The following is a 461,373-nucleotide window of genomic DNA, read 5'->3' as shown; positions in this document are numbered from 1 at the left end:
TGTTCCGCCGGGCTGTACCAGATCAGGCGGGCGCGCGCGATCTCGTCGCGGTAGTAACGCCGATGGGCGGCGGCCAGTCTGGCGGGCTCGGTGGCCGCACGGTCGGCCAGCTTTCGCGCAGCGAACAACCGGATGGTCTCCAGCATCGAATACCCGGTCGCCGTGGGTGTTCGGTGGGCGGTGACCAGCGAGCGGTCCACCAGCTGTGCCAGTAGCGGCGCCACGCGCTCCGGGTCCATTCGCGACCCGGGGTGCCGCTCCGGATCCGCGCACACCGCCACGATCGCCTCCAGTTCGGCGCCGACGGCCCGGACCGAACCGGTCTCCCCGCTGTCGTATCCCGCGGCGAACACCGAAAGACGTTCGAACAGTAGGCGTTCGTCCGGGTCGCACAGCTCATATGACCAGCCGATGACATCGATGACACCGCGATGGCGGTGATCGGACCCCACCCGCGGCCCGTGCGACCAGCGCATACGCCGATCATCGGCCGCGCCGCTCAGCTCGCGCAGCACGACGCGCAGCGGCTGATACCGGAGCCGGGCCGCCGCGAGCCCGATATAGAGCGGGTTGTCGTGAACTCGCCGGCAGATCGTACTCACGATGGCGGCCGTGGCGTCGTCACCGTCGATCTCGTGCCCGGCCAGCGACGCACGACCGCGGAACAGGGTCACCGCGTGCGCCCCGGTCAGCGGGGGAACTCCGATCACCTGCTCCCCGGCCGTATGCAGCGGTTGCCGGGTGGTCGTCACGACGGTCAGCCCCGCTGTCGTGCTCAGCAGTTCACCGGCCAGCGATCGGACGGTTTCCAGCACATGCTCACAGTTGTCCAGGACGAGCACGACCGGCAACCGCCGTCCGACCGCGTCCACCCGCGTCAGTGCCGCGATGATCGCAGCACGCTCGGAGCGTCCGGAGAAATCGGCCGTGAGCACAGCCCGCGCGATCTCCTGCTCGACCGATACGGTGCTCGCCCGCGCGGCCACGCGCGCGAGACGGACCCAGTGCACGGGCGTTCCCGTCGCACGGTGGTAGCGGCGGACGGCTTCCGCGGCGAGCCGGGTCTTTCCGATACCACCCGTTCCGGTCAAGGTCACCAACCGCGTACGGGCGAGCAGCAGTTCGGTGATCCGGTCCAACTCCCGTTCGCGGCCCACGAAACGGCTCGCGGGGACGGCGACCTCACCGATATCCGCCCCGCCCCTGTACCCCATGCCGACCGAGCCTACTCGTTTCGCGACCGGGGTCGATCGGCCGCCGCGTGGCCGGAGATCCCGCGTCCCTACCGATGTCGTCGGTATACCTACTGGGCGATCCTTGGACCGCCCGCGGCCGTCCGGCAGCCCCGCGGGGCCACGGACGCACCCTGCACCGATGATCACCGTCCTGCCGCTGGAGCCATCCATCTTGCCCACACCCTCGGCCGTCACCGGCCAGCACGCCTCGCCCGCCGACCTCACCCAGCGCCGCGTACCGCTGTACTCCGCCGAGTTCGCGGACGATCCGCATGCCGCCTACCGCCGGATGCGGGACGGATACGGTTCGCTCGTTCCGGTGGAACTGGCACCCGGAGTACCCGCCACGCTGGTGGTCGGATACCGTGCCGCGTTGCGCATTCTCAACGATCCCGAGCGTTTTCCCGCCGACCCGCGCGCCTGGCAGCGGGATATCCCCGCCGATTGCCCGGTGCTACCGGTGCTGGAGTGGCGGCCGAGCGCGATCCGCAGCGCGGGCACGGAGCACGCCCGCTACCGCGGGGTCAACACCGCCGGGATCGATGGTGTCGATCTGCACGCGCTGCACGCCGTCGTCGGGCGGATCGCTGTCCCGTTGATCAACGCGTTCTGTGACACCGGGGTTGCCGATCTGGTCATCCAGTACGCGTTCCCGCTGGCTTTCGAGGCGATCAACGCGATGCTGGGCTGCCCACCCGAAATCGGCCGGAAGGTCGCCGAAGCGACGCTGACGATTTTCGACGGTGTGGACGCCGAGCGCGGTAACCGGATGCTCAGCGCGGCGGTGCTCGAACTGGTCGAGCTGAAACGGGCCGAACCGGGCGACGACATCACCTCTCGCGTACTCGCCCATCCCGCGGAACTCGACGAATCGGAGCTCATCCATCAGATCGTCGTCCTCTACGGTGCCGGGATCGAACCGCTGCAGAACCTCATCATCAACACCTTGCTGCTGATCCTCACCGACGAGCGGTTCGCGGGCAATCTTCTCGGCGGTGCGCTGGCCACCCGGGACGCGCTGGACGAGGTGCTGTTCGAGGATCCGCCGATGGCGAATTTCAGCGTCACCTACCCGCGGCAGCCGATCCTGATCGACGACGTCTGGCTGCCCGCGCACCAACCCGTGGTGATCAGCCTGGCCGGCTGCAACAACGATCCCGCGATCAGTACCGGCGACCATACCGGCAACCGGTCCCACCTGGCCTGGGGCGCGGGCCCGCATGCCTGTCCGGCCCGGTCCGCCGCGTACCTGATCGCCCAGGGCGCCATCGACCAACTACTGGACGCACTGCCCGATCTGCGGCTGGCCGTGCCCGCGGACGAACTCACCCGGCGCCCCGGGCCCTTTCATCGCGCCCTGGCCGGTCTACCCGTGGAATTTCCTCCGTGCCCGCCGCAGGCCCTGCCCTGAGACCGGGTCGCCGTCAGGCGGGCCGGGCGTTGTCGGCGAGGGCGTGATCACCCCAGCGGTGCGGCGTCCACATTCCGGGCGGTGATGAAGCGAACCATATCGGCCGGCCGGGCGAAGGTCTCGGCGAAGGCGTCCGCCAGCGCGGGGTCGTATTGCGCGGCCAGCATCAACTGCTGCATTTCGGCCGGGGGGTCGAGGACGGCCGCGGTCCACCGCGCAGCGTGATGCGCAGTCCCGGTGAGCCAGGGCGTCGCCGCGGACTCCATCCAGGATCGGTGAAAAGGCCCGTCCGGAGATGCCAGGATCGCGGCGGCGTACACCGCTGCGCAGTGGGCGGCGTTGTTCGCGCCCTGGGCGCCGCCGGGATCCATCCGGCACACCGCGTCACCGCCCCCGAGCACCGGTCGTCCGGAGGGGAGCGTCCCCACCGGCCGGCGCACGGCCGGCTGCACCGCGCCCACCGCCGTCGCTCCGGCGTCGGTCAGTTCGGCCGCGCGATAGCGCTCCGCGAGATCGCCGGGCAGGTAGGACTCGAGCAGCCGAACGGCCCGCCGTAACCGCTCGGACGGCGAATCGTGTGCATCGAAAACGTCGAGCGGGCCGCCGGGCAGCGCTTCGATCAGCAGCATCTCGCACCGCCGCTCATGGCCCGGGGCGCCGGTGAGACCGGGATAGGAGATGACTTCTCCCATCCCGGGAAGCGATACATAGGTCCCGAGATCGTCCGGGTCCGGTGTTACGCCCTCCAGGTAGAGCACCGCCAGCCGCCGGGCCGGTCGGCCGGGCGCGGGCCAGCCGGGATCGGCGGCGAAGCACGCGGCCAGCTCACCGGACGCGCGGGTGATCACGGTCAGGTCGTATCCGGTCGCCCGGCGGTCGACTTCGGCCGTCTGCGGATCGGCGATCTCCAGATCCCCGCCGTCGTCCACGTAGTCGGTGAGCCAGCGCGCGAACACGGTGCGCTGATCGACGCTCTGCGCCGGCCGGCTGAACCGGCCGGTCCAGCCCAGTACCCGCTGACCGTCGAACACCGTGGCCAGCCGAATACCGCGTATCTCGGGTGCGAGGCCTCCCCAATGGTCCAGTCCGGCAGCCGCTTCCAGGTCCAGCGTCCGCGGGAACTTCACCTGGGTGCTGGTCACCGAGCCGTTCGACACGGCGTCGGCGTCGCGGGCGGCGACCAGAGTGACCTGACGACCCGCGCGTAACAGACGATGCGCCAACGGGAGCCCGCATTCGCCTGCTCCCAGAATCTGGATGTTTCTCACCACGCGTCCTCTCCCTTGCCGAACCCGGCCGGTTCGATGAGGTGATCCTCGGCGAATAGGTGGGATCGGCACATCGGTACCAGCTGCGCGACAGCGTGCGCGGCGACTACTGTTGATCGTCATGTCGGTGCGATCCGCGCCGGGCGCGACCGCCGCCCCGGGGGCTGTGAACGAATTCGTCGGACGGACCGACGAGATGCGGCGGATCGCGTCGTTGCTCGCGGATTCGGTCCGGCTTCTCACCGTGATCGGCCCGGGCGGGATCGGAAAGACACGACTGGTCGCGGAGGCCCTTTCGCGGCTCGAAGGGCAGCCGCGGCAGGTGTATTGGGTCCGGCTCGACCGGCTGGCCAGGGACGCCGATGCCGCGGCGATCGAGGACGAACTCGCCCGGGCGGTGATCGGTGCCGATTTCTCCGGGCGTTCGGCCCGCGAAGCGATGGTCGATACGCTGCGTGCGATGGCGGGGCCCGGGCGAGCGCTACCCGTCGTGCTGGTGCTGGACAGTTGTGAACACGTGCTCGACAGTGCGGCCGCGGTGACTGCCGAACTGCTCGAAGCCTTCGGCGAACTGACCGTCGTCGTGACCAGCCGTACGCAATTGGGGTGGGTCGACGAGTATCTGGTGCCCGTTCCGCCGCTGTCGCGGCAGCAGGCGGTGACATTGTTCCGCGGCCGGGCCGCAGTCGCCGGTCATCCGGCCGACGACCCGGCACAGCTGCCGATCGTCGAGGAGATCTGCCGGCACCTGCACGACCACCCGCTGTGTATCCGGCTGGCCGCCGCACGCCTGTCCCGCCGGACGCTGCCCATGATCCTGGACGAACTCAGCGGTGGACCCGGCGACAGCCGACTCGACTGGACCTCCGCCACCGGTCCGGCAGCGGATCCGCGGCACAGCGGAATCGGTGCGGTGATCGCCTGGTCGGTGGACCTGTGCGAAGCGCGCGAACGTCTGCTGTTCGAACGGATGTCGGTGTTCGCCGCCGGCCACGAGCAGACCCGGTCGAACGACGACGAGGCGCCGGGCGGCGGCGCCGGAGCCGAACTGGCGGCGATCGTGGCGGTCTGCGCCGACGATACGAACGCCGGTCTGGCCCCGGGCGATATCGAAGAACTGCTCGAGCGGCTCGTCGACCGGTCACTGGTCACGTTGCATCTCGGCGCGGAATCGGCGCGGTACTCACTGCCGGAGAGCTTCCGACTGTTCGGCGCGCGGCGATTGCGGGCGCGCGCCGATGAGCGGATATCGCTGATCGCTCGGCACCGGCGGTACTACCGCGACCGTGTACTGCGCGCGGGTTCGCAGTGGTTCGGTGCCGGTGAACCCGAAATCCTCGAATGGGCCCGGATATCGTGGGACAACCTCGAACTCGCCGTGCACGGAGCACTCGAGGACGACGATGCCGCGACGGCCGGGCTGGAGATCGCGGTCGGACTGATCGCGGTGCGGGTGCCGTTCTTCCGCGGGTCGTTACGCGAATCCCGTCGTTGGACCGAACATGCCCTGGCCGCGGACCGGGCACCGGCGTCGCTGCGGGTCACCGCGCTGGCGATGCTCGCCTGGATCTGCCTGTGCCAGGGCGATCACGATGAGGCGGGGAATCTACTCGACCGATGTGTCGCCCTCTGTGGCGCCGATCCGGAGGAACGTGCCGAACGGAGCGGCGACCGCGAACTGCCCGCCCCGGTCGACTTCGCCCGCGGTTGTGAACTAATGCTCGTGCACCGTGACCCGCGTGCGGTCGCGGTGTTCGCCCGCGCCCGCGCCCGGGCCACCGCGGCCGGTGATCTCTGCGGTGCGGCGCAGTGCGAACTGTTCGAAGCGCTCGCCGCCGCCTTTCTCGCCGAACCCGAACCGGCTCTGCGTATCACCGGGCGGCACCTGGAAAACGCCGTCGCGGCGAACGCCCGGTGGGCGCGATCATGGGCGGAACTGGCTCGCGCCATCGCCCTGATACGGTGCGGCGATCCGGAACGGGCACTCCCACTCGGCCGCAACGCCCTCGCCGCTCAACTGGCGATGCGGGATGCGTGGGGCACGGTCTGGGCGGTGCACATTCGTGCCTGGGCGCTGGGCGCGACGCTGAGCACCATCGACGGATCGGCCCGCGGGGCGGACGAACTCCGGGTGGAGCGCGCCACCGAGATCGCCCGGTTGATCGGCGGCGCCGCCACCCTGCGTGCTCGGCTCGGGGTACGGCTGGACAGCCTGGGACCGTTCGCGGCGGAAACCGAGACGGCGGCCGAGACGGCTCGCGCGGTTCTCCGGCCCGCCGCCTTCGCCACGGCGGAGCGGGAAGGCGCGGCGCTGCGGCCCGAGTTCCGTGAGGTCGAGCGGATGGCCCTCGGCATACTGTCCATGACCAGGTTGCCCGCCGGCCACCCCGTATGGCGGCAGCGCCCGTCCCGGTGGCACGAGCTCTCGGCCGCCGAACAAGATGTGGCCGTCCTGGCCGCCGCGGGCTGGACCAACACCGCCATCGCCACCCGCCGAGGAAGCTCGATCAGGACGGTGGACGTGCAGATGGCGGCCGTTCTGCACAAACTGATGATCGGCACGCGCGCGGATATCGCCGCCCTCGTTCCGGCCGGTTACCGAGACGCGGTCGCGGCGGCCGCTGCCCGCAGACCGCGGCGGTCGCGGCGGCGGGCCCCTCGCCCGGGCGCCTGACGGGGCGAGGGGCCGAGTGCGTGTAGAACGCATCGAAACGCTCTACTCCGCCTGAGTGACCTCCTCACCTTCACGCCGAGGTGGGTCAGTTCTGGACGAGCTTCATCGAGATGTAGTGATTGATGCCGGTTCGTTTGGTGTGGCGTACGTTCCGTCGTTTGTACTCGACGAAGCCGAGCCGTTCGTAGAGTGCGAGCGCCGTGGAGTTGGTGTCGGCGATGTCCTCCAGGAGGTACTCGCTGTATCGGGGGAGCGCGAGTAGGTGAGTCAGCAATGCGGTGGCGACCCCGCGGCCTTGGTGACGCGATGAGGTCCCCACGAATTCGAGAGACGCTGTCGCGTCGCCGGCTTCGCGGATGGTCCGCAGGAATTCGCGCCGGAACACGAAGTGGGCGATCGTTCCGTTCACCGGCCCCAGGTGTTTGCGCAATTGCCCACCATTGGGTGCGACGCATTGCTGCCGGCCGTCGGTGCAGGCTGTGATCCCCGCCGGCCGGCCGTCGACGAGGGCCACATAGAACAGGTCGAGCACCAACATGTGTTCGAAGGTGTCGGTGAGTTGGGCGGTGCTTTTGGCGAAGTAGGAGAAGTCGGGACCGAAGGCATCGGCGAAGACCTCGGTGATCGGTCTGCGGTAATCCTCTCCCAGTTCGCGGCCTGTAACGATCTCAATTGTCATGGTTGTCCTCGATCAGGAATGCGGTCAGAACGTCCGGGCCGGGAACAACGAGTTGGCCGCGCAGCGCCAACTTCATCGTCGCCAGGCCGCTCACAGCGGCGAAGAAGCAGGTCGCCAGCTCCGCCGGGTCGCCACGACGGAATTCGCCGAGCTGTTGGCCCCGGCTGATCAATCCTTGCGCAGCGTTCATCGCGGCCGACTGCGCATCGACCAGTGACCGGATTTCGGGCGGACCGTCTTGCCGGCCGAAGGACTGGTTCATGATCAGGAAGAACTCGGGGAACTCCCCGTCTCCCGCGATATCGGCGAGAACTTCCGTGGTGAACCGGCGCAGGATCACCCTTGGGGGCTCGTTGTCCCGGAACAGGCGGGCGAGGTGGAGTAGGCCCTCCGTGGCCTGGCCGACCAAGGTTGCGAAGAGCTCTTCTTTGGTCTCGTAGTGACGGTAGATCGAGCCGGGACTGATACCCGCCTCGCGGGCGACATCACGCATGGTCGTGCCCCCGAATCCGCGACGAGCGAAGAGCCGGACCGCCGCCGCGCGGACCTTCTCATCGGTCGCGGCTCGCATCGCCGCGTAGTGAGCTTCGCTTCTGGCCATCCCAGCTCGTCCTGTCCTGCTTCCTTAGAATGAACATTCGTTCATTCTAAGTGGAGTTGCGGTCGCGGCAAAACGCTCGTTGCCGGATGCCCCTGACCACCCGGGCTGCGGACATTTGCCATGACGTCCGGAACCACATCTCATTACCAAGGATTCGAGACTCCAGTACCTACGGCGACAGGCGCCCTGCCGGAGCAGGTCTGCCGCGGATGTCTGTATCGAAATTGTGAGGCGTAGCGATTTGCTGATGAGTACCAGAGCAGGGCCCACTCCTCAGTGGGAAGACCGGGTGGACTCTCCCGCGAGAGTTCTTCCACAGTGGATGGAGCGGATGAGGCACCCACACAGTCCCGAGCCGGGAAGCTTGCTCTTCGAGGACGAGAAGATGTGCCCCGAGGTCCTGCCGTAAGCACGGGCCGTCGAGGCCATCTCGTCAGCATTTGCCCGGCCCAAGGCTCGGCCGGCGGCGCAGCGATGTCCGGATCGCCGGGGTCGGCGCGCACATCGAGGAAAGGAAGGTCATGGTCGACAAGTTCAGGCGGCAGCGATCCTCACGCGACGATCAGCAGGATGTTGTCAGCTGGCCCGACCCGAGTCGGCTCGACCCTTGGTGGCGCCGCGTCATGTCCGGGTCCTTCGCCCGTCTCAGGTCGGCTCGCGGGAAGGGGCGGCGATAACCCGAGGGCGGAGCACGCCGGCCCCACCTTCGTCGCTTCCGGGGCGCGTCTGCGCGATCTCGATCGCCAACGCCGTGCACCATGCGACGGGGGTGCGTGTACGTACCCTCCCGATCACCGCCGACGCCGTGCTGAACTGAGCGGTCATCGCGCCGCCGGCCGCGTTCCGGGCAGCCGGGAGATCTCGGCACGCGCCGCGACCGTGGTGGCAGGGTAGCGAGGACCGACCGCCAGTGGTGATGCGCGGATCTTCCGCGACAGGGCTAGTCCAAAATACGTCGGGCGACATTGGTGGTGACCAGGTCGAGCAGTTCGTCGGCCCGGCCCGCGAGGATGGTGCGAATGGCGTAGAGGGTGAAGCCTTTGGCCTGCTCTGCCGAGACGGCCGGCGGAATCGTCAGTTCCTGCCGTGCCACGACGACGTCGACGAGTGCGGGCCCCTCGTGTGCGAAGGCCTCCTCGATGGCCGGTTCCAGGTCCCCGGGCTGTTCTACACGGCGCCCCCAGATCCCCATCGCCCGGGCGACGGCACCGAAGTCGGGGTTCTTCAGGTCGGTACCGAAGTTCACCACCCCGGCCGCTTTCATCTCCAGCTCCACGAAGTTCAGCGACGAATTGTCGAACACGATCACCTTGACCGGTAGATCGTTCTGCAGCAGCGTGATCAGTTCGCCGAACAGCATCGTCAGTCCGCCGTCCCCGGCGAAGGCGATCACCTGGCGTCCCCGGTAGGCCGTCTGCGCACCGATCGCATGCGGCAAGGCGCAGGCCATGGTGCCGTGCGTGAACGAGCCGGTCAGGCGTCGCCGGCCGTTCATGGTCAGGTAACGCGCCGCCCAGATCGTCGGCGACCCCACGTCGAAGGTGAACACCGCGTCGTCGGTGGCCAGTCGGTTCACCACGCCCGCGACGTATTCGGGCCGGATAGGTGTGCGGTCCCGGTCGTTGACCGCCAGCGAGTCCAGCGATTCACGGGTGCGCCGGTAATGCTTCAGCGATTTGTCCAGATGCGTCCGGTCGGCTTTCCGCGACAGCAGCGGCAGCAGCGCGTCGATCGTGTCCTTCACGCTGCCGACCATGCCGACGTCGACCGGGGTGCGCCGACCGAGGTGGCTGCCGCGGATATCGACCTGGACGACCGCGGCGTCCTCGGGATAGAACTGCGTATACGGGAAGTCGGTGCCCAGCATCAGCAGTACATCGGCTTCTTTTATCGCCTTGTATCCCGAGGCGTACCCGAGCAATCCCGTCATCCCCACGTCGTACGGGTTGTCGTACTCCAGGTGTTCCTTGCCGCGAAACGCGTGCACGACCGGAGATTGCAGAGTATCGGCCAGAGCCATGACCTCGGCGTGGGCGCCGCCGGTGCCGGCCCCGCCGAGAATCGTCACCCGCGACCCGGCATTCAGGATATCCGCCGCACGGCGCAGCGTGGAATCGTCCGGCCGCAGCACCGACCGGGAGGGCAGCACCGGCCGGCCGCTCCATCGCTCGCCGGACAGACGGCTCTGGAATACCTCACCGGGGATCACCACGACGGCGACACCGTTTTCCTCGATCGCCGCCCGCATCGCCATCTCCACCACCCGCGGGGCCGATTGCGGACTACTGATGAGTTCGCAGTACACACTGCACTCGCGGAACAACTCCTCGGGGTGAGTCTCCTGAAAGTATCCGGATCCGATCTCGCCGATCGGGATGTGTGCGGCGACGGCCAGTACGGGGACCCTGGTCCGCTGTGCGTCGTAGAGTCCGTTGACGAGATGAAGGTTGCCCGGCCCGCAGCTGCCGGCACATACGGCGAGCCGGCCCGTCAGCGCGGCATCCGCGGCCGCCGCGAACGCGGCGGCCTCTTCGTGCCGCACATGCTCCCACGTGATGGCGCCCGATCGCCGTATCGCGTCGGTGAAACCGTTCAGACTGTCACCGGGCAGCCCGTAGACACGACTGACACCGCTGACCTGCAACGCAGAGATCATGTGCTGAGCAACAGTCGCCATGGCGCGACCCTACGCGCGTCGCGTGTGATCTCCGGTGAGGCGAGGTGCCGGCCGCCGAACCGTCGCGGGCCGTTCCGGGTGCCGGGGCCCGCCGTGCGACAGGTGACGGGCTTATCGAGACAAGCGACGCCCTGACGACACTCGCCGGGCGTCCAGCAGTGCGGCGCGGAGATTCCCGTGGTGGTAAGGCCGCTCCTCGGTCTCGTCCGGCATGGATCGGCACTTACCGCAGGCCGTCGGAAACGCTCGAGGCGGAAGTGGTCGTCGATCCATGGCGCCCTGTTTCCGCACGTCGGATCCCGTAGCGGGTGATGATTGCGCGGCGGTGCCGGATCGGCGCCTTGTTCGATGATGATGCGGCGCCACGCTTCCAGGTTGCGCGGTCGTTCTCGCTCATCGGCGGCAGCAGTGGTGCGATGATCGAGTTGATCGAATGGCATACGGGAACGAGAACGCAGTGGGTGGAACGGATCGGTTGTTCGGCATTCTCCGGCCGAACCTGCCGGTGGTCGACTTCGACGAATGGAGCAGCGGGACCCGGGCGGAGAGGATCCGTCCGATGGCGCGGCACTGGGCCGAGGTCGGGTTCGGCACGCCGGTGATCCTGTATCTCTGCTACGTCGGCAAGATCGGGCTCTACATCCTCGGCGGATGGTTGTTCGCGCTGACCACCGCGGGTATCGACGGATTCACCTCGGTCGGTACGTGGTGGTCGGAGCCGATCGTGTTCCAGAAGGTCGTGTTGTTCACGATGCTTTTCGAGGTCGTCGGTCTCGGCTGCGGGTTCGGTCCGCTGAACAACCGGTTCTTCCCGCCGATGGGGTCGCTCCTGTACTGGTTGCGACCGGGCACGATTCGCCTGCCACCGTGGCCGGACCGGGTGCCGGGCACCCGGGGCACCCGCCGCACGCTGTTCGAAGTGGTGCTGTACGCCGCGCTGCTGATCATGTTGCCGGTGGCACTGGTTTCGAATGGAACGGGGCCGGACGCCTCGCTCGATACGTCCGTCGGTGTCCTGCCCACCTGGCAGATCGCGGTGGTGCTCGGCCTGCTGGCGCTGCTCGGACTTCGCGACAAGACGATTTTCCTGGCTGCGCGTGGTGAGGTGTACGCGGCCCTCGCTGTCACGTTCCTCTTCGGCGGGGCGGACCTGATCGTCGGAGCCAAGGTTGTTTTCGTCGTCATCTGGGTCGGCGCGGCGGTATCGAAGCTGAACAAGCACTTCCCGTTCGTGGTCGCCACGATGATGTCGAACAGTCCGGTGGTGCGGCCGCGGGTCCTCAAACGGCTGTTCTTCGAGCGGTTCCCCGACGATCTGCGGCCGGGAAAGCTGTCACGGTGGTTCGCGCACGGCGGTACCGCGGTGGAGATGTGCGCGCCGCTGGTGCTGTTCTTCTCGCACGGTGGGTGGCCGACCGTGCTCGCCGCCACCGCGCTGATCTGTTTCCACCTGGTGATCCTCACGGCGATCCCGATGGGGGTGCCGCTCGAGTGGAACGTTTTCATGATCTTCGGCGTCTTGACACTGTTCGTCGCGCATGCCGATATCGGCGTCTCCGCGGTGGGCAACCCGGTGCCCGTGGTGCTGCTGCTGATCGCTCTCGCGGGTGTGGTCGCGCTCGGGAACTTCTTCCCGCGGAAGGTCTCGTTCCTGCCGGGGATGCGGTACTACGCCGGCAACTGGGACACCACGCTGTGGTGTATCCGGCCGTCGGCCGACGCGAAGATCCGCGCGGGGATCGTCGCGGTCGCCACCATGCCGGCCGCGCAGTTGCAGCGCTTCTACGGGAGTCCGGAGGCCGCGCAGATCCCGTTGTATCTCGGCTATGCCTTCCGCGCCTTCAATACCCACGGCAAAGCGCTGTTCACGCTGGCCCACCGGGCCATGGCCGATCACGACGAGGCCGACTATGTCCTCACCGACGGTGAGCGGATCTGTTCCACGGCCCTGGGCTGGAACTTCGGGGACGGTCATCTGCACAGCGAGCAGCTGATCGCCGCACTGCAGCAGCGCTGTGGGTTCGAGCCGGGCGAGGTGCGGGTGGTGCTGCTGGACGCACAGCCGATCCATCGGCAGACCCAGCGCTATCGGCTGGTGGATGCGGCGACCGGTGAGATCGAAAGTGGTTCGGTGCGGGTCGCCGATATGGTCGTGCGGCAGCCGTGGGACGACGATGTGCCGGTGTTCCCGGACAAGCGACCCTGAATCGCCGATATCCACAGGCGGCTTGTGGAGCCCGCGGCCGGTCCCGGTTCGTGGCTCGGCGTCACACGCAGAGACTGTAGCGATGGCAGGGTATCTCGTGAATCCGCAGGTGGGTGGCGGACGTGCCGCGGAAAGTGCGTGCCGGGCCGGGTTCTCCCCGCTACCGTCGAGAGATGGGTCTGCTGGTATGGGTTGTCGTGATCCTGTGCTTCTCCGCCATTTCCGTCCTCTGGGCTGTCGTCGTCTCGGTGCTCGACCGTCGGTACGACCGGCGGCGCGAGGAACGCCGTACGGCCTTCGGTGACCGATCCGCGGGGCGGCGTCGTAACCGGGGCGACCGGGATTACGGGGATTGGGACGGTGACTGGAGTTTCGGTGACTGACCGACGGGTTCCTATCGGTATCCACTGCGAAGCCGACCGAACGAGGTCCGCTGTCCGCGCGGGCCGGCGGTGGAGTCTCGACGAGGTCGCCGCCGCGGATCGGGCACTCTTCGACTCACATTGGATCTCGGCGGCGACCGAGTGATCCGAATCGGAAGGAGTTCTTGTGCCGGCTGTATCGGGGCGAGCTCGTGACCACGCCGAGGAACTGGCCGCTATCGCGGGCCGTACCGGAATCCGGGTGGCGGTCGCGGAATCGCTGACCTCCGGTCAGCTCGCGGCGGCGCTGGGCGCCGCGAACAACTCGGGGGAGTGGTTCCGCGGTGCGGTGGTGGCATACAGCCGCGCGGTGAAACATCATGTGCTCGGTGTTCCCGAAGGTCCGGTGGTCTGCGAGGCGGCGGCGCGCGCGATGGCCGAGGGAGTCCGGACACTGTTCGAGGCGACTGTGGCCGTGGGGGTGACCGGGGCGGGTGGTCCGGATCCGCAGGACGGGCAGGAACCGGGTTCGGTGTGGTTCGCCGTCGCCGCCGACGGCGAGGTCACCGCGGAATTCCGGGTGTTCGAGGGTGAGCCCGCCGAAATCCTGGACCAAGTGGTCGACCATGCGGTGCGATTATTGCTCGACGCGGCACGAAAACCGCGAGCCCGCCCGGGCGCTCCCGGGTGAACGCTGCCCTGCTCGGCCGGGAAGTCGTTGGGTAGGGTCACGATTGTGACGACGATCGAGATCGCAATGTCCGATGGGTCCGCGGAAGCGTATGTGGCGGGAGACGCCGGCCCGGGGGTCCTGCTCTATCAGGACGCGATCGGTCTGCGACCCCAGATCGAGCGCATCGCGGACCGGATCGCGTCCTGGGGTCATGTGGTAATGGCGCCCAATGTGTTCTGGCGGGACGGGCGAGCCGTGGATCTGGCTCCGACCGGCGATCTGAACGATCCGGAGAGCCGGCAGGCTTTCTTCGCTTCCGGTGTCATGGACCGGGTACACCGGTTGACCCCGGAGATCGTGCGTGCGGACGGCGAGAGGTGGCTGGCGGCGCTACACGGTCTCCCCGGCATCGCCGGGCGGACCGTGGGGGCGACCGGCTACTGCTTCGGTGGGCTTGCCGCTCTGCGACTCGCCGCGCATCGGCCCGACGAGGTCGCCGCGATCGGCCTGTTCCATACCGGCGGCATCGTCACCGGCGATCCCGGCAGCCCCCACCTCGAGCTGCCCGGGATCCGGGCGGCGGTACTGGCGGGACACGCCGACAACGATTCGTCCAACACCTCGGAACAGATCGCCGCGTTCGACACCGCGTTACAGGCCGCCGGGATCGATTACCGCACCGCGGTGTATCCGGGCGCGGTACACGGCTACACGATGGCCGATACGGCCGCGTACCAGGAGGAAGGCGCGGAACGGCACTATCGCGAACTGCGTGAACTCTTCGCGCGCACCTTGACCGCGTAGCCGCCGGTCCCGACAGGCGTCAGCGGTTCGTCACGAACACCAGACCCCGCCCGGAATCGGCCGGCGCGCCGGCCCCGCGTGTCTCGGTGCGCGCCAAACGGTAGCCCCGCCGACGGGGGACCATCTCGGCACCGGTCTGCCGGGCACCACCGATTTGTCCGGGGCCGGACCTGATGTGACCGGCTGTGCGATGGTGGCGCAACACGAGAACCTCGGCCATCCGCCCCTGCCGCGGTCGCGGTCGATACAGTCGAACCGGTGCGCACCGATCGGAAACTCGTCGTCCTCCTGACCGCCCTCGGTCTGGCGCTGGCCGGTTGCTCCTCGGAGCCGCCCGAGCCGGACACCGTCGCCGACCGCTTCACCGAAGCCCTCGACAGCGACGATATCGGTGCCGCTGCCGCGCTCACCGATGATCCGGCGCGGGCCCGCGACACCCTCGGTTCGCTCTACGACGGACTGGGCAGAGAAGCGACCTTCGAGGTCGCCGATGTGCGCGACGATACCTTCACCCTCGATGTGACCTGGAAATTCGGCCCCGACGGGCGCAGAGAATGGAAGTACACCACCACCGGCACCGCCGGTGAGACCGCGGACGGCTGGAAGGTGCACTGGAATCCGGCCACCGTCGCGCCGGGTCTCGATACCGGCCCACTGAGTTACGCACCGGTCTATCCGCAACCTGCCCGAGTGCTCGATGCCGCGGGCGGTGAACTCATGACCGAACAGGTGGTGACGCTGGTGCAGTTGGCGCCCGGCGCGGACACCGCCGAGGCGGCGGGTCTGCTCGCAACGTTCGCCCCCGGGATCACCACGGCCTCATTGGACGCCGATCTGACCGCCGCCCAGGGCAAACCGGTGACCGCGATCAGCCTGCGCGAAGCCGATATCGCGCCGATCCGTGACGCGCTGAGCGCGACCCGCGGGGTGACCCTCGCCCCGCAAACACGATTGCTGACCACCGATAAGGCGATGTCCGCGCCGACCCTGTCCGGCCTGAGCGAACTCTGGCAGCAACAGGCCGACGACGCCGCGGGCTGGGCCGTGCGTGCGCAGACAGCCGACGGCACGACACGGATCGCCGGTGCGGATCCGCGCCCCACCGCCGATATCCGGTCGACCATCGATGTCGGATTGCAACGCGCCGCAAAAACCGCCCTGGATCCCATCACCACTCCCGCGGCGATAGTCGCCATCCGGCCCTCGACCGGCGCGATCCTCGCGGTCGGGCAGAACGCCGCGGCCGATACCGAGGGCCCGATCGCGCTCACCGGTCTGTATCCGCCGGGGTCGACATTCAAAACGGTCACCGCCGCCGCCGTGCTGGACGCGGGGCGCGCCACACCCGACACCGTGCTGCCCTGCCCCGGTGTCGCCGATATCGAAGGTCGCCGCATCCCCAACGACGACAGTTTCGATCTGGGGCAGGTGCCGCTGCACACCGCATTCGCCCGGTCCTGCAACACCACCATGGCCGGGCTCGCGGTGGGGTTACCGCCGGAGGCACTGAAGAACACCGCGGAGCGTCTCGGACTCGGTGTGGACTACGTGACGCCCGGACTGACCACCGTGACGGGAAGCGTTCCGGTCGCGCGGACCCCGGCCGAGCGGGTGGAGGCCAGTATCGGTCAGGGACAGGTGACGGCCTCGCCGTTCGGGATGGCACTGGTGGCGGCGTCCGTGGCGCACGGATCCACCCCGGCACCGGTGGTGGCGGGGGGCTCTCCGGGCAGGCCCGATCGGACACCGCCACCGCTGCCCGCCTCGGTTACCGGGGATCTGAAAACCATGATGCGGGAGACCATCTCCGCGGGAACCGCCACCCAGCTCGCCGATATTCCGGGCCTGCTGGGTAAGACCGGCACCGCCGAATACGGCGACAACAGCAAGGCGCACGGCTGGTTCATCGGAATCCAGGACGATCTCGCGTTCGCGGTGTTCATCGCCGACGCGGGTAGTTCCGGTCCGGCTGTGGACGCGGCCGGACGGATGTTGCGGGCGCCGCGCTGACCCGGCCGCGCGGGCAGGTGGCCATCGATATCCCGCGACCCGCTAGGTGGTGCTCGCCGACCGCAGGCGCCGCACGCCCTCGTCCAACGTCTGCCGCCGCTTACAGAAGGTGAACCGGACGAGATGCCGCCACGAGTCCGGATCGTCGCTGAAAACGCTTACCGGCACGGCGGCGACGCCGAGGCGTCCGGGCAGTTCCCGGCAGAACCGCACCCCGTCGTCCGCGCCCAGTGGACGGATATCGGCGCAGACAAAATAGCTACCAGCGCTCGGATGTACCCGGAAACCCGTATCGGTGAGCGCGGCGGACAGACGCAATCGCTGCTCGGAGAGAGTGGTGCGGAGCCGGGCCACCCAGTCGAGTTCATGGGTCAGCGCGTGCGCGACCGCGGGCTGGAACGGGCCACCACCGACGAAGGTGAGAAACTGTTTGGCGGCGAGCACCGCGTCGATCAGGGGCGCCGCGCCACAGATCCAGCCGATTTTCCAGCCGGTGACACTGAACGTCTTCGCGGCACTCGACACCACCAGCGTCCGCTCGGCCATCCCGGGGAATGTGGCGATGCTCAGATGTTCGGCGTCGTCGTAGACGAGATGCTCGTACACCTCGTCGGTGAGAACCAGCAGATCGTGTTCGCACGCCAGCTCGGCGATCGCCGCCAGATCGGCGCGATCCAGAACCGTCCCGGTGGGGTTGTGCGGTGAGTTCAGGATCAGCATGCGGGTGGCCGGAGTGATCGCGGCGCGCAGACTGTCGCGGTCGAGTACGAAACGGTCGCCGTCGGCGACCAGTCGTGCGGTGCGCCGCCGTGCGCCGGCCAGGGCCACCGCCGCGGGGTAGGAGTCGTAGTAGGGCTCGATCAGCACCACTTCCGAGCCGGGTTCCACCAATCCGAGCACCGCGGCGCTGACCGCCTCGGTGGCGCCCACCGTCACCAGCACCTCGGTATCCGGGTCGTAGCCGGTGCCGTAGCGGCGGGCGCGGTCCGCGGCGATCGCGTGGCGCAGCACCGGCATCCCGCGGCCCGGCGGGTACTGATTGAGACCGTCGGCGATCGCTTCGCGGGCCACCTCGAGCATATCCGCGGGCCCATCGCTGTCCGGGAAACCCTGCCCCAGGTTAATCGCCTCGTGGCGGACCGCGAGTTCGGTCATCTCGGCGAAGATAGTGGCGGCGAAGGGGCGCAGCCGGTCGACAGTGGGGGCTCGGGAAGGCATGAGTCGAGCCTAGCCAGCGCCCCCGTTCACCCGGCTCGCGGCGCGGTCGAGCAGTTCCCGCGCACCGGTGACCGGTCGCCGCGCCGGCGGAATCGCGTTCCGGGACGGCGGGCTATCCCTTCGCGCCGCGGGGGACACCGGTGGACCACAGCGCCCACAGGACGAGCACCGGCTGGAACAGTAGTCGTACGAAGCGTTTCCGGTCGGTATCGAGCCGGAAGGCGGTGCGGTGGCCCTGCCACTGGGCGATATTGCCGGGGAACACCGCGACGAAGAACAGCGCGGCGATCCGGCCCATCCGTACGCGGTCCCGGGTGAACACGGCCAGGCCCGCGCCGAGCATGATCTCCACACCGCCGGAGGCCATCACCACGCCGTCCTTGTCCATCGGTACCCAATCGGGCACTTGGGCCTGGAACTCCTCCCGGGCCCAGAACAGATGACTCACACCCGCGAAGACCAGCGCCGCCGACAACAGATAGCGGGCGGTCCGACGAGCCGGTGTGGTGGGCGCACTCTCCGATTCGCGACTGGCCATACCCGGAGCCTACCTGCGGGTTCGGTGCGGGTGGCGTTGCGAACGAGTGTGTCCCGCGCGTGGTGACCGGTGCGGATCCCCGGCGGGTGCGACCTGCGCCGTGGCGGCGGCCACCGACGACTCTCGGCTCGGCGCGACGATTACGAAAGATGCTGCGAACCGGCACTTTCGGGCGTTCCGGGCGCTCGCCGGACCCCGCCGGGAGGCCGGCGGGACCCGTGTAAGAATCATCGCGATGCTCACCTACGTTCAGGCCACGGTCATCGGTGCGGTACAGGGTGTCACCGAACTGTTCCCGGTTTCGAGTCTCGGTCATTCCGTGCTGTTCGCCGCCTGGCTCGGTGGTGACTGGCAGACACTGGTCGGTCCGGACGAATCCGAATCCGGGACACCTTATCTGGCGTTCGTGGTCGCGCTGCACGTGGCGACAGCGGTCGCGTTGCTCTGTCACTACCGCCGGGACTGGTACGAGATCATCTCCGGTTTCGTCACCGTCTTGCGGACACGACGACCGGTCACCGTGGCACAGCGGTTGGCGTGGTTGATCGTGATCGCCTCCGTTCCGGTGGCGATCCTGGGCCCGCTGCTCGTGCATCCATTGCACGCCTTGTTCGCCGCACCGATCTGCACCGGGTTCTTCCTGACGCTCAACGGAGTCGTCTTGCTGGTGGGTGAGGGGTTGCGCCGGCGCAACGAGCCCACGCTGGCCGAATACGGGCGGCGTTTCGCATTGCGGGGATCGGGCCGGCGGGGCGCGACCAGTCAGGAGAATGCTCGCCGCCAGGCCGACCGGCGGCTGGCCGCTCTCGACGCCCGCGATGCGCTCGGTATCGGTTTCGCCCAGCTCGGGGCGTTGCTGACCGGGTTCAGCCGGGCGGGTTTGACCATGGTCGGCGGGTTGTGGCGCGGTCTCGAACACGTGCACGCGGCGAAATTCGCTTTCCTGCTCGCCACACCGGCGATCCTGGGGGCCGGCCTGGTCGAGATTCCGGTACTGGTCGGACCGGAGACCGAGGGGATCCACGGACCGATCCTGGCCGGCGCGCTGGTTTCGGGAATCTCGTCGTGGCTGGCGGTCCGCTTCCTGGAGCGATATTTCCAGACCCGTACGCTGTTGCCCTTCGCGGCCTATTCGCTCATCGTCGGAATCGCCTCGATCATCAGATTCTGCTGATCGCGGCGCCGGCGCACCCGGTCGCGATCCCTGCCCGCGAGACGGTGCGCGCATCCGGCCGGGCGCGTGCCGCACGCTGCGCCGGGGCCGGCGACGTGGGTCGGGGTCGGTACTTCCGGACACGGACATCCGCGCCACTGCGGGCGTAGTCTCAGGTCACCGGGTTGCTCTCGGCCATGGGTTTCCGGGGCCGTTGTACGGGCCTGCGCTCGGTACGGGCGGTGCGCCCGCTGTGGTCGATCACGTGCGGAGTCGGCGTGTCGCAGTGAGATCGTGACACGTCCGGGAACCTTCCCTGCCCGGCGGATATTCATGCTACTTTTCGTCACACATAATTCAGTCAGGGTGTGGAGGTCCTGTGCCGGACGGTGCGTACGAGGTGCTCGGAGGGTCGGCGGCGCCGGCCGGTGAAGGCGGTGGCGCGGCGCTGGATCAGGTCGCGGTCATGTCCGGGTCCGCCGGTGTGATCGCGCTGGTCCTGCTGTGGGTCGGCTACTTGCACCGGACCCGCCGGATCACCTGGCTGCAGCGGATCGCCGACCGGCTCGGCCGGGTGTTCAACCGGCCCGGCTGGGTGGCACTGCCGCTGGCGATGTTCCTCGCCACCATCCTGACCGCCCTGCTCGGTTTCATCTGGGATGTGAGCCTGCACATCGGTAACGGCCGCGACGAGGGTCCGCTGGCCAACCCGGCGCACTACTTCATCCTCGCGGGCCTGTTCTTCCTGTTCACCGCCGGTATGGCCGCGATAGTGCTGCCCCTGGACGAGAAACCCGGTCCCGCGGCGGTGCGGATCACCCGTACCTGGTACGCGCCGGTCGGCGGGATCCTCGTGGCCGGTGCCGGACTGTATGCCCTGATCGGGTTCCCGCTCGACGATGTATGGCACCGGATCTTCGGCCAGGACGTCACGCTCTGGGGTCCGACCCATCTGATGCTGATCGGCGGAGCCGGGTTCTCGCTGGTGGGCGTGCTGCTGCTCGAATTCGAGGGTTCGCGCAACCGGCCGGACCCGGACCGCCGGGAGAGCCGGTGGATGTGGCTGCTGCGCGCCTGCGCGTTCGGCGGCCTGCTCATCGGACTATCGGTCTTCCAGGTCGAATACGACTTCGGTGTCGAGCAGTTCCGCCTCGTGCTGCAACCGATGCTGATCGTCGCGGCGGCCACGATCGCCCTCGTCGCCGCCCGGTTGACTCTCGGCGCGGGTAGCACCCTGGTCGTGGTCGGTTTCGCCGCAGTGGTGCGCGCCGTCGTCGCCGTGCTGGTGGGCGGGCCGATCATCGACGCGCCGCGCAATGTGTTCCCCCTCTATCTCGGCGTGGCCGTCGTGGTGGAACTACTGGCCCTGTTGCCGTTGGCCCGGCGCCGGATCCTGTGGGGCGCGATATGCGGTCTGGCGGCGGCCACCATCGGACTCTGGCTCGAATCGCTGTGGATCGCCGCGATCTTCGTGGATCCCTGGCCGTCGGCGATGTGGCCGGAACTGCTGGCGATGGCGATCCCCACCGGTATCGCGGGCGGTGTCGTCGGGGCGATGCTGGCCGTCGTACTGCGTGGCGAACCGCTCCCGCGCCCCGCGGTACGCCGGGCACTGGTGGTGGCCGTCGTGGCGATCGTGGCCGCCGCCACCACCAACGGTCTGATGATCGAAGTCCCGGAAGGCGCCCGGGCCGCGGTACAGCTGCGCGACGCACCCGAACAGGGCGGCCGGATGGTGTACGCCGATATCCGGCTCACCCCGGCGGATCTGGTCGGCACCGATCCCGAATGGATCCAGATCCTCGCCTGGCAGGGAGGGGTCGGCGGCGACAGTCCGGGCCGGGGGCTGGTGATCGATCATCTCCGGCGCGCAGGCGAAGGCCATTACGTTTCGACGAAACCTGTTCCGGTGCACGGAAGCTGGAAAACTCTGTTGCGGATCCAGGACGGCCGGACACTGACCGCGCTACCGATCTTCATGGCCGCAGATCCCGGTATCGGCGCAGCGGAGGTCCCCGCCCTCGACTCGTTCACCCGCCCCTTCGTCGCCGAGATCACTGTGTTGCAGCGCGAGCGGTCCTTCGATCATCCGGCGTGGTTGTTCGCGGCGGCCTCGCTGGTCGTGCTGGCGTGCAGTCTCGCCCTGATCGCGGCCCTGTCCTGGGGCGCCGCCCGGATCGACGATCGGTATCCGCACGGATCCCGCACCGAGGAGAAGGAACAGGCGCCCGTGCCATGACCGATCGATACGACGGCGTGGTCCTGCTCGCCGACCATTCGATCCTGCTGGCGGTCCCCGCTTTTCTCCCGGCGTTCCTCATCGCGGGTGTGGTCGTCGTGATCGCGGTGCGCGACCGTAGCAGCGGGGAGGACGAGGTCGGGCCGCACGATCGGGACGCCGATTTCGATACCGAACCCGATAAGGAGGACTGATGCCGTCCGTCTCCCGCCTGTGCATCCCGGTATTGGCCGTCGGCCTGCTGATGGCCGGTTGCGCGAGCAGCGAACCGGAACGCTCCGGCGCGAGCGATGCGAGTGCGTCGCAGGGCATCGAATCCGTGATCGTCGCAGTACGAATCGCCGACGGTACGGTCACACCCGTCGATGCCCGGCTCGAAGCACGCGTGGGTCGGCCGATCGAAATCGTTGTCGACAGTGACACCGACGACGAACTGCATGTGCACGCCGAGCCCGACCACACCTTCGCGATCACCCCCGGTACAGGTCAGCGCTTCCGGTTCACCGTCGATGTGCCGGGGCGCGTCGAGATCGAACTACACCACGCCGGGCATACGGTGGCCACCCTGCTCGTTCGCGAATGACACTGCTCGCACACGGCCTCGGTGGTGCGGCGGACCTGCCGATTCCGCTGACCTACGCCCTGATCGGCGCGGCGTGGGCGTTGACCTTCTCGTTCGCGGTGATCGCCTTCGCCTGGCGGGAACCGCGACTGGATCCGGAATCACCGGGTATCGCGCTGCCCTCGGGGCTGCGGTCGGTGGTGGACGCGCCGACGCTGCGCGCGGTGGTCGCGGCAGTGAGTGTCGTGGCGTTCGGCACGGTACTGGCGATCGGAGTGGTCGGCCCCGCCGATCCGGCCCGCAGCCCGGTTCCAGGTGTCGTCTACGTATTCCTGTGGGTCGGGGTGCCGGTCGCGTCGCTGGCTGTCGGACCGGTGTGGAAGGTGCTGTCCCCGGCGCGGGCCGTGCACCGCGCGCTCTGCGCGGCCTGCGGGCGCCGACCCGAGACCGGTCTGCTGCGGTATCCCGAATCGTGGGGGAGGTGGCCGGCGGCACTCGGGCTGTTGACCTTCGTCTGGCTGGAACTGGCCGCACCCGACCCCGGCTCGGTGACGGCGGTGACCCTGTGGCTCACCGGATATCTGGTCGTCGCCGGGGCCGGGCTGATCGTCTTCGGCACCACCTGGGCCGAACGGGCGGATCCGCTCGAGGTCTACAGCAGTCTGCTGGGCCGGTTGAGCCCGGTCGGCCGGGGCGCGGGGGGCGCGCTGGTGCTGCGGTCTCCGCTGGCGAATCTCGCCGGAACACCCGTCGGGGCAGGTTCGGTGGCGGTGGCGGCGACGCTGCTCGGTTCCACGGCGTTCGACAGTTTCTCGCTGTTCCCGGGGTGGCGCGGCCTGGTATCGGGTGCGGGCGATGCGGGACTTCCGGCGACGCTGGTGTCCACTCTCGGATTGCTGGTGTTCATCGGTGTCGTCGGGGTGGGTTTCCGGTTCGCCGCGGCGGCCGCGGGAGGGCTCTCGAGTGCCGATCGCAGGCTGCTCCCCAGGCGGCTCTCCTACACTTTGACCCCCATCGTCGCGGGATACGTGACCGCCCACTATCTGACCTTCCTGGTCGAGAAGGGGCAGGCGACGGTGATCCTGTTCGCGGATCCCTTCGGTGCCGGATGGAATCTGCTGGGCCTGGCCGATCGCGATATCGCCTATGTGCTCTCCGCACACCCGGCGCTGCTCGGGACGATCAAAGTGCTCGCGGTGGTCACGGGCCATATTCTGGGTGTCGCCGCCGCGCACGATCGGTGCCTGCGGCTGCTTCCGCCGGCGCATCGGCTCACCGGACAGCTCGCGCTCATGCTGCTCATGGTCGGTTTCACCTTCACCGGGCTCTATCTACTCTTCGACGCCTGATAGTACGTGGCGAGGTCGGAGTATCGGCTCGATTTCTGCGGTGGCCCCCGGGTCGATGCCGTCCTGGGCGCCGTGACTGTGGCTGTGGGCGAGCATTCGGATTCGCTCGTCAGGTCCGCGAAGAAGTACAAGCCCGATGAGTTCGTCCGGTCCGCCTCGTCTACTCCACGAGCGCACCGACCGGGCACCGGCGCGCTGTATCGCGCGGCCACCGGCGAGAGGAGAACCTCGGATGACCACACCTGCACATGCGATGCGCCGGTTCGAAGCCATTATCGGCCGGTGGAAGACATCCGGCGTCGTCCTCGACGAGCACGGCCGGCAGACGATGAATATCGACGGCACCGACGAATACGAGTGGATGGCCGGAGGCCGGTGGATCCTGCACCGCGTCGACGTCATGATGGGTGACGCGCATACCCGGGCTCTCGAGCTCATCGGCGACTACGACTCGGATGCCGGCACCTACGCGATGCGAGCCTTCGATGCCTCCGGGGCATACAGCACCATGACCGCACACCCGAACGACGACGGGTCCTGGCGCTTCGATGGCGAGGGTATGCGCAGCATTCTCCGGCCGTCCGAGGACAGATCGTTCATGTCCGCACTCTGGGAGCGTGAAACCGGCACCGGTACATGGGTCTCGTGGATGCGCATGGACTTCTCCGCCATCGATTGATGCCGGACGGGCGCCGCAGGTCGATGTAGCCGATGGCGCAGTGGGCGGTCGCCGGGCCGGATCATGCCTACGGCTCGGACAGTGTGTCGATTTCGGCCAGAACCTTTTCGTGCCAGTCGATCTCGGTGCGGATCCGCATCCGGGCGTGCTCGGCAATGAGGTCGTCCGCGATGCGCTGGTCGGGCCAGCGGCGGTCGAGCTGGTGCTCGATCCGGGAGCCGAGTGCGCGGAGCGCGGCGATTCGGTCCTCGAGATAGCCGCGCAGCAGCTCGGTATCCAGATCGTCGCCGACGGCCAGCGCGAGGTCGACCGGATCGGGCCGGACGTCGACCTCGGTGAAGGCTTCGTCGCGCAGGGCCCGCAGTTCCCGTAGGCCCTCGTCGGTGATCTGGTAGATCGTGCGCGCCGGCAGTGCGCCTTGCTGTTCGGTGCGGAGCGGCCGGACCAGCCCTTCGCTCTCCATACGATGCAGTGCGCCGTACAACGATCCGGGTTTCACCCGTGACCACAGGTCGGCGCGGTCCAGGCGGGCATCGCGGCGCAGCTGGTGGCCGTGCATCGGGCCGCGCCGGGCCAGGGCGGCCAGTACGAACAACCGGGTCTCGTTCACCGATGCAGTCTTACACGACTACTCGCATTTGAGTAGTCTGCCCGCATGACAGTGCGACCGATACTCATCGCCGGCGACCCGCGGCTCACCACCACCGCGGTTCCGGTCAGTGTTTTCGACGACGACCTCGCCACTCTCGTCGGTGATCTCTTCGATACGAATACAGCTGCGCCCGGCGCCGGTCTCGCGGCGAACCAGATCGGGGACCCGCGTGCGGTATTCGTCTACGATCTCGTCGACGCCGGAACCCGATATCGCGGCCATATCGTGAATCCGGTGTTGCGTACCTCCGAACTCCCGGAGACGATGCCCGACCCCGACGATGATCTCGAAGGGTGCCTCTCCGTTCCGGGCGAATGGTTTCCGACCGCGCGTGGGTACCGGGCCGAGGTGACGGGCGTGGACATGACCGGACGGCCGGTCACGGTCGAAGCAGCCGGGTACCTGGCCCGCTGCCTGCAACACGAGACCGATCATCTCGCGGGAATGCTCTATCTGGACCGGCTGATCGGCCGGAACCGGCGCGCGGCCCGGAAGATGATCAAGGAGCGGTGCTGGACCGTACCGGGAAACAGCTGGCTCCCGGTAGCGGAGCAGGGTCCCGCCGCCGCTCAGTAGGGAGTGGCCGCCCACCCGGGCGGCTGTGACTGCGACTTTGTCGGGTATGGGCGCGGTTGTCGCACACACCCGCTCGCCCGCACGGAATCGGTCCGTGCGGGCTCGGCCGGGCCGCCGGGTCAGCGTGGTGGGCGGCTCATATCCCGGTTCATCGTCGGGAGCTCGATACTGATGGGCATCCGGAGTTCGGCCAGATACCACAGGGCGAACTGGCGCAGGAACTCGTCGAAGAGCCAGTACGCTTCCTGGGTCGGCGGGGCGATGGTGAGTACGCCTTCGCGGACCGCGATGAACGGACCCCAGCTGAACCGCAGCAGCGGATCCCAGACCGGCTCACGAGCGATGGCCAGCCCGTCGGCGATATTGTCGCCCAGCAGGAATCGCGTGAAGGCGCCGAGGATCCCTTTGCTCAGAATCGCCAGGTCGAGGTTCGTCCCCAGGCGCAGCAGGCGGTCGGCCAGTTTCGCGCCCTCGGGAGTGGGCGCGATGATCGGATCCAGCACCTGAGCGGCCTGAGAATCGGCCTGGTCCCAAGAATTCGGGATGTATTCGTCGCGGACGCCGAGCATATGCGCGGCGACCTGCCAGGAATGCAGGAACGCATCCGATTCGGGTGCGGGAATCGGCACCTTCCATGCCGTGAGGTGACGCATCACGGTGGTGGGCAGGCTGTGCCAGGTGACCATGATGTCGTTATGGCTGATCGGGATATCCTCGTCGGCCGAGTGCACCCAATGCGGTGACTGGGGCAGCAGATGCCGTACCGCGGCATGCACAAGCCTCGTCTTGACGCAGGTGACGACCATCTGCCCGTCCGGGCCGTAGGCGTTGCCGCTGCCGATGTCGTAGCCGAGTTTCGCGGTCTTGGAGATGCGGTCCTTGAGATCGTGTCCGCCCTTGGAGTAGTAGACCGCTCGCGCCTCCTTGGGGATGACCGTGCTCATCATGCCGCTGGCCAGGCCGTACAGCACACCGAGGTAGAGGCCGCGTTTCTTGTTGAAATCGACGGCCGTGGCCAGTTTGCCCGGATCGGTCCACTGGGGCAGCTGCCGAGCGTATTCCATGAAGTCCCGCAGGTCGGGAGGTAGCCCGGCCGGTAACGGCTGACTGTTGCGGGTCCAGGTCCGCAGCAGGCCGTTGATCGCGGGAACCTCGCCGCGGTCGAGCAGTGAGGCGACCAGTTCGTCGGCCTCGGGATCCCATACGCCCAGCGGATCGATGCCGGCCCCGCTGCCCGCGACGGACCCCTGCGGCGACCATGTCCACGGTTGCGCTCTGGCCGGGGTCGCTATGGCGAGTGCGCCGAACGCACCCAGTACGCCACCCGCCTTCAACGCATCGCGCCTGTTGAATCGGTCCATGTCGCCACTCCTCGTCGAGTTGGAACATCGCGGCGGACCATTAGGTGCCACCCGCGTCGATATGGAAAGAATGCTCAGTAACTTAGCAGTTGTGGAGGTGTCTCGTCCGCGGATTGCGCGAATTTGCCGGAGCGAGTTCGTCTACCGTCATTGCAGGCCGCATTCGCATGAAAGTGATGTTCTGCCTGCGAATATTCTCGGAGAGGCGACCTGCTGGCGTGTGCCTGCCCGCGCTGCGCCGGCAGTCGTGACGAGAGGCGATGCCATGGAAATCAGGCAGAATTGTCGATAACTGCAGGTACCTGACTCAGACGGATCGAGGCGAAGGTCTTATCCGGGGCCCTCGGTGATGATCGCGATAGTGTCGGCTGAAGCCCGCGGGGTGGATGGAAACGCCGAATACCACGCGCTAGTGTCCGCACCGGTGCCGCGCGAGGTTTCGGAACACCGGCCCAGTCAGTGGCTTCGGGCGAGGGGCGGGCTCGGGGGCAGTCGGCCGCATTGCTGGGCCGTGGGCGCCTGAGCAGCCCGGAGTGGCGTACCGCGTCACCGCTGAGCGGTCGGCCGGCCCGGCTCGAATGAAACCGGACCTGCTGCCCGGTTACATGTACATGCGCCGGGCCGCCTGCTACTCGTGGAGTATGACCACACCGGGTGATTTCGAATTCGAATCCGTCTATCGCGGCGACGGCCCGTTCGGGCCGGATGTGGCGCCGCCGTGGAGTATCGGGGAACCGCAGCCGGAACTCGCGGCGCTGATCGAGCAGGGCAGGTTCAAGGGGGAGGTGCTCGACGCGGGATGTGGCGAGGGCGCCATCTCGCTGTATCTCGCCGAGCGCGGTTTCACCACTGTGGGACTAGACCTCGCGCCGACCGCGATCGAGTCCGCCCGGGCCGAGGCTCGTCGGCGCGGTCTGGACAACGCGACTTTCGAGGTCACCGATATCACCGCGTTCACCGGCTACGACGGTCGTTTCGGCACCGTGGTCGACAGCACGCTGTTCCATTCGATTCCGGTGGCGTCGCGGGAGAGTTATCTGACCTCGATCGCGCGGGCGGCCGCACCGGGTGCGGCGTATTTCGCGCTGGTCTTCGACCGGGCCGGTTTTCCCGAGTTGCCCGAACATGGACCTGCCCCGGTGACCGCCGACGAACTGCGCGAAGCGGTGTCGAAGTACTGGGTGATCGACGAGATCGCCCCGGCGCGGATCCATGCGAATCTGCCGGACGGCCTCGACTCCCCGGCCGGTGATCCGCTGATGCGGTTCGAGGGCCTGCGCGATGAGCCGAACGGCCGCAAATCGGTTCCCGCCTGGCTGCTGTCGGCGCATCTGGGCTGATCGTCCGGCGGCCGGACGGTCCGGTAGTGCCGTGTCCGGCACCACCGGACCCGGGTGCTGTACCCGGGGCCCGCGAAGGCTTGGGGCAGCCGGGCGTCGTCAGAGTCCTCGGGGGCCCTCGGAACGCAGGTCTTCGACCTTGCTCATGGCCGCCCGTAATTCCTCGAGCCAGGCTTCCGCGTGCTGACCCGCCAGTCTCACCGTCCAGGCCAGTGCGTCGGCCCGGGAGCGCGCCACACCCGCGTCGACGAGAGTGTCGAGTACCTTGCGCTCCGGCTGGCGTAACCGGGTCATCACCGGCACCGCCAGGTGAGTGAACAGGACCTGCTCACCGTCGACCGACACCCCCCAGGCGACACTGCGGCCGTAGCGCTGCTGGGCCTCATCGGCGATCTGCATACGGGCAGCGCGGGTGGTCTCCCGGAAACGCGCCACCGCGCCCTGTTTCGTCGCGTTCGGGATCCCGCGGGGGCTCTGGTCCTCGTTCTCCGCGGACTCGGTGGCCGCGGACTTCTCGTCCTCGGCGGAGTCCGTTCGGGGAAGGGGTAGTTCTCCGATCACCACGATCTCGTCCCGGTCGATCTCGATGGCGGGACTGCCGGTGAACCAGTCGCCGGGCAGGCGCCCGGTGAACCAGTCCGCCGCGTCCGCCGCGTCCGGAAGATCGGCCTGCTGCCAGCCGCCGGGCCGGCCGAATCCGCGTCCTCGATGTCCATGTCTCATGGTGCACCTTCCCAGCTCCAACGATTACTTGATTACAAGATTACGCCGTTTCAGCTGCCGGTGGTTCCGCTCACAGCGAACCGCACGTCGGTGAGCTTCTCGGAGGCCGTCCAGAGGCTTTCCTGCCGGTGGCGGTCGTATGAGCGGGTGCTCGACTTCACCCGGCCCGGGTAGCCGCGGATCTCGAAGAGTCCGGCGGGTCCGTAGTAGTCGCCACCGGTGGCCCGCGGGTCGGTGGCGGCACGCAGGGTGGGTAACGCGCCCATGGCGGGTGTGCGGCCGAAGAGACGGACTATGGCGAGGCGGAATGCCGCCGGGGAGTAGCGGAAGACCTCCGTGCTCGCGCCGCCGGGGTGGGCGGCCAGGGCTGTCGCCGGGGTATCGGCGAGGCGCCGGTCGAGTTCGTAGGTGAACAGCAAGTTCGCCAGTTCCTGGCCCGTCGAGCGCTTACGCCGGAGCCCGCGCCGCGGGCAGGCTGACCTGAACGCGTGCACAGTCGATAGGTTTTCGCTCTGGACCTCGGTGAGAACGTGTGTCCGGGCGACGGGTGTCGGGGTACCCTCGCGCTGATGCCGATTGCCGACAAGCTGCCCCAGCAAGGCACTCTTCTGTGCGACGTTCCCGGCGATTCGGCGAGCGCGCTCGGTCTCGGATCGAGCGATCTGTGCATCCCGTATCGCCGGGTGCGCGAAGGCGGCTGGGGCTATCTCTGGGGTGACTCGTGGTGCGGGCCGGATCAGAGCGGCGATTACCTCGGCTCACCGCTGATCCTGACCCAGGACGAGTTCGACGAGTCCGGTTCTCGCGCGGTCGAGTTCACCGGTACGGTCTCCGGCGACCGGGCGCGCCAGGTGTTCGACTACCGGCACAACGCGGACAACGGCGCAGGTGTCACCGAGGTCTCGCGTATCCCGAACGACGCCATCGAGATCGGTGGCCGCACCTTCGTGCAGTACACCGCGGTGCACACCTGGGCCGGCCCGGACTCCGACACCGACGGTTCGGCCTTCTCCGGTATCGCCTGGTCCGACGACCACGGCGCCACCTGGCGCGATTTCGACCATCGCTGGGCCGGGCAGGCCCTCGGTATCGACGGAAACCCGTACGGTATGTGGACATTCGCCGGTATCGACCCGGACGGTTATCTCTACGTGTTCGCCAAGCGTTGGAACGGTAGCCACCGCTACCGCCGGGATCACGGCTTCGTCCAGCTCTTCCGCTATGACCCCGCCGATTTCTTCCACGGGAATTTCGCCGCGCAGCAGAACTGGGCCCATATCGACGGCCGATGGGGTTGGCATGCCACATATCGGTATCCACCGACGCCGATCTTCGGTCGCGGTAACGCGCTCGGCGAGTTCTCGGTCGCGCGTATCGGGTCGACCTATGTGATGTCGTATTTCGACTGCGTCGATCTGAGTATCAAAACCCGCACGGCCGACCGGCCCGATGCGGTGTGGTCGGATGAGCGAATCCACGTGGTACACGACGATACGAGGCCGTCGGCGCATCTGGGCAAGCCGCGAATGCCCACGCTCTACGGGGGCTATATTCATCCGGGTTCGGCCTCGCCGTCGAACCTGACAGTGATGATCAGTCGCTGGAACGGTACCGAAGGGTCTCACCCGTACACCGCCACGCAGTGGACGGGACTCTCCGCGTGAATTCGGCGACCCGGGGCGGCGGGTCGGCAGTGCTGGTGGTCCTGTCGCCGAGTCGGGTGCCCCGTTCGTTCGCGCGTGACTCGGGCGTCGCAGTCGCCGGCCTCAGCCGCGGAGGGCGGAGGCGAAGATGGCGGGCAGGCGCGACCAACGCGGACCGGCGGCGAAATCGGTGAGCAGCTGTCCTGTTCGCGCGGCGGTCCGGTTGGATACGAACCACGGTGGTTTGGGGGTGAGGGCCCATTCGCCGTGCAGTATCGACCGCGGTGCGGGGCGGAACGGGCCCCGGACGACGGTGCGCTCGATCCGGTCGATCAACCAGGCGTTGTGTACGACGCCGATACCGCTCTGCACATCGTCGAGCGTATGCCCGGGGAAAGCGCCCCAGCTCGCGGTGGGGGTCAGGTAGCCGACCGCCGTCCACGCGTTGACCGCGACGGTGCCGTAGCGCAGCCGCTCGATCATCGTGTCGAACTCTTCGCCGAGTGCGGCCAGGGTGTCCGGGTGCGCGACGATGTTCACGCCGAGGGTGCCGGTGAACTTCTCGTTGGCCGTGTCCACCGCGGTGCGGGCGAAAGCGGATCCGCTCCCCGGGAGTTCCACGACGCCGAGTACGGGTGCGAAGTATTCCGAGGAGAGCAGCGCTTCGTCCGCGTCCGGGTCCAGCCCGGTCACCAGCAGTCGTTCGCCCCGCCGACCGAGCTGCCGAGCGTCGGGGTAGCTCTCGCGCGCTCCGGCCACACGGTTGTCGCTGCCCGGATAGTAGGCGTGACGGGCCGGCGCCCGGTCGACGGCCGCGGTGAGCGCGGCCAGGAAGGCATCCTTCTGCGGCCAGTCCGCGGCGACGATCACCGCCTGTGCGGCCACACAGTTGTAGCCGCCGTTGTGCAGCCGCTGGGTCGCGATGTGCTCGGCCTGGAATTCCAGGTCGGCGGTGCTCCATTCGCCGGGGAGGATGATGGTCGGGGACACCCCGCCCAGTTCGCTGGTGATGGGTTTGTCCAGTAGCGGGGTCGCGGCCTGCTTCCGCTCGGCCGCCTGCGGGCCCGTGCCCCAGACGATGGCGTCGTGCGTTACGGCGCTGCCGGTCATATGGACGTGCGCGACCCGTTCGTGCGTCACCAGGCGTCCGCCGACCTCGGCGCCGCCGGTGAGCACCCGGACCACCCCGAGATCGATGAGCGGCGCGAAGATCTTCTCCAGTACCGGAAGCAGCGGATCGGTGACCGGGTTCAGCTTCAGCGCTACCACCCGGTTGTGCGCGATGAGTTCGTAGATGGTGTCCAGCGGGGCGATCGAGGTGATATTGCCGGCGCCCAGCACCGCGCCGATCCCCTGGGTGCGGGCGGGATCGAGCTGAGCGAGTCCCGCACCGGCCGTCGCGGCGTCCGCGTCGACGCCGGGCTGCAACCACACCTCGGCACGGAAACCACTGAGCAGAAGCTCGTCGTAGAGCCCGGCGGGCAGTGCGCGCACGGTCACCCGGCCCCCGGCGGTGCCGAATTTCGCGTTCGCGAGCGGGCTGACCCCTCGCTCCAGCGATTCGAGGGTCCGTGACACCGCGGTGAGGCTCGTGGCGAAGACGTAGGGCCCGGAGAGCCACTCCTCGCCCACCAGCGGGGACACGGGGTCGAGACCCTTGATCCGCACGGCGGCCTCGACCCACTCCCGGGCGTGCTGCCCGGTGAGCGTGCGCATCCGGTCGAGCAGGGCACGCCGCCCGGCCAGCGGCAGCCGTGACCATTTCTGCTCGCCCTCGGCGAGTTCGGCAAGGGCGTTGTCGATAACCGTTTCGGCCGCGACGGCCTGTTCTGGCTGCACGTGGGCACACTCCGTAGCTGAGATCCGGTGATCCGGGTACTGATGAGTGTGACTGTGCTCATGCTCGAAGAAAATGTGTCGATGTTGCGTCATTCGGGTCTCGCGTTTGTGCACGGGCACAAAACCGCCGTGGCGTAGGTCACGGTGACCCGACTAGACTGCCCGATATGAGCACGTCCGCGCCGTCCGTGGCGCCTCTGGCCGCCGCGCTCGCCGACTCCGTCGAAGCGATGACCGACATCCTGGTCGACCGGATCGTCGCAGCCGATCCTTCCTACGGGGAGCCGGGCCTGTTGACCGCGGATCAGCTGTACCGGACCTGCCTGGAGAACCTCACGGCGGTGATCGGGGCCCTCGGCGGGGCCCAGCCGCTGCGTTTACAGCCTGCCCGCGACGCCGGACGTCTCAAGGCCGAACAGGGGATACCGGTAGCGAGTCTGCTGCACGCCTACCGGCTGGGCGGTCGGCTCATCTGGGAGGAACTGACGAGATGGTCGGCCGGCCCGGGCGATGCCCGGCTGCACGATCTGGCGACCAGGTTGTGGGAACTGGTCGATCTGTACTCGGATGCGGCTGTCGAGGCCTACCGGGAAACCGAAGTGCTGCTCGCGCATTCCGACGCCCAGTTCCAGAGCCGGTTGATCCGGACCCTGTTCGACGACCATTCCGGTAATCCGGCACGTGTCCTCGATGTCCTGCGTGCCCTCGGACTGCCGGAACGCGGCGCGTTCGCGGTGGTCGCCATCGATACCGAACCCACCGCGCCGCTCCCGGGGAAACTCACCGCGGCGCTACAGGACATCGGAATCCGGTCGGTCTGGGATGCCCAGATCGACGCCTATATCGGGCTGCTGTCGGCCGCCTCCCCGGTAGCGATCGAGCGTGCCCCGGCGACCATCTCCGCGTTCGTCACCGACCGGGTCGGTCTCAGCGCCGGGTTCTCGACCCCGCACCTGATCACCGCGGCGCTGACCGAGGCGCGTCTCGCGTCCCGGTCGGCCCGGCCCGGGTCGGCTGTCACGGTCCGTTTCGGCGAGGAACCCGTCGCTCATCTCCTCGTCGCTGTCCCCGAGACGGGTCGGCGGGTCGCCGCACAGATCCTCGGTCCGCTTCTCGACCTCCCGGCCGGCGAGCGCGACGACCTGATCGGTGCGCTCGAATCCTGGTATCGGTGCGGCGGATCGGCAGCGGCGGTCGCCGAGGCCACTCACTGCCATCGCAATACGGTGCGCTATCGGCTGCGTAAAATCCGGGACCTCACCGGCCGCGACACCACCGATCCCCGTCAGTCGGCCGAACTGTACCTCGCCTTGGAAGCGTTCGGCCTGCTCGGCTCCGATTCACCGGAACACTAGTCCCTGGCTCGAACCGGAGCGGTAACGGGCCGTGGTTGTGCCGTAACGGGATTGCGGCGCCCTTCCTGGTCCCGACCGGCCGAGTATCGGCGCCGGTGCGGCCGAGCCGGTTGCGAATACACGCCCGCTGCAACCGGCACGGCGATATCGAAAGGGTGTGGACGGTAACCGATGTCGATCCCGGCGGTAGCCAGGACGGCGGCGGCGATGCGCCCGACGGCATGCGCGATACCCAGTCGGGGCAAGACCTCGAGTGGAACTGATACCTTGCCGCCCGCCGGATCGGTGTGGTTCGGCCCGGGAACATGCCGGAGGCCATAGGCTCGGCCGGTGACCGCGAACGAAGGGGCAGCCATGACCAGCGCACCGGTACGAATCGAACGGGAGGGACCGGTGTTCACCGTCGTCCTGTCCCGGCCGCAGGCCCGGAACGCGGTCGACGGCCCCACCGGCACCGCCCTGTTCGACGCCTTCACCGCCTTCGAGAACGACGAATCGGCGGCGGTGGCCGTGTTGTGGGGTGAGGGCGGGAACTTCTGTGCCGGTGCCGATCTCAAAGCGGTCGGGACCGACCGCGCCAATCCGCTGTCGGCGAAGGGGCGCGGGCCCATGGGGCCTACCCGTATGCAGTTGAGCAAACCGGTTGTCGCCGCGGTCGCCGGGCACGCTGTCGCCGGTGGGCTGGAGCTGGCGATCTGGTGCGATCTCCGGGTGGCCGGGGACGATGCGGTGTTCGGCGTCTTCTGCCGTCGCTGGGGTGTGCCGCTCATCGACGGCGGAACGGTGCGGCTGCCGCGGCTGATCGGTACCGGCCGGGCAATGGACATGGTGCTCACCGGGCGGCCTGTGGAGGCGGCCGAAGCCCTCGCCATGGGACTCGTCGATCGTGTCGTACCGGTGGGTGAGGAGCGGCGGGCCGCCGAACGGCTCGCCGCCGAGATCGCAGGCTTCCCACAGACCTGTCAGCGGCATGATCGGCTCTCGCTGCTACAGCAGGAAGGTGTGAGTGAACAAGAAGCGCTCGCCAACGAATGGGAACACGGCGTGATCTCCCTGGCCGAGGCGGCCGCGGGCATCGATCGATTCACTGCCGGAGCCGGACGCGGCGGCTCGTTCACCGATCTCGGTGGTTCCCCCACGTAGCCATCGGTACCGGGCGTCGCCGGTGGTATCACCCAGGTGGCAGATCCGGTGTGTGATCGGAAACGTCGGTAGTCCTGGACCGGTCGCGGCGCACCATGTGCAGGCACAGATCCAGGCCCGCGGTGATACCCGCCGAGGTCAGGATCGTTCCGTCATCGATGAACAGAACCGACGGGTCCACTGTGACCAAGGCGGCGATCTACTACCAGTTCAAGACCAAGGATCAGATCGTGATCGCCGTGACCACCGGCGAATTGGCGATACTCGAGGACGCGTTGTTCGCCGCGGAGGCGGAACCGGATCGCACGCGGGCCCGGCGGGTACTGCTGACATAGGTCATCGATATGGCGGTCCAGCGCCGCAAATGGGTCAGCACGCTGACCAGCGATCCGGTGATCGTGCGTCTGCTGGGGGCGCACGAGCCGTTCCGGGTGTTCATGAGCCGGCTCTACGCGGTCCTGCTCGACGAACGCGACGACGACAACCTGGCGCGGGTGTCGGCCGCGGTGCTGTCGGCGGCCATCGCCGGAGCGGTGGTCAACCCGCTGGTCACCGACCTCGACGACGATACGCTGCGGAGCACTCTGATCCAGCTCACCGAGCGGATGCTCGACCTGCCGGTTTGATTCCGCGCGGCGAGCCTCATCAGAGAGAGATTCCGAGCACCGCGCCCCAGACCGCCAGTAGCCAGGCATCGGTCGACAAGCGCAATCAGCGCGGACCGGTGCCCACTTGCATGAAGTACCGCAGGACCAGACGGGTCTTCAGCGCGCCGAGCGCGATCGCCGCGCCGGTCACCAGGGTGCTGGGGGAGACCGGTGCCGCCGAATGGCCGGGGGCCGGCCACCACGACAGGAGGGCCGTCGCGGCGAGTGCGAGCCACACAACCGTGGTGATGTGGGCGGAGTCGAGACGGAGAACGGTCACGGTGTCACCTCAGTACGTACAGCAGGGCGAAGAGGACGATCCAGAGCAGATCGACCATATGCCAGGAGATGGCGCCCGATTCGATCATCGCGATACGGCGGCGGCCGGAAGGGCGCAGTTCACGGATCACCAAGCCCAGGATGAGCAGACCGAGCCCGGCGTGGAACAGGTGGACTCCGGTGAGCATGTGACAGAAGCCGAAGAACTGGTTGTGTGCGAGAGTGTGGCCCCCGGTCGGCGAGAGATGTGGAAGCGGGTCGCCGTCGTGGCGCTGGCTCTCGGGCTGGTCGCGACCACCGTGGCCGCGAGTATCCGGTCGGCGTTCCGGGACGAGGTGGTGGTCATGCTCTTCGTCGACGCCGAGATCAGCAACATCACCACGCCGGCGCCCCGGATCGACCGCAATCGCATCCTCATGACGATGAACGATGTCGGCGGACGCTGGCTCGCGAGTCGTGTCGAGCTGCTGTGAGGTAGCCCGGAGGTCGCCGCGGAGCCTCCGGGCCGGTCTACGGTAGGCCGATAAGCGTGCCCATGTATCGATTTCAGTTCATGGTGCAGCCCGATACCGGCTTGCCGGCCAGGCGATCCAGCAGATAGGTGATCGCATTGTCGGGACCGAAACCGTCGATCATCTCCGGCCCGAAATGTCCCGGGATGGTGGTTCCGGGCAGCAGCGGCGGCAGTTCGTTGGTCCGGAAGGTGACCGTGGCCCCCTTGGCGCACCACTCGTCGGCGAGCTGCCGGGCCTGGTTGTAAGGGACCGTGTCGTCGTTGCGGCCGCTGGTGATCAGTACCGGCGAGGCGGGCGTGAGGGTGCCCACCCGGAGGTCGGCGAGGGCGGGGCCGGCCTCCGGGATCGCCTGCAGATGGGTGCTGAGCGGGCGCCCGTCGTTGGTCAGCGAACTGGTCTTCAGGAACGGATAGTGGGTGATGACATCGCCGATGCAGGCGTCGCTCAGGCCCGCCAGGGTGTCGCGACCGTGCTGGTTGGTCACCCGGTCGACCGCTTTCTCCAGTTCGGGGTAGCGCGCGAGCAGCCCGTTGATCGCGAAACCGATCGCGCCGCCGATCAGCGCCCCGTCGATCCGCTCGAGAATGGCGGCCAGATCCGCCACCGGCCCACCGGCCCAGGCGCCCTTCAGATTCAGTTCCGGCGCGTAGTCGGGCTGCATCTCCGCCGCCGCCGCGACCGCCCCGCCGCCCTGGGAATAGCCCCAGAACACGAGCGGGGTATCCGGACCGGTGCCCGCCAGGTTGTTGGCCGCCCGCGCTCCGTCGAGTACGGCATACGCCTCCTCGATCCGGTTCGCGTAGGTATGGATGCCGGGGGTGCCCAGTCCGACGTAGTCGGTCACCAGGACGCGTGCGCCGAGACGGCTCCACACCGCCGACGACGGCAGTTCCTGGTTCGCCGACAGCGACGGCGAGGGATCGGTGGTGATGGTGATCCCCGTCGAGAAGGCCTTCGACATGGCGCATCGGTCGCCCTGGCCCGAGGTTCCGGGACCGATCACCACCGTGGGGCGCGGACCGGCGCCCAACCACGGGCCCGCGGCGTCGATATAGGTACCGGTGACCGCGACCGGAGACCCGTCCTGCAGCCGGGTCGTGTACATGATGTGATCGGCCTTACCGGGCCACCCCTGGTCCGAAGGGAGAGTGGCCAGCAGGGACATCGGCTGGGTCCGGATCACCGTGCCCGGTCCGGCCGGAATCCGCTCGGGCGGAATGTAGAAGTTGTCCGGGGCGGCCGCGGCCTCCGGTCGATCGGTCGTTACCGCCGCCACCGCGGTGAAACAGGCCACCGCCATCGCTGCCGCGGTGATCCGGCCCGCCCATCCGCGTGCCCCCGGCCGGAAACGCCGTCGTTGTCCGAACATCGATAACTCTCCATGCTGTCCGCCCCGGAACCCTTCTCCGAGTGCTGGGTCACATCCACGGCTCGCTGTGGTCTGCGCCATCGCTGTGACTTACTGGACAGTAACATGTCGGTGACGGTGCGGATACGGCTCGGTGGCCCGGCGTCCCCGCCGCGTCACCGTCGTATTCATCGCTCCGGAAACAAGCTGCCGCGCAAGATATTCGGTTGTTCGTGGGCAGTGATCGGTTCGGTCGATACAGCCGTGCGCGAACCGGTGGTGTCCGCCCGGCTGCGCGTCGCAGGATGCGATCCATCGGCCGTCCGGCCTTCGGCGGCGTGCCTTTTCGCGACACCGGAAGCCCGCGTAACTTCATCGGCGGCGGCGGCGCAATTCCCGGTCGATCCTCGAATTCGCACCCATCCGAATCGATGCGTGGATTCGAATGTGAAATGACAACATCTCTTTCAGGTGAAAGGTGATAGATGGGCACCGGCAAGCACAGAGCAGTCAGCCCGCGTCGAACCAAGATGGGGTCCATGGTGGTGGCGGGCGCCGTTCCCGTCGTTCTCACCCTCGTGGGAACCGGCAACGCGAACGCCGAACCGGACCGCTACACCCCGGTGGACCGCACCGAGCGCACCGCACCGGTCACGGACGAGACGGTTCCGGTCGCGCCCGCCGCCGGCGAATCCGCGCAGGGCGACGGTCCCCCGCAGTGGCCTGCCGCCGAAGCGCCGAATATCCGCCCGTACCGGGGCATTCGAATCCCCGACGACGTTCTCTCCTCGCTGCAGTGGGCGCGGACGGCCCCGAAGAAGGAATACCTGGCTCCGGTGGAGGCGTTGCACGCGCCGGCTCCGGTCGAGCCGGTTCCCCCGATCGCCCCACCGCCCGGGGCCCTGCGCTTCGGTGACGTGCAGGTGGAGTCACCGGAATGGCTTCCCCGCGAACAAGCCATCCAGATCAACGACGGCTCCGCGACGGCCGAGGCGAATTTCGCGACCTTCCTCGATTCGGTCGGTATGGAGCGCACCCGTTCCGATCGCGTCGCCGGGCAGACGCTGGGCGCCGCGGCGCTCGGTGCTGCGGCGGGTGCCGCCGTCGCGAGCCCGTTCGCTGTTATCGGGGCCGGTGTGGGCGGTGCGATGGGGCTGGCGATCGGTATGCCGTTCGCGCCGATCGGGCTCGCCGCGGCACCTCTGGGCGCCGCCTACGGCTTCGCGCTGATGGCCGCGCCGCTCGCCGGAATCGGTGCGGGGATCGGCGCGGGGATCGGCGCGGCGGCCGCACTGAGCGCACCTCCCCGGGCTGTGGGATCCACCCCGGAGGCGTTCGCTCCCGCCCCGGAAACGGCCGGCGCGGGGGAGCCGGCCGGCCGCTGATCGGGTGCGTTCCCGATTTCGGCTGCTGTGTCCGGCCGGGTCCGGGAGCGCGAACTCACCCGGGGCCGGTTCCCGGTAGCGGCGCCCCCGATCGAATGTGCTTCACGATTGTCCTCCGGTCGCAGGGACCGGCGTATTCTGCCGGGCCGCCACCCACCAGCGTCCGTTCTCCAGCACCAGGACGTACAAGGCGACCATCGCCGGGTCCCGGTCGAGGAGTTCGCCGTCGGCGGTCGTGGCCCGTGCCGTTTTGTGGGCGATCGCGATATCGGGACGAAGGAAGACGATATCGGTCACTTCGTAGGTGACGTACTCGTTCTTCAGGAACCCGGCCAGTCCCCGGCGCGCGGACTCCAGCAGTGTGTCGCGTCCGGTGACGACAGCGCCGACAGCGTTACCGGCAGCTGCGTTCGCGACGAACCCGCTGACCATCAGTTCGGCGTCGTTGGTGTTGTATCCGGTTTCGACATCCGCGATCAGCTGCTCGATCGCGGCGATATCGGCCGTGTGGTCGGTGCCGGAATCGCTGACGGTGGGTGCCTCGTTGGTTGGTGTGCTCACGCCGCCATCCTTGAACCTGAAGGTAACTCGAGGTCAAGTGGTCCGTTTCCCGGGGAGTTGTCCGGTGCCGGTCGAGACGCGGGAGAAGCGACCGCTGTCTGCGTGAAAGGAACCGGTCAGCGGAGCTGGACCACCGCGGTAGCGCGGCCGAATATGCGGCGACCTCCGTGCCGCGCGGTGAGCGCGACGGTCGCCGTCCGTGTGACCGGGTCCACGGCCTTGACCCTGCCGGAGAACTCGATATCGGCGCCCTCCCCGGTGACGTGAACCGGGCTGGTGAGCCGCACCGCGTATTCGCGGACCGCGCCCGGGTCGCCGAGCCACGAGGTGACGAATCCGGCGCCGATACCTATTGTGAGCATGCCGTGCGCGACCGGGGATTTCAGTTCGGCCAGGCCCGCGACCTCACCGCTCCAATGGATCGGGTTGGGGTCGCCGGATACTCCGGCGTAGTTCACGAGATCACCCGCGGTCAGCCGCACGTTCCGAGGCGGGAGTTCGTCGCCGACGGATACGGAGTCGAAGGTGCGGGTGTGGCGGCTCACAGGTGTGGGCGAGGTCGTATCGACGACGAGCTCCTCCCACAGATCGCGGTCCGCCGGTGGCTGCGGTGGCGGGACGTCCCGCTCGCTGCCCGGGCGGAATCCGTGCATGAGAACGCCGGCACCGATCTCGGTGAGATTCGATTCGACGCCGGTCCGGCCCACGATGCTGGTGTGTGAGACGAGTACCGGTTCGTCGTCGCGGTCGGTGACGAGTATCCGGAAACCCATCAGGTCGCCGCCGAACGCCCGGCGGAACGATTCCAGGCGCACCTCGAAGAACAGCGCATCGCCGTGCCGGACCGGACGGTAGTAGCGGATCACCTGATCGGTCTGCATGATCTGGCTCAGGTCGTAACCGGTCATGACGGAGGCGAACATCTCCGATTGGGCGAGGAAGCCGGGCACCGAGAAGAAGGTCAGCGGTGCGATGAGACCCCCGTATCCGTAGTCCGCGCCGGAATCTTCGGACCAGTGGACCGGATGGTGATCCTGGACGGCGCGGGCGAATTCACGGATCTTCTCCCGCCCGACGACATAGTGGTCGCGGGTACGGTACCGAAACCCCACCGGGAGTCCCGGGCCCTCCGTGGAGATGGATTCTCGGATTTCAGAAACGGCCGTATCTTCAGAACTCACGACGCCTCACTTTACCGATCTACGCGGTTTCTGCCCGGCGAGGAGTCGCGAAGACCCGGCGCATCGGCGGACGAATTCCCTGGCCGGTGCGGCGAATTCGGTGATCGGGCTGCACGTGGCCACTCTCATCCGATGTTCGCGGAGAGATCGGGGAGCATTCGCACTGCTTGATCGGCCCAGTTGTTCCACGCGTGGATACCGTAGGCGGGGAAGTCGTAGTGCACGTTCTGCGCGCCCAGGGTCGCCATCCTGATCTGAAAGGCGCGAGTGTTCACCAGCGCCAGGGCCTCGAGGCCCATTCCGTTGACGGTGCCGATGCTCGCACCGTCGGTGGCGGCGGGCAGGCCGCTCGCCGCGGACACCCAGAGCCTGGTGTTGTTCGCTATCAGCCGGGGCGCGGCGACGAATGGATCGATCCGCAGCCACTTCGGGTCCCAGGGGGCGGCCATCGCGTCCACGTTGTAGCCACCGGCATCGACCATGGCCACCCGGATCGCCTCGCGCATCCCGGGTGCCGAGATGTTCAGGTAACCCGAGTACGAGCCGGCGAAACTGAACTGGTCGGGGTGATCACCCGCCAGCGTCAAGGCGGCGCTGCCGCCCATCGACAGCCCGAAGACGCCGTTGCGCCGGGTGGCGAAACCCAGCCGGTCCCGCAGCGCGCCGGGCAGTTCGCGAGTGAGGAAGGTCTCCCACTTGTAGGTGTAGGACTTGCCGGGTCCCGCGGAGAGGGCCTGCAGCCCGCCCGAACCCGACGACGAGCCGGACGACGAACCGGCGGCCGAACCTGATCCGGGCGGTACGCCGAGGAAGGAACTCGGGGCGTTCCAGTCGGTATAGAAACTCGACTGCCCACCGACCGGCATCACCACATTGATGTTCCATTCGGTGAATTTCCGGGCGATATCGGTATCGATCTCCCAGCCGCTGAGGTCTTCGCGTGCCCGCATCCCATCCAGGGCATAGACCACGCGGGAAGTGTTGCCGTCGGCGGCGCGGAATATGCGGGATTTGATCGGACCCATACTCGAATCGACCCAGAAATCCGCTCCGGCGGGATCGAAGGCGGCGCGCGCGGGAGCGGTGCTGCCGACGATCAGGGAGACCGCCTGGATCAGTACCGCGAGCGCGGCCGTTACCAGCCAGAGGGCGCGGCGGTGCACGGCGTCCACCGGCGCCGGAGACAATCGGGTTCGCATCGCGGAGCAGGGCCTTTCGTCCGGGTGAGCACGGGGTCTGGGTGCCCGGCCTTCAGCGGCCACGCGGTTCCCGACCGGTGCCGAACAGCTCGCGACCCCCGCCGCGGTCTCGGCATACCGATCGGTTTGTCGTAGACAGAGCCGGATTTGTTACCTATCTGTGATCTGATTCGCCTCGGTGCGGTTCCGGGTATCACCGGTCCCGGGCGGGCCCGGCCGCGGTCACCCCGGTGGTGGCGCCGAATCGAAAGCCCGCGGGCCGACGTGACCGGGGAAACCGGCGTCCGGTCGGCACCGGCGACGGCTGTCGCCGGTGCCGCGGCGCGGTGGTGCGGGTCCGATCTTGTTTCTTCCTGTCGGCGCCATCAGTAAGGGGGCGTTTCTGGGCGTCCGGGGTCCGGTGGGAGCGAGTGCGGGTGCGATGAGTCCGTCGTGGGCGGTCGCATCGCACCCGGATCCACACCCGCGGTATGCGGCAGTTCCCGGGCCGACGCCGCACCGGTGGCCGCGCACCCGCGCGGGTGCCGAGCGGGGACCTCGGCCGGCCCACCGAGTCGCTCGGGCTCGTACCCGCGGATCGTGGTCAGTACTCTGTTCGCGATTCGGCATGCACAGTGCACCGGCCGTCCCGGCCGACGATACTCGCCACCGTATCCGCGGACCGATGGTGCCTGTTCTGCGAACTGCTGCGCAGGGAACCGAATGGCGGCGAGAAGAATTCGTCCGGGTGCCGGAATATTACGGGTGAGCCTTCTGATACGCCTCGGCGATCTCCGCCGAGATCCGGCCCCGATTGGACACTTCCAGGCCGTTCTTGCGCGCCCATTCGCGGATCGTCTGCGTCCGGGCATTGTTGTTCGCGGCCTGCGGGCGCTGTTTGCCCTTTACCCGGCCGCCGACCCGACGCGCATGCTCGGTCCAGAATCCGATTGTGCTGCGCAGCTTTTCGGCATTGCCGGCCGAGAGGTCCATCTCGTAGGTGACACCGTCCAGTGCGAGCGTAACGGTCTCCTCGGCGATGGAAGTTCCGTCGTAGTCGTCGACCAGCTCGACGATGACCTTGCGCGCCATACAGTCCTCCGAACGGTGGGCAAACTATCGGGACAATGGTAGCCATAGGTGCCCGCACACTCGGAATCCGGCGTCGGAGTCCGTCGCGCGGATCCCGGAAGACTCAGGACATCCACGGTGTTCTACGAGCGTGGAACTGTCATTGCTGGATCGGTCGCGGACCCGGGTCGGCGAACCCGAAGCAGCTGCGTTGCGGCACACCGTCGAACGCGCGATGGCGGCCGAGCGATCCAGGTACCGGCGCTTCTGGGTGGCCGAACATCACGCGGTGCCCGGGATCGCGTCCGGCTCGCCGCCGGTTCTGCTGGCGGCACTGGGAGCGCGGACATCGACGATCCGGATCGGCTCGGGCGGTGTGATGCTGCCCCATCATCAGCCGCTGGTGGTGGCCGAGCAATTCCTCATGTTGGAGGCCTTGTTCCCGGGACGCGTCGATCTGGGGCTCGGCCGCTCGCCGGCCTTCACGGCTCCGGTACGCCGCGCCATGCGCCAGGAGGAAGACCCGCCCGACCGGTTCGCCGACGATCTGACCGAATTACGCGACTACCTCGACGGGACCGGTGCGGTCACCGCGCACCCGGTGAGTGACCGGACAGTGCCCATGTTCGTCCTCGCCACCGGGCAGGGGCTCGCGGTTGCCGCTCGGCTGGGACTGCCGGCGGTACTCGGCGGACCGCTGCTGGAGAGCCCGGACCTCGCGGCGGCGCTCGCCGGCTACCGCCGGGATTTCCGGCCGAGTCCGCGCGCACAGCGACCCGTTGTGACGATCGCGCTGGATATCACCGTCGCCGACACCGACGAACAGGCCCGTGCACTCGTCCTTCCCGAGGCTTGGGCGATGGCGCGCTCCCGGGTGACCGGTGAATTCCCGCCGCTGGAACCGGTAGCCGCGATTGTGGACCGGCCGTGGACCGATCAGACGCGCCGCCGCGTCGAGGCCACCGTGCGCCACGCGGTCGCGGGTACGCCACGGACCGTGCGCCGCAGGGTCGAAGAACTCACCGAGAGAACGGGCGCCGGAGAACTGCTGGTGACCACCTCTACCTACGATCGGGCCGCACTGGCCGCCTCCGATACCGCGCTGGCGCGGATCATCGGCGGCTGAGCGCCCTGGTCGGGAGTGCCGTATCCGGTCACTGCGGCGGAGGTGAGTCGCCGGCAGCGTCCGGTACCGAGCGCAGGATCCGGGTTATCCCGGCGATGATGACCTCGGGTTCGCTGAACATGATGTAGTGGCCGGATTCGCGCGCCTCGACGACGCCACCCCGGTCGAGAGGTTCGGCGGTGTGCCGATGGGCGCGGTTGATCGCCGGGCGCTGCTCGTCTGCGTCCGTAGCCATCCCGCTGCTCGGTCTGCTCGCTGTTGTGCTGCGAGCGAGACCAGAGCACCGGAGATCGGTTCGGAGGTCCTCGTCGGCCGTGCGAGGACGCGGCGGGAACTGCCCGGTCAGGGATGGGTGAGGCGACGGATCTCCGCGGCCACCAGTTCGGGTTCGGTGATCGGGACATAGTGACCGGACCCGGGCGCGAGCACATGGCGACCGGCGGGCGATACCGCGGCGCGATGGGCGTGAGCGGCGTTCGCGGCGGCACGGATCCGGGCGTTCATACCGTCCCCGGTGCGACCGCCCGAGATCACAGTGGTCGGTATCGCGCCGAGATCGGGCGGATCATCACGCCAGGTGGCGAGTTCGTCGAGGAAGGTGCGGGCCTGGATCGACTGGGTGCGCACGACCCCGGGGGCGAACGCCTCCCGCTCCATATCTCGCCGGACGTCGGCGGGGACCGCGTTCAACATCGGACGGAACATCCGTCTCAGCAGTCCCAGTCGAGCGAGGGTGCCGTGTGCCGCGAGAGTGACCCGCTCCGCCCGGCGGAAGACCGGGCCGAACAACAGATCCGCCGCCTCGTCGGTGGGATCCACGAGGACGAGACCGGTGATCCGATCCGGGCGGCGGGATGCGGCGAGGCGGGCGATGACCCCACCCGCGCTGTGCCCGACGAGGACGAACGGCCCCGGTCCGAAATGGTCGAGTACCTCGAGCAGATCCCCGGCCACCCGGTCCAGCCTGCGACCCGCCGGATCGGCCGGGCTTCTGCCCAGTCCGGCCCGGTCGTAGACCACCGCTCGCGCGAACCGGCCGACCGCGGGCTGTACGAGGCCCCAAGAGGAGCGCGTTGCCGCGGCGCCCGCTTCGAAGACGACGGTGGGAGCGGTCGTACCCGGCGGGCCCGGCAGGACCATGGCGTGCAGCGACCGGCCCTCGCGCGTGATGATCTGCTCCGGCACACCCTGGGTGTGCTGATCGGGTTCGGAAACGAATTCCGTCTCAACCAATTCGGGGCACCTCATCTATTCCTCACCGCAGGACATGCGAACCGTAGCGGTGGACAGCGGAGTCGGGAGAGCGCCGGCGCGGCGCTGTGACGACGCTATCACTGGCGCGGCGCCACCTGGGTACGTTCCCCGGCGGCACCGCGCAGTCGTTCGCCCGGTATTCGGTTGTCGCGCAGGCTGTCCGGAAGCCGGACGCTCAACCCACCCGGGTCGTATGGAATTCGCGAAACGCGCGCAGCGTGTCGGCGGGGGCCTCGAGCTGCGGATAGTGACCCACTTCGGGCAGTTCGATCACATCGGGTTCGGCGATCAACTGGCGATAGCGGTGCACCATCCGCGCGCCCGATACCGGATCGCGCAGCCCATCGATCAACCGGACCGGAACCTGCGGGCGGGTCAGTGCACCGACCCAGCGCTGCCGGTGGGTGCGCCGCTCGGCCATATAACCCATGAGTTTGTGACCGTTGCGTTTCCCGTGCTTACTGCACCACAGCATCCAGAACTGGTGCATCTGCTCCTCGTCGGGCCGGGAATCCGCGGCGAACACCGAGCTCAGGCTGTGCGCGAAGGTCTTCTCGCTGCCGAACCGGCCGACCAGCGGCCCCAGCGGACTCGCCAGCAGCCGCTGGATCGGACGTGGCCGGTGGGCCTCCGGGAACAGCCCGCCGTTGAGCAGGCAGACCGATTCGATCATCAGAGACCGGTCGCCGGCGGCTCGGCGTTCGGCATCCCGGGCCAGCAGCTCCTGGGCCACCGTATCGCCGTAGTCGTGGGCCAGGATGTGGAAGTTCTCCACCCCCTGCTCCCGCAGGAGTTGTTCGGTCAGATCGGCTTGATCGACGATGGTGTAGTCGTAATGCTGCGGTTTGGCCGACCAGCCGAAACCGATCAGATCCGGGGCCAGCACCCGCTCGAACTGCTCGCAGAGCTCCGGCCACAGGGCGTGCCAGTCCCAGGACGCGGTGGGGAAACCGTGTAGGCACAGTAGGGTCCCCGATGTTCCGGTACCGCCCGCGCGCCAGAAGATCTGGTGTCCACGATGGGTGAAACGCGCTCCGCTCGACCGCCAGCTCGCAAACTCGTCCATGGTCCCAGCATGCCCCGCCGTGGAGTCCGGGTCGAGGATGTCGCGGGCGCGTCGGCGCGACGTCGCAACTGCCGGAATTCTTCCGGCCCAGGGGTAGGCTCGACGCCCGGACGAACCGGAGAAGGTTCCACCCGACCACTGCACGAGGAGGCGCACGGTGCGTATCGGCATACTGCTCGGTGAACGGCCCGGAACCGACGCGTTGCGCCTGCTCGCCGACGATCTCCGCCGGACCGCGGACGAGGGATTCACCTCGGCCTGGCTCTCGCATATCTTCGGTGTCGACGCGCTCACCGCGCTCGCGGTCGCGGGCAGTCGGGTCCCCGGTATCGAACTCGGCACCGCGGTGGTGCCGACCTACCCGCGGCATCCCGGTGCGCTGGCCCAGCAGGCGCGCACCACCGCGCTCGCGGTGGGCCCGGACCGCCTCACTCTCGGTATCGGGCTTTCCCACCAAGTGGTCATCGAGAATATGTACGGGTACGGATTCGAACGCCCCGCCCGCCATATGCGCGAGTACCTCATGGTGCTGGATCCGCTGCTGGAACGGCGGCCGGTATCGTTCACCGGTGAAACCCTGAGCGGGAACTTGGAACTCGGTATCCCGGACGAGGGCCGCATCCCGGTCCTGCTGGCCGCTCTCGGGACGCAGATGCTACGTCTGGCGGGGCGCCGCGCCGACGGCACCGTGCTCTGGATGACCGGACCGGCGACCATTCGTGACCATATCGCGCCGACCATCGGCGCGGCGGCCGCGGAGGCGGGACGACCGCCGGCGCGCATCGTATGCTCGCTGCCCGTTCTGGTGACCGATGATGTCGAGGGCGCCCGGACCCGGGCGGCCGAGACCTTCGCGACCTACGGCATGCTGCCGTCGTATCGGGCCATGATGGATCGGGAAGGAGCCGCTGGACCCGCGGATCTGGCCATCATCGGATCCGAGGACGAGGTCGCGGCCCGTATTCGCGATGTCTTCGATGCCGGAGCCACCGAATTCGTCGCCTCGGTCTTCGCCGGCGGCGCCGAGGCGCGCCGCACCCGAGAACTGCTGGCCGGGCTGATCGGCTGAGCCGGCGCCCGCACCCCGGCGTCGCCTCAGCTCGGCCGGGTGATCATGACCGGGCACGCGGAATGCTGGACGAGCGACTGACTGGTCGACCCGAGCAGCAACCCGCGGAACCCGCCGCGTCCCCGGCTGCCGACCACGACGAGCTGCGCGCGTTCGGACCATTCGCGTAGATGCTGCGCCGGTGTCGACGGATACACCTCGCGCTGCACGGTGACCTCGGGATAGCGCTGCTGCCAGCCGGCCAGTCGCTCGGCCAGCACCGCCTGTTCGGCGGTCTGCAGATCCTCGGCCGGGATCTCGATCAACCCGGTGCTCGCGAACTCGGTGAAGGTCAGATCGCTCCAGGTGTGCACCGCGACCAGATCCGTTTCGCGCTCGGCGGCTTCGGCGAAGGCCGCGGCCACCGCGGTATCGCTGACCGGGCTGCCGTCCACTCCGACGACTACAGGCCCACTGGTGATGTCCTCACCGTTTTCCCGGACGGCGACGATGGTGCCCCGGCCGTGTGACGCGACCGCCAGAATGGTCGATCCCAGATGTGCGATCGCGCCGCCGCGCCGCGATCCGAGCACCACCATATGGGCCGATTTAGACAGTTCGATCAGCATTTTCGCGGGGCTCTGCTCCGAGAGCAGGGTATCGACCGCGACATGCGGCGCGGCCTCGTGGGCGACCTGAGTTCCGGTCACGAGTGCTTGCTCACCGTGGGTCTTCAAGGTCTGCACGGCCTCGTCGACCATCGGCTGATAAGCGACCAGCCAGGATTTGGCGGGCGTCGCGTTCATTCCGTACGCGATGACCAGCCGCCGGCCCCGCCGGGCGGCCACCGTGGCTCCCCAGCGGATCGCCGAATGCGCGGCGGGCGAACCGTCGGCACCCACTACGACGGCAGCGGATACGAGCCGATGCGGATCGTCTTCGTGTTCGGTCATAGGCCGAGTATCCCTCCGGCAAACGGTCGCGGCGATTCCCTCCAGGCGTGTCCCGATATGGAATATCGCGGAATTGTCGCTCGGCGCCACAAAGTGCGCTACCTGCGATTCTCATCGGCGGCGCGCCGTAAGCGACGCTTGTCGAATACCGCGGCATATGCAGATCATGATCACGTGCTCATATCGGATGGGATGATCGGGCTACGGCCGATCGAGGTGGCCGACGCCGCCGCGCATCTGGCGGCCCGGGATCGGGAATCGGCGCGCCGCACTCCGGGACCCGGAACCCCGAATGTCGTCGCCGATTTCGAGCGCTGCGCCGAGGAATGGACGCGGGACGGGCCGTGCAAAACCTTCGGCGTGGTGGACGTCGTATCCCATTCGCTGGCCGGAACCCTGGATCTGGCGGTAGAGCAGGAATTCCTGGCGAAACGGCAGGCCGATATCGCCTACGGAATCTACGCAGCGTGGCGGGGACGGGGGGTCGCGGGCCGGAGTGTGGTCCTGGCGTGCCGATATCTGGCCCGCCACGATCTGGCCGACGAGGCGGTACTGCGGATAGATCCGGACAACCTCGCGGCGGTGGCACTGGCACACCGTCTCGGATTCCACTACCACCACACCAGCGCGGGTCCGGACGGCCGGCTCGACTGGTTCATCCAGGCGGTCTGAGCTGTTATCAGGCGCCTTTGCGTGTTCGCTTCTGCGCTGTTTTCCGCGCCTTCGGCTCGGCTGCTTTGCGTGCCGGTGCCTTCCTGGGTTGCGATTTCCGGGTTTTCTTCGCTGTACCGGATTCGTCACCGCCACCCGCCCCGCTGGCTTCCAGACTGCGCTGCAGCGCGGCCACGAGATCGACGACTTCCGCATCGGACTCCGCCGCCGCGGCTTCGGGGCGTTCGGGGGCTTTCCCGTCACCGCTCGCTATCGCCTCGTCCAACAGACGCTGGAGTTCGACCTGGTATTCGTCGGTGTACTGGCCGGGGTCGAAATCCTCCGACATCGATTCGACGAGCGTTTCGGCCATTTTCACCTCTTGGGGCCGCGGCGCGGTGGCATCCTCCAAGGATTCGAAGGAGACCGAGCGCACCTCGTCGGGCCACAGCAGTGTCTGCAACACCAGCATCCCGTCCCGGACCCGCATGGCCGCCAGCCTGGTCTTCTGGCGCAGCGTGAAATGCACGAGCGCGGTCCGGTCGATCCGGTCGAGCGTGGCGGCCAGCAGCACGTACGCCTTGGGCGTGTTGGAATCGGGCTCGAGATAATAGGTCTTGTCGTACAGGATGGGGTCGATCTGATCCGACGGCACGAATTGCAGCACCGGGATCTCGTGTTTCTCGGCGACCGGGAGTTTGGCGAAGTCATCGTCGGTGAGGACGACTTTCTCCCCTTCCGGTGATTCGTATTGTTTATCGATATCGGCGAAGGTGACCGACTTTCCGCATACGGTGCACACGCGGTCGTATTTGATCCGGCCGCCGTCTTCGGCGTGGACCTGATGGAACCTGATGTCGTGGTCCTCGGTGGCGGTGTAGACCTTCACGGGGACGTTCACCAGGCCGAACGCGATCGAGCCTTTCCAGATTGACCGCATCACTCCATGATGACCGAACCGGACCTCCGGGGCGAGAGCGGTCGCAGACCGAGTGTCGCTGCCGCGAGCCGGGCCCGAACGCCACCCGGAAGTGCGAAAAACAGCTCGGACATGGCGGTGAGCGTGGCGATCGGATCGTCGCGCCGGGAGAGATAGGCGCGTTGCAGTTCGATATCGAGGTCGAAGAAGGCATCGAAGAAACGGGGGATCTCGGCCGGTGGCAGTGCCAGTAGTGCGCGCAATCCGGCTCGCCGCAGCCGGTGGACCGTGCGGGCGGCGACCGTCCACCCCGAACCACCCGCGGCGACGGTATCGGCGGCCGACAGCGAGGCCGCGACGCTGTAGCCGGTGGCCGGATGCAGATACCCGCCCGCCGCGCCGAAGCGGCCGGCTCCGGGCCGACCACCGGCGACCGGGAAACGTACCCGCTCGACCGGCTCGTCGCCGACCGGCGTGATACCCCGCGCTTGTAGCCGGTGGTGCAGTCGGCGCGCGAGCTCCCGTGGTGCGAGGGCGGGGGCGCCCACCAGACAGGTTTCCTCGTACAGGACGGTGTCGTTCCCGAGCGGTACCGCGTACAGGAAGGACGGAGGCGTTCCGGATTCGGCGCCGTTGTCCGGGCGCCAGTCCATGAACAGCGACGGTTCCGGTGTCGAGCCGGCAGCCAGCATCAGGCCGAAGGCGGTCTGTTCGGCCCGACCCGGGCGGTGCCGCAGCCCGCGCGCGTCGACGACCCGGTGTGCGCGCAGAGTCCGGCCACTGTCGAGGGTCACCGTATGCCGGTCCAGCGATACCGCCCGGCCCGGCACCACCGTAGCGCCCGTGAGGTCGAGGGACTGCTGGAGCAGGGCGGTGTCCAGCACCGAATACGGACGGGTGATGATGTGCTCGCGCAGTCCGTGGGCGCGCGGTTCGGCGGCGCCGGCCGCGATGACGGAAGAGTCCAGCCAGGCGGGGAGTTCGTCGGACCAGGCGGCATAGGTCGCCCGCCAGCGGCGCTGCGGATTCGGATCCACGGCGAGGACGGTCATACCGCGAGCCAGGCAGCGGTGGGCGAGCGCGCGCCCGGCTGGACCGAGCCCGCAGACGGCGATATCGGCGCTCACCGACGGATCGAAACACGGCATTGTCGCGTCGTATACGCCGGGGTGGTTGTGATCGTCGCCGTTCGCCGCCGCTGCCCGGAACAGCCGCCCCGGGCGGGCGTGTTACGACTGGGTGAACCGACGATCTGGAAGGACCTTCGATGACGAACCTGGAGGCGGCGCGGGCCGCACCGGATACGAGTGCCGGGCGGCGTGCCTGGTTCGGTCTGGCCGTGCTCCTGCTGCCCGTGCTGCTGGTGTCGATGGATATGTCGGTGCTGTTCCTGGCGTTGCCCACTCTCACCGACGACCTCGACCCGACCGCGGCCCAGCAGTTGTGGATCCTCGATATCTACGGGTTCCTCATCGCCGGGCTGCTGATCACGATGGGCAATCTGGGTGATCGGATCGGGCGGCGCACCATCCTGCTGGCGGGTGCCACCGTATTCGGCATCGCCTCGGCTCTCGCGGCGTTCGCGCCCAGCGCGGCGGTACTGATCGCGGCTCGCGCGCTGATGGGTATCGGCGGGGCGACCCTGCTGCCGTCGAGCCTGGCACTGATCTCCAACCTCTTCCCGGACCAGCGACAGCGTTCGACGGCCATCGGGGTGTGGACGGCGTTCTTCGCCGGTGGTTCGGCTGTCGGGCCGATCATCGGCGGTGTCCTGCTGCACCATTTCTGGTGGGGTTCGGTGTTCCTGATCAACGTGCCGGTCCTGCTGGTCCTGCTCGTGCTCGCGCCGCTGTTGCTGCCCGAGCACCGGGCCGCCGCACTGGGCCCACTCGATCTGCCCAGTGTGGCCCTGTCGATCGGCGGCATCCTGCCCGCAGTGTACGCGGTGAAGCATATTGCCGAATACGGAATCGATATCGAGGCGCTCGGCAGTGCCCTGGTCGGTACGGCCGCGCTGATCCTGTTCGTGCGCCGGCAGCGGCGGCTGGCCGAACCCCTGCTCGATCTCGCGTTGTTCGCCCGGGCCCGGTTCTCGGTGGCCATCGGGTCGAGTACCGCGGCGATGATGTCGCTGGCCGGGCTCAGTTATCTGAGCAGTATCTGGCTGCAATCGGTGACCGGCCGCGACCCGTTGCAGGCGGCGGTGCTCGGGATCCCGATGGCGGTCACCGTATTCATCTTCTCGGTGAACGGGTCGGCGGTGGGCCGGGCGCTCGGCGTGCGGTGGGCGTTCGTGGTGGCGCTGGTGCTGGCCGCACTCGGCAATCTGCTGGTGCTCGGGATCGGCGCCGACGGCGGCGTGGGCTGGTATCTGGCCGGGTCGGCGATCGCCGGTATCGGCTACGGGATCGTGTTCACGCTGGTATCGGAGGTCGCGGTCGCTTCGGTCCCGCCGGAACGGGCCGGTTCGGCCGTCGGGATCTCCGAAACCAGCTTCGAACTCGGAAACGCGCTGGGACTGGCCCTGCTGGGCTCGCTCGCCGCGCTCGTGTTCCGGTCCGGCGGCGAGTTCGCGCCGACCCTGGGGGAGACCATCCAGCACTACAGGGCCGATTCCGGACTTCTGGCCGCGGCCCGGGAATCGTTCGTCACCGGCGCGCACGTATCCCTCGCGGCCGGTGCCGGGGTGCTGCTGCTGATGGGTGTTATCGCCTTCGCGGTCGGCAGCGGGGGACGCTCGGCCGGATCGACGACGAGCGACCGGTGAGGGTGGCCGGCCCGCGAGCCGGCCGGCCACCTTCGGCTCACTGCGCCGGCGGGGTGCCGTACGGCGCCGCGGCGAAACCGTCCGCCGCGCCGATGGCGCCGCCGATGGCCGCTCCGGCGGCGGCCGCCGGTCCGGCGATCACCGCGTAGCCGATGGCCGCGCCGAGAATGGGTCCGATGAGCAGACCGATCGGCAGGAAGGGAATTCCGGAGATGAATCCGGCGACCGCGCCGACCATGGCCGAGGTGCCCGCGAGCGGGGAGGCCAGCGTATTGGCGACCGACGCGCCGATGGCCGCCGAGCCCAGGGTCTGGGCGGCGATCCGGTCCGAGCGGCTGCGTTCGATGCCCACCGAGTCCAGGAAGGTCGCCAGCTGGGCCTCGGTCTGGGCCGCGCCCGTATTGATCTCGCGCGGGTCGAAGGGCGCGTCCATTTCGACGTTACCGATCCGGAGTTTGCCGGGCGGCGCTTCGATGGGCGCCACCGGTGCCACGGGCACGGGCGCGTGCAGCTCGCCCTGGGGTGCCAGATAGGCATGATTCGGCAGTGGCCGTGTCGCGGGTGCCGGTGCCGGATCGGCGATCGCGGCCGGCCGTGGAACGGCGGGTACCGCGGGTGCGGCGTGGGTGAACGGCGCGGTGGCCGCCGTGATCGAATCGGTCGCCGACTGGACGGCGATACGGGCCGCCTCCTGTACCGAACTGGTGGCCGCGCCGAGCGGATCCACCGTGGCGATCGGGGCCGGCGCCCTCAGCGCGGCGGGAATCAGGGATGACGCGGGTGGAGCGGGGAGTACCTCGGCATTGGCTGTGCCGGCGCCGATCAGTGTCGCGATGAGCGGGATCGCGCCCGCCGCGACGACCGATCCGGCAGCACGCCGGGACGGACCGGTTGCCCTGTGCTTACCCATGGTCGCCTTTCTCCGGAAATTGTCGGTTTGCCAGACATTCGTTCCAGAAGGCGTAACGGATGGGTCCGGCGTGTTCAGCGGTCTTGAAACAGCAGGTGTTCCCAGCTATCGAGGCGGCGATGCGGAAGTTGGCCGGTGGTTCGCCGGAGAGCCTGTCGAAGTGCCGGTGCGCGGTGATCGCGGTGGGCGATCAGGGCCGCGCGGCCGCTCCTTCGGCGGGTTCCGCTCAGATGCGGGTGTCGCCCGTCTCCGCCGGTGAGGCGATATCCAGCGGCTACGTGCGGGTCTCGGGCCGGCCGGAGCACGCCGTTACTGCGGTGGCAGGGGGCCGAACGGTTGAGTGGTGAAACCGTCGGTAGCCCCGAACGCGGCGCCGATCGCCGCTCCGGCCAGCGCCGCCGGCACCGTGACCACCCCATAGGCGATGGTCGCGCCGAGCACGGGTCCGACGACGAGTCCGGTCGGGAGGAAGGGGAGCCCGACCACGAAACCCGCGACGGCGCCGAGCATCGCGAACGGGATGGCCACCGGTGCCGCGACCGCGGTACCGATTCCGGCCCCGATCAAGCCCGAGCTCATGGCCTGGGCGGCGACCCGGTCGGCCCGGCTGCGCTCGATGCCGGCCGAGTCGAGGAAAGCTGTCAGCTGCTCCTGTGCCCGGTCGGCGCCGGCATTGAGATCTCGCGTATCGAACGGCACGGTCATCTCGAGGTCACCGACCCGCAGCGTGCCGGGCGGCGCCTCGATCGGCGCGGCCGGTCGGTCGGCGAGCGGTGCTTCTCCAGGCGCCGGGTATGCGTCCTCGGGTGGGGGACGGGTTCCGGGAGTCGCCGCCGGTACCGGCGCCGCGAGCAGCTGCGTCCCGGGTACCGGGTGGGTGAACTGTGCGGTAGCCGCGGTGACGGCGTCGGTGACCGACTGGGCAGCGGCCCGGGTGGCCTCCTGTAGCGCACCAGCGGCCGCGCCGAACGGATTCACGGCCGGATCCGGTGCGGACGGGAGCAGTGCGCCGGGTGGCGCGGGCATCGGGGGTAGCGCCGGAAGGACGGCGGGAACGATGGATGGCACCGGCGGAGCGGGGAGTACGTCGGCGTGGGCGGTGCCGGCGCCGATCAGAGTCGCGATGAGCGGGACGGCTCCCGCTGCGACGACCGATCCGGCAGCACGCCGGGACCGGACGGTTGTCCTGTGCTTACCCATGGTCGCCTCTCTCCGGAGAACATCTGTTTGCCAGATATTAGCTTCGGAGGAGCGCCGGATCGGGGAGGTCGGGCGGTTCAGCCGACTTTGCGATCACCGCCCGGTTTCTCGGGCGCGCCCGTTTCGACGGATTCGGCGGTGACGGCCGGGGTGCCGGGTGAGGGCGCCGGAGGTCGGCGACCCGCCGCGCCGCGCACGATCTCCTCGCCCTCTTCGCTATCGCTGTAGACCGCCTCGAGTGCCAGCCGGGCGAAGATCCACTGTTCGGTGGCCGCCATCTGACCCCGGGTGCGGCCGAGGAAGGTGACGAACCACTGGAAGATCGTGGTGATCCGGCTCCGATAGCCGACCAGGTAGTAGAGATGCAGACCCAGCCAGGCGAGCCAGGCGATGAATCCGCCGAATTCCAGCTTGCCCACCTGGCATACGGCGCTGAATCGCGAGATCGTCGCCATACTGCCCTTGTTGAAATAGGAGAACGGCTTGCGATCCTGCACCGTCTGCTTACCCGCGAGCTCCGATTTGATCTGCTTCGCGGCGTAGGTGGCGCCCTGGATGGCACCCTGGGCCTGCCCCGGTACTCCCGGCACCGACATCAGGTCACCGACGACGAAGACATTCGGGTGTCCCTTCACCGTCAGGTCGGGTTCCACCACGACCCGCCCGGCCCGGTCGACCTCGGTGCCGTCGGACTGGTCGGCGAGCATTTTGCCCAGTGGACTGGCCTGGACACCGGCCGACCAGACCTTGCACGCCGATTCGATCCGGCGGCTGGTGCCGTCGGCGTCCTGCACCGTGACCCCGTGCGCGTCCACATCGGTGACCAGCGCATTGAGCTGGATCTCCACGCCCATGGATTCCAGTCGCCGCTGCGCCTTACCGCCCAGTTTCGGGCCCATCGGTCCGAGGACCGCGCCCGCGCCCTCCACCAGGATCACCCGGGCGTCGCGCGGATCGATGTTGTGGAAGGTGCCCTCCAGGGTGCGGTCGGACAGTTCGGCGATCTGTCCGGCCAGCTCGACCCCGGTGGGCCCGGCGCCGACCACCACGAAGGAGAGCAGGCGGTCGCGTTCTTCCTGAGTCTGCGCCACCTCGGCCTGCTCGAAGGAGCCGAGGATGCGGCCGCGTAGCTCCAGGGCGTCGTCGATGGTCTTCATCCCCGGGGCGAAGGTGGCGAACTGGTCGTTTCCGAAATACGACTGCTGTGCACCGGTGGCCACGATGAGGGTGTCGTAGGGGGTTTCCGTCGATTCGCCCAGCAGTACCGAGGTGACGGCGCGTTTCTCCAGGTCGATATCGGTGACCTCACCCAGCAGTACCCGGGCGTTCTTCTGTTTGCGCAGTACCAGCCGGGTCGCCGGCGCGATCTCGCCGACGGACAGGATCCCCGTGGCGACCTGGTAGAGCAGTGGCTGGAAGAGATGAGTGGTGGTCTTGGAGATGAGGGTGACATCGACATCGGCACGTTTGAGGTGTTTGGTGCCGAACAGGCCGCCGAAACCCGACCCGATCACCACGACGCGGTGCCGGCCGTTCCCAACAGGTTGCGTGCTCATGGTCGCTCCTCGCCGGCGGTGGGCCGGTGCCGTGGTGATCATTTCCTGACAACGCACACGGTAGTAGCAGTACCCGTGAACGACACAGTCAGACGTCGGTTGTTCACCCGCGCTGGTGCGGCAACTCACCACGATAGCCATTGCGCCGTGGTCACGGCGGGAGGCGGGATGATACCGATTCGGCGGAAACCGGCGAGCCGATGCAACAAAGACAATACGATGGGTACTGTCTCTCAGGAGGTTTCGCCATGGTCACCGTCGACCGTGTTGCCACGCCACGAGCGCGTGCGCGCACCGACACCGAGAATTCGGCGCTCATCGAGATTCCGCACCGAAGTATGGTCGACCGTCTGCTGTTGAAGGTGCCCAGCCGGCCGCGGACACTGGCCACACCGCCCAACGGTAGCGATACCGTCGCGGTCCGTGGTGACGCGGGCCTTCCCTATATGGGCCGCACCTTCCATTACATGCGCTGGGGTCCGGCGGAGATGCTGGACAAGTATCGCCGCTTCGGTCCGGTCAACATCAACAGCTCCATGGGTATGGACCGGGTGTTCGCCGCCGGACCCGAGGCGCTGGACGAGGTACTCGGTCGGCGCCGCCGCGATTTCGGGCAGGGCTGGGACTATTTCATCGGGCCGTTCTTCCGCCGCGGGCTGCTGTTGCTCGAATTCGACGAGCATATGTTCCACCGCCGGATCATGCAGCAGGCCTTCACCCGGGAACGCCTGGAAGCGCATCTCGCCGAACTGACCCCCGTGGTCCGGTCCAGTATCGGCCACTGGGTCCCGGAGGGGCAGGGCGCGAGCAGCATCGTCCAACTGTTCCCGGCGATCAAGGAACTGGCCCTCGATATCGCCGGCGAGACGTTCATGGCCGTCGAGGTCGGTGCTCAGCGCAAGAACCTCACCGACGCCTTCGTCTCCTGCACCCATGCCGGGCTCGCGATCGTGCGGCACAGCGTTCCCGGCGGGAAATGGCGGGCCGGGCTGCGCGGTCGCAAGGTGCTCGAGGACTACTTCACCGCCATGCTGCCGGAGAAGCGACGCAGCGAATCATCCGATTTCTTCTCCGGCCTGTGCCATGCGCGCGCCGAGGACGGATCGGTGTTCAGTGACGCGGATGTGGTCAACCATATGATCTTCCTGATCATGGCCGCGCACGACACCACCACGACCACCGCCACGGCCGTGGCCTACTACCTGGGTAAACATCCGGAATGGCAGCAGAAGGTGCGCGAGGAGGTGCTGGGGCTGGATCTGGACAACCAGTCCCCGACCATCGCCGATCTGGATTCGCTGCGCACTCTCGATCTCGTCATGAAGGAGAGCCTGCGGCTCATGCCGCCGGTACCCGGGATGGTGCGCCGCGCGGTGCGCGATACCGAGATCCTCGGTCACTACATTCCCGCCGGGACACCCGTCGATCTCGGCTATCAGGTCAACCATCTGCTCGAAGAATTGTGGACCGACCCCGAGGTCTTCGACCCGCTTCGGTTCTCCGAGGAACGGCGCGAGGACAAATCGCACCGATTGGCCTGGATGCCCTTCGGCGCCGGTTCGCACAAGTGCATCGGGATGCATTTCGGCACTTTCGAGGTCAAAACGATCATTTCGGCGCTGGTGCGCGATTACGAGTGGAGCTTCCCGGAGAACTATCGGATGCCGTGGGGCTTCACCACCATCCCGTTCCCGCGCGACGACGCTCCGATGCGGCTGCGCCGACTGCGCTGAGACGTCTCACCTGGGATATCGATGCCGTGAACGATTCCGGGCCCCGTGTCGACACGGGGCCCGGAATTCTACGTCGCGGCGATCAGCGGCCGGACAGCAGTTTCTCGGCGATCGTGGTATCGGTTTCGGCACCCTCCTGGTAACCACCCTCACCGTTCATCGCGGTCATGATGGCCAGTGTGTAGCGCTCACCGGGTCCGGCGAAACCGACCGAGTTCACCACCCAACCACCCTGCTCCTCCGACCAGCCGTTCTTCAGGCCCGGCCGCATGGCCGAACCGGCGCCCCAGACGCCCCAGTGCTGGTTGGAATCGACCCGGCGCATCAGGTCCAGCAGATAGCCGCGATCGTCGGGGTGCATCCGGTCCAGCACAGTCGACATGAGCCGGTCCAGATCGGCGGCGGTCGTCTTCTGGAAGCCCCAGTTCGGGCGACCGTTGGGCGAGGGCTCGGGCCGGAGGCTGGTCATACCGTTCGCGCGGAACGCGTTGTTGAACGCCTGGCCGTCGAAGCCGGCGTATTTGTTCCACAGGATGTCGGTGGCTTGATCGTTGGAGGTGGACATCATCTGCTCCATGAGCTGACGGTCCTCCGGCACCAGCGCGATCGCGCCGACTCGGGCACGATTGAGCAGATCGGAGGCGATGGCGAGCTTGATCGTGGACGCGGTCCACACCATATCCTCGGCATGCGGGCTCGCGTACACCGCACCGGTCTGCCGATCCCGGATGACGAAACCGGTCACTCCCGGCCGGGAATCCAGATACGAGTTCACCGACTCGATGCGGGCGGCCAGATCGCAGTCGAATCCGTTCGCGCAACCCTGGGTGCGGGAATGCGGTACGGCATCGGCCGACGGCAGGCCGGAGGGCACACCGGCGAACAGTATCGCTGCGGCGGCCAGGACAGTGGCGGGTGCGGCCACGCGGGAAGCCGCACCGGTGAGCTGGGGGTAACGCACGAGGGATCACCTTGTCATATCGGCGCTCTGCGCGCACGTTTTCCCCCGGACCGCTAGCGGACCCGCGCGGTGGCCTTCAGTGCGGCGGCGGCACGGCCGTTGAGGCGGTAGCAGTGTTCGAAGGCTTCCGAGTGTTGCTCACGCGGCCACGAATGCAGAACGACGGTGCGTCCGTAGTGCCGGGAGTTGACTAGCTCCCACCTGTCACCGGACCGGCGGACGGTGAATCCGTCTCTCGGTATCAAGGGCACAACCAGCGCTTTCATCGACGCGAACCAGCCTTTCATGCGGTAACCGTTCCTCCCGGGCTTGCACTGTGACACAGCGTGTGCGCGAGATCGCGGCCATACGACCGCGTGTCGGTGACTCATGTGCGCTAAATCACTGTGCGCACCGGTTGGATATCCGGTAAAAGCCATTGGCGCTAGGGACATTCGGGGGATGATCCGCTGTCCCGGGTTGTCCGGTCCGTCGTGGGGGCTTGGCGAACGGTGTCGGACGCCGGGCGTATAAACGGGTGGACGATGCGCCCGCCCGAGTTGTGCGGGCGCGGCGGAGGATGGTGATCGGAACCGAGCGAAAGGGCGGAGATGCCGCTGCACATCCACCGTGCCGAACGCGCGGATACGCTGGTCACCGCGCTAGCCGGGATTCTCGCCGATCCGCTGCCCGATCCGTTCGCCGCCGAAGTGGTCGTGGTTCCCGCCAAGGGGGTGGAACGCTGGCTGACGCAGCAACTCTCGGGCGTCCTCGGGACTTCCGCGGCCTCCGGCGACGGTATCGCGGCGAATATCCGATTCCCGGCTCCGGCCGCGCTGGTCGAGGAGGTATCGGCCCGGGTCGGCGGTCCGGGGCCGCACGACGATCCGTGGTCGCCGGACCGTACGGTGTGGACACTGCTGCGGGTGATCGACGAATCGGTACACGAACCGTGGTGTGCCGTACTCGCCCGGCATCTCGGGCTGGATCCGGGCGAACCCGCCGGTGCGCCGGAATTCGCTGTGGACGGGAACGGTCCCGCGGCGGGGGCCGACCATCGACGCGGACGCCGTTACGCGACCGCAGCCCGGCTGTCCGCACTCTTCGACGGGTACGCGGTCCAGCGCCCGACCTTGATCACCGAATGGTCGCGGGGTGGCGATACCGATGGCACCGGTCGCCCACTGCCCGACGACCTGGTCTGGCAGCCGGCGCTGTGGCGGCGGCTGCGCGACGCGATCGGCGCCCCGGATCCCACCGAACGACTGCGGGCCACCTGCGAGCGGTTGCGGGCCGAGCCGGGGGCGGTGGATCTCCCGTCCCGGCTGTCCCTCTTCGGCGCGACCCGGTTGCCCGCCGCCCATCTGGCGGTGTTCACCGCGCTGGCCGAACACCGCGATCTCCATCTGTGGCTGGCCCATCCGAGCCCGGTCATGTGGGACGCGCTCGCCGGTTCGAACCCGAAATCGCTACGGGTGGAGGATGATTCGGCCACCCGGGTTCGTCATCCGCTGCTGGCGGGGCTGAGCCGCGATATCCGGGAACTCCAGTTGCGCTTGCCCCTCGCCGCCGCCGATATCCGGTACCCGGCGCCGTCCGGCTCGCCCGCCCGTGACCCGATCGGCGTCGCGGCGGTCGATACCGACCACGCGTCGGGCCGGGGCGAACGCCCGGCGACGCTGCTGGAATCCGTGCAGCGGAGTATCCGCGACGACGACTGGCCGCCGGAACAGGGAGAGTGCGGCGCCGACGGCAGTGTCCAGGTGCACGCCTGCCACGGTCCGGTCCGGCAGGTGGAAGTGCTGCGGGAGTGCCTGCTCGGGCTGTTCGCCGCCGATCGTTCGCTCGAGCCGCGCGATGTGCTCGTCATGTGCCCGGAGGTCGAGACGTTCGCTCCGCTGCTCCGCGCCGCGTTCGGGCATCCCGCAGCGGCGGGCGCGGAATCCCGTGCCGATACCGGGCATCCGGGCCATCGACTCCGGGTGCGGCTCGCCGACCGCGGCCGGGCGGTGACGAATCCGCTGCTGGGCGTGGTCGTGACACTGCTCGAACTCGCTCGGAGCCGGGTCACGGTCACCGAGGTGCTGGACCTCGCGGCCTACGAACCGGTACGGCGCGCCTGCGGATTCGACGACGACGATATCGAGCGGATACGGGAGTGGGCGGTCGAGGCCGGCGCTCGGTGGGGTATCGGCCGGCGGCAGCGCCACGCGTTCGGACTGGGCGATTTCGAGCAGAACACGGTGAACGCGGCGGTGGACCGGATCATGCTCGGGGTGACCGCCGACGAAAGCTCGCAGGGCTGGCTGGATCGGGTCCTGCCGCTCGACGATGTGGACAGCAACGATATCGATGTGGCCGGGCGGTTCGCGGAATACATCGACCGGCTGGCCGCGGTGCTACGGGACCTGCAGGGCCCCGGGCCCGCCGCGCAGTGGTCGGCCGTCCTGGACCGGGCGCTGGAGCTGCTGACCGATGTGCCCGAATCGCAGGCCTGGATCCGTACCGAGGCGCGCCGCGAACTGGCGGCGGCCACCGCCCATGCCGGAGAGGTGGAGTTGCGGCTCAGCGATATCACCGGCCTGCTGCAGGGCCGGCTCGCGGCCGCCCCGACCCGCGCCAATTTCCGGACCGGGGAACTCACCGTGTGCACGATGACCCCGATGCGGTCGGTTCCACATCGCGTGGTGGTGCTGCTCGGCGTGGACGACGAGGTCTTCCCCCGCGGTGCGGGAATCGACGGTGACGAGGTACCGGCTCGCGAACCCCTGATGGGCGAACGTGATCCGCGCTCCGAGGACCGCCAGCTCCTGCTGGACGCGATCACGGCCGCCCGCGACACCCTGGTGATCGTGCATACCGGCGCCGATCCCGTCACCGGCGCCTATCGGCCGCCCGCGGTGCCGATCGCCGAACTCCTGGACGTGCTGCGCGCACACGTCGGTACCGCGGGTATGGCGCGAGTGCTCACCCGTCATCCGCTGCAAGCACACGATCCACGCAACTTCGCCGCCGATCGGCCCTTCGGTTTCGACGCCGTCGCCTTCGCGGGCGCCCGGGCGATCGATGGGATACCGACAGCCCCTCCGCAATTGCTCACCCGCACCCTGCCGGGCGCCGAAACGACCGAGATCGGGCTCGCCGAGCTCATCGCCTTCCTGGAGCATCCGGTGCGCGGCTTCCTGTGGCAGCGGCTGGGCGTACGGGTCCCCGACCAGGAGGACGATATCGCCGACCGGTTGCCCATCGAGTTCGGCGGACTCGACACCTGGGCACTCGGTGAACGGATGCTCGCCGCGCGGTTGGCCGGCGCCGACCCGGCCGAGCTCCGGGCCGCGGAATGGCGGCGCGGGATTCTACCCCCGGCCGAACTCGGCCGGGCCGTGCTCGACGAGGTCGAACGAACCGTCGATACCCTGGTCCGCGCGGCCGGTCCCGACTACACGCGGCCGCCGCGCGATATCGATATCGCGCTGGACCTCGGTGACGGTCGCCGCCTCACCGGCACGGTCGCCGACGTACGCGGGGAACTGCTGGTGCGTACCACCTATTCGCGGGTCGCGCCGAAACACCGGATCGCGGCGTGGGTTTCGCTGCTGGCGCTGGCGGTCACCGAGGAGCGGTCGTGGCGGGCCGCGGTCACCGGCCGGGGCCGTTTCCCGACCCCGGCATGGCGTGCCGAACTCACCGCCCCCGGTGCGGCCGACGCCACGACCATGCTGCGCACACTGGTCGCGCTGCGCGATACCGGCCTCTCCGAACCGCTCCCCATCTCCACCGCCACCACCGCGGCCTACGCCGAAGCGCGGTATCGGCGGCTCACCCCGGAGGAGGCGATCGCCGCCGCCGACCGGGAGTTCGGTGGCGGCGACAAGACCAGGGATTTCGCCGAGCACACCGACCGTAATCTGCGCTATGTCTGGGGTCCGGCTCCGGACCTGCGTGATCTCACCGCGGCGCCCGCACCCGCCGGAGAACCGGTCGAGAACACCCGTTTCGGATCGATCGCCCGTCGGCTGTGGGTACCGCTGCTGCGCGCCGAACAGCAGGGTGCGCCGTGACCACCGGATACATGCGCAACCGCGGGACGGAGCAAAAGTGACGACCACGACCGCGACGACCACGACGGACGTCCCCGGGAACGCTTTCGAACTGTGCGGCTCGCTGCCGCAGGGCACCACAGTGCTGGAGGCGAGCGCGGGTACCGGCAAGACCTATGCCATCGTCGGCCTCGCCGTCCGCTATGTCGCCGAGACCGGGGTGGACATCTCGCGGCTGTTGCTGGTGACCTTCAGTCGCGCCGCGACCCAGGAACTGCGCGAACGCACCCGCGACCGGTTCGTCACCGTGGCCGCCGCGCTCGCCGATCCGGTCGCTGCCCGGACCGCCTCCGACGAACTGATCCGCCATCTGGCGGACGCGGACCCCGAGGAGGTCCGCGCCCGCCGTACCCGCTTGCGTGCCGCGCTCTCGGATTTCGACGCCGGGGTCATCGCCACCACGCACAGTTTCTGTCAGCGCATGCTGGCCGAACTCGGCCTGGCCGGCGATCACGATCCCGGGGCCCGCCTGGTGGAGGAGGCCGACGATCTGATCCGCACTGTCGTCGACGATCTGTACCTGAGTCGTTACGCGCGCACCCGGGCGCCGTTCTCGGTGAAACAGGCTCACCGATTCGCCCTGGCGGCGGTGCGCGACAGGCAGGCCCGGCTCGCGCCCGATACCGACGACGCCTCGGCACAACGTATCGCCTTCGCGGCCGCGGTCCGCGCCGAAACCGAACGCCGCAAACGCCTCGCCGGACTGCGCGATTTCGACGATCTGCTGGTCTTGTTGCGCGATATCCTCGCTGATCCGGCACGCGGCCCGGCCGCCTGCCGCCGTATCCGCGACCGCTACCGGGTGGTGCTGGTCGACGAATTCCAGGACACCGATCCGCTGCAGTGGGAGATCCTGCGCCGGGCCTTCCACGGGCACAACCCGCTGGTGCTGGTGGGTGACCCCAAACAGGCGATCTACGCGTTCCGGGGCGCGGAGGTCCTGAGTTACCTGGACGCGGTCGGGCACGCCACCGCGCGCCGGGAACTCACCACCAACAGGCGCAGTGATGCCGGGCTGCTCGCCGCGCTCGAACATCTGCTGGGCGGTGCGGCACTGGGCCATGACGAGATCGTGGTGCCCGCGGTCACGCCCACCCAGCCGTGGACCAGGCTGCGCGGTCCGGCCGAGCTGATCACCCCGCTGCGGCTGCGCTGTCTCCCACGCACCGGTGCGGGTCCGCGCGGTGCGTCCGGATTCCCGAACATCCATCGGCAGCGGGCCCGGGTCGCGGCCGATCTGGCCGCCGATATCGTCGCGCTTCTCGAATCCGGCACCGTCCTGGCGGATTCGCCGCGCACCCGGCCCGGTGCGCAGGCCCCGGTCACCACCCCTGCCGGGGAGCGGCCGGTGGGGCCCGGTGATATCGCGGTGCTGGTCCGTACCCACACTCAGCTCGAGGTAGTGCGCTCCGCGCTCGAACGAGCCGGCGTGCCCGTGGTCCTGGCAAGCGGCAGCAGTATCTTCGCCACCCGCAGCGCGACCGATTGGCTGTGGGTGCTGCGGGCGCTGGAGCAGCCGCATCGCGCGGACCGGGTGCGGCTGGCCGCGCTGACCCCACTGTTCGGGCATACCGGCGCCGACCTCGACAGCGGGGGAGCGGATCTGGTGGGGCGGGTCAGTGCCGAACTGCGTGACGCGGCACGGTTGTTCGCCCGCGCCGGGTTCGCCGCCGTCTTCGACGAACTCGCGACCGGGACCCGGCTGGCACCGCGGTTGCTCGCCGTCGAACACGGCGAACGGCGGCTCACCGATCTCCGGCATATCGCCCAGCTGCTGGACGAGGTCTCGGCGACCGAGGGACTGGGCCTCACCGCACTGACCCGGTGGCTGGCCGATCGTGTGCGCGAACCCGCGTCGGGATCGGTGCCGGGCCGCAGTCGGCGCCTGGACCGCGATATCGCGGCCGTACAGATCGCGACCGTGCACGCCAGTAAGGGCCTCGAATTCCCGGTCGTCTATCTGCCGTTCGCCTGGGACAGCTCCGCGGATCCCAAACCCGCCACCCTGTTGATGCACGACGATGATGCCCGGGTACTGGATATCGGCGGGCCCGACGCCCCGGGGTACACGGCCCGCAAGGAACGTGCCGACAGTGAATCCGCGGGTGAGGAACTACGGCTGTGCTATGTGGCGCTGACCCGCGCGTGTTGCCAGGTGGTCGCCTGGTGGGCGCCTTCGTTCGGGACCGCGACCGCGCCGCTGCACCGGCTGCTGTTCGGCCGGGCACCGGATGCGGCGCGACCGAGCGCACGGGCCGCGGTCCCGGAGGACGGCGCCGTGGTCGATCGACTCCGCGCCCGGTCGGCCGGTGCGGGAGAGTCGATCTCGGTGACCGCCGCCGACCCCGCCGCCGACCCGCCGGTGTACCGACCCTGGACCGATTCCGGATCCGGTGCGATGGCCGTGGCCACCTTCGATCGCGAGATCGACGAGTTCTGGCGGCGCACTTCCTATTCGGCGCTCACCGCGACGGCCCACGCGGTGGTCCCGGAATCCGAACCGGAGGACGCCCCCGGCCCCGGTGACGAGCCCGAGGTTCCCGTGCCGCTCGCCGAACCCGGACCCGGACCCGGCGTGTCGTCGCTGATGAACGACCTGCCCTACGGCGCGGAATTCGGCACCCTTGTACACGGGGTGCTGGAACGGGTGGATACCGATGCCCCCGATCTGGTCGCCGAGGTGCGGGCGCGTTGCGCCGAATCCATCGGTGAGATGCTCTCCGCGGCCGACCCGGAACTGCTGACCACGGCCCTGGTGGAGGTGCTGCGAACCCCGATCGGGTTCGGTGCCCTCGCCGATATCCCGGGCCGGGACCGGTTGTGTGAACTCGAATTCGAACTACCGCTCGCCGGTGGTGACACACCGGCCGGTGAGGCCGCCACCCTGCGCGGCATCGCCGCCACCGTCCGTGCGCACCTGGCCCCCGACGACGATTTCCACGCCTACGCAGACGAACTCGACACCCTCGACGACATACCGTTGCGGGGGTATCTCACCGGGAGTATCGACGCGGTGCTGCGTACCCCGGACCAGCGCTGTGTCGTCGTGGACTACAAGACGAACCGGTTGGGCACCGGTGATCTGACGGTCGCCCACTACACCCGCGAACGGATGGCCGCGGAGATGTTCCGCTCGCACTATCCGCTGCAGGCACTGCTGTACTCGGTCGCCCTGCACCGTTACCTGCGCTGGCGACTACCCGGTTACGACCCGGCGGTACACCTCGGCGGTATCCGCTATCTCTTCGTCCGGGGCATGGTCGGACCCGGAACTCCGGCGGGTGCAGGTGTTTTCGACTGGACCCCGCCGCCCGGCCTGATCATCGCCCTGTCGGATCTGCTCGCCGGAGGTGTGTCGTGATACCCATCCGGATAGCGCAGCGCGGGACAGGCATGCTGCGCGAATTCAACGAGGCGGGAGTCCTCTCGGCCGCCGATGTGCACGTGGCCGAGCGATTGGGCAGGCTCGGTGGGGAAGATCGGGAGTTGGTGCTGTTCGCCGCCGCATTGGCCGTGCGCGCGGTGCGGTCGGGATCGGTGTGCCTGGATCTCACCCGGATGCGCGATATCGGTGTGGACGCCGACGAGGAACGCCCGGAACTGCTGGTGGATCCCGCGGAGCTGCCGTGGCCCGAGCAGGCGCGGGTCATCGAGGCGTTGCGGGCGAGCCCGCTGGTCCTGGGCGGCCCGAACGGGCCGTTGCGTCCGCTGCGGCTCACCGATCCGTCCCGTCCGGACACCGGCCCCCTGCTCTATCTGGATCGCTATTACCAGCAGGAACAGATCATTCGGCGGGTACTCACCGCCCGCGCCGCCGATCATCCGCACAGCGACCCCGCCGTGGTGCGCCGCGAACTCGACCGCCTGTTCGGGCCGCCGGAAGCCGGGGTGGACCGGCAGCGCATCGCCGCCGCGCTCGCCGCCACCCACTGGACCACTGTCGTCGCCGGCGGACCCGGAACGGGTAAGACCCATACCATCGCCCGGATCCTCGCGCTGCTCGTCGCCCAGCACACCGCCGGCCCGGGAGGTGGCGGTGCGCCACCCCGGATCGCGCTGGCCGCTCCCACGGGTAAGGCCGCCGCCCGGTTGCAGGAGGCCGTCCGGGATCAGGCGCCCGCTCTGGGCCTGCCGGAGTTGTCCGCCGCGACGCTGCACCGGCTGCTGGGCTGGCAACGCGGCCGCACCACTCGTTTCCGCTATCACGAACACAACCGGCTGCCCTACGACGTAGTGGTCGTCGATGAGACGTCCATGGTCTCGCTGACCATGATGAGCAGGCTCCTCGCGGCGTTGCGGCCCGATACCCGGCTCGTCCTGGCGGGTGATCCGGATCAGCTCGCCTCGGTGGACGCCGGCGCCGTGCTCGCCGATCTGGTGGCCGCGCCGTTTCCCGGGACCGCCGACCCCTCGTTCGAGGAGCTGCTCGGCGCCGAACTCGCGGCGGCGGGGGACAGCTCGACCGCGGCGACGGAGCCGGGCGATACCGAAACGCTCACCGAGCTGGAACGGAACCGTTTGCGCGGCGGTATCGTCCGGCTGACCCGGGGCCGCCGGTTCGGCGGCCGGATCGCCGATCTCGCCGTCGCCGTCCGGGCCGGCGATACCGAGGCCGCGCTGGATCTGCTGCGGGCGGGCGGCGATATGCTCGAGCTGCTCGGTCCGGACGAAATCGCCGCCGTCCGGGCCGATGTCGTCACCACCGCGCAGCGGGTCACCACCGCCGCGCGCGCCGGCGACGCCGCGGCCGCGCTCGCCGCCTTCGAATCGCATCGCCTGCTCTGCGCGCACCGGCGCGGTCCGTACGGCGTCGAACAGTGGGATCGCGCGGCCGCCGAATGGGCCGCGGTGGCGGGGTCGGGACCGGAGAACCGGTACGGCACCTGGTATCCCGGGCAGCCGCTCCTGGTGACCGCCAACGATCACGAGGCCCGGATCTACAACGGTGACACCGGAGTGGTGGTATCCCGGCCGGACGGGTCGCTGCGGGTGGCGCTACAGCGCGGGGACGAACCGTATCTGGTCCACCCCACCCAGTTCCCGGCGGTCGTCACGGTTTTCGCCATGACGATCCATCGCAGTCAGGGCAGTCAGTACGACGCGGTGACCATCGTCCTACCGGAGCCGGGTTCGAGTCTGCTCACCCGGGAACTTCTCTACACCGCGATCACCCGCGCGCGCCGGCATGTACGCATTCTGGGGACCGAGGAGGCCATTCGCGCGGCGATCGACCGGCACGTCCTGCGCGCCAGCGGCCTGAGCCTGGACGATGTCAGCCCGGAGCCCGCTCGCCCCGGGCACTAGGTACGGAGCGGTGCCGTCGAGTACGGCGCAGGTGAGTTCCCGCACGGTCGAGATGGCGAGTGACCCGACCGAGGATGTAGACGGGCGGTCGGCGCAGCCGCGATGGTTCGGGTCGGGACCGATATGGGTACCCCGCCCCACTGAACAGCGGCGCGGCGCGTGCCGATGATCCGGGCGTCCACCGCACTGTCACTGCGGCACAGTGTTTCTCTCGGCATCCCGCAATACTCATCCGCTCGACTGTGGTGGTGGACCGTGGTCGTGGTGGTCAGTCTCCGGCGGAAGCCGCCGCCGGGAAGAAACCGGGCAGACTCATCGCATAGTGCACATCGTCGGTATTGCCGAGGGTCGCCAGCACCACACGGATCATGGTCAGCCGGGCCGCGGCCACCGTTTCCGGATCGGGTTCGCGGCCCGGTCGGACCTCGGCGGAGATCCGGTAGACCACGTATTCGCAGACGTGCAGCGCCGCGTCGAGGTCCAGCGGCGCCGGTACCGGGCGTCCCGATTCGGCGAATTTGGTGCCGACGATCGCGCGGATCCCGTCCAGCGCGATAGTGCGGTACGCCGATACCGGTGACCCTGGGTCGTGAAGTTCGGCGAACAGCGGCCGCAGCATCGGGCCGTGGCCGCGCGCCCAGTCCAGATAGGCGTCGATGAGCCGGATACCGAGATCCACGCCTTCGCCCGGCGCCTCGAGCGCGGCCCCGATCCCGCCGACGAGTTCGGCATTGGAGACATCGAGAACCGCGTTGAGCGGTTCGGTGGCATTGGCGAAGTAGCGGTAGAACGTCGGGCGCGACAGCCCCGCCTCTTCGATGATCTGCGCGACGCTGGACCCGCGGGAGCCGTTGCGGGTGAACACCTCGGCGGTGGCTTTCACGATTCGGGCGCGTACCTGTTCGGCCTGTTCCTGCGTCTGTGGTGGCCGGCCCCGGCGGGCGGGCCGCTCGACGTTCGAGGTGCTCACGATCGGTCCTCCGGCCGGACTGTGAGATCCCACAGCCCCCGGCGGTTCCGGACTGTTGCATGGAACGGAGCCCTTGACACGGCGTACAGCACGAGGATTACTCTAACACCACTGTTCAATTAATCTTGCCCGCTGTGGTCTGCCACCGCGGCGCGACAATGCCCAGGAGAACGCCGACGATGACGACCGCCCAGCGCCCCGCCGCCACCGGCGTGCTGACCCCGGATCTGGTGAAACCGCTGCTGGCCCGGGCCGCGGCCGGAGGCGCTCCGGCCGTCACGATCGCCGCGCCGGCCACCGGCGAACAGATCGCCGAATTGCCACAGTCCTCGGTCGCCGATATCGACACCGCGTTCGAGCGCGCCCGCGCCGCGCAGCGCCGGTGGGCGCAGGTACCGGTCCGGGAGCGGGCCGCGGTACTGCGCCGCTTCCACGATCTGGTGCTCGCCGAACAGGACACCATCCTCGATATCGTCCAGACCGAAACGGGTAAATCCCGGGCGCACGCGTTCGACGAGGTCGGTGATGTCGCGGTCAACTCCCGGTACTACGCCGCCACCGCACCCAGACTCCTCGCGCGCCGCAACCCGCGTGGGGTGCTGCCGGTGCTCACCGATGTGCAGGTGCGCCAGCGGCCCAAGGGCGTGGTCGCGGTGATCTCGCCGTGGAACTACCCGCTCGCGCTGGCCGTCTCCGATGCGCTGCCCGCCCTGGTAGCCGGTAACGCGGTCGTGGGCCGTCCGGACAACCAGACCGCGCTCACCGCCCTGTGGGCTGTCGACGCGGCGATCCGGGCCGGGCTCCCGGAGGATCTGTGGCAGATCGTGCTGGGTCGCGGTTCGGTGATCGGCGGCGAGGTGATCGACCGCGCCGACTACGTCGACTACACCGGCTCCAGCGCCACGGGCCGCACCATCGGCCGTCAGGCCGGTGAGCGTCTCATCGGCTGTTCCCTGGAGCTGGGCGGTAAGAACCCGCTGCTGGTGCTGTCGGACGCCGACCCCGGCGCCGCCGCCCGCACCGCGGTCCGGGCAAGTTTCGCCTCGGCCGGCCAGCTGTGCGAATCCATGGAGCGCATCTACGTCCACGAGAAGGTCTACGACCAATTCGTCGACGAGTTCGTGGCCGGGGTGAAGGCGCTGAAGCTGGGGTCGCCGCTGGACTACTCGACGGATATGGGTTCGCTGACCTTCCCGCGACAACTCGATACGGTCCGCGCCCATGTCGACGACGCGGTCGCCAAAGGTGCGACGGTGCTGGCCGGTGGTGTGCACCGCCCCGACCTCGGCCCGTACTTCTACGAACCCACAGTGCTCACCGACGTCACCGCCGAGATGACGGTGTACCGCGAGGAGACGTTCGGTCCGGTCGTCTCGGTCTACAAGGTGGCCACCGACGACGAGGCCGTGATCCAGGCCAACGACACCCCTTACGGGCTCAATGCCAGCGTCTGGACTCGCAGCGCAGCGCGCGGCCGGGAATTCGCCGCGCGGATCAACGCGGGCTCGGTGAACGTGAACGAGGGTTTCATCGCCGCGTGGGGCAGCGCCGACGCGCCGTCGGGCGGAGTCGGGATCTCGGGGACCGGCCGCCGGCACGGCCCCGAGGGCCTGCTCAAGTACGTCGACACCCAGACGATCGCGGTCCAGCGCATGCTCCCGATCGCGCCGCTGCCGGGGATGTCGGAGGCGATGTGGGCGAAAACCATGACACTCTACTTCCGGGTGATGAAGACGCTGCGCCAGAAGTAGGCCGCTTTTCTCGCTCTCTCCGAAGACAAGGATTCGAAACCGATGAAACTGGATACGGTGGCCGGTAAGAAGGTGCTGATCACCGGGGCCGCCATGGGCCTGGGGAAGCTGTTCGCCGCCCGGGCGGTGCGCGAGGGTGCCGCCGCCGTGGTGCTGTGGGATATCAACGACGCCGCGTTGCGGGAGACCGCGGCCGAACTGATCGCCGCCGGGGGCACCGTGCGCACCTACGCGGTCGATATCTCCGACGGTGACGCGGTCGCCTCGGCGGCTGCGTCGGTGCGCGTGGATGTCGGCGATATCGACGTTCTGGTGAACAACGCCGGTATCGTCCGCGGGAACACCTACTTCTGGGAAACCGAGGACCGCGACGATATCGACAAGACCATGGCGATCAATTCGCTGGCGCCGATGTATGTGACCCTGGAATTCCTGCCGGCGATGGTCGCCGGGACCACCGAGGCCCGGGTGCTCACCATCTCCTCCTCCGCCGGGCTGGTGCACAACCCCCGGATGAGCGTGTACGCGGCCTCGAAGTGGGCCGCGCTGGGCTGGTCGGATTCGGTGCGGATCGAACTCGAGCAGGCCGGTCACGGCCATGTGAAGGTGACCACGGTATGCCCGACCTACATCAATACCGGGATGTTCGAGGGCGCCAAGGGTTTCTGGCTCACCCCGATCCTGGACCAGCACAAGGTCGTCGATCAGTCCTGGACCGAGATGAAGAAGGGGACACCGGTCGTAATCCTGCCGTGGACCTCACGACTCAACAAGGCGCTGTCCGGGGTGCTGCCGATCAAACTGCGCGACCTGTTCCTGAACACAGTCGGCGTGTACCACTCGATGGACGATTTCAGCGGGCGGAAGTAGCCGCCGGACGTCGGCCGACGGCCACGGTGGCATCCAGGTCCGGCGAGCGCACGATCCGGGCGACGAGCCCACTGCCGGTGAGCAGTTCGGTGGCGGCCGGGATCTGATCGACGCCTATTTCGATCAGCAGACTCCCGCCCGGCGCCAGCCAGCCCGGTGCGCCCGCGGCGGTGCGCCGGGCCAGGTCCAGGCCGTCGGGTCCGCCGTCGAGGGCCATCGGGGGTTCGTGGTCGCGAGCCTCCGGCGGCAGTCGCGCGATCAGGCTCGAAGGCACGTACGGGGTGTTGGCGAGCAGGATATCGATCCGGCCGCGCAGGGTATCGGGTAGCGCGTCGAACAGATCGCCCCGATAGACCGGGCCGCCGACCGCCGCCAGGTTCTCCCGCGCGCAGGCCACCGCGACGGGGTCGATATCGGCGGCCACCAATTCCGCCGACCGCGTACCGAGTTCGGTGAGCAGGGCCAGACCGAGAGCCCCCGAGCCGCAGCACAGGTCGACCACCGTGCGCACCGGGCGGACGGCGGCCAGGCCGAGTGCCTCGTCCACCAGCAGAGCCGAGCGCTGCCGCGGTACGAACACCCCGTCCCGGACACCGATCCGGATTCCGCGGAACTGCACCCATCCCAGTAGATGTTCCAGCGGTGTGCCCGCGATACGACGTGCCAGCAGCGCCGTCAGTTCCGTATCCGAGGCTGCCGCGCCGATCAACAACCGGGCCTCGTCCTCGGCGAACACACATCCGGCGGCGCGCAGCTGCCGGGTGATGTCGGCGGTGTCGAATGCGGTCATGGGCACAGTCTGTCGACTACGGGCGCCGCGTGCATCGGAAATACCGGCGGTGTCGCCGATATCCGGTACGGCGGCCCGCGGAGTCGGTCGGCGGGTTCCCGCCGACCGACCTGCGCCGCTACCGGTCGCCGCTGAAGGCCCAGACCGCGGCGGGCCGGCCCGTGGCCTTGGTGCGGCGGCGTTCGTCGGTCTTGTGCAGTCCGGGGATCCCGGCGAGTGTCCGGTTCAGGTTCGCGGCGTCGGGGCGGCCGCCCAGGAGGGAGGTGGCGAGGTCGACCGCGCGGGTTGCCGGGAACTCGTCACCGAGCAGTGCCCGGGTCAGCGGCAGGTCCTTCCAGAGCTGCCCCGACAGCAACCCACGTGCGGCGACCACGATGTTGTTGTGATCGAAGGCCAGTGTGGGAGGTTCGTCGAAGGACACCCAGCGTGCGAGACCGTCGTGGGGTCCGGTCACCGCCCACATGACGATCGACAGGGTCGGCCCGCGCGGATCGCGATTCGGTTCGTCGAAGGTCACCAGCTGGCCGACCGGGCCGATGGTGTCGGCCGGTACACCGAGTTTGGTGTGCACGGCCCGGCGCGCCGCGTCCGCGAGGCGTTCGCCGCGTCCCAGCAGCACACCGGGTAATGCGACATGCCCGGTGAAGGGCTCGTGCGGGCGTGCCGCTATCCCGAATGTGGCCGCGGCGTCGTCGGCCCAGAACCGCAACGCCACGACATCCACCGATACCGCCGATTGGTCCACAGCGTCCATACTGCCGTACTCACCGTCGGCGACCGCGCGAGAGTATTTTCGTTCTTGAAATTGAGAATATAATTCTCAGCTGTTGGGGAAGTGGGTATGTGGATATGGGCTCATCCGAGCTCGACGGGAAAGCCGCGGTCATAGCAGGCGGTGCCATCGGGCTCGGCGCCGCGACGGCCGCTCGGCTCGGTGCGCAGGGGTATCGCGTAGTGGTCGGGGATCTGCGCGAAGCCGACGCTGCGCTGAACGGCCGTCGCGATAGTGTGCGGTCACGCCGTCCGGGGCTGCGCCGCACGAGAAGTCGCGGGTTTCCCGGGGTGCAGGGCTGCCTCGAGCGATACGCTCGCCCGGCGCGCGCGTCGGTCCGGGCCGGACGCGGTGAGCACCGCCGGTATACCCAGGTGGCGCTGCAGCCAACCAGCGACATCGGTGGGGAGTTCGGTGTACAGCGGTGTTGCCGCGGTGAGGTATTCGGTCAACGCCCTCTGGTGGTCCAGGTCCTGCCAGGAGCCCGGCTCGAGAGAGGTCCGGACTCCGTGCGGGGTGGCGTAGGCGGTCGCCGCCCGCTCAGCCGGCGCGTCCAGGTGGTTGACCACCAGCCCGTCCACACCTCCGCATACTGCCACGGCATACCGCAGTAGCACCGTGTCGAGATGCCCCTGCCGGAACGCACCCTGGTATCGGCCGACGCCGTTGTGCGGTTCCGGATTGCGCAGGTCCGGATCCTCGGTAGGGAAGGGGCCGGCGCCGTGTCTGGTCATATAGGCGCGGGTCACGCCGAGGGTCGCCGCGTGGGCGCCGATTCCGGCCAGCAGTGCGCGGGCATTGCGCGGTTCGACCGTCGACCAGGTCGTGTGCGGATGGAAGCCCCGCCATTCGTCCAGTAGTACGCCTTGCGCGCCCTCGAACACCAGCCGCCCACGTCGCGCCGCGCGCCGCAGTTCTTCGGCGCCGGTGATCCGCACCGCCGCGCCGAATTCGCGATACGCGGCGAGGAGGGCATCGATCGGTTCGCGGTGGTGTGTGCTGGATGCGAGCAGTGGGCGGTAGTGCGCGGCGAGCGCGCGCAGTTTGCGCCGGAGCACCGCGGGCGTGCGGCAGTCCGCGACCCGCGGCGCGTCGTGCCCCAGGGCGTAGGCGGCCGTTTCCCCGATTCCCCTCCCGCACGACCCGTGCCGTCCGGCTCCCCGCGCATCCTCGCGGGCCCGGTTGGCCGCGATATGGATCGGGGTGGTGAGCAGAGCCCGCCCGTCCACGGACAGCAGCGACAGCGGATCCGCGACACCCGTTCGGGCGAGCCGCTCGGCTTCCGCGGCCAAGGCCAGCGGCTCTACCAGCACATACTGGGAGATCAGGGTGGGCACCCCCGCGAAGGTGCCGGACCCGAACTGAGCGAAGGTGTGGTGCCGCCCGTCCGCGACCACATTGTGCGCCGCCTGCGCCCCACCGTTGAAGCGCACCACCGCCGAGACTCCGAGGCCCGCTTCGGGAGAACACAGCCAATCGACGGTGGCCCCCTTGCCCGCATCGCCGAATCCGAGATCTACGACGATGAGATGCCGGTCGGTCACTGTCGCGTCCTTCGTCATCGGTACTCCTGTATCCGGTCGTTCCCTCAGTGGGTGCCGCCGGGTAGCGCCCTGGGCTCCTGGGCGCGCAACGCCCGGCCGACGATCTCGGCCTCGGCGACCGAGCCGACATCACGGAGATCGGCCAGCCCCGTGTGCACATCCACCCGGTTCTCGGACAGTCCGATCGTCAGCGCGATCAGTTCGCACACCGCCGCCGGATCGTCGAGGCGCAGGAAATGCTGCCCCAGCAGTGCGCGCCAGTGCTCCGCGATCTCCGGATCGTGGTAATACGACGACTGATTCGGCAGGATGTAGTGCACCTCCCAGCGTTGCCCGAGTTCCCGGTAGATCGAATCGACCGCGATATCGCTGCGGATGTGGTCACCGATCACGGCGCGGATATGCCGGGCGGCCAGACGTGGTTTGTTGAGCTCGTCGCCGATGAGGAACAGATATCCCTTCTTGTGGCGCTTCTCCCAGGCATCGGTCACCACGTGCTCGGCCATGAAATATGCGGCCAATTCGTAACTTTCGGACTTCTGGCCGCCGCCTCCGCCTTCGAGGAGGATATTGCGCAGTTGTTCGTCCATGCGGTTGTCGGATTCGAACTGGCCCATCTGCAGTGGCACCCGATCGGTATCGGCATCACCTATACCGCCGAAGAGGATCTGCGGATCGTCGGCGTAACCCTTGTCCTTCAGCAGGCCGTGCAGTTTCCCGAGTTTGCCCTGCATGATCATCGGCACCTGCCCCATGGACCCGGTGACGTCGAAGAGTACCGCTATCGGCAGCGAATTCCCGTGGTCGGCCGAATCCCGGCACTCTCGTGCTCCCACACCGAACGGATCCAGGTCGGGGTGGACGGTCCAGGTGTCGTAGGGCTGTTCGCGCAGCTGCGCGGTATAGCCGAAATCCTCCATGCCCCGGCGTGCCCGGTAGGCCTTGGCGGCGCGGTAGGCGCTGTGGTCCCAGTTTCCGTAACCCATCGGTGCCCTCCTCATTGTTTTAGTCTTACTGACTATAACGTGACAGTGGGGAAGAGTCGAGGCTTTTCGGCTCCGAGCGGACGGCACGATCACCTTCGCGTCGTTGTCGCTGACCCGCCGGTGCCGTGGATGGGGGTGGGCGCGCGGCCTGGTTATCGTTGTCGGGTGCCGACCCGCATCGTGAAGCGCACCGCGAAACTGGCCGACGGCCGCGACCTCATCTATTACGACGACGCCGATACCCGGCTCGGCCCCGAACGCCGTATCGACACCCGCCGCCTGGACCCCCGGCCGCCGACCGCGGTGATGCGCCAGGATGTGCTCACCGGGGAATGGGTGTCCATCGCGGCCGCCCGGCAGGCCCGGGTGGTGTTACCGCCGGCCGATCGTGACCCGCTCGCTCCGCAGACTCCGGACAATCCGTCGGAGATACCCGATCAGTACGACGTCGCGGTCTTCGAGAACCGGTCCCCCTCATTCGGTCCCGCGCTACCGGGCGAGGTGACCGGTGAACCGCCGGCCCCGGCCGGTCTCGGCGATATCGCGGATATCGGATTCGGCCGGGAACGCGTGGCGGTCGGGCGATGCGAGGTGGTGTGCTTCAGTCCGGCGCACGAGGGCGCATTCGGCGATCTCACCCCCAGTCGCGCCCGCACGGTGATCGAGGCCTGGGCCGACCGCACCGCGGAACTGTCCGCGCTGCCCGGGGTGCAGCAGGTGTTCCCCTTCGAGAATCGGGGAAAGGCCATCGGTGTCACGCTGCCGCATCCGCACGGCCAGATCTACGCCTACCCCTATGTGACGCCGCGGACCGCCCGGGTGCTCGATTCGGTGCGGCGACTCGGACCGGACCTCTTCGAGCGTGTGCTGGACAGTGAACGCGCAGGTGGCCGGGTCGTGCTGGCGGGGGAGTGGTGGACGGCCTTCGTTCCGTTCGCGGCGCGCTGGCCGATCGAGGTGCATCTGCTCCCGCATCGGCAGATCCCGGATCTCGCGGCCACCGACGAGGCCGAGCGGGACGAGCTCGCGACCCTCTACCTGCGGTTACTGCGCGGCATCGACGCTCTCTACGATGATCCGACGCCCTATATCGCGGCGTGGCACCAGGCACCGGTCCACACCGGCCGCGACTCCGTCCGCCTGCATCTGCAACTGACGTCGATCAGACGCGGTGCGGACAAGATCAAATATCTGGCCGGGTCCGAGTCGGCGATGGGTGCCTTCATCGCCGATATCCCGCCCGATGCGGCGGCCGCCCGGATCCGGGACGCCGTGGCGTCGGTCCCGATGCCGGTTCATCCGTGAACCGGCGGTCCTCCTGATCAGCCGAGCGGTGCCTGTGTGCCGGATGGTCCCACCGGCCACCCGGCTCACGAAACTGCCGCGCCCGGCTCGCCGAGCCGGGCGCGGCACGACGCCACCGGTCAGCGGCTGGTATTGAGCTGGAAGGTCCGCGTCGCGTCGAGATAGATGCTGTATTGGGCCTGTTTGCTCGGCGGGGGAAGCTGAGAGACCAGCTGGTTGAGCGAGGTGGTGGCGCCCACCACCGGGATCCCGGCGACGTAGAGATCGGCCACCGCGCGCCGGATATGGTTCGGGGAGGTCACCGCCACCACACTGTTGGCGCCCACCCTGTGCAGGATATCGGCGCTGAACAGCGCGTTCTGCACCGTCGAACCGGCTCGGTTCTCCACATGGATCCGTTCGGCCGGAATACCCCGGCCGATCAACCAGCCGGCCATGGCCTGGGCCTCGGTGATGCCGTTGCTCGGATTGTTACCGCTGACCACGATCGGCGAGAACGGTGAGGCGATCGCCTGCAACCAGGCAGCCTGCAAGCGCTCGACGAGTTCGGGGCGGGGCGTGCCGTCGGGCAGTAGCCCGAAGCCGAAGACCACGATGCCGGTCTGCGGTCCGACCAGCGCCGGAAGCGGATTGGGGAGAGTGGCGATACCCGCGCTGACGGCGTGTAGTACACCGTCGGTGCCGGCGGCCAGCCCGCCGTCGACGGCGCGCAGGCGGCCCATCGCATCGTTGAGGGCCGGGATATCGCCCGCGTAATGGGACCAGATCGCCTGGAGGGAGAGCGCCTCGGCATCGGTCGGATCACGTCCGATCAGGTCGTGCAGGGCGGCTCGGCCGGCGGTGGAGTCACCGTCGGTGAAATGGCGCTGAGCGGAATTGTAGAGTGCGTCCGTTTCGGGACTGGCCTGGGCCGGCGCGCCGGTGAAACCGGCGAGCGTGATACTCGTCGCGGCGGCGGTAACCGCCACCAGATACTGCAAACCTCTTCGACTGTGCACTACGGCGACACCTTTCCACGGGTGGAGGCGGGTGATCGTTTTTGTGAACTTGCGGTGCGGTATGTGGGAACCCACCTTAGGTCCGGTCTCGGCCGGAACCCGGTATTTGCGGCTGTCCGATTGGGGACATGTCCCATGAACCCGCTGGCTACGGCGCTGCGGGGCGTATCGGCGCCACCGACACACTAGTGCCTGGCCCTGCAAGGGGCTGCGGATGGGGTCCACCCGGCCGCGACCGTTAGGGTGAATATCCGTGGATACCGCATCGCTGACCGGGAAAGACCTCGCCGCCGCCATCAACGCCGATACGACCGCGCGGGCGAAGGCGCTGACCGAGCGGGCGGGCCGCGCCCCGCGATTGGCACTGGTGGTCGCCAATGAAGATCCGGCCAGTGCCTGGTACGTGAACTCGTTGAAGAAATCGGCCGCAAACCGTGGAATCGATTGCGATACCGTGGATCTCGGTGCGGATGCCTCCGCCGACACGCTGCGTACCGAACTCTCGGTGCGCAGCGCCGACCCCGAGACCGACGCGATCATGCTGCAGACGCCGCTGCCCGCCGGCGTGACACTCGACGATGTATCCGCGGCGATCGCCGCCACCAAGGATGTGGACGGGGTGAGCCCGCTGTCGCTGGGGCTGCTCGCCGCGGGATCGGCCGGTTTCGCCCCGGCCACCGCCGAGGCGGTGGTGGAATTGCTCAAACATCACGGGGTCGCCCTCGAAGGCCGGCATGTGGCCGTCGTCGGACGATCGAACGTGGTCGGCAAACCGCTGGCGCATCTGCTGCTCGCGGAGAACGCGACGGTCACCGTCTGTCATTCCCGCACCACGAACCTGCCCGCGGTGACGGCGGCCGCCGATGTGGTCGTGGCCGCAGCGGGCCGGATCGGCCTGGTGACCGGCGCGAATGTACGCGAGGGAGCCGTGGTGATCGATGTGGGGACCAACGAATCGTCCGATGGGAAGATCGTCGGCGATGTCGATGCCGAATCGGTCCGGGGTATCGCGGGCGGGTTGAGCCCGGTACCGGGCGGGGTGGGCCCGGTGACCACGGCGTTGCTCATGCGCCATGTCGTGCTCGCCGCCGAACGGCCGCGGTGACCAGCGCCGACCGGCAACACCGCCGATGCTGATCCGGGCCGCCGCGGAGGTTCAGACCCGGTCGGACGGGGTAGCGCTACTGTGTGTGCGGCTATCGGTCCGCACTCGCAGTCGAGTTAAGGTGACATCGTGAACGTCGAAGTGACGCCCTTGCCGGGAATAGGCGTGCGCAAGGATTTTCCGCTTACCGCTGTACGCCGGCGGATCGGGGTCGTCGACCACAAGGACGGGACGATCGATCTGATCTTCACCAAGATCGGCGATCCCGACGCCACCACGCAGATCCCGATGACCGAGGCGGAGGCCGGAACCCTGGCCAATCTGCTGGGCGCTCCGCAACTGGTGGGTCAGCTGCGCAACGAGCACCGGGATATGGATGGTGTGAACACCCGGCAGTTGCCGGTCAGCGAGAACTCGCCCTACGACGGGCGCACCCTGGGTGAGACCCGGATGCGCACCCGGACCAAGGCCTCCATTGTGGCCGTGATGCGGGCGGGTCAGGCGATGCCGGCTCCCGGCCCGGATTTCGTGTTCACCGGTGGCGACGTATTGATCGTGGTGGGGACCTCGGACGGTCTGGACAGTGCCGCGGATATTCTGAAAGACGGCTGAACCTGTAGCGATGAATGCGACCACGCTGGCGATGATCCAGCTGGGGGCGGTGTTCTTCGGGCTAGGAGTGCTCGGACGCATCGCGGCCCGGATCGGCATGTCCCCAATCCCGTTGTATCTGGTGGGCGGATTGGTGTTCGGGGAAGGAGGTTTCTTCGAACTGCACGAGGCCGACGAGTTCATCCATCTCGCCAGCGAGATCGGTGTTGTCCTGCTGCTGTTGCTGCTCGGACTGGAATACAGTGCGGCCGAATTGTTCACCGGGATGCGAAGATCCTGGATGGCCGGCCTGCTGGATCTGGTCCTGAACACCACGCCCGGTGTGGTGGTCGCACTACTGCTGGGGCTCGGCCCCACCGGTGCCCTGGCGATGGCCGGGGTCACCTATATCTCCTCGTCCGGGATCATCGCCAAGGTGCTCAACGATCTGGGGCGGCTCGGTAACCGGGAAACCCCGGTGATCCTGTCGATCCTGGTCTTCGAGGATCTCGCGATGGCCGCCTATCTGCCGGTGCTGACCGCGGTGCTGGCGGGCCTGGGATTCGTGGCGGGTCTGCAATCACTGGGAATCGCGCTGCTAGCGGTGACGGTGGTGCTCGTGGTCGCCTTCCGCTACGGCAAATACGTATCCGCGATCGTGGCCAGCGACGACCGCGAGATCTTCCTGCTGAAACTGCTCGGTTCGGCCTTGCTGATCGCGGGAGTGGCTTCCGCGCTACAGGTTTCGGCGGCGGTCGGAGCGTTCCTGCTGGGTATCGCGATCTCCGATACCACCGCGCACAGCGCGACCAAGATCCTGGAACCGTTGCGGGATCTGTTCGCGGCCATGTTCTTCGTCCTGTTCGGCCTCACCACCGATCCGCGCAGTATCCCGCCGGTCCTGGGCTGGGCGATCCTGCTCGCGGTGATCACCACGATCACCAAGATCGCCACCGGTTGGTGGGCCGCCGCGCACGCCGGATCGTCACGACTGGGTCGCGCCCGCGCCGGCGCGGCACTGGTGGCGCGCGGCGAATTCTCGATCGTCATCGCCGGTCTGGCGGTGGCGGCGGGAGCCGTGCCCGACGAATTCGCCGCCCTGGCGACGACCTATGTGCTGCTGATGGCCTCGGTCGGGCCGATCGCGGCGCGTGTGGTGGAACCGGTGCTGCGTATCATCACCCGCCAGCCCAAACCCGCACCCGATTCCGCCGACGAATAAGCGGCGCCGGTTCAGAGAGCGGTGTAGCCGCCGTCGACGAGATAGCCGGATCCGGTGACGAACGAGGCGTCCTCGGAGAGGAGGAAGGCGACCACCGCGGCGACCTCTTCGGCCCGGCCGAATCGTTTCAGCGGGTGCTTGTTCTCCAGGAACTCCCTGGCGTCGGCGGGCATTTCGGTGAGCGGGGTGGCGATGACACCGGGCTGTACCGCGTTGATCCGCAGGCCGGTCGCGCCGTATTCGACCGCCGCGGCCTTGGTCATACCGAGTACCGCGTGCTTGGACGCGGTGTAAGCGGATCCGGGTGCGTCGGTGGCGACACTGCCGTGTACCGAGGACATATTGACGATCGCGCATCGGTGCGGCCCGGCGGCCAGCATGGCCGGGATCTGGTACTTCATCCCGTACACCACACCGTCGCAGTTGATCGACATGAGCAGCCGCCACTTCTCGGTGTCCAACTCCCCGATCGGCCCGGGGCTCACGCCGATACCGGCATTGTTCACGGCCAGATGCAGCGCCCCGTAGGTCTGGATCGCGAATTCCACCGCGGCCTCGTGGTCGGCGAGCTTCGCGGTGTCCTGCACGAGGGCGGCCGCCGTACCGCCGGCTTCACCGATCTCCCGGGCGACCCGCTCGACCGCCGCGATATCCACATCACCGAGGACGACCCGCGCGCCCGCCCCCGCCAGTCGTAGCGCGGTCGCCTTCCCGATACCGGACCCGGCACCGGTGACCAGCGCGACTTTCCCGGTGAACTCCGCCATATCTCCTCCGAGATGTCGGTGACAGCAGGGGACTTCATATGCGCGGACCCCGGGGAGAACCGGGCCGGAACTGCTGAGCGTTCGGTCTCGTCGTACGCGTCGCACGGCATCCTTGGGCCATGCCGCCCGTACCCTACCGGCCGAAATCGATGCCGTGACGAGTCGCTGTGGTCAGTGGGCGAGTCGGTCCGCGCCGCGGCGAGCCGAATACTCGACCCGGCGGTGAACATGGACATATCCACGAGGCTCACCTCTGCACTCACCTTCCGTCTTCTCCGGATGGTCCACCTCAGTGGGCGGGGCCCGCCCCGGTTCTGGAGCGACGTAGCGAAGGAGCGCAGCGACCGAGCCCGTGCAGTGGGCTGTTCAGAGATCGGCGCCCTTTTTCAGCATCTACTGGGCCGTGTGCCCGACCGGGCTGCTCGAGGCTCATTTCTGCACTCACCTTCCGTCTTCTCCGGATGGTCCACCTCCGTAGGCGGGGCCCGCCCCGGTTCTGGAGCGACGTAGCGAAGGAGCGCAGCGACTGAGCGAAGGAGTGAAGAACCGGGGTTAATAGGGCCCCGCCAGCGGCGCCGAAGGCGCCGCAAATAAACACAGCAAAACCAACCCGCCGATCGGCCCCGCGGCGAGGAGGTCGATCGGCGGATCGGGGGTGCCGCCGCTCAGGCCGCGGCGGCGTGGCGGAGCGAACCGATCGCCATGTCGACATCGTCGACATCGACGACCAGGCGGGTGTAATCGCTTCCGCGCAGGTCGATACGTACGGCGTTACCACCGAAGAGAGTGTCCCAGAATTCTTTCCGCCCCTTGCCGCGGAACGTTCCCGCCGCGATGGCGCCCGGGAAGAATGCGCCGGGTGCGCGCACCCACGGGGGCCGGCGGTCGATTTCGGCCGGTTCGACGGCTACGATGTTCGCCAGATCGAAGGTGATGTGGTCACATAGCGACAGCACACGGTGTGCGCCGCGGACGTGAACAGTGACGGTGGTGCCGGTGATCTCGAAATCCACCATGGGTTCCTCCCTGATGCCGAGTTCCGCTCGTCTTATTCCAGGATGCCGCCGTGACCTGGCCGTTGCCTGTGCTGCGGCTGTGAAAATTCTCAGGTTCCGACGGCTCACCGAAGTGATCGGTTTCGGCCGGTTCGATGTTTCGTCGCAGGTGGTGTCCCTGTGGGAGGTTCGGCGAATACTGAGGTGGCGCGGTGTGGGCGCTATCGGTCAGACTCGTCGGTGTGGATCAGAAGTCATGCGGGTGGAAGGCCGGGAACCGGGCCACTCGGAGGGCCGGAGGCAACCCGGCCCGGTATGTACGGGATGGGGGTGGGCCGCGGTGACCGCGCTCGCTCCGGGGGAGAACCGGCCCGCGCCGGGCGACAGGCTGATGGTGACGGTGACCTGTTCGGCGCCGGTGGATGTTTCGGCGCTACTGCTCGCCGCAGACGGAAAAGTCCGTTCCGACGGTGATTTCGTCTTCTTCAATCAGCCGGTCGGACCGGGTGTGACCTACCGGCACGGGCAGGGTAGCGGGGATGTGGTCGATGTACGGCCTCCCGCGCTACCCGCCGATATCGACAAGGTGGTGGTGACCGCGAGCCTGGACGGCAGCGGGCCGCCTACCTTCGGCTCGGTGGGATCGCTGACCGCGACGATTACCGGCGAACAGGACACACTCACCTTCCCGCTGTCGAAATTGAGTACCGAGACAGCCGTGGTCTGCGTGGAGATCTACCGGCGGGCCGGCGCGTGGAAGGTTCGTGCCGTCGGGCAGGGCTACGACAACGGGCTGGCGGGTGTCGCCACCGATTTCGGTGTGAACATCGACGACGAGCCGGTCCCACCCGCGCCGGCGCCGTCCGTACCGCACTCGTCGCGTACCGATCCCACCGTGATCGCGAATCCTGTAGCAGGGCAGCAGTACTCGCCTCCCCAATATCAAGCGCCGCACGATCGAGCACCGCAGTATCCGGCCCAATCCGGACCACCGCCGGGGTACCCCGCCGCGCCTGCCGCCGGGTATCCGCCGCCGGGACCCGGCTATCCGCCTCCGCAGCAGCCGTACCCACCCGTTGCTCCTCCTCCGCCACCCACCCCCGCTCATTCTTCTCAGCAAGGAGCTCAGCCGATGCACAGCGAGCTGTTCGACCCGCGTCATGCCGAAGTGTCCGGGATGGGCATTCAGAAGCAGGGCGGCAAGATGATCAAGGTCGGCGTGAACGGCGAAACGCTGGTCCGGTCCGGATCGATGGTCGCCTACCAGGGCGATCTACATTTCCAGGCGCTCGGTTCCGGTGGGATCGGCCGCGCGATCCAGCAGCGGCTCACGGGGGAGGGCGTGCCCCTGATGAAGGTGTCCGGGCGCGGCGATCTGTTCGTCGCCAACGGCGCGGCCGATGTGCACATCATCGATCTGGACGGGACAGACGGACTCACCATCAACGGGTCCAATGTGCTCGCCTTCGACCCCACACTGGGCTATGACATCCGGATGGTGCAGGGCGCGGCCGGATACGCCAGTAACGCCGGCCTGTTCAACTGCGTGTTCAGCGGCCGGGGCCGGATCGCCATCACCAGTCACGGCAGCCCGGTCGTGCTCAATGTCGACCAGCCCACCTACGCCGATCCGCAGGCGGCCATCGCCTGGTCCTCCAGCTTGCAGACCGGGATGAAACGTAACGACTCCTTCGGGCTGGGTCGGCTGATGGGCCGCAGCACCGGCGAAGGAATGACGCTGTCGTTCTCCGGCCGGGGTTTCGTCATCGTGCAGCCTTCGGAACTGCCACCCGGCGGCATGCTCGGCGGAACCGGCGGTGGGCAGGAGGCCGGGCAGAGCGGCGGACTGCTGGGCGGTTTGCTCGGATAGCCTCACCACCGCCACGGCGCCGGTGTGGTATCGACGTCATATGGTGATGCGGTCCCGGTACGACGTGGTGATCGTGGGCGGTGGGCACAACGGCCTCGTCGCGGCGGCGTATCTGGCCCGTGCCGGGCGGTCGGTGCTGGTGCTGGAACAGGCCGCGGTGGTCGGGGGCGCGGCGGTCTCGGCGCGGGTATTCGACGGCGTCGATGTCCGGCTGTCCCGGTATTCGTACCTGGTCAGCCTGCTACCGGACCGGATCCTGCGCGATTTGGGTCTGCGATTCGATACGCGGAAGCGGCGGATCTCCTCCTACACGCCGGCTGGATCGTCGGGGCTGCTGATCGACAATCGGTCACCGGCCGCCACCCGGGAGAGTTTCGCGCGGGTCACCGGGTCGTATCGCGAATTCGAGGCCTGGCAGCGCTTCTACGAGATGACCGGTGAGGTGGCGCGGGCGGTTTTCCCGACGTTCACCGAACCACTGCCCACCGCCGCGCAGTTGCGGCAGCGGGTCGGCGAGCGGGCCTGGGCGGAACTGTTCGCGCGGCCCCTCGGGGAGACCATCGAACAGTATTTCGCCGACGACCTGGTCCGCGGTGCGGTGTTCACCGATGCGCTGATCGGCACCTTCACCCACGCGCACGATCCGTCCCTGCTGCAGAACCGCTGTTTCCTCTATCACGTGATCGGCGGCGGCACCGGCGACTGGGATGTACCGGTGGGTGGTATGGGCGCGCTGACCGATGCGTTGGCCGCGGCGGCTCGTGCGGCCGGTGCGGAACTGGTGACCGGTACCGAAGCAACCGCGGTGTCGACCGACGGGCGCACCGCGGAGGTCGCCTTCGCCGGTGCTGCGGCAGGTACGGTGGCGGCGCGGTATGTGCTGGTGAACGCCTCACCCGTCGAGGCGGCCCGGCTCCTGGGCGAGCCAGCGGGCGGGAAACCCGAAGGTGCGCAGCTGAAGATCAATATGGTGCTGGACCGGTTGCCCCGGCTGCGGGATACCGGCGTGGCCGCCCGGGACGCGTTCGCCGGTACCTTCCATATCGCCGAATCCTACGACCAGCTCGAGCACGCCTATCGGGAGGCGGCGGCGGGGCGTTTGCCCACGATCCCGCCCTCGGAGATCTACTGCCACACATTGACCGATCCCGGTATCGCGGCATCCGCTGCTGTCGGCGGCTCGGCACGGCACACCCTCACCCTGTTCGGATTACACACTCCAGCAAGACTTTTCGCGGACAATCCGGAGGGCGCCAAGGAGGCTGCGATCACCGCGACCCTCACCGCGCTCGATGCTGTACTGGCCGAACCGATCCGCGATTGCCTGGCCCGTGACGTGCACGGTGCCCCGTGCTTGGATGCCGCCACTCCGGTGGATCTGCAACACTCGCTCCGGCTGCCCGGCGGGCATATCTTCCACGGCGATCTGTCCTTCCCCTACCTCTCCGGGGCCGCGGACACACCCGCGCAACGCTGGGGAGTGGATACCGCCCACGCCAATGTTCTGCGCTGCGGCGCGGGCGCCCTGCGCGGTGGCGGGGTGAGCGGAATAGGCGGGCACAATGCGGCCATGGCCGTCCTCGAGGAAACCGCAGACCGGCGTCCGGGAAATGCCGGGTGAATTCTGGTCGGAGATTCGGCTGTGCCGCTCACCGTTGGGAGTATCCGAATACTTTGTGGCGGTAGCGTTGTCGGCTGTGGATCGGCCCGGCGGGTCGTTTCGATTCCATGCCGGCGCCGAGGAGAAGATGTGGCACTCGATACCGTCCCGAAGCACAGGGCCTCGGAGGACAAAGCAGCTCGCGAGCAGAAGGCGATACGTGAACTCGCCGGTCGGCTGGCCGCAGCCTATTCCGAGAATCGTTCCCCGGACGAGGTGAACACCGCGATCCGATCGGCACACGATCGGTTCGCCGCCAGTACGGTGCGCGATTTCGTTCCCATTCTCGTGGAGCGGGTCGTACGCCGTGAATTGGAAACGCCCGAGGGAACGGGAACTCCCGAGGTCACCGCGCCGGTGTCGATGGGGAAGGCCACGGTGTCCGCCGCCACTGCCGAGTTCCCCGGCGAGGAGCGCCCGCGCAGTCTGACCACCGACCGGCGCGGGCTGTTCGCCCTGGCGGGCGCCGCGGGTGTGGTGGCGGTGGGCGCCACGGCCTGGGCGGTGTCGCGCCCCGATTCGACTCCCGCCCCGGCGGCCCCGGTGGCCGGGTCACCGCTGACGAAGGTCACCGGAGTGGTGGGGTCGGAGAAGTCGGCGTTCTTCGCCGACGAGCGGGTCGCCGATGTCTTCGCCGCACACGGGTACGAGGTGCGAGTCGAGGCGGCCGGATCGCGGGAGATCTCCACCTCGGTCGACCTGGACGGCCGGGCCTTCGCTTTTCCGTCCAGCCTGCCCGCGGCCGAGCGGCTGAAACGCGAGGTCGGGGTGAGCACCCAGTTCATTCCGTTCTATTCGCCGATGGCGATCGCCACCTTCGCCCCCATCGTGCAACTGCTGGACGCGGCCGGAGTCGTGAAATTCGACGGCCCCGCGCCCACCCTCGATTTCTCCGCCTATATCGACCTGGTGCAACGCGGTGTGCAGTGGGACGAACTGGCCGGCAACTCCTCTTACCGGGTCGGGAAGAACATCCTGGTCAGCACCACCGATGCTCGGACCTCGAATTCGGCGGCCATGTACCTGGCGGTGGCCAGCTATGTCGTCAACGATCACGCGGTGGTGCGCGGTGCGACGGCCGAGCAGCACGTAATGCCCACACTGCAGCGGCTGTTCCTCGCGCAGGGCTATACCGAGGGATCCAGTGCGGGCCCGTTCGAGGAATACCTCACCGCGGGTATGGGACCGACGCCGATGACCTGGATCTACGAGGCGCAGTACGTGGCGGCGGCGGTCGAGAAGCGGTTGCGGCCCGATATGGTCCTGCTGTATCCGTCACCCACGGTGCTGTCCCGGCATACGGTGGTCCCGCTGACCCCGGAGGGTGAGGAGATCGGCGCGCTGCTGCACAACGACGCCGAGTTGCAGTCGCTGGCCGCCGAGCACGGTTTCCGCACCGGGGATGTCGCCCGCTTCGACGAGGTGGTCGGCGAACACGAGGTGGCGGTCTCCCCGGATCTGGTCGATATCGTCGATGTTCCGGCCTACGAAACCCTCGAGCACCTGATCGACGGAGTGGCCGCCGCCTACCGGTGACGCGATATCGCGGCGGACGGCGCCCGCGGCAGCCGTCCGCCGGCGGACCTCACAACTGTGCGGCGACCTCATCGGCGATGAGGGCGAGATGGTCCAGATCGGCCAGGTCCAGGATCTGCAGGTAGATCCGCTGGGTACCGATCTCGCGATAGCGCCCGATCTTGTCGACGACTTCCGCGGGCGAACCGGCCAATCCGTTGGCCCGTAGTTCGTCCACCTCGCGGCCGATCGCGTCGGCGCGGCGCGCGATCTCGGCCTCGTTCGATCCCACACAGGCCACCAGCGCGCTGGAGTACACCATGCTGTCGGCTGCCCGTCCCTGTGCGGCCACCGCGGCACGTACCCGGTCGAACTGGGCGGCGCTGTCGTCCACCGAGAGGAACGGGATATTGAACTCGGTCGCGTAGCGCGCGGCGATCCGCGGGGTGCGTTTCGGACCCTGACCGCCGACGATCACCGGCACGGGCTGCTGTACCGGCTTCGGCAGGGCGGGTGATTTCACCAGCTCGTAGTACTTTCCGGTGAAGTCGAAGGTCTCGTCGAGCCCGGTTTCCCAGAGCCCGGTGATCACGGCCAGTTGCTCTTCGAACCGGCCGAATTTGTCGTCGGGGAACGGTATCCCGTACGCGGTGTGCTCGTCGGCGAACCAGCCGGTGCCCAGCCCGAGCTCCACCCGGCCGCCCGACATCTGGTCGACCTGGGCCACCTGGATGGCGAGTGGTCCCGGTAGGCGGAAGGTGGCGGCCGTGACGAGCGTGCCGAGGCGGATACGGCTGGTTTCCCGGGCCAGGCCGGCCAGAGTGATCCAGGCATCGGTGGGGCCGGGCAGGCCGTCGACCGAGCCCATGTGCAGATAGTGGTCGGAACGGAAGAATGCCCCGAAGCCGAGGTCCTCGGCGGCGCGGGCCACTTGCAGCAGCGTCGGGTAGTCGGCGCCCTGCTGTGGTTCGGTGAAGATTCGCAGTTCCATACGCCTCATCGTGCCGCACCGGCCCGGCGGGCCTTCCGGGTGGAGTGCCGGGAGTTCAGGCGGCCGGGCCGGTCATCCTGGTGGGCAGGACCCGGTCGGACCATCCGCAGGGCAGTGCGCAGCTGGCGATGACGGCGGTTTCGATCTCGCCGTTGTCGAAGACGCGGCGGGTGGATTCGGCGCGTGCCGGATACCCGCAGGACGCGCATTTGCCGAAATAGTCGAGGATCTCGTCGATCTGGGTGATGGCCACCCGGCGTCGGGTCTGGTGCATCGTGGGTCCTCCGAGGTCGGAGCGAGTGGTACGCGGCCGAATGTAATTCGCGCACAACGGACATGCGGGCGGAGTGAGCGGTCGCTGGGAGTTGTCACACCCTGGTCGGCGGCGGGATTGGACAACCTCCAACACCAGGTTCGGCGCGTCGGGTGAACGCCGGGCAATCAGCTTCGTGACCTGTCACAGAGCGTTCCTACTCGCTGGTAACAACTATGCCGCCGCGCTATTGTGAGGGACGTTACAGATGGGTTACCCCGCCGGCCCAGTTGTTCGGTGCGGGCTGACGAGAAGTTGCGGGAGTTGGTTACCGACGTCATCGATATGGTCGCGGAAATCCCCGCTGCGCGCGCCGCTGTCTGGGATCTGCTCCTCGACCCGCAGACCTATCCGCGGGTGTTCACCGGTATCGGCGCGTGCGCGCGCCTGGATGTGCCCGGAGAGCAGACGGTATTCGAATTCCGGATCGGCACACCGGAAGCCGGTATCCGGGCGCTGCGCGTCCGGGTGGTGACCGGCCGGTGGTACGAGAGCCTGGAACTGCACACACCGGAGATCGGGAGTTTCGCGGCCCTGCGGATGTACGGCGAAGGCGACCGCTGCACGGTATCGATCACCTATTTCGCCCCGGGACGGGTGCACCGCGATATCACCGACCTGTCGAACGCGGCGATCCAGGATTGGACTGCCAAGGGGTTGCGCCGGATCGCCGATATCCTGCGCGGCGCGCGCACCTCGACGGTGGTGAACGGGGAGGGGTCGCTGGTGCGGCTCCAGCTCGAGGTACTGCGGCAGGTCACGATCAGCGGTGTGGTGCGTACCCGGCCCAACGCGGTGATGAAACAGTTGCTGTCGTTGAACAAATGGGGTTTCAACCTGGCCGGAGGATACGCGGCCGGAGCCGCGTATTCACCCGGCCGCGCCGCCGTCGTCGACGATCGCGGATCCCGCACCTTCGCCGATATGGACCGGCGCAGCAACGCGCTGGCCGGGGCGATGGCGGCGGTGGGACTCGGCGCCGGCGACGCGATCGGCCTCCTCTCGCGCAATCACGCGGGCATGGTCGAAACCATGGTCGCCGCCGGTAAGCTCGGCGTGGACGTGGCGCTGCTCAATGCCGGACTGTCCGCGCGGACCATCGAGCAGATCGTGCAGCGGCACCGGCTCTCGGCGCTGTTCGTCGACGGCGACCTCGAACAGCTGGTGCAGTATCTGCACGACGACATTCCCCGGTACAACACCGACCTGCGGCCGCCGTTCCCGGATCGGTACACCGTCGAGGATCTGATCGAGGTGGGGGAGAGCGGCTTCCGTCAGCCCACCCAGCCGGGTCGGCTGATCGTGCTCACCTCGGGCACCAGCGGGATCCCGAAAGGGGCGCGCCGGCCGCACCCGAAGGGTTTCGGCACCATCGCCGCGCTGCTGTCGCGGATCCCGATGGAGATGGAATCGACCATGCTCATCCCCGCCCCGCTGTTCCACACCTGGGGCCTGGCCGGATTGCAGCTGAGCACCGCGCTGCGGTGCACGGTGGTACTGCCGGAACGTTTCGATGCCGAGGACTGTTTGCGCGCGGTCGCCGAACACCGGGTCACCACCATGATCGTGGTGCCCACCATGGTGAACCGGATTCTCGATCTGCCTCCGGCCGTGCGCGCCCGCTACGACACCTCCAGCCTGCGGCATGTCATCAGTTGCGGGGCACCGCTGGCGGGGGTCACGGTACTGCGGTTCATGGACACCTACGGCGATATCCTCTACAACGTCTACGGATCCACCGAGGTCTCGTGGGCGACCATCGCCACCCCCGTGGATCTGCGCTTCGCGCCCACCACCGCGGGCCGGCCGCCGCTGGGGACCCGGGTCTCGGTGCTGGGACCCGACCACAAACCGGTGCCGATCGGCGCCACCGGACATATCTTCGTCGGCAACCACATGCTGTTCGACGGCTATGTCAACTCCGCGCCGCCCGACGAGGCGCACGGGATGCTCGATACCGGTGACCTCGGGTATTTCGATGTCAACGGCCGGTTGTTCATCGCCGGCCGGGACGACGAGATGATCATCTCCGGCGGCGAGAACGTTTTCCCGCGCCCGGTGGAAGAAGCCCTCGCGCATCTGCCGCAGGTGAGCGAAGTCGCTGTGGTGGGTGTCCCGGACCCCGAATTCGGCCAGCGGCTGGCCGCGTTCGTGGTGAAACACGAAGGGGCCGGACTGGATTCGGATATGGTGCGCACCTATATCCGGCATCGGCTGAGCCGGTTCTCCGTTCCCCGCGATGTGACCTTCATGTCGGCGCTGCCGCGCGGGGAGACCGGGAAGATTCTGAAATGGCTGCTGGCCGGCCGGCCGGACGGGGAACTCCCGCCGTCGGCTCTGGGCGGGCTGGGAGTCACCGGGTCGGTGTGACTCCGGTCGTTCGCGCGGGCCTGCCGGTGACCTCGAACACCTGAATGCCGGTGTGCTGCAGAGATACCCGATGATCACCGCGACATGGTGTTATCGATGGTTCCCGGTCGCGGCTCGCATGCGTGAGTGCCGCCGCGTGGTGGACCGATGATCGTGGGGGCCACGGATGGTCCGGGCGGCGAGGAGTAGATTCATCAGCCGCACAATCAATTGGTCGGGAGAGGCATCCTCCGTGGTAGTAGTTTCCGTGCTCACAGGACTGGCCGTGGCGTGGTTGATCGCCGGGCTGCACTGGTACCTGTGGCGGCGGCTGGTGCGTGACACCACACGACACGGATCCCGCTGGCGGATACCCGGTGCCGTTGTGCTGGCCGTCGGCGCGTGTGCGATGTGTGGTGCGTTCGCGGTGATGTTCGGTGGGGTGGACCGGGCTTCCTGGCGCTGGCTGACCTGGCCCGGATTCCTGTGGGCGGCGCTGTTCCTCTATCTGCTGCTCGGTGTGCTGGCCGGTGAGGTCGTACGACCGCTGCTGCTGCGCGGCCTGGTGCTCCGGGACGCCGGTACCACCGCGCCGGCGGGCGCGGGACCCGCCACCGCACCGGATGCGGTCACAGCGCCCGAATCCACCGCGGCGGCTACACCGCAACCGGTCGGAGCGGCCGTCGGCGAAGTGCCCGGCGCGGGCGCCCCGCCGGGCAGCGCACCTGGTCCGGTGGGTTCCGCAATGGGCGGACCGGAGGCGCCGGCACCGCACGGTGAATCCGAGGCACCGGGGCGGCGCCCGATTTCGCGGCGGATGCTGGTCTCGCGGCTGGCGGCCGGGGCAACGGTGATCGCGGCCGGTGCGGTCGTGGGCACCGGCACCTACGGAGTACTGGACGGTCCGGCGGTCCGGCGGGTGACCGTTCCCCTGGCGAAGTTGCCCGCTCGGGCGCACGGTCTGCGGATCGCCCTGGTCAGTGATCTGCACCTGGGTCCCGCGCTGGGTCGCGCGTTCTGCGAACGGGTGGTGCGCACGGTGAACGACACCCGTCCGGACCTGATCGCGGTCGCCGGCGACCTCGCCGACGGCACCGCGGCGGATCTGCGGGCCGAAACCGAACCGCTGGCCGGACTCAGCGCACCGCTGGGTGTCTACTTTGTACCGGGAAACCACGAGTACTTCTCCGACGCCGACGCGTGGCTCACCCGGGTGGGTGAGCTCGGGATGAAGGTACTGCTCAACGATCGGGTGTCATTGCCCGATTTCGATCTCGCCGGCGTCGACGACCCCCGGGGGACCGCTTCCGGTCGAGGGCCCGATTTCGCGGCTGCCCTGGACGGCCGGGACGCCGGCCGGGCCTGCGTACTGCTGGCGCATCAGCCGGTGGTGATCCACGAATCGGTGGCGTACGGGGTCGACCTCCAATTGTCCGGGCATACCCACGGGGGACAGCTGTGGCCGGGCAATCTGATCGCGCGGCTGCCCAATCCGACCGTCGCGGGGCTGGAACTGTACGGGGGAACGGCGCTGTATGTGACCCGCGGTGCCGGGGCCTGGGGGCCGCCGGTCCGGGTGGCGGCTCCGTCGGACATCACGGTGCTCGAGCTGGCATCGCTGCAGGGAGTCTGAAGTATCGCGGCGGGGTCAGAGCCGGGTGAGTAGATTCTCCAGCCGTTCGATCCGGGGTGTCTGCACCGGAGTGAACTCGGGGGGATGGTGGATCTCGACGCTGAGACGGTCGTCGTAGGTGCTGATGATGCTGGTGCCGCCGCCTGCCTGCGGGGGCCGGCGTCCGGTCGGATCGGGTTTGGCGATCATGGTGGTGCGGAAATCGTGGATTCGCAGTGTCGGTACCGATAGCCGGGGTAATCGCCCCCAATTGGTGGTCATCACCGTGTCGAACGGGTTGGCCGGTGGCGCGGCCAGGGTGTCGGGGAGTTGTAGTGGGGTCTGCTGGATGTAGCCGGAGGTGAGCCCGGTACGCAATGCGTGGAAGACTCCGTGTGCCAGCGCGGTGAGCGTGCCCTCGGTGCCGGGGCCGGGCCGGTAGCCGGCGAAGCCCAGCACATTCGTTCCCTCGGTGGGCCCGATCCGGGGCGCGACCCTGCGGCGCAGATCCACGGAATACGAACACAGCAGTTCGTCGACCGGCAGCTGCCGGGCCTCGGACTCGGTGAGCAGCAGCGCCGCGGCGACCAGGCTGTGTACCGTCACTCCGGCGCGGTGCCCGTAGGCGACGAGGTCGGTGCTTTGTTCCCGGCTGAGCCGGCAGCGGGTGGTGCGCAGTGGCGGATACACGTTCTCGTTCGCGTTCAGCGCCTGTGCCGGAGGCAACGGTGGGAGGGCGCGGGGTGGTTCGTCGCTACCCGGGACCGGTCGGCGCACGATCCCGCGCGCGGCGAGCAGATCCTCGACCGGCATCGGCTGTCTGGCCGGCGGGAGCGAAAATATGCGCCCGGCCGCGGCGGACACATAGCAGTGCCACAATCGCTCGAGCAGGTTCAGCGCGTGGGTGGCGTCGGCAATGCTGTGATGGACCAGCAGTGTGACGCTCGCCATATCCTCGGACAGCACCACGTGCAGGGTGCCGAGGGCTCGGCGCTGATCCGGTTCGGCGCCGGTGAGCAGCAGCTCCGGATCGCCGTCGGCGACGGTCAGCACGATCTCGGGAGGGCCGGAGGTGACCAGGGTGTGCCCGATCGGCTCGGTGGGCGCGAGTTGCGCGCCGAGGATGGGATGAGCCGTGACCAGGGCTTCGAAGGCCGCGGCCAGGGCGCTGAGGTCGAGCCGTCCGGACATTCGGGCGCAGTATCCGACGAAAACCTCGCTGAATGCGAAGATCTGTTCGCTGGGCGCGAGCGGGCGGATGACAGTTGCCGCGGTCATGGTTGGTGCCTTCGTCCGGAAGTTTGTGTGAGATTAACCCAAAAACGGTTCCTTGCCTGATATTTCGGTCAGTAGGAGACGGACGCTACACAACGCGTCCGAGACGGCTGGTACGTTGCTTAGGTAAGCCTAATTAGTTGAGGAGGCCGGATGGCCAGGAAGCGCACGACCATGACCGTCGCCCGGACGGAGTGGCTCGGCCCGCATATCGCCCGGGTGTACCTGGGCGACCCCGGATTCGACGATTTCGATACGAACGAGTTCACCGACGCCTACGTGAAACTGCTGTTCGACCGCCCCGAGGGCGAGGTCGCGCGCACCTATACGGTCCGTTCCGTGGACAGCGCGGCCCGGGAGATCGCCATCGATTTCGTGGTGCACGGCGACGAGGGCATCGCGGGGCCCTGGGCCGCCGCGGTCCGGCCCGGTGAGCAGGTCACCTTCTTCGGGCCGAGCGGGGCGTACGCACCACGCGCGGATGCGGACTGGCATCTGCTCGCCGGTGACGAGGCCGCGTTGCCGGCCATCGCCGCGGCGGTGGAGGCGCTACCCGAGGGCGCGCCCGCGAAGGTGTTCATCGAGGTCGCGGACTCGGCCGATGAGATCACTTTTACTTCCGAGGCGCTGGTGGACGTCACCTGGGTGCATCGCGGCGGTGCCGCCCACGAAGTCGGTGACGATCGCGCCGGCGATAACGCGCCGCTGATCGGCGCGGTGCGCGCGGCACCGTGGCTGCCGGGCCGGGCGCAGGTGTTCATCCACGGCGAGGCGCAGGCCGTGATGCACAATCTGCGCCCCTATATCCGTAAGGAACGCGGTGTCGCCGCGGAATTCGCCTCCATCTCCGGGTATTGGCGCCGAGGCCGCACCGAGGAGAGCTTCCGGGTCTGGAAGCGGGAACTCGCCGAGGCCGAGACCGCGGGTTAGTCGCCCCGGCGCGCGCTCAGTTCGCCGGGCAGTCCGCACCGTTGGGGATCGGGAGGCAGATGCCCTCGGTCGCCGACAGGAGCAGTCCGGCCCCGAGCACGAGCGCGCCCAGGGCGACAGCCAGGAATACGACCACCCAGAACAGGCCGGGCAACCGGGTGAGCCGGGCCAGTTGATCGGCGTCGGTGGTGCCGTCGCGCATCCGGGAGCGGGTGCGCTGTAGTTCCAGCACCGGCCGGCTGCCGGCCAGCAGTAGCAGCCATGTCGCCAGATAGGCGAACCCGGCCTGCAGGGCATCGGAGCCGAACCGGGACACCGCGAAAACCAGTGCGCCGGTGCTCACCACGGAGATCACACCGTACACATTGCGGATCATCACCAGCATCACGGCCAGCGCGGCGATCGCGATCCACAACATGAGGGTGATCCGCCCGGCGCCCAGCAGCGCCGCGAAACCGAGGCCGACCAGAGGCGGCGCCGGGTAACCGGCCAGCGCGGTCAGGATCATGCCCAGCCCGTAGGGTTTTCCGCTGGACACGGTGAGCCCCGAGGTATCCGAGTGCAGCGTGATGGCGTTGAGCCTGCGTCCGCTCAGCAGCGCGATCAGGGCGTGCCCGCCCTCGTGCGCGATGGTGACCACATTGCGGGTGATCCGCCACAGCGGCCCGTACCCGACCAGTATCAGCGCCGCCACCGCGGTGGCGAGTACCAGCCAGGGCGGCGGCGCCGCCTGGGTCGTCGTGAGCCGCTCCGCGATGGAACTGCTGCGGTCTATCAGATCACCGGTATCCACCGCCGCACCTTAACCGGGAGGAGCGGCGGGGCGCTCGTCGTGTGCCCGGGGCGGGGCCGGTGGGCGTCTACACGAAATCGAAGTATCTGTTGATGGGACGTCTCACTATCTTTGCCGAGCCGCGTTCCGAGGTGGACCGAAGTCCGGGTGATGTGTCGTACCGCGACGGCCGGGTAACTATACGTTTGTCCATATCGGTTGCCGGTCGCTGGTGGAGGGAGCATGTCATGTGCACGAGTGAGCAGTACGACCGCGAGCCCGGGGACTCCCGGGAGCTGTTCGAGGTGCCGGATCCGGCCGAGCTGATGCGCATCTGGTCGGCGAACAGTGTGGTGGCGGTGCCGACCGAACAGCCGGGATCGGATTTCGAGACGGCTTTCCGGGTGGGCCTGGGTCTGGCGCTGGCGCTGCTGGACGATTCGGATCCCTCCGGGCGCCAGGTGCTGGCCCGGCTGGAGGTGGCCGCCGCCCGCTGGGCGCGGGAGAAGATTCCCCTCGAGATCATCCAGCACGCACTGCACGAGGGCGTGAAAAGCGGTCTGGGGCTGCGTGATCCGGCGCAGCAGAAGCCGGCCGCCGCGGCCGACGGTGTGGACGGCTGTTTCGTGGTCGACGTTCTCGACACCTTGACCGCAGCGGTGTCGCGTGCCTATGTGGCGCAGGTGCGCAGTGGGCAGGAACAGGCGTGAGGATCAGCTCGCGCGGTAACTACGCGCGACGAGCGCGGAACGCAGATACCACAGTCCCGACGGCTGCGTCGGATCGAAACCGGTGAGCTGGGCGACCCGCTTGAGCCGGTAGTCGATGGTGTTGGTGTGGATATGCATGAGACGCGCGGTGCGCTGCCGGTTCAGGTTGTTGCTGATATGACGCTGGAGGGTTTCCAGCAACTCCGGATGGTCGTCGAGCGGATCCAGCAGCGAGCCCAGGTACTCGCGGCCGGGCCCGGGGCGGGTGAGCTGGTATTCCAGGGCCATATCGTCGAATCGGTACAGTCCGGGCACACAGTCGAGCCGCTGTATCATATCCAGCAGCTCGTGGGCCTGATCGGCCGCCGCGGGCACGTCCGCGGTGGGCGCCTCCACCACCGCCGCGCTGAGGGGTACCTGCGCCGCCCGCGACAGTTGGGCGACCAGTTCGTCGAGTGCTTCGCCGGCCAGTATCTCCGACGGCAGCAGCACGGTGCCGCCGTCCACGCTCAGCAACGACAGCGCCGAATCCTCGCAGCGGGTAGCCAGTTCGGCTTGGACCCGGCGCAGTTTGCGCCGGGCGACGACCTTGCCGTCGAGCGCCGGAACCGATTCGTCCGGGTGCGCCGGAATGGCCATCGCGAGGACGGTGTAGGCAGGCGCGATCTCGATACCGCATTCCCGGGCCATGGTCGAGGTGCTGTGCCCGCCCAGTAGCGCGGAGGTCAGCGTGTGTACTGCGGTGTGATGTTCGCTGACCACCGAGCGCAGTTCGCGGACATAGGCCATGGAGATGCAGACGGTCATCTTGTCCAGCATCTCGACGACCAGTTTGGCTCCGTCGACCAGCGACGAATAGTCGGTGACCGTGGCATTGGAGACCACCAGATCCAGGCCCAGCCGGAACCCCTCGTGCACGGCGTGGTGGATGGTGTCGATCGGTACCCCCTCACGCGCCCAGCCGGCCGCGGCGTTCTCCAGCCGCCGTGTCTTCTCCGGGATGTCCTTGCCGTCGAGCATGCTGACCGCGAGTTCGAGACAGGTGCGGGTGATGGTGGTGACATCACCGTGGATCGCATCGCCGGGCAGAGTGCCGCACGGGACCACGTTTTCCACGAAGTGGCCCACCATGCGCCGGGACAGTTTGCGCACGTCCTGTAGTGGGGCCGACATGGGCTGGCCGGATAGCGTCAGCTTCGTTCTGGTCGTATCGACTGTCATACTGCTGACTCCTTTTACCCCTGGTGGCGCGACTGGGGCTCAACAGTAATGATCATGCGCCGGATCGCGGGTGGGTTTACGAACTCGACTGGACGACCGTGCAGGGTCGCACCGTCTGTCTTGTGACCGTTCACAGTGGTACGGGTTATGGTCGAACGGGCTGTTCAGGTGGGAAACCCGGGTGCAAGGGTGCTTGCCGCGCGCTCAGCACCGGTGCGTGCGTTCTCCGCGCCGAGGACTCCGACCGCGCAGACCAATCCACCGAGCAGGATTCCCGGGCGAACCCGGTGGTCGAGATGGGGTAGCGGTGCTCTCATGTCGCGGATGCTATCCACCGATTCCACTGGGCCACCGGCACTCTGTGCGGACTCGCAGTCCGGCAGTGGTTCCAGGTGAATTCGGTCGTCATTCGGCGCCCCGTGTGGCGATTTGCGCAGACGAAGAATGACAGCACTTCTGCTGTCGAGGCCGGTGCCAGGTCAACACTCCGGGGTCGGTGGCAGGTTCCTGGCCGGTTTCGGTGATGCTGGTGAAGAGGGCGGCCGTGAATCGGCAGTGGTCGGCGCGCAGGGGTTGGGCGGAGAGCGAGGTGAGCGCCCCAAATCCTCCGGATCGAGGTGGACGAATCGGGGCCGACGGCCTCCGCAGCGATCAGCGAAAGTTAGCTGCCACCAGGTGAATTGCCGACATCAATGCGGGTGTCAGCGGTTTGTCGCGATCGGCCGCGGCGCGCACCGCGGCCATGCCCGCGCCCACGAATGCGCCGACGATCGTGGCCGCCTGCAGATCGTCCAGTTCTCCCGGGAAGCTCGCCCGCAGCGCCTCCGCCATTCGTTCCTGGCTGGCGAAGGTGCGCTGCAGAACGGCCCCGTAGAGGGCGGGCACGGTGAACAGCAGGCGGGCGCGGGACTGCCCGACCTCGTCGCCGGGATCGTCGCCTTGCTCGGTAGCCAGCATCGCATCGAACGCGCGCGCCACGAGATCCGCCGGGACCTCGCCGGGGTCGCGCCGTCGCAATACGCGTAGTCCGGCCTCGATGATGGCGGACCGGTCGCCGAGGACCAGTTCCTCCTTGGTGGCGAAGTAGTTGAAGAACGTACCCGAGGAAACCTCTGCGGCGCGGGCGATTTCGGTAGTCGTCGTCTGGTCGTAGCCCTTCTCCTCGAACAGCCGGTAGGCCGCGCGCAGCAGTGCCCGCCGGGTGCGTTCCTTCTTCAGTTCCCGCAGTCCGACCTCGGTGTCACCCATGACTGCACTCTACTACAGCTGCTACAAAATTATAGTTGCACTAAGTTTGTAGTCACTGTAAATATGGGGGTTATGTGTGGAATCACCGGATGGGTATCCTTCGACCGAAACCTGGCCCGCGAGCGCGACACCGTCGAGGCGATGACCGCGACGATGGCCGAGCGTGGCCCCGACGCCGGAGGTGTGTGGATCGAGGGGCCCGCCGCCCTCGGGCACCGCCGCCTGGCCGTCATCGACATCGGCGGCGGTGGTCAGCCGATGACCACAGAGACCCCGAACGGCACTGTGGCGCTGGTGTATTCGGGGGAGGTCTACAACTTCACCGAACTGCGTTCCGAACTGGTCGCGCGCGGGCACCGCTTCCGGAGCCGCTCGGACACCGAGGTCGTGCTACGCGGCTACCTGGAATGGGGCGAAGCTGTCGCCGAGCGGTTGTCGGGTATGTACGCGTTCGCGTTGTGGGACGTCCGGGACCAGCGGCTGGTGTTGATCCGGGACCGGCTCGGCATCAAACCGCTGTATCTGTGGCCGACGGCCGACGGGGTGCTGTTCGGCTCGGAACCCAAAGCGATCCTTGCCAATTCTCTGGCTCGCCCGGCGCTCGGGCTGGACGGGATGCGGGAACTGTTCACAATGATCGCCGACCCGCGGAGCGCGGTATGGGACGAGATGGAGCAGGTCGCCCCGGGCACGGTAGTGACGGTGAGCCGGGAGGGTATACGCCGGCACCGCTACTGGGAGCTGACGAGGGCCGAGCACACCGATGACCTGCAAGCCACGATCGGTACGGTGCGAGGACTGTTGCAGGACAGCGTTGCGCGGCAACTGGTTGCCGATGTGCCGTTGTGCACACTGCTGTCCGGCGGGCTGGACTCCTCGGCGATCACCGCGCTGGCCGCGGCCCGGTTGCGTGAGGAGAGCGAATCGGTGCGGACGTTCACCGTCGACTTCGCCTACCAGGAGCGCACTTTCGTTGCCGACGAATGGCGTGCGACGCTCGATTCCCCGTTCGCTCGGCAGGTGGCCGACCACGTTGGAGCGCGGCACAGCAGTGTCGTCCTCGGGCCCGCCGCGCTGGCCGACCCCGAGGTGCGCGCCGCCGTTGTCGCCGCGCGGGACCTGCCGTACGGATTCGGCGACTCCGATGCCTCGCTGTATCTGCTGTCGCGGGCGGTGCGCGAGCATTCCACAGTCGCGCTGTCGGGGGAATCGGCCGATGAGATCTTCGCCGGATACCGCTGGTTTCACGAGCCGGCGCTGCGCGATGCCGCCACTTTTCCTTGGATGGCGGCGATGCCGAAGGAAATGACGCGGCGGACCGGGCTGCTGCGGCCGGAGCTGGTGCGCGAACTCGACCTCGACACCTATGTGCAGGACAAGTACCGGGAGGCCGTCGGGCCGGTCGAGTCCGCGGCCGGCGACAGCGAACTCGAGGCCAGAGCTCGGCAGCTGTCGTATCTGCATCTCACCCGTTTCCTACGGGCGATGCTCGACCGCAAGGACCGGCTGAGCATGGCGGCGAGCCTCGAGGTGCGAGTGCCTTTGTGCGATCACCGGCTGATCGAGTACGTCTACAACGTGCCATGGACGATGCGCGCCTACGACGGGCGCGAGAAGAGCCTGTTGCGCGGTGCCACTGCCGAGCTGCTGCCGCGGTCCGTGGTGGAGCGCAAGAAGTCGCACTATCCACTGGCGTCGGACAGCGTGTATCTGATCGCGCTGCAAAAGCAGACGGCGCAGGTGCTCGGTGACCGCCGCGGTCATCGGGTATTCGAACTGGTCGACGCCGACGCGGTATCCGAGCTGGCCCGCCGCCCGGCCGACGGCATCGATCTGCCCGAGCGGATCGGCCTCGAGCAGTTCCTGGACCTGGTCATGTGGCTGGACCGCTACGACCCGGTGGTCACTACGGCGTGATCGTAGCCAGTACCGTAGGGGCGTCCGCATGAGCCGAATTCGACCTTGCGTCTGTCGAAGTGGTCGTCGAACTCGTCCCATTCCCGGCTGCGAGGGGCCGGTATTCCTCGGCGGGCCGGAGCCGGCGGTGCTCTACGGGCTTGCCGGTTCGGAGACGGGTGCGGCGATGAGGGGAATACGGTGGCCCGGCGATCGTGTTGATCCTTCCGGTCCGGAGGAGAAGAGGTGCGGCAGTGGTGGCGGAGACGGTGCGAACCGATGTGGGGCTCCGCTCCGAACGTGGCGCGATCCTGTGGTCGCTCATGCTGGGCACCGGGCTGATCGCACTGGATTCCACGATCATCGCGACCGCGGTCCTGACCATCACCGAAAGTCTGGGCGGTTTCGCCCAGTTCCCCTGGCTGTTCTCCATCTATCTGCTCGCTCAGGCCGTGACCGTGCCGGTATACGGCAAGATCGCCGATACGGTGGGCCGTAAACCGGTGATCCTGTTCGGTATCGCGGTGTTCGCCCTCGGCTCGCTGCTGTGCGGGCTCGCGGGCAGCATGCTGTGGCTGATCGTGTTCCGGGCCGTACAGGGTATCGGCGCGGGCGCCGTCCAGCCGATGACCATGACCATCGCCGGTGACCTTTACACCCTGGCCGAACGCGCGAAGGTGCAGGGTTATCTCGCCGGTGTCTGGGCCTTCTCTTCGGTGCTCGGACCTCTGCTGGGTGGGGTATTCGCCGAATATATCGGCTGGCGATGGATCTTCCTCGTCAATCTGCCGCTGTCGGCGTGGGCGGGGTGGATGTTGCTGCGCCACTACACCGAATCCCCCGCACGCGAGCGTCGGCGGGTGGACTACACGGGCGCGATGCTGCTGACCTCGGGTGCGGGTGCGATCATTCTCGGCTTGCTCGAGGGTGGTCGCGCCTGGGCGTGGGACGCACCGGTCAGTATCGGCATCTTCGCCGGTGGTGCGGCCGTGCTGGTGGCGTTCGTCCTCGTGGAACGCCGAGCGGCCGATCCGGTGCTGCCGCTGTGGCTGTTCACCCGGCGCGTCGTGGTCGCCAGTTCGGCGATCTCCGCGCTGGTGGGCGCGCTGCTGCTCGGTCTCACCTCCTATGTCCCGACCTTCACCCAGGGAGTACTGGGTGCCGGGGCGGTGATCGGCGGGCTGACCGTCGGTGCGCTGACCCTCGGCTGGCCGGTCTCGGCATCCCAGTCCGGCCGGGTGTATCTGCGGATCGGCTTCCGGCGTACCGCCTTGATCGGCGGTGTTACGGCGGTGATCGGCGCGGCGGGCACGCTGTTCATCGGTCCCGGGTCGAGTATCGCGCAGGTCGCGGCCACCTGTTTCGTCATCGGACTCGGTTTGGGCCTGGTCGCCAGTCCGACCCTGATCGCGGCGCAGACCAGCGCCACCTGGGGCGAACGCGGCGTGGTCACCTCGGCGAACATGTTCGCGCGGTCCATCGGCAGCGCGGTGGGAGTGGCCGTATTCGGTGCGCTGGTGAATTCGCGGGTGGGCGATACCGGCACCCCCTCGCCCGCGGCGCTGGCCGAGGGGGTGCATCTGGTGTTCGTGGCGGTGGCCGCGATGGCCGTGGCCATCGTGATCGCCGCCGCCTTCATGCCCGGTGGCCGTGGGGAATCCGGCCACCGGCAGGCAGTCACTCCTGCGCGGTGAGCACCTCGACCCGTTCCCCGGCATCGAACTCGATCACCTGGTGCACCCGGGAATCGCCCACCGGTCCCAGATCGGCGACCACCACTTCGCCCCGCTGCGCCACCGATTCCACCAGTGCCTCCTGCGGATTGCCGTCCGACCCCGCGATCAGGATGCGATCGCCGACCTCCAGCGCGTCGGCGCGGACTCCGCTGTCGACCAGGCGCGGCGTGAATACGCCACAGTAGGTCCGGCCGGCGATATCACCGACCCCGCGCTGGGCGATCGTCCACCAGACGGGTGTGGAACTGTCTCCAGCGGACCGGCGATGCCAGCGCAGGACCCGATCCCGGTCCGCTTCGGCGGCGGCCCGGCTCTCGTGTACCGAAACATGCCGGCGTACCGGTGCACTACGCGGTTTCACGGTGCCGGCGGCACCGTCGACCACCAGGATCCAGTTCGCCGACTGCTCCTGATCGCGCGCCGCGTTCACCCGCTTGGCCAGCGCGTGGCCCGGGGTGGCGCCGAGCCGATCAGCGACCTCGGCCAGGTTCTCCGCCAGCCCGAGGGCGCGCAGGAACCCGGCCACCTCTATTTCCGCGGTATCGAGTCGCTGGGCGAGTACCGGCATGGGTGTGCGATCCCGCCACGCACCACGGGCGAGGTGCTCGTGTTCGGTGAGCCAGAGCGCGGAGGGACCGTGTCGGTGATGGTCCACCACCACCGACCACCAGTCCCATCCGGGTTCGGCCGCCATCCGGTCCCGGATCCAGCCTGCGCGATCGCCTGCGCGCACTTTCTCCTCCGGCGGAACGAAATTCCGCAATGCCGCCTGTACGGCCGACGGGGTGCGGCCGAGTTCCGCGGCGATCTCGGGCAATCCCTTACCCGCTCGCAGTTCGGCGGCGATGGCCCGATATTCGGATTCGCGCCACGACGTCCCGTGCTGACGCGGCGGCAGCAGTCGTTCCTGTCCGATTTCACTCATCACAGAACCCCCGGTTCCGAAGCGCCGGAAGGGTGTGTCACGCGGCCGGTTCGCCGACCGCCCATAACCCCTCCGACTGTGTCCTACCTGCATGATTCTACGTGGGGGGTCCGACAGAAAACGGCCCGTCGACGCCTGTCGGGGCCGGGGCCGTACGAGAAATATCCGTTCCGCCGCAACAGGTTCGGTGTACCGGCGGTAGGGCGAACCCGGCCCGGCCCACCTGTCGCGGTGGGCCGCAGCCGAGTTCGTCGGTCACGGGGTGGAGTAGCCGATGAGCGCGCCGACGCCGGCGCCGATCGGAATGGTGATCAGCGCGCCCACGCCGCCCAGGAAGAAGCCGAGCACGGCACCGATACCGCCGCCGATCAGCGCGCCGATTCCGGCATTGTGCAGTTTGCGTGACTCGGTGCCCGGATCGGCCACGAGCTGGGCCACATGCTGTCCGGCCGGGGTGGCCGCGTCCGGTGTCAAGGTGAGGGTACGACCGTCGGCGGAGATCGCGGAGGCCAGCGGTGCGGTCTGCCCGGCGGCCGCGACCCCGAGTGGCAGTGTGGTGACCACGCGGCCGGACGGATCGGACAGGGCGACCGCCGCGCCGTCGGCGGTGAGCGCGAAACTTCCGGCGTCGAGGGTCGTGACGATCGCGGTTCCCGCCTCGTTCGGCGCCACGACATAGCCGACCCCCTGCTCGGCTCCGCGCACGGCGACCTCGGTGGCGACGGGCTGCGCCTGCGCCGTGCCCGCGGCGACGCCGAGGGCGCCGATCGAGATCAGCGCGGTCGCGGCGAGTTGCTTGATTCTCATGGTGTTCCCCACTTGTTCTGCCGGCGCGGCAGCGCCGGCGGTCCCCAAGAAGCCGGATCTCGGCTCGGAACCCATTCTCACGGAACAAGATCGGGCGGACAATACTTTCCGGGAATTGCCGTTACGCTGAATTCCGGTTCACCGCGTAACTGTTCGACCGGTCGTGTGAGTCCGGTGGTGCGGCCGTATTCCCTCGCGCGATCGCGGCCGTATGCGACGGGACGCCGCCGTGTCGCGTACGGCGTGCCGCTACACATCCAGGATGTGGGGGAGCCCGGCCCGGAACCGATCCGCGTCGAGCCGCTTCGCGGGCTCGAAAGCGGGCAGCGCGACCAGCGGGAACACCGGTGCGTGCGCTGCCGGATCGTCCGCGGCGTCGATGATCGCATTGGCCGCCGACCGACCGGATTCGTTGGCGCTCTCCATGGTCGCGAGATCGATATTGCTGCGCACATGATCTCCGCCGAAGAAGAGATTCGGCACAGCGCAGTGCGCGGTCGGCCGATGATCGTAGGAACCGACGGTGTTGACCAGTAACGGGGTCTCGTTGTGGGCGGTGCCGCCGGACCAGCTGACTCCGGGATCGAGGTGCCAGGAATGGATATCCTCGTCGCGTAACCACCCGGTGCCGGTGTTCAGCCACATCTTCAACTGCGCCCACACCTCACTCGCGATTTCCTGGGCACTGCACTGTTTGGCGGGGCGGTGATGGAGAATTCCCGGAGTGTCCCAATCGGAGATATCCACCGAGAGACATTCCGCGGCGGAACCATCGCCGTACTGCGCGGGGAAATCACCCACCCACATGGGTGCCTGACGCAATGCGGTGAGCGCCCACGGTGATCCCAGCGCGGCGATATGACCCTCCGGAATCTCTGTCGGGCGGCGCAGATAGAACTGGATACCCACCATCCAGTCGGTGAGTAGTTCGCGCATTCCGGCCAGATGCGGATCGGCGGAGAGGATCTGGTCGTCGAGCAGCGGTACGGTCTTGTCGACCGGCATGGCGCAGACGTAGTGGTCGGCGATCACCGATGTCGCGATGCCGCCGTCGGTGACGGTCACCGATTCGATCCTGCCGTTCGCGTGGTGCAGCCGGCTCGCGCGCTGGCCCATCACGAACTGCACACCGCGCGAGCGCAGATAGGCCACCCACGGGTCGATCCAGGCCGTATTGGTCGGGCGGTTCAGGATCCGGTCGACCCCGCCGGAGAATTCGGGAACGAGCCCGGTGCCCGCGAGCACCAGTGCCTCGCCGATGGTCCCGATGGTGCGCGCCGAACTGAGATGGGGTTTCGCCGCGACGGTGATGCGGGTGAGCGCGTTGACCAGATATGCGCGATAGGCCGGGGATTTCCCGTCGGCGCGCATGATCTGCTCCCAGGTGAGGTATTCCCATTGCCCGAAACGGCGTTCGGGACTGGAGGTGAACCACATCAGCATCTGTTTGGCGAAGAAGGCCAATTCGTGCGGCGGCAGTTCCGGGATGAAACCGAATGCGCCGATAATGCTGTTCTGCAGGCGCTCGGGAGTGAGCTGATCGAGCGCGCCCACCTCCACCGGGGCGAAGATCGGCGGTTTGTCGCGGAATCCCGCTACCGTTCCCTCCACGCGGATCAGATTGTCGAGGACCCCGTTCGGGTTACCGGGGAAGGGAATCCGGCGCATGGTGTCGGGAATGTTCTGGTAGCAGCCGGGAAAGAAGCGAAAGCCGTGTTCACCGGGCAGATCCGCGCGGCCGCCGGCGCCGGTGCCGGGGACCGGCATACTGCGGGCCTTACCACCGAGGAAGGCGGGTTCGTAGACGGTCACCCGGAAACCGCGTTCGACGAGTTCGTGTGCGGCGGCGAGCCCGGCCATTCCGCCGCCGAAGACGGCGACCTCTTTCCCGCCGGTGCGTAGGCCCGGGGTCCGGCGGCGGGGTGCGGCCGCGGTCGCGGCGCCGCTGACCGCCGATCCGGCCGCGAGGATCGCGGCTCCGGCGACAGCACCGCGCAGAGCGGTGCGCCGGTCGATCGAGGCTGACTTCTTCGGCAGCTGATCCGACATTGTGTACTCCTGGTCAAGCGGTGGCGGTACCGGTGGAGGATGGGGGGACAGGGGGCGGAGTGCCGCGCAATGTGGTGCATGAGGTGTGGAATTCGTGTGCCGTGGCGTTGATCTCGTGCGCCAGATCGGCGAGTACCGGTCTCGGGTCGCCGCGGTGGTGCCACAGCGCACCGGCGGTGAGGCGGGCCATGCGGGCCGGGGTATAGAGCTCGGCGGGACGCCGGGTGCGGGAGAAGATGCCGGTGGTGATCGCGGCGAGGTCCAGATCTCCGGTCGCGGCCCGGTACAGTTCCACTTCCAGTGGGCTCATGTCGGTGCCGCGGGCGAGCCGGTTTGTCCAGTGGTAGATCTCGCGGCATTCGCGCACCCGGCGGCGTTCCCACGCGGCGACGGCGCGGTCGAGTCGCACCGGATCGTCGAGCACCGGTGCGACGGCCTCGGCCAGCAGGCGTCCGTAATGCAGTGCGTCGCGGATGCCCTGCGCGGTGACCGGATCCTTGAAATGACCGGCGTCGCCGGGCAGCGCCCAGCCCGGCCCGCTGGAGCGGCGGAAGTAGGAAACGATATCGGTGGCGGACCGCACCCGGCCCACCTGCTCGCAGCCACGGAGGCGTTCCCGCAACGGCGGGATCCGGTCGAGCGCGGCGGCGTAACGGCGCTCGGCGTCGCCGGGCCGTAATTTGCCGGATTCGGCGGGCGGCTGGACCAGGCTCAGCAGGAGCCCGTCGTCGCAGGGGAACGCGGTACCCAGATCGGTGCCCACCCGCCACTGGGCGGCGGTATCGCGCCATTCGGTGGACGCGTCGCGCCAGTAGGCGAAGTAGCAATTGCGGCCGCTGGGCTCGGATTCGTACGGGTCGAGAGCTCCGGCGAGTTTCGCGACGGTGCTGCGACGGCCGTCCGCGCCGATCACGAGGGCCGCGCGGATCTCGGCGGGGCGGCCGTCGGAGTCGGTATAGCGGACACCGGTGCAGCGCTCACCGTCCCAGACGAGCTCGGTGACGCGGCATTTCTCGCGGATATCGGCGCCTGCCGCGCGGGCGGTGCGCAGCACCGCGTGATCGAGTCCGGACCGGCGCACGCAGAGGGTGTAGTCGATACCGTCGACCTGCGGGAATTCGCTGGCGATCGCATGCCCGGATCCGGCGGCGTAGGCCTTGGTGAGCCGGGGCGCGCCCAACTCCGTGACGGCCTCGAGCGCATCCAGCCGGGACAGTTCCGCGACGCCTGCCGGCCACAGCAGATGGGTGGAGAGAGTGTCGGAGGGGAAACGGGCGCTGTCCAGTGCGACGACCCGGCGGCCCGCGCGCGCCAGGGTGGCCGCGGTGGCTGAACCAGCACACCGCGCGCCGACGACCACGGCATCGGCTTGCTCGACCGCGCTGGGAGAGTCAGCCATGGGTACCGCCTCGGTCATCGAGTCTCGGACACTATGTCCGATTGATGGTGCGGTCCTCGGCTCGGATTGTCAACCGTATGAGCGGCACTGTCCCGCACAGTTTTCCGTGGATTGCGACGGACCGGCTGATCGGTCTCGTATCCGTCGGCGCGAAGCCGATCGCGGCGCCGCGGCCATCGGCGGAGCGCGCGACGGGGGCACAATGGCCCCATGCACCTCGAGAGCCCATATCCACTGCACCGCACGAGCGATCCGGCGGGCGTGGGATGCCCTCGCTGACCCGGACCCCGCGGTCCGCCCGGAAACCGGACGAGGACCGCCGGGCCGAATTCGAGCAGCGGGTCCTGCGCGCCGTCGAGGACCTGCTGGCCGACGGGACTCCGTTCACCGAGGTCGCGGTACAGAAGATCGCCGCCACCGCGCAGATGGCCCGGTCCACCTTCTACCGGTATTTCCCGGACAAGAGCCAGCTGCTGATCCGGACGGCGGATCTGGCCACGGCAGATCTGTTCGAGGCCGCCGAGCGGTGGTGGGGCGCCGAGCACACCGACCGGGAAGCCGGGGTACGGCAGGCGATGAGCGCGATGATCACCGGGTTCCGGCGGCACCGCTACCTGCTACTGGCTCTGAGCGAGGTCGCCGCTTACGACCGTGATGTGGGCGCCTACTGGCGGGCGCGGGTGGCCACCTTCGTGAACCTGGTGCGGATCCGCCTGGAAGCCGACCGGGCGGCCGGCCGGGTCGCGCCGGAGCTGGAGCCCGCGGCGACCGCGCTGGTCCTGGCTGCCATGGTGGAGCGCTCTATCACTACCGCGTTCGCGGTGCACACCGGGATAAGTGACGCGGAACTGGCGGCCGCGCTGGGCCGGTCGATCTGGCTGGTCGTCTACGGTGACGCCCCGGCGGGTGGCGGCCCGGCCGCGCCCGTATGAGCGCCCGCGGTGGTGCGGTCCGGTAGGTCCGCCGGTATTGCGACCAGGCGGTGCGCGGCGAGTACTACGGCGGACCGCTGTGCTCGGATCCGCTCGGCCGGTCCGGGGCCCGCGTGTACGGCGGTGGTGCGGGCCAGTTCGGTGAGCATGCGCAACAGCATCGGTGCGCCGATATCCGCGGTGACCAGGGTCTCGCGCTGGCCGCGGCGGATTTCGGCGAGTTTGGGGTCGACAGTGCGGCGCAGTACCTGTTCGATCCGTTCGTCGGCGGGCTCCAGATCGGCCCAGGCCTGTAGCCGGGCGTTTTCCGGATGTGCCAGGAAATGGTCGAAGAGCCGGCCGACGTAGCCGGGTAGATCCTCGGCGCGCAACGCGGTCTCGGCTGTGGTCTCCCGGGTCCACTGCTCGGTGACCGCGGCGTAGAGCTCGTATTTCCCGGGGAAGTAGGCGTAGAGCCGGTCCTTGCTGGCCTGTGCCGCCGTGGCGATGCGATTGATCCGGGCGCCGGCGACACCGTATTCGGCGAATTCCGCTTTGGCGGCCGCGAGGATCCGGTCCCGGGTTGCCTGGCCTGCCGCGCGCATATCGCGAATCCTATCTTGCCGAACCGGATGGTTCGGAACTATGGTCGTTGCCGAACCAGATGGTTCGCCGAATCCAGTCGATGGGACAACTATGAGCGCGGACAAACCACGGTGGCAGCAGTTGCGGGAGCAGGCCGAGGGCGTTTCGGTGGGGGAACTCGACGATCTGTGGGCCCGGCTGCGGCCCGCCCGCGCCGAGGAGATCCTGGGCCAGTGGCGGGGCGATGCGTTCCAGACCGGTCACCCGTTGTGCCGGGCCCTGTCCAAGAGCCGCTGGTACGGCAAGACCTTCCATTCCCTCGGCGACGCGAAACCGCTCATCTGCCGCGCCGAGGACGGCACTCTGTTCTCCAACGTCGAATTGGGGCAGGGTGAGGCGACACTGTGGAACATCGAGTTCCGCGGTGAGGTCACCGCCACCATGGTCTACGACGGGCGCGCCGTATTCGACCACTTCAAATGGCTCGACGACACCACCCTGATGGGCATCATGAACGGTCGTCCGGAATTGGTGCTCGCCGACGGCCAGTACTTCTACTTCCTGCTGGAACGGGCGTAGCGATGCAGACTACGGCGGTCCTGTCCCGCGATCCGGCGGCGCCGTTCTCGGTGGAAACGGTGGACCTCGACGAGCCACGCGACAACGAGATCCTGGTCCGCATCGTCGCGGCCGGTATCTGTCACACCGACCTGGTCAATCGGGTTCTGGGCAAGCCGGACCGGCCGGTCCTGCTGGGCCACGAAGGTGCCGGGGTCGTCGAATCGGTCGGCGCGGCGGTGACCTCGGTCGCGCCCGGCGACCATGTGGTGCTGACCTTCCGGCACTGCGGGGCCTGCCCGAATTGCGCGGCCGGGCGGCCGGCCTACTGCCGGAACTCGACGGCGCTCAACCATTTCGGCCGGCGGCCCGATAGATCCGCGCGGGTCACCGTCGCGGGCCTGCCGGTGCGGGACGGCTTCTTCGGGCAGTCCAGTTTCGCCGGCTACGCACTTGCCACCGCGGATAATACGGTCGTCGTGGATCCGGCGGCCGATCTGGCCGTCGCCGCCTCGTTCGGCTGCGGCTTCCAGACCGGTGCGGGGGCGGTACTGAACGCGTTGCGGCCGGAATCCGGGGCCTGGCTGGCGATCTACGGCGCCGGCGCGGTGGGATCGGCGGCACTGCTGGCCGCCCGCACCGTGCCCGGGGTCCGGACGATCGTGGTGGAAACCGCCGCGGCGCGCCGGAAGCTGGCCCAGGAACTGGGCGCCGACGAGGTGCTCGATCCCGCCGAGATCGATACGGGCGCCGCCATCGGTGAGATCACCGGCGGCGGCGCGACGCACGCGCTGGACACCACCGGTTCGCCGAAGGTCCTCGCCGGTGCCTTCGCGGCACTGGGCACCGGCGCCACGGTCGTCGTGGTCGGGCTCGGCGGGGGTGTCCCGGAGATCGATGTGCGCGATCTGGTGCTGAGTGGCAAAACAGTTCGTGGCTGCCTGGAAGGTGACGCGGAGCCGTCCACATTCATCCCGCATCTGCTCGACCTGCACACCCGCGGTCTGCTGCCGGTGGATCGGTTGGTGACGCGCTTCCCCTACACCGAGATCGAGACGGCGCTCGCCGAACAGCATGCGGGGTCGGTGATCAAACCGGTGCTCATCTGGTAGCGGCCTGGTTCTGTTCGATGTCCGTACACTTTCGCGACGAAATCCGTTCGGATACCGAACATCCCGATGTCGTATCCGGGGTCCATTCTGCAGAGAGCCGGGCGGACAACGCCGTTCGCTCGGTGTGCCGGTTCTCCGACAGTGCAGGAAGGGCGATCGCCGTGCCCGATACCCTCCCGATCCGGGATTACGTCGCGGAATTCCTGCGCACCCATTGCGATCTGGAATTCGACGATATCCCGCCCGGAGCCACCCTGGACGACCTGGAGGTGGATTCGCTGACCGTCCTGTCGATCATCGTGCTGGTCGAGAAGGAATACGGGCTCGAGCTGCCAGAGCGGCGGGTCGCCGCGGCCCGGACGTTCGCCGAGCTCATGGATGTGCTGGGTGTGCGTATCGCCGCCGCACCCTGACGGGCGCCCCGGCCCCCGTTCGGCGCGGCCGGATTACGCGCTCCGCGCCCGATGCGGCGGACATGACAATCCGCTAGCCGTGTGAATGGATCGGTTGCGAGCCGGATTCTGCTGCCTCGGGCGGGGTGGCGCCGGATTCTCCGGGTGCGGCTTCGTCGTCGCGAGGGTGCGGCCCCACGCTGCTGCCGGTCGCGCCCGGCGTGCTCGAATCACCCTCCAGAGTCTCCGCACGATCCGTGCCCGGGATATCCCAGCCGGCGCCCCGCGGGTCCGTCTGCGGAGTGGCCACACCCGGCTCCGGAGCATTCCGGTACGGACCGAAGTGCAGGAAGAGCCCGAACGGCGATTGTGTCCCCGGAGCGGCCAGGGCCGTCGCGGGAGCCAGGGCGATAGCGGGTGCCGCGAGGCCGGCGAGACCGGCGACCGCGACCGAGATGCGCCGTGCTGTTCGTGTTCCCACGTAAACCTCCCAGGTGAGTGATCGGTTTCGTTGGTGCTGAAACAGTGGAGCAGCCCGATGCTAGCGCGGGAGCACGCCGCGCGGCGGGCGTGTCGAGGCCGTGTTGTGATGGATCGGTGATGTCGGTGCGCGGGCCCCGTTCGGCGCGCTGATCCGGATGCTGATCGAGTGCTGGATACCGCGCGCAGCGCGTGTCGCGCTCACGACACGCCGCCTCTTACCGGCCCGACCAGATGAATTCGGTGAGTCTCGCCCCATTGCGCGCCCATTTGCGCTTCAATAACCGGTCGGGTTCGGCTTTACGGAATCGGCATTCGTCGCCACCGCATATACCGGCATCCGAGAGGGGCATGACCAGATGAGCACGATCCTCACTGCACTGCACGACAGCCTTCCGGCATTGCACGACCACTACGCCGTATACGCCCAGCTGGGCGATCCCAGCCCGGAAGCGCCCCCACTGTCGGACAAGATCATTCAGATGACCAGGTACCTCACCTGGTTCGTCCTGTTGTCCGGTGTCACCTCGATCGTCTTCGGTGGTGGCAAGTTCGCCTGGGAGAAGTGGAACGGTGGGGCGCTGACGGCCCCCAAGCAGATCGCGGGCGCCATGGCCGGCGGTGCGGTGGCGACCAGCGCGGGGACGATCATGAACGCCATCATGGGCTGACTCCCGGCGAGTTCTTCCGATCGGCCGCCCGGACGAGATCGAGGAGCATATCGTCCACTCCGTCGACGCCATCTACCTGCGGCAGCGGTGTGCGGTGGAGGTTCGTCCGGCGGCCCGGTGTTGGGTTCGGGTTGTGTACTCCGGTCAGGCGGGCGCGCTGGTGCGCTGGTTGTTACCGGTCGTGCTGGCGATAGCCGTCTCGGGGATGCACCACCTGCCCGCGCGAGACGGTGGTGACACGCACCGTCCGGTCTCCAGCTCCCATCCGCTCGTGTCGGCGGCGCCTGTCTCGGATCGGGGACAGGAGCACGCCGAGACGGCGCGGTGCTGTCCGCGGTCGCCGGCTGCGATCTCGGCGGTGCCGCCCGCCGACGCTCCGGCCGGTCACGGTTCGGGTCACGAGTTGTTGCACCTGTGCCCGGCGATCCTGGTCGCGGCACTGGCCTCGGTGCTGATCGTCGCGGCGCTGGGGCGATACCTGTTCACGACGGACGCCACCCGCACGGTGGTATTCCGGCCGACGGCGCCGGCCCGGCCCCCGCCGCCTGGTCCGATCTCGCGGCGCCTGGCAGTTCTGGGCGTGTTGCGGCTGTGATCGATGCCCGCCGGGCCCGGTGTCTCCGGGTCGCGGTGCTGCCTCGTCGCACGCAACACACCCGAACTCCCAGGAGCACTCCATGATCAGCAAACCGGTGGCCGGAATCGCGTTCGCGGTCCTCACCGCTGCCGTCGTACTGACCGGCTGTGGGGACGACAACCCGGACACCTCACCGGCGACCGATACCGCGACCACGTCGCCGGTCGCCTCCGGCGCGGCGACCGAATCGGTGGCCGGTAACCACAATCAGGCCGATATCCGCTTCGCCCAGGAGATGATCCCGCATCATCGCCAAGCCGTGGAGATGGCCGCGCTGGTGCCGTCACATTCCAGTGATCCGGAGGTGAACGATCTGGCCGCGCGTATCCAGCGGGCGCAGGACCCGGAGATCGCCACCATGGCCGGATGGCTACAAGCCTGGGGTGTCGCCACGCCCGAGGGCGGCGAACACTCCGGAATGGGTCACGCAACCATGCCGGGCATGATGACCGACGAGCAGATGGCGCAGCTCGAGGCGGCGCGGGGTCCGGAATTCGACCGGATGTGGCTCACCATGATGATCGCCCATCACGAAGGCGCGGTGCGGATGGCCGATACCGAACTGGCCGAGGGCGCCAACCCGGATGCCGAGGCGCTGGCACAGCGGATCATCGATGCGCAGCAGGCCGAGATCCAGCAGATGCAGGACATGCTGAACGGCTGACCGTGTGCGGTCCGGTGTTCGTGGCGACGCGGACGCCGGACCGTTCTCCTGGTCGAGTGCTCGCAAGGGTCGGATCGCCTATTCGCATATACCCCAGAGGGGTATGGTCGAGGTATGGCGACCGAACACGGATCCGAGCATGCCCGGCACAGCGGCGTTCCCGACTCACCCGGGACGCCACACTCCGCCGGAGCGGAGGCTGCCGCAGCGCCGCACGGAATCGGTCACACCGGGATTCACGAGGCACACGGCACCTCCGGTGTGCACGGCACCTCCGGCGACCACACCGACCACACCGGCCACGACCACGCCGGGCATGCCGGGCATGCCGGGCACGGTGACGACGGCGGGCACGGTGATCACGCGGCGATGTTCGGCCGGTTGTTCCGGTGGATGTTGCTCCTGGCCGTACCTGTCGTGGCAGCCGACGCGATGTTCGCCGAGTTGGTCGGATACACCGTGCCCGGCGCGCTGGCGTGGGTGTCACCCGTACTCGGCACCGTGATGTACGTCTGGGGAGGCCGGCCGTTCCTCACCGGTGCGGTATCGGAGATCCGGGCCCGGCGCCCCGGCATGATGCTGCTCATCGCGCTCGCCATCACGGTGGCCTTTCTGGCTTCGTGGAGCGCGGTGCTCGGACTGGTCTCGCACGAACTCGATTTCTGGTGGGAACTGGCGCTGCTCATCGTGATCATGCTGCTCGGGCACTGGCTCGAGATGCGGTCGCTCGGACAGGCGTCGAGCGCCTTGGACTCGCTGGCGGCGCTGCTGCCCGATGAGGCCGAACGAGTGGGCGAGGCCGGTACCGTGGTGGTCCCTGCCGGTGATCTGATCCGGGGAGATCTGGTGATCGTGCGACCGGGCGGCCGGGTTCCCGCGGACGGCACGGTCGAATCCGGTACGGCCGATGTGGACGAGTCCATGATCACCGGGGAATCCCGTGCGGTGCGGCGGGAGCCGGGCGATCGGGTGGTCGCGGGCACGGTCAGCACCGATTCCGCGCTGCGGGTGCGGATCACCGCGGTGGGTGCCGATACCGCGCTGGCCGGGATCCAGCGGCTGGTGGCCGAGGCGCAGAACTCCTCCTCGCGGGCCCAGGTGCTCGCCGACCGGGCCGCGGGCTGGTTGTTCTGGTTCGCCTCCGGCGCGGCCGCGCTGACCGCGCTCACCTGGCTGCTGCTGGGGCAACCGGAATCCGCCGTCACCCGGACCATCACCGTGCTCGTCATCGCGTGCCCGCATGCGCTCGGGCTCGCGATTCCGCTCGTGGTCTCGCTCGCCACCGAGCGGGCCGCCCGGGCCGGGGTGCTGATCACCGATCGGCGTGCGCTCGAGGCGATGCGCACCGTCGACGCGGTCCTGTTCGACAAGACCGGCACGCTGACCGAGGGAGCCCCCGCTGTCGTGGCGGTCACCGGTACCGCGGGGTTCGACGAGAACGAAGTACTCGCACTGGCCGCCGCGGTCGAAGGCGATAGTGAGCATCCGCTCGGGCGCGCCGTCGTCACCGCGGCCGAGCGCCGGTCCCTGGACGTTCCGGCCGCTACCGGGTTCACCGCCCGCAACGGGATCGGCGTCACCGCGACGGTGGCCGGTGCGACGGCCGGGGTGGGCGGGCCCGGGTTGCTCGCCGAATACGGGATCGTGCCGCTCGCCGGAACTGCCGAGTGGTCCGCTGCCGGATCGACCGTGCTGCATATCGTCCGGGACGGTGCGGTGGTCGGCGCATTGGCGGCGGCCGACGCCGTCCGGCCCGAATCTGCGCAGGCGGTCGCGGCTCTGCACGCCCGCGGTATTCATGTCGCGATGATCACCGGCGATGCCGAGCCCGTCGCCCGGTCGGTCGCCGCCGAACTCGGGATCGACGAGGTGTTCGCCGGGGTGCTGCCCGCGGACAAGGGCGCGAAGGTCCGGCAGCTGCAGGCGGCGGGTCGTACCGTCGCGATGGTCGGCGACGGTGTCAACGACGCCCCGGCCCTGGCCCGGGCCGATGTGGGTATCGCGATCGGCGCCGGGACGGATGTGGCCATCGCCTCCGCGGGTGTCGTCCTGGCCGGTGACGATCCACGCGCGGTGCTCTCGGTGATCGAATTATCGCGTGCCACCTACCGGAAGATGATCCAGAATCTGGTCTGGGCGGCCGGCTACAACATCGTCGCCGTACCCCTGGCCGCCGGTGTGCTGGCACGGTGGCACATCACCTTGCCCATGGAGGTCGGCGCGATTCTGATGTCGGTGTCGACCGTGGTGGTCGCACTCAATGCCCAGCTCCTCCGCCGGCTGGACCTGCGTCCTGAGACCGTGCTGAGCAGCTGAGGGAGCGAGGGTCAGTGGGCGGTACGCGGTGTGATCCCGGTGAGCGCGGCGATCGGCGCGGTGAGCGCGGCGGTGTCCAGTGCCGATCCGGTCGTCAATGCGTGGAGCAGAGTGCCGTCGAGGAATATCGCGATCGCCCGGGCGGCGGCCGGGCCGGTGTGCGGAGTGAGGATGTCGACGAGGCCGTCGAACCAGACCCGCGCGGGCGGGCGCAGTTCCGGTAGCCGGGCCGCGGCGAGATAGAGCTCGTTGACGGTCAGCGGTTGGCCGGGGTGCGCGAGATACTCGGCGGTGAGTTCGGCCAGGGTCGCGGGCAGGTCCGCACTGCGGTCCAGTGCCACGGCCCAGTGTGCCAGCGCCGCGCGGGTCGCGGCGGCGGTATCGGCGAGCGCGGCCGCGGTGAGGTCGGCGAGATCGGCGAAATAGTAGGTCGTCGATCCGACCGGGACCCCGGCCTCCGCGGCGACCAGGCGATGGGTGAGCCCGGCGATCCCGTATGCCGGGATCAGGGCCCGCGCGGCATCGAGGATGCGCTGGCGGCGATGCGGGTCGCGGGGGGTCAATGCGCGCCGGCGAGATTGAGGGTGACCACCCCGGCGACGACCAGGGCGACGCCCGCGATCTTGGTGGCACTGAGTGATTCGCCGAGGAACAGCGCGCCGATGATGACGATGAGGGTGGTGCCGAGTCCGGACCAGACCGCGTAGGCGAAACCGACGTTCATCCCGCGTGCGATGGCCTGGGCGAGCAGCACGAAGGCGAGTGCGTATGCCGACAACGAGGCGACCGTGGGCCAGAGCCTGGTGAACCCTTCGGTGGCTTTGAGCAGGCTGGTGCCCACGATTTCGGCGACAATGGCCGCCCCGAGCAGCGCCAGCGACATAACCGGTCCCTCCATTTGTGTACGTTTGTACATGGACAACAGTACACAAAAGATCCCGGCTGTACCGCCGCTGAAGCGCGGAGCCCGGGTGCCGGCCACGGGATATCGGTCCGCTCACCACGCGGACGACAGTGACCGATGATCACCGCCGCGATCGGCAGAACTCGTTCACGGCGGATCGAACCGGCAGGTTCGGGTGGCGAGTGGCCGGGATGCAGGGCCGCGCCCTGAGCGGCCTTCCCTCATCACCGGTCGGTGCGGCGCCGCCTGGTGAGCAACAGCAGGAGTACCACGACCGCCGCGCCCAGACCGAGCACCAACTGCCGGTTGGTGGAGATCCCGGCGGCCGCCATCAGATCGATGGGGTCGGCCCCGGGGCGCGGGTTGAGCCGGGTCACCGAAGCAGGCCCGGTGTCCGCCGCGGTCGTTTCGGCAGCGGTTTCGGGTTCGGTGTTTCCGGGAGCCGATGCGGTGATCTCGGCCGCGAGATTGTCGGCGAAGGTACCGATGAGGCTGCCCGCCACATCAGCGAGGGCCCCGCGGCCGAACTGGGCCGGTTTGCCGGTGATCGCCAGATCGGTATCGACGAAAACATCGGTGATTCCACCGGATTCGACCAGCCGGCAGGTGATCACGGCTTTGGCGGTGCCGTTGCCACGGGTCTCGCGGCCGCCGCCCTCGAGTATCGCCACCTTCGCGGCCTCGTCCTGGGATACGACCTTGATGATGCCGTTGTAGGTGAGCCCGACCGGACCCAGTTTGACCTTGATCTTGCCGTGGAAATCGGCCCCGTCCCGGGAGGTGAGGACGGCGCCGGGGACACAGGGCGCGATCCGCTCCAGATCCAGTAGTACGGGCCAGGCGTCCTCGGCGGGGACAGGGATCTGGAAGGTGTTCTCCAGTTTCATACGCGGTCCTTGGCGTCGGCGCCGGCTGTGGCCTGCGGGTTCGCGGGTGCTTCGGTGCTGAGAGTGGTGGCGGCGTCGCGGACGGCACGGATGATGCCCTGGTAGCCGGTGCAGCGGCAGATATTGCCGGACAGGGCCTCCCGGATCTCGTCGTCGCCGGGATCGGGCGTATCCCGGAGGAAAGCGGTCGCGGAGACGACGAAACCCGGTGTGCAGAAACCGCACTGCAGGCCGTGGTGGTCGCGGAACGCCTGCTGGACGGGGGACAGGGTGCCGTCGGTATCGGCCAGACCCTCCACTGTCGTCACCTCGGCCCCGTCGGCCTGCACGGCGAAGACCAGACAGGCGCGTACCGCGGCCCCGTCCAGCAGCACCGAACAGGCGCCGCAGACACCGTGTTCGCATCCCAGATGGGTGCCGGTGAGACCGCAGGTCTCGCGGAGGTAGTCGGCCAGCGTGCGGCGCGGCGGAATCCGGTCCCGGCGCTTCACCTCGTTGACGACCACCGAGATCTCGATATCAGTCATTGCTCGCCTCCTCTACCGCGCGGGTCCAGGCCCGCGCGACCATGACCGCCCCGATCCGGCGCCGGTAGTCGGCGGAGCCGTGGATATCGGCCGGTACCGAACTCGATCCCGCGGTCACCGAATTACCGATTTCCGCGGCAGCCACCTCGGCGGCCGGGCGGCCGATCAACTCGGCTTCGATGGTGGTGGCCCGCAGCGGGGTGGGTGCCAAGCCGATGAGCCCCAGGGCGACCCGTTCGATCCGCGAATCCGCGTCCAGCCGCACCGCGACCACCGCACCGGCCATGGCGAAATCACCCGCCCGCCGAGCGAATTCCTCGATCGCGAAACCGGCCCGGCCCCGCCACACGGGGAAGGTGATCCCGGTGAGCAGTTCGTCGGGCTCCATGGCGGTACTCCACATACCGGTGAAATACTCCGCGGCCGGAATCGTCCGTTGTTCGCGCGGGGACACGGTGTGCATCTGCGCGTCGAGGGTGAGCGCCACGGCCGGGTACTCGCCGGCGGCATCGGCATGCGCGATCGCGCCGCCGATGGTGCCGCGATTGCGGATCTGGAAATGGCCGATCAGCGGCGTCGCCCGGTGCAGGAGCGGGACATCCCGGCGGATATCCGGGTCACGGCCCACGGCGGCGTGTGTGGTGCCCGCTCCGATCCATACCGCGTCACCACGGGTTTCGATACCGCGCAATTCCTCGAGTTTGCGCAGATCGACCAAGTGGTCGAAGACGGCGAGCCGCAGGGCCAGCATCGGTACCAGGCTCTGGCCGCCCGCGATGATCTTGGCTTCGTCGCCCAGTTCGGCGAGCAGTGTCACGGCCTCGTCCGCGGTGGTGGGCGCGTGGTATTCGAACGCGGCGGGTTTCATGGGGTGACCTCCGGTTTGCCGCTCGCTTCGATCATCGACACGATGCGGGCGGGGGACAGGGGGAGCCGGTCGATCTCGACGCCGAACGGCGACAGTGCGTCGGCTACGGCGTTGAGCACCGCGGGGGTCGCTCCGATGGCACCGCCTTCGCCGACACCTTTGAATCCGCCGGGTCCGGTACTCGGGGTCTCGATATGACCGAGTTCGATCTCGGGCACCTCGGTCGCGGTGGGCAGCAGATAGTCCAGGAATGTGGTGGCCACCGGATTTCCGTCGTCGTCGTAGGCGAGATGCTCGTAGAGCGCGCCGCCGATGCCCTGGACGGTGCCGCCGTAGATCTGGCCCTCCACGACATTCGGGTTGATCATCGGCCCGACGTCCTCGCTGACGACGAAACGCAGCAGGGTCACCTGACCGGTTTCGATATCGACCTCGCAGGTGCACACATGGGTGGCGTTGGCCCAGATCATCAACTGGTCGGCGCGGTGGCGGCCGGTGGCCTCCAAACCGGGCGGAACCCCGGGCGGGAGCAATTCGGTCTGGTAGTAGGCGATCTGGGCGATCTCGGCGAGCGAGAGGGACTTCTCCGAATCCGGCACCCCGGCGCGGCCGTGCGCGAACTCCACATCCTCGACGGCGACGCCGAGTTGTTTCGCCGCGATCGCGACGATCCGCTCGCGCAGGACCTGTGCGGTCTGCCTGATCGCGCCCGCTGCCATCGAGCCGGAACGGCTGCCGTTGGTGCCGCTGCCCTGCGGGGCGACCGCGGTATCGCCCTGAATGGTCTGCACGTCGGCGATATCGATACCGAGTGCGTCCGCGGTGAGCTGAATCGCCGTGGTCTCCAGGCTGTTACCCGCCGAACCGCCCGAGAGATAGACGTTGGCTTTCCCGGTCGGCGCGATCCGGATGGTCGCGCCCTCGGTGCTCAGGAAGGGGGTGGCGCCGGTGGTGGGCTCCACGTAGGTGCAGGTGCCGACGCCGAGATAGCGGCCTTCGGCGCGGGCGGCGGCCTGTTCGGCCCGGAAGGCGTCGTAGTCGAGGATCTGTAGCGCCTGCTCGAATGTTTCGCGCGGCGAGGCGTCGGAGTAGGGCATCCCGTTCGGGTTGGCGACCGGCATCTCGCTGTGGCTCAACATGTTCCGGCGCCGTAATTCCACCGGGTCCAGGCCCAGCCGCCGGGCGGCGTTGTCCAGCAGCAGTTCCCGGGAAACCGATTCGAACTGCCAGGGGCCACGATAGGCGACCCGGCCCACCGTGTTCGAGTAGTAGGACGCAGTGCTGAAACCGGATTCCGGCACCCGGTAGGGCCCGGGGAAGAGCATGCCGACCGCGATCGAGGCGGTGAGCGGTGAGGGGATCGGATAGGCGCCGACGTTCTGGACATGTTCGATGGTCGCGGCGAGGATATGTCCTTCCTCGTCGAAGGCCATGGCGACATCGCCGTGTTCGTGGCGGGCCATACCGGCCGCCATCAGGCTCTCCTGCCGGTCCTCGATCCATTTCACCGCGTGCCGCACGGTGCGGGCGGCCAGCATCACGCAGGTCTCTTCGCGCTGCGGCGCCACCTTCTGCCCGAATCCGCCGCCGGTATCGCGCACGATCACCCGGACCCGGTGTTCGTCGATCCCGAGCAGCCGGGAGCAGAAGCCGCGGACCTCGTGCGGGGACTGGGTGGAGATCCAGATCGTCATCTCACCGGTGGGCGCGGTCCATTCCGCGACCACCCCGCGGGTTTCCAGCGGTACCGGCGCGTAGGCCTGCTGATGGATGGTCTGGCGGACCACGTGCGGAGCCGCGTCCAGGACCGCCGCCAGATCCGCCGGCGCCCGGCCGGCCAGGCCACCGGCCGAATTACCGGCATGTTCGGCGTGTACGAGTTCGGTCGCGGCGGCGGCGGTTTCGTAGTCGACGACCGGTTCGAGTGGTTCGTAGTCGACGATCACCAGTTCGGCGGCGTCCTCGGCGATATAGCGGTCGGCCGCGAGCACGAGGACCACCGGGTCGCCGACGAAGCGCACCTCGCCCTCGGCCAACGGCGGCCGGGGTACCTCGGGAAAGCCGGGAGTATCCAGCGCATAGGAGATCTCGCTGACGCGGGGATTGAGATCGGCGGCGGTACAGACCGCGACGACGCCCTCGAGCGCGGCGGCCTCGGCGGTGTCGATCGCGGTGATCCGGGCACGGGCCAACGGACTGCGGACGAAGCAGGCGTGCACCATGCCGGGCCGGGTGATGTCGTCGACGAAGGTTCCGGCGCCGGTCAGCAGGCGCAGGTCTTCGATCCGGGGGACCCGGGTGCCGACGGCCGTCGTTTTCTCGGTGGTGCTCATCGTCGGCTCCGTCGCGTCGGAATGTGGTGTGGGGCGCTGCGCGCCGGCCTGATTCGACCCATCCGGCCGTTCCTCCGTTCGCGGGATGTCACGGGCACCGGCAATGCGGGCGCCCGTGATCCGGCACGCCGATGCTGAGCACTTGTTTAGCACCGGCGCGCGGACAGTGTCAATACAGGATATGCCGACTTGAAGAATTAGAATGTCGATTTTCGGAAGTGGTATTCTCGCATGTGGTCCCCGGTTTTACGGCAACGTTGCGGTGTGGAGGTGGATATGCGCGACCTGGCCACGCACCTGATCCGATGGCATGCCGAGAGTGCCTCCTACGCCTTGGCGACCGTCGTCGCGGTCCGGGGGAGCGCGCCGCTACCGCCGGGCGCGGCCATGGCCGTCGACGGATCGGGCGCGGTGCGCGGGAGTCTGTCCGGCGGCTGTGTCGAAGGCGCGGTGTACGAACTGTGCGCGCAGGTGCTGGCTTCGGGAGTGCCCGCGCGGCAGACATTCGGCTACAGCGATTCCGACGCCTTCGCGGTCGGCCTGACCTGCGGCGGTGAACTCGATATCGTCGTCGAGCCGATCACGCCGGCACGGTACCCGGTGATCGAGGCCGCGCTGAACCCCGCCGAACCCGTGGCGTTGGTCCGCGATCTCGCCACCGGCGCGATGGCCGCGGTGACGCCGCGGGTGGTGACCACGGAAGGCGAGTCCTGGCCGGATCCGGTGGTGGAGCAGACGCGCGCCCTACTTCATCAGGGTATGTCCGCGGTGCGGGTGATCGGTTGCGGCGCCTCGGCCCGCGAGGTCTTCGTCGCGGTGTTCGCCGCGCCTCCGCGCATGATCGTCTTCGGCGCGAATATCTTCGCCGCGGCACTCTGCCGGGTCGGCAAGCTGCTGGGATATCGCGTCACTGTCTGCGAGGCCCGGGCGACTTTCGCGGACCGGGCCCGGCTACCGGAGGCCGACGAGGTGGTCACCGACTGGCCCGACCGCTACCTCCGCGATACCGCGCTGGATGCGCGGACCGTCCTGTGCGTTCTCACCCACGACCCGAAATTCGATATTCCGGTGCTGGTCGAGGCGCTGCGGCGGCCGGTCGCCTATATCGGCGCCATGGGTTCACGTCGCGCGGACGCCGAACGGCGGATCCGGCTGCGCGAATCCGGGGTCACCGAGGAACAACTGGCCCGGCTGCATTCCCCGATCGGGCTGCAACTGGGTGGCCGGACACCGGAAGAGACCGCGCTGGCCATCGGCGCGGAAATCGTCGCGCTGCGTCACGGCGGGTCGGCGCGTTCATTGTCGGGCACCCAGCGACCGATCCATGCCACCGCGTCCGGGCCCCGGGAGTCCGGAGCAGGCGAACCGGTGCGCGCCGGTGATCACCGCATGAGGTCCTGTGGGGTGTCGACATCCTCGGGTGAACCCGTTCCATCGCACGGGACCTGCTGAACCAGTCCGGGGTTGGCGGCCAGGAATTTCCGGGCACCGATATCGCCGACCGCCTGCGCGGCCACGGCCGGGAAGTATTCGGCGCCGAGCAGTACCGGATGCCCGGGACGGCCGGCATAGGTGGCGATCGCCAGGCGCGCGCCGCAGGCGCGGAGCCGGTGGACCGCCTCGGCGCCCAGCCACGGCATATCGACCGGGACGACCACCGCCGCGCCTTCGCGGACCGTCTCCAGTCCGGTGATCAGCGAAGAGCCCATCCCGGTGGCCCATCGCGGGTTGTGTACCACCGTCGCTCCGGGTACTCGCAGCTCCACCGCACCGGACACCACGACCACCCGGTCGCACCCGCCGTCACGCATCAGCCGCACCGCTCGATCGACCAGCCGTTCATCCTCGAACAGCACCTCTGCCTTGGGTTTTCCGAAGCGCCGCCCGGCGCCCGCGGCGAGCACGAGCCCCGTCGCCTCCGTCGGTGCCGTGACGAGATCCATGCCGAGATCATCTCCGATGTTCAGTCCTCGGGTATATCGATTCCGAGCAGTGCCGTCTGGACCTGGTGCAGCCGGTCCACATCGCCGCGCAGACCGGTCACGTTGTCCTGATAGAGGAATGCCTCGCCGAGCCGCACCAGGGAGTAGGCGAGCAGTGATCGTTCCAGCCGGGGTGCGTAGCCGTCCTGTTCCTCGGCGCGGATGATGAGCCGCTCCACCGCGACGAGGATGCGCGGCTGGACCGGGCCGTCGCTCGAGGTGAGAATGCGCAGGCCCGCCAGCGGTTCGTTCTCGAAGTACTGCCGGAACGGCTCGTTTCCCGCCATCCACCGGTTGACCCGGTCGAGGACGCTGAGGATGCGCCGGGCGCCGGATTCGCGCCTGCGGGCGTCGGCGCGTTCGATGAGGGATTCGAATTCCCCGGCCAGGACGGCGCCCAGGACGCCGTCGCGGGAACCGAACCAGCGGTAGATGGAGGCTCGGCTCAGTTTGAGCTGGGCGGCGATCGCCTGGACGTCGACCCGTTCCCCGGCCAGGAAGGCCTGCCGGGCGAGTGCTACAACTTCTTCACGGGTGGCCGAGGCCGGGCGGCCGGGCGGTCTGGAGGTGCGGCTCGCGGTGGTCACCTTGTTATGGTACACACATTCATTCGTGTATCTAAAACGGGCGGACGACCTGGTCGCGGGCTGTCGAGTGTAGAGCGATCAGACCGGCTGGGCCAGCGGGGACCGCGCCGACCACCGGCCGCCCTCCCTGGTTACGTGTACCGGATGATCGAAAGCGGCGGAAATATATGCGGTGGTGATGGTTTCGGCGGCCGTTCCCGCGGCGACCGTGCGGCCGTTCGCGATCAGCAGCGCGTGACCGGTCGTGGTGGGAAGCTCCTCGAGATGGTGGGTCACCAGTACGGACGCGAGTTCGGGATAGGTCCGGTCCAGCGAATCGATCGTATGCAGCAACTGTTCGCGGGCGGCCACATCCAGGCCGGTGGTCGGTTCGTCGAGCAGAAGCAGGCGGGGCGCGGTGATCAGCGCGCGGGCGATGAGGGCGCGCCCCCGTTCGCCCTGGGAGAGCGTGAGCCAATTCCGTTCGGCCTTCGCGCCCATGCCCACGGCGTCGAGTGCGGCTGTCGCGGTATCGATCTGATCGGTGGTCGGAGACCAGCGCATCGGGGTGTCCACCGAACCGGTGAGTCCGGTCAGCACGACATCGCGCACTGGTAGCGGCGAGCGCAGTGGATGACGGGGATCGACATGCCCGATCGATCGCCGCAGCTTTTGCAATTCGACGCGGCCCAACTGAGCACCGAGTACGCGGACGGTACCGGTGGTCGGGTGGGTGAGCGCACCGCAGAATCCGAGCAGAGTGCTCTTGCCCGCGCCGTTCGGGCCGAGCAGGGCCCAGTGCTCACCGGCACGCACGGTCAGCGAGATGCCGTCGATGATCTGGTTGCCGTCGCGGCGGAAGGTGACGTCGGTCAGTTCCAGGACGGGTGTGCTCACGAGAAGGCCTCCTTGATGGCGCGCAGATGATCGCGGCTGAGTGCGGCCGCTGCGTCCGGGTCGCGCGCGGCGATGGCAGCGGCGAGCCGCTCGTGCGCCGCGTGGTCGGCGGGCGGGGACGGCAGCGGGCGGATGTGCAGCATATCGATCATCGCGATTCGCAGCCGGGGCAGGAAAGTATCGAACAGTTGGATGAGGATGTCGTTGTGCGCGGCCACGATGACGGCCCGGTGAAAGGCCATATCGGCATCGACGTGCGCGGGCACCGACAACCCCGGCGCCGCGCGCCCGGCCAGGGTCCGCCGGATCGTCCGTAGATCGGCGGGGGTTCGCCGGTGCGCGGCCAGGGCGGCGGCCTCGGTCTCGATGGCCATCCGGGCCTCGATCACCGTCGCGATACTCGCGCGCCGCACGACGATATCCCAGTCCTCGGTGATGTCCAGGGCCGTGACGAAGACCCCGGCACCCTGGCGGCTGTTGAGCACCCCGCGGCCCGCCAGTTCGCGGATGGCCTCCCGCAAGGTCGAACGTCCCACGCCGAGCTGGGCCGCGAGGGTGGTCTCGCCTGGTAGGCGGTGCCCGAGCGGCCATTCGCCGCCACGGATCCGCGCCAGCAGCAGTTCGGCCGTCTGCTCGGCCAGTGGATGTCGTCGTACCTGGGAAACCATGGCGAACCTCGCTACTTGTCTGAGGAGTCGTGTACAGTCTGCCATATGCCGTACCCGGAGCTTCTCCTCGACCGCCACGGCGGGGCCTGAACGATCGGCCGCCCCGCCGTGGGGTTGTCGTCGGCCGGTCACCGTCGCGGAGACGGCCGTACGCACAGGAAGTCCGGGGCACACCCCATGACCACGCAGACCCATCCCACCATCGATACTCCCGCCGGGCCGGTTCCCGGCGACGCACCGCGGTGGTACCGGCAGCGGCATTCCCAACTGCCCTCGCACCGGTACCGCGATATCTACGACCGGGTGGATGTGCCCGTCACCGAACGGCACTGGCCGCGGGCCCGGATCGACCGGGCGCCGCTGTGGGTCCCGGTGGACCTGCGCGACGGTAACCAGGCTCTGGCCGAGCCGATGGACCCGGAACGCAAGATGCGGTTCTTCACCATGCTCGTCGCCATGGGCTACAAAGAGATCGAGGTCGGTTACCCCTCGGCCTCCAAGGCCGATTTCGATTTCGTCCGGATGCTGGCCGATACCGGTGCGGTTCCGCCGGATGTGACCCCGGTGGTGTTCACCCCCGCCAGGCGCGATCTCATCGCCCGCACCGTGGACTCGGTACGCGGGATGGACAACGAGGTGGTGATCCACCTGTACACCGCTACCGCGCCCATGTGGCGGGACACCGTGCTCGGCAAGGACGCCCGCGCCGTCGGTGACCTGATCCTGGCCGGCGCCCGGGATGTCCTCGAATTCGCCGCGGACCTGCCCCGGGTGCGTTTCCAGTTCTCCCCCGAGGTGTTCAACCAGACCGAGCCCGGCTACGTGCTCGAGATCTGCGACAGCGTCACCGAGCTGTGGCAGGCCACACCGCAACGTCCGGTGACCCTGAACCTGCCGGCCACGGTGGAGATCGCCACGCCCAATGTGTACGCCGATCAGATCGAGTACATGCACCGCAATCTCGCCCGCCGGGAGAGTGTGATCCTGTCGGTGCATCCGCACAACGACCGCGGTACCGGTGTCGCCTGTGCGGAGCTGGCGGTGCTGGCCGGGGCGCAGCGGGTGGAGGGCTGCGTGTTCGGTAACGGCGAACGAACCGGGAACGTCGATATCGCGACGCTCGCGCTGAATCTGCACGCGCAGGGCGTGGATCCGATGATCGATTTCTCCGATATCGACGAGATCCGCCGTACCGTCGAATACTGTACCCGGTTGCCGATCCACCCCCGCCACCCCTATGTGGGCGATCTGGTGCACACCGCGTTCTCCGGCACCCATCAGGACGCGATCAAAAAAGGTTTCGCCGAGCATCGGGCCCGGGCCGGCGCCACCGGACGCGCCGAGCGCGAGATCGAGTGGCGCGTACCGTATCTGCCCATCGATCCCGCTGATATCGGGCGCAGCTACGACGCGGTGGTCCGGGTGAACTCACAGTCCGGCAAAGGCGGTATCGCCTATCTGCTGGCCACCGAATACGAGCTGGACCTGCCGCGCCGGCTGCAGATCGACTTCGCCGGGCGGGTACAGGGCCACGCCGACGGTACGGGAGGCGAGGTGAGTGCCGCCGAGTTGCGCTCCCTGTTCGACATGGCCTATGTCGATACCGTCGAGTCGCCGGATGTGCAGCTGAAGGATGTGCGGGTAATCGGCTCGGAGCAGGCCCCGGCTGTCGCTGTCGGGCTGGTGGTCGGCGGCCGCACCCACCACAGTGAGCACGGCGGTGCCGACCTTGTGCGCGCGGTGGTAGCCGCCCTCGCGGCGGCCGGGCGCGACATCGAGGTCTCGAGCCTGACCGGCCACCGTGTGGCCGACCACGCGATCGCCTACCTCGAGTACCGGCGCGATGGCCGGACCGGATGGTCCTGTGCGCGCGCCGATTCGGTGGAATCGGCCGGGATGGCGGCGGCGGTGCGCGCGGCGGCCGGTGTCGTTGCGGCCTGAGCGGAGCCGGGTCCAGTCGCCGGTCCGGCCGTCGATCCGTTCGCGCAGCAGATCGGCATGGCCGTTGTGGCGGGCATATTCCTCGATGGGGTGCAGATACACCCAGCGCAGGCTGTACTCGGTGCCATTGGGATGACGACAGCGGTGGTCGAGCGCGAGCTCGGCCACCGCCGCGTCGGCCGGCTGTATCTCCCGGTGGTACACGGCCAGATCGGCGGCGGGATCGGCCGATTCGACATTGCCGAAATCGCCGTCGGGGTCGTCGGACGAACAGCATCCGGTCACCGTATCGGCGGGCGCCACTTCTTTTTCTGCTCGAAGCGGACCGCCCGCCGGTCTCAGAACCAGCTCTCGCGCATATCGAGGGTGGTGGTGTCGAGGTCGGCGAGGAGATCGAGTTGCGGGCCCGTCCGGGGGAGTTCGTGGCGGAAGAAGTAGCGGGCGGCATGCCGCTTTCCGTCGTAGAAATCGCCGTCGCGGCCGTGGGCGGCGACGGTCTGCGACAGCCAGATCCAAGCCACCACATGGTGGCCGAAAGCCTCGAGGTAGACCGAGCTGTTGGCCAGCGCGACCTCGATATCACCGGCCGCGAACAAGCTGCCGGTAACAGTGACCAGCCGGGTCCAGGACTTGTCGAGCCGGTCGGCCAGATCGGCGGCCGCTCCGCCGATTTCCTGCGCGGCGGCGAGGGTCGCCCGGATCCTGGTATCGAGTTCGCGCAGGCTCGCACCGGACTGCTGGGTCACCTTGCGGCCCAGCAGATCCAGACCCTGGATGCCGTGCGTGCCCTCGTGGATCGGGTTGAGCCGGTTGTCGCGGTAGTGCTGTTCGACGTTGTACTCCCGGGTGTAGCCGTAGCCGCCGAGTACCTGGATGGCGAGGTCGTTGGCGGTCAGGCACCATTGGGAGGGCCAGCTCTTGGCGATCGGGGTGAGAATGTCCAGCAGCAGGGTGAGCGCGCGGCGCTCGTCGTCGGTGTCGGCGGTGCGCTGTTCATCGATGAGCCGGGCGCAGTACAGCACCAGCGCCAGGCCGCCCTCGGCGTAGCTCTTCTGTGCCAGCAGCATTCGCCGCACATCGGCGTGCTCGATGATCGGACGCTGTGGGGAGGCGGGGTCGGCGGCGCCCTTGGTGCGGCCCTGCGGGCGGTCGCGGGCGTAGTCCAGTGATTCGAGGTAGCCGGTGTAACCGAGCGCCGCGGCGACCAGTCCCACTCCGCTACGCGCCTCGTTCATCATGTGGAACATGTATTTCAGGCCCTGGTGCGGTTCGCCGACCAGATAGCCGATCGCGCCGGGGGAGCCGTCGGGGGTCCAGCGGCCCTCCCCGAAATTGAGGACGGTGTTGACGGTGCCGCGGAAACCCATCTTGTGGTTGAGACCGGCCAGTGCCACATCATTGCGTTCACCGCGGGAGCCGTCCTCGCCCACCAGGTATCGGGGCACCACGAACAGCGAGATACCCCTGGTGCCCGCCGGTCCGCCCGGGATCTTGGCGAGTACCAGGTGCACGATGTTCTCGCCGAGTTCGTGATCGCCGCCGGAGATCCACATCTTGGTGCCGAACACCCGGTAGGTGCCGTCGTCGCGCGGTTCGGCGCGGGTGACGATATCGGCGAGCGAGGAGCCGGCCTGGGGCTCGGACAGGCACATGGTGCCGAAGTAGCGACCCTCGAGCATGGGCGGAACGAAACGTTGCACGACGTCCTCGCCGGCGTGCGCGATGAGCAGATTGGCGTTGCCTATGGTGAGCAGCGGATAGGCGCTGGTCCCTGGATTGGCGGCGTGGAACCAGGCGAACGCCGCCTGCGCGACCGCGGCCGGGAGTTGCGCGCCGCCGAGGTCGGCGTCCATGGTCGCACCGACCATCCCGGCCTCGGCGAACGCGGTCAGCGCCGCGCGGACCTCCGGGATGATGGTGACCGTTTCGCCGTCGAAGCTGGGTTCGTGGGCGTCGTTGAGCTTGTTGTGGGTGGCGAAGTACTTGGTGGACAGCTGTTCGCTCAGTTCGAGTACTGCGTCGAAGGTCTGGCGCGAATGGTCGGAGAAGCGCGGCCGCCGTGTCAGGTCCTCGACGTCGAGCCATTCGTAGAGCAGGAACTCGAGGTCGCGCCGGGACAGCAGAGTAGACCGCATAACCACCCTTTCGGTACAAGTTATCGCCAGAGTATCAAATACCGGGCGATGGCGACGGCCCGCGGATCCGCGCCTCACCGTGGGTTCGAGGGTAGTGATCCCACCCGTACCGGGGGGCCGGAAATCGCGGGTCCGCCGCATACGGTCGCCCCCGGACCGCCCGCGGTGTGAGAGAGGGGCGGTGGCCAGGTGAACCCGCCTGGTGCCGGGGGCGCGGGCCCCACGCGGGCCCGATCCCGCCCCTCGTGGCGTGCGGTGGGATCGCTCCGCTGTCACCGACCGGCTGTTCTGCCGACCGGCCGCCGGTGCGGTCCTCGCGGCGGACGAGGCCCGGGCGGTCAGGGTCGAGAGGTGGTCACCTCGTTGATATCGGCTGTGGCCAGAACCCGCCGGGGCGTGGCGGCGCGGGCGACCTCGATCATGGCTCGTCCCAGCCGGAGACTGGAGGTGACATGCCGTGGGGCGAGTCGGCGGAGCAGCGGGGCCAGGGGTGTCACGATCCGGTACAGCAGGACATAACTCCTGGTCTTCGCTTCGGTGCCGGGCAGCGGCAGGATGAACGCGGGCCGGAACATGTATGCCCGCGGTGTCAGGGCCAGTAGGACGTTCTCGGTTTCGCCTTTGACACGCGCCCACATCATGCGGGTCGTCCCCGAGCTGTCGGTGCCGGCTCCGGAGACGTAGCAGAAGGTGAGCTCGGGTTCGGCGGCCAGCAACGCCCGCGCGGCGGCGAGGGTGAAATCGTAGGTGATCGTGCGGTAGGCGGCTTCGGTCATGCCCAGGGCGGAGGTGCCGAGACAGAAGAAGCAGGCGTCGTAACCTGTCAGCTGTGCCTGCACCGGGCCGAAGTCGGTGAAGTCCGTGTGGCTGATCTCGCGGAGTTTCCGATGGGTGCGGCCGGTGGGTGAGCGGCCGATGACGAGGACCCCGGTGACCGCGTCCTCGCGCAGGCAGGCCTCGAGCACTCCCTGGCCCACCATGCCGGTGGCGCCGAAGATGATGATGCGCAATGTATTCCTGTTCGCTCTCGTACTGCTGCCGCCAGGCCGGCGCCGGATGTTCGTGGCCGGGTCAGTCGATGGGGTAGGTGACACCGGTCAGTTCTTCGGAGACCTGCCACAGCCGGCGCTGCAGATCGGTGTCGTGGGACTGCTTGCTGGAGGAAACGAGCTCGGGATGGCCCCGGAGCCCGCCGGGCCCGCTCGGTCCGTAGTACTGCCCGCCCTGCACACCGGGGTCGGTGGCGGCGCGCAGGGTCGGCAGCGCACCCATCGCCGCGGACTGGGACAGCACTCGCATGGCCGGCACCCGCAGCAGTGCGGGCAGGTGGCGGCCCAGCTCGGTGTTCGAGCCGCCGGGGTGGGCCGCGACGGCGATCGAGTTCTGGTCCGCGGCGGTCAGGCGGCGTTGCAGTTCGTAGGTGAACAGCAGATTGGCCAGCTTCGACTGGCCGTAGGCGCCGACGCGGCTGTAGCCGTTGTCCCAGTTCAGGTCATCGAAATGGATCGCTGCCCGAATCCGGTGCCCGATACTGCTGATGGTGATCACCCGCGACCCCGGCACCGGCAGCAGCCGGTCGAGCAGGAGGCCGGTCAGGGCGAAATGCCCGAGATGGTTGGTGCCGAACTGCAGTTCGAAACCGTCGCGGGTGGTTTCTTTCGGCGGATACATCACCCCGGCGTTATTGATCAGCAGATCGATGCGCGGATGCTTGTCTCTCAGTTCCTCGGCCGCGGACCGGATCCCGGCCAGCGAGGCCAGATCGAGCTGCTGGAGTTCGACCCGGGCGCCGGGCGTTGCCGCGGTGATCCGGTTCACCGCCTCCTTGCCCTTGTCGAGATTGCGCACGGCCAGCACCACATGGGCGCCCGCGGCGGCGAGCGCGGTGGCTGTTTCGAATCCGAGCCCGGAGTTCGCGCCGGTGACGACCGCGGTGCGATCGGTTTGGTCGGGGATATCGGTGGTGCTCCATTTCGCCATGGCTGCTCCTCGATAGAATCCGGATACGGGGCGAGCGCCCCGCTTGTGCTCAACTATACGGAACGCGCGCCCCGTTTGCAGGTGGGGTGGCGCACTGGAGGTGATCCGGATGGCCGACCCCGCCAAGCCGCTACGCGCCGACGCGGTACGCAACCGGGAACTGGTCCTCGAGACCGCCTACGCGACCATCGCCGCCCGAGGGCTGTCGGTGCCCATCGACGAGATCGCCCGCCGCGCCGGTGTCGGCGCGGGCACGGTGTACCGGCACTTCCCTACCAAGAACGCCCTGTTCATTGCCGTCTTCGAACACCGTCTACAGCAGGTCGTGACAGCCGGACGTGCCCTGCTGGACTCCGCCGGACCAGGTGAGGCCCTGTTCGGGTTCATCCGGGCTATGGCCGTGGACTGGGGTGCGGTCGATCAAGGCCTGACCCAGGTCATCGCCGGTGACGGTATCGACCTCGATGTCCTGGCCCCGGACGTGGAAGCTCAATTCCTGGCCCTGATCGGCGAACTCCTCGCCGACGCGCAGCGGGCCGGTACCGCCCGTGGCGACCTGACGGTCCGGGAAACCAAGGCGATCATTGTCGGTTGCCAGGCTGTGCAGGGCCACACACCCGACGTCGCCGAACGCGTCATCACCCTCATCCTCGGCTGTCTCCGCCCTGAACCCGGCCCGGCCGACGGCCGTCCACGAATGGGATAGATCATCGCTGATCGGCGAGGACAACGCCGCCCGTCCGGCCGGGAATATCCAGCCGGACCGCGGATAGGCCGACGATCGGTGCGCTGGTGGCCGCGCCGCCCCGACCGGCCGGTACCGCCGATTGCCGGTGCCGCCGCGATCGGGGCGGTTGTGCATCCGCTGGCCACCGCTGTCGAGGAGGGCCGGGACCTGTCCACGATGAGGGGGATCCCGGCCGATAGCTCCTAGCCGTCTGCTGTCGGCCCGACGGGCCTGTGTCACTTCAGGTGACGGGCGAAGAACCGGTTCCCGTCGTCCCCCTCGAACCGTGGTACGCCGGTGTGCCCGCCCATATTGGCGTGCAGTGTCTTCTCCTCGGAGCCGAAGGCGTCGAACAGGTCCAGGGCCAGTTGCCGGTCGTTTCCTTCGTCGTCCCACTGCAGCAGGACCTGCAGCGGAATGGTCACCCGCCGCGCCCCCTCGAACATGGTGCGGGGAACGAAACTCCCGGCGAACAGAAGGGCGGCCGGGATACGCGGCTCGACCACAGCCAACCGGATGCCGATGGCGATCACCCCTCCCGAGTACCCGACCGGGCCGCCGATCTCGGGCAGCGAAAAGAAGGGCGTCCGGGGCGGCCCGCCATTCCGGGACCGCTTTCTCGACCAGCGCGAGGACGAGCCGGTCCACGATCTCGTCGTCGACCGGCTCGCCGGCCTTCAGCGCCAGGCGCAGGTCGGCGCGGGCCTGCTCGGTGGTGGCGGAACGGGGCCGTTCACCGCTACCGGGGAGCTCGAGGGTGGCCGCGGCGTAGCCCGCCGCCGCGCGGTCGCCGCGGTCCGCCGACCGGTTTTCGCGGAGTGTGGGGCTGGATGTCTCGAGTTCGAGCGCGATAGCGGGGACCAGTACCGGGCGCCGCTCACCGAGTGGTAGCCGCGGGGCTCGGATCGTTCACCGCAGGGTGAGCGGGGTCTGTGATGCGATGCGGGTCAGTTTTTGTGGATTACGGATGAAGTAGAGGCCTGTGATGCGGCCCGTTTCCACTTGGGCGGCCATGATGCCGTCGATGTCGCCGTCGACCCGGAAGGCCAGTGCTGGGCTGCCGTTGACCATGGTGGCTTCGGTGGTGATCGCGGCGTCGGTCTTGGCGATGCCCCCGAGGAGGTAACGCACTACCATCTCGGCGCCGACGACCGGCCGTAGCGCGGCCCGTTTGACGCCGCCGCCGTCGCTGATCAGGACGACTTGCGGGGCGAGCACATCCAGCAGGGCCTGCGGGTTCCCGGTTTCGAGGGCGAGCCGCAGCGATTCCAGTGCCGCCCTCGCTCGGCTCGCGGATACTACTTCGCGGGGGCGTCGGGCGTCGACGTGGCGGCGGGCACGGTGAGCTATCTGCCGGACCGCAGCAGGGCTTTTGTCGACGGCGGCGGCGATCTCGTCGTAGTCGAACTCGAAGACCTCGCGCAATACGAACACCGCCCGCTCCGTGGGCGAGAGAGTTTCCAGGATGAGCATCAGGGCCATCGACATGCTCTCGGCGAGTTCGACGTTCTCGGCGGCATCCGGTGTGGTGAGCATCGGTTCGGGCAGCCAGGGGCCGATATAGGATTCTCTGCGTCGTTTCATGGTGCGTAGCCGGTTGAGCGCTTGCCGGGTCGTGATGCGAACCAGGTAGGCGCGTTGATCGCTGATCTGGTCATGGTCGACCTTCATCCATCGCAGCCAGGTTTCCTGCAAGACGTCTTCGGCATCGGCTGCCGACCCGAGCATCTCGTAGGCGACGGTGAACAGCAGGTTGCGCTGGGCGAGAAAGGCTTCTGTCGCCGGGTCGGTGGTGTGGTCGTTCACTGCTGGATCTCTCTGGTGGTCGTGCCGGCGGCACGTTTCGGTCCGGCTCTCAGCTCGTGAATGGTTCGACGACGAAGCGCCCCCACGCGATGAACGCCGCCAGCGCGAGGTACACCGAGTTCAGCACGACGAACTTGTACTCCGCGAGGCGGCCGTGGGTGATCATCGCACCGGCCATGAGCAACACCCAGCAGACAGCGGTCACCGGCACCATCACCGGGGCGATGTCCAGCACGGCGGGCAGGATCAGGCCGGCGGCGGCCAGGATCTGAAGGACACCGAGGGACTTGACGAAGCCGTCGGATGCGTTCGCGGTCCATTCCCCGCCCGGTGACGCCGACAGCTTCGCCCTGGGGACGAATGCCTTGGTGATTCCACCGAAGAGAGCGAGGGTGGCCAGCAGTCCGGTTGCGATCCACAGAACGATTGTCATGACGAGCTCCTGGGTTTCTCGGAAGGTCGGCCGTAGAGACACCACCTGACCCGGTCCTGTGACAGGTTTGTGAGGCAGCTCACTGCGGCGCGGTAGTCAGTACCCAAGAAGGCATTCGTCTCACGACATCCAATCGGGTCTGCTCCGCGACGGAGGATCCGGCCGCTGCGCCGAGGCCGCCCACCGCGAATATCAGCCCGTGCTGCGGCTTCGAAGCCCAGATCCTGGACCGCGAAGACCGGATCCGCAGCGCGGCCCCGGCCGAGGGGTTAACCGCTGGTCACCAACGCCGCGATGTCCTCGATGCGCACGATCTCCCCGCCCGCTCCCCAGTTGCCCTCCGGAATCTCGTCGATATGTACCCACGCGGCGGTGGCTCGGGTGAACCGTTCCGGATCCGCGTCGGCGTCCGCGAGCACCCGCGTGACGCGCCGCACGATGTCACGGCGTTTGTCGTCGTTCATCGAACCGGCCGGAACTCCCACTCGCACCACGTATTTCGGCTGCTCCCCGGCCGGTAGTTGCCGGCCGCCGACGAACCAGGCGTCGATCTCGTTCACCACCAGCCACGAGATGGACCGGGCCGCTTCGGTGTCCGGGGCGCCCTCGGCGATCATCACCTCCGATACCAGCTGCCCACCGATCTTCTCGCGGCGCTCCTGGTCGAGCGTGGCCTTGGGGACGAACAACTCCACGAACGGCATTTAGTCAGTCCTTTCATTGAACTCTTCCTGTTCTGCAACGTACAAGGGTGAGTTCAATGAAGCAACCCTCTATGCTGGGGTCATGCATCGGACCAGCTTCGCGGATATGCACTGCTCGATCGGGCAGTCCCTGGAACGTGTCGGTGAGTGGTGGACACCGCTGATCGTGCGAGACATCTACCTCGGCCTGCACCGGTTCGACGACATCGTGGAGAACCTCGGCATCTCCCGCAATCTGCTCACCCGCAGGTTCGAGACACTGGTCATCGACGGGATCGTGGAGCGCCGCGTGTATCAGGAGCGTCCGCTGCGGCACGAGTACCACCTGACCGAGGCCGGCCACGAACTGGTACCGGTATTGATGGCGCTGATGGCTTGGGGCGACAAATGGGCGACACCGGCGGGCGGGCCGCCGGTGCGTTTGGTGCACCAGGAGTGTGGTGCGGAGTTCACGCCGGAGGTCTGCTGCTCGGCGTGTGGGAAACCGGTGACCACCGGCGATGTCGCGGCGTTGCCCGGTCCCGGCGCCGCGTTCGGACCAGGGACCAGGGTGCTGGCCCGGCGCAGTGGCATCGCACCGGGGGAGTTGTAACCGGCGAGATCGCGGCACTCGCCGGTTGTCATACGGTGTGCGTCAGGCGTTTTCCTCCCGGGCCAGCAGCGCCAGGATCGCGGCGGCCATCGCGGCCGGATCGCCGTCCTCCGGGCGCAGCACCAGCGCCGGTGCGCTCGGCGCCTCGTAGGGATCGTCGATACCGGTGAAACCGCGGACCTCCCCGGCCCGGGCCTTCGCGTAGAGGCCCTTGGGGTCACGGGCCTCGCACACCTCCAGCGGGGTGTCCACGAAAACCTCGACGAAGGCGATCCCGGCGGCGTCGTGGGTGGCGCGCGCCCGCTCGCGATCAGCCCGGTAGGGACTGATGAGGGAGACGATGGCGACGGTCCCCGATTCGGCGAACATCCGGGCGACCTCGCCCACCCGGCGGATGTTCTCGGTGCGATCGGCCGCGCTGAAGCCCAGATCGGAATTGAGACCGTGGCGCAGATTGTCGCCGTCGAGCAGGAACGCGGGGCGTCCGGCGGCGACCAGGCGCCGCTCCAGCTCCACCGCCACCGATGATTTCCCGGACCCCGACAGTCCGGTGAGCCAGATGGTCAGTCCGCGGGTCGCGCGCTCGGACCGTTCGACCGCGCTCGCATGCCAGACCACCCGCGACGAGGGCAGGCTGGGCCCGGTGATCATCCCGCCGCCCACGGTATCGCCGGTGATCTCGTCGACCAGCAGGAAACTGCCCGTGGTGCGATTGCGGCGATAGGGATCGAACTGCAGTGGCTGCCGGGTCCGCAGCTGCACCCGGCCGATCTCGTTGAGCGACAACGAGGTCGCGTTCTCGTCCCGGTGCAGCGTGTTCACATCGAGGCGGTAGTCGAGTGAGCGGATCTGCGCGGGAACACTGCGGGTGGTGTGACGGACCGTATAGGACGCTCCGGGGCGCAGTTCGGCCTCGTCGCTGAACCAGCAGACCATGGTGTCGATATCCCGGCCGACCTGCGGGCGATTGGCGGGTCGGCAGAGCATATCGCCGCGGCCGATATCGAGCTGGTCGGCGAGTCCGACGGTGACCGCCTGCGGCGGGAACGCCTGGTCGAGCGGTACCCCGCCCGGCCCCCAGATTCCGGTGACCGTGGTCGTGAGACCCGAAGGCAGCACGGTGATCTCGTCGCCCGGGGACCAGACCCCGCTGGCGATGGTGCCCGCGTACCCGCGGAAATCCGGTGTGTGGCTGCGGATCACGTACTGCACAGGCAGGCGGGCGTCGATGAGATTGCGGTCCGAGGCGATATGCACCTCTTCGAGGTGGTGCAGCAGCGGGGTGCCCTCGTACCAGTCCATGGTGGCGCTGCGATGCACGATATTGTCGCCGTTCAGCGCCGACATCGGGATGAAGGTCAGGTCCGCGATCTGCAACCGGGACGCGAAACCGGCGAATTCCTCGCGGATCTCGGCGAACCGCTGCGCGGAGTAGCCCACCAGATCCATCTTGTTGACGCACAGCACCAGGTGCGGCACCCCCAGCAGGGAGGCCAGGAACGCGTGCCGCCGGGTCTGCTCGACCACTCCGTGCCGGGCATCCACCAGGATGAGCGCGAGATCCGCGGTGGAGGCCCCGGTGACCATGTTCCTGGTGTACTGCACGTGTCCCGGGGTGTCGGCGATGATGAATTTGCGCCGGGGCGTGGCGAAATAGCGGTGGGCGACATCGATGGTGATGCCCTGTTCGCGTTCCGCCCGCAGCCCGTCGGTGAGAAGGGCGAGGTTGGGATAGTCCTCACCGCGGTCGCGGCTGGTGCGCTCCACCGCGTCGAGTTGATCGGTGAACAGGGTTTTGGAATCGAAGAGGAGGCGTCCGATCAGCGTGGACTTGCCGTCGTCGACGCTGCCCGCGGTGGCCAGGCGCAGCAGGGTGCTCATCAGAAGTAGCCCTCTCGTTTACGGTCTTCCATTCCGGCCTCGGAGATCCGGTCGTCGGCGCGGGTCGCGCCGCGTTCGGTGACCCGCGCGGTCGCGACTTCCTCGACGACCTCGGCGGGGGTGGCGGCGCTCGATTCCACGCAACCGGTGCAGGTGGCGTCGCCCACGGTGCGGAAGCGCACCAGGGCCTCCTGTGGTTCCTCGCCGTCGAGCAGGGTCAGGAAACGGGTGTGCGCCAGCAGCATGCCGTCGCGTTGCACCACCGGGCGGCGGTGCGCGTAGTACAGCGACGGCAGTTCTATACCCTCGCTCGCGATATAGGTCCAGATATCCAGTTCGGTCCAGTTGGACAGCGGGAAGACCCGGATATGTTCGCCGGGCCGGTGTTTACCGTTGTAGAGGTTCCACAGTTCGGGGCGCTGCCGGCGCGGATCCCACTGCCCGTACTCGTCGCGGAAACTGAAGACCCGTTCCTTGGCTCGCGCTTTCTCCTCGTCGCGGCGGGCGCCGCCGAAGACCGCGTCGAACCGGCCCTCGCGCAGTGAGCGCAGCAGGGTGGCGGTCTGCAGGCGGTTGCGGCTGGCCCGGGGGCCGGTGTCCTCGGTGACTCGACCGGCGTCGATATCGTCCTGGACCCGGCCGACGAGCAGGCGTAATCCGTACTTCGCGACGGCCGCGTCGCGATAGTCGATCACCTCGTCGAAGTTGTGCTCGGTGTCGATGTGCAGGATCGGGAACGGGACCGGGGCCGGCCAGAACGCCTTGGTGGCCAGATGCAGCATCACCACGGAGTCCTTGCCGCCGGAGAACAGCAGGACCGGACGTTCGAAGGTTGCGGCCACCTCCCGGAGGATATGGACGGATTCGGCCTCGAGCGCGGCCTGATGCGAGAGTTCGTATGTACTCGCCGCCGACTTCGTGTGCTGGCTCACGCCTAAAAACTAGAACACGTTTCTATGTGTGGTCAACGGTTTGCCGGATGACGCCCACCCGCGGCGGCGGTGACCGCGTCGGCGGCGGCCACCAAGGTGGTGCCCCGGCGGGCGATCTCGGCTCCGGTGATCGGCTTTCCGACGTACATGGTGAGCACCAGCTGCTGGCGACCGTCGGCGTCGTAGGTCGGCGCGGCCAGCAGACTCACCGGATGCTCCTTGCGCGGCCGCAGGTCGGAGCCCAGATAGACCCGTTCGCCGAGTGTGGTGACCAGTTCGGCGACAGCGGTGCGCAGCTGCTCGGGCAGATCGTGCCCGGCCACCCCGGCCAGGAGCGAGTACAGCTGCCGGCCCGCGCCGGTCGTGCTCTCCACCAGGTAGCCGCGGTCCCGGCATTCGGCCATGATCCGGCGCAGCAGGGTCTCGTCCTGGCGCAGCGGCACGGTCGGCGCGGTGCTCAGCCAGGCATCGAAGGCGGCCTCGGTATCCCAGAGCACGTACATGAGCCCGACCGGCGGGGCGAATCGGTACGTGGCCCCGACCTGCACCATCGCCGGGCCGGCGCTGTCCAGGACGCTGATCCGCTCGCCGACGACGGCGGAGGCGGTGCAGGTGGTGCCGTAGGCCGCGCTCAATCGTTCCAGCTCGGGATGGGCCAGTGCCGCGATGGAGAAACTCTCCTGGGCCACCCGGCCCGCGGCGATGAGCGCCGGGCCCGGGCCGTACTCGCGGGTGCGCGGATCGCGGGTCAGGTAGCCGGCGGCGGCGAGCTCGGTGAGAATGCCCAGGCAGGTGGGTTTGGCGAGGCCCAGTTCGCGGGCCATTTCGGAGAGTCCGGTCCGGCGTCCGCGCCGGGCGACGACGTAATCGAGCACCTGGACGACGCGCTGGGTGGGAGCGGAGCGCCGGCCGACCTCGCGAACCTCCGATATTCCTGCTGACATTGACCGCTCCTAGAACAGGTTCTAATCTTCTCGGTATCGCAATGTACCAGGGCGGTACATATATGGAACACCGGGAGTATCGTGCTGACCCAGCCGTTCGCGGACTCGATCGCCGCCGCCGAGGAAATCATCAAGAGTGCCCCGCATATCCGCACCGAACAGGATCTCGCCGAGGGCTACGACTATCTCGCGGGCAGTATCCGCGCCGCCATCCAGATGTCATGGGCCTTCGAACGGGACTTCCCGTTCTTCGTCCAGTCCACCGGGCCGTACACCAAAATGGGTCTGGACAACCCGGACACCCTCTACTGGCACGCGAACCTGCGGCCCGATGCCGACTACGTGGTCACCGGGACCCGCGGCACCACCCGCGACCTGAGCTTCCAGGTACTCAACGGCAACTATTCGCCGACCGAGGTCCCCGGCGGGGAAACCGCCTTCGACGACCGCTCCATCGATATCGCCGCCGACGGCAGCTACGAACTGACCCTGGGCCCGGGTCCCGGCGGCCGCAACCATATCCAGCTCGCCGCCGATTCGACCATGCTCGCGGTACGCGAGGTCTTCGGCGACTGGGCGAACGAGAAAGCCGGCACCGTACGGATCAGCCGCGCCGATACCGTGGGCTCGGCCCCGCCCGCGATCACCTCGGACCTGATGGCGAAACGCTACGAGGTCGCGGGCAAGATGCTGGTGTCACGGCTGAAAACCTTCCTCGCCTTCCCCGAATGGTTCTATCTGAACCTGCCGGTCAACACCATGACCGAACCGCGGCGCACCCCGGGCGGACTGTCCACCCAGTTCTCCTCGGTGGGGCACTACGACCTCACCGACGATCAGGTGATGATCCTGACCGTGCCGAAATCGGATGCGCCCTACCACGGGTTCCAGCTCGGCAGCATGTGGTATCTCTCGCTGGACTACATCAACCACCAGACCAGCCTCAACGCCGATCAGGCCGATGTGGACCCGGACGGCATGATCCGGCTGGTGATCAGCGAACGCGATCCGGGCCTGATCAACTGGATCGAACGCACCGGTCACGACCGTGCCTACCTGCAGTTCCGCTGGCAGCGGCTATCGCGCGAGATGCAACCCGAGGACGGCCCGACGGTGGAACTGGTGTCCTTCGACGAACTGCCGGACCGGCTGCCCTATTACAAGGAGTCGCGGATCACCCCGCAGGACTGGAAGGCCCGGATCGCCGGCCGCCAGGCGGCTGTGGCGGAGAGGATGCTCGGCTGATGCTGTTGCAGGACAAGGTCGTCGTCGTCTCGGGAATCGGTCCCGGGCTGGGGCAGGCGATCGCGTTGCAGAGCGCGAAGGCCGGTGCCGACGTGGTCCTGGCCGCACGTACCGAGAAGCGGCTGCGCAAGGTCGCGGCACAGATCGAGGAGGTGGGCCGCCGCGCGCTGGTGGTGCCTACCGATATCACCGACGACGCCGCCGCCCAGAATCTCGTCGATATCGCCCGTGCCGAGTTCGGCCGGGTAGACGCACTGGTCAACAATGCCTTCGCCATGCCGCCGATGGTGGACCTCGCCGAGGTGGCCTTCGACGATCTGCGGACCAACCTGGAAACCAACGTGTTCGCCGCGCTGCGGTTGACCCGCCTGTTCGCTCCCGCCCTCGCCGAGAGCAAGGGGTCGGTGGTGATGATCAACTCGGCGGTACTGCGGCACTCACGTCAGCCGTACGGCCCGTACAAGATGGCGAAGACCACCCTGCTGGCGCTCGCGCAGAGCCTGGCCACCGAACTGGGCCCGCGCGGTATCCGGGTCAATTCCGTGGCACCGGGCTGGATCTGGGCCGACACCCTGAAATGGTATTTCGACTATCTGGCCGGGGAACGCGGGGTGAGTGCGGACGATATCTACACCGAGACGGCCGCCGATATCGATCTGCGGCGTCTGCCCGAACCCGATGAGATCGCCGACGCCGTCGTCTTCTTCGCCTCCGGGATGTCGCGTGCGATCACCGGAACCTGTCTCGATGTGAACTGCGGCGAATTCCACCACTGAGGAGTAACGAGAAATGATCGGCAGGGATGATGTCGGCACCATCGACGATCTGCATGCCTCCGCCACCAAGGTGGTCGGGCTCGACGATTTCGGCGACGACGACTACCGCACCGGGCTGTCGGTGCTGCTGGATTCCTACGAGCACGACGCGGAACTCACCCCGTTCGGTAACAAGGTCACTCGCGCACTGCTGCGCGGTGCCCTGATCGCCCGGGCCCTGAGCGAAGCCGGTTGGAAGCAGTATCCGCAGCACGCCGATATCGCGGTCGAACGCCCGATCTTCGTGACCGGGCTGCCGCGTTCGGGCACCACGGCGGTGCACCGCCTGCTCACCGCCGACCCCGGGCACCAGGGCCTGGAGATGTGGCTGACCGAGATGCCGCAGCCCCGCCCGCCGCGCGAGACCTGGGAACAGAACCCTGTTTTCGCGCGCTTGCAGGCCGGGTACGAGAAGCACCATGTGGAGCATCCCGAATTCATGGGCGTGCACCATATCTCCGCCGACCAGGTGGAGGAGTGCTGGCAGTTGCTGCGGCAGTCGGCGATGTCGATCTCCTACGAATGCCTGGGCTATCTGCCCCGCTATTCCGAATGGCTGCGCGATCAGGACTGGACGCCCGCCTACGAACGGCATCGCCGGAATCTGCAGTTGATCGGTCTCGACGACCCCGGCCGCAGGTGGGTACTGAAGAATCCGAGCCATCTGTTCGCCCTCGACGCGCTGTTGGCCGTCTACCCGGACGCGCTGGTGATCCAGATGCACCGGCTGCCGCGCACCATCGTCGCCTCGGTGTGCAGTCTGAACGAACAGGCGACCGCGGGCTGGTCGGAGAAGTTTCGCGGACCGGTGGTGGGTGCCGCGCAGCTCGAACTGTGGTCGCGGGGTGCGAAAACGTTTCTGCAGGATCGGAAGAAACATCCGGCGGCGCAGTTCTGCGATGTGTACTACGAGGATTTCGTGACCGATCCGATCGGCACCGTCGAGAAGATCTACACACAGTTCGGCATCGAGTTCACCGATGCGGCCCGCGCACAGCTGACCGCGCTACACGGGGAGTCCACTTCGGGGGCGGCCCGGCCCGCGCACAAGTATTCGCTGGCCGATTTCGGACTCGACCCGGACGAGGTGGACAACGCCTTCGCGCCCTACCTAGCCGAGCACTATCCGGACGGTGACCGGCGCTGATCGCGGCCGCCGCTGCCGACGGCGGCGGGAACCGGCACCAGTGGCCGTCCCGCCGCCTGCGTCGTTCGGCGCACCGTGACTCCGCGCCGATCACAGCGTCCGCCGCACCGGAGCGCCCGTCCGCGAGGTCAGGGCTGGCCGGGCTTCAACACGATGAACAGGCCGTTGGCCTCGGCGCACAGCCGGTCCCCGTCGTGCAGGGTGGCCTTGATCCATACCTTGCGGCCCTCCTGGCGTTCGGCCCAGGCGCGCAGCTTCAGTTCCTTGTTCAACGGTGTGATCGATCGATAGTCCACGGTGAGCGAAGCCGTCCGGGTCACCGAGCCGGAATGAGCCGACCCCGCCAGCCCCATCAGATCGTCGAAGCCCAGCGAGATGTACCCGCCGTGCGCGGCAGCGTTCCCGCCCAGGTGGAAGGTCCGGTAGGTGATCCGGGCCGCCACGCCCTCCCGGTCGACCCGATCCACCTGGTACGGCGGCAGCGTGACATTTCCGCGGGCGGGCAGATCGAAGCGGGTCCAGCCCGGCGCGTCCCATTCCTCGCCGACGTAGGCGGCCAGCCGGTCGTTCAGCTTCTCCAGGATGCCGGCCGCCTCCTGCACCAGCTCGTCCGGCGGCACCGTCAGCCGGGCCCGGTCCATGAGCGTGCGCACCTGTTCGACGAAATCGCCGTAGTGCGGTCCGCCGCGACTGGTGTCGACAGCGCGGACCGCGTCCATCAACTCCGACATCGGCCGGAATCCGCCCTCGTGATGCTCGGCGTCGGGGAGGACGTTCCCGGCCTCGTTTTCGCTCATGAGAACACGTTATCGTCCCAGCTGTGGACGTGCGGTGGCCGGGGCGGCCGCATGGTGTGCGCGACCGGGCTGCTCATGAGGGTTCCCGGCGCGTAGGCTGCCGGATATCGGTGGTCGGGAGTGCGCTTTTCACCCGGCGGCCGAAGCCCGTCCGTGCGAGGATTCCGGACGGGGTCAGTACGCACGCGGGCGGTCCGGGTCGGGCCGCGGGAGGACGACCATGCCGACGACACCACTGACGCAGCAGAACTTCCAGACGGTGGTGGCCACCAATCACATAGTGCTGGTCGACTTCTGGGCGACCTGGTGCGGTTGGTGCACCCGCTTCGCGCCGGTTTTCGAGGAGTCCGCGCAGCTACACCGCGATATCGTGCACGCCACCGTGGAAGCCGAGGCCGAACCCGCGCTCGCGGCCGCCGGGCAGGTGGACCGGTACCCGTGGCTCATGGCGTTCCGCGAAGGGACGCTGGTGTACTCGCAGTCCGGTTTCCTGCCCGGTGATCAACTCGAGGAGCTCGTCCAGCAGGTCCGCTGGATGGATATGGACGAGTTCCGGCGCGAACACGGTCTCCCGCAGCCCACGGCCGCGGTGCCCGCGGCCCAGCAACAGCAGCCCACGGCCGGCCGGGCCGGGCCCGCGCCCGGACCCCAGGCATACGGATGGCCCGGACTGCGTAGCGCGTGAGGAACGGACTCGAACCGGGACAGGTCTTCGCCGGTTATCACATCGAGCGTCTGCTGGGCGCTGGGGGAATGGGCGAGGTCTACCTCGCCCGCGACCGCGATCTGCCGCGGCCCGTCGCGTTGAAATTGCTGACCCCGATCGTCGGCGACGACAGCGATATCCGGGCCCGGTTCCTGCGCGAGGCCGATACCGCGGCGCGGCTGTCGCATCCGAATATCGTCGCCGTGTACGCCCGCGGCGAGGAACAGGGCCGGCTGTGGATGGCGATCCAGTACGTCGAGGGCACCGATGTGGCGGACGTGCTGCAGCGTGGTCCGGTCCGTCCCGACCACGCGGTGCGGATCATCGAGGAGACCGCGCGGGCACTCGAGCACGCCCACGCGGCCGGAGTGCTGCACCGGGACGTGAAACCCGCCAATATCCTGCTGGCCTGGGGTGAACAGCAGCAGGTGTACCTCTCCGATTTCGGTATCGCCAAAGCGCTGGATCACGCCGACGGGCTCACCCGCACCGGAGAGTTGTACGCGAGCTTCCATTACGCGGCGCCCGAACAGTTCGAGATGCGCCCCGATATCGACCGCCGCGCCGATGTGTACTCCCTCGGTTGCACCCTCTACTACATGCTGACGGGGCAGTTGCCGTATCCGGCGGCGACCACCGGCGCACTCATCAACGCCCATCTCAATGCTCCGGTGCCGCGACCCTCGGAGGTGGATTCGCGGTTGCCGCCCGGGTTCGACGGGGTCGTCGCACGGGCCATGGCGAAAAACCGGTACGAACGCTTCGCCGGCTGCGGCGAATTGGCGCTGGCCGCCCGCCGCGCGCTCACCGAACCCGCGGTCACGATGCCCGCCGTGCTCGCGTCAGCCGCCGTGACGCCCCCTCTTCCGGTACCACCGGTTCGGCCGCGGCGTCCGAGCCGGCGTTCACTCACGGCTCTGGGAGCTGTGGTCGTCGTCGCGATCTTCGGCGCGGCCGCCTGGCTCACCGTCGCCCTGCGTACCGGGGACGGTGCGGGAACCGCCGCGCCGCCGGCCGATGCGAAGGCGGCGGCCGAACAGGCCGCCTGCGAGTACACCGCACTCGTCGCCAGTTACGACTACGACGATCCGGCGGGCTGGGAACAGAAGGTGCAGGCCGGTGCCACCGGGCAGTGGAAGAGCCAGGCCGCGACCGTACTCCCGATGACCCGGGTCCTGATCTCCTCGGATCCGGAGCGTTCCCGGGCCGGGAACACCAGCTGCGCGGCGACCATGGGCGACGGCGATACCCGCGCCGACGTGCAGGTACAGCTCACCACCCTGAACCAGGTGCCGGGCGAGGCGGAGACGACCCGGGACCTGTCGGTGTCCACGGTGATGGAACTGGTCGACGGGCGGTGGCTGTGCAGTGTCCTCAATGCGCCCTTCATGCCGAGCTGACAGGCCCGTGATGGTTTGCACCGGTACGGAAAAGGGCATGGTCAATACCGTTCGGTTCGCTGCGCATATGCTGGCCGGGCTGCACGATGGAGGTAAGTCTTGACGGTCGAGGTGCTGGCCGACCCGGAGCCGGGCGGGTCGTGGCGGGGAACGCAATCCCCGGCCCGTCCTGCGCCGCCGGTGTCGATGATCGAGCGGATGACATTGATCCTGGACGCGTTCGAGCCGGGGACACCGGTGCTCACGCTGCAGGATCTGGTGGAACGCACCGGATTGCCGCGTTCCACGGTTCACCGCATCCTGGACCAGATGATCAGATTGCGCTGGCTGGCCCATTATCCGGGCGGCTATCGACTGGGCCTGCGCACTCTGGAGCTGGGCGGGCTGGCCGCGGGCCACAACGAACTGCGCACCGTGATCGGTCCACTACTGCACGAACTGTGCCAGCGCACCCTGTCGGTCGGGCATCTGGGGGTGCTGGACGGCCGCGATGTCGTCTATCTGGACAAGACCGGCGGCCGGCAGAGCGCCGCGGTTCCGACCCGGATCGGTGGGCGGCTCCCGGCGCACAGCACCGCGCTGGGCAAGGCGTTGCTCGCGAGCCTGGACCCCGGTGTGGTGGAAACCTCCTTGCGTGAACAACTTCCCCGGCTGACCTCACGCACCATCGGCGATCGGCTGGAGCTGCACCGGGAGTTGGCGCGTATCCGCAGCAGGCAGGGTATCGCCGTCGACAACGAGGAAGCGGTCGCCGGTATCGGCTGCGTGGCGGTCCCGGTGCGCCGCCGGGGTGTGACGGTGGCGGCGTTGTCGCTGTCCACCCGGATCGGTTCCGGGCGTCCGGCGATCGACACCGGACGCCAGGCTCGGCAGCTGGCGGCGCTGGCCGCCGAGGCCGGTCGCCTGCTCTCCCAGGAGTGAGCGAGCCGGGCACCCGATCGCGGGCGCCCGGCTCCGCGGATCATGCGCGGTCGAGCGATGTGGCCAGCGCGCGGCCGGCGGTCCGGCCGGAGAAGATGCAACCGCCCAGGAACGTGCCCTCCAGGGCGTTGTATCCGTGTACACCGCCGCCGCCGAATCCGGCGACCTCACCGGCGGCGTAGAGCCCGGGCAGCGGGGTGCCGTCGGGCCGCATCACTCGCGAATCGAGATCGGTCTGCAACCCGCCCAGGGTTTTGCGGGTCAGGATATTGAGCCGCACAGCGATGAGTGGCCCGGCGGCCGGATCCAGGATCCGATGCGGTTTCGCGACCCGGGCGGTCCGATCCCCGAAGAAGGTGCGCGCGTTGTGGATCGCCGACACCTGCGCGTCCTTGGTGAACTTGTTGGTGATCTCGCGATCGCGGGCCACGATCTGCTTCTCCATCGCGGCGTAGTCCAGCTGCGGGCCGCGGGCCAGCGCGTTCATCCCGTCGACGAGTTCGCGCAGCGTATCGGCCACCACGAAATCGACGCCGTGTTCCTTGAACGCCTCGACCGGTTGCGGCGCGCCCTTGGTGAACCGGCTGCGCACCGTGGTGAGTCGGTCCTTGCTGGTGATATCGGGGTTCTGCTCGGACCCGGAGAGCGCGAACTCCTTCTCGATGATCGACTGGGTCAGCACGAACCACGAATAGTCGTGGCCGGTCGCCAGGATCGCCTTCATAGTCGTATTGGTGTCGAAGCCGGGGAAACACGGTGCGGGGAGCCGCTTGCCGTTCGCGTCGAACCACAGCGACGAGGGACCGGGAATGATCCGGATGGCGTGATCGGGCCAGATCGGGTCCCAGTTGTTGATGCCCTCGGTGTAGTGCCACATGCGGTCTCGGTTCACCAGGGCGGCGCCGGCCGATTCGGAGATACCGAGCATCCGCCCGTCCACATGGGCGGGCACCCCCGAGATCATGGTGCGCGGCGCGGGACCGAGCCGATCCACCGGCCAGTTCTGCCGGATGAGGTCGTGGTTGTGCCCGATCCCGCCGGAGGTGACCAGTACGGCGCGGGCGTGGAAGTCGAAATCGCCCACCACTGTGCGCGAGGACGCGACACCGCGAGCGAGTTCGGTCGGTTCGAGCACACTGCCGCGCACGCCGGTGACCGCGCCGTCGTGGACGCGCAGTTCGTCCACCCGGTGACGGAACGCGAAGCGCACCAGGCCCTCGCGTTCGGCTTCGAGAACAGGATTCAGGAACACCTCGAGTATCCCCGGACCCGTGCCCCAGGAGATATGGAACCGCGGCACCGAGTTCCCGTGGCCGTCGGCGAGGGCGCCGCCGCGTTCGGCCCAGCCGACCAGCGGGGTCACTCGCAGACCGAGGTTGTACAGATAGCCGCGCTTCTCGGTGGCGGCGAACCGGACGTAGGCCTCGGCCCACTGCCGGGCCCAGTGGTCCTCGTCGTCGCGGTCGAACCCGGCCGAACCCAGCCAATCCTGCAGCGCCAGTTCGTAGGAGTCCTTGATACCGAGGCGCCGCTGCTCGGGGCTGTCCACGAAGAAGAGCCCGCCCAGTGACCAGAACGCCTGACCGCCCAGATTGTTGCGATTCTCCTGATCGAGGACGAGGACCCGGTGTCCGGCCTTGGTCAGTTCATAGGTGGCGACGAGACCGGCCAGCCCGGCCCCGACCACGATCACCGGGTTCTCGTCGGCCGATACCGGGCCGGCGGCAGAGGTTTCGGACACGGTTCACCCTTCGCTCACGGTCGCTACGGGCCGGAATGTATCAGATGACCAGGTCGGTCGGTCGCCGATCAGGAAGGGCGCCGAGCCGGAAACTCGGCAGCCAGTTCGGTGAACACCGCGCGGTTGAGCACGAAGGCGCGTTTGCCCTCGTCGAGGATGCGGCGCTGCTCCAGTTCGTCCACGCCGATCCGGTCGAGCAGGGCCCGGTACTCGCGTTTGAACGCCGCGGGATTACCGATGTCTTCGAATACGTAGAACCGCACACCGTCGCCGCGATGGGGTAGATCCCAGAGTTTCTCGGCATTGCCGCGGATCACCTGCCCGCCGGAGAGGTCGCCGAGGTAGCGGGTGTAGTGGTGGGCGATATAGCCGCCCGGCCAGGCCCGGGCGCATTCCTCGATCCGCGCGGCGTAGGCGGCCGTCGCGGGCAGCGGGGCCAGTTCGTCGCGCCAGCCGGGTCCGGCCAGATGCGCGAGGTCCCGTTCCAGTTCCGCGGTGCGCGCCAGTTCCGGTTTGATGAACGGGCCGGCCACCGGGTCGGCGGCGAGCGCTTCGGCATTCGCCTCCAGCGCCCGGTAGATGAACCAGAGTTGCCCGGTGTAGCGGCGGTAGGAGTCGATACCGAGCGATCCGTCCAGCATCTCGGTGATGAAGGTCGAGTTCTCCGCTTCCTCGTGCTCGCGGGCGGTGGCCTCCCGGATGCGAGTGGAGAACGAGGACACGGCCGGCTCGGTGGTGTCGAAAGTGTCCGGCATCGAGTGCACCTTCCTGCGGATGCGGCCCGGGCACCTCACCCGGGCCGATTGCGCCGGTCGCGCGGTGCGAGTGCACACCACGCGACCGGGCGGTAGACAACCCGACGATACCGGGTCCGGAGCCCGGTCAGGGTTTCTCCGTCAGCGGCCGTCCGGGTGCAACGCGGCCGGTAGCGGTTCGGTCGGCGCGAGCCGTGCATCCGCTGCGCCGACTCCCACCGGATCGCCCGTGCCGGGTCCTACCGGAGCCCCCGGAACGAGGATCGGCATCGCCAGGGTCGGCGAGGTGTCCTCGGTGACACCCAGGGGTTCGGCCGGCAGGCCCAGCGGATCGGCCGACAGTACCGGCATTTCCAGCATGTCGGCGGTCAGTGCCGCGGGCGTCGCGTCGGGGAGTGCGACGGGGGGAACCAGTGGCGCCGGTTCCAGATCGTGGCTCCAGATCCCGCGATCGAACTCGGGGACCGGGGACGTGCCACGTTCGGCGAGCTTGGGCACCTGGGGCAACTGCCCGGCCGCCGGCAGGCTGAGGGACAAGTCCCGTGATGCTTCCGTGGTGGGAGTGGAATGTTGCACGGGAACCCGCACCGGATGCCGTCCCGGTACCGTGCCGATCCGCTTGCCTAGGTTCACGGTGGGACGCCGCTTGCCGAGGTTCACCGTCGGCCGGATCTTGCCCAGGTTCACCGTCGGCCGCCGCCTGCGCTTGACCACCGGACGACGCAGCGTGCCGAACTTGCGCAGGATCGGTGGGCGGCGCACCGTCCGGTCGAACCATTCGCCGAGCGTGACACCCCCGGCCAGTGCGCAACCGATACCGAAGGCCGCCAGCAACTGGTTCGCGCCGCGCGCCAATTCATCGTTGAGTAGGCCGTACAGACCCCGGTAGATGCTCAGACCGGGCAGCAGCGGGGTGATACCGGCGAGTGCGACGACCAGCGGTGGGGTCAGTGCACGGCGGGCGAACAGACCACCGACGAGACCGACCGCGATAGCGGCCGCACCGGCGGCGACGACCGGCCCGAAGCCGGCCGTGATCACCATCAGGTAGCAGATGGTGCCCATCGCGCCGCTGGCCGCCGCGGCGGCCAGCGCACGCCGCTCCGCGTAGCAGGCCAGGGCGAACGTCGTCGCCGCAGCGGCACCGGCCACCACCTGCACCGGCAGATTCGTGAGTCCGTGCCCGGGGTCGAGATCCAAAGGCACGGTGGCGTCGAACATTTCGCCGATACGCAGGGTGAGGGCGATCCCGGCGATGATCCCACCGGTCATCATCAGCAGTTCGAGCATGCGCGCGGCCGCCGTGATCGGTGCCCCGGTGATCGCGTCCTGGACCGAGCCCACCAGGCTCAGCCCACTGAGCAGCACGGTGATCCCGGCCGCGATGATCAGCGTCGGACTGACCGAGATCCCCAGCGGTCCGGCGAAGGCGGCCAGGACCACTGCCGGGACAGCGGCGATCGCCCCGCCCACCAGATGCTGGAAGAAGAACGGCAGCCCGTGCCGGTTGAGCATCCGGTTGGTCCGGTCGATCACTGCCGTGGTGACGAAGCTGAGCGCCGCGACCAGGAATCCGCCGCCGAGCAGCAGCGAGATCGCGGCCGCCATCAGCGACCAGCCGAGGGTTGCCGTCCGCCGCTTGTACGGGTGGGGCGCCGAGGTGATGGCGTCCAGGGCCCGGCGCGCCTCGTCGGGCGGTATGACGTCGCGGCGGATACGGCGGGTGAGCCGGTCCACCGCGGCGAGCCGGGTGAAGTCGAGCGAGCGGTACTGCACGACCCGCATCGAGCTCGCCGACGGCAGCCGCGTGCCGCGGTGCACATAAATGCGGATGGAGTTGTAGGTGACCTCGACATCACAGGCCGACAGACCGTAGGTGGCGGCGATGAACCGCATGGTGGTCTCGGTATCGGTGACCGCCGAACCCGATGCCAGCACAACCTCACCCATCCGCACCGCCAGGTCCAGCACCTCGGCGACCGCGGCGTCATCGGAGAGATCGATGGGCTGCAGCGGTGCCGGCGCGGACACGATCGTATCGGCGGTGGCGGGACGGTCGGCGACCAATTTGCTGATGGCGCCGGTGAGGACGGGCAGGCGCAGGGGGTTACGCCGAGAGTCGGCGTAGCCGGACGGGTCCGGGGTGATCGGTGGTTCGGAGGTCGCTCCTTCCAGGGTTCCTTGCGCAGCCATAGCCGCGAAGGTAGTGGCCGGAGGGGCCTCTTGCCCACCGCAAAAGGCACTTCGAAATTGTGACGTTTGTTACGTACCGGTTTATTTGACATGCCAATTGGAGAAAACTTCCCGATCGCACTGCTGACCTGGGCCGTCTCCACAGGCGCCATACCCGGTTCCGGGGGCGTTACACACCACGTGTTCTGCGTTACACCGGCGCCTCGGCGTACCTCCACCTTCGCTCCGGCGGTGCGCGGTTTGTGATGGGTTCGCCCAGCTGCGCCCATTAGGGTCGGAAGTATGAGCACCGGCAGCACTTCGACAGCGCAGCGTTTACGTCAGGCACTGGACGGGCCGTGGGGCGAGGTCCGGGAACAGGCCCGCACCCAGCTCGCGGGGCAGGAATACACCGGCGACCCCGATCTCGATCTACCCGAGGCGCGGGCCCGGGTGCTGGAGCAGATGCGTTCGCTGGCCAAACTGGGTTACGCCGAACGCGGGTTCCGGCGGGAGCACGGCGGTACCGGTGAGCCCGGCGCGGCCGTCGTGGGACTCGAGATGCTCGCCTATGCCGACCTGTCGCTCTGGGTGAAATCCGGGGTGCAGTGGGGCTTGTTCGGTGGTGCGGTGGAGAACCTGGGCAGCGAGCGGCACCGCGAGCACATCCAGCGGCTGATCTCACTCGATCTGCTGGGCTGTTTCGCGATGACCGAATCCGGGCACGGCAGCGATGTCGCGAATCTGGAGACCACCGCGACCTACGATCCGGCCACCGAGGAATTCGTGATCCATACGCCGACACCCTCGGCGCGTAAGGACTATATCGGCGGTGCCGCCGAACACGCGCGGATGGCCGCTGTCTTCGCACAGCTGCGGACCCCGTCGGGTGCGCACGGGGTGCACTGCGTGCTGGTCCCGATCCGCGACGACCAGGGCAACGATCTCCCGGGCGTCACCACCTCCGATTGCGGCCGCAAGGGGGGACTGCCCGGTGTGGACAACGGCCGGATCGTCTTCGACCAGGTGCGGATACCGCGCGAGAACCTGCTCAATCGCTACGCCGATGTCGCGCCGGACGGCACCTACAGCTCCGAGATCGAAAACCCCAGCCGCCGTTTCTTCACCACCCTCGGCACTCTCGTGCGCGGCCGGGTCAGTGTCGGCGGCGCGGCGGCGGCCGGCGCCCGGGTCGGTCTGAGTATCGCGCTGCGGTACTCGCTGAAGCGCCGTCAGTTCGGCGATCCCGACAACGGCGCCGAAACTCTGCTGCTGGATTACCGGATGCATCAGCGTCGGCTGCTGCCGCTGCTCGCGCACTCCTATGCGCTGTCGTTCGCGCAGAACGATCTGGTCCGCCGTATGCATCTGGTGCAGACCGGCCAGGATCTGTCCGCCGGGGGCCAGCGGGCGCTGGAGAAGCGGGCCGCCGGCCTGAAAGTGGCGCAGACCCGGCACGCCACCCGCGCGATCCAGGAATGCCGCGAGGCCTGTGGTGGTGCCGGGTACCTGACGGAAAACCGGCTGGTCACCCTGAAGGCCGATACCGATGTGTTCACCACCTTCGAAGGTGACAATGTGGTGCTCACCCAGCTGGTCGCCAAGGAGATCCTGACGTCCTACGCCGACGAGGTCCGAGACCTGGACGCGCTGGGCTGGGTCCGCTTCGCCGCGACCATGGCGGGCGATGTGGTGCGCAAACGCTCCGGGGTGCGTCAGCTCATCCAGACCCTGCGTGACCGCGGCGGCGAGACGGTCGACGAAGGCGATCTCGGTCGCCGCGATACGCAGCTCGCGCTCTTCGCCGACCGCGAGGACTACCTGACCCGGACGGCCGCGCACCGGTTGCGCGCGCGTGCCGAGGAGACCGAGCCGTTCGAGGCGTTCAACAACGCTCAGGACCATATCCTCGCCGCCGGTGCCGCTCATATCGACCGGCTGATCCTCGAGGCCTTCATCGAGGGCATCTCCGATATCGAGGACGAGGAGGCCCGCCGGCTCGCCGAGACCGTCTGCGATCTGTACGTGTACTCGATCCTGGAAGAGAACTCGGCCTGGTACATCATGCACCGGTTCATCTCGGTGGAACGGGCCAAGGCGATCCGTCGCGGAGTGAACGAACTCGTCGACCGGCTCCGCCCGGATGCGCTCACGCTGGTCGAAGGGCTGGGAGTTCCGGAGTCCATGCTCGGTGCCGCGATGCTGGACGACGCGAGCGTGTACGAGCGCCGGTAGCCCCGGTAGCGGGCCCGGGCCGGTCAGCCGGAACGGGCCCCGAGCGCGCGCCCGATGTACACGGCCACCCAGTACAGGGCGATCGCCAGCGCGATGGCGGCCGCGGCGCCGCCGACGATATCGGTGGTCAGGTGGTAATCGAGCGCGATCATCCCGATACCGGCCCCGCACCAGGCGGCGACCGTGAGCGCGACGATCACCGTGCGGGCCCGGGCTGAACGCAAGAGCAGCACCAGCGTGGTCACTACGGCCACCAGGTGCACTGTATGGCCGCTCGGATACGCGAAATAGTCGTACAGAGGCCGGGACCAGAACGGTTTCAGCGCCCAGGCATTGATCGCGACCGCCGCCTCGGGCACCAGCACCATGGTCGCGGTCTCCCACCATCTGCGCTGCCAGGCGAACCACGCGACGCCACCGCACAGGATCGCCAGCACCACCCCGGTATCGGTCGCCAGCGACAGCACCTCGGCGATCCAGGGCCGGGCATCCAGCCGCGGATCCACCCGTTGGTCGACAGCGAGATCGAATGCCGTCGGCCCGCCGCCCGGCGGGAAGGAAAGGGGGATCGTCGCGGCGACGGTGGCTCCGGTGGCGGCGGTGACCGCGCTGATGAGGGGATCCGCGGTGCGCTCGGGACCCCGGCCCCGTGCATCGGCTACGCCGGCGGTCGCTTCGGTGGGCCGGCTCACCCCGGGCCGTAGGTGAGGAAGGCGGTGATCACGAACCACAGCATCCAGGCGATCGCGACGAACATCCCGAGCGCGAACCCCGCGCGCATGACGGCGCGGCCGAAGTCGATATCGCCGACCTCGCGCGGATACAGCCGCCACGGGCTGTACCAGGGGGAGCGCAACCGCCGGGACCCCGCCGCGCGTTCGTACTCGGCGAGATCCTCCGCGTACTGTTCGGCCTCGGCCTGAGCCGGCCCGCCGTGCCACAGGGTGACATCGACGGGGCCGATGAAACCTTCGTCGAGCAGGCGCTGCGGCGCCGGGAGATACGGCAGCATCCCCATACCCCGGAACGACACCGCGACGTCGTTGACGGTCCAGCGGTGCGACTCCCGTTCGGCGAGGACACCGAAGTAGTTCCGCAGCCGGTTCCCGTCGTCGCCGAGGATCACATCGAAACTCGGGTCGTGCACTTTCTGCTCGATCTGCACCGGTGCGTTCTGCAGGGGCACGATCAATGCGACCCCGTGCACCGCGCGCTGCCCCAGCCCCCGCGCGGCGAGCCAGTTCTGCAGCGCGAAGGTGTGTTCGCGGGAACGTTCCAGTGGTGAACGGTTGTCGCTGGTCTCCAGTTCGGCGCGGACACCGTTGAGCGTCCAGTCGCCGGTCAGCGGGACCTGCAGGGTGCCGCCGTGGGTGGAACGCAGCCCCGCGACATCGATGACCACACAGCTGGTCGGCGTCCAGACGACGGCGTCGAAATGGTAGACGACGTCCTGATGGACCAGGCCGCAGTTCACCGTCGCGACCCCCTGCGGGCTGCCCGCGCCGTCCCAGCCGCTGAGCCAATCGATCAGGGCCCGTTCGGCAACGCTGTCGGTGCTGTCCTGAACCTGCACGAGCATGGTGACCACCCTTCGCGTCCGAGCCGAGGCTGTGGCGGCGCCGACCGCGCGGCGCACCCTGTCGAAACTACCGGTCCGGCTCCTGCGCCGGAAGTTTACCGGCGCGAACCGCCGCGAGCAGTTCCTCGTGATCGGCCTCGGTGCGGTCGGCGTAGCGCACCGCGAAAGCGGCGATGGCCTCGTCGAAATCCTCGTCCTCACCCAGATAACCGCTGATCAGCCGGGGGTCCAGGGAGCGGGCGTGTGCACGGGCGAGCAGCGCCCCGGCCAACCGGCCGTAGTCGTCGAGATCGTGCGGTTCGAGTTCTTCGGGGGCGATTCCGCCTTTGAGGTTGCGGAACTGGCGGACGATGAACGGCAGGTCCCGCGTACCGTTTCCGGCCGGAACGGACATGGTGGTCCAGCCGAGCAGGATATCGGTTTCGGTCTGAACCAGCCTGGCGCCCTGCACGATTCGCTTGCCCTCGTGTTTCGGCGCGGCAATGCCGAGGACGGGTGCCAGCGACGACGGCGCGGCCTGTTTGAGCTGCAATACCAGTACTTCGCCCGAATTGCCGTGCAGCAGTGCGACATAGCTGTGCAGGCCGACGCTGCCGGTACCGACGATCCGGAAGGCGATATCGGCCACCGCGAACCGGGCCAGCAGTCCCTGCCGTGATTCGCGCAGCGTCCTACCGTAGCGCTCCAGGGCGTCGATGGCGGCGTCCTCGACCTCTTGGGTCACGGTCGTGAGGATCGGTGGATCAGCGACGAACCGGTGACTCTCGATCCCGGTTTCGTGGTCGTCGATATGGGTCCACTTCTTCACGACCTTGTCGCTGTTGTTCTTACGGGCCTTCTTGGCGGCCTTCTTGAAGTTGTCCAGCAGGTCCTCGGCCTCGACATGGTCGAGGATCGATTCGTCGGCGAGAGCGGACCAGGTCGTGAGGAACGGTCGTTCGGCCAGGGCGGCGGCGACGCGGCGGTAGCTGCGGGCGGCGTCCGCGGCGGCGGTCCGGCATTCGTCCTCGTCGGCGCCGCCGACCCGGCCTGCCAGGACCAGGCTGGCCGCGAGCCGCTCCAGGTCCCATTCCCACGGTCCCGGCACCGTCTCGTCGAAATCGTTGATATCCATTACGATCTCGCCCCGCGAGGTGCCGTACAGGCCGAAGTTGCCCGCATGGGCGTCCCCGCAGAGCTGGGCGGTGAAACCGGTATCCGGGCCGTCCGCCAGATCGGTGGCCATCAGTCCGGCGGCGCCGCGGTAGAACGCGAACGGGGAGGCGATCATCCGCCCGATACGCAGCGGGATCAGCTCATCGATGCGGCCCTTGCCGGATGCCTCGACGAATTCCACCACCGACGGCCGCCCATCGGCGCGCACCGCCCGGTCGCGGGCGGTGCGCGGCACCCGGTCGCGGACGGCCCGACCGCGGGCGAGTACGTCTTCGGCGGGGGTGTGGGAGCGCAGCGGGATACGACTGTTGGACACCCGGTAACGGTACCGACCCGGGGGTTCACCCGGGTTCCGCGTGCTCACGGGGGACCCGGTGGCCCGGATCAGCCCGCACGCAGTGGAGTGATGGGCAGGCGCAGCGCCCCGGAAGCCGTCGCGGGGACCGCCGGACGCACCGGCGCCACCGGCGCGATCCGCTGATAGGGGGTGCCGAGCCCCGGCCGGGTGTCCTCCTGGTTCTTGTTCGGCCAGAACGCCATCGCGCGTTCGGCCTGTGCGGTGATGGTGAGCGACGGGTTCACGCCGAGATTCGCTGTGACCGCGGACCCGTCGGCGATATGCAGTCCGGGGTGTCCATAGATCCGTTGATAGGGATCCACCACGCCGGTCTGCGCCCGGTCGCCGATCACACAACCGCCGATGTAGTGCGCGGTGGCGGGGATATCGAGGACATCGGTATAGAGCCCGTGGGTGTCCCCGTCGATCTTCGCCGCGAACCGGCGGCCCACCTCGTGCGCCAACGGTATCCAGGTCGGGTTGGGCTCACCCGTACCTTGTTTCGTGGTCAGTTCGCCGCGACGCAGGAACGAGGTGAGCGAATTGTCCAGCGATTGCATGACCAGCAGGATCACCGATCGCTCCGAGGCGTGGCGGGCATTGAAACTGCGCAGGAACACCACCGGGTGCCGGACCGCGGCGAGCAGGAAGCGCAGGAATCGGAACGCGCCGCCGTCTATCACCGGTGCGGAGAGCGGGAAGAGCGCATTCTGCCCTTTGCCGTAGTGGCACACCTCGATATGGGTATTCGCCTCGGGATGTATCGATGAGGTGATGGCGACACCCGCCGCGAAATCCCGGCGTGACCGGCTCACCACCGCCAGGATCGCCTCTGAGTTGCTCCGGGTGAGTTCACCCAGTCGCGGAGAGATATGCGGCAGCAGGCCTTTGTCCCGCATCCGGTGCAGCAGCCGCTGGGTGCCCAGCGCCGCGCCCGCGAACACCACCTGTTCGGCGGTGAAGGTGCGCTTGCGTTTGCGGATCCACCGATCGGGACGTTCGGTCTCGATGGCGTAGCCGCCGTCGGGCAGCGGCCGCACCGCGGTGGCGGCGGTGAGCGGGTGCACGGTCGCGCCCGCCTGCTCCGCCAGGAAGAGGTAGTTGGTGGTGGTCGTGTTCTTCGCATTGTGTGGACAGCCGGTCAGGCACCGGGCGCAGTGCACGCAACCGCTGCGGCGCGGGCCCGCGCCACCGAAGTAGGGATCCTCGACCTCGGTGCCGGGATCGTCCTCGTTGAAGAACACCCCCACGTCGGTCGGGTGGAAGGTCTCGCCCACACCCATATCGCCGGCGACCTCCCGGATCACCTCGTCGGCCGGGGTCGTGCGGGGGTTGGTCGCGACGCCGAGCATTCGTCGCGCCTGGTCGTAGTAGGGCGCGAGCTCGGCCTGCCAATCGGTGATGTGCGCCCACTGCCGGTCGGTGAAGAAATCGGTGAGCGGTTCGTAGAGGGTGTTGCCGTAGATGAGGGAGCCGCCGCCGACTCCGGTACCGGAGAAGACCGCGCATTTGCCGAGCAGGCTGATCCGCTGCGGCCCGGTGAACCCGAGTTTCGGTGCCCAGATGGATGTGCGCAGGTTCCAGTTGCTGCGCGGCAGTGTGTCGGCATCCCAGCGCCGGCCGGCCTCGAGCACACCGACTCGATAGCCCTTCTCGGTGAGTCGCAGGGCGCTCACGCTCCCGCCGAATCCCGATCCGACGACCACGACGTCGTAGTCGAACTCTGACATGATCTTCCTCTCACCCGACTCGATGGTGAGATGGTTTCATACTCATTCTTTCATCGAATGACGCGGCGGGGCGTGCTGGCGTCGTCGCACGCCATGCGGTAAGCACTGGCATGTGAAGAGCGATTCGGGAACCGGCGGATCCGAGACCTCGGCCACGGACCGCGATCCCGGCGGTGCGCTCGGTGCGGTGCTGTCGGACCGCCTGCTCACCGTCCCCAACGTCCTGAGCGTGCTGCGGCTGATCGGTGTGCCGCTGTTTCTGTGGCTGTTGCTGGTGGAGCGTGCCGACGGCTGGGCGTTCACGCTGCTGCTCCTGAGCGGGTTCACCGACTTCCTCGACGGCAAACTCGCCAGGTTGCTGGACCAGTCGTCCCGGTTGGGTGCCCTACTGGACCCCTTGGTCGACCGCCTCTACCTGGTCACCACCTTGATCGCCTTCGTCGTGCGCGGGCTCATCCCCTGGTGGGTGGCCGCTCTGCTGATCGGGCGCGATCTGGTGCTGACCCTCACGTTGACGGTCTACCGCCGGCGCGACCTGGATCCACCCGAGGTCATCTACCTGGGCAAGGCGGCCACCTTCGCGCTCATGTCCGCGCTGCCCTGGCTGCTGGCCGGGGAGATGGACTGGGCCGGAGATGGTTTCAGTGCGGCGTTCGGCGGGGCACTACTGATCTGGGGTACGGCCGTCTACGTGTGGACCGGTCTGCTCTACCTGGGCCGGGCCGTCGCCGTGGCCCGCCGGATCCCTCCGGCCCCGGCCGGAGGCGGTGCCGCACACGGCGGGGATACCGGCGCGGCAGAGGACGGCGGGCTCGCATAGAGTTGCGGGCATCGTGCACGACGACACGAGGAAAGGACACCACGTGAACCGGGCTCCGGAGGATCTGCGCTACACCGCAGAACATGAATGGGTGCGTCGGATCGAGCCCACCCGGGTCCGGGTCGGGATCACCGATTATGCCCAGTCGCAACTCGGTGATGTCGTGTTCGTGCAGTTGCCGGAATCCGGTGCCGCTGTCGCCGCCGGAGACAGCATCGCCGAGGTCGAATCGACCAAGAGCGTTTCCGATATCTACGCTCCACTGAGCGCGAAAGTCGTTGCGGTGAACCAGGAATTGGAGGCGAAGCCGGAAACGCTGAATACCGATCCCTACGGTGACGGGTGGTTGTTCGAACTCGAGGTGGACGATGCGTCCGCGCTGGACTCGAGGGTTGCCGAACTGCTCGATGCCGCGGGTTATCAAGGAGTTATCGGGGGCTGATCCAGCCTTCCCGGTTCTACCTGCACGGGTGCGGCCCGGCAGGGTACGGTCAAAGCCAACGGATGTGCCGCCCGGAGTCGGGGCCGCCCAGCCACGTCTTATCGCGGCATCTGCCTGCATGGTTTATGAGGTTCGAGGAGGAGAGAAACGGTGAGCGAGAACAAAGACCCGGGTTACGGGGAGACCGCGGCCGAGACGACGTCGGTCTTCCGCGCGGATTTCCTGAACGAGGTCGACGCATCGCGCTCCGGCGAGCCGACCGGTGAACAGCCGGTGCAGGGTGTCGAAGGTCTTCCGGTCGGGGCGGCTCTGCTGGTCGTCAAACGCGGACCGAACGCGGGTTCGCGTTTTCTGCTGGACCAGCCCACCACTTCCGCCGGTCGTCATCCCGACAGCGATATTTTTCTCGACGATGTCACCGTCAGCCGTCGCCATGCCGAGTTCCGGCAGGACGAGGATTCGTTCCAGGTCGTCGATGTGGGCAGCCTGAACGGCACCTACGTCAATCGCGAGCCGGTGGATTCCTCGGAGTTGCAGAACGGTGACGAGGTACAGATCGGTAAATTCCGGCTGGTGTTCCTCACCGGCCCCCGGACCCAGGAAGCCGGCTCGGCCGCCGGTGCGGGAAGTCTGTGAACAGCTGACGATCGGTGCGCCGGTCCGGGTGATCGGCGCTTCGGCATGAAAGACTCGAGATCATGACAGGCGCGGCGCAGCAGTGGGCGCACGGAGGGATGTCGATCGGCTCCGTGCTCGATCTGCTGCGACCGGATTTTCCGGATATCACCATTTCCAAGATCCGCTTCCTGGAAGCGGAGGGCCTGATCCGGCCGGAGCGGACCCCGTCCGGCTACCGCCGGTTCTCGGTCGCGGACTGCGAACGGCTGCGTTTCGTGCTCACGGCGCAGCGCGACCAGTACCTGCCGTTGAAGGTGATCAAGGAACAGCTCGAGGCGATCGACAGCGGTGCCGCAACGCTCGGGGTGCGGGAAGCCCGCGCCCGGGCGCGGACCGCCCGTCCGGATGCGGGGCAGCCGGTGCCCGACGACAGTGCGGAGGTGCCGCCGCGCCCGCCGCGACGGCTCGGTGTGCCTCCGGGGCGCATCACCCCGGACGATTTCGAATTCGATCACGAGATCCGGGTGACCCGCGCCGACCTGCTGGACAGGGCGGGGATCGATGAGCAGTTCCTCAACGATCTGATCCGGGCGAATCTGATCACTCCGGGCCCGGCCGGGTTCTTCGACGCCGACGCGGTCACGCTGGCGGCGACGGCCAAGGCGATGGCCGAATTCGGTTTGGAGGCACGCCATCTGCGTGCGTTCAAACTCGCCGCGGACCGCGAGGCGGCGCTGGTGGCGCAGATCGTGGCGCCCATCGCCAAGAGCCGGGACGCGGGCGCTCGGGCGCGGGCCGAGGAGACGGTGCGCGAACTTGCCGCGCTGTCGCTGACGCTGCACGCCAGCCTGGTGAAGGCATCGGTGCGCCAGTCGCTGGGTGGATGATCCGGCCGCCCGATATCTGCCGGTATCGACCCGATCCGGTCTGACCTGCGGACGAGCCGCCGGCGGGTACGCCGGTGGCAACACACCGATTCCGGTGTTCGCCAGCGATCGCGGCGCCGCGCGAAATTCGCCTAGACTCGAAGGACGGCGAGCCCTGCATCGGCGAGGGCGGGCGGCCGGGGAGTATGGGAGGCAGTGCGATGAGCGAAATGCGCGTGATCGGCATCCGGGTCGAGCAGCCACAGAATCAGCCCGTCCTGCTGCTGCGGGAGGCGGAGGGCGAGCGGTATCTGCCCATCTGGATAGGGCAGGCGGAGGCTACGGCCATCGTGCTCGAACAGGAGGGTGTCACACCGATCCGGCCGCTCACCCACGATCTGATCAAGGTTTTGATCGCCGATCTCGGGCACACCCTCGAGGAGGTTCATATCGTGGACCTGAAGGAAGGCACGTTCTACGCCGATCTGGTCTTCGAGAACGAAGTACGGATCTCGGCACGGCCGTCGGATTCGGTGGCGATCGCCCTGCGCGTCGGCTGCCCGATCTACGCGGCGGAATCGGTCCTCGAGGAAGCCGGTCTGGTGATGCCCGACGAACGCGAGGACGAGGTCGAAAAGTTCAAGGAGTTCCTCGAGTCGGTATCGCCCGACGATTTCAAAGCGACCGATAGTTGAGCAACCGCATTATTTTCTAGACCTCAACTACAGGTCGAGACTGTTACCGCGCGTCGCGTTTGGTTCGGCACTGCGTCGGCCGAGAGAATGGGAAGAGTAGCCTTATGTCGACGCCGTGCCGTCGGCCATGGGCACTGATCGGCGGAGCAAGGGAGTAGTTCAGTGGCAGAGAATATGCGGGATATGCGATCGGAAGTGGGCCCGCCTCGGCGCTACGAAATACAACCCGGATTGTTCCCCGACGATTCGGTCCCCGACGACCTGGTCGGATACCGGGTGCCGACGGCGTGTCAGGTCGCGGGGATCAGCTATCGGCAGCTGGACTACTGGGCGCGCACCGCCCTCGTGGTGCCCTCCATTCGTGGAGCGGCGGGTTCGGGTAGCCAGCGGCTGTATTCCTTCAAGGACATCCTGGTCCTGAAAATCGTCAAACGGCTCCTCGACGCCGGTATTTCGTTGCAGAACATCCGTATCGCCGTCGATCATCTGCGTAGTCGCGGGGTACAGGATCTGGCGAATATCACCCTGTTCTCCGACGGAACATCGGTATACGAGTGCACGTCGCCGGAAGAAGTCGTCGATTTACTGCAGGGCGGCCAAGGTGTATTCGGGATCGCGGTGAACAGTGCCATGCGGGAGCTCACCGGCGCCATCGCCGCATTCCCCGCCGAACGCGCCTCGGAGACCAGTGAACGCCCCGAGGACGAATTGTCCTACCGGCGCAAGGCTCGGCTGACCCGCAAAACCGGCTGACACCATCCGCAGGTGATAACGGCCGTGACCGGGTGAGGGCAATGACACACACCGTCCGGGTAGCTGCCGTACGGCCCTGTTCGCCGGGCTAGGATGAGCAGGCGTCGTAGCCGTGCGGGAGAGTCCCGGATCCTGGATCCGGGCGCCGAAGGAGCAGCACCTCCCCGTCAATCTCTCAGGCCCCAGGACCGTACGGGAACCGGCGCCTCTGGAAAGTGGTGGCTGCGGGCCACCCGCCCAAGGTGAAAGGCGACCGGATCCTCGATCCGGACGCCGAAGCTCTCAGGCGCCGCGACAGAGGGGGAGGGCCGTCAGCCGACCGTGCCGGTCGGCCGCCCCACCCAGGGAGCCGTGGTGACCCAGACCTTCGCAGATCGTCATATCGGACCGGACGACCACGAATTCGCGCGGATCCTCGCCGCGATCGGTATCGGCTCGGCCGACGAGCTGGCGGCCGCCGCGCTGCCCGCCGGGATCCGCGATACCGACCCGGCGGCCGGGCTGCCCGCGCCGGGCACCGAACACGAGGTACTGGCCGAACTCGCCGCGCTCGCCGAATCGAACCATATCGCCACGTCGATGATCGGTCTCGGCTACTACGACACCCTGACCCCGCCGGTGCTCGTGCGTAATCTGCTGGAGAACCCGGCCTGGTACACGGCCTATACGCCCTATCAGCCGGAGATCAGCCAGGGCCGGCTCGAGGCGCTGCTCAATTTCCAGACCATGGTGACCGACCTGACCGGCACCGATGTAGCCAACGCGTCCATGCTCGACGAGGCCACCGCGGCCGCGGAGGCGATGACGCTGCTGCGCCGGGTCAATCGCCGGGCTCCCGCCCGGCTGGTGGTCGACCATGACCTGTTCCCGCAGACCCGGACCGTACTGGCCACCCGAGCCGAACCGCTCGGTATCGAGATCGTGGAGGCCGACCTGGCCGGGGACGGGCTGCCCGACGGTGAGTTCTTCGGCGTGATCGTCCAGGTTCCCGGTGCGTCCGGCCGGATCGTGGACTGGTCGGCGATGATCGCCGCCGCACACGAACGCGGTGCACTGGTGGCCGCTGGTGCGGATCTGCTCGCGCTCACGCTGATCACCCCGCCCGGGGAGCAGGGCGCGGACGCCTGTTTCGGGACGACCCAGCGTTTCGGGGTGCCGATGGGCTTCGGTGGGCCGCATGCCGGATACCTGGCGGTGCGCGCCGACTACGCGCGCCAGCTACCCGGCCGGCTGGTAGGGGTATCGAAGGATGCCGACGGTGCCCGTGCCTACCGTCTCGCGCTGCAAACGCGCGAACAACATATCCGCCGGGAGAAGGCCACCTCGAATATCTGTACGGCCCAGGTGCTGCTGGCCATCGTCGCCGGTATGTACGCCTGCTATCACGGTGCGAACGGGTTGCGGTCAATCGCCCGCCGGGTGCACGGGCATGCCACGGAGTTGGCGACGGCCCTCGGTGCGGCGCTGGTACACGACAGCTATTTCGACACCGTGCTGGCCCGGGTCCCGGGGCAGGCCGAAACGGTGGTCGCGAAGGCTGCCGCGCGCGGGGTGAATCTGTGGCGGGTGGACGACGACCACGTCGCGGTGGCCTGTGACGAGGCCACCACCGCCGACCACGTCGCACTCGTACTCGACGCGTTCGGGATCGCTCCCGCCGAACCCGCCGGGACCGCTGTCGAGAATCGCACCTCGGAGTTCCTGACTCATCCCGCGTTCACCCGTTACCACACCGAAACGGCGATGGTGCGGTATCTGCGTGCGCTGTCGGACAAGGACATCGCACTGGACCGCAGCATGATCCCGCTCGGCTCGTGCACCATGAAGCTCAATGCCACCGCGGAGATGGAGCCGATCACCTGGCCGGGGTTCGCGCGGCTGCATCCCTACGCTCCGGCCGCCGATACCCCCGGGTTGCGGCGGGTGATCCACGATCTGGAGCGCTGGCTGGCCGAGATTACCGGATACGACTCGGTGAGCCTGCAGCCGAACGCGGGCAGTCAGGGCGAGTACGCGGGCCTGCTGGCCATTCGCCGCTATCACCTGGACCGGGGTGACACCCGCCGCGACACCTGCCTCATCCCCTCCAGCGCGCACGGCACCAATGCCGCCTCCGCCGCGATGGCGGGCCTGCGGGTCGAGGTGGTGAAGTGCCGGGCCAACGGCGATGTGGACCTCGACGATCTGCGGGCCAAGATCGCCGACCACGCCGAGCGGCTGGCCTGCATCATGATCACCTATCCGTCCACACACGGCGTGTACGAGAAGGAGGTCGCCGAACTGTGCGCCCTGGTGCACGATGCCGGCGGCCAGGTCTATGTGGACGGTGCGAATCTGAACGCGCTGGTGGGGCTGGCCCGGCCGGGCCGGTTCGGCGGCGATGTGAGCCATCTGAACCTGCACAAGACCTTCTGCATCCCGCACGGCGGTGGTGGTCCCGGGGTCGGGCCGGTGGCCGTGCGTTCTCATCTCACGCCCTACCTGCCCGGTGACCCGCTGATCCCCGGGTCGCACGCGGTGTCGGCTGCCGAGTTCGGCTCGGCGTCGATTCTGCCGATCACCTGGGCCTATATCCGGATGATGGGTGCCGATGGACTGCGCCGGGCGACCCTCACCGCGATCGCGTCGGCCAACTATCTGGCGCGCCGCCTCGGCGAGTACTACCCCGTGCTCTACACCGGCGACAACGATATGGTCGCCCACGAATGCATCCTGGACCTGCGGGAGATCACCAAGCGCACCGGTGTCACCGTCGACGATGTGGCCAAACGGCTCGCCGACTACGGGTTCCACGCCCCGACCATGAGCTTCCCGGTGGCGGGCACGCTGATGGTGGAGCCGACCGAGAGCGAGAATCTGGAGGAGCTCGACGCTTTCACCGAGGCCATGATCGCGATCCGGCGCGAGATCGACCGGGTGGGCGCGGGGGACTGGCCGGCCGAGGACAACCCGCTGCGTAATGCCCCGCACACCGCGGCGAGCCTGGTCCGGGAATGGGATCACCCGTACAGCCGGGAGGTCGCGGTGTACCCGCTCGGCCTCGCCCATGACCGGCCCAAGGTCTGGCCGGCCGTCCGCCGGATCGATGGGGCCTTCGGTGATCGCAACCTGGTCTGCACCTGCCCGCCGCTCGAGGCCTACGCCGACTGACGCTCACCACCGGGGCGCCTCGCACCGGGAGGACCGGAAGGTAAGTGGATACGACCCCCGCCGCCGGTCATCACATACGCCGGGCGACCGGACCGGCTTCCTCACGAACCGAGCGGGATCGCTGCCCGGTACGGGCCGGTACACCGGTGAACAAGGCGCCGATCCGCCGCAGGCGCGTTCGACCCACCGGCACGGCGGTGCCCGGCCGGGTCCGTTATCCGCAACGGACCCGGCCGGGCGCTCGCACTGCTCCGGCGAATCGCCGGACGGCATCATGCCGGAACGAGGACCTTGGTGCCTTCCTCCTCGGCCGGGCGAGACGGGTGGTCGTCCACCATCGTCTCCTCGTCGAACGGCAGCTTCCGGTCCAGGACCTCCCGCACCTGCTCGGCATCGACCGTCTTGGTCCAGGTGCCGATGAGCAGAGTGGCGACCGCGTTACCGGAGAAGTTGGTGAGCGCCCGGGCCTCGGACATGAAGCGGTCGATTCCGACGATCAACCCGACACCGTCGAGCAGTTCGGGCCGGTGACTCTGCAACCCGCCCGCCAGCGTGGCCAATCCGGCTCCGGTGACACCGGCCGCGCCCTTGGAGGCCACGATCATGAAGACCAGCAGGCCGAACTGTTCGCCCAGGTTCAACGGCTGACCCATGGCGTCGGCGATGAAGATCGAGGCCATGGTCAGGTAGATGGCGGTGCCGTCGAGGTTGAACGAATAGCCGGTCGGCACCACGACGCCCACGGTGGTGCGCTCGACCCCCATATGTTCCATCTTGGCGATCAGCCGCGGTAGCGCCGATTCCGACGACGAGGTGGCGACGATGAGCAGGTATTCGCGCGCGAGGTAGCGGCACAGTTTGAAGATCGATACCCGGGCGACGAGCCGCACCAGCACGCCGAGGACCCCGAACACGAACAGCAGGCAGGTCAGGTAGAAAGCGATCATCAGGGTGGCCAGCTGGACCACGGCCTCGAGTCCGGTCCGGCCGACCACATTGGCGATCGCGCCGAAGGCGCCGATCGGGGCCAGCCAGAGGATCATCGCCAGAATCCGGAAGACCAGTTTCTGGATCAGCGCGACACCGCGCAGGATCGGCTCACCGGCCGAGCCCATGGCCTGCACCGCGAAACCCACCAGCAGGGCGACGAACAACGCCTGCAGGACACTGCCCGCGGTGAGCGAGGAGACCAATGTCGTGGGAACGATGCTGTGCAGGAATTCGACGGTGCCGCCGGCGCCGTGCGCGTCCTCGGCGTACTGCGCGCCCTGGCCCGCCGAGCCCGCGATGTTCAATCCGGTGCCCGGATCGAGCAGATTGCCGACCAGCAGGCCGATACCCAGGGCCACCGTAGACATGACCAGGAAGTATCCGATGGCCAGACCGCCGACCTTGCCCACCGTGGCGGCGGCGCGCACCGAACCGATGCCCAGGACGATGGTGCAGAAGATCACCGGGGCGATCATCATCTTGATCAGATCGACGAACATGGTGCCCAGTGGCGCCAGTGCCCGGCCGGTGTCCGGCGCGAGCCAGCCGACCAGTATTCCCGCCAGGACGGCGACGATAACCGCCAGATAGAGCCAGTGGGTGCGATCCCGCCGTGTTCGAGTCCGGTCTTCCATGACCTGGTCTCCTCCCGAGTCGTAGTGCGTGGGTGCGGTGAACCCGGCCACCACGCCCTGTGCAGAATGATGGACTGATACGTGACGTCGGTCACGCTTTTGTGCATTTCGTTCAGTGGAGGAGTTCGTGCGTACCGGTCGGTGGTCCCTGGCGGGACAGGTCTTCGTCCTGCAACTGGTGTTGTTGGCACTGGTCACGGCCCTCTGGGCGGGTTACGCGGTGCTCGACGCCCGGCGCGACGGCGATCGGACCGCCACTCGCGAAGTCACCGATATCGCCGTGAGTGTCGCGGCCGCGCCGTCCACCGCCGCCGCGGTGCGGTCCCCGGACCCCTCGGCGCTCTTGCAACCCGTGACCGAACAGATCCGCCGAGCGACGGGGGTGGATTTCATCGTGGTGATGGCTCCCGACCGAACCAGGTTCACCCATACCGACACCACGCGGATCGGCCTGCCGTTCTCCGGGAACATCGATCGGGCGCTGGCCGGTGCCACATTCACCGAGACCTACACCGGAAGTCTGGGACCCTCCATCCGCGCGGTCACACCGGTCTCCGACGACGGCCGCGTGATCGCGCTGGTCTCCGCGGGGGTCACCCGGGCCTCGATCGGCGACCGCTTCGCCGCGCAACTTCCCGTGATCCTCGGAGTGACGGCGGCGGGCCTGTTGGTCGCCGCGGTCGGTTCGTTGCTGCTGAATCGCAGACTGCGCAGACAGACCAGAGGTCTGGCACCCGGCCAGCTGTGGGCGATGTACGAACATCACGACGCCGTACTGCACTCGATCCATGAGGGGCTGATGGTTTTCGGTCCCACCGGCGACCGCGCCGAGGTGGTCAACGACGAGGCCCGCAGACTGCTCGAGCTGCCCGCGGGCCCGGTCACCCGTGCCGATCTGCCCGCCGCGCTGCGCCACTCCGACCGCCGGACCGTACGTGACGAAACGTATGTGACCACTGATCGGGTCCTGCTGGTCAACCAGGACGTCGTGCGGTTGGGGCGTCGTGCCGAAGGTACCGTGACCACGATCCGTGATCACACCGAATTACGTACGGTCCTGGGCGAACTCGATACCGTCCGCGGTTTCGCCGAATCATTGCGGGCCCAGGCACACGAATCGGCCAACCGGCTGCACACCGTGATCACCATGGTGGAGTTGGGCCGTTACCGGGAGGCGGTGGAGTTCGCGACCGCGGAACTCGAGCTGTCCCAGGCGCTCATCGACCGGCTGATGGCCGAAGTGGGTGATCCAGTACTGGCGGCGCTGTTGCTCGGCAAGGTGAATGAGGCGGCCGAGCGCGATATCGAACTCACCGTGACCACCGATACCGCGCTGGATTCGGCGGCGCCACTGTCCAGCCGGGAGGCCGTGACACTGGTCGGAAACCTGATCGACAACGCGATCGATGCCGCGGCCGGCGGTGCCGACGCCTGGGCCGAGGTGACCGTCCGCGCGGACGCGACTGCGCTGACCGTTCGAGTGGCCGACAGTGGGCCCGGAATATCGCCGGAGAGTTTCGCTCGTGCCGCCGAACGCGGATACTCGACCAAGGCACGACATCACGGTCTGGGTCTGGCGCTGGTGCGCGGGCTCGTCACCCGCCACGGTGGCACCATCGGCACCGTGACCGCCCCGGAGAGCGCGATCACGGTGCGTATTCCACGGGAGCGGCGCGGATGATCCGGGTTCTGATCGTCGAGGACGAACCGCTGATCGCCGAAGCGCACGACGCCTACCTGGGCCGGATCACCGGATTCCGCACCGTGGGGTTCGCGCGTACCGGCCGTGACGCACTGCGGTCCGTCGCCGCCGCCGCGGCCGCGGGGACGCCGATCGATCTGGTGCTGCTGGATATCGGCCTACCCGATATGAGCGGCCTGGAGGTGGCGGCGACGCTCGTGGGGCAGCGGCCGCGGCCGGATGTCATCGCGATCACCTCGGCCCGTGACCTCACCATGGTGCGGGCCGCGGTCGCCCACGGAGTGGTGCTCTATCTGCTGAAACCGTTCACCTTCGCGGCATTCCGGGACAAGCTCGAACGCTACCGCGAATTCCACGGCGCACTGCCCACCGGTGAATCCGCGGCCACCCAGGACGATATCGACCAGGCCCTGGCAGTGCTGCGCACTCCCGCCCGGCAGTCCGGCACCCCGAAGGGGGTCGCGCCGAATACACTCGCCGAGATCAGCCGCGCGGTCCGGGCGGCGCCGGACGGGCTCACCGCCGCCGACGCCGCGACCGTGATCGGCGTCTCGCGGATCACCGCCTGGCGTTATCTGGAGCGGCTCGCCGACGACGGTGTACTGGACCGGCGTTCCGATTACGGCCGGACCGGCCGGCCCAGGACGCGCTATCGCTGGCGGGAATCCCCGGCCGGACGGCCCGGATGACGCCGGTTCAGGGCGTGGTGAGTGCCCCGACCATCGCGGTGCCGAATTCGAGGTCGTTGCTGCTCGGCAGAACGGTGTAACCACCGCCGGTGCGCTGGGTGAGTGTGCGCAGCGTATCGCTGCCCTGGCCGCCGCCGACGACGATGACGTCCACCCGGATGGGTGTCGCCGCATCGTCCGCTTCCGCGATCGCGGACAGCAGATCTTCTCCGCTGAGCGCGGAGTCGTCCTCGGGGCCGTCGGTGACCAGCAGGATCGAGTTGGTGCGGTCGGCGGCGTAGCTGTCGACCGCGTTCCGGTATGCGGCCAGCAGTGCCGGATAGCATTCGTCGGAGCCGGCCGAGGTCGCTTCGATCGACCCGAGCGACCCCATGAGGGTGCCGCGATGCTCATCGTCGAGGCGGGCGGTACCGGCGACGACCCGGTACGGGCTGTCACCGTCCAGGTTCTTACCGAAGGTCCAGATACCCAGACCGAAATCCGGTGGCATCACATTCATGGTGGAGGCCAGCGCGCCGACCGTGTTGGCCAGCCGGGTGAGATCCCCCTCGGTGGTGCTCATCGAGGACGAGACATCGAGCAGTGCGGTGGCCTGCACCCCTAGTACAGGGTTGGTGAGCGCTTTGCGGAGCCGGTCGAGCGCGGCCCGCGGCGGCGAGGAGACCTGCTGGGCCGGGGGAGCGGCGAATCCGGCCGCGATCAGATCCCGCTGCTGGTCGGGCCTGCGCAGGTAATCGGCGAACAGTCCGGCGATGAGGTTCTGCGTTTCGTCCACCCAGGGGCCGGACATGATCGCGGCGGGGTAGTCGGCCACCGGTGCCGCCCCGGCGGGGACGTAGGCGGTGGCGCTGCCGTTGGCCGCGAGGCGGCGCTGGGTCACGGGGACGACGTGTATCGCGGCTTCGGCCGGCGCGGCGGCCGACAGGGTCGTCATAGCGGCGGCGATATCGGTGGCCTCGGGTGCGGTGGCGGCCAGACCGGAGACGGCCGAGATCGCCTGTCCGGATTTCGCCGCCTCCTCGGTCAGCGGTTCGGTGCCCGAGATCGCGCCCGCGACGGCAGCGGCGACGGCGAGTGTGCTGTCGCCCGGCGGCAGCGCCAGCTTCAGCCCCGCCCAACCCGGCAGTCCGATCTGGTCGAGTGAACCCTGTTGCAGCCGCGGCAGATCCGCCCACGAGGTCTGGGTGGCGGCCAATGCGTGCCGCAGTATCTCTGGTACGGCCAGCACGATCGGGCTGGACGCGATCGACTGCGGTGTGCCCTCGATGAGGCCCGGTACCCGCATGGATTCGATATCACGACTCGACACCGGGATCCACAGGCCCGGCCGCGGGCCGAGAACCGGGTTCCAGGTGGCGTTCGAGGTGAAGGCGGCCACCATATCCGCGGACGCCCGCTCGGTGACCGCGACCTTCGCGCAGTGGTCGCGGATCACCGGGGCGGTGTCGTTGTAGCGGTCCGCGATGGTCCGGACCGGATCGGCTATATCCGGATCCACCGTGACGTCGAGGATGGCCTCGCCTTCCATGCACGTGCCGGTGGACGCGCGGTCCGCCGGATTCGTGCCCATTCGTGAACATCCGAAACCGACAGCGACCAGGACCACTACGATTACCGCCGCGATCACCGGTCCCTTGCTCGATCTCCGGGAAGAACCGGTGCTGCGATGGGTACCCACGGGCAGTCAGTCTATGTAGCGGAACGGCGTCGTGACGCACCACGGTCACGACTGTGGGGCCGCGCTCGCGGCGCGACCCCACAGCGTCTCCGACCAGCTTTTCTCCGGCTATTCCCGGATCATCGAGCCCCGGTCGAATTCCTGCCCGCCCCACACGCCGGATTGTCCGGTGCGCTCGGCGAACCTCCGGCAGTCCTGCCGGATCGGGCAGCGCCCGCACACTTCCCGCGCATAGGCGAAATCCTGGGACGGATAGGGAAACCACGCCTCGTGGTTCGGGTCGCCGCGGCAGGCGGCCCGATGCCAGCCGCGGCTGTCGGAGACGGGCAGCAGGTCTGCCAGAATTTCGACGGTCATCTCGATCCCCTCCTTCCATGGATCGCCTCGGGGGTGGTCGTCGCGAGTTGTCTCCAGACCCGCCGCTGCGCACGGGCGAGCGGGTCCGGCGGCCGGGGCTGCCAGAGCAGCCGCATACCGGCCTCTTCGGGGGTGCGGTCGGCTTTACTGGTATTGCAGGTCACGCAGCACGCGATGAGGTTCTCCCACGTGTTGGGCCCGCCCCGGCTGCGCGGCCGGATGTGGTCGACGGTGTGTGCCCCGGCGCCGCAGTATCCGCATCGGTTCCCGTCACGCCGCAGGATCGCGGCGTGGGTCGCGTGGCCGTCGGGCCTGCGGACCGCGATAGGTGCCAGGTACCGGTAGCGGACCAGCCGGATGGTCTCCGGCAGGATGATCTCGGTGTGCTGGGAGCGGATCGGGAAATGTGGCTGCCGTACCACGACGGATTCGGCGATTCCACTGGTCAGCAGTACCACCGCGCGGTCGGCGGGGATCCGCGCCAGCGCCTCGTAGCTGGCATTGAGCACCAATACACGGGTACGTATCCAGTTGTCCGGAGTGAGCGTCGCCGGTTCGGCGACAGCGGATATCGGCATGGGGATCACCAGGTTTCGACGGCCCGGGACAGCCGGGACCACAACGGGAGCGGGAGAACGCGGGCGGTCAGCGCCGCCGCGGGAGGAGCCGGTCGATCGCGAGGTCGCCGGCGGCGGGTTTCGGCTGCCGCAACGGTTCGCCGCGGACGCCCATCGGCCGGTTCGGCGCGCTGGCGCACAGTGCGGAATCGGCGTTCGACCGGGTGTCACCGGCCGGTGCGACTGGATACAAGACCACTCCTCCCTTCTCTGTCGTCGTAGCCCTGCCGGGGTGGCGGACCGGATGGAATACATGGTGGCACAGGGCGGTAGCGGTTGTCGGCTCATTTTTTTCCGCCACCGGATCGGCGCCTCGCCACGCCGGTCGGCGCGCCGCGACGGTATACGGTCCGGCAGGTGTGGGAACGCCGTGCTGCGGCGCCGCGGAGTCCCGTGCCCGGCTGCCCCGCCGGAGTAGAGTCCGGTCCAGGATGTCAGCGCCCTGCCCACGTGATCACCCGGCGATCGGAGCGCCGCTACCGGTCGGTAACATAAACGTCGACTTTCCACCCGGTATTTCGCGGAAGTGAGGCACGTAGATGACAGAGCGGAAAAAGGTCGGCGGGCTCGAGGTTGCCACCGTTCTCCACGACTTCGTAGAGAACGAGGCGCTCCCCGGCACCGGCGTCGATTCCGCCGCGTTCTGGGCCGGCGCCGAGCGGATCATCACCGAGTTCGCGCCGCGCAACCGGGCCCTGCTGGCCGAACGTGACGAGATCCAGGGCAAGCTCGACGCCTGGCACAGCGAACATCCGGGCGCCAACTACGACGAATCGGCCTATAAGCAGTTCCTGGTCGAGATCGGCTACCTGCAGCCCGAGCCCGCCGACTTCGGTATCGGTACCACCGGCGTCGACGACGAGATCAGCAGCACCGCCGGCCCGCAGCTGGTGGTGCCGGTGAGCAACGCGCGTTTCGCCATCAATGCCGCCAACGCCCGCTGGGGCTCGCTCTACGACGCCCTCTACGGCACCGATGCCATCCCGGAGACCGGCGGGGCCGAGAAGGGCAGCGGCTACAACCGGGTGCGCGGTGACAAGGTCATCGAATGGGCCCGTAACTTCCTCGACGATTCGGTCACCCTGATCACCGGTTCGCATATCGGCTCGACGTCCTACGTCATCGTCGACGGTGAGCTCGAGGTCGGCCTTGAGGACGGCACCACCATCGGCCTGGCCGATGCCGGTCAGCTGGTCGGTTACCTCGGCGACCCGGCTTCACCACAGTCGATCCTGCTGAAGAACAACGGCCTGCACATCGAGATCCAGATCGATCCGGAATCGCCGATCGGTAGCACCGATACCGCCGGTGTCAAGGATGTGGTCATCGAATCCGCGGTCACCACGATCATGGACTTCGAAGACTCCGTGGCCGCGGTGGACGCCGAGGACAAGACCCTCTGCTACCGCAACTGGCTGGGCCTGATGAAGGGTGATCTGGCCGAAGAGGTCACCAAGGGCGGCAAGACCTTCACCCGCACCATGAACCCGGACCGGGTCTACACGGCGCTGGACGGTTCCGATCTGACGGTGCACGGCCGGTCGCTGCTGTTCGTACGCAATGTCGGTCATCTGATGACCAGCGACGCGATCCTGGACGCCGAGGGCAACGAGGTGCCCGAGGGCATCCTGGACGGCATCATCACCTCACTCATCGCCAAGCATTCGCTGCGTGACGATGTGGCGCTGACCAACAGCCGCACGGGTTCGGTGTACATCGTGAAGCCGAAGATGCACGGACCGGACGAGGTGGCCTTCACCAACGACCTGTTCGCCGCTGTCGAGGATGTGCTGGGCCTGGCGCGCAACACCCTCAAGGTCGGCATCATGGACGAGGAGCGCCGCACCACGGTGAACCTGAAGGCGTGTATCAACGCCGCCGCCGACCGCGTGGTGTTCATCAACACGGGCTTCCTGGACCGCACCGGCGACGAGATCCACACCTCCATGGAGGCGGGTCCGATGATCCGCAAGGCCGAGATGAAGACCCAGCGCTGGATCCTGGCCTACGAGGACTGGAACGTCGATACCGGTATCGCGACCGGCCTGCCGCACAAGGCGCAGATCGGTAAGGGTATGTGGGCCATGCCCGACCTGATGGCCGGGATGCTCGAGCAGAAGATCGGTCACCCCAGGGCCGGCGCGACCACCGCCTGGGTGCCGTCGCCGACCGCGGCAACCCTGCACGCCACCCACTACCACCTGGTGGACGTGTTCAAAAGGCAGGCCGAGATCGCCAAGGGCGGGCCGCGGGCGAGTGTCGACGATATCCTCCGGATCCCGCTGGCCGCGGACACCAACTGGTCCGAGGCCGACAAACAGCAGGAGCTGGACAACAATTCGCAGTCCATCCTCGGTTATGTGGTCCGCTGGATCGACCACGGTGTCGGTTGCTCCAAGGTTCCCGATATCTCCGATATCGCGCTGATGGAAGACCGGGCGACCCTGCGGATCTCGAGCCAGCTGATGGCGAACTGGCTGCGGCACGGCGTGGTCACCACCGACGAGGTGGTGGCGAGCCTGGAGCGGATGGCGCCCGTGGTGGACCGGCAGAACGCCGGTGATCCCGCCTACCGTCCCATGGCGCCCGATTTCGCGGGCAGTGTGGCGTTCCAGGCCGCGAAGGATCTGATCCTCGAGGGCACCGCGCAGCCGAACGGTTACACCGAGCCGATCCTGCACCGTCGTCGCCGCGAGGCCAAGGCTCTGGCGGGTAAGAACGAGGCGTGATCGTCTCGTAGCCGCCGGACCACGCAGTCCCCGACCGCCCCCCTGAGCGGCCGGGGACCGCGTGTTCGTACGGCCGTTCACCCCCGGGCCGGACGCGGGCAGGAATGCCGGCGGCGGGCGACGACGTTGCCCGGAACATGAAGGTTTTGCTCGTCTACGCGCACCCGGAACCGGATTAGCTCACCGGGACCCTGAAAGATGTGGCCGTCGAACAATTGCGGTCCGACGGCCACGAGGTCCGGGTTTCCGACCTCTACGCCATGGGCTGGAAGGCGCACGCCGATGCCGCCGATTTCGGTGCGGTCACCGAGACGAACTTCATGCTGGCCTCCGGGGAGGCCTTCGAGAACGGTTCGCTGAGCGCGGATATCCGGGCCGAACAGGAGAAACTGCTGTGGGCCGATACCGTGCTGCTGCACTTCCCGCTGTGGTGGTTCGCTATGCCGGCGATCCTCAAGGGCTGGGTGGATCGGGTGTTCACCTGCGGGTTCGCCTACGGGGCGGGTGGCAGCGCCATCCCACGCTACGGTGACGGCGTCCTGGCCGGCCGGCGGGCGATGCTCGTGGTCGCCGTAGGCGGTCGGGAACCGGCGTATTCCGATCGCGGAATCAACGGTCCGGTAGCGGATCTGCTGTTCCCGATCCATCACGGCATCCTGTACTACCCGGGGATGGACGTACTACCACCGTTCGTGGTGCACGGTGCCATTCGGGTGGACGACGAGCGGTTCGGCCGCATTGCCGATAACCTGCGAAAGCGGCTGGGAGAGTTGGAACACACCGAGCCGATCGGGTACCGGCGTCAGGCCGGTGGTGACTACGACCGCGGACTCCGGCTCGAATCGGGGCGTGAGGAGCCCGGGACCACCGGATTCGGTTTGCACATCGCGTCGTGAGAGGGTGTCCGCGGTAGGTGCGGTTCCGCGGATGTGTTAGAGCAGTTCGCCGTCGGTGCGAGGGCTCGGGCTGCGGGCCGATCGGGGCAGGACTAGCTTGGTCGAGTCGAGTCCGTATCCGGGGACCGATCGGATCAGCCCTGTTCTATGGAGGAAAATCTTGCGAGTCCTGCTGGTGGCGAGTGCTTTCAACAGCCTCACGCAGCGTGTGCACACCGAACTGCGTTATCGCGGGCACGAGGTCGCGGTCGAATTGGCGCTCGGCGACGATCTGCTGCGGGCCCGGGTATCCGCCTTCCGGCCCGACCTCATCGTGGCGCCGATGCTCACCACCGCTGTCCCGGAGGACGTCTGGACCGAGCACACAGTCCTGATCGTGCACCCCGGACCGAAGGGTGATCGCGGACCCTCGTCGCTGGACTGGGCCATCAGCGAAGGGGCCGCGGAATGGGGCGTCACCGTCCTGCAGGCGGTCGAGGAGATGGACGCCGGTCCGATCTGGGCTTCGGTGGCGTTCCCGGTTCCGGCGTGCGGGAAGAGCGAGCTCTACCGCAACGAGATGTCGGACGCCGCGGTGGCAGCGGTGTTGCTGGCCGTCGACCGTTTCGGCGCGGGGGATTTCGTGCCCGAGCCGCTGGACTACGGCCGCCCGGACGTGCGCGGCCGGTTACGGCCCTACCATTCCCAGCAGTACCGCCGGATCGACTGGGCGACCGAGAGCACCACCGATGTGCTGCGCAAACTGCGCGCCGCCGATTCCCAGCCCGGTGTACTCGACGAACTCTACGGTCGTGAATATTTCGTGCACGGCGGCCACAACGAGGACCGTTTGCGCGGCACCCCGGGCGAGGTGCTCGCCACTCGCGACGGTGCGATCTGCCGGGCCACCGTCGACGGCGCGGTGTGGTTGCCGCATATGCGGCGCCGCCGGATCCCGGGCGGTCCAGCGGAATTCAAGCGGCCCGCGGCCGGCGCGCTGGGCGCCGACCTGCCCGCCGGTACACCCGAAGTTCCCGTATCCCCGGCCGAGGCAGCCGTCCGCGATACCTGGTCGGAAGTGCGCTACCACGAGGCCGGGTCGGTGGGCCACCTCGAATTCGCCTACGCCGGCGGCGCGATGAGCACCGCACAGTGCCGGCGGTTGCTCGCGGCCTATCGGGAGGCCTGCGCGCGGCCGATCCGGGCGCTGGTCTTCGGCCCGGCGCGCGATTTCTTCTCCAACGGCATCCATCTGCACGTCATCGAATCGGCCGAGGATCCGGCGCAGGAATCCTGGCGCAATATCAACGCCATGAACGACCTGGTCGAGGCGATCCTGACCACAACGGACAAGTTGGTGATCTCGACGCTGCCCGGTAACGCGGCCGCGGGGGGTGTGATGCTGGCGCTGGCCGCCGACGAGGTGTGGTGCCGGGAATCGGCGGTGCTCAACCCCCACTACCGGTTGATGGGCCTGTACGGCTCGGAGTACTGGACCTATTCGCTGCCGCGACGTGTCGGCGCGGCCGAGGCCGCCCGGCTGACCCGGGAGACCCTGCCGGTGGGCGCGAAAGCGGCCGCGGATCTCGGGCTGGTGGACCGAGTGGCTCCGGGGGGTGCCGCCGAGTTCGCCGAATGGGTACGCCGGGAGGCGGAGACGCTGGCAGATTCGCCCGAGCTGGAGAACCGGCTGACCGCGAAGAAGCAGCAGCGCGAGGCCGACGAGGCCGCCAAACCGCTGGCGGAGTATCGCGCCGAAGAATTGGCGCAGATGCGCCGGAACTTCTTCGAAGAGTGCGAGCCGTACCACGAACTGCGGCGAAATTTCGTGTACAGCGTGGCGCCGGCCGCCACTCCGGCGTATTTGCGGAGCTGATCCGGACAATCCGGCTTTAGCTCAGTTGTGACATCAAGTGGCGGATGCGTACCCACCTGAGGTGAAATTTTTACTCTGCAGGCCACCTCGGGGTGTGTCGAACTACTGTCTATACGGCCGCGGTTCGGAAATCGACTAGTACATCGGAGTAACACGTGCAGCTCGAGCACTTCAGCAATGGGTGGGTGACGCCTGTCCTCGCCTATTTCATGTCGTTCATCGGGTCGGTGCTCGGTCTTCGGTGCGCGGTCCGCGCGCGGTCGTCCGAACAGGCCGGCGGCTGGCTGATCGCGGCGGCCATCGCGCTCGGTGGCGCGGGGATCTGGGTCATGCACTTCACTGCCATGCTCGGCTTCTCCATCGACGATATGACCATCCGCTACGACATGCCGATGACACTGCTCAGTGCTGGTATCGCGATCGTGGTCGTCCTCATCGGGCTGGCGATCGTGGTGCGCGGTCACCGGGAGGCGGTGGCCCTGCCCCTCGGCGGAGCGATCACCGGAATCGGGGTCGTGGGAATGCACTATCTGGGCATGGCCGCGATGAATTCCGGTGCGGATATGGAATACAGCACCGGGCTGGTCCTGCTGTCCATCCTGATCGCGGTGGTCGCCGCGACCGCCGCGCTGTGGTTCATGCTGCACGTGAAGGGCTGGGGTAACACGATCGGCGCCGGTCTGATCATGGGTGTCGCGGTGTGTGGTATGCACTACACCGGAATGGCCGCCATGAGCGCCCACCACGGTGACCACACCGCGGTGCCGGAGGGTGCCGCGCCGGTGGAGCTGCTGACACCGCTGCTCACCACCGTCGCGCTGGTGGTCGTGGGTCTGGTCGTGCTGGTCGGGGTGGCCGAGCTGGAAGTACGCTCCACGGCCATCGCGAAACAGGATTACGGATCCGACGAGGGCGCCACCCTCACGACCGATCCCGCCACCCTCGCCGTCAGCGGGCGCGAATGGCCGCGGATGCCCGTGGACCGCTAGTCTGCGCGGATGTCGTAGTGGTGACATCGGGGCCGGACCCCGGTTGTCGCCCCCGGCTGGGCGGCCTATTCTGGGCGGCCGTATCTGCAAGACGAAGTGAGGATTGGTTCGAATGGGTAGTACCGTGCTCGATATCGCCGCGCTGATCGTGGTGCGAGTTGGGGATTTCTTCCAGTGGGCTACCACCGGTTCGGCGGGATTCCCCCCGCTGTGAACCAGTAGGCAGCTGCCGACCGGAGCCCGGACGCTGTCGGCGTCCGGGCTCCGTTGTGTCCGTACCGGGTGCTCGCGCGACGGATCACCGGTGGTCCGGGGCCGGGGGACGGAAGCCTGTTCAGTTCGGTAGTGGCACATTCTGCAGCCGGACCTGGCCGCGGGCCAGTGCCTTACCGCTGGCGCTGTCGGCGATGATCACCTGCCACAGCTGCTGGGTCCGTCCCTGGTGCAGCGGCTCGGCCGTGACCGAGGCGCGGCTCTCGGTGGCCGGCCGCAGGAAATCGGTCGCATTGTGCACCCCGACCGCGAACTCGCCCCGGTCGGCCACTGCCGCGCTGGCACCGATACTGGCCGCGCTCTCCACGATCGTCGCGTACACCCCGCCGTGCACCACGCCCCACGGGGTGTGATGGTCGGGGCCGAGTTCGACATATCCGGAGACGCTCGTCCCGGAGACATGATCCACCACGAAACCGCTTGCCGCGACGAATCTTCCGGCATCGGCGAGGTCCACGCTGGGCAGTTGTTCCGAGGAATCCGGCATGCGATGCTCCCGCTGATCGATAGCTGACTTTCGAATTACCAGCTAGCCACGGCGGGGCTCTGACTGTCAAGTCCGCAGTCAGATAGGCTTGCCTCATGGAGTGGCTCGAGTACAGCACCGGCAACTGCTCCGTCCAACGCACCCTGGATATCGTCGGGGACCGCTGGACGATGATCGTCCTGCGTGAACTGTTCAACGGGGTGCATCGGTTCGAGCAGATGCGGCAGCACTCCGGAATCTCGGAATCGGTGCTGTCCAACCGGCTGGGCAGACTCGTCGACGCGGGAGTTCTCGGGGTGGTGCCCTATCGCGAGACGGGTAGCCGGACCCGCCGCGAGTATCGGCTCACCGCCAAAGGACACGACCTGTATCCGATTCTGATCGCCCTGCTGCGGTGGGGCGACGAGCACCGCGCGGACCCCGAGGGCCCGGCACTCACGGTCACACACCGAGATTGCGGTGAGCCGGTGGAGGTGATCGTCCGCTGCCGGGCCGGGCACGACCTGGACGGACCCCGGGAGGCCGAAACCCACGCGGGTCCGGCGGCTCGGCGACTGTCGGAGGTGCTCCCGGACGTGCGGGCCGTGCTGCCGCGCGGGCGTGGGTCCTCGGCCTAGAGTGGCTCCATGGTCTACGGGGGTGAATCTGGTGCGCTGCGGCGGCCGACCGCGAAATGGTGGCTGATCACCACGGTGGTGCTGGCCGGGTTGGTCGAATTCTGTTGTGCGGCACTGGTCTGGTTCGTGGGCTCCGACAGTTGGGTCGGATATTCGCTGATCGCGATCAATGTGTTGCTGGTGCTGGCCGTGGCGTGGTCGATCTGTGCCGTGTTCGGGCTGATCCGCTACCGGGCCCACCTGCTGAGCGCCGTGGCTCCGCTCCTGGTGGCGGTGACGGTGGCCGTGGTGTACACGGGTGCTGCCGAATGGTCGGGCTGGCAGCTGTCGAAGGGTTCGCTGGCCGCGGCGGCGGCCGAATGCGCCGAGCGCTCCGACTCCGTCCGGATCGGCGTGTACACCATCGAGCGGGTGGACCGCGACGGCGCGGAGTGCCGCTTCTACACCGGTGGCGGCTTGATCGACCGGGTCGGATTCGCCTACCTGCCCGACGGCCCGCCGCCGGAGTTCCGGGCGAGCGAGACGACCTACCGGCAGTACGACGGTTCGTGGTATCGCTTCGTCGTTTCCTGGTGACGAACGGGCGCCCGGTTCACGCGGCGCGCAGCAGCGTTCACGAACCCACGACCGACTGCTGGTCCGCGGGTGGTGAATACACCGACTCGTCGACGTGCAGCACCATGAAACCGTTGTCCGAACAGGTGACGTACAGCGCGTTGCCGCGCCACTCCGGCGGGGACAGGCACCAGTCGGTGGAGACGTCGCCGAAAGCGAGCTCACCGGTCCGTGAGCTGAGTGCCTGGGACGGATCGAACTGCCCCTCGAGCACCGCGCGCGCCGCGCTGGGTGCGGTCATAGCCGGGATCCCGAGCAGTGAGGCCAGCGCGTGTGGTGAGTTGACGAGTTCGAGATTGCGTCCTGTCCGGGCGGGTGGATTGAAGTAGGCGATTTCCCGGATGGCCTGCGGGTCGCGGATATCGAACACCCGGATGCCGGAGGAGATCCAGCCGCAGGCGAGGGCCGTCGGGTCCACCGGCCGGTCGGCCGCGCAGTAGTGCGATTCGTAGGCGAAGATGGATCCACCCATGGACGAGGCGATATTGCTGTCCAGATGCTGTGGCAGATTGATCTCCAGTTTGATCTTCGCCACGACCCGGGGGTCGGCATCGGCGGAGATATCGATCAGCTTCACTCCGCCGGAACCGCCCTCGTCCACCGTGTACACGTAGGGCTTGCCGTCGTAGGTGACCGGGATGCTGTGCTGAGTGGCCCAGCCGTCCGACCAGAACATCCGGCCGAGGTGCTGGACCTGCGGGTTCGGATCGCGTCGCTGGACCGCGCTGATATCGAGCACGGTGATACCGCTGAGCGCCGAGAGGTACATACGGTTGCCGTCCGGGCTCACCCCGAAACCGTGCGCGGTGAGACCGGTCAGCCCCTGCCACACGACCCGCGGATGCGCCGGATCGGTGAGGTCGACGGCGCTGAGGAATCCGGGTGTGATCCCCGAGGCCCAATAGGTGTGGCCGTCGGGGGAGAAGCCGCCCTCGTGTGTGGTGATCGGCAGCGGCATAGCGAGATTCGTTCCAGGGCCAGGATTGAGCAACCGCGGATGCGCGCAGTCCGAGATATCGTAGACCGACAGATATCCGGCACCCACCAGCAGCGGAACTCCCGTGCCCACCAGCAGTTTCCGCTCCCGGTTGACCTTGAGGCTCTCCCAGGTGCCGGCCACCATGGCGGGTTCGTTCAGGGTCGCCGTGGGCCGCGGATGCGCCGGATCGGAGACGTCGAGCACCTGCACCCCACCGTTCTGGTGCAGCAGGTTGCCGGGGAAGAAGGTCCCCATATAGGCGCAGTGCTCGAAACTGGTGGAGGTGATTCCCGCGCCGCGCCCGGCGAACTGGCCCACCAGGGACATATTGCACCGGTAGCCCTGCGTACTGCGCCCGCTGTCGCGATCGGCCGCCGGTACGTCACCCTGGAAACCGGGTTCGGGCATCGACCCGGGCCCGCAGTCCGCGCGCGGCACCGAGGTCCGGCCGATATCGAGGAATTCCCGTACCTGGTTCTGGATATCGGATTGCAGATCCGCCGACGCGCTGCCCGGCAGCATGACCGCGGCGACCACACCCACCGCCCCCAGGACCAGCGCCCTGGTCCGGCGTAGTTTTCCGAAGGGACGCCCCATTGCATCCTCACGCTTCCCGAACTGCTTCACCCGACCCGGTATCCGGGAGGGTTCGGTACACATCCCGGAATTTGTTCAGATAGTAGCGATCGGGGGACGGCGGGATAGGGGTTTTCGTCGAACATCGAGGTCGGGGTGAAGGTGATCCGGTGCGTCCGGGGGTGGATTGGGTCCTTCGCCACAGAAACGTAAAAGCCCCCAGGAGGGGCTTTTCTCACGTGTCCGGTCAGTCGAATATGCCGGATTTCGCGGCTCCCAAAAAGGCGTCCCATTCCCCGGGGGCAAAGACGAGTGCGGGGCCGCCGGGGCTCTTGCTATCCCGGATGCCGACCATACCTCGATCGAGATGAGCGGCCTCTACACAGTCCTGCTTACCCCCGCTGCGTGTGCTCTTGAACCAGTTCGCGCCGGACAGATCCATCATCTTCGCTCCTTCGCTACCCGCAGCATCAAATCGCGGGATGTCGACGCGGACAACGCTACATGGCGGATTCGACGGGCCTCCTGTGAATATTTCTCTACCTCGGAGGCGCGTTCGACGTAGAGGCCGCCGGATAGGCCTTCCATGTACGCGACAGGCGGTTCCTGCAATCTGGACGTGGGCAGTGGCGGGAAGCTGAACAGGACGAAGCTGCCGGCATTGAGTCCGAACGGGACATCCTGGCCCGATGGAACGATCCGGATCTCTATGTCGGGATCTTCGGACAGTTCGATGAGATGACGGATCTGCTCGGCCATGACCGCCGGTCCGCCGACTCGATAGCCCAGAACCGCCTCCGTCAGTAGCGCTTCGAACCGGAAGCCGTCGCGTTGGAGGAGGGTTTGCCGTCGCATCACCACATCGAGAATGCGCTCTGTCTCATCGGGTGAGCTGTCGGGAACGGTGGCCCAGGTCAGCGCCCGGCGGTATTCTCGAGTCTGAAGAAGGCCGGGGACTACCGCGATCTGCCAGGACGTCACCCAGTTCGCAGCTTCTTCCAATGCGAGATAGTGGTCGAACCCCTTGGCGATCGCATCATCGTAGGCTCGCCACCACCCCGACCCGGATGCGCCGGCAGCCCGGATCTCCTGAGCCAGCCCGAGGAGCAGTCGGCGCTCGGAATCAGTGGCCCCATACGCGTTCGCGAGGGCGTTGAGTGCGAGGTCGGTGATCTTGGTCTGTCGGCCGTCCTCCAGGCGCCCGTAGGACTGCGGGCTGGTCTCCGCGATCCGCGACGCCGCCGATTGTGTGATGCTGCTGCGCTCCCGAAGCTTTCGCAGCTGACGGCCCAAAGCTCTTCTCGGCAGCGTGGATCCAGTGGTCACGATCGTTACCTTTCCTAACCGGATGAATGGAATATGGAAAGCACCGTGGTGAAAGAGCGTGAGATTCCCTCTGGAATCGCCACGGTAGCGCTTCCGAACGTGTTGCGGCACACGTCTACTGGGAAAGCGCCCGGTGTGGGCCACCCCAGTTGCCGCTGGGGATGCCGGTTCGACGCCAGGAAGGCGGAGGGCTGGTGGTCCGACCGTCAGTTGGTCACTGTCGCTCCAGTCGGACCCTACGCCGGGCGCTCGTCGATACCAAGCCGGAGAAGGGGATTCATCATGTGCATCAGCACGTCGGAGACAGTGCCCGCCGCCGCACCCGGGCGTGAACGGCTACCCGGCCGCGTACCGGGTGCTACTGAGGTCCCGGACGGGTCCACGGCCGTTCTACCGGCCGCCGAACACCTGGAAGTGTTCCTTGCGGCGATCCGCCTCTGGGAGCGGGACCCAGGAGGGCGTCGTGGCTAGTGCGAATCCCCTCAACGCGATCGCGTTGATCCGCCGCGATCTGCCCACTCCCGATATCGACCTGCCCGAACTGGCCGGAAGGCACGGGTATCGCCTCGTATACACCGTGGTCACCGATGCCGGAGCGGTGGTGACAACGTTGGCGCTGGTGCGGCATACGGAGGAATGGAATGCGCGCGCCGTCGTCGTGCCCGGCTTGGAGCACGCCTACATCGTGCGGCAGGTGATCACCCACTTCGCCGCGCTCGTGACTCCGACACGACTCTATCCGTGCGGTCACCGCTGGCCCGCCGATACGCTGCGGTGCGAGCCGACGAAATGACGACCGATGCCGTACTGGTCCAGCTGTCGCTGGGATTGCTCGGCCTCACCGTGGCGCTGTACTGGCCCTGCTGAGCGTCACGTCGCGCGGATCGTCGGCGGCGGTGTTGTGGAGGGGCAGCCAGCTGTTCACGAATCGTTATCCGATATCGGCACAGGCCGGTGCTACGACTATGCGGCCGGGGCTGTCGGCCGTCGTCAGGGACTCGGCGGTCGTCGTCGGGAGGCAGTGTCGTCGCGAAGCGGTGTCGTCGGGAGGTCGTCGTGTCCCCGCCCGCCTGGACCTGTGTCTTCGCGCACCGGTCCGGTCGGGGCGCCGAGGCTTATCGGTCCGGCCGATTGTCACAATCTCGGACTAACTTTGTCCCTGTCGAGCGCGCTCACCCCATCCGACGAGAGTTAGGACGCAACGATGCCGACCCCGCCCGAGGTACGTTCGGCCCGCCACGACGAGACCGGCGCCCTGGCGCGCACCCTGGCAGCCGCCTTCCAGGACGATCCGCTGATGGAGTGGCTCTGGCCGGATCCGCGGCGCCGGGTGCTCGGGCTGCTGCGCTTCTTCGCGACCCGGACCCGGCACCAGCACTTCGCTTCCGGTGGTGTGGATATCGCGCTGGATCCAGCGGGCGCGATCGGCGGGGCCGCGCTGTGGGACGCCCCGGGAAAATGGAAGCCTTCCCCGTGGCGCGAGATCCGCATGTTCCCCCAGCTGGCCCGGGCGTTCGGCGGCCGGCTGCGCGCCGGTAAGGAACTCGTCGACCTCATGTCCGGCGTACATCCGGACGAACCACACTGGTATCTAGCGACTCTCGGCACCGATCCGGATCGGCGCGGCCACGGCTTCGGCGCGGCCCTGTTGTGGTCCCGGCTCGAGCAGTGCGACCGTGCGGGGGTACCTGCTTACCTCGAATCCAGCAAACAGGTGAACATCTCCTACTACGAACGGTTCGGGTTCGAGGTCACCGCGACGGTCACTGTTCCGGGCGGCCCGGATCTGTGGCTCATGTGGCGAGCGCCTCGGTCACATGGTTGATCGAGCCGTAGATCCACCGCGAAAGTTCTGTTGCAGAAGGGACTCCAGCGCCGCGAGCAGCTCAGAGCGTAGGCCGGCCGCCCGGTCCGCGATCCCGGCTTGTTCACGAACGTATTCCGCTCGTCCGGCGGGTGTTTCGATGCGAACGGGATCGTAGCCGTGCGCGCGGAGATCATAGGGACTGGCCCGCATATCGAGTTCGCGGGCATCCCGGGCCAGCGCGAAACAGTCCAGCAGCAGATCGGAGGAGACCAAGGGGGTCAGCTTGAAACCCCACTTGTACAGATCCATATTGGCGTGCAGGCAGCCCGGCTGTTCGCTGTCGATCTGACCGGCGCGGGTCAGCTGCCGGTTGTTGCGGGGCACCGCGGATGGGGTGAAGAACCGGAATGCGTCGAAATGAGTGCAGCGCACCGGCATCGATTCGACCACCGCGTCCGTGCCCTCGGCGCCGAGCCGCAGCGGTACCGCGTCGTGGCGGACTTCCCCGGTCCGGTACACCATCGCCCATTCGTGCAGGCCGAAGCACGACAGCTGCGGGGGGCGGGAAGCGGTCGCGCGCAACAGGTCCGCGATGTAGGATGCGGCGTCGGCGCGGGCGCGCAGGAATTCGGGGTCGGCGGTCACCATCGGTTCGGATTCCCCGCCCGGCGAATCGATCCGGTGGTATCCGCGCAGGCCGGTGTACTCGGTGGCGCCGGAGAGCGCCACCCCGAAACCCGGATGCCAGCGACGCAGTTGCGCAGGCTTGTGGCCGTAGTAGGTGAACAGGAAATCGAGTACCGGATGTTTCGCCCCGGCCGCCCGCGCCCGCAGGTACGGACCGGCCAGAGTATCGACGCGTTCGCGATGAGTGGCGGCGCGCGACCGCCACTCGGCCTCGCCGAGCACCGAACGGATGGCCGCAGCCGTCATTCGGCGACCCGGTGCGTGGTATCGCGTACGGTGCCGACGAACTCCTCGACGAGGTCCTCGAGCGCGACGATACCGACGGTGTTACCGCGCCCGTCCACCACCCGGCCCAGATGGCTGCTGGTGCGCCGCAGCCGGGCCAGCGCCTCGTAGAGCGTGGTGCCCATCAGTACGGTGGGCAGTGGCCGGATATCGGTGCGCGGGATCTCGGTGTTCGGGCCCGCGGTCTCGTCGGAGACCTTGTCCAGCACATCCTTCACATGCAGGTATCCGACGAGGGAACCATCGGAGGCGCGGACCGGGTACCGGGAGAATCCGGTTTCGGCGACGGCGTTCTCGATATCGCCGAGGGTGGTGCCGTGGGCGCGCAGCGGAATGGTGCGAACCTGCGCCAGTGGCACCATGACCTCGGCCACGAACCGCTCCCCGGTACCGAGTGCCTGGGTGAGCCGGCGGTGCTCCTCCGCGTCGAGTAGCCCCTCGGACCGGGATTCACCGATCATCTCGGCCAGTTCGTCGCTCGAGACCGCGGCCTCGAGTTCGTCCTTGGGTTCGATGCGCAACATGCGCAGGCTCAGGTTGGCGGCGAAGTTGTAGACGGCGATGAGCGGCCGGGCGATCCGCAGCCACGCCAGATGCAGCGGAACCAGCAGCAGCGCACTGCGTTCGGGTCCGGCGAGCGCGATATTCTTCGGGATCATCTCGCCCAGCAGGATGTGCAGGATCACCACGATGGCCAGCGCCAGCACGAACGACACCGGATGCAGCAGCGCCTCCGGCAAACCGGCCAGCTCGAACGGCCGCTCCAGCAGATGAGCGACCGCGGGTTCGCCGACCCGGCCGAGCAGGATCGAACAGATGGTGATGCCCAGCTGTGCGGCGGCCAGCATCATCGACAGGTTCTGCCCCGCCCGGATCACGGTGTCGGCGTTGCGTTTACCCTGCGCGGCCAGCGCTTCGAGCCGGTCGCGGCGGGCGGAGATGAGGGCGAACTCGGCGGCGACGAAAAAGGCGTTACCCGCCAGCAGGACCATGGTCAGCGCTACCCCGAAAAGGTCACCCATGGTGGACCTCCCGGCCGGTCGGCAGCTGTTCACGCGAGGCGATGGCCTCGGCGTCGGCCGGGACCAGCCGGACCCGGTCGATCCGGCGCCCGTCCATCCGTTCGACTCGGGCGAGCCAGCCGCCCTGGCCGTCGCTGTGGCGCCGGTCGTGGCCGCGGCGCGGCGGCAGGACCACGGTATCGCCGGTCACCGGAATCCGGCCCAGGCGGGTGAGCACCAGACCGCCGAGGGTTTCGTACTCGCCCTCGGGGGCGATGTATCCGGTCGCCCGGGTCACTTCGTCGATCCGCAGTAGACCCGAACAGTCCCAGCCGTCGGAGACCCGGCGTACATCGCGTTCCTCTTCGTCGTGTTCGTCGCGGACGTCGCCGAGGATCTCCTCGATGATGTCCTCCATGGTCACCATGCCCGCGGTGCCGCCGTACTCGTCGACGACCAAGGCGACCTGCATCCCGTCCGCGCGGACCCGTTCCAAGACCTCGTCGCCGTCCAAACTGGCCGGAACCACCGGCACCGGCTGCGCGATCTGCGCCAGACCCACACCCGCGCGGGTCGGCGCGGGATGGGTGAAGGCCTGTTTGACGTGGACGATGCCGAGCGTGTTGTCCAGGTCGCCGTCGATCACCGGAAACCGTGAATAGCCGGTACGGGCCGCGGCGGCGAGCAGATCACCGATGGTGTCGGTGCGATCCAGCGCTTCGATCTTCACCCGCGGTGTCATCAGTTCCTCGGCACTGCGCTCGCCGAACTGCAGGGAGCGGTCCAGCAGCTGCGCGGTGCGTTGATCGAGGGCGCCGTGCTGAGCCGAGGTGCGGACCAGCGATCCGAGTTCCTGCGGTGACCGCGCCGAGCGCAGCTCCTCCGCGGGTTCGACCCCGAACCGGCGCACCGCCCAGTTGGCCGAGCCGTTGAGGAACTGGATCATCGGTTTGAACACCGCCGAGAACGCCACCATCGGCCCGGCGGTCGCGCGGGCGGTGGCCATCGGGGAGGCGATGGCGATGTTCTTGGGAACCAGTTCGCCGTAGATCATCGACAGCGAGGTCGCCAGGACCAGCGCGAGTACCAGCGAGATGCCGGTGGCCGCGGAATCCGGGACCCCGAACACGGTGAACAGTGGTTCGAGCAGCCGAGCCAGCACAGGTTCGGCGATATAACCGGTGATCAGAGTGGTGATGGTGATACCGAGCTGGGCGCCGGACAGCTGGAAGGACAGAGTGCGGTGTGCTTGGCGGACCGCACGGGCGCGGACATCGCCGTCACGCGCGTGCGCTTCGACGGTGCTGCGTTCCAGTGCGGTGAGCGAGAATTCCGCGGCGACGAACAGCGCGGTGCCCGCGGTGAGCGCCACGAACCCGATGAGGCTGAGGACGGTGAGCGCGACGGCCATATCACCACCACCCGGCGGACATCGGGATCAGCGATGTGGACAGGGCCGGATGAGAGGAGAGGGTCGTGCAGCGGAGGACGCCGGGTCTGTCACCCGGCTCGATAGATGAGCCCTCCTGAGTGGCGCCCTCGGACGCGGGTGACAACTGGATCCTTTCGTCCTGACGATTGCGGCCGGCGGTCGCCGGCGACTCATATGTTACCGCGACCGTGCGCGCGGGTGCACGGTCGCGGTAGGGCTTCGCCCGACGTGGCCGGGCTCACCATCCGCCGGGCAGCGGACGGCCTTCCGCGAACCCGGCGGCCGATTGCACGCCGACCACCGCGCGGTCGTGGAATTCCGCGAGGGTGCGGGCGCCGGCGTAGGTGCAGGCGCTGCGTACGCCGGAGCAGATATGGTCGATGAGATCCTCGACGCCGGGACGCTCCGGATCCAGCTGCATCCGGGAACTGGAGATACCCTCCTCGAACAGGGCCTTACGCGCGCGGTCGTAGCCTCGATCGGCGGCGGTGCGGGCGGCGACCGCGCGTTTGGAGGCCATGCCGAAACTCTCCTTGTAGGCATTGCCGTTCCGGTCGATCCGCAGATCTCCGGGGGATTCGTAGGTACCGGCGAACCAGGAGCCGATCATCACGTTCGAGGCGCCCGCGGCGAGCGCCAGGGCGACATCGCGCGGATGACGGACGCCACCGTCGGCCCAGACGTGGGCGCCCAGATCGGCGGCCGCGGCCGCGCATTCGGCCACCGCGGAGAACTGCGGCCGGCCCACGCCGGTCATCATCCGGGTGGTGCACATGGCGCCCGGTCCGACACCGACCTTGACGATATCGGCGCCGGCCTCGATCAGGTCACGGGTGCCCTCGGCGGAGACCGTGTTACCGGCGACCAGCGGGACACCCAAGCCGAGATCCCGGATCGAGTGCAGGGTTTCCAGCATCCTCACCTGGTGACCGTGCGCGGTGTCGATCACCAGCACATCGGCGCCCGCGTCCACGAGCGCCTTGGCCTTGGCGGGTACGTCACCGTTGATCCCGACCGCGGCCGCGATCCGCAACTTTCCACCGGCGTCGACCGCCGGGCGGTAGATCCCGTCCCGTACCGCGCCGGTGCGGGTGAGCACCCCGGCGAGAGTGCCGTCGGGGGCGAGGAGTACGGCGGGTCCGCCCACGTGCGCGGCCTCGAGGCGGTCGAAGATGTAGGACGCCTCGGCGGTCGCCGGGGCAGTGACGAAATCGGTAGTGGCGACTTCGTGCAACCGGGCGAACCGATCGACATCCGCGCAGGCGGCCTCGGTGACCAGCCCGACCGGCCGCCCGTTGTCGACCACCACGACCGCGCCGTGCGCCCGCTTGTGGATCAGGGCCAGGGCATCGGACACGGAGTGATCGCCGGTGAGGGTGACCGGGGTATCGGCGATCAGCGAGCGGCTCTTGACGAAGGCGATGGTCTCGGCGACGGCACTGTTGGGCAGATCCTGCGGTAGCACCACGATCCCGCCGCGCCGGGCCACGGTTTCGGCCATTCGCCGGCCCGCGACCGCGGTCATATTGGCGACGACCAGGGGGATGGTGGTGCCGGAACCGTCGGCCGTCGCGAGATCGACGTCGAACCGGGAGGCGATATCGGTGCGGTTCGGAACCAGGAAGACGTCGTTGTAGGTCAGGTCGTACGGCGGGTGTTGTCCGGGGAGAAACTGCACTGCGCCCATGGTAATCGGGATGACTCCCCGGCGTGGGGGCCCGGCGGATTCACTTGGACCGGCGGCGGTGCGGCCGGCGGCCGGCGGCCGGTTTCCCGGTGCCACCGCCTGCTCTGCCCCGGGCACCCGGTCCGCGGAAGCGGCCGTGGGGCGCGGGAAGTGGGCTCTGGGGAGTCTCCGTGACGTCGGGACCCGGTGGGGTGCGGGCACCGGTGAGCCGGCGGACCTCCCGGTCGCCGGGCCGCACGGTGTGCTCGACCACATCGACCCCGGCGGCTCGGGTCAGCGCGGTTACCTCGGCGCGCTGTTCCGGGGTGACCACAGTGATCACTGTCCCGCTCGCGCCCGCCCGGGCGGTGCGGCCGGCTCGATGGACGTAGTCCTTGGCATCCGCGGGTGGGTCGGCGTGGACCACCAGCGAGACCGCGTCCACATGGATACCGCGGGCGGCGATATCGGTGGCGACCAACGCCGACACCCCGCCGTCGGCGAAGGCCGCGAGGGTCCGGATACGCCGGTTCTGCGCTTTTCCGCCGTGCAGCGCCGCGACGCGGATCCCCTGATCGCGTAAGCGGCGGGTGAGTTTCTCGGCGCCGTACTGGGTGCGGGCGAACAACAGCGTGCGGCCGTCGCGAGCGGCGATCTCGGCGAGGACCGATGGTTTGTCCGCGACCTCGACGTACAGCAGATGATGGGTCGCGGTGGTGGTCTCGGGTTCCGCTGCCACGGAGTGGGTGACGGGCTCGCGCAGATACCGGTGCACCAGATCCTGTACCGAGTCGTCGTCCAGGGTCGCGGAGAACAGCAACCGCTGCCCGTCGCCGGGTACGAGATCGAGTAGCCGCCGTACCTGCGGCAGAAAACCGAAATCGGCCATATGGTCGGCCTCGTCGATCGCGGTGATCCGAACCGCGTCGAGGACGGCGGCACCCTGGTCGACCAGATCGGCGAGCCGGCCGGGGGTGGCGATCAGCAGGTCCACGCCGCGCTGGAGTCTCTCACTCTGCCGGGCCAGGGGCATACCACCGACCGCGGTGCCGAGCCGCAGACCCAGCGCGAAGGGTTCGAGCGCCTTCTCGATCTGCAATGCCAGTTCTCGGGTGGGCGCGAGGATCAGGCCCCGTGGGGCGCGCGTGATCGCCGGGGCGCCGGCGAGGCGGGCGAGGATCGGCAGCCCGAACGCCAGCGTCTTCCCGGATCCGGTGGGTGCCCGCCCGAGCACATCGTGGCCGGCCAGCGCGTCGGGGACGGCCGCCGCCTGGATGGGCAGCGGATCGGTGATGTTCGCCCGGTGTAACGCCTGCACGGTCAGCACGGGTAGCCCGAGCCGCGCGAAAGGCGGGAGGGGGCGGGTGGTGCCGGTGTCCGGTCCGGCCGATATCCCGGTCTCCGGTCGTGTGTGATCAGGCACGGAACAACCGGCTCAGCTCGACCAGCCAGGGGATCGCGACGGCCAGGGTCGGGACCACCAGAATGGCGATCGAGGCGAGATAGGCGGCGCCGGCGATGCGGAAATCGCCCAGCGGACCGGCCAGTCGCTGGATACGGATCAGCGTGCTGGGGCCGCCCACTGCCAGCGCGCCTTGCGGGGCAGTCGATTTCGAGCACGCCACCAGCGCCCGGGCCAGCGGTTTGGGGCCGGTGACCTTCACCGCGGAATCGTCGGCGAGCAGTTCGATGAGCAGCTTCACCGAATCCAGTGCCGATTTGCTGCGCACGAACCGCGGGAAGGCCTCGTGCGCGACGGTGAACGCCTCGAGTACCAGATCGTGGCGGGCACGCAGATGCGACCGTTCATGGCTGAGGATGGCGGTGAGCTCCTGCTCGTTCAGATTGTCGAGGGTGCCCGCGCTCACTACGACCCGCCGCCGCAGACCCGGCAGGCAGTAGGCGATGGGTTCGGTGGACGAGAGCACCCGGATATCGGCGGCGCGCCGGAACGGGCCGCTCTGGTCGAGCAGGTCCACCAGCATGCGGTGGCGGGCGCGGCGCCGGCGGGTGTGCACGCCGACCCGGACCGAGGCGTACACGAGCCGGGCGCCGACCAGCAGGGTCAGCATGAACACCGAGACGTAGGCCAGCCACAGCGGCAGACCCAGCGCATCGATCTCATCGGTGGGTTTGGTCGTGGGGCGGCCGTCGTGCCCGGGGACCAGTAGTTCGGCCGCGATGGCGAGCCCGGAGCTGAAGGCACTGAGCACCGCGGCCAGCGCGATGGCCTGCCAGAGTACGAGGGCGGCGCGGGGCACGCGATAGGTCCAGGTCGCCCTGCTGAGCGATTCCGGAACGGGACCGGCGAGAAGCAAGGCAAGTACGGCGAATGCCGGTGCGGCTGCGTTCATCGACTCTGCTCACTGCGTTGTGGGGCCAGGGTCCGAGGTCGGTCGCTGCGGGGGCTAGTTGTCCTCGGTTGCTTCGAGCTTAGCGAGTGCGTCCCGTAGGGCCGCGGCCTCGTCCTTGCCGACCTGCTCCACGAAGTGCACCAGGGCCGCGGCCCGGCTACCGGCCTCGTCCGCTTGTTGCAGCGCGTCCATCATGAGGCCGGCGACCAGCTCGTCGCGGGTGTGTACGGGAGCGTACCGGTGGGCGCGATCGTCGCGTCGCTGCACCACCAGATTCTTCTTCGCGAGACGCTGCAGCACGGTCATCACCGTGGTGTAGGCGAGTTCGCGGCGCGCCGACAGGGCCTCGTGGACCTGCCGGACCGTTTGTGGTTCATCGGCCGACCACAGTTGGTCCATAACCGCTTTCTCGAGCTCACCAAGTCCAGCCATCTTTTGATTTTACGACTCCAACGACGCTGTGCCGTACTACAGGGTGTCGTAATTTGGTGGGATTGATCATAGGGCGTGGACCACCGGAAAAGCCCGATGTGTGGTGCGGGGCGGTCCGGTGGCCGGTGCGCCCGCCGTGTCCGGCGCCCGGTGTTGCGGTGAGCGGCCGGTTGGGACATGCGCCACCGGCCCGAGTGGGTCGAAGATCGTCACGGGGTCGTTACATCCTTGTTCGCGAGAAATACTTGCTAGGTCTGGTTAGGCTAACCTATCTTTCGATCAAGTCGTTGCTGCGACGCCGATCTCGAGGAGGTTCGAATGTCCGAACTGGCCACTGTGCGCATCCCCCGTCCGTACGAGGCGCCGTTCGGGTCGGCCTGTGCCCGGTTACGGTCCCTGCAGCCGGAGCATCCGCGTGTCTATGCCGCCGCCGCCATGGCCGAGCAGGGCAAGCGGCGCTGGTGGGCGCTGTCGACTGGTCTGCGGGAGGGCCGGATCGATCTGATGTACCGGCGGCATGTCGCGGAGATGATCAGCGCGACCGCCGCGTCGGAGGTGGTGGCCACCGCCCTCATCCACGCCGTGGTCGGCCGGGTCGCGGCGTTGTGGATCGCCGACGGCCGCGCCTGGGATCCCGGCTTGGAGAACGTGTGGATCCACACCGACAACGACGGTGGGATCGACTGGGCGGGCCTGACCGACACCACCATTCGTGTCGTGGCGGGCGATCCGCTGGAAGGTTCACCCGGAGTCGTGTCGCTACCGTGCGAGCGAGCGATGTGGGTGTGGCTGGCCTATCGCTGCGAACCGTCGCTGCTGCTGGTTCAGGGCGCGCTGGCGCGGTGCGCGGGTCTGAGTTCGCGTCGATTCTGGGCGCTGGTGGCCGAATCCGTTTCCGGTGCGGCCACCTACGTCCCGGACCTGGCTCGCACCGATCCGGTGGCGGGCGCGCGGCGGGGTCAGGGGCTGCTGATGGCGCTGGAAGATCGCGGTATGGCGATCCGGCGTGCGCAACGTGTTGCTTAGTTAGGTAAGCCTGACCTATACTCGATACCGGCGTACGGATCGCGCGAGAGTCCCGAGGGCTGCGGTGACCCCCGATCCAATGCCCGCGGCGGACCCCATCATGGAGGTGGGGTCCGCCGCTTCATTTCCGCTCCTGGCCTCCGGGCCCGTACTCCGGCTTCCGGGACGAGCATGCGATTGTTGAGCCATGACCGAACAACAGACCCGCTCCCCGATGTCGACGGCCGATCTCAGTGCCGAACAACTCAACGAGATCAGCAAGGGGACCTTCGCGGATCTGATGGGTCTGCACGTGACCGAGCTGGGGCCCGACCGCGTCCGCGGCGAATGGACCGTGACGCCGCAGCTGCACCAGCCCGCCGGAATCCAGAACGGCGGGGTGCTGTGCACCGTGGTGGAAACGCTGGCCAGTTCCGGCGGCGCCGCCTGGTACGGCGAACGCGGCGTGGTGGTCGGTGTCAACAACAACACCGACTTCCTGCGCGCCGTCCGCGAAGGGCAGCTCAGCGCCGAGGCCACCCCGCTGCATCGCGGCGGGATGCAGCAACTCTGGCAGGTCGTGGTCACCGACGCGGACGGCCGGCTGATCGCACGCGGTCAGGTCCGGTTGCAGAACCTGCCCCATCGCTCCTGAACATCGGGCGGGGCGCAACAACAAAGGGCCGGGGCGGTGACACCACCCCGGCCCTGATCGATCGATTCAGAGACCGCCGGTCGACAGCAGACCGCCGTCGACACGCACCGTCTCACCGGTGATCCAGGCCGCCTGGTCGGAGGCCAGGAACGCGATCAGCCGCGCCACGTCCTCCGGCGAACCCAGCCGCTTCATCGGGTAGACCTGCGCGGCCGCCTCCTCGTCCGCCGAGTACAGCGCGTCGGCGAAGCTGGTCTTCACCACGCCGGGGGCGACCGCGTTGACCCGGATCTTCGGGCCGAGCTGCCAGGCCAGTTCGTCGGTGAGCCGGATCAGCGCCGCCTTGGAGGCGCCGTAGGCAGCGATCACCCCGGTGGAGCGGATACCGGCCACACTGGCCACGTTCACCACGGCGCCACCGTGCTCGCCCATCCAGGCCCTGTACGCCTCCTGGATGTAGCCGAGCGCGGCCACGACGTTGACGTCGAAGATCTTGCGCACCGCGTCCAGATCGGCTTCCATCAGCGCGCCGTACACCGGGTTGATGCCGGTGTTGTTGATCAGGATGTCCAGCGAACCGAATTCGGCGACCGCGCGCTGCACAGCGGCGCTGCGCGCCTCGTCGTCGCCGGAATTGCCGGCCAGGGCGACGACCTCGCCCTGGTGTCCCAGCGCCCGCAGTTCGGCGGCCGCCTTCTCCAGCGGTTCGGGCTTGCGCGCGGTGATCAGCACATTCGCGCCCCGGCTCAGCAGCTCGGCGGCCACCGCGTAGCCGATACCACGGCTGGCTCCGGAGACCAGCGCGCTCTTGCCCAACAGATCGGTGCTCATATGCGGGCACGTTACCGTGCCCGGATATGCCGTCGGCGGGCACCGACCGCCCGGCAGCCACCGTGACCGGGCGGTGTCGTGGTCCGGGGTAAAATCGGTGGTTCCGTGTCCGGACACATCCGATGATCGGTGGATGGGCCCACTGTCGGGCGAGCCGGGCCGCTGCCCCCAACCCGTGTTCCTAGGAGATATCTGTGATCACCGCGACCGACCTCGAGGTCCGGGCCGGCGTCCGTACCCTGCTGTCCGCGCCCGGCCCGGCGCTGCGGGTTCAGGCCGGCGATCGGATCGGTCTGGTCGGGCGTAACGGCGCCGGTAAGACCACTACTCTGCGGATTCTGGCGGGTGAGGGTGAGCCCTACGCCGGAGCGATCACGCGGTCCAGTGATATCGGTTACCTCCCGCAGGATCCGCGGGAGGGCAATCTCGACGTCCTCGCCCGCGACCGGGTGCTCTCCGCCCGCGGTCTCGATGCGCTGATCCGCGATATGGAGAAGCAGCAGGCGCTGATGGCCGAACTCGCCGACGAGACCGAACGTGAACGCGCTGTCCGCAAATACGGCCGGTTGGAGGACCGTTTCTCCGCGCTCGGCGGATATGTGGCCGAAAGCGAGGCCGCCCGGATCTGCAACAGCCTCGGGCTACCGGATCGGGTACTGGACCAGGCGCTGCGCACGCTCTCCGGCGGTCAGCGCCGGCGAATCGAACTGGCGCGCATCCTGTTCGCCGCTTCCGACGGCAGCGGCGGCCGGTCCGATACCACCCTGCTGCTGGACGAGCCCACCAACCACCTCGACGCCGATTCCATCACCTGGCTGCGTGGCTTCCTGCAGAACCACAGCGGTGGCCTGATCGTGATCAGCCATGATGTCGAGCTGCTCGCGGATGTGGTCAACAAGGTCTGGTTCCTCGACGCGGTACGTGGTGAAGCCGATGTCTACAACATGGGCTGGCAGAAATATCTCGACGCCCGCGCGACCGACGAGCAGCGGCGCCGCCGTGAGCGGGCCAACGCGGAGAAGAAGGCCTCGGCGCTGCGGGCCCAGGCCGCCAAACTCGGCGCCAAGGCCACCAAAGCCGTTGCCGCGCAGAATATGGCGAAACGGGCCGACCGGCTGATGTCGGAGCTCGACGAGGTCCGCGTGGCCGACAAAGTCGCCCGGATCAAATTCCCCGAACCGGCCCCCTGCGGGAAGACCCCGCTGATGGCGGAGAACCTCACCAAGGTCTACGGGTCACTGGAGATCTTCACCGGTGTGGACCTGGCCATCGACCGGGGCAGCCGGGTGGTGGTGCTCGGCCTCAACGGTGCCGGTAAGACCACACTGCTGCGGCTGCTGGCCGGTACCGAGGAACCGACCGCCGGGGGCCTGGTACCCGGGCACGGGCTCAAGGTGGGGTACTTCGCCCAGGAACACGACACCCTCGACGATTCGGCCTCGGTCTGGGAGAACATCCGGCACGCGGCTCCGGACGCGGGTGAGCAGGAGTTGCGCGGCCTACTGGGCGCCTTCATGTTCACCGGTCCGCAGCTGGAGCAGCCCGCCGGGACGCTGTCCGGCGGTGAGAAGACCCGGCTCGCGCTCGCCGGACTGGTCTCCTCGGCGGCCAATGTCCTGCTGCTCGACGAGCCCACCAACAACCTCGACCCGATCTCGCGGGAACAGGTCCTCGACGCGCTGCGCACCTATGCGGGCGCGGTGGTGCTGGTGACCCACGATCCGGGCGCCGCCGAGGCCCTGAATCCGGAACGGGTGATCCTGCTCCCGGACGGCAGCGAGGACCACTGGTCCGCCGAGTACCTGGAATTGATTCAGCTCGCGTGAGTTTCATCACAAGAACTCATTGCCGGATGGTCGCGGAGTGCTTAGCCTGAGAGTGACGCTGCTCGGCGACTCGGAGGAAGCCATGGGCGACAGGCCGGTACAGAGCAAGAGCACATTGGGCAAGGGCACCCGCGTCACAGGTAAGTCACGGGATCGCCTGCAAAACCAATTGAAGAAGCAATACGAGGCGGGGGCGAGTATTCGGTCGCTGGCACGTGCGACCGGGCGCTCCTACGGGTTCATCCACAATGTGCTGACGGAGTCGCATGTGCAACTCCGCAGCCGCGGCGGTGCCAACCGCCGTAAAGCCCGCTAGTCCACCGTATTCGCAGGCTCCGTCGCCGGGATGACGCGCCCGGCGGCGAGGGTCCGCGTGTGGACCGCCCCCGTCGGTGCGCTCACCAGCCGGAGACGGAGCCGTCCCCGTGGGTCAGGAGATTGGCCAGGCTGGTGAAGATCGGCAGTCCGGTCTTGATCTCGAGGTAGGCGAACTGTCCCTGCGGGTTGACCTCGAGGAAGTAGTATTCGCCGTCGAGGCCCACCCGTAGATCCAGCACGCCGAAACTCAGGCCCAGCGTGCCCATCAGCGTCGCCAGCGATTTGCTGACGGCCGCCGGTAGGAGCGCGGGCGCGAAATCGACCGAGGTGTCCAGCCGGGAATCCACGCGCCCGGCGCCGGAGCGGGAATCGATGCGTACCGCCCACTCCTGCCCATCTACCCACACCACCCGCAGATCGCATTCCGGGTCGATATAACGCTGGAAGATGGTGGGCGCCCAGCGGATCCCGGTGAGCCGGTCCAGATCGGCGGCGCCGACCAGCCTGGTCTCGGAGAATTCGGCGCGGGAGGTGCCGGTGCGTTTGAAAACGACACGGTCGCCACGATGTTCGATGAAGTCGCGGGCCGCGTCCGGGTCATTGGTGACCAGGGTCTCCGGTACCGCGCAGCCCGCTCGGCGCGCGGTATCCAGCTGGACGATCTTGCGGTGGGCGATCCGGTCGTTACCCGGGTCGTTGACCCACTGGGCACCCAGCGACCACAGCAGTCCCTGGACGAAGCCGTCGCATTCGGCCTGCCGGTAGGCGTTGTCGTCGGCGCGGACGCCGGACGGCACCGAGCTCGGATGCGGGCGCCGCCACCAGACCGAGCGGACCCCGTCCAGCCCGTCCAGTCCGGCCAGCGACCGTTCGACGCCGGCCTCGTCGAGGCGGAAACTGCCCGGCTCGCGCGGGAAATCACGCAGATCGAGGCGGAGCGGGACGATCGCGTGCTGTTCCCGCAGCGTCACCTCCATGGCAGCGGCGTGCAGATCGTCGGATTCGGAGACGATGAGGACCGCTGCGGTCTCCCGGGTGCTCATCGCGCCCGCCGTTCAGTCGAAGCTGTCGCTGTGGATACCGTCGTCGCTGGTATTGCGCGACCGGGTCTGAGCGCACGTGAACGTCGCGGGGAATTCGGGGGTATCGGCCAGGTCGAGGCGCTGGGCCCAGGATTCGGTGAGGCGGCGTAGCTGTGGGTCGCCGAACGCCTCGGATGGCGGTGCCGCCAGGGTCATCGGCCGTTCCACTACATCGATCCGGAGGCTGCGGGTGAAATCGGCGGTGCTGCCGGGGCGGATGTCGACGCGGACCCGGCGGCCGGCCGTCCGGTCGTCGAGGTCCTGGACGGCGAGTACGTCACCGCGGCGGAACGTCCACATCCCGTCTGCCACCCGGACACGGATATCGCGGTCGGATTCGCCGACCAGCGCACCTGTGAGGGTGGCCACCACACCGCGTCCGGGTGTGTCGAGCAGGTGGAGGGCATCGGTCATCTGGATTCTCCGATCTTGCTCGCAGTGTGCCACGACCCGAGCGCGTCCGGATCATATCGCCGACCGGAGGCTCCGGCAGCCGATATCGCCGGATCTCCCCTGTTCGGATACCTGATCTTGTCCTCGGAAATTTTCCCGTGGCGGAGAATTTCCGGAAACGGGGCAGCGGCCGGTCGCTGGAGAATTGTTTGCCGTACCGGCCTGCCGGCGATCAGGTCCGAGAAGTTCCGGATTCGTGGCCAGTTCGCGGAAACGACCGCCCGGATCGGCGAGCAACCGGCGAGCATCCAGATCCAGCAGGCCGCCGATCACCGCCACCTCGGCGGAGAGGGTGTCGTCGGTGCGGATCATCTCCTGCCGGATGCGATAGGTCTTCCCGCTACCCCATTCGAACTCGCAGGTGACCCGGAAATCGTCGCCGCCGCGCAGTTCGCGCCGGTACTTGATGGTGCTCTCCAGGACCACCGGCCCCACCCGCGCGGCCACCAGTTTGTCCGCTTGCAGACCCGCGGCGAGCAGGAACTCCCAGCGGGCGTGTTCGGCGTACTGCAGGTAGACCGCCTGATTGACATGGCCTTGGACATCTAGTTCGTAACCGCGAACGGTCACGGGGACGGAGAAGGTCATGCCGGTGCGAACCCGCCGGTGCCCCCGGTTGTTCCCGTTCAGCGGCGCTGGGCGTTGCGTTCCTGCCACCACCGGGGCGCGTCGACGAAGTGGTTGTCGTATTCGTCCTGAGACGCGGCGAGTTCGTCCAGGGTGGCTTCGCCGCGGGCGATACGTTCGAGCAGCCGGAAGTAGCCGAACCGCTGTACGCCGGGCATGAGGGCGATCAGAATGCGGGCCCCGTGGCCGGGTGCGGCGCCGAAAGCGTGGACGGTCGTCTTCGGCACCACGGCGACCCCGCCGGCTCCCACGGTGACGATACGGTCCCCGGCCATGAGCTGCAGTTCGCCGTCGGCGACGTAGAAGAGTTCATCGGACAGCGTGTGGAAATGCGGTGCCGCGCCGTCTGCGCCGCGGTCCATGGTGACCTCGAGCGTGCTGGCCGTGCCGTGGGCCTGCTCGGCGTCGATGAGCAGACGCATGGTGACTGATTCGGTGTGCAGCGTTTCGGCTTCTCCCGGCTGCCGGACGGCGAGGGGGTGCGGGGTGGTGTTCACGGACGCTCCTATGTAATTCGCTTCCGAATAATTCGATACCGAACTATATGCCGGCGAATAGACTCGTGTCCATGTCCGAACCCGAATCAGATGCGATCGATGCCATCGAGCGGCAGTGGCGACGGGAACGCCCCGACCTGGATCTGGCGGCGATGGTGGTCTTCGGCCGCCTCGGTCGGCTGGCGGTCGTCACTGAACGGGAGATCGAGGCGGTGTTCTTCGCCCACGGTCTGCGCCGGGGGGAATTCGACGTGCTGGCCGCGCTGCGGCGGGCCGGTGAACCCTTCGAGCTCAACCCCTCCGCGCTGGCGGACACCCTCATGCTGTCGCGGGCGGGGATGACGGGGCGGCTGGACCGCTTGGAATCGGCGGGCTACGTGCGCCGTATCGCGGACGTGGGCGACCGCCGGGCCGTGCGGGTCGCATTGACCGATGTGGGCCGCGAGCTGGTCGACATCGTGGTCACCGAACACACCGCCAACGAGACGCGCATGTTGTCGGCGCTGACCGCGGCCGAATGCCGGGAACTGGACCGGATTGCCGGAAAGCTGCTCACCGCACTGGAATCCGGGAGCTGAGCGCGCCGGGTGGCGCGGGCGGGGCGCAGTACGCTCAGGGGCGGCGGCGCACCGAGGCCTCGACGAGATCCAGGACAGCGGTGAGGTTTTCGTTGGTGTGCCCGGAAGCGATTCGGGCGATGAGACCGTCGAGCACCAGATCGAGATAACCCAGCAGGACATCGGTGGGCACATCGTCGCGCAGCGCTCCGGCTGCTTTGCGGCGTTCCAGGCGAGCCAGAGTCGCCGCGGTGAGCTCGGCCGACCGCTGGGTCCAGCCGGCCCGGAACTCCGGATCGGTGCGCAGCCGGCGGGCGATCTCGAGCCGGGTCCCCAGCCAGTTGTACTCCTGCGGGTCGGCGAGCATATCCCGCATCACCTGTACGAGACCCTGGTTGGCCGCCACATCCGCCATCCGCTCGGCGTCCTCCTGGGCGAGCGCGAAGAACAGCGCGTCCTTGTCCCGGAAATGGTGGAAGATCGCACCACGGGACAGGCCGATGGCGTCCTCGAGGCGCCGCACCGTGGCGCCGTCGTACCCGAACTCGGCGAAACAGCGCCGGGCGCCGTCGAGTATCTGTTTACGCCGGGCGGCCAGATGATCGTCGCTGACCTTGGGCATCGTGCTCCTTCAACGGATACGAACCCCGCGCGGCGGATCACCGCGCGGGGCCATCAGATTACGAGCGAACGAACAAGTGACCTCCCGGCGCCCTCGCAACCCCGCCGGGAGCGAGTCCTGCGAGCGGCGCCCGGCTCGTCGTTGCGGACCCGGAGCACATGCGCCGTAGGCGCGGAGTCCCGGGTCCGCAACGACGAGCCCTGGGGGCGCGTATACGCGCCGGAAGCGGCGCCGTCCCGCACGGCGTGATCAGGACCTGATCATGTTCCGCAGGACATACTGCAGAATGCCGCCGTTGCGGTAGTAATCGGCTTCACCGGGGGTGTCGATACGGACCACCGCGTCGAACTCGATTTTCGAGCCGTCGTCCTTGGTCGCGGTGACATGCACCGTGGACGGCGTGCTGCCCGAGTTGAGCTCTTCGATACCCGTGATATCGAAGACCTCGGTACCGGTCAGGCCCAGCGATTTGGCCGATTCGCCCGCCGGGAACTGCAGCGGGATCACACCCATGCCGATCAGGTTCGAGCGGTGGATGCGCTCGAACGATTCGACGATGACGGCCCGCACACCCAGCAGGCTGGTGCCCTTGGCGGCCCAGTCGCGCGAGGAGCCGGAACCGTATTCCTTACCGCCCAGTACAACCAGCGGGACACCGGCCCTCTGGTAGTTCTGCGAGGCGTCGTAGATGAACGCCTGCGGGGCGCCTTCCTGGGTGAAGTCGCGGGTGTAACCGCCGGAGACATCGTCGAGGAGCTGGTTGCGCAGCCGGATGTTGGCGAAGGTACCGCGGATCATCACCTCGTGGTTACCGCGCCGCGAGCCCAGGGAGTTGTAGTCCTTGCGCGCCACACCGTGCGAATCGAGGTAATCGGCGGCCGGGGTGCCCGGTTTGATGGCACCGGCCGGGGAGATGTGGTCGGTGGTGACCGAATCGCCCAGCAGGGCCAGCACACGCGCCCCCTTGATATCGGCGACCGCTTCCGGCTCCATGCCCATACCGTCGAAGTAGGGCGCCTTGCGGACGTAGGTGGAGTCGTCACTCCACTCGAAGGTGTTGCCCTCCGGAGTGGGCAGGCTGCGCCACCGCTCGTCGCCCTTGAAGACATCGGCGTAGGACTTGGTGAACATCTCCTGGCTGATCGCCGACTTGATGGTGTCGTCGATCTCCTGGGCCGAGGGCCAGATGTCCCTCAGGAACACCGGATCGCCCTTGGTGTCCGTGCCCAGCGCGTCGCTCTCGAAATCGAAGTCCATGGTGCCCGCGAGCGCGTAGGCGATGACCAGCGGCGGTGAGGCCAGGTAGTTCATCTTCACGTCGGGGGAGATACGACCCTCGAAGTTGCGGTTACCGGACAGCACCGCGGTGACGGTGAGGTCGTTGTCGTTGACCGCCTTGGAGATCTCCTCCGGCAGCGGACCGGTGTTACCGATGCAGGTGGTGCAGCCGTAACCACCGAGGTAGAAGCCCAGCTTCTCCAGGTACGGCCACAGGCCGGCCTTCTCATAGTAGTCGGTGACGACCTGCGAGCCGGGAGCCATATTGGTCTTCACCCACGGCTTGCTGGACAGGCCCTTCTCCACCGCGTTCCGGGCGAGCAGCGCCGCGCCGATCATGACCGACGGGTTGGAGGTGTTGGTGCAGGAGGTGATACCCGCGACCGCGACCGCACCGTGGTCCAGGATGAACTCGCCGCGTTCCTCGGAAACGACGCGCACCGGCTTGCTCGGCCGGCCGTTGGCGTTGACGGCCGCGGACTGGACGTCGACGGCGCCGTCGTCGGCGAAGGACAGGCTGACCGGATCGGAGGCCGGGAACGACTCCTCGACCGCCTCGTCCAGCTGGGAATGCGGCGTCGGTTGCTGATCCTGCACGTAGTTGTGGATGTCCTTGCGGAACGCGATCTTCGACTCGTCCAGCGCGATACGGTCCTGCGGGCGCTTCGGGCCGGCGATGGAGGGCACCACGGTGCCCAGGTCGAGCTCGAGGTACTCCGAGTACACGGGCTCGGCGGCCGGATCGTGCCACATGCCCTGCTCCTTGGCATAGGCCTCGACGAGCGCCAGCTGCTCGTCGGTGCGGCCGGTCAGGCGCAGGTAGTTGACGGTTTCCTCGTCGATCGGGAAGATCGCCGCGGTCGAGCCGAACTCGGGGCTCATATTGCCCAGCGTGGCGCGGTTGGCCAGCGGGACCTCGGCCACGCCCTGGCCGTAGAACTCCACGAATTTGCCGACCACACCGTGCTTGCGCAGGATATCGGTGACGGTCAGCACCACGTCGGTGGCGGTCACGCCGGGCTGGATCTCACCGGTGAGCTTGAAGCCGACCACACGCGGGATCAGCATGGAGACCGGCTGGCCCAGCATGGCGGCCTCGGCCTCGATACCGCCGACGCCCCAGCCCAGCACACCCAGACCGTTGACCATGGTGGTGTGCGAGTCGGTGCCGACACAGGTGTCGGGGTAGGCCTGTCCGTTGCGGACCATGACGGTGCGGGCCAGGTACTCGATATTGACCTGGTGCACGATGCCCGTGCCCGGGGGGACGACCTTGAAATCGTCGAACGCGCCCTGGCCCCAGCGCAGGAACTGGTAGCGCTCGCCGTTGCGCTCGTATTCGAGTTCGACATTGCGCTCGAAGGCGTCGGCGCGCCCGAAGACGTCGAGGATGAGCGAGTGATCGATGACCATCTCGGCGGGGGAGAGCGGGTTGACCTTCTCCGGGTCGCCGCCGAGGGCGGAAACGGCCTCGCGCATGGTGGCCAGGTCGACCACACAGGGCACGCCGGTGAAGTCCTGCATCACCACGCGGGCCGGGGTGAACTGGATCTCGATACTGGGCTGGGCGCTGGGATCCCAGTTCGCCAGGGCACGGACGTGGTCGGCGGTGATATTCGCGCCGTCCTCGGTGCGCAGCAGATTCTCGGCGAGGACTTTCAGTGCGTACGGGAGTTTCTCGGTGCCGGGTACGGCCGAGAGCCGGAAGATCTCGTAGGAGTTGCTTCCGACCTCGAGGTTGCCCTTGGCGCCGAAAGTATCGATACTTTTCGTCACGTCAGCTCCACTTGTCGGGTGTGCGGACGCCGTCGGCGGGGCTGTGCCGGCGGCGGTACGTCTCTGGCATGAGGTGCCGGCCCGGGAAGGCGCCGGTTCCCCGCGATTCCCAACCCTAACAGTACGCTTGTCCTGTGAAATATTCGGGGCCGTGCGACACCCCGGCCCTGCGGCGCGCCGCAGGGCCGGGCGTGGCGGGAGTAGGGGACCTTTCATTCGTCGCGTAACCTGCTCTCGAGCTGGTCCGAGTTAGCCGGGTGGTCCCGACGGGTACCCCCGCGATTTGTGCCCAGTACGGATTCCCCGTCGCGTCCTGAGACGATGCGGCTCGACCAGACCGGATGGAAGATGACCGTCACCCACACCTCGGCCTTCTCCCCGAGGGCCACCAAGCTCCCGGACGGATTCGATTCGGAGACCATGACAGAGGTCCGGAACGATCTTGCCGATAATTCGGTGGCTACTCCTGAAGGGACGGACCAGGAAGACCTGGCCACCATCGTCGATACGGCGCGGGAGCAGGGGATCGAGTTGAGTGTGGTGGTGATCGAAGGCAACCCCGGTCATGATTCCGAGCTGCGTGATCTGGCGACCGAGGTGGCCAAGACCGAACACGGGACGGTCCTGGTGCTGAGCCAGGACTGGGTGGGCACCTACAGCGACAACATCAGCCGGGTCCGCCTCGAACTGGCCGAGGATCATGTGCGGGCCGTGCGTCCGGCTGACTCCGTCGATGTCAAAACGCGGACGTTCGTGGACCGGGTCCAGCACGAGGGTCTGATCGATCCGACCACGGTCACGATCGTGATTCTGCTCGGATTCGTCGCCGCCATTGCCGGCCTGGCCTGGCTCAAGGCGCGCAACGGCGTGAAAGTTCTTCTGCCCGAAGATGATTCGCGTGAAGAGGAGCGGGTGGCCCGCTAGGATCGCCGGATACCGGACTTCCTGGGGGAGCCGCGCGCAGACCGGGTCGAAGCATATCGACTGCTATGAGAAGCCGCATGGCCGCGGCAAGTGGTCCTATACGAGTAGGCCCAGGACCGCTCGGACGGCCCACGGCTGCGAATCGACAGTGTCCGATCACGATCGTGATCGGACACTTTTGTGTGATCGGGGCAGTTCGGCGCACGGACCGCGGCGGAGCTCGACGGCGGCACTCCGGGTTCTGTGCGCATGCGAGCGCGTCGGTTTTGCGCCTATGGTGGAGCCGGTTACGGCATATACGGCCATCACCTGGAATAGTTGTGACAGCACGCACAGGACCAAGGCGAAAGCGGGGATGTTGGTGACTTCGACGGACGGTGTCAGCGGGGCAGATTTGGCGAAGGAACCGCCGGCGCCTGCTTCGAGCGCCCTCGAGCGTGACGTCCAGACCCTGGAAAAGGCGATCTACGAGATCAAGCGGGTCATCGTCGGGCAGGACCGGCTGGTCGAGCGGCTGCTCGTCGGGGTGCTCGCCAGAGGACACGTTCTGCTGGAGGGTGTCCCCGGTATCGCCAAGACGCTCGCGGTCGAGACCTTCGCCAAAGTGGTGGGCGGTTCGTTCTCCCGCGTCCAGTTCACCCCCGACCTGGTGCCGACCGACCTCGTCGGGACGCGCATCTACCGGCAGGGCCGGGAGGAGTTCGATACCGAACTCGGGCCCGTGGTCGCGAACTTCGTCCTCGCCGACGAGATCAACCGCGCCCCGGCCAAGGTGCAGTCGGCGCTGCTCGAGGTGATGGCCGAGCGGCATGTGTCGATCGGCGGTAAGACCTACCCGATGCCCGATCCGTTCCTGGTGATGGCCACCCAGAACCCGATCGAGAGCGAGGGCGTGTACCCGCTGCCGGAAGCGCAGCGCGACCGCTTCCTGTTCAAGGTCGTCGTCGACTATCCCTCGGTGGAGGAAGAGCGCGAGATCATCTACCGGATGGGTGTGACCCCGCCGGAGCCGAGCCGGATCCTGGAACCGACGGAGCTCATCCGACTCCAGAAACTGGCCGCGAACACCTTCGTACACCACGCCCTGGTCGACTACGTGGTCCGGGTCATCTCCGCGACCCGTACCCCGGCGGAATTCGGTATGCACGATGTGGCGAACTGGGTGTCCTACGGTGCCTCGCCGCGTGCCAGCCTCGGTATCATCGCGGCCGCCCGCGCCGTGGCGCTGATCCGCGGCCGCGACTATGTGGTCCCGCAGGACGTCATCGAGGTCATCCCCGATGTGCTGCGGCACCGGCTCGTACTGTCCTACGACGCGCTCGCCGACGAGGTCAGCCCGGAGGACGTGGTCCAGCGGGTCCTGCAGACCGTCGGCCTCCCGCAGGTCGCGCCGCAGGCCGTGGCGCCCGGCGGCGCCCCGCCCGTCGCGGAGAACGGCAATCGCCCGCCCGCGCCGCCGCAGCAGGCTCCGGCGCCTCAGGTACCGCAGACCGCCGGCACGAACCAGCCCCAGTGACCCGGCCGCCGGACCCCCGCGCCCGAGAGACCGTGCCCGACCCCCACGCCCCGCCGTCGTTCCGATCGGGCGAGCTGACCGATCCGCATCTGACGGCTGCCCTGAAAACGCTCGAGCTCACCGTGCGCCGCCGCCTCGACGGCGTCCTGCACGGCGACCACCTCGGCCTCATCCCCGGCCCCGGTTCGGAGCCGGGGGAGGCACGGGCCTATCAGCCCGGCGACGATGTGCGGCAGATGGACTGGTCGGTCACCGCGCGGACCACCCATCCGCACGTCCGGCAGATGATCGCCGACCGCGAACTGGAGACCTGGATGGTGGTGGATCTGTCCGCCAGCCTGGACTTCGGCACCGCAGCCTGCCAGAAACGCGATCTCGCGGTGGCCGCGGCCGCCGCGATCACCCATCTGACGATGGGCGGCGGGAACCGGGTCGGCGCGGTGGTCGCGACCGGTGAGCAGATGCAGCGGATCCCCGCGCGCAGCGGCCGGGTGCACGCGCAGTCGTTGCTGCGCAGTATCGCCACCACGCCGCATCCGCGCGACGGGGTGCGCGGTGATCTGCGCGGCGCTATCGAATCGTTGCGCCGGCCGCAGCGTAAACGTGGCCTCGCGGTCGTCATCAGCGATTTCCTGGGTGATATCGATTGGCAACGGTCGCTACGGGCCATCTCCGCACGCCACGATCTGCTGGCCGTCGAGGTACTCGACCCGCGTGATATCGCCCTGCCCGATATCGGGGATGTGGTGCTGCACGATCCGGAGACCGGTCGGACCCGCGAGTTCAGCGTCACCCCACAGTTGCGCGCCGACTACGCGGCGGCCGCGCAACGGCACCGGGAAGAGGTCGAGCAGACCTTACGCAGCTGCGGCGCCCCGGTGCTGACCCTGCAGACCGACCGGGACTGGATCGCCGATGTGGTCCGGTTCGTCTCCACCCGGCGCCACAGCCTCGGCGCCTCGACCTCCCGGGTGCCACGCCAGTGAGTATTTCGAATTTCACCGCCCCTGTCTGGCTCGGATTCCTTGCTGTCATCCTGCTGCTGGCGCTGGGATATCTGCTGGCTCAGCGCAGTAAACACCGGCATATGCTGCGGTTCAGCAATATGGAGCAGCTCGAGAAGGTCGCACCTCAGCGGCCCAGCTTCTGGCGTCATGTGCCGATCGTGCTGCTGATCCTGGGCATGGTGTTCTCCACGATCGGTGCGGCCGGTCCGACGGCCGAACAGAAGGTGCCGCGTAATCGGGCCACCGTCGTGCTGGTCATGGATGTCTCGCTGTCCATGGAGGCCACCGATGTCTCACCGAGCCGACTGGAGGTCGCGCAACAGGCGGCCAAGGACTTCGCCGAGGGGCTCACACCCGGGATCAACCTGGGCCTCGTGACCTACGCGGGCACCGCCTCGGTGCTCGTCTCGCCCACCACCGATCGTGGATCGGTGAAGGCCGCGATCGACAACATCAAGCTCGCCGAACGAACGGCGACCGGTGAGGGCATCCTCACCGCCTTGCAGTCGATCGAGACACTCGCTTCCGTACTCGGTGGTTCCGAGACGCCACCACCGGCGCGGATCGTGCTCATGTCCGACGGTAAGCAGACGGTTCCGGATTTCGAGGATGTCGACAATCCGCGCCACGAATTCGTGGCGGCTCGGTTGGCGAAGACCAAGAAGATTCCGGTGTCGACCATCTCCTTCGGGACAAAGTGGGGAACTGTCGATATTCCCCGTGACGATGGTGGTACCGACCGGGTGAAGGTCGAGGTCGACGACGAGGCGATGCAGGAGATCGCGAATTTGTCGGGCGGTGATTTCTACAGTGCCGCAACGCTGCAGGAACTGTCCAGGGTGTACGACACCCTGGAGGAGCAGATCGGATACGAGACGACGCGAGGTGACGCGAGCCGGCCCTGGTGGTTACTCGGACTGCTGTCGACTTTTGTCGGGATCGTTGTGGCCCTCGCGCTCCGGCAGCGGCTGCCCTGACGCAAAAAGCCTTGGCCCGTCCCGTTTTCCGCACGTAGTGTTGTGCGGTGGGTGCCGTAGGGGTGGCACCTCTACGGGAGGGGTTCCAATGCGTGGAGCGACGGTCGCCGCTGCGATGGTCTCGGTTCTGTTCGCGCTTTTCTCGATGCCTGCGCCGTCGGCGTCGGCGTCGGTATCGTGCGGCTGGGATGCGTGTTTCTGGAGCGGAGACAATTACACGGGGCAGCTACACGGGGCGGTCCACACCGATTCGGCGGCGAACTATTGCCTCGATGTGGCTCCGGCCAGGTCGGTTGCCAACCGGGTCGGCAGGGAGATCCTGATGAGTTCGAACCCGTGTGGGAGTGGTTCGACACCGCACGAATATCGGTACGTGGGCGACGGTGCGGATGTGCCGTCACTCGGGTTCACCGCACGTTCGATCATGTGGTGTCCCTCCTGCTGACACAGTCTTCGTGAAGCGGTTCGGGCCGGTGTCGTCGAGTACGGCTCCGGCCCGTTCCGGTATGCCCCGCATTGTGCGGGATGTACAAACACACCCGGAAAATATCGGCCGACGTCCCATGTGAGTGGGCCCGGGGTCGCCGGGTAGGTTTGTCCCCATGTCGAACTTCACAGCACGCTCGGTCCTGGTGACCGGCGGTAACCGCGGCATCGGGCTCGCGGTGGCGCAGCGTCTGCACGCCGACGGCCACAAGGTGGCCGTCACCCATCGCGGTTCGGGCGCCCCCGAAGGGCTGCTCGGGGTGAAATGCGATGTCACCGACAGTGATTCGGTGGATCGGGCGTTCGCCGAGGTGGAGGCCCAGCAGGGCCCGGTAGAGGTGCTGGTCGCCAACGCCGGTATCACCGACGACACACTGCTCATGCGGATGACCGAAGAGCAGTTCACCAGCGTGGTCGACGCCAACCTGGCCGGCGCCTTCCGGTGCGCCAAGCGGGCCAATCGTGCGATGCTGCGCGCCCGCTGGGGCCGGATGATCTTCCTCGGCTCGGTTGTCGGGTTCGCCGGCCAGGCCGGGCAGATCAACTACGCGGCCTCGAAGGCCGGTGTAGTAGGCCTGGCGCGTTCCATCACCCGCGAACTCGGCTCCCGGTCGATCACCGCCAATGTCGTCGCGCCCGGTTTCATCGAGACCGATATGACCAAGGACCTCCCCGAGGATCTGCGGGATATGGCGAAGAAGTTCATCCCGCTACAGCGCCTCGGCCGGCCCGAGGATGTGGCGGCGGTGGTCAGCTTCCTCGCCTCGGAGGACTCGGCCTACGTCTCGGGTGCGGTGCTCCCGGTGGACGGCGGTATGGGTATGGGGCACTGACGCCCGTCGTTCGTTCAGTTCAGATCCACCGCCGCGGCGTTTCCGTGCGCGAGGTCGGCACTTCGGCCGGGCGCGGCGATACACGACATCACACTCAGGGAGAACCGAGAACTCATGGGCGGATTGCTCGAAGGCAAGACGATCCTCGTCACCGGCATCATCACCGATGCCTCCATCGCTTTCCATGCGGCGGCGATCGCGCAGAAGGAAGGGGCCAGAGTGATCATCACCGGCCTCACCGAGCGCCTGCGACTGATCGACCGGATCGCCAAGCGGCTGCCCGAGGAGGTGCCGCCGGCCATCGGGCTCGATGTCACCAATGACGAGGACCTGCGCAAACTGCCCGACGAAATCCGCCGCCTGGCCCCCGAAGGTATCGACGGTGTGCTGCATTCGATCGCTTTCGCCCCCAAAACCCTCATGGGTCCGGACGCCCTGCCGTTCCTCGACGGACCCAGCGCGGATGCGGCGAAATCTTTCGAGATCTCGGCCTGGAGTTACGCGGCGCTGGCCCGCGCGGTACTGCCCGTGATGAACGAGCGCGGTTCCATCGTCGGAATGGATTTCGATCCCCGGACCGCCATGCCGTACTACAACTGGATGGGTGTGGCCAAGGCCGCGCTGGAATCGGTGAATCGGTACGTGGCGCGTGAGGTCGGCTACGCGAAGAAGATCCGGTCCAACCTGATCGCCGCGGGCCCGGTCAAAACGCTCGCCGCCAAGGCGATCGCCGGTACCGCCACCGACGACGCGAAACAGCTCAAGCAGCTGGACACCTACTGGGACGGTGCCTCGCCGATCGGCTGGGACGGCGGTGCCGAGGTAGTCGGCAAATCGATCGTCGCGCTGCTGTCGGACTGGCTGCCCGCGACCACCGGTTCGATCATCTACGTCGACGGCGGTGCCAGCCACAACACCTGGTTCCCCGAGAACATGCCGCTGGACTGACGGAATCGATCGAGGAGGAGACACCGTGGCCCGTGCGGCCGACGCACTGCTGCTGCTGTCCTTCGGCGGTCCGGAAGGGCCCGACGATGTGCTGCCGTTCCTGGAGAACGTGACCCGCGGCCGCGGCGTTCCCCCGGAACGGCTCGCCGAGGTCGCGCAACACTATCTGCACTTCGGTGGGGTATCGCCGATCAATGCCCTCAACCGCGACATCATCGCGGCGGTGCAACGGGAACTGTCCGCCGCCGGGACGGAGTTGCCGGTGTACTTCGGCAACCGCAACTGGCATCCGATGGTGGAGGACACCCTGGCCCGGATGACCGCGGACGGGGTCCGTTCGGCACTGGTGTTCCCGACCTCGGCCTGGGGCGGGTACTCCGGTTGCCGCCAGTACGACGAGGATATCGTCCGGGCCCGCGCGGCTGCCGGCTCGGACGCTCCGGAACTGGTGAAACTGCGCCAGTATTTCGATCACCCCCTGCTCGTCGCAGCGTTCGCCGATGCCGTTCGCGCGGCGCGGGACACACTGCCCGCCGCGCATCGGGAGATCGCCCGGCTGGTCTTCACCGCGCATTCGGTGCCGGTGAGCGCCGACGCCGCGGCCGGGCCGCCGGCCGACGGTGGGCGGCTCTACAGCAGGCAGGTCGCCGAGGCGGCCCGATTGTGCGCCGCGGCAACCGGTTTCGGCGAGTACGACGTGGTCTGGCAGTCCCGGTCGGGTCCGCCGCATATCCCGTGGCTGGAGCCCGATATCGTCGACCATCTGGAAGTGCTGGCGGACAAGGGATTCGAGTCCGTGATCGTCTGCCCGGTCGGATTCGTCTCCGATCACCTCGAGGTGATCTGGGATCTGGACAACGAGGCCGCCGAGAAGGCCGCCGAACTCGGTCTGTCCTTCGCCCGCGCCGCGACACCCGGCACCGATCCGCGGTTCGCCGAAATGGTGGTGGAGTTGATCGGTGAGCACCTGGGTGGGGTCACACCGCGCCGTCTCGGTGCGGTGCCCGGGTACGGCTGCACGACCGACGGCGAGCCGTGTGCTGTCGACTGTTGTGCGCCGCCGCGGCGCCCCATCGGTCGGTGAGGCGGCCGGAGCCCGTCGGCGGGTGCCTGGGAACCGGGACGACCTGCGATTTTCGAGTGGGCGGTTGGTGACCGAAGTCGGCTATCGCTTATAGGCCGGTGCCGCCGTCTCCCGGGCCGCTGGACGCCGTGCCATCCCGGGGAAGGGGTTGGTTCGCTGCTGGGCGAGTGCTGCCTCGCCTTCGGCATCCGGGGGCCGAAGTCCCACCTTTCGGCAGCATCCCCTCAGTAGTCGAGAGCGTGTTCCGGTTGGCAGACGAGCATGGGCGACGGCAGATAGCGGACGATGGCGTCCAGGAGGGGAGCGATATCGTCGCCGTACCACGTCGCGTCGCACAGCACCGGCACGGCCTCACCTATGCGGGTGATATTGCGGATATGGTCGTGCAACTGTTCGGGCGGGATCTCCCGCGGTCCGCGGGTGGCATCCGAATCCATGCCGTCCTGCTCCATCGCCGCGGCCGCGAGGTCGCGGTACCACTGCTCGGCGACTTGCCAATGGCTTCCGTAGAATTCGGCGGCCATCGGTTCGAGCACCCACATCGGGACCAGATCGATGACACCTTCGAATCCGGGACCGATGCCGAGGGGGAGGTGCAGTGGCAGCGGCCGCGCGCCGCGCGTATCGGCGACCGCGCGGACGCAGCGGTCGAAATCGGCGGCGGGATGATCGAGTCCGGTCACCAGGCACAGCCGCGCGACCTGATGGTCGTCGGCCACCCGCAGAATCGTCTCGAGTCGCGGGGCGCTCGTCACGGCGGCGTTCAGGACCACGATCACGCCATCGGCCACCCGGAGGGACCGTTCCAGATCCGCGATGGACGCCTGGCTCGACAACTCGGCGACGCGAATCATGTGCTCGACACCGCCCATCGCCCGATGGATCGCGGCGGCCGTACCGGATCCGGTTTCGGTGCGGCCGCGGAGCAGGCGCCGGACGACCCGTGTCGTCTCGGCGGGCTCCCCGACGATCGTGACATTTCGGATCGACTGCGGGTCGACGGCTCTGGTACCCATCGTGGTTCACCGTACCGCCGCCGATACATCGGCGGAGGTGGTTTCCGCTCGAAAAATGGAACGTGTTCCTATCCCGAAATAGAACGTGTTCCTATAGTGTCGGGGCTGTGCAGAAGGAACAACGCCCCGCGGTGCCGGACTGGTTCACCACGGACGACGGCACGCCGCGTCTCGTGGGAAGCCGCTGCGATGTGTGCGGCACACCGTACTTCCCGCGGAACTCACTGGCCTGTCGAAACCCGCAGTGTGCGAGTCCGAAGGACGGCTCGGAACTGTCCGAATACCTGTTCTCCACACGGGGCCGGATCTGGTCGTACGCGGATGCCCGGTACAAACCGCCCCCGCCCTATGTCTCACCCGATCCGTTCGAACCGTATGTCGTCGCGGCGGTGGAGCTCGAGGTCGAGCAGATGGTGATTCTCGGGCAGGTCGTGCGCGGCCTCACGGTGGACGACCTGGCCGTCGGGATGCCGGTAGAGCTCGCTCTCGGTGTGCTGTACACGGACGAGGAAGCCGATCACACGGTGTGGATGTGGAGGCCGGTCGATGACGGACAGGAATGATCGCGATATCGCCGTCCTCGGTGCGGGCATGCACCAGTGGGGCAAATGGGGACGCAATTTCGTCGAATACGGGCTGGTAGCGGCCCGCGCGGCACTGGCGGACGCCGGTGTGGACCACCGCGACGTCGGCTATATCGCCGGCGCGGACACGATCCGCAACGGATACCCCGGTTTCGTGTCCGGGGCGACATTCGCCCAGGCGCTGGGCTGGTCGGGTGCGCGGATCTCGAGCAGTTACGCCGCCTGCGCCTCCGGTGCGCAGGCCATCGCCAACGCCCGCGCCCAGATCCTGGCCGGACTGACCGATGTGGCGCTGGTGATCGGCGCGGACGCCGCCCCCAAAGGTTTCTTCCAGCCGGTCGGCGGTGAACGCCGCGATGATCCGGACTGGTTGCGCTTCCACCTGCTCGGCGCGACCAACCCCATCTATTTCGCGCTCTACGCCCGCCGCCGGATGGCACTGCACGGCGCCACGCTCGACGACTTCGCCGCGGTGAAGGTGAAGAACGCCAAGCACGGACTGAACAATCCGTACGCCCGTTACCGCAAAGAGGTCTCGGCCGAGGAGGTCGCCGCCTCGGCCATCGTCTCGGACCCGCTGCGACTGCTCGATATCTGCGCGACCAGTGACGGCGGCGCGGCACTGGTACTGACATCGGTGGAGTACGCCCGCCGCCACGGCATCAGCGACCCGGTCCGTATCCGGGCACTGTCGACGGTTACACCCACGTTCCCGAAAACCGTCGTCGACCTGCCGGATTTCGCGACGGACTCGGCTGTGGCCGTCGAACCCCCGCCGCACACGTTCCGTTCTTCCCTCGCCCGCGCCGCGTACGAGGAAGCCGGACTCGGGCCCTCGGACCTGTCCTTCGCGGAGGTCTACGACCTCTCCACCGCGCTGGAGTTGGACTGGTACGAGGATATCGGGCTCTGCGATACGGGCGGCGCCGAGGAACTGCTGCGCAGCGGCGCGACGACACTGGGTGGACGCGTGCCGGTGAACCCCAGCGGTGGGCTGGCCTCCTTCGGTGAGGCGATCCCCGCGCAGGCGATCGCCCAGGTCTGCGAGCTCACCTGGCAATTGCGCGGACAAGCCGACGACCGCCAGGTGGAGAACGCCCGCGCGGGTATCGCGGTGAATCAGGGCCTCTTCGGGCACGGCTCGGCGATCATCGCCTCCCGCTGAACCGGCGCTCCCGGTCGCGAGCCCTCCTGGGCGGTCGCGGCCGGGGAGCCGAGCGGGCGAGAGTCTCGCGACCGGAGAAGCCGGATTCGGCGTGGTAGCCGACGAGTGGTCGGCCGGGCCGGAAAAAGTCTCTCGCTGCACCGAACTCGTCGGCCCGCCGCCCGGCGGCTTCCGGCTCGAAGGTTTGCCGCACCGGTGTCGGCGGCCAGACGGAGTGACAGTCGAAGCTCGTGCTCTCCAGCGATTTTCCCGCGTGGCGCGGTTGGTCCACAGCTGCGCGAATTCGATACTCCGGTGGAGTGATTCGGCGAGAACCTGCTACGCGTGCGCCGTGGGCGGCCCAGGATCGGGATCAGCGTGATTGCGGCGCGGCGGTGTGCACCGCGACGAGGCGGGCCGCGCGGATGGCATCCCACAGGGGACGCAGCAAAGTCTCGTGTGCGGTGGCGGCGCTGGCCGAGGTCGGCGCGGAGGCGGGCTCGCGCTGGGCGACCGTGAGGATCGCCGCGACGTGGTCGGCCGAATCGAGGATCCGTTTGGCGCGGAGCGGGACGTATTCGGGGTAGGTGTGCCGGGAGTAGTCGGCGAGCTCGGCCTCGATGAGCTCGCGGGGGTCGGCATCCCCGACGCCGAGGCCGGTGGTGTGCAGGCGCATGAGCGCGTCGGCCGCGTCCCGGACCGCTTCGCGCATCGCGTATTCGGCCTCGCCGAGTGACATATCGGACCCGGCGGTACGGGGCATCGGCACGCTGTAGACGGTCCACTGCAACGTGTTCTCGTCCTCCTGGTAGGGGATGAGCCCGGTACCTTCGGCACCCGGGACCCCCAGCAGCATTCCCTCACCGGATTCCACCGCATCGGCGGCGAAGGCGGTGCCGGTCGGCAGGCCGCGGACATCCCCCGGGACCGGAAGCACCAGGCGCAGTTCGGCGCCGGGAACGGCCAATTCCTCGCGAATCAGCTTGAGCAGCGCCATGACTCCGGTGCTGCCCGGATTCCCGTGCGCCGACCACGGTAGATCGGTACGGCCGCCGGTGACCGGATCCCCGGCCGCCAGCGTATGCCGGGCCGCCCAGGCGTGCAGCGCCTCGAGCACGTCATCGGGCGCGCTGCGACCCGCGAGCCACGATCCGGCCCACAGTGTGAGGGTGGCACTGGGAGAGCACATAATCATCGAGCATAAAGGGTGTCGGCACCCCGCGGGCAGCCTCGGCGCAGGCTGTATCCGGCGGTTAGAATGGTCCGCCCGGTTCGGTCACGAAGTCGATCAGACGTTCCACCGCGCCGAGGAGCGGGGCTTCCAGATCGCGGAACGAGTTCACCGCCGAATACACCCGGCGCCACCCCTCCTGCGGCGTGCCCCAGCCGAGCCGCCGGCACACCCCGGTCTTCCAATCCTCCCCACGCGGCACCCGCGGCCATTCCGGAATTCCGAGGACCGCCGGTTTCACCGCCTGCCAGACGTCGATGTACGGGTGCCCGGTGACCAGAACGTATTCGCCGAGCCCGGTGGTGAGCTGAGTTTCTTTGGAGCCGGTGACCAGATGATCGACCAGTACGCCGACCTTCTTCCCGGGACCGGGGCCGAAATCGGTGAGCCGGGCGGCGAGGTTGTCGAGACCCTCCAGATGTTCGACGACCACCCCCTCCACACGCAGGTCGTGGCCCCAGACCCGTTCCACCAGTGCCGCGTCGTGTACACCCTCGACCCAGATCCGGCTGGGCGCGGCGACTTTCGCGCGCAGCCCCTCGACGCGGGTGGACCCCGATGCGGAACGGGTGGGGCGCGCGGCCGCCGGTGTCCGTGGCCGCACCAGGGTGACCGGTTCGCCGTCGATCAGGAACGCCGCTTCCCGCAGGGCGAACAGGCGTACCGCGCCACGCGCGTCCTCGAGTTTCACGAAATCACCGTCGTAGCTCCGGTCGAATCCGACCACGGCCCCGCAGAACCCACTGGCGGCATCCTCGACAACGAGGTCCGGATCGGCGTCGACCCGCGGGACGGTGCGCCGGGCGGTGTGCGGGTGGCCGGAGAAGATATCGCCGTATCGATCGCTCACCGGGCCGAACGTAGCGCACGCGACGCTCCCGGCGCTCCTCCGGTGCCGGGGTGTCGCCCGTCCGCCCCCAGGATGCGCGGTATCGCACTAAGGTGGGCTACGTGGCCGCAATAGTCTGGCTGGTCGCCGGGATACTGCTGGCGGCGGCCGAGATGTTCGTCGGTGAACTGACTCTGCTGATGCTCGGTTCCGCCGCGCTCCTCACCGCGGGGGTGAGTTTCCTCGCCGGCACCACGCCCGTCGTGGACGCGGTGGTGTTCGCGGTGTCGGCAGTGGTGCTGCTGCTGGGCGTACGCCCGGTTCTGTTGCGCCGCTTCGGGACCCCGCCGCCCACCCTGACCAACGCGGACGCGCTCCCCGGTAAGACGGCGCGGGTGCTCGAACCGGTGGGCGAACACGGCGGCCTGGTGAAACTGGGCGGTGAGGTGTGGACCGCGCGTGCCCTGGACCCGGGTGAGGAGTACCCGGAGGGCGCGACCGTGTACGTGATGAAGATCGACGGCGCGACCGCCGTCGTCTGGAGAGGGCCGTAATGGCTGCACTGATAGTCGTCCTGGCACTGGTACTGCTGGCGGCGGTGGTGGTGTTCAAATCGATCGCGCTGATCCCGCAGGCCGAGGCGGCGGTGATCGAACGACTGGGCCGGTACTCCCGCACGGCATCGGGACAGCTGGCCTTCCTGGTCCCGTTCGTCGACCGGATCCGTGCCAAGGTCGATCTGCGTGAACGAGTGGTCTCCTTCCCGCCCCAGCCGGTGATCACTCAGGACAATCTGACCCTGCAGATCGACTCGGTAGTGTATTTCCAGGTCATGCAGCCGCAGTCCGCGGTCTACGAGATCTCCAACTACATCGCCGCCGTGGAACAGCTCACCGTCACCACCCTGCGCAATGTGGTGGGCGGGATGACTCTCGAGGAGACGCTGACCTCCCGCGACCAGATCAACAACCAGCTGCGCGGGGTGCTCGACGAAGCCACCGGACGATGGGGTCTGCGGGTGGCCCGGGTCGAGCTCAAATCCATCGATCCGCCGCCGTCGATCCAGGAGTCGATGGAGAAGCAGATGAAGGCGGACCGGGAGAAGCGCGCCATGATCCTCACCGCCGAGGGCACCCGGGAATCGCAGATCAAGACCGCCGAGGGTGCCAAACAGGCGCAGATCCTGTCGGCGGAGGGCGCGAAACAATCGGCGATCCTGTCGGCCGAGGGCGAGCGCCAGAGCCGGATCCTGCGCGCCCAGGGCGAGCGGGCCGCTTCGTATCTGCAGGCCCAGGGGCAGGCCAAGGCCATCGAGAAGGTCTTCGCGGCGATCAAGTCCGGTAAACCGACGCCCGAACTGCTGGCCTACCAGTACATGCAGACCCTGCCCTTGGTGGCGCGCGGCGACTCGAACAAGGTATGGCTGGTGCCCAGCGATTTCGGCAAGGCGCTGGAGGGGTTCGCGAAGAATTTCGCGACCCAGGGCGAGGACGGGGTGTTCCGGTACGAGCCGCCCACCGGCGAGGAGGTCCCCGGGAAACCGGAAGACGATTCCGACGAGGTGGCCGACTGGTTCGATACGAGCACCGACCCGGCGGTGGAACGGGCGGTACGAGCCGCGGAATCGGTCGCCCGTACCCCGGTGGACACCGCCGCACCGGTGACGACCAGCAAACCCGGTCGTCCCGCTACACCACCGGCCCTGCCGCCGCAGCAGCCCGGCGAACCGCCGCAGCAGTACCAGCCCCGGCAGCATCCGGGGCAGTAGCTACCGGTCGGCCGCCGCCGCATCGCGACGGCGGCCACCGTCGGCTTCGCCGAACCGTGCGCATCCGTCCGCCACCTGGGTCATAATCGGAACCCACTGCCGGGCAAGCGTATCGGGGGATCGTGAGGACACGTCGTGCCGTACTCCGGACGGCTGCGTTCGCCCCGCTGCTCGCGGCCTGCTCACCCGATGTACTACTCGGTGATCGCGATGTGGTGCGCATCGCTGTCGCCTGGAGCGGTCTCGAGCTGACCGCCTTCCGGTCGGTGCTCGATGCCGCGGCGCTGCCGGATCCGGTCGAGGTGGTGCCGCTGGGCGACGAGATCGGGACCGCGCTCACCGCGCTGGGGCGATCGGCCCCCGATATCGTCATGCTCCCGCAGGCCGGACAACTGCGGGACCTGGTCGCGGCCGGACGGCTGCGGGAGGTGCCCGGCGAGCTCTGGTACGGCCCGGACGGGCCGCGGTACGCCGACCAGTGGCGGGAACTGTGCCACCACCGCGGCCGCCCGTACGGCGTGCCCTTCAAAGCCAGCGGTAAATCCCTGATCTGGTACGACCGGGACGCGTTCGCCGGATCCGGGCTGGGCGACCCGACGGCCTGGACGGTGGACGATTGGCTCGCCGGTGTCGGTGAGGCCGCGGGCTCGGACCGGCGGCTGCTCGCCCTCGGCGCCGCCGACGGCTGGGTACTGACCGATCTGTTCGAAAATCTTCTGCTGGCCGAATCACCGGCGGTGTACCGCGCGCTGGGGGCCGGGCCCCGCGACTGGGATGTCGCGGCAGTCCGCGAAACCTTCCGGCGGCTGGGCGGTTTGTGGGGTATCCGCGACGGGCTGCCAGGTGGGGTAGGGACGGCATTGACCAGACAGTTCGCGGATTCGGTCCGCGATGTTTTCGATCATCGGCGGGCGCTGGCGGTCGCGGCGCCGGATTTCGCCGAGCCCGTGGTGCGCGATGCGCTGCGGCGATCGGGCCGGTCCGAGGACGCCGCGGCGGTGGTGCCGTTCCCGGGTACGGGGCCCGGTGCGGCGGGCCCACGGATCGTGGGCGGCGATGTCATGGTGCTGACCCGGGCGGCGGGTTCGCGGGCCGAGGCGGTGGTCGCCGGGCTGGCGGCCGAGCGGGTGCCGGTGCCGTGGATCGAAGAGGTCGGCGGGTTCCTCGGCCCCAATCTCGGCACCCGGGCCCGATATTCGCGGTGGGCGGCGCCGACGGCCGGGGCACTGGCGGACTGGCCGGATTTCGACCTGTCCGACCGGCTCGGCGCGGTCGGTGGCCGTGACGGCCTGTGGCGGGTGCTCACCGAATTCCTGATCACCGTGGGTGACAGGGGCGGTGATGTCGCCGCTGCGACCGGGACCGCCGTCACGACCCTGAGCCGCTTCGAAAGAGGATGGAGATGACCACGGCGCCACCGGAATTCGAAGCACATGGGCTGCGCGTGGAGTTGCCCGTCGGGCCGATGCGCGGGCCGCTGGTGTCAGGCCGGCCGCCGCAGCGGGGCATCACGCTGGTGGCGTGCCTGCCCGCGGTGCTGTTGCTGACCCTGCTGCTGGTGCCCGCCGCCGGTACCGTCGTCCTCGCCGTACGGACCCGGTTGTGGCCTGTGGTGGGGTGCGTGGTGGCGGCTGTGGCGTTCGTGGCCGCGCTGGAGGTGGCCCGTCGCGGCGCGCACCGGAGTCTGTGGGCCGTTCCGGCGGCGGTCGGGACGGTCGCCCTCGCCGCGCTGTACTGGTCGGACGAATCGTATGCACGCAGCCTGTACTGGATGGCGTTCGCGGCGGCGCTACTGGTCGCGGCGATGCTGCTGGCCTGGTGGACCCGGTACAGCCGGGGGTTGTGGCTACCGCTGATCGTGCCGTTCGGTATCTCGGCGATCGTGTCGGGAGTCGCGTTCCGCCTGATCTTCCAGTACTCGGGCGCCCGGCTGGGCTTCGACGGTTTTCCGGGGTACCGGGCCTGGTTCGTGGTGATGCTCGGCTCGGCGTTCCTGTGGACCTGGCTCGGGTTTCTGATCGGTGTGTTCCGGGCCGGTATCCGGGCGCTGGAACGCGATCCGGTGCGGTGGACTCTGCTCCGGGAGAAGCCCGGTATCACGCTGGTGTGGCGGCTGTTCACTTTGCAGCGGCCGATTGTCCTGGTGGCCGGGCTCGTGGTGGGGGTGGCCGCGGCCCGGGTCTTCGACGTGGTGCTCATCGGAGTGCCGGGGTCGGTCCAGTATCAGGTGGACAGCGCCACCGTCTCGTGGTGGCGGCTGGCCACCGACCCGGCGACCGCGGGCGATGCCGCCGCGTACGCGCTTCCGCTGGCCGCCCTGCTCGGGGTGGTGGCATGGGCGCTGCAAACCGATATCCAGGACCGCCGCACCGGTTTCCCACCCGCCGAACATCCCGGCCCCGGGGCCGGCGCGCCCGCCGGCGGTTCTATCGCCGGATGGGCCCGGGGTGTGGTGATCGGCGCGGTCTCGGTGGCCGCGGTGATCCCGCTGGTGGTGCTCGCGGTGGTGGCCCTGCGCGGACCGGACGGCTGGTCGGCGGCGGCGTTCACCGATGTCTGGCGCGACCGGTGGCTGCTGCATTCGGTCGAGGCCACGTTCTGGGTGGCGGTACTGGCCACGATCATCGTGGTGGCGACCGCCGCGCCGCTGGCCTACCGGCTCGCGGTCGCTCCCGCCGGATGGGTGACGCGCACGATCGTTACCGCCCTGGTGGTGCTCGCGGTGCTGCCGGTCCAGGCCTATCTCGGTCCGCTGGACATCTTCATCGACGATCACGGTCTGTCGGGCACCCGGGTGCCCCTGGTTCTCGTGCACGCCGCCGCCGGACTGCCGATCGCGGTGCTCATCCTGCGGGGCGCGGTGGCCGCACCACCCGGTAGCCCGGCCGCCGACGCGCTGCGCGGCCTGGCCGCTCCGGGCACCATCAGCCGCCGGTTGCTCGGCTCGGCGGGGCCTGCGCTGGTCGCGGTGGCGGTGCTCGAATTCGTCCAGGTGTGGAACGATTTCATCGTCGGGCTGCTGATCAGCGGGGCCGGTGCGTCGCCGTGGTCGCTGCTGCTGTGGGGTGAGGCCCGGCAGTTCGGCGAGAACGCCGCGCAGCTGGCCGCCGGGGCGCTCATCGCGGCCCTGCTACCGGTGGCGCTGGTCCTGGCGACCTGGCGGCGCTGGATCGTGCCCGGACTGACCGGCGGGGTGCTGCGATGAGGGAACCCCTGCCGCGGGCCCCGGTCGTCCCGGGGGTGCTGAGCGGACTGTCGGTGCTCGCATCGGCCCTGCTGCTGGAGCTGGGCCGCAATCTGGTGATGAACTCCTTCGGCGACAGCGCGGAGGTGCAACTGCTGGCCTCCGGCTTGCGCTGGCTGGCGGTGCTGATCGTGGTGCTGGCCCTGCTCTACACCGGGTACCGGATGACCGCCGAACGGCGGGACCGGCGCCGGCTGCTGCGGCGCCGGACCCTGCTGGCCGACCTGGACGGACCGCCACTGACCGGGCCGTCGACGCCGCGTCCGCTCCCGGACCCACCGGAACGCGACCCCGACCTCGGTGATCATCCGGTCGCGGCCGTGCTGCGCGAACTGCCGGTCACCGAATACGACGCGGCGACCGTGCGCGCGGTACTGACCGCGGTCGGAATGGAACTGGCGCTGCTTCCGGAAACCGGCGACCCACCGACCGGTGACCAGCAGATCGTGCTGGGCGAGCGCTGGACCGCGACCGGACTGCTCGCGCGGTTGGTCTCGGCGGGTGTGCTGGACTGCCACGAACCCCAGCGCTACCGGCTCGCGAGGTTTCCGGACTCGCCGGACCGCGCCACGGTGATCGGTGGGCCGGTATGGCAGGCGGCCCTGTTCGCACTGCTGTGTCACACCGCGGACCGGGCGACCAGTTGGGCCATCGGATCCGGCACGGTGCCCTTCGGGCCGCGGGCCCGCCGCTGGTTCGCTGTGGAGGAGCGGCGGTTGCGGGCGCTGATCCACCAGTGCTGCGGTGGTGATATCGCCGCGGCGGTGCCACCGGCCACGGCCGCTCAGCTGGTCCGAATCGGTGACGCCCTCGATATCTGGTACTCCGTCGGCCCCGGCGACGGCGCCGAAACTCATACGGTGGCACTGGAGCTGGTGGAGCTGGGTCCCACGGTGCTCGGCGGTCACCATCGGGCGACAGCGCTGCGCGCCGGGGAAGCCCTCGGGCAGGAGGGACGGCGGTGGCGCCCGTGGTCGCGGCGGGCCACCGGCGTCGGTGCCCGAGTGGAGCATGCCGCCGGGCTGGCGCTGCTCCGTGCGGCGACTACCCCGGAGCAGCTGGCCGACGCGGTGGACCGATTGCGAACGGCCTGGTGGCGGCTACCGCGCGAAGATCTGGCGAACCAGGTCCGGGTGCTGACCGATCTCGCTGTGGCGCATATCCATCAGGGCAGGCTGGACGCTGCCCAGGACCGGCTGGAGCTGGCGGCGCTGCGCGCGCTCGACGACGAGGACGCCGACGGATGGGCCCGGGTGCACGAGATCGCCGGTGCGGTGGCTTGGGCACGCGGCGAACCGCGGGGTGCGCTGCGCTGCTGGCAGCGTGCCCTGACCACCTACCGGGATCTGGCCGACGACAACGGTATCGGGCGGTGCCTGCAGCATCTCGGCGCCGCGGTACTGGTCGCGCCGGAGCACGGCGATCTGGTGCTCGAGGAGGATGCCGCACCCGGTATCGGCGAGGTGTTGCGTTGCGCGCACAGCTGGCTGGCCGAGGCGGGCCGGCGGAATCCGGATGCCGCTCATGTGGGTTTCTACGCCGACCGGGCGGCGCTGATCCGCGAGGTGGCCGAACCACCCGAATTCGCGCGCTGGCCTCTGGAGGTGCGTGATACGGACGAGCAGCTCCTGTGAGCCGGGCGATCAGCTCTGATGAAGCGGGCGATCAGCCCTGATCGGTCCCCGGGGTGGACAGCCCCTCCGATGAGTCTCATCGGCGTGGTGGCGCCTACCGGGTACAGGTTCAGTCGAGGGCGGCGACCGGCGCCTCGACGGCCGGTTTCCAGCGTTGGTCGACCGCCAGCCCCAGCAGTCCGGCGGCGATACAACCGATCGAGACCGCCACCATGACCGGATGGGTGCCTCCGGTCAGCGCGTCGGCCAGGATGACGGTGGCGGCGGTACCGGGCAGAATCCCGATCACGGTCGCGCCCAGGTAGGGCCAGAAGCGGATCGACGACAGGGCGCAGCAGTAGTTCACTACCGAGAACGGTGCGAAGGCGATCAACCGCAGTGCGCCGACGGCCAGCCAGCCGCGCCGGTGCAGGCGCTCGTCCACGAGGCGCACGGTGGGATGGTCCAGATAGATACTGACCCGATCCCGCCCGTAGGCGCGGACGAGCAGGAAAGCGGTGGCCGCGCTGAGTACGGACGCGCCGACGGCCACGGTGAGCCCGACGGCGGGGCCGAACAGCAGACCCGAAGCCACAGTGAACACCGTGCGAGGTACGGGAGCGACGGTGAGCACGGTGTGTGCGAGGAAGAACAACAGCGGGAAGTAGGGACCGGCCTCGCCGGCCCACTGCTGGATCTGCGCCGGGCTCGGTAGCGGGGTCAGCAATGCGGCCGCGCAGACGAGCGCGGCGCCGCACAGGAGGAGGACCAGCCGCCGGTCACGGAGCATACGGGGCACCGGCCGAGGTTACCGGTTGTCCGGGAGTGGCGTCCGCGGGCGGGCCGGGTGCACCTCGGCTGTCCGCGACGCGGTGAACACCTGGATCCCGACCACGGGCGGCGCTGTCTTCGGGTCGAGCCCTCGCGGCCCGGGGTGACGGCGGCTCGGTGAACAGGGACTGCGGTGTTCGCGGATGCGAGGTTACTGGCTGGTAGTGGTGGCCACGGACGATGCCGTACGGGCATCCCGCTAGCATCGGAGGGGCGGGCTGAATGCTCGTTAACCTAAGTATTCGCTGAGCTGGGCGGATGCCAAGGTACCCGCGCACACCTGTGGTGCGCTTGTACTGGAACGAAAAATGAGGGAACAGGGTATGCCGATTGCTGCAGAGCCCGCGGCCGGAGCTGATCCGACCTCGTCCGCGGTGCCCGAATATCCCGCCTGGCGCAAAGGTGTGGCGGGAGTGCTGGCCAAGGCCCGCAAGGTCGACGCGGCCGGACTCGGTGCGGAACCCGAAAAGCTACTGAACCAGTCCACCTACGACGGACTGAGTATCGCACCGCTGTACACCCGCCGAGACGAACTGCCCGAGCAGCCGCTGCCCGGTGCCTACCCGTTCGTCCGAGGTGGTGACGCCACCCGCGATGTCCACCGCGGCTGGTTCGTCAGTGCCCGCATCGGCGCCGCCGATGCCGCGACCGCCAACCGGCAGATCACCGGCGGCCTGGAGAACGGCCTGAGCGCCGTCGAACTCGGTGTGGGGACCCACGGCGTACCGGTGGACGGGATCGCCGCCGCGCTCGACGGTCTGCTGTTCGAGCTGGCGCCGCTGACCCTGCGCGCCGGGCCGGACGCCGCAGCGGCGGCCGCCGCCGTATACGAGGTGATCGACCGGTATTCGGCGCCCGATCGTGCCGCCATCCGGGTCGCTCTCGGCGCGGCACCCCTCACCAGCGCCTTCGCCGGCGCCGATGATCTAGGTCTCGCCGAGACCACGGCCCTGGCCGTCGCGGCCGCGCAGCGGCCGGAGACGGTGCGGGCGATCACCGTGGACGGCACCGTCTTCCACGCCGCCGGCGCCTCCGACGCCCAGGAACTGGGCGCGGCCGTCGCCGCCGGACTCGAATACCTGCGCGTGCTGTCCGGGGAGGTGCCGGTTCCCGAAGCACTGCGGCAGCTGGAGTTCCGGTTCGCCGCCACCGACGACCAGTTCGCCACGCTCGCCAAGTTCCGGTCCGCCCGGCGCCTGTGGGCGCGGGTCGCCCACGCGCTGGGCGCGCCGGCGGAGGGCGCGGCCCCGCAACACGCGGTGACCTCGGCGGCCATGATGAGCCGGCGTGACCCCTGGGTGAACCTGCTGCGTACCACCCTGGCCGCCTTCGGCGCCGGCGTCGGCGGCGCCGACACCGTCACCGTGCTGCCGTTCGATTCCGCCCTGCCCGCCGGTGAACTCGGCGTCTCGGCGTCGTTCTCGGAACGGATGGCCCGCAACACCCAGCTGCTGTTGCTCGAGGAGTCCCACCTCGGGCATGTGCAGGACCCCGGCGCGGGTTCCTGGTACGTCGAGCAGTACACCGACGACCTCGCCGCCGCCGCATGGGAATTCATGCAGGAGATCGAGGCCGCCGGTGGGTACCGGTCGGCGCTGGACTCCGGTCTGCTGGCCACCCGGATCGGTGCGACGAATCACCGGCGGGAGAGCGATATCGCCCATCGCCGGACCGCGGTCACCGGGGTGAACGAATTCCCGAATCTCGCCGAGTCGCCGCTGTCGGAGGCCGCCCGTACGGCGGGGCCCGGACAGCGGTACGGGGCCCCGTTCGAGGTGCTGCGGGACCGCTCGGATGCCTACCTGGCGGCCCACGGCGCTCGCCCGCAGGCACTGCTGGTGCCGCTCGGCACGGTCGCCGAGCACAATGTGCGGGTCACCTTCATCGCCAACCTGCTGGCCTCGGGCGGGATCGAAACCATCAATCCGGGTCCGCTCGCCGAGGGTGATATCGCCGCGGCGGCAAAGGAATCCGGAGCGTCGATCGCGGTGCTCTGCGGTACCGACGCCCGCTACGGAACCGACGCGGCCGGGGCGGTGGAACAACTGCGGGGTGCCGGAGTCGGGACCGTGCTGCTGGCCGGACCGGAGAAGGTCTTGACCGGTATCGAGGAGGCCCGGCGTCCGGACGGGTTCCTGGCGGCCCGGATCGACGCGGTCGCCGCCCTGACCGCCCTGCTGGAGAAGGTAGGAGCCTGATGACGACACAGCGAATCGAGCAGGTGGTCGGCAGTTTCGCCGAGGTGCCGCTCACCGAGCCGGGTTTCACCCCCGGCAAGGCCGACGACAGCGCACGGGACGCGTACGTGCGGCAGGCGGCCGCCGCCAACAACTACGCCCCCGAACAGCTGGTGTGGTCGACGCCGGAGGGGATCGACGTTCCGCCGGTGTTCACCAAGGCCGATCGTGACACCGTCGCCGACGCGGGTTTCCCGCTCGACAGCGTCCCCGGTGTCGCGCCGTTCGTGCGCGGCCCGTACCCGACGATGTATGTGAACCAGCCGTGGACCATCCGTCAGTACGCGGGTTTCTCCACGGCCGCGGATTCCAATGCCTTCTATCGGCGCAATCTGCAGGCCGGGCAGAAGGGTCTGTCGGTGGCGTTCGACCTCGCGACCCACCGCGGCTACGACTCCGACCATCCCCGGGTACAGGGCGATGTCGGTATGGCCGGTGTCGCCATCGACTCCATCCTGGACATGCGCCAGCTGTTCGACCAGATCCCGCTCGATCAGGTCAGCGTATCGATGACCATGAACGGCGCGGTCCTGCCGATCCTGGCGCTGTACGTGGTGGCCGCCGAAGAGCAGGGCGTGGCACCCGAACAGCTGGCCGGAACCATTCAGAACGATATTCTGAAGGAGTTCATGGTCCGCAACACCTACATCTATCCGCCGAAGCCCTCGATGCGGATCATCTCCGATATCTTCGCCTACACCAGCGCGAAGATGCCGAAGTTCAACTCCATCTCGATCTCCGGCTACCACATCCAGGAAGCCGGTGCGACCGCCGATCTCGAACTGGCCTACACCCTCGCCGACGGCGTGGAGTACCTGCGGGCCGGGATCGACGCCGGGATGGAGATCGACAAGTTCGCGCCGCGGCTGTCGTTCTTCTGGGCCATCGGGATGAACTTCTTCATGGAGGTCGCGAAACTCCGCGCGGGCCGGCTGCTGTGGAGTGAACTGGTCGCGAAGTTCGATCCGAAGAACCCGAAATCGCTATCGCTGCGGACCCATTCGCAGACCTCGGGCTGGTCGCTGACCGCGCAGGACGCCTACAACAATGTGGCCCGCACCTGCATCGAGGCGATGGCGGCGACCCAGGGGCATACCCAGTCGCTGCACACCAACGCTCTCGACGAGGCGCTCGCGCTGCCCACCGATTTCTCGGCCCGGATCGCGCGCAACACCCAGCTGCTGATCCAGCAGGAGTCCAACACCACGCGGCCGATCGACCCGTGGGGCGGTTCCTACTACGTCGAATGGCTCACCCATCAGCTCGCCGAACGGGCCCGGGCCCATATCGCCGAGGTCGAGGCGCACGGCGGCATGGCGCAGGCGATCGGCGAGGGTATTCCCAAGCTGCGGATCGAGGAGGCCGCGGCTCGGACCCAGGCGCGTATCGATACCGGCCAGCAGCCGGTGATCGGTGTCAACAAGTACCAGGTCGCCGAGGACCACGAGGTCGAGGTCCTCAAGGTCGAGAATTCCCGGGTGCGCGCCGAGCAGATCGAGAAGCTGCAACAGCTGCGGGCCGACCGTGACCAGGACGCTGTGGAGCGGGCGCTGGGCGAACTCAGCCGGGCCGCCGACTCGTCCGAGGGCGGGATGGAGAACAACCTGCTGTCCCTGGCGATCGACGCCGCCCGCGCCAAGGCCACGGTCGGTGAGATCTCGGACGCGCTGGAGAAGGTCTACGGCCGGCATCAGGCCGAGATCCGTACCCTGTCCGGTGTGTATCGTGACGAGGCCGGCAAGGTCACCAACATCACCACCGCCGGGGATCTGGTGGAGGAGTTCGCCGAGGCCGAAGGCCGGCGTCCCCGGATCCTGGTCGCGAAGATGGGGCAGGACGGTCACGACCGCGGCCAGAAGGTGATCGCCACGGCCTTCGCCGATCTCGGATTCGACGTGGATGTGGGCCCGCTGTTCCAGACCCCCGAAGAGGTGGCCCGCCAGGCGGCGGACAACGACGTACATGTTGTCGGTGTGTCCTCACTGGCCGCCGGTCATCTCACGCTGGTGCCCGCCCTGCGGCAGGCGCTGGCCGATGTCGGCCGGCCCGACATCATGGTCATCGTCGGCGGGGTCATCCCGCCCGGTGATTTCGACGAGCTGTACGAGGCGGGTGCGGCGGCGATCTTCCCGCCGGGCACCGTGATCGCCGACGCGGCGATCGATCTGCTGCGCAAGCTCGGTGCCGCGCTCGGGCACGAACTCGGTTCCGGTGATACCGAATCCGAGGTCGAAGCCCAGGGATGAGCACACGTGTAGTCGACGTGGAAGTCCTCGCGCAGGCGGTCCGCTCCGGTGAGCGGGCCGCCCTCGCGCGGGCGATCACCCTGGTGGAATCCACCCGGTCCGACCATCGGGACCAGGCCCAGCAGCTACTGCTGAGACTGACTCCGGAAACCGGTGCGGCACTGTCGAACCGGGTGGGGATCACCGGGGTGCCCGGGGTGGGGAAGTCGACCTTCATCGACGGCCTGGGCATGCAGCTGATCGGCCAGGGGCACCGGGTCGCCGTGCTCGCGGTCGATCCGTCCTCGACCCGGACCGGTGGTTCGATCCTCGGTGACAAGACCCGGATGGCGCGGCTGTCGGTGGAGGAGAACGCTTTCATCCGCCCCTCGCCGACGGCGGGCACCCTCGGCGGGGTGGCGAAGGCGACCCGCGAGACAATCGTGCTGCTCGAAGCGGCCGGCTACGACGTGATCCTGGTGGAGACCGTCGGCGTGGGGCAGTCCGAGGTGACCGTGGCGAACATGGTCGACGTGTTCTGTTTCCTCACCCTGGCCCGCACCGGCGACCAGTTGCAGGGCATCAAGAAGGGTGTGCTGGAACTGGCCGATCTGGTCGCGGTGAACAAGGCCGACGGCAAACACGAGATCGAGGCGAAATCGGCGGCCCGGGAACTGTCCGGCGCGCTGCGGCTGATCCATCCGCACGATGCGCTGTGGCGCCCGCCGGTGCTGACCATGAGCGGTCTGGAGGGTATCGGTCTGGAGAAGTTCTGGCAGACCGTACTGGACCACCGCCGCGTGCTCACCGACGCCGGGGAGTTCGCCGAGAAGCGGCGCCGACAGCAGGTCGATTGGACCTGGACCATGGTGCACGATCAGCTGCTGCGCCGCCTCGCCGATAATCCGAAGGTGAAGGCGCTGCGCGGTGAAGTGGAGCGTGCGGTTCGGGACGGAACGCTGACCGCGGCCCTGGCCGCCGAGAAACTACTGGACGCCTTCGACAGTTGAGAAAGTTTCCGCCGAGGAAATTTTTCCTTTTTGGAAATTATCTGTACCGTGGTTCGTATGAACGATGACGAACCCGGGTTGCGGGAACGTAAGAAACGCGAGACCCGCCTCGCGCTGAGTCTCGCGACCATCCGGCTGTCGATCGAGAAGGGCTGGGACGCGGTCACCGTCGAGGACATCGCGGCGGCGGTCGGTGTCTCCGACCGCACTTTCCGCAACTACTTCGGCGGTAAAGCCGAAGCGGTGGCCTCACGGCATCTCGACCGGATGTACGAGATCGGCCGGCTGCTGAGTACCCGCCCGGCGGATGAGCCGCTCTGGGCGGCGATCACCACTGCTGTCCTGCACGGTTTCGAGCTGGGCGAAGGGGACTCACAGGTGAACTGGCCGGGTGATACCCGCTGGGCCGAGGGAGTCGGGGAGATCCTGTCCCAGCCCGCGGTGCGCGGTGCCGTACTGGAGGCCGACGCGCTCGCGCAGCGGGAACTGGCCGCGGCGGTGGCGGCGCGGATCGGCACCGACCCCGAGCGGGATATCTATCCGAAACTGGTGGCCGCGGTAGTGGGATCGGCCTGTGCGGTGGCCACCGAACACTCCCGCAGCGCCCACCCGCCCGAACCGCTCGCGGCCGCACTCCGCGCCGCCCTGAACCAGGTGGCCGCCGGGCTGCCCGTACCGAATGCCGGGAGTTGAGATGCGCTACGACGTGATCATCGCCGGGGCCGGCCCGGTGGGTCTGCTACTGGCCTGCGAGCTGGGTCGCGCCGGGATCCGGCCGCTCGTGGTCGAACGGAATGCCGAAACCGAGACCGAACCCAGGGCCAACGGCCTGGTGGGCCATGTGGTGCCGCTGTTGGATCGGCGCGGGCTGTACGAGCGTCTCAGCGGGACAGCGGGCCCGCCCCGCCCCAACGACCGCTACTTCATGTTCGGCGGGCTGGCCCTCGATCTGAGCCTGCTCGACAACGGGCCGGTCTACACCCTGCCGATCCCGCAACGGGAATTGGTCGCCGCATTGGCAGGATACGCGGCCGAACTCGGTATCGAGATCCGCCGCGGTGGGGCAGTGGTGGCAGTCGAGAACGACGGCGACGGAGTCGCGGTGGAACTCGCGGGCCCCGACGGCCCGGCCCGGCTGCGCGCTCGCTACCTCGTCGGGGCGGACGGCGCCCACAGCGTGGTCCGTAAACAGCGCGGAATCGATTTCCCCGGTATCGGATACGACCGGACGACCGCCCGCACGGTCCACGCCTCGATCCCCGCCGACTGGGTGGACCCGGTAACCGGCGAACTCCGGGTGCCCGGCTTCGGTCCGATCCGGCCGTTCCTGTCGCTGCGTACCGAGCACGGCGGTTTCACCTACGCCCCGTTCGCGGATCGGCCACCGATGCTGTCCACCGTCGAATGGGACGAACCACCGATCGACGAGCCGATGACGCTGGTGGAGATGCGGGCGAGTATCACCCGGGTGCTCGGCGCCGACATCCCGCTCGGCGTCCCCGCAGGACCGGGCCCGCATCTATTGCGCCGGCTGCGCGGCGGGCATACCCGGGTGGCCGAACAGTTCCGTGACGGACCGGTTTTCCTGGCCGGAGACGCGGCGCATGTGTACACCGGTGGCGGTGGGCCCGGACTGAACGTGGGATTGCCGGACGCGGTGGACCTCGGCTGGAAACTGGCCGCCGAGATCAACGGCTGGGCGCCGGCCGGCCTGCTCGACAGCTACGACCGGGAGCGGCGGCAGGCGGCCACCCGGACGGAACTCGCGGCCCGCGCCCAATCGGCCCTGCTCGCACCGGGCGGAAACGGCACCGCGTTGCGCGCGGTGTTCGGCGAGCTGCTCGCGGACGAGTCCACCGTGGCGCGGGTGGCCGCGTTGATCGCCGGGACGGATGTGCGCTATGACATGGAAGTCGCCGACCCGCACCCGCTCGTCGGTTACAGCGCACCGGACCTCACGCTGCGCACCGGTGACGGCTCGGTACGCCTGACCGAAATGATCCGGGACTCCCGTCCGCTGCTGCTGGACCTCGCTGCGGACGGGGCGTGGTCCTCCGCGCTCACCGGCCTGCCGAGCAGGATCGGTGTGGTGCGCGCCCGGACCACGGAGACCGCGGCCACCGCATTACTACTGCGGCCCGACGGCCGGGTGGCCTGGGCCACCGAATCCGCGCCCGGGCCCGGCGAGATCGCCGCATGCCGTGCGGCGCTGGCGCGCTGGGCCGGGGTCGAAGCGCCGCGCGCACCGGTAGTGACGGCGGTGAGTGCCACGGACGGAACGAGCTGATGCCGGATTCCGTCGCGTTCAGCGGCGCCGATGCGATCCCGGTGGGATCGTCGCAGGTCAGGTCAGGCCGAACCGGTCGGCGGCATTGCGATAGCAGACGCGGCGCAACCAGTCCTCGCCCAGTTCGAGCCGTTCCAGGGCTTGGACGGCATGCCGGTACGGGTATGGGATGTTCGGGAAATCGCTACCGAACATGATGCGATCGCCATGATCGATCAAACGTTGCCGGTCGGCCACCGGGAACGGGACGTCGGCCTCGGCGAAATCGGTGAACGCCATCGTGGTGTCCAGGCAGACTCCGGAATACCGGTCCGCCAGATCCAGGAAATCCCGGTACTCGGGCATACCCATATGCGCGACGATCAGGGGCAATCGCGGGAACCGCCGCAGTACGTCGGCGACCGGTGCGGGGCCGGTGAACGCGCCGGGTGCCGGGCCGGAGCCACAGTGGATCACAGTGGGTACGCCCGCATCCTCGAGAGTGCCCCAGACCGGATCCAGCAGCGGGTCGCGAGGGTCGTAGGCGCCGACCTGGATATGCGATTTGAACACCTGCGCGCCCTGATCCACGGCTGCCGCCACATACCCGGCGGCGCTCGGTTCCGGATAGAAGGTGGCGGTGTACAGGCATTCCGGGACCTCGGCGGCGAATTTCGCGGTCCACTCGTTCAGCCATGCCGCCATATCCGGGCGGTGCGGGTACACCAGCGCGGTGAAGGCGCGGATACCGAAACGGCGCAGGGCGTCCAGCCGCACCGATTCCTCGGCGCGATAGGTGATCGGCCAGGGGCGGCCGGTGAGTGGTCCGACATCGTCGAAATACGCCCAGACCTTGTGCAGCACCCGGTGCGGCATGAAATGGGTATGCACATCGATCATCCCGGGCAGATCCAATCGCTCCCGGAATCCGGCCAGATACGCCTCGTCGGCCGGAACCTCGCTGACTCCGGAGGTGCTCACGGTCGTACCTCTCGCTCGGGTCGGACAGGGGTTCGCCGGCGTGTCATCGCAGCCGGGTGACGGGGTCGCCGACGGGCTGCCCGGGATACAGGGCCCGGGCGTGGTCGCCGATCCGGGCGATCATCCGGTCGAAGAACCGCACGGGGTCGGTGCCGACGACGATATCGGCGTTGGGCGGGCGCCCCCATATTCCGGCCCAATCGGCGACCGTGGTGGCGCGGGTGAGCGCGCCCTCGAGTTCGATATCCACCGTCGCGGGCCGGGTGCGCGCCAAGGCCGGGTCCAGGGCTACCGCCGCGGCGAACGGATCGTGCATATGTGCCAGATAGCCGAGGTCGTAGCCGTCGTGGAAATCGAAGTAGAAGCGGACCGCGTCGGTCAGGTGCCGGATGATCGGATTGCTCGCCACCGAACGCGCCTCGGGCGGATCGGCGGGGGACACCGTCTCTATCGGGTGGCTGCCGGCGCGTTCGGCCAGCCGGATCAGGTGCGTGGGCCGCATTTCGATGGATTCGGTGATATCGAGAGCGCAGACGATCGGCCGGCGATCGGGTGGGGCGAAGGAGAACGCGTCGAAGACGACCTTCGCCGCCTCGGGGTCGACGTGGATGTTCCACTCGGTGGTCGGCGTCGTGTTCCCAGGATGGTTGAACGCGCCGCCCATGATCACCAACCGGCGCAGCAGCCGGGGCAGGTCGGGTTCTTCGCGCAGGGCGAGAGCCAGGTTGGTGAGCGGCCCGGTACACAGGCCGACCAGTTCCCCTGGATGGCGCCGGACGAGGTCCACCCACATCTGCGCGGCACTGCGCGTGGAGATACGGCGGATCGGGGTGGGGAGTTCGGCATAGCCGACCCCGTGGGGTCCGTGGGTGTCCTCGGTGGTGCGCAGCGGGATCTCGAGTGGATCGGCCGCCCCGAGCGCCACCTCGATCTCCGGTGCCCGGGCCAGCTCGAGCCATGCGAGATTGTTGATCGCCACCTGGGCCGCGGGCACATTACCGGCGGTGGAGGCGATACCGGCTATTTCGGCGTCCGGGCTGGCCAGCAGATAGAGCAGCGCGAGGGAATCGTCCACTCCGGTGTCCACATCCAGGATGATCCGCTGCCGCACCCCTTGACCCTATCGGGGCGCCACAGCGGAGCATTCGGCGCGGGTCGTGTCACGTGACGCATTTCGGCCATGCGGTCGAAATGTCCCGGCGTGGACGATCCGGATCAGTCGCGGGTGGGCCAGTAGTTATCGGCCGCGGGACGGCGCGCCATCGCGGCGCCCCCGCTCACCTCGGTCAGGCCCAGGTGGAACAGCATGCCCACCGTCATCAGGCTGACACCGACGATCAGCGGAGTCAGCAACTGCGCGGCCCCCGCGCCCGACGGGGTCATATGATGCGGCGTGCCCAGGTGCATGGCGTACATGCCGGTGTAGTGCATACCGGCCACAGCCACGCCCATCACCAGCGCCGCGCCGACGGTGGCCAGGGTTCCGCGGACATTGAGGGTGAACCAGAGCGCGGCGGTCGCGGCGATCACCGCGATCACCATCGACAACGTCACGGTCGACCATTCGTAACCGATTTCGACATCGGTCTTCATGGCGTACATACCGGCGTAGTGCATGGCGCCCACGCCGATTCCGGTGACCACGCCACCGACCAGCAGGCTCTGTCCGCCCAATCGGCGTTGCTGGGCCAGGCACAGTCCGGCCCAGACAACCACCATGGCGATGGCCGCGCTGATGAGGGTCACGGGTACGTCGTACTTGATGGCCGCGCCATTGATCCGGAATCCCAGCATGGCGATGAAATGCATGACCCAGATCCCGGTGCCACCGATGGCGACCGACGCCGCGATGAGCCAGCCGTCGAACGGCGATCCGCTGCGCACGCGGCTCATGCACCGTAGTCCTAGCAACGATCCGGTGAACGACATGACATACGCGACCACGGGGGTGAGCCAGCCATGGCTGAAGTGGTCGATCTCCACCGGTGTACCTCCTCGCTGGGGTGGAATACCGCCCCCGCTACAGCGGAACACGAGCATTCCAAATTGGTGAACGTGCAGGAGGTGAATTTAAATGAGTTGTGTCATAAAAAACAAGGGCCGCAAAAACGACATCGGCGCACCTGTGACACGAAGGCCGGGCGGCGGCGGTTCTGCGACCTGATTATGACGCAGGCCACATTACATGAAGTTCGGTCATGAATCCTGGCAATCGATCGGCATGTCGTTTCCGCAATCCGCTGTGCCCGATCCGGTCGAGTTCCGGGGCGCGCCGGGAGGATTCGGCGAACACGCCGATGGCGGGTCCCGTGATCCGCGAAAGCGGAGGCCCGCACAGGGGCGCGGCGGCGGATGCCAGTTTCCGGTTGCGCTGTGCGTCACCGGTCCTCGGCGTAGGCTTCGGAGAACTCGAAGGAGACCCATGCCTGGCATATCCAGCCGCAGCAACACCCCCGTCGATCACGCTGTTCCCGAGCCCGATCTGGCCGAATTCGCAGAGATCCGCAGTGCTGAACGCGCCGAGGCCGCCCGCCGCAGCGCCGTCGCCGCCCGGATCGTCGCCGGCCATTCCACCGACGCCGCCGACTGCCGCAGCCTGCTGGCCATGCTGGGCCTCGACGCGGAAGCGGGCAAGCTCGCCGGAATCCAGACCTGAGCGAGTAGTTCCCGATCCCGGGTGGTGGCCGGACCCGGCCGCCACCCGGCACGTACGCTCGGGGTATGCCCGCCACGGCGCTGCTCGACGATCATCACCCGGATTCCTGGACCGACACCCTCGACGATCTGGTCGGGCTGATCGGCGACCGATCGACGGTCGTGCTCACCGGCGCCGGAATCTCTACGGACAGCGGTATACCCGATTACCGTGGACCCGATGCGCCGCCGCGCAATCCGATGACCTACCAGCAGTTCGTCGGTGATCCAGTATTCCGGCAGCGCTATTGGGCGCGTAATCACGTGGGCTGGCGCCATATGGACGCCGCTCGCCCGAACGCCGGCCACCGTGCCCTGGCCGAATTGGAGCGGCAGGGTGTGGTCACCGGTGTGATCACCCAGAACGTCGATCTGCTGCATACCAAGGCGGGCAGCCGCCGGGTGATCGATCTGCACGGCAGCTACGCCCAGGTGCGCTGCCTGGGGTGCGGGGCGAAGATCTCCCGGATGGCTCTGGCCGAACAATTGGAGCTGGCCAATCCGGGTTTCGCGGCCGCCTCGGTGACCGGTCTCGAGGTGGCGCCCGACGCCGACGCCGTGGTCGAGGACACCAGTGGTTTCCACATGGTGGATTGCCCGCGCTGTGGCGGGATGTGGAAGCCCGATATCGTCTACTTCGGGGAGAGCGTGCCGGCCGAACGGGCCGCGGCCGCCTACGAGCTGGTCGATTCGGCCGAAGTGATCCTGGTGGCAGGATCCAGTCTGACAGTGCTGTCGGGCCGCCGGTTCGTACACCGGGTCGCCCGGAACGGCGGCACGGTCGTGATCGTGAACCGCGGCGCCACCCGCAGCGACGGCCTCGCCCACCGCCGCTTCGACGCCGGATGCTCACCGATACTGGCCGGATTGGCCCAACGATGTCGCGCCCGGGGCGCGCGCCCGGCGGGGACCGCCGCAGGATCCGCGTAGGCTGCCCGGATATGCGCAGCACAGTCATCGCGGTGCACACCGGCCGCAGCGAAATGGTCCGTGATATCACCCCGGAATGCCGGGCGTTCGTGAACGAGGCGGGCGGCGACGGTCTCCTGCACATCTTCGTGCCACACGCCACCGCCGGCGTCGCGGTCCTGGAACTGGGCGCCCACAGCGACGAGGACCTGCTGGCCGCCCTGCGCGACCTGCTGCCGGCCGACGATCGGTGGCGGCACGCGCACGGATCACGCGGACACGGACGATCCCATGTCATGCCCGCGCTCATCGCCCCCTATGCGACCGTCCCGGTGCTCGACGGTGCACCCGCGCTGGGAACCTGGCAGTCCATCGCGCTGATCGACCTCAATATCGACAATCCGGACCGCGAGGTGCGGTTGTCGTTCCTGACCTCCGCGGGGTGAGCACGGCCGCCGGGTAACGTCGGGCGGTATGAGCAGCCTCGGAGTCGCCATCATCGGATACGGGCTGGCTGGATCGGTGTTCCACGCACCGCTCGTCGCCGCCGAACCCAGGTTGCGGGTCGCCGCGGTGGTGACGGGTTCGGCCGAACGGGCAGAGCAGGCGCGGCGCGAACATCCCGGGGTCCGGGTACTGCCCGACGCCGACAGCCTCTTCGCCGATATGTCCGGGATCGATCTGGTGGTCGTGGCCGCACCCAACCGTGTACACGCCGAACTGGCCCGCCGGGCGCTGGAAGCCGGAGCCGCGGTGGTGGTGGACAAACCCTTCGCGGTGACGGCCGCGGAAGCCGAAGATCTGCTGCGCTGCGCACAGGCCACGGGGCGGATACTCACCGTTTTCCAGAATCGGCGGTGGGACGGTGATTTCCGGACGGTACGAAAGCTCATGGCCGACGGCGCACTGGGGTCGGTGCACCGTTTCGAATCACGCTTCGAGCGCTGGCGACCGGTACCCAAGGGCGGCTGGCGTGAGGTCGGCGGCCCGGCCGACGCCGCCGGGATCCTGTACGACCTGGGCAGTCACCTCGTCGACCAGGCCCTGACCCTGTTCGGGCCGGTCGAGACCGTCTACTGCGAACTGGCCCATCGCCGCCCCGGCGTCACCACCGACGACGATATGTTCCTCGCCCTCACCCACACCGGCGGCGTGCACTCCCATCTGTGGGCCAGTGCGGTGGCGCCACTGCTGGGCCCCCGGTTCCGGGTGCTCGGCGACCGGGCCGGGTACGAAGTGCACGGACTGGATCTCCAGGAGGCGGCACTGCGGGCCGGTCACCGGCCGGGAGGCGGCGAACCGTGGGGCGTCGCGGCCGAGGCGGACCACGGCGTGCTCGGCGCCGGTTCCGAGTCGGCGTCCTATCCCACTCTGCCCGGCGACTATCCCGCCTTCTACACCGCCACGGCGGCCGCCGTCCTGGACGGCGCGCCGGTCCCGGTCGATCCGGCCGAGGCACTCGCCGGACTCCGGGTGCTCGAGGCAGCCCGGGAATCCGCCGCTGAGCGGACTCGCGTCGCTATCGGCGCTGCGGGGCCGGGGTCCGATTGATCCCGGAATCGCTCGGAGCGACAGCACGGTCCACCGCCGATCGGGCCGTCACGAACTGGGCCGCAACATCTTTCACGGGAAGAAGGGCGAGGTCACCCGCGCCTACCTCGACGGTACGGAAGACCGGCTCTCAGCGCTCGGCCTGATCTTGAACTGTGTGGTGCTGTGGAATTCGGTGTACCTGGACCGGGCGCTCGCCGAGTTACGCGCCGAGCATTATCCGGTGCGCAGGAGGACGCCGCCCGATTGTCGGCGTTCGTCGGTAAACACGTCCGACTGGAAGCCACTACAGACCCCCCGTCTGCCCGAGCCCGGCGAGGGCCACCGGCCACTACGAGATCCCGATGTCCCCGACGAGGACGACTGGGCACGTCGGAGGGTCTCTTCTGACCGGGTAATGCGGCCGCCCCGATAGGGCGGTCAGGGGGCCGGGCGGTTGTTCCAGGCGAAGGCGAAGCGGTCCGGCAGCAGCCACCAGTCGAAACTGCCGGGGCGATCGCTGGTTTCGGCGGCGGCTGTCAGGTCGTCTTTGAATTTCTCGCGCGGGTGGACGGAGCCGAGCCAGTCGTATTCGATCCACTCGCCCGGTAGGAACAGGGTGCGGCCCGCGCGGGTTCGTGAGCCGTGTACCACCAGCTTCCGGCCCAGGAGCGTGGTGCCGGCTTTCCTGTGCCGGGCCGGGCTCCAGTGGTTCCATGTGCGGACATTGTGGTCGGTGGGTTCGGGAAGGGCCAGAAATTGCAGGTAGAGCGCGGCGGCATCGACGTCCAGGCCGAGCTCCTCGGCGACCTTCCGCACCAGATCGGTATCGGAGCTCTCGGTCACGGTGAGATCGAGGTGACCGGTTCGCTCGTCTTTGTCGAGTTCGGCGGGCCGGAAGAACAGGCCAGACCTTCCCTCCCTGTCGATTCCGACGACGGTGAGCCCATCGTCGACGAAATCGGCATCATGTTCGCCCCGACGGAGATAGCGGACTGTGCCGAACCTGCCGGTTATGGTGTCCGGTGGTACGTGGCGGACCGGGTTGTTCAGCAGCACGTCGGGATTGTCCAGGCGCCGCAGTAGCAGGTCCCGGGCCTGCGCGACGCCGTCGCGCACCGGATCACCGGCGGGGAGCTCAGCGTAGGCCCAGCGCAGTCCGGTCGTGACGGCCTCGACTATCGCTGTGAAGCGCACCCATTCATCATGTGGGCCGCATCCGTTCCGCATCGGCGTGAACGTCCCGTCCTCCGCCGCGTGCGGCAACCGGTTATGACGGAGTTGATGCAGCGTGAACGGATCCGCTCTTACAGGATCCCCAAGCGCATGACGAGGGGCCAGCTGACCGTTCGCTTCGCTGTGGGATCGCCCCACAGTTCGGTGAGGTCTGCGGCGAAGGAGTGCAGGACTGCGGTGGCGCCGTCTGCTTCGGCTCGGCGGACCGCCGACCATGTCGACACGTAGCCGAGCAGTTCGGCGAGGTTCCAGTTCTTCCGGATCTGCATGGGCGGCACCGGGTATTCCTCGAACGGGAAGTCGATCTCGGAGTATCCGGTGTCGACCAGTTTGCGTTCCGGCGGCCAGTACGACCCGATCTCGTTGCCGTAGAAGTGGTCGAATCGTGGTGCGATAGCGGGTTCCGGGCGCAGCACGCCGTAGCTGATCAACGCGATCACCGCGTCGTCGGCCGCGATCCGGCGGACCTCCGAGTAGAAGGCGGGCCGGTCGAACCAATGCGCGGCCTGGGCGGCGGTGATGAGCGTCGCGCTGCGATCCGGAACGGGTAGTTCCTCGGCTGGGGCGCGCAGGTAGCGAACCCGGTCTCGGGGTCGGGCGTTCGCGAGCTGGTCGTCGCTGGGGTCGATGCCGATTGTGGTGTCGAAATGGGAGGCGAGTCGAGTGGTCAGCTGCCCGCTGCCGCAACCGACATCGACGGCGAGGTCCGTGGACGGAGCCAGCGCGGCCAGGAACATCGACAGTCGGCCGGGGTATTCGGGACGGAACTGCGCGTACGCTTGCCCGCCGCGATCGAACCAGTTGGTCGCAGTGGCGATGCCGCGGCCCGGCGAGATATCCGGCTCGGCCGTACGCACGCGGGCTTCCCGGATCCGGGGTGCGAAGCCCCTGCTCTCCAGTGCGGTCGCGGCGTCGGCGAGCGCGCGCCGGATCGGGAAGCCGATCTCGCGCTCCAGTCCCACGACCGCGGCGAAGGTGGCTTCCCAGTGCGGCTCGAGCAACCCGACGAGCTTTCTCCCCTCCGGTGTCAGGCGCAGCCCACTCTTACGGCCGTCCGGCAATTGCTCACGCACGACCAGGCCGTCGGTCACCATCAGCCCGACGGCTTGGCTGACCGCACCCTGGGTGACATGGGTCAGTGCCGTGATATCGGTGACCGTCGCGGCGCCGAGGCTCATCGCCCGCAACACCGGTGTGTATCGCGGCCGGTACGACATCCCCAGGGACTCGTACATCTCCCCGGCGCCGTGGTCCACCAGTTCGCCGACATAGCGGAGGAGTTCACCTAGTCCGGGTGCTGGTCGCACGATCATGAGCCCAAAATACATTAGTGCTAATCAAAAGGCGCGGGTCGCATGCGCGCTGGTAGGACACTCGGCCGATCAAGGTCAGTGGGCCGACCGCCGTAGAGTTCGATGGGAGATAGCCGAGCGCGGAGGATCAGGCGTCGGGTCACCGCCCGACGATTCGAAAAGCTGTCCGGAGACTGGTATTCGTTCGTTTCACGATCGACTGAAGCCGAAAGCCCGATCTCGAAGCGCTGCACTCACCAACGGCACCGATGCCCCGAATTTTCCCGATGGTGTCCGGTCGCGGCGCCCCACCCGCGCACCGTGCTCGCCGGACCCCGGTGCGGGCCCGGCGACTTCGGCTACCAGGTGACGTTGATATGGCCGGGACTCCACAGACCGGAGTGCTTCTCCTGAGTTACCGCCGGCGCGGCCGGGCGGGCCGAGACATCAAGGGGGGTCAGCCGTTGCAGCTGGCCCCAATCGTGGCTCCAGTCGTCCTTCAGGTAAGTGGCCAGGGTCTGCGAACGCAGTATCTGACGGCTCCAGCCCAGCGGTCCGCCACCGTCGTGGCGCTGCCAGAGGTTGGTGGTGTTCGCGGCCGGGCGGTCGGGCAGGACGCGCCAGCCGGGCACCTGGGCGATGCCGTCCTTGTGGTCGAACGGCCGCTGGCACGGGAACTGCAGGCCCACTGCCCAGTCGAGCAATACCGGCTGGTCGGATCCGATCAGGTCGTTGATCGTGCGGGTCTGCGGAATTCGCGGCGGGGTCAACGCGATCCACTGTTCGGGATCGATCGTCTTGTCCTTCGCGACGATGCGGACCACATCGGCGTCGTCGGGAATCTCCTCCAGCGGTACGCGCAGGTTCCGCCAGGAAGGGGTAGGACCGATATCGATGGGCATGACCTGTCCGAGCGACCGTGCGCCCGACGCCGGATCCGCGACGCCGTATTCGATGTCCACGGGTTGGCCCGGCATCACCTCGCCGTCCTGGGTGATCGCCCGGAACCGCCCCGCGGCGGTGATGGCCATGATTCCGTCGCGCCGGCCCGGTTCGGGCAACCGGTACCAGCCGGTGGTCAGTTCGGCCGCTTCCTGCTGCCTGGCGGTCCCGAGGACCGGTGTGTCGTTCGACAGGCCGAAGGGCAGGGGCGCACCGCCGGTCTGCGTGACCGAGGTGCCGTCGGAGGTGTCCTTCAGCGCATCGGCGATGCTGTTGTCGTTCGCCGGCTGGTCGTCGTCGGAGGTGACGTCGGCGACCCCACCCGGGACGAAGCCGGTGGCGTCCGCCGCGAAGGCGTCCGCCGGGTCACCGGTCAGCGGGGCGAGCATGGAGGCGTTCGGGTCGGCTTCGACCAGGACGTCGTTCGCCAGTCCGCACGGCTGACCCAGTACCGCATCGATATTGGAGCGGGCCAGTGAGAACGCCGGATACTGGGTGACCGCGGCGGTGGCGAACGACCCTACCTGGAAGACCACGATAACGGCGGCGGCCACGGTGAGCGGCGGAATCTTCGCCAGCCGCCAGGCGCGCGGCGAAACCCGGTGCGGTGTTCCCGGTTCCGGTGCCCGCAGATGCCACCACCCGGCGAGCGCCAGGCACAGCACGGCGATGGTCAGGAAGATCTCGCTCATCCCGATGCCGCCGATCGCCGGTGCTGTATCCCACCACGGGATGCCGTGGCCGGACGCGTAGAACCATTTGTTGACACCGGTGAAGATCTGGGCCATCGCCACCGCCACGATGGCGGCGAACAGTGCGCGGTATCGCGGTGCCCGCATGACCTTCGGGCCCACCGCGACCGCGGTGACGACGGCGACCGCACCGGCCAGACCGGCGAAAACGCCGTTGTGGTGGGTGAACTTGGTCGGCACCGTAGCCATCAGCAGCATCGCCCCGAAGGTGATGCCCAGCAGGCGTTTCGCGGGGCCCGAGGTGACGAACGGAATGCGCCCGCCTTTGCGCAGCAGCACGAAGGCGCACACCAGCAGTCCGAGCCACATCGCGACGACACCGAAGCGGCGGCCGATGGAACCGTCGGCGGTGGGAGTGAACAGGCGCTGATAGGCCTGGTAGTCGTCGAACCAGGGCACCGAGGGGCCGACCGCGTTGTGTACCCGGGTCATCTCGAACATCGCCGACAGCGGTTGGACACCGAAGGCGAAGACCAGCACCAGGGTGCCGGCCGCGGCCAATGGTGCCAGCAGGGCGCCGTAGGAGGAGATCCGGGCGAACCACCACGCGCCCCGGCCGGGTCGCTCGGTCGCGGCGGACAACGCGCGGGCGCGGCGGATACCGCACCGCACCACCGACCGCGCCCCGGCCGCCAGCGGTGCCAGACAGATCACCCCGGACGGTGCCGCGGTGAGACTGAACGCCGCGATCATGATGGCGATCGCATACGGCAGCAGCCGCCCGGTCGCGATGGCGCGTTCCACGAAGACCCAGGTGAGCAGGACAGCGACCGCGATCACCGGTTCCGGCCGCAACCCGTTGTTGTAGGGCAGCCAGATCGCGAGGAAACCCAGCGCGCCGGTGCCTACGACGATCTTGTCGCGCCGTAACCCGGCGCCCAGCCGGGGGATGACCTCCCGGCTCAGCGCCAGCCAGGCGAGGACGGCGGCGAGCAGGGTGGGCAGGCGCACCCAGGGACTGGCGGTGCTGAGCTCGGTCATCTGGGCGATCACGTCGTAGGGCGGCGTACCGACGGGGTTCTCCGGGACACCGAAGAACCGGAAATAGTTGGCCATATAGCCGGAGACCAGTGAGGTGCGGGCCATACCGAACTGGTAGCCGTCATCGGAGGTGGTGGAACCGATGAAATGCCATAGCAACAGAGTGGCGAGCACACCGGCGTCGATACCGGTGAAAGTCCGCCAGCGCTGCGGCAGCAGACTCCGGACCCGGCGGCCGTCGAAGCGGTCGAGTCGTAGCAGCGCGCCGAGGGCGATCGCGGCGAGTAGCACGGCCAGTACCGTCGCGGTGCGCTTGGTGAATGTGGGCGTGACCGAGAACCGGCTGTCCACCTCCACGCTGACGCTGGTTCCCGCCGAACTGGTCAGATCACTGAACACGCCGACCAACTGGGGCCGGAAGTCACCGGCCAGGAACAGTGGTTCGATATCGGTCCCGGTCAGTTCGGCCGTCGTGGCGGAACTGTCGGAGTGCACGGTGAGCGTGGCGTCACGGAGTTCGTCGAGCGGCACACTGAACATCGACTGACTGCGCAGCACCACCTCGAGGTGGGCGGGTCTGCCGTCCTGGGCCGGCTGGACTCGTGCGACGAACCCGTATTCCTCGAGGTCGGGAGCGCCCGCAGGCATGGTCGCGGCGGCTTGTCCGCCGGTCTCGGCGAGCTGTTCCAGCGCCGCGCCGGGAACGGTGGCGTCGAAGGTGAGCGGCGCGTAGGACATCAGCGGGGCGGTGATACTGCCCGTCGATCCCTGCTGGGGCCAGTTGAGAGTCGTCTTGTCCACGTGCACCGGAAGCAGTGGCACCGCGACCGCGAGCACCGTCGCGAGCAGGCCGGAAACGAGGGCTGTCCACATCGCCCATCTACCGCGTGCCGGCCCCGGTGGTGGTGGTTGCTCGTCCGTGGGCGCCTCGTCCGCCCGCACCATGGTGTCCGTCACGGGGGGCGATCGTATCGTGACGCATTCGTAACCGGAGGAATCGGACGAGGGATTCTCAGGCCGCGTTCAGGCCGGGAATCCCGCGTAGCCGTGTGAACAGCGACGATGGTCGTGTCGTGGTGGCCGGCCGGTTTTCACCGGAGGGAAAGCGGGTCGGCTGACATCCCCGCGTGAGCGCACGTGGTGTATCCCGGGAGCGGCTGGGGCCACGGTGCAGATCATGCGCGATGCGGCATTCGACCCGCGCCGGACCGCAGCCGGAATGGGGCCGCTATTCGGGCCACGGGCCGGATTCGATGACGTCGACGAAGTCCGTGCGCGTGAAACCGGGCTGGAAGTGGGCCAGGACGTCGGCATTGATGGTTCCGAAGGTGGTGTCGGGTCGATCGCCGAAACCGTGGGCGAAGGCGGCCAGAATCTGTTTCTTGAAGTCCGGTCGCGGATGGGCCGCGACCACCGCGCGGATCTCGCCGGGGTCCAGGTCGTGGTAACCGATGCCGATAACGTCGGTTTCGACACCGGCCGCCACCAGCGCGATCTCGGGGTCCATATGTTCGGGGATACCGGGCGTGGTGTGCAGGGCGATGGCGGTCCACACCCGCTGTGCCGCCGCGGCGTCGATACCGTGCGCGGTGAGGAACCGGCGCGCTTCGTCGGCGCCGTCGACCTCGAACCGCTGCTCGGTGGTGCGGTAGGTATCGGTCAGGCCCAGATCGTGGAAGAGCGCGCCGACGTACAGCAGTTCGGGGTCGGGATCGAGCCCGCGCCGCCGCCCGTGCAGCATCCCGAACAGATAGACACGCCGGGAGTGGTGGAACAGAAGTGGGGACGCACTGTCGCGGACCAGTTCGGTGGCCTCCGCGGCCAGTCGGCCGGCGGGTATCGCGACTCCTGCGATGTACTCGGTCATACCCGATCCTCCTGTGCGGATATCGCTGCTGTCGCTTGCTCGGTATGCCGGGAGGTGTTGGCCCTGCGGTCGTCTCGTCGGCGCGGCAACACTCGTCCGCGGGGGAGTGTCGAGGTGTGGGAGTGCTGGAAGCGGAAACGCTGGAGAACGGGTCGGAGCGGGTCCAGTCCGAGCATAGATCGGGAAGCGGGTAAGGGAAGGCGTCACCGACCGGCGCGCCGCGATGCTGGATGAGAATGACACTTTCTTCTATCCATATCGATGTTTGCGGCAATCGGTAACGATATTATCGACGGGCGGCGTCGGCTCGTTGCCCGGAAGGAAGGCAGGAGGGCCCAGCGCGCCCCAGCGATCGAAGGAGCCCGCCCGTGCTTGACGACGTACCGACCGGTCACGTGATCGCCCGCTATGTGACGTCCGATATCGAGCTCTACGGCACCACAGTGCCCGCGGGCAGCGCGATGATGCTGCTCGTCGCCTCGGCGAATCGGGACTCCGACCGCTGGCCGGACCCCGACAGCTTCGATATCCACCGCAGGATGAGCAATCTGCGGACCTTCGGTTTCGGTACCCACTACTGTCTGGGCGCGTCCCTGGCCCGGCTCGAGGCGAAAGTCGCGCTGGAGGAGTTCCTGCGGCGCTTCCCGCTGTGGGAGGTCGACTGGGACGCACTCGCGCTGTCCTCCACCTCGACCATGCGGGGTTGGGAAACGCTCCCGATCACCGTGAATCAGCCGCTGCTGCGCGCGAACCGACCTTCCTGACCACCCACGCAATCCACGATGTCCCGAGGAGAGACCATGGGAAAGCTCGACGGCAGAGTCGCCTTCATCACCGGAGCCGCCCGCGGCCAGGGTCGCAGCCATGCGATCCGGCTGGCGCAGGAAGGTGCCGATGTGATCGCCGTGGATATCTGCGAGCAGCTGGGATCGGTGCAATATCCGATGGGCACGGCCGAGGAACTCGAGCAGACCGTCCGGGAGGTCGAGAAATTCGGGCGGCGTATCGTCGCGCGGCAGGCCGATGTTCGTGATGTGACCGCACTGAAGCAGGCATTCGACGAGGGCCGCGCCGAACTGGGTCCGGTCGATATCGTGCTGGCGAACGCCGGGATCGGTGCGGGCGGGGCGGTGGCGTCCGAGGACCAGGAATGGGACGAGGTCGTCGGCGTCAACCTGAAAGGTGTGTGGAACACCGGTCGGGTCGCGATTCCGTCGATGCTCGAACACGGTGGCGGCGGATCGATCGTGCTGACCAGTTCGACCGGCGGCTTGATGGGTGTCGGCATCCCGACCGCCGGTTTCCTCGGCTATACCGCGGCCAAGCACGGAGTCATCGGATTGATGCGGTCGTGGGCGAACTTCCTGGCGCCGCACAATATCCGGGTCAACAGCGTCGCCCCGACCGCCGTCCGCACGCCGATGGCCGGGGACGGGAACCTACAGGCCATCATGGAGCACGCCCCGGAACTTGCGCGGGCGCTGTCCAATGCGATGCCCGTGGACCTGGTGGAACCGCTCGACGTATCCAACGCCATCGCCTGGCTGGTCTCCGACGACGCCCGCTACGTCACCGGCACGGTCGTTCCCGTCGATGCGGGCCAGTTGAACAAACGGTAGGACCGGGCCGGGCCTCGTGATCACCGCGCGATTCGCTGATCTCCGGCCGATCGCGGTGCACCGGAATCGGTCAGTCCGTCCAGCGCCGTCGGCAGCGGCTGCCGGTGCAGGACGCCGAGCCGCTGGGTGGCGCGGGTGAGCGCGACGTACAGCTCGGCCGCGCCACGCGGGCCGTCGGCGAGGATCCGCTCCGGCTCCACGACCAGTACGGCGTCGAACTCCAGGCCCTTGGTCTCCGACGCCGCGACCGCGCCGGGTACATCCGGCGGTCCGATCACGATGCTGGTGCCCGCACGATCCGCTTCCTCGCGTACGAATCCCGCTACGGCAGCGGGCAATTCGTCCTCGGAGACCTGCCTGGACCACGGCCGGACACCGCAGGCGCGGACCGATTCCGGCGGCTCGGCCTCGGGCGCGAAGTCGGCCAGCACCGCGGCCGCGACGGTCATGATCTCCGCGGGGGTGCGGTAGTTCACCGTCAGTGACCGGTATACCCAGCGACCCGGCACGTACGGCTCCAGCACCGAATCCCACGACCGCGCCCCGGCCGCCGACCGCCGTTGCGCGAGATCGCCGACGACGGTGAACGATCGGCCCGGGCATCGTCGCATCAGTACCCGCCAATCCATCTCGGACAGTTCCTGCGCCTCGTCGACGACCACGTGCCGGTAGGTCCAGCTCCGGTCGGCGGTCGCGCGTTCGACGAGTTCGCGGGTATCGCGTTCGAGGAACCGATCGGCCAGATCCTCGGCGTAGAGCAGGTCCTGGGCGAACAGATGGTCCTCGTCGTCCATCATGTCGGTGCGGTCGATCATGATGTCCAGTACGCCCGCCGCGTACTCGGCTTCGGCCCGGCGTTCGTGTGCGATGGTCTGTTCGTCCGAATCGCCGCCACCCAGCAGATCGGCCAGCTCGTCGAGCAGCGGTACGTCCGAGACGGTCCAGGCCGCGCCGTCGGTGCGCAGCAGCAGCCGATCGGCGCCCGCCGCGCGCAGCCGGTCGGGGGAGGTGTACAGCGTCGCCAGCAGGGTCTCTGGTGTGAGCACCGGCCAGAGCAGGTCCAACGCGCGGGTGAACTCGGCGTTCTCCGCGAGTTCGGCGATCAGATCCTTGCGCAGGTCCTCCCACGCTTCCTTGTCCGCGCGCGTGATCCAGCCCCGCCCGATCCGGGCGATCGCCCGTTCGGTGAGGACGTAGGTGACGATCTCGCGGAACATCGCGCGGGCGTCGTTGTGCGGTAGCCCGCTCCCGCGAGCCTCCTCGCGGGCCCATTCGGCGGTTCCGGCGTCGATCCGCACGGTGATATCGGCGAGTTCGATGGGCAGCGGCTGCTCCGGCAGGCGCTGCCGATCTCTGATCGCGGCCGCGAGCACCTCCAGGATCCGCAGTGAACCCTTGATCCGCGCCACCTCCGGAGCGTCCTCGGCCGTTACGCGCAGACCGGGGACGAAATCGCCGGTGGTCGTAAAAACCACGTCGGACTCGCCGAGTGAGGGCAGCACCCGGCCGATATGGTTCAAGAACGCCGGATTGGGTCCGACCACGAGCACACCGTGGCGCTCGATCCGTTCTCGCTGGGTGTAGAGCAGATATGCGACACGGTGCAGCGCCACCACCGTTTTTCCGGTGCCCGGGCCGCCCTCGATCACCAGCACTCCGGGGTGGTCCAGCCGGATGATCTCGTCCTGTTCGGCCTGGATCGTGGCGACGATATCGCGCATACCCTCGCCCCGCGGCGCCGCGACCGCGGCGAGCAGGGCCGCATCGCCGCGCTCGTCGCCACCGGGCCGGCCCAGCACCTCGTCGCTGAACTCGACCACTCGGCGCCCACGGGAGTGGAACTGGCGGCGGCGCCGCATGTTCTCGGGGTTGGCGGCGGTCGCGGTATAGAAGGCCCGTGAGGCCGGAGCTCGCCAATCGAGCAACATCGGTTCGTATTCGTTCGCTTCGTCGAACAGGCCGATGCGTCCGATATAGAAGGTTTCCCCCGTTTTCGAGTCCAACCGTCCGAAACAGAGCTTGTTGTCCGCCACGTCCAGCCGCTTCACCTCCCTGGCCAGCGCTCGGACCTCGGCGTCACGCTCCAGCAGTGTGGTCCCGTTCCCGCGCAGAGCGGCGTGGTACTTCCCTTTCGCCAGCGTGCGTTCGGCATCCAGCCGTGCGTAGAGCCCGTCCACATAGTTCCGTTCGGACCGCAGCTCGTCTTCGTACCCCTGTTCCGACACATGCCCTCACTTCGTTCGACGATCGCTGCCCTTGTACGGCGCCCGGCCGTACTTCCCGCCTGTGCGCTCGACGATTCTGCGGTATGACCGGGGCCTTGCCGCAAGGCCCCGGGTCCGCTATATATTGATGATGGAAAGGGCTGGAAAAGTCCTTCCGTTGATTCTGGTCGGCGCATCCCGCCGGATACGAATTCGAATTGCCCGAAATTCGTTCGAACGGTGTGCGCCGTTCCGCAGCATCGGCCACGCGGGATCCCGCATTCGTTTACTGAGCGGCGCGTTGTGTCGGTCGGCCGTACCTGCGGGAACTCAGCGCTTCAGGTGCCCGGTGGCGTTCGATTCGATCAGCCGCGTTCGAGTCGCGCGGCCTGGAACTTCGACAGCGCGGCGTGCCGCTCGTGAACTGGATCGGCCTCGGGCCGAGCGCGCGTCCACCGTGATACAACACACCTTCCCGGCGAGAAGGTCACTGCCCAGCGGCTCGCGGGGGTACCAGCCGTAGCGCCTGGGCGGATTCGGGCGCCCGGGCGACCAGCCACACCACCACGCTCTGCTCCCGGTCGCTCTCCAGACTCTCGAACGGTACGTCGACCGCACCCAGGCCCGGATGGTCGAAGCGCAGCGTCGGCGTGACCGGGCGCCCCGCCCCCTGGGGGCGCCAGCGCGCCGCGAATTCGGGGGTCTTGTGCAATGCGTCGATGGTCTCCCGCAAGCCGGCATCGCCGGGCCAGCGCAGACTCGCGCGGCGCAATGTCTCGGCGAAGGTATCGGCGGCCTCGGTCCAGTTGCGCAGGACCTTGCGTGCCATCGGATGCTGATAGACATAGCGGGCGAGATTCACCTCGTCCCGGTTGTCCAGGAGACCCAGCGGCGTGACGAAATCCTCCCAGGCCGCATTCCAGCCCAGGACGTTCAGACGCCTGCCCAGTACGAACGCCGAGGTGGGTGCCAGCGCCCGCAGCACGGTTTCGATCGTCTCGGGAACATGTTCGGACTCGTCGGTCGTCTCCGGGCATCTGGCCTCGTGGGTGCTGGTCAAGGCGAGCCAGCCGAAGGTGCTGCGCTCCCGCTCGTCGAGCAGCAGCGCCGTGGCCAGCGCTTCCACCACCGCGATCGAGGGATTGGTATCGCGGCCCTGTTCGAGCCGGGCCAGGTAGTCGGCACTGACACCGGCGCGCACGGCGACCTCCTCACGCCGCAGCCCTGGGGTGCGGCGGCGGCCGCCCGCGGGCAGCCCGATATCACCGGGTCGCAGTTCGGCGCGGCGTCTGACCAGGTACTCCGCGAATGCGTTACGGGCCATCCCACCATCGTGCCCTGTTCCGGCCCGCGCAGCCGCGCCTTGTCAGGTCCAGGATAAAGGGGGTCTGGTAAACCGGGCCCGGCCCCGCGATGGTCGATGACATGACCACACCACCGGAAACCTCCAGATCCACCACTGCCCTGCGCCCCGGCGACTGGGCGCTCGACACCGCGCACTCCTCGGTCGCCTTCACTCTCCGCCATCTCGGCATCGCCAAGGTACGCGGCGGATTCACCCGCTTCGAGACGGAGTTCGTGGTGGACGAGTCCGGCGCCGCCACCATCGGCGCGACCATCCACCTCGACTCGTTCGACACCGGCAATCCCGACCGCGACGCCCATGTGCGGACCGCCGATTTCCTCGATGTCGCCAACCGTCCCACCCTGACATTTCGCGCCGTCGCGCCGGTCCGCGTCGCCGAATCGTTCACCGTGGCGGGAGAAGCCACCCTGGGCGGGGTCACCCGGCCGGTCGTCCTGGATGCCGAGTGGGGCGGTATCGGTGATTTCGGCCCCGATGGCGAACGCCACGCCGGGTTCTCGGCGACCGGCACCATCAAGCGCACCGAATTCGGTGTCGGTGGCCCGTTGCCCGGGATGTTGAGCGACGCCGTCAAGGTCGAACTGGAGATCCAGCTCATCGAGCCGAAGTAGGCCGGCCCCGGTATCGAAGTATTGCCGGCGGGCCGGACGCAGTACACGCCCCGGCCCGCTCCGGCGTGGTCCTCGGCGGGAGACCGGCTGTGCTGCGTTATCTTCGCCCTGCTCGGGCGGGTCGATCCGGCGACCACGCGATAACAGCTGGAGAACCGGCGCGACCACACGACAGGAGAACTCGCGGTCCGCCGGTTTCCCGGCGGCTGTTCCTCTCTCGACGAGTGTCCGCGCGAGATCGCGGATCTCATCTCGGCGGCAATCGTGGCGGGCGGTGGTACGAGGTCCTGACCGGGCGGTTCGGTACTGTCAGAGCACAGTGCGCTCTTGTCGCAATACGGCCCGGGCCAGTTCGGCGGGAGTACCCGTGGTCGTATCGACCACCGTGTCGTAGGGGTAGCCGTGGTCGTGGACCGTGTGCAGATGTCCACGGGCCAAACCGATCGGGTGCCCACGATCTCGTTCCCGCCGTTCGGCGACGGCGGGCGGGCAGATGACGCGGACGAGCTGAACGTCCAGCCCGGTCAGCGCATCCAGCCATATCGGTAGGAGGTCGGGAGTCAGCAACATCTCATCGACGATCAGATGATCGCCGCCGTGCGCGAACGAGGCGGCCGCGGTACACGCCGAGCGCAACATCCGTCGCCCGGTCGGGCCGTAACGGATGACCACCAGCGGACGACCGTCCGCGTCGTGGCCGGTCCGGTCGTACCAGAATCCGTCGCGGCTGAGCGGACCGTCGCGCCCACCGCCCCAGTTCGGAGGCACCAGCCCGAACAGCGTGTCGATTCCCCAGTAGACGAACGGAATATCGCTCTCGTCCTGAACAGCCCGAGCCAGGGTGGTCTTGCCGGTGCTCGATGTCCCGTTCAGGAAGATGACCCGCGCCGGTGACTCGGTGCTCTGCATCGGCCCACGTTATCGCTTCGGCCGCCAGGGGCCCGAAGGGCGCAGGACGGAACATGGCTCGTCGCGAACCGTTTCCGTGGGCCGGTGGTTCACCCCGCCCGATCACATTCCGCGGGTGAACCGTTCGCTCCGCCCGGCCAGCGCGCGCTCCGGGAGGACAGTGTCGACCAGAGCGGCCATCCGCCCCAGCAGCGGTCCGACGTACGGCGGGCGGGCGGTGAGGGTCCGGCAGACGACCTGCGCGCCCTGCTCGGGCGTCAGGGCCGCGGTATCGCGGTACCGCGCATTGGGTGCGAGCATCGGAGTGCGGACCAGCGGCATGTAGACCGAACTGAAATGCACATCGTCGGAAAGGGTTTCGGCGTGCAGACTGGCGGCGAGCGAATCCAGCGCCGCCTTCGAGGCGACATAGGCGCTGTATCCCGGACCGCCGAACAGGTTCGCCACCGACAGGATATTGACGATATGGCCCGATTGCCGCTCGCGCATGCCCGGTAGTACGGCGAGCATCAGCCGCAGGGCGGCGAAATAGTTCAGCCGCATGGTGCGCTCGAAATCGTGGAACCGGTCATAGGATTCGTCGAGCCGACGGCGGATGGATCGGCCCGCGTTGTTGATCAGGATGTCCACACCGCCGTGCTCGGCCAGTATCGCGGCGACCGCGCCGTCGAGCGCGTCGAAATCGTTCAGGTCGCCCGGGTGCACGGTGGCCGTACCGCCGTCCCTCCGGATCTCCGTGGCCACCTGCTCGAGTTCCGCTTCTCGCCGGGCGACGAGTGCGACCCGCGCCCCCGCCCCGCCGATACGTAAGGCCGCGGCTCGGCCGATCCCCGAGGACGCTCCGGTGATCAGCACGGTCCGCCCGGCCACCACTTCGGGCAGCGCGGGACGGCGACGCAACCGGGGGAGCCCGAGATGGGTGTCCAGGCCGTGGCCGACTTCGTAGAGCAGGCGAGACACTCCATGCATAGTGATGGATCATAATTTATATGACTAGAGATGTATATTGCCGGGATGGATGCTGCCAGCCTGCACCTGGTCGCCCGGCGCCTGCGGGCGATCGCGTTCGTCGCGACCGGTAACACGGGCCGGCGGCGGATTCCGCCGAGCGAATACGCCGTTCTCGAGGATGTCGCGCTGCATCCGGGATCGTCGATTCGCGATATCACCGAGCGGACGGCCATTACACAGAGCCTGATCTCGCGCATCGTCGCCCGTTTCCGCGACCAGGGCCTACTGACGACCGCGCCCGACCCGGCCGACGGCCGCCGCGTGCTGATCACCGTGGAACCCGGCGTCGCCGAGGAGGTCTTCCGGGCGCGCGGGCGGGCGCCGATCGAATTCGCCCTGGGCAGCGAACTTCCGCATCTGTCACCGGAGCGGCAACGCCGGGTGGTCGAGTTGCTCGACGAACTGGAAGCGCTGATGGACACAAGCGGGACGAGTGCTCGTGCCGAGACCGGCGCCGGGTGAGGATCCCGGCGGGGAGCCGGCCGGATCGCGGATCCAGGCCCGGCGTGGGTAGCCCCGGATCCGAAGCGTCGCCGCCGCGGTGGCGGGCGAAGGGAAGGGAAGGGAGCGTTCGCCGGGCGTGGTCCGGTCGTGTTCCGGGGCGGTTGGAGGATGATGGCCCCGTGGCTTCTGAACCGAATGTTCCCGATATGAAACCCCGCAGCCGCGATGTCACCGACGGGCTGGAGAAGACGGCGGCGCGCGGAATGCTGCGCGCGGTCGGTATGGGCGACGACGACTGGGGGAAGGCCCAGATCGGGGTGGCCTCCTCCTGGAACGAGATCACGCCGTGCAACCTGTCGCTCGATCGGCTCGCCGGCGCGTGCAAGGACGGGGTGTTCGCGGCCGGTGGATTCCCGATGCAGTTCGGCACCATCTCGGTCTCCGACGGTATCTCGATGGGCCACGAGGGGATGCATTTCTCGCTGGTCTCACGTGAGGTGATCGCCGACAGCGTGGAGACGGTGATGCAGGCCGAACGGCTGGACGGGTCGGTACTGCTGGCCGGCTGCGATAAATCCCTGCCCGGCATGCTCATGGCGGCGGCCCGGCTGAACCTGGCGAGTGTGTTCCTCTATGCCGGCTCGATCCTGCCGGGTATCGCGAAGCTGTCCGACGGCAGTGAACGCGAGGTGACCATCATCGACGCGTTCGAGGCGGTGGGTGCCTGCTCTCGCGGTCTCATGAGCCGGGCGGACGTGGACGCGATCGAGCGGGCCATCTGTCCGGGCGAGGGCGCGTGCGGCGGTATGTACACCGCCAACACCATGGCGAGCGCGGCCGAGGCCCTGGGTATGTCGTTGCCGGGTAGCGCGGCGCCGCCTGCCACGGATCGTCGCCGCGACGGATACGCGCGCCGCAGCGGCCAGGCGGTGGTCGAACTGATCCGGAAGGGGATCACCACCTCCGATATCCTCACCCACGAGGCGTTCGAGAACGCGATCGCGGTAGTGATGGCCTTCGGTGGGTCCACCAACGCCGTATTGCACCTGCTGGCGATCGCCCACGAGGCCGGGGTGGCCCTGAGTCTGGACGATTTCGCCCGGGTCGGCCGACGCGTCCCGCATCTGGCCGATGTGAAACCGTTCGGCCGGCACGTGATGACCGATATCGACCGGGTGGGTGGTGTCCCGGTGCTGATGAAAGCGCTGCTGGACGCCGGACTGCTACACGGTGACTGTCTCACCGTCACCGGCCGGACGGTGGCCGAGAACCTGGCCGATATCGCGCCGCCGGACCCGGACGGCAAGGTCGTGCGCGCCCTGTCCGCGCCCATCCACCCGACCGGCGGGATCACCATCCTGCACGGCTCACTCGCCCCCGGTGGCGCCGTGGTCAAGTCCGCCGGTTTCGAATCCGATGTCTTCGAGGGCACTGCCCGGGTTTTCGACGGCGAGCGGGCCGCGATGGATGCCCTGGAGGACGGGACCATATCGGCGGGGGATGTGGTGGTCATCCGGTACGAGGGACCCAAGGGCGGCCCCGGTATGCGGGAGATGCTCGCCATCACGGCGGCGATCAAGGGCGCCGGTCTCGGCAAAGATGTGCTGCTGCTGACCGACGGACGTTTCTCCGGCGGAACCACCGGTCTGTGCGTCGGCCATGTGGCCCCGGAAGCGGTCGATGCGGGACCGATCGCGTTCGTCGGCGACGGCGACCGGATCCGTCTCGATGTGGGTGCGGGAACGCTGGACCTGCTGGTCGAACCCGCCGAACTCACTCGCCGGGGTGAGGGCTGGGTTCCGCTGCCGCCCCGGTACACGCGCGGGGTGCTCGCCAAGTATTCGAAGCTCGTGGGTTCGGCTTCGTACGGGGCCGTATGCGACTGAGGCCGTAGTCGATTCGGCGGCGGCCGCGGTCCGGCCGCCGCCCCCGGGGGTACGCTCGGCGCGGACGCTCCGAGACACCACGAACCGGGGGTGACCATGACGACGACAACCGCGAACACCGTGGGCGGACTGATGTCCGCCCTCACTACACCGGCCGGGCAGGCCGATCCCTATCCGCTGTACCGGGAGTTACGCGAGCTCGGTCCCGCCGCCCACACCCCGGACCGGACACTCGTGGTCAGCGGTTACCGGCTCGCCTCCACACTGTTGCGCGACCACCGGTTTCTGAAACGTCCGGAACACGGCCTCGCCGTCAGTGGATTTCCGGACTGGCGTGATCACCCCGGCCTGCGACTGATGTTCACCAGCATGCTCGTGCGCAACCCACCCGATCACACCCGGCTGCGCCGACTGGTATCCGGCGCTTTCACCGCGCGCCGGGTGGCCGGGCTGCGCCGCGCGATCACCCGGACCGTCGAACGCCTGCTCGGTGATCTGGCGGGTACCGACCCGCTGGATTTCATCGACGCGTTCGCGTTTCCGTTGCCCGTCACCGTGATCGGTGAGTTGCTCGGGGTGCCCGAAGCCGACCGGCTCCGGTTCCAGCCGCTGGTACGGGACTGGGCCGGTGTGCTCGATCTGCTGGACGGCCCGGCCGTCGCCAAGGCCGACGCCGCGGCCGACGAGATCAGTGACTACCTGCGTGATCTGGCCGCGCAGCGGCGGCGCGAACCCCTGGACGATCTGCTGTCGGCCTTGGTCGTACCGGCGGCCGACGGTGCGCGCCTGGACGACGACGAACTGATCACCATGGCGGCCCTGCTGTTCGCCGCCGGTTTCGAAACGACCACCGGACTGCTCGCCAACGGTCTGGTCGCGTTGCTCGAACATCCGGAGCAGGCGTCGCTGTTGCGGGACGACCCCGAGCTGGCCGGTCCGGCCACCGAGGAGCTGCTGCGCTATGACTCACCGGTACAACTGCTCACCTCCCGCACCGCGTCGGAGGATCTGCACAGCGGGGGCTTGGCACTGTCGGCCGGACAGCGCGTTGTCATTCTGCTGGGCGCGGCCAACCGCGATCCGGACGTCTTTCCCGAGCCGGACCGCCTGCGTCTGGACCGCGGTGGCGAACCGCCGTTGTCGTTCGGTGGCGGTGTGCACTACTGCCTGGGTGCACCGCTGGCCCGGCTGGAAGCCCAGATCGCCCTTCCCGCCCTGCTGCGTGCTTTCCCGGAACTGACGCAGGCCGGGCCGCCCGTCGCCCGAAAGGGTCTGGCTCTGCACGGCCTGACCGCCCTGCCCGTTCTCGCAGGGGTGCGTGCGGCATAAGGCGCCGCGCCCTACGCCTCCGGCCGCACTGCGTAACGCACCGCCGGCCGTCCGCGCCACTGCCGACCGTCCCGACGGCTGCGCCGGACCCGAGGTGTCCGGGGTCGCGCCCGTGAGTCGATGGGTTCCGAATCCAGGATGCCGACAGCGGCGCAGACTGCGGCCATGCCAACGGACCCGGTAGCGACAAGGGTCCATGCTCTTCGGGAAGGGCTGGCCCGTACTCCGCAATCCCAGCGGGTCGCGTCCGCGCTGGGCTTCCGGGAACTCGGCGCCCAGCTCCGCGTCGGCCCGAGTTGAGCTCGCCTATTGTCCGGCGTGGGCGCCGATTCGGTCTTGCGGCGACGAGTCGTCCGCCCCGGGCCTGGTGTGCTGCCCGACTGCGTGCAGGTGCCCCAGTGCCTGGGTGTAGGAGCTGATCACACCGGTTTCGTAGTAGGGCACTTCGATCTCGGCGCAGTACTGCACGACGATCGGCTGGGCCCGGCGCAGGTTGGGCCGGGGCATGGAGGGGAACAGATGATGTTCGATCTGGTAGTTGAGGCCGCCGAAAGCCGTATCGGTGACCAACCCGCCGCGGACATTGCGTGAGGAGAGAACCTGGCGGCGCAGATAGTCCGTGGAATCGCCGGCCGGGAACACCTCCATACCCTTGTGGTTGGGCGCGAACGTGCTTCCCATGTAGAGGCCGAACAGGCCCTGTTGTAAGGCGATGAATCCGATGGCGGGCAGCGGGGGCAGTACCAGGAAGACGATGCCGAGGTATCCGGCGGCGTGTGCGATGAGCGTTGCCGCCTCGACGCCCCGGCGGGAGATATCGCCCCGTACGATCGCCCGCACACTCGAGAAGTGCAGACTTGCGCCCTCGAGGAGCAGCATGGGGAAGAACAGCCAGCCCTGGTAGCGGAAGACGAGCTTGCGCAGTCCGCGGCCCGCACGCGCCCGGGCACTCGAATGCGCCAGCACTCCCATGATGTCGGGATCGGCATCCTCGGTATTGGGATGTGCGTGATGCCGGTTGTGATTGCTCGTCCACCAGCCGATGCTCACTCCGATGGCGAGGTTCCCGAAGAGCAGGCCCAGCAGAAAGTCGGCGCGCCGGCTGCCGGCGATCTGCCGGTGGCCGGCGTCGTGGCCGAGGAACGCGAACTGGGCGAAGACCGCGGCCAGGAACGCGGCGGTGGCGAGCTGCCACCACGAGTCGCCGATCAGTACGAACGCCGTCCACCCGGCCGCCAGGGCCAGCAGGACGGCACCACCCTTCCAGACGTAGTACCAAGGACGCCGGTCCAGCAGGCCCGCGTCGCGAACGCGCCGCAACAGCACCGCATAATCACTGTGCCGCGGGGTGCGTGCCGGAGCCGCGGGGACCTCGATCCGGTCGGCAGGAACATCGTGGGTGGCGGCATTTGCCGTCATTTCGTCACCGATCTGTGCACAGGTGTCGTTTCACCGGTAGACGGTCTGTCGCCGCGCGGGCCCCGCCGTCCATGCCGACTCTCGCCCTCACCCTACCCGGGCTCCGGTCGCCCGGTCGCCCGGCCTGCGCGATCCGCGGGAGACGAGCGCCGCTCGGGGTGGCGGCGATCGCGTCACTAAGGGTTCGGTCGTCCGCAAACGACCCACGGACCAGCCGGATCCCCGGCAGATGCCGTCCCCGGTTGCCGGACGTTCGCAGTGGCGGCCGAGATCTGTTGCAGGGTAGCCTCTTCTGCGGTATTGCGATGATTCCGGGGAGGAACCATGTTGTTCATATCGGCGGTGGTAGTCGCGCTCGTCGGCCTCATCCTCACCGATCTCTTCGGGTTCGCGGTGGGCGGCTGGTTGTTCGTGATCGCCGTGGCGCTGCTCGTGACCGCCACGGTGCGCAGATTCCGGCAGAACCGGGCTCCGCTGCGGGCATCCTCCCGATCGGCCGGTGCGGCCGGCGCCGCCGGAGCGGGCGGTTGGTACGTCGGAAGCGGGGGCGGCGGCAGTGAGAGCAGTGGCGGGGACAGCGGTGGGGGAGGTTGCGGGGGCGGCGGTGGCGGCTGCGGCGGGGGTGGCTGAGCACGTCCGAAGGGTGGCGATCGAGCGCTGAATCGGTTATTCCTCCGGGATCCGGGGCGGCCGAACTAGAACCTGTTCTTGCGAAGCGCCTCGGGTTGCCCGATGCTGGGGCTATGGATATCGGGATCGCATTACCCACTATGTGCCGGGGGTACGACAGGGCAGCCACCCTCGACTGGTGCCGCCTCGCCGAGCAGGGGCCGGTCGCCAGCATCTCGTGTGGTGAGCGGATGGCATTCCACAATCCGGAGATGTGGACGACTCTCGCCGCCGCCGCCGCGGTCACCGAACGGGTGCGGATATTCGCGAACCTGTCCGTGCTGCCGGCGCATCCGGTGGCGCTGGTCGCCAAACAGGCCGCGACGCTCGATGTGTTGTCCGCCGGGCGATTCACCCTCGGTGTCGGGGTAGGCGGCCGGGGCGACGACTATCGCAGTCTGGACTCGGGATTCGAACGCAGGCACGATCGGCTGGATCGCGCGGTGGCCGAGCTGCGCGCGCTGTGGGCAGGTGATCTGGTGGTGGAAGGGGGCGCCCCGATCGGGCCGCCGTGTGTCCGGCCCGGTGGGCCACCGGTGCTCGCCGGTGCGCTCGGGCCGAAATCCCTCGCCCGCGCGGCGCGCTGGGCCGACGGGGTAGTGGCGTTCAGCGTGGGCGGGGTCCCGGGGGAGATCCAGTGGTCCGCCGATGCCGCGCGCCGCGCCTGGACCGAGGCGGGCCGCGATTCGCCGCGTCTGGTGAGCGGCTGTTTCTACACCCTCGGCGTCGCGGAACCGGACACCGTACTGCGCGATTTCACGGCCGAATACCTGGGATTCCTCGGCGGCGAGGCGGCCGCGGGTGCGGCCGCCTCGATGAAGACCTACGACGCCGAGACGTTGCATCGCACGCTGGATGCGGCCGAAGCCGCCGGACTCGACGAGTTCATCCTCGTACCCGGCGCCGCGGAACTCGGTGTGCTGGAAGAGACGCTGGAACTGATCGCCTCCCGCTGAGGCGCGGGGGCGATCAGCCTTCGGGATAGAAGAGGAACAGCACACAGCCCGTCACGCTCTGCGGTATGTGCCAGGAACGGGCCGGTGCGTGGATGAACGACCCGGCCGGATAGTCGCGGACACCGTCGTTGAAGGTGCCGGAGACCACGAACACCTCCTCCGGCCCGGGTCGGTGCACATCGATGCCTTCCCACCGGCTGCCGGGTGCCATCTCGAGAACATGTGCCGAGGGGCCATCGGAAATGGACCAGAGCGAGCGCAGGCGGATACCGGGAAACAGGTCCCGAACGGGTGCGCCGGCAACGGACGACCAGGCGTAACCGGTCATGGTCGGTCCGTTGTCGGGATGCGGGGTGACGGTCATCAGCCCAGCATGCTGAGTCGATACCGGAGCTACCAGTGTCAGGAAAGTCATTCTGAGGTACTTTTCTGCCATGACCGATCCGTGGGCCACCTCCGATGGGCGCCCTCGCGTCGCCGCCCTGGTGACGGCACCGCAGGCTCCGTTCGAACTCGGTTGCGCGGCGGAGGTGTTCGGTACTCCGCGCGAAGGGCTGCCCGGCCGCTACGACTTCCTGGTCTGCACCGAACATCCGGGCGAGGTGGCGACCACCGCCGGGTACACGATGCGGGTGACGGCGGGCCTCGAGGTCCTCGAGACCGCGGATACGGTCGTGATCCCCGGATGGCTGCCGTATACCGCGCAACTGTCACCGGCGATACTGCGAGCGTTGTGCCGGGCCGCGGAGCGGGGAACCCGCCTGGTCTCGATCTGCACGGGTGCCTTCGCCCTGGCGCAGACGGGCCTGCTCGACGGACGGACCGCGACGACCCACTGGGCGCGCGCCGACGAACTGCGGACCCGGTTCCCCCGCGTGCGGGTGGAACCCGGTGTGCTGTACGTCGACCACGGCGATATCGCCACCAGCGCGGGTGCCGGTGCCGGTATCGACCTGTGCCTGCACCTGGTGCGTACAGACCACGGCGCGTCCTATGCGGCCGAACTCGCCCGGCATATGGTCATGCCACCGCACCGGGAAGGGGGACAGGCGCAATTCGTACCCGCGCCGGTCACCTCGCACACCACCGGTGAATCCGTCGCCGCCCTGTTGCACTGGAGTATCGCCCACCTCGGCCGGCCGATCACGCTGTCCGATCTGGCAGCGCGGGCTGGAGTCTCCCCGCGAACCCTGGCCCGCCGCTTCGAGGAACAACTCGGCACCAGCCCGGGGCGCTGGCTGCTGACCCAGCGGGTCACCGCCGCTCGTGAGCTCCTCGAGGAGACCGATCTACCCGTGGAGGCCATCGCCGCGCGGGTCGGGCTCACCTCCGCCACCAATCTGCGGCGGCGGTTCCATACGCTGCTCGGCACCACTCCGGCGGCATACCGGCGCGCCTTCCGCGGTTGACGCGGCACTGACGACCGGCCGATTCCACAGGCGGGAAGCCGGGTTCGAGCCGCGGCTGGGCTAGGCTGGGGCCGCGCCCGACAGGGGCGGCTCGCGCGAACACCGCTGTTCCGGCTTCACCGCAGGTAAGTAGGTTCCACGGCCCAGGCGTCCTTCGTCGAGTGAAAGTGAAAGGTATGACCAGCCGATGTCGCGGGTGGGCCGGATACCCTGTCATCCTCCTGGCGACGCTCCTCGCAGCCGTCTCGTTCTCCGTGATCGCGCCACCGCGCGCCGCGGCGTCCGACCTCGACACCGCGTGTGGGACACCGCTGTCGGCCGCGGAACTGGCCGAGATCGTCGAACTGTCCGATACGTCCCCGCTCTCCGACGAGAAGTCGGGGTCGTCGCTGGGTCGGCTCGAGCGAGCAGTGGCGCGGCATGGGCGTATCACCGAGATCCTGGTGGAGCATCGGGACCGGCGCGGGCTGCTCGCCCTGGGGCTGGACGCGGTGGAGCGGGCCGCGGTGATGCCGCTGCAACGCGATCCGGCGATATTCGACGATCCCGAATGGGCGCACCGCATCAGTCTCGATCTGCTGCTGCGTTTCCTGCGGAATGTGCACGCGGAGTTCACCGGTACGCCGACCGAACCACAGTGGAACCACTATTTCCGGCTCGCCCACCGATGCGAATTGTCCGCGGCCAGGGTGGCGATGGCGGGCTACAACGCCCACCTCTCGATCGATCTGTCCAATGCCGTCGCCGCGACACACGCCTCCACGTCGAACGCGCCCGACCATTTCCGGATCGTGGACGCGATCGCGAGCCACGGATCGCTGATCGTCGACCTCACCAAGGAGATATACGGCGGTGACCTCGGCCCGCTGTGGCGCTTCTACTTCTTCGGGGAGGGTCTCGATGCCGTGCTCGGGGCGGGTGTGGCCACCGGCCCGCTGCTGCGGCTGGCCGATCTGGGTGCCAATGTGGTGATCTTCGGCAATGGTCTGGCTCTGCAGGATCCGGCGGCGGAACCGGCGGTCCGCGCGGAGATGGATGTGCTGTGGCGCAGTGCCGACACCGCTTTCGAGGTGCTCGCGGCGCACGGCGCGCTGTGAACGGCCGTGCCGCGGCCACCGGTCGGTGAACGCGGCACGGCGGGAGGAGCGAATTCGGTCAGGCCGTGACTTCTTCGAGCCGCCCGGTGGCGACATCGAAAACGAAACCCCGCAGCGACGAGGTCTTGGTGACGAAGGGGCTGGCCTCGATCCGCCGGAGAGACTGCCGCACATCCTCGTTCAGATCGGAGAACGCCTCGGCCGACCAGGTGGGTTTGATACCCGTCTCGTCCTGGATGCCGCGCTTGAAATCGTCGTCGGTGAAGGTGAGCATCCCGCAATCGGTGTGGTGGATGAGGATGATCTCGGTGGTGCCCAGCAGTCGCTGGCTGATCGCCAGCGAACGGATCTCGTCATCGGTCACCACACCGCCCGCGTTGCGGATGACGTGCGCCTCGCCCTCCTGCAGGCCGAGTATCCGGTAGACATCCAGCCGGGCATCCATGCAGGCGACCACCGCGACGTGCTTGCTGGGTGGTAGGGGCAGCGGGCCGCTGAACTGCGCCGCGTAGCGCGCGTTGTTGGCCAGATAGTCATCGGTCACTGTCATACGTACCGACCTTCCGTTCGTCGACGTCTCGATATGCGAATGTCCGCATTCACATTCCCAAGCTGTCGTCCGCGATCACGACCGATAGAACCGGGCAGAGTCGAACCCTGGCGTGTCGCGAACTGCGTGCGTCGCGCCGCGCGCGGTGAGGTAATCACCGTACGTGGATATCGGTTCCGGGCCCGCCAGCCGCGCCGCGTGCCCGCTCCGAACGGGTGCGCACGGCGGACTGCACAAGGCGCACCCGGCCGCGTCCCGGCCGCGGCGTGCGCGACGCCACGCCCGAGCTCGCGGCACGGATTCCCCCGGTAAATCGGTCGTCGCGGGCATCGGGTCAGCGGCCGGCCGATCGCGGAGTATCGGGCCCGCGTCGGTTACCGGGCTTCGGCGCGCGCACCGAGCCGCGCACTGCCGAGCGCTTCGGCGAGCAGGTCGATCTGATCCGGATCGTCCGAGCAGGGAAGCAGGATAAGGTCGTCGGCACCGGCGGCGGCGATCCGGTCCGCCTCGTCGCACAGATGGGCGATATCGGTCAGCAGATCGGGCCGGACCTGCGGGTACATCTCCGGGCCGTAATAGTTCTGTGCGTAGGACTCCGCGGTGGCGGCCGCGCCGGAACCGAGCTGGAAGTAACGAACGGCCAGCACCCGGGGCCGGCCGGGTCGTGCGAGCCGGGCCCACTCGGTGCCGGCGATATCGAGACCGGTGCGCAGGAGGTCGACACTGAACGCCGGAGCGACCCAGCCGTCGGCGAGCGTGGCGGCGCGCACGATACCGGCGGGCACCATCCCCGCGAGCAGTACCTGCGGGCGGCCCGGCGGCAGCGCGGGGACCGGCCCGGCCGCACCGGCGAGCTCGCCGCGCCAGGCTCGCCGCAGCTGCGCCAGCGCACTCTCGAACCGGGCGCCACGGGTGGTCATCGCCATCTCGCTGACCGTGTAGTCGTCCGCCCAGGCGCCCATCCCCAGCCCCGCGGTGAACCGGCCGCCGGAGATCCGGTCCAGGGAGGCGATCTGCCCGGCCACCACGTACGGGTTCCCGCGGTAGCCGATGTTCAGCACCGTGCTCACCAGTTCGGTGGCGGTGGTGTGTGCCGCGGCGACCGCCAGTGTCACGAGTGGGTCGAGACTGTCGTAAACGAGCCGGTCGGTGGCGCCCAGGGCGGAGAACCCGGCGCGTTCGCCGCGCGCGGCCCATATCCCGATCGTTTCGGGGTCTGCCCCGGGGACGGCGGAGGGCAAGCCGATTCCGATCCGCACCGTTATCTCCTTCGAAAGCCGAATGCTCGTAAAACACCGGGCGGCAGGCGATCTCGTTTGCCACCGGCGTGCCCACGCTAACATGCGGCGACCGGGCCGGCCGAGGATCAAAGTGCCCGGTCCCCGAGCCACGACGGCCGGGTCGGGGCGGCCGGTTACCCGGCGATCAGCCCCGTCACCTCCCGTTCACCATGGCGGGCGGCCATCGGTTACGATCAGGATCGCCTCTCGGTCCAGCAACCGGCCGCTGAGTCAGTGAGCGTGCGCTGTGTCGCCGTTGTTTCCTGTGTGATCGGAGGCCGGGGTGTCGGTGCATGCTGTCGAGTTCGGCGGTGACCGTGCGCGGTGACCTTTCCGGGTCCGATCTGGGTCCGGCCGACGATGCGGGCTGGTTCGAACGAGAACCCCTTGTCCTGCTGGTCGAGGACGATCCCGGTGACGCACTGCTCGTCGAGGAACTGGTTGCCGACGCCGAACACGGTATGCGCCTGGAATGGGTGCGCACGCTCGCCGAAGCGGGTGAACGGCTCGCCGTCGAGGTACCCGACTGTGTACTGCTCGACTTGCGGCTGCCCGATGCCCAGGGCCTGGAAGCGGTGGCCCGCATCCGCGCGCACAACGATCGCGTCGCCGTGGTGGTGATGACCGGGCTCGACGAGGAGAGCACGGGGCTGGCGGCCCTGGCCTCCGGCGCCCAGGACTATCTGGTGAAGGGCCGTGTCGAACCCGAGCTGTTCGCCCGCGCCGTGCGGTACGCGATTCAACGTAAACAAGCCGAACGCACCAGCGCGGAACTGCAGGCCAGTCAGATGCGGGCCCAGGAGAACTCGCGGCTGGAACGCGGCCTGCTACCGACTCCGCTGCTCGGCGCCGACCGTGCCGTGGATGTCGTCGCCCGGTACCGGCCGGGTCGTGCCCATTCATTGCTCGGCGGCGATTTCTACGATGTCGTCCAGGATCCCGACGGGATCGTGCACGCCGTCATCGGTGATGTCTCCGGGCACGGACCCGACGCGGCCGCCACCGGTGTCGCGCTGCGATTGGCTTGGCGCACGCTGGTTCTCACCGGCGTGACCGGTTCGCGACAGCTGCGGTTGCTGGAGCAGGTGCTGCTGGCCGAGCGAACCGATCGGCTGACCTTCGCCACCGCGACCAGTCTGATGCTGGATCCGTCCACGAAGCGAGTGGTGGTGCGGCGCGCGGGGCATCCCGGCATGCTGCACCACAGCGACGGCGAACTGTGCTGGCTCGAGGTCATCGGCGGGGCGGCACTCGGATTCATGCCGGGCCGGGCCGAGTGGCCGGCGGCCGAGATCGAATTGGTCACCGGCGCCGGTCTCATGCTGTTCACCGACGGCCTCTTCGAAGGCCGGGTGGGCCGTAACGGTGACCGGCTGGGGGAAGCCGGTCTGCTGGATGTCGCCAGAGCGGTTCCGGCGGCCCGGCCCGAAGTCTTCGTCGACGATCTGATCGGCCGCGTCGAGGAACTGGCGGGCGCGGCGGGCGGTCTGGACGACGACCTGGCCATTCTCTACATGTGCTGGAACGATGGGCGAAAGGGCGAACTTCCGTGACGAACGCCGATTCCCGGGTGGTCGGCCGGTTGACCGCGCAGGCGTGGTTCCAGCTGGTCTTCGCGCTGATGATCCTGGTGGTTCTGATCGGCGCCGTAGCGGGTGCGCAGGTCATCGCCAATACCAACCAGGTCACCGACCGGCTGGCCGGGCAGACCCTGCCCGCGTCCGCGGAGGCGTACCGGCTGCAGAGCGCGCTGATCAATCAGGAGACCGGTCTGCGTGGTTACGCGATCGCCGCCGACCCGCAGTTCCTCGAACCCTATATCGAGGGGACGCGGGAACAGGATCGTGCGGCCCGGCGGTTACGTGAGCTGCTGGCCGACCGGCCCGAACTGGCGGCCGAACTCGACGCCGTCGAGCGCGGGGCCCGGCAGTGGCGCGCCGAGTACGCCGACCCGCTCGCGGCGACCAAGTCGCCGGAGAAGGCGCGGGCCCTGGCGGCGTCGACGGCGGTACGTGCCAAAGGGTTCTTCGACGAGTTGCGCGGCTCCTTCACGGTGCAGAACGAAGCTCTGGCCGCCGCGGTCGCCGAGGACAACCGGGCGCTCGCGCATGCTCGAACCATTCGTGATGTGGTGCTGGCCGGTATGGTCATCGCTTTCCTGCTGACCGGAATCGTGCTGACCGTCCTGCTGCGCCGGCTCGTCGTGCGCCCGCTGGCCGAACTCACCGAATCGTCGCTGCGCGTGGCCAACGGCGAGTTCGATCATCACATCTACAGCCGGGGGCCCGCCGATATCGTCCAGGTCGCCGAGGCCGTGGAAGATATGCGCACACGGATAGTCGCCGAACTGGCGTCCTCGCGATCGCAGGGTACCCAGTTACGGGAGCAGAAGGCGGAGCTGGACCTGCAAGCCGACGAATTGCGCCGGTCCAACGCTGAACTCGAGCAGTTCGCCTATGTCGCATCCCACGATCTGCAGGAGCCGCTGCGCAAGGTCGCCTCGTTCTGCCAGCTCCTGGAGAAACGCTACGGCTCCCAGCTCGACGAGCGCGGTAAGCAGTACATCGATTTCGCGGTCGACGGTGCGAAACGGATGCAGGTGCTCATCAACGATCTGCTCACTTTCTCCCGGGTGGGCCGGGTCAGCGAAGGCGCGCAACCGGTTCGGCTCGGTGAACCGCTGGACAGAGCACTGAACAACCTGTCGGCTGTGCTCGAGGAGGCCGAGGCGGTGGTCGAGCGGCCGGACGACCTCCCCGAGATCATGGGCGAGCCGATCCTGCTGACCATGCTGTGGCAGAACCTGATCAGCAATGCCGTCAAATTCCGGCGGCCCGACCACCCGCCGGTCGTCCGCGTCGAGGAGGGTGATTTCGCCGACGATCCGGCGGTTCGCCTGTTCTCGGTGGCCGACAACGGTATCGGCGTCGCTCCCGAATTCGCGGAGAAGGTCTTCGTCATCTTCCAGCGGTTGCACGCACGTGACGAGTACAGCGGCACCGGTATCGGTCTGGCAGTCTGCAAGAAGATCGTCGAATACCACGGTGGCACCATCTGGCTCGATACCGAGAACACGGAGGGGACCCGGATCTGCTTCACCCTCCGTATCGCCCGGCCCTCGGCCGCGACCGAGGTGGGTTCCGCGGCCGCGGCAGTGCCCGGCACCGCAACCGAACGCGTCCCCGAAGGAGAAAACGTATGACCGTACCCGGCCAGCCGATCGATATCCTGCTCGTCGAGGACGATCCGGGGGACGAGCTGATGACCAGGGAGGCGTTCGAGGACAACAAGATCGGGAATACACTGCACGTCGCCCACGACGGGCAGGAGGCGCTGGATTTCCTGTACCGCGCCGACCCCTATGCCGACGCCCCGCGACCCGATCTCATCCTGCTCGACCTCAACCTGCCGAAGTACGACGGCAGGCAGGTACTGGAGAAGATCAAGGCCGATCCCGATCTGGCCCATATCCCGGTGGTCGTGCTGACCACCTCCGCTGCCGAGGAGGACATCCTGCGCAGCTACAAACTGCATGCCAACGCCTATGTCACCAAACCGGTCGACCTCGACCAGTTCGTGGCGGCGATCAAGCAGATAGACGATTTCTTCGTCCAGGTGGTCCGGTTGCCCCGCGCCCGGTAGCCGCGGGGCCCGGACCGCTCAGGATGCCGGGGTGCCGGTGCCCGGGGCGAGCGCGGCCGCCAGCGATTCGTGTATCGACAGCAATTTGTCGAGCCCGGTGAGTTCGATGGGACGCCGGACGGCATCGGAGACGACCACGCGCAGACCGGTGCCGGGATCGGCGGCCTCGGAGATCACCAGCAGTACGCTCAAACCGGCCGACCCGAGGAACCCGACCTCCGACATGTCGACGATCAGTGGGTCCCCGCCCCGCTGGGCGTCTTCGAGGGCGGCCTGCAGTTGGGGTGCGGAGGCCATATCCACCTCGCCCTGCACAGTGACGATCGCGGTCCCGTTCTCCGTCCGCACTGCTACGTCGAGCAGGCGGGGCGCGTTCTCGCCACTCATCGCGGATCCTTCGGCTCGCAATTCGCCATTTTCCACCTCTGCAGTATCGAGGCCCCGCCGCGCGTAACGCGACCGGGGCCGGGGCCGATCTCCGCAGAGAATCTACCCGATCGAGAAATCGTAGTCATCGGCACGGATCCGCCCGCCGGGTTCGTAATCTGTGCCACGTTTGAGCCGGGTCGAGGGCGATCACCGGGTGTGATCCGGGACGGTCGAGACCGAGGTCCGGTGGCCGCGGAGCGCGTAGGAGGCTCGGTCGAATGCTCCGGGAACGAATGGGTATGGCTAGCAGTGAGCACATAGTCCTATGGGACAGAAGCCGAACGCCACGGACCCGGTACCGCCTACGCCGTCCGTCCGGTGAGACCTACAGGAGGCGATCAGGTGACGACGACCCGCCCATCCGGGCTGGACTGTCCGCCGACCCGATGGGAGTTGCAGTTTCCGGCGAAAGCCGACCAGTTGGCCGAGGTCAGGCACAGGACACAGGAATGGCTGGCGTATTGCCCGCTCGGCGAGTATCAGGCCTACGACGTGCTGCTCGCCGTGGGGGAGGCATGCGCCAACGCGGTCGAGCACGGCCACCAGGGCGACGGCGGCACGATTCGGTTGCGGTGTGCGCGTGAGGCCACCCGCCTGCGGATAACCGTCGCCGATCACGGTCGCTGGAGGAACCCCGACCCCGACCCCGGCCCGGCCCAGGTCCGCGGGCGCGGAATGGCCATCATCCGGACGCTGATCCCGGAAGTGGAGGTCACCATCGCCTCCGGCGGCACGACGGTCGAGATGAAGGTCCCGTTACCGCGGTGAGTGCGCCCGGCCGGCGACCGGGGCCGGGCCTGCCCCGCCGCAGTCGAGGCGATAGAAACGCCAGAAACCGAAGTCCTCGATCGGCAGCACTTCGACAGAGGTGAATCCCGCCGCGAACGCGTACTCCTGGAGTGTCTGCTGCCGCATCACGGTGCCGGTGCCCGCGCTGGGTGGGCTCGACATACCGTCGGGCAGACAGACGAACAGGCTGAAGCCGTACATCAGCCGCTCCAGGTCGTCACCGTGAGGCGTGAATTCCTGGGCCACCGCCTCGTCCATGACCACCAGCGGAGCGCCGGGCCGTAGCGCGCGCCGTACGGCCGCCAGGACCTCGACAGGGCGGGGCATATCGTGCACGCATTCGAAGGCGAACGCGATATCGAAACCGCCTTCGGGGAGTTGCGCCGCATCCGTGACGGTGAACTCGCAGCGGTCCGCGACGCCGGCCGCCTCGGCGTTGCGTCGTGCCGTCCGGACCGAGGGCGCGTCGATGTCCACACCCTGTACCTGTGTCCCGGGGTAGGACTCGGCCAGGGCGATCGAGGACCAGCCGGCGCCGCATCCGATATCCAGGATCCGGACGCCGGAAGTACGCAGGACGGCGTCCACCTCGGGTACGCCTGCCAGTGCGTCGGCGAGGCGGTGCTGGTACCAGGGCCGATTACCCTCGGCCTGGCCTTCACGGGCGTTATCGCCCAATTCGTCCCAGCTGACCCCGCCTCCGGTGCGATAGGCCTCGAACAGGCGCGGCAGCGCCGGTCCCGTCGCACCGAACAGCCGAGCGAACGGGGCCAGATAGTTGAGGCTGTGCTCGTCGGTCAGGACCTCGGCGACCGCGGGCGGGAGCGCGAACATCCGGCCCTCGGCGGACCCCTCCCGGTGCACGGTCAGGAGACCGGTCACCGCCTGCTGTTCCAGCCATTCCCGCGCGTAGCGGGGGTGGGTCGCGGTGCGTTCGGCCAGTTGTGCGGCCGTCGCCGGGCCGTCGTGTGCCAGGCTGCGGTACCAGCCGAGCCGGTCGCCGGCGAATATCGACAGCAGGTCGACCGTGCCCAGGACCGCCTGGAGCACCCGGTCCGCCACAGCCGCCGCGGTATCCCTGTCCGCGTCCATACGGCAACTATCCCTTGCCTGCCGCCGGTGACCGGGTAACCGTCCGGTCGAGGGTCCGGTGTGTCCGATCCGGCATCGGGCACGAGGCCCGCGATGGGCAGCTGCTGTGTGCGGGGCGAGTCGGCCGATATCGAACAGCCGGATCATCTCCGCTGCCTCTTCGAGGTTCATGGCGTGACTGCCGATCACCCGCTTCGGTACGGCGGACCGGATCGCCCGGCCGAGCCGTTCGGCGGCCGCGACGGTTTCCTGCGGACTGCGTTCCCCGCCGCCGATCCCCAGTTCGGTGCGGTTGATGACGATATCGCAGCCCAGCGTTTTCAGCAGTGCCGCTTTGTCGTCGGAGGAGACGATAGCTACGCAGTTCGTCCCGCCCGGACGCGGGTCACCATACGGCCCGGTGGAGGGGGAACGTCACGCCGGTGAGCTCCTCGGAGACGGTCCACAGGCGCTGTTGGGCCGCTCGGTCATGGGAGTCGGGGCTGGAGGTGACCAGCTTCGGATATCCCCGGATCTCCCCGCGGTTGCCGGGGCCGTAGTACTGGCCGCCGACGACGGCCGGGTCGGTGGCGGCGCGCAGGGTGGGCAGGGCGCCCATATCGGCGCTCTGGGTGAGCAGTGGCGCGAGCCGGGTGATGGGCAGGCGGAGCACGGTGGGCGTGTTGCGGACGAGTTCGGTGTTGGACACGCCGGGGTGGGCGGCGACCGCGACGGTGGTGCCGTGCGATGCGAGCCGACGCTGCAGTTCGTACGTGAACATAAGGTTGGCGAGTTTGGACTGGCCGTAGGCGGCCATGCGGCTGTACGAGCGCTCCCACTGCAGGTCGTCGAAGTGGATGGCGGCCCGGATGCGATGGCCGGTGCTGCTGACCGTCACGACGCGGGAGCCGGGGACGGGCAGGAGCCGGTCCAGCAGCAGGCCGGTCAGGGCGAAGTGGCCGAGGTGGTTGGTGCCGAACTGCAGCTCGAAGCCGTCGGCGGTGGTCTGCCGCGGGGTGTACATCACGCCCGCGTTATTGATGAGGAGGTCGATGCGCGGGTGGGCGGCGCGCAGGTCGGCCGCCGCGGACCGGATCGAGTCCAGGGAGGTCAGGTCGAGGGCCTGGACGGTGACATCGCCGGTGATGCGGGCGGCTGCCTGCCTGCCCTTCTCGATGTTACGGACGGCCAGGACCACCGCCGCCCCGCGTGCGGCGAGCATCCGGGCGGTCTCGAAACCCAGCCCGGTGTTCGCGCCGGTCACGATCGCCACCCGGCCGTGCTGGTCGGGGATGTGTTGCTCGGTCCAGTTGCCGCTCATAATGTACTCCTCATTAAGAACCGTCGGTCTTTTACGAACTCAACCTAAAAGACCGGCGGTCTTCTGTCAAGGAACCGGTGGTCTTTAAGCTAGGGTGAAGGCGTGACATTTCAGCGGGCGCGTAGCGAGGAGCAGCGGGAGATTCGCCGCCGGGCGATCCTGGACACGGCGGCGGCGATGCTCGACGAGATGCCCGTGGCCGAGGTGAGCCTCAACGAGCTCAGCCGACGGGTGGGCCTGGCCAAGTCGAACGTCCTGCGGTATTTCGAGTCGCGCGAGGCGGTGCTGCTCGAACTGCAGGATGTCTTCCTGGGGAGCTGGCTCGCCGAGCTGGCGGACGAACTGGCCGCAGGCGTCGAGGCGCGGGCGGCGCCGGAAGTGCGGGCGGGTCAACTGGCCGAGATCCTCAGCCGGTCACTGGCGGAGCGGGTCGTGCTCTGCGACCTCTTCGGCGCGCAGGGTGGCGTCCTCGAGCGCAATGTCTCGGTCGAGGTGGTCAAGCGGCACAAGCGTTCCTCCCTCACGAGGCTTGCGGCCATGGTCGATCTCGTGCGCCGTCACCTGCCGGAGCTCGGCGACGGCGCGCAGCTGTTCTGCCTGATGAGCCTGGTCTCGGCCGGTGCCCTGTCGGCGTACGTCCCGCCGCCGCCCAGCCTCCTCGCCGCCTACGCGGACGAGCCCGCTCTCGGCGTGCTCCATATGGAGCTGCGCGACGCGCTGCGGGACTCCTTCACCGCGGCGCTCGTGGGCGTGCTGCCGCGCGCCTGAACCTTTCGAAGCGCTGGCCGAACGTGTCGCCCGGATCGAGATCACCGGCCCGACACCCCGGCCGCGTTCCTACCAGTTCGCCGGGATCGTGGAGATGCCGGTCCGGATCGTCCCCGCCTGAACAGCCGACCGGTGCGAGTGGGGACGGTGAGCCCGAGCCGCGCCCCGGACCACAGTTCTGCGACCATGGCCTCATGTCGGCCGTCTATCTGATCACCGGTATCCAAGCCGCGGGCAAATCCACTGTCGCCCAGGCACTCGCCGAACGGTTACCGCGCTCCGCCCATGTACGCGGAGACGCCTTCCGCAGGTTCGTGGTGAACGGGCGCGCGGAGATGAGTGCGCAACCCACACCCGCCGCCCTCGAACAGTTGCGGCTGCGGCATCGGCTGGCCGCGGCCACCGCCGACGAGTACGCGCACGCCGGGTTCACCGCGATTCTCCAGGACGTGGTGCTCGGCGAATTCCTGCCGTGGACGATAGAGCGGATCCGGACCGATCCGCTCTATGTCGTCGTCCTGGCCCCGCACAGCGAGGCGGTCGCCGCACGCGAGGCGGGCCGGGACAAGAACGCCTACGGCGAGTTCAGCGTATCCACGCTCGATACCGTGCTCCGCGAGACAACGCCACGGCTGGGCACCTGGCTCGACACCTCCGATCTCACCGTCGACGAGACGGTCGAGGCGATCCTGGCCGAGGCGCGGCCGATCCGTCGCTGAGCCGCGCCCCCGCGGTATCTCAGCGGCGCAGCACTTTGCGCGCGGTCCAGTTGCCGAGGAACTGGATGCCCTGCACACCGGCGATGATGAGAAGTGTGGCCACCAGCGTGACCTCCCAATCGAACCGCTGATACCCGTACACCAGGGCGAAATCACCGAGCCCGCCGCCACCGACCGTGCCCGCCATGGCGGACATATCGACGATGGCGATGATGATGAAGGTGTACCCGAGGATCAACGGGCCCAGCGCTTCGGGGATGAGCAACGTCAGGATGATCCGCAGCGGCCCCGCCCCCATGGCTCGCGCGGCCTCGATCACGCCGGGATCCACGGTGACCAGGTTCTGTTCGACGATCCGGGCGATCCCGAAGGAGGCGGCCACGATCATGACAAAGGCTGCCGCCTCGGTGCCGATGGTGGTGCCCACCACCTCGAGCGTCACGGGTCCCAGTGCGGCCAGCAGGATGATGAAGGGAATCGGCCGCACGATGTTGACCAGCACATTGAGTACCCAGTTGATCGGGCTGTTGGCCAGTAGCCCACCTTTGCGGGTGGTGTAGAGGGCGGTGCCCAGGAACAGCCCGATGATCCCGCCCACCACGAAGGTGAGCAGTACGAGATAGATGGTGGTGCCGATGGCCTCGGTGAGGATGGGCCGCAGCTTGTCCCAATCGGTATTCATCCGGATCCTCGCTACCGCTGCTCGAGTTGGGCGATCACCTTCGATACGGCCTCCTCCGGACCGTCGAGGGCGAGGGTGATACTGCCGAAGGTCTTGTCCTGCAGGGTGCTCACTCCGCCGTACACCACTTCGAAACCCACCCCGGCGTGTGCGGCGGTGGCGAGCGCGGGCCCGATACCCCGGGTGTCGTCGATATCGACGGTCACCAGCCGGCCCCGGTGCAGTTCGTCCAGGCGGCGCAGTTCCTCGGGCGCGGGGCGATTGTGCAGCACGGTGTCGACGAACGATCGAGTCGGCGCCGAGCGGGGTGCGGCGAACACGTCGAAGGTATTCGCCAGTTCCACGATCCGGCCCTCGGCCAGTACCGCGACCCGATCGGCCACCGCCCGGATGACGTCCATCTCGTGGGTGATGACCACGATGGTCACCCCCAGTTCGGTGTTGATCTTGCGCAGCAGGCGCAGCACCTCACCGGTGGTCTCCGGGTCCAGCGCCGAGGTGGCTTCGTCCGCCAGTAGCAGCGCCGGCGAGGTGGCCAGCGCTCGCGCGATTCCCACCCGCTGTTTCTGGCCGCCCGACAACTGGTCCGGGTAGCTGCCTGCCTTGTCGGACAGGCCGACGAACTCCAGCAACTCGGCGAGCCGTTCCTTGCGTTTCGCACGCGGCCAGCCCGCCACCTTCAGCGGATACTCGATATTTCCGGCAGCGGTACGTGAGCGGAAGAGGTTGAACTGCTGGAAGACCATGCCGATATCTCGGCGGATCCGGCGCACCCGGGCCTCGGAGACACCCGTGATCGGGGTACCGGAGATCTCGATGGTGCCGCTGGTCGGCTTCTCCAGAGCGTTGATGAGCCGCACGAGAGTGCTCTTACCCGCTCCGGAGTAGCCGATCACGCCGAATATCTCGCCCTTCTCGATCCTGAGATCGATCTCGGACAGGGCTGTCTCTTCGCGCTTTCCCGTCCCGAACACCTTGGTCACCGATCGGAATTCGACCGCGGGTACCGCGGTCTCCGGGCCGGTCGGCGTTGCGGTCACTGTCCGTCGCGGATCGTCTGCTGGACCCGCTGCAGAACGGGTTCGAGGTCGGGGCCGCTGCGCCGGACCTCCACCGAGGTGCCCTTGGACGTTTCGGAAACCGCCTGCTGGATCTCGGGGTCGTGCCAGATCTCCACCAGTCGCTGGTAGGTGGGGTCGGCCTTGTCCTCGGCGCGGGTGACGAATGCGTTGATGTACGGTTCGGCGCCCGGGCTGGACGGGTCGTCCTTGTACAGGGCCGAAAGGGGGTCGATACCGGCCCGCTCCAGGTAGGTGTTGTTGATGATGGAGCCGTCCACCGAGGCCAGCGACAGTGCGGTCTGCGCCGCGTCGACGGGAGTCACCTTCACCTTGGACGCACCCCGATCGATATCGGCGGGGGAGGGCGCCAGGGTGTCCGAGGACAGTTTCACCAGGCCGGCCGCCTCCAGGACGAACAGTGCGCGCGCCTGGTTGGAGGGGTCGTTGGGGATGGCGATCTCACCACCGGAGGGGATATCGCCAACTGTTTTGTGCTTCTTCGAGTACAGGCCCAGCGGAACGACCTGGGTGGCGCCGATCGGCGTCAGATCGGCATTGTTCGCGACGTTGTATTCGCCGAGGAACTGCAGATGCTGGAAGAGATTGATATCGATCTGACCCTGCGACAGCGCGATATTGGGCTGCGAGTAGTCGGAGTAGTTCGTGATCTGCAGCGTGATACCCGCGTCCTGGGCCTTCTGCTCGAACACGTCCCACGCCCGATCGCTCTCGGTGGTCCCGATCCGTACCACATCACCCGAAGCGGCGTCAGGACCGCCGCAGCCGGTGAGGGCGAGCGCCGCAGCGATGGTCAACGCTGGGATCGCCAGTACCCGAGGGAATTTCAACGCCTGCTCCCGAATGATCGTGGTCGTGTGGACTCGACCATCCAAGCGGCGACCGTGCCGGGATGGCAACGGTTGGGATTGCCCTGAACGAAATTCTGGTCCGGCGGGTATATGACCGCCTAGTTTGCGCACAATGCGAGGTCTGCGTCGTTCTGCCGTTATCCCGGTCCTGCTCGCGCTGGCCGCGCTGTTACCCGCGTGTGGTGCCGACAGCGACCCGGATGTGGTGCGGATCGGGGTGAACGATCTGGCGTTGCCGCACTGGGGGGTGTATCGGGCGAAGGCGGCCGAACGCGGGATCGCCGTGGAGTTCGTCAACTTCTCCGACTACAACCAGCCGAACCCGGCGCTGTCGCAGGGCCGTATCGACCTCAACAAGTTCCAGCATGTGCGCTATCTGGCCAACTACAACGTCGCCGACAACGATGACCTGACGCCCATCGGCGCCACCGAGATTTTCCCGCTGACCCTCTACTCGAAGAAACACGAGTCGGTGGCCGATATCCCGCCCGGCGGCGAGATCACCCTGAGCAACAACCCGGCCAACCATGTGCGGCCGCTGCTGGGTCTGGCCGCGGCGGGGCTGATCGTCCTGAAGGGCGGGCCGAGCTGGGATTCGCGAATCGAGGATGTGGACACGGCGGCGTCGCGGGTACGGCTGACCCCGATCGACCCGACCCTGACCGCGCCATCCCTGGACAGTGTGGACGCCGCCTTCGTGGACGATACATTCGCCGTTCCGGCCGGTCTCACCGCCGATGATGTGATCTACACCGACGATCCGCAGCGTCCCGAACTGACCCAGTACATCAATATCTTCGCCGCCCGGGCCGAGGACAAGGACGATCCGACCCTGCTCGCACTCGCCGAGCTGTATCACGATCCCGCCGTGGAGGCCGCGATCCGGGCGGAATCCGGATACGACGGGATCTTCAAGGACAACTCGCCGGAAGAATTGCGGGCCACTCTCGCGGAGCTGGAAACGACGTTGCGCGCACAGTGATTCCGGTGGACCGTCCGCCCCGGCGGCGGGCGGCATCCATGGGTCGAGCACCGGAGACGCGGTCCGGCGCGATTTCAGCTCACCGGGGTGCGTACGCCGGTGATCATCTCGCGTAGTCCCGCGTCGATCGGCGACGGTTCGAGCCCGAACGCATTGGTAGCGGCGGAGGAGTCGAGGACGAACGGTTCGCGGAGCTGGTACTGGATTTCGATCATCTCTCGCGCGGCGGGGTCCGCCAGTCCGGCGAGCCGGAGCAGGAAACCGGGCATGGCGCGCACACGCGCACGCGGCGCCCCGGCCAGCTCCGCGGCACGTTCGGCGAGCGCGCGGACCGAGAGCGGCGGCGCGGTGGGGACATGCCACGGCCGGCCCCACGCGTTCTCGTCCGCGGCCACAGTGACCAGGAGCTTCGCCACATCGGATACCTGGGTCCAGCTGTGCGGGGCATCCGGGTCGGCCGGTATCGACGCGGCGCGTCCGGCGAGGACTTTCGGCAACACCAGAACGCTGAACGGAGTGGTCGTATCCGCGCCGAGGTAGTCGGATCCGCGTACCTCCGTGGTGCGGATCCGTCCGGCTTCGTGCGCCGCGAGCGCGGCGGTCCACAGGTCGGCACGTATTCGGCCCTTCACCGAAGTGGGCCGCAGTGGGAGCTGTTCGGTCATCGCACCGTCGACCGGGCCGTAACCGTAGAGGTTGCCGGTGCTCACGAGGACCGCGCCGGTGCTCTCCGCGGCGCCGATGGCCGCGGCGCCGAGCGGTGGCCAATCGGTGGCCCAACGGTGGTATGCCGGACCCGCGCAGTTGTACAGGGCGACCGCGCCGCGGGCGTGTTCGGCGAGCGCCGTGGCATCGGTGGCATCCGCCGCGATTCGCTCGATTCCGTCCTGTACCGGTCCGCTACCGCTTCGGGTGATCAGGCGTACCCGCTCACCCCGGCCCGTGAGCAGCCGGGCGACGGCCGAACCGACGGGTCCGGCTCCGATGACGATGTGAAGTGGCATGGCGCAATACCTTTCGTTGGAGAGAACACTGTTCTCTATTGGGATCAGGGTAGATGGCCGTGCTCGATCGGTCAAGAACAGTGTTCTCGTTTTGTGCTGCCGTTCTCGCGCATGCCATACTGGACGGATGCCCGCCCCCTCGTTGCGCGCCCGAGTGCGTTCGGAAATGATCCGCGAGATCAAGGAGGTGGCGCGTGCCCACGTCGCACGGGAGGGTGCGAACCTGTCACTGCGCGGCGTGGCTCGCGATATGGGGATCGTCGCCTCGGCGTTGTACCGCTACTTCCCGAGTCGCGACGCCTTGCTGACCGCCCTGATCACCGACGCCTACGAGGACTTGGCGGCCGCGGCGGCCGCCGCCGATTCCGCGGTACCGCGCGCGCAGCTGCGGCAGCGGTGGATGGGAGTCTGCCGGGCCGTCCGGGAATGGGCCCTGGCCAATCCGGCCGAATACGGTCTGCTCTACGGGAATCCGATACCCGGTTACACGGCTCCCGGAGAAACGGTGGAACCGGCTGCCCGGGTGGTGTTGCTGCTCGTCGATATCGTCGTCGACGGGGCGGAGCGCCTCGATCCGGTTCCCGACGATGTTCCCGAAGTGCTTCGCACCGACCTGCGCCGCTTGATCGAGCAGCGCCCGGGTCCGATATCCGAGGCACGCCTGGGCCGGGTGTTCGCCGGTTGGACCCAGCTGTTCGGATTGGTCGGCTTCGAAGTCTTCGGTCGTCTGGAGACCGTGCTCGACAACCCCGCGCCCTACTTCGACCATCAGATGGAGGTCATGGCCGATATCGCGGGCCTGCCCCGCTGACCGGCCGGGCTGTCACAGCCAGTGCCGGTCGCCGATCGCCGCCGCCTCCGTGCCCCCGTCGGCGAAGATGATCTGCCCGGTGACGAAACGATTATCGGCCCCGGCCAGCCAGCAGATGAGTTCGGCGATCCACTCGGGCCGCCCCGGGAATCCGCCGAACGGTTGCGGGGAGGACTCCTCGACCGTGCGCCGAACCTCGTCGTCGGCGAGAATCCACGCGGCCGCGGGGGTGTCGACCACACCGGGTGCCACCGCGTTGAGTGCTATTCCGGCGCCGCCCCACTCGGCGGTCGGAGCCATTCTGCGCACCCACCGGTTCAACGCGCGCTTGGCGATACCGTAGCCGCCGGTGCGGCCGCCGGCCTCCGGATCGGCTTCGAGGTGAGCCACCGCGGCCGCCTCGTCACCGTCGAGACAGGCGGCCACGATGCGCTCGTCCGCCGGGGCCAGCGACGAGGTCGACGATACGACCACGGCGCGGGGCGCCGGACTCTGCGCCAGCAGCGGGCGCAGGCCCTCGAGGGTGGCCACGGCTCCGAAGTAGTTGGTCTCGAGCAGTCCGGTTCTACCACCGCCGGCGACGGCGAGTACCGCGTCTATCGCTCCGTATCCGCGCACTCCGTCGACGAGCGCCCGCCGGCCGGCGGCTACCGACAGATCGGCCCGGATCTCGGCGTCGTCGAGATCGCATCCGATCACTGTCGCGCCGCGGTCCCGTAGCAGTGCCGTGGTGGCGGCACCGATACCGGAGGCCGAGCCGGTGACGACATAGGTCCGCCCGGTGACTCCCGTGTACGAGGACATCGCGCTCTCTTCCGATCGTCCCCGGCATCGCGCGGCCGGGGTGTACCAGCACCGTACGCGCGCAATGCGCCGTCGCCGGGGGCCGCTTCGCTCGCGCGCTGGGAAACAGGTTCTGCCACCGGTGGTCCGGGGAGTCGAGGGTGTGGTATCCGCACCTTCTCGCTGATGGGGCCCGGGCGTGCCGCCTGTGAAACTGGGCGCGCACACCACGGGCTACGCCCTGTACCTGCTCAACGGTCTGCGCACCACCTATCCCGAACTGAATATCGAATCCCTGCTGACCGACTCCGGCCGGTACTGGCTGGAACGAGCGCGCACCGCATGCCTGTCCCCGCTCGGCGACGAACTGGTGACCGACGGTGTGGTGATCCCCACCGATCACGACGGAGCGGTCAACGATTCCCTTCCGGATTCGGTGCCGTTCGTACGCGATCTGTTCGCCTGAATTCCGGCCGGACCTGGTCCGGGGCCGAACCTCCGGTGAATCCGGCTGGCGGACTTGGGCTTCGCCGGGTTTGACATCGCATCGGCCGGGAATAGCGGGAGCATAAGGTCCCTCTACCCATGGGAATTGCCATGATCGTTGTTCTCGGGCTCGTGATCGCCGTCGCGGCGGTTGCCGCCGGCGTCGCCGGTGTCGCAGCCAATACCAGTGATGTCAATCGTCTGACCAGTGACTTCTCTGTCTTCGACTACCATTTCGCCGGCACCACCGGTGAACTGTTCCTCATCGGCATCACCGTCGGTGTGGTCGGTGGGGTGGGGGTCGGTCTCGTCGCCGCCGGTGCGTGGCGTTCCACTCGCAAGGGTGCGGCGACGCGGCGCGAACTCCGGCAGTCGCGCAAGGAGATCGCCGCGGTCCAGCGGGATCTCGCCAAGACCAAGGAGCCGGCGAAGAAGCCTGCCCCGGCGCCTGCCGGGGCGCGTGCTCCGGCCTGGTCGATGAGCAAGCTGCTGCGCAAATCCGACAAGGGCGCGGCGGCGGCCAAGTAGTTCCGGGGCTCCCCGGATATCGAATCTCGAAACAGAAAGTCGGTGTCATGATCGTTCTCGGACTCGTTCTGCTCATTGTCGGTTACCTGCTCGGTATCGGCGTACTCACCACCATCGGCCTCGTGCTCCTCGTCGTCGGCGCGGTATTGGCCATCGCCGGTTCGGTGGGCCGCCCTGTCGCCGGTCGGCGGCATTATTACTGATCCCGTCCACTGACGACCTCCACCGGTCACGGCGGTGCCGATGATCCCTCGCGGATCACCGGCACCGCCGTGACCGTTCGCACGGAGAGCGAATCCGTCCGGGCGGATTCAGCTCCCGGCGCGCAGCCCGTCCAGCGCCAGGTCCAGGCAGCGGTGGGCCGCCTCCGGCCCCGCGGCGTCGCCCAGCAGCGACAGCGCCCAGATCAGATGCACGACATCATCGTCGGTGACTTCCCGGCGCAGCACCCCTGCCGCCCGGGCGCGTTCGAGTAGCCGGGACAGCTGGGCCATACCCCGGTGACATGCCTCGACCAGGTGCTCGGCCGCCGGATGGTCGCCGGTGATCGCCTCGAGGAGTCCGCGGTCCGCGGTCATCCGATCCAGCAACTGGGACACGAATCCGGTGAACGCGCGCCAGGGGTCCGGTTCGGCGTTCGAGGCCGTGGCCAGCTCGTCGAGCGCCGCCACACGCGCCGGAAGCAATGCGTCGATCAGCGAATCCCGGTTCGGGAAATGGTTGTACACCGTGCCGATGCCGACGCCGGCCCGCCGCGCCACTTCTTCCAGTGATCCGCCCAGCCCCTGTTCGGTGAACACCGCGGCGGCCGCGACGAGTACTTTCTCCCGGTTCCGGGCGGCGTCGCGGCGCAGGGGTTTGGTCACAGTCGCCATCCTACAAATTCGAGGAGCCCCTCGGCTTCGAGCCGATGAATGACCAGTCGGTGTCGGACGGCCGGTCACCACGATTCGATCAGGGGGACATGATGCCCCTGCCGCTGCCATTCCTCGGTGAGACGCCCCAGTCGGTCCGGGGCGGCGATACCGCGCACGCCCGCGATCTTGTCGTCCCGGACTTCCAGGATCACGACACCCACCACCCGGTCGTCGAGTGTGGCGAGCATGGCCGGGCAGCCGTTGACCACGCCGGAATGGATCGAGGGCGAGCCGCCGGCGAGTCTGCGCTTGGCCGGAGACGGTTTGAAACCGGCCCGCACCGCACCGGCGATCCGCTGCGGGGTGGAGTACCGGATCAGCTTCTCGGCCGATCCCAGCCCGGCGCCGTCGGAGATACCGGTCGCGTCCTCGGTCAGCAGTGCCACCAGCCGTTCGGTCCGGCCCGAGGCGGCGGCATCGACGAATGCCTCGACGATTCGACGTGCGGCGGCCTTGTCGATATCAGTGCCGTCGCCGGCGGCGGCGATTCGGCGCCGGGCCCGGTGGGTGTGTTGCTGACTCCCGGACTCGGTGATGCCGAGAATCTCGGCTACCTCGGCGTGGCTGTACGCGAAGGCCTCGCGCAGCACATAAACGGCCCGTTCGGTCGGCGACAGACGCTCCATGAGCGTCAGCACCGCCAGGGTCACCGATTCGCGCTGCTCGACGGTATCGGCCGGACCCAGCATCGGGTCGCCGTCGAGCAGCGGTTCGGGCATCCAGGCGCCGACGGCACGTTCGTGCCGCACCTTCGCCGAACGGAGCCGGTCGAGCGCCAGGTTGGTGACGATCTTGGTCAGCCATGCCTCGGGTACCTCGACGTACTCCCGGTCGGCGGCCTGCCAGCGCAGGAACGCGTCCTGCACCGTGTCCTCGGCGTCGGCGGCCGAGCCGAGCAGACGGTAGGCGAGCGAGGCCAGCCGATTGCGGCTGGCCTCGAAACGCGCCACCGTGGCAGTGTCCATATCGCGACTCTATGCGGGGACCACGTCGGTCGAGTGCTGTCGACTGGTGGCCGAGCGGTATTTGTGACTCGGCCTTCCGAGGGTCGGGTGGCTCGAGGTCCAGGCGGCGGCCTCGAGGATTGCCGATTTGACGCGCGCGGCCGTCCGGCCACGCAGGGCCCACGTCTTCGATCGCGCGTCACCGTCGACCAGCTGGAAGATCCCGTCCTTGCGGCCGAGGCTGATGTGGTTGCCGACATACGACAGTGAGGTCGTCGGGATCTTGCGCCCGGTCCGGTCCCCGATGATCGCGGCTGTCGCCTGCATGCCGGTGAATCCCGCGGAGGCGCAGGACATCGGCAAAGGCCGACCGTTCTCGCCGATGACGAAGGCACTGTCACCGGCAACGTAGACATCCGGATGCGAGACCGACCGCATCTGACGGTCGACCCTGATCTGGCCGTTGCCAACCACCGCGAGGCCGCTGGCAGCGGCAATCGGGTGGACGGCGAAGCCGGCGGCCCAGACGGTCGCGTCGGAGGCGAGAGCGGTGCCGTCGGCGGCGACGGCAGAGTCCTCCTCGACGCGTTCGATGGTGGTGTGCTCATGGATCGTGATGCCGAACCGATCGAAGGCGCGCAACATGTGCCGGCGCGCTGTCGCGCCCAGCCAACCGCCCAGCTCGCCGCTGGTGGCGAGGCTGACCCGAAGTCCTCGACGGGATTCGGCGATCTCGGTGGCGGCCTCGATCGCGGTCAGATTGCCGCCGACCACCAGCACCTTTCCGTCCTCGCCCAGCTCATCCAGGCGTGCGCGCAGACGTAACGCGGACGGCCGCGCGGCCACGGGGAAGGCGTGCTGGTCGACGCCCGGAATGCCGTGGTCGGCAGCGGTGCTGCCGAGCGCGTAGAGGAGGGTGTCGTATTCGAGCCGGTCGACGCCCTCGGCGTCGGTGACTGTGACCGTCCGATGCTCGGGGTCGACGCGGGTCACCCGGGCCGGTCGTAGCCGGATGCCGGTGCCCGCGAATACCTTCGCCAGTGGTCGGTGGCGGAGGTCCTGCCCGGCCGCGAGCTGATGCAGGCGCAGCCGCTCGACGAAATCGGGTTCGGCGTTGACGACGGTGATCTCGAAATCGTCGGAGTGGAGTTGACGGGCCAGGTACCCGGCGGAGAAGGCTCCGGCGTATCCGGCCCCGAGGACGACGATGCGGTGCTGCATGGTTCGCTCCTGTCTGGTTCGCGTGCCCCCTGAACGAGACAGCCCCCGAATTCCTGACAGTAGTGACCAGTGACGTGGATCACTCCATCTCGACTCGCTCGGCGGACTGCGGAATGCCGGAGCGTCCTTTCGTCCTGCTCGGTCAGCAATATCTGATCGACGCGACCCGGTCCCGTGGGGCGGTGCATCCGGTCTACGCCTACGCGCACGTGCCGCACGCCTTCGCCGGCGACGCCACCGACGCGATCATCGGCCAGATCGAACGTTTCGCGCCCGGGTTCCGGGAGCGGATCGTGGCGGTCTCCACCCGCGACCCCGCGGCGCTGGAGGCGTACAACGCCAACTACGTCGGCGGCGACATCAGTGCGGGGGCCAACACCGCACAGCAGATCGCTTTCCGCCCCAGGGTCGCGATGAGTCCGGACACGCTGGGTGTGCCCGGCGTCTATCTGTCTTCGTCCGCGACGCCGCCGGGTGCGGGCGTCCACGGTATGGGCGGATTCCATGCCGCGCAAGCCGCTCTCGCCCGGCTCGCGTGAGCGGCGGCCGAAGCTCTGCGCGGCCACGCGTGGACGAGCAGAAATGTTTATGAGTGGCTTTTCGATGGACCGACAATACGCGGCCCGCAGTTCCCTGTCGGGTGATGATCGGCGGGATCCAGCTGTCGTCGGCGATAGGGATGGTCCGCCCTGGGCGCAGGTAGAGGGAGAAGGTGTGCGCTCAGTCGAGCGCGTCGAATACCTTTTCGGCTTGATCGCGCGTCCGCAACATCTCCCAGGCGATATCGGCGATCCGGTCGGGATCCAGGGTATGGCCGGCGAGTGAGCCGTAACGCGCGGCGTCGGCGCTGATCAACGCGTGGATATCGCCGCGCTCCACAACTCCGCCGATGGTGAGGGTGCCCGCGTACAGGCCGTCGTCGGCGACTGCCGTGTGCAGGGTTATGGCATAGTTCCGCAGCGCCGCGGCGGCCAGTGCGAGCTGACCGAGGGCAGGCATCGGCCGCACGCTGGAGAGCCCGCCCGCGAACAGTAGGCCACCCCGGCCTCGGGCCCGCATTCCGGGAAGCACTGCGCTCACGACGTCGATCGCGGGCCACACCCAGGAGAACGCCGCTTCGGCGGTCGCCGAATCCACCTCGGTGATCGGCGTCGGATGCTGGACCGGGCCGGGGCCGTAGTAGACCAGATCGATATCCTCTCTGCCGATTTCGCCGAGTACCGAGCGCAACCGGGGCCGATCGGTGACGTCGACTGTGTAGGTCTCGGCGTCGACACCGCGACCGGCCAGATCCCGCCGGTAGTCGTCGTGTCGGGTATCGCTACGCGACAGCAGCGCTACTCGATAGCCTTCGCTGCCGAAGCGGCGGGCCATGGACATTCCCAGACCCGGTCCGACACCGACGATCACAGCCGTTCCCTTGGCAGGCATGATTTTCCCTTCAGCTAATTCGAGGCCCCCCTCGGGTTCGAAGGTAGCATGAAGTCGAGGGCGGCCTCGACTTTGTCGAGTGGCGAATATGGTCGAGCCGCCGCCCGTGGACCAGCCGTCCTTCCGAATCGGATGCCGAGCCGGCTACCGGTGTCCGACCGGCCCGCCACCGCCAGGGCTGCACCGCCGCAAGTGCGTTCCCGGATCATCCCGACCCGCCGGCCGATTCATCGGAGCGTGCCGGTCGCCACTGTCGCGAACGGGTTCGCCGGACATCAGGCTGTGGCATTGTCAGTGGATCTCGTGCCGAATCGCTGGGACGGTATCCCGCCTGTTGGCGTACTCAGCGGACCGGGCGCCGTTCCCCGGTGCTCGTGGTGGCCGGGTCGGTGGGCCCGTGTGGATTCGTCAGTGCCATGCTCACACCGATCAGCAGGACCACGGTGACGACGCTGATGGCACCGAGTAGTGGACCCAGTACCTGGAGCGGCTCGGCGCCCTCGGGGGGAGCCGCATCGGTAACGGCATGCGCGTGCATGGCGGACATACCGGTGTAGTGCATCGTCGCCACCGCCGCGGCCATGATCAGGGCGGCGGCCAGGGTGGACGGCAATCCCCAGGACCGCATGCTGAACCAGAGGGTGGCCGTGGCCGCGACGGTGGCTATCACCAGCGAAAGCGCTACCCGGGCGGCGTCGTATTCGATATGGACGTCCGTGCGCATCGCGTACATGCCGGTGAAGTGCATCGCTCCGATACCGAGTCCGGTGATCGCGCCACCGGTCAGCAGTGCGGGTAGGCCGGAGCCCGGGGTGGTCACCAGATATAGCCCGATACCGACCACGCCGATCGCGAGGGCCGCGCTCAGCAGGGTGAGCGGTACATCGAAACGAATCTGCGCGCCGTCTATGGAGAAGCCCAGCATCGCCACGAAATGCATGACCCAGATACCGGTGCCGCCGATAGTGACGGCGGCCAGGATCAGCCAGACCGCTCGGCGCCGGCCGTAGCGTGCCTGCCTGGTGCACTGTAATCCGATGGCGCAACCGGTGGCCGAGAGGAAGTAGGCGAGGGCGGGTGTCAACCAGCCGAACGCAAAGTGTTCGAGGTGAAGCATGTCCATCCAACGTTCGGCCGGGAAATCCGGAGTTTCATTGTAGGGCTTGACAGTACGACGCATACCGCGCTGCGGTGTGCTGATCATTTGCCTAAAACCCTGTGGTTTCAATCACATTGGCGCTGCACGAAATATTGGTTCCGCAACATTGCATTGTCTATGTTGCGGAACCGGCGTGGCTCCGATGGGTGGACGGATGTGCGTCGAAGGGCCGGAATCGCCACTGTCCCCGCACTGTTGGATAGTGCCCGTTGCGGATCGTGTCAAACATCTTTCGTGAAACGGAGGCGATTCAAATTCCGGGCCTGTCTGTCGTGGCATTTCTGTTCGTTCGATAACTGATCTATAACTGGTACATAACTTCTCGGCGGCAATTGTCCGTTCCGTGAAACGTTCACGAGCAGGGACGGTGTGGCATCAGCTCCGAAGCCGGGGTGATCCGGCTGTCGAACGCTGTCCACAGCGACCCGTCCGTCAGTCGACGCAGGACGAACCGATACTTCCCGTAGCTCGCCCGCGAGACCGCCTGCAAGCGAGTCCTTCCCACTACTCGATAAGGGTGTCCCTCGATACGGACCGTCGGGTTCATGATCTGTATTCCCTTTCACCGTCGTCTGCTACCGGCCGCTACTGTCGCAGTGAGGTGCTGAAAGGAGCCTGAAATGGCCTGAAGGCCGCTTCAGGAAGAGGGTCGACCTACTCGTGAGCGCCGGCCGGACGGGACAACGGCAGTCCCATCATTACCGCGTCCCACAGTTCGCCGTTGCGGCGGCGGTAATGAGCTCGCAGGATGCCCTCGATCTCGAATCCGGCTCGGGTGTACAGCGCGAGCGCCGGTTCGTTGTGGGGCCATACCTGTAGCGAGACCTTGTGCGCGCCGTGTGCGCGGGACCAGCCGATCACCCGGTCGAGCAGCAGCGTGCCGATACCGCGGCCACGATACGAGCCCAGGAGCATCATGCCGAAGCTCGTCACGCCCCGGGAAGTGAAGTCGACGGTGGCGGTGCCCACGATCGCGTTGTCCATCTCGGCGACGAACACTCCGTACTCGGCGTCCTCGATCGCGGTGCGGGTTCGGCGGGCGGCCTCGGCGGTATCGAACGGTACTTCGGCTCCGATCCATCTGCCTTCCTCGGCCACCTGGTGCCGGACGGCGACGATATGGTCGATATCGGCGGAGACCGCCGTTCGAACGGTGGGCGGGTGGTCGCCGGGCACCCGGGATACGGTGCGGTCCGGCCCCGCGACCCGGCGGATGAGCCCGCCGGCGGAGGCGATCGGTCCGGGCTCTCGGCGGTCGTCTGTATTCGGCACCACCGGATGATCATCGCCGAGTACCTTTCGCGGGGACCACGGATTTGTTCCGATCGGAGGCCGGAATACCGCGGCGGCTTCGGATGCGGCCCTTCCGGCCCGACCACGTGCGCACCCGGGCCGGAAGGTTCCGGTCAGCGGTTCGTACCGAGCCAGTCCCGGTAGTGGGTGGGGGCCAGGTGCGCATCCGGCCCGGCGACGAGTTCGTCACCGGTGATCGCGGCGAACATACCGGCTGTCTCGTCGGTGACGACGATTCGGTCGTCGTGCCGGGCGATCAGGGTCATCCGGCCGATCTCGTCCAGCGGGAGGACATCGGGACCGGCGATATTGCGGATGCCCTGTAGCGGGGCGCCGACCGCGACGCCGACCACCGCGTCGACGACATCCGCGGCCGCCATCGGCTGTAGCCGAGTCGCGGGTAGCCGGACAGTCGTGTCGTCGGCGGACCAGGACATCACCGAGTCCATGAACTCGAAGAACTGGGTGGCGCGCACGATGGAATAAGGCGTGGGGCCCTGCCGGAGCAACTCCTCCTGCAAGGTCTTGGCGCGGTAGTAATCCAGCTGCGGAACTCTGTCCACGCCGACGATCGAAAGCACGACCTGGTGCTTGACTCCGGCCCGGTCACCGGCGGCTACCAGGTTGTTCATGGAAGTGCGGAAGAAATCCAGCGAGGACTCGTCGAAGGTCGGCGAGTTGGCCAGGTTCACCACTACGTCGACCCCCGCCACCGCCTGGTCGATACCCGTTCCGGTGATCAGGTCCACGCCGGTGGACGGTGCGGCGGCGACGGGGTCGTGACCGGCCGCTTTCAGCTTCGCGACGACCTGCGATCCGATCCGGCCGGTGCCGCCGATGACTGTCAGCTTCATGTTGCTCACCTTTCACCGCCTGCCGCGGGCAAGCCGGGGTTCAGAGAGTTCGATGTGCACTGAATTTCGGAGAGGGTGTCCACTGCGGCGGTCCGAGGTCGACCGGGGTATCGATCGACCGCGGGAACCGGGCGATCATTCGTTCCGCTGTCCAGCATCGCACCCATGGATCACGGGGCCGGGCGCGGCCACCGGAATAGATGATTTCGAGACCTTCGGTCGTCGGTGCCGGAACATGACACACGCCGCGGCCGGGTGCCGGAACGAGTCCGCCGGACGTAGTGCGCGCCTACGAGTCGTTGGCAGCGGCCTGCGAGAGCCCGGGCCGGATATGGCGGCGCGGGGTGAAGCGCCCCGACTCCGGGTGGCTCGGCCGTAACCGGATCAGCTGGTGAGCCGCGCGTCGGACATGACGCGGGTGATCGACAGATCCCGGTGGGCTATCCCGGGACCGTGCTCGTGCACCGGGCGCAGCGCCTCGATCACGTTCACACAGGTCAGGTGGTCGGCGGGATGGAGTCCGTCGGTGAACCGGAACCGGACGTTGGCCGTACCCTTCGCGGTATCGGTCGTCGTGATGAGCTGATACCGCAGCGGCGCCCGGTCCGCGGTGGAGGTGGTCCAGATCGACCGGTAGCTCAACCCGGGCCCGAGTCCCCGGTCGACGATCACCTTCTGGACGGTCCCGGAATCGTTCGTGATCACCTCGACCGAACGGCTGGGTGTCGCGGTTGTGCTCGCGGCGCTCTGGAACACCGCCTCGTCGAGAACGCGCAAACCCGCCGCGTAGTAGCCGTCGACCGCGGCGGCGCAGGCGGTGGCGGTTTCGGACCCGGTGGTTCCGATACCGATATCGTGCCGGGTGCCCCACGGGTACACCCCGTTCTCGGGGAGGTCGAGTTCCTCGACCAGTTCCACGCGACGGATACCGCGGGTCACCTCGGTCAGCGAACGGATGAGCCGGGCCGGGATGGTGGCCTGGAAGGCTCCGGTGGCGTGGAAGGTGGAACGACCGATCCGGCAGGCGTCCAGCAACTCCGCCGGTGGTACGTGCCCGTCCAAGGGGGCAGTGGATATGACGTTGTGGCCGTCCCCCAGCAGCCGGGGCAGAACATCTCCCGGTGTACCCGCCGCGATCTCGGCGAATGTCGGTACATAGACCACGCACGCTGTCCCCTCCGGCGGGGGCTGCGCGGCTTCCGCCCGCGTGGAGACCTCGAGGTCCGGCCGCGCGCGGATCCGGTCTGCGATCCGATCGGCGAACGGGCCGGCGCCGAGCACCGCGACCGCGAGCGTGGGTGAACTCATGACGACTCCAGAAGGTAGTGAGGACGCAGGTCCGGCATGACCACACCGGGTGGCGCGGCACACAACTCGGGCACCACACCGAGCATCGCCGCCACCGAGATATCGGTGACGGCCGACCAATCTGCGCTATAGGCCTCGGCGTCCATTTCGTTACGCATCTCGATGGTGCCGGGGTGGCCGTCGAGGGTGATCACGTGCCCGCCCGCCGGGCTGCTCGGATGATCCTGTCCCAGATGGGCATTGCCCTGCCCGACGTGCCAGCACTCCTCGTTGGTCATGAAGAGGTGATCACCGAGGTATCCGCGGTAGATCATATGGATCGCGCCGACCGTGCCGGGTTCGACGACAGTGCCACCGGCTCGCACCCGCACCCGCGCCGGAACCGGGTAGAGGTGCCGTTCGACCCGGACCGCGTCGGACCAGGCCCCGTACAACGCGTGGGCGACATCGCCGAGTACCGCATCGAAGTAGAAATGCTGCATGAGGCCTATCGCGTGGCCGGAATCCACCGCGGGTAGCGGCATTCCGAATCCGAGGCTCTCCAGCCCGCCCCACATACCGTCGGGGGCAGCGGACAGGTCCCCGACCTCCAGGAACCGCACCTCGTGCACCTCGTCGAGTAGCGCGGTCATCCGGAGCAGCACCTGTTCGACCATCAGTCCCGGATGCAGGCCGGTGCCGTGCAGGCATACTCCGCCCGCCGGATATGCCCGCTGTAGCCGGGAGCCGGACTGCCGCCGGGGGATCGCCCGGTCCGCGAGGAGACCGGCCAGTACTTCGAGCCCGGGGTGTAGCGGTCGCGCGATTGCGGAGTCCACGGCGCGCATACCCAACCGTAAAGCGTCGAGCGCGGTGCGTAAACGGGGGCCGAACGCCTCACCGGTGACCTTCATCCCCGCCACCGTGCGCAGCACCGACAGTGGCGACTGCGAGACCGCTCGAAGTCGGGTGACTCGAGGGCGGTGCGCAGAGCACGACCGCGCATATCGCCGGGGCCCCAGATGATCAGCCGATATGGACCTGTCACAACAGCCTCCTTGCCGCTTGCCGACTTTCTGACCCACCGCCGGATGTGACACTCCCATCCTCCGCCGAGTGGCGGTGGTGCTTTTGAGAAAGCCGCTGTGCGGGGGCATTTCGAGCGTCGGAGCGACAGGATGTGATCGGCCGTTCGGATGTGGGGCGGGGCCCGACGGCTCGGTATCCGGTCAGAGCCGGCTCTGGGTGGTCTCGGTTCCGTCCCGGAAGGCGGCGAAGGAGGCGTCGAGGTCTCCGGTGGCGCTGCACATCACCTGGGTGCGGTTCTCCAGATCGAGCGCATGCCGAAGGCTCGGCGCGTCCACGGTCTGCCACATCGTCTCTTTGGTCATCCATACCGCGAGTGGGGAATTGCGGGCGATCTCCTCCGCCTTCGCGACCGCTCGCCCGAGCAGATCGTCGCTGTCGACGACCTCGAGCACCAGTCCGATACGCAAGGCTTCCTCGGCATCGAAAACCCGCCCGGTGAGCAGGAGTTCGGCCGAGCGCGCGGCACCGACGAGCCGCGGCAGATGGTAGCTGGTCCCCATATCGCAGGCCGAGATCCCGTGCCGGATGAATACCGCGCCGAAGGAGGCGCCCCGGGCGGCGTAGCGGATATCACAGGCCAGCGCCAGCGCGAACCCGCCGCCGACCGCGGGGCCGTCGACCGCGGCGATCACCGGCTGGCGCAGCCGGTGGATCTTCTCGAATGCCGACGCCATCAGTTCTTGCGCGGCATAGATCCGGGCGACGGGTGACCGGACAGCGCCCAGCAGCGCCGCGATCGGTGTGGCATCGGTGGCAGTGAAGTCCTCCGGCCGCGCCGCGAGATCGGCGCCGGCACTGAAACCGGCTCCGGCTCCGGTGACGACGAGTGCCCTGACCTCGGGTTTGCCGTTGACCTCGTCGAGAACGGTATGCAGTTCGGCGACCGTCTGATTGTCCAGCGCATTGCGCCGATGCGGCCGGTCGATCGTCAGTACGACGACACCGGAGGGCAGGTATTCGGTGGACAGCGCGGGCACGGATCTCTCCTTCGGTTGGCGCGATCAGCGAGCGACGGTGCCGCCGTCGACGAGGACGGTCTGTCCGGTGATGAAACTGCCGGCGTCCGAACACAACAGCAACGCGGTCCCGACCATCTCGTCCGGCCGGGCGATACGGCCCAGCAGAGTGGCGCCGGCCATGGCTTCGACGACTTCCGGCGGGTTGTTGCGGACCATATCGGTGTCGACCGCGCCGGGCGCCATGGCGTTGACCCGGATACCGTCGGCGGCGAACTCGGCGGCCATGGAGCGGGTGAACGACAGCAGGGCTGCCTTACCCGCGGCGTACATCGACAGCGCGGGTGCGAACTGTAGCGCCGCGACCGAGCCGAGATTGAGTACGGCGGCGTGGGTGCTGGCCCGCAGCTGCGGGAGAGCCGCCTGGACCAGGAACAGCGGTCCCTGCACATTGACCCCGAAGGACTTCTCGACAGCCGAGGGTTCCATGGTCGCCAGCGGCTGTGCGAGGGCATTGGCGGCGTTGTTGACCACGATATCGATACCACCGAAGGCTTCCACGGTGGTATCGACCAGGGCGTGCAGTGCGTCCACCTCGCCCAGATGGGCCGGTACACCGATCGCTTCGGCGCCGAGTTCGCGGAGGCGGGCCGCGGCCTGTGCACAGGCGCTCGGTTTACGGCTCGCGACCACGAGTCGCGCACCCGCGCAGGCGAACCCTTCGGCGATCGCGAGCCCGATGCCGCGGGTGCCCCCGGTGACGATCGCGGTCCGCCCGCTCAGGTCGAACAACTTCTGATAGGAAGTGTTGTCCACTGTCCAACCTCTCGATCCGCGGGTCGGTACCCGTTCGGTGCCGTAGGGCGCTCTACGTCCGCAGCCAGTTGTATCAGGCTTCCGGCGGGTGCGAACCGATCGGTCCCGGTCGATACGACCGCGCGCCGACCGGGTTACTGCCGCCCCGCTGGTCGGGAGCCGGGTCACCACACCAGCCGTGCCGGATAGCGCCGGGAATACTCGCGAATCGCGGTGGGGCCGAGATATCGAGTCGGCCCTCGGGGTTCAGCAGCAGCGACAGTGCGAGCCGGACGAGCAGTTCGGCGACCGCCCCCAGGTCATCATCGTCGGGCATTGTCACGCCGCTGCGGCGCAGTGTCCCCACGACTCTTCGGCCGGCCTCCGCGCGATGGGCAGGCCGCGGGGCTGCCTGGTGGGGCACACCAGGGTCCGATTCCCCGGTGACCCGTGCGGGCCGGTCGTCGGTCACGCGGTTTCGACGACTTGCCGCGGGGTTCCGGCGCCGCGCGGCTCGCACCGATGTGGGAGCGCGGAAATCGGTAGCGATTCGCCGAACAGGGCGTGCTCAGCAGAGCGTCACCGATCGGCGTGTGCGAGCGAGAACACCGCGACCAGGAATTCCGAGTCCTCGTCGGTGAACGGCCGCAGGTCCCACGTGGACAACTGGAGATCCACGGCGAGGCCCTGCTCGGCGGCATCGGTGCGGAACTGTGCGAAGTCGTAACCGCGGTCGGCACCGAAACCGGTGACCAACCGGCCCGCCGGCGCCAGATGATTTGCGAATCCGCGCAGCACCGCCGGCCGGGTGACCGGCGCCAGGAACGTCATCACATTCCCCGCGCAGACGATCACATCGAAATCCCCGGCGACGCTGCGGGACGGCAGATCCAGTTCCGCGAGATCGCCGACCAGCCAGGTGGGGCCGGGGTAGTCGGCTTCGGCGGCGGCGATCAATACCGGATCCACATCGACGCCGACGACCGAATGACCGGCATTGTGCAGATGCCCGCCCAGGCGTCCGGGACCGCAACCCGCGTCGAGCACGCGTCCGCGCCGGCCCAGCATCGCATCGACCAGCCGTGCCTCACCGAAGATGTCGTGTCCATCGGCCGCCAGGGTCCGGAACCGCTGCACGTACCAGCTGGAGTGGGCGGGGTCGGCCGCGGTGAGTTCCTCCCAGTGGCTCGGTGTGCGCTCGGGTGGGTTGGGTGCGCTCATCAGTACCTCCTCGCTCTGTCGTCCGGGTGCGGTGACACCCGGTGAAACCCTACGGGGCGTCAGGCGGCCATCCGGTCCTCGAAGACCGTCGCGAGGTCGTGCAGGGCCGCGGCCCCGTCACCGATGAAGCTGGAGCCGTGCATCACGGCGAGTGTGGTCGGCCGCAATCCGGCCAACCGGTGCAGAGTCGCCGGAACGGCCGGTCCCAGCGAAGTCGCGTGGAACAGGTCCTCGGCAGCCTCGGCAGGTCCGACCAGATCGGTGCCGGTCAACGCGGGGCCGTCGCCGAGTTGAGTCATCAGATCGCCGCAGAAAAGCACACCGGTGGACTCCTCGTAGAGCACCCGCGCCTCCCAGTTGTGCGGTGTGTGCGGGGTGTCCAGATGCTGGATGCGGCGGTCACCCAGATCGATGATCTCGCCGTCGGCCAGTCGCCGCGGCGGCCGATCGGCCAAGTCGTCCAGCGATACCTGACAGCCCACGACACCATGTGCCACCTGCGCGTGCGGGGCCGCGTCGAGGAACAGGTTCATCGCGCCGCTCTCGTCGGCCTCCACGTGGCCGAAGGTGATCCAGCGGAGCTCTTCTACCGGCCGGATCCGCGCTATGGCCGCGGAGACCGCGGGGAACAGGGCGCGCATCCCGGTATGGAACAGCAAGGGTTCTGCGGCGTCGACGAAGAACTGATTGAACGTGAAACCCGTCGGGCCCACTTCGGGAACGAAGGTGGAGAACCGGTAGATACCGTCGGCGATCTCGTCTGTTCGGATATCCATCACAGAAGTCCTGGTAGCGCCATCCCCCCGCCATATGTGGACAGAACGCGTATTCAGTACCGAATCCTCAGTGTAACTCCGCCGGTCGGCCGCAAACAGGGCCGTGGTCGCCGGACCGGCCCGAATCCCGGGGCGGGGAGCCGGACGGAGCGCGCGTGGCCCCACACCCCGAGGTGAGGCCACGCATGCCGGTAACCGGACGTGGTGGGGTTACACCTCGGCGACGCAGGTGACGAGCTGCCGCTCGTCGTAGGTGTAGTAGCTGGTGGCCTCGTCGGGGCATCCGGCTTCGTCGGTGGTACCGGTGAGGATCTTGACCACGTGGACGGTATCGGGCTTACCCGGCGTGCACGGGCTGTGGCTGGGGCTGTCGCTGCCCGTCGGAATCGTCATGCACTGGCCTTCGACCCAATCGATATCGAGGCAGAGGGCACCCTGTTCCTGGCCGGCCAGCGTCACATAGTAGGTCTGATCGACATCGGACGCGCAGCCGTCCTGGGTGGGGGCCTTGGCGACCACCTTGTAGTTCGAATTCTCCGAACCACACGGCGCGTGGTCGATCTCCGCGTCCATCATCGTCCCCGACAGCGCGACGCAATCGCCGATGGCGGCATCGAAGTCGACATCGCCGCCCTCGTCGGCTCCGTTCTGTCCGGGAACGGTGGCCGCCGGCGTCACCGGGGAACCCTGGACCGAGTCTTCCCCGCCGGTACACCCGGACAGGGTCAGCACGGCACAGCTCAGTACGGCGAGGCCTGCCATGACACCGGGAATCCGGAATACGGGCAAACGTCTGGACATGAGAACTCCTTCATGGAAATAGGTGATGGTGAACAGTGATCGGGCACTGTGTGATTCGGGTGGGTATGCGGGAATGTGACAACTCCCGGCACAGTGTCGTGGAGACGTCGGTCCTGGGTGCGGACCGGTGACTGCCGCCGGCCGCGCGGGCCCCGTGGTTGCCCGGACATCGCTACCCGCCCCCAGACGGCCGACGAAAACCATATGGGGGTCGATTTCTCGATGACGCACCGCCGGTGCAGGCGCTGCGGGTAGATGTCCGGCCCGGCGTGGCCGAACGAGGGCGGCAACGAGATCCACCGAGCCGGTTATCCGTTATCTCGGTGGGACAGCCACCTCTGAATGCTCGCGTGAGCTTACCGGTCGACCCCCCGACCCGCAGTGATCGCGGGGATCGCTACCCCTGCCCCGGATCCCCGCCGCGCCCGTGACCTACGGCCGAAGCTTCCCACGTCGGTACCTACTCCTCCTCGCTGTGCCCGGCGCAGATCTTAACCGTTCGAGCCGACAAAGTGGATCCCGTCCGGAATTCGCCCGCCGGCGGATCGCGTGGGAATCGCGGAGGGCTGCGGGCCCCGCGATCGCCGGTGGTCAACCCGCCGTGGAGGTTTCGCCACGATCGGACGGCCGGACCTGTGAACCGGTGTGCCGTGCGGAGTCGGCGGCGGCACGCGCGGCCAGCGCTGCCCGTGCGGAGATCTTCAGTACACGGCGGTGCCGATCGCCGAATCCGCCCGGACGAAACCGCTGGTGCGGATATCGATACTCACGGCCGCCGGAGACAGGGTGGTGACCGACGGAACGCTGCCCTACGACCGCGGGCCGGGACCGGTGTTCGACCGGGCCGATCTCGACCGGTTGCGCCGCCGGCCTTTCGGATCGCTGTCGCTGGCCGGCGTCGGCGACGAGGCGGCCGCACGATATCTCGACCGCCGGTGCGGTGCGGCGTGTACCCCGCGAATGCCGGCTCCGATGAGCGGCTTTTCCGCAGGGAGCGGATTTCGGGCGGTGGACGGTAGGAATCCCGAATCCGCCGAGCCGTATCCGGGAGGTGTGCCCGGCAGGTCACCGACCTGCCGGGCACACCTGCACAGTTCGCGCGACGGTCAGGCCGGCCGGACGGGTGCCGAGATCCGCGTCGCCAGTGCGCGGATCATCTCTGTCGCGACCACCGCGTGCCCGCTGGTCGTGAAATGGATGAGGTCGGCACTCATGAGGTCCGGGCGCAGGCGCAGCGGATGCTCCCAGAAGTCCACCAGCACCGTGTCGTACCGGGCGGCCAGCGCGCGGACGATCTCGTTGAGTTCGGCCATCCGCCCGCGCATGGGCCGCATCGGCGCCATTCTGCCGGTATCCCACACATCGGCGACCGTGAACGTGCACAACTGGGCGCCGATGGCGGCCAGTGCGGCGAAAGCGGTCTCGAGATTCGCCCGTAGCCGATCCGTATCGCCGCCCTGATGGAACAGATCGTTGCCGCCGCAGCTCAGATGCACGAGATCGGGCCGGAATTCGAGTACCCGGTCCAGTTGCTCGTCGAGCATCTGGCCGGAGGTGGCGCCGATCCTTCCGGTGTTCAGGTAGGACACACCGGGATTCGCCGCGGTGAGTACCTCCGCGACGCGATCCGACCAGCCGATATCGCGGTAGCCTGCGGACGCGTCGCCCACACCCTGGGCAATGGAATCGCCGAGTACCGCGTATCGCCGCCATGGCGCGCCGCCGAGGAGAGCGCGGGCGGTGTCCGGGTCGATCAGCATCGGATCGTCGGATTCGGTGCGGCGGTGGTCGTGGATCATATCGACTCCTGTCGGGACGGTACGGCCATGAGGCAGGCAGCGACGGTGGCGAATCCGGCGCACAGTAGGAACAGTGTGTGGAAACCGGTCTCCGGTTGCGCGGGGTGCGCGGCGAGAACCGAGGCCAGTACGGCGATTCCGAGCGCGCCCCCCAGTTGCCGGGCCGTCAGGTTCATACCGGTACCCGCCGCGAACCGGTGTGGCGGTAACGCGTTCGCCGCGGCGGCGCCCAGAACCGTCACCGCGATACCGATACCGCCGCCGCCGAGTACGCCGGCCGGTATCCACGCCGACCACAGTGCCGGGGTCGGGCCGAACGCATCGGTGCTCATCCAGATGAGCGTGGCTACGAACATCAGGACACCGAGCACCCCGGCCCGGCGACGGGTACCCGGTGCGGTGATGCGCCCGGTGAGCGTGGCGGTCACCATGGAGGCCACCGCGCCCACGCTCAGCGCCGCGGCCGAACCGAGGACCGAATAGCCCCACAGCGCGTCGAGGAACATCGGGCCGGCCAGCAACCAGGCGAACATGGCGGCACCGAACGCGAACGAGGCGGCATTGGCCAACGCGAACGGCCTGCTGCGCCAGAGTTCCACGGCGAGGGCGGGATTCGGATGCCGGAACGACCGGAGCAGGGCGGCGAGAGCGAGTACGGCGCCGAGTCCGAGGACCACCAGTGTGCCGGGTGCGGTCCAGCCCCAGCGCTGGCCCTCGGTCACTCCGGCGACGAGTCCCCCCAACCCCAGTGCGACCATGATCGTGCCGATCGGGTCCGGCAGGACGCCGTCGGTATGTCCGGTATCCGGTGCCAGCATGCGGAATGCCATACCGGCCAGGGCCAGTGCGACCGGCACATTGATCACGAAGACCGAACGCCAGCCGAAGGCTTCGACCAGCGCACCGCCGAGCGCCGGGCCCACGACCGCGGCGAGGCCGCCGGCCGCCGACCACGCCGCGATGGCGCTACCGATACGTTCGCGCGGGGTGACACTCAGCAGCGCGCCGAGGGCGGCGGGCACCATCAGCGCGGCAGTCGCACCCTGCGCCATCCGCCCGGCGACCAGCCAGCCGGCGCTCGGCGCGAGCCCGCACAGCAGGGAAGTGAGCGCGAAACCCATCAGGGCGGCGAGGAAGAGTGTGCGCCGTCCCAGCGCGTCGGCGATCCGCCCGCCGGGAGTGAGCAGCGCCGCGAACGCGACGGCGTAGCCGCTGACCACCCAGGTCAGGGTGGTGGTGGAGGTGCCGGGGTGGTCGCGGGTGAGAGAGGGGAAGGCGATATTGACGACCGACAGGTCGAGAAAGGCGAGGAAGGCCGCCCCGGAGGCGACGACGAGCGCGCCGTTGGCGCGTCCGGTGGGCTGCGGGCCGGTGGTCCGCACGGGCATTTCGGTCATGGGAATCCTGGAAGCTGGAGGAAACAAAACGTACGAACGTTCGTATAGAAAATACGACCGATCGTTCGTATTGACAAGCGGGGGGGTGTCAGAATGGTCCGTATGGCGGAGGCGAGTACGGATCAACGGCTGGTGAAGGGGGCTCGATCCCGGGCCGCGATCGCACGGCATGCCGCGGATGTGGCATCGGTCGAGGGACTCGCGGGTGTCAGCCTGGGCAGGCTGGCGACTGATCTGGGTATCAGCAAGAGCGGGATCGCCACACTGTTCAAAACGAAGGAAGCGCTCCAGCTGGCGGCGGTCCGGGCCGGGCGCGAGGTGTTCGTCGAACAGATCATCACGCCCGCTCTGTCCGCACCGCGAGGTCTGCCCAGGCTGCGCGTGCTGGTCGAACGCTGGCTCGGCTATATCACCGATCCGGTGTTCCCGGGCGGCTGCTTCCGCGTCGCGGTGCTCACCGAATTCGACAGCAGGCCCGGCCCGGTACGCGACGCGGTCGTCGCCGATCACGAGGACTGGATGCGGTTCCTGTCCGAGGAGATCCGCAAGACCCAGGAGATGGGTGATCTGAACGGGCGGGACGCGGAGACATTGGCCTTCGAGATCGATGCGATCGTCAGCGCCGCCAACACAGCTCGGCAGGTGGGTGACGAGGCGCGGGTCGTGACCGCGCGCCGGATCCTGGACGACCTACTGCGCTGAGCGCGGCGAGCTCGGCGGCCGTTCCGGCCACGGTCTGCCCGCCCTGGGATTTCGTCGTTCAGCTCAGGCCCAGGTAGCCGGTGAGTTCGGCCACGGCCGCCCGGCCGGCCCGATTCGCGCCCACGGTACTGGCGGACGGCCCGTACCCGATCAGGTGGATTCGCGGATCCACCGCCACCTGCGTGGCGAGCCTGCCGGTCATGGTGATCCCGCCGCCCGGCCCGCGCAACCGTAGCGGGGCCAGATGGTCCAGGGCGCTTCGGAATCCGGTCGCCCACAGGATCACCTGCGCGGGCTGGAAACTTCCGTCGGCCCAGCGCACACCCCCGGGCTCGATATGGTCGAACACCGGCCGGCGACGCAGTACCCCGCGGTCCCGCGCCCCTCGGAGGCGGTCGTCGAGCGGGAGACCGGTCACCGAGACCACCGACCCCGGAGGGAGTCCCCGCCGCACCCTGTCCTCCACGATCGCCACCGCCCGCCGGCCCGCGTCCGCATCGAACCCGGTGTCCCGGAACGCGGGTTCGGATCGCGTCACCCAAGTGGTGGACGTGACCCGGGATATCTCGTCGAGCAACTGGACCGCGGAGATACCACCCCCGACCACGACCACGTGCTTCCCCGCGAACTCGTCCGGGCTGCGGTAATCGCGGGTGTGCAGTTGCCGGCCGGCGAAAGCCGCGGCGCCGCGATAATGCGGGATGAAGGGATGTTCCCAGGTCCCGGTTCCATTGATCAGTCCGCGTACCCGCAGAGTTCCCGCCCGGTCGGTCTCGGCGTGCAGCAGGCCGTCGCGTTCGCTGCGGTCGCACACCACCCGCACACTCACCGGCCTGCGTACCGCCAGCTCGAAATGTTCCTCGTAACGCTGGTAGTAGCGCGGTACCGCGGTCGCGGCCGGGACCGCGGCGCCGGCCGATCCCGCGCCGGTGGCCGCCGCGTTCTCGGCGAAGGCCATACCGGGCAGGTCGTGCACCCGGTTCACGGTGCTCAGGGTCAGCGACGACCAGCGGAACTGCCATGCGCCGCCGGGGCCGGGGGCGTGGTCGACGATGAGGAAATCCTGCCCGGGGACGAGTCCGCGCCGCCGCAGGTGGTAGCCGGCCGACAGACCGGATTGCCCGGCGCCGATCACCAGTATCGGGAAATCCGGTTCGGCCGGGCCGGCCGCCTCCTGCGTCATGATCGCCGATGCTAATCCGCCCGCGAGTCCGCACGCTCGCGGCTGCGCCAGATGGTAGGAGCAGCGCACCGCTACGGTCATCGAGAGACAGCTGCCGGAGCCGCCGAAGGCGAACACACAGTCCGCGAGAGGCGACACCTGCCGCCGCACCGGATTCCCCGGTCGGCACGGTCACGAACGCCGCGTGGTCGAGGGTGCGCTGCTCGTGGCATCGCGGGAGCGGTAGGCGGTGGTGTCGGAGCAGGCGCGCCGCACCTCGAGCGGAGCGACCTGATCGGCGCCGGTGATGCCGTCGGGGCGGGGTCAGGGTGTGACCGGAAACTCCACCACGAACCGAGCGCCGCCGGAGTCCGCGGACTCGACCCGTATCGTGCCACCGTGGCGCTGGACCACATCGCGGACGATCGCCAGACCCAGCCCCGCACCGCCGTCATCCCGGCTGCGGGCGTCGTCGAGCCGCACGAAACGCTGGAAGATCCGCTCCCGGTCGGCCTCGGGTACCCCCCTGCCGTCGTCGGCTACGGCCAGCACGACCCGATCACCCCGGCGTTCCACCGTCACCCGCACCGCCGTCGCCGCGTGCCGCTGCGCATTGTCGACGAGATTGCCCAGGACCCGGGCGATCTGGGTACGGCTGCCGGTGATCACGAGCGGCTCGCGCGGAAGTCCGGCGCCGACCGGTGCACGGTCGCCCACTCGATGGCCCAGCTCCTCCCGGACCAGCAGCGCGAGATCGACCCGGTCCGATCGTGGTTGCTCACCCGCGTCGAGCCGGGCCAGCAGCAGCAGATCGGCCGCGAGATGTTCCAGCCGCACGGTATCGCTCAGCAATCCGTCGAGTTCGAGCAGGCCCGGATGTGCCTGCGCCACTTCGAGCTGGGTGCGCAGACTGGCGATGGGGCTGCGTAGTTCGTGCGCGGCGTCGGCGATGAACCGGCGTTGCCGTTCCGAGGACTGTTCCAACGCGGCGAGGGTTTCGTTGGTGGTGGCGGCCAACCGGGCGATCTCGTCGCGTGCTGTGGGCTCCGGGACCCGCCGCGACAGATCTCCGTGCATGATCTCGGCGAGTTCGGACCGGATGGACTCGACCGGGCGCAACGCCCACCGGGTCACCAGCCAGGTCACCGCGGCGACCACGGCGAGCAGTAGCGGCAGGCCGATCAGCATGGCCCGTCGCACATCGGCGACCGCGCTGTCGGCGGTATCCAGCGAGGCACCCGCGTAGACGGTGACCGGCCGGCCGTCGGGGGTCGTACTCGCGAGCGCGGCGATCCGATAACTGGCGGGCTCGGTATCACCTACCGTCAACTGTGCCTGTCCGAAGACCGGTTCGGTGGTCGAGGCCGTGTCGTCCGCCGGGCCGGTACGTGCCGCCGCATCCGCGGCGAGCCCGGCGTCGGTGCCGGGTCCGGAGGCAACGTGCCCAGAACCCGGTGAGCCGTCCTCTTCGCTCGCCGAATCATCAGTGTCGTCGTCGTCATCAGTGTCGTCGTCATCAGCGTCGTCATCGGCCGGACCGTCGCCGGATTCACTTTCCGCCCCGTCGTCCTCCTCGGAGTCGCCACCCGTGGTGGAGCCCGGCCCGAAGTCCGCCATCGGGCCCTGGCCTCGTAGTTCCTCATCGGCGGCGAGTACCTGTCCGTCGGCCGAGACGACCTGAACCGGTTCGTCTTCGGGATCCGGTAGACGCAGCCGGCCCAGCGGTGTCCCCGCCTCCACCTGCCCGGCGATATCGTGAACGGTCTTGCCGGCCTGCAGTTCCGCGCTGTCGACCAGGTTGTCGCGTAATGCCGCGAGGACGATCAGCCCGGTAGCGGTCAGGGCGATGGCGACCACCACCGTGGCCGCGGTCGTGGTGCGCGCCCGGACCGAACTCCACCAGTTGCTCCGGCGGCGCGTTCGCTCAGCCACGGGCCGCCAGCCGGTATCCCGCTCCGCGCACCGTCAGGATGGTCCGGCAGCCGAAAGGCGCGTCGATCTTGCGCCGCAGCGTGCTGATGTAGACCTCGACGATATTCGGGTCGCCGTCGTAGGCGAAGTCCCAGACATGCTGCAGGATATCGGCTTTCGATACGACTTCACCGGCTCGTACGGCCAGCTGCTCCAGTACCGCGAACTCCTTGGCCGTGAGCGAGACGTCCCGATCGCCGCGACGGCAGGTGTGGGTGGCTGGGTCGACGACCAGATCGCCGATACGCAACACCTGTACTCCACCACGGGTGCGGCGGCGCAGCAGAGCCCGGATCCGGGCCACCAGAACCACATACGAGAACGGTTTGCTGAGATAGTCGTCGGCGCCGGTGTCCAAGCCCTCGGCCTCGTCGTATTCGCCGTCCTTGGCGGTGAGCATCAGGACCGGCGTCTCGTGGCCGGCGGCGCGCAGAGTCGCGCACACCCGGTAGCCGTTCATACCGGGCAGCATGATGTCCAGGATTATCAGGTCGTAGTCGGTGCTGGTCGCCCGGTGCAGGCCTTCGGCCCCGTCGTGAACGACGTCGACCGCGAATCCCTCCGCGGACAACCCTTTCGCGAGTGTGAGGGCGAGGCGTTTCTCGTCCTCCACGATCAGCAGACGCATCTACCCAGAGTGGCAGATCGTTGCTGAAATCTTCTTCAGGTGGCTTCAGGTCACGTTCAGTATCTCCTTGCCACAGTGGTGAGCACATTCGGGACGAACATCCACCCAGGAGGTTTCACCATGGCAAGCGTCATTCGTCACGCGGTCGGCGGTCTACGCTGGATTCTCATCGGCGCCGTTGTCGCGGCCGTGGTCGCCGGCGCCAGTATCGGCGTCGCCACCGTCGCTCTCGGGCACGCCCCGCAGATCGGCACCGCCGCGCAGGGTGTGCCGGGCACCGAGTGGTCACTTGTCGCCGATCCGGGAATCGATCGCTCGCGGGCCATGGATATCGCCGCGGCCGCGGTACCGGACAGTCGCTCGGTCTCGGCCGAATTCGAGACCGAGCATCGCACGCCGGTATGGGAGGTGGAGGTTGTGACCTCCGCCGGTGTGGAATACGAGGTCACCGTGGACGCGCGGACGGGCGAGGTCATCGGCACTGTCGATCACGACTGAGCGGGGAAGTCGTCCGCCGTGCGAACCCGCCCGCGGCGCCGCGGGCGACCGCACCACAATCGGCAGTAGACTCACCCCGCTGTTGTCTGCGAGAGTTCCGGATCGAACAGAGGTGACCGCTGATGACGATGATCGAGGTGTCCGCGCCCGACGGCGATATCGAGGCCGTATGGGAGTCGCCCGAGGGCGCCGGACCGTGGCCCGGGGTGGTGCTGTTGCACGACGCGGTCGGTCTGACCTCGGATCTGCGCCGCAATGCCCGCATGCTGGCCGATAACGGCTATCTGGTGATCGCGCCGGATCTGTTCTTCCGCGGGCCGCGGTGTGTGCCAGGGGTTTTCCGCGATCTGCTGTTCACCGGTGCGGGAAAGACGGTGCGCGATATTCTCGCGGCGCTGCGGCGGGTGCGCGACGATTCGTCGAGCACCGGCCGCGTCGCGGTGGCCGGTTTCTGTATGGGCGGGGGTTTCGCGTTGCTGACCGCGCCACGCGGTTTCGATGCCGCCGCTCCGTTCTATCCGACCAGCCGGGGCAACTACGCCGAGACGCTGCGCGGCAGCTGCCCGATCGTGGCCAGCTACGGCCGGTTGGATCCGATCAATATCGGCCGCGCGCACCGGCTGGAACAGGTGCTCGACGATTACGGCGTGGCACACGATGTCAAGACTTATTCCGGGGTCACTCACGGCTTCGCCAACCGGCTACCTGTGGAGCCCGTAATACGAGTGACGGGGCTCGGCTACGACGCGGAAGCCACCGATGATGCCTGGCGACGCGTTTTCGCGTTCTTCGACGCGCATTTGAAAACCCCTTCGCCGCACTAGCTGTCGCCATCCGCGGGAGCTGGGTGGGCGGGGTGTGGACTCGGTTCTCTGTTCCCCGGAAAGGGAAGCGTCTCTTCGAAACCTCAAGCCGTTGAATATCGTACCGTTCAACAACGGCATAGTTGCCGCGGTTGCGTCCGGCGCCTCATACGGACGGGTCGATCCAACGGAAGGGAGTTCGAGATGTCCCAAAACTTCTTCAGTTACATGATGATCATGATGGTCATGATGATGATGTTCTGAGCGATCCCGGGCCTGCCCGGGAGAACCGAGGCGGAACCATATCGGGTGGCCGGGTACAGGTCGTGGACGGTGGTTTGCGCTCGGCCGGCCGGCCGCCGCGCGGCACAATATCGCCCCACGATGAGCGTGCGAAAACGGATGAGCAGGTCACGCGTGGTGGCGACCTGCTCATCCCGGCGCACGCTCCTCGACGAGCAACGTGCGCTCTTCCGGTTGGTTCGCGGTTGTGTCGAGATCAGTAAAAGAGATGATTCACCCGGCCGCGCCGGGCCGGACTGCTACTCCCGCACCCGCACCGGCCAACAGCTCACCGGCGGGGGCGATCCGTGGTCACGGATCTCAGATGCAGACTTCGGCGCTGCCGAGAGGCACGCAGATTCCGATCACGACCGAGCCCTCGATCGGGGTGGCGGACACAGCTGACGCCGAGGCGACAGGAGCCGCGATGGCGCCCAGGGAGAGAGCGATCGCGGTCGCGGCGAAGATCTTGGTGATTCTGGTTGACATCGCACATCCTTCGGTCGGCTGAAACCACGGATATCATTCGCACAGCACCCCTAGTTTTCGCCGGTCACAAGGTCGAATCCAGACAAGGAATCATCAATTTCCGGCCGCGAGGTCACGATAGGGTCACCGACGGTCACGCCAAGGGTCGCGCCGAGGTCGCGGTGCCTGCCCACGATGAGTATCGATCGACCGCAGTGGTGACCCGGCTTTGTTCCGGGTGCGCTGACCCGCGATCCCGCAGTGATCTCCACCGCAGAGGCCCGCACTGCCGGTGTCGCCGGCTCGGTCGGTTACCTCGGTGTGCGTAGCAGTCATGGATGTGCCTCCTGTCGATCACCCGCGAGCTCAGCCATGTCGAACCGCGGCCGTGGCCGACCGGGCTCGGTGGAGAGGGGCGACAAGCTCGGCACGGTTGCCCTGGTCGCGCATCGGGCAATGCCGGAGGTGGCATTCCGGAACCTGCTGCGGGGGAGTCCCTTCCCGGACCACCCCGCAGCCGCTCGGTCACCCCTGCTCGTCGGTTCCGTATCCGAGCTCGACGTCGTATCCGACCTCTTCACCGGAGATACTGATCTGCCCGGTGACCGGCGGATAGCCCCGGGCCACAACCGTGTACTGCCCTTCGGGCAGATCGGGCACGGTGTAGCGCCCGTCCTCGTCGGTGCGTGCTGTGGCGGTGACATCGCCGGTGGCGTCGAGGACGGTGATCTGGATATCCGCCACTACTCGGCCGCCGTCCGCCCGGGCCGATCCGGTCAGCACGGCCATCGGAGCGAGTTCGATCTCGTGACGCAGCCGGCCGCTGTCGGGCACGGTCAGTGCTGTGGCGGTCGGACGCATATGTTCGGCGACCGCGACCAGGGTGTAGGTCCCCGGGACCACGCCGTGGCACAGGTACGCGCCATCCTCGGCCGATGCGGCCGACGCGACGACCTCGCCGTACTGGTCGGTGACCGTCACTGTCGCACCGGCCAACGGCGCACCGCCGCGGGCCGACCGGACCGTGCCCGACAGTTCGCCGAGCCCCGAGAGGGTGAGATCCGTGCGCTGGGACTGCGCGGCGTGTGCGACATTGACCGCCGTCGGCCGATGTCCCGGAGCCGATACGATCAGCACATAACTGCCCGGTCCGGGCGCGCTGATCGCGAAATTGCCGTCGGTGGACCCGGCGGCCCGCGCGACCTGGTGCCCGCGCTGGTCGATCAGGGTCAGCGCCGCACTCGGTACCGGGTGTCCGTCCTCGCGGGTGATACGGCCATGGAACGATCCGCTCTCCTCGCCTGTCCCGGAAGACCGGGAACCCGGCAGTGAGTTCTCCGTGGTCACGGCCGCGCTGTACATGCCGTGCCCGTTCTGCCCGGCGGTCGCCTGCGCGGTGAGCGCGCCGACGGGTACCGGTGCCGGCTCGGTCCGCGGATCGTCGGTCTCCTGGGCCATCGGTGCGTGGTGCCGGCCCGCGGGCTCGGGGGCCGCCGGGGTGCTCTCCAGATCGGCGAGATCGTCGGGCACCCGATCCTTTGGGTCCATATCGGTGGCCGCCGCGGGGTCGACGGGCGGCTCGATATCGATGGTGCGCCGCAGCGGGCGGTTCGGGAGCAGGGCGGTCGCGACGAGCGCCACGGCGGTGGTCACCGCCGCGATCAGGAAGATCCGCCCGGTGGCGTCGCCGTAGGCGAAGCGCACGATCTCGGCGATCGGGGCGGGTAGCGCTGTGAGATCGAGATTGCCGCTGCCGGAGGAGGCCGTGTGGATACCGAGTTCGGCGAACCGCGCGGTGGACAGTTCGCCGACCCGGGTCGCCAGTACCGAACCCAGTACCGAGACCCCGATGGCGCCGCCGAAGGTGCGGAAGAAAGCGACGCTGCTGGAGGCCGCGCCGATATTGTGCACGCTCACGGTGTTCTGCACCGCCAGCACCAGGTTCTGCATCATCATGCCGACGCCGGCGCCGGTCAGGGTGATGAAGCAGCCGATGAGCCAGATGTTCGTGGCGTGGTCGACCGTGGACAGCAGGGCGAATCCGATCACCAGCAGGGCCGCGCCGGTGACGACGAAGCGCTTCCACTTACCGAACCTGGTGATCAGCTGACCGGAGACCACCGAGGCCACGAGCATTCCGGCCACCATCGGTGACGACAGCAGACCGGCGGCGGTCGGGGAGTAGCCGCGGGCGGTCTGGAGGTACTGCCCGAGGAAGGTGGTGGCACCGAACATGCCCACACCCACGGCGATCGAGGCGATGATGGCCAGCGCGGTGGTGCGTTCGGTGATGATCTTGAGCGGGATGACCGGATCCTTGACCCGCGACTCGACGAGGACCGTCAGTGCCAGTAGCAACACCCCGCCGCCCACATAGAGCGCGGATTCGGTGGACCACCAGTCGTAGTAACCGGATTTACCGGCGAAGGACACCCAGATCAGCAGTACGGAGACGCCGGCGGTGAGCAGAGTGGCGCCGAGCCAGTCGATGCTCACACCCTTCTTGCGGGTGGTGGGCAGTCGTAGCGTGCGCTGCAGGAGGAACAGCGCGATCACGGCGAGCGGGATGCAGATGAAGAAGCACCAGCGCCAGCCGAGCGGGCTGTCGACGATCACGCCACCGAGGATCGGTCCGCCGGTCATCGAGACCGCCATGACCGCACCCATATAGCCGGAATACCGACCGCGTTCACGGGGCGGGATGATGCTGCCGATGATCGCGACGACAAGAGCCGTCAAACCGCCCATGCCGACGCCCTGTAGGGCGCGAGCGGCCAGGAGTAGCCCGACATCGTGCGCGAACCCAGCGATCACCGAGCCGACGACGAAGATCACGATGCCCAGCTGCACCAGCGTCTTCTTGTTGAACAGGTCGGCCAGTTTGCCCCAGATCGGCGTCGAGGCCGCGTTGGTGAGCAGTGCCGTGGTGATGACCCAGGCGTAGGCCGTCTGTGAGGCCTGTAGATCGCCGATGATCGTGGGCAGGGCATTGGCGACGATGGTCGTGCTCAGCAGCGCGGTGAACAGCGCCGCCAGCAGACCGGTCATCGCTTCGAGGATTTCGCGATGGCTCATGGCGAGCGGATCGCGAGAGGCTGGCGCCTCGGTGTCAGACATCGGCTCTCTCTTTCGAAACCTGCGGGTTCTCGTCCGCCGTGCCACAGCGGTCCCGGGAGTTGAGGGAATTCCGGAGGCGGCGTACCACCTGGTACGCCTGTTCCACGTCGTCCTCGGTCCAGTCGACGAGGGTTTCCTGGAGGTGCTGGGTGTGGAATGCCCGTATGTGGTGCAGTAGATCCTGGCCTTCGGGGGTGAGCTGGACCAGGCTGGCGCGACCGTCGCTCGGATCGGCCTCGCGGCTGATATATCCGGCGGCGGCCAGTTCGGTGATATGCCGGCTCATCGCCGACGGGGTGATACGGAGGTCGGCCGCGAGGCCCACCTGCCGGCAGGGGCCCGCCGTCTCGAGAGTGGACAGTACGCCGAGCCCGCCGGGAAGGAGCTGGCCCGCGTCGGAATGGGCCAGAGTGCTCCGGAGAGCACGGCTGATCAGGAACAGTTCACCGAGGAGGTTCTGTGTGGTATCCGATGAGACTGGCACGATAACTCCAAACCGGTGGTTAGTTCCCTTCGCTAACTAAAACTAGATCAGTTGCTTGCAGTAATCAACTATCGCAAATCCGACATGCCCGAGCCGGAGTCGTGGGGGCCGGGTGCGGCTCTGCGCAGTGGCCGCCTCGATTAGCCTCGAATGAGCTGACTAGCCGAACCGGGCGTTGTGCCCGGTCCGATCGAAAGGGTGATTGTGCCGAGAGAGCTGGACCTGTCGACCGACGAACTGCTGTCCACCACCCGGGCGGTGCGAAAGCGACTCGACCTCGATCGTGAGGTCCCGCTCGAGGTCGTGCGGGAGTGTATCGAACTGGCGGTCCAGGCGCCGAGTGGTTCCAACCAGCAGGGCTGGCACTGGGTCGTGGTCACCGACGCCGAGCGAAAACGCGGGCTGGGGGAGCTGTACCGGAAGTCGTTCGAACGCTACGCGGCCTCGAAGTACTTCCCGGGGAACCAGGCCGGCTCGGACTCCACCGCCGATGCCGCCCGGCAGCGTATCGCGAGTTCGGCGACGTATCTGGCGGAGAAGATGGGCGAGGTGCCCACCCTGCTCGTTCCGTGCATCGAGGGGCGGGTGGACGCGGCGCCCAGTGCGCAGAGCGCGTCTCACTGGTCGTCACTGTTTCCCGCGGTGTGGAGCTTCTGCCTGGCCGCCCGTTCCCGCGGGCTCGGCACGGCGTGGACCACCCTGCATCTGAGCTACGAGCGCGAAGCGGCCGAAATCCTCGGCATTCCTTACGACACCGTGTCTCAGGGTGCGTTGCTGCCGGTCGCGTACACGAAGGGCACCGACTTCAAACCCGCCGTTCGGACGGATCTGGACCGGATCGTCCACATCGGCGGCTGGTGACCGCGAGACGGATCACCGCGATCGGCCGCAGCCCGGGTGGCGGCGGAGCCGGGTGTGGGTCGGTGTGATCCGAATCGTTCCTCGCTCGAGCGGCCGTTCCATCTGCGCGCCCCGGTCGGTGTGGGTCTTACGAGGCCTGGGTCCGCCCGTTTTGCCGCCGGGGAGCTGCCGGAAGCTGCTCTCCGGCGGCTTCGTCGTGTTCCGAGTTCGCTGTGCATCGGCCGATGATCGCTCCGGCGACACAGCCGGGCCCCTGCCGATGAGGCTGCCCGGCAGCGCGCCGATCCCGGTGGCCGGGCCGGCTACCGCGGGTCGAGTTCGTATTTCCCGGGAAAGCAGGTGGGCCGCCGGTAGCGAGCCCCGGCGTCCGAGGGCGACCGCTACCGGCGGCACGAGTCCGTGGGGTCAGCTCAGGCGGTGCGGATCGGAAACCCGCAGCAGCCCGGCGCGGCTGCGTCGCCGCGCGGCCCGCTCGAGGACTATCGCGGATCTCGGTGATATCCGGGCGGCCTGTCCGATGTCCGATATGCGCCGGACCCAGTCGCCCGAGGTGTTCCGGCACGCGGTCCGGGGCTTCGCGGTGTACCGCAACGCGACGCTCGACCCCACGCTGCGCGAACTCGGACAGTGCCGGGCCGGATTCGCCCGGGGCAGCCAGTTCGTCTTCTCCCAGCACTGTAAGCAGATGCGCTCGCTCGGAGTGCCCGAGGAGAAGATCGCCGCTGTGCCGCATTGGCAGATCAGTGACAGTTACTCTCCGCTCGAACGGGCGGTACTGGCCTACACCGACGCGCTCGTCTACGACGGCGGCCGGGTGCCGGACGAGGTGTTCGAGGTGCTGCGGGGCGCGCTGAGCGATCAGGAGATCCTCGAGCTCACCTACATCACCACCCTGTACGACATGTACGCGACCATCTGCCGGGCGCTGCGCCTGGAATACGACGACCGGCCCGAACTGATCGATGAAGTGCGGCTGCCCGAAGGTGTCGAGGCGCGGGACCTGTCCGAGGATCTGTCCAGAGCCTGAAGATGGGTGTGGTGAGCGGCGGGCCGCGGGTTTTCGGCTCGAGGTGCGGCCAACCGCTGACCGTGGCCGCCGGTGCGGCGACGATGACACCATGACCCAGATCGCACCGTCTCCGGACCAGGTGGTGGCCGAGCGCTACCGTGATCCCGCACCGACGGCCCCGGCCGAATGGAATCCGGTCCTGCAGGTTCTGCACGAGCACCGATCGGTACGCCGCTATCTGCCCGATCCGCTGCCCGACGGCGTACTGGAACTACTGATCTCGGCGGCCCAGTCCGCCCCCACCTCGTCCAACCTCCAGGTGTGGAGTGTGGTCGCGGTCCGCGACCCGCAGCGTAAGGCCCGGCTGGCCGCGCTGGCCGGTGATCAGGAACAGATCCGGCAGGCTCCGCTGCTGCTGGTGTGGACCGCCGACCTCGCCCGGCTGCGCGGCCTGGCCGCCGAGCGGGGGGCGCCGCTGGACGGGGCCGACTATCTGGAATCCAGTTATGTCGCGTTCCTGGACGCCGCGCTGGCCGCGCAGAATGCGGTGGTCGCGGCGGAATCGCTGGGACTGGGCACGGTCTACATCGGCGCGATCCGCAACAACCCGGAGCAGGTGGCTGCCGAGCTGGCGCTGCCCGCCGGTGTGTTCGCGGTGGTCGGACTGGTGGTGGGCGAGCCGGATCCGTTGGAGAACGCCCGGGTCAAACCGCGCCTGCCGCAGGCCGCCGTTCTGCACGAGGAGACTTACCGGCCCGCGCAGCCCGATCATCTCGACGACTACGAGCAGCGGATCGCGCAGTTCTACGCCGAGCAGGACTTGGCGCATTCGTGGACCGACCGGGTGCTGGCGCGGCTGGCGTCGGCGGAAGCCCTGAAGGGCCGGGACCGGCTCCGCGAATCTCTGGCGGCCCAGGGATTCCCGTTGCACTGATACCCGGCCGGCGGTGCGCGGCCCGCGCCCGGGCTCGAGGGCCGGAACCGGGTTGTGCCCGGCGCGGGGTGGTGCGGTCGATCTCCGACGGTGATCTCTCGGCCGCTCGCCCGCGTGTCGTCGCCCGATCGCGATCGCCGGTGCGAGGATCGACGCGGAATCGGTGCGGTCCCGCCGACCGGTGCCGCACTCAGGTGACATACCAGGAGGTGCCTGTGCCCGCATCGCCCGATCGCATCGCCCTGGTCACCGGAGGCTCCGGTGGGATCGGCCGGGCTGTGGCCGAACGCCTCGCCGCGGACGGAACGACCGTGGTCGTGCACTACGCCGGTAATGCCGGGCGCGCCGAGGAGGTCGTCTCCGCCATCACCGGCCGCGGCGGGACCGCGGTGGCGATGGGCGGGGATGTGGCCGATTCCGACCGGGTGGAAAAGCTGTTCACCGAGATCACCGACCGTTTCGGCGGGATCGACGTGGTGGTCAACACCGCAGGCATCATGCTGCTCGGGCCGGTGGCCGAGTTCGATCTCGACGCGTTCGACCGGATGCACCGCACCAACGTCCGCGGCACTTTCGTGGTTTCGCGGCTGGCCGCGCGCACTCTGGCCCCCGGCGGCGCGCTGATCAATTTCTCGTCCTCGGTCATCCGGCTCCAGCAGCCCGGCTATGCCGCCTACGCGGCGACCAAGGGCGCGGTGGAGGCGATGACCCTGATCCTGGCCCGGGAGTTGCGCGGCCGCGATGTGACGGTCAATGTGGTCGCCCCGGGACCGACCGCGACACCGCTGTTCCTCGACGGCAAGGACGACGCCGCCATCGATGCGCTCGCCCGGATGTCACCGCTGGAACGACTCGGTGAACCGGCCGATATCGCGGAGACGGTCGCCTTCCTCGCGGGCCCGGCCCGCTGGGTCGACGGGCAGGTGCTCTACGTCAACGGCGGGCTCGCCTGACCTCGCTGTGGCAGCAGATTTCGATCAGGGTGAGCCGACCCATCGCTGCGCGGGCGCGTGGATGGTCAACTGTCCGGATGAGCTACGGCCCCTTCGACCTGACCTACACCGCCGCCGAGGACCGTTACGAGAAAGTCCCGTATCGGCGCAGCGGCAACTCCGGACTCGACCTGCCCGCGTTCTCTTTCGGACTGTGGCAGAAGTTCGGCACCGACTACCCGTTCGAGACACAGCGTGAGATCATCCTGCACGCATTCGATCTGGGGATCACCCATTTCGACAACGCCGACCGCTACGGCCCGCCGCATCGCGCCGCGCAGAAGAACTTCGGGCGGGTGCTCGCCAAGGATCTCGCGCCCTACCGGGACGAGCTCGTCCTGGCGACAAAGGCCGGAAATCCGATCGGGCCGAGCCCCTACCTCAAAGGGGGGTCCCGTAAATCGCTGCTCACCTCGCTCGAGCACAGTCTGCGCGATCTCGGTACCGATTACGTCGATATCTTCTACCATCACAGCCCCGATCCCGGGACGCCGCTGGAGGAGACGGTGGGGGCGTTGGCCGCCGCGGTGCAGCAGGGCAAAGCACTCTACGTCGGAATTTCCAACTACCTGCCCGACCGGGCCCACGAGGCCGCCGAACTGCTGCGGGCGGCGGGCGTGCCGTTGCTCATCCACCAGACCCGGTACTCCGTCTACGACCGGCGGCCGGAGCAGAACGGCCTGCTGGACATCGCACGACAGGACGGTTTCGGCGCGATCGTCTATTCGCCACTGGCGCAGGGGCTGCTGACCGATAAATACCTCGAGCGCATTCCCGAGGGAGCCCGCGCGGTGAACAGCACATTCCTGTCACCCGAGGTGATCGACGAGACCTACCGGCGGCGCACGGCCGAACTCGACAAGATCGCCGCGGCCCGGGGCCAGTCGCTGGCCCAGCTCGCCCTCCAATGGGTATTGCGGCGGCCCGAGGTCACCTCGGCGCTGATCGGCGCGAGCAGCACTGCTCAGCTCGACCACAATATCGCCGCCCTGCAGTTCCCGGAGCTCACCGATGACGAGCTCGCCCTCATCGACGAGCACGGTATCCACGGGACCGGGCTGAATCTCTGATCCGATCGGCTCAGTCGCGGAGCAGCGGCAGCAGCGCAGCCCCCTGCCGCCGGATCTCGGGCAGGTAGGGGGTATCGGACAGGACGAAATGGGTGATGCCGAGATCCTGGTACCGGCGCAGCGATTTCGCCACATCCTCGGCGGAACCGACCAGCCAGGTGGTGCCCGCGCCGCCGCCCCCGACGGTGCCCGGGGTGGTGTAGAGGTTGTCGTCGAGCACCTCGCCGCGGGCGGCGAGATCGAGTAACCGCTGCTGCCCGACCGCCGCCCGGCGGCGTACGCCCGGGTCGTGCTTCTTCGCCATCTCGGCGACTTTCGCCGCGGCGTCGGCCCATGCCTGGTCGGTGGTGTCGCGCACGAATGTGGTGATACGCAGGCCGAATTCCAGTGGCGGCAGCGTACGGCCGAGGTTGTCGCTCAACGCGCGCAACCGTTCTATACGCTCACGCACCCCTGCCAGCGGCTCGCCCCAGAACAGCTGCACATCGGCTTCGGTCGCGGCGACCCGCTCGGCGGCTTCCGACGCGCCGCCGAAGTAGAGCAACGGATGCGGCCGGCCCTCGCGTACCTCGATCCGGGGCGTGACGGTGGATCCGGTCACCTGATAGTGCTCACCGCGATAGGTGACGTTCTCCTCGGTCCACAGCCGGCGGACCAGCTGGATGAATTCACGGGTGCGGGTGTACCGGTCGGCCTGGTCCTCCTCGGCCTCGCCGTAGGCCGCGAGATCGTCCTTGCCGGAGACGATATTGATCCGCAGCCGGCCACCGGTCAGATGGTCCAGACTCGCCGCGGCGGAGGCGAAATGGGCGGGTCGCCAGTAGCCGGGCCGGATCGCCACGAGTGGTTCGAAGGTGGTGGTCCGGGCCGCCAGCGCGGTGGCGACGGTGAAGGTGTCCGGCCGCCCCCAGCCGGTGCCGATCAACGCGCCCTGCCAGCCGTTGTCTTCGAGCGCCCGCGCCTGAGCGGTCAGTGTTTCCAGACTGTTGTGCTCGGCGGTGACGGCATCGCCGCGATGCCCGGGGGTCACCTGATTCGGGATGTACCAGAGATATTCGGCCATCGGGGCGGCTCCTGTTCGGTTGCTGGTGTTCGGTCAGCCGACCGGTAGCGGCTCGGGCAGCGCGAATCGCTGCCGGACAGTGGATTCCGGGTAGCCCGCGGATAACGCTGCGGCCGCGCGCAGCAACGGGATCACCTCACGGACGAAAGTGCGCAGATCGTGCGGCAGGGTCGGGGGCTGGATCGTGTATCCGTCGACGACGCCGTCACGCCACCAGTCCAGGATCTGCTCGGCCACCGCAGCGGGCGTGCCCAGGACCAGGCGTGCCCGCCCTCCACCCGGCGGGCCAGCTGCCGGAGTGTGAGCGGTTCGGTGGCGACCAGATCCCGCAGGGAACGGGTGAAACCGCTGGGGCCCTGTTGATCGGGGTCGGAGACGAACAGTTCGGGGATCAGCACGGTATCGGGATCGAACGGCAGACCGTGCCGGTCGGCGAACGCGCGCAGCAGCGCGTCCTCGTCCGGGTGGCCGTTGAGTTGTTCGTGGCGCCGCAGTGCCGCAGCGGGGCGGCGCCGAAATCGGCGGCAATATCGGGACTGAAACTCGACACCACATTCCAGATCACCCGCCCGCCGGAAATATGGTCCAGGCCGGCCAGGCGGCGGGCGAGGTTGTAGGGGGAGTTGTAGGAGCTCGAGGCGGTGATCACGAAACCGATATCGGGCACCCGCGCCGCCAGTGCGGTGAACAGCACGATCGGATCCAGCGAATGCAGCGGCCTGTTGTCGGCGGCTCGTCGCAGTGCGGGATGGTCGGACAGGAACACTGCGGCGAAGCCGCCGGAATGCGCCAGCTCCGCTACTTCCAGATAGTGCTCGAACGAGATGAAACGGTCCCAGTCGGCGTCCGGTGCGAGCCATGAATTCCCGTGATAGCCCCTACTGTTCACACCGACATCGAGGAACAGTCCACAAGAGGGCATGGGATCTCCGTTCGGGCCGGAATCATTCGGGAAGGCGTGTGCACCGGGTCGGCCGGGGGCGGTCATACAGAGAGAACGATGCGCCGGAATCCCTTTCCGGGCTACGGACCGGATCACGATGATTCGAAATTCTCGGCCGGCGGGCGAGTTCAAAGCCGAACTCGACACAGGGTGCAGAAAATCTTGCCGATCCCAATGGGCAGGTAACTCACCGGACCGGACATAGCCTTGCCCCGACATCTTCTCCGGGTGAATCAGGTGGTGGTTTCCGATGACAATTGCAGCGACAGAACCTATTTCCGTGGCGCGGACGATCACCGTGCTCCCGCAGTCGGGTTACACGGGCGCCGAGATCGCGGGTGTCGACCTGGCCCAGGACTTGTCCGACGAGGTGATCACCGAGATCCGGCAGGCCCTGCTGAAGTGGAAGGTGGTGTTCTTCCGGGACCAGGCGATCGGGCACGCGGAGCAGATCGCCTTCGCGCGCCGATTCGGCAAAGTGACCCCGGCTCATCCCTACGAGGACAATCCGCCGGAGGGTTTCCCCGAGATCCTGCCGATCGACAGTCGCCGCTACGACGTGCAGCACGGGCGTAAACGCACCTCCTACGACAGCAGCTGGCACACCGATGTCACCGCCCTGGTGAATCCCCCGGCCTTCTCGATCCTGCGGGCCGATATCCTGCCCCCCTACGGCGGGGACACCGCGTGGACCAACCTGGTGGCGGTCTATGAGAACCTGCCCGCCGAACTGCGTGATTTCGTGGACAACCTCGATGCCGAACACACCTTCGACAATCGCTCGGTGCGGCGCAGCAACCGGGCCGAGGCGATCGAGAGCAACCCGCTGCGCACCTTCCACCCGGTGGTCCGGGTGCATCCGGAAACGGGGGAGCGGGCACTGTTCGTGAGCCCCGGTTTCACCCGCCGGGCCAAGAACATCCGCAACCTCGGCCCGCGCCTGAGCTCGTATCTGCTCGATGCCCTGTGGGAAGAGGCGACGCGTACCGAATACACCGTCCGGTTCCGCTGGCAGCCGGGCAGTGTGGCGTTCTGGGACAACCGGGCGACCGCGCACCTGGCCATCTCGGACGCCGGGCACCTCGGGCACGATCGCGTGCTCTACCGGGTGACCATCGAAGGCGATGTACCGCAAGGTGTGGACGGCCGTCTGTCCGAATCGGTCGAAGGTGAGCCGTTCTACGGATCCTGAGCGATCTCGCGCCGGGCCATCCGGTCGTCCGCTCACTCGCCCCGTGCGCGGGCCGCGAAACCGATTCGCGATCCGCGCACGGGTACGGCCGGGTCCGCGACCACCGGGTCCCGGCCACCCATCCCGGCCGGGGCCGTGCGGTGGTCACCGCGGTGGACGAGGTGGGTTTCACCGTCCGGCGTGGTGAAACACTCGGTATCGTCGGTGAAATCCGGTTCCGGGAAGACCACGACGGTGACGGCGATCCTCGGACTCGTCACGCCCACCTCGGGTGAGATCCGGCTCGACGGCCTGCCGTGGAGCTCGGTGCCGGAACGGGAACGCCGGGCCCGCCGCGAGCAGGTGCAACTGGTACCGCAGGACACGCTGAGCTCGTTCGACCCCGAGCCGGGCCGGAGCGGCCGCTTCACCTTCGGCGGGCCGCTCGACCTCCCCCGGTCGCCGCAGGGCAGGCCGGTGATCGTCCAGGCGGGCCGATCACCGGCCGGTATCGTCTTCGCCGGGCGCTACGCCGAGGTCGTGTTCACGGTCCAGCAGACATTCGAGGAGGCGAAGTCCTTCCGCGACGCACTGCGGGCTGCGGCCCGCGATGCCGGACGCCCGCCGGAGGACATCCGCGTACTACCCGGGCTCTGGCCGTTCGTCGGATCCACCGGAACCGAGGCACGCCGGCTCTACGACGAACTGGAAGAACTCGTGCTGCCCGCCCAGGTCGCGCACCAGATCGCGAACTTCACCGGGCTGGACCTGAGCGGTTACGACTACGACGAGATCCTGCCGGAGCTCCCGGCACGGGGATTCCAAGGACAGCAGGGCCGCTACGAATCCCTGCGCCGGCTCATCGGCAGCGGTCAGAACACCCTCCGGAAACTGCGGAAGCAGTTCGGGACAAGTCGTGGACATCAGGTGGTGATCGGCACGCCCGAGCAAATCGCCGATTCGATCATCGACTGGTACGACAGGGGCGCAGTGGACGGCTTCAGTATCCAGCCGCCGATCCTGCCGCACGGTCTCGAACTGTTCGTCGACCAAGTGGTCCCGGAGTTGCAGCGCCGCAAGGTGTTCCACACCGACTACGCACCGGGCGCGCCGACCTCCCGTGACCAGCTGCGCGCCTCCCGGCCGATTCCGGTCCCGGTCGCGGCCGACTTCGCGTCCGGGCGGCCGGGAAGCGTGGACAACGTGGGTTCGAGTTGACAAGGCGGGAGTCCTCTGACAATCTCGCACCAGGTCATGAGTGCCAGCGTGAAACCCCGGTTTGCTGGCCGGCAACCCTCCTCCGCGGTGGGGTGCCCCGGGTGACGACCCGGCCGCCGCTCGACCGAGCGCGGCAAGCGCGGACTCCGTTCACCTCGAGATCCGGAGTCCCTCCCCGAAGGGATTACCTGATGACCGCTGTACTCGACCCGACCTGCGCCCTCGCCCGGGTATCCGGCGACGATCTGCGAGTTCCGCTGGTGCAGGGTGGTACTCGCGACTACGCGAATTTCGATTACGCGGCCAGCGCCCCGGCGCTCGCGCAGGTGGCCGACCGGGTCGCCGGGCTGCTGCCGTATTACGCGAGCGTGCACCGTGGCGCCGGCTACGCGTCGCGGATCTCCACCCGGTGCTACGAGGTGGCCCGGGAAACCGTGCGCGGTTTCCTGCACTGTGCCGCCGACCAGGAGGTGGTGTTCACCCGTAACACCACCGACGCGCTGAACCTACTGGCCGGTTGTGTGCCGGGCGAGACCGTGGTGCTCGATATCGAGCATCACGCGAATTTCCTGCCCTGGTCCCGGCGCGGGCGCCGGGTGGTGTCCGCGGCGGACACCCTGGCCGCGACGATCGACCGGGTCGCCGCGGAGCTGCGTGCGAAGCCCGCCGCCCTGCTCGCGGTGACGGGCGCGTCCAATGTCACCGGTGAGGTGCTGCCGCTGGCGGAACTGACCGCGCTCGCGCATCGCCACGGTGCGCGGATCGTGGTGGACGCGGCGCAACTGGCGCCGCACCGGCGTATCGATCTGTGCGCCACGGGCATCGATTACGTGGTCTTCTCCGGCCACAAGCTCTACGCACCCTTCGGTGCCGGTGTGCTGGCCGGGCGGCGGGACTGGCTCGACGCCGCACCGCCGTACCTGGCCGGCGGTGGCGCGGTCGCCGAGGTCACCGCGGAAACCGCGGTATGGGCGGCGGCTCCCCATCGGCACGAGGCCGGGTCGCCGAACGTACTGGGCGCCGCGGCGCTGGCCGCGGCCTGCGACGTACTCGCCGAATTCGGCACCTCCGCCGATGCGCAGGAACGCGCGCTCACCGACCGGTTGCGCAGCGGACTCGAGGGTATCGCCGGTGTCCGGTGCCTGCGGATCTGGGCCGACAGCCCGGACTGTGTGGGGATCGTGGCCTTCACCGTCGACGGTTTCGAGGCGGGACGGGTAGCGGCGTATCTGTCCGCGGAACACGCGATCGGGGTGCGTGACGGCCGCTTCTGTGCCCACCCGCTGCTGGCCCGGTTCGGAATCGATGCCGCGCTGCGTGCCAGTATCGGCCTCGGCACCACCGCCGCCGATATCGACAGGCTCCTCGACGCCGTGCGATCCCTGGTCGCGGGTGGCCCGCAGTGGAGCTACGCCTGCTCGGATGGACGGTGGGATCCGGTACCGGAGACCCGTCCGGGCCTGGTCGCGGGAGCGGCGCCGGGAGCGGCACCGTGCACGATCTAGCGCCTCGCCCGATATGACAGTGTTTCCGACAGCGGCGGCGTCGTGCGGGGTGGTCGTGCCCCGCCGCGGATCCGCATCCAGCCCGACCCACCACCGGAGTGACCCGAGATGCCCATCGATATCGACATACTGACCGATACGGCGGATCTGCGCACCGCGCAGCAGGTGTTCCGCACCGCCATGGTCGGGATCCCGCCGCTGTCGGCGGAAGCCGGGGACTCGCTGAACGAACCGGGTCGTACCCTCGGTGCCCGCGTGAAGGGCGCGCTGGTGGGGACGGTCAACTCCTACACCAGCTGGCTGGTGGCACCGGGCGGCGACCGTCTCCCGCACGCCGCGGTCACCCATGTCGGAGTCCTGTCCACGCATGCGCGGCAGGGGATCGCGACCGCGCTGCTGCGGCGGCAACTCGGCGAGATCGCCGCGCGCGGGGAGGTCGTGGCCTCGTTGCGCGCCACCCAGGGCGGGATATACGAGCGGTTCGGATACGGGGTCGCCGGTTCGTCGGCCCGGTGCGAGATCGATGTGCACCGGGCTCGCCTTCGCGATACCGTGCCCGCGGCCGGTCCGGTCCGGTTGCTCGCCCCCGGCGACGCCTGGGAGGTACCCGCCAAGATCTACGCCACCGCGGAGGTGGCGTGGACCGGGGCGATCGATCGTCCCCCGTACTGGTGGCGGCTCCAGGAACTGATGCGGGGGCACGGTCATGTCGCCGTGCACGGGGAACCGGGCGCGGAGGACGGGTTCGTCCGCTACCGCGCCGAAGGCGCCGAATGGACACGTGGTCCACGGCGCACCGTGGTGGTGGAGGATCTGATCGCGACGACCCCGGCCGCGTACATCGGCCTGGTCCGCCATCTGCTCGGCGCCGATATCGTCGACGCGGTCGTACTGAACGCCGCCGCGCCCGACGCCCCGCTGCGTCATCTGCTGACCGACGAACGCGCGCTCCGGGTCACCGATATCCGGGACGAGACCTGGTTACGGCTGATCGATGTGCCCGCCGCGCTGACCCGGCGCGCCTACCGGCCGGGCCCGCCGGTGGTCGTCGCGGTCACCGACCCGATCCTGACCACCAATACCGGCAGCTACCGGATCGGGGACGGCGCCGTGACCGCGGTGGACGAATCCGCCGATCTCAGCACCGACGTCGCCGCGCTGGCGGCTGCTTATCTCGGTGGCACCCGCTGGCGGGATCTGGCGCTCGCGGGCCGCGCCACCGAGCATCGGCCCGGTGCCGCGGCGGCCGCGGACGCCTTGTTCGAAGTGGACGCGCACCCGTTCAGCGGGACCTACTTCTGACTCCGTCGCCGGTCCGGGTGGCCGCGTAGTGCGCCGCGATCTCGTCGCTGGTGGTGACCCATACTCCGGGATGTTCGACGATATGGGCCAGCGCCTCGTCGAGATACCGCGCCCGGAACGCCTGCCCGGTGACGAAGGGATGCAGCGCCAGGGCCAGCACGCGGCCGCCGGCCTCGGATTCCGCCCACAACCGGTCGAGCTGGTCGCGCACGATCCGGACGAATTCCGGACCGGTGAGCCCGGTGCCGAGGAACAGGGTGTTGTCGTTCAATTCCACCGAGTACGGGACGCTGAAAAGGCCGGGTACGCGCAGTGGGTACGGCTGGTCGTCGTTGGTCCAGTCCAGGACGTAGTCGACGCCGAGTTCGCGCAGCAGCTGCGGGGTGCGGAAACTCTCGGAGAGCGCGGGGCCCATCCAGCCGCGCGGGCGCTTTCCGGTGCCCCGCTCGATGGTGCCGAGCACCTCTTCGAGATAGGCACGCTCGTCCGCGGCGGGGATCTCGGCCTGCAGGACGGAATTGTTCCGGCCGTGGGCCAGCCAGGCCCAGTCGCGCTGCCGGCCCGCCTCGATGATGCGCGGGTACCGTTCGACCACATCGGAATTGAGCAGAGCGCTGGCGCGGATACCGTGCCGATCCAGCGATTCCAGTATCCGCCAGAATCCCACCCGCGGCCCGTAGTCACGCCAGCCGTAGTTGAGCGGATCCGGGACCTGTCCCGCCGTACCGGCGAAAATACTCGTCGACGGCCGGTCTACCCGGTAGTGCTCGATATTGAGACCCACATAGAACGCCACGCGGGCGCCGTCCGGCCACCGGATCGGTTCGCGGTCGACGATGGCGCTGTATTCGAACAGTTCGTTGTCCATTCGGCTATCGTCGAAGCTTCACACTGGTGTGAAGGTCAAGTCGCGGTCGTGAGGTCGGTGGAATGAGAATCGGCGAACTGTCACAGCGCACCGGCGCCTCGCGTCGGCTGCTGCGCTACTACGAGGAACAGGGGCTGATCGCCGCCCAGCGGTGCGCGAACGGTTACCGCAGCTACGACGAACGTTTCGTCGACCGCGTCCTGCAGATCCGGGGTCTACTCGACGCCGGATTGCCGACCCGGATCATCAAACAGATCCTGCCGTGCCTGGACAAGCCCCGCACCATCTACTTCCCCGACGCCACGCCCGAGATGCTGGCGACGCTCGAAGGTGAACGCGACCGGATGAACGAGCGGATCCGCTGCCTGGAGCGCAACCGGGACGCCGTCACCGAATACCTCTGCGCCGTACGCGAATACGGCGCCCACGGATCCTGACGATCTGCTGCCCGTCCACCACCGCCGGGTCCGGGCAGTCCGGTACCTCCTATCCGGCTATTTCGCTCGCGGCGGTACCCGAGCAAGATCAGGTGCTCGGGTACCGCCGCGGTCGCGGGTGTACCGGATCGCAGCGAGGGAGAACGATGACCGCCACGCGCCGAGCCGATAACGGTGGCCAGTTCATCGCACGCCGCATGAACGCCGTCGAACAGTTGCGGGCGGAGAAGAAGGTCCGGCGTCTGACGCAGCTACTGCTCGGACTGGTCGGGTACGGCGTATCGATCACGCTGCTGGTCGAATCGTCGCTGGGCGCCTCGAGCTGGAACATTCTGGCCGAAGGAGTATCGCTGCGTTCCGGTCTGACGTTCGGCTGGGCCACCAACATCATCGCGGTCGTCGTTCTGCTGTTCTGGATCCCGCTGCGCGAACTTCCCGGGCTGGGGACCGTCCTGAACGTCGTACTGGTCGGCGCGGCCGCGGATCTGGCAGCGGTTCTGCTCCCCACGCCGACAGCGCTGCCCCAGCGGGTGCTCTTCTACGTCGTGGGTCTGGTCATGCTCACCTGGTTCGACGCCGTGTACCTCGGCGCTCGATTCGGGCCGGGCCCGCGCGACGGTCTGATGACCGGTGCGGTACGCGTCACCGGGAAACCGATCTGGATGGTACGCACCGGTATCGAGGTGGTCGTCCTGACGATCGGGTGGATACTGGGCGGGACGGTCGGCTTCGGGACGGTACTGATCGCGGTGGTGATGGGTCCGCTGGTGCAGCTGTTCCTGCGCGCCACGACTGTTCGCCTCGCGAGCGACCGGGCCGTCGAGGTCAGTGGTGATACGCCGGCCCCGGCTGCCGGATGAGGGTCGTCGCGCCCATACTTCTCATGGGTCGCTCGTAGGGGCACGAGTCCGGTACGCTCCGGATCTCGTGCGGACCTCACGGATTCTGTTCGCGGCCGGTGCGCCGCGCTGATCGGAGACGCCGATCGGATCAAGATCGTTTCCAAGCCGCTGCACGCGGAGAAGGCGCGGCGCTACCTGGCTGTGATGCGCCCCGATCTGGCCGACCGGCTGGTCCGCGGTGCGGACTATCGCTTCGGTGAGTGGTCCGTCCGCAAACCGGTATTCGGCGTGATCGGATACCGGAGGCGCGGTGCGATGCCGGGATCGCACCGGAACAGGTAGGCTCCGCGAAATCACGGCCCGGACGGCTGTTCGCCCAGACGGCGTTCGATCGACTCGACCTTGGTGTTCAGCGTGTTCGTGCGCCCGGGCCGGATATCGGCCTTGATGACGATGCTGCAGCGATCGGAGACGGCCAGTACCGCATCGGTCGCGGCCTTGATCACCCCCATGACTTCGTCCCAGTCGCCTTCGATTTCGGTGAAACTCGCGGCGGTGCGGTGCGGGAGTCCGCTGTCCCGGATCACCCGGACCGCTGCGGCGACCTGGTCACCGACGCTTTCACCCGCGCCGATGGGTGTGATCGAGAATGCGGCGAGCATGGCGGTTCTCCTCGCTGTCGGAGCGGACACTGCACTGTTCACCGTACGCAGGCGCTGGTGGATCGGCGGCGGGGTGCGAGTGGTGCGCCGGGCGGCGAAGGCGATTCCGTAGGTGATGGCGAGAAGTGCGCCGGGCTCGTGCCGGTTGCCGCGCCGAAAATGCCCGTCCGGCCTCACCGGGCCCTCACGCCGAATCCGCGCTGAGGTCGCGGCCGGGCGCCGGTGATGCACTCTTTCGGAAGCGCGGTCGCCACCGGGTGATCGCGACGCCCGTCAGACACAGCGCCCCGCCGGTCAGCGTCAGCGGGCCCGGTACCTCGCCGATGACGAGCCAGGACATCACGATCACGAGCGACGGCACCGCATAGGTGGTGGCGCCGACCTGTCCGGCGGTCATGCGGGCCAGTGCGTAAGCCCAGGTGGTGAAGGCGACGGCGGTCGGGAACACTCCGAGATAGACCAGGCTCAGTGTCGCCGGTAGCGGCGCCGCCATGGCCTCACCGATCAGCTGACCCGTGAACGGCAGACAGGCGATCGTGCCCACGACGCAGCCTCCGGTGGTCACCTGTAGCGCCGAACCTTGTGCCAGCGCGGGCTTCTGCGCCAGCACCGCCACCGCCCACGCAACCGCCGCCACCACGCACAGCAGAACGCCGAGGACGGTGGCGGCGCCCGCGGAGCCGGCCAGCCCCACCACGACCGCTCCGGCGAATGCCACCGCGATCCCGGCCATCAGTTGTTTCGGGAAGCCTTCGCCGAGAAAGAGTCCACCGAGCAGGGCGATCATGACCGGTCCGGTGTTGATCACCAGCGCCGCGGTGCCGGCGTCGATATGCTGTTCGGCCCAGTTCAGTGCCACCATGTAGATCCCGAACCACAGCACTCCGGAGACCAGGATGCCACGGAAGGCGGATCGTGGCGGGAGGCCGGTTCCGGTCACCAGCAGGATCGTCACCAGTACCACCGATGCCGAGAACAAGCGGCCCAGCGCCAGTGCCCCCGGCGAGAAATCGGCTCCGGCAGTGCGGATGAACACGAACGCCGACGCCCACAGCACGACGGTGACGACCGCGGCGAGCAACGCTCGTCCGCGTCCGGAAGGCAGGTCGGTCATGTACCGAACATAGTTACCCATCGGCGAACGAACCAGGTGGTTTCGAGTTGCGTGCGCAGGATTGAGAAAACACTCCGGTCACCGCCGGATCGAGGCATTGACTCCGAACTCTATTGCCATACCGTATATCTCGTGCTCAACCTGTATCCCGTTTTCGGCTGCGCGGACCCGGGTACTCAATTGGGTCATGCGTTCAGTCGGCGGCGAACGCCTCCTGTGTGTAGTGTTTCCACGAATCTGAAACACGCATGAACAGGGCAGGGGTGCAGTGAGCGGAATCGACGGATGTCTGGAGCGGATCATGGACATCCCCGGTGCGCGCAGCGTGACATTGGTGGACGGGGCGAGTGGTCTGGCGGTGGCCGCGGCGGGGCGGCACGATCTCGTCGATCAACACGAGGACGCGGCAACCACCACCGATGTGGTGCGCGCGGTCCTCGGTTGCCCGGCACTGGCCGCAGGTGACGCCGGTGACGACGTGAACGAGATCATCGTGTGCGGTACCGGGGGATATCACCTGCTCAACCTGGTGGACGGCGATTTCGGTGGACGTCTGTTCGTCCACGTCCTGTTCGACGAGGACTCCGGCAATCTCGCGATGGCCCGGTTCCGATTGCGCGATATCCTCGCGGATCTGGCCGAGGACGGTCATGCGCGTTGAGCTCGCGGACGAACTGCAGCGACTGGAAGACGAAGGACGGACCGGCGTCCTGCACGTAGGCGATGGGGAGTTCCATCTCGCCGGCGGCACGATCGCGTCGGCTGCCTGTTCACGCACCACCGGGCTGGATCGCTTGGTGGTCGAGGCCGGTGTGGCCAGTGCCGAGGACTGGCAGCGGGCGGGAACCGGCGATCCGGGCCCCATGCTGGAGCGGCCGCTCCTGGAAACCCTGGCGCTCCTCTCGGTTTTCGACGCGGCTTATTTCCTGCTGGCCACGCCGGTGGTCGCGGAGTTCCGGCCGGCGCCGGCGCACTGGCTGTCGGCCGTCTGCCATATCCGCCCGCGGGCGCTGGTCCGGGAGTGCGCGCGCCGCGGCGACCCGGGCTCGGGACCGTGGCCCGCGGAACTGGTCGACCGGGCCGCGGTGGTCCCGGTGCGTCGCGTCCGACGGCGCCGGGTGGTGCTCACCGGCGGCCAGGCCGAGATACTGGCCGCGGCGGACAATCGCCGCAGTGTCACCGGAATCGCCCGTGAACTGGGCCGTACGGCCTACGGCTGCCTGGAGGCGGTACGGGACCTGACCGTGGCCGGGCTGATCGAACCGCCGTTGGGCGCACCGGTGTCCGGGGTCGATCCGGCGGACGCCGTGCCGATCCGGGAGGCGGAGCCCCCTTTGCGGCGCCGGACCCGGCATGCCACACCGGTTCCCGAGGGGGACGAGTGGGAACCGGTGGATGCCGAACTGCTCACCCGCCTTCGAGCGGCCCTGGAGGACCTCGAGTGACGGCGCGCAAGAATCTGCTCGGTGAATTGATGGGAAGGCTTACCAAGGTGCCGATATCCGTACCCGAACCGAATGCCGTGGTGACGGCGGAACTTCGGGCGCTGCGGGAACGCGTGCCCCGGTTGACCGGGGCGCTGGTGGCGTCCAGCGACGGCCTGCTGGTCACCCACGACCTACCTACGCATATCGAACCGACCGGAATGGCCGCGCTGTCGGCGGCGCAACTGTCGCTGTCGGACCGGCTCGCCCAGACCGCGCACGGTGGCGGCTTCCAAGAGGTCGTGGTGGACGGCAGCGGAGGGCATGTGGTGATCTACGCGGCCGGCTGGGCATCGCTGACCGTGCTCGCGGCCCCCGAGGTGAACATCGGCCGACTGCACCTGGAGTCCCGCCCGGTGGCCCGCCGGATCGCCGAACATCTCGCTGCCGCGGCGACGCCCGGAAGCAACGGACGAACTCAGTAAACAGGAATTATCGAGAGGAACGACTGTGTCCGATATGGATTTGGCACTCAAGGACATGATGTCGATCGACGGCGCCCTCGGGGCGGCCGTCGTCGACTACAACAGCGGTATGGCACTGGGGATGCTCGGCAGTTCGAAGGCGTTGGACCTGAACGTGGCGGCCGCCGGTAACACCGAGGTGGTGCGAGCGAAGCTGCGGACCATCGAACAGCTGGGCCTGCAGGAGGATATCGAGGATATCCTCATCTCGCTGAGCAGTCAGTACCATCTCATCCGACCCATGACCGGGCGCAAATCGAGGGGCCTGTTCCTGTATCTGGCGCTCGATCGCGCCCGGGCGAACCTGGCGCTGGCCCGGCACCGGTTGCGGGGCATCGAGGAGGAACTCGAGGTCTGAGCCGGGCCGGCGCCGCGGGTTCGGTATCAGGTGGCGGGGACGGGGCGGACTTCGCCGGCGGGTTCGTGGACGTCGGCGGCCGGGGGCTCCCGGTAGAGGTCGGTGATCCGGGACGCGTACTTCTCGCCGACCACTTTGCGCTTGAGTTTCATGGTGAGGGTGACTTCGTCGCCGCCCGCTTCCCAGAAGACCGGCAGGACAAGGAAGCGTTTGATCTGTTCCACCCGGGACAACTGCGTATTGCCCGCTGCTACTCCGGCCCGGATCGCGGTGATCACCGACGGTTCGGCGGCCAGGGCGGCGGCCGAATCGTCGGCCAGTCCGTACTGTTTCGCGTAGGGGCCCGCCGTTTCGGCGTCGAGCACTATCAGCGCGGTGTTGTAGGGATGGCCGTCGCCGATCACCGACATGGCTCCGATCAGCGGGGTCGCGGCCTTGATGGTGTTCTCGATATGCGTCGGTGACATGTTCTTGCCGGAGGCATTGATGATGATCTCTTTCTTCCGGTCGACGACCCTGAGATAGCCGTCGCCGTCGACAGTTACGATATCGCCGGTGTGCAACCAGCCGTCGGTGTCGATGGCCTCCTCGGTCTTCTCCGGTTGACCGCGATAACTCTTCATCACCAGCGGGCCGCGTACGAGTAATTCACCGTCGGGTGCGTTCCGGTATTCCATACCCGGCAGCAACTTTCCGACAGTGCCCAGCCGGACCTCGTGCGGCGGGCTGACGCTGCAGATGCACGACAGCTCCGACATACCCCAGATCTCGGTGATCGGGACACCGATACCGGCGAAGAACCCCAGGGTCGCCGGCGGGATGGGGGCGGCACCCGACAACGCCCAGCGCATCCGGTCGAATCCCACTGCCGCGCGCAGGCCCCGGAGGACCAGTTCGTCGGCCCGCTGCCATTCCGCGGCGAGCTCGTCGGGGAGCGGGGTTCCGGCCAGCTCGTGTTCCCCCCGTGCGATTGCCACCGACAGGGCCCAGCGCAGTCCCGCGCGCCGCTCGTCATCGGTTTCCGCGGCGGCCTTGTATTCGATGCCGGCGCGCAACTTCTCCCAGACCCGCGGCACCGCGCCCCAGAGCGTCGGTCGCAGATCCGCCAGTGCCGGTGCGATCAGTGTGGGGTCGGATACGCAGGTCACCTGGATACCGAGCACTTCCTGGACGTACAGGGCGGTGAGCCGGTCGGCGATATGGGCGCTGGGCATGAACGAGGTGATGGTGTCGCCGAACTCGATGCCCAGCACCTCGGCGATCCCGTAGACCTGGAACAGCAGGTTGGCGTGCGTGGTCTCCACGCCCTTGGGGTTTCCGGTGGTTCCGGAGGTGTAGATCAGGGTCGCCACATCGTCGCCGCGCACCGCGCGCCAGGCGCCGTCGAAATCGAAATCGGTGCGGGCCGCGGCGACCACTTCGGCCACCGAGAGGGTTCCGTCCAGGGCGGCGTCGAGACAGACGATGTGGTCGAGTGCGATGCCGCAGGCCCGGACCCGTGGGACATATTGCGGTTCGCAGATCACCACCCGGGCCCCGGCATTGCCGAGAACATGATTCAGCTGGTCGGGAGGGAGGGTGTTGTAGACCGAGAACGAGGTCGCGCCGAGATGCTGGGCGGCTACCTCGAGCGGGTAGAACTCTATCCGGTTGCCCATCATCAACGCGACGGTGTCGCCGTGGCGCACACCCAGTTCGTGCAGGCCCGCGGCGAACGCACGGACCTGCGCGGAGTAGTCGGACCAGGTCAGGGTTTGCGCGTCACCTGGGGTGCGCAGTGCGATCGCAACAGGGTCGACGGTGGCGATGTGCTGGAACGCGGCGGGGAGTGTATCGAAGCGAGCGGGGCTCACGATGAGCCTTTCCGGATCAGACCGCGGCGGCGGCGGTGTCGAGGACCGAGGAGACGAATCGGGCCGCGGCCCGGTAGGCGAGGCGTGATTCGGGCACGAGGGCCGGCAGCACCTGGAAGGCGTGCATCTGGTCACGCCACACCCGCAGTTCACACGCGGCACCAGCGGCGGCCCAGCGTTCGGCGAGGGCGACTCCGTCGCCGCCGAAGAATTCGGTATCGCTGGTGTGGATCAGCGCCGGGGGCAGCGGCCTTCCCCGCACGGGCAGCAGTTCATAGGGGGCCGGGGTGAAATGCGCGACCGCGCGGCTCGACAGCCCCGCCGACAGCAGCCCCTCGGCCGCCGCGCCCTCGAATCCGGCGGCGAGCGCCAGCGTCAGATCCGTCATCGGCGAGAACAACACGATGCCCGCCGGTGCCGGGAAACCGTCGCGCGCGTTGGTGATGGCGAAATCGGCGGTGAGGAAGCCGCCGGCCGAATCGCCCGCGACCACAATGCGATCGGGATGGTGGCCCTGTGTCACCAGCCACCGGAAGGCGGCGGCGACATCTCGGGGCGCCGCGGGATACGGGTATTCGGGCGCGAGCCGGTAGTCGAGAGTGAACACCGGGAGCCGGCAGGCTGTGGACAGGCGTGAGGCCACACCGCGATAACCGGCGGCCGATCCCGCGACGAATCCGCCGCCGTGGACGTAGAGGATCACCGCATCGGTGCGGACGGATCGGGGACCGCGCACCCATTCACCGGTGATCGCCGGGCTGCGGACCTGGTCGACCGAGGTCCCGCGCAGTGTCGGCGCTGCCGCGCGCATCGCCCGGTCGATGAGAGCCCGCGCGGCGGGCAGCGTGTAGGCGTTCACCGGTGCGAACTCCGCCAGACGCCGCGCGGTGAGCGCGGACAGTTGCCGGACCGACCGGGCGCGCAGCGATCCGCGCGCCGGTAGGGTCATCGGCGCCGCTCGATCGCGCGAACCAGTTCGTGCACGGTCGAATCGGCGGCGAGCCGCCGGTCGAGCACGGTGTTGATCGCCCCGCGCAGCAACGAGTAGGGCTGCCAGCCGCTCGGCGCTATAGTTCGCGCGGCCCGGCGCCCGATCCCGTCGGCAATGGTCCGGGCGGCGTGTTCGGCGGTGATGCGCACGTTCAACGGCCACGGCAGCAGATCGTTGATCTTGCGGCCCAGATCGTCGGCGTCGAGCATATCGTGGGTCATCGAGGTCTCCACGACGCCGAAATAGGCGATGCCGGCGGTGGCGCCGGAGGCGCCCAGCTCCACCCGCAGCGCCCGGCCCAGCTGTTCCACCGCTGCCTTGCTCACCATGTACGGCGATCCGCCCATACCCGGCGCGAAGGCCGCGCAGGAGGAAACGAGGACCACGTGACCCCGGGACCGCACGATATGGTCCAGCGCCGGATGCACGGTATTGAACACCCCGGTCAGGTTGATACTCATGACCCGATCGAAATCGGCCGGATCCATGGTCCGGATGGTCGCGGGCACCGGCGTGACCCCGGCATTGGCGACTACCACATCGAGGTGGCCGAACTTCTCGACGACCTCGGTGATCACCTCTTCCATCCGAGCGCGGTCGGCGACGTCACCGCCGATACCGTGCGCGCCCGCGCCCAGCTCGTGTGCGGTGCGCCGGGCCGCCGCCTCGTCGATATCGACCACGACGACCTGGGCGCCGCGCCCGCGCAGGATGGTGACGAGCTCGAGCCCGATACCCTGTCCGGCACCGGTGACCAGTACCGTTTTGCCCTTCACGTCGTAGGCCGGGGAGTGCGAGAGCCAGCCCAGGGGGTCGGGGAGCGCGGCCTTCATCGGGTCACCTCATAGGATTCGGCATCGAATTGTTTGGTGCGCCGCCGGTATTCGAAACTCCAGTTCGGGTAGAGGCCCGCATTGCCGCCGTCGGGCGTGGTGTAGTAGCTCTGGCAGCCGCCCGTCAGCCAGACCGTATCGGCACTGCGCCGGGCCATCTCCTCGACGAACGCGTCCTGGGTCGCCTGCCGCACCTCCACTCGCGCGGCACCGCGCTCCCGCATGGTCAGCAGGGCGTCGACGATATAGCCGATCTGCGATTCGAGCATGTAGACGGCGGATTGATTGCCGGCGGCACCGAACGGGCCGAGGGTGCAGAAGAAGTTCGGGAAACCGGCCATCGCCGCGCCCAGATATGTCTGCGGCCGTTTGTGGTACACGTCGGCGATCGAGAGATCGTCGCGGCCGACGATCCGTTCGAAGGCGGACGGGATGGAGGTGAATCCGGTGCCGTAGATGATGGTGTCGACCGCTATCTCCACCCCGGCGCGGGTGCGGATCGAATGCGGGCGCACCTCGGCGATACCGTCGGTGACCACCTCGACATTGTCCTGATCCAGCGCGGGCAGATAGGCGTCGGAGAAGATCGCGCGTTTACAGCCGATGATGTAGTCGGGGGTGGCCTTGCGGCGCAACCGGGGATCGCGTATCTGGCGCCGCAGTTGCAGCCGGCCGAGCATCTCGTACGGGTGACGGAAGCGGTTGTCGACGAATCCGACGAGGCCGAAACCTTCGATCAGGGTGTACCAGGTACCGCGGATCGCTTTCTGTGCCAGCGGCAACCGCCGCAGCAGGGTGCGCTCGAGGCCGAGCGTCGCGCGGTCCATCCGCGGCACGATCCACGGCGCGGATCGCTGGAACACCGTCAGTGCGGCCACCCGCGGCTGGATCTCGGGGACGAACTGGACCGCGGAGGCACCGGTCCCGATGACCGCGACCCGTTCGCCGGTCAGATCGTGGTCGTGATCCCAGTGCAGCGAATGGAACGCTTTACCCTCGAAATCGTCGAGGCCGGGGAGGTCGGGGTATTTGGCCTCGGCGAAGATCCCGGCGGCCGAGATGAAGAAATCGGCGGTCATCGAACCGCGTGCGGTCTCGATCCGCCACACCCGGCGTTCCTCGTCCCAGCGGGCCTCGGTCAGTTCGGTGCCCAGCCGGATATGGCGCACCACATCGTGTTCGACGGCGACCCGGCGCAGGTACTCCAGGATCTCGCGCTGTTTGCCATAGGTGCGTGACCAATCAGGGTTCGGCGCGAACGAATAGCTGTAGAGCTGCGACGGGACATCGCAGGCACAGCCCGGGTAGGTATTGGCCTGCCAGGTGCCGCCGAGATCGTCGGCCCGTTCGAGCACGACCAGGTCGTCGAAACCGGCTTCGCGCAGTTTGATCGCCAGTCCGATTCCGCCGAAACCGGCGCCGAGGACGACGATGCGGTGATGTTCGGGGGTGGCCTCGCTCATCGCGTCCCCACCGTCTCGGTATGGACCCGGCGGCTCGTGCCGCCGGCGATGGTCTTGGTGACGAACCGGTTGACCGGGCTCGCCACCGCCAGCAGGGGGCGTAGCGCCGCGGTGCCCTCGAGCGCGAAGGTCCAGATGATCCGGGTACCCGTGGCCAGGGGGAGCAGGGTGATGTCCTCGGCGAACCGTTTCAGCCCGGGGACCGAGGCGGCGTCCACGGTGAAGGTTGTTCGCGAACCCTCGTCCCAGCGGTAGAAACGCTCCTCCAGTCGGACGAAGCCGCCGAGCGTCACCTCGCGGGTGGCGCCGATACCGAACGGCCGCGGCGAGGTCCAGGTCGATGCCGTGATCACCGGCGACCACGACACCAGCGCGTCGTCCGCGACCAAGGTGTCCCACACCTGCTGTGCGGGTGCCGGGATATCGACGATATGGGTGTAGCGGTGCGGGGCGGTGTCGAGGAAAGCATCGTCGGAGGGGGTGAGGGAATAGCGTGCGCTCATGGGGCTGAGGGCCTTTCGCAATCAGAGATCGAGTACCAGCGGGCCGCCGGCCGACCGGGAGACACAGGTGAGCATGTGGCCGGCGCGTTCGCTGTCGTTCAGCAGCCGGTCGCGGTGATCGACCGAACCCGCCGAGACGCCGATCTTGCAGGTACCGCAGAAGCCTTGGCGGCAGGAGTAGACGACACCGGGCCGGACTCGGCGGATGGCGTCGAGGGTTGTTTCGGTGGCACCGACGCGGACCTGGCGTCCGGACCGGGCGAGAGTGAGATCGAATTCGTGCCCGTCGCGGACCGGTGGCGCCGAGAAGCGTTCGGTGTGCAGCGATCCTGTCGGGTTCAGTCCGAACATGCACCGCTGGGCAGCTTCCAGAACCGGCGGCGGCCCGCAGACGTACACCGCCGCGCCGGGCTGGGCGGTGGCGAGTAGCCCCCGGATATCGGAGGGGCCGGTTTCGGCATCGGGACGAATCTCGGAGTCCCCGGGAAGTTCACGGAGGAAGGGCATGGTCTCGCGGGAACGGCCGAGATATACCAATCGCCCCCGGCTCCCGGCGGCGTGGACCATCGGCAGGATCGGGGTGATCCCGATTCCGGCGGCGAGGAAGAGGTATGACGGCGCGGAATCGACGAAGGTGAACGCGTTGCGCGGACCCCGGATCCGCAGGGCGGCACCGGGCCGCAGATCGTGGATCTCGGCGGATCCGCCGCCACCGTCCGGGATGCGGCGTACCGCGATGCGGTAGTGGTAGCGGTCGGCGGGGTCACCGCACAGTGAATATTGACGTTGCCGGCCCGAGGGCAGGAAGACATCGATATGGGATCCGGGCCGCCATGACGGCAACTGCTGTCCGTCCGGCCGGGCCAGGCGTAACGAGACGACATCCTGCGCGACGGCGGTGACTTCGCCGACGAGCACATCGAGGTCGAACCCGCTGCGGCGCACCGGGTTCGGCGTCGACAATGCCGGATTGGTGAAAACCTTCTGGTACGCATCCACCGCCAGGCCGAGCACGCGCAGCCCGGGGGGCGCGGTGCTCATGAGCGCGCCGCGGGGGAATGCGCCAGATAGCGCAGCGCGTTGTCCATCGACCCCAGCTGGGAGGGGTGGAAGCTCGGCCGCAGATAGCGCGGCATCTCGGTGAAGAAGGTGGTGAAGCTGGGGATGACCCCGCGAACGGTCGCGCTGACGAACTGCTGGCCCCAGAACCGTCCCTTCGCCGGGCTGGGATCCTTGCGGTACAGGTAGGCGGTGGAGACCACGAACAGTGGCAGCAGCAGTCCGCTGGCGAGCAGGCCGGTGCGTACCCGCCGCGCGTAGCCGCCGTCCATGTGCATATAGGCGTCGAAGACCACGCTGCGGTGTTCGACCTCCTCGGCCCCGTGCCAGCGCACCAGGTCGAGCATGGTCGGATGCATGCCGAGCTCCTCGAGTACCTCCGATTCGAGGAGCCACTCGCCGATCACGGCGGTGAAGTGTTCCATTCCCGCGAACAGCCCGAGGCGTTCCTTGAGCCACTCTTCCTCGGCGCGCCCGGCCAGTCCGTGCTCGCCCAGCACGCGGTCGACGAGCCAGCCGATCTTCTCGACGTAGGAGTCGACATCGAGGCCGATCGACTGCAGATGCTTACGGGCGCCCTCGTGGCTGCTGGCATGCATCGACTCCTGGCCGATGAACCCGGTCACCTCCTCGCGCAGGCGTTCGTCGTCGATCGCGGGCAGCGCCTCGGCGAGGCAGGCGGCCATCGCGCGTTCGCCCTCGGGCAGTACCAGGTGCATCACATTGGTCACATGAGTTGCGAGCACCTCTCCGGGGATGTAGTGCATGGGGACCGTCGAGAAATCGAAGTTCACGTCGCGCGCGTGGATCGCGTGGGCTTCTTCCCGGTAGGTGCTCGTGGTGGCACTGTCGTCAGACATACGTCGACCGTACAATGCAACATATTCCCTTGCAATGTTGTCGCAACAAATTCTTTGAGATTGTTGCAGAAATACTGATCGCTGCTAGCGTGGTGCTGTGTCCGCACCTCCATCTACCTCGCAAGACAGGTCCACCGCCGACGGTATCGAAGCCCGCATCCTCGACGCGGCCCGTACGCAGTTCGAGCTGTTCGGGGTGAAGAAGACGACCATCGGGGACGTTGCCCGGCAGGCGGACGTCGACCGCGGCACCATCTATCGGCGAATCGGTTCCCGCGACGATCTCGTCCGCGCGGTGAGCGCGCGGGAGGTGGGCGCACTGCTCGCCGAACTCGAGGGCATCCCCTCGCGGCACGAGAGCGTAGAGGCCATCGTCGCCGAAATCTTCGTCACGGTGATCACCCGATGGCGGACTCACGGGCTGATCAATCGGGTGCTGGCCCTCGAGCCCGGCCGGTTGCTGCCACAGGTCACCACTGAAGGCGGGGCCTTCTTCACCGCGGCCGTCGCCACAACCGCCACCCTTTTGAGCGAAGCCACACGGCAGCGGGGGTTGCCCGAGATTCCCGATCTCACGACCCGGGTCGAGATCGCCGGCCGGGTGGTCCATTCGCTGATCCTGCAGCCCGTGGGGACGCTGAACCTCGAATCCGAGGAGCGGCTCACCGAATTCGCCCGGGGCTATATCGTGCCACTGATCGTCGGCTGAAGCCGGTGGGCCCGGGGCCGGGCCTGCCCGGGTGCCCACGGCCTCTCCTCGCTTCCGCTCCCGGGGTCCCGGCCGGTTTCCTGATACGCGTGCCGGTTGCGCTCGTCAGCGCCGGTCCTCGGATCGGCCGCCGGCCGGGCCGAGGCCGTACACGGCGAGTTTGACCCGATTGCCGGCGCCTGTTTTGGACAAGAGATTGGCGATATGGGTTTTCACCGTCGTCACCCCGATGTGCAGGTGCCCGGCGATCTCGGTATTGGACAGTCCCTCGGCCACCAGTCGCAGGACTTCGGCTTCACGGCCGGTCAGTTCCACCTCCGGTGCCGGTGGGCGAGTCCGCCGGTCGGGCCGGGGAGCGCGGGCGGCGACAGCGGTATCGACCACTCGTCGCAGCACCTCCGGGGAGAACGGCCGGTCACCGGCCGCGGCGCGCCGGATACCGTCGAGCAGATCGGTGGGTGACGCGTCTTTGACCAGAAAACCGCACATACCCGCCGCGAGCGCCGGGTAGAGGTGATCGTCGTCGTCGAACGTGGTGAGGGCGAGGATCCGGGTGCCGGGCCGCGCCGCCAGAATCGCTGTAGTGGCACGGATCCCGTCCATACCCGGCATCCGCAGATCCATCAGGATCACATCCGGCTCGGTCCGCCCGGCCAGGCGTACCGCCTCCGCGCCACCCGGCGCCTCGGCCACAACCTCCAGGTCGGCCGCGGTTTCGCACAGCATCCGCAGCCCCGCCCGGACGAGGTGCTGATCGTCCACCAGCATCACCCTGATGGTCACGAGGTGCCGCCCGCCTTGTTCGGCAGGCGCGCGGTGAGCAGCCAGCCCGGCCCCGCCGGTGCCGCGCCGAGCGTGCCGCCGAGCAGTCCGACGCGTTCGCGCAATCCGATCAGGCCGACCCCTGTACCGGGTGTGACCGGTTGAGCGGCGCCGGCCGGTGGGCCGCTGTCGGACAGCCGGAATTCGACCGGACCCGGCCCCACGGCGATCGAGAGCCGGGCAGTGGTGTCCGGGCCTGCGTGTTTCACCACATTGGCCGTACCTTCCTGCGTCAGACGCAACAGAGTGAGCCCGGTCAGCGCGTCCACCGTGCCGACGGCCGGGTCCAGTTCCAGATCGATACGCGAAACCACGAGCCGTGTCCGCTCCACCACCGCGGTGATCGCAAGCGGGAGTCCGGCCGGGTCGACGAAGGATTCCGCACCGGCATCGGGGTCCCGCAGCACCGTCACGAGGGTGCGCAGATCGTGCAGGGTCGCCGTGCCGCTGCGGTGGATGTCATCGAGCACCTCGAGCACGGCCGGTGGTGCGGAAACCAGTGCGTGCCGTGCCACGCTCACGCGCAAGACCGTCGAGGAGATGTGGTGGGCGATCAGATCGTGCAGTTCCCGCGCGATCGCGGCCCGCTCGGTCGCGCGCGCCGCGATCACCTCCGTTTCGCGCCGGCGTCCCAGTTCGGCCGCGTCGCGGCGGGCCCGGGCGGCACCTTCCCGTGTCGTACGCAGCACCGCACCCAGCAGTACCGGTAGCAAGGCCATGACCAGCGCCCGGTACACGGTCGCCCCCGGACCGCCCGCGGTGTGGAAGAGATAAGCGGTGGCCAGTGCCAACCCGCCGAGTACCGAGGGCAGGCCCCCGCGCCGGGTGGCGAGTTCGGTCAATGCCAGGGCCGCCGCGACTTTCGGGACCACCGGGCCGGTGACGCCGACCGTGAATCCGAGCATCAGGACGCCGGTCGCGGCCAGTGAAGTCACCAGCGGGAAGCGCGCCGAGCCCGCGGTGACCAGGACGGCCGTCACCGCGATCGCCCAATCGGTTGTGGTCGGCGCGTCGGTCAGCAAGAGCAGGCATCCCGCCGCCGCCAGTAGGAGAACCAGCAACCGGACGGGCAGTCGCCGCGGATCGAGCAGCCAGTCGATTCCGCGTGTCACACCGTTCTCCGTCACGCCGATATGATGCCCTGCGCTCAGGGTGCGCGGCTCCTCCGTGCGTAGGAGCGATCTCGTCCGTTCGGCCGGTACGAGCGGCCCGCGGACCGATCCGGCGAGCGCGCGGCCCCGGCACGGTTATCTCATGACCGACGAGAAGACAGCAGCCGAAACCGACCGTCCGGCGCCGAGCCGGCGCGCACTGCTCGGCGCGATGACCGCATCCGGGCTGGCGGTAGGCGCCGCCGGACTCGCCTCGGGAATCGCGCTCGGTGCCGGATCGGCACCACCGGCCGTGCACCTGAACACGGCACGCCGGTTCACCGATCGGGTGGTGGTGATCACGGGTGCGACCTCGGGAATCGGTGCCGCCGCCGCGTGGCAGTTCGCGGCGGAAGGCGCCCGGGTGGCGTTCTGCGGGCGCCGCGAAGACCGCGGCCGCGCCGTCGAGAACGAGATCCGCCGCGCGGGCGGCGAAGCGACCTACTACCGTGCCGACGTTCTCGTCGAGGACGAGGTGCGCGGTTTCGTCGACGCGGCGGTGGGCCGGTACGGCGGATTGGATATCGCCTTCGACAACGCCGGAATCACTGTGCAGAAGAAGCTGCACGAGTACAGTGCCGCGGAATTCGATCGCGTCGTGAACACGAATCTGCGTGGTGTCTTCCTGGCGATGAAATACCAGGTACCGCATATGATCCGCGCGGGGGGCGGGACGATCGTGGTGACGTCGTCGAGCAATGCCGTCGCCACCGACGCCGGCAAGGGCGCCTATACCGCGAGCAAACACGCCCTGATCGGGCTCGTGCAGTCGGCGGCGCTGGACTATGCCGCCGACGGTATCCGCGTCAACGCGATGCTGCCCGGTACCACCGATACCGAACTGGTACGGCGCGCCGCCGGGATGGAATCGCTACCCGATTCGGCGTGGCAGGTGTTCATGAAGCAGTGGGCGAAATCCAATGTCCCGGGCCTGAGCCGGCTGGCGAGCGCCGAGGAGATCGCGGCGTTCGCCCTGACCCTCGCTTCCCCCGAGCACACCTTTCTCACAGGAGCGCGGTTGTCGGTCGACGGCGGCAGGACGGCCCACGCGTGACGACACCGCACCGGTGACCGCATAGCCGGCCGGGAGCCGACACGATCGCGTCGACCTGGTTCCGCACCGGCTCGGTGACCGCGCCCCTCGGCCCGCGGCGAACCTCGTGGTCCGGGGTCAGTGCGTCCGGGCTGCGTCTCGGAAGAGGGTGGTGGCGATGGTGGTGGCGGTGACCCGTGCCAGGTCGGCGAGGAAGGGGATCCGTTCGGGGATCATCAGCTGCGTGGTGCCCCGGATACCGAGGGCGAACCGAGCGTTACCGGCCGGGTCGAATACCGGAACCCCGATGATGCGGTAGCCCCATTCGGTCTGCTCGTCGTTGATCGTGTACCCGGCGGTCCGGGCTGCTTCGAGTTCGGCGGTGAGCGAATCGGCGTCCGACGGTGTGCGGTCGGTGCCCTGATGATAGGGGAGCGCCTCGAGTTCCTCCCGCGTCACTGATGACCAGGCCAGTAGCGCCTTGCCGATCGCACTGGCGTGCAGTGGAAACCGCACTTCCGAAAGGTCGTGCCCGTGGGCTTCGCGCCACCGGGTGAACACGAGGTTGATGGCATCGCTGCCGTGTCTGGTCGCCAGTGAGACCGCGGTGCCGGTTTCCGCGGCGAGCTGCTCGATATGGGGTTCGGCGAGGTAGACCAGATGGCGCCGATAGGAGAGCTGACCGTACTCGGCCAGCGCCACGCCGAGCCGATACCGGCCCGTCTGTTCGTCCTGTTCGACGAACTCCGATTCGAGCAGCGCCTGCAGCAGCCGGTGGGTGGTGCTCATGGGCAGGTTCTGGGCACGGGCGATCTCGGTGACACCCAGTTCGGCATCACCCTGGAAACACCGCAGTACCGCGAGTGCGCGCGAGACCGTTTGCAGCCCGGACCGATTGACCGCCACGTGGTGTCCTTTCCGGTCGGCCACCCTGGAATGAGGAAGGCCATTATTCCGATTATCGGAATACTAGCCGTTGCCGCGGGCTGCCGGACATCAGCGGATTCGAGTATGCACCGCCTCTACCTGTGCAAGCACGAATCTTCGCCTCCGTCAACTATTCCGCTTTGTGGAACGAGATGTGTTGCTCGAAGTTGCCTGCGCTCTCTAGCGTGACGGTGTTCGAAAATCAGTTCCGGATAAGCACTCGGGCCGCCGGGCCGTGCTCCCGGATCGTGGGAAAGAAGACCATGACCGCAGCCGTCACCAGTACCTCTCTGCCCGGCGCGCCGGTGCGTAGCGCGCTTCCGGAGGGATTCCGCAGCGTCGGCCGCTCGGGACTGGTGGTGTCGGAGGTCGGGATCGGGGCCAGTACCTTCGGGCGGACCGGGATGATCGCCGACACCCAGGAATCGGTCGATCGGATCGTCGGGCGGGCGCTCGATCTGGGCATCACCTATTTCGATATCGCCGATGTCTACGGCGATCGACCGGGACAGAGCGAGACCATGCTGGGTGAAGCGCTGGGCAACCGGCGCGACCAGGTGGTCATCGGGACGAAATTCGGTATCGGCCTGGCCGGACTGAACGGCCCTGATTGGGGGGTGCGCGGCTCGCGCCGTTACATCCGGCTCGCGGTCGAGGCCTCGCTGCGCCGCCTGCGTACCGACTGGATCGACCTGTACCAGATCCACACCCCCGACCCGGTCACTCCGATCGAGGAAACCCTCTCGGTACTCGACGATCTGGTGCGCGAGGGAAAGATCCGCTACCTCGGCAACTCGAACTTCGCCGGCTGGCAGATCGCCGACGCCGAATACGTGGCCCGGATCCACGGCCACACCCGATTCATTTCGGCGACCAACGAGTACAACCTGCTCTGGCGCGAGCCGGCCCGGGAGCTGATTCCGGCGCTGGACGCCTACGGACTGGGTTTCTTCCCGTACTTCCCGCTGCAGAACGGACTGCTCACCGGGAAATACCGGCGCGATTCCGTTCCGGCCGGCCGCAAGATCACCAACCTCAAGAAACACCTGCTCGACGCCGCGCCGTGGGAAGCGCTCGAACGCTATACCGAGTTCGCCCGGGTACGCGGTATCACCCCGACCGCGCTGGCCTTCGGATGGCTGCTCGCCCATGAATCAGTGTCCAGCGTGATCGCCGGAGTGACCGAACCCGACCAGCTCGACAACAACCTGGCGGCCTCCCGCTGGCGGCCCACCCCGGCCGAATTCGCCGAACTCACCACCCTGTTCGCCGGTGATCTGAGCGGGGCACCGGGGCAGGTCACCGGTCCTGCCTCGCGCGGCTGAGCATCATCCATCCTTCGATCCACGCAGAGGCGGATATGTCCGACGATTCCGGAGCCGACCGGCAACTGCACCTCGGCTATATGTACTGGTCGAACGGTACCCATCCGGCGGGCTGGCGGTTACCCGAGGCCGTCCACGACCGGGGCTTCGACGCGGGCTACCTCACCGAGCTGGCACAGCTCGCCGAATCCGCGAAGTTCGATTTCTTCTTCTTCGGCGACCGGCTCGCCACGGGGCCGGAATACCAGTTCACCAATACTTCGGTATTGGCGCGCATCGAACCGTTCACGGCGGCGAGTTTTATCGCCACGGCGACCAGCCGGATCGGGATCGTGGTAACCGCGAATCCCACGTATTACGAACCGTTCAACCTGGCCCGGCTGACGGCCTCGCTCGATCACATTTCGGCCGGGCGGGCTTCGTGGAACATCGTCACCGGCGCCGACCATCGGGCCGCGGCCAACTACACCCGGACCGAACACGGTGACGCGTCGGCGCGGTACGACCGGGCCGACGAATTCGTCGACGTGGTCCGCGATCTGTGGGACAGCTGGGAGGACGGCGCCTTCGTGCGCAATGCCGAGACCGGCGAATTCGTCGTCGCCGACCGTATTCATCCGGTGAACCATCGCGGGCGGGCGTTCCACATCCGTGGCCCGCTGAACATGGCCCGGCCCCCGCAGGGGCAGCCGGTCGTCCTGCACGCGGGAACCTCGGAGCGTTCCCGTGATCTCGGGGCGCGCGAGGCGGACGTCATCTTCGCCGCCGCCGCGACCATCGAGCAGGGCAAGGCCTATGCCGAGGAGATCCGGCGGCGCGCGGCCGGATTCGGCCGGGCGCGATCGGCGATCGCGATTCTGCCCGGCCTGACCCCCATCGTGGCCGATACGCGGCAGGCCGCCCGCGCACTGTACGACAGGCTCAACGAGCTGCTCGTGCTCGACGACGATATCCGCTACGGCGGGCGTGAGCCCGAACAGTGGGGTGCGGGCAGCGCCGCGCCGCGCGAGGCGCAGGGGCCGGGGCTGCGCAATCTGGGAGCGCTGTCGCAGCGGGTGGGTGTGGACCTGACCGCGCGGGACCTCGCGGAACCGCTGGACGAGGCGACGGCCGCGCGGTTCGCGCCGGCGGGCCGGGCCCTGTTGAACACCACCGCGGCCCGGACCGGGCGCGCAGTGGGCGGCGCCGATCCGCTGACGGTCCGCGATCTGCTCAACACCCATATCGTGGGTGGTCACGTGGTGGTCGGCGGTCCCGAGGATATCGCCGACTACATCCAGGCCTGGTTCGAATCCGATGCCTCCGACGGGTTCAATATCCAATCGGCGTTCCTCACCGAACAATTCGAGACCTTCGTCCGTCTCGTGGTGCCCGAACTACAGCGGCGTGGGCTGTTCCGCTCCGAGTACACCGGCCGTACCCTGCGCGATCATCTCGAGCTGAGCCGGCCGGACAACCGCTGGGCCCGCGACAACACCCGCACGGGAAGGCAGTGACCCTTGTCCGGAAAACGTAGAGAACTGCATCTGGGACTCATGTTCTGGGCCACCGGTACCCATACCGCCGGGTGGCGATACCCGGGAGCCAGGTCCGACGGCGCGTTCGATATCGAATTCATCCAGCAGGTGACACAACTGGTGGAGGCGGCGAAGTTCGATTTCCTCTTCCTCGGCGACCGCTTGGCCACCGACCCCTCGCTGGCCAAGACCAATCCGGCCCAGATGTCGCGGATGGAACCGTTCACCGTCGCCGCGGCCATCGCGGCCGCGACCTCGTATATCGGTATCGCGGTCACCGCGAACCCGACTTACTACGACCCCTACACCGTCGCCCGGCTCACCGCCTCGCTGGACCACCTCAGCCGCGGGCGGGCGGCGTGGAACCTGGTCACCGGGGCCGACGGCGCCGCGGCTTACAACTTCAGCCGGGACGACCACTGGGATACCGAGAAACGCTACGACTGGGCGGACGAGTTCGTCGCGGTAGTGCGCGATCTGTGGGACAGCTGGGAAGACGATGCGTTCCTCCGGGACAAGGCCGGTGGGCGCTATATCGACGAGTCGAAACTGCACACCATCGACCATGTGGGAGAGCATTTCTCGGTCAAGGGGCCATTGAATGTCGCGCGACCGCCGCAGGGGCAGGTCATCCTGTTGCACGCGGGTACCTCGGATCGTTCACGCGAACTGGGCGCCCGCGAGGCCGATGTGATCTTCGCCGGGCAACCGGATCTGGCATCGGCCAAGGAGTACTACGCCGATGTGAAAGCACGGGCGGCACGGTACGGCCGCACCGCCGACGAGATCCAGATCCTGCCCGGTCTGAGCGTGGTCGTGGCGCCCACCACCGCGGAGGCGGTGCAGATCTACGACCGGCTGAATTCGCTCGTGCCCCTGGATCCCGCGAACGAAACGGTCGATTCGGTGCGATTCGGGGGTCTAGGGCAGGGGCTCAAACGCAATCTCGCCTCGGTCGCGCAGGTGCTCGAGGTGGACGTGACCGGTTACGGCGTGGACGATGCGGTGCCCCGGAAAGTGTTCGACGCCGCCGCTCCGGCGGGCCGCAAGGTCTTCACGGGTATCACCGAGACCACGCGGCGGACGGTCGAGGGTGCCGAGCCGATCACCTATTTCGATCTGATCAACGGCATCACGGTCGGCACCCGCACCGTGGTCGGCAATCCGATCGAGGTGGCCGACCATATCCAGCGCTGGTTCGAAGAGGGCGCCGCCGACGGTTTCAACATCTTCCCCGATTTCGTACCGGGTTCGGTGCAGGCGTTCACCGATCTGGTGGTGCCCGAACTACAGCGGCGCGGGCTGTTCCGCACCGAGTACGCGGGCACGACGTTCCGGGATCACCTGAGCCTCGAGCGTCCGGGCAACCGTCATCTCGACCAGCGCCCGCTCATAGGCGGAACCGAACTGAAAGGACAGTGACGGTGGCTCTCGACCAAGCCGAGGCAGTAGTCGTTCGCCCCACGGCACCGCGGCCCCGCAAGGAGCCCCGGGGGTGGCGATCGCGCGCGGCGTTGTCCCCGAAGAATCTCGCAATTACCGCCGGTCAGCTCGCTGTCGTGGTTATCGTGCTGTCGATCCTGCAGTGGCTGGTGGATTCCGGGCGGGTGGAGTCGATCTATCTGGCCTCGCCGACCCAGGTGCTCGGCGTGTTCCCGCGGCTGATCACCGAGGAACACCTCTTCGGCAATCTCCTGATCACGCTGTACGAAGCCGTCGTCGGCACGGCCCTGGCATTCGTGTTCGGTGTGGCGACCGGAATCTATATGGGGCTCTCGCGCACCGCCGAGCGGTTCCTCAACCCGTTCGTGGGCGGGGCCATGGCCGTACCGAAGGTCACCATCATCCCGCTGCTCACGCTGTACCTCGGTGTGGGCGTCAACCACAAGATCGTGATCGTCTTTCTCTTCGGCTACTTCCTGTTCGTCTTCAACACCATCGCCGGGATCAAACAGGTCCAGGAGAGCCATCTCAAGGTCGCTCGCGCGAACGGGGCATCCCGGTGGCAGACGATCGTCAAGGTGATCCTGCCGTCCGCCTCGCCGAGCATCGTCGCCGCATTGCGGATCGAGGCGGGAACCGCCTTGGTGGCGGCCCTGTTCGCGGAGATCATCGCGTCCAAGGCGGGACTGGGCAATATGCTCAACCGCGCCATCGGCGTCTACGACACCGCGACCCTGTTCGCGCTTGTCCTGTCCATCACGGTGTTCTCGGTTCTCATCATCGCGGCGGTGAACCTGCTGGAGAAGAAAGTTTTCCTCCGCTGGAAGTACGCCGGATAGCCGGTATCGCCGATCATTCCCATTTTCGAAGGAACGAGTGTGTTCAAGAAGAGATCTCTGGCCGTTTTCGCCGGTGCGCTGGCGCTGGCCCTGGCGGCCACCGGCTGCTCCGGCACCGTCGAATCCCTCGCGGGTGACAGCGGTTCGTCGAGCGACGGCCGCAGCGTTCTCACTCTGCAGGACAGTACGTCCTACACGCAGTTGCCGATTCGCTTCGGTGTCGAGAAGGGCTTCTTCGACGAGGAGGACCTCGACGTGAAGTTCACCCAGGTCCAGGATGCGGTGACCGGTGTCGCGACCGGGGAGCTGACGCTCGCCTTCGGTCCGACCAGCAACTATCTGCGCGGGGCCGAGAAAGGTGCGCCGATCAAGATCGTCAGTTCCGCGTTCCGGAGCAAGGGACCGTTCTTCCTCATCGCGCGTCCGGGTATCAAATCCTTCGCCGACCTGCGCGGAAAGACGATCGGTATCGCCACGGCCGGTAGCAGTATGGAGACCTACACGCGCAAGATCCTCAGCGCCAACGGTGTCGATCCCGACGATGTCAGCTTCATCGCCAACGGCGTGAACGAGCAGGCGTACGGCACCCTCACCAGCGGTCAGGTGGACGCTACGATCATCCACCAGCCCTTCCCCGCGCTGGGCGAACTACAGGGCAAATCGGTGACCCTGGCCCGCGGCTGGGATTACCTGCCGACCTACCACACCGGCGTCCTCATCGCCGGAAACAATGTGATCGACAACGATCCGGACCTGCTGCGCCGGAGCCTGCGCGCGTACTTCAAGGCCTACACCTACGCCAAAGAGCACTACGACGAGTACCTGCCGTGGCTGAAATCGAAACTCGGCACCATCGATCCGAAGGCGGTCGAACTCGCACTACGGCAGGAAGACGATATCTGGGACAACAACCCGGCCGTCGATCCGGTCGCGATCCGCGACACCCAGGACATCGAAATCGAAATGGGTTTGCAGGACGGGCCCTACGACGCCGGCAAATACATCGATACGCAGTTCATCCCGCAGGAGTACGTGAAGGATTTCACCTACCCGCGGCCCGCGCGCTGACCCTGCGGGCAGCGCGACAGCACGACACGATCAGCGAGGTAGGTCCGTGGCAACCTTCGAAGTACGCGGTCTGGGCAAGGAATTCCCCACCGATCCGCCGGTGCGGGCGCTCGACGGAATCGACCTGTCCATCGGCGAGGGCGATTTCGTCGTCCTGCTCGGTCCCAGTGGATGCGGGAAGAGCACTCTGCTCGACATCCTGTCGGGGCTGCAGGACAAGACCGAGGGCGAGGTGTTGTTCGAGGGCGTACCGGTCGCCGGGACGAACAGCCGGATCGGCGTCGTGTTCCAGGACGCCTCGCTGTATCCATGGCGGACCGTGGCGCGCAATGTCGAGATCGGCCTGGAGTTCCGCGGTGTGCCCCGGGCCGAACGGCGAGCGGCCGCGGCGGAATACCTGACCCAGGTCGGGCTGGCCGGTTTCGAACGCAAGTACCCGCATCAGCTCTCCGGCGGGATGCGGCAGCGGGCCGGAATCGCGCGGACCCTGGCCACCGAACCCGCGGTTCTGCTCATGGACGAACCGTTCGGTGCGGTCGACCATCTCACCCGGATCCAGCTGCAGCGAGATCTACTGGCGCTGTGGGAGAGCCGGCGCCGGACGGTCGTCTTCGTCACTCACGATGTGGGGGAGGCGGTGTACCTGGCCGACCGGGTGATCCTGCTGTCACCGCGTCCCGGCCGGGTGCACCGGGAATTCCCGATCGATGTCCCCCGGCCGCGTCGCAAAGGGGATATCGAACTGCTCGCCCTGGAGAGCGAGATCTATCAGGCGCTGGGCCGGATAGAGGAACAGGCGGACGCGGAGTTGTGAAGGCAGGCCCCGCGGCCGGGCCACATCGGCGCCGAGACGGCGGGCCGCGGATTACCCGAGTGCGAGCAGGCCGGCGTACCGAAGTCTGTATCGGCGGCGGGGTCCACCGGTCGCACCGCCCCGCGGCCGTGGGCAGCGTCGCCGACCGGCCGAGCGGATTCGGCGGGTCGCGGCCCGGGCTCGGAATATCTCCGGGCCCCGCCGCCGCCGCGTCCTACGCGTTCGCGCCGCCGTCGACCGTGAGCGTGCTACCGGTCACGAAATTTCCACCCTCGCCGGCGAGATAGGCGACAGCGGCGGCGATCTCGGTCGCCGCCGCGTACCGGCCCAGGGCCGTGGCCGCACGCTGGGCATCGGCGGGGGCGCTGTCGGCGGGGTTCATCTCGGTATCGGTCGAACCCGGTTGCACGACATTCACCGTGACACCGCGCGGGCCCAGATCGCGGGCCAGTCCCTTGGTGAGACCGATCAGCGCCGCCTTGCTCATCGAGTAGAGGCTCAGCCCCGGCCGGGTCGCCCGTTCGGCGAGATTGCTCCCGATGCTGATGATCCGTCCGCCGTCGCCCAGATGTGGGCTCGCGGCGCGGGCGGCGGCGAACGCGGCTCGGACGTGCAGATTCATGGTCTCGTCGAACTGCTCCATGGTCAGTTCGTCGATCGTGCCGTAGGGAAAGATGCCCGCGTTGTTCACCAGGATGTCCAACCGGCCGAATTCGGCCACCGTCCGGTCCACAGCGGCGGGGACGGCCCCCGGATCCGCGGCCGGTGCGTGCACGGCCAGTGCGCGCCGGCCGGTTTCGCGGATTCGTGACACCACCTCCGCGGCGCGTTCGGCCGAGGCGTTGTAGGTCAGTGCGATATCCGCGCCGTCGGCGGCCAGCCGCCGCGCTATCGCGGCGCCGATGCCGCGGCTCCCGCCCGTAATCAGCGCAACTTTTCCTTCGATACCCATTTCATCTCCCACTATTTGTGCAGTGATCACTGCACAAATAGTTACCGTGGATAGCATGTGGATGTCAACGGCGCAGAGTGGAGGTGTGATGCCGGGACCGGGTCGCCCGCGGGGCTTCGATCGGGACTCCGCGCTGCGGGCCGCCATGCATCTGTTCTGGGAGCACGGGTACGAGGGCGTATCGGTCAGCGAGCTCACCACCGCGATGGGTATCGGTGCCCGCAGCCTCTACACCGCCTTCGGTTCCAAGGAGCAACTCTTCCGCGAAGCCGTCGCCCTCTACGGAAGCGTGACACCGCGCCCCATGGACCGGGAGCGCACCGCGCGGGAAGCGGTCGAAGCGATGCTGCGGGAACGGGTGGACGCCAACCTCGACCCGGCGACGCCGCTCGGCTGCATGGTCGTCCTCGCGGCGACCAATGTGACCCCGGACAATACGCACGTCCGGGACCTACTGGCGGAGATGCGCGCCACAGATCGGGCGGAACTGCGCGCGCGGCTCGAGCGCGGTATCGCCGACGGCGATATGCCAGCCGGTGCCGATATCGAGTCCGTCGCCTCGTTCTATCTGACCGTCCTGCACGGTCTGGCGATCCGCACCCGCGACGGGTGCTCGCGCGCGGACGCGCAGCGGGTGGTCGACAACGCGATGAATGCCTGGGACGGCATCGCCGCCGCCGGCCCGGCGCGATCAATCGTGGAGCGGTGAACACCGGTGACCGGCAGCAGCGCGAGACCGCCCGCGATCGGCGCCGGGCCGCCGGCGGAGGTGGCCCCGCCCCGGGCGGCGGCGCACGGCCACCGGGCGGGACGAGGCGCGGTAACCGATCAGGTCGCCATCGCGGCGAACATCCCGGCCTCGTAGGACCCGCCCTTCTGATGCAGGATCACCCCGAGGCGATTGGCCGCGTTGATCATGGCGACCACATACGCCGTGCGGCGATCTGATCGTCGTCGTAGTGCTCGCGGATCCGGGCCCAGGTCTCGTCCGATACGCCCGGCTGGGCATCGGCGATTTGCGTGCCCTCCTCCGCGAGGGTCAGCGCGGCCCAGGTCGACACCATCGTGGCGGTGCGTATCGACGACGGGCTGATCACCGGGTTGTACGCGGTGCGTAACCCGGTCGAGCTCGCGCGGATCGAGCAGGAGACGGCACTGCGTCGCTGAGTCCGTCCGGTTAGTCGTGGATCCGGCGTGCGGTCGAGCGGCAGGTCGGGCTGCCGCTGCCGGTGGGCGCTGTATCAGGAGCGCGGGTCCCGGGTGACCTCGCCCGGAGATCTGTCGAAGCGCAGACCCCGCCACGAGGGATGACGGAGCCTGCCGTCGCCGGTCCATTCGGTGTAGGAGACTTCGCCGACGAGTTCGGGTTCGACCCAGGTGGCGTCCGGGATCCGGGCTTCGACGGCCGGCTCCGGGCGCCGCAATGGTTGCAATCGTGCCCAGAGGTCGTCGAGGGATCTGCGGGTGAATCCGGTACCGACGTTGCCGATATAGACCAGCTCTCCGGTTTCGTCGTGGACGGCCATCAGCAGCGAGCCGATACTTCCGGCGCGGCGTCCTGCTCCCGGCCGCCAGCCGACGATCACCACTTCCCGGTCGCGTACGTTCTTGACCTTGGTCCACAGCGAACTGCGCCGACCGGGCAGATACGGGCTGTCGATGCGTTTGCAGATGATGCCCTCCAGCCCCAGCTTCTCCGACGCCGCGAGCACATTCGTGCCGGATCCACGCAAGCGCGGCGGCACCTGCCAGTGAGGCCCCCGGAGATCCAGTTGTTCGAGGAGCTCACGCCGCTGCCGGTACGGCAGACCGAGCAGCGGACGATCGCCGACATGGAGGAGATCGAAGATCATGTACACGGCGGGAACCGACTTCGCGAGTTCACGAATCGTGCTCGGGTGGCGCTGATGCATCCGCGGTTGCAGGGCTTCGAACGAGGTCCGCCCGCCGGTATCGAAGGTGACGATCTCGCCGTCGACCACGTAGGGCGGTTCGGCCGGGGCGAGATCGGCGAGTTCGGGCCATGCCGCGGTGATGTCCTTGCCGTTGCGCGACAGCAAGCGCAGCCGTTGCCCGGCATAGCCCACCGCCCGGATCCCGTCGAACTTGACTTCGTAGTCCCATCGGGAATCGTCGTCGGGAAGGGCGCCGGCCATCGCCAGCATGGGTGCGTAACGGGGTAGCCCCGTCATATCCGTCCCGCCATTTCGGGTCCTCTCACGAGGTCGGCTCACACTGGCCGACGGCCGTTGAATCATACCGACCGGTTCGTCGTTCCCGCGCGATCGGCCTACGGGGAGGCGAGGACAGGATGCCGTTGGTTTCCGGATTCAGCGGCGCAGCAGCTGAGTGAGCAGCTGTCCGCTCTCCTCCAGCGACAGGTGTGGTAAGTACGCGCGGCCTACTGCGATTCCGATGGTCGGCAGGGCCGCGGCATCGGGGAAGAGCATGTACATGGGCCGGTGCCGGGGCTGGAACTTCGCCTTGAACGCGAGCAGTGACCGGAAACCGTAGACCGGTTCGAGAGTCCGACCCAGCAGATCGAGCAACGTGTCGAGCGCGCCGCGATCGAGTCCGGACTCACCGGACTCGGCGCCGGCCAGCGGCGCCCCGGACAGACTGAGGAATTCGAGCCCCTCCTCCCGCGCGGACAGCGCCGCCGAGGCGATGAGGAACTCCATCGCCGCCCGGAATCCATCGGAACGGCGCCGCATGAAATCCAGTGTCAGCCCGATGAGCGTGCCGTCCCGGTACACGGGCATCCACGAGGTGACGGCATGGACGTGCTCGTCGCGGTCGACCGCCAGCAGCAACCGGACCTCGGGGTCGTGCAGTTCGGCGAGCCCACCGAGGGTGAAACCCATCTCCGGCAGGCCCTTGTCGGCGGCCCATTCCTCGGAGATGTCGACGATCTGTTCGGTCACCGACAGTGGGGCATCGGTGTATGTCGTCCACCTGGCCTCGATCCCGTCCTTACCCGCACGGTTCAGGGCCGTCCGGACATCCTGGAACTTCTTCCCTTTGAAGGCCAGGTCCGCGAGTTCGACGATCGTCTCCTCGGCTACCTGTAGGCAGCTCCACCCGTATTCGCGAGCGATTGCCGCGGTATCGGACCCCACGGAGTAGAAGCACGGGGTCCATCCGTTGCCGAGGCACCAGCGCGCGAACTCGTCGATCGCCCCGGCGAGACCGGCATGCTCACCGATCGGATCCGTCGTGGTCAGGGCGACACCGGAGTGCACTCGGTACGCCACGGCGTGCCGCCCGTCGGCGGAGAACCAGTATCTGTTCCCGGCCCAGGTGCTCATCCACGACAGCGAACTGCCGCCGGGGGTGTGCAACAATTCCCGCACCCGGCGCTCGCCGCCGAGATCGTATCCGGCCGGTGGGGCGAGGAAGCTGCGCAGCAACAACAGGCACAATGTCGTCCACACGAGCACCCCGACCCATTCGAAGAGCACGGTCGCGGCGGGGCTCAGCGGTAGTACGGGTGGTTCGAAGAGCTGGAGATACACCGGCGGAAGCAGCCGCAGCGGTGCGTCGCGCAGCAGGGTGCCGATACCGGGGTCACGATCGAATCCGTCGGCGAGCAGGGTCCCCAGTACCGAATAGAGCACGAGTGCGAGACCGGCTGCCCCGAGAGTTCCCAGCCACACCCGGCGGTACGTCCCGCGCGAAGCGCGCACATCGAACAGTCGCCGAGTGGCCAGCAACAATACGAGCACCGCGAGCAATGCCAGCAGCGGAGCGAAATCCCGGTACACCGAGCTGTGGCGATGGATGCCGTAGAGCACCCAGCGCGCCTCGTCCTGTTGGACGGTCCGGACGATCACGCTGACGGCGGCGATCCCGATGAGGGCGATATGTCCGCCCACCGCGAGTAGCCAGGCTGCTCGCCGGCCGCGGCGCAGTCCCTCGGCGGCGACGAGTAGCACCACCGACGGCATGAGGTTCATGATCAGCGGTCCGATACCGGAGAGACGCAGTGCCTGCTGTCCTTTCCGGCACTCGTCGTGCAGGGCCGGATCGGCGCATACGTCGACGAGCTCGCGCGGGCTGTAGGGCACCTGATCGAACAGTTCACGCAGCGAGGACAGCGGGCCGATGGCATGGGGGGAGAACGCCGCGAAGACCGGGCCCAGCACGCTGGCCGCGACGACGAGAGCGACGAGAGTGCGGCGTTCCCGGATCGTCCCGCCGAGCACCGGGCTGCGCGCGGCCCGCCCGAACAGAACCGGCCCGATCAGCAGGCCCACCACAGCGACGCACAGTCGTGTCACATCCTGCAGATGCCCGGCGAACAGTGCGGTGGTCACCAGGATCACCAGCAGCAGTGTGCGCAGGCGGCGGCGCCACAGGGTGTGCATCGCCGCGGTGGCGGCGAGCAACGCGCCCAGGACCCAGGACAGCGGATCCACGGTCAGATGCCCGTGCAGTTCCAGACCCCAGGAGTTCGGCACCGCCGATGCGAGCTCGGCCGCCGCGAGCGCCAGCGCGGCGCCGGCGCCTTGGGATACCACCACCGCGAGCGCGAACCGCCGGCTGCCGATGCGATGTTCGACCGGCACCGCGATCGCGAGGACGAATACGCTCGCCAGCACGTAGTTGCCGAACCCGGAGGCGAACAAGCCCGAGGTCCACAGCGTCCATACCTGTCCCTCGGCGAAAGTGGGAACACCGAGCGCGATATTCGCCGACAACTCGCGCGACGGCCCCTTGGCCCACGCGCCGGTGACCAGGGCGAGGATCCAGATCACGGCCAGCAATCCGAGGGCCACGGGTGCGCGCGAGACGCCCGAGCCGATCCGGGTGGTCATCATGCGTCGAGGCCGAGTCGGTGGCCGAGCCACGGCAGCTCCTTCTCGAGACCGGCCGACCACACGGCGAAACTGTGCCCGCCGGGCAGTTCGGTGACGTGGACATCCATTCCCGCGGCCCGCGCCGCGGCGGCCAGCCGCTCGAGCCCGGCGCGGTATTCGCGGTCGCCGAGACCGACGACGAACGCACCGGCCGAATCGGGGTAATGGTTACGGGCCAGCAGGTCGGCCGGATTGTTACGGGCGAAGGCCTCGGCGTCGCCGCCGAAAGCATCGCGGAGCGTCGTGCTGCGATCGCCGAGCGTGGGTTCGGCCTGCCCCGACATATCGAGGAAGGTGGGGTAGACGTCGGGCCGGGTGGTCGCCAATTGCAGGGAGCACGTGCCGCCGTAGGACAACCCGCCCACTGCCCACGCTCGCGGATCCGGATCCACCTGCAGGTGTGCGCGGACCCACTGCGGTACATCGACGGTCAGGTAGGTCGCGGCGTTTCCGAGATGCGAGTCGACACACAGCGGGTTGGCCAACCGGCTGCCGGTGCCGTCGGCGAGGACGACGATCGGCGCCAATCCCCGGTGTTCGGCAGCGTAGGCGTCCATGATGCCGGTGAGCCTGCCGCCCACGAGCCAGTCGTCGGTACTGCCGGGCTGTCCGGCGAGCAGGACCAGCACGGGTAGGTCGGGCCGCGGGTCGGTGAAATACGCCGGGGGTAGATAGATTCGCGCCTCACGCGCGGAGAACCGGGAGACGCTACCCGGTACGGCGGCCTTCGTCACCGCACCGGTCCGGGGCATATCGTCGGGAGGCACCCAGCCACCCATCGGTGCCCGGCCGCCGGATCCCGGCCGGGGTGCCAGCGCGGCATCGAACGGCACCGTACGGTAATCATCGATACCGAGAGTGGCACGTACCGTCGGGTACGCGTCGAACACCGCGTTGATCCCACCGGCGGCGCAGAGGACAACCGCTGTCGCGGCCGCGACGAGCCCGGTGGCGACGAGCGGCCGCGACCGCTCCCGCCGGCGGACGAACCAGCGGCCGATGATCAGCGCGACCGCGAGCACCGCCAGCCCCGACCAGACGTAGACGGTCACGGGAAGGGGGTCGGGAAAAGGCCGCCACACCTTCTCGACGAGTACCGCGGCCAGCGCCACCGATACCGCGGCCGCCGCCACCACCGTGGCGAGCCCGGCGAGCAACCAGCGTTGCTGCCGCCGTATCGCCAGGGTGGTCAGGCCCGCCGCGGTGACGGCGACGAATACGAAGGTCGCGGCTGTGGTCGTCACACGCAGGTCGAGCACCGCTTCGACGAGCCCGGTCCACGACATGACGTCCAGTATGCAGGTGTGCCGCGACGGCACACGGGACGCTCGCCCGCGCCGCGAACACCGGAAAAATCCGTGCCACGAACACTGGAGGAAGGAGCCTGAATGTCTCGGCCTTCCTCGTCAGCGGGATCGTAGCCGCGAATCCGGACCTCGTCGGTGAGCCCTACGCCGATGCGGACGGCACCGGATACCTGCCCATGCTCGGCCGGCCGGTCCTGGTGTTCGGCGGGGCGAAGGGCCGGGTCCGCGGCGTCGCACACGGTCCGCACCGCGCAGGTCGATCATCAGGGTATTTCCGCGTGCGGGAGGCGGTCGCTGTCACACGACCGTCTCCCACACCGCGGGACAGAAACTCCGCCCGCCCCCCGGGCGCCGGGCCTATCGGCTGGCGTACACGACGAGAAGGTCGCGCATGGCGCGGATTTCCCGGTTGGCCTCGTTCAACGCGGTGCGCAGCCGGTGGTTCTCGTCGAGCAGATCATCGATTCCGCCGGTGGCATCCAGCGCGGTACCCGCGGGCCGCACCCGGACCAGTTCGGCCGTCGGTTCGGCAGTGGTCTCCGGTGCCGGCTCGGTGGATTCGGCCAACACGTCGTCGGCGAGGGAACTCTCCACAACGTCGTCGGCGACAATCGCTTCGGCGATTTCCGCCGCGGGCGCGGGTTCATCGGTCGGCTTGCCGGCAGCGCGTGTGCGGCGCCGGGGCTTCGTGGGCGCCGGCGTCTCGTCGGCGGGCGGGGCGCTTTCGGGGAGCCCGGCTGCTCGCACCCAATTGGCGAGCGTATTCGTGGCGGGAAGACCGCCTTCCCGTTCGGAGACCTGGGTGCACGCCGCGTTGAGCGATTTACCTTGGGCGAGAAGTTTTTTCACCCGGTTGACGAGTTTGGTCTGTTCTCTTTGCGCGTAACGCACTGCCATCCGATTTCCTCCTGCATTCCGGGTGTACGCCCGGAATTGAACCATTGTCCAGCCGCTCTGTCCTCGCCGGGTCCGGTGCGTGGGGCACGAATTCGGTGAACGAAACGGTGGGGTACGGCGAATAAGCCTTTGTGTCAATGGTTTCGGCGTTCGTGAAATCGCTGTGAAGGCGGCGCCGGTTATCGGTGCCCGGCAACTCGTGCCGCTCGGCGCCGGGGCCGCGCGGACCGCGGACGGTCGTCCGGAGTGTGCCGGAGATTCGGTGTCGCCGACGCTCGGACCGGTGGACACGTGCTGGGCTACCGGCTCCCTCCTCCGATCGAACCGGCCGGGGGCGGGAAAGTGCGCGCGCTCAGTGAACCGAAAGTAAGGCCGCTGCCGGGCCGCGGCCTGTCTCGTCACGGCCACGGTCGTGACAGCACCCGGACCTGCTGTTACGTTGAAGTCGCTCATCGAACCGCGATCGCCCGAACGCGCCGGGAGGCGGGAGAATGCAGATCTCGACAGCCGGTCGGTCGACCCTGTCCGGGCACCTGGAACATCCCCGGCCGGACCGGACTTCGGAGATCCGCCGAAGCGGTGCTGCGATGATCACCGGCCTGGTGATATCCGGTGGTACAGGCGCCCCACACGGCCGCTCGCCGCAGCCCGGACCGGCCGTCCGGTGGGTGGCCGGCGGTATCAGCGAGGCGGCGTCGCCCGGGCCCACCGAGATCGATGGGAGTCGATGACAGTCGTGGAATCGGCGGATATCCCGGCCCGTTCCGGTGTCCCGTGCGTTGTGGTGATGGGCGTATCGGGTACCGGTAAGACCACCACCGCCCGGTTACTGGCCCTGCGCCTCGGGGTTCCCTTCGCCGACGCCGATGATCTCCACCCCCGGGCCAATATCGCCAAGATGGCCTCCGGAGTCCCACTGGACGACAGCGACAGGGAGCCGTGGCTCGCCTCGGTCGGAGACTGGCTGCGGACCCGCGCGGCAGCGGGGACCGGCGGTGTGATCGCCTGCTCCGCCCTCAAGCGCCGCTACCGCGACTTGCTGCGGGACCGAGCGCCCGGCACCTATTTCCTGCTGCTGACCGCCGACCGGGATGATCTGCTGGAGCGGATTGCGGGCCGGGCGCAGCATTTCATGCCGTCCGCGCTGCTGGATTCTCAGCTCGCCGCCCTCGAACCGTTGCAGCCGGGGGAGCGCGGTGTCGCACTGCACGGCAGCCGCGACGCCGAGCACGCGGTGGATGCGGCGTTGCGGTCGCTGCGGGACCACACCGCGGACCGGCACGGTCGGTGATCCGTACCGATTCCGGTCGTGACAGGTACCGCCCGCGCGGCGATAATGGCTACGGACGGTTCGACCGTGAATTCCATCCGCGCGAGGTGGCGGCGCTTTCGAGGATCATTTCAGGGAGGCCCGATGATGCAGGTTGTTCCCTTGAACTGGGTTGGCTCGTTCTGCAATTTCGGTGGGCCGCTGGCACCGGGGGATACCGACCACTGGTGGGCGGCCGGTGGCGAATGGGGCCGGGAGAACCGGCTCTACCGGTTCTCCGCTTTCTGTGACAGCGGCGCCGAGATAGCCGTCCGGAATATCACTCATTATCGCGGCGGGCACGACGAGACCCATTTCGAGATACACAACAGCGGCGGGGGAGATCCCGTCTACTACTACTTCTACATAGCCTGGTCCAGTCCGATATCCGTATGAGGGGGACCTGTGCGCGTGCAGATCGAATACGACCAGGACGGCCGGATCACCGCGGTATCGGGCGTCGTCGCCGTCGAGCACTCCGACGGTGACCTCGGGCGATCGGCCCGTTTCGTACGGCCCGGCCATTTCATTCTCGACCTCGATACCGAGGTGATGGCCGACGTGACGGATCTGGCCGGACTACGCCTGCTCGCGACCCGGTATTCGATTGCCGGCTATCCGGACCGTCCCCGACTGGTGGAACGCGATACCGGCGGATGAATCCGCCGGCCCGGCCTTGCCCGTTCGGTGGAGTCACCGAACGGGCCGCGGGTCATCGGCGTGGCCGCTTCTCAGCAGCCGCGTGGTACCGGTTCACCACGGAACCTGGCTTCCACGAAATTCCAGGCATCGGCGAAACCCGCGGCTGCCGCGGTCATATGTTCGGCGATGTCGTAGGTGGTGAGTTTCACCGGTGCGCCCGCGCGGCAGTAGCGGTCGGCGAATTCAGCGACCCCGTCGTAGGGTGTGAGGGTGTCGTAGCGGCCGTGCCAGAGGTAGGTCGGAGCCGTCGGTACACCGTCGAAGTAACGCAGGCTGTTCTCCCACAGGACCTGATGCGCTTCGGGACTGTTCATCAGATTCTTGGACGCGGCCATCTGATCCGCACTGCGGAAAGCGCCGTGGAAGAGCAGGAACCGGCGGCACGCGTCATGGGTGAACTCCCGGAACCACAGGCCGTTCTCGTTGAGCTGCTCCGAAATCGGCAGCCGGTCCGGATACTCCCGCTCCAGACCCATGGCCGCGGCGAAGGCGAGGCCGAAGCCCGGGTGCGGTGCGAACCCGAGACCCAACGCCATCTGCTCCAGATCGGCCGGGATACCGCCCGCGGCAACTCCGGCGATCTTCAGTTCGGGTGCGTAGGTGGGATGTAGAGCCGCGGCCCATCCGGTGGCCAGCCCGCCACCGGAATAACCGGCCAGTGCCACAGGGGACTCCGCGAGACCTAATTCGGCGACCCGCTGTACCGCACGGACACTGTCGAGGGTGACCATGCCACTGAGCCGGCCTGCGGCGTAGGCGACATTCGGTCCGAGATAGTCGGGCACCGAAATGGCCCAGCCGCGCCCGATCGGCAGCATCGCCCCGACCGCGTCCTGCAGTTCACCGTTGAACAGCGACCGCGAAGGATTGCAACGGGTGCCGAGCGAATTGATCAGGGCCTGATAGGAGACCAGCGGTGGATTCTTCACACCTCCGGGCAGCAGCACCGTGGTCATGCCCATGATCGGGTTACCGAGGGAGTTGGTGGAGCGGAAGGCTACCTGCCAGCCTTCGGTGCCCACGTAGACGCCGGTATCGATCTTGCGGGTGCGCACCACATCGCCGGGTTGTAGTGCGTCGAGGTCGGGGGGTGCGGTGTAGAAGGGGTCCGGGTCCGGTTGAGGATAGAGCGGTTCGGCGTTGGCGCCACCGCTGAGAATCCCGACCGAGACGAGGGTCAACAGCAGGACCAGGATACGGGTGGAAACTCTGGACACGTTCTTCCTTTGGACAGCGGGAATCGACCGGCGCCGGCCCGGCATTCGTGATGCCGCGGTGGCCGTCGCCGTGTGGCGGGGTGCGCGGTGGTGACAGCGAACGGCTCCGGTCGCTGTCACACAGGTCAGCCGCGGCGACTACCGCGACTAGCGGGGTCATCGCCCGAACCCACGGTGCGCCCAGGTTTGTGACCGCGACCGAGTTTGGCTCGACGAGCAACAATACGACGTGCGCGGGCGCAAGGGGTGATCTAGTCCCGAGACGGCCCCGGCTCTGCGTGAATTCATAATGATCAACGAGCAATGCTGGATCGCTCACAGTGCATCGGTGGTTGATACATGCACTGCCCGGTCTGCTCGTGGCAGCGGCGTCGCACTTCTTCGCCGTATCATTTCTCCGGGGAACAACGAGCGTCTCCGGGGAACAACGAGCGGACGAGGTGCCATGGCGACAGCTGCGTCGAGAAGCGGTTCGATCTCAGTGGAGACCACCGAGCAGGGTTTGCCGACGAAGATAGATATCCTACCGGCTGAACTGGGCCGGCCTCCGGCTGAACTCGCGGCCGAGATCCTGCGGTTGTGCAAACGATCATCCGGCCGCGCGGGCCTGGCCCGGCGGCGAGAGTTGGAGGCCGCGGGTATGAGCAGTGAAATACTGGCTCTGACAGGACTTCCCACGCAGGAGGACATTGCGCATGAGGAGTATCTCGAGCAAGCCGAATACGAATACGAACCGCAGAGCTGGCTGCGGTCGATCTGAGGTGAAGGGCCGATGAACGCAGCGATGGACGCCCTCGAACTGCGGGCGAGCCGTCAGTTGAACGCGATACGTGATCTGAGCGAGGCGCTCGTCGCCATCCGCGTACGAGAGACCTCATCCGACGGTGCGGTCACGGTAGAGGTCGACGGTAACGCCGCATTGTGTGATCTCGTCTTCTCGGAGGCGATCGCGCACCTGTCGCCACGCGAGTTCGAAGCAGCGGTAGTGGCGACCGCCGGCCGCGCCGCGAAGGGTGCAATGGTCCGGCGGGCCGAGCTGATGAACGCCTTCAACCGAGAACTGGCCGAATTATCGGGATCCCGGAGCGCAAACGCCGATACGAATCCGGAGATAGGGCAGGCCCAGGGGCCGAGAACGGATCCGGCTCACGCGATCCGGCCGTAACAATAGTCGTCCAACGGGAACCGCACCGCCTCGCGGTGGGCGTTGACCGTGCTGGTCGGGCGCAGTAGCGCCGCTTCACCGTGCTGGTTGAAGTAATAGCTGCGCGCGGTGGCGCAGTCGCCGCCGTAGAACACCGAGGAGCCCAGTTTGGCGGTCACCCGGTCGAGGAATTCGGTGTTCGCGCGGGCGCTGACCTCGAAGGTGGTCTCGCCGCGCCGGGCCAGTTCCCCGAACAGCCGGCCCATATGCTTCATCTGCGCCTCGATGGTGGTGAAATAGGACAGACCGCTGTACGAGTAGGGGCTGTTGAGGCTGAGGAAATTGGGGAACTTCGGCACCGTGATCCCCTCGTAGGCCTGGAAGCGGTTGTCCCGCCAGAATTTCCCGAGGTCCACGCCGTCGCGGCCGATGATCTCGATGGCCGGGAAGTTCACATCCCACAGGTTGAACCCGGTGGCCAGGACGAGAGTGTCGATCTCGGTCTTCGTACCCGCGGCGGTGACGATCCCGTCCGGTTCGATCCGTTCGATCCCGCTGGTCTCCAGCTGGACGTGCGACTGGTTGAAGGTCGCGAAATAGTGGTTGGAGAAGGTCGGGCGTTTGCAGCCGAAATCGTAGTCGGGGGTCAGTTGTTCACGGGTGTGCTTATCGCGGACCTGCGCGCGCAGGTGTGCTCTGGCGAGCAGGGCCGCCGCCTTGTTCAACGGTTTGGCCTGTCTGTAGTGCAGGACGCCGATGACCATGAGTGCTTCCAGCGCGGTGGTGTTGGCCAGCCGGGCGGCCTTCTGGGTGACCGGGACCCGGGCGAACAGCCGCTGGATCGCGGGTGGGATCGGCATATCGACCTTGGGGACCACCCAGATCGGGGTGCGCTGGAAGACGGTGAGTTCCCGGGCCCGAGCGGCGACCTCGGGCACGAGTTGGACACTGGTGGCGCCGGTGCCGATGATCGCGACCCGGCGGTCGGTGAGATCGTAGGTATCGTCCCAGGCCGTGGTGTGGATGATCTTGCCGGCGAAGGTGTCGATACCGGGGAACGGCGGGGTGTAGGGCTGGGAGAGGAAGCCGGTCGCGGTCAGCAGGTACCGGGCGGTGACCGTTTCGCCACCGGCGATCGAGACCACCCAGTATTGCTGCTCGGCATCCCAGCGGGCGCTGTCGACGGAGGTACCGAAGCGCATCCGCTCGCGTAGACCGTACTTGTCGGCGACGTGGTCGGCGTATTTCTTCAGTTCCTCACCCGGTGCGAACAGGCGCGACCAGTTCGGGTTGGGCTCGAAGGAGTAGGAGTAGGTCACCGAGGCGATATCGACGGCCAGGCCGGGGTAGCGGTTGACGTGCCAGGTACCCCCGAGATCGGATTCGCGCTCGAGGATCACGTAATCGTGTAGGCCGAGACGGTCGAGCTGGATACCCGCCCCCATACCGCCGAATCCCGCACCGACCACGACCGCGTCGTATCGAGGTGCCACGCCGAACCTCCTGCTGTTCCGCTGAACGACTCATCACAGAATGACATATCATTCCGTTTGTGATGACAGTATCATCGGTGGCGTGACGGAGCCATCGACGCGGGCCGAACGCCGGAAGGCGGAGCTGCGCCAGGAAATCATCGATACCGCGTTCGTCTGTTTCGCCGAGAAGGGCTACCACGCGACCGGGATCGCCGATATCGCGACCCAGCTCGGTATCGGTCACGGCACCTTCTACCGCTACTTCAGCAATAAGCGCGACATCATCGACCATGTGATCGACGATCTGGCCGCCCGGATCATCGACGCCCTGGGAACGGACAACGCACCCGACGCCGCGACCACGCTGGATCATTACCGGGCGCAGATCGACCGCATCGGTGTCGCCCTCACCCGGATCCTCATCGAGGACCGGCGTGTGGCGCAACTGCTGCTGTTCCACGCGACCGGAATCGACGACGAACTCACCCAGCGCCTCTACGGGCTGCTCGATACCGCGGACACCCTGACCGCCGGATACCTGGAGCACGGCGTCGAATTGGGTTATCTGCGCGCGGACCTCGACACACTGAACACCGCTCGCGCGGTGACCGGGATGTTGCTCGCCGGGGTGGTCCACGGGTTGCGCGATCCGGACGAGGAAGCCATCGCCGCGCTCAACCGGGCCATCCGGAGACTGCTGGTGGACGGGGTCCGCACGGACTGAATCGCGGCCGTGCGGTAATTCTCACCGCCGCGCTCCCCGGGACGCGCTGCCGCGTGCACATACAGTGGAGGCATGCCGCCGGTTGACGAATGGCATCCGTCCACCGTCGCTGACTGGAGTGACGAACGTCGCCGGGCCAGGTTGCGCGAGACGCGGCCCGGTCACGGATGGAAGACGTTGCGCCACACCAGACTGGCGTTGATTCGGGTAGCCGCACTGTTGATGATCATCCTGGTCGCGTTCGCGCAGTACTGGGATCGCGATGTCGAGCCGGAGCGCGATCGCCTCGCGCTGACCGAGCCGGCGTTGCTGCCGATCGCCGAACCGGCCCACCCGGAGAAACGGGACAGCGCCGTGGTCGATCTGGTGGGTCTGGGCAATCTCAACGCCAGCGATACGGCCGCCTCGCTCCCGGCATTGCGGGAGATGGGGGCCGTCTGGGCGATCCGCTACGACAATCGCGGTATCGATACCGAGGTGATCGCGGATCTGATCATTCGTGCCGCGGTGATGTCCGGGGTGCGCAATATCGTGCTGACCGGGCACAGTATGGGCGGCGTGATCGCACTCGAGGTCGCCCAGCACATCCATATCGGCAGTGATCGCAGATTGGTGGGGGTCCTGCTCGACTGCACACCGCTGGACCTCGATTCGGTACGACCCGAGAGCCGCGGCCTGGGCGAGGACATGGTGCGCTGGATGGGCTGGTTGCCCGGGGCGCGGGAGAGCCGCGGATTGCGTACCGCGGTGGAGACCTACGCGCGTCGTGACAGTTTCCTGGACCACAGCGGTGTACCGGGTATCCGATTCGGAGATTTCCGGTCGGCCGTGGGTCAGGTTCTGCGGGACAAGATCTTCAACGCCGACGCCGCCAGTAACGGCCTGATCGAGTCGCAGTTCCTGGCGATCGTCGCCGGTGGCGCCACCGATAATCTGCGTGCGGTTTCCCGGCCCGCGCACGGTAAACCGCGGCCGGCGATCGTCTTCATCCGCCCGCACACCGCGAGCCGGGATCGGGTCGTGGATGTCGCGCACACCCAGCAGGTGCTGATCGACAATGTCGGTGGTGTCGACGGCAACCTGCTCGTAGTGAAGCCGCGAGGAACCGGTCACGCGAATCCACGGCAACGGCCGTCGGAGTACAACAAGGCCATCGCCCAGCAGGTGCTGCCGTTCGTGGAGCGGTATCAGGCGCGGATCAGCAGAATCGCCGCGGCGGTACCGGCCCGGTATCGACACCGGGACGGCGGGTCCGCACCGCAGTCGCCGTACTCCGATCGTGGATCGGAGGTCACCGCGCCGCCGAGACCTCCGGCGCCGGGCCGGTGAGGTACCGCTGAATCGTCGGTCCCAGCCAGGCGATGACCTCCGGCCCGGTCATCGCCGCCACCGGCGGAAACGCCAGGACGAATCGGCACAGCGCCATACCCAGGATCTGGGAGGCCGCCAAGCCGGCACGCAGTGGTCCCTCGTGGGGATCGTTGCCGGTCTTCGCGACCACCGGCGCCAGCTGCGCGGCGAAGATCGAGCGCATTTTGTCGGCCACCGCCGCGTTGGTCACCCCCGCGCGTAGCAGGATCAACAGTGATTCGTCGCGTTCCCAGCGGTCGAGAAAATGCGCGACCAGGGCCGGGCCGATCCGGTCGCGCGGTACCGCGGTGAGATCCGGTAGCCGCAGGTCGAATTCCGTCGCCGCCGCGAACAGTCGCTCCTTGTTGCCGTAGTACCGCATCACCATGGCCGGGTCGATCTCGGCGTCGGCGGCGATGGATCGGATCGTGGCCCGGTCGTACCCGTCGGCGGCGAAGCGTTCCCGCGCCGCGGTGAGGATGACTGCTTTCGTTTCCGACGATGACCTTCTCATGTCAACAATTGTAGGCCAACGGTTGTTGACAACACCAGGACCCCGTCGTAACCTCAATGCCAACAAGTGTTGACCTACTGAGAGCAGGTAGAACAATGACGACCGAAATCGCAGATGTCCTGATCGTCGGTGCGGGCCCGGTCGGTCTCACCGCCGCTGTAGTGCTGACCCAGCTCGGCCACGACGTCGTCATCGTCGACGCTCAGGCCGCCGGCGCGAACACCTCTCGGGCGGCGGTCGTGCACCCCCATACCCTCGAGCTGCTCGAGCCCTACGGAGTGACCGCGCCGCTCGTCGGCCGCGGTCTGCACACCCCCGAATTCACCATCCGTGACCGGGACCAAGTGCTGATCGCCGTCCCCTTCGACAAGCTGCCCACCGCCTACCCCTACACGCTGATGATCTCGCAGGCCGATACCGAGAAATTCATCCTGGAACGGCTGACCGAACTCGGCGTACCGGTACGGCGACCCGTCGAGGTGACCACGGTCGTCCAGGACTCCGATATCGTCACCGCGACCCTCTCCGACGGCGAGCAGATCCGTGCCCGCTACCTGATCGCCGCCGACGGTCTGCACAGCACGGTGCGCGAACAAGCCGGTATCGGCTTCACCGGCGGCAGCTACGCCGAATCGTTCAGCCTGGCCGATGTCCGGGTCTCCGGTGGGGTGCCGAAGGACGAGGTGATCCTCTACTTCTCGCCGGCCGGCCTGGTCGTCGTCGCGCCGCTCCCGGACGGGATGTACCGGATCGTGGCCACCGTCGACGAGGCGCCGCACGAACCCGACGTCGCGTTCATACAGCGGCTGCTGGACGACCGCGGTCCGAAGGCGCAGCCCGCGGTGGTCGAGGAAGTGGTGTGGGGTTCGCGTTTCCGCGTACACCACCGTATCGCCGACAGTTTCCGGGACGGCCGGATCCTGTTGGCCGGCGACGCCGCCCATGTGCACTCGCCGGCCGGTGGCCAGGGGATGAATCTCGGGATCGAGGACGCGGTTACCGCCGCGACGACGCTGTCGCGGGTGCTGCGGGGCGAGCCGCAGGCACTCCTCGACGAGCATGCGGCGGCCCGGCGCCGCAGTACGGAGGTCGTGGTCGCGATCGCCGGTCGGCTCACCTCGCTGGCGACCCTGCCGGCCGCGGTGCGCCCCCTGCGCAATATCGCCATGCGCCTGGCGGGCAAGACATCGCTGGTCCGCGACAAGCTCGCCTGGCGGCTGTCCGGACTCGACCGTCGCTGATCCGGAAATCACTCCCAGTACAGCGGAACGACAATGGAAATCGTCAACGAGCGGCTCGCCGGGCGGGTCCGCCTCATCGACCCCCGCCGATTCGGGCTTTCTGCTGCCGGCCGCCGAAACCGGCGGGTGGGCCGGACCGTTCGCCCCGCCGTCGCCGACCCGCCGTGCCGGTCCACCACGCGAGCCGTGGACCGGCCGGTCGCATCAGTCGCCGCAGGCACCGCAGGAGATATTGATCTGGGTGCCGGTGATCGACCTGGCCCGATCGGAGGCCACGAAGGCGGCGACATCGCCGACATCGGAGAGAGTCGCCGCCCGCCCGAGCAGCGTGCCGTCGATGATGCCCTGCCGGGCCGGCTCGGTCTCCGGGATATCGGGAAATGTCTCCGGGATGCCGCCCGTCAGCAGTGTCACCACCCGGATACCGTGCGGCCCGAGCTCGCAGGCCCACTGCCGCCGCAAACCCTCCACCGCGTCGAAGCTGATCTGGACATTGCCCAGTCCGGGCACCTTGTTCGCATGGTCGGAGCCGCCGAAGAAGAGGATCACACCGGATTCCCGGGCGATCATATGACGAGCCGCGGCCTTGGTCGTGATGAGCTGCGAGGTCATCAGTTCGGCCATGGAATTCGCGAAATCGGGGACCGAGATATCGACCAGTGACCCGAAGACCGCGTCCTGGGTGATCACATTGACCGAGATATCTATACCGCCGCTCTCACGCACCACGGCGTCGGCGTGATCGTTCACCGCGGCCGCGTCGAGCGCGTCCACGACGGCGGTCTCGGCGCGCCCGCCGTCGGCACGGATCTTCTCGGCGGTGGCGTCGAGCGTGGCCGCGGTCCGGCCCACCAGATGACAACTGGCGCCCTCCGCCGCGAATCCGGTCGCGAGTGCCGATCCGATGGCGCCCCCGGCGCCGTAGATGATCGCGGTTTTGTTCTCGAGCAGCATGGTCGTCTCCTGTCGGGTGTGTACTGACAGGGAGAAAGCTATTGCCACAGTCGTGGTGACCGCATCGGTCGGATGACCGGTGTCCCGGCCGTTACGGTGTGGCCGGCCGGGTCATCGCTACCTAGGCGGACTCCTCGTACCGGATGTCGCAGCGGGCCGCGATCGGATTGATCTTCACCGGGTCGAGCGCCCCGTCGGTGCGTACCGACGGCCCCACCTCGAAGAGATCCTCCAGAACTCGACCTGCCACCCGAGGCGCCCTCCTGGCGGCCCGGCCGCGGGTGACTCGCTGGTCATCCGCGGCCGGACCGCGGCTGGTCTCAGGCGAACTCGGGCACGCGGGGCTCGCGCGGCCGGACGTCCGGGATCAGGATCTCGCCGCTGTCGGACATGGTGGGGTCACCGTTGATGGTGGCGCGGTGCATGACGCGGCGGACCGTCTGGTCGAAGGGACGGCCGCGGTGCATGACACGCCGGTTGTCCCAGATGACGAGGTCGTTCACGGCCCAGCGGTGGGTGTAGACGAGGTGCGGCCGGGTGGAGAACTCGACGAGCTCGCGGATCAGGGCGTTGCCCTTCTCGTCGTCCATCCCGAAGATGCGCGCCGCGTGAGCACCGACGAACAGTGTCTTCTTGCCCGTCTCCGGGTGCACCCGCACGACCGGCTGCGGCGACGGCGGGAGCAGCCGGTTCAGCGCCTCGACGTCGATGTTCTTGTTACCGCCCAGCACCCGGGAGTGCGCGATGCTGTGCTCGGCGATCAGTCCCTCGAGCTCGGCCTTGCGCTCCTCGGACAGCTCGGCGTAGGCACCCTGCTCGTCGGCGTACTGGGTCTCGCCGCCCTCCGCGCACACCTCGAGGGCGTGCAGCATCGAGGCGTGCGCGGGCACGGGCAGGTTCGACAGGTCGCTGTGCCAGAGCTGGTTGCCCAGCTGGAACTGCAGGCGCTCCGAGTCCGGCGCGGCGACCTCACCGTCGGTGGCGAGGTTCGACACGTCGTCGATCCCCCGGTTGGCCACGCGGCGCGCGTGGTTGCCGCCGAGGTCGGGTAGCTGCCACACCTCACCGAAGGTCGACGCGAACTCGAGCTGCTGGTCGATCGTCAGGTTCTGCCCGGGGATCACCAGGACACCGTGCTCGAGGAACGCGTTGTAGATCTCCCGGATGACCGGCGCGCCCGGCGGCTTGCGCAGGTCGACCCCGCGCACCTCGGCTGCGAAGGTCTCGGCGAGCGGGCGGATGGTCAACGACATGTGGAACTCCTTCGTAGTACGTGGATCGTCCTCACGACCCTTGATCGGTGTGTACTGCGCGCGCGGCGCGTCACGAACCCGGCCGCGCGGTCGAGTAGGTCTTCTCGAGCAGGTCGAACTCCTCCTTGCGAACGAGGTGCTGGCGGTCCTGCCAGTCGATCAGCGAATGCTGGACGCCGGTGGTGTCCCCGTGCTCGAGCAGGTGGTCGAGCACCCGCCGCATCCCGGTCACCGCCCCGCGCATCGCGGAGTTGGCGTAGAGCACCACCGCGAAGCCGAGCTCGCCGAGCTCCTGGCGGGTCTGCAGCGGGGTGAGCCCGCCCTCGACCATGTTCGCCACATGCAGGCCGGGCACGTGTTCGGTGACGTAGCGCAGATCGGCGGCGGTACGGGGGGCCTCGACGAACAACACGTCCGCGCCCGCCTCGGTGTAGGCGCGGGCGCGTTCGCAGGCCCACTCGATACCCTCGGTCGCCGCGGCATCCGTGCGGGCGACGATGACGAGGTCGTCGTCGCGGCGGGCGTCGGCGGCAGCGCGGATCTTGCCGACCATCTCCGCCACCGGGATGACGGCCTTGCCCGCGAAGTGCCCGCAGCGCTTGGGCGACACCTGGTCCTCGAGCTGGATCGCGGCCGCGCCGGCCCGCTCCAGGTCCCGGACCGTGCGGCGGACGTTCACGGCGTTGCCGAAGCCGGTGTCGGCGTCGACCACGAGCGGCAGCTCGACCGCCTCGGACATGGCGTCGACCTGCGTGACCAGCTCGGACACCGTGACGAGCCCGATATCGGGCACGGCCAGGTGGGTGTTCGCGATCCCCGCGCCGGAGACGTAGACGGCCTCGAAACCCGCCTCCTCGATGACGCGGGCGGTCAGCGCGTTCGGGGCACCGGGCAGCAGCATCGGTCCGCCGGGGCGGTTCAGCGCGGCACGCAGCCGGGCGGGCCGGGAGGTCACCGGCTCACCCCCGCGTCGCCGTGATACTGCGGGTGCTCACCGGCGGCGGCTGCGCCCCCGGCGCAATCCGCGCACCGGGCCGGGCACTGCGGCGTAGTCATCCGTGCTCCTTTTCGTTCTCGTCGTCGTGCAGGTGGAAGGACGCCCCGACGAGTTCTCGGGTGTAGGGATGCTGCGGGTCGTCCAGGGTCTGGCGGCCCGGGCCCTCCTCCACGATGTGGCCCCGGCGCACCACCGCGATCCGGTCGCACACGTCGACGGCGACGCCGAGATCGTGGGTGACGAACATCCACGACAACCCGCCCCGGTCGGCGACCTCGGAGAACAGCGCGAGCATCTGGGCTTGCACCGAGGGGTCGAGCGCCGAGGTCGGCTCGTCCATGACGAGCAGCTCGGGTTCGAGGATCAGCGCCCGCGCGAGCGCGATGCGCTGGGCCTGCCCGCCACTGAGCTCGCCCGGGCGCCGGGTGAGCAGCGCCCGCGGCATGTGCACCTGGTCGAGTGCGCCTGCCGCGCGGGCGGAGATCTCCTGGCGGCCCAGCTCGCGCCGGTGGGTCGACAGCGGTTCGGCGAGGATCTGCGCGACCGTCAGCCGCGGGCTCAGCGCCTCCACCGGCTGCTGGAAGACCACACCGATGCGGCCGCGCAGCGCGCGCTGGCCCTTCGGCCGCAGCGTCTTCCAGTCCACGCCGAGGGTCTTCACCGAGCCCTGGTCGGCGAACACCAGCCCCAGCAGGATGCGGGCCAGTGTCGACTTGCCGCTGCCGCTCTCCCCGACGACGGCCAGCCGGTCGCCGCGGCGGATGGTCAGGTCGATCCCGCCGAGCACCTCCGTGCCGTGGTAGGACTTGCGCACCGAGGACAGCTCGGCGACCACCGGCGGCGCGTGCTCGTCGGGCACGCTGCCGCCTGCCTCGGCCCGGATCGTCGCGGTCATCGGTCCTCCTGCGGGCTGGTGCGGGCGTGGTGACGAGACCCGACCTCGCGCAGCGGCAGCCGGCGCTCGCCGCAGGTCGCGTGATCCGGTTGCGCGCACCAGGCCTGGTTCGGGCACACCTGGTCGGCACCGGCACCGGGTGCCCGGTACGCGTGCGCGGCCCGGGACCGGGCCCCGGGCACGGAGGCGACCAGGCGCGCGGTGAACGGGTGGACGGGCCGGTGCAGGACCTCGGCGGCGGGACCGGACTCGACGACGACACCGTGGTAGAGCACGAGCAGCCGCTGGCAGTAGTGCGCCATCAGGCCGAGGTCATGGCTGATCAGCAAGCAGGCCGTGCCCTCCTCGTGCACCATGCGGGTCAGGTTGTCGAGCAGCTTGCGCTGCACGGTGACGTCGAGCGCGCTCGTCGGCTCGTCCGCGATCAGCACGCTGGGATTGGTGACGATCGCCAGGCCGACGACGACGCGCTGCGCCATGCCGCCGCTCATCTCGTGGGCGTAGAGCTCGAGCACCCGCTCGGGATCGTGGATGCCGGCCCGCAGCAGCGAGCTCGTCGCCCGCTCCCGGATCTGCGCGCGATCGCGGATACCGCGGTTGCGCAGCACCACCCGGAAATGCTGCAGGCAGGTCATGACCGGGTTGAGCGAGGCGTTCGCGCCCTGCGGGATCAGCCCCAGGGTGCGCCCGAGCTGCCCGCGCCGCTCCCGGGTGCTCGCCGAGACGAGATCGGTGGGGCCGTCCGGGGTGCCGACGTGGATCCGGCCACGGGAGACGCGGCCCCCGGCCGGCAGCAGTCCCAGCATCGCGCGGCCGACCGTCGACTTGCCCGAGCCGGACTCGCCGATCAGCCCGAGGATCTCGCCGGCGTGGACCTCGAGGTCCACCCCGTGCACCACCGGCAAGCCGCCGTAGCGGACCTCGAGGTCACGGACCGAGAGCATCGGGGTGGCGGCAGCGGGGTCCGTCGCCGCCGTGGTCGTGGTCGTGGAGTGCGTCATGCCGTTCCCTCCCGGGCGAGCAGCCGCTGCACACCGTCCGCGACGAGGTTGCAGCACAGTACGGTGAGCGTGATCGCGGCGACGGCGGGCAGCAGCACCCACCACACTCCGCTCGCGACGAGGTCGGCGCCGTCGCTGACGAGCCCGCCCCAGGTCGGGGTGGTGATCGAGACGCCGACGCCGAGGTAGCTCAGGGTCGCGACGGCGATCACGCCGAGGCCCAGCGAGATCGACAGCTGCGCCAGCACCAGGTGCAGCACGTTCGGCAGCACGTGCCGCACCGCGATGCGGACGGGGTGCACGCCGAGCGCCGACGCCGATTCGACGAACGGGCGGGTGCGGACCGTCAGCGCGCCGGCGCGCACCGACCGGACGAACAGCGGCACGTTGATGAGCGCGATCGCCAGGATGAGCACGGTCGCGCTGCCGCCGGACCCGGACGCGACGACGACCGCCACGATCGTCACCGGCAGGCACTGGCTGATGTCCACGCAGCGCATGACGAACGCCGAGGACCGCGAGGAGGTACTCACCGCAAGGCCGATGGCACTGCCGATCACCGCCGCGATGAGCACCGCGGCGAGCGCGATCGGGATATCGGTGCGCGCTGCGGCGACGACCCTCGAGAACACGTCGTAGCCGAAGCTGTCGGTGCCCAGCCAGAAATCGCCGTTGGGCGGGGCCAGCGGGGTGTCGATGTAGGGGTGCTCGGGGTCGTGCGGCAGGGGCAGCAGGTAGCCCGCGGCGATGAGCAGGACGATGATCCCGCCGCCGGTCAGCACGCTGCCGCGCCCGCTCGAGACCTTGCGGGCGCGCCCTGCCGGGGCGCCCGCCCTGGGTACGGTGCCGGTATCGGCGACCGGGTCGACGATGTCCGCGGTGGTGGTCATGGATGTACTCCCGTCGGGCTCGCGAGTGGTGCCGCACCGGCCGGCCGGTCGGCGGGCCGGACCCGTCGCTGACGCGGGTCGAGCACCGTCATCAGGACGTCGGACAGCGTGTAGGTCAGCAGGACCAGCACGCCTGAGATGAGGACGAAGCCGACGGTGACGGGCAGGTCGGAGCGGGTGATGCCCTCGATCGCCCACTGCCCGAAGCCGTCCCAGGAGAAGGTCAGCTCCACAATGGCGCTACCGCCGACCAGGGTGCCGACGACGACTCCGGTGATGGACACGAGCGGCAGCACGGTCGCCCGCAGCGCCATCCGCGCCACGGTGAAGGCGGGCAGGCCGAGTGCCCTGGCGAACTCGGCATCCGGGGCGGTCAGTGCCTCCGCGAGCGAGGCGCGGACGGTCCGCGCGATCATCACGCTGCTGAACAACCCCACCGACAGCACCGGGAGAACCATTTGCGTCGCGGCCTGCCACGCCGCGCCCAGCTGCCCCGCGAGCAGCGCGTCGACGAAGGCGGCGCCGGTGACGCGGGGTGGCGCCTCGATGGCCGGGCCGAGCTGGCCCAGCGGGACCGGCAGCAACGGCAGCGCGTAGACCAGGACGAGGGCACCGAGCAGGCCGACCACGTAGTCCGGGATGGCCTGCAGCACCGCGACCGCCGACCGCGAGGCGCTGTCGGCGGGCGTCCCCCGGAAGTAGGCCCCGAGCGCGCCGAGCGCGATGCCCACGACGAGCGCGACGACGAGTCCGAGCACGACGATCTCCAATGTCGCCATGTAGTGCTCGGCGGACTCCTGCAGCACGGAGCCGCCGGAGTAGTAGGACTCGCCGAGGGAGCCGTGGAACAGGTCGGCGACGAACCGCCCGTAGCGCACGAGCAGAGGCGCCGAGAGGCCGTGCTCGGTGTTGAACTGGGCGATCTGCTCCTCGGCGGCCAGGTCGCCGAGCACCGCGCGGGCCGGGTCACTGGGCACCAGGGCGACCAGGAAGAACGCCACGGAGGCCACGGCGAACGCGCCCACCGGGACGAAGGCGATCCGCAGTGCGAGGTGGCGTATCAGATGACGACGCCCACGATCGACGGGTCGAGATTTCACGGCGCTCTCCTTCGCTGTCGCTATGTACAGGGGGTCAGGGTGGCGGCGTCGACGGTGCCGCGGGCGGACGGCGCGATACCGCAGATACCGGGGGTGGTGGCGTACACGTCGTCGGTGTCGACGAGCGGGATGCTGGGCATGAGCTCGTCGAGCCGGGTCAGCGCCGCCTGTGCCGCCGCGTCCTGCTCGGCCGATCCGGTCGCAGCGGCGACGGCCTCGGCGAGGTCCGCGTCCAGCGGCGCGTCGGCGGCCTTGACGTAGTTCGCGCCGCCGTCGCTCGCGTAGGCGTTGTCGAGCCCGTAGACGGCGTCGGGGATGGTCGGTCCCGTGCTCCACAGGTAGGCGTGGTAGCTGCGGCCCGTCCGCCCGCTCTTGAACTCCGCCGGGTTGGCCACGTTCTGGATCGTCACGTCGATACCGACGTCGGCCAGCATCGACTTCAGAGCCACGGCCACCGACTGGACGTCGACCGAGCGCGAGGTGCCCGCGTTGATCGTCAGGTTCATGGCGAACCCGTCCGGGAAGCCGCTCGCGGCCATCAGGGCCTTCGCCTGTGCGAGGTCGTAGGTCACGTGCGCCCCGGTGAACCCGTCCATCACGGGCAGGCTGGTGGTGATGTGCCCGCGGGAGGGACTGCCGAAGCCGAAGTAGGGTCCGCGCAGCAGCGCGGCGCGGTCGATGGTCAGCGACATGGCCTGGCGGACCCGCTCGTCGGCGAACGGCGGGAAGCTCTGGTCGAGCGAGAGCAGGTCCTGCGACAGCGTGGGCACCGAATCGACCGACGCCCGCTGCTGGTCGGCCAGCAGATGCGCCTGTGCGGTGGGCAGCCAGTACCCGGCATCGACGCTCGAGGTCCCCACCAGCTGGGCGGGGGCGGCCGAGGGCACCAGGGTCAGCCGGCTGTAGGGCGGGGTGACCGGCCAGTTCGGGTTGGCCGTGAGCGCGAGCCGCTGCCCCGGCCGGAACTCACTGACCTGGTACGGCGCGTAGGTGGCCGAATGCGTCGACATCCACGTCTGGGCCCACGGGTCCGCCGCAGTGGCGTGCTCTTGCACCGTGCGGCTGTCCAGGATGGCGAGGGTGTAGAAGGAGACGGGGAGGCCGTAGAGCCGGTTGGTCGCGTTGACCCGCACCTCGTCCGGCCCGAGCACGGTCACCGGGTTCCCGAGGTCCACCCCGGCCTGCAAGAGCAGCGATTTGCCGATACCGTCCTTCAGCGCGAGGTTGCGCTTGTAGGTGTACACGACGTCGTCCGGGCTGAGCCGGTTGCCGCTGGGCGCGCGCACGTCGGCGAGCGTGAACACCGGTCCCTCCGCGGTGAGGCGCACGGAGCTCGCGAGCGACGAGGAGAAGGCGTCGGTGAGGGAACCGAAGCCGGTGGCGTCGCTCGCCAGCGGCGCGAACTCCAGCAGCCCGCGGGTGTACTGCACGAGCCCGTTGATGGCGGTGAGCCCGCTGGAGAGGTTCTGGGTGTCGGCGGTGGCGGAGATGGTGGGCACCGCGATGACCAGCTCGGCGTCCGTGGCGGTGACCTGCGCGCGGCCGCATCCGGCCACCAGCGTGAGGCAGGTCAGTACAGCGGCGCACAGCTCGGCCGTGCGCGCGGGGCGGCTACCGGTGCGGCCCGGCCCGCGGGAGCCGGTCACGGTACGACCTCGATCTCACGGAGATCGTCGCAAACCTCGTCGATGCGCGGGATCGGCCGCACGTGGAAACCCGAGCGGGCGAGGTACTCGCCGCCGGAGACACCGGGGACGAGCGCGCCGTCGACGGCGATCGTGACGCCCCTGCGGATGGTGCGGCGCACCGCGCCGGGCAGCTCGATGCCCTCGTAGAGGCAATAGTCGCTGGCGCCGAGGTGGTCCTCCGCCGCGCAGCGGGTGGTGCCGCCGGGGTCGAGCAGGACCAGGTCGGCGTCGGCACCGACGGCGATCCGGCCCTTGCGCGGGGACAGCCCGAAGATGTCGGCAGGGTTCTCCGAGAGCACCTGCACCATGCGCTCGATCCCGAGCCTGCCGGTCCGGACACCGAGCCCGTACACGAGCGGCAGCAGGTGCTCGATGCCCTCGGCGCCGAACGGAGCCTGCAGGATATTGACACCCTCGGCCTTCATCGCGCGGGTGCGCCCGGCGTGGTCGGTCCCGACGACCTGCACGCCGCCGGCGGCGACCGCGTCCCACAGCGACTCGCGGTCGGAGTCGTGCCGCAGCGGCGGGGCGATCTTGCCCAGCGCACCGTGCTGGAGCACCTCGTCGTTCGTCAGCACCAGATAGTGCGGACAGGTCTCGATCCACACCGGGACCCCGGACGTGCGCCGGGCCAGCTCGACGACCTCCATGCCCGAGCCCGCGGCCACGTGCGGGATGTAGAGCGCCACCCCGGTGGTCTGCGCGAGCGCGATGACGCGCAGGATGGCCTCTGCCTCCAGCAGATGCCCCCGGCAGGCGAGGAACGCGCTGTCGGGCAGGTCCGGCCGGTCCCAGTATTGCGACTCGAGGTGGTCGATGCCGTCGCCGTTCTCGGCGTGTACGGCGACGATGCCGCCGGCCTGCGCGATGGCGGTCATCCCGGCCAGCAGTGCCCGGTCGTCGACCATCATCCCGCGCTTGCGGTAGGCGAGGAAGAACTTGTAGGAGGAGACCCCGAGCTCGGTGAGCCGCGGGACCTCCGCGGCCACGTCGTCGACGGAGTCGAACGCGACGTGCAGGCCGAAGTCGCCGACCGGGCGGCCCTGCCAGTCCTCGATCACCCGCGACACGACCTCGTGCACGGCCGCCTTCTCGAAACCCCACGACGGGAACGCCCCGACGTAGGCGAGCAGCGTCGTGACGCCCGCCGCGGCACCGGCCGCCGAGGTGCGTTCGATGTCGTCGGCGTAGACCGGATGGGTGTGCGCGTCGACGACACCGGGCAGCACGAGGCAGCCGGCCGCGTCCACGGTCTCGCGCGCCTCGGCCCCGATGTCCTGCCCGAGTGCGACGATCCGGCCGCCGTCGATCGCGATGTCGAGGCGCTGCACGCCCGCGGACGAGACGACCTCGCCGCCACGGACGAGTACGTCCACCTTGCTCATGAGTACTCCCAAATCTTCTGAACGTCCTCGGCGGTGACCAGGTCGTGTCGGGCGCCGAGCAACTGCAGCGCCGCGTCGTGCAGGGCCGGAGAGGAGGATGCGCACGCGTCGCGGACGAGCACGCTGTAGTAGTCGAGGAATGCGGCGTGCCGCACGGTGGCCTCCACGCAGCCGTTGGTGACCACGCCGCAGCTGACGAGGGTCTCGACGCCGCGGCTGCGCAGGAGCATGTCGAGGTCGGTCCCGACGAAGGCGTTGGAGCGGTGTTTGCGGACGATGTCCTCGTCCTCGGCGGGCGCGAGTTCGGCGATGATCTCCCAGCCCCAGGTGCCGGGCACGGTGTAGGGGCCGTCGAGATCGGGCCGGGCGAAGTTCTTGAAGTAGGTCCAGGCCGGGGAGTCGCTGCGTCCGTCCGGGAGGGTGGTGTTGGCGGCGAAGAGCACGGGCACCCCCGCGGCCCGCGCCGCGGCGATCGTCCCGGCGATCGGTTCGATCACCGAGCGCGCCGGTGCCACGTCGTCCCCGGCGCGGGCATACGCTCCACCCGGATCGACGAAGTCGTTCTGCATGTCGATGACCAGGAGCGCGCAGCGCGACGGTGCGAGCACCTCGGCCGGCGAGAGACCGGTGGTGGGGGTGTGCGGTGGTGGCACGGGTTCGTCCTCCGTTCTCGCAGTGATTGCGGGTGGCGGGTGGCGGGTGGCGGGTGGCGGGGAGGTCGGTCGTGCGGGTGGCGCCGGGGCTCAGGCGCCGCGGACGAGCAGGTCGAGCGCCTCGCACGCGATATCGACACCGCGAGCGACCACATCGCGGCCCTCGAGGATCCGTCCGTGCACCGGGGCGAGCCGGTCTACCTCGTACCGCTCGACGACCGCGCGCAGGTCCTGAGCGAGGTCGGGCAGCGCCGCGCCGGGCAGCCAGCCCACGCGCGACCGGATCTCCGCGGCCACCTGGCGCGGGCCGGAGAGCTCGGCGGGGTCGGTGAGGACCACGCCGTGCTCGGGTGAGTGCAGGTGCTGCCAGGCGAAGAAGTCCGAGGTGAACAGGGTGCGGCTGGTCTCCTCGTAGGCCCACTGGGTCAGGAACATGAGTTTCACCGGCGCGTCGATCCAGTGGAAGCGCAGGCCGCCCGGCGTGTGCAGGGTCTGCCCGTTGGGCGCCAGTACCATCTCGACTTTGCCGATCATGTTCTCCGCGCCGAGGCCGTCGGCGGTGGGCTCGAGCAGCCACTCGAGGATGCCGCCGCCGCTGCCGAAGACCAGCTTCGGCTGGGCACGCGCGGTGAGCACCGTCTCGAGGTTGCCGATGCACTCGTGCTCGTTGCGGGTGAGGTGCACCCAGAGTTCCCGGTCACCACGCAGCGCGCCGAGTGCGTCGCGCACCGCCGGCGCCGAGATCTCCGCCCCGGTGTCGACCATGAAGAACTCGGCATCGCCGACGAAGGCGTAGCAGTTCAGCGGTTCGGTCCCGGTGACACCCTCGGGGATCCAGCTGATACGGTCGATCGGCACCTCGCTGCCGATGCGGTAGAGGTGGCCCTCGATCAGCTCCAGTGGACCGGACTGCTCGGCCGGCGAGGAGGTCCGGTGGGCTCCGGTGCTGTTCAGCATCTGGGTCAAGGTGTCATCCTTCATTCGATCTCGGGCGCGCTCGGCGAGCGGCGTCGGTTGGCTCGTTCGGGCTCAGTAACCGGCAGCCAGATCCACGGCCCCCTGCATCGGTTCCCCGGAGAGGAACGCGCCGAGGTTGTGGCCGAAGCGGCGCATGATGCGCTCCTGCACGCCGGGACTGTTCCCTGCGATCCGGCCAGTGAGTGTGACCTGGGGGAACTTCTTCAGCGGGTGCTCGTCCGGTACCGGCTCGGGGTCGGTGACGTCGAGTGTGGCCCGCCGCACGGTGCCCCGGTGCAGGGCCTCGATGAGGGCGTCGGTCTGCACGACCGGCCCCCGGGCCACGTTCACCAGGTGCACACCGGCGGACATGGCCGCGAACTCGGCCGGGCCGATCATCCCGCGGGTCTGGTCGGTCAGCGGCACCGCGAGCACCAGCGCGTCGGCGAGCGGGAGCAGCTCCTCCAGCGAGCCGACCCGCCGCACCCCGTGCTCGAGCTCGGTTCCGGTACGCCGGACGGCGACCATGTCGACGTCGAACGCGGCGAGCCGCGCGGCAGTGGCACGGGCGATCTCGCCGAAGCCGACGAAGCCGACCGTGCTGCCCGCGGCGACCCGCGTCTCCGGCGCGACCCCGGCCGCGATGTCGGTGAAGCCCTTCCAGTCCGACAGCAGCGCGGCCACGACGTACTCGGCGATCGGGCCCGAGCCGCCACCCCGGCCGCACGTGACGACCTTGCCCTGGAGCAGGTCCAGCGGGATGGCATCGATCCCGGCCGAGGTCACGTGCACCCACTCGGCGTCGAGGACGACGCGTTCCCAGGCCGCCCGATCCCCGTCGGCCGGGGGGCGGGGGCCGATCAGCGCCACGCGGCGGGCGCCGGTGTCCGCGGCGGCCGTCGCGGCGTGCTCGGACAGCTCGCCGATCCGGACGCCCGGGTAGCGGGCCGAGACGGCCTCGATCGACCAGGCGCCGATCCCGGTGGAGATCAGGACGGAGTCCTCGTTTGTCATCGGTGTTCTCCTGTGCAGGGGTGCTGTCGGCCGGGTCAGTCGCCGAGGCCGGTGGTGAGGGAGCCGCCCATCTCGCCGCGTTCCACGGCGGAGATCAGCGCTTCCACGAAATCGTCGGCGTCGGTGATGGGCGCGCCGTGCGCGGAGCACATGACGTCGCTGGGGTACTGGGTCAGCAGCGCGCGCAGAGCAGGACTGCTGGTGCGCATGTCGTGGTGGCGCATCCAGTGGAAGGGCCCGCGCAACGCGAACCGGCGGGGCTTGGTAGCGGCCGCGGCGTCGGGCAGCTCGTGCGACATCAAGCCGCACACCTCCTCCTCGTGCAGGTGGAGGTAGCCGAGCCCGTCCGCGGCGAACAACGCGCGGTGGCCCGTCTCGTAGGCCCACGCCGTGGCCGGCAGGTCCCGCCAGACCGCGTCGACCACGACGAAGTCCGAGTCCCCGAGCGACACCGACTCACCGGGGCCCATCGGGCGGAAACGCTCCCGGGGGATCTCGGGGTGGAACATCCAGTAGTCGCGGACATCGCCGACGATCTCGGCGTCGGGGTACATGTGCCAGACCCGCGTGAGGTTCCCGGCGTGCGCGGGCTCGGGGTGGGTCGGGAACACGTAGTCGAGCGGGCGGCCGCCGAGCGCCTGCGGCAGCTGCTCGCGCAACGCGTACCAGAGCCCGGGATGGCCTGGGTCGACCAGCACGGTCCGCTCGCTGCCGAGCACGAGGTAGCAGGACAGCGGTTCGTGCACCGCGGGCCGCTCCTCCTTGCCGGGCCAGCCCGCGCTGTTGGAGCAGCCGCCGAGCCAGAACAGGCCCGGGCGCACCTCGCGCGGCTGCAGGCTGTTCGTCACGTATCCGCGGTGGGCGCCCGCTCCGGTGCGCGCCGCCGTCACGCCGTCACCTCGGTGGCCGTGCGGTACAGCGGGCGGTCGGTGGCCTTGATCCACTCCAGCAGGGGCTGGAACTGGGTGAAGCCCTCCTGCGCGTTGCCGACCTGGTTGCGCGTGCGGCGCGCGGTCTCGGCGGGCACGAGCCGGGGCTCGCCCCGGCAGGAACGAGCGAGCAGCTGCGCGTGGCAGGCGTTGTCCATATGGATGAACCAGTGGGCCGCCTCGTCCACCGACGCGCCGACGGTCACATTGCCGTGGTTCTGCATGATCACCGCTTTCGTCGAGCCGAGTGCGGCGGCGACATCCTTCCCGTCCTCGGGGTTGACGACATTGCCGTTGAACTGGTCGCAGATGGCGTGGTCCTCGTAGAAAGCGCAGGCGTCGAGAGTGAGCGGCTGCAGCAGCTCGCCGTAGGAGGACCAGGTCTTGCCGTAGACGGCGTGGGCGTGTGCGGCGGCGATCACGTCGGGGCGGGCCTCGTGGATGGCCGAGTGGATGACGAAGGCCGCGGAGTTCACCAGGCCCGCCCCCTCGACGATCTCACCGGTGGAGTCCACGCGGATGAGGTCCTCGACGCAGATCAACGCGAAGTGGGTGCCGAAGGAATTGACCCAGAACGTGTCCGGGAACTCGGGGTCGCGAACCGTGATGTGTCCGGCGATCCCCTCGTTGAAACCGTAACGGGCGAACACGCGCAGCGCGGCGACAAGCCGCATCTTGCGGTCCTCGCGCTCCTCCCCGACCGAGTCGAAGACGGGCGGGGTGAGGTAGGTCGTCTCGTGAGTGGCGACGCGGGGCATCGGATATCCCTTCTCAGCGGTGTGGAGCGGTTCTTCTGGACTGTGGTGACCGGGGACCGGGTGGATCAGGTGGATCAGGTGGCGCGGGCGCGCCGCGCGCTCAGGGCGCGGCGGTGGCGTCGAGCATCGAGGTGCGCAACAGGTAGCGGCGGGTCAGCTCGGGGTGGCCGGCGATCTGCCGCATCTCCTGCTGATCACGCAGCCGGTCGGCGTCGTCCACCGCCGACAGCCGCTGGTAGTTGCGATGGGTGACCGTGCGGACGAAGTCGTGGGCGACCGCCCGGCGGGCGCTGTCGTACTCGGCGATCGCCTCCGTGTCACCGCGGTCGGCCGCCCGCACGGTGGCCACGGCCGCGATCGCGTCGTGAATGCCGCTGTTCATCCCCAGCCCGCCGAGCGGGTTGTTGATGTGCGCGGCGTCGCCGAGGAGCAACACCCGCCCCTGCCGGAAGCGTTCGGCGATCCGCTGGTGCACGCGGTAGACGCGGCGGTGGGCGATGCGGTAGCCACCGGGGCGCGGGGCGATCTCCGCGAGCCGCCGCTGCACCCGGTCCTCCTGCTGCTCGGTCTCGGCCGCGTCCAGGCCGATGGGGTAGAGCACGCGCCAATGCCGGGGGGTCCGCAGCAGAACGCACCAGTCGTCGGGGTCCGACACGTAGTTGACGGCCGCGATGTCGGGCAGCGTCTCGGTGAGGTCGTCCTCGACGGACACGACCATGAACTGTTCGGGGTAGGTCATGCCGGTGAACCCGATACCCAGCGAGCGCCGGACTGCGCTGTGCGCCCCGTCCGCGCCGAGCAGCCAGCGGGAGCGCAGCGTACTGCGTCCCTGCGGGCCCTCGATCGTCGTCAGCACCTCATCCGCCACGCTCTCGACACTCTCGACCTTGGACTGGTCGAGGTAGGACACGTTGGACATCCCGGCGATCCGGTCGCCGATGATGCGCACGAGGTGCGCCTGCTCGCACTGCAGGCGGTAGGGGAACCGGGTGTCCCCGGACAGTGCGGCCAGGTCGAAGCGCGCCACGACGCCTTCGTTGCGGTCCCGGTACTGGTAGGTGTCGGCGATCAGCCCCACCTCGTGCAGGGCCTCGCTGACGTCGAGCTCGTCGAGCATCTCGAGTGTGGAGGGGTGGAACGTGGAGGCGCGTGACTCGGCGAGGTCGCCCCGGACCTGGATGCCGTCGTCCACCACCGTGACCTCGACCCCCGCCCTGGCGAGCGCCAGCGTCGCGACCGCACCCACCGGGCCGAATCCTGCGACCACCACGGTGGATTCACTCACGCCGCTCGACCTGTCACCATGCACGCCTGATTCATCCTCTCACAATGTGGTAACATCTGATGTCCATTGTGAGAATGGTAGCGAAAGGCAAATCGCTGGTCAATACCCATTTAAGCAGGCGTCAACACGAAACTTCCCGGAAAAGAACCCGATAAGGATGCGAAACTTTGACCGAGGCAATTACCACAATACGAGAATTTCCTCGCTCGGCCGAGAGCGATGCGGCACCGGTGTGGGCCCGCGCGTGATCGCGCGGACGCGCTCTGCCACCATCATCGACGTGCCGAAACGTCTTCCCGTGGTGACCGCTGCCGAGCGAGCACAACCGACCCGAGTGCAGGACGCGCTGTGACGCAGCAAGATCAGGCCACCGGCCGCAGCGGCTCGTCGAGCTCGCGCAAACTGCTGCGCATCTTGCTGGCGTTCTCCGAGACCCGGCACACGCGCAGCGTCGCCGATCTCGCGGCAGAACTCGGCCTGCCGGTCAGCTCGGTCTACCGCTACCTGTCCGCGCTGCGGGACAACGAACTCGTGGAAGAGGACGGCCGGGGCGGGTACCGGCTGTCCTGGACCGCCGTCGGGATGGGCCGCGCCGCGCGGGCGGCGCGCGGTTCACTGCCCGAGACGACCCGCCCGGTGATGGAGGCGGTGTGCGATCTGAGCGGGGAGACGACACTGCTGGTCGCCCGGGTCAACCACCACGTGCTGTGCCTGGACCGGGCGGAGTCCACACACCCGGTCCGGCTGCAGTTCGAACCCGGGGTGCTCATGTCGCTGCACCGGGGATCAGCCGCCCGGGTACTGCTCGCGTCGATGCCGCCCCGTGAGCGCCGCGCCTTCCTTGCCACCCAGCAGCTACCCGAGGCCGAAAGGGAACAGATCGAGGCGGACATCGCCACCGTAGCCGGGCTGGGATGGGTGCAGAGTTTCGGCGAAGTGGACGAGGGCATCTGGGGTGTCTCGGCCGCGATCCGCGACGACGGCCGGGTCGTCGGCGCGCTGGGCCTCGCCGGACCTCTCTATCGGCTCGACAAGCGCGCCCGGGAGCGCATCATCTCGCTGGTCGTCTCGGGCGCAGAGTTGGTGTCCGACGCGCTGGCACAAGGGGTCGCGGTGGACCTTGGCGATATCGCGGCCCTGTCGGCCGAGGCCTGACCAACTACGCCACCGCCGGGCCGAGGGGCGAGCCGGTGGTCACCCGCCCGCCTTCGACCCGGACATCCACAGACAACGTCACGTTGTGGAGTGCGGGATCCACCGCCTCGAAGCCACCGTGCGGTAGCCATGGGATACGACGAACTCGCAGCCCGCTATCGGGCCACCGGTTCAGATCGCAGCCATCGACGAGTGGCTACGACCCGAGGCACTCTCTAGATGAGTTATTCCAAGGGGGACCCGGGTGCACGGCGCTGCCGTGTACCCGGTCAGTGGTCGTAGGCGGTCAGTGATCTGCGGACCGGGGCACCGGTCTTGTCGTTGTGCCAGATCGCGGCCGTCAGCGCGAGCAGGCGTTGCAGAACACGCACCGTGACCCCAGCGGCAGTGCGACCGCTGTGCCGTTCGAGGTCGAGCTGGGCTTTCAAGGTCTGATTGATCGATTCGATCGTTTGCCGCAACGGCTTGAACAGGCCACTGCCCACACGTTCGGCCTCACCTTTACGGGCCGGTCGCAGCAACCTCACCCCGGCGTCGGCGAGTTCGGTTTCGAATCCTGCCCCGAAGTAGTTCTTGTCTCCGATCATGGTTTGACCAGGTCTGTCGGCGACCAGGGCCGGGTCGGCCCGCAGGATCCCCAGCAAGGTTTCACGTTCGTCGGCTTTCGCGCCGGTCAGTGCGAACCCGACCGGCAGCCCGCCACACGTTATCGGTCCACAGCGTTGTGTCGGTCGCCAACGCCCTGATCACTGCCACGATCATGCCCGTCGCGTTGCGGAGCCGCTTGTTGTAGCCGGGCTGTTTCGGCACGTACCGGAACAGATGCCCCAGATGGGTGTGCGCGTACCGCAACCACCTCGACTCGGAAGTGAACCCGAGCAGAGCCTGCATCACCGCCAGGGTCACCAGCTCGGCATCCGACAGTCGTGGAGCGATCCCTACCCGCGGCCGAGCCGGCCCGAGATCCGGGCGAGCAGCCAACAGGTCGTCGGTCGTGACATAGAGTGCGGTGGCGAGGGTGTCTATTTCATTGCTCACAACCTTGATCTACGACACCCTCGCCCCACTTCCCGGCCGAATCATATTCCCGGCCAGCACATCCCAACCCCACAGACCGGTGATCGGCCCACCAGCTGGTGCGCGGCTCAGCCGCGCACCAGCTCACCCCTTGGAATCACTCATCTAGAGATCCAGCTGTGCGAGCTCGGTCCGGCGGGCGACACCGAGTTTCGGGTAGGCCTTGTACAGGTGATGACCGATGGTGCGGGGACTGAGGAACAACTGCGCCCCGATCTCCTTGTTGCTGTAGCCGGCCGCCGCCAACCGCACCACCTGGGTCTCCTGGGGCGTCAGTGCGGCCAGTGGGTCGCGATACCGGGTCACGGCCTGTTCGCCGAGTGCCGCGAGCTCGGCGCTGACGCGCTCCGCCCAGATCGGCGCGCCGAGTTGATCGAAAGTTTCCACGGCGGCCACCAGTTGGGTGCGTGCCTCGGCGCGGCGCCGCTTGCGGCGCAGCCATTCTCCGAACAGCAGGCGGGTCCGGGCGAGGTCGAACGGTCCGTCGTGTTCCCGATGCCACCGGATCGCGGCGACATAGTGGGTCTCGGCGTCGCCGGTGTCGGCCAGCATCGCACAACAGCGCTGGTACAGGGCCTGAGCCAGCGGACTCGGCACCGCCGCGGCCCATTTCCCGAGCGATTCCAGATGGTCGTGGGCGAGCCGCTCCCGACCCGACCGGACGGCCGCCTCGATATGGTCGGGGACGGCCCGGACGAGGAAATCGTGGGCGGCCGGGCCGCTGCAGACCTCGTCGAGCAGCGGGAGCGCGGTATCGAATCGTCCCGCGGCCAGCTCCCCGCTGGCCAGACCCCAGGTGGTGAGCGCCGCATGGGTCCGGTGCCCGGTGGACAGCCCGGGTAGCACCCGTTCCGCGAGGTCGCGCGCGTCGGCAAGGTCGCCGGCGACCGCCGTCAACCACACCTCGATCGCCTGTAGCGCGGCGACTTCGGTGGTCATCCCGAGTTCGGTACCGATCGTCAGCCCCTCGGCCAGCGCGGTCCGCGCGCGGTGGAACCGCCCGCGGAACAGTTGCGCGACCGCGATCACCTCGGCGGTGTAGGGAATCCACTGCAGTGACCCGGTGGCGCGGGCCCGGGCCAGCGCTCTGTCCATGAGCACGAGGACCGTTTCGTCCTCGGCGAGCATCAGACCGCTGAACGCCGCGACGATCTCGTAGAGGTAGTCCGTCTCTTCGTCGTGTGCGCGGCGCAGTTGCCGCGCCATCGCCGCGACGGCGAGCCGGGGCCGGCCACCGAGAAAATCGGCCCAGGCGGCCTGGGCGTCGATCTGCGGGATCAGCCCGGAATCGGCCGGTGGGCACAGCGCCCGCGACAGTTCCGCCGAGCGGGCGAGTAGTCCGGCGTCGGCCGCGTCGCGCCCGGCGCACACGGCCTCGGCGAGAATGGAGACCGCGCGCCCGGGATCTTCTTCGGCGACCAGTGCCGCCGCCTCGAGCGCGAGTTCGCAGTCGGTGGCCGGGGAAGTACGCTCGTATTCCACCTGAGCCCGGATATGTATCGCGTCGGCGGCGATGCCGCGGTCGCCGGTGAGCGCGGCGGCCTCGGCGGCGAGCCTGGTCGCGCGGTCCGGTTTCCCGGCGTCATAGGCGGCCCGGGCGGCGGCCAGGAATCGTCGCGCCTTGTGCTCGGGGTTCGTACTGAGCCGTCCGGCTCGGTCGTAGGCCGCGGCCACGGCCATGGCACCGCCGCGGTGCGCGGCGCGGTGGGCCGTGCGTTCGAGTTCGGCGGCCACTCGCTCGTCCGGATCGCTGGTGCCCGCCGCCAGATGCCAGGCGCGACGGTCGGCATCCACGGTCGCCGTCAGGGCCCGGGCGAACGCGAGATGGATGGCGGTGCGCAGGTGGTGGGGTGCGCGCTGGTAGGCGGCCGCGCGGATCAGCGGATGCCGGAACGACAGCCGCTCGGTGGATAGCGCGATCAGCTCGAACCGTTCGGCCGGTTCGAGATCGGCAGCGGCCAGCCCGAATTCGGATCCGACGCGCAGGATCGTCTCGAGTCCGGCTCCGGTATCGGCGGCCGCGACGGTCAGCAGCATACGGGTATCGGCGGGCAGGCCCGCGATCTGTGCCCGGAAGGTCTCCTGTACCCGCCGGGTCACCGGCAGCGGGCCCACCTCGTGGCCGGGTTCGGTCCGGCCGCTGCGTTCGGCGGCGTGCCGCGCCGAACCGAGCTCCAGCAGCGCGAGTGGGTTACCCGCCGATTCCGCGAGCACCCTGTCCCGCCCGGGAACGGTGAGGCCCGGGGCGCGACGGTCGAGCAGCTCCGCGGCCACCGCGGGCGGGAGACCGGACAAGGGCAGGGTGTCGATCCCCGGCGTGTGGAACGGAACGGATGAATCGCGTACCGCGAGCAGTACCGCTATCGGATCGGCGTGGAAGCGCCGCGCGGCGAACAGCAGGGCGTCCGACGAACTCTGATCGAGCCATTGCGCATCGTCGACCACCAGCAGAGTCGGCGCCTCGGCCGCGAGTTCGGCCAGCAATGTCAGAGTCGCCGCACCGACCAGGAATCGGTTGGCGTCGGCGTCCTCGGTATGGCCGAGGGCCGCGCGCAGTGCCCGGGCCTGGGGCGGCGGCAGCCCCGCCAGCCGGTCCACGAACGGGTGCAGGAGCAGGTGCAACCCCCCGAACGCCAGCTCTGCCTCGGATTCGATACCCACGCCCCGGATAACCCGCATATCGGCGGCGGTGGTGATCGCGTGGTCGAGCAGCGCCGACTTTCCGATACCGGCCTCACCGCGGAGCACCAGCGCGCGGCTGCGCCCCTTCCGCGCGTCCGCGAGCAATCCGTCCATTTCGGTGCGCTCGTCCTCGCGCCCCACCAACATGGCGTCAGCGTAACGACCCGCCCGCGGCGCGGCAGCCGGTGCCGCACGCTCGCCCGCATCGGCCATGGCTCCGGGCGGCCGCGCTCTTCGCGGCGGCTACGTCGCTTCCACCGCACCGGCTTCGGCGGGTTCGTCCTCGGGGCGGGTGAGCGGGAGCCACACCGTGAAACGAGTATCGCCGGGCCGGGAGTCGACCCGGATATCCCCGCCGTGCTTGTCGACGACGATGCGGAACGAGATGTCCAGACCCAGTCCGGTGCCCTCGCCGACGGGTTTGGTGGTGAAGAACGGTTCGAAGATACGGCTCTGCACCTCGGCCGGGATCCCGGGACCGGTATCGCCGATCACCACCACGGCGCAGTCGTTCTCCAGCCGGGTACTCAGGGTGAGCGTGCCGCTGCCCTCCATCGCGTACACCGCGTTGTCGATCAGATTCGTCCACACCTGATTGAGTTCGGCGGCGTAGCAGGGGACCTGCGGCAGCGTACGGTCGTAGTTCTTCACCACCTCGATCGAGTCACCGATCTTGCGGCTGAGCATCACCAGTGTGCTGTCGATGAGTTCGTGCAGGTCGACCACCTGGAACGGCGCCCTGTCCATCTGGGAGTACTGCTTGGCCGCGTCCACCAGAGTCGAGATACGAGTGGTGGAATCGGCGATCTCGTTCATGAGCAGTTCGGTTTCGATGGTGTAGTTCAACCAGCGGAACGCCCCCTCGAGAACTTGGGGCGAGCAGCCCTCGAGCGTGGCGGCCACTCGTTCGAGCCACGCGGTATCGAAACCGGCCTGTACGTAGTTCGGCGCCAGTTCCCAGCCGTCGCGGATCCCGCGGTCCTCGAGCCAGTCGCCGAGCAGATCCTCCCGGTCGGCGGCCTCGAGCGGCGACAGCTCCGGTGCCTTGGCGACTTGGGCCGCCGCTTCCTCCTGCAACCGGACCAGCGTTTCCAGTACCGCGGTGTCGAACTTGCCCTGTGCCATCATGGCCAGTTTGTGTCGCATCCCCGCGATCCGGTCGCGCAGCCCCGAGGTCGCCCGGACCGCGGCCGCGGCCGGGTTGTTCAGTTCGTGGGTCAGGCCTGCCGACAGCGAGCCGAGCGCGAGCAGCCGTTCCCGCTGCGCGATGCGCGCATTGGTGTTGCGGTTGCCGAAGAACGCGCCTTCGAGCAGGTGGACGGCCATCGGGAACCAGCTGTGCATCATCCGGGCGAAGATCTGCGCGTCCAGTACGAAGAACCGGGACGGCCGAGTCACATACAGTGAAGAGCTGTAATGGGTTTCGGCCCGTTCACCCAGATATGCCGTCCACGCGCCGGCATAGGAACCACGATGATCGGTGAGCACCATCTCGATCTCCCGGCCGCCGGACAGTTTGGTGAGCCGGACCTCGCCGTCGATCAGAACGTAGAAGCAGGTCGCCGGATCGCCCTCGTGGTACACCGGACCCGGTTCGATGGTCTCGATGCGCCCGTCGGCGCAGAGCCAGTCGAGCTGCTCGTCGTCGAGTTTCTCGAACAGGAACAGCGAATGCAGTTCGCCGGGATCACAGATACTCATCGTTCGGCCTCTCTATGCCAGGTAGCGGTGCACGAGCATGACGGCCATGGCGCCCTCCCCCACGGCCGAGGCCACCCGCTTGGCGGATTCGGCGTGGACGTCTCCGGCCACGAAGACCCCCGGCACACTGGTTTCCAGATGGTGCGGTGGCCGTGACAGTTCCCAGCCCGCGGGCCGGTCACCGTCGATCAGCAGATCCGGACCCGCCAGCACATACCCCGCGGTATCGCGGTTCACCACACCGTCGAGCCAGTCGGTCTGCGGGGCGGCACCGATGAAGAGGAACAGCCGTTCGGTGGGCGCCTTCTCCTCGGTCCCGGTCCGGCTGTTCCGCAGCACCAGTGTGTGCAGATGGTCCTCGCCGTCCACCGCGACCACCTCGGTCTCGGTGTGTACCCGGATATTGGGGACCTGGGCGATCTGCTGGATCAGGTAGTGCGACATGGATTTCTCCAGCGCGTCACCACGCACCACCAGGTGGACCATGCGCGCGTTGCGGGACAGGAACATCGCCGCCTGCCCGGCCGAGTTCGCACCGCCGACGATATAGACGTCGTGACCGGCGCATTCGGCCGCCTCGGTCATGGCCGAGCCGTAGTAGACCCCGCGTCCGGTGTACTCGTCGACGCCGGTGGCGGGATGGCGCCGGTAGTCCACGCCTGTCGCGATGATGACCGTATGACCCGACAGCGCCCCGCCGTCGGCGAACCGCACAGTGCGGGCCGAACCGTTCACCTCCAGCCCCACGACCTCGCGGGTGGTGACCACCTCCGCCCCGAACTTGGCCGCCTGACGGCGCGCGCGGTCGGCGAGCTGGGCGCCGGAGAGTCCGTCCGGGAATCCCAGATAGTTCTCGATCCGCGAGCTCTGGCCCGCTTGCCCGCCGGTGGCCGTGCGTTCGACCAGCACGGTCCGCAGTCCCTCGGAGGCCCCGTAGACCGCGGCGCCCAGCCCCGCCGGACCGCCGCCTACCACGATGAGATCGTAGAAATCGCCGGACGGTTCGGTACTCAGGCCCACGCTCTCGGCCAGCTCGCCGTCACTGGGCTGGACCAGAGCCTGCCCGCCCTGGGTGATCACCACCGGGCAGCGGCGCGGATCGGCTCCGGCGGCCTCGAGCAGACGCGCGCCTTCGGGCTCTTCGGCCAGGAACCAGCGGTAGGGCAGCTGGTTCCTGGCCAGGAATTCCCTGACCTGCGACGACCGGGGCGACCACCGGTTGCCGATGACCTTGGTCCCGTGTACCGGCCGGTGTTCGCTGCTGCGCCAGGCATCGAGCAGGGTGTCCAGCACCGGGTAGAGCTTCTCCTCCGGCGGATCCCACGGTTTGAGCAGGTAGTGATCCAGATCGACGACATTGATCGCATCGATGGCGGCATTGGTGTCGGCGTAGGCGGTGAGCAGTACCCGCCGGGCGTAGGGCTCCAGATCCATCGCCTGTTCGAGGAACTCGATACCGTCCATACCCGGCATCCGGAAATCGGCGATGAGCACCGCGACGGGCTGACCGCGCAATTTCAGCTCGCGCAGCGCCTCGAGCGCCTGCGGCCCGGATTCGGCACGCAGGATCCGGTAGTCGGCGCCGTAACGGCGGCGCAGATCGCGGACCACGGCCCGGGATACGCCCGGATCGTCGTCGACGCTCAGAATAGCGGGCTTGCTGGTAGCGGGGGAGCTCACCTGACGAGTATGCCGCGCCGGCCGGCGGCCGTCGCACGCGCGAGGTCAATGTCGGGTCAGGAACGGCGCGAGGGCGGTCAAGGAGACGTCAAGACAGGCTCCGGTGGACCCGCGGACGAGTAGTCCTGATATCGGCCCCGCATACCGAACGGCGGGGGCACACCAGGAGCGCATCGTGACACTGCTCGATATGATCCCGTCGCTGCAACCGGCGATGCTGCCCAGGCTGAGCCCGGCGATCTGGCCGCGCGGCACCGAGTACGACGGTGCGGGACGGATCACCCTCGGCGGGGTGGCGCTCACCGATATCGCCGACCGTTTCGGGACACCCACCTACGTGCTGGACGAAGCCGAGATCCGGGCCCGCTGCCGGGCCTACCGCAAGACCTTCCCGCAAGCCCGCGTCTACTACGCTGGTAAAGCACTGATGATCCGGGCCGTCGCGGACTGGGTGATCGCCGAGGGCCTGTCGATCGATGTCTGCTCCGGCGGCGAGCTCGAGGTGGCGTTGTCCGCCGGAGTGGACCCGAAGCGGCTGATCATGCACGGAGCCGGAAGATCCTGCGATGAACTGACGGCCGCCGTCCGCGCCGGGGCCGGCCGGATCGTGCTGGACTCGCTCACCGATATCGCGCTGCTCGCCGCGTCGCCGTCGCGACCGCAACCGGTACTGCTGCGCCTTTCACCCGGTATCGATGTGCACGGGCATCCCGCGGTGCGTACCGGCGTCCTGGATCAGAAATTCGGCTTTCCGATCGGCAGCGAGACTGCGGCCGAAGCGGTACGCAGGGTGCTGGCCCGGCCCGATCTCGAACTGGTGGGATTGCACTGCCACCTCGGTTCCCAGATCCACGACCCGGATCACTACGGGGAGGCGATCCGGCGGCTGGTCGGGGAGATGGCCTGGATCCGGCGCGAACATCATCACCTGCTCACCGAGTTGGACCTGGGTGGCGGTCACGCGGTCGCCTATCGTCCCGGGGACGCCGAACTGAACCTGACCGAACTCGCCGATATCGTCGAGGACGCGCTCGACGCTGCCTGCGCCCGGCACCGGTTCCCCCGTCCGGCGATCGCGATGGAGCCCGGACGGGCCGTTGTCGCGCGGGCCGGAGTCACGGTGTATCGGGTCATGTCGATCAAACAGATCGCGGGCGGCACCACCTACGTCACCGTCGACGGCGGGATGAACGACAACCTGCGGGTGGCGCTGTACGGCGCGCAATACGAGCCGGTGGTGGCCAACCGCCGCCCGCACGGGCCATGGATGACCGCGACCGTGGCGGGGCGGTACTGCGAATCGGGTGACGTGCTGGCCCGTGACGTGCGGTTACCGGCGGACCTCCATCCCGGTGACGTGCTGGCGGTGCCGTGTACGGGCGCCTACCACCACAGTCTCTCGGCCTCCTACAACTGTGTCGGCCGGCCCCCGGTCGTCGCCGTCCGGGACGGATGCGCGCGTGAACTGGTCCGCCGGGAGACGACAGCCGACTTATTGGCCCGCGATATCGGTCGGTGAGCCGATTCGCGGGGCAGCGGTCCGGTTGTATTGCTGACATCGGGGTCCGCGCGAGTTTCCAAGGCTTCGAACGGGGGCGGCGGTCGGGACGCGGGACCCTCAGCTGCGTATTTTCGCGATACCCTCCGGCGCGCCTGTTTGACCCACCCCGCTCCGGGTATTTGCCGGTATGTAGCTGCCGGATTCCCCGCGCGGAAGCCGGACCCGCTACCAGGTAGGTGCAGCGCGCCGCGCCCGACCGATCCGTAGCGCCGGGAGCGACGAGCACGCCGAGCGGCAACGTCGTCGGTCGAGGTCCGCTCAGTATCCGGCCACGAGCCGGAGACCGGCCGGGCCGGTCGCGACCGCGCAACTCGGTTCGCCGGCCACGTAACGGACGAGAATCGAGGAAGAAAGCCATGGCTCAACATGTGGAAGACCTGATCGGCGACGCAGTCTACGACCAGGGCGGCGCCAAGATCGGGAAGGTCAAACGGGTCTACGTCGACAACGCGTCCGGCGCACCGACGTGGGCATCGGTCAGCACGGGTCTGTTCAGCGAAGACTCCCTCGTGCCGCTCGCCGGCGCCCAGTTGCGGCAGGATCCGGCCGAATTGCAGGTGCGGGTGCGCAAGGAGGCGGTGAAAACCGCGCCACATCTGGCGCACGACGGCCTGATCACCCAAGATTCCGAGAACGACCTGTTCGTCCACTATGGTGTCGATCCCAACAGGGCCGGTTGGGAAGACTACGGCCGGCACGCCGGGCCGCCCACCCGCGGTGACGCCCGGACCACCGGCACGGCGGGGGTCACCGGAACGGCGGCCCCCAGACCCACCGCACCCGATATGCCCGAGACACGCCGGCCGGACTTCCTCGTGCGGTCGGAGGAACGCCTCAACATCGGCACCCGTCAGGAGGTATCCGGGCACGCACGGTTACACAAGTACGTGGTCAGCGAGGAACAGACGATCACCGTGCCGACCAGCCACGAGGAAGTACATATCGAGCGCGAGCCGATCGCCGACACCTCGGCCCTGCCCGCCGACTTCGGCGAACAGGAACAGGAAGTCACACTGCACCAGGACCGGGTGACCGTCGAAAAGGAGATGGTCCCGGTCGAACGGGTCCGGCTGGTCATCGATCAGGTCGATGAGGACCAGACGATCACCGAAACGGTCCGTAAGGAGCGGATCGAGATCGAGGGAATGGACCGCGAGGACAAGCTCCGTTGAGCATCGTCGCTCGCTGAATGTCCACGCCGGTGGGCTCGGGCCCGGCCCCGGCCCACCGGCGATCTCGGTATCGGAACCAACCGGCCCGGTGGGTACGACTCTTCCGTGAGAGTTCCTACTCCGTCTCCGGGTAGGCACCGAAGCGCCGGGACCGGGACCCGGCAGGCCGGTACGACTCGCCGACCGGATCAGCCCTTCAACCGCAGCACCGCCGATACCCGCCGGTGGTGGGTATCCGACGGCGGCAGGTCGAGTTTGGTGAAGATATTGCCGATATGTTTCTCCACGGCCCGCTCGGAGACGGTCAGCGCCGCCGCGATCGCCTGGTTGGTCAGTCCCTGGGCCATCGACTCGAGCACCTCGCGCTCGCGGGGCGTGAGCCGGGCCAGCGGGTCGTGGTGCCGGGGACGCACCCATTGTGATCGATGTTCACGGGGTCGAACAGCAGCCACGGCACGCGACCGGACTCCGCGAAACCGGTTGTTCCGGAATCTCAGGCGTACTGCGGCGTTCCCGGCCGGTCCGGCGACTCGTCCGACTCACCGGAAACCGTATCCGCAGTGGCTTGCCCGTTCTGCTCCACCCCGGGCAGCAGCCGCGGCAGCACCGTCGCTCCAGCGGTCGCCGCCATCGCCGAGGTGTTCGCGATCGTCCAGCCGACCGGCCCCAGCGGAGTGCAGCCGAAATACGTTCCCAGACCGGGCGTCATGACCACGACGCCCAGCACCGCGCCACTGGCCGCGGTGGTGAGCCAGACGAGGGGACTGCGGTAGCCCGCGACGAGGGTCTGACCGAGCTGGGTGCCGATCAGTGCCACCAGACCGATGGTGTCGGCGCGGCGCTGGGTGCCGGTGTACCGGCCGGCCATCCAGGCCACAGATGCGCCGGTGGCCGTGGCGACCCCGCGAACGCCGATGGTGCGCAGCAGATCGGCGCCCAGGCGGGCCGGCGGGATATCGCCGAGCTGCCGGGCGCGCTGCTCGACCCACTTCGGATCGTTCTGTGGGTCCGGCGTCTCCTGATCACCGGCCAGGGCCAGGGCCAGGGCGGGGAACATATCGGTCAACAGGTTCACCAGCAGGAATTGGCGGGTCCTGAGCGGGGCGCGCCCGCCGACCGCGGTGCCGAACAGGGTGAACGCGACTTCACCCGCATTACCGCCCACCAGCACAGCGACCGCGTCGGCGACCCGCTGCCACATACTGCGGCCTTCGACCAGTGCGTGCAGCAGCGCCCGCGGATCCGGTTCGGTGAGTACCAGATCGGCGGCATTGCGCGCGGCGGCCGAACCGTGTGCCGCGATTCCGATCCCGATATCGGCGGTACGGATCGCCGCTGCGTCATTGCTCCCGTCGCCGGTCATCCCCACCACGTGCCCGGTCCGCCGCAGCGCGGCCACGATGCGCACCTTCTGTTCGGGGTCGACGCGGGCGAAAACGGTACTGCGTTCGATGAGTTCGGTTTGCGCAGTGTCGTCGAGTTCGTCCAGATCGGTGCCGGTGGTGACGGTCTCGACCGTGATGCCCAGCTGACGGGCCACGGCGGCCGCTGTCACCGGATGGTCACCGGTGATCATCCGGACCCCGACTCCGTTGTCCTCCAGCGCACGGACCAGATAGGGCGTCTGCGGCCGGGGCGTATCGGCGATCCCCAGAAACCCGAGCAGGGTCAGACCCTCCACCACGTCCTCGACATCGTCGGGCGGATCGGCGAGGTCGCGCCGAGCCACCACCAGCACGCGCAGACCTTGTTCCGCGAGCTCGTGGACCATCGCGTCGGCCCGCTCGCGCTGCCGGCCGGTGAACGATCGATCCGCGGTACCGCTGGACCCGCCACGGATCCGTGTGCACCGCGGCAGTACCACCTCGGGTGCGCCCTTGACCACCAGGCGTAGTTTGTGCGCGGTGCGGCCGAACGCTGCCGCGTAGCCCCGGTTCGATTCGAACGGGATCTCGTCGATCGGGTCCCATCGGTGCGCGTCGGCACCCAGGATCTCGGCGGCCGCGTCGAGAACTGCCCGGTCCGTGGCATGCAGGACCGGTCCGTTGTCCGGATCGGGGCAGGCGCGCGCCGCGGCCCGCAGCAGCCGCCGGGCGGCGTCGTTCGTAATGCCGGGTTCCCACTGGTCATCCAGATCGGCGAGCGCGGTCAGCCGCAGCCGGCCCTCGGTGAGTGTGCCGGTCTTGTCGAAGCACAGGGTGTCCACGCGGCCCAGGGCCTCGACCGCGCGGTTGGCGCGGACCAGCACGCCGTAGCGGGACAGCCGGCGCGCTGCGGCCAGTTGCGCCACTGTGGCGACCAGGGGCAGCCCCTCGGGTACCGCGGCCACCGCGACACCCACTCCGTCGGCGATCGCCGCCCGCAGGGTCCGGCCGCGCAGCGCACCGAGCGCGGTGACGATCGCGCCGCCGGTCAGGGTGAGTGGAAGCGCACGATCGGTCAGGGCCCGCAACTGTGCCTGCACTCCGCCTTTCTCCGGCGGTACCGCGCCAGCGGTCGCGCGCCCGGCCTGGGTATCGGCGCCGACCGCGACGACCACGGCCACCGCCGACCCGCTCACCACAGTCGTACCCTCGAACACCAGGCAGGCGCGGTCGCCCAGGGAAGCGCCCGGGGTGGCCTCCACTTGTTTGGGCACCGTCACCGACTCACCGGTGAGACCGGACTCGTCCATCTCCAGATCGTCGGCCCGCAACAGGCGCGCATCGGCGGGCACCACCTCACCCGCGCGCACGACGAGCACATCTCCGACCCGCAGACTGTCGGCGGGCAGCTCGGCAGCGGCAGGGGCGTCGGTATCGACGTCGGCGCGGTCGATCACCGACCCGGACAACCGCTCACCCTCGATGAGGTCGAACAGCTCGTTCTCGGCGGCCTGACGCTGCCGTGCGGAGATCATCGCGTTGACCGCCAGCACCGAGGACAGCAATATCGCATCGGAGGGGGAGCCCAGAATCGCGGTCGCCGCCGCTCCGACACCGAGGATCGGAGTCAGCGGGTCGGCCAGTTCCCGGCGCATATGCCCGAGGAAATCGGTCAGGGATGTCACCCGGGCCGCCACCGCGCCGCGTGACACCGGCTCGCCGGTCTCCCGTTCCTGCGGCGGCACCGGTTCGGGCAGCCGGGTCAGAACCTCGTCCGGCTCCAGCGCGTGCCAGGGCAGCAGGGGTGCGTGCCCGGCCGACGGCTGCGCCCGGACGGCGCGCGCCCCCGCCATCGCACCGTTGAACAGACCGGCGAAGTTCGCGGCGATCATCGGCGCGGTCCGCGAGCGAGCGGCGGGTGCGGCCGCGAGCAGCAGGCCGGTGAGACTGCACGCCGAGAGGGCGAGGGTCCGGCCGCGTTCACTGACCTGCCGGGCGGGCCCCACCACGCTGAGCATGCGCTGGACCTGGCCGAGATCGCGACACAGCAGATCGGCCGACCAGGGCACGTGGATCCCGCCGCCCTCGCAGCCGACGATGCCCACGGCCACGTCGGCGTGGTCGAGCGCCTTGTGGGCGCGGGTGGCGAGGACCGCCACCACATGCCCCTGTTCCTGGAGACGGTGGACACGGTCGCTGAGCGAGCCCCGGGCCGAAACGAATTCGTCGGCGAGACTGCGTAGTTCGCCCGCGTCCCGATGCGCGGCCAATACGATGCGCAGACCCGCTCGCCGTGCCGTGCCGAGCAGATCGTGGGCGCGTGGATCGAGTTCCCGCCCCACCAGCACCCGGCCCAGGACCCGGTCGTCGTCGCGTAGTTCGCGCCAGACCGGGCGGGCGGTGGCTCCCCGGTCGGCCGCGCCGGAGTTCGGGTGCACCAGCCGCAGCGAATCTCCCGGTTCCGTTCCGTCGCCGGACTCCCAGAGCAGCCGTTGCGCAGTACTCCAGATCCGCGCGGCCTGCCAGTCCGCCTCCGTGGTCTCCACCTCGAGCACGACCCGCCCGGACGTGGCCAGCGCTTCGCCGTCGACAACGAGTGCGGTGAGCCGGTCCAGCCGCCGCCACGCCGCCGGATGCAGGGTGAGCACACCCGCGCCGGCCAGCGCTGTCGATACGGTCGCGGCGAAGACCTCACGACCGGCGCGCGCCGCCTTCGGGGCGCCGAGCATCAGCGCGTCCGGGACGTCACCGATGCGACCCAGCCCGGCCAGGGTCGCCGCGCCCGCCAGCGACGCTGCCGCCATCTCGTCGGCGACTCGTTCCACCGGGCCGCGCGGCAGATCGGCGGGCCGGGTGTACGGCGGCAGCGGATCGGCGACCCCGAAATGCTCGGCGTCGACGATATCGGTCTCCCATTCCTGCCACTGCGCCCGCCGGGACAGGGCTTCGGTGAGGACGAATCCGCGCTGGACGGCGTCGGCCAGCAGATTCGTCACGCCACCGGCCGCGCCCTCACCCAGAGCCGCGCCCGCGGCATTGGCGATGGCCAGCAGGAGGTCGGCACGGGCACCACCCAGACGTTCCTCCAGGTGTGCGCGCAGCCGGGGCTGCGCATCGGTGAATGCCGCCACCGCGCGCACACTGCGCATCAGGCCGCGAAGCGGCGGTACCGCGCCCGCGGCCGAGACCGCGATCGCACAGATATCGCCGGCCACTTCGATCGCCGCCGCCAGCACCGGTTCCCGATCGGCCGGGAATTCGGCCGCGCGACTCCACCCGGTATCGTCGACGTCGGATTCGTGTTCGACCTCTTCGACGGCCGCCAGCAGTTTCTCCAGATCCGCCCCGCTGGACAGCGCGGTGACGATTCGCCCGGTGACCGCGTTGACCCGCCACCATTCCACCCCGCGTAGCCGTTCGAGATGCTGGTCGAGCGAACGGGTCACCGCTGAACCCTGGCCGTTGTCCAGGCCGCGTACCTCGATCGTCGCCAGATCCTCGGTCACCGCGATCCGGCGTTGAGCGCGCCGGTCGCGCGGATCGATCAGCGCGGTCAGATCGTCGCGCAGGCTGGTCGAGTGGTCCGAGTCGAAAGTCGACAGCCCCGATGTGACTGTCGTGGCCACTTTCTCCGCGGCCCGCCACGGTGCCTCGACCATCCGGGCTCCGGTGTCGACGGCACGGCTCGCTCCGGAGCGCACAGCTGTGGTCACAGTGGCGACGGGGGCGGTCAACAATCGAGGAGACAGCATGCTTCGCGCAGAGGGGACCATAGGGGGCGCCTACCCGGCACCGGCGCGAGCAAACGCCACCGCGGGGTGTTCCTGCCGCTCGGGCGGCTGTTGCGGGCCCGTCGCACCGGGTCCGTATCGACTGCGCGACGGTGTGCCGGTGCGGCGGTGTCGGGCCGCCGGGATGCGGGTGCCGGGGACTAGCCTGCAGGGTGTGTGGTGGACAGGGTCCGCACAGTCGGCGGGGCACGGCGCCGGTGCCGGATCACCGGCGGTGGCGCCGAGTACCCAGCGGCAATTCTGATCCAGACCGCGAGCAACCTCGACCGAGGAGTTCCATGCGTTGTGTGGTGTTCGGGGCGACCGGTTATCTCGGCGGGCGCCTGGTACCGGAACTCCTGCGGGCCGGTCACACCGTCCGGGTCCTCGCGCGGACACCGGGCAAGCTCGCCGATACACCATGGCATGACCGGGTGGAGATAGTACGCGGCGATGTGACGGTCGCCGACGAGGTCCGGGCGGCATTGCAGGACCAAGAGGTCCTGTACTACCTGGTGCATTCGCTGACCCGTTCGGATTTCGACACCGTGGACCGGGACGCCGCGACCATTGTCGCCCGGGAGGCCGCGTCGGCCGGGCTCGACCGCATCGTCTATCTCGGGGGTATCGCGCCGGCCGGACAGGAACTGTCCCGGCATCTGTCCTCGCGTGCGGAGGTCGGCCGGATACTGCTCGGCGGTACCGTTCCCGCCCTGGTGTTCCAGGCGGCCGTGGTGATCGGATCGGGTTCGGCGAGTTTCGAGATGCTGCGCTATCTCACCGAACGATTACCCGCGATGGTGACCCCGCGCTGGGTGCGCGCCCGGATCCAGCCGATCGCCGTCCGCGATGTGCTGTACTACCTGACCCGCGCCGCGGAACTGCCGCCCGCGGTCCGCGGTGCTTTCGATATCGGCGGACCCGACGTTCTCACCTACGAGCAGATGATGCGGGTGTATGCGGAGGTGGCCGGTCTGCCGCGACGGGTGATCGTGCCGGTCCCGGTACTGACACCGTGGCTGTCGGCGCAGTGGGTGAATCTGGTGACTCCGGTACCCCGGGCGATTGCCGTTCCCTTGATGGAGTCGCTGGTCAACGACGTCGTGTGTGGTGAGCACGAGATCGCCGCACATATCCCCGACCCCGGGGAAGGGCTCACCGGGGTCCGGCGCGCGGTGGAGTTGGCGTTGACCAGGATCCGGGATCTGGATGTGCCCACCCGATGGTCGGATGCCGGACCCGCACCCGCCGACCCCCTGCCCACCGACCCTGAATGGTCGGGCGGATCCCTCTACCAGGACGTGCGGGAACGTCCGACCACCGCCGACCCGGCCGCGTTGTGGACGGTGATCGAGGCGATCGGCGGCGAGAACGGCTGGTACTCCTTCCCGCTGGCATGGTCGCTGCGCGGCTGGCTGGACCGGCTCGCCGGCGGCGCCGGCCTGCGCCGGGGCCGCCGTGATCCGCACCGGCTACACGAGGGTGAGGCGCTGGACTGGTGGCGGGTGGAGCGGATCGAACGGCCCGCCCTGTTGCGTCTGCGCGCGGAGATGCGGGTTCCGGGACGGGCCTGGCTCGAACTGGAGGCGCGACCCGGGAACGACGGCGCCGGTGCGATCTACCGGCAGCGCGCGGTGTTCGAGCCGCACGGCCTGGCCGGACATCTGTACTGGAAGTCGATCGCACCGTTCCACGCGCTGATATTCGGTGGGATGACCCGCAACATCACCGGTGCCGCCGAGACGGCGGCCGGCAGTCTCGGTGGTGGCCCCACGCGCACCGGCCCGTGGGGGCGCCTACACCGTCCGGGCCGGACATCGCGCTGAATCCTGGCTGATCACAGGCGATTTCGGGCCCGCTCGCCCGGCCGGCGCATCCGGTGTCGGAGGTCGCCGTTACCCTCGCCCCTATGTCACTGGCATGGTTGCGCTCCAACGCCGTCGCCTGGGCACTGCCACGCAGCCCGGGTTCGCTCGCCGAAGCCCTGGCCGAGCTGGAGTTCGTCCAGGCCGACCCCATCCGATCGCCGGCCCGGGCGCAGGATCTCATCCTGCGGCACCGGGTCCGCGGATACCGGGCCGGGGATCTCGAGCGCGATTACCGTGCACTCGGTATCGATGAGGACCTCCTCTACGCCTACGGCTACACCGTCAGCCGACTGCGCCCCTACCTGCATCCCCGCCACCACCCCCGCGGCACCGACGGCGAGTTCCCGCACGATACGCGCTCCGCGGAGGTGCTGGACTTCGTGCGCGAACGTGGTATCGCGCATCCGCGCGACCTGCAGGCGCATTTCGGGCACCGCGGTGTGGTCAACGCGTGGGGCGGAACATCCTCGGCGACCACGGTCGCACTCGAGGAACTGCATCGATACGGATTGCTACGGGTGGCCGACCGGGTCTCCGGCATCAGGCGATACGAGATCGCGAACCTCCCGGAGGTTGTGCTGGGCCCCGATGAGCGCAGGCGCGCCCTGGCACTGCGGGTAGCTCGGACCCTGGCCCCCGCAACGGAATCGACGCTCGCCGCGACGGTCAACCGTGTCGTCCGTTCCATCGGCGGGGCGACCGGTTCGGCGACGATCCGCGAGCTGCTCGCCACAGGTGAACTGGCCGCCGAGACCGTCGACGGCGTGCGCTATCTCTGGCCGGCCGATCTGGTCCCCACCGATCGCCCGCCGCAGACACGGGTCCGGTTCCTGGCCCCGTTCGACCCCCTCGTCTGGGATCGGAAACGTTTCGGCCTGCTCTGGGGCTGGGACTACCGTTTCGAGGCCTACACCCCGGTCGCCCAGCGGGTCCGCGGCTACTACGCGATGCCCATGCTGTGGCGCGATCGCGTGATCGGCTGGGCCAATTGTGCGGGACCGGGCGGCCCGGTCGAGGTGGGTTATGTGGGCGGTTCCCCGAAAAGCCGTGCCTTCGCGGTCGCCCTCGACACGGAGATCCAACGGTTGCAGACTTTCCTCGGCCCGTCCTGATCGACAGGCGGCGGAAGTGGAGGTTGCTGTCGTCAGCCGGCGGCAATGGCCTGTTTGCGTGACAGGGTGATTCGGCGGCGTTTCGGGTCGACGTCGATGATCTTCACGCGGAGATCGTCGCCGACCTGGACGATGTCTTCGGGCTTGTCCACCTGTCCTGCGGCTAGTTCGGTGTTGTGCACCAGTCCTTCGAAGCCGTCTCGGCGGTCCTCGATACGGACGAACGCGCCGAACGGCACAAGCTTGGTGACGCGGCCGCGGACGATCTGGCCGACCTGCTGCACGATCTACGGCATCGGATCCTCTTGCAGCGCCTCGAGTGACAGAGTCACGCGTTCGCGCACCATGTCCACGTCGAGGATCTGCGCGGTGATCTCCTCGCCGACGGCGAGGATCGCCGAGGGGTGGTCGACGGGTCGCCAGGACAGTTCGGGAATGTTGATCATCGCGGTGAAGCTGCCGATGTCGACGAATGTCACCCCGAAGCCGGTGATCGCGCTGACGGTGCCGTTGATGATCTGGCCTCGGTGCAGGGTCTTCAACAACGCCCAGTTGTCATCGCTGGGGGTCGGTTCGGTCCTCCACCGGGCTCGCAGGATGCCATCGCTGTCGGGCAGGACGGCGGTGAACAGGGGGTGGCGTTCGTCGACGTACAGGGAAAGCGCGGTTGCGGCACGTGCGCCGGCGACCCGCGCTGCCAGTTCACCGAACTGGGTCTCGTCGGCGATGGTGCTGGTGATCTGTCCGCGTTCGTCCTCCCAGACGAGTTCGATCGAGCCTTCGTCGGGGAGGGCGGCGAGGATCTCGACGACGTCGGTGGACAGGTCCGGCCAGACGGTGAGTAGAGAACGAGGGGTGAGTCCGGCACGTACCGCATCCATAGTGTCGCTGGTGAGGCGATGCCAGCGAGACGCGTTCCCTCGAAGCAGTTCCAGGCCGATGGCCACCGGCACCTGCGCGCCGTCGTGGAAACCGGTGAGGTCGGGCGGGAAGAGCCCGGCCAGACCGTGGCCTTCGATAGTCGGCTCCAGGCCGAAGTGGGCGCCGACGCTGATCTGCGGTTCCCTGATGGTCAGCTGGTGGACGCCGGAGTCTGCGGCGAAGGCGGCCACCGCCTGCAGGTAGGCGGCTTCGACCGGTCCGTGGTCGCTATACCGGTTCCTCGGCGCCGGTATAGCTGCCGTGCTCGTCGCGGTCGGCGGGGTCGTACTTAATGACCCGGTAGGTGTAGGGCAGCACGTCACTGCCCTGCCCGGGTAGATGAGGACACCGTGGTCTTCCGGCGTTCCAGGACCCGGTAGACCATCGCCCGGCTGACGGAGAACAGTTCGGCGAGGCCGACGATGGTGTGCTCGCCGGACTGGTGCTGCTGCAGCATGCGAACGTAGCCGATGAGGGTTGGGGTCACGCGGGAAGCGTACGACGTGCAGACGAAGGTCCTCCCGTGTCCGTTGGACATTCGGCCGCGGGAGTGGACGCCCGCCACGCCGGAACAGGCCGAGCCGCTGCTGCCCGGGGCGCCGCGCCGATCAGCGTGCGAGGGCGGTTCGGTTTGTCACCTGGGGCTGCGGGTAGCCGCTGAGAGATCGGTCCCGGTGGCCGTGCCGACGCGGCGTTCGCTGATCTGCCGGGGCGGTGGCAGTCGAGTCCGGAGGTGGACGGTATGAAGGCGGTGACCTGGCAGGGCAAGCGGGATGTATCGGTCGAGGAGGTTCCGGATCCGGAGATCCGGGAGCCGGGCGACGCCGTCGTTCGCGTGACCTCCTCGGCGATCTGTGGTTCGGATCTGCATCTGTACGAGTTGCTCGGTGCCTATATGACCCCGGGAGATGTGCTCGGCCACGAACCGATCGGGATCGTCGAAGAAGTGGGGCCCGAGGTGCGCGACCTGGCGGTGGGCGACCGGGTGGTGGTGCCGTTCCAGATCAGCTGCGGCCGGTGTGGGATGTGCCGGCAGGGCCTGATGACGCAATGTGAGACGACGCAGGTCCGGGATCAGGGGTGTGGGGCGGCGCTGTTCGGTTATTCGAAGCTGTACGGGCAGGTGCCGGGCGGTCAGGCCGAATATCTGCGCGTACCGCACGCCGATTTCACGCATATCCCGGTGCCCCCCGGCGCGGACGATACGCGGTATCTGTTCCTGTCCGATGTGCTGCCGACCGCATGGCAGGCCGTGGAGTACGCGGCGGTTCCGGACGGCGGATCGGTGACGGTGCTCGGTCTCGGACCGATCGGAGATATGGCGGCCCGTATCGCGCACCACCGCGGATCGCGGGTGATCGGGGTGGATCTGGTTCCCGAACGCCTCGATCGGGTGGCCGCCCGCGGAATCGAGACCATCGATCTGCGGGTGGCCGGTGACGGCCTGGCCGATGCTATCCGGGACCGTACCGACGGCCGGGGCACCGATGCGGTCATCGAGGCAGTGGGTATGGAGGCACACGGATCGCCGGTGGCGGCCTCGGCTCAGCGGGCGGCCTCGTATCTGCCGAGCCGGGTGGCGCGGCCCGCGATGGATACGGTGAGCGTGGACCGGCTCGCGGCGCTGAACGCCGCGATCGATATCGTCCGCCGTGGCGGCACCCTCTCGATCGTCGGTGTCTACGGCGGAATGATGGATCCGCTGCCGATGCGCATACTGTTCGACAAGCAGATCCAGCTGCGGATGGGTCAGGCGAATGTGAAGCGGTGGGCGGACGACATAATGCCGCTGCTGGACGACAGCGATCCACTGGGTGTGGATTCGTTCGCGACCCACCGGTTGCCGTTGTCGTCGGCGCCGGATGCCTATCGGATGTTCCAGACCAAGGACGACGGCGCGATCAAGGTCGTGCTCGACCCCGCGGCCTAGATCAGGTTCGGGTAGGTCAGCCGATCGCCAGATATCCGGCGAGTCCGAACCCGCACAGCGCGACCCCGACGCGCATGGCGGTCGGGGGCAGGCGGGCCACCAGCGGTGGCCCGTACCATCCGCCGGCGAAGGCGCCCAGCCCCATGGCCAGCGCGGCGACCCAGTGAACCGGTCCGAACACAGCGAAGCCGACAGCCGCGACGAGGTTGGCGACACCGGTCAGCACGCTTTTGAGCACACTGGCCCGCCAGATCGTCTCCGAGGTGCACACGAGGATCAGTGCCAGGAACATGACTCCGACTCCGGCGCCGAAGTAGCCGCCGTACAGGGCCACGACGGCGGTGGCGAGCGGGTACAGCCGGGGGAAACTTCTGCCCCCGGCGAGTTCGCGCAGTTTGGGCTGTAGTAGCAGACTCGCCGACGCCGCGGCGATCAGGAAGGGCACAACAGCGGCGAAGACCTCCGCCGAGGTGGTCAGGAGCAGGGCCGCCCCGCCCAGCCCACCGAGGGCGGCGCAACCTGCGTGCAGGAGCAGCGATCGGGAATCGTCGTTGACCGCCGCCCCTGCCTTCGCGGTGGCGCCGACTCCGACCGCGACCATCGCGACGGTATTGGTCACGTTCGCCGAGACCGGGGACAGTCCGGCGGCGAGGAGGGCCGGATACGAGATCAACGACGCGATACCGGTTACGTAGCCGACCAGCCCGGCGAAGAATCCGGCGACCACGACCAGGCAGAAGGTGAGCACGGTCAAGGTCGGATCTCCTGGGTGGAACGGACTCCGGCGGGCTGCGCCGCCGCGGACGGGGTGGACGCCGGACGACCTCCGGCCGTCTCGGCGTCATTGCCGGATCGTGCCGGGGACGATCTGCCGCAGCATAACGGTCGTACGGATTACTCGATCGAGTGGCTGGCGGCGCCTATCGTCCGCCGGGTGTGATCGAGTGCTCGCGGATCATATTTGCGACGAATTGTAAAAATGTCTCAATAAGGGTTGAACTCGGGCCAGAAGTGCGGAATACCTATTAGGGGAGTAGGTGATGTCGCGACGGCGCGGCACGGACCGGAGGAGACATACTGTGCGCATATTCGCCGGCAAGGATGAGGTTCTCGCCGCGGTAGGGGAGACCCTGGGTACGAGCGACTGGGTGGAGGTCACCCAGCGGATGGTCGATCAATTCGCCGAGGCCACCGGAGACCATCAGTGGATCCACGTCGACCCGGAACGCGCGAAACGGGAGAGCCCGTTCGGCGGACCCATCGCGCACGGCTATCTGACGTTATCGCTGCTGCCGTTGCTCGGCTCGCAGATCTTCGGCTTCGACAACGCCAAGCTGGGGATCAACTACGGATCCAACAAGGTCCGGTTCCCGAGCCCGGTCCCCGTCGGCGCGAAGGTGCGATCCACGGCTGTGCTGGCCGATGCGAACGAGGTCGCCGGCGGGGCGCTGCAGCTGGTCGTGCAGCACACCGTGGAGATCGAAGGCGGGTCGAAGCCGGCGCTGATCGCGGAGGCGGTGAGCCGGGTCGTGTTCTGACCCGGCCCGTGCGATCGTCAGCGGTCCGCGTCGGTGAAGCGGATGACGCCGCGGATGTTACGGCCCTCGAGCATATCGGCGACTCCCTCGTTGATCTGCTCGAGGGAGTACTCGCGGGTGACCATATCGCCGAGGCCGAGATCGCCGAGTTTATAGAGCGCGAGGACCTCCGGAATGAGCAGCTGCGGGTTACCGCCACCGAACAGGGTGCCGCACAGGCTCTTCTGCTGAAAAGTAAGCGCGGACAAGTTCATCCGCGGATTGGTCTCAGCGGCATCGCCGGTGGCGGCGAGAACGCAGCTGCCGCCCTTCGCGGTGATCCGCATCCATTTGGCGAGGTCGTGGCCGTCGCAGCGGCCGACCGCGACGATCACGGTCCGGCACATCTGTCCCCCGGTGACCTCCTCGATACCGCCGATGGCCCGGTCGATATCGGAATAGGTGTGGGTGGCGCCGAATTTCGCGGCCTGCGTACATTTGGCTTCGATCGGGTCCACCGCGAAGATCCGGCGGGCTCCGGAGATGACCGCGGCCTGCACCGCGGCACTACCGACCGCGCCCACTCCGACGACAGCGACGTCCTCGCCGGGCCGGACGGTCGCCGTATTGACCACAGCCCCGTATCCGGTGGTCACACTGCAACTGGCGAGGCAGGCGATATCGAAGGGGATCGACGGGTCGATCTTGACCACCGAACTCTTGTGCACCACCGCGTAGGGGGCGAACGCGCCGATCAGCGAGGTGGGGTGGACATTGCGATCACGAGCGCGGATCCGGAAAGTGCCGTCGGAGACCGCGCCCCGGGTGAGTAGGTCCTGACCTCGATCGCACAGGTTGTGGTGACCTGATAGGCAGGATTGGCATATCCCGCAGGCCGGGATGAAGGAGAACACCACATGATCGCCCACCTGTAGCTGGTCCACGCCGGCCCCGACCTCGATGATCACGCCGGCGCCCTCGTGGCCGCCCAGGATCGGGAACTCGGCGGTGGGTACATCGCCGCTGGCCAGCCGCTGGTCGAACTGGCAGAGGCCGGCGGTCTCCACGCGGACCTTCACCTCGCCGTACTGGGGGTCGCCGATCTCGATCTCCTCGACCGACCACGGCTGCGCGTAATCCCAGATCAAAGCACCCTTGGATTTCATCGGCTTCCCTTACTGTCGAGGCGGTGTCGCGCGTCGATTCGCGGCAGTATCCAGGTTGCCTGATAATGATGTTCTCGGAAAGTGTTATATCGTATTTCCTTCGTCACTTTCCGCCGGCACCTGCGCCCGCGATACGGCCTCGCCGCCCACGCCGCTGTCACCGGACGTACGCGGCGTACCGTGCGTGCCGGCGGGGTCGGGTGATCGAGCCGGGCGGATGATCCGCATGGGCTAATCCGCTAATGCCTCGAGCGCTATCTCGGCCAGCTCCGGCCGGCAGATCAGCAGGTCGGGGAGATAGGGATCGGGCCGGTTGTAGATCAGTGGACTTCCGTCGAGGCGGGAGACGTGTAATCCGGCGGCGGCCGCCACCGCGACCGGTGCGCAGGAATCCCATTCGTACTGCCCACCCGAATGGGCATAGATATCGGCGACCCCCCGGACCACCGCCATGGCCTTGGCTCCCGCCGACCCCATCGGGACCTCGGTCGCCCCGAGCCGGGCCACCAGGCGCCGGACCTCGAACGACGGGCGGCTGCGTGACAGTGCCACCCGAACAGTTCCGGGCGGTGGCGGTGGTGGGAGTATCGGCGGCTCTCCGGTGTGGAGCACCACACCCTCGGCAGGGAGGGCGACCGCTCCCGCGGCGGGCATCCCGTCGACTGTGAGCGCGACATGAACCGCCCAGTCCTTGCGCGCCGGTTCACCGTATTCCCGGGTCCCGTCGAGCGGGTCGACGATCCATACCCGGGACTGCCGGACGCGGTCGCCGTCGTCGGGAGATTCCTCCGAGAGCACCGCATCGGCGCGGCGTTCCCGGGCCAGCCGCCCGAGCAGGAAGTTGTCGGACCTCCGGTCGCCGACCGCGCCGCCGAGTTCCCGGATACCGAGGAGTAGTTCGCCGGCTTCGTCGGCCAGTGTCGCGGCGAGTGTGTGGTCGTCCATATGGATCCTTCCTGGCGAGCGATGCCGCCCAGATCCATATACCACGGTGCGTCCGGCGTACTCGGCGCGCGGTTGCCGCGAACGGCCCCGGGTCACCGGCCCGGGACGGGCCGGTGTGGTGGGTCAGTAGGCGATGAACAGGATCTCGTCGCGGCTGTAATCGTGCCCGGGGTGGTTCTCGGTGAGATGTTTGCGCACGATGTCGACCAGTTCGTCCTCGTTCGCCCCGGTGAGATGCTCGCCGCACGGGCAGTTGAGCCTGGTTTTCATCGGAATTCCTCTCTTCGCGTGAAACGATCGGGAACAGCGTACGTCTCCGCGGACCGGTGCGACGGTTATCGGGGGTCCCGGACGCGTGGCCTCGGCTTCTACCGCGCGGCCCACCGGGGAAGAGTCCGGTGGGCGGGATTGTGTGCCATTCGGCCGCGCAGGTGGGTTCCGGAATGGAACGGGTCGCGGTGGCCGGCGGTGTCCGGACGCTGTCGACCGGTCCGGTCGAGAAGTGGCGGATACGACCCGGCTCTACGAATTGCGTCGCCGTGGCGGCGGTATCGGTGTGGCCGCCATGTGCGCCGGTGGTGGTCAGGGTAGCGCGGTGGTACCAGCGGTCTGATCAGGCCGAGCGAACCGGCATCCGTTTGATGCCGTGCACGAAATCGCTGTGCACATACTCCGGTTCGCCGAGCACCACATCGGGCATACGGGTCAGCAGTTCGTGGAACAGCAGCCGCAACTGCATCCTGGCCAGCCAGGCGCCCAGGCAGAAGTGCGCGCCCCCGCCCCCGAAACCCGAGTGTGGGTTCGGGGCGCGGGTGAGGTCGAAGATATGTGGCGCGTCGAGCGCGGTCTCGTCGCGGTTGGCCGCACAGTAGAACAGCACGAGTTTCTCGCCCGCGCGTACCGGAGTTCCGGCGACCTCGGTATCGGTCACCGCGTGCCGGGCGAAGTGCAGCACCGGCGTCGCCCAGCGGACGAATTCCTCGACGGCGCCGCCGATCCGGCCGTCGAAGTCCTCGAGCAGCCATTCGCGTTGCGCGGGATGATCCACCAGCGCCTTGAATCCGTGAGAGGTGGTCTGTTTGGTGGTGTCGTTACCCGCTGAGGCGAGCAACACCATGAAGGCACCGATCTCTTCGTCGCTGAGCCGGTGACCGTCCACCTCGGCGGCCACGATCGCGGACATGAGATCGTCGCGCGGTTCGCGGCGCCGGCGCGCCGCTAGTTCGGTACCGGCGCCGTGCAGGATGCCGAACTGGGTCATGAAGAACGAAGCCCGCTCCTCGAGGCTCGCGTACTCCTCGTCGCTGGAGCTGAACATCGCCTCGGCGGCGTAGGCGACGGCCTCCCGATCGGCGCTCTCGATACCGATCATGTCCGAGACAGTGCGCATGGGAAGTTTCCGGGAGAGACTGTCCACCAGGTCCACCGGTCCGGCTCCCAGGTCGGCGAGGAACTCGTCCACGATCTCGGCGGCGTTCGCACGGATCTGGGACTCGATGCGCCGCACCTGTTTCGGAGTGAATGCCGAACTGACGAGGCGCCGGTACCGGGTGTGCTGCGGCGGATCCATGGTGAGGAAGAAGCTCGTCGGTCGCTGCAACTCCACCGGCATCGGGTCCATGCTGATACCGAGGCTCGATGTGAACAGCTCGGGGTGACGGCTGATGTAGGCGATATCGCGATGTCGGGTCACCGCCCAGAACCCCGGCTCCTCGTGCGGGAACAAGGCTGGGGCGGGAGCGTGCCAGGTCAGTCCGGGCTCGGCGCGCAATCGGGCGAACACCTCGTCGCGGGACCGGAAATCCCGAGCCCAGAAAGCTGGTGCGGAGATATCGAGCCGGTGGAAGCGGCGGGCGGTGGCCGGGGCGCTGTCGGCAGGGTTCATGAGCGGCTCCGAGCTCGGCAAACCATGGGTACCGCACGCGGTGCAGGCCGCGGGGACGAGCGCGCGCCGGTAGAAACACTTTAGAGCGCGCGACTGTCTCCGGCGGCAGCTTCCGGCGAATCGAAATGAGCCCGGCGCACCCGCTGCAGGAGATCGTCGAGCGGCGCCTCGTCGGGAGCGTCCGGCAGTGCGCAGGTGGCCTCGTCGAAACGGGCGGTGTATTCGGCGAGCAGTGCGCGTACGGCTGTTGCGCGTGGGTCGGCGCCGACAGACCGGCCGAACGCGTGATACCGGTCCGGATCCGGTACCCGGATCGGGAGCCGCCCGGTGGTGTACAGCTCGTATCCCTGCCACAGCAGTCGCATGGTGTGACGGGCGTGCTTCTCGCGCCGGCCCTGCCGGTCTTCGCCGAAATTTCCGCGCGTCAGCCGCTCGGCCTGGCTGGTGGCATAGCCGTAGAACGCGTCGCGTACCCGCGCCGCCGAGAGGAAGCAGCCCCGCAGGGCTACCAGCTCCCGGCCGAAATCCGAACCGACCGTGTACTCGTCGAGCCACAGGATCTCGGTGGCGGTCGGGTTGCAGGACAACATCAGCCGCATCGCCTTGCCGATTTCGTGATAGGTCGCGTCCGCGCCGGCGCGGCCCTGCCGGGTCTGTTTCACCGGTGGATGCAATCCGAGCAGGTTGCGTGTCGGCTCGACATAGATTCCGGCATAGTCGGTATCGCTGGCCGGGCCGGCCAGCCCGTATGCCCTGGAACCGACGACACCCTCGAGCAGCAGCTGTTGTGGGCCGGTCATGCGGCGCTCCTCCCCGGTCGTCCTCGCGCCGGTTCATGATGATCGTCGCGGCAGCCGGAACTCCAGCGATTTTTTTCGCTCGCTACGGCGAAAACTTATCGTTTCGAGATCTTCGTAGACGAATCTGTTCCCGGAGCGGTGAATTCGTCGCACTGTGGACGTCATATGTGTCGAGCCCCACCTGTCGATATCGCGCCCTAACACATCCGGATAGAGAGAAACCGATGCCAGACACGCCGTTCCGCCCCCCGGCCGTAGGCCGTTCACCGGCCGGAGTCGATACCTCCCGGGCCAGTATCGCTCGTGTGCACGACGCCAGCCTCGGTGGTAAAGACAACTTCGAAGTGGATCGCCGAGCGCTCGGGGCGGTGCTGGAGGTCGCGCCGGGGATGGCGGCGGTTTCCCGGCGCAACCGGGCCTGGTCGCGCCGGGTGGTCCGGTATCTGGCGGGAATCGTCGGAGTGGACCAGTTCCTCGACGCGGGGGCCGGATTGCCCGCGACCGGTAACACCCACGAGATCGCTCAGCTGGTGAACCCGTGGGCGCGGGTGGCGTATCTGGACAATGACCCGATGTGCGTCGCGCACGGCCGGGGCCTGCTGGAGACCAACGAGGACACGCTCTATCTCCAGGGCGATCTGACCGATCCCGGAGTTCTGGCGGAGGATTCGGCGGTGTGGCGCTATCTGGACCGGGGGCGTCCGGTAGCGGTGATCCTGGGTTCGGTGCTCCATCACATCGCGGAATCGGCGGAGCCGGCGGAAATCGTGGCGCGATGCGTGCGGGTGTTGAGTCCGGGCTCGTTTGTCGCGATCACGCACTACTGGGACCCGGCCGACGGCTCACCGGAGCACGAGCTGGCCCGGGAGGTGGAGCGGCGTTTCGTGGAGAACGGCCTGGGGACCGGATGGTTCCGGAGCCGGGCGGAGATCGTCTCCTATTTCGGTGAACTCGAGCTCGTGGAGCCGGGCGTTGTACCGGTCGACGAGTGGTGGCCCTCCGGGCCGCCGCGGTCGCCGCAGACCCCCGAGGAACGGCTGATCCTGGGCGGTGTCGGGCGTAAGGGTGAGGGTCCCGGATTCGGTTCGGTCGTGCCATTTCCCGGGAAGGGATGAGAGCACCCTGCCGGAGCCGGGCGGTGGCCGAGCACTATGGTAATTACATTCTCATCATTAGAGAATTGCCTTATACTTCCGCTGGACCGGCTGCCTCCGGTAGGTGACGACCCAGGTCGCGGGGGCGGTATGAACCGTGCTGGAACTGGATAGATGCCGTGAGCTCTTCGAAACAACCGTGGACAGTGGCAGGGGCGCCCGATCAATCAGGTCGGACCGCCGTGGTGACCGGATCGAATACCGGAATCGGTCTGGAAGTCGCCCGCGGTCTGGCGCGCCGTGGCGCGACGGTCGTGCTCGCCTGCCGTAACGACGCGGCCGCCGCGGCGGCGAAGGCCGATATCGAGGCCTCGGTACCGGGTGCCGATATCCGGACCGCGCATATCGATATCGGCGACCTGAGCTCGGTCGCCGCCTGCGCGCGGCGGTTACACGACCAACTGCCCGGAATCGACCTGCTGGTCAACAACGCGGGTGTGGTGGCCGGTACCTGGACGCCGACCGTCGACGGTTTCGAAAGCGATTTCGGGATCAACTTCCTCGGGCATTTCGCGTTGACGGCGCAGCTGGCCGATATGGTCACCGCGGCCCCGGCGGGCCGGATCGTCGGTGTGGGCAGTATGAGTCACGGACGTCGTAGCGCGGCGCTGGATTTCGAGGATCTGCAGTCCGAGCGAAGCTTCGGACGGCTGGTCACCTACTCCCGCTCGAAGACGGCCTCCATGACGTTCATGGTCGAACTGCAGCGCAGGCTGACGGCCGCGGGCTCGCGGGCACTGTCGGTGGGGGCCCATCCCGGCGGGGTACGGTCGACCATCCTGCGTGATGAGAGCCTGCTGGTCCGGATCGCCTACAGCGATGTGGTGATAACCCTGGCCCGGCTGGTCACCCAGACGCCCGAAGCGGGCGCCCGGTCCATTCTGCGGGCCGCTGTCGACCCCGAGGTGACCGGCGCCGGGTTCTACGGGCCGGTGAAACGCTGGGGGCTGGTGGGTCCGCCGGAGTCGCTGCCCGTACCCGCCGGCGCCGCGGATCCCGAGTCCGGACGCCGGTTGTGGGCCGCCGCCGAAGAGTTGACCGGAGTGGAGTTCGCATTCGGCGCGCAGCACCCCACGGAGGCACCGGTGGCCGGAATGACACCGGCGGCGGAAGCGGCCGGCGAGACCGCGTGGTCGCCCCGGGTGTCAGCGGGGCGTGCGGGCCCGGATCAGGCCCTCCTGCATCGTGGTCGCGCAGAGCCGGCCCGAGCGGTCCAGTATTTCGCCGTGTGCGAGCCCGCGGGCACCGCCCGCCCAGCGGCCGTACTGGTCGTGCAGGAACCATTCGTCGACCCGGATGGGGGAGTGGAACCAGATCGAATGGTTGACGGTCGCGACCTGTAGTTCCCGGTCCCGCAAGGCTTCTCCGTGCGGGCCGGTGGTGGCCGAGAGCAGCAGCAGATCGCTGAGATACATCAGGCACGCGGCCTGCTCCAGGCCGGTGTCGGGCACCGGCTGCCGGGTGCGCAGCCAGACCCGCTGCCGCGGTGCTGCGGTGGCACCGTGCATAGCATGCGCGCGGGCGGGTGGATCGGGGAATCTGGCGTCGACTCCGAGCGCGTTCAGGAGAGTGGTGGTCCACCGTAGTGCTTCCGGATGCTCCGCGAAGACCTCCGCGAGATCTGGCACCTCGTCGGGGCCCGGGGTATCGAGGTGGGCGACCTGGTGGGCCAGGCCGTCCTCCGGGCGGTGGAAGGAGGCGAGCATCGTGAAGATCACCCGGCCGTCCTGGACAGCCTCGACCCGCCGGGTCGAGAACGAGCCGCCGTCGCGGACCGGCTCCACCGCGAATTCGGTGGGTACGGTGGTATCGCCCGGCAGCAGGAAATAGGTCTGGGCGGAATGGATGGGCCGGTCCCCGGGCGCGGTGAGCCCGGCCGCCAGCACCGCCTGACCGGCGACCTCGCCGCCGTAACTGCGTTGCGACGGCCCGTCGTGGGCTCGCCCGCGGAAGCGGAACTCCCCGACGCGTTCGAGGGTGAGCCGGTCGGCCACCGACTCCGCGGGGCGAACGCTTTCCAGAGTCATGGCCACCTCCGTAGTGCGCGATGCGGTCCGGTACCGCGGCATCGTGCGACGTCGGATCTCATTATGCTGCGCGCCCCCGGAGCGGCCCGGCGCCGGCTCTCCGGTCGGCCCCGGGGCACCGCCGGTCGTGGGCCGGACCGCGCGCCCCGGGGTTGTCTCGACTCATTTGGGAGCGAACCGCATTCCCGCGTCCAGCCGCAGGCACTGGCCGTTGAGCATGCCGTTCTCGACGATGGCGGCGGCCAGTTTCGCGTATTCCTCCGGACGGCCCATCCGTTTGGGGAAGGCATTCCCCGCGACCAGTGGGGTCACCATTTCCTCCGGCACCCCGGCGAGGATGCCGGTATCGAACAGCGACGGGGCGATGGCCAGCACCCGTACGCCCACGGATCCGAGATCGCGGGCCATGGTCAGCGCCATACCGGCGATACCGGCTTTCGCGGCGGTGTAGGCGACCTGCCCGATCTGCCCTTCGAAGGCCGCGATGGAGGCAGTGTTGACGATAACCCCGCGTTCGCCGTCGGCGTTCGGTTCGCCCTGGCTCATATGCCATGCCTGCAACCGGTTGAGGTTGAACGTGGCGATCAGATTGAGGTTGATGATCTGGGTGAACGATTCCAGATCATGCGGACCGGTCTTGGTCAGGGTGCGCTTGGCGATCCCGCCGCCGGCGGTGTTGACGGCGATATCGAGGCCCCCCAGTTCGGCCACCGCGTCGGCCAGGACGGTTTCGACGCCCGCGTGGTCGGTGACATCGGCCTCGAAGAAGGAACCGCCGAGATCGGCCGCGACCTTGTTGCCTTCACTCGCCGTCCGATCGACGATCACAACCTTCGCGCCGCGCGCGGCCAGGAGCTCGGCGCTGGCCCGTCCCATACCGGAGGCGCCTCCGACGACGACTGCCCGTGTTCCCTGAATCTCCATTGTCCCTGTCCTTCTCGGTGTGGTGCCCGGTCGTCGCACGCCGGACATATACCGGCCTACGTTATAGCGGCCGGGTGCGGCCGGACCACCATTTTCGTAGAAGTCTCGGTGATAATGCTGGTCATATACTCAGAGAGGTCGGGGTGTCCCGAGCGGGGCAGGCACAGCGGTTTCCGCGTCACGCGGACTGCCATTCGGCCCGGCCGGAGCCGCGCGGCACCAGTACGGTGCGGTACCGGCCCGGCGCTTTCGCGAACCGAGAGTCGCGAATCAAGCAGTGGCCTGGAGATTCTGCGCGGAGAGGCCGACCGTGGCAGGTCCGGAGCCGACCAGCATTCGCTTGAACGCCTCCTGCTCGCGCATACCGCGCTCTTCGGCACGTTCCCGCGCGGCCGGGCTGATCCGGGTAGCGAGGCTACGAACCAGATTGACCGGCATCCGGAGCATCGGGTACCACGGCGGCATATACGGCCAGAGACCGAGTTTGCGCATGGCGCCCGGCCCCAGGTACAGCGTCGCGATCGAAAGATGCTGTGCGCGGGCGATTCTGCCGCGCAGCCACGGCAGGTTGGGATAGTTCCAGGTGAGCGGGTCGTTCGCCATCGGCAGTGCGAGCTGGCGAGTGGTCTCGTCCGGGTTGGTGATGGCGGTCATGCAGTGGTACAGGATCCGCACACTGTCGCGGAATCCGGTGGGTAGCCATTCGTCGGCGACGCCCATCAGCCAGCCGACGTAACGCGCGAGATGAGCGGCGGCCTCCCGATCCGCGCCGGAGGGGAGGATGCCCATCGCCATACCACCGATGAACGGTGCGATGAGAGCGCCGACCAGTGTCGCCGCCATATCCGTCTGGTTGATCGGTAGCCCCCAGGCTTCGCCGTCCCAGTCCGGCATGGCGCCCACGTGCCGGCGCACGAGCGAGTGCACGAACCGCACGTGCAGGGTGGATCGATAGCCCGGGCCGAACTTCTCCATCCCGTTCTGGACGTCCAGCGCCCACTGCATGGTTTCGGCGAATCGCTGGGCGGGCCCTTTCTCGAGGGCTCCGGTGCGCAGCAGTGTCTTGTTGAACCCGGAGGCGAGGTAGCCGCCGAGGAAGGAGACATCACGCGCCAGGTACAGCCCGTCGAATCCGCCCCGGCGCAATACCTGTTCGCCGCGGCGCAGGGTCTGCTCGTTCAGCCAGGCCGGTGGCGTTTCCACCACTACGAAGAAATCGCGCAGTGGGGCGGGGGCGTCGGGGACGCAGTCGATCCCGGAGTGCAGGGCCTGTTCGAACAGCGGCCGGGTCGTATTCATCCCGGTCGCGATCATCCAGTCGACCAGCGAATCCATCGGCTCGTCCCCGGCCAGCAGGGAGGCGCCCATGGCGTCCCACTGTTCGACATCGGGTGCGCCGATGCCCATCAGCAGGGCGAAAGGCCGCAACCCAGGAACTCTGACCGGAGAGGCGGGGTGACGGGTGGGAATCGCGGCACCCGTGTTCTCGGAACCCATGAAACAAATGTATTAACTGCGTTACATTGTGTCAATCATGGGGTTCACGAGGCCTGGGAGAAGCAGATGAACGACGCCCGTCGTCATGTCGTGATCGGTGGCGGTCTCGCCGGTCTCGCCGCCGCGGTCTGGCTGGCCGAGGCGGGGAAGCAGGTGACGCTGCTCGAGCGGCGTGCTCGGCTGGGTGGCCGCACCCAGGCGATGGAGGTTCCCGAGGTCGGCGATATCCCGGACAACGGCCAGCACGTGGTGGCCAGCGGCTACCGCAGCCTGTTCCGCTACCTCGAGAGTGTGGGGACCCGTGAGCACGTCGAATTCCCGGGCGGCGGCACCCTGCGATGGCCGGGCGGGCGTGCGGTCATGCTGCACACCAAGGGGTTCCGTGCCGTGAAGACATTGCTCGGCGCGCACCCCGACGCCGGAGTGCTCGACCGGCTACGCGCGCTGCGCGCAACGGTGCGGCTGGGCCGCCAAGCTCTGTTCCAGCCCGCGGATCTGGCCGATATCACCACCGAGCAGTGGTTCGAGCGGGTGGGTATGCCGGCGAAAGCGCGTGCGGCACTGTGGGATTGGCTGGCTCTCGGTATCGCCGCCGAACCGGTGCAGCGGGAGTCGGCCAAAGTCTTCGCCGACGTGCTGGCGACCGGTATCCGGATCGGCGCGCAGGACCGGGTGGGTGTCACCATCGGCTATCCGACCGTGGACCTGGACACCCTCTACATCACCGGCGCCGAGCGAGTGTTCGAGAAGTACGGGGTCGACATCCGCTTCCGGACGGTGGCCCGCCGGATCGTGATCACCGACGGCCTGGTGACAGGGGTGCAACTGGCGGACGGTACCGAGATCCCGGCCGACGCGGTGGTGTGCGCGGTGCCCAATTCGCGGATCCACGGGTTGCTCGACGGTCTGCCCGAACACGCCGAGATCTACGCGGCCGCAGACAAACTGGGCGTCACCCCGATCGTCAGCACCAACCTGTATCTGGACAGGCCGCTGCGTACGAAATCCGCCATGGAGGCACTGATCGGCGGTACCGGAGTGATCGACGAGGTGTTCGACCGGCAGCGGATGCACGGCCGGACCCCCGACGGTGCTTGGCTCTACTGTCTCACCACCAGCGGTGCCTACGAACAGATCCACAAGAGCAACGACGAGATCATCCAGGAACAACTGGCGCTGATCCGCCGCTACTACCCGGAAGCGGAAACGGCGCAGCTGGTCCACGCGCAGGTCGTGAAGATGCCGAAGGCCACGTTCTCGCAGGTGCTGGGTACCGACGGCCTGCGCCCGGACCAGCGGACCTCGGTGCCGAACCTGGTCCTCGCCGGCGATTGGACCCGGACCGACTGGTCGGCGACCATGGAAAGCGCTGCCCAGAGCGCCGAACGCGCGGTGGCGGCGCTGCTGGACGGTGCCGGCTCCGATGCCGCCGGTGACCCGATGAAACGCGCTCTATAATTCCGCCATATGGTCCGCAGCTACGACGAAGTCGACGAACGGATCCTCGACGCTACCCTGGGGCGGATCCTGCAAGTCGGTATCCGGCGCAGCAGCCTCGACGATATCGCCCGCCGGGCCGGAGTGACCCGGGTGACGATCTATCGCCGTTTCTCGGGCAAGGACGATTTGATCGAAGCGACCCTGTCGCGTGAGATCGGCCGCGTGCTCGGAGAGGCCACCACGATTGCCACCACCACCTCGGGGATCGACGCGCAGATCGAGGAGACCGTCCTCTACATCCTGCGGCTGACCCGGACGCATCCGCTGGTCACGCAGTTGCTCGCGGTGGCGCCGGACGAGGCCCTCGGTTTCTATACGGTGCGCGGTGAGGAGATGGTCTCGCAGGGCATCGAGTACATCACGGCAGTCCTGGAAACCGGTCAGGAGCAGGGTGTCCTGCACCGTTACGACCCGCGGCCGGTGGCGGAAATGATTGCCCGGATGGCGCATTCGCTGCTGCTGACCCCGGTCGCGGGGGTGGATTTCGGTGACGAGGACGCCGCGCGCGCGTTCATCCGGACGGCGATAGTGCCACTGATGAAGTACGGATTCGGGCCCGGCCCGGGAGGGCGGGCGCACGGAACGAGCGCCGGCAACGGACGCGTGGGTTCCGGGTCCTGACGAAATCGGCGCGGTTGCGGTGAGTCCGCGCCGGCCCGGCCGAAGTGGCGCCATGCCTAGGATCGATGACGAAGCGGGCCGATAAGGAGCAACAACCGTGGTGAGAATATCCCGGACCACCCAGGTGTCCGACAGTGTCGTGGTGGACATCGATCCGGAAGCCGCCTACGACGCGGTGACCGATCTGACGCAGATGGGCCGGTGGAGCCCGGAGAACACCGGGGCCGTGGTGCCGGAACCAGGTCGGCCGGTCTATGCCGGTATGGAGTTCGTGGGCGCCAATCGGCGCGGCGCCATGCGCTGGCATACCGGATGCACGGTGGTGGTGGCCGACCGGCCGGATCGCTTCGTTTTCGAGGTCCGCCGCTGGGGTGTGTGGAAACCGTTGCTGCCGGTGGCCGTCGCGACCTGGGAGTACCGTTTCGAGGAGGTGCCCGGTGGCACCCGCATCACCGAGACCTGGTTCGACGACCGCACCGACTGGCCGGACACACCCGCGCTCTGGTTCGACCGGATCGCCACCGGCAAGCGCGGCTTCGCCGAATTCCAGAAGGGCAATATCCGGCGGACCCTGGAGCGGATGAAAGCCGAACTCGAGGCGGGGGGCTGAACGCCGTTTCCGGATGCGTGCAACGATGCTTCCGCATGCGCTGAATGCGGACCCCGTTTGTGCAGAATTCCGCCTCCACCTGCGCTGCACAGGTGTCCATGTCGCAATCCTCGGGCTCGTGAACAGTTCGCTGAGCTGGTGTGATAAGGCCGAGCGGGACTGTGGCGACCCAATTGGGCGAGCGTCCGATTGGTCCTTGACACCTGCTCGGACATGTATCTAGCTTTGAGCCCGCCCGAGGAATGCCCCGCGGGCACTGCGCTTGTCGGCTGCCCCTGCCGCCGCGTTCCGGGACGGTGCGCGGCGGGGCGGCTGTCCCGGCGGGGTCGTGTGCACAGCTGTTCGGAGGTCGTCCTTGTCCGCAATCTCACGGCGCACATTCTTGAGCGGTACTGCGGCGACCGCGGCCGGTATCACCCTCGCGGGCACGGCCGTCGCCGCCGCGGCGCCCGGGAGCCGAGCGCCGCGGCGGCGTACACCCGTTGTGCGCGAAGAACACCGGGTGATCGTGATCGGCTCCGGATTCGGCGGCGGTATCGCCACGCTGCGCCTGGCTCAGGCGGGCGTACCCGTACTGCTGCTCGAACGTGGAAAACGCTGGGCCACCGGCCCGAACGCGGACACCTTCGGCAACCCTACGAACCCGGACAAGCGACTACTGTGGCACGGCTCGGCCCCGCAGCTCTTCGGCAATCCGGTCGCACTGGAGCCCTACACCGGTCTGCTCGACACGGTCGTGGGCGAGAACATGACGGCGCTCTGCGCCGCGGGCCTGGGCGGTGGATCCCTCCTCTACCAAGGGATGTCGCTACAGCCGACCGAGGCGGTGTTCAACACCCACTTCCCGCAGGAACTCGACTGGCGGCTGATGAACCGCGTGCACTACCCGCGCGTCGCCTCGATGCTGCGACTGGCGGTGGCGCCGGACGAATTGATCGCGCATCCGCATTACAAGGCCGCGCGGATCTTCGCCCGGAACGCCGCGGCCGCTGGGCTGCCGGTGTCCAAGATCCCGATGCCCATCGACTGGAATTACGCCCTCGCCGAGACGCGCGGCGAGATGAGGGCCTCGTACTCCAACGGTGCCGGTGCTTTCGGGGTGAACAACGGCGGTAAACATTCGGTGGATGTCACCTATGTGGCCGAGGCCGAGGCCACGGGGCTCGTCGATGTACAGGTCATGCACAACGTGACCGAGGTGGAACGCGGCCCGGACGGGCGCTGGCTCGTACATGTCGACCGGATCGACGAATCCGCGCAGGTGCTGGAGAAGAAGATCCTCACCGCCAAGGCGCTCATCATGGCGGCCGGCAGCCTCAACACCACCGAACTGCTCATGCGCGCTTCCGGAAAGGGCCTCATCCCCGATATGCCCGACGGGCTGGGAACGGGGTGGGGGACCAACGCCGACCGTATCTACACCTGGACCGACCTGGCCGAGGACTTCGGCGCCGAACAGGGCGGGCCCGTGGTATACGGCAGCCTGAACTGGGACGATCCGGCGACCGCGCACACCGTTATCCAGGCGTCGATTCCGCCGCTGGGGATGGACTCCCACACCACCATGCTGGTGGGCTACGGGGTCAGCGAGGCGCGCGGCCGGTTCCTCTACGATTCGGCCTCCGACAGCACCCGGCTGTCCTGGCCCGCGGACGGTGATGCCGCGATCCAGTACGGCCGGATCGAGAAGACCGTGCGCAAGGTGGCCGGCCCGGCGTCGGTCATCGGTGACACCAACCGCGTGTTCCCGTCGACCTGGCATCCGCTGGGCGGCGCCTGTATGGGCACGGTCTGCGATCTGGACGGCCGCGTGCACGACCAGCCCGGTCTGTACGTGCTCGACGGCGCGCTGCTTCCGGGCAACGCGGCCGCCTGCAACCCCTCCATGACCATCGCGGCGGTGGCCGAGCGTGCCCTCGACAACCTGGTTGCGCAAGATGTGGGGACGACCATCTGACGGAGTGGCTGTAACGTGTTCTAATCTATGGTTGCTGCCCATCGGGAACCAGACCGAGCCCTTCGACCGGAATGAGAACCGTGCCTGTTGCGCTGACCGCCGACCAGGTGGCACTGGCCGAAACCGTGACCGGGTTCGCCGGCCGCCGTACCGGTCGGGAATACACCCGCAAGAACGCCGAAGACCTCGAAAATGGTGTGCGGCCTGAGTTCTGGGCCGAACTCGTCGCTCTCGGTCTCGTGGGTGTACATCTACGCGAGGACGTCGGGGGCCAGGGTGGAACGCTCGACGATCTGGCGGTGGTGGTCGCCGAATCCGGACGGGCGCTGTTACCCGGTCCGCTACTGCCCACAGTGGTCGCGAGTACGGTCCTCGCGTCCGCGGCCGGGGAAGAGACTGTCGACGCCCTGCTGCGGAAATTCGCCGGCGGAGCGACCGGTGCGGTGATCCTGCCGGAGCACGCGATCGTGCTGGACGGGGCACTCGGAGACGATCAGCGGCTCACCGGCGAGACCGGTCTCGTGCTCGGCGCCGCCTCGGCCGAAATGTTCGTAGTGGCCGCGGCGGCGGGCGAGGACATTCGATGGTTCGTCGTCGACCGAACTGCCACCGGCGTCGAGGTCGACGTGAAGGACGGGGCCGATCTCGGTCGCGATATCGGCGTGGTCCGGTTCGCGTCGGTGTCCAGTGTGGTGCCGGTGCCGCTCGATACGGAGCGGTCCGCCGCGGTGACCGTGGCACTGTCGGCGGTCGAGGCCGCCGGGGTGATCCGCTGGTGTTCCGATACCGCCACCGACTATGTCAAATCGCGTACCCAGTTCGGGCGGCCCATCGGTGCCTTCCAGGCGGTGCAGCACCGTACCGCGCAATTGCTGATCACCGCCGAACTCGCCGCCGCCGCGGCCTGGGACGCGGTCCGCGGCCTGGACGACGACCCGCGTCAGCGCACCCACGCGGGCGCGGGCGCGGCCCTGACCTCACTCGGTAAGGCGGTGCACGCCGCCGTGGAATGCCTGGGTCTGCACGGAGCCATCGGGTTCACCTGGGAACACGATCTGCATCTCTACTGGCGGCGGGCCATCTCGCTGGCCGCGCTGGCCGGGCCGGTGGAATCGTGGGAAATGCGGCTGGGCGCGGCTGCCCTGTACGGCCCGCGCAACTTCGCCGTACCGCTGCCGGAAGAGGATTCGTCCTTCCGCGAACACGTCTCGGAAATCCTCGATCGCGCCGCCGCACTGGACAATCAGGGGCCCTCCAAGATCGGCGACACCGATTCGGTGAACCCCGGTCCGCGCCGGACCCTGCTGGCCGACAGTGGTCTGGTGTCGCCGCCCATGGCGAAGCCCTACGGAATCGAGGCCGGGCCGCTCGAACAGTTGATCCTCCAGGACGAATACGACCGCCACGGTATCGCCCAGCCCTCCATGGGAATCGGTCAGTGGGTGGTGCCGATCGTGCTGCACCGCGGTACACCCGAGCAACTCGCCCGGCTGGCGGCACCCGCACTGCGCGGCGAGGAGATCTGGTGCCAGCTGTTCAGCGAACCGGAAGCCGGATCCGATGTCGCCTCGCTCAGCCTGCGTGCCACCCGGGTGGACGGTGGCTGGGAGTTGAACGGGCAGAAGATCTGGACCACGCTCGCGCACCGCTCCGACTGGGGATTGCTGCTGGGCCGTACCGATCCGGATGCCGGACGGCATCAGGGGCTCACCATGTTCCTGGTGGATATGCACGGCGACGGCGTCACGGTCCGACCGATCACCCAGGCCAGTGGCGACGCCGAATTCAACGAGGTCTTCTTCGACAGCGCCTTCGTTCCCGACTCGATGGTTCTGGGCGAGCCGGGTCAGGGCTGGACACTGACCTTGGAAACACTGGCGCAGGAACGGCTGTTCATCGGCGGGGTCCGGGATCCCGGGCACAACAAGCGGATCAAGGACATCATCGAGCGCGAGGAGTACGCCGGCAGCCGTAACGCCGCGGTGCGCGCGCTCGGCCGGATCAGCGCCCGCGGCGCGGCGATTTCGGCGATGAACCTGCGCGAGACGATCCGACGGCTGGACGGTCAGCCGGTGGGTCCGGCCACCAGTGTCGCGAAGGCGGCGGCGTCCATGCTGCACACCGACGCCGCGGCCGAGGCCTTGAATATCATCGGACCGGCCGGCGCGCTGGGCGAGGCGGTCTGCGAGCCGGTGCATCACGAACTCGATATCCCGACCTGGATCATCGGCGGCGGGACGCTGGAGATCCAGCTCAACACCATCGCAACCCTGGTGCTCGGGCTGCCCCGGAAGTAGCGAGGCGCCCGCCGGGCCGGGGTGACCCACCCGGTTCGGCGGGCGGCGGCTCCGGACCCCGGAGTTCGGCCCAGAACTGAGGGCGGGCGCCCCTGTTACGGTCGGTGAACCGCCGGCGATATCGTCTACACGGATTTCTTCACCGGGGTGAAGGGTAACTATCTGCGCCCGAGCATCGTCGCCGCCGGGATGGATCCGGACGCGCTGGGAGGCCCGGGTGCCGGGACCGGGTCGCTGGAGTTCCTGAACTCCGGAGAGGCCAAGGCCTGGCGCGATATCTGGGGCGCGGGACACGGTATCGGCGCGGTGACCGAGGTGGGTCCCACCGCCGCGATCGTCGACCGTCTCGGCGCGGAATACGACCGGGCCCGGCATCGCCTCGCCGCCCTGAGCTGAGCGGCGGACGGCTCAGCTCCGCAACGGGTGTGCCCGGAAGAAGTCCCAGATGAGCGTGGTGGCGCTGATCGAATCGGTGTCGTTACCGACCAGGGCCGCCGGGAAGATCTCCGAGCGGGTACCGAACCAGATGTGGCCGCCACCGAGAACCGACCACAGCTGGACCTCGGCGCCGGCGGGACACGGGTACACCGACAGGATCACGTCCCCGGTGACCGGTTGCTCGGCGGGTTCGGTTCCACAGCCGTTGCGCCCGGCCCATGCCGCGGCATTGTCCGGGATCGACTGCGGGCCCGGACCTTCCACGTCGGGGTGCTGATGACCGGGGTCGGCCGAACCGGTACCGTCCGGCGAGGGCAGCAGTCGCGCGTTCGGTCCGGTACCGCCCTCGTAGGCGACGATGGGGTCCGCGGTGCCGTGCAGGGCGATCACCGGTACCGGGCGGGCCGGATCGCACCACGCGAAATCGGACAGTCCCGCGACGGGCGCGATGGCGGCGATCCGCTCGGCCAGTTGACAACCCAGTGACGAGGTGGTGAAACCGCCCATGGACAGCCCGGTGGCATAGATACGCCGGGTATCCACGCACAGTGTCGATTCCACCTCGGTGAGCAGATCTCCCAGGTAGCCGATATCGGCGGACCCGTTGCCGAAATCCCAGCGGGGCAGGCCCGGTCGCAGCAGTTGCGGCGTAACGGTGACGAAACCGTGTGTGCGCCCGTAGGTGCCGAACTCGGTGCTCGTGTACTGGATGAACGCGGGTTCCATATATCCGTGCAGATCCAGGACCACGGGTGCGGGTCCGTCCAGACTTTCCGGGATATCACGCCCGTAGACGCCCGAGACACCACGAGAGCTGAACAGGACCGGCTCGGTCCCGGGCCGTGGTTGCGGTGCCGAGCATCCGGCCGAGGGGCGCGGAGCCGGATCCGTGGGCTCGGCGGACGCGGGGCCTGTGACGACCCCCATCGAGATAACGGCGATCGCGATGACGGTCAGCACCGAGCGCGGTCCGGGACGAGCACCGACCGGTCTTTTCGGCCACCCGCCCGTGATGGAAATGGCATTTCTGTTCATGATGACGATGATGGCAAAGAGATGTAATCCGCTTGCCGGAATCCGAAATCGCACGATTATCGATCGGCTCGGACGGATCGGTGCGTGGGCCGGGATCGAGTGCGGGGTCCCCGCCTCAGCTGTTCGCGCGGCTGAGCAGATCGTCGAGTTCCGCGGCCGTCATCAGCCCGCCCAGCTGGAGTGCGATCCGGCCGATCGGAATCGAGCCGATCATCCGCGCCATATCGACTCCCAGCTCGGCACCCGCCGAACTGCCCTGGTCGCCGATCAGCGGCTGCAATTTCGCGCCGAGTTCCGGCCCGGCCACCGGATTCGCCATCACCTCGGAAAAGGGGGATTCCCGGGTGAGCGGTACCCGCACCACGTCCCCGTCGATCCGGACGGTCGTGTGTACCGGCAGATCACGGCTGGAACCACCGATATACGCGGTGTACTCACCGCCCTCGACGACCCAGCGGCCGGCAGGTTCGTGCCAGCGCGCGAATTCGTGCCGGGGTATCCGGACGGTGACCTCCTGCGCCGCACCGGGTTCCAGCTCCACGGTCGTGAACCCGCCGAGTTCCCGGGGCGGGCGCAGCACGGACGACTGCTCCAAGCCCGTATAAACCTGTACGACCTCACGGCCGGTTCGCGAGCCACTGTTGGTCACCCGCACGGTGACCGAAACGCCCTCGGGGTCGGCGACCGCGCGCGGGTCGGCGTAGTCGAAGGTCGTATAGGAGAGCCCGTGCCCGAACGGGAAGCTCACCTCGAGTTCGCGCCGGTCGTACCAGCGATACCCGATGAAGATGCCCTCCCCGTACCGGACATGTCCCTGCTCACCCGGGAAATTATCGTAGGCGGGCACATCGGCGAGGCGAACCGGCACCGTCTCGGTCAACCGGCCGGACGGTGCGGTGATACCGAACAGCAGATCGGCGATCGCGCCGCCGGCCGCCTGGCCCAGCAGCGCGGCGTCCAGGATCGCGTCGGCGGCAGCGACGATCGGTGCCAGCCGCAGTACCCCACCGTGCGCCAGCACGACGGCCACCCGGGACTGTACCGCGCGGACGGCGTGTAGCAGTTCCACCTGATCGGCGGGCAGCTCGATATCTTCGCGATCGAAGCCCTCGGACTCCTGAGTGGCCGCCAGTCCCAGGAACAGGACGGCGATATCGGCCCGGGCGGCCGTTTCGACGGCCTCCGCGCGCAGTTCCCCGGCAGCGGATCCGGATCCGGTATCGAAACCGCGCGCGTGGGTGACCGTCGCGGATCCGGCGTGGGCCCGGATCTCGTCGAGCGCGATATCTACGCGGGTCGCGTCGACATGCGAGGAACCCCCGCCCTGATAACGCGGTTCGGTCGCGAATTCCCCGATCACCGCGATTCGTCCGCGGGGTGCCAGCGGCAGCACGTCGTTGTCGTTCTTCAGCAGTACCGCGCAGCGGGCTGCCGCCGCGCGGGCGAGAGCGTGATGCTCGTCGGCATTCCAGGTGGTCCCCGGATCGGCGCTGCCGGTGGCGCGTACGGCGAGCGCGGCGACCCGTCGTGCGGAGGCTTCGAGAACGCTCGGGTCGAGCGAGCCGTCGGCGACGGCGGTCACGACCCCGCGGTCCCCGGCCTCGTCGGCGCCGGGCATCGCGAGATCCAGTCCGGCGGCGACGGCGGCGACCCGGTCGTCGACCGCGCCCCAATCGCTCACCACCACCCCTTCGAAACCCCATTCCGTGCGCAGGATCTCGGTGAGCAACCAGTGGTTCTGGGCCGCGTACACGCCGTTGATCTTGTTGTACGAGCACATCACTGTCCAGGGCGCGGCCTCCCGGACCACATGCCCGAACGCGTGCAGATAGATCTCGCGTAGCGGGCGCGGATCGATATCGGAACTCGAGGTCATCCGTTCGTGTTCGGTGTTGTTCGCCGCGAAATGTTTCAGCGACGCTCCCACACCCTGCTGCTGGAGTCCGCGTACCCAGCCGGTCGCCAGGGCGGCCGTCAGGCGGGGATCTTCGGAGTAGTACTCGAAATTCCGCCCGCAGCGCGGATCCCGCTTGATGTTGATCCCCGGCCCCAGCACGATGTGCACACCCGCCGCCCGCGCTTCCCGCCCGATCGCCGCCCCGACCCGGAAGGTGAGTTCGGGATCCCAGCTCTGACCCAGGCCGACCGCGGGCGGGAAGCAGGTGGCGGGGATACTCGGGCCGATGCCCAGCGCGTCCCCACCTCGCTCCGGATCCTGGTACCGGAGGCCGTGCGGGCCGTCGGAGAGGGCGATCGACGGGATATTCCCGATCGCCTCGGTCGACCAGAAGTCACGTCCACTGCCGAGTCGCGCTCGCTCCTCGGTGGAGAGCGGGCCGATGAGGTCGTCCGGGGTGGGAGCGGTCGGGTCCGGCATGTGGTTCCTCCTGACGTCGGGTACCGGTGTCGAACTTAGTCGGTGGGAGTGGGGCGGCGCGGGAGCGCGGGGAACCTTCTCACCAGCGGGAGGGTTCGGCATACCGTCGGATGGAACTCTGTTAAGCAAGTGGTGGTGCACTGGGCGCGGGACGGAGGGCGATGGTCGTCGCAAAGGACTGGACACTCCGGCGTCCGCGGAATGCTCCGCTCCTGAACCCCTATATCGACTATGCCGAGAAGGTCCTCAAAGAACTGCAGAACGGTCTGGGTGACCGCACCGCGCAAACCCTCACCGCTCAGCAGCTTGCGCGGCTGGCCGGCGAGCGGCCGGGGGACGGTGATCTCGCGGATAAATACGAGCTCAAGGATCAGCAGGTCGAAGCCTACAAGAACGACTGGAACACGCTCGACAACCAGATGGCCGAACTCGCCGCCCTGGCGGCCGACGATGCCAACGGCGTCAGTGGACATTTCGAGGATCTGCGTGGTGCGGTCGTCGAGATCACCGACGGAGTGCCGGACAATCCCACCACACGCCAGCAGTTCGACACGGTCGTCGCGATAGACAACACCATCGGGGCCACCGTCCGCAAGGTGCAGTCCGCGCACAGCGAACTGGAGAACAAGTCGCTGCAGGTGCCGCAGGACCGCTCGGGAACCACCGGCGGTTCCCCGGCCAGTCCGCTGATGGGTAGCCAGTCTCCGAGTGGCGGTGGTAGCGGTGGTGGTGGGAGCGAGTCCGGTTCCGACGACGACTCCGATCCCGGCGGCGAGGTCACCGGTACCTCCGGCAGGCCGGCCAAGATGCCCACCGGTGATCTGGCGCAGTGGATCGACCAAGCGATCGAGGTACTGCGCGAGAACGGCTACGACATCAAGGACTCCGATGCTGCCATCATCGCGACGATGATAGAGAAGGAATCCAGCGGCGACCCGACGGCGATCAATCTGTGGGACAGTAATGCGGACGCGGGTACCCCATCGAAGGGTTTGATGCAAACCATCGACCCGACATTCAATGCTCACGCCCTGCCCGGCCACACCGATATCTGGAATCCGGTCGACAATATCTGTGCCGGTACTGCGTACGCGATCGACCGGTACGGATCGCTCAGCAATGTTCCCGGAATTGTCAATATGTCCCAGGGCGCCGGATACGTCGGGTACTGATCACTCGACGAATGCGGTCGGCAGCGATACCACTATCCACACGGGGTGGTTTGCCCGGATCAGTGTTAACGTCGTGGTGCCCCGGGGGAATCAATATGAGGACGCGGCATCACACTCGGTGCCGCGCATGAACGCAAGGGATACAGGACTTTCGAATGGGTCACCCGCAACCGCCCAACCCGTACCACCAGCAGCCAGGCCAGCCCGGCCAGCCGATGCCTCCGGGCGGGCCCTATCCCGGGCAACCGGTGCCGGGGCAACCGATGCCGGGACAGCCTTATGCGGGACAGCCTTACCCGGGACAGCCGCAGTACGGTCAGCCCTATCCGCCTCCCGGCCAGCCCCAGTACGGAGCTCCTGGAGGTTACGGCCGGCCGCCTCGTCCGTCCGGTGGTAACGGGGGCAAGATCGCAGCCGTCATCGGCGGCGCCGTCGTCGTGCTGATCGCCCTCGGCGTAGGTGGTTTCTTCTTGTTCAGCGGTGGCGGCGGCTCGATCGTGGGTGGTGCGTACGACACCCCACAAGCTGCGGCGGAGGCCTGGGTCGGCCAGGACTACGAACCCGAAGATCTCGTGTGCTCGGCGGATATGGACGAGCTCTCGAAGTACAAGCAGCAGAACCCGACCAAGCCCACGGGTGTCCCCGATTCCGACCTCCCGGAAGCGACGACCACGCTGAAGAGCGTGGACGTCGCCTCGGGAAGCAGCGAAGGGACCTTCACCATGGAAACAACCATGGAGATCATGGGTAGCGAAACCACCTCGACGATGACATACGACCTGGTCGAAGAGGACGGCGGCTGGAAGGTGTGCGGGATCCTCGATCCCGATATCGAGATGGACGATTCGGGCTTCGGTCCGGGCGGGCGGTAGCCCGGCGAATTCGCTACCGATCCGAACGGTCGAGTGATCCGGTCGGTACTCCGGGAAGCCGCCGACTCGGGAAGCCGAGTCGGCGGGTCCGGTTGGCCGGCCGGGTCGAAATCGGTAGTGGTGCCGAGATCTCCTGTGCCGTCGTTGGGTAATTCGCCAGAAGCAACCGATACGGCCTGTTCGGTTGACCGGCCCGGCCCTTTTGCGGATGGAGCTGCGTTCGGCCGACGCAGGCCGCCTCGTTGTCCTCGCAACCATATCTGCGCTACCGACTCGCTACCGGGCCCGATGGACACGGTGACCCCGCAAGTCCGACAGCGCCGGCGGGGCCGGGCTCGACGGACTGTGCGCATGCGCCATCAGCTGGCAAATACCCCGATCGAGGGCGGACTCCGCGGATTCATCGGCGTGGAGGTATCGAGTTACTCGAGGTTTGCGATATTCCTGAACGGAGATATCGGGCGCGATTCCGGTCGGTCGGCGCTGCGTATCGAGCTTTCCGATGATGCCGAGATTTCTACAGCCCTGCCAGTGATGACGCCTGGTCGGCGGTGTGCAGCAAAGGCGAGGAATCGCCTCGGACTGCTACGCGTCCGAGGCGGAGTTCGAAGCTCCCGGCCAGGTACCGGTGGACGGAGGACCGGCCGGAACCACCGACACCATGGTGTGTGAGAGATATCGGCGCACAAAGTAATCAATAAGCGGATGCCAAGTGCGAGCGGTCATTCTCGGATTGTCACCTTTTCGTGTGTTCGGACTCTGCTCGGAACACGCGGGACATCCGGTCTCTCTCACAAGGAGTTCCCGTGCGAATCTCCGCACTCCCGGTGCTATTGTCCACCGGCTGTGCGCTGTCCCTCAGCGCCTGTACATTCACGATGAGTCTCACTACCCATTCTTTCGGGCGAGCCGATCTCGAACGTACGGTCGAACATGTGTTACAGCAAGAGGGTGAACTGGAAATCGTAGCGGTCGAGTGTCCGAATTCGTTACAGATCAAGGCACACGCGCTGACTCGCTGCATGCTGCAAAAGGGCGACGGGTCGATAATAGGGGCCACTGTTGTGGTCACCGAAGCCGCGGGGAAGCGGGGGCGGATCGACGTGGCGGTAGACGCGGAACAGCCTGATTGATGGACTCCGCGGGCTTAGTCGGTCGCTCGACGACGGCCGCGCGCCATCCGTGGCTGAGCTCGTTGCCACGAACCGGGCAGTATGATTCGGCCCAGACGCTCGGGGGAGAGTCTGGGCCGATAACCGATTTCGAGACCGGAATGTTGCCGGAAGCTCCAGCCGGTCATGGTGTGCGCGGCTGTCAGAAAGCGGCGAAACCGTCGCCTACCCTCTTGTCGGTCTCGATGGCGCGATGGAACGCGTTCTCCACTTTGATGCCGAGGTTGTCCAGCTTGACGAGAGTGTCCTCGAGTTCCAAGGAGAGTTCGCCGTGTTTGGCGTCGAAATTGGCGATGGCGACATCTCCCGACATATTGGCGCGAAATTCTCCGGCCGCGGCCTGCAATTCATCTATTTGATTCTTCATGGTTGATCCGTATCGAGCCATGTCATCGAGCATGGCTCCGATCGCGGTGCCCTTGTACTGGATTGCCATAGTGGTGACTCCTGATCTTCGGAGGTCGGTGAACGGAGTGGGGCAGGTTTCTAGACCAAGCCCTCGCTGTCCGCGGTCACAATGGTGGTCTTACCCGAGGACACAGCGTCCGAGAACAGGTCGAGCTTCGTGTTCAACGCTGCTACCTCCTGACTCCATGTGTCCGCGGCGCCATTGAATTCGCGGTGGGCCTGGCCCTGCCAGCCGCTGGCTACCGCCTGGACAGACTGGTCGATCTGGTTGATCGAGGTCCGGAGAGTGGAGATGGCGTCTTCGAGACGGCCGACAACGTTGTCGATGCCGCCCTCGTCGACACCGTATTCGCCTGAACCGATCTCGAGGTTGGTGAGTGACATGTTCTTCCTTTCATTGGATGCAGTTGGCTCATCGCTGGGTCGGTCGGTTTCGCTGATATGAAGTAATGGGATTGCGAGCCGGATCTACGGCGTCGGCCACCCCCCGCCCGGCAGACCCTCGAGCAACGCCGCGACCGCCTGGGTGATCCGATGGTCGGTACCCGTGGTGAGGGTGGTCCAGATCTGCTGATCCAGGGAAACCAAGGGTGCGGCCACGATTCGCCCGCGAGCGGTGTCGTATATCGCGACTGCGCCCGGGGCGCGCGTGGTCACGCCGTCGGTGTGGGTGCATGTCACGATTTCGGTGAATCCGCGGCACGAACCGAAAGCCGAGCCCAGTATTCGCGCTTCGCGTTCGTTCGATCCGAGGGCGTACAGGGCGTTCGTGTAGCCGTCGGTGTGGTCGGCGTTGTCGAGCTTGATGGCGAGTTCGCCGGTCGGTGCGCTGAATCCGGGGGCGTCAGCGGGATCGCAGGCCCCCAGCGCGGCCAGTAGCGGCGCGGTCAGCGCAGCGGGTGAACCGTCGCACCAGATGGTGCCGATGTGGTACTCCTCGCCGATCCGTACCGCGACCGCGTGATGTGTCGCGCGCCGCGCCACACACACCCGTGTGGTGATATCCGCGGTGTAGCTGCGTGCGACCAGTTCACACTCGGGTTGTGCCAGGATCAGCAGGGCGTCCGCCAGTTCGGTATCCACCTCACCGTGCCGGTTGATGATGCCGTCGGCGTGCAGACCCGCCGTCGCGTGGTCGCGCGCGGCACGAAATTCCTCGTACCGATCCTGCCGCGGGCCGACTGCCAACACCGGAGGCAGGGTCTGCACGCCGAGGTGCTCGGCCACCGCCAGCAGGGCGTCGTTGGTGATCGACCTCATCGTCGAACCTCCGTCCGGTTCCGGGCGGTCGGAACTGTGCGGATGTGCCGATCCCGCACCGAGTAGCAGAAGGCGAGCAGACTGTGCCGAGGTCCTGTCACGATGCCCCCTCGGGCTGTGTGGGCCGACCGGTTTCGGCGGGTCGATCGGCTACGCCCAGAACTGCGGGCGCGGCATGGACGGGGTCGGCGATATCGGCGGAATCGGCCTGGTACTGGATGCCATCACCGGCACGGCTGCTGCGCTCGCCCTCAGCGGCCGCGGCTGAAGGTGCCACGGCGCCCGGGACCATCCGTCCTGCGCCGCTGTCCGCCGAGGTGGTTGTCGCGGACGCGGGTGAGTACCGCGGAACTGCCGTGGACTGCGCGACGGAAGTGGCTCGATACGAGCTCAACTCCCGGATTACGGGAATCGCCGGCATCCGGGGGAATCCGGTCGCGACCGGGCGGGACGCGACTACGGCCGGTGTACCGGGACGTGCTGCGTGCTCGGCGCGCAACGCGGAATCCGGGGCGATCACCGGGGGCGGCTCCTGGTGCCAGGGCGCGGCGAGTGGTTCGCTGGCCGTCTCGTAGGTACGCATCACCCGTGCGGCATGTGTTCCGGCCAGGATCTGCTGCTGTTCGGCGTCGTCGGCGGCCGCGATCATCGGTGCGCCGAGTGCCGCGCCCAGCTGCGCGATCGTCCGCTGCGCTTCCGCCAGAGCGGCCATGTCGTCCGGATGCGGCATCGCGAACTTCGCCACCTCGTAGGTCACGATGTGATCGGCGGTGCGGGAGGCATTGGCCGCCGCAGCGGTGGCCGCGTCCTGCAACCATTGCCGGAGGACCTCGATCCGTGCGAGCGAGAGGGTGCTGTGGTCGGAATGCCACGCCTGGCGAAGGGTCGTGAGAATGCGGTCGTAGTCGACCAGCGCGGAGCCGAATTGTGTGCCGAGCCGAGTCCAGGCGGCCGCCGCGTCGGCCAGCGGGGCGGTGCCGGTACCCGTGGCCAGGTCCTTCGACAATTTCTCGGCGGGCCTCGCCTCCCACACCACGCCGGTGAACCCTCGTGCCGGTGGTTCGATCACGGCGGCCTACCCGGTGGGCCGGATCGTGCGGAAGTACTCGGAATTGTCCTGTTCCATGTCGAGCATGCCGGCGGACTGGGCCCGGACCACGGCGGCGAGCTTGCGCAATTCGTACACGACGAGATCACCGGTCCCGGTGTAGGAATCGGCGACGCGGCCCAGAGTCTGCGCGGCCTGCACGGAGACCTCGTCGCCGCCGGCGGGACCGGTCCTCAGCAGCGGCCCGTCGTTTCGTAGCGCGGTGCTGATCCGGTCGGCCAGCGCGTCGAGGTCACGGGCGGCGGCCCGGGCCTGGTCGGGATCGTATTCCATAATGTCCTCCCCGATTTCACAGAGTGAGTGCTTTGTCCGGTGGCGGCCCGTCGAGCGCTGAACCAGGTGTGCTGCCGACGGCGCCGATCACCGGCGGAGTGGCCGTGTCGATATCACCGACGACCTCGTTACCGTGCTGTCCGCTGACCAGTTGCCCTGGCAGGCCACTGGTCGTCGACTCCCCGGCCCCACGTGCCATTCCTCCGGTCGCACCGCCGGCGGGCATGAATCCCGGACCATTACCGCGCATCGGTGCACCGGCGGGGGAGCTCGCTGTGGATGTGGCGGCGGAAGGCGAGGAGGAACCGGTGTTGCCGGCGGCGGGAGCACCGGTCCAAGGGGTCAGTGGCCGCGGCGCGGGCGTACTGTTCCCGCCGCCGGTGAGCATCGGAACTCCGCCGCCGCTCGGGAGCCGTCCCGGGTCGGCAATCGATTTGTGCTGTGCGAGTGCGGTATTCGCCGGGCCGCGGGGCTGCGATCCGGCAACGGCTTCGGCCACCGCCCCGGCTCCGGCGGTCGCGGCATCGACGACGCCGGGCACCATCTGCATCACCTGCGAGAGGAGTTGCATGGTGACTTGCCCTCCGGGCGCTTCGGTGACCGGGACCTTGGTGCCGGTCGCGGTCATCGCCGCACTGTGCGCGGTGAGCTCGGCCCTGGTCACCCCGACCACGGCCAGGGCTTCGGCCAGTGTTTCGGCCGACATGGTCGCCAGGAACACCTGTCCCGGCGGGGTACCGATGAACGGTGCCGCCATCGCGACCGAGGTGAGGAACTTCGCGATGATCGCCGACAGCGCGAGAGATCCCCGGGCGACCGAACCGGCGGCCACAGCTACCTGTTGCGATGTCTGCGCACTCTGTACAGCGACGGTGGTGCTGTCCGCATCCACCTGGGCCTGCTTGGCCGCCGCACCCTCCGCACCCGCGCCCTGCCACAGACCCGCGGCCAATTGCATTGCGGCCGAGCTCACCTGTACCGCGGTCTGCACCACCGAGGACACCTGGGACAGCGCCTGCACGGGGTCGACCTCCGGAGCGGCAGGGAACAGGCCGGTCCCGAAACTGCTCGCCAGGTCGGTGAGCGGACGGGCGAATGCCGAGAGGTCGAGCGCGGGCATGGGAAATTCCGGTAGCGACGGAATTTCCGGTAGCGGGGGCAGACCCATATCGCGCAATATCTGATCGACCGGCTTGTCCATGGCCGGGCCGACCGGACTCGATCTCAGTGCTGCCAGAATCGTCTGGTCGACGGGCCCGGACATCAGAGTCCGCCGACCTCGGTGAAATCTGTGCCGGAGTGGTGTTCGGTGGCTTCGTACGCGGTGGCGCTCTGATGGGCGGTGACGGCGGTGGCAGCGTGCACGCCGGCGATCTCGTTCACCGACAGCATGTTGTTGGTCTGTGCGACCGCGAATGCCGCCAGGAAGTCCTGGCCGATCAACCCGAACACCGGTACGGCGGCCGCGATGACCGCGGCCTGGTCGATGGCACCCGCTGTGGCGACCTCGAAGGCCGTCGCCGCCGCAGAGTCACCGTAGCAACGGATCGCATCGGGTACTGCGAAGAACTCGGACATGGTGATACCCCCATTGCGTTGACGAATTAGCTTTGATCGGAGAACTATCCGATCAAAGTACCCCGATTCCCGTGCGAATAGCTGTGGCGCAGGCTCAAATATGAGTTAAGAATTCAGATCGGAAGAAGGCGGTCCGAGCGAATAATTTACATTCGTCTGATATTCCTGCCGACGGGACCGTCGATTATCGAAATCGTGAGTACCGGGTCTCTACGGCGAGTGTCGGCGTGAGTTGTCGAGCAGTGTTCTGACAAGCCTGATCCGGCCGCGGCCTCGGCGCGGCCGGACGGCCTCCGCCGGGACAGCCGACAAGGCGGTCACGGGTAATGCCGCGCGTTGATCGGCGTGATCGTGCTCGTGTGGTTCGGGCCAGAGCAAGGCGGCGAATATGATGCCGATATCGGCACAGACGACCACGCCGGCCGCAATCTGCAAACCGGTCATCGAACCACCCCGCGTCTTCCGTCTCACTGAGTCGAACGGAGCGCGATTCCGGCGTGATTGCGCCCGTCCGGGCCGCGGTGTCGCCGGGCCTGCCGAAAAAGTTGGGCCGAGCGTACCGAGGCGGGTACCGGGGTGCCGAGTGCCGGAGGCGACAAATATGCAACGGTTTCGGTCATGGATCAGCCTCCGTCCGGTTCGGTCTGCGCACCGGTCGTCGGTAGGTATCGTCGGCCGGTCCGGATATCGCTCAGCAGGTCCGAATAGTCGAGTTCCAACTCGGCGAGCCCGGTCCACGCCGCGTGCATCCGGTCGCTGCTGACATCGCCGGTCATCAGGATATGGAAGGCGGATGCCGCTGCTGCGGCGATGCGATCGATGAGTTCCCCGAGGCTTTCCGGATGCGCCCGGGCACCCTGCCGTGGGGGTGGCAACCGGCGGGCCCGGCGATCGATGCCACGCACCAGGGCGGCCCTGCGCGTCCGCAGGCTCTGCGGCCACTCCTGTGATTTCGGTGTCCGCCGGTGATGGGCCTCGAGATTACGGGCGACCTGCGGGGGTTGGGTATTGCCGGATGCGACATATTCCATACGATTCCCGACATGCAGCTGGCGGTTTTCGTCGTGGACGGTGTGGCAGATTTCGGCCTGAGCGCGGTGTTGGAGGCGTTCGATATGGCCGACGCGCTACGTGCCGATATGGAGCGACCTCCCGCGGAGTGGATTGTCCACACCGTTTCGCTCGGCTCGAGCGCACAATCGTCGCGCGGCCATATCATTCCCACGACGCCGCTGTCCGAATTATCCGGGCAACCGATCGACACCATGATTGTTCCCGCCGTGAACGTCCTGGGTGCGGCGGCACTGGTCGACCTGGTGTCCGATGCGGTGAACGGGCCCGTGCTCGACCGGATTCGCGGTGCGCACGCCGACGGTGTGCATCTGGCCGCCGCGTGCACCGGAACATACTTCCTCGCCGAAGCCGGTGTGCTGGACGGCTCGCCGGCCACCACCAGCTGGTGGCTCGGCCCGAACTTCCGCAACCGCTACCCACGGGTGCATCTGGACGAGACCCGCATCCTCTGTCACGGCAACCAGGTCACCACCGCAGGCGCCGTCCTGTCGCATCTCGACCTGGCACTGTCGCTGGTGCATCGCACCAGCCCGGACCTCGCGGAACGGGCCTCGCGATTCCTCGCGCACGGTAATCGAACCGGCCAGTGGCAGTACGTGATCCCCGAGGTCATGGCCCGGGGGAATCCGCTGATCGCCGCATTCGAACGGTGGGTGCGCGAACATATCTCCGACCAGTTCCTCATCGCCACGGCCGCTCGCGAGCTCGGGGTCACCGAGCGTAGCCTGCAGCGCGCGGTCCGGGCGGACCTGGCGATGTCGCCGAAGGATTTCGCGGACGATATCCGGCTGGAGCGGGCGGTGTACCTGTTGCGCTCCACGACGCTGACGGTCGATGCGATCGCATCCCAGGTGGGTTATCTCAGTGGCGGCGCGCTCCGGGCGTTGATCCGGCGGCGGCGCGGTCTCAGCGTCACCGAGATACGGGGAACGCGTGCCGTCCGATGACCCTCGGACCGGGCCTGTGGCCGGCCCGGTGTTGTACTGACCCGTATAGGCAGGACGGCGAAGGTAACCGCCTCCGCCGGAGCCTCGCGCTTTTCCGGTGTCGGCCCACAATCGGTCCGTGAGTTCGCTACATCTGTGCTGACGAACTCTTCGCGGGTGTGGTGAACGATCTCCCGATCCGGCACTGCCGCCGCGACTTCCGATCGGGATATCAAGGGGAGGTAAGCAAAACGGCCGCGTCTCGGTGGTCGGTTGACAGTCGTCCCCGCCAGTGGCTGAACTTGAAATCCGAGTATCGGCGAATCCGGTTGTGGTGCATCCGCGACCGATACCGAAGCCAGCCTCGATCGGAAAGGTCAAAGGGTTCCCGGAGTATGGTGGGTCAGGGCGAGGATGATGCGGGCGGCACCCCAGATATTGCTTTCAACCTGCACGCACCCGGTGCGGTGGTCAGGGGTGATGAAACCGTCCCGGCGGGGGGACCGATAGTCGCCGGCGAGGCGGTCGACGCCTCCGGGTATGCGGAGGAAACATCCGGATCCGAGGACCCGGGGGACGCGGGTGGTCCGCACTCGGTCGGGGACTCCGAGGGGGTCCCCCCGGGCGAGGCGAGCGCGACGAATGCTCCTTCGGAGTTCGAACAATCCGGTGACACGGGCAGACCGGATATCTTCGAGCGGATCGTCGACGAGTTGGTGGTAACCTCCGCGCCGTCGGCCTGGGATCGGCTGTACGCGGAATTCGCGGTGACGGTCTCCGGTGATTTCGCGCAGGTCGTCTTCAGCTCCGGTGGCGTCGAGACGGTGGCCGCAGTACCGAAGTCCGTGATCGAAACGGTCCGCGGTTATCGAGCAGTCCCGGTGGAGCCCGAACGTGGTCCGTGGTGGAGACTGCTGATCCACGCCACCGCTGATCGGGTGATCGAGATCGACTACGACTACGGTGCCGAGCCGTTCCCGGAGGAGCAGCTCTTCCCCCCCGAAGCCTATCGGGAGGATCTGAAAGCCTACCCGCGCGAACGACTTCCGATCTGGCTGGCCGCCTACATCGGGCATGAGGGACGACAGGCGCGCAGCCCGCAACGTGCTGCCGCATCAGCGCGGGCGGATCGCGCCGCGTCGGTCTGGCCGGAACTGGCCGAGAACGAATTTCCACCGCTTCCCGTGATGTGGGCGCGCTGGGCGACTCTCGCCGCCGCCTTCGTCGCCGGTGGATCGGAATGGGGTCCGCGGATACTGCCGTCGCTGGGCTGGTTCGAAAGCTCGCGCCGCAGCGGCGCGACGTTGTGCATGCTGCCCGGTGACCGGGCGGTGCTGTCGGGTGGTGTGTGGAACGCCCCTGCGCTCGACGAAACCTACAACGGTGCCGGTGCCGTGCCGAAGCTCTATGCGGGAGCGCCCGAATGGGTGGCCGACCCGGTACTGAATCCGCGCGCCGCGTCCGGGCTGCTGTCGTTCTGTTACTGGTGGGAGGGCGGTCGGTGGTATCGAGGTGAGTCACCGTCCGCCGAGGACTGCGCACCGGCGATGCCCGGGGTGTGGACAGGCGAAACAGTGGCCGATATCGCGACTCGTGTCGTGACACGGTCGCAGCAGACTGCCGCTGATCCGGCGGTGGGTGCGCTGGTGGCCGCAGCGGAATCGGGAGTGGTGACCGAGGCAGCGGTGATCGACGCGTTCGGCGGCGGCGGTTCGACGGATGTGGACAGCTCGCTGTACCAGTTCCGGCTGGCCGGGCTGATGGCCGAGGTTGTGGTGACCATGCCGCAGGAGCTGGCGCTGACCCGGGTGCGCCAATACATTCGCGGCCGCGGGCTGGACACCACCGGGTATCCGCTGGACGAGCTCGTTGCCGACCGGCTCGACTGCGGGTGGATGGTCTACGTACCTGTGCCGCGGGGGGAACTCGCGATCGGACGGGCGATCTTCTATATCGCCGACGACGGGGTGCTGGAACCCTCGTCGTCCTCGGTCCCGCCGGCGCGGTTCTCGGCCCAGTTCGAAGAGCGGTTCCAGCAGCGGCGCAAAGGATCCGGGCAGGTATCAACGGGAATGCGGACCGGTCAGGAGTTTACGACGTGAGTTCACCCGAGGGAGAGGAAGCCGGAGCCGGTTCGGAGTCCGACGCATTTGCTTGGTCGTACCTGTCGGGGCTGGCCGCGGACGGTGTCCTGCTCATTCACGACGATGGGATCGCGTTCGAGTGCGCCACCTTGTGCGCGGAATTCATGGGCGTACTCGAGACGGTAGGGCAGGAGGGTTTGTTCGACGGGGCGGCACCGCTGTCATCGTCGGTGCCCGCTCCGCTCTCATCGCTCGGCGCCCTCGATCAGCGACTCGCACGATTGGGAACCGATCTCTACCGCCGGGTCGGCGGGCAGGACGATTCCGGAACATATCTGGGTGCTTCGAACGATATGCTGGAGGCACTGAAAACAGCGGGGAAGAAGTATCAGGAAACTGACGATTCCTCCGCGGATGAATTCGACATGGACAGTGTGATCCCGCCGGCGTCTATCGATGTGACGCTGGCGTCGCACTCGGGAGAAATTTTCTCCAGTGGATTCCACCTGGACCGGCTGACGAATGCGGAACTCACCGTACCTGCAGGCATCGATCTGGAGGACCACGAGGAGCAGTTCTATTCAACGTTGTATGCGCTCGGGGATTACATTCGGACCTATGGTCTCGCGGGCCTCTACGAGGCGAAAGGGACCAAATGGTTCAGACTCGGGGACTCATTGTTGGAGGCGAAGGGGGCGTTGAACAACAATCTCGTCGGTATCACCGCGAATGCGTGGGAGGGCACGGGGGTCGACGGCCTGATAGCTGCATCGGAGCAGTACGGGACGCAGATCGATTCGCTGGTGGAAGCGATGTGGCGGGTCGCGGACGCCTATCGGTTCGCTGCCCTGTGGCTGGAAGAGACCCAGCAGGCAATGCCACAGGATCCCCACAACTACATGGGTACATACCGCGACGAAGCGGAGGGGCGGGCACCCTACCTGTACATCGATGAAGACCGTCTCGGTGAGGAATACGGAAAGATCTACCAGGATGTGACATTCTACGATGAAGCACAGGGACAAGAAGTTACCGAAGCGGTTGTCCTCATCCAGGATCCGACACCCTATTACCGAGAAAAATTCAAGGAGACCTATCTAGCGGGTTTCATCGACACCGATCAGTACTTTCCGCTGTTGCCGAGCTATACCCCGGGTACGGACCCCTCGGCCACCGAAAGCCCGCCACTGGTCGATGAAGAAGATGACAATACCTATCAAGACAATGGGGGGTTCGACCCGGATGCGGGCGCCGGCGGGTACACACCGACCGGTGCGGGCTCGGCGGTGCCCACCGGAGAAGAGTGGGAGTCCGAATGGCCCGGGCAAGCTGCTGCTGATGCAGAACTGACGGAATGGGAGCAAGCTCAGGAAGAAGCAGCGCAACAGCAGGTATCCCAACTGGGTACGCAAGCCATTCAGCAGGGTATGTCCGCTGTTCAGGATGCTCTCGGCGCAGTCGAACAGAGCTTGGCGGATACGGGTATGCCGATCGGGGCGTTGCCGCCTGGACTGCCGTTGGGCATCGAACCGACCAGGTCCGCAGGTCTGCCCGCATTCAAAACAGGTGGCCCCGGGGGCAGCCTCGGCAATGGCACGAGTTCGACCGCCGGAAACGGTCCCGGTGTGTCCAAGCCGGCGACGGATCCGGCGAGGCTTTTTCCGCGTGCCGCCCTCCCCGGCGCGAACACTCCGTTTGCGGGTGCAGCCGGGCAGCAGGCCAGCGGTATGCCGGCGAGTGGTATGCCCATGGGTGGGTCTCCGGGTGGGTCTCCGGGTGCGGCTGGTGGCCGCGGCGGCCAGGGTGATGACAAGCACGAGCGGGCCAAGTATCTGGATCGGGCGGACAATCTCGACGAAGGGCTGGGCGATCCGCTGGATATGTCCAGGCCGGTAGTAGGCGAATCCGGGGCGCGGCCAGCCGCCGCGGAGCGGGTGCAGCCGCCGGCAGCGCCCCGGCCGGTCGCGCCGCGGCCGGAGCCGGTTCGGCCGTCGCGATCAGAAGAACCGGTGATACTGCCTCGGCGGGAGGGGGCATGATGCGTCGGCGCTGGGAGCTCACCGGCCGCGAGTTCATGGTGTTGTGGAAAGATTTGCGTGAGGTACTGCTGCCGGCACCTTTCACCTATATCTCGGACACGCGATATCTCGCGGACGGCGAGCGCCGCAATCACGAGACCAGGGAACATCTGCGGACAGTCGACAAATATGGTCTCGAGGACACACTCGATATCGTTGCCAGGCCCGATCTGCGGATCATCCTGCACGCGTGGGATCCCCGGGCCCCCGACGACGCGTCCACGCATGTCCGGCTGCATGCTGTCCGTCGCTCGGCTCGTACCTACCTACTGCAGCAACAACCGGGCGAAACGGTCCAGCACAGTGGTGGGTTCACCATCATCGAATGTGACTATCTCTCGGTCGCCGACCTGATGGTGTCGTACCTACCGGAGCGGCCCGCGGGCCGGCTGACCGATCTGGTGTTCTCCAGCAGTCCGGATTCGCTGGACCGTCCCGGAACCTCCCCGGTGCGGCAGCCGCACGAGGATGCCGATTCGGTCTCTGCCCAGGAATTCATCGGCGCTCCGCAGGTCTTGGCCGGTGCGGTGGAGATCAGGCAGGGGATTGCACCGCTGGGCCCGAAATATCGGGCGCAGCGTGGATTCTGGGTCCACGATCTCGCGGATGACGGTCGCTATGTTGTGATGCCGGGCCGCCCTCGCCGCGCTACCGGAATCGATAGCTCCGGGCTTGCGAATCGAATAAACGCCGCCGTCGCGGAGGTGATCGTTGCGATCAAGGATCAGCGGTCCAGGGTGTGATAGCGATTCTTTCGATGCGTCGATTTTGCGTATGACCTCGGGTCGCGATGGTTGGCTTCGAGATCAGTTCAGGGATGGGATCATTATGTGGAACGGTCGTATTACGGGTGGTGATTCGGGTTCGGACGCCATGATGGACGCCTTGCAGGAGCAGGTGCGCCGAGCAGCGGAGATCGGACAGCAACGTGCCCAGCTCATCGTGAGCGCGGCGACCCCGGATATGCGGGTCACCGCGACGGTGAACGCTGACGGCCACCTGATCGATCTCGCGTTCTCCGCTGATATCGAGAGAATGAGTTACGACGAGATCGCAGCGGCCGTAGTGGCTACGACTCGACAGGCTGTGGTGGAGATCGCACGGCGTAGTAGTGACCTGTTCGAGCCGTTGAACGACCAGCGTGCTCGAATGCCGAAATTGTCGGAGTTCTTCGAAGGGCTGCCCGACGGTGAGTATCTGCCCGCATCACCGGGAGTTGCGTCCGTTGTCGAGCCGAGGGGTGATGTGCCGACCGGTACCTCCGCACCGGAAAGTCCGGTATCCGTGGTGACAGCGCACCCCGACGAGGACGGTCCGGTCATGGAATTCGATGATGCGGTCGATATTGATTCTGTGGCAGGTGACAGCTCGGCGGTAGCCGATCGCGGATGGAGGTAGTGCCATCTCGGTCGCAATGAGCAGGTGCGCTCCAGCGATCCTGACCAGCGCTCGGCGGAACTGACGGCTCCGGCATGGTGGCGCATGCTCGTACAAGCCAGCCCCGAGAGTGTGCTGGACGTCGACTACGACTATGGCGAGCAGCCGTTCCCGGACGGTCAGTTGTTGCCGTTTGTGCCGTATCGCGACGACCTGCGAGAGTTCCCACGGCAACACGTTCCGGTGTGGCCGGCCGCCTATATCGATGCGCAACCCGGGCAGAAACGCAGCCCCGCCGCCGCTCGTCGAGACCGCGCCGATCGGCGGTCGTCGGTGTGGTCGGTGCCGGTGGAGAACGAGTTGCCACCACTATCAGCGATGTGGGCGCGTTGGGGTGCGATCGCCGTTGCTTTCGTGGCAGCGGGATCGGGGCAGGGCCCCCCGGATGCGGCCGTCGCTGGGCTGGTTCGAAAGCGACCAGCGCAGCGGATCGACACTGCATATCCTGCCGGGAGACCGAGCTGTGCTCGCCGGCGGCGTGTGGGATGTACCGGTCCCTCGGAGCGAAATCGCCATGGGCCGTGCCGTTTCTATCTAGAGGAAGATGGTGTACTCGAACAGTCGTCTTCGTCGACCCCGCCTTCACGGTACGTGGCGGGCTTCGTCGAGCGGTTCCGTTCACGGCGGCGAGGTGCTGAGAGATGGCAAGTCTCACCGCAGATTCGATGGGTTTGACATTCTCTTGAGCGAAATAGCCGCTCCGGCTGTGTGATGATCGAAATTGTTATGGCTGGAATAGTAGAGAACGATCCCGACGGGCTCCGAAAAGGCAACCAGCTGCTGGGCAGCGCGCACGAAGGTGCACGTGGTTCGGGCAGCCGGGTGCATTCGGCGCTGTCGGGCCTATTGCCCGCGTTGGGAAATGACGGGTACGCCCAGAAGTTTCTCGAGGATAACAAGGGCAGACAGTTCGCCGAGAACATCGACACTGCGGCCCGTGTCGAGCTGCCGACGGCCATGGGTGGTCTGCACGAGACGGTACGCACCGGGATCGAGGCATTCGAAGCGGCCGAGGATTCGTCGGCACGCGAATTCATGTAGGTCTGCCGATGCGGAAGGGATGCGTCGACATCACGACAGGGCGGGCTGAGTCGAGCGTGATACGACCTGTCGCGCTGCGACCTGAAGCCGAAGGGCCCGGTGGCATTGTGGTGCGACCCGCCGGAGGGCGTGCGACCGGCTTCCGAGGTCGCCGACTGTGACCAGCGGATCGGAGGAGACATCTGCTACCGAGATACCTCCCTTTGTCAACGCACTGATCTGGGCCATCGCGGGAGATACCTGGCCGGAGGCCAGTTCCGAAAAGCTTTGGTCTATCGCAGACGAACTGCAGGACGAGGTCGATAACGCCGAGGACGCGTATCTCGCCGACCTGGCCGAGTCGAAGCGCCGGACGGCATTGTCGTACAACCACGGCATCGGCGGCGAGAAGATCGTAGAGGCGATCGAGGACCTGGAGTTCTACGGCGCGGACCTGCGCCAGTCCGTTCAAGATCTCGCAAACAGCATCGGCGAGCTCGGCAACGGTGCGTACAAGACCAAGCGTCAGATCGTCATCGCAGCGTCGTGGCTGGCGGGGGAGATCATCTATGCATCTGCTATGGGTCCGGCGGGGGAGGTACTCAAGGCGCAGGCTTGGATGCGGGCGCGGGCTGCTGTCCTTTTTGTAGGCGCGTGGTTCCGCGAGGGCATCGAGAAGCTCGGCATGTTGATTGCGAGAAATGCTCTTGCACACGGTCTTCCGAAGCTGGCCCGGACCGCCGTTGTCATCGGGGACTACGGTTTCGAGGTTTTCCAGGAAGCCATCGAGGAGCTGGTGCAGGGCTTCGTGGAGGAGGCCGCTGTCCAGTGGTGGATGCTCGACGCGCTGGACGACAGTGGCTACGACTGGGAGGGACGTCAGCGCGGGCTCGACTGGGACGCGATCAAGGTCAACTTGTGGGCGTCACTTGCGGGTGGCGCCGCCGGCGGCTGGATGGGCCGGTTCCTGCACCGGCTCCTGGGCAAGCACGAAATCCTCGGAGCCGACAAGTGGGCGGGGATGTGGCGTGGCGGCATCGTCGGTGCCGGAGCGGGTCTGGCCGGTGGTGTGGCCGGTTCTCTGGTCGCGATCCCGATGTCGGGTGGTTTCACGGTAGCCGCCATCAAGGACAGTGTGGGGGGCCTGGTCAGCAGTATGGTGTCGGCCGCGCCGTCGAGCATGATCTACGGCTACCGCGGTCTGTCGGGATACAGCGGCGAGCAACTGCAGTACCTGAACAAGAGCAAGGGGTGGATGAGCGAAATCGAGGCGGGCCTGGAGGCCGACATCATCGGTATCACGATGCAGGCCGATATAGATGCCAAGTACCCGCCCGGCCCTGAACGTGACGCCGCGGATCGGGCACTGCGCCATGCGATCGGCCTGATCGACAAGACGGTTACCGCGCCCGGCCCGGAGGGCACACCGGAAACATACGGTCGCGGTAACAACGGACCGGTCCAGGACGGGTCGGTGAATCAGCACGCCCGGCTGATGCTGATGGAGGAGTTGCAGAAGAACTTCGACGGCCGCGGGGACGGTGGAACTTCGCTGGACGGACTGTCACCGAATCCGGACAAGGCGGCGGGCGTTGCACAGGCGGAGGCGGCGAAGGTCAGCGAGCGGTTGCACAGTCGGGTCGACAAGCATTTCGAGGGCAACAGTGTGCAGCGCGATGCGGCGCGTGAGTTGATCGCCGCGGCGTTGCCCGGCCTCGAACACACTGCGGACGGCCTTCCTGTCGACCCCAATGAGCGGCTGCGACGGCTGGAGATCCTCGAGGAGACGGTGCTCGAGTGGATAGCGAGCCCACCTGAGCAGGACTGGGCAGACCAATCGACCACGACTTCGGCCGAGGGGACGGAAGCCGCTCCGGTCGAGGTGCTGGTGAACAGCAGCGCCTTCGGTGTCACCGACCACGAGATCGATCGGGTCGTCGGCGAGGCATTGAGCGTGGCCGGCGATCTGCCGGATGGCGTGCAGGTGGGACTGATCCGGCAGGCGATCGAGGATGCGGTGCGGCAGGCTTCGCACCGCGCCGGGACCGGCGTACGACTGACGGCGGCGACAACCCCGTACGGCACGCTGGCAGTAGCGGTCACCGACGCCGTGTCGCGCCGGCAGGAGTTGGAGTTCTCGCTGCCCGAGCAGGTGTCGTCGGGACAGGCGGACGGCGGCGCCGGGGCCCCGAGGGCCGGCGCTGCCGCGGGGGCCGGGCACGGTCGGCCGCCCGGATGGGTCGGGGTGGCCGGTAAGGCGAATGTCGGTACCCCCGCGTTGGACGTCGCGCCGGAGGAGCAGCCGGTCGCCCGAGCCCCGGCGGTTCCGGCCTCGAAAGTGGCCGGGGTGACCGAAACCGACGTGTCCGCGGAGGGACTCGCCACGTACCTCGCAGAGAACATGTCGTGGATGGTGCAAGCCGCGACGTTGGTCGGACAGCAGAAGCGGCAGCAACAGCCGACCGGAAGTCTCGCTCCGATCGGCGGCCCGTACGGGGTGTACGAGGTCACCGATCGCGCGGATCTCCAGGACGATGCGGACGGCTCTCCAGTAGAGGGGCTGGTGTCCTTCGGCGTCACGGCCGCGGACGGCGCGGTGGATTCCGCTTCGACCCTGGTCGAACAGGCCGCCGACTCCGTGCTGGGCGACTGGCCGGAAGAGAGGCGTGCCGCGGCGAAGGCCGCACTTGTGGAGACACTGCGGGAGGCCGCGCGCCGCTCCCGGGGCGCGGCGCGGATCGAAGTCGAACTGATCGGCGACCTATTGCGGGCGCACGTTTTCGACGACAGTAAGGCATCCTCCGATGCGCCTGATGTGACAGCGGTGCGTGGCGCGCTATCCGGCGCCGAATCGAACGGCCCGACCGACAGCGCCGAGCAGCAGTGGCGTAACCGGCAGTGGCTGGAGATCCCGGCGCACAGTACGGCCATCGATCCGAACGCCGTAGCACAGGTTTTGCATGCGGCGTTGCGAACTGGCGTCGATGATCCGGAAACTCTGGCGGACAAAAGTATTCCCGAGCTCGCTGCCATCGCGCGCGCCGAGCACGAGAAGTCGCGGCAGGACGAGCGGGACGCGCGGGTACAGGCAGGCCGGGCCGATCAGGCGCGGAACAAGGCAGAGGCTGATCTCATCCGTTTATCGACGGCGCCGCTGATCCCGGGCACATCGTCCGAGGCTGGAGTTCGTGCCGCGAGCGATGGGAATGCTGCGGCTTCGGCAGCCGCCGGCGCCGCCGCGGCGACGGAGAGTATCCCCGCAGCCGGGGACGACGTTATGTCCGTGCCGGAAGTGCCCGACTCCGTCGGTGAGATACGGCTGGACATCGACTCCCCCGATTCCCTCGGGGATCTCGGCCGCGCACTTTCCGCGGTGCGGGCCGCCCTGTCGAAATGGCCGCAGCGCAGACGGGACCATGCCTTGGGCGCCCTGACGGCGGCCATCAACGACGCCCGTGCGCGCACCGACGGACCGGTCCGGGTCGGGATTCGCATACCGTCGAGAGCGGGCGGCGGTATGCCGCCGATGCAGGTCGACATCTTCGACACAGGTGAGATACCCGGGCCCTACACTGCGCCGGCCGGTGTCCTCGCCAATGCATCGTCGGTGCGGATGAGTCATCAACCGGGCTCACCATGGCGTAACTGGTTGACTTTCGAGATCACTGCCGACGGGCCGCAGGCCGACGATTCCGGGAAAGTGCCCTCCTACGCTGCGGGGCTGGAAGAGAAGTTCCGCGCGAACGAACCGGGGAACTACACCCTCGCCGCTCGTGCGCAGTCCGACATGACCGATCTCCCGCGGGACTTCGCTCCCGTAGGTCCCCGGCCTCCTGTCGAATTCGACCACACCCAAGGCGAACCGGCTACACAGATTGAGTGGGACGCCGACGGCCCGGAAATCGCGACGAACGATGCCGAGATCGACGAAGCCATCGTCTCGGTGGGCGGGTTACCGCCCGAGGTGGGCCGGCGGCTGGCCGCGGTCGCACGGAATGCGTTGGAACACAACGTTGCCAGCGTGGCCATCGGACGCACGCGTGCCGGCTCGGTATTGCTGAGGGTGCCCGACGGCGAGGCGACCGCCTGCGAAGTCCTGGTGTCCGGCACCACTGTCACCGCGATATGGAATGTGCAGCAAGGCAGTACGGGACAGTTCATCACACTGCTCGAGCAGGCCGAGGAATTGGGCAGCGATATCGAGGAGGACCTCGAGCAGCCTTACACATACCTAGACGGGCGCAGCCTGAACGTGCGGTTGACCATGCGACTGCCGCTGGGCTCCGAGCCGCTGTCGGTGCGGTGGCGGCTGAGCGGTCTCGACGCAGGAAGGACCCCGGACCTTCCCGAATGGTTGGACGCCGCTGAGAGCCCAGGGCCCGCCACCGCGGATCGGACGCCCCCGGACGGTTCCGCGTTGCCCGTCCGCCCGGCGCTCGTGGCCGAAACGTCGGTCGTGTCCGATCGTTCGGCCGGATCGGCACTGAAGGCGACTTCGGCACTGCCCGGGCTCGCATTCGAAGAGCACGACGGAAATGCGATAACACCTGCGGCTGTCGGGCTGCAGGTCGAGGGAGTCGTTCAGAACTTGCTCGACCTGACCGATTTCGAGCTGGAACCGGGACTTGTGCCCCGCCTGCTCGACCAGGAAAGCCGTGACGAGGCGCGCACCGCGCTGGCCACGAAGCTGGAAACCGCGAGCACGGCTGACCAGGAGCAGGTTTCGAAAGGGAGAGCTCGCCTGAATGCACTTCTGCAACTCTTCGACGAGGCGAGCGAGGATACCCGGAAGCATGCGAAAGGCCAGTGGCGCGTCGGACGTGTCGTACCGACTCCCGCAACAGGCGCTGCGGTCGCGGACCTGCGGCCGGATCAGCCGGCCGAGCCCTCCGCACCCGCCGCGACACAATCCCTGCCCGATGCAGAATCAACGGTTACGGCCCACCCCGCACTCGTGGCCGTCGATGCCGCCTCGGACCACCTTCGGGATGTGATTGCGGAGCAGCATCCGGAATGGGTCGATACGCATTTCGAGACGTGGACGATGCCGGGGTCGATGGCGGAGAAGCTCCACGCGCTCTCGGTTGCATCCGAATCCGGCGCGCCCGGCGACTACGACACCGACTACCGGAATCGACTGTGCGAGGCGGTGCGCGGGTACCACAGGGCGGTTGCGGCAGCGCGGGTCCGACGGGATTCCCCGGACAACACCGGAATCGTCGCCGTCGCCGATGCGAAAGGTTCTCAGCCGCTCAATCAGGTCGGAGTCTGGGCAGGCATCGTCGACCGTGACGGCGCGCCGGTGCGGATCATGATCGCCGCGGGTGGGGACGGTACAGAATCACATCTGGCTTCCCAGGTGGCCACTGCTGTGGCAAGCGAATACCTGCGGCAGGCGGTGGCAGGCAGCCGGGCGGAAAGCTTCGACGCCGAGGCGGCCATCCGGACAGCGGTCGAGAGAGCACATCGAGCCGTATCGGAACTGGGGTGGTTGTTCCCGGAGGATCAAGACAGTCTGCCGCTGAGCACGATTGCCGTAACGGTGGTCGAACCGGGCCGGGTGACCGCGGGCTCGGTCGGCGGTAGTCGAGTGCGCCGCCTGGACCTCGGGACCGGTGAGGTGCATGAGCACGACTTCGTCCCGTTGTATTTCGAGGGGAACCGGCTGAAGAGGGCGATCTTGGGGAAGGCTGTTCCCGCGACACCCTTCGTCGCGACCTGGCCCGACCCCGCGAACCCGTCCGAACCGCTGGGCGAATCGCTGATCTGGGTGACGGCCGGGGGATTCGACCTGAGCGACGTGCGAACCATCGCCGCGGGCTACCGCGAGTACGGCCATGACATGAGCAAACTCGTCACCGTTCTGATGGACAAGGCGCGGTTGGTCGCCGAAGGGAATATCGGTCTCGGGTTCACCCACTACACGCCGGGCACAGCGAGCGCGGCGCCGGGCAACAGGGGGGAGAAGTCCAGCGGAGCTGCGGGCACGGTCGAAAGTGGCCGGCGAGCATCCGCGGCACCCGAGACCGGACCATCGGCGGCAGAGCGGGAAAGCAGTCAGCGGCGGACACGCTGGTGGGGCTCGTTCGGGATGAACTCGATCTCCGATTCCGTGCTCGGGTTCCGGAATGGACTGCTGAGGCTGGTATTGGGGCCGCCGATCACCGCTTCTGCCGCATCGAGACCCACTGCAGACGATGACGGCACAGCCGACTATCCGGACAATGCCGAGTCCGCCACCGAAGGGGCGGCCGACGCAAGCCTTGAGGGTGTCCCGGCCGGGCACGCCGGTTTCGACCCGCTCGGCGAACCCGACACGCGATACACGCAGGGCGGCGGGCTCGTAGAGCCGGAGACACCCGGTCCGGCTGCGGACGATGACCAGGTGGTGGGGAATGGCGCCGCTCGGCAGTGGAAAAGGCCCGACCCGGAAGGGAACACCGACGGCTCCGGGACCGGAACGGACCACTCGGCGCACCCAGGCGGGGCCGAGACCGGCGCCGAGCCCGACCCGGACGGCGGATCCTCCGGGGCCGTGCGCGCGAGACTGCTGGCCTTCCTGATCGACGAGCTGGCCGCCGCCGACGCCGTCGGTAATACGTCGTACGCAGGTGTTGTCCGGGACCGGATCGAGGATATGGTCCCGCAGCGGATGCCGGCCGGTGATCCCACGGACGTCCTGCCGCAAATGTATGCGGATACCCAGGTGCGGCTGGACAACGCCGACGGCGAGAACGACCGCGGGCTCGCGGCCGCGGAACTGGAGTTCCTGGAGGAGTTGCTCGAGCAGTCGCGGCCGCCTGCGGACTACGCGCAGGTCCCGGGAGAGCGCATCGACGAGGCACTGCGGAAGGCGATGTGGGAGCGCGACGCCTGGTACGCCGAGGCGCTGTGGCGAGCGCAGCAGGCGGGTATGGACCTGCTGGCCGTTCGAGAGGAGTTGCGCGCGGGCGAATTCACCGACCGGTTCCTCCGCGGGCGCGCCTTCGCCGATGAGTTCTCCGAGTTCCTCGCCGATGTTGATCCGCATGCGCCGATCCAACAGGCTGCGGCGGAATACGAGCAGGCTCGATTGGAGGTGGCGCGGCTGGAGGGGTGGCGTTCGGCTTTGCGCGGTATCGGCACAGTTCCGCGCCCGGTGCTGCCCGATCGGATCCCCGATCAGGTGGCGGCGCGGGAACGAGCGCGGACACTACTGACGTTCCTGGGTGCCGGGTTCCCGGTGGACCTGGCGGCCGCGTGGCCGTCGTCGAGTGCAGACGAACGCTGGACGCTCATCGAGGGGATACCGGACCAGATCGGGTCGCTCGAAGGGATCCCGGCACGGTGGCGCAACCGCGCCAACCGGCTGGTGCTTGCCCGGGCGGACGCGTATTTCAGGACGCTCGCCCAGGACGGGCAGCTGTCACCATCCCAGGAAAGGGCGCACGCCTGGATCCTCGAGCAGATTGCGGCGCTGGAGTCGGCCGCCCGGTTCGCCGCCGCTCTGCCCGGTCACCCGCCGGTGCACCTGCTGTCGCTGAGCCCTAGCGGGGTGATGATCGCCATCGGCGATATCGACACCGCAGAGGTGGTGAAGGCGCACCTGCTGCCCGCCGATATCGACCTGGAGATCGCCGCCACCTACGCAGCGGACGGCTTCGAGGATGCCGTGCACAACGTCTCGAACCCGACCACTGCCTCGGTAGCGCGGTTCGGGCCGGTCGAGTCGATGGCGTACGACCTCGACGGGCTGCTGGCGACCCCCGCCCGGCTCACCCGGATGCTCCCCCCGGGGCAGAGTGAGAGTGACGGCCTGCCGCATCGGCAGCTGGTCCGGCATCCGGACGTGGACCTCTACACCGTGGCGCAGGTGCTCGAGATCGAGACTCGGTCGGTATTCGCCGACGGCGCCGAGCGGTCCATCGCCGAACCCGTGGATCGGCGCACCCGCGAGCTGCCCCGGCGTACGAGCCCGGTGCTCGACGACCCGGTGCGCCGGCGATTGCTGGAGGGCGATCCCCCCAACTGTGCCCACCATGTCGCCACCGATATCCAACGGTGGCGGGCGTCGCTTCCGCATCCGCCCACCGGCTCGCAGGAGATCATCCTCACTGCTTTCCCGCGCGGGACCGGCGCCGACGAATACATCGTGATGCTGGATGCGGGCTGGTATCCCGGCGGAATCGAAGGTGATGCCGAGCGCACCCCGTGGGACAAGATCGCCGACGAACTGAAAGCGCTGGGTCCGGGTGCCCGCGCGGTAGTCGTCGACGAGTACCCCTCCGGCTCGCACACCTACGAACTGATCTACGAGGGGGTCGTGGACGGTGCGGACGTGTTCACCATTCGCGACTGGCCCTACGACGAACCGGTCGAACGCGATCCACTGCAGCGCCCCGATTCGACGCCGACCGAGCGCCGCTACGTGCCCGGGCGGCAAGACCCGGCCGTGACCGGCGTCTACGCCGCATTGGTGCGTCCCGACGGATCGGCCGTGGATTCGGTGGCTCGCCATGCCGTTCCGGATGTGGACGCGCCGACGACGCCGATCGACGGACCGGTCGGCGAACCCGATGGTCCGGACGAGACGAGGCAGCGCGAGAACCTCGCCCGGAACCTGGAATTCGGCGGTCAGGTGTACGAGCTCCGCACGGAAGACGGTCTGGTTGTCGCGATGCAGGTGGGGGAGCAGTTCCCCGGCGGAGTGACGGTCGGTGGCCGGCGCTACCCGCCCTCGGCGTGGGTCGTCGCCCCGGCGGAGCCGACCTCGGACGGCGGCGCGGTCCTGATCGCCGGTGCGGCAGCTGTCATCGATGCGATCGACTTCGAGATCGACCACGGCGAACGCCGCACCGATCTGACAGTAGAGCTGCCGCAGGAGGAGCTCGCCGGAGACGAAAGTGGTGCCTCGACGGGCGACGCCGAGCAGTCACCATCGCCTTTCCCGGACTCCGGCGAGATGAACACCGCCGAGCTCGCGATCCACACGGCGGCGCGGATGTTGGACGAGTCGGCCGGTGCTGCGGTGCCCGCCGAGGAAGCATTGCGTCTGGCCGGGGTCTGGCTCGAACTGCCGGCGGATATCGACTCTCGCGCTGCGGAGCGAATCGAATACGCGATCGATGCGCTCGGCCGACTGTTGGACCGGCAGCGTGCACTCGGTGCGGTGAGTGTCGAGACAGCCCGGCTCACCGAGGAATTCGCAGGTCAGCTGAACCGGCTGGCCGAGGAACTGGATCGCGGCGACCTCCGCCGCGACGTCGCGGTGGTGGTGGCCGGGCATCGGGCTCGGCTCGCCGAACACGGAGTGGTCCATCTGTCACGGGACGACCGGGCCGCCGAACAGCGGGTCGCCGACGCAGTCATCGACGCCGGGTTCGACGGTGAAACGGCGTGGGTGCAGTCGATGCTGGGTCGCGCGGTGGATCTCGTCGGCGGCGGCTGGGTTTCGGTCGTCGATTGGGCGGGCAGTCTGCGGGTGCGCTTGCACGATGGTGCCGGTGAGGCGTGGCTGACCCTCGAGGCAGGCCCCGACCGGCATCGCGTGGACGTACGCGGCGGACGCGATGATGTGCTGAGAACGGACTTCGCGCACGCTGCGCAGCTGCTGCTCGCAGACACGCGACTCACCCGCGATGAGGCGCAGCAAGCTCAGGGCATCGTGGCGCGGCGGATGCACCGCGCCGGTGCGGACGCCCCGGGAACTATCCGGATGGAGGTGACCGGCGCCCGGCTCGTCTTCAGCGACCCGATCGGCGTCCGCTACGGCGATTTCGCGCTGGGCACGCTGATTGCCGGTATGGAAACCCGAGACGCCGACACGGCATCGTCGTCACCTGTCGATCCGGACGGACACCACGGGGAGGAACACCCGTCCCAGGACCAGCCGAGTTCGATAACGGAGGAACCCTCGTTCGAACATGTCGAGTCCGGGCTTCGTTCCAGCGATAGTGAAGCCGGAAACGGAGGTGGGCGGCGTCGTCCGCCGGTCGACTCACCGGAGTACATCGGGTTGACGGCCGCGGCCGCGGCGACCGGCGCTGATATGAATGTACTGCTGCAATCCCGAGCGCAGGCCCGGGCGGCGGCGGATACGGCGGTCTTGGACGGGCACGATCCGGCAGGGCGGTTGTCTGCGGCGGTAACGGCGTATTGGGATGCGGTGGCTGCTCTCGAACGGCGCCGATGGGTCGAGTCCTGCCTCGCCCGAGGTGCTTTCGCGGTAGTCGTTCGGGACCGTACGGTCGAGTTGGGGCGCGCGGATCTCGAGAATGCCGGCGGACCGGCGCTGGCCGGCCTGCTGCGTGGATGGCTGGAACAGCGCGGCGTGGACGGGGAGGTGGTCGACGCCCTGGTGGGCGTTGTGGTGACTACGCTGGACTGCCCGGAAGCCCGGATCACGGTTCAGCAGAACCCGGCCGGGCAGCTCTGGGTGGCGGTCCGGTATCCCGGGGGCGGTATCCGCCAGTCCGGGATGGATCTCGATATCCAGGGTCGCACATGGCTCGGTACCTGGCGTATCCCGAGAAACGCACAGGTGCAAGCCGGGGTGGCGCGCGAGCAGCTGGCCCGTTTTCTCGCGCCGCCAGGCCACGAGGACCACGTGGCAGGCGCATTCGATGACGCACGTCCGGTCACCGATTCACCTTTGATGATCACGGGTCGGGGGCATATCGCAACCATCGATTTCGCGGTGATCGTCACGCCATCCGAACCGCGGCCGCTGGCGGCGGCGGATGTGGCAGCGACATATGGCCTGATCGATGGCACATCGGAGGTGAACAGGGTCGCCCTGTTCGATTTCCGGCGGGCGCTGAGAGATATCGACCGCGTCGACGACGCGGAATTGAGCGCCGCCCAGGCGGAGGCGTTCGCAGCGGTCCTCGCCTACCTGTGCGCCTCGGGTGTGGCCGAAATATCCGGTATCGACACCGAACTCGAACGCATCGTCGAGGAATTCAGCCGCATCATCGGTCCCTGGAATGCGGCCGCGGCAGCCCGGATCGGCGATCTGCTGCGCAGGCATCGAGGAATCGTGGTGGCCCGTGGTGACGACCTTTTCGTGCACCGGACCAACGACGGGGTTCTGATCGCAAGATCCGTGGCCGCGGCAGAACAGGACGGGCCGCTGGACACCATGCTGCGTGAGCGCGGTGTCGACGACTGGCGACGGGAGCGGCTGCTGGCCGCCACCCGCGTCGCCCTCACCGCGCACGGCGGCCAGGCACAGGTCGACCCCGGCAACCTGTCTGTCTCTGTTGTCGAGACCGACTGGAACCACCGCCTCGGCGACCGCAAATGGATGCAGGCCCGGTTCGGTACCAGCGGATCCGATACGGTCTCCTGGTCGCCGCGGTGGACCGACGACGACCCGATCGGGGCATCGGATCGGTTGCTGCGCGATGTGGCATCGGCGGGTCTGCCGCCGGACGTGATCGACGCGGCCCGGGCCGATCTGGCGCTGGAGCTGGAACGTCGGCGCCGGGCGGGCGGGGACAGCGCGGCCGTGCGGGTGAACCGGAACTTCGACGGCTTCAGCGTTACGGTGGGGAACCGCACGCGGTCCTATCTGTCGACTGCGCACGAGACCCGGATCCGGGTGACCATAGACGGTGAACCGAGTTGGGAAGCGGACCTCTCGGCGGAGGCGCTGAGCCTCGCCGATTGCGCGCAGTTCACCATCGGCCAGGCAAACAAGCGCCTGGGCCTGGGGATCCGGATGCCGTGGACGGGCGGTCATCGAGACGGTGTGGACCCGGCGGCGTTGGACGATGTCATGTTCCGGTCGGTGGCTTCGCGTGCGAAGGTGGCCGACACGTTGCGGACAAGCGCCACCCCCTCGACCGTCATGCTGGCCGAGCAGTACCGCGACCGCGACGCCCGGTCCGACGACGCCGACGGTCATCTGATCCTGCTCACCAACGACGTCGGAGTCGTGCTCGCGGGCCTCGCGGAACAGGGCGCTTCGGCAGCCGAACTCGCTCGGGCGCGTGGCCGGTTCGCTGCCGCCGACAACGTGTGGATGTACGACCCGGCCCAGCGCCGATGGCGTCCCTACGACCCCGCCGACGCCCCGAACCCCGATGATATCGAAACCGGCATCGCCGCCTGGGATACCGACCTCCGGTCGATGGACTTCCCCGGCGCCGGCACGGAAATGGTGCTGCGCACCCGCCTCGGCCGTGAACAGCACGATGCGCCGGCGAATCCGGCCGCGGCGGAACGCGGCGAAACCGAGCATGCCGAGCAGATCAGGTTCGACGAATTCGTAGGTAAGGTGGTCGGCGCGTACAAATCGGCGGAGAAGCGCGCCGATGGTGATCCGGTGCTGCGGGATATGCGCACCGCATCGCGGGCGGCATGGAACCGTGCCACGGGGATGCTCGGACCGCAGCAGAGCGCGGTGGTCGGTGCCGTGTGGCGGGGTGGTGCCCTGCCCACCGCGGACACCCCGAAGATGCTGTGGGAGGCGGCGGCCAGGCAGTTGGCCGCGGTGCTGTCCCGCGGCCGGCCACGGGCGGTACGCGGCCTTCACGAGGAAGCGGTGTGGGACGCTGTCGAGGCGCATCGGCGCCAGGTGCGTTCGGCAGTGGAGCGACTGCGGCGACGTGCGGAGTCGGATTTCGCCCGGCGCCGATTCCTGGAGGGCGAATCGCCGGCCGAGATCGCCGCCGCCATGGAACGCCCGATCCAGGAGATCGACGAGCTGTCGAGGAATACCGTCGCTGATCTGTATGGGCTGTTCCCACCAGAACTTCGAACCGTATCGTCGGACACCCGGTCGCGACGCCTCTCTTCCCAGTCGTGGCGCGTCCCACCTCCGATACAAGCGGCGGATGCGGACGACGGTCCGGACGGCCGGACGCCCCGTGCCCGTGGAGAGGGCTCCGAGCAGCAGGAGACGGTAGATGTCGTGTACCTCGGCGACACGCCCAGCGTGTTGCCCCCGGCGGCGGCGCGAGGCCGCATCGGGGTCGAGGTGGAGGCATTGCTCACGAGCTTCGTGTTGTCGGTTGCGGATGGCGATCGCGGCAAGGTCGGCGTGGTGCGACTGGACCACGGGTGGAGAGGCGACGAGCCGCTGTGGGCGGTCACGGTCGAGTGCGACGGCGTGCCCGAGAATGTGGCATATATCGGGAGAGGCTGGTTCGAGGTCGACTGGTCGGGCTGGAGGAGTGACTCCGGCCGGCGGGATCGTCTGGATGCGCACTGGAAAGCGCTGACGGGGGAACCACCGCTCGGTACCGGACCGAACCATCCGGCGCTGAAAGATCTGAAGGCTCGGCTCAACATGGGGCGGCCGGTCCGGACGCGGGTCCGATTGGAATGGCACCAGAAGAGGCCTCGGCTCTTTGTCGCCAATATCGTCGAGCCACGTCCCTTCGATACCGCGACACGGCGGTTCGAAATTCGGATGCCGCGGTTCGCCCCCGCCGCTTCGGATCCGAGGCAATCCGATGACACCGGGACGCCGCGTGACCCGAACCCCCATCCGGAAAGCCCCGAGCCGAGCGGTTCCGGCGAAGCGATACGGCGAGTGCTGGGTTTCGAACGCATGCGCCCTCGCAAGCCGAAAGGGCGGTCGGGTGCGCATCCGAGTGGCAGGCGAGAACACCCCGCAGAGGACGGAACCGGTCTGCACCCCGATGACCTTGCCACCGGCCCCGGCCGCGCGGAGCCGGGTGCGGAAAGCCCGGTGAGCGGCGCCGTGGCTGCCGAGGCGGAATTGCGTCGGATCGCGGAGTTGGTGGGGGCCCGGGCGGAGACGCTGATGGATCCGCAGCAGGCGTCGCAGTATCTGGAAACGGTCACGACGGAGGAGTATCACCGCTACTTGCCGGAAGAGCGTCGCGATCGATTCGACCGGATCCGCGAGGAGCACGGGGATCCGTATGAGCGACTCGGGCCGGCCGTACACCGGTATCACGAGGTGGTGGGAAGCTCGTTGACGGCGAGCGAGGGTGCGGTGACACAGGAGGCCGACGACGATCACGACGACGTCGAGATTCTCCTTCCCGGGCAGGGAACCGATACGCCGGCCGGCTCCGGGGCCAAGTACCCCGCGATGGACGAAACCGCTGGTGTGGTGACGATCGGAGATATCTCGGAGGGGACGCCGAAAAAGATCGTCGGCCCTGACCCGTCGGGCGTCTCCGGGGATCTGCTCGGTGATACCGGGGCGAGCGGCGCGGATACCGAGTGGGGCACTGGTGGAGCCGAGCAGATAGAGCTCGACCCCGATAAAGAGGATCCCGGCAACCCGGGAATTGCCGGACTTGCGGGAACGTCGGCGAACGGTGCAGCCGGTGACGGCCGGACCCGGCGGGAAGTCCTCGGCAAGGCCGCGAAGGTGGCCGGCGGGGTGGGCGCGGTCGCGGGGTTCGCTTACTGGGGCGAGAGGTACGACGATACCGACGCCGACTTGCGCAATACTCCGGACGACCAGTTCGGCGAGCACCGGAAACCTGTGGTGACCGGATTGGGGGAGGATGTCGACGAACTGCTGAACCGTTCGGCGACGGCGTGGGAGCTGGTTACCGCGCTGCAGGCCGACGCCGTCCGGGACAGCCATGGGACTTCGTTTCATGAGGCGTGGGGGATCGGATACGGCGACCGTAGCGAGCTGGTGGCCGAGCTGGACAGAACCCGTACGCTCGTCATCGCTGCGGATCTGCGTGGTGAACCCGAGGTCGTGGTGCAGGAGCTGGCAGTTCTGGCCACTCGTGCCTGGATGAAGTCGTCCGAATACCGATCGGTGCAACTACCTCCGGGGCCGCAGCCGCCGTCGGCCGGGATGACTTTCGATGTGTGGCTCGAGCGGGAGCTGAGCAGACGGTTCGAACCTGCGTCCGTGGAAATCGTGAACGCCGAACTGGTGCGGCTGCAGATCCGCAGTGCCGAAGGCGATGTCGAGATCGGTTCGTACACCGAGCGAAAATTCGGAGTCGCCGACGCGTTCGGAGAGGAAGCCGCCGCAGCCGGTCTCCAATCGGGAATGCTGAGCCTGGAACAGGCCGCCGGCCGGGTGTTGGACCGGATGCTCGAGCAGCGCGAGATGGAGTGGATGGCCACCGCGATCGCCGAACTCGAACAGTGGTGGTCCGAATACGACCCATCCGACCTGCCCGAACAAGAAACATCTGCGGGGAGCGGAGGCGACCCACCGGATGGGAGCCCGCCCGGCGGGAACAGCCTGCCCACATCGGAATCGGCCGAACCTGAGATGACCTCTCCTGACATCGGTGGATCCGGGCGTCGGCACCGCAAGGGCTGGTGGGGCTTCCACTGGGCGAGCCCGGCCTTACCCTACGGCCTCGAGTTCCGGAACTGGGCGCTGAAACAGATATTGCCGACGCTCACGGCGTACGCTGCCATGCCGCCCGAAGATGACGCCACCGGCCAGTACTCACATCCGTTCGACTCGGCGGCAACCTCGGATGCGGATGCAACGCCAATACCCGGTCGCAGTCCGTCCTCGGCAGCTGGCTATCCCTCCGCGGGTGAGGCAGGTCTGCAGGTCTCGATGACGTCCGATGAGCCGGCCGAGGATGAAATGCCGGCATCACACATGTTCTCCGATGGGCGACAGCGATTGGAACTGCCCGTAGTGGCCGGCACCGCGGACAACCCAGCCGAACTCGGCACAGCCATTGAACGCAGAGTTGAGTCCTTGACGGGCTGGTGGGAGAGGACTGCCATCGAACCGGGCCTCCGCGCCGCCGTTGAGGAATCCGTCGTCCGACTGCTGCGGCGCGGTTTCGGTGTCGTGGTGGAGTCGACCGGGCCAGGGCTCGAGCAGGTGGCGGTGTCGGGTGTCGATCGGTTCGGATTGACGAGAACAACTGCCACATTCGACGCCTCCGGCCGCAAACACCTGGACGTCGCAGTGCGCGCTTCGGCTCGGCAGCTGGATTGTGGTCTGGTGTACGAGCAGCTTCGAGGTCTGGTTCACGACAAATCTACCGAACAAGAATCCACTGTTCGGCAGCTGATGTCGACAGTATTGGAAGTATTGGCACGGGACGGGGGAATGGGATCGGTATCCGTCGACTTCGACGGAGAGCGACTGACCGCGGCGGTTACGGTCGGAATTCCCGGCGGGGCGCTGTGGTCATGCGACAACAGCGCCCTCACGACGATGCGAACGCTGGCCGATGAAGCACAGTGGCAAGAGACTTACAAGGGATCGGATCGCTACGGCGGGACCTACGAATTCACGCTGAACTTAGGCGAACCGGCAAATCCGGCGGACACCGGCACGAACGGGCCGGTCGACGACGGGCCGGCCGAACCCGAGTCGGTACGGGATGTTCGTCGACGTATCAGGACGTCGATGGCCGGATGGTCGACAGCGGATGAATGCCTTCTGGTCGAACAGATGGTTGGTGGGGAGTTCGGCCGAACCCTGTCGGAGAACGACATCGCCTCGATATCGGTTGATCCGATCGGCTCGCCTTATGTCCCGGGGATTACCGCGCGGGCTTCGTGGGCGGGGGCAGGATGGTCCATTTCATGGTGGGCGGACGGTGCTGCCGAATACGTGGTGTTCGCAGGAGGCAGACGGTTGCTCGAATTCCGTGTCGACGAAAACGGAGTACTCACCAACGAGATTCACGGGCGCGACGCTGAAGACGGTGAGCTGGACACCGCCGCGCTGGAGCGCATGTGGTCGCGGATGTGGAAGATTCTCGGCAGTCGTGTGCGGGTGATAGAGGCCAGATGGATTTTCGACTCGTCCAATATCCTGGAAAGGGTCGAAGAAGTCAATATTGCCGATAGACAAGGAGTTTCGATCGTCGACGGGATCCGATTCCGGACATTGATGGGTGATTTCGCATCCCGGTCTGGCTTCACCGAGCCATCGATCGACATCGAGAGATCCCAATACGAGATCGGCGGCTATCGGGTATTGGTGGCGCGATTCACTCGCGGACTCGTAGCACCGGCCGAAAATGAAGAGATCGGTCCACATTTCGCGAGCGTTCTGATCGATAAACCGTACTGGTGGACGGATAAGAATTGGGAAGAAGGGACCCTGACTCGCAGTGGTAACTGGCCATCAGAGTACGAGCCGCTCCGTGCAGGGTATCGAATCTTCGAGACAGGCGAGGATGCCTTCGAATTCGGTCGGGCAGTATGGGGCCCGACGACGAGACGGCTATCCAATGACGCCGTGATCGGCGGTCTGCTGCCCTATATCCGAGACTTCTACGAGATGGGCATCAATGCAGCGATCGCAGCCGGAGCCGTCGGTCGTGAGCGTATACAACAGGTGGAACATCTCGATGGAATACTCGCCCTGACTCCGACCCCGGAAGCGCTGCGCGTAGGTCGAGATGTCGATACCGAACTGATGAACCTGCTCTCCCTCGCACAATGCGAGGTCGGCGACGTGTACCACCTGCCGGCATACGTGTCGACGAGTCTCGGTCCTTTACGGCAGTGGGGCCCCGATCTCGATGCGGGTGTCGATTGCCGGCTGCATCTCGATGTTCCAGCGGGAACTCCTGCCTTGTTCATCGGCCATGTCGGCGACGGATCGAACAAGTTCGATGCAAATGAGTTGCTTCTCAGGCGCGACCTCGGGATTCGGATTCTGCGGAGAGAGCGGTCAACGGTCACCGGGATCTACGATGGAAACGAGGTGAGTTATACCCGCTACGACATCCACGCTGAAGTTGTCGGTGTCGATCGGCCACCCACAGAGATTGTGGCCTCTGATCATCTGACGGTTGAAGCGCACGGTACGGCGAATTCAGGGAATGGGATCGACCTGGGCACGCTCTCGGATGGGGGGGATCAGGCTGCCGCCTACCCGAACCCCACCGCAGAACTCCCAGCCGGGTTGCTACCGAGCGACCAACCTCCGATGGACTCAGGATCGGCGAAATCGGCTATGCCCGCGCAAGCGCGGGAAGGGCGTCAGGGTGAACTCACCGACGCTTACCGGGTAGTAGCCGAGTCAGGAGATCCGGCGGCGGCGGAGGTTCGGCCGAAGGGCGCGGGGACCGCGTCTACGGCTGCGATCGATCACGCACGCGCCGGCGCAATGATCGCGCTGGTCATTGCCGATTCCGATACGGAACGTCTGGCCATCGCAGGCCCCCAGGCGCTTCCCGCCGACAAGCTGCATACGACCTTGAGAGGTCTCGGCATGGCGGCTGATTGGAGCAAGGAGCAGCGGGCGCTGCTGCGCAGGATCGCTGAGGATCTGGCCGAGCGGTTCGGACCGATCCACGCAGACACCAGCGAGGGGGTCGTATTCAACCAGGGCGGTCCCCGCGAGTGCATTGTGTACAAGATCGACGACGAGACCGGGGTGCTTCGAGAGTTGCGCATCGCGGTCGTCGATCGGCTCGTAGGAAGTGAGCTCTCGATACCAGCGGAACCATTCGATCCGAGCGAATGGAAGGCGCACGTCACTCCGAAATTCGGAACGGACGACCTATCGGAACTGGTATCGGGTTACGGGAGTGTGAGTTACGTCGGTATCGCCGTCGCCTTCGGCGAGGAATGGACCGTATATCCGTTCAGCGCTGAACTCACCGCCGGTCTCGACCTGGATTCGACACGAATGCCGATCGACGAGGAACCGGACAGGCGGCGGGCTGCGGACGCTGACCCCGGGCCCCGCTTCGGCCGGCCTCACGATGATCAGGTGGGGTCGACGGACAGTACTCGGCGGTCGGTGGTCGATCCGGAGATACTCGCCCTTCTTCCCCCCGTCCTGCACGGTCGGTTCGAGACTATTGCGGCGGTTCGGAGTACCGATAGTGCCCGCTTCGATCTTTGGATGTCTTATCTGGCAGCCGAAGCTGCCGAGGGTGAGCGCCTGCCGAGGCGAGTCGGCTACCACTTCGAGCGGCCGGAGTCCGGCGGGGCCCCGGTTCCGGAGGAGGTCAGGGCCTACAACGATGCTCTCAGCACGGCCAAAGAACGGATGAGGACCAGCGTGTCGGCGCCGGAATTTCCGCTGACCCTGGATGCTCTTGCTGCGGCTACGAGAGAGCAGTCGGCGCGCCGCGCCGAGTATGACGCACTGCGGGAACGGTTTCGAGGCAGCGGGTTCAGGCTGGCGGGGAGTTTGGTCGCCGCGTTGTCCGAGGTGGACGCGACACTCAACGCGCCTTTCGGCGACGACCGCGCCGATTTCTACCGCGCCGAGGCTTTCGATGACGATATTTCCGACGACGACGGTTACGACGATGAAGAGGACATCGACGGCGAGTACTACAGCTACGCTATCGAACTGATCGACTACACCGCTCTGCTTCTTCGGTACGCGCCCCATCTCACCGACACAGCGACGCTGGCCCGCGCCGTTGCCGCCATGGCCGCCGATTCCGCCGATGCGATCGGCGACGTGCTTCCGGACTCCGACGATCCGTTCCAGCAAGTGATCGCCTTGCGTGCAGCGGAACTGCGCTGGCAGCAGGCCGAGCGCCACCGTGGGGAAGTACTGCAGGCGCTGAGGTCGATAGCCGCCGGCGGCAACGACTCCGGCGGCAGCCGACCCGGTCCGGAGCAGGACACGGGGCGGCGTAACGACGAAGAGGTTGCTAAATCTGCGGAGCGGCAGGCAATTCGGGCCGGC

General features: G+C 68.1%; 407 protein-coding genes, 10 pseudogenes and 3 riboswitches (2 of these 420 only partly in view). Of the genes and pseudogenes, 193 read left to right on the top strand and 224 right to left on the bottom strand.

Translation table 11 applies throughout. The features are described 5' to 3' along the window. A protein-coding gene (locus IEY68_RS07685) for an ATP-binding protein (protein ID WP_062996640.1) crosses the window boundary here: on the bottom strand, positions 1 to 1,214 show its beginning. It extends 1,297 nt beyond the left edge of the window; the window shows 1,214 of its 2,511 coding nt (coding positions 1-1,214); it begins with the start codon at positions 1,212 to 1,214; its stop codon lies off the left edge, out of view. Positions 1,215 to 1,374: 160 nt separating this feature from the next. Here IEY68_RS07685 and IEY68_RS07680 point away from each other — a divergent pair, with 160 nt between their 5' ends. Further along, entirely contained in the window at positions 1,375 to 2,646 is a 1,272-nt protein-coding gene (locus tag IEY68_RS07680) for a cytochrome P450 family protein (RefSeq protein WP_229718654.1), read from the top strand. 47 nt (positions 2,647 to 2,693) lie between these two features. Here IEY68_RS07680 and IEY68_RS07675 read toward each other — a convergent pair whose 3' ends face one another. Continuing rightward, complete coding sequence (locus IEY68_RS07675) at positions 2,694 to 3,917, bottom strand: styrene monooxygenase/indole monooxygenase family protein (RefSeq protein ID WP_062996642.1); 1,224 nt, start codon at positions 3,915 to 3,917, stop codon at positions 2,694 to 2,696. Between the two features lie 118 nt (positions 3,918 to 4,035). Here IEY68_RS07675 and IEY68_RS07670 point away from each other — a divergent pair, with 118 nt between their 5' ends. Further along, positions 4,036 to 6,588, top strand: a complete 2,553-nt coding sequence (locus IEY68_RS07670; RefSeq protein ID WP_189094110.1) for an ATP-binding protein — start codon at positions 4,036 to 4,038, stop codon at positions 6,586 to 6,588. Positions 6,589 to 6,673: 85 nt separating this feature from the next. Here the strand turns inward: IEY68_RS07670 and IEY68_RS07665 are convergent, their stop codons facing one another. The 3 genes from IEY68_RS07665 to poxB form a co-directional block, all read right to left on the bottom strand. After that, entirely contained in the window at positions 6,674 to 7,267 is a 594-nt protein-coding gene (locus IEY68_RS07665) for a GNAT family N-acetyltransferase (protein WP_062996646.1), read from the bottom strand. After that, positions 7,257 to 7,868: a TetR/AcrR family transcriptional regulator gene (locus IEY68_RS07660; protein ID WP_229718653.1), complete on the bottom strand. Its 612-nt coding sequence runs from the start codon at positions 7,866 to 7,868 to the stop codon at positions 7,257 to 7,259. Before IEY68_RS07660 ends, IEY68_RS07665 begins: the two co-directional genes overlap by 11 nt. Positions 7,869 to 8,808: 940 nt before the next feature. Continuing rightward, positions 8,809 to 10,545, bottom strand: coding sequence for a ubiquinone-dependent pyruvate dehydrogenase (poxB, locus tag IEY68_RS07655; RefSeq protein WP_062996651.1), 1,737 nt, complete (start codon positions 10,543 to 10,545; stop codon positions 8,809 to 8,811). A gap of 433 nt (positions 10,546 to 10,978) precedes the next feature. On the opposite strand from poxB, the gene IEY68_RS07650 reads away from it, so the two are divergent. The 5 genes from IEY68_RS07650 to IEY68_RS07630 all read left to right on the top strand — a co-directional run bounded on the left by IEY68_RS07650 (position 10,979) and on the right by IEY68_RS07630 (position 16,600). Further along, on the top strand, positions 10,979 to 12,751 hold the full coding sequence (locus IEY68_RS07650) for a DUF3556 domain-containing protein (protein ID WP_062996653.1): 1,773 nt from the start codon (positions 10,979 to 10,981) through the stop codon (positions 12,749 to 12,751). A gap of 173 nt (positions 12,752 to 12,924) precedes the next feature. Next, the gene (locus IEY68_RS07645) at positions 12,925 to 13,134 is read left to right on the top strand and encodes a hypothetical protein (RefSeq protein WP_062996655.1); all 210 of its coding nucleotides are present in this window, start codon (positions 12,925 to 12,927) and stop codon (positions 13,132 to 13,134) included. Between the two features lie 166 nt (positions 13,135 to 13,300). After that, complete coding sequence (locus IEY68_RS07640; protein ID WP_062996657.1) at positions 13,301 to 13,804, top strand: CinA family protein; 504 nt, start codon at positions 13,301 to 13,303, stop codon at positions 13,802 to 13,804. A 66-nt stretch (positions 13,805 to 13,870) separates the two neighbouring features. Further along, positions 13,871 to 14,590 carry a dienelactone hydrolase family protein gene (locus IEY68_RS07635; protein ID WP_062996659.1) on the top strand — a complete coding sequence of 240 codons (720 nt, stop codon included), beginning with the start codon at positions 13,871 to 13,873 and terminating at the stop codon, positions 14,588 to 14,590. A gap of 258 nt (positions 14,591 to 14,848) precedes the next feature. Next, the gene (locus IEY68_RS07630) at positions 14,849 to 16,600 is read left to right on the top strand and encodes a penicillin-binding transpeptidase domain-containing protein (RefSeq protein ID WP_062996663.1); all 1,752 of its coding nucleotides are present in this window, start codon (positions 14,849 to 14,851) and stop codon (positions 16,598 to 16,600) included. Between the two features lie 42 nt (positions 16,601 to 16,642). On the opposite strand, the gene IEY68_RS07625 is transcribed toward IEY68_RS07630, so the two are convergent. Together IEY68_RS07625 and IEY68_RS07620 are read right to left on the bottom strand one after the other, a co-directional pair. After that, positions 16,643 to 17,818 carry a pyridoxal phosphate-dependent aminotransferase gene (locus IEY68_RS07625; protein WP_062996665.1) on the bottom strand — a complete coding sequence of 392 codons (1,176 nt, stop codon included), beginning with the start codon at positions 17,816 to 17,818 and terminating at the stop codon, positions 16,643 to 16,645. Positions 17,819 to 17,930: 112 nt separating this feature from the next. Next, the gene (locus tag IEY68_RS07620) at positions 17,931 to 18,356 is read right to left on the bottom strand and encodes a DoxX family protein (protein ID WP_062996667.1); all 426 of its coding nucleotides are present in this window, start codon (positions 18,354 to 18,356) and stop codon (positions 17,931 to 17,933) included. Positions 18,357 to 18,585: 229 nt separating this feature from the next. Here IEY68_RS07620 and IEY68_RS07615 point away from each other — a divergent pair, with 229 nt between their 5' ends. From IEY68_RS07615 to IEY68_RS07590, 6 genes are all read left to right on the top strand, one after another. Beyond that, positions 18,586 to 19,530, top strand: coding sequence for an undecaprenyl-diphosphate phosphatase (locus tag IEY68_RS07615; protein ID WP_062996825.1), 945 nt, complete (start codon positions 18,586 to 18,588; stop codon positions 19,528 to 19,530). Between the two features lie 445 nt (positions 19,531 to 19,975). Beyond that, on the top strand, positions 19,976 to 21,748 hold the full coding sequence (locus IEY68_RS07610; protein WP_229718678.1) for a hypothetical protein: 1,773 nt from the start codon (positions 19,976 to 19,978) through the stop codon (positions 21,746 to 21,748). Beyond that, entirely contained in the window at positions 21,745 to 21,942 is a 198-nt protein-coding gene (locus tag IEY68_RS07605) for a hypothetical protein (protein ID WP_062996669.1), read from the top strand. The genes IEY68_RS07610 and IEY68_RS07605 overlap by 4 nt, the downstream gene beginning before the upstream one ends. After that, positions 21,942 to 22,331, top strand: coding sequence for a hypothetical protein (locus IEY68_RS07600; RefSeq protein WP_062996671.1), 390 nt, complete (start codon positions 21,942 to 21,944; stop codon positions 22,329 to 22,331). Before IEY68_RS07605 ends, IEY68_RS07600 begins: the two co-directional genes overlap by 1 nt. Continuing rightward, entirely contained in the window at positions 22,328 to 23,659 is a 1,332-nt protein-coding gene (locus IEY68_RS07595; protein ID WP_062996673.1) for a hypothetical protein, read from the top strand. Before IEY68_RS07600 ends, IEY68_RS07595 begins: the two co-directional genes overlap by 4 nt. A 232-nt stretch (positions 23,660 to 23,891) precedes the next feature. Further along, the gene (locus tag IEY68_RS07590; protein WP_189094109.1) at positions 23,892 to 24,338 is read left to right on the top strand and encodes a DUF1579 family protein; all 447 of its coding nucleotides are present in this window, start codon (positions 23,892 to 23,894) and stop codon (positions 24,336 to 24,338) included. A 67-nt stretch (positions 24,339 to 24,405) separates the two neighbouring features. Here the strand turns inward: IEY68_RS07590 and IEY68_RS07585 are convergent, their stop codons facing one another. Continuing rightward, on the bottom strand, positions 24,406 to 24,948 hold the full coding sequence (locus tag IEY68_RS07585) for a PadR family transcriptional regulator (RefSeq protein ID WP_062996677.1): 543 nt from the start codon (positions 24,946 to 24,948) through the stop codon (positions 24,406 to 24,408). A 45-nt stretch (positions 24,949 to 24,993) separates the two neighbouring features. On the opposite strand from IEY68_RS07585, the gene IEY68_RS07580 reads away from it, so the two are divergent. Continuing rightward, a complete protein-coding gene (locus IEY68_RS07580; protein ID WP_062996679.1) occupies positions 24,994 to 25,566 on the top strand; it encodes a peptide deformylase in 573 nt (190 codons plus the stop codon). Between the two features lie 119 nt (positions 25,567 to 25,685). On the opposite strand, the gene IEY68_RS07575 is transcribed toward IEY68_RS07580, so the two are convergent. Then, a complete protein-coding gene (locus IEY68_RS07575) occupies positions 25,686 to 26,927 on the bottom strand; it encodes an oxygenase MpaB family protein (RefSeq protein ID WP_062996681.1) in 1,242 nt (413 codons plus the stop codon). 641 nt (positions 26,928 to 27,568) lie between these two features. On the opposite strand from IEY68_RS07575, the gene IEY68_RS07570 reads away from it, so the two are divergent. Then, the gene (locus tag IEY68_RS07570) at positions 27,569 to 28,267 is read left to right on the top strand and encodes a class I SAM-dependent methyltransferase (protein WP_062996829.1); all 699 of its coding nucleotides are present in this window, start codon (positions 27,569 to 27,571) and stop codon (positions 28,265 to 28,267) included. Between the two features lie 99 nt (positions 28,268 to 28,366). On the opposite strand, the gene abmR is transcribed toward IEY68_RS07570, so the two are convergent. After that, on the bottom strand, positions 28,367 to 28,990 hold the full coding sequence (gene abmR / locus IEY68_RS07565) for an ATP-binding transcription factor AbmR (protein WP_062996683.1): 624 nt from the start codon (positions 28,988 to 28,990) through the stop codon (positions 28,367 to 28,369). Positions 28,991 to 29,040: 50 nt separating this feature from the next. Then, positions 29,041 to 29,409: an SDR family NAD(P)-dependent oxidoreductase gene (locus IEY68_RS07560; RefSeq protein WP_062996685.1), complete on the bottom strand. Its 369-nt coding sequence runs from the start codon at positions 29,407 to 29,409 to the stop codon at positions 29,041 to 29,043. A 150-nt stretch (positions 29,410 to 29,559) separates the two neighbouring features. On the opposite strand from IEY68_RS07560, the gene IEY68_RS07555 reads away from it, so the two are divergent. Next, a complete protein-coding gene (locus IEY68_RS07555; protein ID WP_062996687.1) occupies positions 29,560 to 30,654 on the top strand; it encodes a DUF4185 domain-containing protein in 1,095 nt (364 codons plus the stop codon). A 102-nt stretch (positions 30,655 to 30,756) separates the two neighbouring features. On the opposite strand, the gene IEY68_RS07550 is transcribed toward IEY68_RS07555, so the two are convergent. Further along, a complete protein-coding gene (locus tag IEY68_RS07550; protein ID WP_062996689.1) occupies positions 30,757 to 32,472 on the bottom strand; it encodes an aldehyde dehydrogenase family protein in 1,716 nt (571 codons plus the stop codon). 167 nt (positions 32,473 to 32,639) lie between these two features. Between IEY68_RS07550 and IEY68_RS07545 the strand changes: the two genes are divergently transcribed. Both IEY68_RS07545 and IEY68_RS07540 read left to right on the top strand, forming a co-directional pair. After that, on the top strand, positions 32,640 to 33,827 hold the full coding sequence (locus IEY68_RS07545; RefSeq protein WP_062996691.1) for a PucR family transcriptional regulator: 1,188 nt from the start codon (positions 32,640 to 32,642) through the stop codon (positions 33,825 to 33,827). A 354-nt stretch (positions 33,828 to 34,181) separates the two neighbouring features. Then, positions 34,182 to 34,970: a crotonase/enoyl-CoA hydratase family protein gene (locus tag IEY68_RS07540; protein ID WP_062996695.1), complete on the top strand. Its 789-nt coding sequence runs from the start codon at positions 34,182 to 34,184 to the stop codon at positions 34,968 to 34,970. 82 nt (positions 34,971 to 35,052) lie between these two features. Here the strand turns inward: IEY68_RS07540 and IEY68_RS36015 are convergent. Then, positions 35,053 to 35,157 (bottom strand): annotated as a pseudogene (locus IEY68_RS36015) (AraC family transcriptional regulator); the annotation flags it as partial. On the opposite strand from IEY68_RS36015, the gene IEY68_RS07535 reads away from it, so the two are divergent. Beyond that, positions 35,129 to 35,305, top strand: a complete 177-nt coding sequence (locus IEY68_RS07535) for a TetR family transcriptional regulator (RefSeq protein WP_189094107.1) — start codon at positions 35,129 to 35,131, stop codon at positions 35,303 to 35,305. The pseudogene IEY68_RS36015 and the gene IEY68_RS07535 sit on opposite strands and share 29 nt — an antisense overlap. Before the next feature lie 9 nt (positions 35,306 to 35,314). Then, entirely contained in the window at positions 35,315 to 35,596 is a 282-nt protein-coding gene (locus IEY68_RS07530) for a hypothetical protein (protein ID WP_189094106.1), read from the top strand. A gap of 85 nt (positions 35,597 to 35,681) precedes the next feature. On the opposite strand, the gene IEY68_RS07525 is transcribed toward IEY68_RS07530, so the two are convergent. Then, positions 35,682 to 35,897, bottom strand: a complete 216-nt coding sequence (locus IEY68_RS07525; protein ID WP_189094105.1) for a hypothetical protein — start codon at positions 35,895 to 35,897, stop codon at positions 35,682 to 35,684. A gap of 4 nt (positions 35,898 to 35,901) precedes the next feature. After that, entirely contained in the window at positions 35,902 to 36,084 is a 183-nt protein-coding gene (locus IEY68_RS07520; RefSeq protein WP_062996697.1) for a cytochrome c oxidase subunit 3 family protein, read from the bottom strand. Here IEY68_RS07520 and IEY68_RS07515 point away from each other — a divergent pair, their 5' ends adjacent. Then, the gene (locus tag IEY68_RS07515; protein WP_062996699.1) at positions 36,085 to 36,369 is read left to right on the top strand and encodes a hypothetical protein; all 285 of its coding nucleotides are present in this window, start codon (positions 36,085 to 36,087) and stop codon (positions 36,367 to 36,369) included. Between the two features lie 73 nt (positions 36,370 to 36,442). Here IEY68_RS07515 and IEY68_RS07510 read toward each other — a convergent pair whose 3' ends face one another. Beyond that, positions 36,443 to 37,780, bottom strand: a complete 1,338-nt coding sequence (locus IEY68_RS07510) for a lipase family protein (protein WP_062996701.1) — start codon at positions 37,778 to 37,780, stop codon at positions 36,443 to 36,445. A 464-nt stretch (positions 37,781 to 38,244) separates the two neighbouring features. On the opposite strand from IEY68_RS07510, the gene IEY68_RS07505 reads away from it, so the two are divergent. After that, a complete protein-coding gene (locus tag IEY68_RS07505; protein WP_189094104.1) occupies positions 38,245 to 39,144 on the top strand; it encodes a hypothetical protein in 900 nt (299 codons plus the stop codon). Between the two features lie 102 nt (positions 39,145 to 39,246). On the opposite strand, the gene IEY68_RS07500 is transcribed toward IEY68_RS07505, so the two are convergent. The 4 genes from IEY68_RS07500 to IEY68_RS07485 all read right to left on the bottom strand — a co-directional run bounded on the left by IEY68_RS07500 (position 39,247) and on the right by IEY68_RS07485 (position 43,156). Beyond that, positions 39,247 to 39,705, bottom strand: a complete 459-nt coding sequence (locus IEY68_RS07500) for an SgcJ/EcaC family oxidoreductase (RefSeq protein ID WP_062996705.1) — start codon at positions 39,703 to 39,705, stop codon at positions 39,247 to 39,249. A 116-nt stretch (positions 39,706 to 39,821) separates the two neighbouring features. Beyond that, entirely contained in the window at positions 39,822 to 40,817 is a 996-nt protein-coding gene (locus IEY68_RS07495) for a fused (3R)-hydroxyacyl-ACP dehydratase subunits HadA/HadB (RefSeq protein WP_229718652.1), read from the bottom strand. A gap of 194 nt (positions 40,818 to 41,011) precedes the next feature. Further along, positions 41,012 to 42,085 carry an alpha/beta hydrolase gene (locus IEY68_RS07490; RefSeq protein WP_062996707.1) on the bottom strand — a complete coding sequence of 358 codons (1,074 nt, stop codon included), beginning with the start codon at positions 42,083 to 42,085 and terminating at the stop codon, positions 41,012 to 41,014. A gap of 738 nt (positions 42,086 to 42,823) precedes the next feature. After that, positions 42,824 to 43,156, bottom strand: coding sequence for a histone-like nucleoid-structuring protein Lsr2 (locus IEY68_RS07485; RefSeq protein WP_062996833.1), 333 nt, complete (start codon positions 43,154 to 43,156; stop codon positions 42,824 to 42,826). A gap of 130 nt (positions 43,157 to 43,286) precedes the next feature. Here IEY68_RS07485 and IEY68_RS07480 point away from each other — a divergent pair, with 130 nt between their 5' ends. Then, entirely contained in the window at positions 43,287 to 44,261 is a 975-nt protein-coding gene (locus IEY68_RS07480; RefSeq protein ID WP_189094103.1) for an MsnO8 family LLM class oxidoreductase, read from the top strand. A 28-nt stretch (positions 44,262 to 44,289) separates the two neighbouring features. On the opposite strand, the gene IEY68_RS07475 is transcribed toward IEY68_RS07480, so the two are convergent. The 3 genes from IEY68_RS07475 to IEY68_RS07465 all read right to left on the bottom strand — a co-directional run bounded on the left by IEY68_RS07475 (position 44,290) and on the right by IEY68_RS07465 (position 46,581). Then, positions 44,290 to 44,496: a hypothetical protein gene (locus tag IEY68_RS07475; RefSeq protein ID WP_062996709.1), complete on the bottom strand. Its 207-nt coding sequence runs from the start codon at positions 44,494 to 44,496 to the stop codon at positions 44,290 to 44,292. A 107-nt stretch (positions 44,497 to 44,603) separates the two neighbouring features. After that, a complete protein-coding gene (locus IEY68_RS07470; protein ID WP_229718651.1) occupies positions 44,604 to 45,494 on the bottom strand; it encodes an alpha/beta fold hydrolase in 891 nt (296 codons plus the stop codon). Positions 45,495 to 45,690: 196 nt separating this feature from the next. After that, on the bottom strand, positions 45,691 to 46,581 hold the full coding sequence (locus tag IEY68_RS07465) for an alpha/beta fold hydrolase (RefSeq protein WP_062996713.1): 891 nt from the start codon (positions 46,579 to 46,581) through the stop codon (positions 45,691 to 45,693). Positions 46,582 to 46,738: 157 nt separating this feature from the next. Here IEY68_RS07465 and IEY68_RS07460 point away from each other — a divergent pair, with 157 nt between their 5' ends. Further along, positions 46,739 to 47,650: an LLM class F420-dependent oxidoreductase gene (locus tag IEY68_RS07460; RefSeq protein WP_062996716.1), complete on the top strand. Its 912-nt coding sequence runs from the start codon at positions 46,739 to 46,741 to the stop codon at positions 47,648 to 47,650. Between the two features lie 26 nt (positions 47,651 to 47,676). Here IEY68_RS07460 and IEY68_RS07455 read toward each other — a convergent pair whose 3' ends face one another. After that, a complete protein-coding gene (locus IEY68_RS07455; protein WP_062996718.1) occupies positions 47,677 to 48,582 on the bottom strand; it encodes a universal stress protein in 906 nt (301 codons plus the stop codon). Positions 48,583 to 48,756: 174 nt separating this feature from the next. Here IEY68_RS07455 and IEY68_RS07450 point away from each other — a divergent pair, with 174 nt between their 5' ends. After that, complete coding sequence (locus IEY68_RS07450) at positions 48,757 to 49,254, top strand: GNAT family N-acetyltransferase (RefSeq protein WP_062996720.1); 498 nt, start codon at positions 48,757 to 48,759, stop codon at positions 49,252 to 49,254. Between the two features lie 7 nt (positions 49,255 to 49,261). On the opposite strand, the gene ku is transcribed toward IEY68_RS07450, so the two are convergent. Both ku and IEY68_RS07440 read right to left on the bottom strand, forming a co-directional pair. After that, the gene (gene ku / locus IEY68_RS07445) at positions 49,262 to 50,173 is read right to left on the bottom strand and encodes a non-homologous end joining protein Ku (protein ID WP_062996722.1); all 912 of its coding nucleotides are present in this window, start codon (positions 50,171 to 50,173) and stop codon (positions 49,262 to 49,264) included. Next, positions 50,173 to 51,300, bottom strand: a complete 1,128-nt coding sequence (locus tag IEY68_RS07440; protein WP_062996724.1) for a lycopene cyclase family protein — start codon at positions 51,298 to 51,300, stop codon at positions 50,173 to 50,175. The genes ku and IEY68_RS07440 overlap by 1 nt, the downstream gene beginning before the upstream one ends. Before the next feature lie 119 nt (positions 51,301 to 51,419). Between IEY68_RS07440 and IEY68_RS07435 the strand changes: the two genes are divergently transcribed. Then, positions 51,420 to 52,919, top strand: coding sequence for an MFS transporter (locus IEY68_RS07435; RefSeq protein WP_062996726.1), 1,500 nt, complete (start codon positions 51,420 to 51,422; stop codon positions 52,917 to 52,919). 37 nt (positions 52,920 to 52,956) lie between these two features. On the opposite strand, the gene IEY68_RS07430 is transcribed toward IEY68_RS07435, so the two are convergent. The 3 genes from IEY68_RS07430 to IEY68_RS07420 form a co-directional block, all read right to left on the bottom strand. Continuing rightward, the gene (locus IEY68_RS07430) at positions 52,957 to 53,829 is read right to left on the bottom strand and encodes a DUF4564 domain-containing protein (protein ID WP_062996728.1); all 873 of its coding nucleotides are present in this window, start codon (positions 53,827 to 53,829) and stop codon (positions 52,957 to 52,959) included. A gap of 309 nt (positions 53,830 to 54,138) precedes the next feature. After that, positions 54,139 to 55,029, bottom strand: coding sequence for a hypothetical protein (locus IEY68_RS07425; protein ID WP_062996730.1), 891 nt, complete (start codon positions 55,027 to 55,029; stop codon positions 54,139 to 54,141). Positions 55,030 to 55,106: 77 nt separating this feature from the next. Further along, on the bottom strand, positions 55,107 to 56,585 hold the full coding sequence (locus IEY68_RS07420; protein WP_189094102.1) for an NAD(P)/FAD-dependent oxidoreductase: 1,479 nt from the start codon (positions 56,583 to 56,585) through the stop codon (positions 55,107 to 55,109). A 248-nt stretch (positions 56,586 to 56,833) separates the two neighbouring features. Between IEY68_RS07420 and IEY68_RS07415 the strand changes: the two genes are divergently transcribed. Continuing rightward, on the top strand, positions 56,834 to 58,318 hold the full coding sequence (locus tag IEY68_RS07415) for a cytochrome P450 (RefSeq protein ID WP_062996732.1): 1,485 nt from the start codon (positions 56,834 to 56,836) through the stop codon (positions 58,316 to 58,318). 82 nt (positions 58,319 to 58,400) lie between these two features. Here the strand turns inward: IEY68_RS07415 and IEY68_RS07410 are convergent, their stop codons facing one another. Continuing rightward, positions 58,401 to 59,279 carry a serine hydrolase gene (locus tag IEY68_RS07410; RefSeq protein WP_062996734.1) on the bottom strand — a complete coding sequence of 293 codons (879 nt, stop codon included), beginning with the start codon at positions 59,277 to 59,279 and terminating at the stop codon, positions 58,401 to 58,403. Between the two features lie 590 nt (positions 59,280 to 59,869). On the opposite strand from IEY68_RS07410, the gene recC reads away from it, so the two are divergent. Genes recC through recD form a run of 3 tightly spaced genes read left to right on the top strand, consistent with a single transcriptional unit; the run spans position 59,870 to position 68,662 of the window. Further along, the gene (recC, locus tag IEY68_RS07405; RefSeq protein ID WP_062996736.1) at positions 59,870 to 63,319 is read left to right on the top strand and encodes an exodeoxyribonuclease V subunit gamma; all 3,450 of its coding nucleotides are present in this window, start codon (positions 59,870 to 59,872) and stop codon (positions 63,317 to 63,319) included. 37 nt (positions 63,320 to 63,356) lie between these two features. Further along, a complete protein-coding gene (locus IEY68_RS07400) occupies positions 63,357 to 66,719 on the top strand; it encodes a UvrD-helicase domain-containing protein (RefSeq protein WP_062996738.1) in 3,363 nt (1,120 codons plus the stop codon). Further along, complete coding sequence (gene recD / locus IEY68_RS07395) at positions 66,716 to 68,662, top strand: exodeoxyribonuclease V subunit alpha (protein WP_189094101.1); 1,947 nt, start codon at positions 66,716 to 66,718, stop codon at positions 68,660 to 68,662. The genes IEY68_RS07400 and recD overlap by 4 nt, the downstream gene beginning before the upstream one ends. A 268-nt stretch (positions 68,663 to 68,930) precedes the next feature. Here the strand turns inward: recD and IEY68_RS07390 are convergent, their stop codons facing one another. Then, on the bottom strand, positions 68,931 to 69,632 hold the full coding sequence (locus tag IEY68_RS07390; RefSeq protein WP_062996742.1) for a TetR/AcrR family transcriptional regulator: 702 nt from the start codon (positions 69,630 to 69,632) through the stop codon (positions 68,931 to 68,933). Positions 69,633 to 69,811: 179 nt separating this feature from the next. On the opposite strand from IEY68_RS07390, the gene IEY68_RS07385 reads away from it, so the two are divergent. Both IEY68_RS07385 and IEY68_RS07380 read left to right on the top strand, forming a co-directional pair. After that, entirely contained in the window at positions 69,812 to 71,383 is a 1,572-nt protein-coding gene (locus IEY68_RS07385) for a succinic semialdehyde dehydrogenase (protein WP_062996743.1), read from the top strand. Positions 71,384 to 71,425: 42 nt separating this feature from the next. Continuing rightward, complete coding sequence (locus IEY68_RS07380; RefSeq protein ID WP_062996744.1) at positions 71,426 to 72,253, top strand: SDR family NAD(P)-dependent oxidoreductase; 828 nt, start codon at positions 71,426 to 71,428, stop codon at positions 72,251 to 72,253. On the opposite strand, the gene IEY68_RS07375 is transcribed toward IEY68_RS07380, so the two are convergent. The 4 genes from IEY68_RS07375 to IEY68_RS07360 all read right to left on the bottom strand — a co-directional run bounded on the left by IEY68_RS07375 (position 72,237) and on the right by IEY68_RS07360 (position 76,345). Next, the gene (locus IEY68_RS07375) at positions 72,237 to 73,043 is read right to left on the bottom strand and encodes a putative protein N(5)-glutamine methyltransferase (protein ID WP_062996745.1); all 807 of its coding nucleotides are present in this window, start codon (positions 73,041 to 73,043) and stop codon (positions 72,237 to 72,239) included. The genes IEY68_RS07380 and IEY68_RS07375 overlap by 17 nt on opposite strands. A 118-nt stretch (positions 73,044 to 73,161) precedes the next feature. Then, positions 73,162 to 73,788: an NUDIX hydrolase gene (locus IEY68_RS07370; RefSeq protein ID WP_062996839.1), complete on the bottom strand. Its 627-nt coding sequence runs from the start codon at positions 73,786 to 73,788 to the stop codon at positions 73,162 to 73,164. A 269-nt stretch (positions 73,789 to 74,057) separates the two neighbouring features. Continuing rightward, positions 74,058 to 75,377, bottom strand: a complete 1,320-nt coding sequence (locus IEY68_RS07365) for an adenylosuccinate synthetase (protein WP_062996747.1) — start codon at positions 75,375 to 75,377, stop codon at positions 74,058 to 74,060. 26 nt (positions 75,378 to 75,403) lie between these two features. Next, positions 75,404 to 76,345, bottom strand: a complete 942-nt coding sequence (locus IEY68_RS07360) for a hypothetical protein (protein WP_062996749.1) — start codon at positions 76,343 to 76,345, stop codon at positions 75,404 to 75,406. Positions 76,346 to 76,474: 129 nt separating this feature from the next. Here IEY68_RS07360 and galT point away from each other — a divergent pair, with 129 nt between their 5' ends. After that, positions 76,475 to 77,650 (top strand): galactose-1-phosphate uridylyltransferase, encoded by a 1,176-nt coding sequence (gene galT, locus IEY68_RS07355; RefSeq protein WP_062996751.1) that lies wholly within the window; start codon positions 76,475 to 76,477, stop codon positions 77,648 to 77,650. Between the two features lie 119 nt (positions 77,651 to 77,769). On the opposite strand, the gene IEY68_RS07350 is transcribed toward galT, so the two are convergent. Continuing rightward, on the bottom strand, positions 77,770 to 78,648 hold the full coding sequence (locus IEY68_RS07350) for a YdcF family protein (RefSeq protein ID WP_229718649.1): 879 nt from the start codon (positions 78,646 to 78,648) through the stop codon (positions 77,770 to 77,772). Between the two features lie 253 nt (positions 78,649 to 78,901). Between IEY68_RS07350 and IEY68_RS07345 the strand changes: the two genes are divergently transcribed. From IEY68_RS07345 to IEY68_RS07335, 3 genes are all read left to right on the top strand, one after another. Continuing rightward, a complete protein-coding gene (locus IEY68_RS07345; RefSeq protein WP_062996755.1) occupies positions 78,902 to 79,753 on the top strand; it encodes a bifunctional 5,10-methylenetetrahydrofolate dehydrogenase/5,10-methenyltetrahydrofolate cyclohydrolase in 852 nt (283 codons plus the stop codon). A 129-nt stretch (positions 79,754 to 79,882) separates the two neighbouring features. Next, the gene (locus tag IEY68_RS07340) at positions 79,883 to 80,365 is read left to right on the top strand and encodes a cation:proton antiporter regulatory subunit (RefSeq protein ID WP_062996757.1); all 483 of its coding nucleotides are present in this window, start codon (positions 79,883 to 79,885) and stop codon (positions 80,363 to 80,365) included. 10 nt (positions 80,366 to 80,375) lie between these two features. Then, positions 80,376 to 81,566: a cation:proton antiporter gene (locus IEY68_RS07335; RefSeq protein WP_062996760.1), complete on the top strand. Its 1,191-nt coding sequence runs from the start codon at positions 80,376 to 80,378 to the stop codon at positions 81,564 to 81,566. 11 nt (positions 81,567 to 81,577) lie between these two features. Here the strand turns inward: IEY68_RS07335 and IEY68_RS07330 are convergent, their stop codons facing one another. Further along, positions 81,578 to 82,333, bottom strand: coding sequence for an SDR family NAD(P)-dependent oxidoreductase (locus IEY68_RS07330; protein ID WP_062996762.1), 756 nt, complete (start codon positions 82,331 to 82,333; stop codon positions 81,578 to 81,580). Positions 82,334 to 82,998: 665 nt separating this feature from the next. After that, on the bottom strand, positions 82,999 to 83,349 hold the full coding sequence (locus IEY68_RS07325; RefSeq protein ID WP_062996842.1) for a hypothetical protein: 351 nt from the start codon (positions 83,347 to 83,349) through the stop codon (positions 82,999 to 83,001). 319 nt (positions 83,350 to 83,668) lie between these two features. Here IEY68_RS07325 and IEY68_RS07320 point away from each other — a divergent pair, with 319 nt between their 5' ends. The 3 genes from IEY68_RS07320 to IEY68_RS07310 all read left to right on the top strand — a co-directional run bounded on the left by IEY68_RS07320 (position 83,669) and on the right by IEY68_RS07310 (position 88,394). Next, on the top strand, positions 83,669 to 85,198 hold the full coding sequence (locus IEY68_RS07320; RefSeq protein WP_229718648.1) for an AIM24 family protein: 1,530 nt from the start codon (positions 83,669 to 83,671) through the stop codon (positions 85,196 to 85,198). Between the two features lie 40 nt (positions 85,199 to 85,238). Beyond that, positions 85,239 to 86,819 carry a phytoene desaturase family protein gene (locus IEY68_RS07315; RefSeq protein WP_062996844.1) on the top strand — a complete coding sequence of 527 codons (1,581 nt, stop codon included), beginning with the start codon at positions 85,239 to 85,241 and terminating at the stop codon, positions 86,817 to 86,819. A gap of 129 nt (positions 86,820 to 86,948) precedes the next feature. Beyond that, on the top strand, positions 86,949 to 88,394 hold the full coding sequence (locus tag IEY68_RS07310; protein WP_062996846.1) for a three-helix bundle dimerization domain-containing protein: 1,446 nt from the start codon (positions 86,949 to 86,951) through the stop codon (positions 88,392 to 88,394). Positions 88,395 to 88,443: 49 nt separating this feature from the next. Here IEY68_RS07310 and IEY68_RS07305 read toward each other — a convergent pair whose 3' ends face one another. Beyond that, positions 88,444 to 89,364, bottom strand: a complete 921-nt coding sequence (locus IEY68_RS07305; protein ID WP_062996848.1) for an LLM class F420-dependent oxidoreductase — start codon at positions 89,362 to 89,364, stop codon at positions 88,444 to 88,446. Between the two features lie 55 nt (positions 89,365 to 89,419). Beyond that, complete coding sequence (locus IEY68_RS07300) at positions 89,420 to 89,638, bottom strand: hypothetical protein (RefSeq protein ID WP_062996849.1); 219 nt, start codon at positions 89,636 to 89,638, stop codon at positions 89,420 to 89,422. 303 nt (positions 89,639 to 89,941) lie between these two features. On the opposite strand from IEY68_RS07300, the gene IEY68_RS07295 reads away from it, so the two are divergent. Both IEY68_RS07295 and IEY68_RS07290 read left to right on the top strand, forming a co-directional pair. Then, positions 89,942 to 92,047: an AMP-binding protein gene (locus IEY68_RS07295; protein ID WP_062996851.1), complete on the top strand. Its 2,106-nt coding sequence runs from the start codon at positions 89,942 to 89,944 to the stop codon at positions 92,045 to 92,047. A 247-nt stretch (positions 92,048 to 92,294) separates the two neighbouring features. Then, entirely contained in the window at positions 92,295 to 93,659 is a 1,365-nt protein-coding gene (locus tag IEY68_RS07290; protein WP_229718647.1) for a metallophosphoesterase, read from the top strand. Between the two features lie 15 nt (positions 93,660 to 93,674). Here IEY68_RS07290 and IEY68_RS07285 read toward each other — a convergent pair whose 3' ends face one another. Next, entirely contained in the window at positions 93,675 to 94,916 is a 1,242-nt protein-coding gene (locus IEY68_RS07285; protein ID WP_062996855.1) for a phthiocerol/phthiodiolone dimycocerosyl transferase family protein, read from the bottom strand. A gap of 150 nt (positions 94,917 to 95,066) precedes the next feature. On the opposite strand from IEY68_RS07285, the gene IEY68_RS07280 reads away from it, so the two are divergent. Then, positions 95,067 to 95,843: a siderophore-interacting protein gene (locus IEY68_RS07280; RefSeq protein ID WP_062996857.1), complete on the top strand. Its 777-nt coding sequence runs from the start codon at positions 95,067 to 95,069 to the stop codon at positions 95,841 to 95,843. A gap of 16 nt (positions 95,844 to 95,859) precedes the next feature. Here IEY68_RS07280 and IEY68_RS07275 read toward each other — a convergent pair whose 3' ends face one another. Beyond that, positions 95,860 to 96,636, bottom strand: a complete 777-nt coding sequence (locus tag IEY68_RS07275) for a M50 family metallopeptidase (protein ID WP_062996859.1) — start codon at positions 96,634 to 96,636, stop codon at positions 95,860 to 95,862. A gap of 227 nt (positions 96,637 to 96,863) precedes the next feature. On the opposite strand from IEY68_RS07275, the gene IEY68_RS07270 reads away from it, so the two are divergent. Further along, positions 96,864 to 97,325 (top strand): RsbRD N-terminal domain-containing protein, encoded by a 462-nt coding sequence (locus IEY68_RS07270; RefSeq protein ID WP_062996861.1) that lies wholly within the window; start codon positions 96,864 to 96,866, stop codon positions 97,323 to 97,325. A 3-nt stretch (positions 97,326 to 97,328) separates the two neighbouring features. On the opposite strand, the gene IEY68_RS07265 is transcribed toward IEY68_RS07270, so the two are convergent. The 3 genes from IEY68_RS07265 to IEY68_RS07255 all read right to left on the bottom strand — a co-directional run bounded on the left by IEY68_RS07265 (position 97,329) and on the right by IEY68_RS07255 (position 99,794). Beyond that, the gene (locus tag IEY68_RS07265) at positions 97,329 to 98,546 is read right to left on the bottom strand and encodes a PucR family transcriptional regulator (RefSeq protein ID WP_062996863.1); all 1,218 of its coding nucleotides are present in this window, start codon (positions 98,544 to 98,546) and stop codon (positions 97,329 to 97,331) included. A gap of 164 nt (positions 98,547 to 98,710) precedes the next feature. Then, on the bottom strand, positions 98,711 to 98,863 hold the full coding sequence (locus IEY68_RS07260; protein WP_189094098.1) for a hypothetical protein: 153 nt from the start codon (positions 98,861 to 98,863) through the stop codon (positions 98,711 to 98,713). A gap of 334 nt (positions 98,864 to 99,197) precedes the next feature. Further along, positions 99,198 to 99,794 (bottom strand): TetR/AcrR family transcriptional regulator, encoded by a 597-nt coding sequence (locus IEY68_RS07255; protein WP_062996865.1) that lies wholly within the window; start codon positions 99,792 to 99,794, stop codon positions 99,198 to 99,200. Positions 99,795 to 99,866: 72 nt separating this feature from the next. Between IEY68_RS07255 and asnB the strand changes: the two genes are divergently transcribed. Both asnB and IEY68_RS07245 read left to right on the top strand, forming a co-directional pair. Beyond that, on the top strand, positions 99,867 to 101,711 hold the full coding sequence (gene asnB / locus IEY68_RS07250; RefSeq protein WP_062996867.1) for an asparagine synthase (glutamine-hydrolyzing): 1,845 nt from the start codon (positions 99,867 to 99,869) through the stop codon (positions 101,709 to 101,711). Positions 101,712 to 101,944: 233 nt separating this feature from the next. Further along, entirely contained in the window at positions 101,945 to 103,384 is a 1,440-nt protein-coding gene (locus IEY68_RS07245; RefSeq protein WP_062996869.1) for an MDR family MFS transporter, read from the top strand. On the opposite strand, the gene IEY68_RS07240 is transcribed toward IEY68_RS07245, so the two are convergent. The 4 genes from IEY68_RS07240 to IEY68_RS07225 form a co-directional block, all read right to left on the bottom strand. Next, positions 103,368 to 104,351 (bottom strand): hypothetical protein, encoded by a 984-nt coding sequence (locus IEY68_RS07240; protein WP_062996871.1) that lies wholly within the window; start codon positions 104,349 to 104,351, stop codon positions 103,368 to 103,370. The genes IEY68_RS07245 and IEY68_RS07240 overlap by 17 nt on opposite strands. Before the next feature lie 255 nt (positions 104,352 to 104,606). Next, complete coding sequence (locus IEY68_RS07235; protein WP_062997208.1) at positions 104,607 to 105,158, bottom strand: DUF8020 domain-containing protein; 552 nt, start codon at positions 105,156 to 105,158, stop codon at positions 104,607 to 104,609. Between the two features lie 249 nt (positions 105,159 to 105,407). Then, positions 105,408 to 107,207 carry a hydroxysqualene dehydroxylase gene (locus tag IEY68_RS07230; RefSeq protein WP_062996873.1) on the bottom strand — a complete coding sequence of 600 codons (1,800 nt, stop codon included), beginning with the start codon at positions 107,205 to 107,207 and terminating at the stop codon, positions 105,408 to 105,410. Between the two features lie 13 nt (positions 107,208 to 107,220). Continuing rightward, positions 107,221 to 108,606 carry an NAD(P)/FAD-dependent oxidoreductase gene (locus IEY68_RS07225; protein ID WP_189094097.1) on the bottom strand — a complete coding sequence of 462 codons (1,386 nt, stop codon included), beginning with the start codon at positions 108,604 to 108,606 and terminating at the stop codon, positions 107,221 to 107,223. 266 nt (positions 108,607 to 108,872) lie between these two features. Between IEY68_RS07225 and IEY68_RS07220 the strand changes: the two genes are divergently transcribed. Then, positions 108,873 to 109,538, top strand: a complete 666-nt coding sequence (locus IEY68_RS07220) for a TetR/AcrR family transcriptional regulator (protein ID WP_062996877.1) — start codon at positions 108,873 to 108,875, stop codon at positions 109,536 to 109,538. Here IEY68_RS07220 and IEY68_RS07215 read toward each other — a convergent pair. After that, on the bottom strand, positions 109,493 to 110,122 hold the full coding sequence (locus tag IEY68_RS07215; protein WP_062996879.1) for a TetR/AcrR family transcriptional regulator: 630 nt from the start codon (positions 110,120 to 110,122) through the stop codon (positions 109,493 to 109,495). The two genes, IEY68_RS07220 and IEY68_RS07215, sit on opposite strands and share 46 nt — an antisense overlap. Positions 110,123 to 110,213: 91 nt before the next feature. Between IEY68_RS07215 and IEY68_RS07210 the strand changes: the two genes are divergently transcribed. From IEY68_RS07210 to IEY68_RS07200, 3 genes are all read left to right on the top strand, one after another. After that, on the top strand, positions 110,214 to 110,681 hold the full coding sequence (locus IEY68_RS07210) for a DUF4334 domain-containing protein (protein ID WP_062996881.1): 468 nt from the start codon (positions 110,214 to 110,216) through the stop codon (positions 110,679 to 110,681). Between the two features lie 2 nt (positions 110,682 to 110,683). Next, positions 110,684 to 111,772, top strand: a complete 1,089-nt coding sequence (locus tag IEY68_RS07205; RefSeq protein WP_058852911.1) for an NAD(P)-dependent alcohol dehydrogenase — start codon at positions 110,684 to 110,686, stop codon at positions 111,770 to 111,772. Positions 111,773 to 111,933: 161 nt separating this feature from the next. Then, entirely contained in the window at positions 111,934 to 112,185 is a 252-nt protein-coding gene (locus IEY68_RS07200; protein WP_189094096.1) for an acyl carrier protein, read from the top strand. 73 nt (positions 112,186 to 112,258) lie between these two features. Here IEY68_RS07200 and IEY68_RS07195 read toward each other — a convergent pair whose 3' ends face one another. Continuing rightward, entirely contained in the window at positions 112,259 to 112,645 is a 387-nt protein-coding gene (locus IEY68_RS07195) for a hypothetical protein (protein WP_058852913.1), read from the bottom strand. A 358-nt stretch (positions 112,646 to 113,003) separates the two neighbouring features. Between IEY68_RS07195 and IEY68_RS07190 the strand changes: the two genes are divergently transcribed. The 4 genes from IEY68_RS07190 to IEY68_RS07175 all read left to right on the top strand — a co-directional run bounded on the left by IEY68_RS07190 (position 113,004) and on the right by IEY68_RS07175 (position 116,932). Then, positions 113,004 to 113,315, top strand: a complete 312-nt coding sequence (locus tag IEY68_RS07190) for a hypothetical protein (protein ID WP_058852914.1) — start codon at positions 113,004 to 113,006, stop codon at positions 113,313 to 113,315. A gap of 133 nt (positions 113,316 to 113,448) precedes the next feature. Continuing rightward, positions 113,449 to 113,910 (top strand): hypothetical protein, encoded by a 462-nt coding sequence (locus tag IEY68_RS07185; protein WP_058852915.1) that lies wholly within the window; start codon positions 113,449 to 113,451, stop codon positions 113,908 to 113,910. A gap of 82 nt (positions 113,911 to 113,992) precedes the next feature. Next, positions 113,993 to 114,616, top strand: coding sequence for a DUF305 domain-containing protein (locus IEY68_RS07180; protein WP_058856316.1), 624 nt, complete (start codon positions 113,993 to 113,995; stop codon positions 114,614 to 114,616). Positions 114,617 to 114,730: 114 nt separating this feature from the next. Then, positions 114,731 to 116,932: a heavy metal translocating P-type ATPase gene (locus tag IEY68_RS07175; protein ID WP_082681560.1), complete on the top strand. Its 2,202-nt coding sequence runs from the start codon at positions 114,731 to 114,733 to the stop codon at positions 116,930 to 116,932. A gap of 11 nt (positions 116,933 to 116,943) precedes the next feature. Here IEY68_RS07175 and IEY68_RS07170 read toward each other — a convergent pair whose 3' ends face one another. From IEY68_RS07170 to IEY68_RS07145, 6 genes are all read right to left on the bottom strand, one after another. Continuing rightward, positions 116,944 to 117,495 carry a TetR/AcrR family transcriptional regulator gene (locus tag IEY68_RS07170; protein WP_058856315.1) on the bottom strand — a complete coding sequence of 184 codons (552 nt, stop codon included), beginning with the start codon at positions 117,493 to 117,495 and terminating at the stop codon, positions 116,944 to 116,946. Beyond that, complete coding sequence (locus IEY68_RS07165) at positions 117,492 to 117,815, bottom strand: DMT family transporter (protein ID WP_058856314.1); 324 nt, start codon at positions 117,813 to 117,815, stop codon at positions 117,492 to 117,494. Before IEY68_RS07165 ends, IEY68_RS07170 begins: the two co-directional genes overlap by 4 nt. A gap of 245 nt (positions 117,816 to 118,060) precedes the next feature. Beyond that, a complete protein-coding gene (locus tag IEY68_RS07160) occupies positions 118,061 to 118,723 on the bottom strand; it encodes an SRPBCC family protein (protein ID WP_058856313.1) in 663 nt (220 codons plus the stop codon). Next, complete coding sequence (locus tag IEY68_RS07155) at positions 118,720 to 119,250, bottom strand: (2Fe-2S)-binding protein (RefSeq protein WP_058856312.1); 531 nt, start codon at positions 119,248 to 119,250, stop codon at positions 118,720 to 118,722. The genes IEY68_RS07160 and IEY68_RS07155 overlap by 4 nt, the downstream gene beginning before the upstream one ends. Next, positions 119,243 to 120,118: an FAD binding domain-containing protein gene (locus IEY68_RS07150; RefSeq protein WP_058856311.1), complete on the bottom strand. Its 876-nt coding sequence runs from the start codon at positions 120,116 to 120,118 to the stop codon at positions 119,243 to 119,245. The genes IEY68_RS07155 and IEY68_RS07150 overlap by 8 nt, the downstream gene beginning before the upstream one ends. Further along, entirely contained in the window at positions 120,115 to 122,451 is a 2,337-nt protein-coding gene (locus IEY68_RS07145) for a xanthine dehydrogenase family protein molybdopterin-binding subunit (RefSeq protein ID WP_058856310.1), read from the bottom strand. Before IEY68_RS07145 ends, IEY68_RS07150 begins: the two co-directional genes overlap by 4 nt. A gap of 276 nt (positions 122,452 to 122,727) precedes the next feature. On the opposite strand from IEY68_RS07145, the gene IEY68_RS07140 reads away from it, so the two are divergent. After that, the gene (locus IEY68_RS07140) at positions 122,728 to 123,903 is read left to right on the top strand and encodes an XdhC family protein (protein WP_082681570.1); all 1,176 of its coding nucleotides are present in this window, start codon (positions 122,728 to 122,730) and stop codon (positions 123,901 to 123,903) included. On the opposite strand, the gene IEY68_RS07135 is transcribed toward IEY68_RS07140, so the two are convergent. The 4 genes from IEY68_RS07135 to IEY68_RS07120 all read right to left on the bottom strand — a co-directional run bounded on the left by IEY68_RS07135 (position 123,834) and on the right by IEY68_RS07120 (position 126,564). Beyond that, a complete protein-coding gene (locus tag IEY68_RS07135) occupies positions 123,834 to 124,394 on the bottom strand; it encodes a nucleotidyltransferase family protein (protein WP_058856309.1) in 561 nt (186 codons plus the stop codon). The genes IEY68_RS07140 and IEY68_RS07135 overlap by 70 nt on opposite strands. Before the next feature lie 20 nt (positions 124,395 to 124,414). Beyond that, a complete protein-coding gene (locus tag IEY68_RS07130) occupies positions 124,415 to 125,020 on the bottom strand; it encodes a TetR/AcrR family transcriptional regulator (protein ID WP_229718646.1) in 606 nt (201 codons plus the stop codon). A 78-nt stretch (positions 125,021 to 125,098) separates the two neighbouring features. After that, entirely contained in the window at positions 125,099 to 125,896 is a 798-nt protein-coding gene (locus IEY68_RS07125; protein WP_058856307.1) for an ABC transporter ATP-binding protein, read from the bottom strand. Further along, positions 125,893 to 126,564, bottom strand: coding sequence for a FadR/GntR family transcriptional regulator (locus IEY68_RS07120; RefSeq protein ID WP_058856306.1), 672 nt, complete (start codon positions 126,562 to 126,564; stop codon positions 125,893 to 125,895). Before IEY68_RS07120 ends, IEY68_RS07125 begins: the two co-directional genes overlap by 4 nt. Positions 126,565 to 126,741: 177 nt before the next feature. Here IEY68_RS07120 and IEY68_RS07115 point away from each other — a divergent pair, with 177 nt between their 5' ends. Next, positions 126,742 to 128,505, top strand: coding sequence for a 2-isopropylmalate synthase (locus IEY68_RS07115; RefSeq protein WP_058856305.1), 1,764 nt, complete (start codon positions 126,742 to 126,744; stop codon positions 128,503 to 128,505). A gap of 39 nt (positions 128,506 to 128,544) precedes the next feature. Here IEY68_RS07115 and IEY68_RS07110 read toward each other — a convergent pair. From IEY68_RS07110 to IEY68_RS07095, 4 genes and pseudogenes are all read right to left on the bottom strand, one after another. Further along, positions 128,545 to 128,790, bottom strand: a pseudogene (locus IEY68_RS07110) (mycothiol transferase); the annotation flags it as partial. Positions 128,791 to 128,843: 53 nt separating this feature from the next. After that, positions 128,844 to 130,640 carry an acyl-CoA dehydrogenase gene (locus IEY68_RS07105; protein ID WP_058856304.1) on the bottom strand — a complete coding sequence of 599 codons (1,797 nt, stop codon included), beginning with the start codon at positions 130,638 to 130,640 and terminating at the stop codon, positions 128,844 to 128,846. Positions 130,641 to 130,978: 338 nt separating this feature from the next. Then, positions 130,979 to 131,650 (bottom strand): NAD-dependent epimerase/dehydratase family protein, encoded by a 672-nt coding sequence (locus IEY68_RS07100; RefSeq protein ID WP_058856303.1) that lies wholly within the window; start codon positions 131,648 to 131,650, stop codon positions 130,979 to 130,981. Positions 131,651 to 131,711: 61 nt separating this feature from the next. After that, on the bottom strand, positions 131,712 to 132,620 hold the full coding sequence (locus tag IEY68_RS07095; protein ID WP_058856302.1) for an SDR family NAD(P)-dependent oxidoreductase: 909 nt from the start codon (positions 132,618 to 132,620) through the stop codon (positions 131,712 to 131,714). Positions 132,621 to 132,729: 109 nt separating this feature from the next. Between IEY68_RS07095 and IEY68_RS07090 the strand changes: the two genes are divergently transcribed. Further along, on the top strand, positions 132,730 to 133,326 hold the full coding sequence (locus tag IEY68_RS07090) for a TetR/AcrR family transcriptional regulator (protein WP_058856339.1): 597 nt from the start codon (positions 132,730 to 132,732) through the stop codon (positions 133,324 to 133,326). Between the two features lie 257 nt (positions 133,327 to 133,583). Here the strand turns inward: IEY68_RS07090 and IEY68_RS07085 are convergent. From IEY68_RS07085 to IEY68_RS07070, 4 genes and pseudogenes are all read right to left on the bottom strand, one after another. Next, positions 133,584 to 134,130: pseudogene (locus tag IEY68_RS07085) on the bottom strand (alpha/beta hydrolase); the annotation flags it as partial. 126 nt (positions 134,131 to 134,256) lie between these two features. Beyond that, positions 134,257 to 135,153, bottom strand: coding sequence for an RNA polymerase sigma-70 factor (locus tag IEY68_RS07080; protein ID WP_062996883.1), 897 nt, complete (start codon positions 135,151 to 135,153; stop codon positions 134,257 to 134,259). A 49-nt stretch (positions 135,154 to 135,202) separates the two neighbouring features. Beyond that, positions 135,203 to 135,586 (bottom strand): DoxX family protein, encoded by a 384-nt coding sequence (locus IEY68_RS07075; RefSeq protein WP_058856301.1) that lies wholly within the window; start codon positions 135,584 to 135,586, stop codon positions 135,203 to 135,205. A gap of 269 nt (positions 135,587 to 135,855) precedes the next feature. Continuing rightward, on the bottom strand, positions 135,856 to 136,290 hold the full coding sequence (locus tag IEY68_RS07070; RefSeq protein WP_058856300.1) for a tautomerase family protein: 435 nt from the start codon (positions 136,288 to 136,290) through the stop codon (positions 135,856 to 135,858). An 82-nt stretch (positions 136,291 to 136,372) separates the two neighbouring features. On the opposite strand from IEY68_RS07070, the gene IEY68_RS07065 reads away from it, so the two are divergent. Continuing rightward, entirely contained in the window at positions 136,373 to 136,882 is a 510-nt protein-coding gene (locus tag IEY68_RS07065; RefSeq protein ID WP_058856299.1) for a winged helix-turn-helix transcriptional regulator, read from the top strand. A gap of 42 nt (positions 136,883 to 136,924) precedes the next feature. On the opposite strand, the gene cysC is transcribed toward IEY68_RS07065, so the two are convergent. The 3 genes from cysC to IEY68_RS07050 are packed head-to-tail and all read right to left on the bottom strand — an operon-like array spanning position 136,925 to position 140,639. Next, complete coding sequence (gene cysC / locus IEY68_RS07060; RefSeq protein WP_058856298.1) at positions 136,925 to 138,763, bottom strand: adenylyl-sulfate kinase; 1,839 nt, start codon at positions 138,761 to 138,763, stop codon at positions 136,925 to 136,927. After that, entirely contained in the window at positions 138,763 to 139,695 is a 933-nt protein-coding gene (gene cysD, locus IEY68_RS07055) for a sulfate adenylyltransferase subunit CysD (protein ID WP_058856297.1), read from the bottom strand. The genes cysC and cysD overlap by 1 nt, the downstream gene beginning before the upstream one ends. Before the next feature lie 32 nt (positions 139,696 to 139,727). Continuing rightward, positions 139,728 to 140,639: a helix-turn-helix domain-containing protein gene (locus tag IEY68_RS07050; protein ID WP_062996885.1), complete on the bottom strand. Its 912-nt coding sequence runs from the start codon at positions 140,637 to 140,639 to the stop codon at positions 139,728 to 139,730. Between the two features lie 81 nt (positions 140,640 to 140,720). Here IEY68_RS07050 and IEY68_RS07045 point away from each other — a divergent pair, with 81 nt between their 5' ends. From IEY68_RS07045 to IEY68_RS07035, 3 genes are read left to right on the top strand one after another with little or no spacing between them, the layout of a single operon-like run. After that, positions 140,721 to 141,884, top strand: a complete 1,164-nt coding sequence (locus IEY68_RS07045; protein WP_058856296.1) for a hypothetical protein — start codon at positions 140,721 to 140,723, stop codon at positions 141,882 to 141,884. Then, entirely contained in the window at positions 141,884 to 142,660 is a 777-nt protein-coding gene (locus IEY68_RS07040; RefSeq protein ID WP_058856295.1) for an SDR family oxidoreductase, read from the top strand. The genes IEY68_RS07045 and IEY68_RS07040 overlap by 1 nt, the downstream gene beginning before the upstream one ends. Before the next feature lie 13 nt (positions 142,661 to 142,673). Next, complete coding sequence (locus IEY68_RS07035; protein WP_058856294.1) at positions 142,674 to 143,846, top strand: sulfotransferase family protein; 1,173 nt, start codon at positions 142,674 to 142,676, stop codon at positions 143,844 to 143,846. Positions 143,847 to 143,974: 128 nt separating this feature from the next. Here IEY68_RS07035 and IEY68_RS07030 read toward each other — a convergent pair whose 3' ends face one another. Next, positions 143,975 to 144,643: a PaaI family thioesterase gene (locus IEY68_RS07030; protein WP_058856293.1), complete on the bottom strand. Its 669-nt coding sequence runs from the start codon at positions 144,641 to 144,643 to the stop codon at positions 143,975 to 143,977. 220 nt (positions 144,644 to 144,863) lie between these two features. On the opposite strand from IEY68_RS07030, the gene IEY68_RS07025 reads away from it, so the two are divergent. From IEY68_RS07025 to IEY68_RS07015, 3 genes are all read left to right on the top strand, one after another. Then, entirely contained in the window at positions 144,864 to 145,328 is a 465-nt protein-coding gene (locus tag IEY68_RS07025; RefSeq protein WP_058856292.1) for a thioredoxin family protein, read from the top strand. Further along, positions 145,325 to 146,749 (top strand): serine/threonine-protein kinase, encoded by a 1,425-nt coding sequence (locus tag IEY68_RS07020; protein WP_058856291.1) that lies wholly within the window; start codon positions 145,325 to 145,327, stop codon positions 146,747 to 146,749. The genes IEY68_RS07025 and IEY68_RS07020 overlap by 4 nt, the downstream gene beginning before the upstream one ends. A gap of 99 nt (positions 146,750 to 146,848) precedes the next feature. Further along, positions 146,849 to 147,670 carry an IclR family transcriptional regulator gene (locus IEY68_RS07015; protein ID WP_058856290.1) on the top strand — a complete coding sequence of 274 codons (822 nt, stop codon included), beginning with the start codon at positions 146,849 to 146,851 and terminating at the stop codon, positions 147,668 to 147,670. Positions 147,671 to 147,710: 40 nt separating this feature from the next. On the opposite strand, the gene IEY68_RS07010 is transcribed toward IEY68_RS07015, so the two are convergent. The 3 genes from IEY68_RS07010 to IEY68_RS07000 form a co-directional block, all read right to left on the bottom strand. Then, entirely contained in the window at positions 147,711 to 149,411 is a 1,701-nt protein-coding gene (locus tag IEY68_RS07010; protein ID WP_156426336.1) for an FAD-binding dehydrogenase, read from the bottom strand. Positions 149,412 to 149,479: 68 nt separating this feature from the next. Further along, positions 149,480 to 150,166, bottom strand: a complete 687-nt coding sequence (locus IEY68_RS07005; RefSeq protein WP_058856337.1) for a biliverdin-producing heme oxygenase — start codon at positions 150,164 to 150,166, stop codon at positions 149,480 to 149,482. A 141-nt stretch (positions 150,167 to 150,307) separates the two neighbouring features. Then, positions 150,308 to 152,359 carry a threonine/serine exporter family protein gene (locus IEY68_RS07000; RefSeq protein WP_189094095.1) on the bottom strand — a complete coding sequence of 684 codons (2,052 nt, stop codon included), beginning with the start codon at positions 152,357 to 152,359 and terminating at the stop codon, positions 150,308 to 150,310. Between the two features lie 282 nt (positions 152,360 to 152,641). On the opposite strand from IEY68_RS07000, the gene IEY68_RS06995 reads away from it, so the two are divergent. Continuing rightward, on the top strand, positions 152,642 to 154,573 hold the full coding sequence (locus IEY68_RS06995) for an acyl-CoA dehydrogenase family protein (protein ID WP_058856289.1): 1,932 nt from the start codon (positions 152,642 to 152,644) through the stop codon (positions 154,571 to 154,573). Between the two features lie 23 nt (positions 154,574 to 154,596). Here IEY68_RS06995 and IEY68_RS06990 read toward each other — a convergent pair whose 3' ends face one another. From IEY68_RS06990 to IEY68_RS06975, 4 genes are all read right to left on the bottom strand, one after another. Next, positions 154,597 to 155,265, bottom strand: a complete 669-nt coding sequence (locus IEY68_RS06990) for a phosphatase PAP2 family protein (RefSeq protein WP_058856288.1) — start codon at positions 155,263 to 155,265, stop codon at positions 154,597 to 154,599. Continuing rightward, positions 155,262 to 156,152, bottom strand: a complete 891-nt coding sequence (locus tag IEY68_RS06985; RefSeq protein ID WP_058856287.1) for a hypothetical protein — start codon at positions 156,150 to 156,152, stop codon at positions 155,262 to 155,264. The genes IEY68_RS06990 and IEY68_RS06985 overlap by 4 nt, the downstream gene beginning before the upstream one ends. 67 nt (positions 156,153 to 156,219) lie before the next feature. Continuing rightward, positions 156,220 to 157,623, bottom strand: coding sequence for a DUF2252 domain-containing protein (locus tag IEY68_RS06980; RefSeq protein WP_058856286.1), 1,404 nt, complete (start codon positions 157,621 to 157,623; stop codon positions 156,220 to 156,222). Between the two features lie 68 nt (positions 157,624 to 157,691). Next, a complete protein-coding gene (locus IEY68_RS06975) occupies positions 157,692 to 159,374 on the bottom strand; it encodes a GMC oxidoreductase (protein ID WP_058856285.1) in 1,683 nt (560 codons plus the stop codon). A 187-nt stretch (positions 159,375 to 159,561) separates the two neighbouring features. Here IEY68_RS06975 and IEY68_RS06970 point away from each other — a divergent pair, with 187 nt between their 5' ends. From IEY68_RS06970 to gcvP, 7 genes are all read left to right on the top strand, one after another. Continuing rightward, complete coding sequence (locus IEY68_RS06970) at positions 159,562 to 160,194, top strand: CDP-alcohol phosphatidyltransferase family protein (RefSeq protein ID WP_058856336.1); 633 nt, start codon at positions 159,562 to 159,564, stop codon at positions 160,192 to 160,194. A 43-nt stretch (positions 160,195 to 160,237) separates the two neighbouring features. Further along, positions 160,238 to 160,636 (top strand): glycine cleavage system protein GcvH, encoded by a 399-nt coding sequence (gcvH, locus tag IEY68_RS06965; RefSeq protein ID WP_058856284.1) that lies wholly within the window; start codon positions 160,238 to 160,240, stop codon positions 160,634 to 160,636. Positions 160,637 to 160,786: 150 nt separating this feature from the next. After that, positions 160,787 to 161,272, top strand: a complete 486-nt coding sequence (gene odhI / locus IEY68_RS06960; RefSeq protein WP_030520553.1) for an oxoglutarate dehydrogenase inhibitor Odhl — start codon at positions 160,787 to 160,789, stop codon at positions 161,270 to 161,272. 62 nt (positions 161,273 to 161,334) lie between these two features. Further along, positions 161,335 to 162,141 carry a transcriptional regulator FtsR gene (gene ftsR / locus IEY68_RS06955; protein WP_058856283.1) on the top strand — a complete coding sequence of 269 codons (807 nt, stop codon included), beginning with the start codon at positions 161,335 to 161,337 and terminating at the stop codon, positions 162,139 to 162,141. A 200-nt stretch (positions 162,142 to 162,341) separates the two neighbouring features. Further along, entirely contained in the window at positions 162,342 to 162,815 is a 474-nt protein-coding gene (locus tag IEY68_RS06950) for a bifunctional nuclease family protein (RefSeq protein ID WP_030520551.1), read from the top strand. Positions 162,816 to 162,989: 174 nt separating this feature from the next. After that, positions 162,990 to 163,568, top strand: a complete 579-nt coding sequence (locus tag IEY68_RS06945) for a MerR family transcriptional regulator (protein WP_058856282.1) — start codon at positions 162,990 to 162,992, stop codon at positions 163,566 to 163,568. A 105-nt stretch (positions 163,569 to 163,673) separates the two neighbouring features. Continuing rightward, a riboswitch (glycine riboswitch) is annotated at positions 163,674 to 163,769 on the top strand. 1 nt (position 163,770) lies between these two features. After that, positions 163,771 to 163,876, top strand: a riboswitch (glycine riboswitch). A gap of 46 nt (positions 163,877 to 163,922) precedes the next feature. Further along, positions 163,923 to 166,718 carry an aminomethyl-transferring glycine dehydrogenase gene (gene gcvP, locus IEY68_RS06940; RefSeq protein WP_058856335.1) on the top strand — a complete coding sequence of 932 codons (2,796 nt, stop codon included), beginning with the start codon at positions 163,923 to 163,925 and terminating at the stop codon, positions 166,716 to 166,718. Positions 166,719 to 166,990: 272 nt separating this feature from the next. Here gcvP and IEY68_RS06935 read toward each other — a convergent pair whose 3' ends face one another. After that, positions 166,991 to 168,343, bottom strand: coding sequence for a cation:dicarboxylate symporter family transporter (locus IEY68_RS06935; RefSeq protein WP_058856334.1), 1,353 nt, complete (start codon positions 168,341 to 168,343; stop codon positions 166,991 to 166,993). A 127-nt stretch (positions 168,344 to 168,470) separates the two neighbouring features. Here IEY68_RS06935 and IEY68_RS06930 point away from each other — a divergent pair, with 127 nt between their 5' ends. After that, entirely contained in the window at positions 168,471 to 170,024 is a 1,554-nt protein-coding gene (locus IEY68_RS06930) for a sensor histidine kinase (RefSeq protein WP_058856333.1), read from the top strand. Continuing rightward, positions 170,021 to 170,734 carry a response regulator gene (locus tag IEY68_RS06925; RefSeq protein WP_058856281.1) on the top strand — a complete coding sequence of 238 codons (714 nt, stop codon included), beginning with the start codon at positions 170,021 to 170,023 and terminating at the stop codon, positions 170,732 to 170,734. The genes IEY68_RS06930 and IEY68_RS06925 overlap by 4 nt, the downstream gene beginning before the upstream one ends. Before the next feature lie 7 nt (positions 170,735 to 170,741). Here IEY68_RS06925 and IEY68_RS06920 read toward each other — a convergent pair whose 3' ends face one another. From IEY68_RS06920 to IEY68_RS06905, 4 genes are all read right to left on the bottom strand, one after another. Beyond that, positions 170,742 to 172,304 (bottom strand): VWA domain-containing protein, encoded by a 1,563-nt coding sequence (locus tag IEY68_RS06920; RefSeq protein ID WP_082681568.1) that lies wholly within the window; start codon positions 172,302 to 172,304, stop codon positions 170,742 to 170,744. 216 nt (positions 172,305 to 172,520) lie between these two features. Next, entirely contained in the window at positions 172,521 to 172,769 is a 249-nt protein-coding gene (locus IEY68_RS06915) for a WhiB family transcriptional regulator (RefSeq protein WP_058856279.1), read from the bottom strand. Beyond that, positions 172,766 to 173,347 (bottom strand): HNH endonuclease, encoded by a 582-nt coding sequence (locus IEY68_RS06910; protein WP_058856278.1) that lies wholly within the window; start codon positions 173,345 to 173,347, stop codon positions 172,766 to 172,768. Before IEY68_RS06910 ends, IEY68_RS06915 begins: the two co-directional genes overlap by 4 nt. 67 nt (positions 173,348 to 173,414) lie before the next feature. Then, positions 173,415 to 173,579 carry a hypothetical protein gene (locus tag IEY68_RS06905; protein WP_156426334.1) on the bottom strand — a complete coding sequence of 55 codons (165 nt, stop codon included), beginning with the start codon at positions 173,577 to 173,579 and terminating at the stop codon, positions 173,415 to 173,417. A 346-nt stretch (positions 173,580 to 173,925) separates the two neighbouring features. Between IEY68_RS06905 and IEY68_RS06900 the strand changes: the two genes are divergently transcribed. From IEY68_RS06900 to IEY68_RS06885, 4 genes are all read left to right on the top strand, one after another. Next, on the top strand, positions 173,926 to 176,115 hold the full coding sequence (locus IEY68_RS06900; RefSeq protein WP_058856277.1) for a malate synthase G: 2,190 nt from the start codon (positions 173,926 to 173,928) through the stop codon (positions 176,113 to 176,115). A 191-nt stretch (positions 176,116 to 176,306) separates the two neighbouring features. Next, complete coding sequence (locus IEY68_RS06895) at positions 176,307 to 177,011, top strand: NAD(P)H-dependent oxidoreductase (protein WP_267886594.1); 705 nt, start codon at positions 176,307 to 176,309, stop codon at positions 177,009 to 177,011. A 160-nt stretch (positions 177,012 to 177,171) separates the two neighbouring features. Beyond that, positions 177,172 to 178,866, top strand: a complete 1,695-nt coding sequence (locus IEY68_RS06890; protein ID WP_058856276.1) for a hydrogenase maturation protein — start codon at positions 177,172 to 177,174, stop codon at positions 178,864 to 178,866. Positions 178,867 to 179,021: 155 nt separating this feature from the next. Beyond that, positions 179,022 to 179,855, top strand: coding sequence for an MHYT domain-containing protein (locus IEY68_RS06885; protein ID WP_063916221.1), 834 nt, complete (start codon positions 179,022 to 179,024; stop codon positions 179,853 to 179,855). 334 nt (positions 179,856 to 180,189) lie between these two features. On the opposite strand, the gene IEY68_RS06880 is transcribed toward IEY68_RS06885, so the two are convergent. After that, complete coding sequence (locus IEY68_RS06880; RefSeq protein WP_058856275.1) at positions 180,190 to 180,615, bottom strand: PaaI family thioesterase; 426 nt, start codon at positions 180,613 to 180,615, stop codon at positions 180,190 to 180,192. A 95-nt stretch (positions 180,616 to 180,710) separates the two neighbouring features. Here IEY68_RS06880 and IEY68_RS06875 point away from each other — a divergent pair, with 95 nt between their 5' ends. Both IEY68_RS06875 and IEY68_RS06870 read left to right on the top strand, forming a co-directional pair. Further along, positions 180,711 to 181,232: a winged helix-turn-helix transcriptional regulator gene (locus IEY68_RS06875; RefSeq protein ID WP_058856274.1), complete on the top strand. Its 522-nt coding sequence runs from the start codon at positions 180,711 to 180,713 to the stop codon at positions 181,230 to 181,232. Positions 181,233 to 181,241: 9 nt separating this feature from the next. After that, positions 181,242 to 181,808, top strand: coding sequence for a hypothetical protein (locus tag IEY68_RS06870; protein ID WP_058856273.1), 567 nt, complete (start codon positions 181,242 to 181,244; stop codon positions 181,806 to 181,808). Positions 181,809 to 181,845: 37 nt separating this feature from the next. Here the strand turns inward: IEY68_RS06870 and IEY68_RS06865 are convergent, their stop codons facing one another. The 3 genes from IEY68_RS06865 to IEY68_RS06855 all read right to left on the bottom strand — a co-directional run bounded on the left by IEY68_RS06865 (position 181,846) and on the right by IEY68_RS06855 (position 184,695). Beyond that, on the bottom strand, positions 181,846 to 183,423 hold the full coding sequence (locus IEY68_RS06865) for an LVIVD repeat-containing protein (RefSeq protein ID WP_058856331.1): 1,578 nt from the start codon (positions 183,421 to 183,423) through the stop codon (positions 181,846 to 181,848). A 226-nt stretch (positions 183,424 to 183,649) separates the two neighbouring features. Continuing rightward, positions 183,650 to 183,847 carry a DUF397 domain-containing protein gene (locus IEY68_RS06860; protein ID WP_058856272.1) on the bottom strand — a complete coding sequence of 66 codons (198 nt, stop codon included), beginning with the start codon at positions 183,845 to 183,847 and terminating at the stop codon, positions 183,650 to 183,652. Then, positions 183,844 to 184,695 (bottom strand): helix-turn-helix domain-containing protein, encoded by an 852-nt coding sequence (locus tag IEY68_RS06855; RefSeq protein ID WP_058856271.1) that lies wholly within the window; start codon positions 184,693 to 184,695, stop codon positions 183,844 to 183,846. Before IEY68_RS06855 ends, IEY68_RS06860 begins: the two co-directional genes overlap by 4 nt. A gap of 496 nt (positions 184,696 to 185,191) precedes the next feature. On the opposite strand from IEY68_RS06855, the gene IEY68_RS06850 reads away from it, so the two are divergent. Together IEY68_RS06850 and IEY68_RS06845 are read left to right on the top strand one after the other, a co-directional pair. Further along, positions 185,192 to 185,521, top strand: a complete 330-nt coding sequence (locus IEY68_RS06850; protein ID WP_229718644.1) for a hypothetical protein — start codon at positions 185,192 to 185,194, stop codon at positions 185,519 to 185,521. Positions 185,522 to 185,932: 411 nt separating this feature from the next. Beyond that, a complete protein-coding gene (locus tag IEY68_RS06845; RefSeq protein ID WP_058856269.1) occupies positions 185,933 to 186,553 on the top strand; it encodes a GNAT family N-acetyltransferase in 621 nt (206 codons plus the stop codon). Here IEY68_RS06845 and IEY68_RS06840 read toward each other — a convergent pair. From IEY68_RS06840 to IEY68_RS06810, 7 genes are all read right to left on the bottom strand, one after another. Continuing rightward, a complete protein-coding gene (locus IEY68_RS06840; RefSeq protein ID WP_058856268.1) occupies positions 186,542 to 187,468 on the bottom strand; it encodes a hypothetical protein in 927 nt (308 codons plus the stop codon). The two genes, IEY68_RS06845 and IEY68_RS06840, sit on opposite strands and share 12 nt — an antisense overlap. Next, complete coding sequence (locus IEY68_RS06835) at positions 187,465 to 188,529, bottom strand: hemolysin family protein (RefSeq protein WP_058856267.1); 1,065 nt, start codon at positions 188,527 to 188,529, stop codon at positions 187,465 to 187,467. The genes IEY68_RS06840 and IEY68_RS06835 overlap by 4 nt, the downstream gene beginning before the upstream one ends. Further along, positions 188,522 to 189,919 (bottom strand): hemolysin family protein, encoded by a 1,398-nt coding sequence (locus IEY68_RS06830; protein WP_058856266.1) that lies wholly within the window; start codon positions 189,917 to 189,919, stop codon positions 188,522 to 188,524. The genes IEY68_RS06835 and IEY68_RS06830 overlap by 8 nt, the downstream gene beginning before the upstream one ends. A gap of 259 nt (positions 189,920 to 190,178) precedes the next feature. After that, complete coding sequence (locus IEY68_RS06825; RefSeq protein WP_058856330.1) at positions 190,179 to 191,618, bottom strand: GuaB1 family IMP dehydrogenase-related protein; 1,440 nt, start codon at positions 191,616 to 191,618, stop codon at positions 190,179 to 190,181. A 49-nt stretch (positions 191,619 to 191,667) separates the two neighbouring features. Next, positions 191,668 to 193,029 carry a DEAD/DEAH box helicase gene (locus tag IEY68_RS06820; protein WP_058856265.1) on the bottom strand — a complete coding sequence of 454 codons (1,362 nt, stop codon included), beginning with the start codon at positions 193,027 to 193,029 and terminating at the stop codon, positions 191,668 to 191,670. Continuing rightward, complete coding sequence (locus tag IEY68_RS06815) at positions 193,022 to 193,960, bottom strand: M56 family metallopeptidase (protein WP_058856264.1); 939 nt, start codon at positions 193,958 to 193,960, stop codon at positions 193,022 to 193,024. Before IEY68_RS06815 ends, IEY68_RS06820 begins: the two co-directional genes overlap by 8 nt. A 54-nt stretch (positions 193,961 to 194,014) precedes the next feature. Next, complete coding sequence (locus IEY68_RS06810) at positions 194,015 to 194,392, bottom strand: BlaI/MecI/CopY family transcriptional regulator (RefSeq protein ID WP_058856263.1); 378 nt, start codon at positions 194,390 to 194,392, stop codon at positions 194,015 to 194,017. Between the two features lie 318 nt (positions 194,393 to 194,710). Between IEY68_RS06810 and IEY68_RS06805 the strand changes: the two genes are divergently transcribed. Together IEY68_RS06805 and IEY68_RS06800 are read left to right on the top strand one after the other, a co-directional pair. Continuing rightward, positions 194,711 to 195,418 (top strand): hypothetical protein, encoded by a 708-nt coding sequence (locus IEY68_RS06805; RefSeq protein WP_058856262.1) that lies wholly within the window; start codon positions 194,711 to 194,713, stop codon positions 195,416 to 195,418. A gap of 187 nt (positions 195,419 to 195,605) precedes the next feature. Beyond that, positions 195,606 to 196,052: a PaaI family thioesterase gene (locus IEY68_RS06800; protein WP_058856261.1), complete on the top strand. Its 447-nt coding sequence runs from the start codon at positions 195,606 to 195,608 to the stop codon at positions 196,050 to 196,052. A gap of 66 nt (positions 196,053 to 196,118) precedes the next feature. Here the strand turns inward: IEY68_RS06800 and IEY68_RS06795 are convergent, their stop codons facing one another. Further along, the gene (locus tag IEY68_RS06795) at positions 196,119 to 196,883 is read right to left on the bottom strand and encodes an SDR family oxidoreductase (protein WP_058856260.1); all 765 of its coding nucleotides are present in this window, start codon (positions 196,881 to 196,883) and stop codon (positions 196,119 to 196,121) included. A 194-nt stretch (positions 196,884 to 197,077) separates the two neighbouring features. Between IEY68_RS06795 and IEY68_RS06790 the strand changes: the two genes are divergently transcribed. Both IEY68_RS06790 and IEY68_RS06785 read left to right on the top strand, forming a co-directional pair. Beyond that, a complete protein-coding gene (locus IEY68_RS06790; protein ID WP_058856259.1) occupies positions 197,078 to 198,709 on the top strand; it encodes an ABC-F family ATP-binding cassette domain-containing protein in 1,632 nt (543 codons plus the stop codon). Between the two features lie 82 nt (positions 198,710 to 198,791). Continuing rightward, a complete protein-coding gene (locus IEY68_RS06785; RefSeq protein ID WP_058856329.1) occupies positions 198,792 to 199,025 on the top strand; it encodes a helix-turn-helix domain-containing protein in 234 nt (77 codons plus the stop codon). 82 nt (positions 199,026 to 199,107) lie between these two features. On the opposite strand, the gene IEY68_RS06780 is transcribed toward IEY68_RS06785, so the two are convergent. Genes IEY68_RS06780 through IEY68_RS06765 form a run of 4 tightly spaced genes read right to left on the bottom strand, consistent with a single transcriptional unit; the run spans position 199,108 to position 201,686 of the window. Continuing rightward, positions 199,108 to 200,070, bottom strand: coding sequence for an MvdC/MvdD family ATP grasp protein (locus tag IEY68_RS06780; RefSeq protein WP_058856258.1), 963 nt, complete (start codon positions 200,068 to 200,070; stop codon positions 199,108 to 199,110). Positions 200,071 to 200,082: 12 nt separating this feature from the next. Beyond that, entirely contained in the window at positions 200,083 to 200,523 is a 441-nt protein-coding gene (locus IEY68_RS06775; protein WP_058856257.1) for a hypothetical protein, read from the bottom strand. 51 nt (positions 200,524 to 200,574) lie between these two features. After that, entirely contained in the window at positions 200,575 to 201,150 is a 576-nt protein-coding gene (locus IEY68_RS06770; RefSeq protein WP_063916222.1) for an acyl-CoA thioesterase, read from the bottom strand. A 38-nt stretch (positions 201,151 to 201,188) separates the two neighbouring features. Further along, positions 201,189 to 201,686, bottom strand: coding sequence for a cupin domain-containing protein (locus IEY68_RS06765; protein ID WP_058856256.1), 498 nt, complete (start codon positions 201,684 to 201,686; stop codon positions 201,189 to 201,191). 71 nt (positions 201,687 to 201,757) lie between these two features. Here IEY68_RS06765 and IEY68_RS06760 point away from each other — a divergent pair, with 71 nt between their 5' ends. Beyond that, positions 201,758 to 202,264, top strand: coding sequence for a MarR family winged helix-turn-helix transcriptional regulator (locus tag IEY68_RS06760; protein ID WP_058856255.1), 507 nt, complete (start codon positions 201,758 to 201,760; stop codon positions 202,262 to 202,264). A 34-nt stretch (positions 202,265 to 202,298) separates the two neighbouring features. Here IEY68_RS06760 and IEY68_RS06755 read toward each other — a convergent pair whose 3' ends face one another. After that, on the bottom strand, positions 202,299 to 202,865 hold the full coding sequence (locus IEY68_RS06755; RefSeq protein ID WP_058856254.1) for a TetR/AcrR family transcriptional regulator: 567 nt from the start codon (positions 202,863 to 202,865) through the stop codon (positions 202,299 to 202,301). A 249-nt stretch (positions 202,866 to 203,114) separates the two neighbouring features. Next, positions 203,115 to 205,919, bottom strand: a complete 2,805-nt coding sequence (gene acnA / locus IEY68_RS06750) for an aconitate hydratase AcnA (RefSeq protein ID WP_058856253.1) — start codon at positions 205,917 to 205,919, stop codon at positions 203,115 to 203,117. 348 nt (positions 205,920 to 206,267) lie between these two features. Between acnA and IEY68_RS06745 the strand changes: the two genes are divergently transcribed. The 7 genes from IEY68_RS06745 to IEY68_RS06715 all read left to right on the top strand — a co-directional run bounded on the left by IEY68_RS06745 (position 206,268) and on the right by IEY68_RS06715 (position 213,694). Next, positions 206,268 to 206,843, top strand: coding sequence for an Rv1476 family membrane protein (locus IEY68_RS06745; RefSeq protein WP_082681565.1), 576 nt, complete (start codon positions 206,268 to 206,270; stop codon positions 206,841 to 206,843). 355 nt (positions 206,844 to 207,198) lie between these two features. Next, the gene (gene moxR1 / locus IEY68_RS06740; protein WP_058856251.1) at positions 207,199 to 208,359 is read left to right on the top strand and encodes a chaperone MoxR1; all 1,161 of its coding nucleotides are present in this window, start codon (positions 207,199 to 207,201) and stop codon (positions 208,357 to 208,359) included. A gap of 32 nt (positions 208,360 to 208,391) precedes the next feature. Next, positions 208,392 to 209,345, top strand: coding sequence for a DUF58 domain-containing protein (locus IEY68_RS06735; RefSeq protein ID WP_058856328.1), 954 nt, complete (start codon positions 208,392 to 208,394; stop codon positions 209,343 to 209,345). Then, positions 209,342 to 210,343, top strand: a complete 1,002-nt coding sequence (locus IEY68_RS06730) for a VWA domain-containing protein (RefSeq protein WP_058856250.1) — start codon at positions 209,342 to 209,344, stop codon at positions 210,341 to 210,343. Before IEY68_RS06735 ends, IEY68_RS06730 begins: the two co-directional genes overlap by 4 nt. Positions 210,344 to 210,945: 602 nt before the next feature. Continuing rightward, positions 210,946 to 211,662, top strand: coding sequence for a 3-oxoacyl-ACP reductase FabG1 (gene fabG1, locus IEY68_RS06725; protein WP_058856248.1), 717 nt, complete (start codon positions 210,946 to 210,948; stop codon positions 211,660 to 211,662). 114 nt (positions 211,663 to 211,776) lie between these two features. After that, on the top strand, positions 211,777 to 212,610 hold the full coding sequence (inhA, locus tag IEY68_RS06720; protein ID WP_058856247.1) for an NADH-dependent enoyl-ACP reductase InhA: 834 nt from the start codon (positions 211,777 to 211,779) through the stop codon (positions 212,608 to 212,610). Positions 212,611 to 212,635: 25 nt separating this feature from the next. Next, complete coding sequence (locus tag IEY68_RS06715) at positions 212,636 to 213,694, top strand: ferrochelatase (protein WP_189094093.1); 1,059 nt, start codon at positions 212,636 to 212,638, stop codon at positions 213,692 to 213,694. A 224-nt stretch (positions 213,695 to 213,918) separates the two neighbouring features. Here the strand turns inward: IEY68_RS06715 and IEY68_RS06710 are convergent, their stop codons facing one another. Further along, a complete protein-coding gene (locus IEY68_RS06710; RefSeq protein WP_058856246.1) occupies positions 213,919 to 214,710 on the bottom strand; it encodes a GTP-binding protein in 792 nt (263 codons plus the stop codon). Positions 214,711 to 214,817: 107 nt separating this feature from the next. Between IEY68_RS06710 and IEY68_RS06705 the strand changes: the two genes are divergently transcribed. Next, the gene (locus IEY68_RS06705; protein WP_058856245.1) at positions 214,818 to 215,273 is read left to right on the top strand and encodes a Zn-ribbon domain-containing OB-fold protein; all 456 of its coding nucleotides are present in this window, start codon (positions 214,818 to 214,820) and stop codon (positions 215,271 to 215,273) included. Then, positions 215,257 to 216,459, top strand: a complete 1,203-nt coding sequence (locus tag IEY68_RS06700; protein ID WP_058856244.1) for a lipid-transfer protein — start codon at positions 215,257 to 215,259, stop codon at positions 216,457 to 216,459. Before IEY68_RS06705 ends, IEY68_RS06700 begins: the two co-directional genes overlap by 17 nt. 352 nt (positions 216,460 to 216,811) lie before the next feature. On the opposite strand, the gene IEY68_RS06695 is transcribed toward IEY68_RS06700, so the two are convergent. After that, complete coding sequence (locus IEY68_RS06695) at positions 216,812 to 217,627, bottom strand: Rv1486c family protein (RefSeq protein ID WP_058856243.1); 816 nt, start codon at positions 217,625 to 217,627, stop codon at positions 216,812 to 216,814. A 64-nt stretch (positions 217,628 to 217,691) separates the two neighbouring features. Further along, positions 217,692 to 218,519 carry a DUF3097 domain-containing protein gene (locus IEY68_RS06690; RefSeq protein WP_058856242.1) on the bottom strand — a complete coding sequence of 276 codons (828 nt, stop codon included), beginning with the start codon at positions 218,517 to 218,519 and terminating at the stop codon, positions 217,692 to 217,694. 101 nt (positions 218,520 to 218,620) lie between these two features. Between IEY68_RS06690 and IEY68_RS06685 the strand changes: the two genes are divergently transcribed. The 5 genes from IEY68_RS06685 (at position 218,621) to IEY68_RS06665 (ending at position 225,144) form a co-directional block, all read left to right on the top strand. Next, positions 218,621 to 219,052, top strand: coding sequence for an NfeD family protein (locus tag IEY68_RS06685; protein WP_058856327.1), 432 nt, complete (start codon positions 218,621 to 218,623; stop codon positions 219,050 to 219,052). Then, positions 219,052 to 220,266 (top strand): SPFH domain-containing protein, encoded by a 1,215-nt coding sequence (locus IEY68_RS06680; protein ID WP_058856241.1) that lies wholly within the window; start codon positions 219,052 to 219,054, stop codon positions 220,264 to 220,266. The genes IEY68_RS06685 and IEY68_RS06680 overlap by 1 nt, the downstream gene beginning before the upstream one ends. 122 nt (positions 220,267 to 220,388) lie before the next feature. Next, positions 220,389 to 221,672: an ABC transporter substrate-binding protein gene (locus tag IEY68_RS06675; protein WP_058856240.1), complete on the top strand. Its 1,284-nt coding sequence runs from the start codon at positions 220,389 to 220,391 to the stop codon at positions 221,670 to 221,672. Beyond that, positions 221,669 to 223,471, top strand: a complete 1,803-nt coding sequence (locus tag IEY68_RS06670; RefSeq protein ID WP_156426333.1) for an ABC transporter permease family protein — start codon at positions 221,669 to 221,671, stop codon at positions 223,469 to 223,471. The genes IEY68_RS06675 and IEY68_RS06670 overlap by 4 nt, the downstream gene beginning before the upstream one ends. Then, a complete protein-coding gene (locus IEY68_RS06665; protein ID WP_058856238.1) occupies positions 223,468 to 225,144 on the top strand; it encodes a tetratricopeptide repeat protein in 1,677 nt (558 codons plus the stop codon). The genes IEY68_RS06670 and IEY68_RS06665 overlap by 4 nt, the downstream gene beginning before the upstream one ends. Before the next feature lie 109 nt (positions 225,145 to 225,253). Here IEY68_RS06665 and IEY68_RS06660 read toward each other — a convergent pair whose 3' ends face one another. Beyond that, positions 225,254 to 225,913 carry a TVP38/TMEM64 family protein gene (locus tag IEY68_RS06660; protein WP_308434954.1) on the bottom strand — a complete coding sequence of 220 codons (660 nt, stop codon included), beginning with the start codon at positions 225,911 to 225,913 and terminating at the stop codon, positions 225,254 to 225,256. Between the two features lie 364 nt (positions 225,914 to 226,277). On the opposite strand from IEY68_RS06660, the gene IEY68_RS06655 reads away from it, so the two are divergent. From IEY68_RS06655 to IEY68_RS06635, 5 genes are read left to right on the top strand one after another with little or no spacing between them, the layout of a single operon-like run. Further along, the gene (locus tag IEY68_RS06655; protein WP_082681554.1) at positions 226,278 to 228,152 is read left to right on the top strand and encodes a methylmalonyl-CoA mutase family protein; all 1,875 of its coding nucleotides are present in this window, start codon (positions 226,278 to 226,280) and stop codon (positions 228,150 to 228,152) included. Beyond that, complete coding sequence (gene scpA / locus IEY68_RS06650) at positions 228,152 to 230,437, top strand: methylmalonyl-CoA mutase (RefSeq protein WP_058856237.1); 2,286 nt, start codon at positions 228,152 to 228,154, stop codon at positions 230,435 to 230,437. The genes IEY68_RS06655 and scpA overlap by 1 nt, the downstream gene beginning before the upstream one ends. Next, complete coding sequence (meaB, locus tag IEY68_RS06645) at positions 230,434 to 231,426, top strand: methylmalonyl Co-A mutase-associated GTPase MeaB (protein WP_058856236.1); 993 nt, start codon at positions 230,434 to 230,436, stop codon at positions 231,424 to 231,426. Before scpA ends, meaB begins: the two co-directional genes overlap by 4 nt. A gap of 57 nt (positions 231,427 to 231,483) precedes the next feature. Further along, positions 231,484 to 232,119 (top strand): TetR/AcrR family transcriptional regulator, encoded by a 636-nt coding sequence (locus IEY68_RS06640; RefSeq protein WP_058856235.1) that lies wholly within the window; start codon positions 231,484 to 231,486, stop codon positions 232,117 to 232,119. Position 232,120: 1 nt separating this feature from the next. Next, positions 232,121 to 233,713, top strand: a complete 1,593-nt coding sequence (locus tag IEY68_RS06635) for an FAD-dependent monooxygenase (RefSeq protein WP_058856234.1) — start codon at positions 232,121 to 232,123, stop codon at positions 233,711 to 233,713. A 57-nt stretch (positions 233,714 to 233,770) separates the two neighbouring features. Here the strand turns inward: IEY68_RS06635 and IEY68_RS06630 are convergent, their stop codons facing one another. From IEY68_RS06630 to IEY68_RS06620, 3 genes are all read right to left on the bottom strand, one after another. Then, the gene (locus IEY68_RS06630) at positions 233,771 to 234,592 is read right to left on the bottom strand and encodes an amidohydrolase family protein (protein ID WP_082681563.1); all 822 of its coding nucleotides are present in this window, start codon (positions 234,590 to 234,592) and stop codon (positions 233,771 to 233,773) included. A 124-nt stretch (positions 234,593 to 234,716) separates the two neighbouring features. Next, positions 234,717 to 235,784, bottom strand: coding sequence for a nucleoside hydrolase (locus tag IEY68_RS06625; RefSeq protein WP_058856232.1), 1,068 nt, complete (start codon positions 235,782 to 235,784; stop codon positions 234,717 to 234,719). Positions 235,785 to 235,888: 104 nt separating this feature from the next. Further along, complete coding sequence (locus IEY68_RS06620; RefSeq protein WP_082681553.1) at positions 235,889 to 236,656, bottom strand: MHYT domain-containing protein; 768 nt, start codon at positions 236,654 to 236,656, stop codon at positions 235,889 to 235,891. 439 nt (positions 236,657 to 237,095) lie between these two features. On the opposite strand from IEY68_RS06620, the gene IEY68_RS06615 reads away from it, so the two are divergent. The 5 genes from IEY68_RS06615 (at position 237,096) to IEY68_RS37035 (ending at position 240,242) form a co-directional block, all read left to right on the top strand. Then, positions 237,096 to 237,329, top strand: coding sequence for a hypothetical protein (locus IEY68_RS06615; protein ID WP_058856231.1), 234 nt, complete (start codon positions 237,096 to 237,098; stop codon positions 237,327 to 237,329). Between the two features lie 65 nt (positions 237,330 to 237,394). After that, complete coding sequence (locus IEY68_RS06610; RefSeq protein WP_058856230.1) at positions 237,395 to 238,297, top strand: Sir2 family NAD-dependent protein deacetylase; 903 nt, start codon at positions 237,395 to 237,397, stop codon at positions 238,295 to 238,297. An 11-nt stretch (positions 238,298 to 238,308) separates the two neighbouring features. Next, positions 238,309 to 238,722 (top strand): secondary thiamine-phosphate synthase enzyme YjbQ, encoded by a 414-nt coding sequence (locus tag IEY68_RS06605; protein WP_058856323.1) that lies wholly within the window; start codon positions 238,309 to 238,311, stop codon positions 238,720 to 238,722. Between the two features lie 28 nt (positions 238,723 to 238,750). After that, positions 238,751 to 239,827, top strand: coding sequence for a Gfo/Idh/MocA family protein (locus IEY68_RS06600; RefSeq protein WP_058856229.1), 1,077 nt, complete (start codon positions 238,751 to 238,753; stop codon positions 239,825 to 239,827). Next, positions 239,721 to 240,242: a Tn3 family transposase gene (locus IEY68_RS37035; protein WP_082681562.1), complete on the top strand. Its 522-nt coding sequence runs from the start codon at positions 239,721 to 239,723 to the stop codon at positions 240,240 to 240,242. The genes IEY68_RS06600 and IEY68_RS37035 overlap by 107 nt, the downstream gene beginning before the upstream one ends. A gap of 5 nt (positions 240,243 to 240,247) precedes the next feature. Here the strand turns inward: IEY68_RS37035 and IEY68_RS06590 are convergent, their stop codons facing one another. The 4 genes from IEY68_RS06590 to IEY68_RS06575 all read right to left on the bottom strand — a co-directional run bounded on the left by IEY68_RS06590 (position 240,248) and on the right by IEY68_RS06575 (position 246,876). Beyond that, complete coding sequence (locus IEY68_RS06590) at positions 240,248 to 241,003, bottom strand: NUDIX hydrolase (protein ID WP_062996891.1); 756 nt, start codon at positions 241,001 to 241,003, stop codon at positions 240,248 to 240,250. Between the two features lie 110 nt (positions 241,004 to 241,113). Continuing rightward, the gene (locus IEY68_RS06585) at positions 241,114 to 242,355 is read right to left on the bottom strand and encodes a methyltransferase domain-containing protein (protein ID WP_189094092.1); all 1,242 of its coding nucleotides are present in this window, start codon (positions 242,353 to 242,355) and stop codon (positions 241,114 to 241,116) included. Positions 242,356 to 242,693: 338 nt separating this feature from the next. Further along, a complete protein-coding gene (locus IEY68_RS06580; protein ID WP_058856321.1) occupies positions 242,694 to 245,954 on the bottom strand; it encodes an arabinosyltransferase domain-containing protein in 3,261 nt (1,086 codons plus the stop codon). Between the two features lie 283 nt (positions 245,955 to 246,237). Beyond that, positions 246,238 to 246,876: an HD domain-containing protein gene (locus IEY68_RS06575; RefSeq protein ID WP_058856227.1), complete on the bottom strand. Its 639-nt coding sequence runs from the start codon at positions 246,874 to 246,876 to the stop codon at positions 246,238 to 246,240. Positions 246,877 to 247,259: 383 nt separating this feature from the next. Between IEY68_RS06575 and IEY68_RS06570 the strand changes: the two are divergent. Together IEY68_RS06570 and IEY68_RS06565 are read left to right on the top strand one after the other, a co-directional pair. Then, positions 247,260 to 247,640: pseudogene (locus IEY68_RS06570) on the top strand (cytochrome P450); the annotation flags it as partial. 36 nt (positions 247,641 to 247,676) lie between these two features. Continuing rightward, a complete protein-coding gene (locus IEY68_RS06565) occupies positions 247,677 to 248,495 on the top strand; it encodes a mycofactocin-coupled SDR family oxidoreductase (protein ID WP_058856225.1) in 819 nt (272 codons plus the stop codon). A gap of 20 nt (positions 248,496 to 248,515) precedes the next feature. Here the strand turns inward: IEY68_RS06565 and helR are convergent, their stop codons facing one another. Together helR and IEY68_RS06555 are read right to left on the bottom strand one after the other, a co-directional pair. After that, positions 248,516 to 250,720, bottom strand: a complete 2,205-nt coding sequence (helR, locus tag IEY68_RS06560; protein WP_189094091.1) for an RNA polymerase recycling motor ATPase HelR — start codon at positions 250,718 to 250,720, stop codon at positions 248,516 to 248,518. A gap of 466 nt (positions 250,721 to 251,186) precedes the next feature. After that, a complete protein-coding gene (locus tag IEY68_RS06555; protein WP_058856224.1) occupies positions 251,187 to 252,023 on the bottom strand; it encodes a helix-turn-helix transcriptional regulator in 837 nt (278 codons plus the stop codon). 101 nt (positions 252,024 to 252,124) lie between these two features. Here IEY68_RS06555 and IEY68_RS06550 point away from each other — a divergent pair, with 101 nt between their 5' ends. After that, positions 252,125 to 252,676: a YceI family protein gene (locus IEY68_RS06550; RefSeq protein ID WP_058856319.1), complete on the top strand. Its 552-nt coding sequence runs from the start codon at positions 252,125 to 252,127 to the stop codon at positions 252,674 to 252,676. Between the two features lie 309 nt (positions 252,677 to 252,985). Here the strand turns inward: IEY68_RS06550 and IEY68_RS06545 are convergent, their stop codons facing one another. Next, the gene (locus tag IEY68_RS06545; RefSeq protein ID WP_058856223.1) at positions 252,986 to 253,585 is read right to left on the bottom strand and encodes a chloramphenicol phosphotransferase CPT family protein; all 600 of its coding nucleotides are present in this window, start codon (positions 253,583 to 253,585) and stop codon (positions 252,986 to 252,988) included. A gap of 102 nt (positions 253,586 to 253,687) precedes the next feature. Beyond that, the gene (locus tag IEY68_RS06540) at positions 253,688 to 254,554 is read right to left on the bottom strand and encodes an SDR family NAD(P)-dependent oxidoreductase (protein WP_058856222.1); all 867 of its coding nucleotides are present in this window, start codon (positions 254,552 to 254,554) and stop codon (positions 253,688 to 253,690) included. A 45-nt stretch (positions 254,555 to 254,599) separates the two neighbouring features. On the opposite strand from IEY68_RS06540, the gene IEY68_RS06535 reads away from it, so the two are divergent. The 4 genes from IEY68_RS06535 to IEY68_RS36720 all read left to right on the top strand — a co-directional run bounded on the left by IEY68_RS06535 (position 254,600) and on the right by IEY68_RS36720 (position 258,555). Beyond that, positions 254,600 to 255,058 carry a MarR family transcriptional regulator gene (locus tag IEY68_RS06535; RefSeq protein WP_058856221.1) on the top strand — a complete coding sequence of 153 codons (459 nt, stop codon included), beginning with the start codon at positions 254,600 to 254,602 and terminating at the stop codon, positions 255,056 to 255,058. 188 nt (positions 255,059 to 255,246) lie between these two features. Beyond that, positions 255,247 to 256,926 carry a dihydroxy-acid dehydratase gene (ilvD, locus tag IEY68_RS06530; protein ID WP_058856220.1) on the top strand — a complete coding sequence of 560 codons (1,680 nt, stop codon included), beginning with the start codon at positions 255,247 to 255,249 and terminating at the stop codon, positions 256,924 to 256,926. Between the two features lie 96 nt (positions 256,927 to 257,022). Continuing rightward, positions 257,023 to 258,255, top strand: coding sequence for a cytochrome P450 (locus tag IEY68_RS06525; protein ID WP_058856219.1), 1,233 nt, complete (start codon positions 257,023 to 257,025; stop codon positions 258,253 to 258,255). A 165-nt stretch (positions 258,256 to 258,420) separates the two neighbouring features. Then, the gene (locus tag IEY68_RS36720; protein ID WP_267886592.1) at positions 258,421 to 258,555 is read left to right on the top strand and encodes a hypothetical protein; all 135 of its coding nucleotides are present in this window, start codon (positions 258,421 to 258,423) and stop codon (positions 258,553 to 258,555) included. Positions 258,556 to 258,561: 6 nt separating this feature from the next. On the opposite strand, the gene IEY68_RS06520 is transcribed toward IEY68_RS36720, so the two are convergent. After that, complete coding sequence (locus IEY68_RS06520; protein WP_082681551.1) at positions 258,562 to 259,674, bottom strand: fatty acid desaturase family protein; 1,113 nt, start codon at positions 259,672 to 259,674, stop codon at positions 258,562 to 258,564. 324 nt (positions 259,675 to 259,998) lie between these two features. Here IEY68_RS06520 and IEY68_RS06515 point away from each other — a divergent pair, with 324 nt between their 5' ends. Further along, positions 259,999 to 260,304, top strand: a complete 306-nt coding sequence (locus tag IEY68_RS06515) for a hypothetical protein (protein ID WP_058856218.1) — start codon at positions 259,999 to 260,001, stop codon at positions 260,302 to 260,304. Between the two features lie 113 nt (positions 260,305 to 260,417). After that, complete coding sequence (locus tag IEY68_RS06510) at positions 260,418 to 261,299, top strand: LLM class flavin-dependent oxidoreductase (protein WP_058856217.1); 882 nt, start codon at positions 260,418 to 260,420, stop codon at positions 261,297 to 261,299. 13 nt (positions 261,300 to 261,312) lie between these two features. On the opposite strand, the gene IEY68_RS06505 is transcribed toward IEY68_RS06510, so the two are convergent. Next, complete coding sequence (locus tag IEY68_RS06505; protein WP_199804983.1) at positions 261,313 to 261,663, bottom strand: cupin domain-containing protein; 351 nt, start codon at positions 261,661 to 261,663, stop codon at positions 261,313 to 261,315. A 70-nt stretch (positions 261,664 to 261,733) separates the two neighbouring features. Between IEY68_RS06505 and IEY68_RS06500 the strand changes: the two genes are divergently transcribed. Further along, positions 261,734 to 262,708 carry a GlxA family transcriptional regulator gene (locus IEY68_RS06500; RefSeq protein ID WP_058856216.1) on the top strand — a complete coding sequence of 325 codons (975 nt, stop codon included), beginning with the start codon at positions 261,734 to 261,736 and terminating at the stop codon, positions 262,706 to 262,708. A gap of 176 nt (positions 262,709 to 262,884) precedes the next feature. Further along, positions 262,885 to 263,805 carry a DUF5995 family protein gene (locus tag IEY68_RS06495; protein WP_058856215.1) on the top strand — a complete coding sequence of 307 codons (921 nt, stop codon included), beginning with the start codon at positions 262,885 to 262,887 and terminating at the stop codon, positions 263,803 to 263,805. A gap of 58 nt (positions 263,806 to 263,863) precedes the next feature. Here IEY68_RS06495 and IEY68_RS06490 read toward each other — a convergent pair whose 3' ends face one another. Both IEY68_RS06490 and IEY68_RS06485 read right to left on the bottom strand, forming a co-directional pair. After that, on the bottom strand, positions 263,864 to 264,355 hold the full coding sequence (locus tag IEY68_RS06490; protein WP_058856214.1) for a beta-class carbonic anhydrase: 492 nt from the start codon (positions 264,353 to 264,355) through the stop codon (positions 263,864 to 263,866). A gap of 374 nt (positions 264,356 to 264,729) precedes the next feature. Beyond that, entirely contained in the window at positions 264,730 to 265,614 is an 885-nt protein-coding gene (locus IEY68_RS06485) for an LLM class flavin-dependent oxidoreductase (protein WP_062996893.1), read from the bottom strand. 314 nt (positions 265,615 to 265,928) lie between these two features. Here IEY68_RS06485 and IEY68_RS06480 point away from each other — a divergent pair, with 314 nt between their 5' ends. The 3 genes from IEY68_RS06480 to IEY68_RS06470 all read left to right on the top strand — a co-directional run bounded on the left by IEY68_RS06480 (position 265,929) and on the right by IEY68_RS06470 (position 269,277). Next, on the top strand, positions 265,929 to 267,188 hold the full coding sequence (locus IEY68_RS06480; RefSeq protein ID WP_062996895.1) for a PP2C family protein-serine/threonine phosphatase: 1,260 nt from the start codon (positions 265,929 to 265,931) through the stop codon (positions 267,186 to 267,188). Positions 267,189 to 267,256: 68 nt separating this feature from the next. After that, entirely contained in the window at positions 267,257 to 268,837 is a 1,581-nt protein-coding gene (locus tag IEY68_RS06475; protein WP_189094154.1) for a sensor histidine kinase, read from the top strand. Next, entirely contained in the window at positions 268,834 to 269,277 is a 444-nt protein-coding gene (locus IEY68_RS06470) for a response regulator (RefSeq protein WP_062996897.1), read from the top strand. Before IEY68_RS06475 ends, IEY68_RS06470 begins: the two co-directional genes overlap by 4 nt. Before the next feature lie 18 nt (positions 269,278 to 269,295). On the opposite strand, the gene IEY68_RS06465 is transcribed toward IEY68_RS06470, so the two are convergent. Continuing rightward, complete coding sequence (locus IEY68_RS06465; RefSeq protein WP_062997214.1) at positions 269,296 to 269,664, bottom strand: STAS domain-containing protein; 369 nt, start codon at positions 269,662 to 269,664, stop codon at positions 269,296 to 269,298. A 384-nt stretch (positions 269,665 to 270,048) separates the two neighbouring features. On the opposite strand from IEY68_RS06465, the gene IEY68_RS06460 reads away from it, so the two are divergent. Beyond that, positions 270,049 to 270,474: an ATP-binding protein gene (locus IEY68_RS06460; RefSeq protein ID WP_062996899.1), complete on the top strand. Its 426-nt coding sequence runs from the start codon at positions 270,049 to 270,051 to the stop codon at positions 270,472 to 270,474. On the opposite strand, the gene IEY68_RS06455 is transcribed toward IEY68_RS06460, so the two are convergent. Both IEY68_RS06455 and IEY68_RS06450 read right to left on the bottom strand, forming a co-directional pair. Next, on the bottom strand, positions 270,463 to 271,587 hold the full coding sequence (locus tag IEY68_RS06455; RefSeq protein ID WP_062996901.1) for a class I SAM-dependent methyltransferase: 1,125 nt from the start codon (positions 271,585 to 271,587) through the stop codon (positions 270,463 to 270,465). The two genes, IEY68_RS06460 and IEY68_RS06455, sit on opposite strands and share 12 nt — an antisense overlap. A 385-nt stretch (positions 271,588 to 271,972) precedes the next feature. After that, complete coding sequence (locus tag IEY68_RS06450; RefSeq protein ID WP_062996905.1) at positions 271,973 to 272,887, bottom strand: SDR family NAD(P)-dependent oxidoreductase; 915 nt, start codon at positions 272,885 to 272,887, stop codon at positions 271,973 to 271,975. Positions 272,888 to 272,989: 102 nt separating this feature from the next. Between IEY68_RS06450 and IEY68_RS06445 the strand changes: the two genes are divergently transcribed. Next, the gene (locus tag IEY68_RS06445; protein ID WP_062996907.1) at positions 272,990 to 273,655 is read left to right on the top strand and encodes a TetR/AcrR family transcriptional regulator; all 666 of its coding nucleotides are present in this window, start codon (positions 272,990 to 272,992) and stop codon (positions 273,653 to 273,655) included. Between the two features lie 194 nt (positions 273,656 to 273,849). Beyond that, positions 273,850 to 274,374: an AAA family ATPase gene (locus tag IEY68_RS06440; RefSeq protein WP_062996909.1), complete on the top strand. Its 525-nt coding sequence runs from the start codon at positions 273,850 to 273,852 to the stop codon at positions 274,372 to 274,374. 19 nt (positions 274,375 to 274,393) lie between these two features. On the opposite strand, the gene IEY68_RS06435 is transcribed toward IEY68_RS06440, so the two are convergent. The 3 genes from IEY68_RS06435 to IEY68_RS06425 are packed head-to-tail and all read right to left on the bottom strand — an operon-like array spanning position 274,394 to position 276,965. Further along, positions 274,394 to 275,056, bottom strand: a complete 663-nt coding sequence (locus IEY68_RS06435) for a methionine ABC transporter permease (RefSeq protein ID WP_062996911.1) — start codon at positions 275,054 to 275,056, stop codon at positions 274,394 to 274,396. Positions 275,057 to 275,067: 11 nt separating this feature from the next. Beyond that, positions 275,068 to 276,096 (bottom strand): methionine ABC transporter ATP-binding protein, encoded by a 1,029-nt coding sequence (locus tag IEY68_RS06430; RefSeq protein ID WP_062996913.1) that lies wholly within the window; start codon positions 276,094 to 276,096, stop codon positions 275,068 to 275,070. After that, complete coding sequence (locus tag IEY68_RS06425) at positions 276,093 to 276,965, bottom strand: MetQ/NlpA family ABC transporter substrate-binding protein (protein ID WP_062996915.1); 873 nt, start codon at positions 276,963 to 276,965, stop codon at positions 276,093 to 276,095. The genes IEY68_RS06430 and IEY68_RS06425 overlap by 4 nt, the downstream gene beginning before the upstream one ends. Before the next feature lie 133 nt (positions 276,966 to 277,098). On the opposite strand from IEY68_RS06425, the gene IEY68_RS06420 reads away from it, so the two are divergent. Then, positions 277,099 to 277,968 carry a MetQ/NlpA family ABC transporter substrate-binding protein gene (locus IEY68_RS06420; RefSeq protein WP_062996917.1) on the top strand — a complete coding sequence of 290 codons (870 nt, stop codon included), beginning with the start codon at positions 277,099 to 277,101 and terminating at the stop codon, positions 277,966 to 277,968. 74 nt (positions 277,969 to 278,042) lie between these two features. On the opposite strand, the gene IEY68_RS06415 is transcribed toward IEY68_RS06420, so the two are convergent. Beyond that, positions 278,043 to 278,972: an NAD-dependent epimerase/dehydratase family protein gene (locus IEY68_RS06415; RefSeq protein ID WP_062996919.1), complete on the bottom strand. Its 930-nt coding sequence runs from the start codon at positions 278,970 to 278,972 to the stop codon at positions 278,043 to 278,045. A gap of 127 nt (positions 278,973 to 279,099) precedes the next feature. Between IEY68_RS06415 and IEY68_RS06410 the strand changes: the two genes are divergently transcribed. Beyond that, positions 279,100 to 279,783 carry a TetR/AcrR family transcriptional regulator gene (locus tag IEY68_RS06410; RefSeq protein WP_062996921.1) on the top strand — a complete coding sequence of 228 codons (684 nt, stop codon included), beginning with the start codon at positions 279,100 to 279,102 and terminating at the stop codon, positions 279,781 to 279,783. Positions 279,784 to 279,795: 12 nt separating this feature from the next. Here IEY68_RS06410 and IEY68_RS06405 read toward each other — a convergent pair whose 3' ends face one another. Continuing rightward, positions 279,796 to 280,587: an SDR family oxidoreductase gene (locus IEY68_RS06405; protein ID WP_062996923.1), complete on the bottom strand. Its 792-nt coding sequence runs from the start codon at positions 280,585 to 280,587 to the stop codon at positions 279,796 to 279,798. Positions 280,588 to 280,765: 178 nt separating this feature from the next. Here IEY68_RS06405 and IEY68_RS06400 point away from each other — a divergent pair, with 178 nt between their 5' ends. The 3 genes from IEY68_RS06400 to IEY68_RS06390 all read left to right on the top strand — a co-directional run bounded on the left by IEY68_RS06400 (position 280,766) and on the right by IEY68_RS06390 (position 281,783). Beyond that, positions 280,766 to 281,032 (top strand): hypothetical protein, encoded by a 267-nt coding sequence (locus IEY68_RS06400; protein WP_189094090.1) that lies wholly within the window; start codon positions 280,766 to 280,768, stop codon positions 281,030 to 281,032. 131 nt (positions 281,033 to 281,163) lie between these two features. After that, a complete protein-coding gene (locus tag IEY68_RS06395) occupies positions 281,164 to 281,580 on the top strand; it encodes a hypothetical protein (RefSeq protein WP_189094089.1) in 417 nt (138 codons plus the stop codon). Between the two features lie 47 nt (positions 281,581 to 281,627). Further along, a complete protein-coding gene (locus IEY68_RS06390; protein ID WP_189094088.1) occupies positions 281,628 to 281,783 on the top strand; it encodes a DUF6131 family protein in 156 nt (51 codons plus the stop codon). Positions 281,784 to 281,891: 108 nt separating this feature from the next. Here the strand turns inward: IEY68_RS06390 and IEY68_RS06385 are convergent, their stop codons facing one another. The 3 genes from IEY68_RS06385 to IEY68_RS06375 form a co-directional block, all read right to left on the bottom strand. Then, complete coding sequence (locus IEY68_RS06385) at positions 281,892 to 282,446, bottom strand: TetR/AcrR family transcriptional regulator (RefSeq protein ID WP_062997216.1); 555 nt, start codon at positions 282,444 to 282,446, stop codon at positions 281,892 to 281,894. Between the two features lie 74 nt (positions 282,447 to 282,520). Further along, on the bottom strand, positions 282,521 to 283,462 hold the full coding sequence (locus tag IEY68_RS06380) for a sigma-70 family RNA polymerase sigma factor (protein WP_062996929.1): 942 nt from the start codon (positions 283,460 to 283,462) through the stop codon (positions 282,521 to 282,523). Between the two features lie 9 nt (positions 283,463 to 283,471). Then, entirely contained in the window at positions 283,472 to 284,662 is a 1,191-nt protein-coding gene (locus IEY68_RS06375; protein ID WP_062996931.1) for an NAD(P)/FAD-dependent oxidoreductase, read from the bottom strand. 113 nt (positions 284,663 to 284,775) lie between these two features. Here IEY68_RS06375 and IEY68_RS06370 point away from each other — a divergent pair. Beyond that, positions 284,776 to 285,201, top strand: a pseudogene (locus IEY68_RS06370) (phytoene desaturase family protein); the annotation flags it as partial. Positions 285,202 to 285,382: 181 nt separating this feature from the next. Here the strand turns inward: IEY68_RS06370 and IEY68_RS06365 are convergent. The 14 genes from IEY68_RS06365 to IEY68_RS06300 all read right to left on the bottom strand — a co-directional run bounded on the left by IEY68_RS06365 (position 285,383) and on the right by IEY68_RS06300 (position 299,520). Continuing rightward, positions 285,383 to 286,093 carry an SDR family NAD(P)-dependent oxidoreductase gene (locus tag IEY68_RS06365; RefSeq protein WP_062996935.1) on the bottom strand — a complete coding sequence of 237 codons (711 nt, stop codon included), beginning with the start codon at positions 286,091 to 286,093 and terminating at the stop codon, positions 285,383 to 285,385. 343 nt (positions 286,094 to 286,436) lie between these two features. Beyond that, positions 286,437 to 287,297: an MHYT domain-containing protein gene (locus IEY68_RS06360; RefSeq protein WP_229718643.1), complete on the bottom strand. Its 861-nt coding sequence runs from the start codon at positions 287,295 to 287,297 to the stop codon at positions 286,437 to 286,439. A gap of 609 nt (positions 287,298 to 287,906) precedes the next feature. Next, entirely contained in the window at positions 287,907 to 288,524 is a 618-nt protein-coding gene (locus IEY68_RS06355; RefSeq protein WP_062996937.1) for a GNAT family N-acetyltransferase, read from the bottom strand. A 134-nt stretch (positions 288,525 to 288,658) separates the two neighbouring features. Then, positions 288,659 to 289,399: an SDR family oxidoreductase gene (locus IEY68_RS06350; RefSeq protein WP_062996939.1), complete on the bottom strand. Its 741-nt coding sequence runs from the start codon at positions 289,397 to 289,399 to the stop codon at positions 288,659 to 288,661. Positions 289,400 to 289,783: 384 nt separating this feature from the next. Continuing rightward, positions 289,784 to 290,707, bottom strand: a complete 924-nt coding sequence (locus IEY68_RS06345; RefSeq protein WP_062996943.1) for a hypothetical protein — start codon at positions 290,705 to 290,707, stop codon at positions 289,784 to 289,786. Next, positions 290,704 to 291,600 carry a hypothetical protein gene (locus IEY68_RS06340; protein WP_189094087.1) on the bottom strand — a complete coding sequence of 299 codons (897 nt, stop codon included), beginning with the start codon at positions 291,598 to 291,600 and terminating at the stop codon, positions 290,704 to 290,706. Before IEY68_RS06340 ends, IEY68_RS06345 begins: the two co-directional genes overlap by 4 nt. Before the next feature lie 315 nt (positions 291,601 to 291,915). After that, positions 291,916 to 292,743 (bottom strand): enoyl-CoA hydratase/isomerase family protein, encoded by an 828-nt coding sequence (locus tag IEY68_RS06335; protein ID WP_062997220.1) that lies wholly within the window; start codon positions 292,741 to 292,743, stop codon positions 291,916 to 291,918. Positions 292,744 to 292,776: 33 nt separating this feature from the next. Further along, on the bottom strand, positions 292,777 to 293,547 hold the full coding sequence (locus IEY68_RS06330; protein WP_062996947.1) for an SDR family NAD(P)-dependent oxidoreductase: 771 nt from the start codon (positions 293,545 to 293,547) through the stop codon (positions 292,777 to 292,779). Between the two features lie 73 nt (positions 293,548 to 293,620). Beyond that, the gene (locus tag IEY68_RS06325) at positions 293,621 to 293,863 is read right to left on the bottom strand and encodes a hypothetical protein (RefSeq protein WP_062996949.1); all 243 of its coding nucleotides are present in this window, start codon (positions 293,861 to 293,863) and stop codon (positions 293,621 to 293,623) included. Positions 293,864 to 294,105: 242 nt separating this feature from the next. Next, complete coding sequence (locus tag IEY68_RS06320) at positions 294,106 to 294,747, bottom strand: class I SAM-dependent methyltransferase (RefSeq protein WP_062996951.1); 642 nt, start codon at positions 294,745 to 294,747, stop codon at positions 294,106 to 294,108. A gap of 59 nt (positions 294,748 to 294,806) precedes the next feature. Then, complete coding sequence (locus tag IEY68_RS06315; RefSeq protein WP_062996953.1) at positions 294,807 to 295,523, bottom strand: oxygen-binding di-iron domain-containing protein; 717 nt, start codon at positions 295,521 to 295,523, stop codon at positions 294,807 to 294,809. A gap of 210 nt (positions 295,524 to 295,733) precedes the next feature. Further along, entirely contained in the window at positions 295,734 to 296,324 is a 591-nt protein-coding gene (gene lppU / locus IEY68_RS06310; RefSeq protein ID WP_062996955.1) for an LppU family putative lipoprotein, read from the bottom strand. A gap of 1,106 nt (positions 296,325 to 297,430) precedes the next feature. Continuing rightward, positions 297,431 to 298,123, bottom strand: coding sequence for an SGNH/GDSL hydrolase family protein (locus IEY68_RS06305; RefSeq protein WP_062996957.1), 693 nt, complete (start codon positions 298,121 to 298,123; stop codon positions 297,431 to 297,433). Next, positions 298,120 to 299,520 (bottom strand): MFS transporter, encoded by a 1,401-nt coding sequence (locus IEY68_RS06300; protein ID WP_062996959.1) that lies wholly within the window; start codon positions 299,518 to 299,520, stop codon positions 298,120 to 298,122. The genes IEY68_RS06305 and IEY68_RS06300 overlap by 4 nt, the downstream gene beginning before the upstream one ends. A gap of 102 nt (positions 299,521 to 299,622) precedes the next feature. Here IEY68_RS06300 and IEY68_RS06295 point away from each other — a divergent pair, with 102 nt between their 5' ends. Continuing rightward, positions 299,623 to 300,222, top strand: a complete 600-nt coding sequence (locus IEY68_RS06295; RefSeq protein WP_062997222.1) for a TetR/AcrR family transcriptional regulator — start codon at positions 299,623 to 299,625, stop codon at positions 300,220 to 300,222. A gap of 58 nt (positions 300,223 to 300,280) precedes the next feature. On the opposite strand, the gene IEY68_RS06290 is transcribed toward IEY68_RS06295, so the two are convergent. The 3 genes from IEY68_RS06290 to IEY68_RS06280 form a co-directional block, all read right to left on the bottom strand. Next, complete coding sequence (locus IEY68_RS06290) at positions 300,281 to 301,405, bottom strand: NAD(P)-binding domain-containing protein (protein ID WP_062997224.1); 1,125 nt, start codon at positions 301,403 to 301,405, stop codon at positions 300,281 to 300,283. Positions 301,406 to 301,708: 303 nt separating this feature from the next. Next, positions 301,709 to 303,316 carry a sensor histidine kinase gene (locus tag IEY68_RS06285; protein ID WP_062996961.1) on the bottom strand — a complete coding sequence of 536 codons (1,608 nt, stop codon included), beginning with the start codon at positions 303,314 to 303,316 and terminating at the stop codon, positions 301,709 to 301,711. Further along, complete coding sequence (locus IEY68_RS06280; protein WP_062996963.1) at positions 303,309 to 303,983, bottom strand: response regulator; 675 nt, start codon at positions 303,981 to 303,983, stop codon at positions 303,309 to 303,311. Before IEY68_RS06280 ends, IEY68_RS06285 begins: the two co-directional genes overlap by 8 nt. Positions 303,984 to 304,103: 120 nt before the next feature. Between IEY68_RS06280 and IEY68_RS06275 the strand changes: the two genes are divergently transcribed. Then, positions 304,104 to 304,481: a PepSY domain-containing protein gene (locus tag IEY68_RS06275; RefSeq protein WP_062996965.1), complete on the top strand. Its 378-nt coding sequence runs from the start codon at positions 304,104 to 304,106 to the stop codon at positions 304,479 to 304,481. A 122-nt stretch (positions 304,482 to 304,603) separates the two neighbouring features. Further along, positions 304,604 to 305,305 carry a dienelactone hydrolase family protein gene (locus IEY68_RS06270; RefSeq protein ID WP_062996967.1) on the top strand — a complete coding sequence of 234 codons (702 nt, stop codon included), beginning with the start codon at positions 304,604 to 304,606 and terminating at the stop codon, positions 305,303 to 305,305. 582 nt (positions 305,306 to 305,887) lie between these two features. Here IEY68_RS06270 and IEY68_RS06265 read toward each other — a convergent pair. The 4 genes and pseudogenes from IEY68_RS06265 to IEY68_RS06255 all read right to left on the bottom strand — a co-directional run bounded on the left by IEY68_RS06265 (position 305,888) and on the right by IEY68_RS06255 (position 309,635). Beyond that, positions 305,888 to 306,055: a hypothetical protein gene (locus IEY68_RS06265; RefSeq protein ID WP_189094086.1), complete on the bottom strand. Its 168-nt coding sequence runs from the start codon at positions 306,053 to 306,055 to the stop codon at positions 305,888 to 305,890. Positions 306,056 to 306,559: 504 nt separating this feature from the next. Continuing rightward, entirely contained in the window at positions 306,560 to 307,396 is an 837-nt protein-coding gene (locus tag IEY68_RS36005) for an MSCRAMM family protein (RefSeq protein WP_229718675.1), read from the bottom strand. A gap of 218 nt (positions 307,397 to 307,614) precedes the next feature. Then, positions 307,615 to 309,109: pseudogene (locus IEY68_RS36000) on the bottom strand (MFS transporter); the annotation flags it as partial. A 34-nt stretch (positions 309,110 to 309,143) separates the two neighbouring features. Further along, complete coding sequence (locus IEY68_RS06255) at positions 309,144 to 309,635, bottom strand: MarR family winged helix-turn-helix transcriptional regulator (protein WP_062996971.1); 492 nt, start codon at positions 309,633 to 309,635, stop codon at positions 309,144 to 309,146. A gap of 204 nt (positions 309,636 to 309,839) precedes the next feature. On the opposite strand from IEY68_RS06255, the gene IEY68_RS06250 reads away from it, so the two are divergent. From IEY68_RS06250 to IEY68_RS06230, 5 genes are all read left to right on the top strand, one after another. Beyond that, positions 309,840 to 310,496 carry a nitroreductase family protein gene (locus IEY68_RS06250; protein WP_189094151.1) on the top strand — a complete coding sequence of 219 codons (657 nt, stop codon included), beginning with the start codon at positions 309,840 to 309,842 and terminating at the stop codon, positions 310,494 to 310,496. A 526-nt stretch (positions 310,497 to 311,022) separates the two neighbouring features. Then, a complete protein-coding gene (locus tag IEY68_RS06245; protein WP_229718642.1) occupies positions 311,023 to 311,523 on the top strand; it encodes a carboxymuconolactone decarboxylase family protein in 501 nt (166 codons plus the stop codon). Between the two features lie 91 nt (positions 311,524 to 311,614). Beyond that, on the top strand, positions 311,615 to 312,439 hold the full coding sequence (locus IEY68_RS06240; RefSeq protein WP_062996973.1) for an NADPH-dependent oxidoreductase: 825 nt from the start codon (positions 311,615 to 311,617) through the stop codon (positions 312,437 to 312,439). Between the two features lie 215 nt (positions 312,440 to 312,654). Continuing rightward, entirely contained in the window at positions 312,655 to 313,392 is a 738-nt protein-coding gene (locus IEY68_RS06235; RefSeq protein WP_062997228.1) for an SDR family oxidoreductase, read from the top strand. A gap of 77 nt (positions 313,393 to 313,469) precedes the next feature. Then, positions 313,470 to 314,501 (top strand): aldo/keto reductase, encoded by a 1,032-nt coding sequence (locus IEY68_RS06230; RefSeq protein ID WP_062996975.1) that lies wholly within the window; start codon positions 313,470 to 313,472, stop codon positions 314,499 to 314,501. 10 nt (positions 314,502 to 314,511) lie between these two features. Here the strand turns inward: IEY68_RS06230 and IEY68_RS06225 are convergent, their stop codons facing one another. From IEY68_RS06225 to IEY68_RS06215, 3 genes are all read right to left on the bottom strand, one after another. Beyond that, a complete protein-coding gene (locus tag IEY68_RS06225) occupies positions 314,512 to 315,564 on the bottom strand; it encodes an LLM class flavin-dependent oxidoreductase (RefSeq protein ID WP_062996977.1) in 1,053 nt (350 codons plus the stop codon). A 33-nt stretch (positions 315,565 to 315,597) separates the two neighbouring features. Beyond that, positions 315,598 to 315,801: a hypothetical protein gene (locus IEY68_RS06220; protein ID WP_062996979.1), complete on the bottom strand. Its 204-nt coding sequence runs from the start codon at positions 315,799 to 315,801 to the stop codon at positions 315,598 to 315,600. A 154-nt stretch (positions 315,802 to 315,955) separates the two neighbouring features. After that, on the bottom strand, positions 315,956 to 316,486 hold the full coding sequence (locus IEY68_RS06215; RefSeq protein WP_189094082.1) for an LLM class flavin-dependent oxidoreductase: 531 nt from the start codon (positions 316,484 to 316,486) through the stop codon (positions 315,956 to 315,958). 271 nt (positions 316,487 to 316,757) lie between these two features. Between IEY68_RS06215 and IEY68_RS06210 the strand changes: the two genes are divergently transcribed. Then, entirely contained in the window at positions 316,758 to 317,699 is a 942-nt protein-coding gene (locus IEY68_RS06210; RefSeq protein ID WP_062996984.1) for a TauD/TfdA dioxygenase family protein, read from the top strand. A gap of 32 nt (positions 317,700 to 317,731) precedes the next feature. Here IEY68_RS06210 and IEY68_RS06205 read toward each other — a convergent pair whose 3' ends face one another. Further along, entirely contained in the window at positions 317,732 to 317,959 is a 228-nt protein-coding gene (locus IEY68_RS06205; RefSeq protein ID WP_189094081.1) for a hypothetical protein, read from the bottom strand. Between IEY68_RS06205 and IEY68_RS06200 the strand changes: the two genes are divergently transcribed. From IEY68_RS06200 to IEY68_RS06190, 3 genes are all read left to right on the top strand, one after another. Beyond that, complete coding sequence (locus tag IEY68_RS06200) at positions 317,934 to 318,896, top strand: LLM class flavin-dependent oxidoreductase (protein ID WP_062996988.1); 963 nt, start codon at positions 317,934 to 317,936, stop codon at positions 318,894 to 318,896. The genes IEY68_RS06205 and IEY68_RS06200 overlap by 26 nt on opposite strands. Before the next feature lie 32 nt (positions 318,897 to 318,928). Next, positions 318,929 to 319,042, top strand: a riboswitch (SAM riboswitch). A gap of 45 nt (positions 319,043 to 319,087) precedes the next feature. After that, a complete protein-coding gene (locus tag IEY68_RS06195; RefSeq protein WP_062996990.1) occupies positions 319,088 to 320,401 on the top strand; it encodes an aminotransferase class V-fold PLP-dependent enzyme in 1,314 nt (437 codons plus the stop codon). A 108-nt stretch (positions 320,402 to 320,509) separates the two neighbouring features. Then, positions 320,510 to 321,703, top strand: a complete 1,194-nt coding sequence (locus IEY68_RS06190; protein ID WP_062996992.1) for a GNAT family N-acetyltransferase — start codon at positions 320,510 to 320,512, stop codon at positions 321,701 to 321,703. Here IEY68_RS06190 and IEY68_RS06185 read toward each other — a convergent pair. After that, positions 321,684 to 322,571 (bottom strand): polysaccharide deacetylase family protein, encoded by an 888-nt coding sequence (locus IEY68_RS06185; protein WP_062996994.1) that lies wholly within the window; start codon positions 322,569 to 322,571, stop codon positions 321,684 to 321,686. The two genes, IEY68_RS06190 and IEY68_RS06185, sit on opposite strands and share 20 nt — an antisense overlap. Before the next feature lie 62 nt (positions 322,572 to 322,633). On the opposite strand from IEY68_RS06185, the gene IEY68_RS06180 reads away from it, so the two are divergent. Further along, positions 322,634 to 323,008, top strand: a complete 375-nt coding sequence (locus IEY68_RS06180; RefSeq protein WP_062996996.1) for a MerR family transcriptional regulator — start codon at positions 322,634 to 322,636, stop codon at positions 323,006 to 323,008. Positions 323,009 to 323,154: 146 nt separating this feature from the next. Further along, a complete protein-coding gene (gene yczE, locus IEY68_RS06175; protein ID WP_063916224.1) occupies positions 323,155 to 323,868 on the top strand; it encodes a membrane protein YczE in 714 nt (237 codons plus the stop codon). 335 nt (positions 323,869 to 324,203) lie between these two features. Here the strand turns inward: yczE and IEY68_RS06170 are convergent, their stop codons facing one another. Together IEY68_RS06170 and IEY68_RS06165 are read right to left on the bottom strand one after the other, a co-directional pair. Continuing rightward, positions 324,204 to 324,512: an MTH1187 family thiamine-binding protein gene (locus IEY68_RS06170; RefSeq protein ID WP_062996998.1), complete on the bottom strand. Its 309-nt coding sequence runs from the start codon at positions 324,510 to 324,512 to the stop codon at positions 324,204 to 324,206. Positions 324,513 to 324,696: 184 nt separating this feature from the next. After that, complete coding sequence (locus IEY68_RS06165) at positions 324,697 to 325,626, bottom strand: DMT family transporter (protein WP_062997232.1); 930 nt, start codon at positions 325,624 to 325,626, stop codon at positions 324,697 to 324,699. Positions 325,627 to 325,894: 268 nt separating this feature from the next. Here IEY68_RS06165 and IEY68_RS06160 point away from each other — a divergent pair, with 268 nt between their 5' ends. From IEY68_RS06160 to IEY68_RS06145, 4 genes are read left to right on the top strand one after another with little or no spacing between them, the layout of a single operon-like run. Beyond that, complete coding sequence (locus tag IEY68_RS06160; RefSeq protein WP_062997000.1) at positions 325,895 to 326,287, top strand: hypothetical protein; 393 nt, start codon at positions 325,895 to 325,897, stop codon at positions 326,285 to 326,287. Further along, positions 326,277 to 327,071 (top strand): hypothetical protein, encoded by a 795-nt coding sequence (locus IEY68_RS06155; protein ID WP_062997002.1) that lies wholly within the window; start codon positions 326,277 to 326,279, stop codon positions 327,069 to 327,071. The genes IEY68_RS06160 and IEY68_RS06155 overlap by 11 nt, the downstream gene beginning before the upstream one ends. Then, positions 327,068 to 327,535, top strand: a complete 468-nt coding sequence (locus IEY68_RS06150; protein WP_229718641.1) for a roadblock/LC7 domain-containing protein — start codon at positions 327,068 to 327,070, stop codon at positions 327,533 to 327,535. The genes IEY68_RS06155 and IEY68_RS06150 overlap by 4 nt, the downstream gene beginning before the upstream one ends. Before the next feature lie 25 nt (positions 327,536 to 327,560). Next, on the top strand, positions 327,561 to 327,932 hold the full coding sequence (locus IEY68_RS06145) for a hypothetical protein (protein ID WP_062997004.1): 372 nt from the start codon (positions 327,561 to 327,563) through the stop codon (positions 327,930 to 327,932). A 26-nt stretch (positions 327,933 to 327,958) separates the two neighbouring features. Here IEY68_RS06145 and fadD11 read toward each other — a convergent pair whose 3' ends face one another. Genes fadD11 through IEY68_RS06110 form a run of 7 tightly spaced genes read right to left on the bottom strand, consistent with a single transcriptional unit; the run spans position 327,959 to position 335,494 of the window. Beyond that, positions 327,959 to 329,785, bottom strand: a complete 1,827-nt coding sequence (gene fadD11 / locus IEY68_RS06140) for a fatty acid--CoA ligase FadD11 (protein ID WP_062997006.1) — start codon at positions 329,783 to 329,785, stop codon at positions 327,959 to 327,961. A gap of 16 nt (positions 329,786 to 329,801) precedes the next feature. Beyond that, positions 329,802 to 330,734: an alpha/beta hydrolase gene (locus tag IEY68_RS06135; protein ID WP_062997008.1), complete on the bottom strand. Its 933-nt coding sequence runs from the start codon at positions 330,732 to 330,734 to the stop codon at positions 329,802 to 329,804. Next, a complete protein-coding gene (locus tag IEY68_RS06130; RefSeq protein WP_189094080.1) occupies positions 330,731 to 331,609 on the bottom strand; it encodes a short-chain dehydrogenase/reductase in 879 nt (292 codons plus the stop codon). The genes IEY68_RS06135 and IEY68_RS06130 overlap by 4 nt, the downstream gene beginning before the upstream one ends. Then, on the bottom strand, positions 331,606 to 333,072 hold the full coding sequence (locus IEY68_RS06125; RefSeq protein WP_062997010.1) for a flavin-containing monooxygenase: 1,467 nt from the start codon (positions 333,070 to 333,072) through the stop codon (positions 331,606 to 331,608). Before IEY68_RS06125 ends, IEY68_RS06130 begins: the two co-directional genes overlap by 4 nt. Then, the gene (locus IEY68_RS06120; protein ID WP_062997012.1) at positions 333,069 to 333,575 is read right to left on the bottom strand and encodes an SRPBCC family protein; all 507 of its coding nucleotides are present in this window, start codon (positions 333,573 to 333,575) and stop codon (positions 333,069 to 333,071) included. The genes IEY68_RS06125 and IEY68_RS06120 overlap by 4 nt, the downstream gene beginning before the upstream one ends. Positions 333,576 to 333,596: 21 nt before the next feature. Then, on the bottom strand, positions 333,597 to 334,616 hold the full coding sequence (locus tag IEY68_RS06115) for a PDR/VanB family oxidoreductase (RefSeq protein ID WP_062997014.1): 1,020 nt from the start codon (positions 334,614 to 334,616) through the stop codon (positions 333,597 to 333,599). Then, positions 334,613 to 335,494 (bottom strand): metal-dependent hydrolase, encoded by an 882-nt coding sequence (locus IEY68_RS06110; protein ID WP_062997016.1) that lies wholly within the window; start codon positions 335,492 to 335,494, stop codon positions 334,613 to 334,615. Before IEY68_RS06110 ends, IEY68_RS06115 begins: the two co-directional genes overlap by 4 nt. A gap of 97 nt (positions 335,495 to 335,591) precedes the next feature. On the opposite strand from IEY68_RS06110, the gene IEY68_RS06105 reads away from it, so the two are divergent. Next, positions 335,592 to 336,203, top strand: coding sequence for a TetR/AcrR family transcriptional regulator (locus tag IEY68_RS06105; protein WP_062997018.1), 612 nt, complete (start codon positions 335,592 to 335,594; stop codon positions 336,201 to 336,203). A 105-nt stretch (positions 336,204 to 336,308) separates the two neighbouring features. On the opposite strand, the gene IEY68_RS06100 is transcribed toward IEY68_RS06105, so the two are convergent. Further along, positions 336,309 to 336,971, bottom strand: a complete 663-nt coding sequence (locus tag IEY68_RS06100) for a response regulator (protein WP_062997238.1) — start codon at positions 336,969 to 336,971, stop codon at positions 336,309 to 336,311. A gap of 11 nt (positions 336,972 to 336,982) precedes the next feature. Beyond that, entirely contained in the window at positions 336,983 to 338,152 is a 1,170-nt protein-coding gene (locus IEY68_RS06095) for a sensor histidine kinase (RefSeq protein WP_229718640.1), read from the bottom strand. Between the two features lie 127 nt (positions 338,153 to 338,279). On the opposite strand from IEY68_RS06095, the gene IEY68_RS06090 reads away from it, so the two are divergent. Further along, on the top strand, positions 338,280 to 339,230 hold the full coding sequence (locus tag IEY68_RS06090; protein ID WP_062997022.1) for an SDR family NAD(P)-dependent oxidoreductase: 951 nt from the start codon (positions 338,280 to 338,282) through the stop codon (positions 339,228 to 339,230). A gap of 117 nt (positions 339,231 to 339,347) precedes the next feature. On the opposite strand, the gene IEY68_RS06085 is transcribed toward IEY68_RS06090, so the two are convergent. Beyond that, positions 339,348 to 340,115, bottom strand: a complete 768-nt coding sequence (locus IEY68_RS06085; RefSeq protein ID WP_062997240.1) for an IclR family transcriptional regulator — start codon at positions 340,113 to 340,115, stop codon at positions 339,348 to 339,350. A gap of 284 nt (positions 340,116 to 340,399) precedes the next feature. Between IEY68_RS06085 and IEY68_RS06080 the strand changes: the two genes are divergently transcribed. Genes IEY68_RS06080 through IEY68_RS06055 form a run of 6 tightly spaced genes read left to right on the top strand, consistent with a single transcriptional unit; the run spans position 340,400 to position 347,142 of the window. Next, a complete protein-coding gene (locus IEY68_RS06080; protein ID WP_189094079.1) occupies positions 340,400 to 341,461 on the top strand; it encodes an aldo/keto reductase in 1,062 nt (353 codons plus the stop codon). 35 nt (positions 341,462 to 341,496) lie between these two features. Beyond that, on the top strand, positions 341,497 to 342,957 hold the full coding sequence (locus IEY68_RS06075; protein WP_062997024.1) for an NtaA/DmoA family FMN-dependent monooxygenase: 1,461 nt from the start codon (positions 341,497 to 341,499) through the stop codon (positions 342,955 to 342,957). Between the two features lie 3 nt (positions 342,958 to 342,960). Next, positions 342,961 to 344,400, top strand: a complete 1,440-nt coding sequence (locus IEY68_RS06070; protein ID WP_229718639.1) for an NtaA/DmoA family FMN-dependent monooxygenase — start codon at positions 342,961 to 342,963, stop codon at positions 344,398 to 344,400. 2 nt (positions 344,401 to 344,402) lie between these two features. Next, entirely contained in the window at positions 344,403 to 345,260 is an 858-nt protein-coding gene (locus tag IEY68_RS06065; protein WP_229718638.1) for an ABC transporter permease, read from the top strand. Positions 345,261 to 345,299: 39 nt separating this feature from the next. Then, positions 345,300 to 346,328, top strand: a complete 1,029-nt coding sequence (locus IEY68_RS06060) for an ABC transporter substrate-binding protein (RefSeq protein ID WP_062997028.1) — start codon at positions 345,300 to 345,302, stop codon at positions 346,326 to 346,328. Between the two features lie 46 nt (positions 346,329 to 346,374). After that, positions 346,375 to 347,142, top strand: coding sequence for an ABC transporter ATP-binding protein (locus IEY68_RS06055; protein WP_062997030.1), 768 nt, complete (start codon positions 346,375 to 346,377; stop codon positions 347,140 to 347,142). Positions 347,143 to 347,356: 214 nt separating this feature from the next. Here the strand turns inward: IEY68_RS06055 and IEY68_RS06050 are convergent, their stop codons facing one another. Next, positions 347,357 to 348,094, bottom strand: a complete 738-nt coding sequence (locus IEY68_RS06050; RefSeq protein WP_062997246.1) for an SDR family NAD(P)-dependent oxidoreductase — start codon at positions 348,092 to 348,094, stop codon at positions 347,357 to 347,359. An 88-nt stretch (positions 348,095 to 348,182) separates the two neighbouring features. Between IEY68_RS06050 and IEY68_RS06045 the strand changes: the two genes are divergently transcribed. Then, positions 348,183 to 348,803, top strand: a complete 621-nt coding sequence (locus tag IEY68_RS06045) for a TetR/AcrR family transcriptional regulator (RefSeq protein WP_062997032.1) — start codon at positions 348,183 to 348,185, stop codon at positions 348,801 to 348,803. Between the two features lie 205 nt (positions 348,804 to 349,008). Here IEY68_RS06045 and IEY68_RS37030 read toward each other — a convergent pair whose 3' ends face one another. From IEY68_RS37030 to IEY68_RS06020, 4 genes are all read right to left on the bottom strand, one after another. Next, a complete protein-coding gene (locus IEY68_RS37030; RefSeq protein WP_229718637.1) occupies positions 349,009 to 349,158 on the bottom strand; it encodes a carboxymuconolactone decarboxylase family protein in 150 nt (49 codons plus the stop codon). 177 nt (positions 349,159 to 349,335) lie between these two features. Further along, positions 349,336 to 350,286 carry a non-homologous end-joining DNA ligase gene (gene ligD / locus IEY68_RS06030; protein WP_062997034.1) on the bottom strand — a complete coding sequence of 317 codons (951 nt, stop codon included), beginning with the start codon at positions 350,284 to 350,286 and terminating at the stop codon, positions 349,336 to 349,338. Positions 350,287 to 350,424: 138 nt separating this feature from the next. Next, a complete protein-coding gene (locus tag IEY68_RS06025) occupies positions 350,425 to 352,911 on the bottom strand; it encodes a DUF2156 domain-containing protein (protein WP_062997036.1) in 2,487 nt (828 codons plus the stop codon). Beyond that, positions 352,911 to 354,239: an alpha/beta hydrolase gene (locus IEY68_RS06020; protein WP_062997248.1), complete on the bottom strand. Its 1,329-nt coding sequence runs from the start codon at positions 354,237 to 354,239 to the stop codon at positions 352,911 to 352,913. The genes IEY68_RS06025 and IEY68_RS06020 overlap by 1 nt, the downstream gene beginning before the upstream one ends. 68 nt (positions 354,240 to 354,307) lie before the next feature. Between IEY68_RS06020 and IEY68_RS36715 the strand changes: the two are divergent. Then, positions 354,308 to 354,478 (top strand): annotated as a pseudogene (locus tag IEY68_RS36715) (DUF2000 family protein); the annotation flags it as partial. 139 nt (positions 354,479 to 354,617) lie between these two features. Here the strand turns inward: IEY68_RS36715 and IEY68_RS35985 are convergent. Beyond that, a complete protein-coding gene (locus IEY68_RS35985) occupies positions 354,618 to 355,157 on the bottom strand; it encodes a hypothetical protein (protein WP_229718636.1) in 540 nt (179 codons plus the stop codon). A 727-nt stretch (positions 355,158 to 355,884) separates the two neighbouring features. Here IEY68_RS35985 and IEY68_RS06010 point away from each other — a divergent pair. The 3 genes from IEY68_RS06010 to IEY68_RS06000 all read left to right on the top strand — a co-directional run bounded on the left by IEY68_RS06010 (position 355,885) and on the right by IEY68_RS06000 (position 357,126). Beyond that, positions 355,885 to 356,448, top strand: coding sequence for a gluconokinase (locus IEY68_RS06010; RefSeq protein WP_062997047.1), 564 nt, complete (start codon positions 355,885 to 355,887; stop codon positions 356,446 to 356,448). A 123-nt stretch (positions 356,449 to 356,571) separates the two neighbouring features. Continuing rightward, on the top strand, positions 356,572 to 356,862 hold the full coding sequence (locus IEY68_RS06005; protein WP_062997048.1) for a hypothetical protein: 291 nt from the start codon (positions 356,572 to 356,574) through the stop codon (positions 356,860 to 356,862). A gap of 9 nt (positions 356,863 to 356,871) precedes the next feature. Next, positions 356,872 to 357,126 carry a hypothetical protein gene (locus IEY68_RS06000; RefSeq protein WP_062997049.1) on the top strand — a complete coding sequence of 85 codons (255 nt, stop codon included), beginning with the start codon at positions 356,872 to 356,874 and terminating at the stop codon, positions 357,124 to 357,126. Between the two features lie 71 nt (positions 357,127 to 357,197). On the opposite strand, the gene IEY68_RS05995 is transcribed toward IEY68_RS06000, so the two are convergent. Then, on the bottom strand, positions 357,198 to 358,385 hold the full coding sequence (locus tag IEY68_RS05995; RefSeq protein WP_229718635.1) for a lipase family protein: 1,188 nt from the start codon (positions 358,383 to 358,385) through the stop codon (positions 357,198 to 357,200). A 772-nt stretch (positions 358,386 to 359,157) separates the two neighbouring features. Here IEY68_RS05995 and IEY68_RS05985 point away from each other — a divergent pair. Next, positions 359,158 to 359,550 carry a YbaB/EbfC family nucleoid-associated protein gene (locus IEY68_RS05985; RefSeq protein ID WP_063916225.1) on the top strand — a complete coding sequence of 131 codons (393 nt, stop codon included), beginning with the start codon at positions 359,158 to 359,160 and terminating at the stop codon, positions 359,548 to 359,550. Here the strand turns inward: IEY68_RS05985 and IEY68_RS05980 are convergent. Beyond that, positions 359,532 to 361,022, bottom strand: a complete 1,491-nt coding sequence (locus IEY68_RS05980; RefSeq protein ID WP_062997057.1) for a flavin-containing monooxygenase — start codon at positions 361,020 to 361,022, stop codon at positions 359,532 to 359,534. The genes IEY68_RS05985 and IEY68_RS05980 overlap by 19 nt on opposite strands. 40 nt (positions 361,023 to 361,062) lie before the next feature. Here IEY68_RS05980 and IEY68_RS05975 point away from each other — a divergent pair, with 40 nt between their 5' ends. Next, on the top strand, positions 361,063 to 361,728 hold the full coding sequence (locus IEY68_RS05975; RefSeq protein ID WP_062997059.1) for a TetR/AcrR family transcriptional regulator: 666 nt from the start codon (positions 361,063 to 361,065) through the stop codon (positions 361,726 to 361,728). Between the two features lie 72 nt (positions 361,729 to 361,800). Beyond that, the gene (locus tag IEY68_RS05970; protein WP_189094077.1) at positions 361,801 to 363,057 is read left to right on the top strand and encodes an alpha/beta fold hydrolase; all 1,257 of its coding nucleotides are present in this window, start codon (positions 361,801 to 361,803) and stop codon (positions 363,055 to 363,057) included. Here the strand turns inward: IEY68_RS05970 and IEY68_RS05965 are convergent. Further along, a complete protein-coding gene (locus tag IEY68_RS05965) occupies positions 363,020 to 363,592 on the bottom strand; it encodes a TetR/AcrR family transcriptional regulator (protein ID WP_062997061.1) in 573 nt (190 codons plus the stop codon). The genes IEY68_RS05970 and IEY68_RS05965 overlap by 38 nt on opposite strands. Before the next feature lie 95 nt (positions 363,593 to 363,687). On the opposite strand from IEY68_RS05965, the gene IEY68_RS05960 reads away from it, so the two are divergent. Continuing rightward, a complete protein-coding gene (locus IEY68_RS05960) occupies positions 363,688 to 364,833 on the top strand; it encodes an FAD-dependent oxidoreductase (protein ID WP_062997063.1) in 1,146 nt (381 codons plus the stop codon). A gap of 204 nt (positions 364,834 to 365,037) precedes the next feature. Here the strand turns inward: IEY68_RS05960 and IEY68_RS05955 are convergent, their stop codons facing one another. The 16 genes from IEY68_RS05955 to IEY68_RS05880 form a co-directional block, all read right to left on the bottom strand. Beyond that, on the bottom strand, positions 365,038 to 365,787 hold the full coding sequence (locus IEY68_RS05955; RefSeq protein ID WP_062997065.1) for an SDR family NAD(P)-dependent oxidoreductase: 750 nt from the start codon (positions 365,785 to 365,787) through the stop codon (positions 365,038 to 365,040). A 121-nt stretch (positions 365,788 to 365,908) separates the two neighbouring features. Then, positions 365,909 to 366,037: a hypothetical protein gene (locus tag IEY68_RS36710; protein WP_268241620.1), complete on the bottom strand. Its 129-nt coding sequence runs from the start codon at positions 366,035 to 366,037 to the stop codon at positions 365,909 to 365,911. 70 nt (positions 366,038 to 366,107) lie between these two features. After that, positions 366,108 to 367,040, bottom strand: coding sequence for a TauD/TfdA dioxygenase family protein (locus tag IEY68_RS05945; protein WP_062997067.1), 933 nt, complete (start codon positions 367,038 to 367,040; stop codon positions 366,108 to 366,110). A gap of 70 nt (positions 367,041 to 367,110) precedes the next feature. Then, a complete protein-coding gene (locus IEY68_RS05940) occupies positions 367,111 to 367,995 on the bottom strand; it encodes an isocitrate lyase/PEP mutase family protein (protein WP_229718634.1) in 885 nt (294 codons plus the stop codon). Positions 367,996 to 368,092: 97 nt separating this feature from the next. After that, positions 368,093 to 368,932, bottom strand: a complete 840-nt coding sequence (locus IEY68_RS05935; protein WP_062997069.1) for an ABC transporter ATP-binding protein — start codon at positions 368,930 to 368,932, stop codon at positions 368,093 to 368,095. Beyond that, positions 368,929 to 369,933 (bottom strand): ABC transporter ATP-binding protein, encoded by a 1,005-nt coding sequence (locus IEY68_RS05930; RefSeq protein ID WP_062997071.1) that lies wholly within the window; start codon positions 369,931 to 369,933, stop codon positions 368,929 to 368,931. The genes IEY68_RS05935 and IEY68_RS05930 overlap by 4 nt, the downstream gene beginning before the upstream one ends. Further along, complete coding sequence (locus IEY68_RS05925) at positions 369,930 to 370,823, bottom strand: ABC transporter permease (RefSeq protein ID WP_062997073.1); 894 nt, start codon at positions 370,821 to 370,823, stop codon at positions 369,930 to 369,932. Before IEY68_RS05925 ends, IEY68_RS05930 begins: the two co-directional genes overlap by 4 nt. After that, a complete protein-coding gene (locus tag IEY68_RS05920; RefSeq protein WP_062997074.1) occupies positions 370,820 to 371,923 on the bottom strand; it encodes an ABC transporter permease in 1,104 nt (367 codons plus the stop codon). Before IEY68_RS05920 ends, IEY68_RS05925 begins: the two co-directional genes overlap by 4 nt. 20 nt (positions 371,924 to 371,943) lie before the next feature. Beyond that, positions 371,944 to 373,569 (bottom strand): ABC transporter substrate-binding protein, encoded by a 1,626-nt coding sequence (locus IEY68_RS05915; protein ID WP_062997076.1) that lies wholly within the window; start codon positions 373,567 to 373,569, stop codon positions 371,944 to 371,946. Then, the gene (locus IEY68_RS05910) at positions 373,566 to 374,996 is read right to left on the bottom strand and encodes an amidohydrolase family protein (RefSeq protein ID WP_062997078.1); all 1,431 of its coding nucleotides are present in this window, start codon (positions 374,994 to 374,996) and stop codon (positions 373,566 to 373,568) included. Before IEY68_RS05910 ends, IEY68_RS05915 begins: the two co-directional genes overlap by 4 nt. After that, positions 374,993 to 375,649: a cysteine hydrolase family protein gene (locus IEY68_RS05905; protein ID WP_189094076.1), complete on the bottom strand. Its 657-nt coding sequence runs from the start codon at positions 375,647 to 375,649 to the stop codon at positions 374,993 to 374,995. Before IEY68_RS05905 ends, IEY68_RS05910 begins: the two co-directional genes overlap by 4 nt. A gap of 90 nt (positions 375,650 to 375,739) precedes the next feature. Further along, on the bottom strand, positions 375,740 to 376,615 hold the full coding sequence (locus tag IEY68_RS05900) for a hypothetical protein (RefSeq protein WP_189094075.1): 876 nt from the start codon (positions 376,613 to 376,615) through the stop codon (positions 375,740 to 375,742). Positions 376,616 to 376,678: 63 nt separating this feature from the next. Then, positions 376,679 to 377,620: an NAD(P)-dependent oxidoreductase gene (locus IEY68_RS05895; RefSeq protein ID WP_062997082.1), complete on the bottom strand. Its 942-nt coding sequence runs from the start codon at positions 377,618 to 377,620 to the stop codon at positions 376,679 to 376,681. Between the two features lie 35 nt (positions 377,621 to 377,655). After that, a complete protein-coding gene (locus IEY68_RS05890) occupies positions 377,656 to 378,510 on the bottom strand; it encodes an MBL fold metallo-hydrolase (RefSeq protein WP_062997084.1) in 855 nt (284 codons plus the stop codon). Beyond that, on the bottom strand, positions 378,507 to 379,307 hold the full coding sequence (locus tag IEY68_RS05885) for a class II aldolase/adducin family protein (protein ID WP_062997086.1): 801 nt from the start codon (positions 379,305 to 379,307) through the stop codon (positions 378,507 to 378,509). Before IEY68_RS05885 ends, IEY68_RS05890 begins: the two co-directional genes overlap by 4 nt. 100 nt (positions 379,308 to 379,407) lie before the next feature. Further along, complete coding sequence (locus IEY68_RS05880) at positions 379,408 to 380,592, bottom strand: FAD-dependent oxidoreductase (protein ID WP_063916226.1); 1,185 nt, start codon at positions 380,590 to 380,592, stop codon at positions 379,408 to 379,410. Positions 380,593 to 380,940: 348 nt separating this feature from the next. Here IEY68_RS05880 and IEY68_RS05875 point away from each other — a divergent pair, with 348 nt between their 5' ends. Further along, a complete protein-coding gene (locus IEY68_RS05875) occupies positions 380,941 to 381,747 on the top strand; it encodes an IclR family transcriptional regulator (protein WP_062997088.1) in 807 nt (268 codons plus the stop codon). A 269-nt stretch (positions 381,748 to 382,016) separates the two neighbouring features. On the opposite strand, the pseudogene IEY68_RS37320 reads toward IEY68_RS05875, so the two are convergent. The 4 genes and pseudogenes from IEY68_RS37320 to IEY68_RS05855 all read right to left on the bottom strand — a co-directional run bounded on the left by IEY68_RS37320 (position 382,017) and on the right by IEY68_RS05855 (position 388,887). Next, a pseudogene (locus IEY68_RS37320) lies at positions 382,017 to 382,785 on the bottom strand (transposase). Between the two features lie 144 nt (positions 382,786 to 382,929). Further along, positions 382,930 to 385,653, bottom strand: coding sequence for an ATP-binding protein (locus IEY68_RS05865; RefSeq protein ID WP_062997258.1), 2,724 nt, complete (start codon positions 385,651 to 385,653; stop codon positions 382,930 to 382,932). Positions 385,654 to 385,749: 96 nt separating this feature from the next. Beyond that, entirely contained in the window at positions 385,750 to 387,207 is a 1,458-nt protein-coding gene (locus IEY68_RS05860) for an ATP-binding protein (protein ID WP_062997090.1), read from the bottom strand. Positions 387,208 to 387,219: 12 nt separating this feature from the next. Then, entirely contained in the window at positions 387,220 to 388,887 is a 1,668-nt protein-coding gene (locus IEY68_RS05855; RefSeq protein ID WP_062997092.1) for an NAD(P)/FAD-dependent oxidoreductase, read from the bottom strand. Between the two features lie 175 nt (positions 388,888 to 389,062). Here IEY68_RS05855 and lysA point away from each other — a divergent pair, with 175 nt between their 5' ends. Both lysA and IEY68_RS05845 read left to right on the top strand, forming a co-directional pair. Beyond that, positions 389,063 to 390,406 (top strand): diaminopimelate decarboxylase, encoded by a 1,344-nt coding sequence (lysA, locus tag IEY68_RS05850; RefSeq protein ID WP_062997094.1) that lies wholly within the window; start codon positions 389,063 to 389,065, stop codon positions 390,404 to 390,406. 398 nt (positions 390,407 to 390,804) lie between these two features. Beyond that, positions 390,805 to 391,620: a DUF2382 domain-containing protein gene (locus IEY68_RS05845; RefSeq protein ID WP_062997096.1), complete on the top strand. Its 816-nt coding sequence runs from the start codon at positions 390,805 to 390,807 to the stop codon at positions 391,618 to 391,620. Between the two features lie 188 nt (positions 391,621 to 391,808). Here the strand turns inward: IEY68_RS05845 and IEY68_RS05840 are convergent. Together IEY68_RS05840 and IEY68_RS05835 are read right to left on the bottom strand one after the other, a co-directional pair. Then, a pseudogene (locus IEY68_RS05840) lies at positions 391,809 to 392,015 on the bottom strand (response regulator transcription factor); the annotation flags it as partial. A 98-nt stretch (positions 392,016 to 392,113) separates the two neighbouring features. Continuing rightward, positions 392,114 to 396,718 carry a cation-translocating P-type ATPase gene (locus tag IEY68_RS05835; protein WP_189094074.1) on the bottom strand — a complete coding sequence of 1,535 codons (4,605 nt, stop codon included), beginning with the start codon at positions 396,716 to 396,718 and terminating at the stop codon, positions 392,114 to 392,116. A 335-nt stretch (positions 396,719 to 397,053) separates the two neighbouring features. Between IEY68_RS05835 and IEY68_RS05830 the strand changes: the two genes are divergently transcribed. Further along, complete coding sequence (locus IEY68_RS05830) at positions 397,054 to 398,580, top strand: SDR family oxidoreductase (protein WP_189094073.1); 1,527 nt, start codon at positions 397,054 to 397,056, stop codon at positions 398,578 to 398,580. Between the two features lie 83 nt (positions 398,581 to 398,663). After that, on the top strand, positions 398,664 to 399,734 hold the full coding sequence (locus IEY68_RS05825) for a DNA glycosylase AlkZ-like family protein (RefSeq protein WP_062997102.1): 1,071 nt from the start codon (positions 398,664 to 398,666) through the stop codon (positions 399,732 to 399,734). A gap of 32 nt (positions 399,735 to 399,766) precedes the next feature. Here IEY68_RS05825 and IEY68_RS35980 read toward each other — a convergent pair whose 3' ends face one another. The 3 genes from IEY68_RS35980 to IEY68_RS05815 form a co-directional block, all read right to left on the bottom strand. Next, positions 399,767 to 400,018 carry a S1 RNA-binding domain-containing protein gene (locus IEY68_RS35980; protein WP_229718633.1) on the bottom strand — a complete coding sequence of 84 codons (252 nt, stop codon included), beginning with the start codon at positions 400,016 to 400,018 and terminating at the stop codon, positions 399,767 to 399,769. Between the two features lie 3 nt (positions 400,019 to 400,021). Beyond that, positions 400,022 to 400,846 carry a S1 RNA-binding domain-containing protein gene (locus IEY68_RS05820; protein ID WP_229718632.1) on the bottom strand — a complete coding sequence of 275 codons (825 nt, stop codon included), beginning with the start codon at positions 400,844 to 400,846 and terminating at the stop codon, positions 400,022 to 400,024. A 128-nt stretch (positions 400,847 to 400,974) separates the two neighbouring features. Continuing rightward, positions 400,975 to 401,142 (bottom strand): helix-turn-helix domain-containing protein, encoded by a 168-nt coding sequence (locus IEY68_RS05815; RefSeq protein WP_189094072.1) that lies wholly within the window; start codon positions 401,140 to 401,142, stop codon positions 400,975 to 400,977. A 255-nt stretch (positions 401,143 to 401,397) separates the two neighbouring features. Between IEY68_RS05815 and IEY68_RS05810 the strand changes: the two genes are divergently transcribed. Beyond that, a complete protein-coding gene (locus IEY68_RS05810) occupies positions 401,398 to 402,585 on the top strand; it encodes an alcohol dehydrogenase catalytic domain-containing protein (RefSeq protein WP_062997260.1) in 1,188 nt (395 codons plus the stop codon). 16 nt (positions 402,586 to 402,601) lie between these two features. Here the strand turns inward: IEY68_RS05810 and IEY68_RS05805 are convergent, their stop codons facing one another. Beyond that, entirely contained in the window at positions 402,602 to 403,339 is a 738-nt protein-coding gene (locus tag IEY68_RS05805; protein ID WP_062997106.1) for a sulfite exporter TauE/SafE family protein, read from the bottom strand. 325 nt (positions 403,340 to 403,664) lie between these two features. Here IEY68_RS05805 and IEY68_RS05800 point away from each other — a divergent pair, with 325 nt between their 5' ends. Continuing rightward, a complete protein-coding gene (locus IEY68_RS05800) occupies positions 403,665 to 404,123 on the top strand; it encodes a MaoC family dehydratase (RefSeq protein WP_229718631.1) in 459 nt (152 codons plus the stop codon). A gap of 17 nt (positions 404,124 to 404,140) precedes the next feature. Here the strand turns inward: IEY68_RS05800 and IEY68_RS05795 are convergent, their stop codons facing one another. The 5 genes from IEY68_RS05795 to IEY68_RS05770 form a co-directional block, all read right to left on the bottom strand. Beyond that, a complete protein-coding gene (locus tag IEY68_RS05795; RefSeq protein ID WP_062997110.1) occupies positions 404,141 to 405,268 on the bottom strand; it encodes an NDMA-dependent alcohol dehydrogenase in 1,128 nt (375 codons plus the stop codon). A gap of 231 nt (positions 405,269 to 405,499) precedes the next feature. Then, a complete protein-coding gene (locus IEY68_RS05790) occupies positions 405,500 to 406,213 on the bottom strand; it encodes a 3'(2'),5'-bisphosphate nucleotidase CysQ (protein WP_062997112.1) in 714 nt (237 codons plus the stop codon). 123 nt (positions 406,214 to 406,336) lie between these two features. After that, entirely contained in the window at positions 406,337 to 406,483 is a 147-nt protein-coding gene (locus IEY68_RS05785; RefSeq protein WP_063916227.1) for a DUF1059 domain-containing protein, read from the bottom strand. A gap of 343 nt (positions 406,484 to 406,826) precedes the next feature. Further along, a complete protein-coding gene (locus IEY68_RS05775; RefSeq protein WP_062997114.1) occupies positions 406,827 to 408,098 on the bottom strand; it encodes a cytochrome P450 in 1,272 nt (423 codons plus the stop codon). 80 nt (positions 408,099 to 408,178) lie between these two features. After that, on the bottom strand, positions 408,179 to 408,898 hold the full coding sequence (locus IEY68_RS05770; RefSeq protein ID WP_062997116.1) for a nucleotidyltransferase domain-containing protein: 720 nt from the start codon (positions 408,896 to 408,898) through the stop codon (positions 408,179 to 408,181). 224 nt (positions 408,899 to 409,122) lie between these two features. Here IEY68_RS05770 and IEY68_RS05765 point away from each other — a divergent pair, with 224 nt between their 5' ends. Together IEY68_RS05765 and IEY68_RS05760 are read left to right on the top strand one after the other, a co-directional pair. Beyond that, positions 409,123 to 410,013, top strand: a complete 891-nt coding sequence (locus IEY68_RS05765) for an SAM-dependent methyltransferase (RefSeq protein ID WP_062997118.1) — start codon at positions 409,123 to 409,125, stop codon at positions 410,011 to 410,013. A 158-nt stretch (positions 410,014 to 410,171) separates the two neighbouring features. Next, positions 410,172 to 411,095 (top strand): annotated as a pseudogene (locus IEY68_RS05760) (oxidoreductase); the annotation flags it as partial. Between the two features lie 102 nt (positions 411,096 to 411,197). On the opposite strand, the gene IEY68_RS05755 reads toward IEY68_RS05760, so the two are convergent. The 3 genes from IEY68_RS05755 to IEY68_RS05745 form a co-directional block, all read right to left on the bottom strand. Then, the gene (locus IEY68_RS05755) at positions 411,198 to 412,079 is read right to left on the bottom strand and encodes an acyl-CoA thioesterase (protein WP_062997120.1); all 882 of its coding nucleotides are present in this window, start codon (positions 412,077 to 412,079) and stop codon (positions 411,198 to 411,200) included. 162 nt (positions 412,080 to 412,241) lie between these two features. Continuing rightward, a complete protein-coding gene (locus tag IEY68_RS05750; protein WP_062997122.1) occupies positions 412,242 to 413,003 on the bottom strand; it encodes an SDR family NAD(P)-dependent oxidoreductase in 762 nt (253 codons plus the stop codon). A gap of 270 nt (positions 413,004 to 413,273) precedes the next feature. Beyond that, positions 413,274 to 414,500, bottom strand: coding sequence for an oxygenase MpaB family protein (locus IEY68_RS05745; RefSeq protein ID WP_062997124.1), 1,227 nt, complete (start codon positions 414,498 to 414,500; stop codon positions 413,274 to 413,276). Here IEY68_RS05745 and hpnE point away from each other — a divergent pair. From hpnE to IEY68_RS05715, 6 genes are all read left to right on the top strand, one after another. Next, a complete protein-coding gene (gene hpnE / locus IEY68_RS05740) occupies positions 414,459 to 415,958 on the top strand; it encodes a hydroxysqualene dehydroxylase HpnE (RefSeq protein ID WP_268241619.1) in 1,500 nt (499 codons plus the stop codon). The genes IEY68_RS05745 and hpnE overlap by 42 nt on opposite strands. 9 nt (positions 415,959 to 415,967) lie before the next feature. After that, entirely contained in the window at positions 415,968 to 416,621 is a 654-nt protein-coding gene (locus tag IEY68_RS05735) for a TetR/AcrR family transcriptional regulator (RefSeq protein ID WP_063916229.1), read from the top strand. A gap of 97 nt (positions 416,622 to 416,718) precedes the next feature. Then, a complete protein-coding gene (locus tag IEY68_RS05730) occupies positions 416,719 to 417,231 on the top strand; it encodes an SRPBCC family protein (protein WP_308434949.1) in 513 nt (170 codons plus the stop codon). 355 nt (positions 417,232 to 417,586) lie between these two features. Continuing rightward, positions 417,587 to 419,188: a GMC oxidoreductase gene (locus tag IEY68_RS05725; RefSeq protein WP_189094071.1), complete on the top strand. Its 1,602-nt coding sequence runs from the start codon at positions 417,587 to 417,589 to the stop codon at positions 419,186 to 419,188. An 80-nt stretch (positions 419,189 to 419,268) separates the two neighbouring features. Beyond that, the gene (locus IEY68_RS05720) at positions 419,269 to 421,485 is read left to right on the top strand and encodes an acyl-CoA dehydrogenase family protein (protein WP_063916235.1); all 2,217 of its coding nucleotides are present in this window, start codon (positions 419,269 to 419,271) and stop codon (positions 421,483 to 421,485) included. Between the two features lie 147 nt (positions 421,486 to 421,632). Then, entirely contained in the window at positions 421,633 to 421,881 is a 249-nt protein-coding gene (locus IEY68_RS05715; protein ID WP_062997130.1) for a hypothetical protein, read from the top strand. A 12-nt stretch (positions 421,882 to 421,893) separates the two neighbouring features. Here the strand turns inward: IEY68_RS05715 and IEY68_RS05710 are convergent, their stop codons facing one another. Both IEY68_RS05710 and IEY68_RS05705 read right to left on the bottom strand, forming a co-directional pair. Next, positions 421,894 to 422,958 (bottom strand): CE1 family esterase, encoded by a 1,065-nt coding sequence (locus tag IEY68_RS05710; protein ID WP_189094070.1) that lies wholly within the window; start codon positions 422,956 to 422,958, stop codon positions 421,894 to 421,896. 115 nt (positions 422,959 to 423,073) lie between these two features. Beyond that, positions 423,074 to 425,335: a glycoside hydrolase family 3 C-terminal domain-containing protein gene (locus IEY68_RS05705; RefSeq protein WP_062997134.1), complete on the bottom strand. Its 2,262-nt coding sequence runs from the start codon at positions 425,333 to 425,335 to the stop codon at positions 423,074 to 423,076. A gap of 161 nt (positions 425,336 to 425,496) precedes the next feature. On the opposite strand from IEY68_RS05705, the gene IEY68_RS05700 reads away from it, so the two are divergent. From IEY68_RS05700 to IEY68_RS05690, 3 genes are all read left to right on the top strand, one after another. Then, complete coding sequence (locus IEY68_RS05700; RefSeq protein ID WP_062997136.1) at positions 425,497 to 426,507, top strand: transglycosylase SLT domain-containing protein; 1,011 nt, start codon at positions 425,497 to 425,499, stop codon at positions 426,505 to 426,507. 155 nt (positions 426,508 to 426,662) lie between these two features. Continuing rightward, positions 426,663 to 427,379, top strand: coding sequence for a hypothetical protein (locus tag IEY68_RS05695; protein WP_189094069.1), 717 nt, complete (start codon positions 426,663 to 426,665; stop codon positions 427,377 to 427,379). Positions 427,380 to 428,185: 806 nt separating this feature from the next. Beyond that, a complete protein-coding gene (locus IEY68_RS05690) occupies positions 428,186 to 428,512 on the top strand; it encodes a DUF4333 domain-containing protein (protein ID WP_189094068.1) in 327 nt (108 codons plus the stop codon). 181 nt (positions 428,513 to 428,693) lie between these two features. Here IEY68_RS05690 and IEY68_RS05685 read toward each other — a convergent pair whose 3' ends face one another. The 8 genes from IEY68_RS05685 to IEY68_RS05650 all read right to left on the bottom strand — a co-directional run bounded on the left by IEY68_RS05685 (position 428,694) and on the right by IEY68_RS05650 (position 434,209). Next, positions 428,694 to 428,987 (bottom strand): hypothetical protein, encoded by a 294-nt coding sequence (locus IEY68_RS05685; RefSeq protein ID WP_062997142.1) that lies wholly within the window; start codon positions 428,985 to 428,987, stop codon positions 428,694 to 428,696. Positions 428,988 to 429,037: 50 nt separating this feature from the next. Next, positions 429,038 to 429,343 (bottom strand): WXG100 family type VII secretion target, encoded by a 306-nt coding sequence (locus tag IEY68_RS05680; protein WP_062997144.1) that lies wholly within the window; start codon positions 429,341 to 429,343, stop codon positions 429,038 to 429,040. An 84-nt stretch (positions 429,344 to 429,427) separates the two neighbouring features. Next, the gene (locus IEY68_RS05675) at positions 429,428 to 430,219 is read right to left on the bottom strand and encodes an ESX secretion-associated protein EspG (RefSeq protein ID WP_062997146.1); all 792 of its coding nucleotides are present in this window, start codon (positions 430,217 to 430,219) and stop codon (positions 429,428 to 429,430) included. 97 nt (positions 430,220 to 430,316) lie between these two features. Beyond that, positions 430,317 to 431,288: a PPE domain-containing protein gene (locus IEY68_RS05670; RefSeq protein WP_062997148.1), complete on the bottom strand. Its 972-nt coding sequence runs from the start codon at positions 431,286 to 431,288 to the stop codon at positions 430,317 to 430,319. Positions 431,289 to 431,294: 6 nt separating this feature from the next. Then, positions 431,295 to 431,600, bottom strand: coding sequence for a PE family protein (locus IEY68_RS05665; RefSeq protein WP_062997150.1), 306 nt, complete (start codon positions 431,598 to 431,600; stop codon positions 431,295 to 431,297). A gap of 16 nt (positions 431,601 to 431,616) precedes the next feature. Beyond that, positions 431,617 to 432,864 carry a hypothetical protein gene (locus tag IEY68_RS05660; RefSeq protein ID WP_062997152.1) on the bottom strand — a complete coding sequence of 416 codons (1,248 nt, stop codon included), beginning with the start codon at positions 432,862 to 432,864 and terminating at the stop codon, positions 431,617 to 431,619. Further along, a complete protein-coding gene (locus IEY68_RS05655) occupies positions 432,864 to 433,178 on the bottom strand; it encodes a type VII secretion target (protein WP_062997154.1) in 315 nt (104 codons plus the stop codon). The genes IEY68_RS05660 and IEY68_RS05655 overlap by 1 nt, the downstream gene beginning before the upstream one ends. A 623-nt stretch (positions 433,179 to 433,801) precedes the next feature. Then, positions 433,802 to 434,209: a DUF4254 domain-containing protein gene (locus IEY68_RS05650; RefSeq protein ID WP_062997157.1), complete on the bottom strand. Its 408-nt coding sequence runs from the start codon at positions 434,207 to 434,209 to the stop codon at positions 433,802 to 433,804. A 12-nt stretch (positions 434,210 to 434,221) separates the two neighbouring features. On the opposite strand from IEY68_RS05650, the gene IEY68_RS05645 reads away from it, so the two are divergent. The 7 genes from IEY68_RS05645 to IEY68_RS05615 all read left to right on the top strand — a co-directional run. Continuing rightward, on the top strand, positions 434,222 to 435,199 hold the full coding sequence (locus IEY68_RS05645; protein WP_062997159.1) for a GlxA family transcriptional regulator: 978 nt from the start codon (positions 434,222 to 434,224) through the stop codon (positions 435,197 to 435,199). A 374-nt stretch (positions 435,200 to 435,573) separates the two neighbouring features. After that, positions 435,574 to 437,280, top strand: a complete 1,707-nt coding sequence (locus tag IEY68_RS05640; protein WP_189094067.1) for a hypothetical protein — start codon at positions 435,574 to 435,576, stop codon at positions 437,278 to 437,280. 146 nt (positions 437,281 to 437,426) lie between these two features. Beyond that, positions 437,427 to 439,301: a hypothetical protein gene (locus tag IEY68_RS05635; protein ID WP_189094066.1), complete on the top strand. Its 1,875-nt coding sequence runs from the start codon at positions 437,427 to 437,429 to the stop codon at positions 439,299 to 439,301. Then, positions 439,298 to 440,083 carry an ESX secretion-associated protein EspG gene (locus tag IEY68_RS05630; RefSeq protein WP_156426230.1) on the top strand — a complete coding sequence of 262 codons (786 nt, stop codon included), beginning with the start codon at positions 439,298 to 439,300 and terminating at the stop codon, positions 440,081 to 440,083. Before IEY68_RS05635 ends, IEY68_RS05630 begins: the two co-directional genes overlap by 4 nt. Before the next feature lie 85 nt (positions 440,084 to 440,168). Next, on the top strand, positions 440,169 to 440,738 hold the full coding sequence (locus IEY68_RS05625) for a YbaB/EbfC family nucleoid-associated protein (RefSeq protein WP_189094065.1): 570 nt from the start codon (positions 440,169 to 440,171) through the stop codon (positions 440,736 to 440,738). A gap of 765 nt (positions 440,739 to 441,503) precedes the next feature. After that, positions 441,504 to 441,818: a hypothetical protein gene (locus tag IEY68_RS05620; RefSeq protein ID WP_058855366.1), complete on the top strand. Its 315-nt coding sequence runs from the start codon at positions 441,504 to 441,506 to the stop codon at positions 441,816 to 441,818. Positions 441,819 to 441,975: 157 nt separating this feature from the next. Further along, on the top strand, positions 441,976 to 461,373 hold the 5' portion of the coding sequence (locus IEY68_RS05615) for a protein phosphatase 2C domain-containing protein (RefSeq protein ID WP_062997165.1). The gene runs 18,162 nt beyond the window's last position; the window shows 19,398 of its 37,560 coding nt (coding positions 1-19,398); it begins with the start codon at positions 441,976 to 441,978; its stop codon lies beyond the right edge, outside the window.

This window comes from Nocardia jinanensis (assembly GCF_014645735.1).
GTDB lineage: Bacteria > Actinomycetota > Actinomycetes > Mycobacteriales > Mycobacteriaceae > Nocardia > Nocardia jinanensis.
The sequence above is the reverse complement of the archived record's forward strand: the minus strand, read 5'-3'. Positions and strand labels throughout refer to the sequence as shown.

Bases quoted from the DNA above. Each gene is read 5' to 3' on its own strand.
- IEY68_RS06165 (WP_062997232.1), bottom strand. From the start codon at position 325,626: ATGACCGACCTGCCTTCCGGACGCGGACGAGCGTTGCTCGCCGCGGTC.
- IEY68_RS06500 (WP_058856216.1), top strand. From the start codon at position 261,734: ATGACCGATCCGTGGGCCACCTCCGATGGGCGCCCTCGCGTCGCCGCC.
- IEY68_RS06345 (WP_062996943.1), bottom strand. From the start codon at position 290,707: ATGAGTTCACCCACGCTCGCGGTCGCGGTGCTCGGCGCCGGCCCGTTC.
- IEY68_RS06455 (WP_062996901.1), bottom strand. From the start codon at position 271,587: ATGGACGCGGACAGGGATACCGCGGCGGCTGTGGCGGACCGGGTGCTC.
- IEY68_RS05785 (WP_063916227.1), bottom strand. From the start codon at position 406,483: ATGAAAACCAGGCTCAACTGCCCGTGCGGCGAGCATCTCACCGGGGCG.
- IEY68_RS06710 (WP_058856246.1), bottom strand. From the start codon at position 214,710: ATGGGTACCAGAGCCGTCGACCCGCAGTCGATCCGAAATGTCACGATC.
- IEY68_RS06315 (WP_062996953.1), bottom strand. From the start codon at position 295,523: ATGGATATCCGAACAGACGAGATCGCCGACGGTATCTACCGGTTCTCC.
- IEY68_RS06780 (WP_058856258.1), bottom strand. From the start codon at position 200,070: ATGAGCACCCGGGAGACCGCAGCGGTCCTCATCGTCTCCGAATCCGAC.
- IEY68_RS05665 (WP_062997150.1), bottom strand. From the start codon at position 431,600: ATGGAATACGATCCCGACCAGGCCCGGGCCGCCGCCCGTGACCTCGAC.
- IEY68_RS06525 (WP_058856219.1), top strand. From the start codon at position 257,023: ATGACGACGACAACCGCGAACACCGTGGGCGGACTGATGTCCGCCCTC.
- IEY68_RS05845 (WP_062997096.1), top strand. From the start codon at position 390,805: ATGGCTCAACATGTGGAAGACCTGATCGGCGACGCAGTCTACGACCAG.
- IEY68_RS06610 (WP_058856230.1), top strand. From the start codon at position 237,395: ATGCCCGCCACGGCGCTGCTCGACGATCATCACCCGGATTCCTGGACC.
- IEY68_RS06490 (WP_058856214.1), bottom strand. From the start codon at position 264,355: ATGACAGTGACCGATGACTATCTGGCCAACAACGCGCGCTACGCGGCG.
- IEY68_RS07570 (WP_062996829.1), top strand. From the start codon at position 27,569: ATGACCACACCGGGTGATTTCGAATTCGAATCCGTCTATCGCGGCGAC.
- IEY68_RS06910 (WP_058856278.1), bottom strand. From the start codon at position 173,347: ATGCCGATATCCGCTGTCGCCGAACCGGCGACGCTCACTCCGGACAAC.
- IEY68_RS05965 (WP_062997061.1), bottom strand. From the start codon at position 363,592: ATGAGAAGGTCATCGTCGGAAACGAAAGCAGTCATCCTCACCGCGGCG.
- IEY68_RS07215 (WP_062996879.1), bottom strand. From the start codon at position 110,122: ATGCGCGCGGCAGGCCAGGCAACCCGGGACCGGATCCTCGCGGCCGCC.
- IEY68_RS06775 (WP_058856257.1), bottom strand. From the start codon at position 200,523: ATGACCGATGCCCTCCACCTGCTCGACACACCCGGACGCGGTGTGGTG.
- IEY68_RS06075 (WP_062997024.1), top strand. From the start codon at position 341,497: ATGTCCGACGATTCCGGAGCCGACCGGCAACTGCACCTCGGCTATATG.
- IEY68_RS06875 (WP_058856274.1), top strand. From the start codon at position 180,711: ATGGAGTGGCTCGAGTACAGCACCGGCAACTGCTCCGTCCAACGCACC.
- IEY68_RS07435 (WP_062996726.1), top strand. From the start codon at position 51,420: ATGACGAACCTGGAGGCGGCGCGGGCCGCACCGGATACGAGTGCCGGG.
- IEY68_RS35985 (WP_229718636.1), bottom strand. From the start codon at position 355,157: ATGGCAGTGCGTTACGCGCAAAGAGAACAGACCAAACTCGTCAACCGG.
- IEY68_RS07680 (WP_229718654.1), top strand. From the start codon at position 1,375: ATGATCACCGTCCTGCCGCTGGAGCCATCCATCTTGCCCACACCCTCG.
- IEY68_RS07440 (WP_062996724.1), bottom strand. From the start codon at position 51,300: ATGCCGTGTTTCGATCCGTCGGTGAGCGCCGATATCGCCGTCTGCGGG.
- IEY68_RS06840 (WP_058856268.1), bottom strand. From the start codon at position 187,468: ATGACGGCTGCGGCCATCCGTTCGGTGCTCGGCGAGGCCGAGTGGCGG.
- ku (WP_062996722.1), bottom strand. From the start codon at position 50,173: ATGCGGTCAATCTGGAAAGGCTCGATCGCGTTCGGCCTGGTGAACGTC.
- IEY68_RS07580 (WP_062996679.1), top strand. From the start codon at position 24,994: ATGACAGTGCGACCGATACTCATCGCCGGCGACCCGCGGCTCACCACC.
- ligD (WP_062997034.1), bottom strand. From the start codon at position 350,286: ATGACGGGGCTACCCCGTTACGCACCCATGCTGGCGATGGCCGGCGCC.
- IEY68_RS06440 (WP_062996909.1), top strand. From the start codon at position 273,850: ATGTCGGCCGTCTATCTGATCACCGGTATCCAAGCCGCGGGCAAATCC.
- IEY68_RS07005 (WP_058856337.1), bottom strand. From the start codon at position 150,166: ATGCCGGACACTTTCGACACCACCGAGCCGGCCGTGTCCTCGTTCTCC.
- IEY68_RS06090 (WP_062997022.1), top strand. From the start codon at position 338,280: ATGACCGACGAGAAGACAGCAGCCGAAACCGACCGTCCGGCGCCGAGC.
- IEY68_RS07415 (WP_062996732.1), top strand. From the start codon at position 56,834: ATGGTCACCGTCGACCGTGTTGCCACGCCACGAGCGCGTGCGCGCACC.
- IEY68_RS07155 (WP_058856312.1), bottom strand. From the start codon at position 119,250: ATGACTGATATCGAGATCTCGGTGGTCGTCAACGAGGTGAAGCGCCGG.
- IEY68_RS06830 (WP_058856266.1), bottom strand. From the start codon at position 189,919: ATGGCCGTCGCGCTCACCGTCCTCAGCCTCATCGGGTTCGTGGCGCTC.
- IEY68_RS05710 (WP_189094070.1), bottom strand. From the start codon at position 422,958: ATGAACAGAAATGCCATTTCCATCACGGGCGGGTGGCCGAAAAGACCG.
- IEY68_RS07505 (WP_189094104.1), top strand. From the start codon at position 38,245: ATGGGCACCGGCAAGCACAGAGCAGTCAGCCCGCGTCGAACCAAGATG.
- IEY68_RS07325 (WP_062996842.1), bottom strand. From the start codon at position 83,349: ATGGTGGATTTCGAGATCACCGGCACCACCGTCACTGTTCACGTCCGC.
- IEY68_RS07365 (WP_062996747.1), bottom strand. From the start codon at position 75,377: ATGACGAAGGACGCGACAGTGACCGACCGGCATCTCATCGTCGTAGAT.
- IEY68_RS05910 (WP_062997078.1), bottom strand. From the start codon at position 374,996: ATGAGCAAGGTGGACGTACTCGTCCGTGGCGGCGAGGTCGTCTCGTCC.
- IEY68_RS06025 (WP_062997036.1), bottom strand. From the start codon at position 352,911: ATGACCACCCGGATCGGCTCGGGCGTCTCGCGCGCACCCGTGGCCCTC.
- IEY68_RS07285 (WP_062996855.1), bottom strand. From the start codon at position 94,916: ATGACCGCGGCAACTGTCATCCGCCCGCTCGCGCCCAGCGAACAGATC.
- IEY68_RS06670 (WP_156426333.1), top strand. From the start codon at position 221,669: ATGACCACGGCGCCACCGGAATTCGAAGCACATGGGCTGCGCGTGGAG.
- IEY68_RS06985 (WP_058856287.1), bottom strand. From the start codon at position 156,152: ATGCTCGTGCAGGTTCAGGACAGCACCGACAGCGTTGCCGAACGGGCC.
- IEY68_RS07075 (WP_058856301.1), bottom strand. From the start codon at position 135,586: ATGACAATCGTTCTGTGGATCGCAACCGGACTGCTGGCCACCCTCGCT.
- IEY68_RS07555 (WP_062996687.1), top strand. From the start codon at position 29,560: ATGCCGATTGCCGACAAGCTGCCCCAGCAAGGCACTCTTCTGTGCGAC.
- IEY68_RS06695 (WP_058856243.1), bottom strand. From the start codon at position 217,627: ATGTGCTCTCCCAGTGCCACCCTCACACTGTGGGCCGGATCGTGGCTC.
- IEY68_RS07280 (WP_062996857.1), top strand. From the start codon at position 95,067: ATGGCCAGGAAGCGCACGACCATGACCGTCGCCCGGACGGAGTGGCTC.
- IEY68_RS07540 (WP_062996695.1), top strand. From the start codon at position 34,182: ATGACCAGCGCACCGGTACGAATCGAACGGGAGGGACCGGTGTTCACC.
- IEY68_RS07140 (WP_082681570.1), top strand. From the start codon at position 122,728: ATGCGCGACCTGGCCACGCACCTGATCCGATGGCATGCCGAGAGTGCC.
- IEY68_RS07070 (WP_058856300.1), bottom strand. From the start codon at position 136,290: ATGCCGTTCGTGGAGTTGTTCGTCCCCAAGGCCACGCTCGACCAGGAG.
- IEY68_RS05620 (WP_058855366.1), top strand. From the start codon at position 441,504: ATGGCTGGAATAGTAGAGAACGATCCCGACGGGCTCCGAAAAGGCAAC.
- lppU (WP_062996955.1), bottom strand. From the start codon at position 296,324: ATGTCCAGACGTTTGCCCGTATTCCGGATTCCCGGTGTCATGGCAGGC.
- IEY68_RS05685 (WP_062997142.1), bottom strand. From the start codon at position 428,987: ATGGCAATCCAGTACAAGGGCACCGCGATCGGAGCCATGCTCGATGAC.
- IEY68_RS06465 (WP_062997214.1), bottom strand. From the start codon at position 269,664: ATGAGTGGCGAGAACGCGCCCCGCCTGCTCGACGTAGCAGTGCGGACG.
- IEY68_RS07545 (WP_062996691.1), top strand. From the start codon at position 32,640: ATGAGCACGTCCGCGCCGTCCGTGGCGCCTCTGGCCGCCGCGCTCGCC.
- IEY68_RS07595 (WP_062996673.1), top strand. From the start codon at position 22,328: ATGACACTGCTCGCACACGGCCTCGGTGGTGCGGCGGACCTGCCGATT.
- IEY68_RS05945 (WP_062997067.1), bottom strand. From the start codon at position 367,040: ATGTCGTTGACCATCCGCCCGCTCGCCGAGACCTTCGCAGCCGAGGTG.
- ilvD (WP_058856220.1), top strand. From the start codon at position 255,247: ATGAAACCCCGCAGCCGCGATGTCACCGACGGGCTGGAGAAGACGGCG.
- IEY68_RS07190 (WP_058852914.1), top strand. From the start codon at position 113,004: ATGAGCACGATCCTCACTGCACTGCACGACAGCCTTCCGGCATTGCAC.
- IEY68_RS06405 (WP_062996923.1), bottom strand. From the start codon at position 280,587: ATGTCCTCGTACACGGGAGTCACCGGGCGGACCTATGTCGTCACCGGC.
- IEY68_RS06350 (WP_062996939.1), bottom strand. From the start codon at position 289,399: ATGAAGCTGACAGTCATCGGCGGCACCGGCCGGATCGGATCGCAGGTC.
- IEY68_RS06880 (WP_058856275.1), bottom strand. From the start codon at position 180,615: ATGCCGGATTCCTCGGAACAACTGCCCAGCGTGGACCTCGCCGATGCC.
- IEY68_RS06210 (WP_062996984.1), top strand. From the start codon at position 316,758: ATGACAATTGCAGCGACAGAACCTATTTCCGTGGCGCGGACGATCACC.
- IEY68_RS05660 (WP_062997152.1), bottom strand. From the start codon at position 432,864: ATGTCCGGGCCCGTCGACCAGACGATTCTGGCAGCACTGAGATCGAGT.
- IEY68_RS06925 (WP_058856281.1), top strand. From the start codon at position 170,021: ATGATCCGGGTTCTGATCGTCGAGGACGAACCGCTGATCGCCGAAGCG.
- IEY68_RS37030 (WP_229718637.1), bottom strand. From the start codon at position 349,158: ATGGTGTCGACCTGGGCCGCGCTGACCCTCGCGGAGGAGGGCACGCAA.
- IEY68_RS05830 (WP_189094073.1), top strand. From the start codon at position 397,054: ATGCGTTGTGTGGTGTTCGGGGCGACCGGTTATCTCGGCGGGCGCCTG.
- IEY68_RS06575 (WP_058856227.1), bottom strand. From the start codon at position 246,876: ATGACCGAGTACATCGCAGGAGTCGCGATACCCGCCGGCCGACTGGCC.
- IEY68_RS06785 (WP_058856329.1), top strand. From the start codon at position 198,792: ATGGGCGACAGGCCGGTACAGAGCAAGAGCACATTGGGCAAGGGCACC.
- IEY68_RS06135 (WP_062997008.1), bottom strand. From the start codon at position 330,734: ATGACCCTACCGGCGCGCGGATCGCTGCGCGCCCGGTCGGTCCGGCAA.
- IEY68_RS05985 (WP_063916225.1), top strand. From the start codon at position 359,158: ATGAACGCAGCGATGGACGCCCTCGAACTGCGGGCGAGCCGTCAGTTG.
- IEY68_RS05885 (WP_062997086.1), bottom strand. From the start codon at position 379,307: ATGCCCCGCGTCGCCACTCACGAGACGACCTACCTCACCCCGCCCGTC.
- IEY68_RS07220 (WP_062996877.1), top strand. From the start codon at position 108,873: ATGCCCTCGCTGACCCGGACCCCGCGGTCCGCCCGGAAACCGGACGAG.
- IEY68_RS36005 (WP_229718675.1), bottom strand. From the start codon at position 307,396: ATGTACAGCGCGGCCGTGACCACGGAGAACTCACTGCCGGGTTCCCGG.
- IEY68_RS05705 (WP_062997134.1), bottom strand. From the start codon at position 425,335: ATGCCGGACCCGACCGCTCCCACCCCGGACGACCTCATCGGCCCGCTC.
- IEY68_RS06290 (WP_062997224.1), bottom strand. From the start codon at position 301,405: ATGACGCAGGAGGCGGCCGGCCCGGCCGAACCGGATTTCCCGATACTG.
- IEY68_RS07605 (WP_062996669.1), top strand. From the start codon at position 21,745: ATGACCGATCGATACGACGGCGTGGTCCTGCTCGCCGACCATTCGATC.
- IEY68_RS05795 (WP_062997110.1), bottom strand. From the start codon at position 405,268: ATGAAATCCAAGGGTGCTTTGATCTGGGATTACGCGCAGCCGTGGTCG.
- IEY68_RS06815 (WP_058856264.1), bottom strand. From the start codon at position 193,960: ATGAACGCAGCCGCACCGGCATTCGCCGTACTTGCCTTGCTTCTCGCC.
- IEY68_RS07065 (WP_058856299.1), top strand. From the start codon at position 136,373: ATGCATCGGACCAGCTTCGCGGATATGCACTGCTCGATCGGGCAGTCC.
- IEY68_RS06865 (WP_058856331.1), bottom strand. From the start codon at position 183,423: ATGGGGCGTCCCTTCGGAAAACTACGCCGGACCAGGGCGCTGGTCCTG.
- IEY68_RS07180 (WP_058856316.1), top strand. From the start codon at position 113,993: ATGATCAGCAAACCGGTGGCCGGAATCGCGTTCGCGGTCCTCACCGCT.
- IEY68_RS06450 (WP_062996905.1), bottom strand. From the start codon at position 272,887: ATGAGCGGCAACTGGACCGAGCAACACATCCCCGACCAGCACGGCCGG.
- IEY68_RS07465 (WP_062996713.1), bottom strand. From the start codon at position 46,581: ATGGACGAGTTTGCGAGCTGGCGGTCGAGCGGAGCGCGTTTCACCCAT.
- IEY68_RS07430 (WP_062996728.1), bottom strand. From the start codon at position 53,829: ATGGGTAAGCACAGGGCAACCGGTCCGTCCCGGCGTGCTGCCGGATCG.
- IEY68_RS07590 (WP_189094109.1), top strand. From the start codon at position 23,892: ATGACCACACCTGCACATGCGATGCGCCGGTTCGAAGCCATTATCGGC.
- IEY68_RS06180 (WP_062996996.1), top strand. From the start codon at position 322,634: ATGAGAATCGGCGAACTGTCACAGCGCACCGGCGCCTCGCGTCGGCTG.
- IEY68_RS07205 (WP_058852911.1), top strand. From the start codon at position 110,684: ATGCAGACTACGGCGGTCCTGTCCCGCGATCCGGCGGCGCCGTTCTCG.
- IEY68_RS06245 (WP_229718642.1), top strand. From the start codon at position 311,023: ATGCGCCGGACCCAGTCGCCCGAGGTGTTCCGGCACGCGGTCCGGGGC.
- IEY68_RS05935 (WP_062997069.1), bottom strand. From the start codon at position 368,932: ATGACCGCGACGATCCGGGCCGAGGCAGGCGGCAGCGTGCCCGACGAG.
- IEY68_RS06115 (WP_062997014.1), bottom strand. From the start codon at position 334,616: ATGAGCACCGCGCCCCCCGGGCTGCGCGTGCTCGGCCTGGCGGTGGAT.
- IEY68_RS06495 (WP_058856215.1), top strand. From the start codon at position 262,885: ATGACCAGCCGATGTCGCGGGTGGGCCGGATACCCTGTCATCCTCCTG.
- IEY68_RS06130 (WP_189094080.1), bottom strand. From the start codon at position 331,609: ATGAAGGCCGCGCTCCCCGACCCCCTGGGCTGGCTCTCGCACTCCCCG.
- IEY68_RS06615 (WP_058856231.1), top strand. From the start codon at position 237,096: ATGCCTGGCATATCCAGCCGCAGCAACACCCCCGTCGATCACGCTGTT.
- IEY68_RS05770 (WP_062997116.1), bottom strand. From the start codon at position 408,898: ATGACCGGCCCACAACAGCTGCTGCTCGAGGGTGTCGTCGGTTCCAGG.
- IEY68_RS05955 (WP_062997065.1), bottom strand. From the start codon at position 365,787: ATGCTGCTCGAGAACAAAACCGCGATCATCTACGGCGCCGGGGGCGCC.
- IEY68_RS06640 (WP_058856235.1), top strand. From the start codon at position 231,484: ATGAACGATGACGAACCCGGGTTGCGGGAACGTAAGAAACGCGAGACC.
- IEY68_RS07330 (WP_062996762.1), bottom strand. From the start codon at position 82,333: ATGGCGGAGTTCACCGGGAAAGTCGCGCTGGTCACCGGTGCCGGGTCC.
- IEY68_RS05735 (WP_063916229.1), top strand. From the start codon at position 415,968: ATGGTCCGCAGCTACGACGAAGTCGACGAACGGATCCTCGACGCTACC.
- moxR1 (WP_058856251.1), top strand. From the start codon at position 207,199: ATGTTGGTGACTTCGACGGACGGTGTCAGCGGGGCAGATTTGGCGAAG.
- IEY68_RS06835 (WP_058856267.1), bottom strand. From the start codon at position 188,529: ATGGGTGACCTTTTCGGGGTAGCGCTGACCATGGTCCTGCTGGCGGGT.
- IEY68_RS06600 (WP_058856229.1), top strand. From the start codon at position 238,751: ATGAGCAGCCTCGGAGTCGCCATCATCGGATACGGGCTGGCTGGATCG.
- IEY68_RS06080 (WP_189094079.1), top strand. From the start codon at position 340,400: ATGACCGCAGCCGTCACCAGTACCTCTCTGCCCGGCGCGCCGGTGCGT.
- IEY68_RS06170 (WP_062996998.1), bottom strand. From the start codon at position 324,512: ATGCTCGCCGCATTCTCGATCACACCCATCGGCGCGGGTGAAAGCGTC.
- IEY68_RS06635 (WP_058856234.1), top strand. From the start codon at position 232,121: ATGCGCTACGACGTGATCATCGCCGGGGCCGGCCCGGTGGGTCTGCTA.
- IEY68_RS05975 (WP_062997059.1), top strand. From the start codon at position 361,063: ATGACATATCATTCCGTTTGTGATGACAGTATCATCGGTGGCGTGACG.
- IEY68_RS07610 (WP_229718678.1), top strand. From the start codon at position 19,976: ATGTCCGGGTCCGCCGGTGTGATCGCGCTGGTCCTGCTGTGGGTCGGC.
- IEY68_RS07620 (WP_062996667.1), bottom strand. From the start codon at position 18,356: ATGGCCAGTCGCGAATCGGAGAGTGCGCCCACCACACCGGCTCGTCGG.
- IEY68_RS07160 (WP_058856313.1), bottom strand. From the start codon at position 118,723: ATGAAACTGGAGAACACCTTCCAGATCCCTGTCCCCGCCGAGGACGCC.
- IEY68_RS05930 (WP_062997071.1), bottom strand. From the start codon at position 369,933: ATGACGCACTCCACGACCACGACCACGGCGGCGACGGACCCCGCTGCC.
- IEY68_RS07225 (WP_189094097.1), bottom strand. From the start codon at position 108,606: ATGGCTGACTCTCCCAGCGCGGTCGAGCAAGCCGATGCCGTGGTCGTC.
- IEY68_RS06050 (WP_062997246.1), bottom strand. From the start codon at position 348,094: ATGGGTATCGAAGGAAAAGTTGCGCTGATTACGGGCGGGAGCCGCGGC.
- IEY68_RS06190 (WP_062996992.1), top strand. From the start codon at position 320,510: ATGCCCATCGATATCGACATACTGACCGATACGGCGGATCTGCGCACC.
- IEY68_RS07265 (WP_062996863.1), bottom strand. From the start codon at position 98,546: ATGACAGTCGATACGACCAGAACGAAGCTGACGCTATCCGGCCAGCCC.
- IEY68_RS06655 (WP_082681554.1), top strand. From the start codon at position 226,278: ATGCCGATTGCTGCAGAGCCCGCGGCCGGAGCTGATCCGACCTCGTCC.
- cysC (WP_058856298.1), bottom strand. From the start codon at position 138,763: ATGAGCACCCTGCTGCGCCTGGCCACCGCGGGCAGCGTCGACGACGGC.
- IEY68_RS07670 (WP_189094110.1), top strand. From the start codon at position 4,036: ATGTCGGTGCGATCCGCGCCGGGCGCGACCGCCGCCCCGGGGGCTGTG.
- IEY68_RS07000 (WP_189094095.1), bottom strand. From the start codon at position 152,359: ATGGCTGCGCAAGGAACCCTGGAAGGAGCGACCTCCGAACCACCGATC.
- IEY68_RS06870 (WP_058856273.1), top strand. From the start codon at position 181,242: ATGGTCTACGGGGGTGAATCTGGTGCGCTGCGGCGGCCGACCGCGAAA.
- IEY68_RS05625 (WP_189094065.1), top strand. From the start codon at position 440,169: ATGTGGAACGGTCGTATTACGGGTGGTGATTCGGGTTCGGACGCCATG.
- IEY68_RS05680 (WP_062997144.1), bottom strand. From the start codon at position 429,343: ATGTCACTCACCAACCTCGAGATCGGTTCAGGCGAATACGGTGTCGAC.
- IEY68_RS07270 (WP_062996861.1), top strand. From the start codon at position 96,864: ATGTGCACGAGTGAGCAGTACGACCGCGAGCCCGGGGACTCCCGGGAG.
- IEY68_RS05635 (WP_189094066.1), top strand. From the start codon at position 437,427: ATGGGCGTACTCGAGACGGTAGGGCAGGAGGGTTTGTTCGACGGGGCG.
- IEY68_RS05750 (WP_062997122.1), bottom strand. From the start codon at position 413,003: ATGGAGATTCAGGGAACACGGGCAGTCGTCGTCGGAGGCGCCTCCGGT.
- IEY68_RS05895 (WP_062997082.1), bottom strand. From the start codon at position 377,620: ATGACAAACGAGGACTCCGTCCTGATCTCCACCGGGATCGGCGCCTGG.
- IEY68_RS06395 (WP_189094089.1), top strand. From the start codon at position 281,164: ATGATCGTTGTTCTCGGGCTCGTGATCGCCGTCGCGGCGGTTGCCGCC.
- IEY68_RS06470 (WP_062996897.1), top strand. From the start codon at position 268,834: ATGACCGTACCCGGCCAGCCGATCGATATCCTGCTCGTCGAGGACGAT.
- IEY68_RS06280 (WP_062996963.1), bottom strand. From the start codon at position 303,983: ATGCGTCTGCTGATCGTGGAGGACGAGAAACGCCTCGCCCTCACACTC.
- IEY68_RS07510 (WP_062996701.1), bottom strand. From the start codon at position 37,780: ATGTTCGGACAACGACGGCGTTTCCGGCCGGGGGCACGCGGATGGGCG.
- IEY68_RS05825 (WP_062997102.1), top strand. From the start codon at position 398,664: ATGTCACTGGCATGGTTGCGCTCCAACGCCGTCGCCTGGGCACTGCCA.
- IEY68_RS07135 (WP_058856309.1), bottom strand. From the start codon at position 124,394: ATGGATCTCGTCACGGCACCGACGGAGGCGACGGGGCTCGTGCTCGCC.
- IEY68_RS06760 (WP_058856255.1), top strand. From the start codon at position 201,758: ATGTCCGAACCCGAATCAGATGCGATCGATGCCATCGAGCGGCAGTGG.
- IEY68_RS07040 (WP_058856295.1), top strand. From the start codon at position 141,884: ATGCTGTTGCAGGACAAGGTCGTCGTCGTCTCGGGAATCGGTCCCGGG.
- IEY68_RS05655 (WP_062997154.1), bottom strand. From the start codon at position 433,178: ATGTCCGAGTTCTTCGCAGTACCCGATGCGATCCGTTGCTACGGTGAC.
- IEY68_RS07240 (WP_062996871.1), bottom strand. From the start codon at position 104,351: ATGAGTGAAATCGGACAGGAACGACTGCTGCCGCCGCGTCAGCACGGG.
- IEY68_RS07300 (WP_062996849.1), bottom strand. From the start codon at position 89,638: ATGCACCAGACCCGACGCCGGGTGGCCATCACCCAGATCGACGAGATC.
- IEY68_RS06360 (WP_229718643.1), bottom strand. From the start codon at position 287,297: ATGATCAGCACACCGCAGCGCGGTATGCGTCGTACTGTCAAGCCCTAC.
- IEY68_RS06300 (WP_062996959.1), bottom strand. From the start codon at position 299,520: ATGACCGAAATGCCCGTGCGGACCACCGGCCCGCAGCCCACCGGACGC.
- IEY68_RS06630 (WP_082681563.1), bottom strand. From the start codon at position 234,592: ATGATCGATGTGCATACCCATTTCATGCCGCACCGGGTGCTGCACAAG.
- IEY68_RS07535 (WP_189094107.1), top strand. From the start codon at position 35,129: ATGAACAGAACCGACGGGTCCACTGTGACCAAGGCGGCGATCTACTAC.
- IEY68_RS06375 (WP_062996931.1), bottom strand. From the start codon at position 284,662: ATGCAGCACCGCATCGTCGTCCTCGGGGCCGGATACGCCGGAGCCTTC.
- IEY68_RS06510 (WP_058856217.1), top strand. From the start codon at position 260,418: ATGGATATCGGGATCGCATTACCCACTATGTGCCGGGGGTACGACAGG.
- IEY68_RS07235 (WP_062997208.1), bottom strand. From the start codon at position 105,158: ATGAGAATCAAGCAACTCGCCGCGACCGCGCTGATCTCGATCGGCGCC.
- IEY68_RS06580 (WP_058856321.1), bottom strand. From the start codon at position 245,954: ATGGTGCGGGCGGACGAGGCGCCCACGGACGAGCAACCACCACCACCG.
- IEY68_RS06340 (WP_189094087.1), bottom strand. From the start codon at position 291,600: ATGAAGGTCACCGGTGAGGCGTTCGGCCCCCGTTTACGCACCGCGCTC.
- galT (WP_062996751.1), top strand. From the start codon at position 76,475: ATGGGGGTGGGCGCGCGGCCTGGTTATCGTTGTCGGGTGCCGACCCGC.
- poxB (WP_062996651.1), bottom strand. From the start codon at position 10,545: ATGGCGACTGTTGCTCAGCACATGATCTCTGCGTTGCAGGTCAGCGGT.
- IEY68_RS07025 (WP_058856292.1), top strand. From the start codon at position 144,864: ATGCCGACGACACCACTGACGCAGCAGAACTTCCAGACGGTGGTGGCC.
- IEY68_RS06120 (WP_062997012.1), bottom strand. From the start codon at position 333,575: ATGAGCGCACGCTATTCCCTCACCCCCTCCGACGATGCTTTCCTCGAC.
- IEY68_RS06605 (WP_058856323.1), top strand. From the start codon at position 238,309: ATGCGCAGCACAGTCATCGCGGTGCACACCGGCCGCAGCGAAATGGTC.
- IEY68_RS06920 (WP_082681568.1), bottom strand. From the start codon at position 172,304: ATGGGCACGAATCCGGCGGACCGCGCGTCCACCGGCACGTGCATGGAA.
- IEY68_RS06240 (WP_062996973.1), top strand. From the start codon at position 311,615: ATGACCCAGATCGCACCGTCTCCGGACCAGGTGGTGGCCGAGCGCTAC.
- IEY68_RS06770 (WP_063916222.1), bottom strand. From the start codon at position 201,150: ATGACCTTCTCCGTCCCCGTGACCGTTCGCGGTTACGAACTAGATGTC.
- IEY68_RS07490 (WP_062996707.1), bottom strand. From the start codon at position 42,085: ATGCGAACCCGATTGTCTCCGGCGCCGGTGGACGCCGTGCACCGCCGC.
- IEY68_RS06860 (WP_058856272.1), bottom strand. From the start codon at position 183,847: ATGATGGATCTGTCCGGCGCGAACTGGTTCAAGAGCACACGCAGCGGG.
- IEY68_RS05925 (WP_062997073.1), bottom strand. From the start codon at position 370,823: ATGACCACCACCGCGGACATCGTCGACCCGGTCGCCGATACCGGCACC.
- IEY68_RS05745 (WP_062997124.1), bottom strand. From the start codon at position 414,500: ATGGGTTCCGAGAACACGGGTGCCGCGATTCCCACCCGTCACCCCGCC.
- IEY68_RS06700 (WP_058856244.1), top strand. From the start codon at position 215,257: ATGACGGACAGGAATGATCGCGATATCGCCGTCCTCGGTGCGGGCATG.
- IEY68_RS07635 (WP_062996659.1), top strand. From the start codon at position 13,871: ATGTCCGATGGGTCCGCGGAAGCGTATGTGGCGGGAGACGCCGGCCCG.
- IEY68_RS06900 (WP_058856277.1), top strand. From the start codon at position 173,926: ATGACAGAGCGGAAAAAGGTCGGCGGGCTCGAGGTTGCCACCGTTCTC.
- IEY68_RS06475 (WP_189094154.1), top strand. From the start codon at position 267,257: ATGATCCTGGTGGTTCTGATCGGCGCCGTAGCGGGTGCGCAGGTCATC.
- IEY68_RS07485 (WP_062996833.1), bottom strand. From the start codon at position 43,156: ATGGCGCGCAAGGTCATCGTCGAGCTGGTCGACGACTACGACGGAACT.
- IEY68_RS05775 (WP_062997114.1), bottom strand. From the start codon at position 408,098: ATGAACCCTGCCGACAGCGCCCCGGCCACCGCCCGCCGCTTCCACCGG.
- IEY68_RS06660 (WP_308434954.1), bottom strand. From the start codon at position 225,913: ATGCTCCGTGACCGGCGGCTGGTCCTCCTCCTGTGCGGCGCCGCGCTC.
- IEY68_RS06225 (WP_062996977.1), bottom strand. From the start codon at position 315,564: ATGGCCGAATATCTCTGGTACATCCCGAATCAGGTGACCCCCGGGCAT.
- IEY68_RS06585 (WP_189094092.1), bottom strand. From the start codon at position 242,355: ATGATCGTGCGACCAGCACCCGGACTAGGTGAACTCCTCCGCTATGTC.
- IEY68_RS07150 (WP_058856311.1), bottom strand. From the start codon at position 120,118: ATGAAACCCGCCGCGTTCGAATACCACGCGCCCACCACCGCGGACGAG.
- IEY68_RS06565 (WP_058856225.1), top strand. From the start codon at position 247,677: ATGGGAAAGCTCGACGGCAGAGTCGCCTTCATCACCGGAGCCGCCCGC.
- ftsR (WP_058856283.1), top strand. From the start codon at position 161,335: ATGACAGGCGCGGCGCAGCAGTGGGCGCACGGAGGGATGTCGATCGGC.
- IEY68_RS06540 (WP_058856222.1), bottom strand. From the start codon at position 254,554: ATGCATGGAGTGTCTCGCCTGCTCTACGAAGTCGGCCACGGCCTGGAC.
- IEY68_RS06950 (WP_030520551.1), top strand. From the start codon at position 162,342: ATGAGCGAAATGCGCGTGATCGGCATCCGGGTCGAGCAGCCACAGAAT.
- IEY68_RS07260 (WP_189094098.1), bottom strand. From the start codon at position 98,863: ATGAGAGCACCGCTACCCCATCTCGACCACCGGGTTCGCCCGGGAATC.
- IEY68_RS06845 (WP_058856269.1), top strand. From the start codon at position 185,933: ATGCCGACCCCGCCCGAGGTACGTTCGGCCCGCCACGACGAGACCGGC.
- IEY68_RS07115 (WP_058856305.1), top strand. From the start codon at position 126,742: ATGACCACGCAGACCCATCCCACCATCGATACTCCCGCCGGGCCGGTT.
- IEY68_RS06945 (WP_058856282.1), top strand. From the start codon at position 162,990: ATGCGGGATATGCGATCGGAAGTGGGCCCGCCTCGGCGCTACGAAATA.
- IEY68_RS07230 (WP_062996873.1), bottom strand. From the start codon at position 107,207: ATGTCGGATCAGCTGCCGAAGAAGTCAGCCTCGATCGACCGGCGCACC.
- IEY68_RS06110 (WP_062997016.1), bottom strand. From the start codon at position 335,494: ATGTCTGACGACAGTGCCACCACGAGCACCTACCGGGAAGAAGCCCAC.
- meaB (WP_058856236.1), top strand. From the start codon at position 230,434: ATGAGCACACGTGTAGTCGACGTGGAAGTCCTCGCGCAGGCGGTCCGC.
- IEY68_RS06410 (WP_062996921.1), top strand. From the start codon at position 279,100: ATGCCCGCCCCCTCGTTGCGCGCCCGAGTGCGTTCGGAAATGATCCGC.
- IEY68_RS06755 (WP_058856254.1), bottom strand. From the start codon at position 202,865: ATGCCCAAGGTCAGCGACGATCATCTGGCCGCCCGGCGTAAACAGATA.
- abmR (WP_062996683.1), bottom strand. From the start codon at position 28,990: ATGAGACATGGACATCGAGGACGCGGATTCGGCCGGCCCGGCGGCTGG.
- IEY68_RS07030 (WP_058856293.1), bottom strand. From the start codon at position 144,643: ATGAGCGAAAACGAGGCCGGGAACGTCCTCCCCGACGCCGAGCATCAC.
- IEY68_RS07165 (WP_058856314.1), bottom strand. From the start codon at position 117,815: ATGTCGCTGGCGCTGCTCGGGGCGGCCATTGTCGCCGAAATCGTGGGC.
- IEY68_RS07120 (WP_058856306.1), bottom strand. From the start codon at position 126,564: ATGGTTTCCCAGGTACGACGACATCCACTGGCCGAGCAGACGGCCGAA.
- IEY68_RS06535 (WP_058856221.1), top strand. From the start codon at position 254,600: ATGGATGCTGCCAGCCTGCACCTGGTCGCCCGGCGCCTGCGGGCGATC.
- IEY68_RS05755 (WP_062997120.1), bottom strand. From the start codon at position 412,079: ATGACTCTGGAAAGCGTTCGCCCCGCGGAGTCGGTGGCCGACCGGCTC.
- IEY68_RS05695 (WP_189094069.1), top strand. From the start codon at position 426,663: ATGGGTCACCCGCAACCGCCCAACCCGTACCACCAGCAGCCAGGCCAG.
- IEY68_RS06995 (WP_058856289.1), top strand. From the start codon at position 152,642: ATGAGCACCGGCAGCACTTCGACAGCGCAGCGTTTACGTCAGGCACTG.
- IEY68_RS06380 (WP_062996929.1), bottom strand. From the start codon at position 283,462: ATGGACACTGCCACGGTGGCGCGTTTCGAGGCCAGCCGCAATCGGCTG.
- yczE (WP_063916224.1), top strand. From the start codon at position 323,155: ATGACCGCCACGCGCCGAGCCGATAACGGTGGCCAGTTCATCGCACGC.
- IEY68_RS06020 (WP_062997248.1), bottom strand. From the start codon at position 354,239: ATGTCGTGGACCGGGCTCGTCGAAGCGGTGCTCGACCTGCGTGTGACG.
- IEY68_RS05790 (WP_062997112.1), bottom strand. From the start codon at position 406,213: ATGGACGACCACACACTCGCCGCGACACTGGCCGACGAAGCCGGCGAA.
- IEY68_RS07600 (WP_062996671.1), top strand. From the start codon at position 21,942: ATGCCGTCCGTCTCCCGCCTGTGCATCCCGGTATTGGCCGTCGGCCTG.
- IEY68_RS06745 (WP_082681565.1), top strand. From the start codon at position 206,268: ATGACCGTCACCCACACCTCGGCCTTCTCCCCGAGGGCCACCAAGCTC.
- fabG1 (WP_058856248.1), top strand. From the start codon at position 210,946: ATGTCGAACTTCACAGCACGCTCGGTCCTGGTGACCGGCGGTAACCGC.
- IEY68_RS06420 (WP_062996917.1), top strand. From the start codon at position 277,099: ATGCGAGGTCTGCGTCGTTCTGCCGTTATCCCGGTCCTGCTCGCGCTG.
- IEY68_RS07475 (WP_062996709.1), bottom strand. From the start codon at position 44,496: ATGGCTACGGACGCAGACGAGCAGCGCCCGGCGATCAACCGCGCCCAT.
- inhA (WP_058856247.1), top strand. From the start codon at position 211,777: ATGGGCGGATTGCTCGAAGGCAAGACGATCCTCGTCACCGGCATCATC.
- IEY68_RS07335 (WP_062996760.1), top strand. From the start codon at position 80,376: ATGAATGCGACCACGCTGGCGATGATCCAGCTGGGGGCGGTGTTCTTC.
- IEY68_RS07530 (WP_189094106.1), top strand. From the start codon at position 35,315: ATGGCGGTCCAGCGCCGCAAATGGGTCAGCACGCTGACCAGCGATCCG.
- IEY68_RS06010 (WP_062997047.1), top strand. From the start codon at position 355,885: ATGACAGTCGTGGAATCGGCGGATATCCCGGCCCGTTCCGGTGTCCCG.
- IEY68_RS07210 (WP_062996881.1), top strand. From the start codon at position 110,214: ATGAGCGCGGACAAACCACGGTGGCAGCAGTTGCGGGAGCAGGCCGAG.
- IEY68_RS07035 (WP_058856294.1), top strand. From the start codon at position 142,674: ATGATCGGCAGGGATGATGTCGGCACCATCGACGATCTGCATGCCTCC.
- IEY68_RS06805 (WP_058856262.1), top strand. From the start codon at position 194,711: ATGTCCGAACTGGCCACTGTGCGCATCCCCCGTCCGTACGAGGCGCCG.
- IEY68_RS06555 (WP_058856224.1), bottom strand. From the start codon at position 252,023: ATGGCCCGTAACGCATTCGCGGAGTACCTGGTCAGACGCCGCGCCGAA.
- IEY68_RS06320 (WP_062996951.1), bottom strand. From the start codon at position 294,747: ATGAGCGCACCCAACCCACCCGAGCGCACACCGAGCCACTGGGAGGAA.
- IEY68_RS07315 (WP_062996844.1), top strand. From the start codon at position 85,239: ATGGTGATGCGGTCCCGGTACGACGTGGTGATCGTGGGCGGTGGGCAC.
- IEY68_RS06365 (WP_062996935.1), bottom strand. From the start codon at position 286,093: ATGCCTGCCAAGGGAACGGCTGTGATCGTCGGTGTCGGACCGGGTCTG.
- IEY68_RS06045 (WP_062997032.1), top strand. From the start codon at position 348,183: ATGCCGGGACCGGGTCGCCCGCGGGGCTTCGATCGGGACTCCGCGCTG.
- IEY68_RS06520 (WP_082681551.1), bottom strand. From the start codon at position 259,674: ATGACGGCAAATGCCGCCACCCACGATGTTCCTGCCGACCGGATCGAG.
- IEY68_RS07105 (WP_058856304.1), bottom strand. From the start codon at position 130,640: ATGCGGTCTACTCTGCTGTCCCGGCGCGACCTCGAGTTCCTGCTCTAC.
- IEY68_RS05630 (WP_156426230.1), top strand. From the start codon at position 439,298: ATGATGCGTCGGCGCTGGGAGCTCACCGGCCGCGAGTTCATGGTGTTG.
- recC (WP_062996736.1), top strand. From the start codon at position 59,870: ATGCCGCTGCACATCCACCGTGCCGAACGCGCGGATACGCTGGTCACC.
- IEY68_RS07175 (WP_082681560.1), top strand. From the start codon at position 114,731: ATGGCGACCGAACACGGATCCGAGCATGCCCGGCACAGCGGCGTTCCC.
- IEY68_RS06515 (WP_058856218.1), top strand. From the start codon at position 259,999: ATGTTGTTCATATCGGCGGTGGTAGTCGCGCTCGTCGGCCTCATCCTC.
- IEY68_RS06665 (WP_058856238.1), top strand. From the start codon at position 223,468: ATGAGGGAACCCCTGCCGCGGGCCCCGGTCGTCCCGGGGGTGCTGAGC.
- IEY68_RS06295 (WP_062997222.1), top strand. From the start codon at position 299,623: ATGGCGGAGGCGAGTACGGATCAACGGCTGGTGAAGGGGGCTCGATCC.
- IEY68_RS06915 (WP_058856279.1), bottom strand. From the start codon at position 172,769: ATGACCGTCGAAATTCTGGCAGACCTGCTGCCCGTCTCCGACAGCCGC.
- IEY68_RS05645 (WP_062997159.1), top strand. From the start codon at position 434,222: ATGCAGCTGGCGGTTTTCGTCGTGGACGGTGTGGCAGATTTCGGCCTG.
- IEY68_RS05640 (WP_189094067.1), top strand. From the start codon at position 435,574: ATGGTGGGTCAGGGCGAGGATGATGCGGGCGGCACCCCAGATATTGCT.
- IEY68_RS06550 (WP_058856319.1), top strand. From the start codon at position 252,125: ATGACCACACCACCGGAAACCTCCAGATCCACCACTGCCCTGCGCCCC.
- IEY68_RS06155 (WP_062997002.1), top strand. From the start codon at position 326,277: ATGCGCGTTGAGCTCGCGGACGAACTGCAGCGACTGGAAGACGAAGGA.
- IEY68_RS07425 (WP_062996730.1), bottom strand. From the start codon at position 55,029: ATGGGTAAGCACAGGACAACCGTCCGGTCCCGGCGTGCTGCCGGATCG.
- IEY68_RS06005 (WP_062997048.1), top strand. From the start codon at position 356,572: ATGATGCAGGTTGTTCCCTTGAACTGGGTTGGCTCGTTCTGCAATTTC.
- IEY68_RS07665 (WP_062996646.1), bottom strand. From the start codon at position 7,267: ATGACAATTGAGATCGTTACAGGCCGCGAACTGGGAGAGGATTACCGC.
- IEY68_RS06265 (WP_189094086.1), bottom strand. From the start codon at position 306,055: ATGTCAACCAGAATCACCAAGATCTTCGCCGCGACCGCGATCGCTCTC.
- IEY68_RS07650 (WP_062996653.1), top strand. From the start codon at position 10,979: ATGGCATACGGGAACGAGAACGCAGTGGGTGGAACGGATCGGTTGTTC.
- asnB (WP_062996867.1), top strand. From the start codon at position 99,867: ATGTGTGGAATCACCGGATGGGTATCCTTCGACCGAAACCTGGCCCGC.
- IEY68_RS07305 (WP_062996848.1), bottom strand. From the start codon at position 89,364: ATGGAACTGCGAATCTTCACCGAACCACAGCAGGGCGCCGACTACCCG.
- IEY68_RS06505 (WP_199804983.1), bottom strand. From the start codon at position 261,663: ATGACCGTCACCCCGCATCCCGACAACGGACCGACCATGACCGGTTAC.
- IEY68_RS05865 (WP_062997258.1), bottom strand. From the start codon at position 385,653: ATGTTGGTGGGGCGCGAGGACGAGCGCACCGAAATGGACGGATTGCTC.
- IEY68_RS06810 (WP_058856263.1), bottom strand. From the start codon at position 194,392: ATGGCTGGACTTGGTGAGCTCGAGAAAGCGGTTATGGACCAACTGTGG.
- IEY68_RS06125 (WP_062997010.1), bottom strand. From the start codon at position 333,072: ATGAGCGAGGCCACCCCCGAACATCACCGCATCGTCGTCCTCGGCGCC.
- IEY68_RS06100 (WP_062997238.1), bottom strand. From the start codon at position 336,971: ATGCTGGTGGACGATCAGCACCTCGTCCGGGCGGGGCTGCGGATGCTG.
- IEY68_RS05810 (WP_062997260.1), top strand. From the start codon at position 401,398: ATGAAGGCGGTGACCTGGCAGGGCAAGCGGGATGTATCGGTCGAGGAG.
- IEY68_RS07455 (WP_062996718.1), bottom strand. From the start codon at position 48,582: ATGACCGAACACGAAGACGATCCGCATCGGCTCGTATCCGCTGCCGTC.
- IEY68_RS06975 (WP_058856285.1), bottom strand. From the start codon at position 159,374: ATGTCAGAGTTCGACTACGACGTCGTGGTCGTCGGATCGGGATTCGGC.
- IEY68_RS07520 (WP_062996697.1), bottom strand. From the start codon at position 36,084: ATGCTCACCGGAGTCCACCTGTTCCACGCCGGGCTCGGTCTGCTCATC.
- IEY68_RS05970 (WP_189094077.1), top strand. From the start codon at position 361,801: ATGCCGCCGGTTGACGAATGGCATCCGTCCACCGTCGCTGACTGGAGT.
- IEY68_RS07385 (WP_062996743.1), top strand. From the start codon at position 69,812: ATGACGACCGCCCAGCGCCCCGCCGCCACCGGCGTGCTGACCCCGGAT.
- IEY68_RS07360 (WP_062996749.1), bottom strand. From the start codon at position 76,345: ATGGGTTACGGAAACTGGGACCACAGCGCCTACCGCGCCGCCAAGGCC.
- IEY68_RS06215 (WP_189094082.1), bottom strand. From the start codon at position 316,486: ATGCCCTCTTGTGGACTGTTCCTCGATGTCGGTGTGAACAGTAGGGGC.
- IEY68_RS05765 (WP_062997118.1), top strand. From the start codon at position 409,123: ATGCCAGACACGCCGTTCCGCCCCCCGGCCGTAGGCCGTTCACCGGCC.
- IEY68_RS07375 (WP_062996745.1), bottom strand. From the start codon at position 73,043: ATGACCGCATTCGACACCGCCGACATCACCCGGCAGCTGCGCGCCGCC.
- IEY68_RS06390 (WP_189094088.1), top strand. From the start codon at position 281,628: ATGATCGTTCTCGGACTCGTTCTGCTCATTGTCGGTTACCTGCTCGGT.
- IEY68_RS06325 (WP_062996949.1), bottom strand. From the start codon at position 293,863: ATGCCCGACGATGATGACCTGGGGGCGGTCGCCGAACTGCTCGTCCGG.
- IEY68_RS06415 (WP_062996919.1), bottom strand. From the start codon at position 278,972: ATGCCACTTCACATCGTCATCGGAGCCGGACCCGTCGGTTCGGCCGTC.
- IEY68_RS06185 (WP_062996994.1), bottom strand. From the start codon at position 322,571: ATGGACAACGAACTGTTCGAATACAGCGCCATCGTCGACCGCGAACCG.
- IEY68_RS06795 (WP_058856260.1), bottom strand. From the start codon at position 196,883: ATGAGCACCGATCTGTTGGGCAAGAGCGCGCTGGTCTCCGGAGCCAGC.
- IEY68_RS07255 (WP_062996865.1), bottom strand. From the start codon at position 99,794: ATGGGTGACACCGAGGTCGGACTGCGGGAACTGAAGAAGGAACGCACC.
- IEY68_RS06935 (WP_058856334.1), bottom strand. From the start codon at position 168,343: ATGGAAGACCGGACTCGAACACGGCGGGATCGCACCCACTGGCTCTAT.
- IEY68_RS06230 (WP_062996975.1), top strand. From the start codon at position 313,470: ATGAGCTACGGCCCCTTCGACCTGACCTACACCGCCGCCGAGGACCGT.
- IEY68_RS05860 (WP_062997090.1), bottom strand. From the start codon at position 387,207: ATGAGTATCTGTGATCCCGGCGAACTGCATTCGCTGTTCCTGTTCGAG.
- IEY68_RS06480 (WP_062996895.1), top strand. From the start codon at position 265,929: ATGCTGTCGAGTTCGGCGGTGACCGTGCGCGGTGACCTTTCCGGGTCC.
- IEY68_RS05960 (WP_062997063.1), top strand. From the start codon at position 363,688: ATGACGACCGAAATCGCAGATGTCCTGATCGTCGGTGCGGGCCCGGTC.
- IEY68_RS05650 (WP_062997157.1), bottom strand. From the start codon at position 434,209: ATGGAATATGTCGCATCCGGCAATACCCAACCCCCGCAGGTCGCCCGT.
- IEY68_RS07050 (WP_062996885.1), bottom strand. From the start codon at position 140,639: ATGTCAGCAGGAATATCGGAGGTTCGCGAGGTCGGCCGGCGCTCCGCT.
- IEY68_RS05700 (WP_062997136.1), top strand. From the start codon at position 425,497: ATGGTCGTCGCAAAGGACTGGACACTCCGGCGTCCGCGGAATGCTCCG.
- scpA (WP_058856237.1), top strand. From the start codon at position 228,152: ATGACGACACAGCGAATCGAGCAGGTGGTCGGCAGTTTCGCCGAGGTG.
- IEY68_RS07625 (WP_062996665.1), bottom strand. From the start codon at position 17,818: ATGCCTTCCCGAGCCCCCACTGTCGACCGGCTGCGCCCCTTCGCCGCC.
- IEY68_RS06800 (WP_058856261.1), top strand. From the start codon at position 195,606: ATGACCGAACAACAGACCCGCTCCCCGATGTCGACGGCCGATCTCAGT.
- IEY68_RS06305 (WP_062996957.1), bottom strand. From the start codon at position 298,123: ATGATCCACGACCACCGCCGCACCGAATCCGACGATCCGATGCTGATC.
- IEY68_RS07645 (WP_062996655.1), top strand. From the start codon at position 12,925: ATGGGTCTGCTGGTATGGGTTGTCGTGATCCTGTGCTTCTCCGCCATT.
- IEY68_RS06270 (WP_062996967.1), top strand. From the start codon at position 304,604: ATGACGATGATCGAGGTGTCCGCGCCCGACGGCGATATCGAGGCCGTA.
- IEY68_RS07660 (WP_229718653.1), bottom strand. From the start codon at position 7,868: ATGGCCAGAAGCGAAGCTCACTACGCGGCGATGCGAGCCGCGACCGAT.
- IEY68_RS07145 (WP_058856310.1), bottom strand. From the start codon at position 122,451: ATGAGCACCACCGAGAAAACGACGGCCGTCGGCACCCGGGTCCCCCGG.
- IEY68_RS07095 (WP_058856302.1), bottom strand. From the start codon at position 132,620: ATGGCGAAATGGAGCACCACCGATATCCCCGACCAAACCGATCGCACC.
- IEY68_RS07380 (WP_062996744.1), top strand. From the start codon at position 71,426: ATGAAACTGGATACGGTGGCCGGTAAGAAGGTGCTGATCACCGGGGCC.
- IEY68_RS06275 (WP_062996965.1), top strand. From the start codon at position 304,104: ATGGCAAGCGTCATTCGTCACGCGGTCGGCGGTCTACGCTGGATTCTC.
- IEY68_RS07090 (WP_058856339.1), top strand. From the start codon at position 132,730: ATGGCCGACCCCGCCAAGCCGCTACGCGCCGACGCGGTACGCAACCGG.
- IEY68_RS06545 (WP_058856223.1), bottom strand. From the start codon at position 253,585: ATGCAGAGCACCGAGTCACCGGCGCGGGTCATCTTCCTGAACGGGACA.
- IEY68_RS07575 (WP_062996681.1), bottom strand. From the start codon at position 26,927: ATGGACCGATTCAACAGGCGCGATGCGTTGAAGGCGGGTGGCGTACTG.
- IEY68_RS06195 (WP_062996990.1), top strand. From the start codon at position 319,088: ATGACCGCTGTACTCGACCCGACCTGCGCCCTCGCCCGGGTATCCGGC.
- IEY68_RS07420 (WP_189094102.1), bottom strand. From the start codon at position 56,585: ATGAGCACGCAACCTGTTGGGAACGGCCGGCACCGCGTCGTGGTGATC.
- IEY68_RS06435 (WP_062996911.1), bottom strand. From the start codon at position 275,056: ATGAATACCGATTGGGACAAGCTGCGGCCCATCCTCACCGAGGCCATC.
- IEY68_RS05675 (WP_062997146.1), bottom strand. From the start codon at position 430,219: ATGAGGTCGATCACCAACGACGCCCTGCTGGCGGTGGCCGAGCACCTC.
- IEY68_RS36720 (WP_267886592.1), top strand. From the start codon at position 258,421: ATGCCAACGGACCCGGTAGCGACAAGGGTCCATGCTCTTCGGGAAGGG.
- IEY68_RS06680 (WP_058856241.1), top strand. From the start codon at position 219,052: ATGGCTGCACTGATAGTCGTCCTGGCACTGGTACTGCTGGCGGCGGTG.